The organism is Halorientalis sp. LT38 (assembly GCF_037031225.1).
Taxonomy (GTDB): domain Archaea; phylum Halobacteriota; class Halobacteria; order Halobacteriales; family Haloarculaceae; genus Halorientalis; species Halorientalis halophila.
In genome coordinates this window covers 1,781,908-2,219,581 of the sequence record NZ_JAYEZN010000001.1, presented here as the reverse complement: position 1 = coordinate 2,219,581, position 437,674 = coordinate 1,781,908, and the positions used below count along the sequence as shown (strand labels likewise).

Below are 437,674 nucleotides of genomic sequence, written 5' to 3'. Positions count from 1 at the left end.
GAACAGTGAGGTCCCTTCCGTGACGCGGTGGTCATCCCGGAATTCGCCGTAGAGTTCCTCGAACGCGGGCGGGGTCGGAAGCGTGGATCCGTCAGCGCGTGCCAAGTCGTTCGACGCGTCACCGTCGGGACTCCCTAGCAGCCCGGACATGGAGTCGACTGCGGACCGGTTCGGCTTCACGAACACGTCGAGGCGGTCGTCCTGGACCGAAACCTCCAACCGCGAGTCGCCGTCGCCGGCCGCATCGTCCGCGCCGGGATAGACGACGACGTACCGGTCCTGGATCCGGGATATCTCGCCACCGCCCACCGAGAGCGACTCCCCGGAGGACAGTGACTCGGCATTGCCGTCTACCGTCAGTGTGTCCTCGTCGCGGGCGTCGATGGTCACGTTCCGACCGTCGAGGGCCGTCGCGACCGCGGAGATGACGCTGACCTCCCGGTCGGCCACCGGTCGCAACCGGGCCTGGATGGACGGTTCACCGCCTTCATCGGTCTCCGTGAGGACGAACTCGCCGGCGGCCTGGAAGTCGTACGCGACACCGTCGTAAGTTGTGAGGTGGGGATCGCCGGTTGCAGCGCCTGCAGTGTCTCTCGGTGGTTCAGCCGGCGTCTCGAGACTCGGGTTCGGATCGTCTGCGTCCACCTGCTCGTACCCGTTGCCAATCATCCGCCCGACGTCCCGTGAGGCGTCAGCGGAGAGCCGCGTCGCGGTGATATCGCTCACCGGGTCGACCAATTCTTTGCCCGCTCCGGCCGGCCCCGCTGAGACGACCGACACGACGTCAGCGTGACCGTCCTCGACCTCCCAGACCGGACCGCCGCTGTTACCTGGGTAGATGAGTTCGTCGAGTGTCGATCCAGTGGCAAATCTGTGGCACCGATCGTTCAGCCAGCACCCTGGCTGAAAGAAGTTGAGGTCGGTCCCTTGTCCCTCTGCGACGAAGTCCCACTGTTCTCCCCTCGTGTCTACGAAGGGCGCGTCTATCGAGGGATACCCCGTGACGTGCAGTCCGTCACTGTCGTACACCGGGTCCGTGAGCGCGTGACTCTCGTATCCGAACGTTCCTGTCTCCTGGCCCACCGGCCTATCAAGCGTCAACACTGCCAGGTCGTAGCTCCGATCCTCACCGTCCACCCACTTCTCGTAGGTCTGGACGAAGGTGACGTTCGCCTGGCCGAAGGGAGACGAGTCGTGGTCCCTGCCGGGCAAGAACTGCACCTCCTCAATGGCGTTCCCATTCGGGTCCTCCTCGGTCAGCCACGTTCCGTCCTCGTACACGCAGTGACCGGCCGTGAGGACGTGCGAATCCTCCACGACCGTCGCGGAGCAGCCACCGAGGTAGTCGTAGGCCAGTTGACCGACGGCACTCCAGGGATAATTGTCGGTCGCCGTGTCGGATCGCTTCTCGTAGTCGTCGCTTGGCATCGTCACCGACGATTCGTCCGCCCCGTGTGGGAGCGTGGCCTCGGCCGACTGGAACCAGGCCGCCGCGTCCGACGTGGTCCCGTTCGCGAATTCGCCGGTTTCAGGATCGTATCCGACGATTTCGCTCTCCAGCTTAAAGGTCGTGACCGACCTTTCGACGTCGGTCGCAACCCAGCGCCCGCCATGCCGAGTTTCCGTGACGATGGATACCTGGCGCTCCCCGCCCGACGACGGCGTGTACTCGTATTCGAAGGTCCGTCGGTCGCCGGACGCGATCAAGCTATCCTCGTCGCCGCGGACGACCGTCTCGGTGACCGAGGACGATTCCAACGTGATTCGGGTCCTGACGGGCCGTTCTGGCCCATCATTGCGAACCGCTGGCCGAACGCTGACGGTGGCGTCCTGTTCGTAAACCCCACTGCCGTCCTCATCACCCGAGAGAGCTATGTCAGCCAATCGTGGCCCTTGCCGCCCGACCGTCATACTCGCCCCACCGTCGTCTACGCTCACGTCCTGGCTACCCCAGAACGCACCGTTCGGCCCGTACAGTTCGACATTGTACTCGCCGGCTTTGAGCGTCGACCACGACACTGCGCCAGTGTCGTTCGTCCACCGACTGTCGACCGCGTCGTAACTCTCGTTGTAGAGCGCGACTTCGGCGTCCACGACAAGATCCCCAGATCCGTTCTCGGCCGTGACGACCAGTTCGTGCTCGCCGTCGAGTTCGGCTGGCACGTCCGGCGAAACCGTCTCGTTCACGTCCGCACTGGCGTTTTGATCCTTCGCCGAAGCGACGTAGCTCTCATCGCCGGTGATTGCGTAGTCGATCACCGCGCTCCGGAACGCGTTGGTCCCGGGTTCCAGGCCGGCGTTCGTGGCTACTTCCTCGGCCTCACTACGCACGTCCTGGTCCAAGTCTTCAACCGAGAAGATGTTCCTCGGGACGTTGGGGTCATAGTAGGTGTCGGGTCCCGAATCGTTCTCGTAGGTGAACAGCGACGACTCGGCGCTCACGCGCCAGTCTTCGCGGAAGGCACCGTAGAGGACCGTCGAATCGGGTGACTCCGAGAGGACGCTTCCGTTCGCCAGCGTGAGATCGTCCGAGCTGTTTCCGTCGAGGTCCCCCAGCGGCCCCTCGATAGCTCGCTCGCGGTCGGCATGGAGCGACACCTCGACGTCGAGACGGTCGCCGTAACGGTCGAGTGTGAGGTGCTCGTCGCCTGGCCCTGCCTCGTCGTCTGCACCCGGGTACGTGACGGTGTAGCTACCTCCCGAGCGCTCGATGGTTCCATTCCCCACTTCGAGGGGATCGCTCTCGTCGAGTGCCTTCACCGTACCGTTCACCGTCACCGGCGTCGATCGCGTCGCGTCGACGACCACCTCGCGCCCGTCGACAGTCGTGGCCACCGCCGTGTTGACCGTCACTGAGTCGCTGAACTCGCTCGGTTCCTGTCGCGCCTGCACCTCGAACGAGCCGTTGGTCTCGCGAACGAGGACGAACTCCCCGGCCGCCTGGAAGTCGTATCCCGTACCGTCGAAGGTCACCAAGTGCGGGTCGCCGGTCGAGACCGCCGTCTCGAAGTCGTGCGACACGACCTCAAATTCTCCGACTGCACCGTCGTTCCCAGTGGCAACCTGGTAGGCGTACGTCCCGGGGTCGAGCGAGGCCACGGCGTCTAACCCGACGGTCGTCGTCTCGCCAGCGTCGAGCGAGACGGTCCGAGTGTCAACCACGTCCTCAAGGGCCCCGTTGCCGTCGGTGTCAACGGCCAGCGCGACCGATTCGTTCCTCACAGTGGAGTTCTCACTGACGACGGTCGTCGAGACGGCGACCTCCTCTCCCGTAGCCACGGTCGAGGGAGCTCTGACGTTATCGACTGTCAGTCCGTCCGACGATGGCTCCTCGACGGTGAGGCTCGTCGTTCCGGTTGCGGTTTGCCCATCCTCGGTCGAGACAGTGACCGTAAGTGTGTGCTGCCCCGGCGACCACCCGTCGGTGTCCACCACGATCGTGGACTGGTCGGTCGTCCGGTTGACTGTCGCGTTTCCAGAGAGATCCCACTCGTATGACGTGACACTCCGGTTTGCAGTTGCATCAATGGTCACGTTCTCCCCGCGCTCGACCGTTTCCGGCGTCGACTCGAGCGTCACGTTCGTCGGGTCGCCTCCGTCCGCAGACTCGACGGTCACCTCCCCGGTCGTCGAACGCTCGGTTCCGTCGGTGCCGATCACTGTCAGTTCTACCTCGTATTCGCCGGGCTCGTCGTAAACGTGCTCGACGACGGAGTCATCAGACTCCTCAGTCGTTCCATCGCCGAAGGCCCATTCGTAGGAATCGATCCCGTCGACTGCCGACGACTCAGAAGCGTCCAGTGTCACAGTCTCACCAGTCTCTACGCTTCGAGGCTCGACCGCAAGCGATGGCGTGACGGTGACCTCGCCGTCGACTTCAATCACTTCGTCGTACGCAGTTTCGCCAACGTAATACGATCCGTCGGACCCGTAGGCCTGGACGCTCACGCGGAAATCCGTCCCGTCCTCGGCGTGAGCCGGGATCGGAACCTCGATTCCGTCCGATTCGGTACCTATCCCGTAGCGGACCGTCTCGGTAGTGTAACTCGAGAGACGTGCGAGTCCGCGAGCGTCACCGTCGTCGGTCTCGAAGTCGACCGTCACGGTTTCGCCCGGTGCTGCCGTCTCCGTGGTCGGCGTCACGCTGGCCAGAGGGTGCGCAAGCGATGCGGTATCGAAGTGATTCACCGGCGAGTACCGGTGGATCGAATTGAGCCACACCTCGTCTTCGGCGTCCGCGGGCACGTCGACCGTGACGGTCGCGTCCCCATCCGATCCCGTCTCGACGCCGTCCGTGTCGAACACCTCGAACCGGTCGTCATACTGCGCTGCAACCGCGAAGGGAACGTCTGCAACCGGATCGCCGTCCGCGTCCCGCACGGAAACCTCGAGGTCATTTCGCTCCCCAGGCGTGAGTTCCGTGTCGTACTCCGCCCCCTCGAAGTCCACGTCGTATCGCTGGACTTCCCCGAGATACGCGGTGTTTGTGTGCGTCTCACCGTCGCGTTCGAGAGTCACGTCAGCAGAGACGCCAGCCCCGTCAACCGCTGCGTCCGGGACGTTGAGCGTGAGGGTCGCCTGGCCCGAAGCGTCCGTCTCGACCGTCGTCGTCTCCAGCGAGATCTCCGGATAGTTGTACGAGAGCGTCGCCTCGACGGTCTCGTTGGGTATCGGCTCCCCATCCTCGGTCGCCTCGGCAGTGAGATTGACCTGTTCGCCGGGCTTGGTGAAGTCGAGTCCGTTTCGCTCCACATCGGTCTGCAGGGTAACGTCACTGCCTCCTCCGCCAGCCCCGTCGGACCGCTCCGTCAGCTCGAGCCGATTGGCACCCAGGAACTCGGTGAACGCGACGACATCACCGCCCGCGGTTTCACCGCTGATCCCGTACTCGCCTTCAGTATTCGGCGTCCGCCATTGCGCCGTAAAGAACCCGTCGTCGTCGGTCGTCGCGTTGACGGTGTCGACGATCGACCCGTCCTCGTCAGTAATCTCGATGGAGAAGGTGACGTCCGCGGCCGGCCCGTCCGGACCGCGGAGTTGTCCTCCGAAAGATGCCGTTTCGCCGGCATACTGCCGGTCCACCCCGGTTTCGACGTCGACAACGTAGTCCGTGACCGAGAGTGACGTGAGGAACTCGTCATGGGACTTGATCAAGTAGTCACCCGAAGCGGTTGGAGTGAAATCGACTCGACCGAACCCGTTCGCGTCCGTCGTCATGGTCTGGGTTGCGATATCGTCGTTCGACGGGTTTCGCACGGTGACGTCAAGTCGATCGTTCGCCACCGGTTCGCTCCCGTCGGCAATCCGGACGGCGGCCGCCGTCGGTTCTCCCGCGAATGCCGGGCTCGGCCAGTGGACGGAATCGGTGGTCCGCCCTACCTCAATCATGTCGCTGTCGGTTCCGGACACGCTGCTTACCTCAACCTCATATCTCCCGGACTGAACGGCCGACGCGTTGAACTCGACGACCGCGCTACCGTGTTCGTCCGTCTGCACGGACTCCTCGAACACCGGGTTTGCGTCGCCCCCTCCGGACGGCCTCACGGTGACCGTGATCTGTTCGCCGTCGACCGGGCTGTCGACAGTTCTACCGGTGTCCGTCGCTCCAACCCAGACGTTGACTGTCTCGTTACTCCCGTACTGCCGGTCGCCCACCGCAACGTCGATTTCAACGTCGTCCTGTGACCCCACCACTGGCGTGGAGACCAGTGCCAACATGACGACCAACGCCACGAGGATACCGGCTACGCTCGCCGTCGTCTGTGGCAACCGCATCAGGCGCCCCTCCCACAACGCCGTGTTGCGATTCCACTTCGGCCGTCTCCACGCACGGGGGATATGAGCCTCCGTACCGACCCAATCATACGCGATTGCCGTTCGAACTCGATACTCTCGTCGTCTCCGCGTACACCGTCTCTCATTACCAGATCACCCGGACACCCCGGAAGCAGCACGATCCGCCCCACCCCTGAAACGGGAACGGCTCACCACTCCACCAGTAAGTCCGTGTTTGATCGGCCTTTCGTTCATGATGTAAAAAATGTATCTTTTCGGGACAGATCTCGTTCCGATCTGTACCGAGACAGGTCGAACGATAGGTTGGCGGCGCCGTTGCGCGATCTGAAACCTGTTTCTCGTCCGCAGCATTCCCGTCGATCGCTTGCCGTTCGGTTGCCTGTAGCCGGATCGGGAATCACGAGAGTCGGTGGCCGCCGCCTCGAGGATTTCCAGAAGGTATTCGAGGTACTTGTCCTCGGGTACCTGTTTGAGCGCTTCTTGGCTCGCCCTGACCGAGAGGACGTCTTCCACCCCGATCCGCTATGTGGACAGAACGCGAACGGCCGTTACGCGATATCTAAAATACGTCCAGATCGAAGTCGCCGCTTCGCCGCTCGCCCGAACCGGCGAACGACCGCCCCCTCGTGGGCCTGACAGGCGTTCCGGAGCGTCTGTCGCGCCTCCCGTGAGTAGGTGACCACCAGCAGCACGGTCGAATCGCCGCCCCAACACGTCAAAAAAGTATCTGAACGCGGCGCAGTCACTCGATCTCGAGTCCGCCCGTGCCGTCGCTGCCGCCCTCGCCGTTCTCGTCCCACTCGAGTTCGAACTCGATGCTCAGTTCGCCGTCGCCGTCCGTCGGCCCCTCGCGCTCGGCTTTGACCTCGAACGTCGGGCGGTCAGGCGGCGCCATCGTCACGGAGTCGCCCCCCGATTTCAGCGTGATCGACTCCCCGGCGTCGAGTTTCTCGGCCACGCTGCGGAGGTACGACGCGATCTCGGCTCGGCTCTGGGCGCTCTCGGATTTGAAGAGGACTTCTTCGGGCATACGCCCTCTCGTAGGTCACCGCTCGGCATAAGTCCCGTCCCTCCCGCTCAACCCATGAGCGCTCGCGTCCGCACGGTCGCGCCCTCGTCCTCCAGTCGCACCTCGGCGTCGAACAGCGAGAGGAGCGTGTCGATCGTCTGCTGGTCGTGGGCGTTCGGGTCGATGTGGAAGTGCGTGACCGCGCCCGCGGAGTACAGTTTGCCGGTCAGCGCGTGGAGGAACTCGTAGGCCGTCTCCAGATCCACGTACTGCAGGAGCGCCGTCAGCGAGTCGAAACAGACCGCGATTCCCTCGTCGTGGCCGGCGACGAACTCGTCGACGGCGATGCCGATGCCGGTGAGGTCGCTCGCGTTCGAGATGCGCTGGACGGCCGCGGAGTCGACCTCGCCACCACCCGCGCCGACCGTCTCGCCGACGAGGATCACGCCGAAATCGCCCGGCTCGCTCCCGTGGACCGACCGCCACCGGTCGAGACACGCGCTGGCCGGTTTCGTGAACGAGATCCAGAGGACGCCCGTCTCCTCGGGCGCTCGCTGCGTGAGCAGATCGACGCACGCGCCGTCGGCGCCCCCGCTCATCGACGGCGCACCGAACATGACAGTCGTCGCGTCCCCGATCTGCTCGCTGATTGCAGTCATCTCGGCAGTCACCGACGTTCTGTCATCCTGTTCGAGAGAGGCCGCTAAAATCCTTCGGGTGTCCGCTCGGGCCGTCACTCACCCGATCCCACGTCCGTCACCCGCTCGACCGCGACCTCGGCGCCGGACACATCGAACAGTTCCCGAACACGTTCGCGCGCGTCCTGTGCGCCCGTCGCCATCACGACCGCACCCGCCGCCGCGTCGGGCGCCCGGACGCGGAAGGCCGCCAGTTCGCCCTCGAACTCCGTCGCGTAGGTCCGCAGGACGCCTCTGACATCCCGCTCCAGCCCCGCGAGGTCCGTCTCGCCGGCCTCGAAGGCCGCCAGCACCTCCTCGAGGTTCCGGAGCGCCGAGATCCGATCCATTATGTGGTCCGGAGGTGGTCGTTGCGGGGCTCGTACACCTCGCCTTGCTGTTTGAGCTTGTCGATCTCGTGTTCGGCCTTCGAGCGCTCCATCCCCGCCTCCTCGGCGCGTTCGAGCACCCGCTCGACCGGCGCCCCCTCGTCGTACTCGTCCTCGATGTCGCCGATCAGCGTCTTCAGGTTCTTGATCCGGTCGCGCTGGGTCTTCGAGGTCCCCGTCTCGATCACGTCCGCGTCGAGTTCGCCCGTCTCCGGGTCCATCCCGATGTCCTCCAGCGTCCGCTGGACGATCTCGATGACCCGCCGGGCGTCGTCGACCTCCACGGTATCGGAGAGCCGAATCCGGGCGCTGGCCTCCGCCAGCCTGACCAGCGCCTCCAGTTTCCGGGCCGTCACCGGCACCGGCGCGTCCTCGTCGGTCCCCCGCGAGCGCAGGTCGACGTAGAACTCGCGAATCTCCGTCTTCGCCTCCTCCGTCATCGTCGGGAAGACGTTCCGCTTCGCGTAGGCGACGTACTTCCGGAGGAGTTCCGCCTCGATCTCCGGCGCCACCTCGTCGGTCACCCGCGCGACCTCCTCTTCCGTGTAATCCGAGGCACTCGTCTCCGTCCGATGGGTGTTGAGCTCCCCCGCGTAGTTGGTCGTCAGGATGTGTTCCGCGAGGTTCCGGTCTTCCTCCTCGTCGGGCTTGTCCGTCACCGTGAAGATCAGGTCGAACCGGGAGATCAGCGCTGGTTCCAGGTCGATCTGCTCCGCGATGGACTCGTACTGGTCGAACCGACCGTACTTCGGGTTGGCCGCACCCAGGAGCGAGCAGCGACTTTTCAGCGTGGCGTTAATCCCTGCCTTGCTTACACTAATGCTCTGCTGCTCCAGTGCTTCGTGCATCGCCGACCGGTCTTCCGGTCGCATCTTGTCGAGCTCGTCGACAGCTGCGATGCCCTGATCGGCCAGTACGAGCGCTCCAGCCTCCAGTGTCCACTGCTGCCCGTCGCCGAAGTCGTCGCGGACTGCGGCCGCAGTGAGCCCCGCCGAGGACGAGCCCTTACCTGACGTATAGACAGAACGTGGAGCGATCTCTCGGATATATTGCAACATTTGAGACTTCCCGGTACCCGGGTCCCCGATGAGAAGCATGTGCAGGTCGCCCCGGATCCGCGATTCGTCGGGGAGGTGTTTGGTGACGCCGGAGAACAGCTGGAGGATCATCGCCAGTTTGGCCTGGCGGTAGCCGTAGATCGAGGGGGCGATGGAGTCGACCATCTGCTCGTAGATGTCGTCTTCCTCGGAGAGGGCGACGATCTCCTTTTTGTCCTCGGTCGTGATGTCCATGTCCTCGAACTGCTCGTCCTCGATGGTGACCGAGGAGCCGTCCATGTAGACGTCGAACATGGGCGATTTCTCCTGCTGGCTCCCCTGCTGGTCGAGGTTGAGTTCGCCGCTGACGCGGACGTGGTCGCCCGCGGTCACCTCGCCGGTGATGTCGTCCTCGATGTTGACGTCGATGCTCTGTGGCGTCTCGCCGCCGCGCAGGCCCTCCGGGCTCTCCTGGACCCGGAGCTTCTGGGCGTCGACGAACTCCGACTGGTCGTAGTTGATTCGGAACGGGCCCTGGCGTTCACAGCCCTGGCACTCGTGGGGTTCCTGGAAGTCGCCGGCCGTCTGGGGGATGCGGGTGAGGGTGCCACAGCGCTGGCACTCGAAGGCGGCGGTGGTCACCTTCGGCCGGACGTCGGTGGCCTTCCGGACGATGCCCTGGACGGAGATGAGTTTGCCGCGGTGGTCGGCGCGGATCTCCCGGATGTCGGTGCTCTCGGGGAGGTTCTCGACGCGGACGTGGGCCTGGCCGAGTTTGACGTCGACGGGTAAGTCGTAGAGTCGCAGGGCCTCTTCGGCGTAGTCCTGGAACTGGGCGGGGTGGTTGCGAAAGTCCTGGGCCAGGTCCGGGTCGAACCGGTAGAGTTCCTGCCAGTCGACGTAGAGAGATTTCTGTTCGTTGGGGTACTTCTGGGCGAGCTCGCCGATCTCGTTGCGGTAGTAGTTGCGGTAGAACTCCTCGAAGAGATCGATCACTTCCGTATCCTCCGCGCGCGCCATCTGTCGTGACTGCGTTGTGCCCACTCGCCTAAGAAGGTTCGCAACCCGGGGTGGAAGTGTCTCCAGTGGAAGCCGAGGGGGGGCGGCCCCGCGGCCGACGGCTGACGGAGGGATAGAGTTAACACGACGTCGACACGTCACCCAGAGCATGCGCCGCCGTACCCTCCTCGCGACCGCCGGCATCGCCCTCTCGGCCGGCTGCTCGGAGTCCATCCCGGTACTCGATCCCGAAGAGACGGACACAGAGACCGCCCCCGAGAATCCCGAGGCCTCGCCAGAGGCTGTCCCGACCGAGACGGATGGGGCGACGACCAGCGCCGAACCGACGGAGACCGAAGACCCACAGACGGACACGCCCTCCAGAGCCGAGCGCGAAGGGGCACAGGTGATCGCGACGGCCCGCGAGCAGCTCGGGGAGGCCTACACCAACTTCGTCGCCTTCGCCGGGGCCGAAGACGCCACGCTCCTGGACGTCACCGTCGCGACGCAGGTCTCCTTCACCCAGGTGACCGGACCGGCGAGTCGGGCTCGGGAGACGCTCGACGACCTGCCGCGACGGGCGAGCGGCGAGCAGATCGAAGCCGCACGCGGCCTCCGTGGCGTCGCCCACTTTCTCGAGCAGAGCGTCCGTTGCCACGTCGACCTCGGGGAGGCCTACGAGGAGTTCGAGACCGTCGTCGACCAGCTCTACTCCGAACGGAGCGGGTTCGTCCCCAACGCGCTCGGTCGAATGCGCGAGGCCCAGACCGCGGCCACCGAACACCTGGACGCCATCGCGGCCGAGGCGACCGTCGAGGACGCCACCGCGTTCGACCCGCTGGACGTCGAAACCTTCGACGCGAAGGTCGCGCAACTCGAGCAGGGCGTGACGGCCTTCGAGCGACTCCCCGACCTGCTCGGTGGCACCAAGCGCGGGTTCGACGCGTTCCGCAGCGCCGGCAGCGCCTACCGCAACGACCAGTACCTCGAGGCCCGCCGGGAGTTCTCGACCGCGCGGGACCGCCTCGAACCCGTGACCGACGGCCTCTCACAGGTCGACGCTCCCGACCCGATGGCGACGGCCGTCACGGACCTGACCGACGTCACGGACGCGCTCGTGCTCGCGGCCGTGGACCTCGAGACCGCTGCGGACGCTGGCTCGCGCGGCGACCGCGAGGACCGCGACGCCGCCCTCGCCGACGCGAAAGTCCACCTGCGCGCGTCCGCCGTCGCGGTCGAGCGTCTGGAGACGGTGCAACGGCTCCTCGACGAGTGATCACCCCTCGGCGAAGGCCTCCAGTTCGTCGGCCCCGACGAATCCCTCGGCTTTCCGCGCCACCGGCTCGCCGTCCTCGAAGCGGACCAGAAGCGGGACGCTCTGCACCTGAAACCGCTCGATCAGCGGTGGATCGTCGCGTGGGTTGACAAGCCCGACCGCCACGTCGGTCGCTCGTGCGACGTTGCCCAGCACCGGCTCCATGCTCTGACAGATCGTGCAGCCGTCGGTGTAGAACTCCACGAGGGCGCGGTCGTGCTCGGCCACGAAGGCGTCCAGTTCCGCCGCGTCGGCCAGATCGACCGGTCGAGTCTCGGCTGTTTCGGTCATATGGCACGCAGGGGCCCGAGCGGGTTCAGTGCTCCGCCCTGCACCTGCCGGCAGTCCGTTCAAGCGCGAGCGCGGCCGAGCTACCGTATGGCACAGACCCCCGAGATCTCAGACGTGGAGTCGGGCGAGGACTACTTCCACGTCCGCTACCGCGACCCCGACGAGTTCGACGAGATCCGGACGCCCGACTGGGCCGAAACGCCCGCCGAATCGGTGGCCGAGGACAGCGAGGTCCGCACCGGCGACCGGCAGGGCGACGAGGACTGGCTCGTCCAGAGCGTCCTGATCCCCATCGACGTGGCCGACGGCGAGGACGACGCACGCGACCTGGCCGACGAGATCGTCGAGAAGATCGAGGAGTGAACGGCCCCGAACGAGTGTAGATTGCCCAGTCCGAGAGCGGTCGAAGCCCCGTCCAGAGCCGACCAGTGTGGACTTCAACCCATATTCTGCCAGAGCGTCAGCGCTGTGGTCGTATTCCATTCCCAGAAGTCAGCAGTTTGTTCCCTTGTTCTGGTTCCGTGCGCGTGTTCCAGTCTTCTCGGGTTCACATACCCGCTGACCGTGACCACAAGGGCGTAAAACGCTGTCAGAGCGGGTCACTGGAGCCCGCCCCACTGATAAACGCCTGCTGATTCGCCTGCCAGACAGTTTCGGCCGCCGCGGACAGTCGGTCGAGTCAGGCGAGTATCCACACGTCTCCCGACGGCAAGTGTGTATATCGCGAATCGACAGGATCTCGACTCATGACCTATAGCGGTCACGGCCAATGTTGGTCTACTTGCTACCACAATGTTAAAGTTGTACGAGTTGTAAGGATTATACACCCTGGCAGCACCGGCTGCTAAACACGAAGATCGGCGAACCAAACCGGGCAAACACCAACCCCAAAGGCCAGAGAACAACAAGATCTGGTCCGACAGGGGCTCCCCCTTCAGGCGGCAAAAAACCGCCAGGGGAGAGGGTGGAGCGTGTGACGATGGCACGGCGACGGGGACAACCCCCCGTACTGGCAACCCACAAATATACAACTTGAGCAAGGCAGACAAGCGAATCCCAGTCACAGAGGAACGATGGGAAGAACTCCACGAACTGAAAGACGCAGGGCAAACGTTCGACGAGCTGATAGCGGAGCTGGTCGACGAGAAAAAGAAAAAGCGGCTCGCGGACCACATTCGCGAGAAGCGCGAGAGCGGCGAGTTCGTCAAGATCGAGGACGCCGACGACTGGTAGCGCCGCTCACTTCTTCGAGGCGATCCAATGAGTGAGTACGACCTACTGGTAGAGACGGATGCACGGGCCTTCATCGAGGATCTCGATGACAAGAGTGAGCGGATCTGCAAGGACAACCTGATGAAACTCGTCGAGGACCCGTACCCCCGGCCGGGCGCGGGTGCTGGTGACCGCGAACAGCTCACCGTCGACGGTGAGGAGGTATACCGCCTCCACATCAGCCGAACGTTCACCGCATTCTACGACATCCACGAGGATGAGAAACAGATCAAGGTCCTGGACGTCCTCCCGATCGACGAAGCGCACGACCGCTACGGCCACGATATCTGAATTTCCCCAGTTCCGATGAACCGCGATGTAGTGGCCTCAAACTGAGCTAACAGTGCCCTCAGCGTCTCTCGAACGGAGAGAGAACTAAAAACAGCAGCAGCGGCTAATCCAGGAGATCGAGTCGGTGGTGTCGCGTGTGCAGACGCGGGTCGATCAGAAGCTCGGCGAACGCGATCGGGAGCGGTCAAAGGCCCTCCCCGATACTGCGGCGACGCTCGAAGATCTCGAGCAGCAGTTGGACCAGATTGCTTGGGATTTCGAGGGCAACGGCAGTCGGTTCGTTTGATCAGTCCGTCGCTCAGGCGATGAAGCACCCGCAGAACTCGCAGACCGGCGGCTTCAAGGTGAGCGTCTGGCTCACCTGAACCACCTCCGGTCGGGGACGGCACTACCGATGTTCGTATGTCTATTCGACCGATTTCGGTACTTGAGAGGATGGGACCGCCCGGAATTTATCTGGGTTGGTCCCTCTGGTCCTGGTTCGATGGCGATACGGCAGTCTGGCGATGGTGGGTTGTGCGTCATGATTCGGTGTCCTCAGGGTCGATAGACAGGTCACTCACGAACGAAGCGCGGCGGTTTAGCATCTCCTCCAGCGGGTCCTCGACGTCGTAGTGCTTCTGGATGACCTCGACACTCGCGTTCACCCGCTCGGCGACCACTTCGACCGGCACGCCGCGGTTGCGCATCCACGTGATCGCGCCCGTCCGCACCTTATGCGGACTCCGCGACGACGGGCACTTACTCGCGTGGCTGTACCGAGTGTAATCACACGTCTCGGGCTCTTTCTCGTGCGGACACGGCCCGTAGTTGCACGGCAGGGTCGCGAGATACATCCAGTCGCGGATGGTCCCCGGCGACGGTCGACCACGCTGGGACACCAGCAACGGCTGCCGGCCGTAGTCGTCGGTCTTGTCCGGGCGTCGCTCCTCGAGGTAGTGATCGACGACGGCGTACACCTCCGGCAACAGCGCGACCGGCCGGCTGGCGCTGGGTCCGTTCTTCAACGGTGTGCCCTCCTCCGGGCGATTCCGGAACTCGACGTAGTAGGCCGGGTCCCGTTCGTTCTCGAACTCGTGACACCGAACGTCACGCACGTCGAGCGACCGGAGGCCACCGATACGAGCGCCGGTGTGCCAGGCGAGTTCGAGCAGGACATGGTTGCGGGTCCCGTACTGTGCCGGCGTCTCCCGGTAGTAGGACAACAGCGCGGTGGCCTCGTGGTGGTCAAGCCGCGCGTCGTTACTCTGGTGGTCCTGGGGCACGTCGGGAACGATCACGCTGTCGGCGAGGCTGTCCTCAACCACTCCGATACTGGCGAGGTACTCGAACCAGCGCCGGAGCGTCTGCATCTCGTTTTTCAGTGAGATCGTCTTCGGCTCCGCCGACCGGCGGTGTGCCTCGTAGGACTCGATGTCCCAGCCCGAGAGGTCCCGCATGGACTCGTACCCCTCAGACTCGCACCACTCCACGAACAGCTTGAGGCGGTACTTGTACGTCGAGACCGTCTGCTCACGGAGCTGAACCCGGAGCTTGTCGAGCCACCGGTCGCGGGCCTCACGGGGCGAGAGGTCCGGCGCCTCCGTCACGCCGTCGCCCTCCGTTGCGTCTGGCCGCACCCGTTGCACCGGATCACCTCGACTCCGACGAGCGAGGAGGTCTCCGGGTCCGGCGAGTGGCGGGTTTCACGGTCGCACCGGTTGCAGTCGGCGTGTATCGTCTCGCTCACGCCGACACCTCCGACAGGTCGCTCTGGTCGTCGGGGAGCTGGTGGCCCTCGCCGGGCTGGATGTTGCGGTAGTCGTCGGCCCAGCCCGCCATCTCCTCGCGGACGTTGTTGACCCGCTCGCGAAGCGTCTCGATGTCCGGCGCGGAGACCTTGCACTTCTGGACGTCCTGGCCGTCGCGCCCGCCAGAGCGCTTCAGCTTGACCGTGTAGCTGTAGGCGTCCTCAGGCATCACCACCACCGCCATCCGGAACGACGGCCTCGCCGCGGTCGACGTCGTCCATCGGCAGCCCGTCGACCGTCCGCGGGTGGTCGGCGCGGGCTGCTTCCCGTTCATCCTCATCGACGATCCGCTTCGATTTGTACCCCAAGTCGTCCGGCTCACCGTGGTACTCCGTCCGCACGTCGGACACGGCCTGTACCTGGCGGGGCGGGAGTTTCGAGCGCGACCGTCGCCAGCCGATCACGCTGATCCAACCGGAAGACAGCACGTTGTAGGAGGCGACCAGCACCGGGCCTTGACCGCGGACGTGGACGTAGGCCGGCGTGTACCCCTCGGGCAGGTTCTCCGGGTCGACGCGGTCGTCCTCGTCGATCTCCTGGCCGCCGTCGGTGACGATCTCCGGATTGTCGGGGTTGGTGACGGCCTCGACGTCGGCCGTCTCCGTGCCGTCGTGAACGCGCTCGTCGTGGCGCTTGGCCTGAGCGCGGGCGACCAGCGAGTTCGGATAGTGCTGCTGGTCGTGATAGTTGCAGGCGTCACAGAACACTCGGAAGCGCCGCTCGGCGGACTCGCTCCGACTCATGGGTCCTCGCCCTCCTGCTGGTCGCCAGCCTTTTCGTCCGCGCTGTCCTCGTCTCCTTCGGGGGCCTGCCGGGCACTGGACATGTTAGGCGGCCCCCGTTTCTCGATTCTCGGGACTGTGGTTTTCGTCGGTACAGAGAACGGTGTCGTCGCAGTTGAAGGGCGTTCCTTCGAGTTCGCGGATGGCCTGACGCACGTACTGTGAGTACGTCATGCCGTGTTTATCGGCCTCTTCAGCGATTCTCTCGTCCATCTCGGTTGGTAGCGAGATGGATACCGATAGGCTTCTACGTGCCATTGCATTAGCAATCAATTAACCTCTGAGTCATATAGTTTACGCAGATTCTGCTACGACTCTCAAGTTCTGTATTGACTCGTCCGGCACATGAATATCCCCCGGGATTAATAATCAATTAACGATGCGATACTCGGGCGATTGGATGGTGCTCGCAGACGACCGGATTCTCGAATATATTCGGAAGCACGATACCGGTCGTCCAAAGGAGATGAAAGACAGCGGCTACGTCAGGTACACCCGGTCGTATATCTCCAAGAGATGCAAGATCCTCGTTGAGCATGGACTTCTGGACGACTACGGAAACGGGGTTTACGGTATCACTGAGCGGGGAGAGAGGTACTTAGAGGGCGAAATAGATACCTCCGAGGATATGCCCGACGAGGTCCCCTCCTCAGAGAATAATGGCCCCAGTGCTGGAGACTCGATGGAACACTCTTGAGATGACAGAGGAGATTGAGAGGAAGTCGGCCAAGTGGATGATACAGCTGGATGAGCGAATATTGGAACACATCGAGGAGCAGGGGTGGTCCACCCCCAAGATGATGGCCCGGAAGCGAGGGTTTCCGGAATATCTGGGCGTCATCAGCGACCGGTGCAAGCGGCTCTACTACGTAGGTTTCATGGAGCCGCTCGTCGAGGACAGCGGGATGTACGATATTACTGTTGAAGGACGGCTGTACCTGAAAGGTGAGATCGACGCGCGTCACCAGCCAACTCCAATAGCCAGCGCCGTTCACAAAACTTGGTCATTCCCGCCAGGATGGAGTCCCGGCTTATTCCAGTCTAGATTGTGATGGGGAATCCGATTTCACATTACAGAGGTTATGAATAGATCATGAGTGGGGATGATAGCTGCCAACTGCACGAACTATCTGATTTGGAAGAGGAGATATTAGACAGTATAACAGAGGGCTCGGCAAATTTCGACCTCAGCAAGGATACTGCCGAGTCTCTCCAGGATGAATCAACTAGTATTGATCAGGAGTCCGGGGCCTGGGAAACTTGGAACCCACCAGAACCCTCATCAGAATCAACGTTGTGGAGGTATATTGATTTCACTCAATTAGTGTCACTATTTGAGCGAGAAGGAATCTGGTTTAGTAATATTGAGGAATTTAGCGATCCGTATGAAGGGTCCCGTCCAGAGGGAAAAATAGGCATTTCAATCGGATATTTGCAGGAAAAACTGGACATATCTGCTGATGAAGCACGTGATATTTTAGAGGCCTCCGAGTCGGGGATAATTGCGTATGTCAGTTGTTGGCATGAAAGCGATTTTGAGTCTGCTGCACTCTGGGACCAATATCTGCAAAGTGATCAAGGAGTGGCAATAGAAACTACAGTAAAAGATTTGAAGGAGGCAATAGAACCAGATCAAAACCGGGATATTGTCTATGGCAAGGTCCAATACATAGATTATGATGAATCAGAGCTTCCCAGTGGTGTCTACCCCCCAATATTCCACAAGAGGTTGAGTTTCCAGCATGAGGCAGAATATAGAGTCGCTTTTACAGACTGGTCTCAGCTCCAAGGACACTCGGTAGCGCCTGGGCAATATATATCGGTTGACTTAGACAAATTGATCAACACAATACACTTAGCACCAACATCACCGAAATGGGTCAGTGGATTGGTTGAAAGAGTAATGGATAGATATGAGGTTGACTATGAATTGACTAAATCTACATTATACGATAGTCCTTAACGTCGATTTTAGATCCTGCTGTAGACAATAAGCATTGATGAGTGCGGCAGGAAAACAAACAGAGGCAAATTCGGGGCCATCGCCTAGTAAACTCCACATCGGTGTGGATAATATCAAGTGGTCTACGAGATCAGCGATGATCTTCAGACAGCAGTAGCGGTGGTTCCGAAGGACGACAACGCGTAATATCTCGGCGAATATCAGCGACGGTTAGCTCTATATTGAAATCCTATATCCGCTTCGTCCCTTCCCTACACACTGTCGAAGTGGTCGTATTTTTCTTCGGTCGTCGCCAGCCGCGAGTGGCGTAGCCGGTTCCTGACGTTGTAGAGGGTGTACCCGTCGTAGTGGTGGAGCATCCGGTAGGCGACGCTGTGCCGGAGCGTGTGAGCCGTCACGTCGCCACTGTCGCCGCGCCCGGCGAACGTATGGGGTCGGACCTCTGCACGCTCTGCGAGGCGCTTCACCACGTCGTTGATACCCTTCCCGCTCATGCGATCGCTCTTGCGGCTCGGGAACAGCGCCGGACTGTTGTCGTCACGGGTCGAGAGGTACGACCGAAGTGTCCGCTCGGTCCGAAGCTCGCCCTCCTGGTCGATCTCGATGGTCACCGGATCGGGACTGTTCTCGTTCGGGTAGTCCTTCTGGATGTGACCGGGCAGCCGGAGCTGGCCAGCGTCGAGATCAAGCATGTCCCGGTCGACCTGGGACAGTTCCTTTCGTCGAAGCCCGGTGTCGTAGAGGATTGTCAGCAGCGCATCGTCGCGCTGACCGTGCCGGCCCTGGTGGGCCGCGTCTCTCATCGCCTCAATCTGATCCGGCTTGAGAAACCGAATGTTCGCTTTCGCGTTTTCGGGGGTTCCAGCGGTGGTTCCCATATAAACACCCATGGGTCCCAGGTATTCGAATGTTCGGGTCTACACAACAGAAACGAACATTCAAATTGGCCGGTTTCTCTCCAGGGAGGACAATCCCACCACACCGAATTAATAAATAGAGGGAAAGGTGACCTGATGATACGAAAATGCCTTTCCTATCTCTGTTGGCCATCTGTTTTCTATTCGTATCCAGCGCAGTTTCGGGTTCATGGTTGCATGAGGGCTCTCACTGGATTGTTGGAAAATTAGCGAACTCGAGTCCCAAGATTGTGGTTGAAAAAAGAATAGTGGCGACCAGGGTAACGCACCAAGAACTGAGACAACAACCACACAGGAACATCCAGTATTTAGGTGCAGTTCCTCTTCTGTACTGGGCACCTCTACTACCACTATTCACCGAGATCGTGACGGTTCAAGGAATTGTACTCGAGGGAATGTCACTTACATTCTCAAGTGCATTCAGGCTATGGCTGTTCTTTTCTCTAACATTCGCGGTCGCCGGATTCACATTCTCGGATTATCTTGCTATCTTCTATCCAGAAGAGTTCGTTCAACGAGAAGAACAGGACAATTTTCCCCGTGAATGGGGTTATCCTCACCTACTAAATATCCGCTAATGGGCGCAGAATCGGATGCTTGGTATTCTCGCCGAGATGGAAGCGGATGTTTGCCTTAGTTGCTGTATCTGGAATTTAAGCGGTGGCCTGCAAAAGATATTCAGGAAATGTTAGATAAAACTACTGCTGAGAGTCGGAACCATAGGAATGAGGGTAACATAAAAGCATTTGTGCTTGGCCCGGTTTGTTGTAATTGGAGAGGGTCGCACGGCAAAGGAACCAGACCCAAATAATCATGCATGCAAAAAGGGTACTGCCCCTGTCTCTCCTGTATAACGCTGGGGGGGCAATAAAGGGCAGAACGCGATTTCAAAAGCTTGCCTTCTTAGCCGACCAGCAGCTGCAGGATGAAGGTATGGACCCGTATGATTTCATACCATACGATTACGGTCCTTTTGATAAGGACCTGTATGAGACATTGGAATATTTAGAGGATCAAGGGTTAGTCCGGTCAGAGACCACGCTAACCTACGGTGGTGATGAGAGATACGACTACTATCTCACCAAGATAGGAAAAGAGAGGTACTCAGAGAATCTCCCTATCGAGGCAGATGAATGTACTAGTCTCACTGAGGAGGACCTGCCTGATGTCCAAAGTGAGGGGAAACTTAGATTCATCAAACTCCATAGGATCTCAAAGAGCGTGGTGGAAGACTATGGTGATATCCCCATTACGAACCTGCTAGATATGATTTATGAAGAGTACCCTCAATATGCTGAAAATAGTGTTCTCACCGGTTAGTTCCGCAATCTTTTATACAAACGTGACGCTTGGGTTGATGCCAAAGTAAGTAACGAGGACATCTTGTAATTGTAAATAAACAGCCAGTACCTGATTTTCAACCAACAAAAGAGGTAGTTTAGATATTTTTTGATTCGAAGATAGTTTCTGAAAAACCAATTCCCCGGCTCGGGTACAGGCCCTGGTTCAATATCCTCAAGTCTGACCTGAGATATGTCCTCATAATGGTGGTACGTCACACCCAGCGGATCAGGGTCTTTACTTTCATCATCATAATGTTTTTCTGCTGCTTTTAGTAAAACATCAAAATTCTTCGAAGGGGAACCAATTCTATAGAGTTTCCCTTTTATTTTCGTCTCATTTTTTGTGATGACTGTGACCTCTTCATCAAGTCTGGCCTTCTCGACGGCAGTATCCCAGGGCTGTGATAGATTCTTTTCAATCTTTCTCGTTTTATCTTGTTTTAGGTAAATGACTGTTCCAAGCATGTAGGCACCCACGTAACCAATTAGCGATTGTATGAGTATAAATAAAATAATAGCCAGAGCAGATATTTCTGGAGTTGTACTGAGACTCACCTCATAGTCCTCACTATATCCGATCGATGCAATGGAGGATTTGTCCGCAACTATTCCTTCTACAAAGTCGCCTAAGAATGCTAAAATGCCAAATCGGTGAGCTATGAGCATGAGAGCAAGAGTTATTAATCCGCCTGTAATCCCAATAATCAGCTTGTCAATTCGAGAATTTGTATCAAGTTGAACAGTTGAATTTAAATATCCCCGCAGGGCGCTGTAGCCAGGTACAAGAAGAAATAGAACTGATAATATATTGAATATTGCAGAGGTTCCTAGAGCCACTGTTAATTATACAAGACCATCATATGATGATAGATTTTTGGTTTCTCTTCACTGTGGATACACCAACTATCTGCATATCAACAATATCAGCCCGAATGGGTTCTAACACGAGCAGTGGTGGCCGGTTCTGTACCGAGAGCCGGACACTGGCTGAGTTATCTCGGGTCAACAAACCCGGCATAGGCGACGTATGATACTGCGCCAAGTATTGCAATACCCGTAATGGGGTTACCCAAAATAAGGGGCATTGCTACAGCAGTCAGAACTGCTCCCACACACCCTCCTGCAACGGCTTGGAATATCCAATTGGTGAATCCCCTCCCTCGTTCTATAAATTGCCCAGCATTGTTCCGGTACGGATCACTCCAGAGTAGACCAACTATCGCACCGATAAGGCCGCCGATCGTCATTGACATTGGATCAGACATCGATCTATGCCCCCTCCTGCACGATTACCTCTGCTCTCGAGGAAAGCCCCCATCGATTAGCAGAATTTCGCCAACCCATCACATCGTATTCACGACCTCTTTCAACTTCGTCTGATTCAATGATAGCCGTAACAGCCGTTTCGTATCGGTCCAACCGTTCCACTGGGTCTGGTTCACCTAGTATTGCTTCTTCTACGTTACCCTCATCAACTTCTAAGGCTTCTGCGACGACAGCACGTAGTGTCGTCTTTGATCCGTGTCCGTCTTCATCTCCTCCATCCGGAACAGTGACCATTGATTTTTGCTCCTGGTCTAGATCCTCGAATAACCGATCGACCTCCTCAGCCAACAGAGAAAGAAAGTCCGGGTTCTCCGGAGTGTAGAAAAGTTCTTGCGTTCGTTCGCTCTTGATGAAGCTCCTAGCACCAGTCGGTTCTACCTTCTCAAGCAGCCCGATATCCTCCAGATTTTCTATAACGGTAATAGGATTATACTCCAGTTCTTCATCCACCTGCTCCTCAATCTGAGTAGTACGCAAAATACTGTCTTCAGAAACGTACAACTCTTCCATTTTGGTCCAGTTCGCTAACCAGACCTGATCGTCCACACTGGGCTGATTTTGGTTCTCCGCTCGAATCCACTCTTCTAACGTATTGTGTTCCATTGGTTATTGTTTGACTATTGATGTTTCACCCGAGCAGAAAAACCTTTAAACCGACCCGGTTACGACAAACGGATGCTGAATCTTACCGAATCGGAGGTCCGATCTGCCGGGGAAGCCCGGCACCCGCTCCAACGGGTTCGGGCCCTCGGTTCTTGCACTCTTGACCAAATAGTTACGCCTGTCGTGTTGGATAGTAAGAGGATCTGGTGAGTATATATACTTTACGCCGAGATGTAACAAATCTGGGATAGACCTGCGAGGTAGTAGAGGTGGCCTACCATTCACGGGGAATTCTGGACACAGTGAACCCAGTTCCCACAAATTCCCACTGCTAGAAATCTAGTGAGGTTTATACGATCTGTGTATAACATGTCCGGGATTTGGCCAATGCCTTATATTTAACGTGGCCGGAGTGAAAGTGGAAAAACTTAGCTAGAAATCGCCTTCAACCGGTGTAGAGAGTCTGAAGCTAAAATTTCCAGTAGAAGAAAGGGGGGGTTACGGTTCTATTCCAAGAATCTCACACGCCGATAGTCGGAAATCCGGAAACACCCCCTGAAGGCCCACATATCCCCCGCTCGCAGCCGTGAACATGCACTACAGGTGTGAATTTTGCGGCTGGGACGGCGACACTCTCGACCTCGGCCGACGTTCGGACGGCAGTCATCGCCTCTGTCCGGAGTGCGGATCGATCCCTGAGCCCGACGTCAAGCAGTGGATGAAGAACAGATCGGTCACCGAACGGGCTGCGGGTAGTCCCGCTCGGGAATGAACCGGAGCAGCACGAAGCCGACGACCGCGACCGCCACGATGATGAGGGCCGACCCCTCGATGCCCCACCGCTTGAAGGCGAGATCGAGCGGCGTGGGCCAGCCGAGCGCGTGGCTCACCCAGTCGTCGGCCGCCGCGGCGACCAGGGCCGCCATCACGATCTGGTGCCGGCGCGGCCAGTACTCCCACCACACCGGCCGGCACAGGCCCGCCAGCGCGGCCAGCAGGCCCGCGCCCGTCAGGCCCGCCCCGACGGCCGGGTAGTAGGGCCACACCGCCAGGAAGCCGAACAGCGCGGCGAGAATCCCCGACAGGTACAGCCACGGTTCGCGGCGGGGGTACCAGTCCCACAGGCGGAATGCCGGCACGAGCCCGGCGACGAGCGGGTAAATCAGGTGGTGGGGCATCCCGACGTTACCGTCAGGGATGGTCTCAGCCGGGAACGACGCAGGGAGAAGGTCAAGCATCACTGCCCTCGCCGTCCTCCTCCGGGTCGTTCCCTACGGCCTCCTGCATCGCCGTCTCCGCGTCCTGACCCGGCGGGGCCTTGTACGGGAGTTTGGCCGCCATGATCCGCCCAAAGCCCTCCAGGCGCTCGATGCCGTAGCGGGTCGGGACCGTCATGCCTGCCAGGAAGAACAGCAGGGCGACCGCGACCATCTCCGGCGACGGGAGCGCCCCGCCGACGTCGATTGCTTGCAGCGGGATCATCGTTTTCGCCCCTCCGAGCGCCCGATCTCGCGGGCCAGTTCGCGCTGGTTCTCAGCGGCCGCCCGGATGGCGTCGCGGGCCTTCCGGCGGGCCACGTCGTCGACGCCGATCCGGCGGGCGTTGACCACCGAGATACCGAGCGTGGCGAGTTGCAGCATCACGACGAAGCCCATCATCGTCCGCGTCGTCATGCCGACCCTCCCAGGTCGACGTCGAAGACCTGACCCGCGGCGTACAGCCCGGCGATCAGCAGGACCACCCACAGGATGACCTGGCCGTTGCCCTGGCCCTCCGGCGTGTAGTCGGCGCCGCTGCCGTCGCCGCCGGAGTCCTCCGGCTCGCCGCGTGCCCCGCTCGGTGCGTCCGGCGTGTTGGTCACGCCGATGATGTCCCCCGTCTCGTCGTCTCGCACCGGGATGTTGTCCTCGAAAAACTCATCCTGCGGGTTGCCGAGGGACGGTCCCAGTAGGTCGATCTCGTCATGGCTGTGGCCGCTCCAGGCCAGGTCGACGGCCGTATCACCGACCTCGACGGCCGCGTCACCGATTGCGCCGGAGTCCTCCACGGACCCGACGAACCCGCTGATGAGTCCGCCCATCAGCGATTCACCCCGTAGGCGAGCGCGAGGGCGGCCGCCGCCGACACGCCCAGGACCATCGGGTCGACGTCCAGGGCGTCGGTCGGCAGGCCGGCGCTATCGCCGCCGAGCGAGAGGGCCGCGGTCCCCTCACCCGACGGCGTGCGCCGCTTGAACTCCTCGGTAGTGATCTCGTTGGCGCGCCATTGCCGGAACACCGCCCGCGAGTCCCCGCTGTAGGAATACGCAGACCGCGGCTCGCCGTTGTAGAGGGTCGGGTCAGCCGGATGGCCGCTGCCCGCCAAGGCGTTGCCCCGGACCTCCTCGTCGGCGTCGAAAGCCTCGGTGCCGTACTCCTCCAGCACGTCCATCTGCGTGCCGATGCTGCCGGCGATCCCTCCCATCAGGACCACCTCCGCAGCGCGACCACCGCGGCCACGCCGCCGGCCGCCAGCAGGCCAGGCGAGACGGGGAGATCGTCCCCGCCGGTCGACCCGTCGGAACCGCCGCCCGATCTAGAGCTGGTAGACGAGTCCGAGTCATCGGCGCTGGTCGTCTCCAGGCCACCGTTGGACGACTGAAGCGACCCGGCCGCCGAGTCCTTCAACTCGCCATCGTCGGTGAACTTGTCGCTCAGGCGGTCGCGCTGCTCCTCGTCGGCTTCCTCCGCATACCACTCCTCCGCGTCGAATCCCTTGTTGCCGCTGGCGATGGGGTCGTTGGCGCCGCCCGTCTCCTCGTCGTAGCCGTCGAGGTGCGAGAGCGCCGAGTCCAGCGCCTCCTCGTTGTCCGGGTCGCGGGTGCCGCCGCCGCCCGCTTCGCCCTTCGCTCGGGCCTCCACGCTGTCGCCGTAGCTGCCGGCGCCGTCCAGGCCGTACTTCTCGTCGATCTCGATAAAGTCCTGAACGTCCATCTACCTGTACCTCCGTCCGTCGTGCCCGGCGTCTGCCGGGTTGGTGTTGCGTCTCATCATTCGAGTCTCCAGAAGGACCACGCCGAACCCTCCCCCGCGTCGGTGTTCTGGACCTGTGGGGTCAGAACGCCGGACGTATTCGACGGGTCGATGGTTGCGGTTTTCGCGGCCCGGCCGCTGCCCTGCGTACCGGACCACTCGGTAACGCCGCTCTCCGTGTCCCGTAGCCGGAACTCTGCCCACCCGCCGCCGCTCGGGTTCTCCTGCACGATGTGCATCGTGAAACTCGATCTGTCTATCTGCGACATATCGAAGTCCAGCGGTCGAGCGCCTGTGACGGAACTCCAGCTATTGCTCGGTTGCTGGCCGTCGGCGGCCAACACGTATGGTTGGGCGGCAAACGGCGAGTACCACGGGCCGCCGCTTGTGTCGAAAGCAACCTTCGCTTCCGTCACCGCGGCGTCTTGGATGGCGCCGGTGCCGATGGGGTAGAAGGCCGCTTTCGCGCCGGTGACGGCGCCGTCAGCAATCCCGTCGGTCGGGACCGGATACTGGTGGTGACTGTCCTCCAGCACGCCCTTCAACTCGCCGTGGTCGTCGACAGACGTGGCGTGCCACTCGTCGTCTGTCCCGCGGATGAACCAGGCCGGTTCCCCGTTCGAGTGGTCTGCGTCGGTGTCATACCACGTTTCGAGCGGGTCAGGGTTCGCCGGTTCGTCCGGCTGCACGTAGTCGGGGCCGCTCGATCCGCCGGCAGTGATCCCGACCATCTACTCGGGCACCTCCGCGATGTAGCGCACGCCGTCGCCGGCGTTGGGCGCCCTGATGCTGATGGCCGACAGGTTCGATACCCGGAACGTGAGGCCCTGGGGAACGTCCGTGAGCGGGTAACTCGGGTCGCCGTCACCGATGTAGACCACGCCCTGATTCGCGGGATCGTAGGTAACGGCCACCTCGATCCCGTCGGGGATCGGCTGGTCGGGAAGCGCCTCGGCCGTGTCGGCCGCGTCGACGACGTACTGGCCGTCGACGACCGCGCCGTGGTTCTCGCCCTGCTGGCGAAGCGACTCCAGGCGCTCGTCGCTGGCGACGTGCGCCTCGTTCTCGTCGGCGTCGAGGGACTTGCGGAGTTCCTCGATTCGGGTTTGTGTATCAAGTCCCATCGGTTACTCCTCCCACCCAACTAGCTGGGTGTGGTACGTTCGCGGGTTCTGAGACAGGTTCTTGATCGTCACGGTGATGCTGTTGTTCGCCCGCTTGGCCGGCCGCCACATCCCCGCCATGTCGTCGACGTCGGTGGGCGGGAGCGCCGCCGGGCCGTACTCGTCGTTTCCGTCCAGTTCGATCCGGTAACTTGAGTCGGGAAACTTCGAGATCGCCAGCGTGACGACTCGAACGACCGTCCCCGACTTCTTCGGCTCGAACTCGATGGTCGCCTTCTGGCCGCTCTCCAAGGAGACCGTCTCCGGCTCGCACAGGGCGACCGCGCCGTCCGGGGGCGCGTCACTCATCGGAGCTATCGCCCCCGTAGATGCGCCGCCGCTCCTGCTCGATCTCCTCCTCGTCCATCTCGTCGACCGTGACGGTGGTGTCCTGGCTCATCCGTTCACCTCCAGGTACAGCAGCGCCGCCCACGCGACCAACTGCACGCCGGCCGCGACGACCAGCACGTCCTCGCGGGTCCAGCCGGAGCTGTCGAAGAACGAATCGAGGTGGCTGTTCACCGTCTCGCCGCCGATCTGCCCGACGGCCACGGACGAGTCCACACCGGCCGGGGCCTGTTGGGCCGGACTCTCCGACCCCGGCGGCCCCATGGTGTGATACTGCCCGCGACCGGCCGGGTCATCGTAGAGTCCTCCCATGACCCTACACCCGGTCGAGACGGTTCTTGACGACGGCTTCGAGGCCCTGTACTTCCGCGTCCTTCCGGTGGACGGGGAACGTGAACAGTCCGTTTCGCGGTGTGGCGCCGCCGGCCTGGCCCGACCAGCGCACCTTGTACGGCGCGTCGACGTAGACGGCCAGCTTCCAGTCCGTCGGGATGGCGCCGCCGAACGGGTCGCCGAAGTTGAACGTCAGCGGGTCTCGCGACTGGTCGCGGAGGTTGAGCATCCCCGCGTCCCGCTCGGTGAGGTCGGCGTGGTAGTTGCTGGGGGCGACCTTCCGCACTTCGAGGCGGGCCTGGGCGTCGCTCATGTACCAGATGTCGATTGCGACGTCCGCAGCGGGCGTCGGCAGCGTGACCTCGTTGTTCTCGTAGTCGACGGTGGCGTCCGCCGTCCGGTCGGTCCCCGACTCGTAGATGACGACGTCGTCGGCCACGCCGTCCGCGTCGATCACGTCGTGGTCGAGCGCGAACGTCTCATCGTTCGTGTCGTCACCATCGGTCGTCTCGGCCTGGTAGGCCGGCAGGTGGACGTCCCAGGAAACGCCTTCTCGGACGACCATCGGCCGGATGGCCTTGTGTTCCGCGATCTTCGAGCGGGTCCCCGTCTCGTTGGCGGACGTTTCGAAGTCCGGCGACGTGAACCGCTTGTTGCTGCCGGAGGTCTGCCGCATCGCCTGCTGAACGGCCTTGGCGTCCGCCATCTCAGACCTCCGTCACGGCGTCCTCGGAGATGCTGACCCGGCTGCCCGACTGCGACCAGTCGATCTCTGCCGAGGACTCGATGCTGAGGTACAGCGTGTCGACATCCTCGACGACCAGCCGGCTCCCCTTCAGGACGTGCTTGACCGAGTCGATGTACTCCTCGTTCTGCTGGTCCTTGAGGTCCAGCGTGAGGTAGTCGCGGATGTGCTCGTAGACCTCGGTGACGGTCTGGCGGTCGTCGTCGTTCGGGGTCTCGAACTGCACCGCGAAACGGGTGTCCTGCGGGAGCGGGTCGCCGTTGCTGTCGTAGAACCCGCCGAAGATCGGGATGCCCGCCTGACTGCCGCGGGCGACCATCGCCTCGATGATCCAGGCGAGACCGTCCTCCGGCTGGAGTTCGAGGATGGGCGTCATCTCACCCGGCGTGTTCGTCCGCTCGGTCGCCTCGTCGCTGATGTTGGAGAGGGGCTTGCTCATCGTCAGTTACCCCCCAGGTTGGTGACCGACTGCTTCACGCCGACCCGCTGCGCGGCGGCATCGAGGGTGTAGACGACGCCACCCATCAGGATCTCCTCGCCGTACATCGGGGCGTAGGCGTAGCCGAGACCGCCGACGGCCACGCCGAAAAGTTCGTTCGGGACGTCGAAGGGGGCCGCGCCTTCGAGCGTCGACTGTGCCATGCTCGACCCGAGGTAGCCGCCGGCCACGGCCGCACTCCGGGCCACGGTGTCCTCGTCGGTGAGCGCATCGAAACTATCTGCCAGTTCGGGCATTGCGTCAGGGGCGTTACAGATACGTCCGAATATAGCCCCGACAGCGTGTCTATGTCGAAAACAGCCGTTGACTGTGAAACGACGTCACCGTGAGTCGGTGCCGCTCCACTCCTCCATCATCTCGGAGATGACCCGCGGACGAGTGACCGAGTGGCCCGTCGTTTCCTCGATCTCCTCCTGTATCTCCTCGAAGCGGTCCGCCTGGTCGCCGTGTAGGGTGAAGGTGAGCCTGCTCATGTTCCTGGCACCGTGAGGGTGTTGCCGTCCGGGCTGAAGTGGGTCGACCGCATGGAGAGGTCCCGCGAGTCGATCCGGCGCATCGCCCCCGAGTCGTCGCTGTGAATCCACTCCGAGCCGACGGTCTGGCCGCCCTGCTCGTACTTCTGGAGGGGCTGGCCGTCCCGGTCGATGGCGTCGGGGACCCGGACGGACTGCTGCATCGGGTTGTGGACCTGCTCGTTGTAGTCGACCGCCGAACCGACTTTCGCCAGGTCCGCGTCCGACGTCAGCCCCCCGATGAGCCGGACGTCGGACTGTGCGACCGGCGTTTCGTCCATCTCCGACAGCCGTTGCGTGATCCACATCGACGACACGCCCTCGCCGCGGCCGGTCGTCGCCAGCCCCCGAATCGCGTCCGGGTAACCGGTCCGCTGGGGCGCGACAAAGTGCGACTCGTCGATGACCACGAGGGCCGTGTACTGGCTACCGCGGACGGCTCTGGCGACCTTCGCGGCCACCTCCTGCCACTGTTCGTCTGTGACCGACCGAGCAAGTACGACCCGTTCGTTGCTTTCGAGAAACTCCCGCCAGCCCTCGACGGTCATGCTCATCTCTCGGTCGGTGACGGCCGCCCAGGTCGCCAGGCCGGCTTTGACGAGTCCGCGGTACTCGTCCTTGTAGTCAAGCAGCACCGTCAGGTCGTGGTCGGGGGCGTTGTCCTCCGTCCACTGCTGGGCGAGCCAGGACTTCCCCCAACCGCTCTTTGCGGCCAGCAGCGCCCTACTCATCTACCTGAGCCTCCAGTTCCTCGATGCGTTCGTTCTGCTGCTCGATGTGGTCTGCGAGCCGCCGTATCAGGTGGGTGTGGTGGTCGATGTTGCCGGCCAGTAGTTGGCGCGTCTCCGCGGCCTGGTCCCACGCGACGACCCGAGCGACCAGCACCCGAAGCGGTACGCCAAAGCGGTTCTCGGCCACGTTCGCGGCCGTCTGCGCCAGGTCCCGCGGGCCGGCTTCGGAGGGTGGCGTCTCGACCAGCCCGCGACCGTAGGCCGAGGCGTGCCAGGCTTCGAGTGTCTCGCGCCACTCGTCGCCGTCGAGCCCGGCGAGTGCCTGTGCATCCTCCGGGTTCTCGACGATCCGCGGGGCGACGTTCTCGAACCACCACGCCCGAAACTGCTGGTTACTGACCGCATCGGCCACCTGTAGGAGCATGGCCTGCCGCTGCTGCCAGTCGTGGCGGATCTGCTCCTCGCCCATCCCGGCAGCGTCCAGCGCCCGGTTCAGGGCGTTGGCCTGCTCGTGTTCAAGAACGGCCGCGACCCGTGAGCCGTGCTGAACGTGCGGGATCTGCGACGGTGTGAATTGGGACAGCAGGCGGTCGGTCCCGGCCGATTTCAGGGACGCGAACGGGTTAGAATCCATCAAACCCCTCCATGGCGTTCTGCGCCAGGTCCGGGTCGTCCATGCACACCAGGACCGGGAACATCAGCGACATAAGCAGCGCCGCCTGGCCCGGTCCGAGTTGGTCGATCCCGCCCTGCTGCTTGAGCCACTCGTCGACGTAGGCGTCAAGCTCTAACTGGCGGGCCAAGTCCGCGTAGTCCTCCATCGCCTCGGAACGGTCACCCTCCAGCGAGCCCCACTTTTCGCGGGAGATCGCCGCGCCCATGCCGAGCGCGTTGCAGTAGACGTCACCCAGCGAGGTCTGCATCCCGTCGGGATCGAGCCCGCTGGGGCCGTCGGCACCTTCCTCCTGGGCGTCGTCGGCGTCGTCTTGCTCGTCGTCCTGGTCGTCGCCAGTGTCGTCGTCTAGCTCGTCACCCACGGACCCCCAGTCGGCCATCTCCTCGTCGTCGATCTCCGGCTGGTCGTCAGCGTCGGCGGCGTCGGCAGTGTGCTCGTCGGCGTCGGGAGCGTCGTCGGCAGCGGCAGTCTCGGGATCATCGGGCATCAGTCAACCAACCCCCCGCCGAGGCCGTCGGTGTCCGTGTCTGGCTCGTCGGTGCTGGCCTGCGTGCCGCCGGTCAGGTCGGCGCTGCGAGAGCTGTGGAGCCGGTAGGCGACCACCACGGCCAGGACCACCGCGGCCAGGATAACGGCCGTGGTCGGGCTGATGGGGATGCCGACCGACCCGCCGCCGGACGTATCGGCGGTGTCTCCGTCGTCCTGGCCGTTTTCGTCGGTCTGCTGGCGCTGCTGCTGCCGGTCGAGTTCGTCGGTAGTGGGCACGTCGTCGTCCTCCTCTGTGGTGTCCTCGGGCTGGTCGTCGGCCGGTTCATCGGCTTCTGAGGATTCGTCGCTCGACTGGCCCGAGTCGGGTTCCGTCTCGGGCGTAGAGGGGTTTCCCTCCTCGTCGGTCTCCTCGGGGTCGTCGGGTTCGTCCTCGCCCTGTGCCTCGACGTCGGCCTTCACCTCGTCCCAGTCGTGGCCGTCCTTGCTGCTGCTGTTGACGTGGGATCGCACCGCCGCGAGGCTCTTACCGCCCTGTTCGCCGTAGTCGCACCCCTCGATGGGGCAGGTGTAGTCTGTCATAGCGTCTCCTGGCCGCCTTCCGCCACCCGAAACTCGTCGGGTACCTGCTGCTCGGTGCTGCCGTCGCTGCTGGTCTCGCCCCGCTCGTCGGCCATGATGCCGCCGGGGTTCTCCTCGACCGTCTCGACCGCCTCGCCCTGGCCCTGCTCGCCCTGCTCACCACCAGCCAACCGCGCCTGGTCGTTCGCCCGCTCACCAGCCAGGGTTTGCTGGTCGTCCGTCTCGATCACCGCCTCTCGCTGCTGGTCGGGTTGCTGGTCGTCGCCTGGTACCACCGCCTCGGTCAGGTCCTCGATCTCCCCGTCGGTCGGGTGGTCGTGGCCCTCGTGGTCGGCGTGACACTCGTGGCAGTCAGCGGCCGCCTGTCGGGCGAAATCCAGCAGATCCGCCTGCGCCGACTCCAGTACGTCGAAGTGGATCGGTTGCTGGTCGTGGGCCTCGCGGATGCTGTTGATGGCCTTCGCCGCCTGCTGGGCGTTGGTCCACGACTGCTCGACCGCCTCGACAGCCTGGGCGAGCCGGCGAACGGCCCCCTTGTACCCGCTCCACGAGCGGGAAAGCGCCCCCGCGGCGGCCCCCTCGATCTGCTGGTCTTGCTGCTGGTCGTCGCTGGTCGTCTCCTTCGCCTCTCTCAGCAGTTCGTGGGTCTCGCTTTCCGACAGACCGCACCGGGACTGAAGGAACTCGCAGGCGTCGGGTTCCCCCTCCTTGCAGAAGCCTCGGGCGCGGTCGCACTGCTCGCCCTGGGCCGTCCGGGCGTATCGACCAGCCTTCTCGTCTGCTGTCTCGGTGTCCTCCCGCCGCTTACCACCGCCCTCGGTTGCTGCTTGGGCCATGATCTCCCGGTGTTCGTCGACGGTCGCCTGCGGGTCGTAGTAGGCCAGCCAGTCGTCGACCCCCTCCGACCGGGCAATTCCTTTGGTAGAGCGGGCGTGCATCACGTTCGCCCGCCCGTTCGAGAAGTCGATTTCTCCCTTCTCGTGGTCGGTCAGGGGGATCTGGCCGGCCCCTTCTCCCCCCTCGCCCCGGCTGTCGGCCGCCTGCTGGCGGGCTTGGTCGAGCACGTCGTCAGGGGTGTCAGGAGCAAAAGTTACCGTTTTCAGCCGCCGATCGTCCTGGCTACACAGGTGGTCGGCCCACTGGTCGCGGGCCTCGTTCGCTGCTGGTCTGTTCCCATACTCTACCTCGGGCACTGAGCAATCGCCTCCATACCGCCACGAAAGCGGTCGCTAGTGATAAAACCTGTCAGGTAATCAATCAATCAATCAATTAAGCAACGACGGGAGCGGGAGAAGTGGTTACCAGTGGGCTGGTAGATCGACGACTACCTCACCGTGGTCCGGGTGGTCGGCGTCGGCCAGGTGGCGTTTGTGGTCGCGGATGTCCTCCGCGACGTTTCCACAGCTGGGAGCGAGGCAGCGGAGGCCAACCCGGTAGCGCTCGGTACCAGTTTCGCTCATAATGACTCTCCTCCAGAAGGTTGGCTTAGTGAGACTAAGCCCTGGACTGAAACACCCGCTTGAGACGCTCTATATCGAGTGAATCCGGGTATAGAGGGGTTCGTGTTGGTGTGGTCCCCCTCATTCAAACGCCCAAATATGGCCGTTTCAGGTGTTTGAGTGGGGGCCCCCTCTATTCTTATTAGCAATCCTGAGCACCAATCCTGTATGGGATTCACCACAATCCTACTGGCCGTATCGACGATAGGAACCCTCGTGATTGCTTCAAGTGCTGTTTTGGAACGCTTGGAGGATGATGACGACGATGGCTCAGGTGGCAATCCCGGGGAGCCAGTCTTTCTCCCGATACAAGAGGATACCCTGCGCAGATTTCGTCGGTAGGCAATACCCTTCATCGTCCGAACACCTCCACGGAGCGGCGGAGCGAGTCCGCGAGCCCGTAGGGAATCTTCGCCCGCTCTTCCGGGTTCTCGCCGCTGACGCTCATCTTCCCACCGTCCGAAAGCGCCACGTCGAAGGCGGGGAACTCGCCCCAGAGGTAGTAGGGACCAACCCGTTTCGTTTCCTCACGACCCCAATACCGCTTGAGTCCCTGGACGTTCTCCAGCACCCACCAGTCCGGGTCGAGATCGTCCACGGCGTCGAGACACGCCCGGACTAGCGTCATGTCGGGCTGGGGCTCGTCGAGCCACGGCAAGTGGTGGCGGGTGAACGCTGTACACGGCGGGCTCATCGTCAGCAGCGTCGGCGAACAGTTGACCGGCAGGTTTCGGATGTCGCCGACGACGTCCGCGTTCAGGTCGTCGCGGATGTCGATGCCGACCGACCGCCAGCCGTCGGCGTCCTTGAACGGTGCCGTCCACCCTCCGAGCCCGGTTCCAAGGTCGACGTGCAACAGACCAGCGCCGTCGTCACTCATCCCGATCACCGTCGGTCGGGGCCACGTCGTCGCGCGACGTCAGCGGCAGCACCGCGACCCGGCCGCTCACCACGTTGAGCAGACCGGTCCCGTCGAGTTCCCGCAGTACATCGTCCCGGATCAGTTCCTTGGGCTCGTTGGGGTGAGTCTGCTGGCTGAGGATGCTCTCGGCCTTCGAGACGGGCATCACGCGCTTTTCGTCAGTGCCAGCCAGCGCCAGGTAGGCGTCTTTCAGGTCGGGATCGCGGGGAAGGAGGTACTCGGAGTTCGCCGACGACGGCAGGAACTCGTCGAGGGCCTCCCGCAGAACCTCGCTCTTGCTGGCGTCGTGGGCGTCCATGAACTCCTCGAACCGAGCGCCCAGGTCACCGGACAGCCGCGTCTCGGCGCGCAGGTCGCTCTTGTGCCGGTCATTGGCCTCTGAGTCGCCCGGCAGGCGCGTCCCGCTCATGCTGCCCTCCTGTCCGCAGATGCCGACAACTGTGCGGACACAGTTGAAACGGGGGTCGGCGACCCCCGCATCCGGGGGGTCCGATTCGACGGGTCGGTTTCCACTGCGCGGTATGGTGGCGGACAGCCCCCCTCCCGTCCGCTCAGGAGTGAGTCGGGACCCTCCCCCGTCACCGCCGACCACCTACCTTATCGCGGGCTCGCCGCAGCAGGTTCCCGACGGTGCCGGGTGCGCGGCCGCTCTCCTCGGCGTACTCACGGACTCCAACGTCGGCCAGGTCGCAGGTGAGGAAAGCGTCGGTTTCGGCGGGCGTCAGATCGTCCAGGGCAGTCGGTACCGGGTCGTCGAGGCGCAACCAGCCTGGTGGACTCCGGTACTCGCGCCCGGTGTCGACGTGGGAGACGACGATCTCCCCGCGGACCCACTGCCACCAGCACGAGGCGACGTGGCTACACCAGCCGTCGTTGAACCGGTGGGCCTTGCAGTCACAGTCAGCCAGCAGGGTCCGGCCCTGGAGCGCGAAGGTGACGCGGTGGGGGTAGTCGCTCCCCGAGAGGTAGACCATCCGCTCGGCGTCGTTGATGGGGCCGCCCTCGTCGGTCTCCTCCTGAGCGCGCTGCCAGGGTCCTGAGAGCGTCCAGTCGTCGGGCATCGAGAGCGTGGGGGTACCGCCGAGCAGGTCCGGCAGGTCGTCGCTGGCGGCCCAGCCGGGGGACTGTGCGCGGCTCATGGCCGGCACACCCCCTCAGCCCGAGCGGTGCAGGGTGACGCCTCGTCGGTGATCGGCATCCCGCAGAAGTCACACACGGGGTCCGGCAGGTCGTCGAGAGACGGCGTGTCGGAACTCACGCGGACCACCTCGTTGGCCGCGCGTTTGCAGCAAAAGCTACCGGTTTACTTAAGTGGGAATGGGACCGCCCGGATTTGAACCGGGGTCACGGGCACCCAAGGCCCGAAGTATACCAGGCTAACCCACGGTCCCGCGAGTTGATTTCCCGCCCGCCCGGAAGTAAGCGTTTCGTTGCTCACACGCCGAAGAAGAAGGCGATGCCGAGCGTCGTGGCGACGGCGAAGAGCAACTGGAGGGGCCCGCCAACGCGGATGTAGTCGGTGAAGCGGTAGCCGCCGGGGCCGTAGACGAAGAGGTTGGTCTGGTAGCCGACGGGCGTCATGAAGGCCGTCGAGGCGGCGAAGGTCACGGCCAGCACGAAGGAGAACGCCGAGGCGCCCAGTTCCTGGGCGACGGTCACGGCGACGGGGACCATGAGCACGACGCTGGCGTTGTTGCTGATGACGTTGGTCAGCAGGGCGGTCACGACGTACATCAGGCCCAGCACCGCGATGATCGGCAGCGAGCCCGAGGCGAGCACGACGAGGTCGGCGATCAGGTCGGCGCCGCCGGTCTGCTCCATGGCGATCCCGAGTGGGATGACGCCGGCGAGCAGGAAGATGACGTCCCACTGGACGGACTCGTAGACCTCCGTCGGGCGCAGACAGCCGGTCAGGACCATCCCGAGCGAGCCGGCGAGCGCCGCGGTGACGATGGGGAGCACGTCGACGGCCGCGAGCGTGACGACGCCGACGACGATCCCCAGCGCGATCGGGATCTTCGACTGCCGGAAGTCGGGGCGTTCGACCTCGGCGGCGACGATGAAGTCGCGGTTCCGGTGCAGTCGGTTCAGCGACTCGGGGGACCCCTGGACGAGCAGGGTGTCACCGACCCGGAGCTTGACGTGGTCCATGCGCTTGCGGAACACCTCGCCGCCGCGGCGGAGCGCGAGGACGGTCGCGTCGAACTGCTGGCGAAACTCCGAACTGACGAGCGTCTCGCCGACCAGCCCCGCGCCGGGCGCGACGACGACCTCGACGAGGTTCGTCCGTTCGTTGGCGGCCTCCAGTTCCGCGTCGTCGACCTCCACCTGGGGCAGGAGGTCGAACCCCTCGGCGTCGCTCACCTCGACGAGGGTGTCGCGGTCGGTGCGGATCGCGAACACGTCGCCGGGCCGGATCGTCTTCTGGCCGAGCGGTTCGAGGAAGACCTCGTCGTCGCGGATCAACTGGATCAGGTCGACGTCGAAGTCGAAGGTCGCCATGGCCTCGCGCACGGTCTGGCCGACCGCCGGCGAGTCCTCGCGGACGATCACCTCCGTCAGGTACTCGCCCATCTCGAACTCCTCGGTGAGGTCCTCGTTGGGTTTGATCCGCGCGGGCGTGAGCCACCGCCCGACGGTGAGCAGGTAGGCCGCGCCGACGATCGTCAGCACGAGCCCCAGTTGCGTGAACTCGAACATCGTGAACGAGCGGAGGTCCAGCGTCGGGTACTGCACCGCGAGGCGGCCGGCGATGTCGGAGGCGAGGATGTTCGTCGACGTCCCGATCAGGGTCAGCATGCCGCCGAACATCGAGGCGTAGGAGAGCGGCAGGAGGAGCTTCGAGGGAGAGGTGTTGCCCTCGTGGGCGAGATCGGTGACCATCGGCAACAGGATCGCGACCGCGGCGGTGTTGTTGATGAAGCCCGAGATCGGGCTGACGAAACCGATGGTCGCGCCCAGCTGGCGGGACTCGCTGTCCCGGGTGACCCCCGCGATCTTCCGGCCGACGATCTGGATGATTCCGGTACGCTGGACCCCGGCGCTCAGGATGAACATCGCGAGGACGGTGATCGTCGCCGGGTTCGCGAAGCCGGAGATGCCGCGGTCGACCGCCGTGATGCCCCGTTCGGGGTCGCTGAGGACCACGAGCGGCTCGGCGAGCAGGCCGACGTCCGCGGCCAGCGCCGAGAGGGGTTCGACGAGCAACAGCGCCACCATCACGCCGATGGCCGTGATGTCGATGGGCACCGGCTCCGTCGCGAACAGCACGAGCGCGACGAGGATCAGCGCGAAGACGAACACCATCCCGGGCGTGATGGGCGCGAGTGCCACGGGCATCCCATCTCGGGCGACGCTTGAAAAACCAGAGGGTGTCGACGAGCGACCGATCCGCCGAACGTGTAACGTTTCAGTACAACCGTTTCTCGCACATTATCCGGCGGAAGATATTCACCCCAAATCTGGTTTTAGAGCCTTGTGCCACACACTGATAGCCGTTTCGACGCAGCATACTTGAGCGCAGATCCCCTAGCAATAACCGAGGACACATACGAATTATGACTACTATCACACCGGTCGAGACCGACGCGTCCGACGTCGAACACGGAGAGTACGAGGAGGTCACGGTTCCGGTGCTGGTAATCGGGGCCGGCGCCGCGGGCGCCCGGACGGCCATCGCACTGGCCGAACAGGGGATCGACTCGCTCGTCGTCGGCAAGCGTGACTTCGGTGACGCACACACGGTCTGGGCCGCCGGTGGGATCAACGCCGCGCTCGGGAGCCTCGACCCGGACGACGACTGGGCGATCCACGCGGCCGACACCATCGACGAGGGGCACTACCTCAACGACCCGACGGCCGTCGAGACGGTGACGCGGGCGATGCCGGATCGCATCCGCGAACTCGACGAGTGGGGCACCGAGTTCGCCCGGACGCCCGACGGGAAGATCGACCAGCGCTACTTCGGGGCCCAGTCGTTCCGGCGGACCTGCTTCGTCGGCGATCGAACGGGGGAGGCCATCCTCGACACGCTGGTCGAGCGAGCGCAGTCGCTGGAGATTCCCTATCGGGAGAACGTCATGGTCACGAAACTCCTGTCGGACGGCGAGCGCGCCTACGGCGCAGTCGCCTCCGACATGGACGACGGCCACGAGATTCTGTTCCGGGCGAGTCACGTCGTCCTGGCCGCCGGCGGGTTCTCGGCGCTGTGGTCGCGCCACTCCTCCCGCGACGACGAGAACACCGGCGACGGGCCCGCCCTGGCCCTCGACGCCGGCGCGAGCCTGCTCGACGTGGAGTTCGTCCAGTTCCACCCCACCGGCATGGTCGCCGATCCCGAGTGGGACGACGACTGGAACGGCCGCCTCGTGACGGAAGCGGTCCGCGGCGAGGGCGGCCGCCTCTACAACGCGGAAGGAGAGCGGTTCATGGAGCGGTACTCGCCGGATCAGATGGAACTCGACGCCCGCGACGTGGTGGCCCGCGCCATCCAGACGGAGGTCGACGCCGGTCGCGGGACGGCCGACGGCGGCGTCTACCTCGACATCAGCCACCGCGACCGATCGTTCATCCGGGAACGACTCCCCAACATGTACGAGCGGTTCCAGTCGCTGGGCGTCGACCTGGCCGAGGAGCCGGTCGAGGTCGCCCCGACGGCCCACTACACCATGGGCGGCGTCGACATCGACTTCGCGACCGGCGAGACGGCCGTCGACCGGCTGTACGCAGTGGGCGAGACCACCGCCGGCGTCCACGGCGCCAACCGGCTCGGCGGCAACTCGCTTGCCGAGACCGTCGCGCTAGGGGCGATCGTCGGCGATCACGTCGCCACCACGTACGAACCACGTGAGGTCGACCCGCTCCCCGAGCACGTCCGCGCGATCGCCGAACGCGAGTTCGACCGCCTGGCCGCGCTCGCCGCCGCCGACGGCGACGAAGACCCCGACGCGCTGATAGCGGAACTGCGCGCGTTGCTCTGGGAGCACGCCGGTATCCGCCGGGACGGCCCGTCGCTCGCCGACGGTCGGACGGCAGTGGCCGCCCTGCGCGAGCGTGCCCGCCACATCGGCCTCGCCGGCGACCGCAGCGATCGGCCGTTCGAGTACGCCGTCGACCTGGGCTTCATGCTCACGCTCGCCGACGCGGTTCTGGGAGCCGCCGCCCGCCGGACGGAATCGCGGGGCGCGCACTACCGGACCGACTACCCGGACGTCGATCCGGACTGGCGGAGGAACGTCCTCGTGACGCTCGGGGACGGTGACGAGGTCAGACTGTCGACCCGGACCGTCGGAGCGCCCAGTGAACGAGTGCAGCGGGCGCTCGACGAAGGGTACGAACTCGACTACCACCACCTCGAGTGAGGCGACGACCGCGCCGCCTCACGCGTTCAACCGGTCGCGGATCGCCGCGTAGGTCGCGGCGAAGGAGTCGTCGCCGCGGAAGCACCCGGCCGCGACGCCGAGCGGGTCCAGCCGCGCGACCCCCGTCGCCCCCTCGACGACGAACTGCAGGCCCTCCTCGGTTCGCTCCCACTCCCCGCCGACGGTCGCCTCGATCACCAGCGCGAAGTAGCCGCCGGCCTCGGTGACGCGGTCGATCTGGAACTGCGAGTTCGGCGCGTCGAGCGAGAAGCCCGCGAAGGCCGCGGCGTCGTACTCCTCGGCGACGAGTTCGTCGAGGCGCGAGAGCGAGTCCGGCGAGAAATCCAGGTCGTAGCCCGGATACGTCGCCGCGAAGGCCTCGGCGTCGTCCTGGAGTTCGTCCGGCGACGGGAGCGTCGGCCCTGACTCGGCCGGCGCGCCGTCGCTGATCTCCGCAGCGAGGGCCTCGCGCTCCTCGTCTTCCGGCTCCGACGCGTCGGTCTCGGCTTCTTGCGTCTCTCCCGTCTCGGGGTCGTCGGTTCCGCCGGCGGGGTCGGCTGTTTCGGCGCCGGCCGCCGACTCGCCGTCCTCGTCGGAGCGGTCGACTACCCCTGCTGCGACCGTCTCCGCGATGGCCGTCTCCAGCGGCGACTGGTCCTCGACGTCGGTGGCCGTGTCGGCCTCCTCGCCCGTCGCATCGCTCTCACCCTCGTTTCCTTCGTAGGAGTCTTCTTCCGTCGTCGAGTCGTCGGTGTCGGATCCATCGGGCTCGGTGTCGACGTCGGTCGGCCCACCGCCGGTCGCGGCTTCGGCCAGCGCGTCCGGCTCGTCGGACCCCGCAGACTCGGCGACTTCGGGTGGCGCCACGCCGGCCGACCCGTCGGGATTGCCACCGGACGTCTCGTCGCCGTCCGCGTCTGTCTCTTCGGCCCCGGGCGCCGCCGGGTCGTCGGGCGTCACGGCGGTCAGCTCCTCGTCTTCTCGATCGGTCGCGGCCGGCGTCTCCGTGCTGGGGGTCACGCCCGCCGTCGTTGCCACGTCCGGCACTTCGAGGTTCGCGCGGTCGGTGAGTTCGTTGAACCGGGTCGCGAAGACGGCCGGACCGGTGAGCGAATCCGCGGCGACCGAGAAGACCGAGACCGGAATGGCGGGCGCGTTCGTGTTCCCCTCGACCGCGACGACCGGGTCGCCGTCCTTGCGGGTCCACTCGGCGTCGAGGCTGCGGACCAGGACCTCGCCGTAGTAGCTACCGAGTTGCTTGACCAGTTCCGTGAACATCCCCGAGTCCATGTCCTCGCCGCCGAGTTCGGCATCGGCGAAGCGACTCGCGTCCCACTCCGCGTCCGCGAGCCGGTCGAGCCGCGCGAGCGACCGCGGCGAGAAGTCCAGATCGTAGTCGTCCCAGAGCGCAGCCAGTTCCTCGGCCTCGGCGGCGAACCCGTCGGCGTCGACGGTGGCCGGTTCGTCGTCGGGCTCGTCCGGCTCGGGGTCGCCGTCGCCGTCGGTGAAGCGGTCGGCCACCTCGCCGAAGACGGGGTCCTCGGCGAAGGCGTGGCCGGCCAGTTCGAAGACGTCGACGGTGACGGGCTCGCCGTCGCGCTCGACGGCCACGGCCCACGTGTCGCCGTTCTCGACCCACTCGCCGTCGCGTTCCCGGACCAGGACCTCGCCGAGGTAGCTGCCGGCCTGGATCGTGTAGCGGGTGTGGAGGTCGGCGACCGACTCGTCGCCCTCCTCGTGCATGACGTCGAGTTTCGCGCCCTGCTGTGCGGCGAACCGGTCGAGCCGTGAGAGCGAGTCGAGCGAGAAGTCCAGCTCGTAGGCGTCCCAGTCGGCGACGGCGTCGGCGGCCTTGTTGCGGAACGTCGTCGGCGTCGGATCCGGTCGCTCCCCATCCGCCCCGTCCCCGTCGTCGTCCGCCGGCTCGGCGTCCCCCGAGACCAGCCCGCGGACCGAGTCGAAAAGCCCCATGGCCTCGTCTGGGTGCGCGGTGTGAATATGTGTTACGGGCGACCCGTCAGCCGGCCGACCGGTAGGCCGATCACTCCGTCTCGCGAAGCTCCATGTCCGCGACGATGGCGCCCGGCTCCTTCCCCTTCCGGATCCCGTCGAGCATCAGGAAGGCCTGATCGGGCGCGAGGAAGTGCCGCGTCACGGCCCGGCCCAGCGGCGTGGGTTCCAGGCCGTCGATGAACTCGTATTCGAGGAGTTTGCCCAGCGCGTGTTTGGTCGGCACCTCGCCGACCATCCGGTCGTTGAGCCGTTTGGCCGCTTTGCCAGCGACGGTGACGTTCGCCAGCGTCTCCTCGACGGCCGCGCCCTCGTCGTAGCGAGTGATCACCGGCTCCATGTCGCCTTTGAGGAGCTTGAACGCCACCTCGTCCTCGGTCATCTCCATGCTGTTGTGGTAGACGCCGTCGGGTTCGACCAGCATGTACACCGTCCCCTGGTCGTGGTAGTCCGGGCGGCCCGCCCGGCCGAGCATCTGCTCGAACTCCTGGACGGTCAGCCACTCGATGCCCATCGCCAGCGAGTCGAAGATGACCTGCGAGGCCGGGAAGTCGACGCCCGCCGCCAGCGCCGCCGTCGTCACGACCGCCGCGAGGTCCTGGTCGGCGAACTGTCGTTCGACCGTCTTCCGGCGCTTGTAGTCCAGCCCGGCGTGGTAGGGGGCCGAGTCGTACCGCAACTTCCGGGAGATCTCGTGACACCGCCGCCGGGAGTTGGTGAAGACGATCGTCTGCCCGCGATACCCCTTCGAGGACTCCTGGTCGAACGCCCGCTTGACCAGTTTGTCCTCGATCTCGAGCTTCTCGCGGCCGTCCGCGAAGGTGAGGTGGCGCTCGATCGGCACCGGTCGCTCCTCGAACTCGATCAACTGCGCCCGGAGCTCCTCGGCCAGTTGCCCGGGATTGCCGACCGTCGCCGAGAGGTAGATGTACTGGGTGCCGTCTGGGCTCTGGTTTCGCTCACGGGCGCTGCCCGTTCGCGCGTTCCGGGTCGCCTTCGTCGACCCGCCGGTCTCTGTATAGTGCTTGAGCCGCGAGATCAGCCCGTCGAGTCGGTGGCCTCGCTCCTCCTCACCCAGCGTGTGGACCTCGTCGATGACGACCGTCCCGATGTCGCCCAGGTCCTTGCCGGTCCGCAGCGCGTGGTCGATACCTTCGTAGGTACCGACGATGATGTCGGCGTCGGGAGAGAAGCGGTTGCCGTCGTCGTTGATCCGGCTGGCGCCCACCCGGATCGTCACGTCCGCGATGTCGCCGTAGCGTTCCTCGAAGGACTCGTGTTTCTGGTTGGCCAGCGCGACCAGGGGAACGAGGAAGAGCATCTTCCCTTGCCCGTTGAGTACCCTGTCGAGGCCGGCCATCTCGCCGATCAGCGTTTTGCCTGTGGCCGTGGCGCTGACCACGAGTTGATCGCGGCCCTGCAGGACCTCGTTCTCGACCGCCAGGCTCTGGACGGGCAGCAGTTCGTCGAACCGGCCCTCGAGTTTCGACTGGATGCCCGGGTGCAGGTCCAGCGAGTCCACGCGAACGGGGTCGACCTCGTCGAGCGTCGCACTGATCTCGTCGAACTTCGTCAGGTCGGGGTCGAGGCGTCCCTCCAGCAGGTTGGTGATGCGGTCGAGGTCCTGGACGTCGAGCAGGAGCTCTTCGAGGCGCTCGCGGGCGCTCGAACTCATCGAGCCCTGCATCGTGATCTGGCGGTCCAGTTCCTCCTTGGCGCAGTCGGGACAGATCGACTCGTCGTCGGTCTCGATAGCCGTCTCGCTCGTGATCGGCGAGTAGCGGCCGTCGTTGGCGCAGAAGCGGCAGGTCCGGACGACCTTCGCGTCGAGCTGGTAGCCGTCGAGCATCGCCAGGAGGCGCTGTCGGGCGCCGTGTGAGGTCTGCTGTGAGATGCGGATGCGCGAGGCTCGCCGCGCGATGTCGACGAACTCGTCGGGGCTGCGCGGCTCCTCGCTCGTGCCCTCCTTGATCCGGAACCGACCAGGCCGTGGGCCAGCGTCGGTCTCCTTCAGTTCGAGGACGGCCTGGAACAGCCGGGCGCCGTCCCGCTGGACGGCGACCCGGTAGTCGTCGCCGTCCTCGTGGAGGAAGAGCGTATCCACCTGCGCGACCTGCCGTGACACGAGAAGGTGTAGGCAATCGCGGTATTTCAGTCGCTCGGAACCCGGGCCGAGAGCGGGCCGCTCGAGTTCGTGCGCCCGGACGAGAATTGTCCGATCTCGATCGACCCCAGACCTAATGGTGATTGAAGCCATCTGAATCAAGTATGGTGATGGTATGAGTTCAAACAGTCCTGACGAGAGCGGAGAGACGTACGGGACGGCCGAGTTGAATCACCGGGGCCGCCTGACGATACCCAAGTCGCTCCGGGACGAACTCCAGCTGGACGACGGAACGACGTTCGAGGTGGTCCGCGAAGGCGGGGACATTCGACTGGTCCGACAGTTGCCGGACCTGGAGACCCTGACTCGCGGTGGGGAATGGGGCGACGAGACGTTCCGCGACGCAGGCGAAGGGACGTTCGGTGGTCGCTGACATGGCGACCGAGCGCGTGCTCCCGGACCTGAACGTACTCTCGATCCAGCTCGTCGAGGACCATCCCGGGCACTCGTACGTGGCGAACGAACTCGTCCCCACGCTTCGGGGACAGAACCAGTTGCTCATGTTCGGATACCTCCCGCTCCGGGTTCAGTGGGTCCTCGAGGACATGGGATTCGCGACGGTCGAGGCTCGGAACGCCGTCTCTTCGATACTCCAGTATCCGATGGAGTTCGTCGACGTCGACGGAGAGACGATCCGGACGGCCTACGAGATCAGTGCCGAGAAGAACCACGACGTGTACGACTGTTTCTATTTGGCACTCGCTCGCGAATCGGACGCCGATCAGCTGGTGACGACCGACGCGGACTTCGAGCGTTTGTGCGAGACCGAGCCCTTCGAGTACGTCAACCCGGTTCCAGGGGAGGTTCTCGAACGGTTCCACGAACACGGGACCTGACGGGACGGCGTCAGAGCCCTCACTCCTCGACCAGCCGAATCTCGTCGTCGCCCGTCGGCACGGCACAGAGGAAGGCCCCCTCTGCGTCGCCCTCGTTGCGGTACCAGTGGACGGCGCCGGCGGGGATGTGCAGCGAGTCACCCGCGGCGACCTGGTACTCCTCGTCGGCGTCGACGGCTTCGCCGTCTGCCAGAGGCGTCTCCGACGCCTCCCTGATTCCGACGGTGTACTCGCCCTGGAGGACGTACTGTTCGTGTTCGATCGCGTTCGTGTGTTTCGGGACTTCGCCGCCCGGGGCCAGCGTGAACCGGCGGATCGCGAGGTTCGGCGCGCCCTGGGCCTCGCCGATGAGGACGCCCTTCGCCAGACCGTCGGCCGCGTCGACCGACTCGTACTCGATGTCGTCGCCGCGGCGGATCAGCGGTTCCGTTGCGTCGTCGGTGTCGCTCATACCAGCCACTGAGCGCCACAGCCACAAAGCGACGGTGGTGGACCGGCCGGGCGGTGCCACTTCCAAAGAACGATACTTCCGTGGTCCCAACACGCGCCTATCGTGACGAATACGCAGGTCACTCTCATCCAGATCGACAACTACGGGCCCTGGACGGTCACGCCGACGCCGCGGCGGGAGGTCGACCTCCAGACGCTGCAGTCCCGGCTGTTCGCCGACGTCTCCCAGCTCGTCGGCAACCGCCAGGGGTACGCCTTCTTCGGTCGGTTCGACAACATGATCGCCGTGACCAACGGGCTGGACGTCGACGATCTGGCGCTGGTCCAGGAGTCGCTCGGCAACCGCTACCCCGTCACCGCGAGCATGAGCGTCGCGGTCGATTCCTCACCCGTCGCCGCGCTCGGCCGGGCCTCCGACCGCCTCCAGGAGGCCGGCAGCGCACAGGACGAGGGCCGCCGCGAGATACTCGCCGGCGAGACGCTCGCCGACGCGGATCGGGCGGACGGCGACGTCCAGATCGCCCACTTCGACGTCAACGACGTCACCGGCGAGTACACCGACGAGGTCAACGAGTTCGACACCTTCATCCACATCGAACAGGGCTACGCCGAGTTGATGCGCTACATGCGCCAGGCCCACGAGTCGCTCTCCTTCTTCGTCGGCGGCGACAACGTCATCGCCGTCTGCTCGGCCATGTCCGAGGCCGACTACCGCGACGCCATCGACCACGTCAACGACGCGGTCGACGTGGATCTCAAGGTCGGCGTCGGCCGATCGAGCGTCGCTCAGGCGGCCGGGATGGCCGCCAAACACGCCCTCGAGGTCTGCCGTGAGGACGGGACTGCAGTCGAGTTCGCGGAGCCGCCGGCCGCGACGGTAGAAGAGTAGCGGGAGACACGAGCTTCGTGAGTGTCTCCGAATGAGCGAGCGGCGGAGCCGCGAGCAGGGCGGCCGACCGGAGGGAGACCGCCGGATGAGCGAACGGGCGCATCGCGCCCGTGAGCAGCGGATCGCCGGGAGCGGAGCGACCGGCTCACTCCGTCTCGGCCGGCGGGTCCGGATCCGCATCCACTGCGTCGGCGAGCCACGCGGCCGCGGCGTCGACCTGCTCGGGGTCGTCCCCCGTCACCTTCAGGCGGTTGTGGCCGGCCTCGCGGTCGGGGTAACAGCCCACCGTCACGTCGAACTGCGCGCCCGCGTCGGTCAGCGCCTCGACGAGGTTGGCCTCCGGTTTCTCGGTGTAGAGGTACTCCGAGACCGACGCCCCCTCGAACTCGTCTTCGATCCCCTCGAACATGGTCTTCATCTCCGCGGGGATGCCGGGGAGGACGTAGACGTTCTCGATCACACACCCGGGGGCCAGCCCGCCGCGGTTGAGCAGCGGACGGCTGCCGGCCGGAATCGTCGCTTCGGCCTCGGCGTCGACGTCGAGGTCGGGGTAGTCGCCGGCGATGGCCGCGAGCGTCTCCTCGACGTCGGCCAGCGCCAGGTCGTCGACGGCCAACTCGCGGTCGAAGGCCTGCGCGACGGCCGCCATGGTCACGTCGTCGGGCGTCCCGCCGAGGCCGCCGGTGACGACGACGGCGTCGTAGGCGTCGCTGTACGCGCGCACCTGCTCGGCGATTGCCGCGCGCTCGTCGGGCACCACGAGCACGCGCCGGACCGACACGCCACGCTCGGCGAGGCGCGCGGCCAGCCACGACGCGTTCGTGTTCACCGTATCCCCCGCGAGCAACTCGTCTCCCACCGTGACCAGTGCCACCTGCACGCTCGACGAGACGTGGTCGCCCCCATTAGAGGTATCGGGCCGAGACAGTCCAGACCGTGAACAGTGCTCACGTGACCCTACCGGATCACCCGGCCGGCCACAGTCCGGACGTCCGCAAGGGTTCGACAGTCAGATCCGTCGGACTTACCCCGGGGTTCCGCGCAGTGGCCGGTTCATAACTACGACTGAGGAGGTCGTCTGTAGCGGTATGGCCTCAGAGAGTCCAGAGACAAGCAGTGAGCACCGACTGGGCGTCGACATCGGCACCTATCACGAATTCGTCGAGTGGGTCGGCGAAGAACCCGAGGAAGCGAAGATGGAGTACCGCGCCCGCGGCGTCGGCGAGGACGTCGTCGGACGGACGACAGCGACAATCGGCGAGTGGGAACTCGGCGGCGAGGAGATGGGACAGGACCGCCAGCACGAACTGCACTACGGCGTCCCCGAAGAGATCGAGGAGGCGGTGGGGAGCACCGATCCCACGGACCGCATCGAGGCCGTCGAGACGGCGCTGTCTGCGGTGACGGCCTGTATCAACGGCACGATCCAGTTCAACGCCCTCCGGGAGGGCATGGACGTCCACGAGATCGAGACCAGCGTCTCCATCTCGTTCGATCCGCAGGTCCTGTTCGGCCACGCTGACGCCGACGTGGCGACCGAGATGCTGGGCGAGCCCCAGATCGACGTCGAGATCCACGGCGACGACCTCGACGACGCCGACCGCGAGAAACTGGCCGAGTACTACCGGCGCTCGCCGGTGTACGACATGCTGACCAGCCCGCACCCGACCGAACCCTCGGTCACCGTCCACGGCGACTGAGACCGGGACGGGACCGAGACGATTCTTCCTCCGATGGCACCCGAGACCCAACCCCGACACGAGGCACCGACTGACGACCAGCTCACGGCGTTCAGTGCCCAGGTCCGCGGCGACGTACTCACACCCGAGAGCGACGGCTACGACGAGGCGCGGGCGGTCTGGAACGCGACCATCGACCGCCGACCGGCCGTGATCGTGCGCTGCACCGGAACGGCCGACGTGGTCGCGGCGCTCGCGTTCGCCCGCGAGACCGACCTCCCGGTCGCGGTCCGCGGCGGCGGCCACAACGTCGCCGGCAGGGCCCTCGTGGACGACGGCCTCGTGATCGACTGCTCGCCGATGAACGGCGTCACCGTGGACCGGCACGAGCGCACGGTCTCGGTCGGCGCCGGCGCGACGCTCGGCGACGTGGACCACGAAACCCAGCTGTTCGGCCTCGCGACGCCGCTGGGCGCGGTCTCGGAGACCGGCGTCGCCGGGCTTACCCTCAACGGGGGGTATGGCCACCTGTCCCGCGAGTACGGCCTGGCCGCCGACAACCTCCGGTCGGTCGAGATCGTCACCGTCGACGGCGAGGTCCACACCGCGAGCGCCGACGAGAACCCGGACCTGTTCTGGGCGGTCCGCGGCGGCGGGGGTGCCCTCGGCGTCGTCACGCGCTTCGAGTTCGAGCTTTACGACGTGGGTCCCGAGGTCGACGCGCTGTTCGTCTGGTTCCCCGGCTCCGAGATCACCGCCGTCTTCGAGCGGTTCCGGGAGTGGGCCGCCGACGCGCCGCGGTCCGCGGGCGTCCTCCCCTTCACCGCCCACGTCCCGGACCTCGAGGAGTTCCCCGAAGAGCGCTGGGGCGAGTCGGCCGTCGCGCTCCTCGGCTCGTACCGCGGCGACGACGGGTCCCCGACGGCCGACGAGGTGTTCGAACCCCTCCTGTCGGTCGCCGAACCCATCGCCGACTTCAGCGGGCCGATGGCCTACGAGGGCCTGCAGTCGATGCTCGACGAGGACTACCCCGACGGGCTGCGCTACTACTGGAAGTCGACGTACCTCACCGACCTCACCGACGAAGTGATCGACGTCGTGGCCGAGCACACCGAGTCCGCGCCCTCACCGCTCTCGACGATCGACGTGTGGCACCTCGGCGGCGCGGTCGCCGACGTGCCGCGCGAGGCGACGGCCTTCTGGCACCGGGACAAACCGTTCATGTGCAACTTCGAGGCCAACTGGGAGGACCCCGAGGACGACGACGCGAACGTCGACTGGGCGCGGGACGGGATGGACGCCGTCACGGCGCTCGAGGAAGCGGCCGGCCGCTACGGCAACTTCCCCGGATTCGACGAAGACCCCGCCCGCCTGACCTTCGGCGGGAACTACGACCGACTGCGCGAACTGAAGACCACCTACGATCCGGAGAACCGACTTCGGGGGCCCGTGACGCCAGCGGACTAGATCAGGACCCGACCGATCAGCGGGACCAGCCGGTCGTTGAGCAGCGATCCCTGGCGGTCGATGGCGGCCCCAGCGAGCGAGCCGGCGACGCCGACCGACCGGGTCGCCGCGAACAGCGGGAGCGACGCCAGCGACGCTACCGGGACGTCGCCCTTCGCGTGACTCAGTGGGCGATACTGCGGGTTGACCCGATCGAGCGACACCGTCCAGCGGTCCCGGAACTCGCGGATCTGGAGGTGTTCGCCCGGTCTGTCCTCCCGGTAGACCCGGACCGCGCCGCCGTGGATCGACCACGGGAAGTTCGAGTGCAGCAACTCGACCGATTGCGGCAGCCCCGGTTCGGCCGCCTTCGGGACGACGATCCGGCTCTGGTGATCCAGCCGTCGCGCCCGAACCAGCGCTTCGTCCCACCCCGCGGCCTCGTACTCCTCGACCATGGTCTCAGTTCGGTGCCGGTGAAATTAAAACGTGCTATCGCGAGTCGCCGTCCCGCCGGGGCCGCCCGACCGCCCGAGCCGAATTTCGGATCGCCGGAACCCCATAAATCATGTGGCCGGTGTGCCGGGTCGGAAACCGTCCGTCCGGTGCTTTATCGGGCCTGTTCGTAGCCGGTGACGGAACATGTCAGACGTATTTGCAGGCTGGACCAGACGGCGCGCCCTCCTGGGCGTCGTCGGACTGGTGTTCGTGACGGCCGGGTGCCTCGGGACACCGGGGACCGAGGTCGACGATCCCGACGCCGTCGCGAACCAGGTGGAATCGCGCTACGAGAACCTGGAGGGGTTCCAGGCCACGATGGTCCGGACCCTCGAGACCGGCGACGAGACCGCAACGGCGAGAGCGACGGTCACCTTCGACAAGGGCGACCGCCTCCGGATCGCCTACCACACCGGGCCGAAGGCCGGCGAGGTCACCGTGATCGACGACCCCTCGCCCGCCCGCGTGCTCGGCGGTGACGCCGTCGGAAGCTCCGAATCTGACGCCTCGGCCGTCTACGGCACCCTTGCGGGCGATCTGGTCCGCGAGAACGAGGTCGTCTTCGAGGGCACGGAGACGATCCGCGACCGGCGGACCGCCGTCTTCTCGATCACGCCGCCGACCGACGGCGACGCCAGCGAGACGCGGCCCGAACGGCGGGTCTGGATCGACGCCGAGCACGTCGTCCCGCTCCGTATCGAGTCGAACTGGACCGCCGACGGCGAGCCCGTCTCCGAGACGATCCGCTTCGAGAACGTCTCGCTGGGCGTTCCCGAGAAGAGGGGCGAATCCGCCCCGGCCCCCGGAGGTGCGATCGCATGAGAGACCGTTCGACCGGCCGGCTCGATCGGTTCGGCGGCCCGGTTCTCGTGTTCGGCGTCGTCGGCCTCGTCGTCGCCGCTGCCCTCGTCCCGTACGCCTGGGGCGCGTCGACCGACGCCGACGGCACCGTCGCCGTCGTGGAGGTCCACGGCACGATCGACGGCGACACCGCCTCGGCGGCCATCGACGACCTCCGCGAGGCGCGCCAGAACGACTCGATCCAGGCCGTCACGCTCGACGTCAACAGCGGCGGCGGGCTGGCCTCCGTCAGCGAACAGCTCTACCTCGCGGTCAAACGGACCAGCGAGGAGATGCCGGTCACGGTCGCGGTCACCGGGATGGCGGCCTCCGGCGCCTACTACGCGAGCGTTCCGGCGGACGACATCTACGTGACCCCGGCGAGCACCGTCGGCAGCGTGGGCGTCCGCGCGATCGTCCCCAGCGGCGGATCGCCGGACAACCAGATCACGACCGGCCCCGACAAGGCCACGGGCTCCACCCGGGGCGAAGCCCGTCGGCAGGTCGAGACGCTCCGGCGCGCCTTCGTCGACAGCGTCGTCGAAGAGCGCGGCGACCGCCTGAACCTCTCGGCCTCGGAACTGTCCTACGCGAAGGTCTACTCCGGCACGCACGGCGTCGGCAACGGGCTCGCCGACGAGGTGGGCGGCCTCGACACCGCCGTGAGCGCCGCGGCCGACGATGCTGGCCTCTCGGACTACGACACCGTGCGCATGGAATCGCCGACGCAGAGCTCGCTGGGGCTGCTCGGGCTCGACGGCTCCGACGGCGGTTCCACCCCGCGAACCACCGTCCAGTCGACCCAGTACCTCATGGTCCACGGGCAACTGGACGTCGCCGGCGGCAACGCAACGGAGGTGAGCGCCGATGTCGCGAACTGACCTCCTGAAAGGCGTCGGCGCGTTCGCCCTCGTGGTCGTGGTCGTACTCGCGGCCACGGCTGCCACGGGCGTGCTGCTCTCGGGCTCCCCGCAGTCCAGCGACGTCGACGCCCCGGCCTACGACGCCGACCTCCGACCGACTGCCGTCGACGACGACGGCAGCGTGGCGGCCCCCGACGGCGGCGAGACGAAGACCGTCGTCGTCGACCAGAGCCACGGTAACGGGGTCGGCGAGCGCGACCTGGAGCCGCTCGTCGACGCCCTGATCGAAGCCGGCCACGACGTCCGGTTCTACACCGGCGGCGACTCGAGCGGCGGCTTCGGCGGCGGGATGTCGAGCGGAGGGGGCGGCCTGAACGCCACCCTGCAGTCGGCCGACGCCTTGGTCGTCGCGAACCCGGCCAGCGAGTACACCGACAGCGAGATCGACGGGATCGCGGCCTTCGCCGACGCCGGCGGCCGCCTCCTCCTGCTGGCCGATCCGGTCCCGCCGTCCGCCGGCGGGCAGTCCCTGCCGATCGACGTCCCCGCCGGCGTCCAGTCCGGTAGCGCCGCGACGCCCGGACAGCCGACGAACCTCGCCGCCCGCTTCGGGATCGCCTTCGGCGCCGGCTACCTCTACGACATGGCGGACAACGCCAACAACTTCCAGCGCGTCTACGCCCGGCCCGCCGGTGACGGCGACCTCACCGCCGGCGTCGACCGACTGGTGCTCGACGAGGCCGCACCGATCACGACCGACGACGACGCGACCGCAATCGCGGAGAGCGCCGACGTCCGCCGCTCCGAGACGCGCCGCGCCGGCACCTACGCCGTCGCCGCCCGGACCGGCGGCGTCGCCGCCGTCGGCAACACGGACTTCCTCTCCCCGTCCAGCGCGACCGTCGCCGACAACGAGGCGTTCGTCGGCAACCTCGCCGCGTTCCTCGTGAACGGCGACAAGCGACCCGGCGTGCCCGAGTCGAGCGGCGGAACCGACGGCCCCGGCGGGATCACCGATCCCTCGCAGCCCGGCTCGACGCCCACGTTCCCGGGCAACGGCACCTCGCCGCTCCCCGGCAACGGCACCAGTCCGTAACTACCCTCGCGCCGGCGCTTCGTATCGTCGTTCGGCCGCCCGATACTCGTTTCCGATCCGGCCCGCGTCCCCCGGCAGCGACGTGTGCGGCCCGTTCCGCGTTCCGAAGGGGACGAACGATCGAAGTATCGTCTCGGGAATCAGCCCGAAATCCGCTTTCCGGTGGCACTCGACACACAGCGACACCACGTTCTCCTTGAAGTGCGCGTCGGCTCTCGTGAATCCCCTCGCCTCGGCGAACACCCTGACCGGGACGATGTGGTGGACGTCCGGATTCCGCCCGATCTCTTCCTTCGTCTTCCCGCAGTGCGTACACTCGTAGCCGTCCCGTTCGAGCGCCTTCTTCCGGATCCGGTTCCAGCCCTTGCCGTAGTTCCCGGTGTCCCCACCCTCCCAGTTGGGGTGGCCGTCGCCCGTGAATTCCTCGGAGAGCCACTCGTACTGGCAGTCGTCGCTGCAGAGGGTGGCTTCGCCAGTAATGTTCCACGGGTATCGTTCGACCGTCTCGCCGCACCGGTCACATTCCAACTCTCTCTTGCCGCCGTTCCAGCGAGGGTTCTTTTCGCCCTCTATGTCCCGTTTGTGTCGCCATTGTTCTGATTCGACACAGTCGGCGCAGTACAGCCCCTCCTTATCCGACGGATAGTACTCGAAGGAGGTGCCACAGATCTCGCAGGTGGTTTCGGTCATCCCTCCGTCGTAGTTCGGATTGTTCTCGCCCTCGTACGAAACCGCAGAATCTCGGCAATCCTCGGAACAGTACCGCTTCTCGTGTTTACAGTGGAACGCCGTTCCACACTCGGCACACTCCCTGTTCGGTAGCTTCTCGTCGTGTGCGTGGCTATGATGGACAGCGAGCCCACGGCGACTATCGAACACCCTACCACAGGTCGGACATCCCTCTTCCGGCATGGCCTGTTCTTACACACGACCGGGACTTTATTCCGAGCCGCACGCGGTGAAAGTGGAGCTGAAGACAGTCGTTGCTACGGCGTTGTTTGTAATGAAAGATAATTCAGGTCCAGGCGCGGGAATCGAACCCGCTTCGTAGCCACCACAAGGCTACAGGATACCAGTACCCCAGCCCGGACACGCGCAACAGGAAACAATAGGCCACCTGCACCTGAAATACGTTACGACTCCGGGAACGCCCTGCAACGCCGTGACAGGGCGGCTTACTCGGCGACGAACCGACCGTCGACGAGTCTGGGGACCACGTCGCTCGTGTTGAACGCACAGAGGTCCTCGACCTCGTTCTCGAAGCCTAAGTTTTGAAGCCACTCGGCGGTGCCGCTCTCGCGGACCTGCGCGGCCAGGTCGGCCGGGTCGAAGTCGGTGGACCCGTCCTCGTAACAGCGGCGGATCAACTCGACGCCGGCGGAGTCCTCGGGCGTCGGGTCGCCCTGCCGGCCGGCGGCGACCAGCCAGACGTCCCGGTCGCGCTCACGCAGGTGGGCGGCGACCGCGGCGGCGTTGACGGTGCTGCCGATCAGCACGTCGGCGCCGTGGCCGATCCGGGAGACTGCGCGGGTGCCGTTCGAGGTGAGGATGCCGACCGGGCGGTCTGCGAACTCCCGCTGGGCGATCAGGGAGGGGAGCGGCGAGCAGTCGAAGCCGTCGACGGGCTGGCCGCCCTGCTCGCCGACGAGGACGGCGTCCTCGGTGTCGGCCGCGAACGCGCGTGCCTCGTCGGCGTCGGCGAAGGGGCGGACGTAGCTGGCGCCCGCCTCCAGCAGGCGCACGATGCTGGTCGAGGAGATGATGACGTCGACGACGACGAACGTGGCGTCGGGGCTCGGATCGGGCACGTCCTCCAGCCGGTCGACGGTGTGGACGGTCATCAGAGGGGACGCTCGCCCTCGATGATCTCGACGGCGTGATCGGCCATGGTCGGGACGCCGTCTTCCATCATCTGGTAGAGGGTGTTGTCGCTGTTGCCCATCAGGTAGCGGGCGAAGAACATCTCGCCCAGCGCGGCCATCTTGTAGACCGCGAGCACGCGGTAGAAGCGCTGGTGCTCGACGGTGACGCCCGTCTGCTTCTCGTAGCGTGTGACGAGTTCCCCCCGGGTCAGGTAGTCCTCGTTCGCGGTGAAGGAGGGCGCCATCGTCTGCATCAGCGGTGTGAGGTCGTCCTCGGGGTCGGGCCAGAAGAAGAGCAGCCAGCCGAGATCACAGAGGGGGTCGCCCAGGGTGGACATCTCCCAGTCGAGGACGCCGCCGATCTCCGGGGGCGTGCCCGGCCGGAAGATGACGTTGTCGAGTTTGTAGTCGCCGTGGACCAGCGCGTGGGCGGACTCCTCGGGGACGTTGTCGTCGAGCCAGTCGCCGATGCGGTGGATTGCCGGCACCTCGCGCTCGGCTGTGGTCTCCTCGAAGGCCCACTCGAACTGCTCGGTCCAGCGGTCGACCTGGCGCTGGGCGAACCCTTCGGGGTTGCCGAAGTCGGCGAGTCCCACGGCTTCGACGTCGACGGTGTGGATGGCCGCGAGGGTGTCGACCATCTCCTCGCCCACCCGTCGGCGCGAGTCGGCGTCGCCGAAGCGGTCGAGTTCGACGAACCGCATCACGTCGCCTTCTAACCTCTGCATCACGTAGAACGGACAGCCCATGATATCGGGGTCTTCGCTCTCGGCGACGGTCGCCGGGACGGGCACGTCGGTGTCCTGCAGCGCGTGAACGACCTCGTACTCCCGGAGGACGTCGTGGGCGGTGTCGGCGGTCTCGCCCGGCGGGGGTCGGCGGACGACCAGGTCGCGGTCGCCCCAGGTGACGAACAGCGTCTCGTTGGAGAAGCCCTGGTCGTGTCGTTCGACGTCGAAGGCGTCGGTCTCGCCGAGTCGGTCCGCGAGAAAGGCCCGGAGCCGGTCGCGGTCGACGAGATCGGCTTCGTCTGGCATTGCCAGCGAGTTACATGGACTGTAGTAAAGGAGTTGTCATCCAGCCGGGAGTATCCGGGGGGATTACAATGGTCTGCGTTGAGCGGCAGTACAACTAAACGCCCCGTTTCGGACTGCTATGATATGGATCTCAGTTACCAGGATTCCGAGCGAGCGCGTGAAGTCGCCGAGCGAACCCGCGCGTTCGTCGACGAGGAGGTGCTGCCCAGAGAGCGGGAGCTGCTCGGGCAGCGCGACGCCGCCAGCGATTCGGACCGACAGGAAGCGGGCCGGGAACTGATCGAAGAGTTGCGGGAGATCGCCCGCGAACGGGAGGTGTTCGGGCCCCAGATCCCCGAGAAGTACGGCGGCCTCGGCCTCGACTTCGCGGACCTGCTGCCCGTCTTCGAGCAGGCCGGTCGTTCCATCTTCGCGATGGGTGCGATGCACGTCGCCGCCCCCGACGAGGGCAACATGGAGATTCTCGAAGAAGCGGGCACGGAGGCACAGAAAGAGGAGTACCTCCGACCGCTGGTCGAGGGCGAGGTCTCCTCGGGCTTCTCGATGACCGAGCCGATGGACGGCTGTGGCTCCGACGCGAAACAGATCAACACGAAAGCGGAGAAGGACGGCGACGAGTGGGTCATCGACGGCCACAAGTGGTGGACGAGCTTCGGACAGGGGGGTGCACCGGACTTCCTGATCGTCGTCGCCCGGACCAACGAGGACGTCCACCCATACGTCGGTACCTCGGCGTTCATCGTCGACGCCGACGCGGACGGCGTCGAGTACGTCCGGGACATCCCCCACATGGGCGAGTCCGGCATGGGCCACGCCGAGATCGTCTACGACGGCGTCCGGGTCCCCGAGGAGAACATGCTCGGCCCGGAAGACGGCGGGCTCGCCATCGCCCAGCAGCGCCTCGGCAAAGCGCGCCTGACCCACTGCATGCGCTTTATGGGGATGGCCGACCGCTCGCTCGACATCGCCAAGGCCTACATGGACGAGCGGTCGGCCTACGGCGACAAACTGAGCGAGAAGCAAGCACTTCGATTCGATATCTCGGAGGCCCACGTGCGCCTGCACGCCGCCCGGACGATGGTGCGCCACGCCGCCCGGACCATCCAGGCCGAGGGGACGGCCGACACCGAGGTCTCGATGTCGAAGGTGTTCGCCGCCCGGACTGTGCAGGACATCGTCGACACCTGCGTGCAGGTCTGTGGCGGCAACGGCATCGGCAAGGACCTGCCGCTCGCCGACTTCTACGAGAACGTCCGCTGTTTCCGCATCGTCGACGGGGCCGACGAGGCCCACATGCGCTCGATCGCCAAGCGCGCCTTCGACGACGACGAGATCGTGCCCGAAGAACTGGAGTACGTCACACGGTTCGGGGAGGCGCGGCGATGAGCACGCTCGACCGCTTCCGACTGGACGACGAGGTCGTCCTCGTGACGGGTGCGGCCTCGGGCATCGGCAAGGCCATCGCCGAGGCGTGTGCCGACGCCGGCGCGCGACTCGCGCTCGCTGACAAGGACGAACCGGGCCTCGACGAGGTGGCCGCCGACCTCGACGCCGAGACGCTCGCCCTCCGGGTGGACGTCTCCGAGTACGAGGAAGTCGTCGCGATGGTCGAGGAGACCGTCGACCAATTCGGCCGGCTCGACGTCGCCTTCGCCAACGCCGGCATCGGCCGACTCGGCGCGCCCATCGACAGCTACGACGTCGAGCAGTGGGAGCAGGTCATGGACGTCAACCTCGACGGCGTCTTCTACACGATCCGCGAGGCCGCCGTGGCGATGGAAGAGGGCGGCCGCATCGTCACGACCGCCTCGGTTCTCAGCCAGGTGGCCTCCGACTTCCCCGGCGTCGCCGCCTACGTCGCCTCGAAGGGCGGGGTCGCCCAGCTCACGAAGCAGGCCGCCGCCGACCTCGGGCAACAGGGCATCCGCGTCAACGCAATCGCCCCCGGCTGGACCCACACCGGCATCGGCGGCGGCGCCTTCCGCAAGGACTCGGGCATGGACCACCTCCACGAGCAGATGGAGGAGGAGACCCTTCTCGGGCGACTCGGCGAACCGGACGACCTGAAAGGGATCGCACTGTTCCTCGCCAGCGAGGCCTCCGCCTACTGCACCGGGAGCGTGATGACCGTCGACGGCGGCTGGACGACGACGTAGGGGTGAGTCCGGATCCGGTATTTTCCGGGCCAAACCCTTTTCCGTGATTCCGGGCCTACGAATGGGTATGGCGAGTTCGACCCGGGACGGAGACGCCCACGACGGCGAGATCCGGCTCTGGCGGGAGGAGGACTGGTGGGTCGCGAGAGACGTCGAGACGGGCGTCACGACGCAGGGACCGTCCCGCGAGGAGGCGCTGGCGAACCTCGACGAGGCGGTCGCGCTGCACGAGGGCGACACGGGACGCGAGCCGACCGACGCGGAACTCCGCGAACTCGGTATCGACCCAGCGGACAACACCACCGGGGACCGGGAACCGCCGGACGTCCTCGACTGATGGGGCGGCGGACGTTTTCGGGGATGGAGGTCGCAAAAGTGCTCGTGAACGTCGGCGGATTCGAGTGGCGACGGACGGCTGGCGACCACGCGCAGTTGTACTACGAGCACCCGACGAACGACGACGACCGGCGGCGAGTCACCGTCCCCCTCCACGACGAACTTCGAACGGGCACGCTGCGAGAGATCGCCGAGCGTGCCGGCGCACGGGACTTCGAGTCGTTCTGTGACTGGATCGACGAGCACAGCTGAACGACTCCCAGTCCGTCGAGGGCTGCTGGACGACGACGTGCGTGAGATAGGATCCTTCCGAGAAGCTTTTGCGCCCCAGCCGTCAACGAACAGCCACGCGTGGCCATCACGGACAAGATCTACATCAAAAACCACCGGCAGATCGCCTCTCAGCTGGAGACCTCCATCCCAAAGGGAGCCTTCTCGGGGGCGACGCTGGACATCCTCTTCCAGGGCGACGGGCTGGCGAAACTCGACGACGCCACCCGCGACCGCGTCCTGGAGTTCGCCGAGGACTTCCTCGACTGCGACTGCGAGGGCAACCCCCACTGTGGTCACCCCGAGGAGAAGTTCGTCGAGTACCTGCTGGAACTGCGCGCGCAGGGGCTCGGTCCCGACGCCATCGTCGACGTGATGGGCGACGACTACATGCTCTACGCCTATCCGGGCGACGTGCTCTCCTTCCTCGACGACTCCGTCCGGACGCTCGAGGCCGTGGAGGCGCTGGCCGACGTGGACGGGAACCCCTCGATGGCCGACCGGGCGCGGGGGATGCGCCGCGACCTGGTTCGGTAGGTCAGGCCTGGGCTTGGTCGGACTGAACCTCGGGAGCCGCCAGCGGCAGGTCGAGTTCGATCGCGTCGTACCAGACCGCCGGTCGTTTCGCCTGTCCCTCGTCCACCAGGTCGATCAAATGGAGGGACGCCAGTTCCGAGAGGTTGTCGTGGACCTGGCGAACGTCGCGGTCGACCAACCGAGCAGTCTCCCGAATGCTCGCCGGTTCGTGCTGCACGATCGCGCGGAGCAGTTCGAGGTTCTTCGGACGGGTGACCCGATGCACGTCGGCCGGGTCGTCGTAGACGACCTCGAAGTGCGGGTCGGGCGTTTCGCCGCGATCCAGTGCGGCGAGTGCATCGCGGAGATCCGTCTCCGCGCCCTCGCGATACCGGACGTAGAGCGTTCGGTCCGTCGTCGTGTCGTCAGTCCCAGTCGTCGCCATGTCTTTGTACCTCCGTTTTGAACCGCGCAAACAGGTCCCGCACCCCCTCGAACTCGACGTCTTCGACCGTTCCGGACGCGGTGTGTTTGTGATGCCGGGCTGCGTCCGGATGGTCCGGGAAATTGTCGTAGCGAACGATCGTTTCGCCGGCGGCGTTGCCGTACTGCATCGAGTACTTGATTCCCTTCGGATAACGCTCCGATTCAGGGACGCGCCACGCCCGAACCTCCGCGAAACGGTCGCCGAAGTCCTTCGTGACGTCGATGACCAGCGTCGCCTCGTCGCGCCCCATAGCCGTTGTTATCACCCACAACGACAAAAGTGTTGTCCCAGCCAACAACAGCTCGGCGGGGCCGCTGTCGCAGTCACTCCTCGTCCAGCAGGCCGAGGTCGTCGACGATCAGGTCCGCGAGGTGGTCGGCGATATCGGGATCGACCTGCGCCATTTCCTCGCCGTCGTGGAGTTGCTCGTTGTGGCGGTCGACGGCCTCGCCGACGTCGTCGAGGGGGACTCTGGTCGTGGTGTCGCAGGCCTCGCAGAAGATGGGCACGGACGGTTGCTCGTCGGACATGCCTGATCCTTAGGGACGAGCGTGAAAATCGGGTCGGTTCGCGTCGGAGAGCCGTGAGCCAGGGGCCGCTCAGATCGATTCGTCGAAGCTGCTGCCGATGCGGTAGGAGGGGTCCTCCTCGTCGTCGTCCTCGCCGTCGAGGTCCTCGAGCTGGATGACCTCCTCGCCTGCTTCGTGTTCGTCGAGTTCCTGGCGGAGCTTCGTCACGTAGCGTTTGTGCTCTTCGAGCTGTTCGCGGAGGTGTTCGGCCTCCAGTTCCAGCCGCTCGTGTTCGCGGACGAAGCTCTTGGGAACTTCGACCTTGGGCGGGAAACTCGTCCCGCCGCTCGCCTCTGCGCGCTCCGAGATCTCGTGTTCCGGGACGACCTCGACCTGGCCGTCGTGGGCAACGAGCAGGTCCACGTAGTCGCGGAAGACGGCCGAGAGCGAGAGATCTCGCTCCTCGGCGATCTCGCGGAGCGTCTCGAATTTCTCCTGGCTCACGCGAAAGGAGATCGTCTTGTTCTTGTTGCCCATCGTACGTCTCTGTCGTTACTACTCCCACTTAACGGTTTGTCAGACGTCGCCACGTCCGGCGGTTTGCCGTCTCGGCCCCGTGCCAGCCGCCCGGGGATGTCGCCGTCCTCGCCGGGGAGAAGTCACTGCCGCGATGGCGATTTTCCACACCCGAACTGGCGGGCCCTCCGGCGGTCAGTCCGCCAGACTGTCTTCGAGAATGCGGACGAGTCGCGCCCTCCCGTCCGACGGGAGCCGTCGATACGTGGGCAGGACGCAGGCGGTGTTTCGGAGTCGCTGTGCGCCGGCGGTGGCGGCCCCGCGTGCCGCCGGCGGCCACTGGTACACCTCGATCGGGAGCCCCGCCCGCCGCACGCGGCGGTAGAAATCGTCACGCCACTCGCGGTCGGGCCCGCGAATCCCGACCCCGTAGGGACACGCGCCGTCGTGTGCGGGCGGCGTGAGCGTCGCGATCCCGTCGACGTCCGCCACCGCCCGTCGGAGTGAACGGTAGGCGTCTCGGCGGCGAGTCTGCACGCGGTCGGGGTCACAGCGCGCCAGGCCACGGACCGTCGCACGCCCGGGACCCCGAACCAGCGTCGCGTCGTCGGCCCGGGTGGGAGCGTCCCGGATCTCCGCACCCGACCGGGCCGGCTTCGACGAGCCCTTGACCGCCGTCGGGGGGAGCCCGAGTCTGGACATGAGGCCGACGAGACCGCTCGTGAACACGTCCCGTCGTTCCGGCACCGTCCCGCTCGGCGACGGCGGCGTCACGTCCCGGGCGACCACGAGCCCCCCGTTGGGCACCGGCAAGGTCTTGTGGAGACTGTAGATCGCCAGGTCGCCAGTCGCCCCCAGCGGGTCGCCCTCGCGGTCCCGGCCGAACGCGGCCCGGGCGCAGTCCTCGACGACGATCGCACCCGCCGCCCGGGCGCGCTCGGCGAGCGCCGGGAACGACTCGTCTCTGAACCCGAGGTAGTCGACGAACAGGGCCAGGTCCGGCTCCGTCGCCTCGATCCGCGACGCGACCGCATCGGCGGGCAGCGAGAGGTGGGCCGAGACCGGGTAGTACGCGACGTCGTATCCCCGTTCGAGCACCGCACGGACGACCGCCTGCGGGACGTACGCCGGGAGCAACGCCGTCCCACCGTGGTCGAATCGACCGAGCGTCGCGTACAGCCCCGCGCTCGCCCGGGCGTACAGTTCGCGCTCCCCCGCCGGCAGCCAGCGGTCGTCGGTCAGCCACGCCGGCCGCTCCGGCGACCCGGACGCGAGCCAGGTCGGGCTGAACCGCGGCCGGTCAGGAACGTACATCGGTCTCGGAGTGCCGTGGGTCGAACCCGTCGGTCGCGGCAATCGTGTCGTTTCCGTCTGTTCGCACCTCCCTGTACGGTCGGTCGCGAGTCACTGGTTGGAACTACCGTACGACGACCAGAAGGAGGTTCTTTCTTGCGTCGTGGTCAGCGGTCGGTGCGAGCTAGTTGCACTGACCGGCGAAATTCGCCGCGAGCCGAGCCCGAGCGTCGCGAAGCCGACCAGCCAGCCCCGACGGGCCCGTCAGGGCGAGGCTTCGACCTGCTCGTCGTCGGTCGCGTCCAGGCTCTCCAGCGCCTCGATCGCGGCCCGGCGGTAGTTCTCGACGGGGAGGTCGTACTCCTCGCGAGCCATCCGGACGTACTCGTCGACCGCGGCGCCGTCGTCCTCGTCGGCGGCCTGGTAGTCGCGGATGCGCTCGATCGTTCGCTCGGCGGTCTCGACGATCCAGCGGTTCCGCGTCGCCTCGTCCACGGTCGTGATCGACTCCGGTCGGACGGAGACGTTCACCTCGCCGTCGTCGGTCTCGTAGGTGCGGGGCTTGCCGACGACCGAGACGTAGGCCGGCGGCTCCAGTTCCCGGAGCATCGAGGCGGCGTCGGGCTGGTACTGCCCGGCGTACATGAAGAACGTGTCGCCGTTCGGATCGACGACGCGTCCCTGCCAGTACTCGCTGTCCTCGCCGACGTCTTCGGTCTCGGTGAGCGTGCCGACCAGGAAGATCCGGTTTGCTCGCTCCCCGGTCGGGAGCAGCAGGTAGACCGGCGCGCGCTCGTCGTCCGATTCCTTGAACGTGTACGCGGCGTCGTTGAACTCGCTCGCGAACACGCGCCGTGCGACCTCTCGGGATGGAACTGCTGCCATGTCAGATCGACCTCGCTTTGATCAGCGTCTCTTCCGCGTCTGTCGGCTCGCCCAGTACCTCCACCTCGTCGGCCAGGACGTACCGGCTGAAGGTCGGCCCCGTCACCCGGTAGTACCGCCCCAGCGTCTCCTTGCGCATCTTGTCGGCCACGACCGTCGTGTCCAGCGCGTCCATGGCCATCTCTTTGGCCTCCTCCAGGGTGATCCCGGTGAAGTCCTCGGTGGCCGCCTGATCGAAGATCACCTCGTGGACGTCCTCACCGTCGTCGAGGACCCCCTTGATACGGAGGTCGAACTCGCCTTCGGCCTCGCCGTGCTCCGAACAGCGGCCGTTCTGGAGGACGCGCGTGCAGTCCTCCTCGGGGCAGCGCTTGATGAGTCCGGAGCCGCTCTGGATGTCCACCAGCGCGCCCTCGACGGTCGTATCGTCGTCGCCGACCTCGATGTCCTCCTCTGCCTCCTCGATCACCGTCGTCCGGTTGAGCTTGACCGAGAAGCGGCCCTGGTACTCGTCGGTGACGATGTTCCGCAGGTGGTAGACCGCGTCCTTCTCGAGTTCCGGCAGCTCGGACTTCGACCACTTCGTGAACTTGATCGTGCCCGTCTCGTCACCGAGCAGGCCGACCTGGGCGACCGCGTCGCTGTTTGGCTCCCACAGCTCGACGACCTTCGCGGTCAGGTCGACCCACTGCTCGGCCGCGTCGACGTCGCTGACCTGGACCTGCTCGTTGCCCCCGCCGCTCGAGAGCTGGTCGCGCTCCATCCCCGCCTCGTCGAGGTACGTGCTCGTGACGCTGCGCCGGGCCTCGTCGAGCGGGACCTTGTACTCCTCGACCAGCGTCTCCAGTCGCTCGTGGACGTCGTCCACGTCGATGTCGAGCTGGTCGGAAAACTGCTCCTGTATCTCTTCCGCCTGGGTACGCAAATCTGTCATTGCTCTCACTGTCTCCGCGTCGTTTTCAATGGGAGACAACCCGAGCTTGGTCGGCTTCGGGTATAAATGCTCGCCCCGGCCGAAGCGGAAGTGTAATCGGGAGACGGAAGCGGGTCTGCGAGTGACACCAGCGGTCCCTGCGCCGGCCCCGATTGCGTCCCGGTAAGTCTATATGAATGGCTGTTCAGATACTCAGGTATGAGCGAGAAAACGGCGCGGCTCGAGCGGCTCATCACCGAGGAGTCGGGGGAGTGCTGCCGGGCCGACGTCGAAGACAGGCTCGATACCCTGCGGGAGTACCGGACGGCGGTCGGGGCGGATCACGCCGCCGACCGCGACGCCTTGCGGACGCTCGGAAACGACACCCGGTACGAGATCGTCCGGCTGCTCGCGGCGGCCGACGGCGAACTGTGCGTCTGCGAGATCGACCCCGTCGTCGACGTCAGCGACAGCGCGGTCAGCCACGCGCTCTCGGACCTCCACGACGCCGGGCTGGTCACCCGCCGGAAATCGGGGACCTGGCGGTACTACGAGGCGACCGACCGGGCGGAGGCGCTACTCGCCGCGCTGGACGAGACGCGAGGTGACCGATGAGCGACCCGGTACGAGTGGCGTTCGTCTGCGTCCAGAACGCCGGGCGCTCCCAGATGTCGACCGCGTTCGCGGAACGGGAGCGGACGGAGCGCGGACTCGACGACGCAGTCGAGATCGTCACCGGCGGGACGCACCCGGCCGACCACGTCCACGAGGGAGTCGTCGAGACCATGGCCGAGGTCGGGTTCGACCTCTCGGACCGGGAGCCCCGCGAGATTTCGACGTCGGAACTGAACGCGTGTGACTACGTCGCGACGATGGGCTGTTCGACGCTCGAACTCGACGCCGACGGCCCGGCCGTGCGCGACTGGGCGCTCGACGATCCCGACGGGAAAGACCCAGAGCGGGTGCGCGAGATCCGCGACGAGATTCGGGATCGGGTGCGCGACCTCTTCGACGAGATCGAGGAGGTGCTCGTCGATGCCTGACGCCGACGACTCGGCCGACGCGACGGGACTCGACGCGGAGACCCAGCGCAGCGTGGTCCGGCAGCGATACGCCGACATCGCGACCGGCGACGGCGACGAGGGCGGCTGCTGTGCCGACGACTGCTGTGACGGCGGGTCGGCGTCGGCCCCTGCGGACGAGACTGCCAAACAGTACGGCTACTCGGCCGACGAGGTCGAGGCTGTCGAGGGCGACGCGAACCTCGGGCTCGGCTGTGGCAACCCCCAGGCGCTGGCCGACCTCTCGCCGGGCGAGACGGTCCTCGACCTCGGATCCGGCGCGGGGTTCGACTGTTTCCTCGCCGCGCAGGAAGTCGGGGAGACCGGACGGGTGATCGGCGTCGACATGACCCCCGAGATGGTCGAGAAGGCGCGCGAGAACGCCCGCGAGAACGGGACCGGGAACGTGTCCATCCGGCTTGGCGAGATCGAACACCTCCCGGTCGCCGACGGGCGCGTCGACGTGATCATCTCGAACTGCGTCGTGAACCTCTCGCCGGACAAGGCACGGGTGTTCGACGAGGCCTTCCGCGTCCTGCGACCGGGCGGTCGGGTCGCGATCTCGGACGTGGTCCAGACCGCACCGATGCCAGAGGGCGTCGGGGCCGACCCGGACTCGGTCGCGTCCTGTGTCGCCGGCGCGTCGCGGATCGGGCGGCTCGAACGGCTCCTCACCGACGCCGGTTTCGAGGCCGTCGAGATCACGCCGAAATCGGAGAGCGACCGCTTCATCCGCGAGTGGGACGACGACCGCGACGTGAGCGAGTTCCTCGTCTCGGCGTCGATCACCGCACGGAAGCCGGAGGTGGCCGATGAGTGACGCCGCCCACGAGCACGGCCCGGAGTGTGACTGTTCGAGCTGTGGCGACCCGCGGTCGATGGACTTCCTCGACAAGTACCTCACCGTCTGGATCTTCGGGGCGATGGCCGTCGGCGTCGGCCTGGGCTTCGTCGCGCCCTCCGTAACGGAACCGATCCGTGACTTCCACCTCGTCGAGATCGGCCTGATCGCGATGATGTACCCGCCGCTCGCGAAGGCCGACTACTCGCAGCTTCGGGCCGTCTTCAGCAACTACCGGGTCCTGAGTCTGAGCCTCGTCCAGAACTGGCTGATCGGCCCCACGCTGATGTTCGGCCTCGCGGTCGTCTTCTTCAGCGGCCTCGTCCCCGGCCTGCCGGCCCGCCCCGAGTACTTCCTCGGGCTCGTGTTCATCGGGATGGCCCGCTGCATCGCGATGGTGCTGGTCTGGAACGAGTTGGCTGAAGGCTCGACCGAGTACGTCACCGGCCTCGTCGCCTTCAACAGCCTCTTCCAGATCCTGACCTACGGCGTCTACGTCTGGTTCTTCGGGCTCTTCCTCCCGCCGCTGCTGGGGATGGATACGCTGGTGGCGGGCATCGAGACGTTCGACGTCTCCCCGATGCAGGTCTTCGAGGCCATCGTCGTCTTCCTCGGCATCCCCTTCGTCGGCGGCTTCCTCACCCGCTACGTCGGGACCCGGACGAAGGGCGAGGAGTGGTACGAGAACGAGTTCGTCCCGCGGATCGATCCCCTGACCCTGATCGCGCTGCTGGGGACCGTGATCGTGATGTTCGCGACGCAGGGCGAGAGCATCGTCGCCGCGCCCGCGGACGTGCTCCTGATCGCCGTCCCGCTGACGATCTACTTCGTCGTGATGTTCCTCGTCAGCTTCGGGATGGGCCGGGGGATCGGCGCGGACTACTCGACGACGACCGCCATCGGCTTCACCGCCGCCTCGAACAACTTCGAACTCGCCATCGCCGTCGCGGTCGCCGTGTTCGGCGTGGGCTCGGGCGTCGCCTTCGCCACCGTCGTCGGGCCGCTGATCGAGGTGCCCGTCCTGCTCGCGCTGGTCAACGTCGCGCTGTACTTCCAGCGCCGGTACGACTGGGGCGAAAGCACGATCGAGAGTCCAGAGGGCTCGACGCCCGATCCGGCGACCGACGACTGAGAGAGCCCTCTCACGGCGCCCCGCCGCCGACCGGAACACGCCGGTATTTTTGTTCGGCCGCCTGAAGGTCGTGTATGAACGTACCGGCGCTGACCTGGCGACGGGTCGGCCTGATCGCGGCCGGGCTGGTGCTCACGATCGGCGGGATGATTCTCGGCACCATCGCGGTGATCGGCCTGGCCATCGCGGCCTTCGCGGCCGGCCTGGAACTGTCGGACACGTCGTTCCTGCTCCTGAGCCTGATCGGCGTGCAGGGGATCGGCTTCCCACTGGTTGGCTTCGTCTACCTCCGGTACCGGGGCCGTCGCGTCCGGGAGTTCGTCCCCGTTCGCGTGCCGAGCCTCCGGGAGGTCGGCGTCATCGTCGGCGGCTGGATCGGCGCGCTCGTCCTCGTCGGCATCGTCGGCGTCGCGATCCAGGTGACCGGCACGACCGCCGCCGAGAACCAGGCCGGCCAGATCATCTCCGAGAACCCCGGCTTCGTCCCCTACCTGCTGCCCTTCGTCTTCCTCCTGAACGGCCCCGGCGAGGAGTTCCTCTTCCGCGGGGTCATCCAGGGCCAGTTCAGAGAGGAGTTCCACCCCGCCGCGGCCATCGTCCTGGCCACGATGATGTTCGCCCCGATCCACATCTTCTCCCTCGTGGGCTCGCTACAGGCCGCCGCGGTCACCATCGGCATCCTCACCCTCCCGAGTCTGGTCTTCGGCGCGGTCTACGAGTACACCGACAACTTCGTCGTCCCGGCGCTGGTTCACAGCCTCTACAACGCCACACTCTTCGGCAGCATCTACCTCGCTGACGTGGCGACGGTCGTCTGACTCCCCCGACGCCCGGCGGTAGCGTCGGCCCTTTGTAACAGGACCGCCAATCCACGGTATGGCCGACGAGGGACGACTCGAGCGGTTCGTCGCGAACCTCCGGGCCGCCGGCGATCAGGTCGCCGAGGCCAGGCGAGCCTACGGCGACGCCAAGCGGTCGGCACAGGCCGATCTCCCCCAGGACGAGCGCGGGCGGGCGAAGATCGTCTGTCGCCGCTACGCCGAGCGCCGCGCCGTCGCCGTCGACGACGCGGGGCGGCCGGCCTGTTTCGATCCCGACCACACCGACTGCCAGGGCTGCGTCGAAGACGTCCGCGAGGGCGTCGTGGAGACCTGGTAGGCTTTTGCCAGACGCGGCCGTCCGGCCGGTATGGACCGTCCGCTCGTCGCCGTCGTCCTCGCCGGCGGCACCGGCACCCGGCTCTACCCCGCCAGCCGGAGCCACCGCCCCAAGCAGTTCCAGTCCTTCGGCCGCGAGGCGTCGCTGCTCGAAGCCACCGTCGATCGGGCCGGGTTCGCCGACGAGGTGTACGTCCTCACCCGTCCCGAGTTCGCCGACGCAGTGCGCGAACACGCCCCCGCCGCGGCCGTCCTCACCGAACCCGAACCCAGAGACACGGGCCCGGCCCTGGTCTACGCGGCCCACCGGGTCCGCGAGCAGGTCGGCGACGCCGTCATGGTGGCGATGCCCAGCGATCACCGCGTCGACGGCGACTTCGCGTCGACCGCTCGGACGGCCGCCGAGGTGGCCCTCGACACCGGCGGCCTCGTCACCGTCGGCGTCGAACCGACGCGCGCCGCGACCGGGTACGGCTACGTCGAACCGGGGGAACAACGAGACGGCTACCACACCGTCGCCTCCTTCACCGAAAAGCCGGACGCCGAAACGGCCGAAGCGTACGTCGAGCGAGGCTACTACTGGAACGCCGGCGTCTTCGCCTGGACGCCCAACGCCTTCCTCGGCGAGGCGCGCAACTCGCCGCTCGAGGGGCTGGTCGAGGCCCTCGACGACGGCGACGGGGAGCGGGGCTTCGCCGCCGTCGACCCGGTTAGCGTCGACTACGCCGTCCTCGAACGCACGGACAAGGCCTACGTCGTCCCCGCCGCCTTCGAGTGGGACGACCTCGGCTCGTGGGACGCCGTCGAACGCCTGTTCGAGAGCGACGAGGACGGCAACGTCGTTCTGGGCGACGCGCTGCTGGACGAGGCCGGGGACAACGTCGTGGCCACCGACGGCCACGTCAGCGCCCTGGGCGTCTCCGACCTGGTGATCGCCAGCTACGGCGACCGCACGCTCGTGATTCCGAAGGAACAGGCCCAGCGCGTCCGCGACGTGGTCGGGCAGTTGCGCGAAGACGACCTGTACTAGCGACTTTACTCGCTAGCTCCGCAGGCTCCCGCCGTCGACCGGCACCGCCGCGCCGTTGACGTAACTCGCCGCGTCGCTCGAGAGGTAGGCGACGGCCTCTCCCAGCTCTTCGGGGTCGCCGATGCGCTCGAGCGGGATGCCGTCGGACCAGTCGTCCAGTCCCGCCTCGTAGCTCTCGTACTCGCCGCGCTCGATGTTCTGCTCGATCAGGTCCTCGATGCGACTCGTCTCGTGAGCGCCCGGCAGGACGGCGTTGACCCGCACGTCGGGCGCGAACTCCCGCGCCTGGGTCTTCATCAGCCCGATCACCGCCCGGCGCACGGAGTTCGAGAGCACGAGGCCGTCGATGACCTCCTGGACCGAGCGAGAGGTGATGTTGACGATCGTTCCCGCGTCGCTCTCCCGCAGGTGGGGGTAGGCCTCCCGCGTCGTCCACACCACGCTCATCACCAGCAGGTCGTAGGCGGTGTAGAAGTCCCCGTCGTCCATGTCGAGGAAGGGGCCGCTCGGCGGCCCGCCCGCGCTCGTGACGACGTGATCGAGCCCGCCGAAGGTCTCGACCGTCTCGGCGACGAAGGTTTCGACGTCCTCTCGCTCGGTGATGTCCGCCTCGACGGCGAGTACCTCACCGTCACCCAGTTCTTCGAGGGTCGCCTCGGCCTCGGCCAGTCGGTCGGCCGAGCGGCCGCAGATCGCCACGTCCGCGCCCTCGGCGGCGAAGGTCTCCGCGCTCGCCAGTCCGAGGCCGCTGCTGGCCGCCGTGAACAGTGCCGCGTTCCCGTCGAGTTCGAGTTCCATACCCGGCTCGACGACCGCCCCGGCCTAAAGGCTCACTCCTCGGCCCGTCGGCGCACCCGGACCGCGCCGTCGCTCGTGACGCCGACGAACAGCCGCTGTTCGACGCTGCGCCCGACGACCGCGTCCCCCGCCTCGTCGCTGATCCGCTTCATGAGTTCCGGCGCCGTGTGGTTGACCTTGACCCCCACCTCGTCGCACTCGGCGAACACCCGCGCCGGCACGTCGTAGAGGTCCGTCCCGGGGTCGACCGTCACCCGGACCGGCGCACGGAGCGTCTCCGCGAAGGCGACCGTCTCGTGGGCCTTCGCCACGTTGTCCCGGGCGCTCGACTCGACGCTGGAGACGTTCGCTCGGGAGGTACCCAGCAGGTCCGCGATCTCCGCCTGGGCCAGGCCCCGCTCGCGCAGCGCCAGCACCTCCGCCTGCCGGCGCGTCAGCACGTTCTCCGCGGGGTCGAACCCCGCCCGGTCGAGAACCGCGTCGACGTCCGTGTCGCCCTCGCTCATCGGTTGTCGTTGTCCATCGTAGCATGGCCCGCGCGAAAAACCCACCGTCCGACACCGGGATCGATCTGCCCCGATCGACGCCGGCGCCCGCGTTCGGATCGTCCACTCCGTCCGGTCCCGCCGCTCGCGACGGCGGTCGCCGCCTCACCCGCCCCAGAAGTTGTCGCGACTGCCCAGGTGCGGGTCCTCCTCCGTCCGATCCGCGTCCTCCGCTTCCTCGTCTTCTTCGGCCTCGCCATCCCCGTCTTCCGCGACCGCCTCGTCGTCTTCCTCCCCCGCTTCCTCCATCGGGAGCCGTTCGACCTCCTCGGCCTTGGCGTGGTTCGAGTGGACGCGCGTGATCTGGACCTTCGAGCGGGCCTCCGGGAGTACCCCGTCGACCATCACGATGAAGCCGTCCTCGGTGCGGCCGACGCCCGCGCCGCTCTCGTGGATGTCTTCGACCGTGACCACGACCTCCTCGCCCCGCTGGACCGGCTGTTCTTTCAGGTCGTTGATCGGCTGGTTGTAGTGATTGCACCACTCGGCGCCACCGCGGTCGCCGTAGTGCTGGCACCCCATGCCCTCGATTCGCTCGCTAAAACTGGGGCAGTCGTCCGCCAGTGGACAATCCGGCATAAAAACCCTTAGTCAGAGCGGCGATTAAACGCTTACGACCCACCTTTTTCTTCGTCGGGTTCGCGCCATCGGCGCGAACCACTCCTCGAAAAACGTGGGCGAAAAAAGGCGCGAGCGACTCCGTCGCTCGCGGGAACCGGCGCGCGAGGCGCGCCGGACGTTCGAATCTACTGCACCGCCAGCCTACCCCGCGAAGAACGCCTCGATCGGGTCGATCTGTTCCGGCGTGTTCAGCGCCGGCGCGTGGGCGCAGTCGATCTCGACCGTCTCGGCGTCCGGCTGGACCTCCTGCATCCGCTCGAACGGCTCCTCGGGCAGGATGTCCGAGTCGATCCCGCGGAGGATCAGGATGGAAGCGTCGATAGCCGCCCAGACGTCCCACGGGTCGGGGTCGTCCTCGCTCTCCTCGTCCGCGACCAGAATCCGCGGGTCGTAGTGCGGCGCGATCTGTCCGTCTTCGGTCCGCCGCGCCGAGGTCATCGTCAGTCGGCGATACTCGGCGTCGCTCATCTCGCTGAACCGCCCCTCGTAGAGGTCCCGGAAGTACGCCTCCAGTTCCGACATCGTCTCGACCGTCGGCGGGTTCGGCACGTACTCCATGATCCGGCCCAGCGCCTCCGGCGCGGCGTCGGTCTCCGGATTCGGCGGCATGTCGTTGATCACCAGGTCTCCGATCCGGTCGGCCAGCGGCCCGGCGGCGAGCGCCATCCCCAGCCCGCCACCCATCGACGTCCCGACGTACCGCAGCGACTCGAACCCGAGCTCGTCGCACAGGCCCACCAGGATCTCGATCATCGCCGTGTTTGTGTACCGCTCGGCGGGGTCGTCGGCCCACTCGCTCCACCCCCGGCCCGGCATGTCCGGACAGACCACGTAGTAGTCCTCCTCCAGCGCCCGCGCCAGCGGGTCGAAGTCCCGCCCGTTCCGGGAGAGCCCGTGAACGCACAGCACCGGCGGATCCGACGGGTCGCCCCACGCCGAGTAGTGCATCTCGAAGCCGTCCACCGTCGCGAATTCGTCGCTGCGTGGCATGGGTCGCCTTCGACTGGCCGACCCTAAATACCCGCGGCGTGTGGGAGACTCGCACGCACGGCGGTGGGAGACCGGGGCAGTTTTACAACGGGCCCCGCTGGGATGGGATACAATGGGCTTTGGAAGCTACGACGAATCCGAGCAGAAGGATCAGAACGTGGACACCGACGAGGACGAAGCCGTCAACGTCCACGAGGACCACGACACCGGCGACGTCGAGTTCCAGTCCGACAAGTCCACCGACGAGCTGGTGGACCAGCTGCAGCACATGAAGGACTAGATCGGTTCGACATTTTCGCCGTCGGTCGAGAGAGCGACGCACTCCCGTGCTGTTGCCGGAACGCCCCGATTCCTGGCCGCCCGTAGTCCGACCTGCAGGCCTCGATCGGCCGAGTCGGCGCCCTTTAACCGCCACCGCTCACTACGGCACCCTATGCCAAAGGGTGACACGCGCCAGGGCACGAAGGGCAGCATCGACGACTATCTCCGGCAAACGCTCCTCACCGGGACCGCGATCGTGCTGCCGGTGCTGATAGCCGCGTTCCTGTTCCTGCTCATCGTCAATTTCCTCTCGGGCCTGTTGGATCCGTTAGTGATCCCGATCCAGGAGGGGTTGGGGATGCGCTCCCGCCTGGTCCCCCAGCTCATCTCTCTCGTCGTGTTGGTCCTGACCATCTTTTCCGTCGGGGCGATCACCGAGAGCCGTTTCGGGGGCGACCGCCTGAAGGAGGGACTTGACGCCACTATCGCTCACATTCCCGGGTTCAGATCCATCTACGGACCCCTCGATCAGATCAGCACGATGTTGGTAGAGGGAGACACCCAGAATTTCCAGGAGGTCGTCCTCGTCGAGTTTCCGAAGGCGGGATCGTACTCGCTCGCGTTCCAGACGTCGCACCCCCCTGAGCGAATCGAGGCGGCGACCGACGAAGACGATATGCTCACCGTCTTCATGCCGATGGGCCCGAATCCCTTCATGGGCGGGTTCATCCTTCACATCTCAGAAAGCGAGGTCCACCCGGTCGATCTCAGCGTCGAAGAAGGGATCTCTTCGATCGTCTCGTTCGGTGTCGCAGTCGAGAAGGACCCACAGGACTCCGACGTCCCCTTCGACCTGCGTGCTCCCGAGCAGGACGGCTCGTGAGCCCGTCGGCTCCCGCCATGCGAACGGGCGCCTCCCGCCCGTTCGCATCGAATGAGGGGCGCGGAGCGTCCCTCACTACTCGCAAAACTGTAGTACAAAAACGTCACGAACGGTCGGCTTCGCCTCGCGTCCGGTGTCATCGTGAGTGACCACGGAGCGATGGCTCGTCAGAGCGGCGCGCTGACGGTGAACCGCACTCGCTTCGTCGCCGACGTGGTCCGAGAGAGCGACGCTCTCTCGTCATTGCGGGAACTCTCCGAGTTCCCGCTTACAGCCAGAAGTCGAAGCCTTCCGGCGACGTCACGAAAGGCAGTCGGCGCCTTTCGAACGGCTTCCCGCCGGCTACCAGCGGGACCGGCGGCCCACTACTCGCGCGGCTGATGGTTCCCCACGCAAATTCCGCGCTACAGCTGCCGGCAGGCGTGTGAACTGAACGGGGATCGAGAGTCCGCGTTCGAATGGATCTACCGGCGTACCGTCTCTACTCAAGCCCTCTCCACTGTCTCGAGGTAATTATTGATAACCATCGGGAGAACTGCTGCGGTAAAAACCAGGACACTGGTCGACACGAATACCGGAGCGTCTAGCCCATCGTCAACCAGTGCGGCGAGAACGATCCCCATGACAGCACACGCGAACACGATTTCGTTTTTGCGAGAGACCATACCTGTCGAATTGTCTCCTCGATACTTATTCTTGTGAGATGGATATAATCGCGGTAGAGCTGGATACAAGCTGCACTTTCTACACTGAGCCCTCGCAACCGCGCCAACGAGGCGAGCGTCCGGGAAGTTGTTGCACTGAATTCAGACCGGAGTTCTCTCGACCACTTGCCCGTCGTAGGTCGGGTACTGCTCGACGATCTCGCCTTTCTCCAGATCGCCGTCCTCGACCATCTCCTCCAGCAGCCACCACGCCACTTCGACGTGGTCCGACTTCACCGTGTAGAACTCCTCGGGCACACCGAGGGCCTCGAACCGTTCGGGCTCGGCCCAGGTCTTCCCGTAGACGAGGGTGCCGTCGTCGGTCACCTCGTCGAACTCGCGCCGGATCTGCCGGGCCATGCGCTTCAGGCGGCGGCGGTGCTGGGCGGCGTCCTTGAACACGGACGTACAGAAGTAGACCTTCTCGTGGTCGCCCATGACCTCGAGGATCTCCTCGCGGGTGTCCTCGACGGCGCTCATGTGGCCGTCCTTCAGCTCGAAGCCCTCCTCCTGCATCCGGCGGTAGTTCCCGTCGGACATCTCGAACTCGTTGACGTTGCAGAAGTCGGCGGCGCCCTCGTCCAGGAAGTCGAGGAACTCTTCCTCCGGGCGGATGCCCGGAATCTCGAACGCGGGAGTGAGACCCTCCTCGCGGGCGGCGTAGAGGATGTCCTCCCACTCGGTGCCGTGCAGGTCGCCCCACTGCTCGAACGGTGGGTGAAAACGGATCTCGTCGAGACCGGCCTCGCTCAGGCGGCGCATGTTCTCGCGCCCGCCCGTGATGCCGGTGTAGAGGTGCGTGTGGAAGTCCTCGCCGTACTCGTCCTTGAGGAGGGAGAGATAGCGGCAGGTCCGCTCCATCGCCTCCTGGGGCTCGCCGCCGGTGATCGAGGCGCCGAGGGCGTCCATCCGCTCGGCCTCCTCGATGACGTCATGGTCCGCCTCGACGAGGCGTTCGTTGGCGTACACGTCGGTGACGTTCTTGCGGTTCTCGCCGAGCGGGCAGTAGAAACAGTCGCGCTGGTCGCAGTAGCCGTAGACGAAGAGGACGAGCTTGCCGCCCTCGGCGCACTGTTCACAGCCCTTCGAGATCATCGGTTACCCTTCGTTTCCCGTCGAGCGGCAAAAGCCGTGCGAAACGGGTCGGCGAGTCGACCGGTGGGTCGCGAGGCGAGCCTCGGCACGGGCCCGCCGCCCAAAAGCAGATAAACCACAGCGGCGAAGGGGCAAACGATGCTGCTGGTCCTGTGCGTGGACCTCGACGACGACCTCGGTCGCAAGACCGGCCTCGAGACGCCGGTGATCGGCCGCGACGCCGTCGAGGAGGCCGCCGTCGCCCTGGCGACCGCCGACCCCGAGGACAGCGACGTCAACGTGCTGTTCGAGGGCCTGCACCTCCAGAAGTCCATCGAGGACGAGGACGTCGAGGTCGCCGCGGTGACCGGCGTCGACGGCAGCGACGTGGCGGCGAACCGGAAGGTGGGCGAGGAGGTCGACACCGTCCTCGCGAGCATCTCCGCCAGCGACGACGTCCGCGCCATCGTCGTCACCGACGGGGCCCAGGACGAGTCCGTCGTCCCCGTCATCCGCTCCCGCGTCTACATCGACGGCGTCCAGCGCGTCGTCGTCCGCCAGGCACAGGACCTCGAATCGATGTATTACACGATCAAGCAGGTCCTCGACGACCCCGAGACTCGCGGGACCATCCTCGTCCCCCTCGGCATCCTGCTTCTCATCTATCCCCTCGCCATCATCGCCGACTACCTCGGCCTCCCCGGCGCCGTGTTCGGCCTCACCTCGGGGCTGCTCGGCCTGTACATCCTCGGTCGGGGGCTCGGCGCCGAACGGGCGCTGGACTCGGCCATCGATCGCCTCCGGTCGGTGTTCTACGCCGGTCGCGTGACGCTGATCACCTCCGTGGTCGCGGCGGCGCTGCTGCTGATCGGCGGCGCCGAGGGACTCCAGGCGCTGGACGCCGCCCAGTCCGCACGCCCGGAGTTGAGCGTGCTCGAGGTCGTCTCGGCGGTCGTCAACGGCGCCGTCCGCTGGTTCGCCGCCGCCGGCATCACCTCCAGCCTGGGCCGCGTCACCGACGAGTTCCTCGCCGGCGAGTTCCAGTGGCACTACCTCAACGCCCCGTTCTACGTCGTCGCCATCGCCGCCGTCCTCTACGGCATGAGCGCCTACTTCCTCGATCAGGTGACCCTGTCCTTCCTGGCGGCCACCCTGACGGGCGGGACCATCCTCGGCCTCGTCAGCACGCTCGCCTTCGCCGTCGTCGAGTCCCGGGACCGGGCCGAGCGTCCCTCCGCCTGACCGATCGTGCGCGCGACCGCACCGCTACACCGCCCGACACCGACAGAACGCTTATTCCACCGTCGCTCGTACCCTACTGGCATGACCGATAGTCGGGAGATCCGTCTCATCGAAGAGGACAACGGCTGGTCCGCGGTCGACGTCGGGACCAGTGTGGTCAGCCAGGGCGAGACGCGCCAGCAGGCCCTCGAAGTGCTGGACGAAGCCGTCTCCCTCTACACCGACGACGAGGGCACCGCCATCGGCGACGAGGTGGCCTTCCTCGAAGACCACGGGATCGATCCCGCCAAGGTCACCGATCCACGGGATCTTCCGGATTTCATGCAGTAGCGAGGACGAACGCAGTGAGGCCTCGGAAATTGCGAGCGGTGACCACCGGGAGCCGCGAGCGGAGCGCGGCTCGACCGCAGGGAGAGTCGCGTTAATCACGAACGGGGAGTGCGAGGTCTTCGACCTCGACTCGAACGGACGCAGTCCGTGAGAGCGAAGCGACCCGTGAGTAGCGAGGGCTAGCGGAGCGAGCCCTCGCTATCTCTCTCGTACGACCACGAACTCGGCCAGGTCCTCCAGATACGCCAGCGCCTCCGAGTCCGCCGCGTCGACCGTCGACAGCGACGCCAGCGCCTCGTCCGACATCTCGCGTGCGCGCTCGTTGGCCTCCTCCGGCGTGAGATCGGTCACCTGCACGAACGACGGGCGGTCCATCTCCTCGTCGTGGCCCGTCGGTTTCCCGAGGTCCTCGGCCTCGGCGGTCGCGTCGAGCACGTCGTCGCGCATCTGGAACGCGATGCCCACTCGCTCGGCGTACCGGCCGAGCGCCTCGACCGTGTAGGCGTCGGCGTCGGCCGCGATGGCGCCCAGTTCGGCCGCCGCGCGGAACAGCGCCCCCGTCTTCCGGCGGGCCAGCTCAACGTACTCGGCCTCGTTTTCGGGCCGGGCGACCAGCTCCGTCGCCTCGCCCTCGCCGAGTTCGACCATCGACTCCGCGACGGCCTGCATCGCTCGCTCGTCGGCCGAGAACAGCGCGAACGCCTCCCCCAGCAGCCCGTCGGAGGCGATGATCGCCGGGCCGTAGCCGAACTCGGCCCACGCGCTGGGGACGTCCCGGCGGACCGCCGAGTCGTCGATGATGTCGTCGATCACCAGCGAGGCGTTGTGGACGAGTTCGATCCCCACCGCGTAGTCGACCGCCGCCTCCGGATCGCCGCCCAGCGACTCACAGACCAGCACCGTCACCGTCGGGCGGACCCGCTTGCCCCCCGACAGCGTGACGTGATCCAGCTCGTCGGCCAGCTCCGCTGGCTCGACCCCGTCGAGGACCGCTTCGAGCCGCTCCTCGACGAGCGCCCGTCGGCGCTCCAGATACTCCATTGCCGTGGCGTTAGGACCAGGGGTCAATGAGGGTAACGAACCGCATCGTTCGGCCCACACCGTCGCCCTCGGCGGGCGGAGCCGCTCAGAAGGAGTCGACGACGGGGATCCCGTCGGTCTCGAAGTCGGTCATCGCCGCCAGCCTGTCCGAGACGTCTTCCAGCCCCACGGTCTCCGAGACCACGGCACTGGGATCGATCTTGCCCGTCGCGACCATCCGGAAGATCTCGTCGTAGCTCGACACCGGCATCCCGTAGGAACCCAGGAACTCGATCTCCTGCATCACCATCGCGTCGGTCGGGAGCGACACCGACCCCTTCTCCGCCTCCGTCGTCAGCCCGATCTGGAGGTGCTGCCCGCGGTTGCCCAGGCTCTGCACGGAGTTGCGGCTGGTTTCGGCGATCCCCAGCGCGTCGACGCTGACCGCCGCCCCGCCGTCGGTCAGCCCCTTGATCGCCTTCGGGACGCGCTCGGTCTCGGCGGCGTTGACCGTCTCGACCGCTCCGAGCTCGGCGGCCTGGGCGAGCTTGTCGTCTTTCAGGTCCACCGCGATCACGTTCGCGCCCAGCGCGTCCGCGATGTGGACGGCGGAGAGGCCGACGCCGCCGCAGCCGTGGACGGCCACCCAGTCGCCCGCGTTCACGTCCGCGCGGTGGGCCAGCCCGTGGAACGACGTCATGAACCGACAGCCCAGCCCCGCCATGTCGACGGAGGTGACGCCCTCGGGGAGTTCGACCGCGTTGTGGTCGGCGAAGGGGACGTGCACCTGCTCGGCGAACGCGCCCTGCGCCTGTTCGATGAAGCCCAGCGGCATCCCGTTCTCGCAGGTGTTCGAGTGCCCGGTCCGACACTCCGGGCACTGCCCGTCGCCCAGGTTGAACGGGATGGCGACGTGGTCGCCCTCCCGGACGGTCTCGACTTCGTCGCCCACCGCGACGACGTGGCCTGCCGGTTCGTGACCGAGGATCTGTCCCGCCCCGGCGTCGATCCCCAGCCAGTCCCAGTCACCCTGCCAGACGTGCCAGTCGCTGCGGCAGATCCCGCAGGCCTCTGTCTCGACGACGACCCCGTGGGGCGCCGGCTCCGGCGCGTCGACGTCCTCTATGGCCAGCGGTTCGCCGTGGTCCTCGAGTACTGCTGCTCGCATAGCAGGTCCGAGGAGTGGTACGGGGATAAAGGTGCGCGCTGGCTTCTGAAGGGTACCAAGGCGGACCGGGTGACGGGAGGCAGCGAAACCGCACCCCGGATTCGCGTTGCGCCAAAAATGGAGAGAGTTAGCCGATCAGAGGTCCGGCACTTCGCCGCCGAACTCCTCGGATGCCACCTTTTTCCGCTCGGGTCGCCTGCTGCGACCACTCGCGCAAAAACGTGGGCGAAAAAAGCCGGCCGCTCGCGTCGCTCACGGCCGGCGAAAAAACGGAGAGAGTTAGCCGATCAGAGGTCCGGCACTTCGCCGCCGAACTCCTCGATGAGCGCGGGGACGACGTCGAAGAGGTCGTCTTCGATGCCGTAGTCGGCGAGGTCCCAGATGGGCGCGTTGGGGTCCGTGTTGATCGCGACGATGGTGTCGGCGCCCTTCATGCCGGCGACGTGCTGGACGGCGCCGGAGATACCGATGGCGATGTAGACGTCGGGCGTGACGACCTTTCCGGACTGGCCGACCTGCCGGTTGGCGGGCAGCCAGCCGTTGTCGACGATCGGTCGGGACGACGACAGCGTGGCGTCGGTCGCCTCGACCAGCGCCTCGATCAGCGGGAGGTTCTCCTCCTCGTCGATCCCGCGGCCGATCGAGACCAGGAAGTCCGCCTCGCTGATGTCGACGTCACCGCCGGCGACCTCCTCGTAGCCGGTGACGGTGGACTTGATCTCGCTCTCGTCGATGTCGGCGTCGAACGCCTCGATCGCGGCGTCGCCGGTCCCCTCGGCCTGGGGCCACTCGGCGGGCCGGATCGTGACCGCGGCGTGGTCCTCCTCGACGTCGATGGTCGTCTCGACCTTGCCGCCGTACTCCTCGCGGGTGACGGTGAGGCCGTCGTCGTAGGCCAGGTCGATCGCGTCGGTCACCAGGGGCAGCGCGAGGCCCTCGGCGACGGCGGGCGCGTAGTCCATCCCGTTGACCGAGTTCGGCGCCAGCAGGAACTGCGGGTCGACCTCTGCGTAGAGCTGCTCGATGGCCTGCGTGTAGACGTCGTGGTTGAACTCCTCACCGTACTCGACGGTGTGGATGGCGTCGGCGCCCTCGCGGTTGACGTCGTCGGCCAGCGCGTCGACGTCGCCGCTGACGACGGCCAGGTGCAGGTCGCCGCCGGTCTGGTCGGCCAGGTCGCGGCCGGCCGAGACCATCTCGAGACTCACGTCGCGCAGTTCGCCGCGGCGGTGTTCCGTGATGGCGAGGACGTCACTCATGCCTCGACCACCCCCTTGTCGCGGAGGAACGCAGCCAGTTCCCCGGCCGTCTCCTCGGCGTCGCCGCTCCAGACGGTCGCGTCGCCCTCGGACTCGGGCTCGTACAGGTCGGTCTGGTTCAGCGAGCTCTCGAGCACGCTCGCGTCGAGACCAACGTCTCCGAGGGTCTTGACGTCGAGCGGCTTGCTCTGGGCCTGGCGGATGCCGCGCAGGCTGGCGTAGCGGGGCTCGTTGATCCCCGACTGGATCGTGAGCACGGCGGGGCTCTCGACCTCGGTGAGCTCCTCGACGCCGCCCTCCAGTTCGCGGTGGACGTTGGCGACGCCGCCCTCGACGTCCAGATCGAGCTGGTTGACGACTGCGGCCCACTCGAAGCCGATCTTCTCGGCCAGTGTGACGCCCGTCGCACCGTTGGCCTCGTCGCCGGCCTGCACGCCGGTCAGGACCAGATCGGGGGCTTCCTCCTCGACGACCGCGGCCAGCAGTTCGGCCTTCGAGTCGACGTCGAGATAGCTGTCTGCCTCGAGGTCGTCGTCCCACACGCGGATCGCGCGGTCGGCGCCCTTCGCGAGTGCCATCCGGATCGTCTCCTCGGCCCGCTCCGGACCGATCGTGGCCGTGACGACCTCCACGTCGTCGACGTCCTCGCTGATCTGGACGGCCTCCTCGACCGCGTAGTCGTCCCACTCGTTGAGGTCGTATTCGAGATACTGCTCGGCGATATCACCGCCCGAGATCTCGAACTCGTCCTCGACTTCCGCCACCTCCTTTACCGTTACGAGAATCTTCATGCTCATCGGAACTGGGATTTACTCCCCGTTAAACGTTTCCGAACGTCGAAACCGCGGAAAACCGTTCATTCCCCGACCCGGAAGCGCGCGTGGGCCCTCGTCCGGCCCGAACGCGACGTCTCAGACGCCGTCGTCGCCGCCGTCGGTGACGTCCTCGTCGGGGAAGGAGATGAGGTTCTCGCGACCGATCCGGAGCTTGTCGATCCGGCCCTCGTTGTCCATCGCCGAGAGCAACTGCGAGACCTTGGCGTTCGACCAGTCGGTCTCGTCGACGATGTTGGCCTGCTTCATGCGGCCGCCGTTTTGCTCGAGCAACCGCTCGATGCGCTCCTCGTCGCTCAGCAGTTCCTCGTCGATGTCGGCGTCTCCGGGGTCCGGGTCGGCCGCCGTCGTCCCGCCGTCGGTCGTCGACGCGGCCGCGCCGCCCGCCACGGAGGCCGCATCGCCCGGGCCGTCGTCCGCGTCGCTACCACTGGCGGTCGTCGCGGGGGACGGCAGGTCGACGTCGCGCGTCGCGAGCAGGTACGCCACCAGCACGGCCAGGACGACCGCGGCGGCGGCGAACACCCACACCAGTGGAAGCCCGCCCGACACCGGATCGCCGGTGGTGTTCGACCCCGCGTCCCCGCGGCGCTCGTAGACGACCGCCGGCTGGCCGCGATCGAAGGACTGCTGGCCCGTCCACTGGAGCGAGGCGTTCGAGACCTGGTAGCCCGCCGGTGACGCACTGTAGAGGTCGTACGGTCGCGGCGGCACGATGGTCAGCGACTGGTTCGTCCCCAGCGTGGGGAACCACGTCCCGTCGGCGGCGACGAACACGTCGTCGAGGTAGAGGAACCCGTCGGACTGCCGGGCGAAGGCGGTCCAGGTGAACTCGAGGACGAGTTCGCCGGTGCCGTCGTCGAGGGCGCTCTCCCTCGAGACGCCGGTGATGCCCATCTCCCGGCCGGTCGCGTCGGCGGCCAGGTCGCTGGCCCGCCGGGCCGTCTGGAGCGTCTTCAGTCCCTGGCCGTTCTCGAACCGCTGTGCGATCGACCTGAACGCCGCTCGCTCGGCCTCCGTCGCGACCGTGTAGTTCCGCGTGACCGTCCACTGGGCGTCCCCGTTCGGCGACACCTGGATCCGGAAGTCGGTGTCCGGCGGCCGCAGGTCCCCGTCGGCCGTCTGGGCGGCGACCGCGTCGCGTTCGACCGCCGGTCCGTCCGCGACGGGGCCGGAGGCGAGCGCTGGCCCGACCACGGGACCGGCGGTCAGGAGGAGGGCGAGTGAGGCGAGCAGGGCGGCATGTGCCCGCGTCAACATTAGTCGTCTCTGCTCGCGCCTCGGGGAAAACACTTTCCATCAGGTGAGAAAGCGTCAGGAGCGGCCGTGAAACGTCTAAGCAGCCCTCAGGCGGCGATGTAATGTTAGTTCGAGTAACAGGTGTGGCGGTGCGACCACACTCGGTCGGGTTTTTTGTAGTCCCACGTCCATGTGCCATATATCCGCTATGCGACACGCATCCCCCGTCCTCCTCTGCGTGCTGCTGCTCACCGCGACGGTGGCAGCCGGCACGCCGGCCCTCTCACCCGCGACGCCCGTCCAGCCGACGGCGCAGGACGCGTCCCGTCCCGCCACGGCACCGATCGCCACCTCGGCGAACACCAGTAACTACCTCGCGCTCCCCGGAGGCAACCCACAGCGCAGCGCGTTCGGCAACGCATCGCTCGACCTCGGGGCCGCCGCCGCGATCGACAGCGCCCGCCTGCAGGAGTCGTTCGTCGACCAGACCACCGTCGAGGCCTTCCGATCGGCCCCGAACTCGTCTGCGCGCGTGACCGTCCTCGAACGGGCCGCGGACGACATCGAGAACCGGACGACTGCGATCCGGCGATACCAGCGGCGGTCGATCGGTGAGTTCACCGCCGGCCGCATCACGGCGGAGACGCTGTTCAAACGCTTCGCCGTCGTCGACGTCCGGGCCAGGGAGGTTCGCAACGGGATCCGGACCATCCAGCAGACGACGACGGGCTACTCCGTGCCGGCCGAAGTCGACGACCGATTCGACGAACTCAGACAGGCCACGATGCTCTACTCCACGGACCAGCGCACGAGCATCCGGCGCGCGCTCGTCGGCGACCGCAGTCGGCTCGACCAGTTCGTGTCGACGACCGACGGCGGCCTCGTCCTCGCGAAGATCGCTCGCGGCGAGCAGACCTACGAGCGCGAGGCGTACATCGACGGGCGGTACCGACAGAGCGGCGACGACCGGTTCAACGACGACTTCGAGAACGCCTACGACTTCGCGCTCGGGCTGTACCCCTGGGCCGACGAGAACCGGGTCACGAGCCCCGGCGTCGTCCCGCTGGGCGTCCACAGCGTCTACCGGATCAACATCAACCACGCCCACGGCGAACTCGTGACCTACCTCGACGGGGCCAGCGCCGACGTCTTCCTCGAAGAGCAGGTGAAACGGCTCTCCGTCCTGCCGCCGGGGCAGACCGTCACCGGGACGAACGAGACCGCCGACCTCACCGTCGAGGCGAACCTCAGCCACCCGACCGGTCCGATGCAGGTCACCGTCCGCGACTCCGTGACCGGCGCGGCCGAGGACGCCCGGATCAGGGTCGACGGTCAGTACGTCGGCCAGACCGGCGAGAACGGCCGCCTCTGGACGCTCCAGCCCGACGCGTCCGTCCGCGTCGAGGCCGCCGTCGGCAACGAAACCGTCTCCGTCACCGGGGTCGCGGACTGAGCCGGGACGAGCGGAGATTGAAGTGGGAAGCCGGGACCACCCTCCCGCGTGTCGACTCGCGCGCTCAGTTCCGTCGTCGGCGTCGCCCTCCTGACCCTCGTCGCCGTCCTCGCCGCCTCGGTCGTCGGGGCCACCGCCTTCGGCGCCGCGCCCGCGGGCGACGACCCCACGAGAACCGCGTTCGAGTTGCAGGTCGACGCCGACGCGAACCGAATCACCCTCACGCACAGCGGCGGCGACGCCGTGTCCGTCGCGGACCTCCGAATCCGGGTCCGGATCGACGGCGAGCCGCTCGCCCACCAGCCGCCGGTCCCCTTCTTCGCGACCACCGGGTTCGTCTCGGGGCCGACCGGCCCCGTCAACGTCGCCGGCGACGAGCGCTGGACGGCCGGCGAGCGGGCGAGTTTCGAGCTTGCGGGAACGAACGCACCGCTCCCCGGCGAGGGTTCGGAGGTCACCGTGGCACTCTATCTGGACGGCAGAAAACTGGCTACGCTGGAAACGGTCGCCTGACGGGCTACTCCGGCACCTGCGCCACGGTAGTAATCGCGATCTCCGGATTCCACCTTTTTCTCCTCGGGTGACTCGCTACGCTCGCCACCGCTCACACCAGAAATCTCCGATTTCTGGTTTGCTCACGAGAGTTCCGCTCTCGTGAACGTCGAAAAACGTGGGCGAAAAAGCCGAGCGCTCCCGTTGGTCGCGCTCGGTACAATACTCTCCTACTCCGGCACCTTCGCCACGGTAGTAATCGCGATTTCGGGGTTGTAGTCGGGGCCCATCGTGTAGTGCTCGAAGGCGGTGAAGCCGGCCTCGCGGAACATCCGGTCGGCCTCGTGCTCGTCGTAGAACAGCATGATCGCGTCGGCGAGCTTCTGGAAGATCGTCGAGTTCGGGTAGTTCGGGCCGACGATCAGCACCTGGCCGCCGGGTTTCGCGACGCGGCGACACTCCCTGAGGGCGTCGACCGGGTTGGGCCAGTACTCGATTGAGCCCGAGGACCAGACCACGTCGAAGGCGTCGTCGCGGAAGGGGAGCCGCTCGGCGTCGCCGAGGTGGAACTGGACGGGGCCGTCGCGTTTGCCGAACTTCTCGTAGGCCTTCTCAAGCTGGTGGGGGCTCTGGTCGAGCCCGTAGACCGTATCGACGCGGGAGAGCAGGCCCTCGGTCGCGAAGCCGGTGCCACACCCCACGTCCAGCACCCGGTCGTCCGGTTCGATGTCGAGCAGGTCGATGGCCGCGGTCCGCATCTGCTCGTTCCAGATGAACGGGTTGATCCGGTCGTACACCTTCGAGAGGTACTTGTAGAAGAGGCGAGCCCGGGACTTGTCTTCGAGCACTCCCATTGGTCGTCGTTTCGGCGCTCCGGCTCATAATTCCCCGGATTTCCGTCCATCGGACGGGGCCGGCACGGGTCGGGCCACGGTCCCGGACGCGGAGCGGGCCGTGAACCTGTCACACGACTGCGAACGAGCGGTTCGGGCGGCAAACTTCGCAACTACCAAATAGGCGTTGGTGCTAGTTCCGGATGATTCAAATGCCAAGGCCAGAGGTTCTCGACCGGATCAAAGAGACCGAAGACGAGGCCGACGATATCGTCGCCGAGGCCGAGCAGGAGGCCGAGGCGCTCATCGAGGAGGCCCGAGAGGAGGCCGAGGAGATCCGCCAGCAGGCCCGAGAGGAGGCCGAGGAGATCGCACAGGAGCGCCTCGAGGACGCTCGCGCCGAGATCGAGGAAGAGCGCGAGCGCATCCTCGCAGAGGGCGACGAACAGCGCGAGGCGCTGGAGGCACAGGCCGCCGACCAGCGCGACGAGGTGATCGACCGCGTGACAGACCTGTTCGAGGAGGCGGTGCATGCTCAGACCTGAGCGGATGAGCCGCGTCTCGGTGACCGGCTCCAAACAGGTCATGGAGCCGGTCGTCGAGGCCATGCACGACCTCCGACTGGTTGATCTCACCGACTACGACGGCGCCTGGGAGGGCTTCGAGCCCGGCGACACCGTCGAGGGCGGCAACGAGGCCTCGGAGAAACTCGTCACCGTCCGCTCGCTGAAGTCCATCCTCGGCGTGGCGGAGACCGACGCCGGCCCGACCCGGCTGGTCACCGAGGAGGCCCTCGACGAGGAACTCGGCGAGATCCGCGAAGAGGTCAACGAACTCGACGACCGCCGCGACGGACTGAAAGACGAACTCCGGACGGTCGAGGAGAACATCGACAGCGTCGAGCCCTTCGCCGCGCTCGGCCTCGATCTGGACCTGCTGACCGGCTACGACTCGCTCGCGGTCGGCGTGGGCGAGGGCGACGCCGACGCCATCGAAGCCGAACTCGCAGACTCCGACCGCGTCGCCGACTTCGAGGTGTTCTCGGAGGGCGACGCCGTCGCCGTCTTCGTCTATCCCGAGGACGGGGACCCCACGACGGGGACCGACGTCACCGTCCAGGACCTGCTCGTCGGCGCGCGCTATCAGTCCTACGAGGTGCCCGACGCCGAGGGCAGCCCCGAGGAGTACATCTCGGAGCTACACCACCGCAAACAGCAGCTCGAATCCAAACTCGGTACCGTCGAGGACGAACTCGGCGACCTCCGCCTCGACGTCGCGGGCTTCCTGCTCGCGGCCGAGGAGACCCTGGCCATCGAGGCACAGAAGTCCGAAGCGCCCCTCTCCTTCGCGACGACGGAGAACGCCTTCGTCGCCGAAGGGTGGCTCCCGACGGAGCAGTACGAAGAGCTGGTCGCCGCGCTCGATTCGACCGTCGGCGACCGCGTCGAGGTCGAGGAACTCGAACGCGCCGAGTACGATACCGACGGGCACGTCCACCACACGGAGGACGTGGCCGAGGAAGGCGGCGCGACCGAGGGCGAGACCGGCGGCGTCGGATCCCCGGTCAGCACGGACTCCCCGGACTCGGCGGCCTCGGCCGCCGAGTCCGAGGAGGCCGAGCAGGAACAGGAGAAAGAGCCTGTTGCGGACGGGGGTAACGTCACGATGGGCGACGAGGACCCGCCGGTCGTGCAGGACAACCCGGGCCCGGCCAAGCCCTTCGAGGCACTGGTCGGGGTCATCAACCGGCCGAAGTACTCGGAGTTCGACCCGACCGTCCTGCTCTTCCTGACCTTCCCGGCCTTCTTCGGGTTCATGATCGGCGACCTGGGGTACGGGATCCTCTACATCGTGCTGGGCTACTGGCTCTACAGTAGCTTCGACAGCGACATGCTGCGGAGTCTCGGCGGCGTCGGCATCTGGGCCGGTGCGTTCACCGCGATCTTCGGGATCCTCTACGGCGAGATCTTCGGATTCCACTACATCGCCGAGTACCTGTGGGGCGGTTCCGCGCCGATCCACAAGGGCCTCCAGCCCTACCACAGCACCTGGGCGCAGGCCTGGCTCGTGATCAGCCTGCTGGCCGGAATGGTCCACCTCGCGATCGGGTGGGTTCTCGACTTCGTCCACAATTTCCAGAGTCACGGCTTCGGCGACGCGATGGGCGAGAGCGGGTCGTGGCTGCTGATGCTCTTTGGCATCTGGGCGTGGATCTTCGGCGGCGCCTTCGGTAGCGCACCGGGCCTGCTCTACGGGTCCGACAGCGTCTTCAACGGGCACCCGCTCCCGCTCGGCTTCGCCGGGCTCCCGGAGCCGTTCGGGCTCGTCGGCCTGGGTGCGTTCTTCGTGGGACTCGTCTTGCTCGTCAACGCAGAGCCCGTCGAGGGCGTCGAGTTCCTGAACGTGCTCGTCAACGTGCTCTCTTACACCCGGATCGCGGCGGTGCTGCTGGCCAAGGCCGCGATGGCCTTCGTGGTCAACCTGCTGGTCTTCGGCGTCTACGTCACCGAAGAGCACGGCGGCGAAGCCTGGCACTTCGGGACCGGCGGGATGCCCGAAGCCGGCACGACGTACCACGGGTACGAGGTCGTCGAGATCATGTTCGGCGGGCTCGTCCACTCGGGGGTCGCCGGCATCCTCGTCGGCATCCTCATCCTCGTGATCGGCCACCTGCTCGTGCTCGCGCTGGGCGTCACCAGCGCCGGCCTGCAGGGGGTCCGTCTCGAGTACGTGGAGTTCTTCGGGAAGTTCTACGAGGGCGGCGGTCGGAAGTACACCCCGTTCGGCTACGAGCGGGAGTACACCGCCGAGGACTGAGGCCGACCGGCGGCCGGAACTGACCGGCCGCCCCGGGCGGTCGCTGGCGGGCGCGAATGTTGCGGGAAGCGAAACGCGGGCGCACTCGTCCCGTTAGCCGATCGAACCGTGAGACCGTCTCACACTTGGTTTTCACGCGCTGACGACGGTATTTGGGAAGTTTTATGGGGCCGCTAGGGTGATATCAGCCTGTTCGGAGACACACTTGAGGACGTAATCATGCTCGAAGCACTCGAACTCACGACGGTGCTGGTAACGCTTCTCCAGGAATTCAACCCGCAGCCCGCCATCCCGACGGGCGCGGCGGCGGCGCTGGCGGTCGGTCTGGCGGCCCTCGGTGCGGGCTACGCGGAGCGCGGGATCGGGGCGGCCGCCGTCGGGGCGATCGCCGAGAACGACGAGATGTTCGGCCGTGGGCTGATCCTGACGGTGCTGCCGGAGACGCTCGTCATCCTGGCCCTGGTCGTCGTCTTCGTCTAACACCGCTTCCCATTTCTAACGATGAGCCTTGATACAGTCGTAGAGGACATACGGGAGAAAGCCCGCGCGCGTGCGGAGGACATTCGGTCCGAGGCGGAAGCCGAGGCCGAAGAGATCCGCTCGGCGGCCGAACGCGACGCCGAGGAGATCCGAAACGAGCGCGAGGCCGACGTGGAATCGACCATCGCACAGGAGCGCGAACAGCGCCTCTCCAGCGCGAAACTGGAGGCCAAACAGGCCCGACTCGAGGCCCGACGGAACGTCCTGGGCGAGGTGCGCGAGGCGGTCGAGGACGAGATCGAGAGTCTGGACGGCGAAAAGCGCGAGGAGCTGACCGGCGCGCTGCTCGACGCCGCCGTCTCGGAGTTCGACGACGACGGCGACCTGGCAGTGCGGGGCCGCGCCGACGACGAGGAACTGATCGAGTCGCTGCTCGAAGACCGCGAGGTCGAGGGGAGCTACGCGGGCGAGTACGACTGCCTCGGCGGCGTCGTGGTCTCCAGCGAGCAGTCCCGCGTCCAGGTGACCAACACCTTCGACGCGATCCTCGAGGACGTCTGGGAGGAGAACCTGGGCGAGATCAGCGACGATCTGTTCGAGCAATGATCGACACCGAGAAAACGAGCGGCCCGGGCAATTACGAGTACGTGATCGCGCGGGTCCGTTCGCGCCGGGCCGTGCTGTTCGACGACGACGACTACCGGAAGCTGGTCCGGATGGGGACGGGCGAGATCGCCCGCTTCATGGAGGAAAGCGAGTACGAGACCGAGATGAACGCGCTCGCCGCTCGCCACTCCGGGGTCGACCTCATCGAGTTCGCACTGAACCGCAACGTCGCCAAGCACTTCGACGACCTGCTGCGGTGGTCCGAAGGCGAGCTCTACGGCTACATCGTCCGCTACCTCCGGAAGTTCGACGTCTGGAACGTCAAGACGATCATCCGCGGGCTCTACTCCGGCGAGAGCCGCGAGGGAATCGAGACCGACCTGATCCGCGCCGGCGAGTTCGACGAGGGACTCCTCGACGAACTGCTGGCGGCCGGCTCGATCCAGGGCGTCGTCGAACGGCTCGAAACGACGCGCTACGGCGACGCGCTCGCGGAGGCCTACGAGGTCTTCGAGGAGAGCGACGTGCTGGTGCCCCTGGAGAACGCCCTCGACCGGGCGTTCTACGAGGAACTGCTGACCGGGCTCCCGGCCGAGCCCAGTCGGCCGATGGCGCTGTACGTCGAGTTCCTGAGCGCGGAGGTCGACTTCCGCAACCTTCGCAACGCCTTCCGGATCGCCCGGAGCGGCGCGGACATGGAGCCCGAGGAGTACTACATCGAGGGCGGCGACCTGTTCGACACGAACGACATCCGCCAGCTGGCCGGCGACGTGGACCGGCTGGTCGAGCACGTCCGCCAGAGTCGCTACGGCGACGAGTTGCGCGAGGGCCTGGACGCCCTCGAAGAGGCGGGCAGCCTGCTCGAGTTCGAGCGCGCCGTCGACGCGGCGCTGCTCGAGTACTCCGGGCGGCTGTCGAACCGGTACCCGCTGTCGGTCTGTCCGGTCCTGGCGTACGTCCTCGCCAAGGAGCGGGAGGTCGACAACATCCGCGCGATCGCGCGCGGTCGGGAGGCCGGCCTCTCGCAGGAGGAGATCGAGACCGAACTGGTGATACTATGAGCCAGGAGATCGCCGTCGTCGGCAGTCCGGACTTCACGACCGGCTTCCGGCTGGCGGGCGTCCGCAAGTTCGCGGACGTCCCCAGCGAGGAGAAGGCGACGGAACTGGACGCGGCGGTCGAGGAGATGCTCGGGGACGACGACGTCGGCATCCTCGTGATGTACGACGACGACCTCGAGCACCTGTCGCGGGGCGTCCGCGACGACGTCGAGACGAGCGTCGAACCGGTGCTCGTCACCCTCGGCGGCGAGGGGGCCGGCAGCGGCGGGCTGCGAGAGCAGATCAAACGAGCTATCGGCATCGACCTCATGGAGGAAGACTAACTACGAATGAGTCAAGCAACGGAATCCGACGTCCGCGAAGACGGACAGATCGAGAGCGTGAGCGGTCCCGTCGTGACGGCGGTCGACCTCGACGCGAAGATGAACGACGTCGTCTACGTCGGTCACGAGGGACTGATGGGCGAGGTCATCGAGATCGAAGGGAACATCACGACCATCCAGGTGTACGAGGAGACCTCCGCGGTCGCACCGGGCGAACCCGTCGAGTCGACGGGCGCACCCCTCTCCGTGGACCTCGGGCCGGGGATGCTCGACGCCATCTACGACGGCGTCCAGCGCCCGCTAGACGTCCTCGAGGAGAAGATGGGGTCGGCGTTCCTCGACCGCGGGGTCGACGCCCCCGGGATCGACCTGGAGAAGACCTGGGAGTTCACCCCCGAGGTCGAGGAAGGCGACGAGGTCGGCCCGAACGACATCGTCGGCACCGTCCCGGAGACGCCCAGCATCGACCACAAGGTGATGGTCCCGCCCGACTACGAGGGCGGCGAAGTCACGCACATCGAGTCCGGCGATTTCAACGTCGAGGAGACGGTCGTCGAACTCGACAACGGCGAGGAGATCCAGATGCGCCAGGAGTGGCCCGTCCGCTCCCAGCGCCCGGCCGAGGAAAAGCGGACGCCGAAGACGCCGCTCGTCTCCGGCCAGCGCATCCTCGACGGCCTGTTCCCCATCGCGAAGGGCGGGACGGCCGCGATTCCCGGGCCCTTCGGCTCCGGGAAGACGGTCACCCAGCACCAGCTCGCCAAGTGGGCCGACGCGGACATCGTCGTCTACGTCGGCTGTGGCGAGCGCGGCAACGAGATGACGGAAGTGATCGAGGACTTCCCGGAACTCGAGGACCCGACCACCGGCAACGCGCTGATGGACCGGACGTGCCTCATCGCCAACACCTCGAACATGCCCGTCGCGGCCCGTGAGTCCTGCATCTACACGGGGATCACCATCGCGGAGTACTTCCGCGACATGGGCTACGACGTGGCGCTGATGGCCGACTCCACCTCGCGGTGGGCCGAGGCCATGCGGGAGATCTCCTCGCGACTCGAGGAGATGCCCGGCGAGGAGGGCTACCCGGCCTACCTGGCCGCCCGCCTCGCGGAGTTCTACGAGCGCGCCGGCTACTTCGAGAACATCAACGGCACGGAGGGGTCGGTGTCGGCCATCGGGGCCGTCTCCCCGCCGGGCGGTGACTTCTCGGAGCCGGTCACCCAGAACACCCTGCGTATCGTCAAGACCTTCTGGGCGCTGGACGCCGACCTCGCGGAACGTCGGCACTTCCCGGCGATCAACTGGAACGAGTCGTACTCGCTGTACCGGAATCAGCTGGACCCGTGGTTCGAGGACAACGTCGCCGCCGACTGGCCCGAACAGCGCCAGTGGGCGATCGACGTCCTCGACGAGGAGACGGAACTGCAGGAGATCGTCCAGCTCGTCGGCAAGGACGCACTGCCGGAGGACCAGCAGCTGACCCTGGAGGTTGCACGGTACCTCCGTGAAGCCTGGCTCCAGCAGGACGCGTTCAACGACATCGACACCTTCTGTGAACCCGAGAAGACCTACGGGATCCTCGGGGCGATCAAGACGTTCAACGACGAGGCCTTCGACGCGCTGGAGGCCGGCGTCCCGGTCGAGGAGATCACGGACGTCGAGGCGCTCCCCCGCCTGAACCGCATCGGCGTGCAGGAGGAGTGGGAGAGCTACATCGACGAACTGGAAGACGACATCGCGGACCAGATCAGGGAGCTCTACTAATGCAGAAAGAATACCAGACCATCACGGAAATCAGCGGCCCGCTGGTGTTCGCCGAGGTCGACGAACCCGTCGGCTACGACGAGATCGTCGAGATCGAGACCCCCGACGGCCAGACCCGTCGCGGCCAGGTGCTCGAATCGACGAGCGACTTCGTCGCCATCCAGGTGTTCGAGGGGACCGAGGGGATCGACCGCAACTCCTCCGTCCGCTTCCTCGGCGAGACCATGCAGATGAAGCTCACCGAGGACCTGCTCGGGCGCGTCCTGAGCGGGACCGGTGAGCCCATCGACGGTGGGCCCGAGATCGAACCGGACGAGGAACGACCGATCGTCGGCGAGGCGATCAACCCCTACTCCCGGGAGTACCCCGAGGAGTTCATCCAGACCGGCGTCTCCGCCATCGACGGCATGAACACGCTGGTCCGGGGCCAGAAGCTCCCCATCTTCTCGGCGTCGGGGCTGCCCCACAGCGACCTCGCACTCCAGATCGCCCGGCAGGCGACCGTGCCGGAAGAGGACGACGACAGCGACGACGGCGAGGGCTCCGAGTTCGCAGTGATCTTCGGCGCGATGGGGATCACCCAGGAGGAGGCCAACGAGTTCATGGACGACTTCGAGCGCACCGGCGCGCTCGAACGCTCGGTCGTCTTCATGAACCTCGCGGACGACCCCGCAGTCGAGCGGACGGTCACGCCGCGACTGGCGCTGACGACCGCGGAGTACCTCGCCTTCGAGAAGGACTACCACGTCCTGGTCATCCTGACGGACATGACCAACTACTGCGAGGCGCTACGCGAGATCGGGGCCGCCCGCGAGGAGGTCCCCGGTCGGCGTGGCTACCCGGGGTACATGTACACGGACCTGGCCCAGCTCTACGAGCGGGCCGGCCGTATCGAGGGCAACGACGGCTCGGTGACCCAGATCCCGATCCTCACGATGCCCGGCGACGACGACACCCACCCGATCCCGGACCTGACCGGCTACATTACCGAGGGCCAGATCTACGTCGATCGGGACCTCAACAGCCAGGGCGTCGAGCCGCCGGTCTACGTGCTGCCCTCGCTCAGCCGACTGATGGACGACGGTATCGGCGAGGGGCTGACCCGCGAGGACCACGCCGACGTGTCCGACCAGATGTACGCCGCGTACGCGGAAGGTGAGGACCTCCGTGACCTGGTGAACATCGTCGGCCGCGAGGCCCTGTCCGAGCGTGACAACAAGTACCTCGACTTCGCGGACGCCTTCGAGTCCGAGTTCGTCCAGCAGGGCTTCCGGACGAACCGCAGCCTCGAAGAGACGCTCGACCTGGGCTGGGACCTGCTCTCGGAACTCCCGAAGGAGGAGCTCAACCGGATCGACGAGGAACTCATCGCGGAGTACTACGTCGAGGACGAGCAGGCCGAGGCCGTCGAAGCCGACGACTGACGCCGCGATTTTCGTCGCCGTCTTTCTCGCCCTGCGCTCGCAGGCACCGCGCCTAACCACTCATCCCCCGTACCTGCGGGTATGGCCGTCGAAGCACTCGAAGACCTGTTCCTGAACGAGCTCAAAGACATCTACGACGCCGAACACCGCCTGACCGACGCGCTATCGAAACTGGCCGACCACGCCGAACAGGAGGAGATCGTCACCGCCTTCGAAGAGCACGAGAAACAGACGGAGGACCAGATCGAGCGTCTGGAGACGGTGTTCGAGGCGATGGGCGAATCGGCCACGCGCGAGGAGTGCATGGCCTCGAAGGGGATGGTCGAGGAGACCGAACACTTCCTCTCGGAGATGGACCCGTCCCAGGAGGTCAAAGACCGCTACGCGGTCACGGCGGCCCAGAAGACCGAGCGCTACGAGATCACGGTCTACGAGAACATGCTCCAGTGGGCCAACGAGGGCGGGATGCACAGCGACGTGTCCAAGGCGCTCCGAGAGAATCTCGACGAGGAGATCCAGGCCCTCCAGAAGCTCCAGGGGATCGCCGAGGAGTTCGACTACGCGAAACTCACGGCCTGAACCGGGCCGACGCACGCGCTATTTTCCGGATCCAGACGCGGCCGTCGAACCGCGAGCGCCGAATCTGTAAAGAGTTAACCGCCTGGGTCGGTAACCCCCGATAATGGCTAAGGACGTCAAACCGACCCGGAAGAACCTCATGGCCATCGAGGACCGGATCGAACTCTCCGAACGGGGCCACGACACGCTCGAGAAGAAGCGGGACGGCCTCATCATGGAGTTCATGGACATCCTCGACCAGGCCCAGGACGTCCGGTCGGACCTCAATCAGCACTACGCGGACGCCCAGCGCAAGATCAACATGGCGCGCGCGATGGAGGGCGACATGGCGGTCCGCGGGGCCGCCGCCGCGCTGAAGGAACACCCCGAACTCACCACCGAGTCCAAGAACATCATGGGCGTCGTCGTGCCCCAGATCGAGTCCTCGAAGGTGAAAAAGAGCCTCGACGAGCGGGGCTACGGCGTGCTCGGGACCAGCGCCCGCATCGACGAGGCCGCCGAGGCCTACGAGCAACTGCTGGAGACCATCATCCTCGCCGCCGAGGTCGAGACGGCGATGAAGAAGATGCTCACGGAGATCGAGACGACCAAGCGCCGCGTCAACGCCCTGGAGTTCAAGCTCCTGCCCGAACTGAAGAACAACCAGGAGTACATCGAGCAGAAGCTCGAGGAGCAAGAGCGAGAAGAGATCTTCCGCATGAAGAAGATCAAGGCCAAGAAAGAAGAGGAGGAGAAGGCCGAACGCGAGGCGGAGGCCGAAGAAGCGGAAGCCGAGGAAGAAGCGGTCGCAGCCGACGACTGATCGGGATAGGCTTTTCCGGCGGCCACTCGTTTCTGCGGTATGGACTGTCCACACTGCCAGACCGCCATGGTGCGGTTCGCGGTGGCCGACGAGTGGCGGTCGCATCTCCCGGAGGACTCGCCGGGGGCGGCGATCTGCCCGACCTGTCTCACGATGGAACCCGATCCGGACCCACCGGCGTCGCCGCCGGAGTTCTACCACATCGGTGAGCCGTTCCCGGAGGGCGAGGCCGCGGTCCCGATGGCCATCTCGCTGGGCCTCCTGGATTCGCTGGCGCTCAACAGGTCGGAGATCACCGACCTGTTCGCGGCCGTCGAGGAGGCGGGCACCGATCCGCTGCTGGTGCTCGACAGGCTCGCGACCGCGGGGAGCGTCGACAGTCGGGTCGATCTACAGGGCCGGAGACAGCAGCTCGAACAGTTGCTCGACTAGAATCGACCGCGGCTCGATCAGACGCCGGTGTCGTAGCGGAGGATGCCGGCGACGCCGCCGAAGGCGTTGAGGAGCTGTTCGCCCTTCTCGAAGTCCGTGGAGATGAACTTCGTCTCGGTGCCGCGCTGGTCGGCGATGTTCATCAGGTGGTCGATGAGGTCCTCGCGCTCGGCGTCGTCGGCGTCGACGGTCTCGCCACAGCGCGTGCAGTCGTGGTCGGGCGTCTCCTCGCGGCGGTCGACGATCTCGCGTTCATCGTGCTCGTTGGGACACTCGTAGGAGATCACGTCCCGGCGCATGTCCTCGGAGATGAGCAGGCGGTCGACCGCGCCCATGACGAGGTTCTCGCGGGTGGCCTCGAACCCGTAGGTGGCGAGGCTCCCGTCGTGGAGTTCCTTGAAGAACTCCTCCATCTCCGATTTGTCCTGCATCACCTCGTGTTCGTCGAGGATGTCCTGGGCGGCGTCGACGAGGTCGTGGAGGCCCGACTCGTCGGTGTAGGAGACGTCGAACTTCCCGAGGACCATGTCCCCGAGTTCGTGGTGGAGGTAGTCACCGTCGAGGAACTCGTCCTTCGTGGGCGAGGGACCGCCGACGAGGATGCCGTCCATCTCGTGGCGCTGGTCGACGAACAGTTCGTCGGCCATGCCGGCGACCTCCTGGTAGAAGTTGTCGATGGCCTCGAGGCGCAGGCGGGCGAATCGCTGTGCGGACTGGCCACCTTTGCGCTGCTTGCCCGGGACCAGCGAGGAGGCGGATTTCACGGGTTCGACGCGCTTGCCCTTGAGCCAGCCGACGTTTGATTCCCGTCGATCGAGGACGATCAGGCCGAACAGGCCCTTGTCGCCCAGCATCTCCTCGAGGGGCTCGGTGAGAAAGTCCGAATCGCAGTGATAGCGGAAGGACTCGACGGGCTGGGGCGGCGATTCGAGGACCTTGGTGACCATCTCGGTGCGGCCGCCGCCCGAATCGATGGCGCCGGAGAAGACGACCATGCCGTTGTCGGGCGGGTAGACGTCGTAGTAGCGCAGGCGGTCCTTGATGGAGGTCAGGGCGTCCTGGACGGCGGTCCGGGTCTGCTTGGACTTGATGTTGGAGGCTTCGCTGTGCTCCTGGGTGACGTGTTCGACGACGGAGCTGATCTGCCGGTCATCGGGGATGTAGATGGTGACGAGCTGGGTCCCCGAGCCCTCGTACTCTTTGAGGTCCTCGATGACCTTCTGGAACTCGTATTTTTGTTTGTCCGTCTGGTCCTGCTCGGAGCTACTCATTACTCCAGTATAGCCCGATGATGGGTAAGTAACTGTTGACCGCTCCCGCCGGCACCGATCCCTACACGTGTTCGAAAGGTGAAATCGACCGTGGCGCTTTTCAACCATAGCGAGCGTGTATCCATCTAGAGACGTCCGGGGATCGGTGTGGTTCGGTATCGCGATCCCGGGCGGGGCGCAGTCGAGGCGAGGGATCGGAACCCGGCAGACGCACGGGTTTATATGTTTCCCTCGTCTGTACCAAGGCAACAGGAAGCATGACGGGATACGTCTACACAATCGCAGGCGGGAAGGGCGGCGTCGGGAAGACCACGACGGCGATCAACGTCGCCGTGTCGCTCCAGGACGCCGGCCACGACGTCGTCGTGGTCGACGCCGACCTGGGGATGGCCAACCTGGGCGCGATGCTCGACGTAGATCACGAACCGAGCCTCCACCAGGTCCTCGCCGGGAAGGCGGCCGTCAGCGACGCGATCATCGAAGGCCCCGGCGGGATCACGCTCGTCCCCGGTGAGCGCAACCTGGAGGCCTTCGCCGACGCCGACCCCGCGAAGCTCCGGAAGGTCGTGAAGGCCCTCTCGACGGCCTACGAGATCGTCCTCATCGACACCGGCGCGGGGTTGAGCCACGAGACGACGGTGCCGCTCGGCCTCGCCGACGGGGTCTTGCTCGTCACCACCGCCGACGAGGTCGCCATCGGCGACACCGTCAAGACCGCACAGCTCGCCGAACGCATCGACGGCGAGGTCGTCGGCGCGGTCCTGACGCGGGCCGACGACGACACCAACGTCTCGGCGGTCGCCGACAAACTCGACCTCGAGATGCTGGCGGTCGTCCCCGAGGACCAGGACGCCACCAAGTCCGAGCCGCTGATCATCAACGATCCGGACAGCTACGCCGCCGAGGCCTACCGCCGGCTGGCCTCCACGCTCGAGGAGATCTACGAGGCAAACACCGAGGGCGGCGTCGAGCCCGACCAGGAGTTCGAGCCCAGCGGCGTGGCCACCGACGACGGCGACGACGACGCGGCCGACGCGGACGCGGACGACGGCGACGACGAGGACGACGAGGAAGGCGTCTTCGGCCTGTTCAACTGACCCGTTTCGCTCCCGCCGGTCCGGATTCCCGTTCTCGCGAAGCGATACTTTGAAACCGCCGGTCCTGCCACGTCAGGTATGGCAGACGATACGGTCCGACTGAGCTGGATCCTGATCTTCCTGTTGCTCGCGCTCGGTCTCGGGCTCGCGGCCGTGCAGTTCGCCGGCGGGTCGGTGCTCCCGACGCTTTTCGTCCCCCTGTAGTCACATCGACTCCGGGGCGGCGACGCCGAGCACGGAGAGCGCGTTGGCGACGGTGTGTCGCGCCGCGGCGACCAGCGCCAGCCGCGCCGCCCGCGTCTCCGCGTCGGCGTCGAGCACCGGGCACGCCCGGTAGAAGGCGTTGAACGCCTCGGCGAACTCGCGGGTGTAGGTGGCCACGACGTGCGGATGGTGGTCGTCGGCCGCGTCGTCGATCACTGCCGGGAACCGCGCGATCGTCGCGAGCAGGTGACGGGCTTCCGGCGTCTCCAGCGGGTCGGCGTCCAGGTCCGCGGCGTCGACCACCTGGTGGCCGGCCTCGCGGGCTTCCCCGAGGATGCCGCACGCCCGCGCGTGGACGTACTGGACGTAGGGGGCCGACTGGGCCTCGAAGTCCAGGGCCCGGTCCCACTCGAAGGTGATGGCCTTGGCGGGCTGTTTCGAGACGACGTCGTAGCGGACGGCGCCGATCCCGACCTGGTGGGCGATGCGTTCGACGTCCTCGTCGTCGAGGTCGTCGTTTCTGAGCCGGTCTTCGAGGCGGTCCTCGACCTCCTCGCGGGCGCGGTCGATGGCCTCGTCGAGCAGGTCGTCGAGGTCGATCCCGGTGCCCCGGCGGGTGCTCATCTTCCCCTCGGGGAGGTTGACGTAGGAGTACAGCACCTGGTCGAGCTGGTCGGTGTCGTGGCCCAGCAGTTCGAGGGTGGTCCGGACCTGCTCGGCCTGGAGCTTGTGGTCCTCGCCGAGGACCGTCACCGCGCGGTCGTAGTTGTCGAACTTCCACTCGTGGTGGGCCAGGTCCCGCGTCGCGTAGAGGCTGGTGCCGTCGGAGCGCAGGAAGACGAGGTTCTTGTCGATATCGGGGAGGTCCAGTTGCCAGGCGTCTTCCTCGTAGACGGCCTCGTCCAGGTCCTGCAGGCGCTCGACGACGTCGTCCGTGGCGCCGTCGCGGATGAACCGCGTCTCCTTGACGAACTCGTCGAACTCGGCGGGCAGGCGCGCCAGACACTCGCGCATCCCCGCGAGCACCGTGTCGACGACCTCGCCGACGCGCTCGTAGGCCGCCTCGTCGCCCGATTCCAGCCCCTGCATGATCGACTGGATCTCGTCCTCCGCGGCCTCGACCTCGGACTCGGGGGCGTTTTCGAGGAACTCGTTGCCCTTCCGGTAGTAGCGGACCATGTCGTACTCCGCGCGGTCGCGTTCGGGCTCGGGGAGTTCTGACTCGTCGAAGGTCTCGTAGGCCCAGGTGAACACCGCGAGCTGGCGGCCGGCGTCGTTGACGTAGTAGTGGCGGTCGACATCGTAGCCGGCGAAGTCGAGGACGTTCGCCAGTGCGTCGCCGATGATGGGATTGCGCGCCCGGCCGACGTGGACCGGCCCCGTCGGATTGGCGCTGGTGTGTTCGACGGCGACCGACACGCCCTTCGGGTCGAGCCGGCCGTAGTCGTCGGCCTGTGCGGCCTCGAGCGTCGCGGCGAAGTAGGCGTCGCTGGGCAGGAAGTTGAGATAGGGACCCTGCGTCCGCACTGCGGCGATATACTCGTAGTCGGCGGCGTCGATCTCGCTCGCGACGTCGGCGGCCACCTCGGGGGGTGCGGCGCCGACCTCGCCGGCCAGCCGGAAGGCGACGCTCGAAGCCAGGACGGCGTCGACGTCTTCCGGCGGCTCCTCGATCCCGAGGTCGTCGGTGGGGAGGTCAAGCTCGTCGAGCGCGGACTCGACGGCGTCCTCGACCTCCCGTCGCGCGGCAAGGAACATACCCACCCGTTTTCGAGCGCCGGGTATAGGCGTAACGAGTCGTGGTCGGTCTGGCGTCGACCGACCAGGGCGTCCGGCCTCAGGGATCAGTCACTCGAACGGAGGTCGGCGGCGATGCGGTCCCCGATGCCGACCTCGGGCACCTGGTAGTTGCAGTGGCTGTCGATCTCGTCGGTCACGTCCACGTCGACCCAGTTTGCCGGCGAGTCGTCGCTGAACCAGCCCCGACAGTCGATGCCGACACACCCCATTCCGTCCCGGAACGTCTGGAGTTCGTAGAAGACGCAGATGGTGTTGTCTTCCCTGGAGTGGTAGTTGTACACCCGGTCGGCGGTCGCTTCGATGGCCGACGCCGAGAAGGTCGCGCTGTCGTCGTCACAGACCTCGTTGTCGTCGACGGAGGCCCCGAACAGGGACACCGTCTCGACTGGGACGTCGCCGTCGAGGTCGTCGAGCGTCGCGAGCGGCGGCCGCCCGCCCAGCGAGAGCCCCGCGAGCCTGATCGTCGTGTCGGGGTTGTCGGCGTGGTACTCCCGGAGGAAGTCCGCGAACCGCCGACCGTCGCGGTCGGCGTTGTCTTCGCCGGTCGAGAACAGGATCGTATCGGACTCCCACTGGACGGTGACGACCGGGTGGTCGTAGCCGTTGGCCTCGAGCGTCTGCTCGAGCGTGTAGGCCTGATCGTCGGCGATCTGTCCCTCGCTGGTCCACCCGACGTAGTAGAACACCACTTCCTCGGGCTCCGCCGGCAGGTTCCGCGTCGTCGGCTCGGACTCGCGGACGTCGACCTGCGGGAACTCCGCCGGGGCGCTCTCCCAGACGGTCGCGCAGTTCGTCAGTTCGAGCGCCGTCGGATCGGCGCTCGCCGGCCCGACCGCGCCGGCCCCCACCAGTCCGGCGCCGGCCGCCGCTCCGACCGCCTGGAGCACCGACCGGCGACGCAGGTCGCTCGATTCGTCACTGTCACTGTCTGCAGTACGTTTGCCCCCCATCGTAACCTCACGTTCGTGGGCCGTTCGATTCTATTTATTTGTTCATTCGTGAACCGTTTTATTTACTCGGTCCTGACCGGAACAGGCGGGGAGAGGGCGTTCAGCAGAGGTTCGCCCCGGTCGCCCCGGCGGCGAGCGCGGCCAGTCCGTCCTCGACGCTGTGGTGGGCCCCGTCGCTCCAGTGAGGGTAGAGCCCGGTCAGGTCGCCGTCCTCGCGGACCGTGAGGCAGACCACCGGGAACACGATGGTCCGGTCGGTCGGCGGCCCCGCGGAGAGCAATCCGCCGACGGCCTCCCGGGTCTCGAAGAACGGCTCCAGGCGCCCGTCGACCGACTCGACGGCGGTCCGGAACTCCTCGTACAGGTCGACGGCCCCCGCGTCGTGGTCGGTGTCGCCGACGGGGACGTTGACCTGTGCGCCCCACCGCTCGACCGAGAATTCGGGGGCGTCGTCGCGCGATTCGAGCGCCCGGACCCGTTCAAGCACCGCCTGTTGACGCCGGGCCGCCGGGCCCGAGGGCGCGGTCCGCAGATGCACCGTCACCGTGTGCCGTCCCGCGCGGTCACCGTCACTGTCCGCCGCAGCCTCCCGCTCGGGGTCGCGAGTACCCTGTACGTCGGTGGCCATACATCACTTTCGGAATTACGGCTATTAGTTCTTTGCTCGACCATCCGTCTGCTTCTGCGCGTCTTTTCACCATATCCGTCCATATCATCCGGAGAGGAGGTGACGTTTCCAGCATACTTGTGCGACGGGTCGGGCGGGAGAAAACGGGGCCGGGAGACGGGAGGGAAGGATGTTTTAGCCGCTGGCGACAACCCCGTAGCAATGAGCGACTCGGAGTCCGGGGACGGTGGGCCGAAGCAGGTCTCCGATCCCGACTACCACAGCGAGAATCACACGGCCGCCCAGACCTGCGGGTGGACCAAGAACGCCCTCCGCGGCGAGGGGAAGTGTTACAAGAAGATCTTCTACGGGATCGAGTCCCACAGGTGCATCCAGATGACGCCGGTCGTCAAGTGCAACGAGCGCTGCGTCTTCTGCTGGCGCGACCACGCCGGCCACGCATACGAGATGGACGAGGTGGAGTGGGACGACCCCGAGGCCGTCGTCGACGCCTCGATCGAACTCCAGACCAAACTGCTCTCGGGCTTCGGCGGCAACGACGAGGTCCCCCGTGACGTGTTCGAAGAGGCGATGGAACCGCGCCACGTCGCGATTTCCCTCGACGGCGAACCGACGCTCTACCCCTACCTCCCGGAACTCATCGAGGCCTTCCACGACCGCGATATCACCACCTTCCTCGTCTCGAACGGCACCCGGCCCGAGGTCCTCGCCGAGTGCGACCCCACCCAGCTGTACGTCAGCGTCGACGCCGGCGATCGGGCCACCTTCGATGAAACCGTCAAGGCCGTCGAGGACGACGCCTGGGAGAACCTGATCGACACGCTGGACGTGCTCGCGGCAAAGGACGAGACCCGGACCGTGCTGCGGACGACCTGCATCGAGGGGCTGAACATGCACAATCCGGGCTGGTACGCCTCGATGTTCCAGCGGGCCGATCCGGACTTCGTGGAGCTGAAAGCGTACATGCACGTCGGCCACTCGCGCGGGCGGCTGGACCGGGACTCGATGCCCGACCACGAACGCGTCGTCGAGTTCGCCGAGGACGTGATGGAACACATGCCCGACCACGACGTGCTGAAGCAGGTGCCCGCCTCGCGGGTCGCGCTGCTGGCCGAGGAGCGCAATACGCTCGTTCCGAAACTGCAGAAAGACAGTGACTTTTGGGAGTAGCGAGGTGCGACCGTAGGGAGCACCTCGAAACGTGCGAACGGCGAGCAGAGCGAGCCGTGAGCAGCGTGATCCCGTAATAGGAGACTGAAATCGGTCAGACGGACGCACTTTTGTTCTTGCCTCGCGGAGGAATCGCATGGACATCGCCATCCTGCTGTTCGAGGGGTTCGACGAGCTGGACGCCATCGGGCCGTTCGAGGTCTTCCAGAACGCGGCCGATGCGGGCGCCGACGTGACGACGACGTTGCGGACCGTCGACGGGAGCGAGCGCGTCACCGCGAGTCACGGCCTCGACGTGGGCACCGACGGGCCGCTGGCCGACGTCGATCCGGACCTCCTGCTGGTGCCGGGCGGCGGGTGGAACGACCGCGACTCGCCGGGCACCTGGCGGGAGGCCGAGCGGGGCGCGGTCCCCGAGGCGCTCGCGGCCCACCACGAGTCGGGCGGGACCGTCGCCGGCGTCTGCACCGGTGGGATGTTGCTGGCGCGGGCCGGCATCCTGGAGGGCCGGCCGGCGGTGACACACGCGATCGCCCTCGAGGACCTCGCAGCCGCGGGCGCAGACGTCGTCGAGGCCCGCGTGGTCGACGACGGCGACGTGGTGACCGCCGGCGGCGTCACCTCGGGCCTGGACCTGGCCGTCCACCTCGTCGAACGGGAGTTCGGGCCCGACGTCGCAGCGGCCGTTCGGACGGAGATGGAGTACGAACCCCGCGGTTCCGTCGCGTAGGACACCCAGCGAAGGTGTTCGAACCAACGCCTTTACACTGACGTCGCCTGACGTACGAACGAGAAACGCGACCTCCGTTCCTTTCCGTTCCAAACCCGTTACGCGTTCCACCTTCGTTACGCTTATCCCGGAGACCCGCCAATTAGGAGCATGGCACAGGCTACGGGGGAGGCAGTCGGATACGACGAACTGGCGACGCTGAAGTTGCTGGCTCTGGAGGGCGCGCTCGACGGCCAGCAGAAGGTGTCGTGCTCGGCGCTCGCCGAGGCGCTGGACGCGTCGAACCAGACGGCCTCCCGGCGGCTCCAGCGGCTGGAGGACGCCGAGTACGTCGAACGGGAGATGGTCACCGACGGACAGTGGGTCGCGGTCACGCCCGCCGGCGAATCGGCGCTCCGACGCGAGTACGCCGACTACCGCCGGATCTTCGAGCGCGACGCGGCCATCGAACTCACGGGGTTCGTCACGAGCGGGATGGGCGAGGGTCGCCACTACATCTCGCTGCCGGGCTACATGGAGCAGTTCATCGAGAAGCTCGGGTACGAGCCCTTCGCGGGCACGCTGAACGTCGACCTCACCGACGAGAGCGTCCGCGCCCGCGCCGGGATGGCGTCGCTCGAACCGGTCACCATCGAGGGCTGGGAGGACGACGAGCGCACCTACGGGCCGGCGTTCTGTTACCCGGCGAGCGTCGAGGTGGGCGACTCCATCTACGAACCGGCCCACGTCATCGCGCCCGAGCGCACCCACCACGACGAGGACCAGCTGGAAGTGATCGCCCCGGCGAAGCTCCGGGACGAACTGGGAGTGGCCGACGACGACGAGGTGACGATCAATGTCACGGAGCGATAAGATGCACACCGAGTCCCGGACCGGCGTGGACGCGGCGCTCGCCGCCTTCCGCGCCGACGAGCCCATACTGATCCACGACGCCGCCGACCGCGAGGGCGAGACCGACCTCGTCTACCCGGCGGGCGCCGTCACCCCCGACGCCGTCGCGCGGATGCGCAACGACGCCGGCGGGCTGATCTGTACGGCCCTCTCCGATGGGGTCGCAGCGGCGTTCGACCTGCCGTTCCTCCAGGACGTCATCGAGCACCCCGCCGGGGCCGACCACGACCTCGCCTACGACGAGCGGTCCTCCTTCTCCCTGACCGTGAACCACCGCGACACGTTTACCGGGATCACCGACGAGGACCGCTCCCTGACGATCACCGAACTGGCAGCGGCCGCCAGCGACCCCGAGGCGACCGATTTCGCCGACGAGTTCCGCGCGCCCGGCCACGTCCACCTGCTCCGGGCCGCCCCGAACCTGCTCGAGGACCGGCTGGGCCATACCGAACTCGGCGTTGCGCTCGCTGCCGCGACCGACCAGCCGCCGGCGGTCGTCGTCTGCGAGATGCTCGACGACGAATCGGGCGAGGCCCTCTCGCCCGCCGCCGCCCGCGCGTACGGCGAGCGCAACGACATCCCGTACGTCGAGGGCAGCGAGATCGTCGATCGGCTTCGGTAGCCCGTCTGGCGCCTCTTTTCCGGCGGTTCAGCAATTTCCCTCACCGGTAGCGTCGTCGGCCGTCACGAAGTCATAAACCAATAACCGCGATACAAAATACCAGGTCGCGCCCCTGCGCGGGTTCCAGCCAGGACACAGCGAACCGGTCAGAGACGGCTTCTCGCTCCCGAATTGCGCTCGAACGGTCAGCTGTGCCGTGACAGGAGCGCGAGCGCGGTGCCAAACTGACGCGAGACGAGGACCACAGTCGCTGAATTGTGACCCCCCGAACAGCGCCCGATCGAGGGATTCGATCCGCGAACCCACCAGGGACGCGAGATCTACGCGTGCAACTTCGGCGTCGAAACCCAGCCCGTGGCCGTAGGACCAGGCCGGAAGGCTGGAGGGGCAAGGCGTGACCCGCCCCGCGAGCGCCCGCGCGGGAGGGGAACTACAGTGTTCGCACGAGCCCCCGTTCTCGCGGCGATCGGCCGGGCCACTCGTACCGGGAGCCCCCAGTGGAAGGGTAGCAGGGTCGCAGCGGGCGAGAACGCCGAATGACGGCCCTGCGAGCCAGATTCGAGAGTCCCGAGTGGGCGGCTTCCCTCGGGAATCGCCCCGATCTCGGACCCACCACGCGGCCGGGCGGCCGGAGAAACTGCCCAACCCCGTCAACCACCGCGCAGACCCGGCCTGAGTGACGGTTTCCGCCCACTCGTTCGACTGTATCGCCCGTGTTTCCGTCACAGACGACGAGAGACAGCCGTTTCGGCGCCGACCGTCTGAACTGCCACTGGCCCGGCGCGGCAGTTTCTATATCGCGAAATAGAGTTTATCGTCGAATTTCGACCGAATGGCCCAGTACTGGATAGAAAGCGTCGCTCGTGTGATTTGCAGCGTTTCAGCCGTTTTCACACCCTGTCTGGAGGGCCTCGGCGCCGGTGAGGGGCGGTCGCAGACCGTCGACCGGATCGGGCGGCGATCGCGGGGCACGTCGGCACGGCACGAAAACTGTTAAGAGCGGATTGGGCCAACAGTTGGTCCAATGGGATTCGACGAGATGGACGTCGACACGATCTGGCAGGACGGTGAGTTCGTCGACTGGGACGACGCACAGGTCCACGTCCTCACGCACGGACTGCACTACGGGACCGGGATCTTCGAGGGAGTCCGGTGTTACGACACGGAAGAGGGCCCCGCGATCTTCCGCTGGGAGGAGCACCTGGAGCGGTTCTACCAGTCGGGCAAGCCCTACGACATCGAGATCCCCTTCGAGCCCGAGGAGCTGACCGATGCCACGAAGGAACTGATCCGCCGGCAGGACCTGGAGTCGTGTTACATCCGGCCGGTCGCCTTCTACGGCTACGAGGAACTGGGGCTGAACCCCTCGAACTGCCCGGTCGAGGTCGCCATCGCCGTCTGGCCGTGGGGCGCCTACCTCGGCGAGGAGGCCCTGGAGGAGGGCGTCGACGTCTCCGTCTCCTCCTGGCGCAAGTACGGCTCCGACCAGATCCCGACCAACGCGAAGACCACCGGGCCGTACGTCAACAGCGTCCTCGCCAACCTGGAGGCGACGGGCAACGGCTACACCGAGGCCATCGTCCTCAACGGGGAGGGCAACGTCGCAGAAGGGCCGGGCGAGAACATCTTCCTCGTTCGCGACGGCGAACTGTACACGACGGGGCTGGCGGAGTCGATCCTGGACGGGATCACGCGCCAGTCGATCGTCACGATCGCTGAGGACCTGGGCTACACCGTCCACGACGGCGCGACCATCTCACGGGGCGAACTCTACACCGCCGACGAACTGTTCTTCACGGGGACGGCAGCGGAGGTCACGCCGATCCGGAGCGTCGACGACAACGAGATCGGTGCGGGCCGGAAGGGCCCGGTCACCGACGAGTTGCAGACGCGCTTCTTCGAGGTCATCGAGCGCCGGACCGACGACTACGCCGACTGGTTCGACTACGTCTAGCGGTTCTGGATCATCCGTTCGACCGATTCCACGAACCCGCTCTTGCCCATCGCGCGGTCCATGAGACCGCCCATCCGGAGCTGTTCGAAGTAACTCGCGAAGGCCAGGAACGTCGGCGGCCACAGCCCGACGAACAGCCCCATCTCCTTGTTCCCGCGGAGGAAGAACTCGTACCACGAGAGGATCACCGACGCGCCGGCGGCGATCACCCACGGGTCCGTCCCGGTCCGTTGTGCCGTCTCGGCTACTTCCTGTGGCTCCGTTGTGCTCGTTGCCATGCCCGCGTTCGTTGTTCGGCGACGGGTATAGTTACGCGCCGCGTTGTCGTCTGCGCTGCAGGTAAGGCGAGCCGCGGCGCGAGTAAGCTGACCCTCGGCGGGAGTAAGCCGTCCGAAGCGGTGCGTAAGGCGAGCTTAGTCGTCCGTCCGGTCGGGGCTCGATTCGCCGTCCGAGCTACCCCGCCCGTCGCCGGTCAGTTCCTCGGTGACGCTGATCGCGACGCTGTCGTCGCGGGACTCGCCGAAGCCGGCGCTGAGGATGCGCGTGAGGGCGTCCTCGACGCGTTCGTCCAGTTCCTCGTACTCGTCGGGTTCGACTTCGATGACGAAGCCCGTGGTGATGTTCGGCGCGGTCGGGAGAAAGAGCACGTCGCGGCCGTCCTCGGTCTTCTTGCCGGTCTTGAACGCGGTCATGCGGAGACCCTGCCAGGTCTCGACCCGGACGGGCGTCTGGAGTTCGTCGGTGCCCGAGACGGCGGTCTCGACGGCCATCTTCGAGGCGTTGTAGACGACCCGGAGCCCGGGCAGGCGGTTCATCAGGTTGTCCAGGACGTCCTCGAAGATGTCGCCGAAGGCGGTCCGGCTGAGATAGCCGATCGAGAGGACCAGCAGGAAGAAGACGACGAGCGTCGTCAGCACGCGGACCAGTCCCAGGGCCCCGTCTGGAACGCCCAGCTGCGTCAACACCGTGAGATCGAGGCCGAAGACGGCCGTCGAGCTGGCGATGATGCCGTAGAGGTACGCGATGACGTACAGCGTGACGATGACCGGCAGCAGGACGATGAGCCCGCTCGCGATGTCCCGTTTCCAGGAGGCCATATGCGGTACGGGACCGTACTTGTGCCTCCCTTTACTAGTTGACGATTGCCCGTAGCGCGAAGTACAGATTCGACCGCCGTTCGGCCACGCGCCGGTAGAAATAGGAGGGCCACTTGCTACCGTAGGGGACGTACTGCCAGACCTCGTGGTCCGCCGCGAGCCGTTCCTGGGCGTCCTCGCGGACGCCCATCAGCATCTGGATCTCGTAGGGGGTGTCGTACTCGGCGTGGAGGCGGTCGGCGGCGTCGAGCATCGCCGGGTCGTGACTGCCCACGGCGATCCCCCCGTCACGCTCCGCGAACGACTGTTCCAGCAGGGTGCGGTAGGCGTCGTCGACCCGGTCGGCCGGGACCGCCAGGTCGGCCGGTTCGTCGTAGGCCCCCTTGACCAGCCGTACCTTCCCCGGGCAGTCGGCCAGCCGGGCGATGTCGTCCGGGGTGCGCTGGAGGTTCGCCTGCAGGCAGACGCCGACCCCACCGCCGTACTCCTCGGCCAGCGCCTCGTAGGCGTCGAGTGTCGCGTCGGTCGTCGTGTGGTCCTCCATGTCGAGCCAGACGAAGACGTCCGTCTCGCGCGCCCGCTCGACGATCCGGTCGAGGTTCGCCCGGAACAGCGACGCGTCGACGCCGAGGCCGATCTGGGAGGGCTTGATCGAGAGACACGCACGGAGGTCCGTCCCTTCGAGATCCCCGAGCAGCGTCAGATAGGCGTTCGCGTCCGCGTCGGCCGGTTCGGAGCGGTCGTAGTGTTCGCCCAGGCGGTTCAGGATCGCGCCGATACCGCGCTCGTTCAGCCGGCGGGCCCGTTCGAGCGCGGTGGCTTCGGTCTCGCCGGCGACGAACCGACTCGCGAGTGGCGGGAGCATGGCGGTAGCTGGCGGCCCACGCTACTGAGTCTATCGCCCGACAGGAACCCGGGGCCTTAAGGGACGGGCTGGTCTCTCATCCGGCAGGAATGGATCTCGTCGCCGTACTCGCGGTCGCGTTCTGGACGATGTTGCCCGCGTACGTCCCGAACAACGCTGCGGTCCTGGTGGGCGGGGGACCACCGATCGACGGTGGGCGGACGTGGAACGACAAACGGCTGCTCGGCGACGGGAAGACCTGGCTGGGGACCGCCGCGGGGATCGCGGCCGGCGCGTCCCTGGCGCTACTCCTGAACGTCCTGCAGCCGCTGCTCGACGGCGCGGTGGGGGCGACGCTGCCGACCTTCGAGCCCGCGGTCGTCGTGAGCCTGCCGGTCGGCGCGATGGTCGGGGACATCGCCGCGTCGTTCCTGAAGCGGCGGTCGGGCAGACAGCGCGGGGCGGCGTTTCCCGGCCTCGATCAACTGGACTTCGTCGTCGGGGGCCTCGCGCTCACGGCGCTCGTGGCCCCGGGCTGGTTCCTCGAGACGTTCACCGCCGCGGTGCTGGCGGTGGTCCTCGTGATGACCCCCGTCCTGCACGTCGGGACGAACCTGGTGGCCTACAAGCTCTCGCTGAAGAGCGAACCCTGGTAGCGAGCCCGAACTGATGTCCTTTTCACGGCGGGCCGTCGAGGGAGTGGTATGACAGACAGGACGCTCCGGCTGGCGACGCGAGGGTCCGATCTCGCACTCCGGCAGGCCGCCACCGTCGCGGAGGCCCTCGAGGGGCGACGGCGGTCGGTCGAACTCGTCGAGGTCGAGACCACCGGCGACCAGTTGCAGGACGAACTGATCCACCGCCTCGGCAAGACCGGAGCCTTCGTCCGGAGCCTCGACCAGCGCGTGATCGACGGCGACGTGGACGCCGCCGTCCACTCGATGAAGGACGTTCCGACGGAGGGCGCGCCCGACCTGATCGTCGCCGGCGTCCCCGAACGCGGCCCGGCGGGCGACGTGATGGTGACGCCCGAGGGCACCGCCTTCGCGGACCTCCCCGAGGGCGCGACGGTCGGCACCGCCAGCCTCCGGCGCGGGGCGGAACTGCTCGCCGAGCGGCCGGACCTGGAGATCGCACCCCTCCGGGGGAACGTCGACACGCGCGTCGAGAAGCTGCTCGCGCCCACGCTGCAGGCCGAACACGAGCGGCGGCTGGAACGGGCCGCCGGTGAGAGTGATGACGACGGAGACGGCCCCGACCTCGAGGACCTCTCGGACGCGACGCGGGCCGAGATGGAGAAGTGGTTCGACGGGCTCCACGAGGTCGAGCGCCGCGCGACCGAGCGCGAGGTCGAGACCGAGTACGACGCCATCGTGCTGGCCGAGGCCGGGCTGGAGCGCACGGGGCTGCTCCACGCCGTCGAGTACGAGCGACTCCCCGTCGAGCGGTTCGTCCCCGCGCCGGGACAGGGGGCGCTGGCGGTGACCGCGCACGACGACGCGGTCGGAAACGCGATCCACGAGGCGCTCGATCACCCGCCGACGCGGGTCGCCACCAGCGTCGAGCGGATCGTCCTCGACGAACTCGGCGGGGGCTGTGTCGCGCCCATCGGCGTCCACGCGACGGTGCAGGGGACGGTCGTCCACACGGTCGTGCGCGTGCTCTCGCGGGACGGAACCGAGGAGATCAACGCGGGCCGGGACCTGCCCGTCGAACACCACGCGGGGGCCGCCCGCGACCTGGCGGCCGAGCTGGCCGACCAGGGCGCCGACGACCTGATCGAGCGGGCCAAACGGGCGGAGCCCGACGAGGCGAAACGGGAGGATTCTTGACCGGGGACGCGAAAGGCCGCCCAATATGACGGACGACGCCGACATCGCGCCGGGGAAGGTCTACCTCGTCGGCAGCGGCCCGGGCGATCCGGACCTGCTGACGGTCAAGGCCCGCCGGCTGCTCGACGAGGCCGACGTGGTCCTCCACGACAAGCTCCCCGGCCCGGACATCATCGAACTGATCCCCGAAGAGCGCCGCGAGGACGTGGGCAAGCGCGCCCGCGGCGAGCGCACCTCCCAGCAGTACACCAACGAGCGACTCGCAGAACTCGCCCACGAAGGCAAGACCGTCGTCCGGCTCAAGGGCGGCGACTCCTTCGTCTTCGGCCGGGGCGGCGAGGAGATGGTCTACCTCGCCAAACACGGCGTCCCCTTCGAGGTCGTCCCCGGCGTGACCTCGGCCATCGCCGGACCTGGCGTGGCCGGCATCCCGGTCACCCACCGCGACTACGCCTCTTCGGTCTCCTTCGTCACGGGCCACGAGGACCCCACGAAGGACGATTCGGCCGTCGACTGGGAAGCACTGGCGGCCACCGGCGGCACCATCGTCGTCCTGATGGGCGTCGGGAAACTGCCGGAGTACACCCGCGAACTCCTGGACGTCGGGATGGACCCGGACACGCCCGTCGCACTGGTCGAACGCGGCACCTGGCCGGACCAGCAGGTCGCGACCGGGACGCTCGAGACCATCGTCGAGGCGCGCGACGAGGTGGGGATCGAACCACCCGCGGTCACCGTCATCGGCGACGTGGCCCGCGAGCGCCAGCGCGTCGTCGCCTTCCTCGAGAACGGAGCGGATCCGTCGTGAGCGACCGCCCCCGCGTCGCGTTCTTCCGCCCCGACGACGAGCGCACGACCGAGGCGGTCGCCCTGCTCGACGACCTGGGCGCCGACGCGCTCGCCGACCCGATGCTCGAAGTCGCGCCGACGGGCGCATCGCCCCGGACGGACGCCGACTACGCGGTCTTCACCAGCAAGACCGGGGCAGAACTGGTCGCCGAAACCGGCTGGCGCGCCGGCGAGACGACCGTCTGCGCCATCGGCGACCCCACCGCCGACGCGCTCGAAGCGGAGGGGTTCCGGGTCGACCTCGTTCCCGAGGAGTTCTCCTCGAGCGGGCTCGTGGCTGCCCTCGAAGGCGAGATCTCCGGCGCCCGCGTCGAGGTGGCCAGGAGCGACCACGGGAGCGACGTCCTCCTGGACGGACTGAACGAAGCGGGCGCGTACGTCCACGAGACGGTCCTCTACCGACTCGTCAGGCCCGACGGCGCGGGCGAGTCGGCCGAGGCGGCCGCGGACGGCGGCCTGGACGCGGCGCTGTTTACCTCCTCGCTGACCGTCGAGCACTTCCTCGCGGCGGCCGCCGAGCGCGGCGTCCGGGACGAGGCCGTGAGGGGCCTGGAAGACGCCGTCGTCGGCGTGATCGGCGACCCGACGGCCGAGACCGCCCGCTCCCACGGCATCGACGTGGACGTGATTCCCGAGCGAGCGGACTTCGAGGAACTCGCCACCGACGCCGTCGCGGCCCTCGACGAGCGGTGAGGAGTTCGGCGGCGGCGTTGCGGGGCTGACGGTCCGATAAATTACATTCTCGGTAGCATTTCGCATGATCGGGTACCGGAGGCGCGCCGTAATCGCCCGACAACGACCGGTCCTTGTCGCGTGGGAGCCACCACCGGACCGGAGGTTTAAACCGGAGACCGCGATAAGAAACTGCCAATGGCCGGCCCAGTAGGAGCGCTCGACGACCGCGCCGCGGCGTGTGCCGAGCGCCTGCGGCGCGCCGAGGCGGTGTTGCTCGCGTCGCACATCGACGCCGACGGACTGACGAGCGCGGGAATCGCCGCGACGGCCCTCGAACGGGCCGGAATCGACTTCGAGGTCGTGTTCAAGAAACAGCTCGACCCCGACGAGATCGCGACCATCGCGGCCCGCGAGGAGGAGACGGTCCTGTTCACCGACTTCGGAAGCGGGCAACTCGACGCCATCGGCGAGCACGAGGCCGCGGGCGACTTCACGCCCGTGATCGCCGACCACCACCAGCCCGCCGAAACCGAGACGGAGTTCCACCTCAACCCTCTGCTGGAGGGCATCGACGGGGCTTCGGAGCTCTCGGGGGCGGGCGCCAGCTACGTCCTCGCGCGGGCGCTGGAAGACGACGGGGTCGACAACCGCGACCTCGCCAGACTGGCGGTCGTCGGCGCCGTCGGCGACATGCAGGCAGTGGGCGGCGAACTCGTCGGCGCGAACCGGGAGATCGTCGCCGAGGGAGTCGAGGCAGGAGTCCTCGAAGAGGGCACGGACATCGCCTTCTACGGGAAACAGACCCGGCCGCTGCCGAAACTGCTCGAGTACGCCAGCGAGGTCCGTATTCCGGGGATCAGCAACAACCAGAGCGGCGCGATCCGGTTTCTGGACGGGCTGGGGCTCGATCTCAAGGAGGACGGCGAGTGGCGGCGCTGGGTGGACCTGACCGACGACGAGCGCCAGACCGTCGCCAGTTCGCTCGTCCAGCGCGCGCTGCAGAAAGGCGTCCCCGCCGACAAGGTGGACGCGCTCGTGGGGACGACCTACACCCTCCTCGCGGAGCCGTCCGGGACCGAGTTGCGGGACGCCAGCGAGTTCTCCACGCTGTTGAACGCGACCGCCCGCTACGAGCGGGCCGACGTCGGCCTGGCGGTCTGTCTCGGCGACCGCGACGAGGGACTCGAGCGGGCCCGGAAACTCCTCCGGAACCACCGCCGGAACCTCTCGGAGGGGCTCCAGTGGGTCAAAGAGACGGGCGTGACACGGGAGGAGCACCTCCAGTGGTTCGACGCGGGCGAGGAGATCCGGGAGACCATCGTCGGCATCGTCGCGGGCATGGCCGTCGGGGTCGACGGCGTCGACCGCGACCGCCCGATCGTCGCCTTCGCCCGGAAGAACGAGGACGAGACCAAAGTGTCCTCGCGGGGGACCGGCCGCCTGGTCGCGCAGGGGCTCGACCTCTCGGCGGTGATGGGCGAGGCCAGCGCAGCGGTCGGCGGCGGCGGTGGCGGTCACGACGTCGCCGCCGGGGCGACCATCCCCGCCGGTCGGGAAGCCGAGTTCGTCGAGCACGCCGACGAACTGGTCGGCGAGCAGCTCGGGTAACCGGCCACGGGCGACGTTTGCTATAGCGACCTGTGGTTTATCGGGAGCGATGGACTGCCGAGTGTGCGAACGGGCCCGAGGTCGCAAAAAACGGCGCAGACGGCGGTGAGATCGGTCCTGCGCATTGGGGGAGCGGTCTCGCAGGTCGAGGGAGAGAGGGCGGGTGGCGATCCGCCCGCTTTCGTCGAGACGGGTGACGGCCGGAGCGGACGGGGACGCGGGGTCCCCGTGCGGATCCGCACCCGTGCAGTCGGACCCGTCCCGCGAAGCACCGATCGGTGGGGTCGGTCGTTGCCATCCCCACGCTTCTCACTGCGGTGTCTGCGTCCACACCGCAAACTAACGCTGTAGCGGACGAAGGGTATATATTCGTACGGTCATGATTATATTTTTATATGGAGGGGCCGTAACGAACGACCAGTTCGGGGGTGAGGTTAACAGTATGTGGGAGGTCGCGTTCACGATAACACCGGAGCGAGGATACTTCGATCTGGGGGAGCGAGCGCTGTGGGACGTCGACGTGTACTTCGAGGCGATCCGGTCGTTCGAGTTTCTCGCCGACGGCACGGTGCTGGTCGTCTACGAGGTCGACGGCGACGCGGAGACGCTGCGAACGTGTCTCGACGCGGTCCCGCAGAAGGTCGTCGACGCGAGGGTCACAGAGCAGGGGGAGACGCTCGTCGCGCAGTTGCGCTTTCATCCCGACGAGACGTTCGAGCGGTTGCTCTCGATCCGCCAGTCTTTCGGGGTCTCCATGGAGTTCCCCATCCGGTTCGTCGACCACGAGCCGTCGACGCTCGAAATCGTCGAGACGGGGAGTCAGGAGGCCTTGCGGGACCGACTGGCGGAGACGCGCGAACTCGCCGACGTCCACGTCAAGTACGTCCGGAGACACGATCCGGAGACCAGCCAGCGGTTCCGGGAACTGACCGAGCGCCAGCAGGAGGTGTTGCTCACGGCCGTCGAACTGGGCTACTACGAGAACCCGCGGGCCGCGACGCACGCGGACATCGCGGCCGAACTGGACTGTTCGGCCAGCGTCGTCGGTCAGCACCTCCGCCGGATCGAACAGCGCCTGGTGGCGACGACCGTCCCCGACGCACACGACGGGACCGCGCTCGTCGACGGGGACGACTGACCCAGTTCGAACGGCCACCAGAGCTAACACGTTCGAGTGACGAGTGTTATCCCATGGCACGATCAGAACCGGACGAGACGACCGAGCGCGAGCGGCTCGTCTTCGGGGCGGGCTTCGCCTTCGGCGTGGTCTTCACCATGTCGATCCTGGCGGTGGTCGTCGCGACGGTCGTGCCCCGGCAGATCGGCCCGGAGCGACTGCTCTCGACGGCGGTGTGGCTCCCCATCGCGGCGGCCATCGCGCTGTCGGCCGTCGCCGGGATCGGGCTGTACCAGCTGGCGCTGCCCGACCGGGGGTTCGACCTCCCCGGACGCGAGACCGTCGGCGACGCCGACGACGAGTGACGCAGGTTTTAGGGCTCGCTCACGGAGCACAGAGTATGGCCGAGTTCGATCCCGAGCGATTCGAGGACAAGTACGCCAACTACTTCACGGAGCTCCAGCGGGCGTACAAGAACGCCTTCCAGACGATGAACGACCGCTACGACTCCGAGCTGATCCACGGCATCGACCAGTTCGTCCTCTCGGAGAGCGAGCCCTTCTACGAGGGCGACGGGCGGTTCCGCATCGAACTCCCCGACGACCCGTACGACCGCCTGCAGGGCGTCGTCGTCGGCGAGGAGAAGTTCGACTCGATCATGGACCGCTACCTCGACGAGATCGAGACCGAACTCCAGCGCGTGTTCGGGTTCGACACCAGCGAGTGATCGTCGATCCGGCCTGACCTGTGAGACAGGCGACTTGCAGTTCATCTGTCACGATCCAGAATCGGTCGGGGAGCCGAAGCGTCTCCAACGCCCGTCACTGCCCAGTTCGGCAGCCTTCTCGGCTCCGTCCGGTTCGGTGGGTCGAGATGTTACACCGCGAACACTACCGGCAAAGAAATACATAACAGGCTGGGGAGAAACGTTTGCGACGACGAAGCATGTCCGACGAACCGGCGGCGGGTGACGAGGCGGTGACGGACGGGGGCCAGGACTCCTGGTTCGCGAACTACTTCGGGTTCGCAGAGCACGGCACGGACCTGCGGACGGAGATCCTCGCGGGGATCACGACCTTCCTGACGATGAGCTACATCGTCGTCGTGAACCCGGCGATCCTGACGGCGTTCCCCGACGACAACACCCCCGGCGGGATCGCGCTGGAAGGGTACAGCGCCGGCGAGGTGTTCCAGATGCTGGCGGTGGTGACGATCCTCGCCTCCGCGGTCGCGATCTTCGTGATGGCGTTCTACGCGAACCGGCCGTTCGGGCTGGCTCCCGGACTCGGGCTGAACGCCTTCTTCGCGATCACCGTCGTCGGCGTGATGGGCGTGCCCTGGCAGACGGCCCTCGCCGCGATCGTCACGGAGGGTGTGATCTTCATCGTTCTGACCGCGATCGGTGCGCGCGAGTACATCATCAACCTGTTCCCCGAGCCGGTGAAGTTCGGGGTCGGGACCGGGATCGGGCTCTTTCTGGCGATCATCGGGTTCCAGGCGATGGGGATCGTCGTCGACGATCCCGCGACGCTTCTGGCGCTGGGTGACGTGGCCAGCGATCCGGTGGCGATCCTGTCGGTGTTCGGCCTCTTCCTCACGTTCGCGCTCTACGCGGCGGGGATCAAGGGCTCGATCGTCATCGGCATCGTCGGCACGACGCTGCTCGGGTGGGGCCTGACCGCGGCGGGCATGTTCGGGCGCGGGACGCTCACGCCCGCGAGCATCCCCGACCCCCAGTACGACATCACGCCGCTGATCGGCGCCTTCCTCGACGGGTTCACGAACGTCGAACCGTTCGTGTTCTCGCTGATCGTGTTCACCTTCTTCTTCGTGGACTTCTTCGACACCGCGGGGACGCTCGTCGGCGTCGGTCAGGCCGGCGGCTTCCTCGACGAGGACGGCGACTTCCCCGACATCGACAGACCGCTGATGGCGGACGCGGTCGGGACCACCGTCGGCGGGATGCTCGGGACCTCGACGGTCACGACCTACATCGAGTCCGCGGCGGGCGTCGAGGAGGGCGGTCGAACCGGGATGACCGCGCTCGTGATCGGCCTGCTCTTCCTGGCCTCGCTGGTCGTCGTGCCGCTCGCGGCGGCCATCCCGCAGTACGCCTCCCACATCGCGCTGGTGGTCGTGGCGGTGCTCCTGATGGGCAACGTCACCGACATCCAGTGGGACGACTTCGCCCACGCGGTGCCGGCCGGGCTGACCATCATGGTGATGCCGCTGACCTACTCCATCGCCTACGGGATCGCGGCGGGGATCATCAGTTACCCCATCGTGAAGACCGCGCAGGGCGAGTTCCGCGACGTCCACGTCGGCCAGTGGCTGCTCGCGGTCGCGTTCGTGATCTACTTCGCGGTCCGGACCAGCGGCGTGCTCACGGCGGTGGCCTGAGCGGCCGCCACCGGGCCACCCGAACGGGTGAGTCCAAAAGCCTAAGCACGGTGACGACCAAAGGAGATGTACTATGAGCACCGAAACCGAGGGCGGCGACGACGACCTTCGTGAGCAGATCACGAACTTCCTGCGCCGCAACTTCCCGCAGATCCAGATGCACGGCGGTAGCGCGGCCATCCAGGACATCGACCGGGAGACCGGCGAGGTGTCCATCCAGCTCGGCGGCGCGTGTTCGGGCTGTGGCATCTCCCCGATGACCATCCAGGCCATCAAGACGCGCATGACCAAGGAGATCCCCGAGATCACCGAGGTCCACGCCAACACCGGCATGGGCGGCAACGAGGGCATGGCCGGCGGTTCGACCAGCCCCTCCTTCCCGGGCCACGAGTCGAGCGGCGGCGACGACGACGAAGGCCCCGAAGCGCCCTTCTGACCGGTCTCTCATCTCGTATTTTCCACACCCGAGAAGCGACGGCGAAGCGCAACGCACAGGGCAGTGGCTCGAGAAGCGGCTTCCAGACGTGAGTACTTCGATCGAAGGGGCCCAAGCCCGCCTCGCCGGCGCGTCGCTGCTCGCACTGGGATCGCTCGGCATCGCCGCCGTGGGCGGCTACCGGCTCGTCCGCGGCGTCGACGGCCTCCTGCTGGCGGTCCCCGTCGTGTTCGGCATCCTCGGGGGCGTCCTCGGTCTCGGCGGCACGCGATTGCTGTACGCGGAGGCGATGGGCGAGCGGACCCTCGAGAGCACCGCGAGCGTCGCGGGCGGGACGGTGTTGTTGCTCGGCGGGAGCGGCGTGGCCATCTTCGCCGCACAGATAACCGCGCCGCTGCTGGCCGCCGGCGTCGCCGTCGCCGGCCTCCTGCTCGCGCTGCTCGGACTGACCCAGATCAGCGCGGGTGCGCCGCCCGGGCCGGCCTAGTTCCGGCGGGTATTAGTCGCGCGGGCACCGGGACTGTGACATGACCAGTCAGGACCTCATCGACGCGCTCCGGGACGCCGACGCCGTGAAGTTCGGGGAGTTCGAGCTCTCACACGGCGGGACCTCCGAGTACTACGTCGACAAGTACGTCTTCGAGACCGATCCCCGCTCGCTGGAACTGATCGCGGAGGCCTTCGCCGACAGGGTCGGGGACGCGAAACTCGCCGGCGTCGCGCTCGGTGCCGTGCCGCTCGTCGCCGTCACGAGCGTCGAGACCGGACAGCCCTACGTCATCGCGCGCAAGCAGGCCAAGGAGTACGGCACCGGCAACCGGATCGAGGGCGACCTCGCCGAGGGGGAGGAGGTCGTCGTCCTCGAGGACATCGCCACGACCGGCCAGAGCGCGGTCGACGCGGTCGAGGCGCTCCGCGAGGCCGGTGCCGTGGTCGACCGCGTCATCGTCGTCGTCGACCGACAGGAGGGCGCGGCCGAGAACCTCGCCGAGCACGACGTCGAACTGGAGTCGCTCCTGACGGCCGACGACCTGCTGGCCGACGCGCCCGACGACGTCGGCGACGGGAGCTGAGGAGGGATGCGCGAGCGCCCGCCCGGCCCCGAGGCGGCGGACGGCTTCTTCGACCGGTTCGTCCACCCGTGGCTCGCGCGGGCCGGGGCGCTCGGGTTCGGCCTCTGGCTGGTGGCCTTCGGCCTGGCAACCGGCGGGCTGGCGGCCAGAGGCACCGCCAACCGGATCGCCGTCCAGTTGTTCTTCTACTCCGGTGTGATCGGGACGCTCGGAATACTAGTGCTCGGCGCCTGTACCGTCGTCCTCGCGGGCTTTTTCCTCCGTCGGGAACTGGTGTGATCCCCTACTTCGCGGGATCGAGGAAGATCGTGGCGCCGCCGACGACGAGGCCGGCGAGGCCAACCAAGAGGGACCAGCTACCAAGTGAACCCTCCAGCGCGACCGCGAGCAGGAGGAGGCCGGCGAGTTTGCTCGCCAGGTCGAGCCGGCGGAGCGCCGCGGGGGAGAGCGGGACGCGCATCTACCCGGCGAGCCGGTGCTGTCGGCGTTTGAGCAGGGCGTAGACGAGCAGGGTGTACAGCACCGGGATGCCGACCGTCATCGCCACGAGGTAGGGGTACAGCGCGTTGGTGGAGACGCCCAGCACCGTGGCGACCGTCCCGCGCATCCCGTCGATGGAGAGGACGATGGTGAGCATGATCGCCCCCACACCGAGGGCGGTCTGGGCGGGGCGGTCGAGCGGGTCGACCGTGAAGTGCTGGGGCTCCTCCGTGTTGTCGATCAGCGGCCAGACGATCATGACGCCGATGATCACCATCGGGATCAGGATGCCGCCGATGAACTCCGCCCACCCGCCGAGGACGACGGTCGTCCCGGCGAGGGTCACCTCCGCGGGGATCATCTTCAGCGAGCCGAACACCCACATGAAGAACCAGTCGGGGCTGGGGTTCGAGGGGGCTTCGAGGCCGATGGCCGCGATCCGCTGGACGGGGAAGAAGGCGGCGAGGAAGGAGATGGTCGCCGCCGTCAGCAGGAGTACGACCGTCGAGAGCAGGAACTGCTGGGGGAACAGGGGCGAGCCGACGACGAAGGAGTCGTCGTCGGCCGCGGGACTGCGCTCGCCGCCGCGGGAACTGGGCGCGTGTTCGGTGTGTTTCTGGCGCATCAGGATCATCATGTGGAGGCCGATGATCCCGATCAACAGGGCGGGGAGCAAGAAGACGTGCAGGAAGAACATGTGCGGGATCACCTGCTCGGCCTGGCTGGGGAAGGCCCCGCCGAAGGCCAGCCCCTGGAGGAACTCGCCGACGACGGGCACCGCGCCGGTCATGTTGAACCCGATGATGGTCGCGGCCTTGCTGAACCCGTCCAGCGGGAGCGCGTAGCCGAAAAAGCCCTCGGCGAGCGCCAGAAGGAGGAGCGTGCTCCCGACGAACCAGTTCGGCTCGTGGGGGTTGCGGTAGGCGCCGCTGAAGAACACCCTGAACATGTGCAGCGCGATGGCGGCGATGAAGATGTACGCCGCCCAGTGGTGGGCCATCCGGAGGAACATCCCGAAGGGCGTGTCGTAGGTGATCGACAGGACGCTCGCGAACGCCCCGGGCACCTCCTGTCCGGTCCACTCGGCGGCGTTGCCCTCGTAGGTAACTTCTGAGGCGACCGGCTCGTACATCAGGCCGAGGAAGGAGCCGGTCAGCGCGAGGAACATAAAGGAAAAGAGGGCGATCTCGCCGAGCAGGAAGGAGCCGTACTTGTCCTCGGGGAAGGCCTTCCCGAGCACGTCGTGGTTCAGCTCGAGCCGGTCGTCGAGCCAGGTGAACAGCCGGTTGTTGGGGTACTTCTGGCGGGTCTCGATGTGTCTGCCGTGGACCGGCTCGCCGCCGGTCGACCCGTCGTAGCCGCCGGCGTGGCCGCTCCCATCCGAGCGGGCCGACCCGTCAGCGGTCCCGTCGTCGATATCGCCGTCGTCGGAATTGTCGCCTGTCATCTGAGATCACTCCGGTCCGATCGGGCCCTCGATGGGACCCGTCGCCAGCAGCAGTTGGCCCGCCTCCGCGTCCGTGGGCGTTGCACCGTCCTCGGTCGTCTCGCCGGCGGCGACGCCGAGGGGAAGCTGGGGGAGCGCGCGCGGTGCCGGCCCGCTGGTCACCTCGGCGCCCTTCAGGGGATCGAACACCGAGCCGTGGCACTGGCAGTTGAACTGGTTTCCCTCGGTGCCGTCGACGAGACAGCCCAGGTGCGTACACACCTTCGAGTAGGCGGCGTACCCCTCGGCGACGCCGTCGAGGTTCGTCGGTTCCTCGTAGCTGTCCCGGGGGAACCGAGCGAGCAGGACGGTGCCGCGGTCCTCCTCGACGGGGCCGCCGCCCTCGGCCTCGGCGTAGACGGTCGCGACGTCGAGTTCGTCGGTCGCGGGCAGCGCGTCGGCGGCCGAAAGCGGGTTCCCGTCGGCGTCGACCAGCCGAACGCCCTCGACGAACACCGGTTCGGGCTCCTCGACCTTCCCGGACTCGGCGAGGCCGGCGAGCGAGGAGACGCCGAAGGCGCTTACGGCGCCGACGCCGCTGACTGCGGCGAGGACTTTCGCGACCTGGCGGCGCTCGATCTCGATCTCTGCGTGGGGGTCGTCGGGGCGGGTGTCGGTCGGCATTCAGTGATCCCTCCGTTCTGCGACGGTGATCGAGGGGACGAAGAAGACGGCGTAGACCAGTACGGTGGCGGCGAGCGTGAGGAAGAGCATGCCCGCGTAGACGCCGATGAACTGGTTGCGCGCCTGCCCGAGCCCCTCGAGGCCAAGCAGGGCGGCGAAGACGACGGTGCTCCAGGCCAGTCCAGCCAGCGCGAGCAGGCCCGTCCGGTCGGCCGGGGCCGGCCAGTAATCGACGATCCACCGGGTGTCGGTCTGGAGGTACGGCGGGACCTTCACGACCGGCTTCCGACCGTCAGATCTTCGATCCGACGAAGTCCCACTCGCGCTGCTCGCGGGACCCCCGTCGGGTTCCAGATCCGACTCCGCGATCGACTGGCGGGTGTGCCCGAGGCGGTCGACGAACCGCGTCGCGCCGACCATCGCGGCGACGGTCCCCAGGAGCGCGACCCAGGTGAGCACGCCGGACTGGTTGGGGCCGACCTCGACGGGCGTCGGCAGGAACTTCCCGGTGGGGTCGATGTCGGCCGACTGGTTGACCGGGACGGGGTCCTCGCCGACGCCGAGGCCGATCCCGCTCCCCGGGGTGCCGCTCGTGAGCGCGACGTACCACATCGGGAGCAACACCGAGGCGATCAGCAGGACGATGAGCACCGTCTCGCGCCTCATCCGCGATCGCCTCCGGTGGGTCGACGGACGATATCTCTCGCGCCAGCCTGGATAGTGTGACTCATGGGTTGGGAGAGGAGACCGTGACAGCGGCCCGCACGCGACGTGGGCGAGGATCGGGTGGGATCCAGCACCGCCCGCGGTGTGGGGCAGGACATTGCTAATTCGATGATGTTCGAGTTGCCTAAATGGGTCTTCCGTTCAGGATCGGCCCGTTGTCGCACGTTTCTCCACGTTGTTCGCCGTTTCTTCCGACCGAATCCGACAGACATACTACCGGGTCGGCGGCAGCTTCGAACGAACGGTTCGGCCCGACACATGAACCGACGCACCTACCTCCGACGGATCGGGGTCGCCGGCCTCGCGGGGACCGCGCTCGCCTCGCCGGCCGCCGCCCAGAACGGCGACGACAGCGCCGGCAACGAGAACGACGGAAGCCAGAACGACGGGAACGCTACCGGCGGAAACCGAAGCGCCGGCCAGACGGCGACCGTCTCCGGCGACGGCGAGACCCACACCGTCGAGATGCTGACCGAAGACGGCAGCTACTACTTCGATCCGGTCGGGCTGCACGTCCAGCCCGGCGACACCGTCGAGTTCGTCAACGCGAGCGGCTCTCACAGCGCCACCTCCTACTCGACGGACAACGACCGGGCCGAGACCCGCCGCATCCCCGAGGGCGCACCGGGGTTCGACAGCGGCACCTTCGAGGAACAGGGCGCGAGCTTCAGCTACACGTTCACCGTCGCGGGTACGTACGACTACTACTGCGCCCCGCACAAGGACCTCGGCATGGTCGGGCGCATCGTCTGCGGCGACCCGGGTGGCCCGGCCACCGAGGGCTCCATCCCCGACGCCCCGGGCAGCGGCGTCATGCCGTCGAGCCAGGACATCGTCGACGAGGGGAGCCTCGCCTATCCGTTCGTCCCGGGCGGACTGGAGCCGCTCCCCTGGCAGTTCTGGGCCGGCAGCGGCGTCTTCGGGGCCGTCTTCGCCTACCTCCTCTCGAAGTACGACCGCGAGTCCGGCCGGTACAGCGTCGAGAACGCGGACAATCGGGTGTAGATCCCGCGCGAACTCACCGTTGGGCCTTTGTGGCTCTATCGCGTACTAATGGCGATGGCAAACCTGGAACTGTACGAACTGGAGGGCTGTCCGTACTGTGCGAAAGTGATCAAGAAACTGGACGCGCTCGGCCTCGAGTACGAGTCCCACATGGTCCCCCGGAGCCACAGCGAGCGGACCGAAGTCGAGGAAGTCAGTGGCCAGACGGGCGTGCCGGTGCTCGTCGACCACGACAACGGCGTCGAGGGGATGCCCGAGTCCGACGACATCGTCGAGTACCTCGAAGAGACCTACGCCTGAGTTTTTCCGAGTCGATTCGTCTCGTCCCGAGCGGTTCGGTTGCACCCGATATCCAACGATCGCTGACAGCGGGGCCCACTCGACCACCCATTTATACGATATATCGAATAGCGCGATATGAAATTAGCCCACACACGCCGAGTGCCGCGATCGATTCACAGTCGCTGGGCGTCACGTTCTGGATACTGAGGGTGTCGAGACGCCTACTGCCCTTCGGTCTGCAGATCCGCTGACTGATCGGGACGGCCGCCAGACCGTTGGCGGCGGCGTCGATGCTAACGGCGACCGATAATTCGGTATCAGAAAAGCGTCGCGTCCCGCGGACTCAGGCCGGGTGTTCCTGCTCGTCGGCCCGTTCCTTGATCAGGTCCTTCAGGTCTTCCACGTCCCGGATGTTCTCGATCTCCTCGCGCTCGATGAGCGCGGTGCCGTCGACCGAGGCCTGGTGGGCGCGGTCGACGACGTAGATGGAGGTCGTTCGCGTGACCCGGCCGACGGAGGACATGATCCGGGCGCGTTTCTCCGCGGTCTCGGTGAACTCGCTGTGCCCGGTGAGCATGCGCTGTTCGCGGCGTTCGTCCTCGCTGATCGTCTTGAACGGGGCGCGGTCGGTCGGGTGCACGTCGTAGCCGACGCGGGTGAGCACGGCGACGACCGGTTCGTCGTCGGGGTCGACCGCGGGGTCGTCTGGCGTGGGTTCGCCGTCGCGGACCTCTTCCGCGCCGTCGATGACGTCGACGGGTGCGGTCAGGGGCGCCTCGAACAGCTCCTCGAGCTGGGTGGCCACGTCCACGGAGGCGTCCATGCCGTCCTCGTACTTCGAGACGGTCCGGCGGGAGACGCCCAGTTCCTGGGCCAGACGGCCCAGCGACCAGTCGCGGTCCTCGCGGGCGTCGGCCAGCACCTCGCTGTCGATGTTGACGTACAGGCCGCCGGGCGCGGCGTAGATCAGCGGCGGCACCTCCTCGACGAACAGGTCCATCGCCGTGTCGGGCGAGAGCACCGGGACGCCGTGGCGGAAGTAGACGACGCCGGGCTTGAGGTCCTCGTCGCGGGTGCGCAACCCGATGACGATGGGCGTCGCCTGCAGGTACTCGCCGAGGCGGCGCATCTCCGCGCCGGTCTTGCCGTCGAAGGCGTCGATGTTGCCGAGGATCTTCACCAGCACCGTGTCCGCACCGCGGCGGGCCGCGACGTCGAAGCTCTTGGGCCGGATCGCACACCGGTCGCTCACGAGAAACCCCGCGTCCCGCAACATTGCGGTGACGTTGCCGACCAGTGCGGATCGTGACATCAGGGTCTAACTAGTAAGTCCTCGCATAAAGTCCTTGTGACGGGGGGGCACGCCACGTCCGGCGGTTTTCCGATCGACCAGGGATAGCTTCATATATGATCGTTTCCCGAAACGCGTTACTCCGGCGGGCCGGAAGGGGATGGCGTGACCATCGTCGGTCTCGACGACACGGACTCCCGAACGCGGGGGATGTGTTCGACCTACGCCGCCGCGCGACTGGCCGACCGGGTACGCGACGTGGGCGGGCGCGTCGAGCGACTGCTCCTGGTCCGCCTCAATCCCGCCGTCGAGCACAAGACCCGCGGCAACGCCGCCCTCGCGGTCCACTGCGACCTCCCGGTCGATCAGGCCTTCGAGCTGGCGACCGAACTGGTCGACGAGGTCGCCGAGACCGCCGACGACCGGACCAATCCAGGCGTGGTCGCGACGGGCGACGACCTGGGCGCTCGCCCCGAGTGGCTCGCAGCCCTCCCCAGAAGGGCGATTCGCGAGATCCTCGACCCCGAAATCGACGTCCGCGCGCCCCTCGTCGACGGCGGGTATCGACATCGGGGCTGGGGGAACGGCCGGGGTCTGGTCGGCGCGAGCGCGGCCGCCGGCGCTTGGGCGGGCCTTGGCGAGCTGGAGAGTGGCCCCGTGGCCTCGCCCGTCGACTGGACCTACGAGCGGCTGACCTACCGCGAGCGCGACCGCTGGGGGAGCGACCGCGAGGTGGACCGCGACGCGGTCTTCGAGGTCGCCAACGAGTACTACCCGCGGATCTGGGACACCGTCGACCGCGGTGAGGGCGAGGCGGTCTGCGTCCCGAACACGCCCGGACCCGTCCTGTACGGCATCCGGGGCGACGACCGCGCGGCCGTCGAGGCGGCCGCCGAGGCCATCGAGAGCGAGCCCGTCGCCCGGGCGGTGACGTTCGTCACCAACCAGGGGACCGACCAGCACCTCCAAACTGTCGAACCAGGAGAGATCGAAGCGAACCGGGCCGTCCGCGTCACCGGCGAGGTGATCGAGGATCCCGAGACGAGGGAGGGCGGCCACGTATTCGCGACGCTGGGGTTTCCGGACGGTGAGGAGGGTTCGCTGCCGTGCGTCGCGTTCGAGCCGACGAAGCGGTTCCGCGATCGCGTGCGCGCCCTCCGAGCCGGCGATCGGGTGACCGCCTGCGGCGAGGTGAGCGACGGCACGCTGAAGCTGGAGAAGTTCGCGGTCAGGGACCTGCGACGGACCGAACCGGCCACGCCAGAGTGTCCCGATTGCGGGCGGCGGATGGAGAGCGCCGGCGCGGACGCTGGCTACCGCTGTCGGGACTGCAGGACGAGCGCCGACGGGAAAGTCGAGCGACCGATCGAACGGGACCTCGAGGCGGGGTGGTACGAGGTCCCTCCTTGCGCGCGGCGGCACATCGCCAAACCGTTAGTTCGGGGCGGGTTCGACGCGGCGACGCACCCGGAGCGGTGAGACGGTCGGTCTCGGTCGGGTTGTGATGACTCTGTTGAAACCCTTGGCAGTCGATACACTTAGCCCCGATTTCGGTCAATACAGTTCCCCGATCACTCCGCATCGAGAACCCAACAATACCAGTACATGGGGATCCCGGCAACCAAGCCAACAAGGAATAGAATTGGAATGTAGATGATTGCTAACCAGGGCGCTATCCAGTCGTCTATAGCTCTGTAAAGCTGAACGTTAATCGCGATCACCAAGAAGATTCCAACTAATACCTCCGTCATCTTCCGTTCCTTTTCCCGCTCTGAGATTGCGTATGGTGCGAGAAAGGCGATTCCGAAGGGGATCATCAAATGCGGTGGCCAAAGGAAGGATTCGAGAGACATTTTCGCATGTCCCCTAGCTATCCAGCCAGTTGCTTGGAGACCATACGCAACGAGTATCGAGGCTATAGCCACAAATAGTGAGTAGGTGAACGGAATAGAAGCCGCTTCTCCGTACCGTTCGTAGAGTTTGAAGAGAACTGCTGTTGTCGCATAGACACCCCCGATACCCATCCAAATCGTTTCCCAGCCCACTGCCTCGGGGAAGGCGACAGAAATCACGATGAGGACCGTACCAAGTCCGAAAACAACGGAAGTGAGAGGGTGAGAAGTCCGGCCCATATCGAGTCATCGAACTGAGCATTCAAGTTGATAAATGTCTTCTGGTCACTGAGAAAAACGCAGACGCACTGACCGGCTGTTGCCCGCCGTATTTTGCCTGAAACAGGGGATTTCAACAGAGGCGTTGTGATCGATCACTGGTCGTCTCCGTCTCGCCGGTCCGTATCGGGAACGACGGGGCCAGATCCCTCCCCCTCGTCCACCTGCCGAATCCCGACCTCGCCGGAGAGGTCGGCGGCGGGCCAGTCGTGGCCGGCGGCGCTGAACCGCTCCTTCGCCGTCCTGGTGAACTCGGAGCGGATGCGGACGACGTCGATCTTCTCGGGGCTGCGGACCCAGAACCGGACGTCGAGGAAGGCCGAGGTCTCCGTGATCTCCCGCAGGCGGACGGTGGCCGCCGGGCGGTCGAGCACGTCGGGGTGGTCCCGGGCGGCGGCGATCAGGAGGTCGGTCACGGCGGCGAGGTCGTTCTCGACGTCGACCTCGAAGGTGACGCAGAGCCGGAGGAACTCCTTCGCGCCGGGGTTGACGACGGGGTTGGTCGTCAGCTCGGAGTTGGGGACGGCGACGAGTTCGTTGTCGAAAGTGTGGACGCGGGTGGTGCGGAAGCTGATGTCCTCGATGACGCCCTCCTGGTCGCCCCAGCGGATCCAGTCGCCGATGTCGAAGGTGGGGTCGAGGACGATGAACACGCCGGAGACGACGTTGCCCAGCACGTCGCGGGCGGCGAAGCCCAGCGCGATGGTGAGGCCGGCGGTGATGGCGGCCGTCGCGGCGAGAAAGCGGGCGACGCCGGAGACCGAGGCGCCGACGAGGATGGCGAGGACGCCGATTGTCGCGTGGAGGACCTTCAGCGCGGGGAGTTCGACCGCCTGATCCACGTTCGCGAGGGCCGTCACGCGGCGAGCGACGGCCATCGAGACGTACCGGGCCGGGAAGTAGAAGGCGAAGGCGGCGACGACGAACACGGCTGCGGGGACGACGAACCGGCCGAGGCGGGTGAGCAGGAGTTCGAGGGCGCCGGGCAGGGCCATGGCCCGCCCTTCCACGTTGGGCGTGTTGAAACTCCGTGCCGGGGAAACGATGAGTGTGCTGGGCGTGGAAGGGGACCCATGGCAATCGGCGAGGACGAACGGGACGCGCTCGCGTACGAACTCGCCCGGTCGAAGTTCGAGGCCGCCGAACGCGGCGGCTACCGGGCGGAGTGGACGGCGGGCGACACCGCCATCGAAGTCCGCGAGATGGGGGGCGGTGACGGTGTCGTCTACGACGCCGAGGACCTCCTCCGGGCCGAATCGGATCGGGAGGTCAAGAACGCGCGGACTCCGCAGGGATGAGTGTCCGCGTGGGGTGCCTTCAGTAGCTATCTACTTCGGTGCCAACGGAACAGACGTACTCGCCGGTGGCGACCTGGGGGAGCCGCCGGGTGCGCCAGAACACGCCCTGGGAGTCGGCGGTGATCTCGTCTTTGGGCTGGCCGAAGACGTCGGTGACCTCGAACAGCAGGTCGTCGCGGGCGACCCGATCCCCGAGATCTTTGTGGAAGGTGACGAGGCCGCCCGAGGGGGCGCCGTACTGCTCGAAGCCGGTGGCGCGGGTCTGCGGTTCGGGGACGTGGGTGCCGTCGGTGAAGCCGTAGTAGTCGAGGACGTTCCGGACGCCCTGGACGCCGACCTCGATGGAGTGGTCGTCCCAGCCGACGCAGCCGCCGAGTTCGGGGTCGATGGTGGGGACGCCGTCGTCGGGGCCGGCGCGGGCGAGCTGGCCGTCGGGGCCCTTCTGGTCTAAGATGTAGCCGCAGCCGAAGACCTTCGCGAGTTCCAGACACTCCTCGTGGAGGCGGTGGCGGGGGCCACAGCGGACGCGGCACTCCTCGATCATCCGGGAGGTCGAGCCCTGGTGGAGGTCGAGCGCGAGGTCGGCACGGGTGGCGGCCTCGAAGGTGGCGGCGGCGATGCGCTCGCTGGAGGTGCCCCGTTCGTCGCCGGGGTAGGTCCGGTTCATCTTGGTGTCGTCGACCGGGTTGCGGTGCTCGGCGACCTGGAAGCCGTGGTAGTTGACGATGCCGACGACGAGGAGCGTGCCCGCGATCTCGTCGGGGTCGAGCGAGGGGAGCAGGCGCTGGACGACGCCGACGCCGTTGAGTTCGTCGCCGTCGCTGGCGGCCTGCACGTAGAGCGTCTGCCCGCTTTCGGCACCGTTGACGACCGCGACCGGGAGCCCGACCTCGGTGCCGTCGCGGGTCTCGCCGACGAACAGCCGCCCCGTGTCGATCTCGCCGGGGGCCGCCGTCGCCGTGCCGAGGCTGGTCATTATCACCACAGGACGGTTGCACGGTCTTAGGCGGTTCGATATATCCCATTCGCTGCCGGAAGGGGCGGACTCGAAACAGGGGTCGGTTCAGCGGGCGCGAACGACCCCGCGGAGAGAGCGGCGGACCGACGCGACTTTGGGCCGGGGAGCCCAAGCACGGATGTGACAGAGGACGGGAGAGCGGCCGACGCGAGCGCGAGTGGCGGCGAGTCGAGACCCGACCGCCCCGGCGGCAAGGCGGCGCTGGTCGAGGCGCTCGCGGTCCGGAAGAACGCTCGCCGTGGCTTCGCCTTCGGCTTCCTGTTCACCCTCGCAGTCTTCGCCTTCTTCGTGCTGATCCCCGGCGTGACGCGCTCACCGGCCTACTACGTGGCGCTGGCGTTCGTCCTGGCGACGGGGATCGGGGGGCTGGCGACCGCGGCGCTGACGGTCGTGACGGCCTACCGGCTCACGAAGACGCTCTAGACCGCGTCGGCACTGGGGTCGTCGCCGGCCAGGTTCGCCAGCCGGGCGGCGCCCGACCGCGTTCCCTTCGCGATCAGCACGTCGCCGGGGTGGAGTTCCGTGTCCGGCCCGGGCGAGATGACCCAGCTGCCGCCCTCGCGGCCGGTGCGTTCGCTCTCGGCGCGGGCGCGGCGGACGGCGATGACCCGCATGCCCGTCTCGGTCTTGACTTCACGCTCGCCGAGCGTCGTGCCCGCGAGGACGGCGTCGGGGGCGACGGGCAGCCGAACGATCACCTCGTCGGACTCCCTGACCGCTTCGGCGACGACCGGGTGGGTGCCGAGCCCGCGGAGGACGCCCTCGCTGATCTCCAGGGCGGCGTCGCTGATGACCTCGGTGGCGCTGGCCAGCTGGACGAGCCCGCGCAGGTCGACGGGGTCGTCGACGCGGCTGGCAGCCCGGAGCGTCCAGGCCTCGAAGCGCGACTGGAGCGCGTCGACCTCGGCTTCGAGTTCCAGCACTTCTTCGGCCACCTCGTCGGAGTCGAAGAGGACCGCGCCGTAGGCCAGGTCGACGGCGAGTTCGCTCATGTTCTTCATGTGGACGATGGAGTCCACGGCGCGTTCGAGGTCGTCGATCACCGGTTCCGGGGGTTCTGGCGGGACGTACTCGCGGCCGCTCGCGTCCTCGTAGACGTCGGCGATGCCCTCCTCCGAGCCGCGGAAGAGGACCACGTCGCCGGATCGGAGCGTGGTTTCGGCGTCGGGATTGAACAGCCACTCGCCCTCGCGGCGGATGGCGATCGCGCGCACGCCCGTCTCGGTCTCGAGGTTGATGGCTTCGAGGGACCGGTCGGCGAAGGGCGAGTCCGGGGCGACGACGGCCCGGACGACGGTCTCGACGGCCTCGGGGAGGGCGGCTCGCATCGCGTCGGGCAGCCCCATGTCCTCGAGCACGATCTTGGCGATGTCGCCGGCGGCGTCGCTGACCTTCTCTGCGGCGCCGACGACGCCCAGTACGGGGGCCAGCGCCTCGGCGTCTTCGGGGTTGCGGGCGGCCATCAGGAGGCTCATCCGCGCGCGGAGCTGGAGGACGTCCATCTTCTCCTCCAGTTCCAGGACCTCCTCGGCCACCTCGTCGGAGCCGAGCAGGACCGCCGAGTACGAGAGGTCGATCAGCAGTTCGGCCGTGTCCTTCATCTCGGCCAGCAACTCCACGACGCTGACCGGCTCGTACTCGACGTCGTCGACTGCCATACCTCCCAGTGCTCGACGCTGGGGGAAAAACATTGCCCGGTGGTGACCGGCCCTGGTCCGACTCGGCGCCGATCCGACCTGGGAACTCACAAGTTTTGGGACTATCTCACGTGGGAGGCCGTCGGATGGTGGCGCATCCTTTCGGAATGCTCACGGTTTCTGCCACATTCCGAGGACGCGCGTCCAGAAATCGGGCGACAGTCGCGTGGATTGTCTCGGCGAAAAGATAATGCTTAACCCGGCAGATAGAGAAGCGGAGCGTATGTCCGACGAGCTCAAAAAAGGGCTTGAGGGTGTCCTGGTCGCCGAGTCGGTACTGAGTTACATCGACGGTGACGCCGGCGAACTCATCTACCGGGGCTACTCCATCGACGATCTGGCACGTGACGCGAGCTACGAGGAAGTGCTGTACCTGCTCTGGCACGGCCACCTCCCGAACAGCGAGGATCTGGCCAGCTTCACCGAGGAGATGAGCGCCGAGCGCGAGCTTCACGACGACGTCTACGACGTGGTGCGCTCGCTGGCCGAGGCCGACGAGAACCCGATGGCCGCGCTGCGGACCGCGGTGTCGAGCCTCTCGGCGCACGACCCCGACGCCGGCGCCGACCCGCAGGACCGCGAGGCGAACCTCCGCAAGGGCCGGCGCATCACAGCGAAAATCCCGACGATCATCGCGGCCTTCACGCGCATCCGCGACGGCGAGGAGCCGGTCGCGCCCCGCGAGGACCTCGATCACGCCGAGAACTTCCTCTACATGCTCAACGGCGAGGAGCCCGACGAGGTGCTCGCCGAGACGTTCGACATGGCGCTGGTGCTCCACGCCGACCACGGCCTGAACGCCTCGACCTTCTCTTCGATGGTTATCTCCTCGACGCTCGCGGACCTGCACTCGGCCATCCCCGGCGGTATCGGCGCGCTCTCGGGCTCGCTCCACGGCGGCGCGAACCAGGACGTCATGGAGGCCCTGCTCGAACTCGACGAGTCCGGCAAGGAGCCGGTCGAGTGGGCCAAGGACAAGCTCGAAGCCGGCGAGCGCGTCCCCGGCTTCGGTCACCGCGTCTACAACGTCAAGGACCCGCGCGCGCGGATCCTCTCCGACAAGTCCAAGGCCCTCGGCGAGGCCGCCGGCTCGCTGAAGTGGTTCGAGTACTCGACCTCCATCGAGGACTGGATGATGGACGAGAAGGGCCTGGCTCCGAACGTCGACTTCTACTCCGCCTCGACGTACTACCAGATGGGCATCCCGGTCGACATCTACACCCCCATCTTCGCGATGAGCCGCGTCGGTGGCTGGATCGCGCACATCCTCGAGCAGTACGACGACAACCGGCTGATCCGCCCGCGCGGACGCTACATCGGGTCGACCGGCGAGGAGTTCGTGCCGGTCGACGAGCGATAGGAGCGATCGCAACCGCTCACTCGCTGAGCGCCTTTTTCGGACGCGAGTTCCACGTTATCGAGCAGTGGCGCGACGACTACCCTAGAGCCAGGCGTCGATCTCGTCGGCCAGCGCGCCGCGCCGGAGGATCTCACCGGTGGAGACGTCGACGACGGTGCTCCCGCCGCCGGGGGTCCGGCCGCCGTCGATGAGGACCGCGGCGGCCTCCCGGATCGGGTCGCCCAGTTCGTCGAGTTCGCGGACGCTCCCCGTCCCGCTGACGTTGGCGCTCGTGGCGGTGATCGGCTCGAACCGTTCCAGCAGATCGAGCGCCATCTCGTGATCGGGGACGCGGACGCCGACCCGCTCGCCGCCCGCGGTCAGGACGTCGGGAAGGGCGTCTGTCCGGTCGACCAGGAGGGTCACCGGGCCGGGCAGGAACTCGTGCATGAAGGCCCGCTCCTCGGCGGTGGGGGCGGTGTACTCCAGGGCCGTCTCGACGTCCGGCACCGCCATGGAGACCGGTTTTTCGCGGTCGCGGTCCTTGGCCGCGAAGACGCGCTCGACGGCCGCGGGGTCGGTGGCGTCCGCGCCGAGGCCGTAGACGGTTTCCGTGGGGTAGACGACGAGGTCGCCGGCCCGCAGGGCGTCGGCCGCAGCGTCGAGGTCGGCGTCGGTCATGGATCGAAGTCGGCCGCCGACGGCAAAAAGTCGGTCGCTACAGGTCGTCGATGGCGGCTTCGATCTCGTCGTAATCTGGGAACTGGGGCCACGTCTCGGCCACCCAGGCGTACCGGATCACGCGCTCTTCGTCCAGCAGGAAGGCGGCGGGCCGGGGTTCGCTGACGCCCGCCATCCCGTCGAGTTCGTGGGCGATGCCGTACGCCTCGGCGACGCCGTTCTGCGGATCGGAGAAGAGGCGGTAGCCGGCGTCATCGATCCCGCGCTCGTGGATCGTGTCCTTGTGCTCGTAGGGGGAGGAGACCGAGAGGCCGACGACGGTCAGATCGTCGTCGTGACCACGGTGGCCCCACTGGCGGTCCCGGATCTCGTTCCACATGTAGGTCGTCGGGAAGGCGCCGTCCATCGTGTGAAAGAGCAGGAGGACGGGGCCCTCGGCGGTGAGGTCCGAGAGCGAGACGTCCGCCCAGTACTCGTCGTTGACCAGGGGGCGCTCGAAGTCGGGGGCCTGGTCGCCCTCGGCGGGGTGGTCGGCCGGCGGGAGGTCGACCACCTCGAAGTCCAGTCCCATGACCATCAGGCGGCACCTCCCGTGGCGTCGCCGTCCCCGTAGGTCCGGTCGAGGTAGGCGACGATGTTGGCGCTCTCGGACATCGTGACGCCGGTCTCCTCGTCGACGATGGCGGGCACGGTCCGTTTGCCGGAGATGCGCTTGACCACGTTCCGGTCGGAGTGCATCGGTTCGACGAACCGCGAGCGGTAGTCGAGGCCGTACGCGTCGAGTTTGCGGACGACGCGTTCACAGAACGGGCACGCCTGCAGCCGGTAGAGTGTGATCGCCGGGTCGCTCATGGCCCGTTCTAGGGACGGTTCCCGGGTAAGCCCTTCGGGCGTCGAGAGGCGGTCGCGGGGCCGCAGACTGGAGTGAATCCCGGTCGCGAGGCCGACCCCCGCGACGTGTCCGGGTTACGGGGATGACAAGTCTTAATCCCGCCGACGGCAAAGTGAGCGGGTAATGGGCGCAGTCTCGGCCGTCGCGCCGCTGTTCGCACTCGCGGGACCGCTCGTCACGGAGGTTCTAGGAGTCGAACTGACGGACGGTCTCGTCACCAGCGTCGGGGTCGTCGTGATCTTGCTGCTCCTCATGCTGTCGGCGTTTTTCTCCTCCTCGGAGATCGCCATGTTCTCGCTCGCGGCCCACCGCGTGGACGCGCTCGTCGACGACGGCGTCCCGGGAGCGAAGACGCTGGACCAGCTCAAGTCGGACCCCCACCGACTGCTCGTGACGATCCTGGTCGGGAACAACCTCGTGAACATCGCCATGACCTCGATCACCACGGGACTCCTGGCGCTCTACTTCAGTCAGGGGGCCGCCGTCGCCATCTCCACGTTCGGCATCACGGCGCTCGTGCTCCTGTTCGGGGAGAGCGCGCCGAAGTCCTACGCGGTCGAGAACACGGAGTCGTGGGCGCTGCGGATCGCCCGGCCCCTCAAGGTCGCCGAGCGGGTGCTGTGGCCGCTGATCGTCGTCTTCGACTTCCTCACCCAGCAGGTAAACAGGGTCACGGGCGGCCAGACCGCCATCGAGACCTCCTACGTCACCCGCCAAGAGATCCGCGACATGATCGAGACCGGCGAGCGCGAGGGCGTCCTCGAGGAGGAGGAACGCGAGATGCTCCAGCGCACGCTCCGGTTCAACAACACCATCGCCAAGGAGGTCATGACCCCGCGGCTCGACGTGGACGCCATCTCGAAGGACGCCACCATCGCCGAGGCGATGGAGCAGTGCGTCCAGAGCGGTCACGCCCGCCTCCCGGTCTACGAGACCAGCCTCGACAACATCATCGGCGTCGTCCACATCCGCGACCTCGTCCGAGACCTCAACTACGGGGAGTCGGGCGGCGAGGACCTCGAACTCGACGACCTGATCGAGCCGACGCTGCACGTCCCCGAGTCGAAGAACGTCGACGAGTTGCTGACCGAGATGCGCGAGAACCGCCTGCACATGGTGGTCGTCATCGACGAGTTCGGGACCACGGAAGGGCTGGTGACCATGGAGGACCTGACCGAGGAGATCGTCGGCGAGATCCTCGAGGGCGAGGAGGAGGAACCGATCGAGTTCGTCGGCGACGACAGCGCGATCGTCAAGGGGGAGGTCAACATCGAGGAAGTCAACGAGGCCCTGGACGTCGACATCCCCGAGGGCGAGGAGTTCGAGACCATCGCTGGATTCATCTTCAACCTCGCCGGCCGCCTCGTCGAGGAAGGCGAGGAGGTCGAGTACGACGGCGTCGAGATCCGCGTCGAGCAGGTCGAGAACACCCGAATCATGAAAGCGCGGATCACCCGCACCGAGCGCCACGGCGAGGGGGCGGAGCCCGAAGCCGAATCCGAAGACGCCGCGGCCGAGAACTGATCAGGGCGCGGGCGGGGTAGCTTGTCAGGCCAGGAGCGCGTCGACGGCCGTGAACACGCCGTAGCCGAGGCCGAAGGCGAGTGCGAGCGAGGCGATCCACGCGAGCACGGTGTAGCCCATCTTCTTGCCGCTGACGTCCCCGCCGCCGGCAGCGAAGCCGCTACCGATGATGGCGCTGACGATGATCTCGTTGAAGGAGACGGGGATGCCGAAGAAGACGGCGGTCTGGGCGATGGCGAAGGAGGGGATGAGTGCGGCGATGGAACGGCGCGGGCCCAGCGCGGAGTAGTCCTGGGAGAGCGCCTTGATCATCCGCGGTGCGCCGGTCCAGGACCCGACCAGGAGGCCGAACCCGCCGCCGAACAGCACGGCCACGAGGGGGACCTCGAAGGGGTCGAGCAGCGGCAGGAGGGGGCCGAGCGCGAGGCCGACCTGGCTCCCGCCGGCCGAGAAGGCGACGAGGCCCCCGAGCGCCAGGAGGAAGTGGCGCTGGCCGGCCTCGGGATCCTCGCGGACGTCCAGCCAGAGGGCCAGCGTGACGACGGCCGCCGCGGCGAGGGCCACGGCGACGTAGACGGCGGCGCTCGGGAGACCCGGGAAGTTCGCCGCGCCGACGCTGGCCAGCGAGGCGGCCTCGCCCGGCGGCCCGAGGACGACGAACTCCGTGATGGCGAGGACGGCGCCGACGACCCCGGCCAGGAGCGGGACGGCGACGGACTCGGGGACGCGCTCGTTGCGGAGGGTGCGAGCGACGCCGTAGGCGATGCCGCCGCCGACGAACGGCGTGGCGACCCACATGATGGCGATCTCCTGGTACTTCGGCCAGGCGGGGTCGCCGCCCAGGGCCAGGCCGACGCCGACGACCGCGCCCGTGACCGTGAAGGCGGTGGCGATGGGGTAGCCGGCGAAGACGCCGATGGCGACCAGGATGGCGGCGGTGAGGAGCGCGACGACGGCCGCCATCGGCGAGATCGTCGCGTTCAGGACGAGTTCGCGGCCGACCGCCTCCGTGACGTTGGCACCCTGGAGGACCGCGCCGGCGAGGCCGAGCAGGCCGACGAAGAAGCCGGCGCGCATGACCGAGATGGCGTTGGCCCCGACGGCCGGGGCGAACGGGGTCGACCCCGAGGACCCGGCGCCGATTGCCCACGCCATGAAGAGACTCGCCCCTCCGGCGACCAGAAACGTCGCGATCGTGCCTGCGGCGACCATTCGGTGCGCGGCTACAGGCGGCACGCCTAATAACCTGCCGCCATCCGTCTCTCAGTGGCGGGGTAGGCGGCGTCTAGCGGCGGGTAGCAGCCGAATAATTATGTCACATGGAGCGGACAGTCCGTGGTAGGTGGGGCAGGGGTGCTCGAACGACTCAGACGATTCGCCCGGCCGGGCGGCGAGTACGAGTGTCAACGCTGTGGCCGGCAGTACGAACTCCGGCGCCAGATCTGTGCGGACTGTGGCGGGTTCTCCATCGAACGCGACTGGGGCTGCGCCGCCGGCGGGACCGAAGGTGACCCCCCATACTATTGAGGGAGCCACTTGAGGGGCTCGCGGCGGCTACAGTGCGGTACGATGAGCGAGACGCCACTGCGTGCAGGGGAGGGGCGTACAGACGGGATCGACGCCGCGGCGTCGGCAACGGAACTGATCGGCGACACGCCGCTCGTCGACCTCTCGCAGTTCGCCCCGAACTGCTACGCGAAGGTGGAGGCGGGCAACCCGTTCTCCGTCAAGGACCGGATCGCTCGCGAGATGATCGAACAGGCCGAAGACGAGGGGCTGGTCGACGACGAGACGCACGTCATCGAACCAACGAGCGGCAACACGGGGATCGGGCTGGCCTTCGTCTGCGCGGCGAAGGGGTACGACCTGACGCTGACCATGCCGGCCTCGATGAGCGAGGAGCGCCGGCAGTTGCTCTCGGCGCTGGGCGCCACCCTCGAACTGACGCCGGCAGACGGCGGGATGGGCGGGGCCATCGACCGCGCCGAGGAGCTGCTCGCCGACGTCGAGAAGGGGTTCATGCCCCAGCAGTTCGAGAACGACGCCAACCCGCGCGCCCACCGCGAGACGACCGGTCCGGAGATCTGGGAAGCCACCGACGGGCAGGTCGACGCCGTCGTCGCCGGCGTCGGCACCGGCGGCACGATCACGGGCGTCTCGAAACACGTCACGGAAGATCAGGGCAAGGAGTCGCTGCGCTCCGTGGCGGTCGAACCCGAAGGCTCGCCCATTCTCTCGAAGGGGGAAGGTGGTTCCCACGGCATCCAGGGCATCGGCCCGAGTTTCGTCCCCGACACGCTCGACCCGGACGTGATCGACGAGGTCCGGACGATCCGCGAGGATCGGGCGAAAGAAACCACCCGTCGGCTGGCCCGCGAGGCCGGCCTGCTGGTCGGCATCTCCAGCGGCGCGGCGGCCGCCGCGGCCTTCGACGTTGCACGTGATTACCCCGAGGAGGTGACCGTCGTCGTCCTGCCCGACACCGGCGAGCGATACCTCTCGACGGAGCTGTTCGATCCGTCGGAAGACGAGGCGTAGCCGGCGACCGCTCGCGCCGCTCGACGGCGGTGGATCACCCTGCGGTCAGGTCGCGCGACCGGACGGGTAAGCTGCCCTAGAACGCAGTTTATTCGGCTCGAAGTGGAAGGTCTGGACCGTGTCGGACGGACACGGAAGAAATCGGAACGGTGACCTCGACGGCCCGCTGACCCGGTGGGCCTACGTCACCGGGGATCGACTGGCCGTCGCCGGTGTCCTCTCGGTGCTCTTCGTCGCCCTCGCAGCGCTGCTGGTCGGCTTCGACCTCGTCTACGTCGGTGCCGGGAGCAACTTCTCGACGGTGCTCTCGAGCGGTATGTTGTCCGGTCTGTTGACGCTTTTGACGGTCGCGCTGTCGGTCAACCAGCTCGTCCTCTCGCGGGTGTTCGGGTCCGCGGGGTCGCTCTCGGATGAACTGGCGGGGACGCTCGAGTTCCGACGCTCCGTCGAGGCCGTGGCGGGCGTTGCCGCGAGTCCGAACGAGCCGGGCGAGTTCCTCGCCCTCCTCGGAGACACGCTGGGCAGTCGCGTCGAAGACCTCCGGCGTGGAGCGGGGGGGACCGCCGTCTCGCTTTCGGACGCGGAGGACCTCGACGCCTACGCCGACGCCATCTCGACCTACGCCGGTCGGCTGTCGGCGGCCGACGACCTCGACGACACGTTCGAGGTCCTGTTGCTCACCCTCGGGACCGACTACGCCGATCACATGGACACGAGCCGGGCCCTCGAGCGCGAGTACGGCGAGGAACTCCCCTCGGCGGCGAGCGAGGCGCTAGACGACGTGGTGGAACTTCTGAAGGCCGTCGCGACGATGCGGCAGTTCTTCAAGACGGTCACGCTCCAGCAGGAACTGGCCATGCTGTCGCGGCACCTGATATACACCGGCGTCCCCGCCATACTGGTGACGTACTTCCTCTCGGCCGTCTACAGCGCCGCGCCGAACCGGCCACCGGCGATCGATCCGTCCCTGCTCCCGTTCGTCGTGGTGATCGCGACCGGGGTCATCCTCGCTCCCCTCGCGGTGCTCGTCGCGTCCCTGTTGCGGGTGGCCACGGTGTCTCTGTACACGGTGTCGATCGGATCGTTCGTCCCGCCCGAGAAGACCTTCGGCGGCGACTGATCGCGGCGTCGCCGTGACTACCCCGAGGAGGTGACCGTCGTCGTGCTGCCGGACACCGGCGAGCGATACCGCTCGACGGGACTGTTCGACGGGGAGACGTCAGACCCGGGCCAGCAGGTCGTAGAGCTCTCTTTCGGTCGCGTTCCCGTCGCGGATCGCCTCCCGGGGCGACCGCGGGACGGTCACGTTCGAGACGGTCTCGACGGCCTCGGGCGGGGACAGGTCGCGAGCCCGCACGAGCCACGCCGCTCCGACCACGCCGGTCCGGCCGAGGCCGGCGTTGCAGTGGACGGCGGCCCGACCGCCGTCGTCCGTCGCCGTCGCGAGCGCGTCGAGCACCGACCGCAGCCGGTCGACCTCGGGCAGGTGACGGTCGCGGATCGGCGCGTGGACGGTCTCGAAGGCGTCCTCGTACGCGGCGGGCGCTCCCCAGCGTCTCGCTTCGTCGGCAGAGAGGAGACAGACGACCGTGCCGACCCCGGCGTCGGCGAGCGTCGCCGTCCACGCAGAGCGGTCGCCGCCGAGGTGGCCGGGTCGACACGCGCCGAAGACGTCGGCGTCAGGCGCGACCGGCCCGAAGTTTGCGGTTCGCACTACAGGATCGAGGGAGGCGAGGGACTTGAGTCTGTCCGGCGGGAATTCGAGCGAATCCGAAAATTCGGGAGAATGCGGTCAGCGCGGCTCGGTGCCGCGGGCCGGGATCACGCCAGATCGTAGCGGTCGTTGGTCATGACCTTGTGCCAGGCGTCGACGAAGTCCTGGACGAACTGTTCGTCGCCGTCCTCGGACGCGTAGACTTCCGCGATGGCACGGAGCCGGGAGTGCGACCCGAAGATGAGGTCGAAGCGGGTCGCCTCCCACGCCTGCTCGCCCGTCTCGCGGTCGAAGCCCTCGTAGACCTGTGCCGTCTCGTCGGCCTGCTCCCACTCGTAGTCCATGTCGAGCAGGTTCACGAAGAAGTCGTTGTCGAGCGTCCCCGGCTCGTCGGTGAGGACGCCGCGGTCCGAATCGCCGTAGGTCGCGCCCAGCGTCCGCATGCCGCCGACCAGGACCGTCGTCTCCTCGGGCGTCAGGTCGAGCAGGTCGGCCCTGTCGACAAGGATCTCCTCCAGTTTCCGGTCGTGCTCGCCGCCGACGTAGTTCCGGAAGCCGTCGGCCTTGGGTTCGAGCGCCTCGAAGGACTCCTCGTCGGTCCACTCCGCCTCGGCGTCGACACGGCCGGGCTCGAAGGGCACGTCCACGTCGTAGCCGGCCTCGCTGGCCGCCTGCTCGATGGCCGCGTTGCCGCCGAGGACGATCAGGTCGGCGAGCGAGACGGCGGTCCCGTCCGAGCGCGAGTCGTTGAACTCGGCCTTGATCTCCTCGAGGGTCTCGAGGACCGTCTCGAGTTCCTCGGGCTCGTTGACGTCCCAGCTCCGCTGGGGTTCGAGGCGGATGCGAGCGCCGTTCGCCCCGCCGCGCTTGTCGCTGTCGCGGTAGGTCGCGGCGGACGCCCAGGCGGTCTTGACGAGTTGCTGTGTCGTCAGCCCCGAGTCGAGGAGTTCGTCTTTGAGCTGTTCGGCGGCGTCCTCGCCGACGGGCTCGAAGTCCCGGTCCGGCAGGGGATCCTGCCAGATCATCGTCTCGTCGGGGACTTCCGGGCCGTAATTGCGCTCGGGCGGGCCCATGTCGCGGTGGAGGAGCTTGTACCACGCCTTCGAGAAGGCGTCGAGGAACGTTCGGGGGTCGTTCTGGAACTCCTCGATGATCTCCCGGTAGTCGGGGTCTTTCTTGAGGGCGACGTCGGTCGTCAGCATCATCGGCGTCTGCTCGCCCTCGGGGTCGTGGGCGGCCGGCGCGTCGTCGATCTCGTCCGCGTCCACGGGGCGCCACTGCCAGGCACCGCCGGGCCCCTCGTGGGGTTCCCACTCGTGGTTCAGGAGGTTGTCGAGGTAGGAGGTGTCCCACATCGTCGGCGTGCTGTTCCAGGGGCCCTCGATACCGCTGGTGATGGTGTCGTCACCCTTCCCGGAGCCGAAGTCGCTCTCCCAGCCCAGTCCCATGTTCTCGATGGGCGCGTCGGCGGGCTCGGGACCGACGTATTCGTCGGGGTCGTCCGCGCCGTGGACCTTCCCGAACGTGTGGCCACCGGCGATGAGCGCGGCCGTCTCCTCGTCGTTCATCGCCATGCGGCTGAACGACTCGCGGATGCGTTCGGCCGACCACTCCGGATCGGGTTCGCCCTCCGGCCCTTCGGGGTTCACGTAGATCAGCCCCATCACCGTCGCGCCGAGGTGGTCCGCGAGCGTGTCGTCCTCGTCGAACCGGTCCCAGGTCTCCATCTCCGCTTCGGGACCCCAGTCGGCTGCCTCGTCGGGCTCGAACTCGTCTTCGCGCCCGCCGGCGAAGCCGTACGTCTCGAAGCCCATCGACTCCAGCGCGACGTTCCCGGCCAGGACGATCAGGTCCGCCCACGAGAGCTGCTTCCCGTACTTCTGCTTGACCGGCCAGAGCAGGCGGCGTGCCTTGTCGAGGTTGGCGTTGTCGGGCCAGCTACCGAGCGGCTCGAATCGCTGGGTGCCGCCCGAAGCGCCGCCGCGACCGTCGGTCGTGCGGTAGGTCCCGGCGCTGTGCCAGGCCATCCGGATGAAAAGCGGTCCGTAGTGGCCGTAGTCGGCCGGCCACCACTCCTGGGACGTCGTCATCACGTCCTCGATGTCCGCTTTGACGGCCTCGAAGTCCAGTTGCTGGAACTCCTCGGCGTAGTCGAAGTCCTCGCCCATCGGCCCGGCATCGCGGGCGTTCTGGTCGAGCGGCGACAGATCGAGCATATCCGGCCACCAGCCCTCGGGGGACCTGTTCCCTGCCGGGAACGGCGTTTTCTCTGTCATGGATGTAGTCTACAGCGAACAGTCGTGTTCTGCGAATACAAATCTATTGGTTGAGATCCAGGTTCTTCCTTTCTCGTTTGCGAAAAGAGTTTGTTCGGAAGCAAAGACCCCGCGCCGAGCGGGGGTCGTCACTCCTCGTCGTCGGGCGCGGGTTCGTTGGACTCGGCGACGAGTTCGTCGCCGGGGTCCGGCGGCTCGACGCCCTCGACGGCTTCGACGGTGTCCGTGTCTTTCGGCGTGTCGACGTGCCAGCGGTCGACGTCGGATTCGAAGTCGGCGAGTCTGTTCGAGACGCGGATCTTGAGGTCGTCGTCGTTGACGTTGACCTCGAAGACGTACTCGGGGGCCTCCCCGCGGCCGACGCGCTGGAGGTTGGCGCTGACGAGGCCGTTGTCGAAGTAGTAGGGGGCGATCTGGGTCATGACGTTCTTGTAGACGGCCCCTTCGACCGCCCGGAGGGCCTTCCGGCCGGCGGAGTCGGCCGCGCGGGCGACGTAGTCGATCGACTCGCCCCACTTGTCGACGGCCTCGTCCGGGTCGTCGTCGAGTTTCTCGTAGGACTCGGTGAGTTTCTCGCCGGCCTTCTGGAGGTCCTCGTCGGGGTCCTTGCCGGCTTTCTCCCCCTCTCCCTCGTCGACGCTGGCCTGGTCGGCGGTCTTCTCGTTGACGTCTTCGTCGAGGCGTTCGTCGGTCTTGGGTCGCCACTCGTCGAAGTCAGCGAGGGCGTCCTCGTCGATCGGGGCGTCGACGTCGGGGTCTTCCAGCAGGTCGGTCAGCGCACGCGTGATGCGTTCGCCGTGTTCGACCACGTCGACCCACCTGCCGCGTTGCTTGAACCCCGAAACACTCTCTTCCATCGGTTCCCGGCACGTATGGGGTGACGCAATATACCTCTTCCCCCGTGGCTTTTCGGTCGCCGATCCGCCGCGTCCGGTTTTATGCAGGCGGGCACCGACACGACCGGTATGCCCATCGAGCACCGCGGTGACGCGGCCGTCCTCACCCACGCGCTCGCGAGACACACCCTCACCGACCTCCGCAGCGTCGAGACCGAGCAGGTCGCCTTCCGGAAGGGCCTCGTGAAACTCGGCCGGATCTGCGGCTACGAGATCATCGACGGCGCGATGGACACCGAAGCGGTCGACGTCCGGACCCCGCTGACGGAGACGACCGGCGAACGCGTCACCGGGCTGGACGACGTGGTGATCGTGAACGTCCTCCGGGCGGCGACGCCGTTCGTCGAGGGCCTCCTGAAGGCGTTCCCGTCGGCGAAACAGGGCGTCATCAGCGCCGGGCGCGACGAGAGCGCGGGGATGGACGACGCGGGCCAGTTCCCAATCGACGTCGACTACGAGAAGTTGCCGGAGATCCGCCCCGAGGACACCGTCATCGTCGCCGACCCGATGCTGGCGACCGGGTCGACGATGACGGCCGTGCTGGAGCGGGTCACGGCCGCGGGCGAGCCGGAGACTATCATCGTGCTGTCGGCGGTCAGCGCCCCGGCCGGCATCGAACGCGTCGCCGAGGCGTTCCCGGAGGCGGAGATCCTGACCGTCAGCGTCGACGAGGGTCTGGACGACGACGGCTTCATCGTCCCCGGTCTCGGCGACGCCGGCGACCGCGCGTTCCGGACCACATGAGACGGGCGACGGTACCGCACACCGTGGGCCACGCCAGCACGATCCTTCACCCCTTCGTTTCAGCTGGAGAACGCCAGACAGCGACCGGGCCAGTGTTGCAGCCGAACCCGAAGGAGAGGGGTCAGTCTCGGTCGATGGTCGCCCGACCGCTGGTCGCGCTCATGATCCGGTCCCGCAGTTCCGGGGCGTCGGCGACGGGGACGCGGACGTCGAAGGAGACCTCGGCCTCGTAGTCGGCGTCGAACTCGACCGCGGCGGACTCGAGGAGGCCGCGAACGGTCCCGGAGTCGTCGTAGGCCACGGTGATCGAGAACGACTCGTGGGGTCGCCGCTCGACGATCCCGGCGTCTTCGACGGCGAGTTTGACCCCCCGAGCGTAGGATCGGGCGAGCCCGCCCACGCCGAGGTTCGTCCCGCCGTAGTAGCGGGTGACCACGGCGACGACGTTCTCCAGTTCCTCGCCCTGGAGGACGTTCAGCGCGGGTTTGCCCGCCGATCCCGAGGGCTCGTCGGCGTCGGAGGACCACTCGGCGAGCGGGTCGGCCCGGACGCGGTAGGCCGGGACGTTGTGGGTCGCGTCGGCGTAGGCCTCGCCGATCTCCGCGACGAAGTCCTCGGCGGCCGCGACGTCGGGGACGGGGGCCGCGTGGCCGATGAACTCGGAGCCCTGGATCTCGAAGGCGGCTTCCCCCCGGCCGGCGAGGGTCCGGTAACTGTCGGTCACTGGCGGGGGAACGGGGGCGGCGCTCAAACCCGTTACGCCGTCGTTCGCGGGACTGAACCGTGCCGACCTTGAAGAGGACCCGGCCCACTCTATGAGACATGTCACCGTCGACCGGCGACGCGATGCTCGACGAGATGCTCGGCGGCGGGGTGCCCGCAGGCCGGACGCTGCTGGTCCGGGGCCCCTCGGGGGTCGGCAAGAGCCGGCTGGCCGCCCAGTTCCTCGACGCGGGCGCGAGCGACGACGGAGATTGTCTCTACGTGACGACGGACGAGCCGCTGAACGTGGCGCGCGAGGCGCTCGACCCGGCAGCGGGCGTGACGATGGCGGCCGCGCACCGCGACGCGAGCGCGGGCGGGGTCCGGTTCGTCACCGCCGAGGAGAGCGAGACGGTGCCGTTCGGGTCGCTGATCGAGCGGCTCTCGACCGACGACTGGGACCGCCTGGTCGTCGACGGGGCCGGCGGCCTCGTCGACCTGGCGCCCGACCGCGAGCGCGGGCGCCACGGCCGCTTTCACCTGCTCGAACGGCTCGACGAGCACGGGACGACGGCGGTGCTGACGGCGACGCCCGACGAACCGCCCGCGCTGGCGCGGCTCGCACACGGCGTCGTCGACTGCTGGCGCGAGGAGGTCGAGGGTGACGCGCGCTCGTTCTGCCGCGTCGAGAAACTCCGGGGCAGCGACCACGACACCCGGCGCCACGCCCTCCACCACGACGCCGACGGCGTGTCGGTGACCAGCCGGGAGTGGGCGACCCACGACCAGCCCTTCCGCAGCGGCATCGCGGAACTGGACGCCCTGACCGGCGGCTTCGTCCGCAACGGGACCACCCTCTTCGAACACGACGGGACGGCCGAGCACTGGCCGTTCACCGCCGCACTGACCGCTCGCGCCGTCGAACGGGACGCACCGGTCGTGCTGGTGACCGCGCCGGGGACGCTCGTCAACCGGGTGAACGACCTGCTGGCGGACCCGGTCGGCCCGGTCACCGAGCTGATGGACCGGAACCTGCTGTACCTGATCGACCCCGTCAGCCGGAGCCCGAGCGAACCCGTGGTCGCCGGCCTGGAGAGCGAGAACGTCGTCATGCAGGAGACGGAAGGGAGCATCCAGGAGGCCTTCCGGACGCTGGTGGCGGAACTCGGCGGGCGCGTCGAGGAGGCCGTCGCAGTACTGGAACACTCGACGATGGCCCACCTCGTCACGGAGAACGAGTCCCGTCAGCTCTACTACTGGGCCGACGGCAACGTCATGAACGGCGAGTACGACCTGACGCTCGTGCTGACCATCGACCGCACGCTCGCCGGCGACCGGCTCACCGCCTTCTTCGCCGGGGTCGCCGACCAGGTGATCCGCACCTGGCGGGGCGGCGACGAACTCCAGTACCTCTCGGTCCCCAAATCCCCCGCCGGGACCCCGGGACACACGCGCGTCGTCGAACCGCTCGCGGACGCCCCCTACGTCCGCCTCCGCTAGTCCCCGGTCGACGAACGGTCGGTTTTCCGGCGGATTTCCGTCCGCTTTACGCCCTTATACAGATAGTACCCGTCCGTATATCGCCGGTCCGTCCAGCGGCGCGTCTGAATTCTGTACTTATTCAATGGCCAGAGTTATGTTCGATCAAATGCCCATTGTAATCTGTAATCGGTGGACATTCAGAATGATATCCGAGCAAACGATCTGTGAAAGTGGGATTCGGATAGGTCGCCGCGGCGACCTCGTCGTCCGCGGCGGGTCGAGCGCGCGGTCCGGTGGGGTGGCTGTATGGGACTGATCAGGATGACCAAGTACCGGACGCTGCTGCTCGCCACGATCGGGTTCAACTTCTCCTTCCTGATCTGGTTCTCCTTCGCCCCGTTCACGGGCCCGATGGCCGAGGAGTTCGGGCTCTCGCTTGCGGAGATCGGGATTCTGGCGAGCGCGGCCATCTGGCTGGCGCCCTTCGGCCGGATCCTGACCGGCTGGCTCTCCGACAAGTTCGGCGCGCCGACCGTGTTCGCGATCGTACTGGGCTACGTCGGCGTGTTCTCGATCGCGAGCGCGTTCGCCCAGAGCTACGCCGTCTTCTTCGTCGAGCGGCTGATCGTCGCCACGGCGGGGATCACCTTCGTCATCGGCATCCAGCACGTCTCGGAGTGGTTCGACGAGGAGAACCTGGGCACCGCCGAGGGCATCTACGCCGGCATCGGTAACGCCGGCGCGGCGGGCGGGGCGCTGATCCTCCCGCGCGTGTTCCCGACCGACTGGAGTGGCCCCCTCTTCCAGACGAACTGGCGGGCCGCGTTCTTCTACACCGGGATCGTCTCGATCCTGCTCGGGGTCGCCTACTACGCGCTGGGCGAGGCCGCAAAGAGCGACGAGAAGCGCCAGGCGACCAGGGAGAGCGCGAGCTTCAAGGGCTGGTTCTACACCGCCACCCGGTACGGGACCGTCGTCCTCGCGCTGGCGTACGTGATGACCTTCGGGCTGGAGCTGTCGATGAACGGCTGGCTCGCCACCTACTACCGCGAGGGGTTCGACACGCAGAACCTCACGCTCGCTGCGACGTTCGCGGCGACGTTCTCGATCGCTGCGGGCCTCCTCAGACCGATCGGCGGCTACGTCAGCGACCTGCTGGCGCGCAAGGAGAAGAACATCCTCCCCGTCTTCACCGGCCGCTACCGCGAGCAGTGGACTTTCACGGCCCTGTGTTTCGTCGTCCTGACGATGTTCGGGATGACGCTGGCCGGCCTCAGCGGGCGGGTGCTGCTCGCCGTCGGCGCCGGCTTCCTCGTCGGCATGGGCTGTGCCTTCGCCGAGGGCGCCATCTTCGCGCAGGTGCCGGCGATGTTCCCGAACAGTTCGGGCGCGGTCGCGGGCGTCGTCGGCGGCGTCGGCACCGTGGGCGGCATCGTCTACCCGCTGGTCTACTCCGCGCCGTTCCTGGCGAACCTCCACCTGGGGTACTCCATCGTCGCCGTCTCGATGCTCCCCATCGTGTTGCTGGCCGCGTGGGTGTTCCGCCCGCACGTCGCCAACCGGGCGACCACCGACGGCTTCGTCGCTGCCGGTGAGGAGTCGGGCAGCGTCGCCGCCGACGACTGACCCCCTTTCCGTCTACTGGAGCCCGATCTCGCGGACGTACTCCAGGTCACGGATCTCGTTGAGGAGGTCACCGGGGAGCGCCTGCTCGGTGATGATGTAGAGCTTGGGATCGACGGCGAACTCGGGGTCCTCGGAGACGGTCTGGCGCATCGAGATCCCGCGGTCGGCGATCATGCCCGTGATCTCGGCGACGATCCCCGATTGTTCTGTGTCGTAGACGTCGACGGTCAGGACGTGCAGGTCGAGCACCGGCGCGAGGTCCATCAGACTGGGGATCTGGGAGATGTTCTGGAAGATGCGCCGGAGCTTCTCGTCTTCGAGGATGGCGTCGGTCGTCGAGTCGACCACCCGGCGGTCGACGTCGATCTCCCGGGCGATGCCGGTGTTGGGGATCTCGATGCCGCCCGAGACGACCCGGCCCTCGTCGTTGACCGAGAACCCGCGTTCGAGCAGCAGCCGGATGACCGCCTGCTGGGAAGGGCTGCCCTCGAACTTCTCCATGATCTCCGCGAACATAGCGGGACCTGACACGCCGAGGGGCTTAGGCGTGCTGTCTACAGCTCGCGTCTCTCGCGGAGCCGCCGACGATTCACCGGACGCGCCGGATCAGGGGAGGCCGGTTTCCACGTCGATTCGCCCGGTCACAGGCTCGACGTCGACCTCTCCGAAGACGAAACGGGTCCCGTCGTCGTAGTCCCGGTCCAGCTCGACGGTCCAGCTGTGTGACTCCGCCATGGTCTTGACGATGGAGAGGCCCAGTCCCGTCCCCTCCTCGGTCGTGGTGTACCCGTACTCGAAGATCTCGTCTTCGTGTTCGGTGGGGATCCCCGGGCCGTCGTCTGCGACGTAGAAGCCGGCGTCGGTCGGCCCGATCTCGACGGTCACGTCGGCGGGACCGTGATCGACGGCGTCCTGACGATCCTGTGAGTCAGGGCTCGTGGAGCCGTGTTCGACGGCGTTGCGAAAGAGGTTCTCCAGCATGGAGAGGAACTTCGATCGATCGGCCTGGAGTTGCCGGTCGCCGTCGACAGTCAGGGTCGCCGCCTCGGTGTCGACGGTGTCCCAGGCGTCGCGGGCGGCGCCGGCCAGCGAGATCGGTTCGGTCTCCTCCACGGTTTTGCCCTCGCGGGCGATGGTGAGGACGTCGTCGACGATGTCCTGCATGCGGCCGGTGGCGGTGGTGACTTCGTCGACGTCCGCTCTCAGTCTGGATTCGGTCTCGTCGTCGACGGTGCCGCGGTCAACGTGTACCTCCATGAGTTCGAGTCGGCTTTCGGCCACCGTGATCGGGTTGCGCAAGTCGTGAGAGATGGTCGAGGCGACCTGATCCAGCCGTTCGTTCTGTTTCTCGAGCTGCCAGCGGGACTGTTCGAGCTCGGTCACGTCCCGGAGCAGAACGGATAGCAACGTGTCGTCCTCGCCGCGCCGGCTGACCCGTGAGACGGTAACGGAGTAGTGGCGATCGCGGCCGTCGACTGGCAGCGTGATCTGGGCCGCTTGCTCCCCGTCGCTGGTGAGGGAAACGGCGTCGGATAGCGCGGGACAGGCGCTGTCGAAGGAGTCACCGACGTGATCGGCGATATCGGGCCAGAGACGAGTGCTCGCATCGTTGAAGTCGATGACGCGCCGCCTGTCGTCGAGGACGACGACGGGATCACGGAGGTTCTCGACGACGGCGCTGCGCGCGACCGGCTGGACGTTCAACAGATCGAACCGGAACAGCGCCAGCGAGGTGAACAGGATGAAGGGAATCGTCGCGTAGACGCCGTGATAGAAGTTCGTCGCGGGGAACAACCCCAGGTTACTGACCACGGCGATGGCCATAATACTGAGCGCGCCTGCCATTAGCAGACCGAGTTGTTTCGTGGCGCGCTTCGAGGTCGACAGCAGATACACGCTCAGTTTGTACAGGTTGTAGAAGCCGACGGCGTACGACAGCAACACGATCACCAGGAGGCCCAGTCCGGGCTCGTACGCCAGGTATCGAAACGGTTCGGTCTCGATCCAGACGCTCGATCCCCAGACGTTTTGCAGGTTTTGCAGCGGAGCCTGCACCAGATACCCCACCGGGATCGCGATCAGGATCGCTTTGACGACCGGCTGGCGATGATAATCCGTTTCCGTGTACCGCCCCGCGAAGCCGGCGTAGGCCACGTAGGACGTCAGCCCGAAGAATCCGCCCACCGCATAGAGAAGTACCTTCACCTCGTACCAGGGCGCGAACATCTGGAGGGAGGTGATCGCTGCATACGTCCCGCCGAGTGCGAGCATCCCCACGAACCACTTCGCGCCGCGCGTGTCCCAGTGCGTGCGATAGATCCAGTAGCCCAGAACGACGTGAAGGATCGTTGCGACCACCGGAAGGCCGTGATACGCCCAGACGACGATGGTCGAACCCGTTGCCATGTACTGGCCTTTACTCCACGAATTGTTAATCACCCGGCCGCGGTCTCAATAGTGATAATTAATGGAGAGGTTTTCCGCGGCGTCACTTCCGATCGCGCAGGCGACGACGGGAGGGACTCGAAGTTCTCGGCTATCGCCGTCTACAGTTCGCTTTCTCGGCGTCGGGTCACGTCCACTCGGCGCGGCTGCCGGTGCTCGGAACGGGAAGGGATCACGAGACGACCGACTCGGACTGCCCGGCGGAGTTCGGTCAGAAGGGATTCGAGGGACAGGACGTGACGCGGTTCGCGTCCGAGTCGTAGTTCACCACACCGAAGGTAGCCATCTTCGGGAGGTGGACGTGGTGGAGTGTCGACGAAACCCGCCGTAACCGCTCCTCGGAAGCCGACCCGCCGTCCCGCTCTCGGGCAGCGACGGCCGCCGCCAGGGCATCGAGTTCGATCGGTGCAGTCCGTTCGAGGAGAACCTCGAGCGTCGTGCGGCGCCGATCGGCAGAGAGGAGTCTGTGGTACTCGCTGTCGGTCAATCGCTCGATGTCCTCGCACCTCCGCAGTTCGTCGTGCATCATGTAACTCATTTCAGGAGCCTCGTTGCGGCCAGCCTCGACCGGTGTATCCTCTCCTCGGCACCCGTCGGGCGTAAGCCTGCAGCATAACTGTTTAGGGACGCCCCAGAGCCCGATCGGATATAGTTGCGTGCCACTCCGGTCCGCTTCCGTATGAATAACAACAGAGAGATACCGAAAGGCAGCACTCCGATTCGAGATGGCACCCTCCAACGGCGGAGGGTTGATCTTCGAGGACGCCGTCTAGACGGCCCAATGCCACGTAGCTCCCTGACCGATGCCCTCCGGGAAACGCTCACACTTTTCGACGCGTGGGGAGCACCGCGGACGACGACGGAGGTCGCGGAGCAGCTCGGGCTCGGCCGCCGGAGCACCTACGAACGCCTGGACCGGCTCGTCGACCAGCGTCGACTCGAAACCAAGAAGGTGGGCGGAAACGGCCGCGTCTGGTGGCGACCGGCCGAGTCCGCGACGCCCGACGCGCCGGACTGGGAGGCCGCCGCTGAATCCCTCGTCGACGACGTGCTCGACCAGGCCGACGTCGGGGTGTTCGTCCTCGACGCCGACTTCGAAGTGGCGTGGATCAACGGCGCGACCGAGCGGTACTTCGGCCTCGATCGAGAGCGCGTCCTCGGACGGGACAAGCGACAGCTCGTCGACGAGCGCATCGCGTCGGTCCTCGAAGACTCGACGGCCTTCGCCGAGACGGTCCTCGCGACGTACGACGACAACACGTACACCGAACGGTTCGAGTGTCACGTGACGCCCGGCGACGGACGAGACGAACGCTGGCTCGCACACCGGAGCGAGCCGATCGAATCGGGCGCGTACGCCGGTGGCCGGGTCGAACTGTACTACGATGTGACCGACCTCAAACGGGAGGAGAGAACCCACCAGGCCGCTCGCGAGCAGTTCGAGTCGCTGGTCGACGCGGTCGAGGAGTACGCCATCTTCCTGCTCGACCCGGACGGGTACGTCCAGACGTGGAATCCCGGCGCGGCGCGCATCGAGGGCTACGACGCCGAGGATGTCGTCGGGGAGCACTTCTCGACGTTTTACACCGCCGACGAGCGGGACGACGGCGTCCCGGCGACCAACCTGGCGGAAGCGGTCAGTGAGGGCTCGATAGAAGCCGAAGGCTGGCGCGTCCGTGCCGACGGGTCGCAGTTCTGGGCGAGCGTAACCATGACCGCGATCCGTGACGACGACGGTGCGCTCGAGGGGTTCGCGAAGGTCGTTCGCGACCTGACCGGCCGCCGCGAGCGGGAGCGACAGTTGCGACGCGAGCGAGACCTCATCGACAGGATCGTCGACACGAGCCCCGTGGGGATCATGGTCCTCGACGGTGACGGAAACCGCGTCCGGATAAACGAACGTGGGAAGGAGGTCCTCGGAATACCGGACGATCGAGTCGAGTCCTACTCGCCCAGCGATCGAACGGTATACGACGTCGACGGGAACCTCGTGTCACTCGACGATCATCCCTTCTCCCGGACGTTAGAGACCGGCGAATCCGTTTTCGATTGGCAGGCGAAGGTCGAGCTCCCCGACGGTGGCCATCGGTGGCTGTCCGTCAACTCGGCACCGGTGTTCGACGCCGATGGAGAGATCGAACGCGTCATCACCACCGGCGAGGACATCACGCAGCTCAAAACACAGGCCGAGCGTCTCGAACGCCAGCGCGACGAGATCGGGAGCGAACTCGAGACCATCTTCGAGCGCGTCGACGACGGGTTCTTCGCGCTCGACGACGAGTTGCGATTCACGTTCGTCAACGATCGCGCCGGTGCATTCCTGGAGCGGTCACCCGCCGAACTCGAGGGCATGTACATCTGGGACGCACTCGAACAGGGTCCGAAAGCGGCGGCAGCCTTCGAGGAGGCGCTCGCGGCCCAGGAGTCGGTCACGTTCGAGGAGTTCTACGAGCCCACCGGAACGTGGTTCAACAATCACGTGTATCCCTCCGAGGAGGGGCTCTCGGTCTCCTTCCGTGACATCACCGAGGAAAAGGATCGGGAACAGGAACTCGAAAAGGCGACACAGCGGTACCGGACGCTCGTCGACAATTTCCCGAACGGCATCGTCGCGCTGTTCGACGAGGACCTCCGCTATCTGATCGCGGGCGGGGAACTGTACGAGGCACTCGGTCGATCTCCGGACGACACCGTCGGAGAGACGCTCTACGACCGCAGGCCACCGGCGGAGGTCGACCGCCTGGAACCGCACTATCGAGCGGCCCTGAACGGGGAGTCCCACTCCTTCGAGATCGAATACGACGGTCTGACGCTCCAGTTTCAGGTGGTCCCCGTTCGCAACGGCGACGGGGATGTGTTCGCCGGCATGGCGATGTCGCAGGACGTGACCGAACGCAGAGCGCACGAGCGGTACCTGGCCGACGCCAAGTCGCAACTGGAGGCCGCGACCGAGGCGGGCGCCGTCGGGACCTTCGAGTGGGACGTCCAGGACGACGAGATGGTCATGGGACCATCGTTCGCCGAGATGTTCGGCGTCGACCCGGACGCTGCCCGTGACGGCGTTTCCCTGGATCGCTTCGTCGACGGGATCCACGAGGACGACCGCGATCGGGTCGAAGCGGCGGTCGAAGCCGCCCTCGAATCCTGCGGTGAGTACGAGGAGGAGTACCGCCTCAGGAACGGAGACGACGAGGTCCGGTGGGTCGTCGTCAGGGGGCGCGTCGAGTGCGAGGACGGCACCCCGGTCAGCTTCCCCGGCGCCCTCACCGACATCACCGAACGGAAGGAGGCCGAAATCGAATCCGAGCAGCAGCGCCACCGTCTCGCGGCCCTGAACGAACTGAACGGCGTCTTCCGCGAGATTACCGGGGCGGCCATCGACCAGTCCAGCCGCGAAGAGATCGAAGCGATCGTCTGCGAACGCCTCGCGGACTCGGATTCGTACCTGTTCGCCTGGATCGGCGACCGAGAGGTCGGCACGGAGACAGTGGACCTGCGCTACGAAGCCGGCGTCGGCGGCTACCTCGACGACGTCACCATCTCGGTCGATCAGGAGGACGAACGCGGCAGGGGGCCGACGGGACGGGCCATCCGGACGGGCGAGACGCAAGCGACGCACGACATCCGCACCGACGACCGGCACGACCCGTGGCGCGGGCTGATCGAGCAGTACGGCTTCCGGTCGTCGGTCGCCATCCCGATCGTCCACGAGAACACGAACTACGGGGTGTTGAACGTCTACGCGGAGCGCCCGGACGCATTCAGGGGAGAAGAACGCGACGTCGTCGACCAACTCGGTGAGATCGTGGGCCACGCGATCGCCGCCGTCGAGCGCAAACGCGCGCTGATGAGCGACGAAGTCGTCGAGTTGCAGTTTCAGGTCGACGACGTCTTCGAGTCGATGGGTATCGACGTTTCCGAAACGGCACCCATCCACCTCGAACAGACGGTCCCGGTCGGCGACGACGACTACGTTCTCTTCGGGCGGACGACGCCGGCAGGCGTCGAGAGCGTGGAGGCGATGGTCGAGACGCTCCCGTTCTACGAGGGCGTTACGTTCCACGAGGATGGCGACGAGACCGTGTTCGAACTTCGCGTCTCCGAGCCCCCAGTCCTGTCCGCCATCGCCTCGCTCGGCGGCTCGGTTCCCGGGGCCGTCATCGAAAACGGCGACTATCACCTGACGGTCCATCTCTCGCCGAGCGTGGACGTACGGGAGGTACTCGATCGGATGCACGAGGAGCATCCCGACGGGTACCTCGTGAAACAGCACCAGCGATCGATCCGTGACCACAGCGTCCCCGTGGGCTCAGAGCTGCTATCTGCCCTCACTCCGCGACAGCGGTCCGCGCTGGAAACCGCCTTCCACGCCGGGTTCTTCGAGTGGCCTCGTGAGATGTCGGGCGAGGATGTCGCCTCGTTACTCGACGTCTCCGCACCGACGTTCCACCAGCACCTCCGGAAAGCCGAACTACACGTGTTCGAATCGCTGCTCTCGTCCACGGCTCCGGCGTGAGGCGTTCGTCGGTGGCCGGTCCTACATGAACCGGGCCCAGATCGAATGCTCTTCGACCTCGACCAGGAGCGATCGCATCTCCTCGAGGTCGACCTCGCTGGCCCGGGCCGACTCGCGTCCGGACTCTCGCTGTGTCTCGGGGCCGTGACTCGTCTCGAGGAACGGGTCCAGTTCGAGGGGTCGACCTACGAGGCCACACGGTCGCACCTGAAAGACGTTCACGGACGGGCGGTCACCGACGAAGACGTGGCGCCGTACATCGAAGCGCTCTGCGGCGGGCGCCGTTCGAAGCGCCGCCTCGTGGCGCGATCTACGGGCCCGTTAGAGTTCGCCCTTCGTACTGGGCGTGTCGCTGCGGCGCTCGTCGATCCGCGTCGCATGGTCGAACGACGATCTGAAAACAGGACGTGAAGTCGGAACTACTCTTCGGCGAGTTCCTCGTAGATGTCCTCGTGGGCCTCCATGTCCTGGCGCGTAATTAACCGCATGAGGCGACGACGCGCCTCCTCGGGAGACAGATCCTCGGGGATAGATCGGGACTCGTCGTCTACGGCCATCTCGTTATTCGGTTGCGTTCGTGTCGTCATAACCGTTGCGCCCGGATTGCTCGGTGTCCGTTTCGATGACGGACAGCCAGAGTCGATAGGTGTCGGCGTACTCGGCTTCGAGCGGCGCTGTGTGCTCGTCGAGATAGTCGATCACGTCCGTCGAGTCGACGTCCGATTCGTCAGTCCCGAGTCGTTTCAGGAAAGACTTGATCCGCCGGTCGTAGTCGAACTGAATCCCGTTCAGCGCGTAGAGGACGACGGTCGAAGCCAGAGCCGTCCGTTTGTTTCCGTCTACGAACGGATGGTTCGCCACGAGCAGACGCATGAGTTGATACCCCTTCTCGTGTATCGTCTCGGGCCCCTGTCCGAACTGACCCGCTCGGACGTGTTCGAGCGCGTACTCGACGTCACCACGGGAAGCGACGCCCGCTTCCGTCTCGCCGTTCGATTCGACGATGAACTCGTGAACGGCGAGAACGTCCTCGACGGAGAGGTACTCGAAGTCCTCGTCCATCGCTCCTACAGTTCGCCCTTCGTACTCGGCGTGTCGCTGCGGCGCTCGTCGATCCGCGTCGCGTCGTCCAGCGCGCGAGCCAGCGCCTTGAACAGCGCCTCGACCTGGTGGTGGGCGTTCTCGCCCTCGACCGAGGCGTGCAGCGTCAGGCCGGCGTTCGTCGCGAGCGAGCGCAGGAAGTGTTTGCCCATGTGGCTCGTGAACTCGCCGACGGTGTCCTGGGCGAAGTCGCCCTCGAACTCGAAGAACGGCCGCCCCGAAACGTCGACGACGACCTCGGCGACGGCCTCGTCCAGCGGGACCTTGCGGTCGGCGTAGCGGCGGATGCCGCGCTTGTCGCCAAGGGCCTCCTCGAGGGCCTGGCCGAGGGTGATCGCCACGTCCTCGACGGTGTGGTGGTCGTCGATCTCCAGGTCGCCGTCGCAGTCGACGGTGAGGTCGAACAGGCCGTGCTTGGCCAGCGACTCGAGCATGTGGTCGAAGAAGCCGACGCCCGTGTCGACCGTCGCCTCGCCGTCGCCGTCCAGATCGAGCGTCACCTCGATCTCCGTTTCGGCGGTCTCGCGGGTCACCGCCGCCGTCCGGTCGGTCATACCCTATCCGAGGCGACCCTCCCATAAGAAACTCCCGCGCCGATGCCGCGCGTCTGACTGAGCTATATGTGTGCGTGTGAGAGAGACACGCACATGAGCAAACGAGACGCGCTCGGCGTGTTCGTGGCGGCCACGGGGCTGTTGTTCGTCGACGCCGGACCGACGCTGGCGGTGGCGGTGGTCCTGTTCGCGATCGGGGCCTACCTGCTCGCGGTACCGCGTCTCGGCGGCCAGGTCGGGCGGGTCGACCGGCCGGGCGGGCGGCGGGGCCGGACCTGACGGGCGAACACGAACGCCAGCAGCGTTATGTCGATTCGGCTACCACCCGACGGTATGGAGCGTCGTCGATTTCTGGGGGCGGTGGGGGCCGCCGCCGTCGTCGCGGGATGTCTCGGGGGTTCGAACGAGAAACCAGCGACGAGCGAGGAGGGGTACGAGACGATCTCGAAGGGCGGGACCGAGGTGCCGCTGGTGCCGATCGACACGGCCTACGACTGGTTCGAGGGCGAGTCGGTCACGTTCGCGGACGCGCGGAGTCGAACCGCCTACAACTCGAGCCACGTCGAGGGCGCGGTCCTGAGTCCGGCGCCCGACGGCCAGCCGAACAACGATCCGCTGGCCGAGACGCCGGCCGACCGGCGCATCGTCACCTACTGCGCCTGTCCGCACAGCCTCTCCTCCAGCCGTGCCGCGACGCTGATCCAGAACGACTACGAGGCCGTCTACGCGCTGGACGAGGGCTTTCGCGAGTGGGTGGACCAGGAGTATCCGACCGCCGGCTCGCAGGCCCAGGCCCGACTGGGCGACTACCGCGTCCGCGGGGAGACGGACCCCGCCGACGCCGGCGAGACGGTCTGGGCGCGCCACCGACCGACCGGGCAGCGCGAGCCGACGGAGATCGCCGCCGACGGCAGCTACGAACTCCACCTCCCGTTCGTCGAGGTCACGCCGGACTCGACGGTCGCCGTCGAGACGCCGTCCTACACCGTCGACGCGCCGCTGTCGGAGCTGACGAGCGGCCTCGTCACCCGCGAGGGGGTCGTCGACGATCCGCAGCAGGCCTGACTACTCGACCGCCGCCATCGCGTCTTCGAGCGTGATCGTCCCCGTATAACTACGGCTCGAATGTGCAGAAACTAGTTATACCCAGTACCAGTTGGAACGAAGACATGTGGCAGAAGGGGTTGCTACTGTTGGCAATCGTGGTCGCATTTGCGGGGTGTGCCTCCCTGAACGGTTCCGGTGAAAGCACGCCAGTTGGTGACGAGCATCGAATCGACGACGTCGAAATTCACAATTCAGATGCCGGGGCGAGGACGGTCGATATCCGGATCCAGGACGCGACGAACGATACCGTCGTGAACGAAACGGTTCAGATTCGCTCCGGTGAATCGAAGACCTATCCAGAGGTCATCCCCGAAAACGAGACCTATACGATCCGGGTCCGATCCGGTGGGAACTCCAGTGTTTTCCGGTTCTCTGACACCGCCTATGGAAGTACAGGTCTGTACGTTACGGTCGGCGCGAGCGGTATCGAAGGCCAGTATTACGAACACTAGACCGACGGCTTGCATCCCAGAGTTTCGCAGTTCGGTCTACAAGTAGCCCGCCGAGAGAATACACGCCGACGGCACGCAGGCTTCGTTACTCGACGGCTGCCATCGCTTCTTCCAGCGTGAACTCGCCCTGGTAGAGCGCACTCCCGACGACGACGGCGCTCGCGCCGGCCGCCTGCAGGTCGCGCACGTCGTCGAGCGTCGCCACGCCGCCGCTGGCGATCACGGGGATATCGACGGCTTCCACCACCCGCCGGACGGGGTCGGTCCGGACGCCTTCGAGTTGTCCTTCCACGTCGACGTCGGTGAACAGGATCGCGCCGGCGCCCAGTTCCTCGTAGCGCGTCGCGGCCTCGGCGGGGTCCAGCCCTGTGCCCTCGGTCCAGCCGGAGACGACGACCTCGCCGTCCTTCGCGTCGAGGCTGACCACGACGCTCCCGGGGTACTCGTCGCTGATCGCCTCGACGATCTCGGGGGTCTCGACGGCGGCGGTCCCGAGGATAACGCGGTCGACGCCGCGGGCGAGCAGGTCGGTGGCGTCGGCAGCGGTTCGGATGCCGCCGCCCAGCTGGACGCTCACGTCGGTCGCCTCGAGGATGGACTCGACGGCGGGGGCGTTCGCGCGCTCGCCCTCGAACGCGCCGTCGAGGTCGACGAGGTGGAGGGTTCGCGCGCCGGCGTCGACCCAGCGCTCGGCCGCGGCGACGGGGTCGCCGTACTCCTTTCCGGTGCCGCGCTCGCCGCCGACGAGCTGGACCACCTGGCCGTCCTGCATGTCCACGGCGGGGACGACCTCGAACTCGGGGAACATACCGGCGACTGGGCGGCCGGGTGCGGAAAACGTGTCGGTCGCGGTCCGGGCCGACCGTCGGGGGAGCGGTGGGCGGGTCGCGTGAGAGAACGCCATCGTTTACTTCCGGGCGTTCGGACGGGCGCACATGGCATCGGCCCTCCTCCTCGTCGGGCTGCTGGTGGCCGTCTTCGTCGGATTCAACATCGGGGGCTCGTCGACCGGCGTCGCCTTCGGGCCCGCCGTGGGGGCGAAGACGGTCACGAAGTTCGGGGCCGCGATCCTCATGACGATCTTCGCGACGCTGGGCGGGATCACCGTCGGGACGGAGGTCGTCGAGACGATGGGCGGCGAGATCGTGCCCCAGAGCGCCTTCACCATCGGGGCCTCCATCGCCGTCCTGTTTTTCATCGGGTTCGCCCTCTTCCTCTCGAACGTCGTGGGCGTCCCGGCCTCGACGTCGATGACCGCGGTCGGGGCCATCGCCGGCCTCGGGCTGGCCCAGGGGACGCTCAACTGGGCGAAGATGGGGGAGATCGTCTCCTGGTGGCTCGTCTCGCCGCTGGCAGCGTTCTGGATCAGCGGCGTCATCGGGCGCTATTTCTACCCCAGACTGGTCGAGTCCTTCGCCATCACCCAGTCCGAGGGATCGCTCCTCGCGTTCGACCGGTCCGGGCTCCTCCCCCGACCGTACCTCGGTCCGGGCACCACCCGGCGAGAGTTCGTCGGCACCGTGCTCGTGGTCGTCATCGGCTGTTACATGGCCTTCTCAGCGGGCGCGTCGAACGTCGCCAACGCCGTCGCGCCGCTGGTCGGGAGCGACCAGATCGGCCTCTACGAGGGGGTCCTGCTGGGCGCGGGGGCGATCGGGCTGGGCGCGTTCACCATCGCGCGGCGGACGATGGACACCGTGGGCAACGACCTGACGGACCTGCCGATCCTGGCGGCGCTGGTGGTGGCGGTCGTCAGTTCGACGCTCGTGACCTTCCTCTCCGGCATCGGGATCCCGGCGAGTTTCGTCATCATCGCGACGATGAGCATCGTGGGCCTGGGCTGGGGGCGGGCGACGCGGACGGCGACCATCGGCGACGCGGTGCGGGGCGACCGCCCGGCGGTCTCGCCGGGAGCGCTGGCCGCCGAGTCCGAGGACGCGCCGACGGTCGGCGGCGAGGGCGGGACCCCCGAGGGCGAGGGTCGGAAGGCCATCGGCGAGGAGGAGCGGGCGGACATCCCGAAGACCTCGGACCTGTTCGAGCCGGCGACGACCGCCCGCGTGATCCTGCTGCAGAACGTCGTGCCGGCCATCGCGACGGTGGCCTCCTACCTCATCTTCCGGTTCGTTCCCCTGTTCTGACCACCTGCTCGGAAAAATCCAGCATAATTGTTCACCCAGGGGGGCCGAAAACAGCAACATCTAACAGTCAGGGGGCCGAACCTCCGTGGTGATGCCCACGGTAGAGTACCTAAATTACGAAGTACTGGACGATCACGGCTGGGACATGTACGAGAGCGACACCTTCGACAAGGCGGCCGACGCCGACCTCGACGACGAGGATTACGGTACCCTCGACGTCAACGAAGGCGAGTACATCCTCGAGGCCGCGGAGGCACAGGGCTACGACTGGCCCTTCTCGTGTCGCGCTGGCGCGTGCGCCAACTGCGCGGCCATCGTCGTCGAAGGCGAGATCGACATGGACATGCAGCAGATCCTCTCGGACGAGGAAGTCGAGGACAAGAACGTCCGCCTGACCTGCATCGGCAGCCCGGACGCGGACGAGGTCCGAATCGTCTACAACGCCAAGCACCTCGATTACCTGCAGAACCGCGTCATCTGACGCGGCCCTTCTCCGTTTCGAGTCGTGCGCAAACGCTTTGCCCTAGCCCTCGCTGGGGCCGGGTGTGGTATCGACCGCCCTCGTGACCGCGTCGGTCCCCGACCTGCTACGCCTCGTCGCCGTCCCGGCGCTGGGCTGGGCCGCCTGGCGTGACGTCAAGACCCGGCGCGTCCCCAACCGGACGTGGCTGCCACTGCTCGCGGTCGCCGTCCTGGCGCTCGGCATCGAGGCCTGGCAGGTCTGGACCGGGACCACGCCGGTCTACGTCCCCCAGCGGCCGTACTTCCTGCGCGTGACCATCAGCCTCGGGTTCATGGTCCCGCTCGCCTACGGCTTCTGGTGGATCGGCGGCTTCGGCGGCGCCGACGCCAAGGCGCTAATCACGCTCGCGGTCCTCTTTCCGACGTTTCCCACCTACCTGTTCCCCGAGTTCGCGCTCCCGACCGTGGTCCCCACGCTGGGGGTGTTCGCCATGACGGTCCTCTCGAACACGGTCGTCGTCGGCCTCTTCTACCCCGTCGCGCTCGCGCTCCGCAACGCCGCCGGTGGTCACCTAGCGAAAGCGATGGCGATCGGCCGGCCGGTCGCGGTCGACCGGCTCGACGAGGAGTACGGCCGCCTGCTCCAGACGCCCGACGGGTTCACGCGCCGGGGCCTCGACCTCGACGCGCTCCGGATGTACCTGGCCTGGCGGGGCGCGTCGCTGGCCGACCTGCTCGCCGACCCCGAACGGTTCCGCGACCCCGCGAGCGTCCCGGCGGAGACGAACCCCCCGGGCGACGGGTCGATCCCCGTGCCCGACGGCGGCCAGGTCGACGAGGCCGTGGCCGCGGGCCAGGAGCCCGAGGACGGCGCCGACGCGTTCGCGGACCCCTGGGCGGCCGAGCGGTTCTTCGAGGAGATCGAGGGCACCGCCTACGGGACCACGCCCGAGCAGTTGCGCGGCGGCCTCGCCGTCCTCGCCGACGAGGAGGACGTGTGGATCACCCCGGGCATCCCCTTCCTCGTCCCGATGTTCCTCGGCCTCCTGGTCGGGCTGACCTACGGTGACGTGCTCTACGCGCTGCTGTCGGGCGTCGGCGTCTTCTAGAGGCCAAAGCGCTGGCGCGTGACGGTTAGATCGAGGAAGATCGACCGCCGCTCGGGCATCTCGTCCGGGCGCGCGCCGCCGGCGGCCGGGTAATCGGTGTGATCCAGCACGAAGTAGTACGGGCCGGACCCCTCGATCGGCTGGCGGCCGCCGTCGTTGGCCGACGTGGCCTCGTATCGGTCGCCCCCGGTCGACGTGGCCGTCCGCCCCACGTCCTGATCGCCGGGCGGCGTCGACTCGGGCTCCTCGCCGCTCGTGTAGGCGTCGTACCGGCGCATCGCCTCGGCGCTCGTGAAGAAGTACACGTCGAAGGGGGCCCGCGACCTGGCGGTGTAGGCGATCTCGCCGCCAGAATCGGAGACGTCGGGGATCTCCTTGATCCAGCCAGTGCCGGGTTCGACCGAGACGTCCTTCTGGACGGTCACCACGAGGTCGCCGCCGATCCCGAGACAGCCGGCGCTCCCCAGCGTGGTCCCGCCCGCGACCGCCTGGAGGAACTGCCGGCGTTGCATGCAATCACTCGAGATCCGGAGTGTCAAAAACGCTGACCTCCGATTACAGTTTCTGAGAACTTTCTGAGGAACGAACGGACCGCTCTGGGGGCCGAGAATCAGTCCCGATACCGTCCCGATCGCGACTTCAGAACTGATATCGGGAGACGGGAGGAGTGACACAAAGATTATCGGGGCGACGGTCGGAGGTGGGATATGGAACACTCGGACGTCGAGCCGGCCTTCGATGAGCAGGACCTGTTGCCGGCGGTCGCGCAGGACGCCGACACCGGCGAGGTGCTGATGCTCGCGTTCGTCACGCGCGAGGCCCTCGACCGGACCCGCGAGACGGGGCGGGCCCACTACTACTCGCGCAGCCGCGACGAGCTCTGGGAGAAGGGGGCCACGAGCGGCCACGTCCAGACTGTGGAAGAGGTCCGGATCGACTGCGACGGGGACGCGCTGCTGTACCTGGTCGACCAGGAGGGGGGCGCCTGCCACACCGGCTATCGCTCGTGTTTCCACCGTACGATCGACGGCGAGGTCGTGGGCGAGCGTGTCTTCGACCCCGACGACGTCTACGATGAGTGACGACGCGGGCCCCGGGGACGTCCCCGACCTGCTCGCCGACCTCGAAGCCGCCCACCGCGCGGCCGAGAGCGCACAGGCCCGCGTCGACGAGCGCGGCGCCGAGCGACTCGAGACGACCGCCCAGTGCTACGACCGACTGCGTGAACTGTTCGACACCTACGAGGAGGAGGCCACCGGCGACGGCGACTTCAGGGTCTTCATCGAGTTCCAGGAGGAACTCGGCCAGTTCGTCGAGGGGCTACCCGCGGACCTGCCCCACCGCGAGCGCTTCGAGGAGGTCGACGACGTCCTCCAGCAGCGCCGACTGACCGAATCGGACTTCGGGAAGGCCCGGGAGATCCTCTCGCCCGTGGCCGACGACGCCGCGCTGCTGGAGGAACGGAACGCGACCCGGTCCCGGTACGAGGACCTCCGCACGCGCGCCGAGCGCCGGATCAGGGAACTGGACGAGCGGATCGCCGACCTCGAGGACCTGCAGTCGCTGGGGGAGGCCGATCTGGAAGCCCCCGTCGAGCGGCTCCAGGAGCCGATCGAGGCCTACGACGACGCCGTGGCCGAGGCCTTCCGCGAGTTCAAGCGCGAGGCGAGCGCCCGCGACGTGCTCTCCTTCGTCGAGGCGACGGCGGCGTTCCCGCTCGTCGAGTTCCGGCAGCCGCCGGCGAAACTCACCGGGTACGTCCAGAACCACCCGCCCGGAACCGAGCCGCTCCCCACCCTCCTCGAGTACGCCGGCTACTCGAACTCCAAGCTCGACCACTACGTGGACGATCCGGGCGCGCTGCAGACCGCGGTGGGGAGCTGCCAGACCTACGTCCGGCGGCTGGACGCCGAACCGTTGACTGTCGGCTGGCCCCCGCCGCCCGCCGCCGAATTACGGTTTCGCGTGCGAGAGCTGATCCAGGTGACCGGCCGCTTCGCGCCGGAGGACGTGGTCGCACAGCTCCGCGACGTTCGGTCGCTGACCGGTCGCGAGGACTACGATCGGCTCCGACAGAGCGCACGGGCCCGCGAGCAACTCGACGCCGAGGAGCGCGAGCGGTTGCGGTCGGGCGCCGTCGGGGACGAACTGGCGGCGGCCCGAGAGGCACGCGCGGACCTGACGGACGCGCTCGAAGAACTGCCCGAGCCCTGACCTACTGGTCGCGCGCGTCGATCATCGCCTCGTGCATCCGTTCGACGAGGTCGGCCGCCCGGTTCGGATCGCGGGACTCCGCGTAGACGCGGACGACCGGTTCGGTCCCGCTGGGGCGGGCGAGCACCCAGCTGTCGCCGTAGTCGAGACGGTAGCCGTCGGTCGTGTCGAGCGTCGCGTCGGCGTCGCGCGCCACGGCTTCGACCGCGTCGAGCAGGCGGTGGCGCTCGTCGTCGGTCTCGTAGGGCACGTCGGTCCGGAGCAGCCGGTAGTCGTCGTAGGGGGCGATCACCTCGCTCGCGGCCCGGTCGGAAAGCAGTTCGAGGAAGCGCGCGGCGGTGTAGGCCCCGTCTCGGGTGATCCGGTAATCGGGGAAGAGGATGCCGCCGTTGCCCTCGCCGGCGATGGGGACCGACTCGCCCGCGGCCTGCAGGTCGCGGATACGGGTGATTATGTTCGTGCTGCCGATGGCCGTCAGCGACAGGTCGGCGCCGGCGCGGTCGGCCACGTCCACGAGTCGCTGGGAGACGTTGACCGCCGAGACGGCGGTGTCCCCCTCCGACAGCTCCGCGGCCGCCAGTGCCGCGAATGCGGCGTCGCCCTCGACGAACTCGCCGCGCTCGTCGAAGAAGATGGCGCGGTCGGCGTCCCCGTCGTGGGCGATCCCCACGTCCGCGTCCGCGGCCCTGACGAGTCGGCCGAGGTCGGCCAGGTTCTCGGCGATCGGTTCGGGGTCGCGGCCGGGGAAGTGCCCGTCGGGCTGGGCGTTGACGGTGACGACGTCACACCCCAGTTCGCGGAAGATCCGGGGGCTCGTGAGCGCGCCCGCGCCGTGACCGGGATCGAGCGCGACGGTCAGGTCGGCGTCGGCGATGCGCTCGCGGTCGACGGCGGCGAGCAACTGCTCGACGTAGCGGTCCCGGGCGTCGTCGATCAGTTCCTCTCTACCTGTGCCGTCCCAGGGGACGGCGGCGAAGTCCTCAGAGAGCAGCCGTTCCTCGACGCGTTCGAGGGTGCCCCGCGAGAGTTCGATCCCGTCGGCGCCGACGAGTTTGACGCCGTTGTACTGGGGCGGGTTGTGTGAGGCGGTGATCATCACGCCGGGGGCCCCCACGCGCTCGCAGTAGGCCTGCAGGCCCGGCGTCGGGATGACGCCCAGGCGGTGGACGTCGGCGCCGACGCTCGCCAGGCCGCTCGCGGCGGCGTTTGCCAGCATTTCGCCCGTCGTCCGGGTGTCCCGGGCCAGCGCGACGGCGTCGGCGCCCCAGACCGAGCCGGCCGCGCGGACGATGTCGCAGACGAACTCCGGGTTCAGGTACTCGTTGGCCACCCCGCGAACGCCGCTGGACCCGAAGATCTCCATTACCGGAGGCTCCGGACGGCGACCCACTAAACCTTTGCAACTCTACCGGAGTCCGCGGTCGCGCTCCCAGGCGCGGATCAGCCCCGCGAGGGTCCGGTTGACCGGCGCGTCGACGCGCTCGGCGACCCATCCATTGATGGCGTCGACCTCCGTCCGCCGCCCTGCGAGGACGTCCTGGTGCATCGAGGAGGTGTTCGCGGCGGTCGCCTCGGCGACCGATCCGACCGCGTCGACCGCCGCCCCGTCGGACAGGTCGACCCCGGCCTCTCGCGCTGCCCGCGCCGTCTCCCGGGCGGCCGCGGCGGCGACGTCGCTCGCCGGGCCGTCGAGCACCGCCCCGTTCTCGATCCGGGCCAGCGCCGTCGTGGCGTTGATCCCGGCGTTGACGGCCAGTTTCTCCCAGGATCGCCGGGGCATGTCGGGCGCGACCGTCGTCTCGATCCCCGCGGTCTCGAAGGCCGCCCCGACCCGGTCGGCGGTCGCCGATTCGCCGCCCTCGCGCGGGCCGAGCGCGACCTCGCCGACGCCGGTGCAGGTGACCCGGCCCGGTTCGGCCAGCATCGCGCCGTAGGTGCAGGTCCCGGCGAGGACCGGGCAGTCGAGTTCGGCCGCCAACCGCGCCTCGTTGCCGAGGCCGTTCTGGAGGGAGAGCACCGTGTTTGGGGCGCAGTCGGCCAGCGCGGCCGCTGCGGCGTCGGTGTCGTAGGCCTTGACGGTCACGACGACCAGATCGGGCGCGGCGTCGGTGGGGACGGCCGTCGCGGCGTCGGGGTGGACCCGACGGTCGAGCTCGCCGTCGACGACCAGGCCCTCGGCAGCGACGGTGGCGGCGTGGGGATCACGGCCGACGAGGGTCACGCGGTGCTCGCCGGCCAGCAGGCCGCCGATCAGCGAGCCGAGGCTGCCGGCTCCGAAGACGAGGACGTCCACACAGGGGCGTCAGTCCTCGGTCCAGTAATAGATGTCCTCTTTGGGTGCGCCACAGGACGGGCAGGCCTCTGGGATGTCATCTTCGATGTCCCCCATCTCGCCGCACTCCCAGCAGCGCCACATCAACTCGGCCTCGCCGAACTCCTGGCCGGACTTGACGTGTTCCTCGGAGAAGCCCTCGATGCCCTCGTCGAGCGTGACGTAGAAGCCGCGTTCGTCGAACCCGCGGATGCGGCCCAGTTCGTTGCCCTCGTCGTCGTAGACCGTCTGCCCGAACGACGGGTTGGTCCCTTGGGCGGAGTCGCTCATGCCCGTCGAAATTCGTCGTCCTCGTGGTTAAATGTACGGCCGGATCGGGAACCAGAAGGCTACCAGGTGGTCACGACGTCGAGTGTGCCGGCTGGATACGGGTGGTCCAGGGCTGGCTGGCGCTTCGGTAGCGTGGGCTTGCGGAGCGGTCGCGGGGCGGTCGCGGTCGGCACCAGCACAGCAACGGAGCGCGCGCCGCGGCGCGCGCTCCGCCTTTTTTGGCCGAGCTTTTTTGCGCGAGCGGTCGCGCTCCGCGCGACCCGAGCGGAAAAAAGGTCGTTTCTACATGAAATCGCCGATGCCGCTCTGCTTGTTGTGGTCGTTTTCGAAGATGCGTGCGATGGACTTGTCCAGGATCTCGAGGCGCTGTTTGGTGTACTCGCGGGCGCCGTACTCCTCGGCGACCGCGATGGCGGTGTCGATGTACTTGGTCACGGAGCCGTGGTGGACGGTGAGGGTCATGTCGCCGCCGCAGCGGCGGCAGTCGCCGGTCAGGGGCACGCGCCGGTACTTCTCGCCGCAGTCCAGACAGCGCGTCTCCTGCTGGGAGAACGCGCGGAGATTGCCGATGATGTCGGGCAGGAAGTGGTACTCGATGACCCGCTCGGCCACGTCGGTCTCGTCGACGGCGCGCAGTTTCCGCGACAGCTCCAGCTGGGCGTTCATCTTCTTCATCATGTCGTCCAGCGTCTTGTACGCGGACAGATCGGGACCCAGCGCGATGTTGCTGGTGTCGTGGGTGTGGCGGAAGCCGGTGTACTCCAGGTCGGTCCCGAGGTTCTCCTCGGCGATGGTCATCACGTCCTCGACGGCGCCGGGATCGGCCATCTCGCGGGTGGCCTCGTAGAACGCCCGGGGATAGCGGTCCATGACGTCCATGTTGTGGGCTTCGTCGTCGATCTCCGAGGGGTCGATCCGCGAGGACATGACCAGGGGCGCGTCCATCTTGCCGCCACGCTTGTCAGGGAGGAACGACTTGCTGAAATTCAACATGCCGTCCAGTAACAGCATCACGCAGTCCTCGTCACCGTCGCAGTTTCGCCGTTTCGCGGCGTGAAAGTACGGATGCGCGTACCCGACCGCTGCTGTCGTAAATCCGATAATTCGGCCAACTGTCGCCGCGCTGGTGTGTGGCGCCATCCCGAACACCAGCTCGCCGACGAGGTCCTGGCGTTCGTCCAGATCGTAGAAGGGATCGAGGCCGTAGTAGTTCTCCAGCAGGTCGTCGACGAAGTCGGCCGTCTTGAGCATGTGCTCGGCGGCGCCGTCGGAGAGGACGACGTCCTGGACTTTGAGTTCGACGAGTTGATCGTCGTGGCGCAGGGGGTCGCCCTGCATGTCCTCCTCGTAGCCGAGTTCGCGCAGCTGGTCGACGGTCACGTCGAGTTCGGCGGCGCGGACGGCGGTCACGGGGAGGTCGGTCATGTCGTAGCGGACCGTGCCGTCCTTGAACGCCGAGACGCCGTGTTTGGCTCTGAGGATCCCCTTCTCGATGGGTTCGGGCGTCTTCTCCTTCGAGGAGAGCCCCTTGACGCCTTTGACGATGTCGAAGGCGTTCTCGCGTTCGCCGACGGCTTCGAGGGCGTCGCGGAACTGCTCGCGGACGCTGATCGTCTCGTACTGGACGGGCGAGGCCATGCCCTCGCAGCGGTGGCACTCCGCGCGGCCCGAGGGGTCGGGTTCGACCTCGACGTCGCAGTCCCGGCAGACGTAGACGGGGTCGGTGACGCCGTTGCAGTCGGGACAGCGGGCCTCGAAGGTGCGAGTGCCACACTCGGCGCACTCCCGGCGGCCGATCTGGACCTCGACGTCGCCCTGGGTGCCGTCGACGGCGTCGCCGGCGTCGGCGGCCTTGCTCACGTCGCGCTGGCTGCCGCCGGCCTCGCCGATGGGGAAGAGGGTGTGGACGGCCGGCGAGAGTTCGCGCGATTCGGACTTCTCCGGGCGCCCCATCCGGTTGCCGATGCGGGTGGGGGCGCGCTCGCGGATCTCGAAGGGTGCGACGGCGTTCACGGCTCGAATGGCGTTCTCGCCGTCGGCGTACTCCCGGGCCTCGGCCGGCAGGTCGTCGGCGTCCCACTCCCGTTCGAGTCGCTCGGTGAAGCCGAGCGAGCGGACGAGCGCACGCCAGTCGGGGATCGTGAGGCGATCGTCGTGCTGGTGGTGGTCGATCAGCAGGCGTTCGACGACGCTGGCCACGTCCGCGTCGTCCGGGCGGGGGAGCACGAGGTCGCCCTCGGCGGGATCCCCCTCGTCGCCCGTCACGACGGTGGCTCGTCGAGCCTCCTCGCTCGCCCCGTCCGTTTTGGCGACCTCGGCCTCGGCGACGGTCGCGGCCAACTGCTCGAACTCCTCGACGGTGATGTCGTGCCAGCAGTGGGTGTATTTGGGGTGCAGCGGCGCGTCGTACTCGATCGCCCACTCGATGGCCTCACTGGCCGACGGATCTTCGAGGTCGACGCGGACGGAGTCTTCCATGGCCTGGACGTCTGCGTCGGAGGCGGCGAGGTCCTGGATCCACCACTCGACGGTGTAGCTGGCCGGCGCCAGCGGATGATTGTTCTCGACGAACTCGCCGTAGTTGACGAGGTACTCGCCCAGATCGAGGATCTTCTCGACGCCGTTCCTGACCTCCAGCGCCTCCGCGGGGTCGTCGATCCGGCGCACGTCGCCGTTGGCCAGCTTGACGGTCGGGCCCTCGATGCTGTCGACGGGGACGACCCCTGCCGCTTTGCCGGGGCGTTCGGTCTTGATCTGCGTCCCTGTGGCGAGGAAGTCGTCGACCAGGTGCATCGTCGCGGGGTGGACGCCCGCGGTCGCGAAGCCGTGATTGCGCGACCGGCCGTAGCGCAGGCGGAAGCCGCCGGGTTCGCTCGGGTGCGTGAACACCGGCCGGCCGGCGATCAGGTCCCGGAGGAACTTCTCGGAGGGGTCGACCCGGGGCGGGCCGTCGGGTTCTGTGTCGGCCTCCTCGTTCGCGTCGTCTTCGCTCGCGGCTTCGCCGCTCGCGTCTTCCGAGGCCTCCCCCTGGTCGGCCTCGCTCTTCCCGATCGTGCCGTCGATGAGGTCCTGGAGCCAGGGCCAGTCGACCTCGTCGAGATTCCGGGTGTAGCGCTGGATCTTCGGGGCCTTGAGGGCGATCCCCTCGGCGAACACCAGGCACATCCCCCCGCGGGCGGAGTTGGTGTCGACGCGTTCGAGGTCGCGGTAGCCCGAGACCTCTTCGTCGCCGGTGGCCTCCCCGTCCAGCATGATCGGCATGTGCTCGGCGATGTATTTGCTCTCTTTCTCCTTGGGAGAGTACTGCAGGCCGGTCTCCTGATCGTAGAGGTCGACCTCCTCGGCGTAGCGGCCGATCTCGTCTTTCCGGGGCTTGAACTCGTCCATGCCCAGAAGCGAGCGGGCGTAGTCGGCGACCAGCACGGACAGCGCCTGTGCGGTCCCGCCCGCGGAGCGGATCGGGCCGGCGTAGTAGACGTTGACGAACTCGGAGCCGTCGTCGTTCTGGAGGACCTCGACGCGGTCGATCCCCTCGATGGGGGCGGCGACGACGCCCTCGGTCAGCAGCGCGACCGCGGTGCGGACCGCGCCCTCGATCTTGCCGGCGTCGGTGTCGTAATCGCCGACGGAGCCGTCGACGAAGTCCTCGACGAGTTCGAGGGCGGCCTCCTCCCTGCTCATCTCGCCTTCGAGCTCGCGGACGCGTTCGGCGACGCCGTCGATCCCGAGGATGTTCTCGACGCGGTCGGCCATGTCGCGGGCGGTCGGGATCTCGACGTCGGTCGTGGGATCGCCGCCGCGCTCGCGGGCCGTCGTGGCGACCTCGAAGGCGTCGTCGAGGTCGGCTTCCAGTCGCTCGAAGTACCGTTCGTCTGCCTCTCGCATCAGAGCGGCCAGAGGTCGAGGTCGGTCGTCTCGTCGTGTGCCCGTTCCAGTTTCGCGTCGAACTCGCGGACGTAGAGTTCGCCCGCGAACGTCGTCGCCGAGTCGAGGTGGCCGGCCACCACCGACCCGTCCGCACGCGAGAGGGTCACGTGCGTGTGGGCGAAGCGCTCGCCCTCGAGCCACGAGACGTTGCCCACCGCGGGGACGACTTCGAGGGGTTCGTCGAACTCGATCGGTTCGTACTCCTGGTCGTCCTGGTCGTAGAACATGAGGCGGGCGTCCTGGACCGCGCCGAGGCCGTAGAAGAAGGCCGCGTCGATCCCTTCGTCGTCGGCGAAGGCCTCGATCTGGCCGCGCCAGTCCGCGCCGTGGTCGAGTCGGGCGACGTACTCCCGGGCGCCCTCGACTTCGAGATAATCCATGTCAGGTCTCACGACCGGACGGGTCAAAAGTGTTGACCGTTCGCTGCCGGCGGCGGACGCGTCGCTACGCGTCCGGGAAGGCTGGTCAGAATCGGCTCAGCACCACTCGTCGAGCGCGGCGGCCTCTGTGAGCGGGATGGACGCCCAGGCGTCGTCCTGGCAGGGGTAGGCGACGATGAACTGGTCGACCTCGCCGCGGTCGACCGAACCCATTGCTTCGCAGTCGGCGAGCGATTCCCTGGCAGCGCCATCCTGTGCCATGCATGAGACTCTTACACACGACAATAAAAATGTGCCGGATCGTTACGGCCTCCTTTTTCAGTGGCTGCCGGATTCGACCGCCCGGCGGGTCGGCGTTCGTGGGCGACGATCGACCGACTCGTCGCCCGCCCGCGGGGGCGCAATGTGAAGGCCTTAGTAGGAGCGGACAGGAGATGCACCCAATATGAAGGTCGCAGACGCCATGACGCCCCGTTCGGAGGTCGTCACGGTCGAGTTGCCAGGGACGCGTGACGACGTCCTCGAGTACCTCCAGGAGCGGGCGTTCTCGTCGGTCCCCGTCATCAAGGAGGAAGCGGAGGGCGAGCAGTTCCGCGGGCTGATCTCGCGGGACGCGCTGATCGAACGGCCCGACGAGGACCAGCTCGCGCTGCTGGTCGAGGAAGTGCCGACGACGACCCAGGACGCGGACCTCACCGAGGTCGCCGAACTGATGGTCACGGAGGGTGCCCGCCGAGTCCCCGTGGTGGACGGGAAACTGGAGGGCATCGTCACCATCACGGACGTGATCCGCGCCATCGCCGACGAGGCGGTCGACGGCGACACGGAGGTCGGCGAACTCGCCACCCGCGAGATCAACTGCGTCTACGTCGAGACGCCGCTGCCGGTCGCGGAACGCGAGCTCTTCCACGCCGACGTCCCCTACGCGGTCGTCCTCGACGACGAGGGCGGCATGACGGGGATCATCACCGAAGTCGACATCCTGGACGTGGCACGGGTCGTCGAGGGCGAGGACGACACCGGCGAGTCCATCGCGGACGACGACGACGACTGGAAGTGGGAGTCGGTCAAGGCCGTCGGGAACAGCTACATGCCCACGCGCAACGTCGAGATCCCGGCCAAACCCGTCCGCGAGTTCATGACCGACGGACTCGTCACCGTCTCGAAGTCCCGGACCGCCCGGGACGTCGCCCAGCTGATGATCGACAACGACATCGAACAGATCCCCCTGGTGTCCGGCGACTCCCTCGCCGGCATCGTCGAGGACGTCGACCTCCTGCGGGCCCTCTACTGACATGACCGCTCCCGACTCCGCGACGGCCGACCGTACCGACGAGTTGACCGAACTGGCAAAGCGCCGGGGCTTTTTCTTCCAGTCCAGCGAGGCCTACGGCGGCGTCTCCGGCTTCTACGTCTACGGCCCCGAGGGCGCGACCCTCAAGGAGAACCTCCAGGACGCCTGGCGCGACCGCTTCGTCCGGCGCGAGGGCCACATGGAGATCGAAGCCCCCAACGTGATGCCCGAACCCGTCTTCGAGGCCTCGGGCCACCTCGACGGCTTCGACGACATGATCATCGAGTGCCCCGAGTGCGGCGCCTCCCACCGGGCCGACCACCTCGTCGAGGACAACACGGCGATCGAGGAGGCCGAGTCGATCCCCATCGCCGAGGTCGAGGACCTCATCGCCGACCACGACCTGACCTGTCCCTCCTGCGGGACCGCCCTCGCGGGGGAACCCGTTGAGGACTTCAACCTCATGTTCGAGACGTCGATCGGTCCCGGGTCCTCCTCGCCCGGCTACCTCCGTCCCGAGACCGCCCAGGGCATCTTCGTGGAGTTCCCCCGGCTGAAGGAGTACGCCCGCGGGCAGTTGCCCTTCGGCGTCGCGCAGGTCGGGGCGGCCTACCGCAACGAGATCAGCCCCCGCAAGGGACTGGTTCGCCTCCGCGAGTTCGCACAGGCCGAACTCGAACACTTCGTCGACCCAGAGACCGACGAACCCGACCTGGAAGCGGTCGCGGACGTGGAACTCTCGCTGTACTCCGAGGCCCGGCAGGAAGACGAGGACGGCGAGCCAGTGACGATGACAGTACAGGAAGCCGTCGACGAGGGCGTCGTCGGCAGCGACTGGGTGGCCTACTACCTCGGCGTCGCCCAGGGCTGGTACGAGCGGATCGGCGTCGACATGGACCGCTTCCGCTACCGCCAGCACCGCTCGGGCGAACTCGCTCACTACGCCGCGGACTGCTGGGACGCGGAAGCCGAGATCGGCGGCGACTGGATCGAGATCACCGGCTTCGCCTACCGCGGGGACTACGACCTCACGAAACACGGCGAGCACGCCGACGACGATTTCACCGTCTTCAAACAGTACGACGACCCGATCACCGTCGAGCGCGCGACCGTCGACCCCGACATGAGCTATCTGGGTCCGGAGTTCGGGGGCGACGCCGCCGCCGTGGCCGACGCGCTCGAAGCGCTGGCCGAGCGGGACCGGAGTACCTTCGAGGACGAGACCGTGACGGTCGAGGTCGACGGCGAGGCGAAGACGGTCCCCGTCGAACACACCGGCTTCGCCGTCGAGGAGGTCACCGAAGCCGGCGAGCACGTCACGCCCCACGTCGTCGAACCCTCTTTCGGCGTGGACCGACTGGTCTACACCGTCCTCGCGCACACGCTCGAGAGAGACGAGGCGGGCGAGTCCGGGGACGAAGAGGAAAGCGAGGAGCGCACGGTGCTGAAGCTCCCGCCGGAGCTCGCGCCGACGACGGTCGCCGTCTTCCCGCTGATGGACAAGGACGGCCTCGGCGAGCGCGCGGGGGAGATCGCAGAGCGGCTCCGACGGTCGGGCTTCGAGGTCGCCGAGGACGCCTCGGGGTCGATCGGGCGGCGCTACCGCCGCCAGGACGAGGTGGGGACGCCCTACTGCGTGACCGTCGACTACGACACCCTCGAGGACGACACGGTGACGATCCGGGATCGTGACACGACGGCGCAGGCCCGCGTGTCGGTCGCGGACCTGCCCGGCGTCGTCGCGGACCTGCGCGCCGGCGAGACGACCGTGGACGACCTCTGATGGCGCACGAACTCGCCCGCAGACTCGTCCACGCCAGCGGCGCCGGGGTTCCCGGCCTCTACCTGCTGGACCTGCTCTCCTGGGGGCAGGTGCGCTACGTCCTGATCGGTGGGCTCGCCCTCACGATCGCGCTGGAGATCGCCCGCCTCGGCTTCGGCTTCGAGTGGGTCGTCTACGACGTGCTGACCCGCGAGTACGAACAGGACAACCCGGCGGGCTACGCGCTGTACGTGTTCAGCGGCTCGGTGGTCGGCCTGGTGGCCGGGCCGTCGATCGCCGTCCCCGCGATCTTGATGCTGACGCTCGCGGACCCGATCAGCGGCTTGCTCAGCGCCGACGAACTCAGGGCGGTCAAGCGCCCGCGCGTGCTCGTCGTCATGTTCGTGGTCTGTACGGCGCTGGCGTGGCCCTTCGTCGCGCCCGTTGCCGCAGTCCTGGGCGGCCTGGCCGCCACGGTCGCCGACGGCGTCAAGCCCGTAATCGCCGGCTACGTCGTCGACGACAACCTCACGATCCCCTTCCTCGCCGGCGGGGCGATGGCGCTTGGCGTCGCGCTCGCGCCGCTCGTCTGAACCGGCCGACGCTGGCGCGTCCAGCTAGCGGCCGTCGGCTGCCTCGTCCCGGAGAGTCATGCAGACGCTCTCGAGGCGGGCGACCAGTTCGCCGTCGGGGCCGGTCACGTCGCACTCGACCAGCCCGACCGTACTGCCGTCGTGGACGACCTCGGCGGTGGCGGTCAGGCGCTGGTCCCACACCGGGCGCAGGAACTTCACGTCGAGTTCGAGGGTCGTGAAGGACTCCTCTGTAGCGAGCGTGCTGCCGTAGGCGTAGCCCATCGCCGCGTCGCCAAGGTCACAGAGCACGCCGCCGTGGAGCGTCCCCATCGGATTCGCGTGTTCCGGGCCCGGCTGCAGGGCGATGACCGCTCGCCCCGGTTCGACGTCTTCGAGTTCGAAGCCCAGCAGTTGCCCGATGGGCGGCCCGAACTCCGCGAGCGCTGCGATGGTCGCGGCCTGCCCCTCGCCCTTCGGCGGCTCGCCGCCCTCGTCGGTGAACTGCGCGATGGACCGCTGGAGGTCGGCGTGGTCGGCCGCCAGCGTCTCCAGCGTCGCTGTGACTGTCTCGTCGTCACCGCCCAGTCGCTCGTACACGTCGGCCGGCAGGCCGACCGTCGTCTCGACCGTCTCGGTCTCTGCCATGCGTCCGGGTTCGAACCGGGGGGTGCTAAAACTTCGTTCGCGTATGTACAATCGGGAGTGAATTCCGTCAGTGCAGCCGCCAGAGCTATAGATTCACGGCTCCGATGATTACGTATGCGCGAATACGTTCTGACGGCGACCTTCGAGTCCGGCGCGGACGCCGTCGCCGACGTGTTCATCGACCACCCGGACCTGCTCGGTCGAGCGCTGCACATCACCGCTTCGAGCGCGGGCATCTGGCGCGTCGATCGGTTCGTCGGCCCCGCCGAGGCGCTGGACGCGGTGGAGGCCGTCTACACCAGCGGCGCGGTCTGCAACGAGTGTCTGGGCGATCACGAGGAGTGTACGATCACGGCCGAGTACGAGGTCGTACGGGAGGGGCCGGAGAGTCGCGTGATCTACGGCTACTCGGGCGGCGGTAGCTACTGTCACTCGGTCCCGTTCCACGCCGGCCGGGCCTTCGGCGACGGCCTGGCGTTCGACGCGCGGCGCCGGGGGAACGTCTACGAGTGGCGCGTCCTGGTCCCGGGGGACCCCCCGATCGGGGACCTGTTCGACGACCTCCGAGACGGACTGCCGGACGGAATCTCGCTCTCGCTCGGGCAGGTCGGGACGCCCTCGACGTGGGGCACGACGACGACGCTGGCGGATCTGCCCCACGAGCAGCGCGAAGCGCTCGAGGCCGCGGTCGACCTGGGGTACTACGAGACGCCGCGGGTCGCCGACCTCGGCGAGGTGGCCGACCGCCTCGGTCTGGCGAAGTCGACGCTGCGGTACCGCCTCCGCCGTGCGGAGGCCTGGCTGACCGAGACGGTGGTGGAGTCCCACGAGGTGCTCGGCGCGCCCCGGTCCGTGGCCGAGGACTGACGGGGCTTCACTTTCACCCCGGGACGCGAACGCTTAACCGGTGGTAGCGGATATCCGTCAGCAATGGCAGCGACCGACGAGGTCGGACACGTCGACCACCCGCTGGTGACCGAGGGGCTGCTCGAAGACCGGCAGTACCAGGTCACGCTCGCCGACGCCGCCCTCGACGATCACACGCTGATCTGTCTCCCGACGGGGCTGGGGAAGACGGCCGTCTCCCTGCTGACGACCGCCGAGCGCTTGCACGAGGACGGCGGGAAGGCCCTCTTTCTCGCACCGACCAAGCCCCTCGTGACCCAGCACGCCGAGTTCTACCGCGAGGCCCTGCAGATTCCGGACGACGAGATCGTCGTCTTCACCGGCGAGGTCAGCCCGGACGACCGGGCCGCCCTCTGGGACGACGCCCGGATCGTCGTCGCCACCCCGCAGGTCGTCGAGAACGATCTGGTGGGTAACCGCATCTCCCTCGCCGACGTGACTCACCTGACCTTCGACGAGTGTCACCGCGCCAGCGGCGACTACGCCTACAACTACATCGCCGAGCGCTACCACGAGGACGCGACCGACCCGCTGGTGACGGGGATGAGCGCCTCCCCCGGCGGCGACGAGGAGGCCATCCTCCAGGTCTGTGAGAACCTCGGCCTCCGCGAGGTCGAGGTGATGACCGAGGACGACGCCGACGTGGCCGAGTACACCCACGACACCGACGTGACCTGGGAGCGCGTCGAGTTGCCCGAGGAGATCCTCGAGATCCGGGACGGCCTGAACGATGTCATCTCCGATCGACTGGAGAAGCTCAAGCAACTCGGGGTGACGAACAAGACCAGTCCCGACCTCTCGGAGAAGGAACTCGTCCGCATCCAGGGACAGCTCCGGGAGCTGATGGACAACGACCAGTCGGAGGGCTACGAGGGGATGAGCCTCCACGCCGAGATCCGGAAGCTCAACACCGCCGTCAACTACGTGGAGACCCAGGCCGTCGAATCCCTCCGGCGGTACTTCGAGCGGTTGAAACAGGCCGCCCGCGCCTCGGGCGCCTCGAAGGCCGACCAGCGGCTGATCTCCGATCCCAAAGTAAGAGAAGCGATGCGCCGCGCCGAGGACTACGACGACCTCCACCCGAAGTTCCGGCAGACCCGGATCCTGCTGGCCCAGACGCTCGGCCTCGACGGCGGCGAGCGAGTCATCGTCTTCACGGAGTCCCGCGACACCGCCGAGACCCTCACCGACTTCCTCGGCGAGCACTTCGAGACCCGGAAGTTCGTCGGGCAATCGGACACCGAGGGCAGCGACGGGATGACCCAGACCCAGCAACAGGAGACGCTGGACGCCTTCCGCGCCGGCGAGTTCGAGGTGCTGGTCTCGACCTCCGTCGCCGAGGAGGGCCTTGACGTCCCGGAGGTCGACCTCGTCCTGTTCTACGAGCCCGTTCCCACAGCGATCCGGTCGATCCAGCGGAAGGGCCGGACGGGGCGACAGACGGAGGGGAACGTGGTCGTCCTCCTGGCCGAGGACACCCGCGACGAGGCGTACTTCTGGAAGTCCCGCAACGACGAGAAGCGCATGGAACGGGAGTTGCGCGACCTGAAGTCGGTCGCCGGCGAGATCGAGTCCGAACTGATCGAGGAGGCCACCATCGACGACTACGCCGACGCCGGATCCGACGGATCCGACAGGTCCGACACTGGAGGCGAAACGGAGGGGTCCGCCGGGAGCGCCGGCGGGAACTCCGCGTACGTCGAATCGACCACAGCGGCGCAGTCGTCGGGACAGTCCGGACTCTCGGCGTTCGCGACCGACGGGTCGGACGCGTCGGCGAGCGGAGGCGAAACGGAGGGGTCGGGAGAGTCCGACGACGTACCAGTTACTGGAGAGGAAACAGAGGGGCTCGGGGGCGATGACGTGTCCGACGACGAGGCGTCCGGTGACGATTCGGGTGAGACGGAGGGCGTCGTCGCCACCGCCGCGCCGGACGGGGAGACGATCGAGATCGTCGCCGACCAGCGGGAACTGGACTCGTCGATCGCCCGGGACCTCTCGACCCGTGACGGGATCGAGACGCGCCTGGAGACGCTCGCGGTGGGCGATTACGTCCTCTCGGACCGGGTGGTGATCGAACGCAAGTCCGTCGCGGACTTCCTCGACACCCTGACGGGCGGGGACCGGTCGATGTTCGAGCAGGTGGGCGACGCCGGCCGCCACTACGCCCGGCCGGTCGTGATCGTCGAGGGCGCGGACCTCTACGGCGAGCGCAACGTCCACCCGAACGCGATCCGGGGGGCGCTGTCCTCGCTCGCAGTGGACTTCGGCGCGAGCGTCCTCCGGACCGAGGACGAGGACGACACCGCGGACCTGCTCGAGGTGATCGCGACGCGCGAACAGGAGCAGGCGGACCGCGAGGTGAGCGTCCACGGCGAGAAACAGTCGAAGACGGTCGCCGAACAGCAGGAGTACGTGGTGGCGTCGATCGCGGAGGTCGGCCCCGTCACCGCGCGATCGCTCCTCGAACACTTCGGGAGCGTCGAGGGCGTCATGACCGCCAACGAGGACGACCTCACTGAGGTCGAGGGCGTCGGGGCAGTGACCGCAGAACGGATCCGCGAGGTCGTCGGGAGCGACTACTCGGGCTAGGTCAGCGGTCCGCGCGGTTGACCGCCGCGAGCGCGTCGGCGGCCTCCTCGACGGCCCCGAGGTAGGCCCGCGTTCGTTCGAGGTCGTCGCTGTCGGCGGCCAGGGCCGTCAGCCGGTCGATCGTCGCGGTGAGTCGGGCCCGCGCACTTGCGAGATCGCCCCCCGTTTCCACTGCAGCGCCCGTCGTTCGGGGCGCTCCGCGCTCCGCGGCCGGGGGCGTCGCGTTCCCGACCCCCTCCGTTTCGACTGGAGCGACCGGCTCGGATTCGGGTGTGGCGGTCGGGTCGTCGGCTGGCCCTGCTCCACCGGAAGGAGTGCCAGTGGCGTGGCCCTGGGATCGGACGTTCGCCGTCTCGTCGCCCGCTGCCGACGCCGTACCGTTGGTCGCAGCCTCCGAGTCGGCAGTCGCCGCGTTGGCGGGGTCCGCCGTGGGGGCGTCGGCGCGGTCGGCCGTCTCCTCGCCGTCCGCCGGGACGTCCGCTGCGTCGTCGGCCTCGGTGAGGACCTCCTGGCAGGTCGGGCAGAACTCCTGGCCCTCGTGGCGGAAGATGGGGTCGCCGCATGTGCCGCAGTGGGCGTTCGTCATCGTCGCCCCTTTCAGGAGGAGGTCGCTCATCCGCTCGGTCGACTCGCGGTCCTGCTGGTCGTCCGCGTACTTCTCGCGTAACTTCTCGCGTTCGGCTTCCTTGTCGAAGTCGCTCATGTCCCGGTGTAGACGGGCTGGCGGAAAATGACTTGCGGGGTTCCCACGGCGTCCCGGCGTGACCCAGAGGGCGACTCACCGCGTGGCCGTCCGGGACGAGTGCCGCGTCTCGCTGTCCGCAGGCGGAGAGTTGGTGGCCGGCTCGGCATCGTCGGTGGCGGGAAGGGTGATCGTGACCCGGGAGCCGGAGCCGTCGTCGGTGTGGATGGACACCTCGCCACCGGAGGCGGAGACGCTCCAGTAGACGAGCCACAGCCCGAGCCCCTGGCTGTGTTTCAACTGCGTCTCGGTGCCGGAGACGAACACGTCCTGCTCGAGGTCCGGGATGCCCGAGCCGTTGTCGGCCACGCTGAGGCGTACCGCATCGCCCGCGGCCGCGACGGTCACGGTGACCTCGGGTCGGTCGGCGTCGTTGTGCTCGACGGCGTTCTCGAGCAGGTTCTCGACGGCGGTCGCGAGTGCCTCTTCGCTGGCCGCGAACGCGTGTGCGGACTCCGGCGCGGCGAATCGCCAGGCGACGGTCGGGTGCGCAGTTCTGAAGGTCGCGAGCGCCCGCTCGGCGACCGTGACCACGTCGACGGACTCGCGGTCGACCTCGGCGAACCTGGTGTGCTGGATCATCTCGCGGGCCTTCTCGCTGACAGCCATGATGTCCTCGACGGTGTCCTGGATGACGTGAACGGCCTCCCGCTGGCCGTCGTCGACGGACGATTCCAGTTCGTCCGCCCGGCCGAGGATCACGGTCATGTCGTTACGGAGGTTGTGCCGGAGCACGCGGTTGGCCACCTCCAGGCGCTGCTCGTAGGCCCGGCGGTCCGTGACGTCCCGGAGGACGACCCCGCGACCGGTGAGGCGGTCGTGGTGATCGTAGAAAGGGGTGACGTGGCAGTCGTAGGACCGCTCGGTGCCGCCGATGGTCGCCGTCAGGGTCCGTCCGTCGAGACCGTCGAGGTCGCCGTCCCCGAAGACGACGTCGACCTGGCGTCCCTCGGTCGGCGACGAGTCGAACACCCGTCTGGCGACGTCGTTGACCTCGACGATCACGCCGTCGGCGTCGGCGACTATCAGCCCGTCGCCCATGCGCTGGAAGGCCTGTTCCCGGGCCACGGGCGAGCGGTCCACCAGGTCGTAGTGGAAGATCGTGAGCCCGAAGAAGACGGCCGTGATCGACAGGGCGAATGGGGTCAGATCGAGGTCCGGAATCGGTCCCGCACGGAGGGTGAACAGGACGTGGGTCAACATCGACGGTAACCCGCCGAGGATCAACAGCCCGATCTGGCGTCGGTAGAGCGTCGACGACCGGACGAACTCGCGGAACAGGATCACGATTCCGACGGAGACGATCACGTAGGCGTACCCGACGAGGACGACGTAGCCGGGGCCGAGCGAGATGGAGAGGACCGGCCCCCAGCCGGTCTCGGTCAAGCCAGTCGCCGTCCACATGATGGAGTGGCGGGCGTTCGTGAGCACGAGTGTACAGAAGAGGATCGGTTCCAGGGCGAGCAACGCCACGCGGCGACGCGTCAGCCAGCGATCCGCGCCCACGTAGCGGACCGAAAACAGGAACCAGAGGGTCGGGACGGGGCCGGCGAAACAGATCGCGATCCGGAGCCAGTCCATCTGGGCGGGGGCCGTCGCGTGCCCGAGCTGGATCGCGTACGCGAGCGCCCAGCCCGAGGCCGCGACCAGGAGGCCGACGAACGCCGGCCAGTGGGGCTCGGAACGGGCGTCGCGGACGAACCAGAGAGTCCCGGCGGTCACCGTGGCGGCGACGAACCCGCAGATCGTATAGAGCGAGAGCGTCCAGGACATGGTACGGTTCCCGCCACCTCGGGACGGGGCCGGCCGGTGCGACGCCGCGCTGGCGACGGGTACGGTGGTACTCCTCCGGTCAGCAGGCGGTTAAATGTGACTCCCAGTTATCACACCTGAGTCCAGTGAGCGGCGAGCGGAGAGCCGTCGAGTGTCGAGACGGATCGGATCGGGTCACGTCTGCAAGCCCAGTACACCGGTTTTATCGATCTATCCGCTCCCAGTTCGGGGGAGTGACCGTTCGTCCGAGTTTCTAATTCGAGATCTTGCGGCCGAGTGATCGGTCCGGAACCGTCACCGTCTCGAGACGAAACGAGGGGCGGTAGGTCGCGGGAGTGGACGCCGACGGACACCGGCGGGCAGCCTCGGAAATCGAGGGCCTGGCTCGGGCACTGCAGACCGTCGCTGACGGGAGCAAAAAGAAGAGTTTAATTCTCCGGGGCCGGGAGCATCATGCGATATGACGAAGGTTACCATAGTGGGCGCGGCGGGTACCGTCGGTGCCGCTGCGGGGTACAACATCGCCCTGCGCGACATCGCGGACGAACTCGTCTACGTCGACATCCCGGACCAGGAGGACGTCACGATCGGGCAGGCAGCGGACACCAATCACGGCGTCGCCTACGACTCCAACACGACGATCCGGCAGGGGACCTACGAGGACTCCGCCGGCTCCGACGTGGTCGTCATCACCGCGGGGCTACCGCGCCAGCCGGGCCAGACCCGGATCGATCTGGCTGACGACAACGCCCCGATCATGGGCGACATCATCGGCCAGCTCGAAGAGCACACAGACGACTTCGTCTCGATCACCACCTCGAACCCCGTGGACCTCCTCAACCGCCACCAGTACGAGGTCGGCGACCGCGACCGCCACAAGGTCATCGGCTTCGGCGGCCGCCTCGACTCCGCGCGCTTCCGCTACGTCCTCTCCGAGCGCTTCGACGAACCGGTCCAGAACGTCGAGGCCACCATCCTCGGCGAGCACGGCGACGCACAGGTCCCCGTGTTCTCGAAGGTGCGCGTCAACGGCACCGACCCCGAGTTCTCCGCGGACGAGCGCGAGCAGATCCTCGAAGAGCTCCAGGAGAGCGCCATGGACGTCATCGAGCGCAAGGGCGCGACCGAGTGGGGCCCCGCCACGGGCGTCGCCCACATGGTCGAGGCCATCGTCAACGACACCGGCGAGGTGCTGCCGGCCTCGATGAAACTCGACGGCGAGTACGGCTACGAGGACGTCGGCCTGGGCGTCCCCGTCAAGCTCGGCGCCAACGGCGTCGAGGAAGTCGTCGACTGGGACCTCACCGACGGCGAGACCGACCTGCTCGACGAGGCCGCCGACAAGCTCTCCGAGCAGTACGAGAAGATCTCCTGAGCGGCGCTCCACGCGAAATCGAACCCGTTTTTTCCGACCCGTCGTCGCCGCTCAGCGGTCGCCGCGATTGCGGCGCCGCTCGTCGCCGTACCGTCGCTCCTGCAGGTCGGGCTCCCCGCGCGGAGCGGCGCGCTCCGTCTCCCGGTCCGAGCGCGTGCGGTCGCCGACGTCCTCGCCCACGAGCGCGGCCCACTCGTCGATGTGTGAGCGGTTTCGGTGTCCCATGGTCACAGAGGTATGGATACTCGGCGATTTGTATAACGATTATGTCAGCGATCGAGAGAAGTTCGGCGTCGTGAGGTCGCGGGAGGCCCGGGTCGAGCGGTCGCTGTTCAGTCGTGCCAGTTCTCGGGCACCTGGATCGTGTACCGCCCGTCCTCCTGGAGGGCGATGATGTACTCCTCGCGGTCGTACAGCTCCATCAGGTTCAGTTCGTACTGGCCCGGGCTCAGGACCTTGATGCTCTCGAACTGGTCGTTGAGCTCCTCGCGGAGTTCGCTCAGGTCCGGGCGGTCCTCGCTGGGCTCGGCGGCGACGCGGCCGTCGCCCTCGGTGACGGTCTCGGGCGCCGGAGCGGAGCCCGTGGCGTCGGCGTCGCGGTGCTCGATTTCTCCGGCGTCGGCGCCCGACGGGATCTCGTCGGGACTGACCACCTCGCTGCGGGCGTCGGCCTGGGCCGCGTCCTCGGTGGGCGTCGGCTCCGGGGCCGGTTCGGTCGGGATCGACTCGCTGGGCACCGGGTCCGGAGCGTCCTCGGCGGGCGCGCCCGCGGTTGGGGTGTCGCCCGAGCCCCCGACCAGGTCACGAACCGTCTGGGCCGCGCTCCCGACGGTGCGGGCCACCGTGGAGTCGGGCGCGGGCGGGTCCGGGGGTTCGGCCGACGGCTCGGGCTCGTCGGGCACCGCCTCCGTCGAGGGGTGGAACTGGAACTTGTTCCCGCCGCAGTCGGGACAGCCCGACAGCATCTCCTTGGAGCCGTCGTCGAACACCTGGCCACAATCCGTACACTGGTGGGGCATTATTTCCGTGAGACCAGGGCGCTGATCAGCGTCTCGTCTTTGTGCAGCGTCTCGATCTGGTTCGCCGGCCCGATCACCGTCAGCTTCTTCGTCTCCTCTTTGCCCATCAGCCGGTTGAGCAGCCCCGAGTCCGTGCTGCCGGACTTGGGGTAGGTCTCGATCTCGATCCCGTTGAACTCGTCGGGGCTGATCTCGGTCATCGTGACCTCGATGAGCCGGGACTCCTCGTCGGGGGAGAGTCCCTCCTCGAGGATGACGATGTTGCCCTCGTGGACCCCGTCGAGGATCATCCGGATCTTCTCCATGGAGGTCATGTTCTCCATGCGCTCGCCGCTGATGAGGTCGATCTGCACGCCGTCGCCGCCGTCGTCGGCTTTTTTGACTTCAGGCATCCGTGGTCACCCGAAGTACTCCGCGATCTTGTCGTAGACCTCGTCCATGTTGTCGCCCTCCAGCGCCGAGAGGGGCAGCGTCTCGTGCTGGGGGAAGGCGTTCTCGATGCGGCGGACGTTCGAGTCCTCGAGGTCGGTCTTGTTCGCGAGGATCAGGACGGGGAGGTCCTGACTCTCGATGATGCCGACGAGCATCGTGTTCACCTGCGTGAACGGGTCTTCGGTCGAGTCGAGCACGTAGAGGACGCCGTCGACGTCCTCGCGGAGCCAGTGCATGGCCTCGGCGACGCCTTCGGTGGCCTCGCGGGAGCGACGCACGGCGTCGTCTTTCTCCATGTCGTGTTCGAGGAACTCGGTGTAGTCGACCTTGGTCGTCACGCCGGGCGTGTCCACGACGTCGATGGTGACCGACTTGCCGTTGCGCTCGATCTCGACGTTCTCTTTCCTGCGTGCGCGACGCGTCTCGTGTGGAATGTGACTCTCCGGGCCGATAGCGTCACCTGTCCAGTCGCGTGCGATGCGGTTCGCCAGCGTCGTCTTCCCGGCGTTTGGTGGACCGTAGATACCGATTCGCTTCGGGTCCTGCGCCGAGAACAACGACGAAATACTGTCTCGGATGTCCGTGATCAGTCCCATCCTGGGCCTCCAGCTCTCACCGTGAGAGCGTGTCTGCGGGTACTTCCCGACCGAATTAACTTAAGTATACGTCAGACAAACATATTTCAACCGACACGAGAAGTCGTTCGCGGAGCCGGGACAGAGCGTACGAGGGACGGCAACCGGCGGACGGGACCGAATTCGGGACGGCACCTGTCACGAACTCGAACGGACCGGCGCGACGGGACCGGAGCGATCGGGAATCGCCGAGCCACGTCGACGGAACGCCGAATCCGCTGGCGGGCGAGGAAGGCAGCTGGGAGAATCGGTCACACGGACGGGAGCCCCCCACCCCTTCGTTTCAGGTGGAACGTGCCGACGGGGTGGGCCGGGGTTCGAGCGGTCGAGCCGCTCGGGAAGCGGTGTGATCCAGCGGGAGAGGGTGTCTGGAGATGGTCCGCGACCGTCTCGGTGATTTCACGAGCGATGGGCTGGACAACGACTAGCAACCCACTAGCAACCTACTAGTTCCACTAGAAGAAAGGGTTCTACGACCTAGTGCGGATTTGGTTTATGGTGTGGTGTCTTAACTCTTGCCCTCTCTAGAACGGGGGGTCCCCCCACCCCACTTCTTTCCACTCCACCCGAAACGAAGGGGTGGGGGGGTTCCCTCCCACCAGTCGACAGGTTCCCTCGACCGTCGCGGATCGAGTGTCCTGGCCGGGGGACGCTCGGTCCGATCTTCCTGCTCACCGGCGGACCAGTCCCGAACGTCCGATCGGCGCCACCCATCGCTCGCTGATCGTCACCCGTCGCTTCCAGGAGGGGCTCCGCCATCGACCGCGCCGGGCTCCGAGTCTCCGCGCTCCGATCCGATCGACGCTCGGCCGGCGCAACTGGCCGTTCCACCCGAAATGGTCCGTTTCGGGCTCGAAACCGCTGGGACCCGGATCCTGCGACCGGACGCGTCCGGGCCTATCCGTGCTGATACCGAGCGCAATAGAGTCATACTGTGGGAGACGGACCCCTCAACGATCGAAATATTTAATAGGACGTCAACCACGGGTTCTTGTGGTTCAACTGGACGTCCCGACCAGACCCGATTTCCACGTCTGACCGTGCTTCGGCCGGTCTCGGGCTGTATCTGGGGCGCGAGGTGTGTCTCTCCACCTGAAACAGAGGGGTACGTTCATGACAGATAGCGGGCAAGAATCCGACGGACCGGACACGGGTGCGGGCGAATCAGACGGCTCCGCAGGGGCCGGAGAGGAGATTCAGGTCGACGACGTCGACGCCACCGCGGGCGACCTGACCGTCGACGCGACGACCGATTCCGACTCCTCGCTCGACGACGTCGTGCTGGACGACGTGGAGGACGAGGACGATCTCGACGAGGCCTCGCGCGGGCTGTTCGACGACCTGCTGAGTGGCGAACCCATCTTCGAGAACAAGGAAGTGTTGCGCCCCTCGTACACGCCGCGGGAGCTGCCCCACCGGCAGGAACAGATCAACAACATGGCGACGATCCTCGTCTCCGCGCTGCGCGGGGACACGCCCTCGAACATCCTCATCTACGGGAAGACGGGGACGGGCAAGACCGCCAGTGCGAAGTTCGTCAGCGAGGAACTCGAGACGACCTCCCAGAAGTACGAGGTCCCCTGCGAGGTCCAGTACATCAACTGCGAGGTGACCGACACCCAGTACCGCGTGCTGGCCCAGCTCGCGAACAAGTTCATCGGGAACAACCGCGACGTGATCGACGACCGTCTCGCCGAACTGGAGACCCTCCGCGAACGGGCGACAGAGGATCCCTCCGTGCTCGATTCTGCAAAGGCGGCTGCACCCGAAATGGAGGTGTCCGCAGGCGCGGGCAAGGGTGGAATCGACTCCCTCGAGGACCTCGACGCCCGGATCGACTCGCTGGAGAACGATCGGGACGAATTCGAGGAGGTCCCCATGACCGGGTGGCCGACCGACCGCGTCTACAACAGTTTCTTCGAGGCGGTCGACTACCACGAGCGCGTGGTCGTCATCATGCTCGACGAGATCGACAAACTCGTCGAGAAGTCGGGCGACGACACCCTCTACAACCTCTCGCGGATGAACTCCGAACTCGACAACTCCCGGGTGTCGATCATGGGGATCTCGAACGACCTGAAGTTCACCGACTTCCTCGACCCCCGCGTGAAATCGAGTCTCGGCGAGGAGGAGATCGTCTTCCCGCCGTACGACGCAAACCAGTTGCGGGACATCCTCCAGCACCGCGCGGACGACGCCTTCGAGGCCGGTGCGCTCTCCGACGACGTGATCCCGCTCTGTGCGGCATTCGCCGCCCAGGAACACGGGGACGCCCGGCGCGCCCTCGACCTCCTCCGGACGGCGGGCGAACTAGCCGAGCGCGGCCAGACCGAACGCGTCGAAGAAGACCACGTCCGGCGGGCCCAGGAGAAGATCGAACTCGATCGGGTCGTGGAGGTGGTCCGCACGCTCCCGACGCAGTCGAAACTCGTCCTCTTCGCGATCATCCTCCTGGAAAAGAACGGCGTCCACAACGTCAACACCGGCGAGGTGTACAACATCTACAAGCGCCTCTGCGGCGAGATCGACGCCGACGTGTTGACCCAGCGCCGCGTCACCGACCTCATCTCCGAACTCGACATGCTGGGCATCGTCAACGCCGTCGTCGTCTCGAAGGGCCGCTACGGCCGGACCAAGGAGATCAGCCTCTCGGTCCCCATCGACGAGACCGAGGCGGTCCTGCTGAGCGACTCGCGACTCGGCGACATCGAGGAAGTCCAGCCGTTCGTGCAGGCGCGGTTCGACAACTGAGAACCGTAGTCGACTCGGTACTCCCTCAGGCCGCGATCTCGGCGGCGTCGACGGTCCCGGTCGAGGGCAACGCGGCGAAGTTCAGGCGGAGCCAGCCGAGGCCGGGCATCCGGAACTCGGCGGTGCCGATCACCCAGTCGGCCTTGACGGGCTTGGAGACGCCCTGCACCTGGTCGTAGTGTTTGTTCGTCCCCTCGTTGTCGCCGCGGGTGATGAACCCGGTGTAGTTCGCGGGACAGTACTCCAGGTCGTCACACGAGTTCACGTCGTCCGGGAGGTGGGCCGGGTCGGCCCTGTCGTACCAGTTCTCTCCATCCTCGACCTGGAATATCGCCCGGTGGATCACGGGCGTGGCGCGGTCGTTGCCGTTCGGCTCGTAGATGATCACGTCGCCCGGCTTGTTGAACTTCCGGAAGTCCGAGTCGTTGCTGCTGTAGACCGTCGCGACGTTCGTCTGCCCCACAGCCCTGTCGCTGGGGAAGCGCTCCTCGTCCATGACGAAGACCAGGTCACCCGTCCCGATGTTCGGCTCCATGCTGCCGCTCTCGATGGCGACCATCGGCGGCCAGACGCCGCTGACGGCGAACAGCAGGACGCCGATGCCGACGACCGCCAGAACGCTCGTAGCGAAGTCGTCGAGAAAGGACCCCCCTCGCTCGTCGTCTTCGGGGGGATTCGGCCCCCGCCGACCGTCGTCGCCGCGTGGCTCGGTCATTGCTACCGATTTGTGCCACCGGTCGCTTCAACTTTCTGCCTGCCCGCCGGTGGTTGCGGGCAGCTCACCCCTTCGACACGCTTTAGATACGTCGGTCGCACTGTAAATTCGTGCCTCAGGAGACGTCCGCTCGCATCGTCAGCGCCCTCGCTTCGCGCGGGTACAACGCAGACCGCGAAGCGGTCACCCTCCTGGCGAACGCAGCGGATCCAGTCGGGACGATGGAACGGGCACTCGAAACCGCGCCCGACGACGCGATCAAGCTCTCCGTCGAACACGTCAAATCCGCGCTCGACGCCGATAGCGGACGATCCAAACACGCTAGCGCCGATGCCGCTGCGACCGATGCCGCCGACGGGCCGACCGATCCAGACCCCTCTGTTTCGACTGGAACCGCGGCGGCCACGTCACCGGAATCCGCGACCGACGTTCCACCCGAAACGGGGGGGTCGACGGTCGCCGAACCTCCCGGTGCGGGCGGCGCTCGGAGTGCCGGCTCGACCGGTGAGCGGTCCATCGACACCTCGCTGCAGTCAGTCGAGATCCGGGGTGACATGACCGGCCAGTCGACGGGGACGGGCGAGTACGGCGACTTCGTGGACGTGTTCCGGGACCGCTACGAGCGACTCAGCCGCCAGTTGCGCGGCCGGATCAACCACCGACCGACCGACGCCCTCTCCTCGATGGCCGGCGGGAGCGAGGCCGCCATCGTCGGCATGGTCTCGGACATCCGCTCGACCGCCAGCGGCCACTGGCTGATCGAACTCGAAGACACCAACGGGGTCTATCCCTGTCTGGTGATGAAAGACCGGGACATCGCCGACCTGGTCGGCGAGTTGCTGTTCGACGAGGTGATAGCCGTCGAGGGCACGCTGTCGGACGACAACTCCGATGGCGACGGCATCCTCTTCGTCGATTCGATCCACTTCCCGGAGATCCCACGCACTTACAAGCCCTCGACGGCCGACCGGGAGGTGAGCGCGGCCCTCATCAGCGACGTGCACGTCGGCAGCCAGGAGTTCATGGCCGAGGCCTGGTCGCGGTTCACCGAGTGGCTCCACACCGAGGAGGCCGACCGCGTCGAGTACCTGCTTTTGGCCGGCGACATGGTCGAGGGCGTCGGCGTCTACCCCGACCAGGACGAGGAACTCGACGTCGTCGACATCTACGACCAGTACCGCGAGTTCTCGGAGTACCTGAAGGAGGTGCCGGGCGACATGGAGGTCGTCATGATCCCCGGCAACCACGACGCCGTCCGGCTGGCCGAACCCCAGCCTGCCTTCGACGAGGAACTGCGGGAGATCATGTCGGCCCACGACTGCCGGATCACCTCGAACCCCTCGACGGTCGACGTCGAGGGCGTCTCCGTCCTCATGTACCACGGCGTCTCGCTCGACGAGGTGATCGCCGAGACGCCCGACGAGACGGCCACCTACGACGAGCCGCACAAGGCGATGTACCAGCTCCTGAAGAAACGCCACGTCGCCCCGCAGTACGGCGGTCACACACGGCTGGCCCCGGAGGCCAAAGACCACCTCGTCATCGACGAGGTGCCGGACGTGTTCCACGCCGGCCACGTCCACAAGTTCGGCTACGGCAAGTACCACAACGTCCTGACGATCAACTCCGGCTGCTGGCAGGCCCAGACCGCCTTCCAGGAGAGCGTCAACATCGACCCGGACTGTGCGATGGCGCCCATCGTCGACCTGGACACGCTCGACCTGACGATCCGGAAGTTCGCCTGATCAGTCCTCCAGCCGGAACTTCACGGTCGCCGTCCCCTCGAAGACGGGTCCGGGGCCGACCTCCTCGAAGCCTGCGTCGGCGGCGGCGGTCCGCGCGATCTCGTCGGGTTCCGGGACGATCAACTCGACGGCCATGCCCTCGCGTCGGGCGAAGCGGACGGGTTCTTCGAGCAGGCGGTCACAGACGGCGGGTTCGCCCTCGAGTTGCGTGACGTGGACGGTGTCGGTGCGGGCGTCGTAGCTGACGAACCCGACGACGTCGTCGTCGCGTTCGGCGACCCGGACCGTCCGGTCGTGGACGAGGTTGCGGGTCACGTCGGTGGGCGCGCCGGTCAACTCGGCGAGTCGGCCGGCGTCAGCCTCCACGGCGTCACGGAGGTCCATGGTCGCAGGTGGGGCTCTCGGGGGAAAATAGTTGCTCCGGACGGCGCCGTGAACCCGCCGATAGCGGCCGCCGGCACCAATGAACACAGTTATCCCGGGGGCTGGTCAACGCCAGCACATGAGCGACGCATACACACACCCGACGGTGATCGCATGCGCGTAGTCGCGAAGTTCGGCGGGACGAGTCTGGGGAACGGCGACCGGGTCAACCGGGCCGCCGATTCCATCGCCGCGGCCGTCGAGGAGGGCAACGAGGTGGCCGTGGTCGCCAGCGCGATGGGGTCGACGACGGACTTTCTGCTCGACGAGATCCAGTACGAGGCCGACGAGGCGGACAGGGCAGAAATCGTCAGCATGGGCGAGCGCACCTCCGTCCGGATGCTGAAGGGCGCGCTGTCGGCCCGCGGGGTCAACGCCGTCTTCCTCGAACCCGGGAGCGACGACTGGCCGGTCATCACGGACGAACACGGCGAGGTCGACGTCGCCGAGACGACCCGGCGCGCGAAGGTCCTGGCCGAGCAGATGCACAACGACGACGTCGTCCCCGTCATCACCGGCTTCCTCGCGCAGGATCACGCCGGCAACGTGACCACGCTCGGGCGCGGCGGCTCGGACACCACCGCCGTCATGCTCGGGAAGTACATGGACGCAGACGAGGTCGTCATCGTGACCGACGTCGAGGGCGTCATGACCGGCGACCCCCGCGTCGTCGAGGGCGCGCGCAACGTCGGGGAGATCACCGTCGACGAGCTCCGAAACCTCTCCTTCCGCGGCGCGGAGGTCGTCGCCCCGAGCGCGCTGACCTACAAGAAGGAGGGCATGAGCGTCCGCGTCGTCCACTACCAGCACGGCGACATCATGACCGGCGGCACCTCCATCGAGGGGCAGTTCGAGAACCTCATCGACATGCAAGAGGACCGCCTGGCCTGTCTCACCGTCGCCGGTCGCGCGGTCCGCAACGAACCCGGCATCCTCGCGACGCTGTCGACGGCGCTCGCGGACGCCGGCATCAACGTGGACGCGGTCTCCTCGGGGATGGATTCGATCACCTTCTACATCGACGAGGAACACGCCGAAGAAGCGGAGACCCTGCTGCACGACGAGGTCGTCGACTCCAGCACGCTCTCCTCGGTCACCGTCGACGACCCCTACGCGGTCATCCGTGTCACCGGCGGCGAACTCCAGACCGAACCCGGCATCGTCAATCAGATCGTCGCGCCGCTGGCCGACGAGCGCATCAACGTCCACGACGTGATCACGAGCGCGACCTCCGTTGCCGTCTTCGTCGACTGGGAGAACGGCGAGGAGGCGCTGGGCCACATCCAGACCGTCTTCGACAACTGAGCGTCGGATCGTTTCACTCGTTCTGTCAGTCGGATTGACACCAAAAGACATTCGTACCGCCTGGATAGTTTCTCGACCGACCACCCTGAACGAAACGCCCTCCGGGTGGGTGAGAGACATGAGTACGACACGACAGCACGTAGTCGCCCTGACCCTCTGTGCGCTCGCGCTGGCGAGCGTGACGGTCGTTGCTACAGCACCGGCCGCGGCACATACCGGTGCGGGCAACGACGACGGTGATGCATCGAACGCGACCGAACTGGACGCGATCTTCGAACATGAAGGGGTCGACGGGTGTCCTCCGGAAGCGGGGATCAACCCGCTCACACTGACGGCGAACCGGGCGCCCTTCGACGTGACGGTCACGGCTGCCGATCTAGACGCCGATCACCTGTTCACCGTGTTCGACGACGAACTCAATACTGACGACCCCGCGATCACGAACCTCACTCGCACGGACGACGGCGTCCGGATGCGAGTCCGCGACCGAAACGCGACCATCACGGCGAATTTCTCGGACGCATACATCCCCACGGACGATCACGAGATCAGGTTCGAGACCGGTGGTGGTGCGACCGCGGACGACGTCGTGACTGTTCTCGAATCCGATTGCATCGACGCGCTGATCTTGCGTGGGGGGTCGGACGAGACCGCACGATCCGGCGTCGTCGACGTTCCAATCCAACTGCATGAGATTGACGAGGCACGCGTCCGCCTCACGGGCGAGGACCTGTCGCTCTCCGTCGACGTCGAGGACGTGAACGACGACGGACTCGTCACCCTCGTGGTGAACACCCACCTGGTGGGCCGCAACGCCCCGAATGACGGTCACGGGAGCACCTACTGGACCCGCGAAGGGTTGACCGTCGGTGAGCCTGTCGATTCGCTCACCGAGATCACGCTCGACGACGCACCGGGTGGCGACGACCCGCTCCCGGCCGGCGAGTACGACGTCGCGGTCCGCAAGAACGACCACACGCTCGACACCCACTCGCTGTCTGTCACGGAGACTGCCGTCGCGGACTTCGAGTCCTGGACGGGCCAGTCCGACACGCTCGAGAACGCCACAGCGGGTGACCTCCGACGAGCCATCGGCAACGACACGCTCGCGGACGACGACTCCGTGGCGAACGGATCGGCGCTGGTCTACGAGATCGAGAGTTCCAGCCTGTTCGGGCCGCTCGAAGCCGCGGCGACCCGGTACGACGGGTCGGACCGATACGCGAAGGCGTTCCTCGACGTCGCCGCCGACCGGGAACTGTCCACCGTCCCCGGAAATCCGGTGAGGTTCGGGATCGCCGGAGATTCCGGTGCCCGGATCGAGCTCCGGGACACCTACCGCAACGACGGGCTGGTCGTCGCACGCGACTACCTCAACAGGACGCTGTACGTCGGTCTGCGGACCGACCGGCTGGTGTTGGATAACGGGACCGTCAGGTGGAGCGGGCAGGAGTTCGAAGCGAACCTCACGATCCACGACGAGATCGACCGACAGCCGGTCAGGTTCAGCGACGCGAACGCGTCGACCGCCCCGCCGTCAACCCCCTCGACCGCGACGCCGGACCGGACCGTCGACCAGCCCACGTCTCCGACCGAGCAGGCGGAGTCACCGGAGACCGAAACGAGGGTATCGACCACGGACGAGACGGCCGCGCCCGAGACCACGGGCCCGTCGACGGACGCTGGAACCGAGGATTCACCCGCAGCGGCGAGGACCACGACTGGTGACGGCGCAGGCTTCGGCGTCGCCGCCCCGCTCGCCGCCCTGGCGGTGATCTGTTCTCTCGTCTTGGCCCGATTCCGGTCCTGACGCGGCGACTGGCTACCGCCCGTTCCGGAGCCGTTTGCCGATCTTCGCGGGCAGGTCCGCGTCCCGGACGGCGTCGATCACGCGCTCGATGTCGTACTCGACGCGGTGCTCCTCGACGGTCATCGAATCGAGGTCGAGGATCGAGTAGGCCGCGCGGGGGTCCTGATCGCGGGGCTGGCCGACGCTGCCGGGGTTCAGCAGGATCCCCTCGTCGTAGGTCTCGTGGGCCTGGACGTGCGTGTGGCCCATGATCAGGACGTCCTCCTCGTCGAGCATGTCGGGCGAGAAGAGGCCGGGGTAGGTGTAGCGGTCGGGGTCGTCGGGGTGGCCGTGGACGATCTTGACGCGGCCGTCGTGTTCGATCCGGTCGTTGGGGAGGCCGCGGAGCCACTCGACCTGGCCGGCAGAAAGGTGCTCGCTGGCGTAGCGGACGCCGGCATCGGCCATGCTGTTGAACCCGAAGCCGGTCTCGGTGGCGACCGCGCGGTCGTGGTTGCCCATGATCGTCGGGGCGCCGAGGTCGCGCACGCGCTCGACGCACTCGGCGGGCCAGGGGCCGTAGCCGACCACGTCACCCGCACAGAGGTAGCCGTCGACGGCCGGCATATCGTCGAGCACCGCCTCGAACGCCACGAGATTCGCGTGAATGTCGGAGACGACGGCGAGTCGCATACGGGACCGGAGTCACCGGAGCGGGTTAAGTGCTGGCCGCCGGGCGCGGCCGTCGAGGTATTAAGCCCCCGAACGTTGAAACGGGGGCGTGAACCGCAGCAAAGGCTCGCTCCTCGGACTGGTCGCCGTACTGGGGTTTCTCTCCCTGCTCATCGCGCTGCCGTTCATCCAGTACCTCCTCGGTGCCGTACTCGTCGCGTTCGTCCTCTTCCCGCTCCATCGGCGACTGGAAACGGTCGTCCCGTCGGCGGTGGCCGCCTTCGCGCTGACCGTCCTGGCCGTCGTCGGCTTCCTGGCGCCGTTCGCGCTGATCTTCGCGACGGTCGCGGACGACGCCCGCCGGATCTTCGGGGGGTTCGACGCCGGGGCGGTCCCGTTGACGGAACTGGAGGCTCGCATCGCGTCGGTGACCGGACGAGAGGTCGACCTCGCGGGCGCCATCGGCGCCTCGGGACAGGACGTCGCGCGGGCGCTGTTCTCGCGGTCGACCGAGGCCCTGGGGACGATCACCACGTTCGTCATCGGGGTCGCGCTGGCGCTATTCGTCGTCTACTACCTGCTGAAGGACGGCGCGGCGTTCGTCGACTGGCTCCACCGGACCGTCCCCTTGCCCGAGCCGATCCGGCGGGATCTCGAGTCGGAACTCGTCGCCATGACCTGGGCCGTCCTGTTCGGGCACGTCTTCGTCGCGCTGGTGCAGGGGGTCGTCGCCGGCCTCGGACTCTTCGCCACCGGCGTCCCCAACGCGGCGTTCTGGACCGCGGTGATGGTCGTGCTCGCGATGGTCCCGCTGATCGGCGCCATCCCCGTCTGGGGCGGGGCCGTGGTCTATCTCCTCCTCGTGGAGCGACCCGTCCCGGCGCTGGCGCTGTTCGTCTACAGCGTCGTCGTGGTCGGGCTCACCGACGACTACCTCCGCCCGCTCGCCGTCGACCGGTACGCCCGGCTCAACCCGGCGGTGATCCTGGTCGGCGTCCTCGGCGGTGCGTACGCCTTCGGCATCATGGGCCTCTTTTTCGGTCCCGTCGTGCTCGGCGGGCTAAAGGCCGTCCTCACGGTCGTCTCGGAGCACTGGACGGAACTCGAAGCGGCGGAGCGCTGAAGGGGCGGCTCAGTTCTCGAACGCGGTCTCGAAGCCGTCGTCGGTCCGGACGACGCTCGCGGCGCAGACGGCGTGTTCGAACTCGTGGTCGTACACCTCGCTCGCGATGCCGGCGGCGTCCTCACTGCCGAGGTCGAACGGCGTCGGACTGTCCTCCTCGTAGGTCGCGACGAGGGTGGGTTCGTCCACCTGCTCGACCAGCAGGGCGTCCTTGCGGACGGTCCCGACGTAGCTCTCGCCGTCGGCGCCGAGCACGCCGGCGATCCGGGGCGTGTCGTAGTCGTCTTTCTCGTAGTCCAGCGCGAGCAGCGACTCGGCCAGCGCGTCCCGGGCGGGGTATCCAATACTCAGCTTCTCGGTGATCGGGTCGACGTGGCTGCCGTTGCCGACGACTGCCGCGCCGTCGACCTGGCGGACGCAGTTGTAGGAGATGTAGGGGTTATCCGTCTCGGGCGCGTCGTCGGTCGGCCCGACGGTGAGCGTGGTTCCGCCCTCGCGGGCGACGATCCGGCGGTTCGGGAACGAGCGCGAGGAGACGCGATACGCGGCGCGGTCGGGCGCGATCACGACGAATCTACCGACGTACATGGTGCGTTCTCTACGGGTCGCGATAAAGGAGGTGTCGATCCCCGCCGACTCACTCACGGCCGCTCGCCCCCGCTAGATGTAGGGGTAGAGCAGGCCGACGACGGCGCCGAACACCAGATGCGTGCCGAGGCTCAGCGGGCTCAGGTTCGGGACCGGCGGTGCCATCGGGAACCCGACGGCGCTCAACCAGACGGGCATGACGATCCCCGCGGCGACGATCCAGAGGACGGCACCGTAGGCGAGGCCGAGGCCGAGCAGCGCGAGTGGCTGGTCGGCGAACTCGGACAGCGGCGTCAGCGTCACGAGCGCGGCGAAGACGACGCCGAAGACGGCGCTGATCGACATGTGGACGACCCATCCGGCCACGCCGCCGCTCAGTCCCACGAGCGCGGGGATCGCCATCTCGATCACCGGCGTCATCAGGACCGAGAACAACACGCCCATCACCGCCCCGCCGGCCAGACCAGCGCCCATCCCGGACACCCACGCAGGGCGGTGTCCGTATCCGACTCGCCGTCCTACCACAGTTTCGGCCTTTTGTGCCATACGGGAACATACGACATCTGAGGGGATATACTAGGCCTATCGTTCACAACTTCGGAGTTGTGGTAATGTCCCCCATCCGCGCTCGCGCGGCGTGCGCCCGGGCGGAAAGCGGTGTGGAACGGCGTGCCCTGCCAGTCCCATGCACGTAACGCTGGCTTACCCCCCGGCTGCCGGACAAAGTACATCACGCTCGACCCCCAACTCCCGTTCGTGGCAGCAGGATACGCGCCGTCGGAGGTCCCGTTGTACCCGGACCTGGACACCCGAGACGAGCAGTACGAGCGGGCACAGGAGAGCGCCGAACCGTTCTTCGGCGTCGAACGATACGAGGAGGGCTACGCCGTCACCTACGACCTGCTCCCGGCGGGCTTTCAACTCGCCGCGCCGGCCCGGCGGGAACTGGACGAACGCCTCACCCGCGCCGTCGAGGAGATCGTCGGCGACGCGGACCGCCCGACCACGGAGGTGAGCAAGACCGTCGGCGACTCGCTGGGCAACGTCTCCTTCTTCGACCGCGAGGAGAGCGCCCGGGAGGTCGCCGCCGTCATCTCGCGCATCGCCCTCGACGAGGAAAACTGGGTCACCGGCACACCGCCCGGGTCGAGTGGCCCCGATCCGCGTCGCAACGACTGAGCCGAGGTGCCCGGTAACACCGGTGTCACCCGCTAACACCGCCGTCCGCGATTCTTTATCCCCCTGGCGAGGGTAGTACCGGTCGAGACCACATGTCCCAGAAAGCAGACTACGCGGACGACGCGGAGATCGACGATTCGCTCGATCAGGTACCGGACGAGGAGACCGTCGCCGAGGCGGTCGAGAACCTGGAAGCCAACGGGTTCGAGGTCGTCGTCGTCGACTCGGCCGCGGCGGCACTGGAGACGCTGCAGTCCCACATCCCCGAGGGCGCGTCGGTGATGAACGGCCACTCGACGACGCTCGAGGAGATCGGGTTCGACGAGTACCTGACCGAGGGCGACCACGAGTGGGAGGCCCTGCCCAACGAGATCTGGGGCATCGACGACGACGCCGAACGGCAGACCGCCCGCCGGGAAGCCCAGACCGCCGACTACTTCCTCGGCGGCATCAACGCCGTCGCGAAGACGGGCGAACTCGTCGCGGCGGACCGCTCGGGCAGCCGCATCGGCGCCTACCCCTTCGCCGCCGCGAACGTCGCCATCGTCACCGGGACCAACAAGATCGTCGAGGACCTCGACGCCGCGCTCGACCGGCTGGAATCGGTCGCCTACCCACTGGAGAACGAACGCGCACAGGAGGCCTACGGCGTCGAGAGCGCCATCGCCAAGCAGCTCATCTTCCGACAGGAACTCGAGGAGGGCCGCACGACGGTCGTGCTGATCCGCGAGCAGTTCGGGTACTGATCGCTCGCCCGTCCCGTTTCTCCCCCTTCCCCTCACGCTTCCACTCCTTTCGCTCCCACCCCTGTTTCAGGTCCGCACTGCATCCGCGAGCACCGCCCACGCCAGTCCGGTGAGCGCGATGTCCCGGATCATCACGTCGGCGAACAGGCCGCCGCGGGTCAGCGCGACGACTGCGAGGTAGGCCGTCGTGACCGTCAGCGAGACGGCGGCGATGGCCGCGCCGACTGCGACGAACCGGTCGGTCAGCAGGCCCAGTCCCACAGCGATCTCGGGCGGGCCGTTGAGCAACATGAACAGCCGCGGCGAGACGACGAGCCACGGCGCGAGCCAGTCCACGACGTAGACCGCCCACGCCTCCGGCGCGAGGAGCTTGTGGACGCCGGCGGCGACGAGCATCGCCCCGAGTCCTCCCCGGGCCAGCGTCGCCGCCGGCGGGAGTCCCTCGGCCAGTCGCTCTCGCAGGCGGTCGATGACGGCGGACGACATACCCCGGACTTGGGACCGGAGACGGAAAATCACGGTACTTCGGACGAAGCGGTTTTCCCCGCGGCGGTCCTTCCCTCGACCATGGACGAAGCCGCCGTCGCCGACCTCGTCGAATCGGAACTGCCCGACGCAACCGCCGAGGTCACGACGCCTCGCGATCCCGACGACGACAAGCACTACGCCCTCACCGTCGTCTCACCTGCCTTCGAGGGCAAGACCCTCGTCGACCAGCACCAGCTAGTCCACGACGCGCTGGGTGACCATCTGACGCGAGACATCCACGCCATCGAACTGGAGACCTACACGCCCGCGGAATACGAGGACTGAGTCCCGGATGACTGCGACCGGCTAGCACAATCCATTTACTCGTCGCCGTCATGCTAGCTCTCATGAGCTTCGATCCGGAACCCGACCTGTCGGCCGAGGAGGTCCGCGAGCGCGTCGACGAGACCATCGAGGAGGCGGACGTCGCGCTGTTCATGAAGGGGACAGAACTGATGCCCCAGTGTGGCTACTCCCGGAAGGCGCTGAACCTGATCCAGCAGCACCGCGACGACGTGGCGACGGTCAACGTGCTCGAGGCGACCGAGGCCCACCGCGAGGCCCTGGAACGACACAGCGGCCGCGAAACGGTCCCGCAGGCGTTCGTCGACGGGGAGTTCGTCGGCGGCAGCGACATCCTCGAACAGCTCCACGAACGGGGCGAACTCGAAGCGACGCTGTCGGCCTGAGCCGGCGGGGCGGGGATTCCTCTCTGCGACCGACCGATCAGCTATCGCTGTCGCTGTCGGTGTCACCGTCGTCTGAATCGCTGTCGGAATCGGAGTCGCCGGTGTCGGAATCGGTATCGTCAGCCGATTTCACGCCGCCCTCCGTTTCCCGTGGAGCGCCCTCTCTTCGGTCACGGGCGACCTCGGCGTGCTCGGCGTCCGCCGACTCGCCGTCGGGTTTGCCCACCTCGGCGTCGAGAACGTAGAGGACGATCGGGGGGCAGACGTACGAGGCGATCGCCAGGAGCACGAACAGCGGGTCGACGAAGACGAGCAGTCCGAACGCGGTGAGCGCCGCGGCCGAGGCCGTGTGGATCGCCGTGTGCGTGTACTCGCGGTAGTACGCCCACAGCCCCTGCAGCCACGCCGCGGGCCCCGACCCCGTCGGTCCCTCGGACGCCGATCGCCTCATACCACATAGTCCCGTCCCACGGGGAAGAACCTCGCCCGCCGATTGCTGACAGGTCCCCGGGCCGTCGACGAGGGAGTCCGCACATCAGCCGCCGCCTGCTCAGGACTCGACGGCCGGCGGGTCTTCGAGCGGGTCGCGTTCCTCGCGGCGCTCGAAGGCCGCCTCGACGTACGGCTCCAGTTCGGCCTCCTTCTCGGCGACGTGCTCGGCGTCGCGCTCGTGGAACTCGTCCATCACCTCGTCGGCGAACAGTTCCAGGGAGTCACAGATGTGCTCGTGGCGGTTGTCGCCGCCCTCCTGGACGAAGATGACCTGATCGACGGCGGCGTCCTCGAGGGCCCGGAGGTGGTCGCGGATCTGGGCGGGCGTGCCGATGGCGCCGTCGCCCTCCTGCCCTTCGAGGATGGCCTCGGCCCCGATCTCCTGGAACTGCTCCCAGACGTTCGTCTCGCCGGGGCGGTGATCGCCCGCGCCGTAGTAGTGCGCCAGCGCGTACTGGAAGAAGGCGAACCCCTCCGCGCCGCGCTCGCGGGCGACGGCCTCGTCCTCGTGGCAGGAGAAGCCCGTGACGATGGCGAAGTTCGGGTTGACGCTGTGGCCGATCGGGGTACACTCTTCCTTGAACGTCTCGTAGTAGAGGTCGGCCCACTCGCCGGCCTTCTCGGGTGTCGCGAAGTCGAAACTCAGCACGCCCAGGCCGAGGCGGGCGGCCTGCTCGATGGTCGACCGGCCGGAACAGGCGACCCAGAGCGGCGGGTGGGGGTCCTGGACGGGCTTGGGGACGACGTTCCGCGGCGGCATCTCGAAGTGCTCGCCCTCGTGGCCCGGGTACGGCTCCATGGTCAGCATGTCGGTCACTTCGCCGAGGCTCTCCGCCCACATGGCCTCTTTCTCGCCGCGGTCGATGCCGAACCCCTCCAGTTCCATGTTCGAGGAGGACTCGCCGGTCCCGAACTCGACGCGCCCGTCCGAGACCAGATCCAGGGTGGCGACCTGTTCGGCGACACGCGCCGGGTGGTTGTAGTTCGGCGGCAACAGCTTGATCCCGTGACCGAGCCGAATCTGTTCGGTGCGCTGGGCGGCCGCCGCCAGGAACACCTCCGGGGCCGAGGAGTGAGAGTACTCCTCGAGGAAGTGGTGTTCGACCTCCCAGACGTAGTCGTAGCCCAGTTCGTCGGCGAGTTCGATCTGCGCCAGGGCCTCGTCGTAGAGGCGCTGTTCGTCCCCGTCCGTCCAGGGCCGCGGCAACTGGTGTTCGTAGAAGATCCCGAATTTCATGGTGGTCCTCGTCCGGACGGCACGGCCGACGCGACGACCGGCGGCCTTCCGTCCATTGGTACCACACCTCTTCCACTGGTCCGGGGCAAAGCCTTGCGCGTCGGTACAGAGGTCGCTTTTCCCGCCCCGCTCAAAAGCACCCTCTGATCCCGGGCGGTGGACTGATCCGTCTGAACAGTGCAGTGTGAGGGCATGGACCACGACGACACGCTCGGGGGGAGCGACCGGCCATGAGCGACGATGCACCGCCGCTGGAATCGGTCGTCGAGATGCCGGACGAGGAGTTCCGGGAGCACCTCGGGCCGGCCATCGCCGGGGTGGACTCCGAAGACGCGCTCGGGGAGTTGCTCGTCACCCAGCCGACGGTCTTCGAGCGACTGACCGAGCGGATGGCGACGCTCGACGACGTCGCCGCCTTCGCGACCGAGGACACGGAGACGGTCGAACGCTACCTCTGGATCCTCTGGAACGGGATGGGACTGGTCGCCGAGAACATCTCGGCCGTCGGCGACGCCGTCACGATCGACACGGTCGTCAACTGGGAGGCGACGGACTCGCCGATCGAATTCCACGCAGTCACGGACCCGGACGCCGGGTCGATCTCGGGCGGCCCGTCACTCCACGACGATCCCGAGATCACCTTCGAAGGACAGACCGACGTGTTGTTCGCGATGCTCGGCGACGACGAGTTCAACGGCCAACTGGCGTTCATCCAGAACCGCTTCGACGTCATCGGTCCGCTCGAACGGTCCCGCGAGTTCGACGAGATGATGGAAGCCGTCACCGGTGAGATGGAGGCGCTGGCCTGATGGCGAACCGGGGACCGGCCGACCCGGCGAGCACGCCGCCGGGTCCGAGTATCGCCGAACGGCTGGGACAGGCCCGTCGGCTGCTGACCGACGACCTGACGGGCGTCCTCGTCAGCGCACGGGAGGCGTACGGGCCGATCGTCGACCTGACGATGCCCGACGGGACGCCCGGCGTCCTGCTCGCCGAGCCGACCGCCGTCCAGCACGTCCTCGAGACGAACGCCGAGAACTACCGGCGGGCGTCGGTCTATCGGGAGGAGCTGTCCGAACTCTTCGGCGACGGCCTGCTCACGAGCGAGGGCGAGCTCTGGCACCGCCAGCACCGCCTGATCCGACCGATGTTCGGGTCGGGCAGCGTCCGGTCGTTCACCGACCTGATCCTGACGGAGACCGAGGCGATGCTCGACCGGTGGGCGACTCGCTCGGAACCAATCGACCTCCTGCGCGAGATGGAGCGTGTCACGCTGTCGATCATCGGAAAAGCGATGTTCAGCGCCGACGTCGAGGCCCACGCCGAGACGATCCGTGCGGCCCTCGAGACTCTTCGCCGAGGCTTCCAGCGCGAGGTCGGCGTCGTCCCGACCGCGCCCGAGTGGATTCCCACGCCGCACAACCGCCGGACGCGAGCCGCTATCGACGACATCGACGCGGTCGTGTACGACCTCATCGAGGCCCGGCGGGGCGAGGCCGACGAATACGACGACCTGCTCTCGAAACTGCTCACCGCCCGCACCGACGACGGCGAACGGATGGCCGACGAGCAGATCCGGGACGAACTCGTCACCTTCCTCCTGGCCGGCCACGAGACGACCGCGGCGGCGCTGACCTGGACCTGGTACCTGCTCGCGAATCATCCGGGGGTCCACCGGCGACTCCACGAGCGCGTCGCCGAGGCCGACGCGATCACCGACGCGGTCGGCTTTTCGGCCGGCACCGCCGGCGACGCGTCGTTCGTCAAGCAGTGCGTGCAGGAGGCGATGCGCATCTACCCGCCGGTGCCGGTCATCACCCGAGAGGCGGAAGACTGCGACGAAATCTCCGGCTACGAGATCCCGGCGGGCTCTGAGGTCGTGCTCAGCCAGTTCGTCGTCCACCGGGATCCGGACCTGTGGGCCGATCCGCTGGCCTTCCGCCCCGAGCGGTTCGCGCCCGGCGCGGCCGAGGAGCGACCGGCCTACAGCTACTTCCCCTTCGGCGGCGGCCAGCGGATGTGCATCGGCCGCCTGTTCGCGCTCGCCGAGGCCCAGTTGATCCTCGCCCGCGTCGTGCGCGACGTCCGGCTTCGCCTGCGGTCGCCGACCCACGACACGCCCGCCGTCGACTCCGCGGTGACGATGGTCCCAGACGAACCGATCGAGATGGCCGTCACCGATTGGGTGTGAGCGACCTCGGCCGTGCGCATTCTCCTCAGTGCAGGGTCCCCTCCCGCACGTCGTCGTCGTAGGCGAACAGGGCGTAGCCCACGTCGACGACGGAGAAGCCGGTCTCGGCGGCGATCTCGCGGATGGGCTCGATCATCGTCACGTAGTCGGCGGCGTCGAAGGACTCCTTGCGGCCGTCGAGGTAGTCCAGCCGGTCCAGCGTCGCCCAGACGCGCGTGTCGACGACGGCGTGGCGCTCGGGATCGAGCGCCGCCAGGACGCAGGAGGCCGTCGGCGCCTTGAACCCCGAGAGGCCGGTCAGTAGCTGAATCTGCGAGAAGTCGCCGTCGACGGCGAGCACGTTCGCGGTCACCTCCCGGCAGCGCGCCTCGGGGTTTTTCTCGACGTGGTAGGCGCTCCGGGTCGAGGACTCGTAGGCGATCTCGTAGAGTTGCTCGCGGGTGAGGTGTCCCTGCTCGCGGTAGGTGTCGCCGAACTCGGCCAGTCGCTCGGGCAGGACGCCCTGCGTCTCGCCGTAGTAGTCGAGGTACTCCTCGACGAGTGCCGTCAGGTCCATGCCGGGCGGGTCGGGCCCGGGGCAGTTGGATCTTTTCGGTCGCGAGCACGTCGAACGGCGCGCCGGCGCGCCCGAACGGTCAGCGTTTTCACGCGCACGACGCTACTCCGGGTGTGTCGAAGATTCGTGCGGTCGCGCCCTTCCTGCTGCTGGCGACGCTGTGGGGACTCTCCTTCCCCGCCATCACCGTCGGCCTGGAGACGCTTCCGCCGGTACTGTTCGCCGCCTTCCGCTACGACATCGCCGCCGTCCTCCTGCTCGGTGCTGCGGGAGTCCAGGCCGTCGGCCGGTCCTGGCTGCCGACGACCAGGGCCGACTTCGAGGCGGTCGTCGGCGGCGGCCTGTTCCTGATCGCGGGCAACGGCTTCCTCTTCCTGGGCCAGCAGACGGTCCCCAGCGGCGTCGCCGCGATCATCCAGGGCCTGGTCCCCATCGCGACGGTCCTCTGGGCGCTCCTCTTGCTCCCCGAGGAGACCGTCTCCGCGGTGGGGGCCCTCGGCATCGTCGTCGGCTTCCTCGGCGTGGGGCTGGTGATCCGGCCGGACCCCGCGAACCTCCTGCAGGCCGACCTGATCGGCAAGCTGCTGATCTGCGTGCAGGTGGTGAGCGTCTCGCTCGGCGGCGTCCTCGTCCAGCGGGCCAGCCCCGACATCAGCGGGACGACGCTCGCGGGCTGGTCGATGCTCGTGGGCGGGGTCGTCCTCCACCTCGTCAGCGTCGGGGCCGGCGAACCGCTGACGGTCCCCGCCGGGATCTCGCTGGCTGCGGTGGCCTATCTCGGGGTGTTCGCGACGGCCATCGCCTTCTTCCTGTACTTCCGGTTGCTCGCGATCTACGGCGCGACGGAGACGAGTCTCGTGGGCTATCTTGTGCCGGTCGTCGCGGCGCTGGCCGGCGTCGCGTTGCTGGGCGAGCGGATCAGCCCCCTCGCCTTCGTCGGGTTCGCCGTCATCTTCGTCGGCTTCCTCCTGCTGAAGCGGGCGGCCTTCCGGGAACTGCTCGCCTGATCAGCTATCGTCGTCGTCCGACTCGGCGGCGGCCTCCAGCACGGTCTGGCGGTCGGGGAAGTACGCCGGGGCATCGCGTTCCGTCTCGAACTCGAGGACGCGCTTCAGGGCGGCCCGGCCGTCCGCGGCGTCGGGGAGGTCGGCGGCCAGTTCGGTGTAGCCGACGGCCAGGTCCTGGAAGGCGACCATGCGGGACTGCTCGGCGGCGGCGACCGCCTGGCGCTCCTCGAGGTCTGCCTCCAGGTCCTCGATGGCCGCCACGTCGAGGCCGCCATCGGGTCCCGGCGTGACGGTGCCCTCGACCGCGTCGGCGTGGCCGTCGAGGCGCTCGCGGATCTCGGCCATCTCCGCGTCGAGGTCGGAGAGCAGCTCGTCGATCTCTGCCTCCATCTGGTCGACCTTGCCCAGCAGCAGCCGGGCCTGCGTCTCGCAGTACTCGACGAACGCCTCGGCCGACAGCTCCGCGTCGCCCTCGCTCATAGCGCCCCTACGCACTCCGGTCCGAAGTCAGTTTCCTGTGAGCGAGGCACGGAAGACACATTTCCGTCCAGCACGACCCGCCGGTATGGCCGAACGGCTCCGCGGGGAGGTGCTCCACGTCGTGGCCCCGTCGGAACAGGACGAGTACGACCTCGACGAGGCCCTCCAGACGCTGGCCGAGTCGCGCTACGTGCTGGTCTGCTGGAAGGGCGGCTCGCCCTCCTGGTTCCAGCGGCTGAAGCTCGTGCTCGCCCGGTCGACGCTCGAACCCGTCACCCTGGTCGCCGACGGCCCCGCCGAGGAGGGCCAGATCGTCACCGCCACCGTCGAGGAGACGAGCCTCCCCGGCGTCTACGACGTGACCGAGCTGGAGTCCCCCGCCCCGCAGTAGTTACACCCGACCGACGACGGCCTCGGCGAAGCGAGTGAGGTCACGCTCGGGGTCCTCGCCGGCCGGCGAGACGAGGACGTGATCCACGCCGAGTTCGTCCAGCTCCCGGAAGTACTCCCGGAACCAGTCGACGCCCGCGCGATAGCCCTGGTGGACGTGCTCTGGACCCGCCGTCGGATCGTCGGCCAGGTCCGTCCGGACCGCCATCGCGTAGGGCTTCTCGCCCGCGAGTTCCCGCCAGTCGGCCAGATAGGATTCGAGCGTGTCCTGGGGCAGGTGATAGAAGAACCAGCCGTCGCCGTGCTCGGCGATCCAGTCGAGTTCCTGCCGAGCGTGCCCGGTCGGCAAGAGCGGGAGCGTCCCGGTCGTCGGTTTCGGGACGAGGTCGAGGTCGCCGTCGAGTTCGCCCCACGAGCCCTCGATCTCGGGGAAGTCCTCGCGCCAGACGGTTCGAAGGAGTGTAATGGCTTCGCGGAACCGCTCACCCCGCCGGTCGCGATCGATCCCGAAGGCGTCGAACTCCGGATCGCGGTCGCCGGTCGCGACGCCGAGGACGAGCCGCCCGTCGGAGAGTCGGTCGAGGGTCGCCGCGCTCTTGGCGACGTGGAGGGGGTGCCGGAGCGGGAGGACGACGCTCGCGGTGCCCAGCGCCACCTCGTCGGTGCGGGCGGCGACCTGGCTCAGCCACGGCCAGGTGTCGAAGGTCTGGCCCGCGTCGCCGAACCGCGGCCAGTGGAGGGGGACGTCCCGGGCCCACAGCGCGTCGAACCCGACGCGCTCGGCGTGGGCCGCCAGTTCGAGTTCCCGCTCGGCGGGCGGCCGCGACTCCCGGTTGTCGGTGAGTGGGAAGCCGGTCCCGAAGGTCAACCCGTCGCCGTCGAAGAGCCGCCGGTAGCCCGCGTTCTCGTGGTCGGCCGTCACTCGCTGGACTCGGATCCGGACGGACATGGGGGCTGCGGTTCAGACGTAGCGACCGAGGGACCCGATCGTGGCACGGTCGAGCTCCGCCCCGACCGAATCCAGCAGCGCCCGCCCGTCGAGGACGTGCCAGCCGTCCAGGTAGGCGGCCAGCACCGGTCGTTCACCGTAGGCCCTGGCCCAGTCGCCGGCGCGAACGCGCTGGACGGCCTCGACGTAGACGAACTCGGTGTCCCCTGGCGAGACCGTCAGGGGGTCGCGCACCGGCTCCGTCGGCAGGTCGTCGCGGGCCACGAGCGTCGCGCAGTGATTGCGCGGCATCACCAGCCCGGTGCGGTAGCCGAAGGCCGGCCGGGAGAGCAGGGCCATCAGGAGGACGGCCACGTCGTCGCAGTCGCCCCGTCCGTCGACGAGGGTCTCGGCCGGGTGCCGGACGTACTCCCGGTCACCGGTCGACGCGACGTCGGTCACGTAGGGGAGTCGGGCGGTCAGCGACCGGGCCGCCCGGACGGCGCCGGCGGGTGAGGCGGTCAGTTCCTGCAGCCGTTCCGCGAGCCCGTCGAGGAACGCGGCCGATCGCGCGGCCCGCACGGCCGCCGGAACGGCGGGGGCCGCCTCGCGGGCGCTCTCGTAGGCTGCGGCCGGAATCTCGTATCGAAGTTCCGACGTTCCGGCACCAGTCACGACGGTGAACGAGCGCTCGATGCGGCGATCGTCGGCACCCGTGCGCCGACCGTCGACACCGCCGATGCACCCGCCGAGGCCGGCGGCGACGCCGGCCCCGAGCGCGCCGAGGAGTCGCCTGCGCGTCGGCCCGCTCGCGTCACCGTCGCTCCGCCCCGCGTCCGCTCCGTGTGGCGTTTCTGCGGCCATGGTGTGGGGTAGTCGAGAGGCCGGCGGGGATGCGAGTAAGCGCTGCTATGACCGGTACATCGAGAGACGTTGACGTACGTGGGCGACTGGCGAGCCGGTTTCGTCAACCGAAGTGTTCAACTTGGTAGACCGGAGAGAGTGACGCCATGGCACGCACGCAGATACTCGCGGAGGGTCGACTGTGAGCACCGACACGGGCGACGTGGACCTCGTGGACGCGGCGGTCGTCGAGAACATCGGCCGGGTCGCGCTGTTCGCGGCGCTCATGGGGGCGTTCGCCTACGTCAGCTTCCCGAACCCCTTCTCGCCCGCGCCGGTCACGCTGCAGGTGCTGGGCGTCTTCCTCGCCGGCATCTACCTCGGCCCGGTCTGGGGCGGCACCTCGATCGGCGTCTACCTCGCGGCCGGGGCAGTCGGCGCACCGGTGTTCAGCAACGGCGCCGCGGGCCTCGGCCAGCTCGTCGGCGCGACGGCGGGCTACCTCTGGGCGTATCCGATCGCCGCCGCCCTCGTCGGATTGCTCGTCCACGGCGGGATCGCGGTCGGCGATCCGCAGGACGCCTCACTCGGTCGCCTCGTCGGCGCGATGATAGCCGGGACGGCGGTCGTCTACGTCCTCGGGATCGCGGGGCTGATGCTCGTCCTGGGCCTGGGCCCGGTCGCGGCCTTCACGGCCGGCGCGGCGGCGTTCATCCCCGCCGAGGCGTTCAAGATCGCCGCCGCGGTCGGGATCGTCCGGAGCGACGCCTTCGTCGCCGAATGATCGAGACCCGCGACCTGGTCGCACGGCGGGGCGGGACCACAGTACTGAACGGCGTGGACCTCACCATCGGGGACGGCGAGTTCGTCCTCCTGGTCGGCCCGAACGGCGCCGGCAAGACGACGCTGGTCCGGCAGTTCAACGGCCTCGAGGAACCCGAGGCCGGCGAGGTCCTGGTCGACGGCCGACCGGTCACCGACGACCTCGTGGCGGCCCGGACCGCCGTCGGGATGGTGTTCCAGGACCCCCGCGACCAGTTCGTGGCCGCGACCGTCCGCGCGGACGTCGCCTTCGGGCCCGAGAACCTCGGGTGCTCCCACGACGAGCTCGACCGCCGGGTCGACGACGCACTGGAGACGGTGGGGCTGGACGGTCGGGGGGACGAGCGCCTCGACCGGCTCTCGGGGGGCGAACAGGCCCGGGCGGCCATCGCCGGCGCGCTCGCGATGGAGCCGTCCCATCTCGTCCTCGACGAACCGCTCGCCAGTCTCGATCTGCCCGCGCGCCGGGCGGTGTGTGACCGCCTCACCGCGCTCCACGAGACCGGGACGGGGATCGTCCTCGTCACCCACGACCTCCGGGACGTCGCCGACCTGGCCGACCGGATCGTCGTCCTCGCCGATGGACGGGTCGCGCTCGACGGCGCGCCCGAGGACGTTCGGGATCGGCTGGAATCGTTCGACGTGCGGCCATGCTGAGATACGAGCCGGGGACCACGATCGCGCACGGGCTGGACCCGCGCGCCAAACTCGCCTTCCAGGCGGGGTTCGCCGTGGCCGCGTTCGCCCACACCACGCCGCGCGGACTGGCGGTCCTGTCGCTGGTCGCGCTCGCGGCGCTCGGCTCGGCGGGCCGGTCCCCGATCGGGGCCGCGTACGATCTCCGGTTCGCGCTCCCGATCTTGCTTCTGGCACCTGTCTTCGAGGGGCTGACGCTCGGATCCCCGTGGTTCTCGCTCGCAGATGCCCGGTTCCCGGCGCTGGCGAGCTACCGGGTCTTCCTCCTCTTGCTCGTGAGCGCGGCGTACGTCCACGCGACGCCGGCGCGGGACTCGCGGGCGGCCATCCAGTGGCTCGTCCCCGGCAAGCCGGGTCGCTTCCTCGGCCTCGGCGTGGCCGTCGTCTTCCGGTTCCTCCCGGTGCTGGTCGACGACCTGCGACGCGCCCGCGCGGCGGTGCAGGCACGCCTCGGGACCGAGCGTCCCCTCTCGGAGCGCATTCGTCTAGTGGCGACCGCCGGCCTCCGGCGGATCGACGGCCGCGCAGACGCGCTCGCGCTGGCGATGCAGGCGCGCTGTGTCGCCTGGAACCCGACCCTTCCGAGGCTGACCCTCGGGCTCCGTGACGTGCCGCTCATCCTCCTCACCCTGGCGCTGGTCGCGTCCGCGCTGCTGTGAGTGGCCCGCCCGTCGCGTCGGCGACGCCGAACCACAACGTACTCACTTGCCGACCTGTGAGCCCGTCTGTGTACAGGCCCGTCCAGTACGCCGGCTACCTCGCCCTGTTGGCGACGCCCGCGGTGCTGCTCGCGGACGCCGTCGGCGCGTGGCCTGGGTTCTCGATAGGCCGGGTCACGCTGTGGGCCGGGATCGTCGCGGTCGGCGGACTGGCCGCGGTCACCGAGCGAGAGCGAGCATTCGGCGCGCACGAGGGGAGCGCTTTCGACCGGACGGACGCGCTCGACGCGGCGGCCGTGGCCGTCGCCGCCGTCGTGACGTACTGGCTGGCGGTGTACGGCGGGGTCGGGCCGGTCGTCGCCGCCGCAGCGGTGGGGCTGGCCGCCGGGCTCGCCTTCTCGGAACGGGACGTGGCGGCCTACTGCGGCTCGTTCGTCGGGATGGCGTCGCCGTCGGTCTTTCCCACCGCCGCAGCCGTGCTGGTCGCGGGGGTCGTCTCCGGGGTGGCGTTCGTCGCGGCCAGGGAGTCCTTCGGCGGCGTCGGCGGGAAACTCGGCACGCTCGCGCTCTTCGGCGTCGCGACGACCGTCGCGGTCACCGGGTTCGACTACGCCGCCGGGACCGTGATCCGGTGGCCCGAGGCACCGCCAGTCGTGGCCGTCGCAGTGATGGGGGCCGTCGCGACCGTCGTCCTGAGCCTGCGCCTCGAACTGGGGCCCGTCGTCGGCTCCGCGCTCGTCGGACTGGTCGCCGGGGTCGCGTTCCCACTGATCGCACCTGCGACGGGCGCGACGCTCGCGGCGGTCGCCTTCTGCGCGTCGTTCGTCGGCATGTCGAGCGCCGATCGCCTGGGCGACGAACGCCACGCCGCGCTGGCCGGCGCCCTCTCCGGCGTCGTGTTCGTCCTCGTCTCGCCCGCGCTGGCCGGCGCCGGCGGCAAACTCGGGACCGTCGCCTTCGTCTCCTGCGTGAGCCTCGTCGGTCTCCGAACCCTCCACGACGGTGCGATTCGTCGCCGCCGGTGAGCCACATCCGAAAATGCCGCCTCCGAGCCCCGCTCAGACCACTCCGAGAAGACCCTTCGACGCGAGGGCCAGGACCAGGAGATAGAGGGCCAGGACGACCGCGTTTCGCCGCGGCGCCCCGGGCGCCAGACCGGGCACCCCGAACCCCTGGCGTCGGCCTCCCCGACCCATCATCCCGACCCACCGTCCGCGTCCGAGGTGGTCGCGCCGTCGTCGCTCTGGCCGTCGTCGCCACCGGTTGCGTCGTCGGTCGATCCGTCTCCGTTCGATCCGTTGTCCCCGCCCCCGCTCGAACCGCTGTCCGCCGAGTCCGACCCAGAGGCGTCGTCGCCGGTCGACTCGTCGGCCGTCGACCCGTCGTCGCCGTCGGTCTCGTCGGTGTCGCCGTCGGCGTCACCTGTCTCACCGTCCGTGTCTCCGTCTGCCGAATCGGTTGTGCCGTCCGAGCCGGCCGTCCCCGATTCGGACTCCGCTTCCGTCGACTCGTCGCCGGCTTCGTCGACGTCGTCTCCGTCGCTCTCGTCTGGTCCCTCGTCGCTGCCGTCGGCTCCCTCGCCGCTCTGGTCGGCTTCGTCACCGCCTTCGCTCGGACCGTCGGCCTCGTCCGGACTCCCGTCGTCGGTCGCGTCGGGTGCCGGCTCTGGATCGACGGCGTCGTCGCCGTCGGACCCATCTGGACCGGCGTCGTCGGCCGGCGGCCCGCCGGTCTCGTCCGTCGCCGGTCCGGGGTCGGGCGACTCGGTTCCGTTCTCGTCGAGGTCTCCGCCGTCGCTCGCGGACGGGACGTCGGCCGTCTCGTTTCCGCCGGCAGCGGTCGTTCCGTTCCCGTCGGCGGGGGCCGTTCCGTTCTCGGCGGGTGGGGCCGATCCGTTCGCGTCGAGCGAGCTGAACTGCAGGTCACGGTCCGGGGTCGGCGGTCGCGAGCGGTCGTCGCCGCTGCGAACGTCGAACCGGTCGCCGTCGGCGCTGGCGTCGACGGTCGCGTTGAACCCCTCCCGGTCGACGAGGAGCCCGGCCGAACCGCCGAGTCCGGCCGTCGCAGCCGCGAAGATCACGACGGCCGCGGCGAAGAGGACGACCGTGCGGGTCATCGCTCACCCTCCGTGTCCGTCCGGGCGTCGGCGCCCGGATCCGGCATCGGCCAGTCGGCTCGCCCGAGGTCGGTCGGGTCCTGGGTGCGCTCGTCGGCGGTCCTGGCGTGGTACCAGATCCGTCCGGTCACCCAGCCGGTGACCAGCAGGCCGAGCAGGCCGGCGGTCAGCGCGCCGACCGTGACGGGCGAGGGAGCGCCGACCGTCGCCACTTCGGTGTAGAGGTTCCAGGCGGCGTAGGCGAACAGCGCGAGCGACGCGAGGGCGCTCAGCTTCAGGTCCGCGACGGCCACCGACACCGACGGCGGTCCCTCTGGGGATCCGGCCGCCGCTGTCGATCGCGCGCCGCCTTCCGCTCCTGTTCCTGCCGGAGTGGATTCGGTCGTCTCCCCGGGTGCCGGCTCCGCGTCTTGGTCGCCGGTGTCTCCGTCTCCTTTCCGGGCCCAGGAGACGAGCTCGCTGCCGAGCAGGAGCACCAGTGGGACCAGCACGAGGCCGACGTAGCCCGTCGGCGTGTTCGCCCAGAGGACGACGTGGCCGATGAACGGGATCGTCAGGACGACCCGTCCGAGGACGTTTTCGGGCGCGACCGTCGCCGAGTCGGCGTTCTCGTTCGCGTCGCCCTTCGTGACGTACTCGCCGTCCTGCATCCCGATCACGCGGTGGGTCACCGGGACGTCGCCGTCGCTCGCGCCCGCCTTCTCGTAAGTGATCACGTCCCCCACGGCCACGTCGCGCGAGGCGTCGACGACGACCACGTCGCCGGGCGCGATGTCCGGCTCCATGCTCCCGGAGAGGATGACGAACCCGTGGTCCGCGCCGATCGTCTGCGGGACGGCGAAGACGACGAACGGCAGGACCACCGCCAGCAGTACCAGCGTCCCGAGGACCGTCGCGACCTTCCGCCGTGACGGGGCTCGCTCGCGCAGGGCCCCCATTCGGTCGCTCATCGTCCCCTCCCGCCCGCGGCGGTCTGGACGAGATCGTCGGGACAGCCCCCGTCGTCGGTCTCCGGGGCGCACACGCGAACGAGGACGTGACTGATCCCGTATCGCTCGCCGCTCTTCGAGTTGTGCGGCGCGTAGACCAGCCCGTCGCTGGCCCCTTCGAGAGCGTCCGTCGTGGTCCCGTACGACTCCTCGTCGCGGTCGTACCGCTCGTCGCCCGGGCCGCCCTTGACCAGGACCTCGCAGATCGGGGGGACGCTCCCGCCGTCGGTGGCGACCAGCTCGAACGCGACGCCCGAATCCCCGTCGACGTCGGTCACGCGCAGGCCGTAGCCGACGATCCCCTCGGTGAACTCGTAGGTCCGGCCGGCCCGGAACCGCTCGCTTCCCTCGAGTTCGACCTTGCCGATGGCCCAGCAGCAGTCACAGGCCGCGACCGGCGGACAGGGCGCGTCGTCGACGCCACCGAAGGGGTTGGCCGTCGGATCGGCGTTGCGACACTGCGTCGCCGCGACGTAGAGGGGCAGGCTCGTCGCGCCGGTACCGACGAAGAGTCCGAGGTCGTACTCCACGAGGACGAACAGCTCGTCGGTGAGGCAGCCCTCGTCGTCGGTCGCCGCGGCGGGGTCGAGCCGGACGCCCGCCCGGAACCGCTCGGCGACCGCCTGGAGCGACCCCTCGGCGAGGAGGCTCTCGACCGTTCCGTCCGCGGTGGCGAAGGAGAACCGGACCTGCATGGCCGCCGCGAGCGGGTCCGGCGTGGGGCAGTCCGTCCGCAGCCAGAGACTGGCCGGGTTGTTGACTCCCTCGTCGGGCTGGGGGAGCGCGAAGCGGAGGAGCGTGCTTCCCCGCGGCTGCTCGCCGTCCAGCGTCCCGAGGGGCACGTCGATCCGCGGCCCGTCGACGACGCCGTCGGGGGCCGACGGGTCCACGGTTCCAGTCGCGCCGGGGCCGGAGACGACCCAGTACTCGATCAGCAGGTCGATCAGGCCGGACCGAAGCCGCGCGTCGCCGGACTCGGTGTCGGTGAGGACGGCAGCCGTCCCGGTTCCGGTGACGGCGCCGGCGCCGCAGGCGGCCAGCGACGCGAGGACGCGCCGCCGGTTGAGGCTCATCGCCCCTCCGCGACGAACGGGCTCTCCGCGCCGGTCGGCACCGCGCCGAACCGCACGTCGAAGGTCACGCCGTCGCCCTGCGAGCGATTCGTCGCGTCGGCGTACGGGAAGTCCCACCCGAGCGCGACGCACCGGCTCGCGCCCGGGTCGAGCCCCTCCAGCGCGCGAACCCCGCTCGCCGACCCCGCGTCGCTGCCCGTTCCGAAGGCCTCGGCCAGCGTGGCCCGTTCGACGAGTGGGCTTTCCAGCCGCTCGTCGAACTGCTTTCGACCGTCACAGGTGCCAAGCGGGGAGCCGTCCCGCCAGACCTCGACGCGGAGCTCGTCGTCGAGTTCCCCGTCGGCGTCCGTCGTATCCCCGGCCGCCGCCTCGGGACCGTTGATCCCGTGCTCGTCGTCGGCCGTGATCGCGGTCCGGAGCCAGACGTCGACCGGCGCCGGGACGAAGTCACCGTCGTCGACGGCCTCGATGCCGACGACGAGGACGCCCTCGTCGCCCGGCATGACGCCGCCGATGGCGAGCACCGGCCCGGACGCGTCCGTGACGTACGTCGCCTCGGTGACGTAGCCCGGAGCCGTCTCCGGGTCCAGCGCCGCGTCGAACCCGGTCGGGTCGGTCCCGGCGTGAGTCTCCTGGAAAACGCCGTCGTAGCGTTCGTACCAGGCGACCCGGACCCGCCGGTCGTCGAGGTCCGCGGTCGCCGCGTAGGCGTAGTGCGTGTACTCCGGCCCCCCGCGGCCGCTCATCACGCCACCGGCACCGAGCGTCCCGATGCCGATGGTCCCCAGCAGTTGTCGTCGTGTCAGTTGCATCTTGAAATCTCCGCGTCGTTCGTCTGTCTCTCCTGGTTACCTGTCGGCATAGGTATGGACTCGTGGCCGACCGATACGGTCACCCTGCGGACCGATCCCCCGGTCCTCGACCGCCGGTACGGTGCCCGTACACCCGCGCTCACCGGCCGCGCGTCTCGCTCCGAAACCGCGAGACGGTGGCCCCGTGAACGGTCCGTGAACGGTCGGCCGCGACCCGCTCAGGCGCTCACCGGTCCGCTGCCGTCGTTGTTGCGCTCCTGTTCGGTGTAGAAGCCCAGGTCGAACGACACCGTGTCGCCCTGCACCTCGTTGCCGACCTCGAACGGCAGTTCCCACGAGAGCGCGACGCAGTACATCAGACCGTTGCCTTCGAAGGCATCGCGGTCGTCGTCGGTGTCCGGGTCGTTCAGTTCGTCGTACAGCGTCAGGACGTTCCCGTCGAGCGGGATGCCGTCGTCGGCGGACAGTTCCGCGAGGACGTTCGCCAGCGTGTCCTGCATGACGACCTTCTCGGCGACGAACTGGCTCGCCAGCACCCCGAACACCGTCTGGATGGTGGTCGGGTCGTCCACGTCGAAGAAGTACTGCGAGTCGCCGCCGGCGCTGCCGGCCGCGCCGGCCATCGACTGGAGCACGGCGTCGTTCGCACTCCCGACCGAGACCGTGTACAGGTCGGTCGCCGGCCCCGGCGAGGCGGCGCGCGCGTCTGCGGCCGCGCCCTGGGGCGAACTGAACTGCGTCGAGCCCTGCCCGTTGAACGACTCGCCGTCCGAGAGGACGACGTTGGCCGCCCGGGCGCCCGAGCGCCCGTTGGTCGCCAGTTCGCCCTGGGCGTCGTCGACGCCCTCGCCGATGTAGGTCCCGGTGGCGATCCCGCTGCCCGCCGCGGGGTCCGGGTCGCCGTCCCCGTCGAAGGGCGTCGAGCCCGCGCCGCCGCTCACGACGTTCGCGAGTTTCTGCCGGAGGCCGGTCAGCGCCGCATCGACCGTCGAGAGGTTCGACGTGAGCGGCTGGAGCACGCCCGTGCGCGGCACGGAATCGTCGCTCCCCTCGCCGTCGAAGTAGGCCACGCCCACCTGAACGTCGGCGTTCTGGTCGTCGAGGTATCCGACGAACTCCCGGACCGCGAGTTCCACCAGATCGATCTTCGTCGTCTCGCCGTAGGTGGTTCCGTCGACGGTGATCTCGTCCTCGCCGACGACGCCGCCGAACTGCCGGTACAGCATCGACCCCGAGAAGTCGAGCGTCAGCATGACGTCGGCTGGTTCGGCCGCGTCGTGGACGTTGTCGCAGTCGGCGTCGTACCACAGCGTCGCCTCGATGGCGTCGGCCAGGTCGCCGCCGTCGGACTCGTCTACCGCGAGTTCCGGATCGGTGTCCACGCCCTCGCTCTCGGTGACGTTGTCGGCCTGCATCCAGACGTACCCCGGGTTGTCACAGAGGTGGAGACTGAACGTGATCTCGCCGCTGTCGCCGGGTTTCACGTCGCCCAGCTGGACGAGCGACTCCTGTTCGGTTCCGGTCGTCGGGTCGGTCCCGAACGACGCCTCCGAGAGCGGCGGAATGTTCTCACACCCCAGCATCGGGAGGTTCCGCCCGTTGCCCTCGGGGTCGTCCTCGTCGAGGAAGTCGCTGTATTTCAGCTGGCCCGCGTCGTTGTCGGCCGGGATCGACTGCTCGCCGTCCCCGTCGTGGTCGGGGTGTGCGTTGACGAACGTCGTCTCGCCGTTCATCCGGTAGTGCTGTTGCCAGTCCACCAGCAGGTCGAGTTCGCCGGCCACCAGCTGGTTGTTCTCGAACGCTTCCGTGTCGCTGAAGAACGCCGAGGTGCCCAGTCCTGCGCCGGCGGACGCGAGGCCGATGCCACCGAGGCCGGCCAGCACTTTCCGTCGGCTGAGGTCGTACAGTTGCTTGTCGTCTGTCATGGTATGTGTTTGGTGTCTGCAAAACGCCGGGTTCGGGAGTCTCAGTCGCTCAGCGACGCTCCGAACGGCGCGTCGTTGTTTCGGCTCTGTTCGGCCTCGACGCTAATGTCGAAGGCGACGGAGTCGGACTGGACCTCGTTGCCGACCTCGAAGGGCAGTTCCCACTCGAAGCCGATGCACTGGGTGGTCACGCCGGGGTAGGGCTGGACGCCCTCCTCCTGGCGGTTCCCGTCGAGCAGGACGCCCTCGGACAGCTGGGCGAAGACGTCGCTCATGCTCCCCTCGGCGATGACCTGCTCGCCAGCGAGCACGATCTGTGCGATCTCGGCGTAGACCGTGTCGAGGTCGGACGGGTTGGGGGCGACGAACGCGTCGTCCGGGCTGGACGCGAGCTGCTGGAGCAGGCTGGTGTTCGCGTTGCCCAGCGCGATGGTGAAGATGCGGATGCCCGCGTCCTTGGCGGCGTCGGCCGCCGAGATCGCCGCGGAACTGCTCGAGTTCCCGTCGCTCAGCAGGATCATGACCTTCGACGCGCCGGGAGTGGCGTTCGTGCCGTTGAGTAGTTCGTTCTCACCGGCGGCGACGCCCGCGGCGATCGAGGTCTGCCCGCCCGCGGTGTAGTTGTTGATGGCGTTGATCACGTCCCCGTAGGTCGTCGTCAGCTCCTGGTCGACCGAGGCCGACGAGTTGAACGAGATCGCGGCGGCCTCGTCGGGCGACGAGAGGTTGTTGACGAAGTCGACCGCGGCGGTCTTCAGCGCGTTCAGCGGCGCCCCGCCCATCGACCCGGAGACGTCGCTCACGAGCGCGACTTCCAGTTCCTGCTGCTCGCCGGTGCCGGTCGGTTCGTAGACGTTGTCGCAGTCCTCGTCGTACCAGACGCGGACCTGGATCTCCTCTGCGAGTTCGCCGATGCCGTCGGTGTCTACCCCTTCGGCCGCGATCTCGGGGTCGTTCTGGCCGTTCTCCGCGTTCTCGCCGATCTCGCCGCCCAGCCGAAGGTACGCCGGGTTGTCACAGATGTGGATGCTGATCGTGACCTCGCCGTAGTCGCCGGGCTTGACGTCGTCGAGAGTGAACACCGGGATCCCGTCGCCGTTGACGAGGAACTCGTCGGCCTCGGGCGAACAGAACTGGAAGTCCTCGCCCTGGACCAGGTCCTCCCACGCCTGCATGTCGGCCGGGCTCGGCGCCTGGTCGAGCAGGTAGACGCCGTCGCCCAGATCCTGGGCGTCCGGGTAGTTCTCCTGGATGGCCGCCAGTCGGCCGGCGCCGCCCTCGTAGGTGGCCTTGTAGTCCAGTTTCAGGTCGAGCGTCCCCGCGGTGAGGGAGTTGTTCTGGAACGTTTCCGTGTCGCTGAAGAAGGCGGAAGTGCCGAGACCCGCCCCCGCCGAAGCGAGGCCGATGCCGCCGAGGCCCGCGAGCACTTTCCGCCGGTTGATGTCGTATAGCTGGTTGTCGTCACTCATGATCTAGTTCCCCGAGGTGGTGTTCGTCTGCCCGTTCGCGAACGGTGAGTCGTTGTTGCGGACCTGCTGGGTCTCGAAGACCAGGTCGAAGGACAGTCCGTCGCCCTGGATCTCGTTGCCGACCTCGTAGGGCAGTTCGAGCAGGAGGCAGAACTCGTAGGTGTCCGCCACGTTCTCGTCTTCGCCCGCGGCGTCGCTGCCGACCATCATCGGGTCGCCGTTGTCGTCCTTGACCACGTACCCGCCCGAGAGGACGTCGTTCGCCTCGACCGCGTTCGTGTAGTGCGCGTCGGGACCGGCCACGCCGTCCTCGTCGGGTTCGGCGTAGTCGATCGTCAGCAGATCGCTGGCGTTGTTGAACACCGGGTCGAGCGTCGAGAGCCCGGTCCGGTCGCCGCTGTCGTCGTAGGCCTGCCAGACCGAGGTCAGCAGGGCGGTGCCCAGATCGGCGTCGTTGTCGGCGTCCCCCTCTTCGGCCTGTTCGGGCTCGGGGTTCGCGCCACCGGTCTCCGTGAAGTTCTCCGTCGCGACCTGCACGTAGCCGGGGTTGTCACCGACGCTGATCTCGAAGCAGACGATCGCCCAGTCGCCGGGCTTGACGTCGTCGACCTGGAGGCCGAGAATCGGATCTTCGCTGTCGGCGACGACCGAGACGTCGAGGCCGCCCTGGTCCACCCAGTACTGGTTGGCTGCCACCACGTCGGCCGTGACGCTCATGTCGAGGGTCCCGGCGGTGAGGGTGTTGTTCGAGAAGGATTCGGTGTCGCTGAAGTACGCGGAGGTACCGAGTCCCGCGCCCGCGGAGGCGAGGCCGATGGCGCCGAGCCCGGCCAGCATCTTCCGTCGCGACACGTCGTACAGTTTCGGGTTGTCGTCTGTCATGTTGGTTTCCACCCCGCGCCGGTCGTCCCACCCAGGGTCGGCCCGGTTCGGGTTACCTGCTCCAGGGGGGTCGGGGACTTACTCATGCAGTAATTCCGCAGTTTGAGGGCCTGAAACGCAAGATCGTACGGTCTCCGTACCGGTTTTCAACGACCGCGTAGGGCGACCGTATGGGTCCGTTCAGGTCGGATAACGCGTCCGTACCGGTCCGTCCGGGGGCCGTACCGAATTGTAACGACCCGGTGTCGTCTCGGTACGCTGGCTATACGTAAGATCCGCGGACGCGTCGGTGAACGCAATGTTCTCGCACGCGTCGATCCCGGAATCGGACGTCTACTACCTGCTGGGCAACGCCCGCCGCCGGGCCACGCTGACGGCGCTGTGGCGGCGGCAGGCGGAGTCGGGCGAGAGCTGGTTCGCGTTGGGCGGCGCCAGATCCGGCCGGCCGGTCGAGGCGGTGACGCTGCGCGAGCTGTCGGAGCTGATCGCGGCCGAAGAGGCCGGCGTCGCGCCCGCACCCCGGCCCCTGCGCCAGAGCGTCTACAACGCGCTTCACCAGACGCACCTGCCGAAACTCCACGAGTTCGGCCTCGTCGAGTACGATCCCGACAGGAAGCTCGTCCGACCGCGGCCGGAGAGCCGCCACCTCCACCGGTACATGGACACCGTCAACGCACTCGGCGTGACCTGGGGCGAGTACTACCGCGCGCTCGGGATCTGCGGCCTCTTCGCGGTCGTCGCCTCCCTCGCGGCGATCCCCGGGTTCGGGGCGGTCGATCCGCTGGTCCCGGCGACCGGAACGCTGGCAGTGTTCGCGCTCTCGACCGGCTACCAGCTCCTGGGGCGCACGCGCGGTCGCCTGCGTGGGCTGCTGTCCAGGCTCCGCTGATCCGGATTTTCACGGCGGAGAGGCGCCCACTGTGTGAGATAATCACATGTCTGGCGATAATCACAACCGAACGAACAGGGAAAGCGGTTTTCTATGCACGATCGTCATTAATACACGAGCATATAGAAATATATATCTGAATCAGATGGACAAAGCAGCAAGTATTTAAATTCAAAAGTGCTATCGAACGTCGGGTGGGTCAATGGCAACAATGCGGTCGGCAGAGCCAGCAGCGGCTGACAGAGAGTCTCTGTCGACGGAGACGATCTTCGAGACGTTGAGTAACAGGCGACGGCGGTACGCCCTGCACTATCTGAAACGAGTTGGCGAGCCGGTGACGATCCGCGACCTCTCCGAACAGCTCGCGGCCTGGGAGAACGGCGTCGACCGGTCGCAGGTCCGCCCGAAAGAGCGCAAGCGGCTGTACACGGCCTTACACCAGACCCATCTCCCGAAGATGGATCGGCTGGGCGTCGTGACCTACGACAGCGACCGCGGCGTCGTGGCGCTGACGGAGACGATCGACCAGTTCGACATCTACTTCGATCTGGTGGCCGCCGAGGACATCCCGTGGAGCCAGTTCTACTTCGCGCTCGGGGGCGTGACGACCGCCATCGTCACCATCGCGGCGCTGGGCGTTCGCCCGTTCGCCGGGATCGGCGGATTCGCGTACGCACTCCTGATCGCGCTCGCGTTCACCGCCATCGGGGGATATCACACCCTGCGCGACGGTCGCCGAGTCGTCGGGTCCGCCGCCGCGCCGCCGGAAACCACGATCACACCCCCCGACGAGGGCGAGCGGGCACTCGCCGGGGACGACTGAACGCACCGACGTCGGATTCCGGGACACTGGCAGACAGCACAGCGACGGCTCTCGTGGTTCTTGCTGGCCGAAAAAATCGCTCGGGTTCGATCAGGCCGTCTCGGTCACCGCGTCCTCTGGGTCGGCCGCGTTCGACTCACCCTCGGCGGCCTCCCGGAGTTCCGTCTCGATCTCCTGGCGCCCTTTCTTGAACTCGCCGAGCGCCTGCCCCGACGACCGCGCGAGCGCGGGGAGCTTGTTGGCACCGAACAGCAACACGGCGATGCCGAGGATGACGAGCAGTTCTGGTCCCCCGGGGACCCCGACGAACAGGTGGAACGTGTCCATGGCACTCGTAGGGGCGATCGGGGTATCAGTATGACCGGCGTACGTGACAAAAAGAATATAACTCCGGCCTCTGATCGCTCGGTGCGGCCGTCCGGACGACCCTCACGCGAACTCGAAGGAGTCGATGCAGTGCTGACACCGATCGGCGTCCAGCGGGAGCTGGTCGACCTCGTCTTCGCGCTCGTCCTCGGCCGGAGAGTACTGGCAGTCCGTCCTGTGCCACTTCCCGCTCGATGACTGTACGTATTCCATGTGTATCACCCACCCGTGCCTGTGGTCCCGTCGATCGCCGGCCCGACGCCGCCCCCGCAGTCGCCGGCCCCGTGGCCGTCTGCCGAGCGACCGCGGCGAGCGCCGTCGCCGTCCGGCCCGATCGGGCCCGCGGGGCCCGCGAGCACGGCGCGACGGTCCCGCTGGACGCCCGTGAGATCGTGCATAGTTGAATGCTGACACTCCTCGCCGTAATTAGATTGATGGTCGAATCGGCGCTGGCGGTCGAACCCACAGGTACTACCGAGTGGCGCTCCTAACGCCGTCGTGACCCGAACACAGCAGTACCGGTGTGTCGATTGCCTCGACAGCACCGTGACTCGCGAGTTCGACGTCTCGCACCTCTCACGCACCTGCGAGATCTGCGACGCGTTCGCCCGCTTCGTCAACGCCGCCGTCCTCGAGACGTTCGAGGGCTTCGAGGACGCCCCGCCCGAGGACCTGGACTGGGAGCGCCTCGACCGCCCGGAGAAGTTCCAGGTCGCCGAGCGGATCGCCCGCCACGGCCACGAACTGACCGACTTCGAGGTCGAGGCCCAGGGCGACGGCGCGGAGACCTGACGGCCCGGCTCGAACACGGATTCGCACGGAGTCCGGGGAACGTCCGATCCCGCGATGCTTTTACGTGACATCGGGGGCCAGAGACGGCCAGGGGAGACTGTATGCCACAGACGGACCCGAGCGGACCGACGGAGGGGCCGGACGACGAACAGGGGGGCGCGGACGTGGACCGTCCGTCCCGGAGCGACGCGGTCTCGGTCGCCGAGATCGAAGCGACCTACGACGAGAAGGCCGAGCAGGTCGCGCGGTGGCAGTGGTTGGACCGCCTGTTCGCCGGGCGCTACCGCGGCCGGCAGTTCGCGGGGGCGAGCGGCCGCGTCCTCGACGTTGCCTGTGGCACCGGGCCGAACTTCCGGTATCTGACCGACGCCAGCGAAATCGTCGGCGTCGACCTGAGCGCCGCGATGCTCGCCCAGGCCCGGGCGGAACTCGACCGCCTGGATCGGTCCGGCCGGGTCCAGCGGATGGACGCCCAGCGACTGGCGTTCCCGGACGACGCCTTCGACACCGTCGTCTCTTCCTTTTCGACCTGTACGTTCCCGGACCCCGTGGCCGCCGTCCGGGAGATGGCCCGCGTCTGCGACCCGGACGGACGCCTCCTGCTGCTCGAACACGGACAGAGCGACGCCGCACCGCTGGCGAAACTGCTCGACTGGCGCGCGCCGGCCCACTACGAGAAATCGGGCTGTCGGCTGACCCAGGAGCCGCTGGCCCACGTCCGCGAGGCGGACCTGTCCGTCGAGCGCTCTGAGACGGCGCTGTTCGGCGTGCTCACCGCCATCGAGGCGCGACCGGGAGAGACGTAGAATAATTGCCTACGAAGGAAACTTTGGTGCCAGAATATTACCTACGAAGGAAATAATCGGAAGCGTCGTTCAGCCCAGTTCCGTGATCCGGTCCGCGTCGGACGCGGCCTCGGCCGCGTCGAGCCCCGCGGTGGCGTCGAGGAAGGCGATCCGGTAGCTGGCCGGCCCCTCGAACTCGCCGTAGGCGCCCGCCGCGGCGCGTTCGCCGGCGCGGCCGAAGGCGACCGTCGCGGCCAGACTCGCGTCCAGCGGGTCGGCGACGCTGCCGGCGAAGACGGCCGCGGTCGCGCCGAGCATACAGCCCGACCCGACGAACTCGCCCATGCGGGCGTCGCCGACATCGACCTCGAACGCGCGGTCGGCGGTCGCCACCACGTCCGTCACGCCGGAGGCGATCACGACGGCCCCGGTGCCCTCGGCGACCGCCTGCGCCGTCGGGACGATGTCGTCGTACTCACCGACCGACTCGACGCCGCGGACGTCGGCCGTCTCGCCCGCCAGCGCCGTGATCTCGCCGTAGTTGCCCTTGATGACCGTCGGATCGAGGTCGGTCACCAGCCGTTCTGCCGCCTCGTCCCGGACCGACGTCGCGCCGACGCCCACGGGGTCGACGACGATGGGCACGTCGTGTTCCATCGCCGATTCGCCGGTGGCGAGGAAGGTTTCGAGGCCCGCCTCGGAGACGGTGCCCATGTTGAGGAGGAGGCCCTGCGCGCCGGCGACCATCTCCGGCGCGTCGCCGGGATCGTCGGACATGACCGGGAGGCCGCCCCAGTGGAGGACGACGTTGGCCACGTCGTTGACCGTCACGTCGTTGGTGATGCAGTTGACGAGCGGTCCCGTCTCCGCGACGGCGTCGAAGGCCGCCTGCAGATCCACGCTCATGCTTCCACCCGTCCGGCAGCGACCGCGTCGTTCAGTTCGTGGGTCGCCGCCGCCGGATCGTCGGCCGCCGTGATCGCCGAGATCACCGCGACGCCGTCCGCACCGGCACGGACCACGTCCGCCGCGTTCGCCGCCGCCACGCCGCCGATGCCCACGAAGGGAATATCGACCGCCGCGTCGATCGCTTCGATCCGTTCGAGCCCGATCTCCGATTGCTCCGGGTCGGTGTCCTTCGAGTCGGTCGCGAACACGGCGCCGACGCCGAGGTAGTCAGCGCCCGCCTGCTCGGCCTCGCGGGCCGCCTCGACGGTGGAGACCGACCGGCCCACGATCGCGTCGTCGCCGAGTTGCTCGCGGGCGACGGACACGGGCAGGTCGTCGTCCCCGAGGTGGACGCCGTCGGCGTCGATCGCCGCCGCGATGTCGATGCGGTCGTTGACGATCAGCAGGACGTCGGCCTCGGCTGTCAGGTCGCGGAGCCGCCGTCCGAGGTCGTAGCGCGCCCGCGCGGTCGCCTCCTTCTCGCGCAACTGCACGACGTCGATCCCGCCGTCGATGGCCGCCTCTACGATCTCGACCGTCGAGCGCCCCGCCGAGAGCGACTCGGCCGTCACCAGGTACGTGTCCAGATTCATCTGTAATATTGCCTCGTGGTCAGTCGCCTTGTGGGTTGGGTTTGTGACGTGAACCGGGCACACACCGCGTCCGCGCGCCGGAAACCCGCCGACGGAGTCCGCAACACTCATAAGGACAAACGGGTTATCCAGAATCACAGTCCATTGGGGTAGTGGCCAATCCTGAAGCCTTCTGGGGGCTTCGACCCTGGTTCGAATCCAGGATGGACTACTTCTCCGGGCGTTCTAATCCTATAGCACTGCCTTTGCCGCCTGAGTCCGTATACTAAATCTTGGACGTCTCTTGGTGGTACTGCGGATATCCACGGACAGAAACCCGTACTAATTCAGTATTATAGCATTTTATACTTCTCTTCAACCTTCAGTAAATCTTCTAGAAACTGTTCGGTTTGACTTTCTCCATTATAGACATCATGGATGCACAATGATCGAATCGTAGCTTCGCTTCTATCGTAAGCGTCGGCAGTCTGTGTTAGTGCTCTATCCAAGCGGCTCTCATTTTCGGTTCGGTACACGTCGCCATCGTCATCCCGCTTAACCGGCGATCCTTCAAGTTGAATAAATCTGTTTGCCACAGACAGTCGATATCTTGAGCCATTTTTATCGTCGGTGAGCGGGGGGAATATCTCGCTACAGATCATCCATAGTTTCTCTTCATCCGAGAGCTCTGCTTCTTGCGTCCGTATCTTTTCGAGCAGACTCTGTATTGCCATACCATAACACGCATTTCCAAATCACAAATAGTTGGCCCTGGCCTTGTTGAAACCCTTGCGGGCAAACATGATGGACGAGTAGTCTGAGACAGGATGGATTCCCTGCCGAAGTCACGACTTCTCCGGTTCGTTGAACGAGCTATGGTGCTGGCTCGCCGTGCTGTTACACGGTTTTCGACACGCTATTCTCGGAAGCGGTTCACGCTCCGCCAGCACGTCGTTCTTCTCTGTCTCAAGGTGAAGAAGACGACCACGTACCGCGACCTCGTTGATGAACTTATCGAGATGCCCCGCATTTGTGACGCCCTCGGTCTCGATTCGATTCCCGCACCCTCGACACTCTGCAAGGCGTTCGACCGCTTGGAGATGGCCGTCTGGCGGGTTCTGCTGAACGTTTCGCTTGCGGACTTGCCGCTGAACGGTGTCACCGGTATCGATGCCTCCGGGTTTGAGCGGGCGCATGCCTCAACTCACTACACGAAACGAACAAACCTCACCATCCAGCACTTGAAAACAACGCTGTTGGTCGATACAGCGACCAACGCAATTCTCGATGTGCACGTGACGACAACGCGGAAGCACGACACGCAGATTGCGCCACAAGTAGTGAAACGGAACGTCCAGTCTATCGCGGTCTTGACCGGTGACAAGGGATACGACGACCAGAAGCTACGGCAGCTCGCCCGTGACCACGGTATTCGACCACTTATTAAGCATCGTGAGTTCACCTCACTCCACAAAGCGTGGAATGCACGGCTGGACAGCGACCTCTACCATCGTCGAAACATGAACGAGACAGTCAACGCGGTGATCAAACAGAAGTTCGGAGCTTTTGTGCGGTCACGTCTCTGGTGGAAGCAGTTCCGTGAACTCCTCATCAAGTGTGTCGTTCACAATGTGGAACGAGGGCTGGCTATTTCAGACGATGAGTGCGAATATCCGGAATTCTGAGAGGAATCGACTGCTGAATATAGAGGTGTATGCAGCATATCCGGCAACGAAATTAGCTGTTTTCCACGCGTCGCTTCAAGGCCTCGTTCACTTGATTGAATCCTGCCTCGACATCGTCGCCGATTCGACGGTTGATAAATCCCACCAATACCCCGCGAAAGGTTTCAGCCTGTGTCAGTCGCGTCCGCTCACCGTCGTCAAGCGAAGTGAGTTCGAATCGATGCTCGCCGTCGTAGAGTCCGGAGACAAACAGTCGACCTTGCCACCGAAGCTCGGTCGGTCTGTCCGCCACGAGAACCCTCGGGTTGAACGTCATTTTTCTCATATTCTCGTAATCCATCGTCACCTCCAGTCGGTCGCCCTCGACCGCATCTCCATCTATCTCCATCGCTGGATTCCATTCGGGATACGCCTCAAAATCAGTCAAGACAGCCCACACAGCCTCTGGCGAGCCGTCTATCTCGATGTCTGTTATTATTTCGTCCATGTACGTCTCAATGCAGCGCTAATATGAATCAGTATCGCAGGCTTCGCCGTACATTCCACACGGCTATGCGAGATACGCGCTCTGTATTCAGCACGGCCTCAACAACCTGTCTGTGACTGAGGATTTCAACAGAGCCTTGGCCCTTACAATATCACCCATGCTGAGGCGGTTGGAGTGGCGGCAATAGGGGGTTCCTGACGCTCGTAACAAGTGGCCGTGGATTCCCCCCCAACGACTTTATCGGTCGCCTTCGCCAGATCAGGCGTGCGTGTAGAGGTCGAACCGAACGATTGGGAAGCGCTTGATCTGTGGTGGTCGACACACACGCAGACTCAGCCAATCACCCAAAGCCATGATTCGGCACAACCCCTCCACGTAGCGCGGTTGGCTGACTGCTGGGAAGACCTCGATTCGTGGTGGCAGGCGTATGCAGACTCGTCGCACCCCGCCCGCAGCGTCGCCTCAACGCGGACACTCGTCACAAATGGGCTGACTGGCTGGTGGCATATGCTTGACCCGTGGTGGGAACTCTACAGCGAGACTGGCTATAAGACCGCCGTCGAGGTAGCCGACCTGTTGGACCAATCCAACGAGAGGTGGAAGCGCTCGAAGTCGCCCTTCGAAACGGATCCGCTGGCGTCGGCGCTGACCCAAGACATGGGACCGCTCTTGCCGAACAACGAAGAAGGATGGTCGGACTGGCTGGCGCGACTGTTGCGACAGTCCGCAGCGTTAGTCTCTGAACTCTTTGATAAAGACGTGGGTCTAGTTCCAGATGAAGTCATCCGTGAGGACCGGCTCTTGAAGGAGGAGGGAGGCTCTCGACGACCAGATATACTAATTCTTTATCCTGATCGTGGTTTCTCAATCGAAGTAAAACTTGACGACACCCACTACAGGAAGACTGCGGAGACGACGCGGCTCACCGAACGCGACTACCCCGATCAGGAGTGGACTCATACGCTCCTCCTACCAAAGAAAAATATTGACCGTCTCCGGTCAAAGGTCGATCCATTAGTCAGGCGCCATCCTAAAGAAGGACTGCAAATTGAGTGGGAAACGGCCGGTCCAGTCTCCGTAATGTATTGGCAGGACGTGACCACAGCGATTCGAACGCTCCTACGCCAAGGTGAAGCGGTTGACGACCATTGGGCGGCCAATGCATACCTTTTCTGTGCGGCCGCGGAGCAACAACTCATGAAGTTTCAGCCACATCCGACGATCGATCGAATGGCTAAGCCAGCGAACGTTGTCGAGACGATTCAACCAATCACGCTTTCGAGAATCCTGGGAGAACAACTAACATATCTGCGCGAGAGGATGGATTATGAGTGAGGAATTCCTCACAAAGGGCCTCCAGAGCGATCGCTATCTGAAAGCGCTTCGACTAATCAAGCAATTCGAGAACGAGATCGAAGCAATACTGCACGAGTTCGATCAGCGAATGGTCGACGAACAGCCCGGCCTGTTCGATTCGAGTACTGGGCTTAGTGTGAGGACCAACCAAAGCCCGAGTAGTGGACTTGCTACTCACCGAATCAACCACGCAATGAAAGGGCCTCGAGCCCCGGATAGCAACCAACGGCTGAACGTCCACCTTTACTGGATGCCACCCACAGAGTACAACCGAACCGATGTCGACGGGGCGCTCCGGGCGTTCGGATACAAGGTAAAGGGTGCCCAGTCGGCCAGTGATGACCGGGTCGTTGAACAGACTCGTGCCGGCGATTGGTCGGTGGAAACATCAGAAAACCCATACGATTCCAACATCGCCTTCTATGACCACGTCAGTTCGGCTGAAGAAATCGAGGACACCTTGGAGACCCTTGTGAGGCACTTCTCGGAGTTCGGAGAGGCGTACGCGGCCGACTCAGACGGACACCCGTAACGGGCGACAAGCAAGCCCAAAGATTAGAAATTCTGACATTTACCGCCAGGATGGACTATCCTGCCGTAACTCACCGCCGAACTCCGCTCAGCGGCGACTGCGGGGCGATCCGTCCACCGGAGAGTCGCCTCGTCGTCGAAACAGTGGCCGTCCCCGGAAAACCTCCATGAGAGTCCGGGGACGGGCTGGTGGCAGCAAGGACAGGCGCGGTGGTGTGAAATGACACCTGCCCACGGCTGCCGTCGGACGGGGGGATAACGGACCTGTCGATGACTCAAACTGTCGTTTGTGTGAACTAGTCCCTCAGTCGGCGCCGGGGTCGTCGGCCCCGCGGCGGCGGTCTTCGGGTCGGTCGCGACTCCAGGTGGTGGGGTCGTAGATGCGCTGGACCTCGCCGCCCTGCTGTCTGATGGCGACGGCGGTGGTGAACAGGAAGGCGCCCGTGAGTACCGTCCCGACGAGGGCGACGCCGTCGCCGACGGCTGCGGTGGGCAGCGAGAGCACGGCGGCGTGGTCGGCGACGGCGACGACGGCCAGCGCGAGCAGTGCGGGGGTGAACTGGCGGGTGAAGGCCGCGATGCTCGTCCCTTCCTGTGCCCGGACGGTGCCGACGGCGTGGTACAGCGTGTAGGCGGTGGCGAGCACCAGGCCGCCGACTTCGAGCGCGGCGAGCGCCGGCGCGGCCGCGATCAGGTAGAGGAGCCACCAGGTGGCGACGAATGCGGCGACGACGGCGGGGCCGAGCCACTGGAGCGTCCCGTCGGGCAGGAGCGGGGCGCCGTCGACGGAGCGGTGGACGGCGCGCACGCCGACGGCGGCGAACAGGAAGGCAAAGACCGTCGCGCCGCGGCGGAAGGCGGCGGCCGGCGCGACGCCGGCGGTCTCGGCCAGTCCGGCGAGGCCGTAGATGGCGACGGCGCCGACGCCCACGGCGAGGTAGCGCCACCGCGTCCGGTAGGGGGCGGCGAGGACCTGGTGGGCGTAGCGTCTGAGATACCACAGCAGGCACCCCGCGGCGACCGCGACGGTCAGGTAGCTGAGAGCCCGCGCGACGGCGACCGTCGCGGCGGGGTCGGACACCGACTGCTGGAGCGGGTTCATGTCTCGACGATGGGTCCGGACGGCATTCAAGCGACGGACAGTTCTCAGTTTCCGGAAATCGAGTCGCTGCGGGGCTGCGTGGACCCTCGGCCTATAGTTGCACGGTCGCCAGGTCCGATTCGAGGTCGTCGACGTGGTCGTTGTACGCCTCGACGAAGCCGGCGAACTCGGGGGCGAGTTCCCGCAGGTCGGGGGCGGCTGGCGGTTCGTACTGTGAGAGGAGGTAGACGCCGCCCTCGCCGCCGACCCGGAGGTACGAGGTGCCGTCCTCGTCCCACTTCAGCTCCCAGCGGGTGCCGTCGACGCGCGCGGTGAAGGTGCCGTAGTCACCGCCCTCGTAGCGCCGGAGGGCGCGGGCGATGGCGTCACTGGTGTCCCGGATCGCGTTGACGATGCGGTCGCGCTCGGCGACGACGCCGTCGACCGACGCGGGCGCGGGGAACTCCGTGGGCGCGTCCGCGAGGACGCCGTCCAGGCTGGCGACGTACTCCTCGAAGGCGGCGACGAACGCCGCGTAGTCTTCGAGCGCGGTCGCGAGCGGCCCGGTCTCGGGCGGCTGTTTCGTCGAGACGACGTACACCTCGCTACCGGATCCGGGATCGTAGCGGAGGTACTCGACGTCGCCGGCCTCGTACTTGACCGTCCACTCACCCCGCTCGGTGTCGAACCGCCGCTGGCCGTAGTCGCCGCCCTGGAGCCGGGCCAGCGCGTAGGCGATCTGCCCCGCGTGATCCCGCACCGCCGCCTGCACCTCGTCACGTCGCTCGGCGACCGCCTCGGCGTCCTGCAGGTCCACCTCGGGCCAGTCTGTCATCACCGACGGGAGGACTGCGAGGGGCATAACCACTGCGCTCGGGGCCGACCAGCGGAGGTGAAACGCCGACCGTGGTAGTGACTCACTAACGTAATGAAAGACCATGACGTTTATTATCCTGGCCGTAGACCGATGGTGTACGGACCACGAGTCCGTGAGTACCACTATGCGAGAGCGACAATCGACAGACCCCGACGGTCGACCAGCCCCATTGGTTCCGGAGATGCCGACGCGACGCGTCCACACCGACGGCGGACGCACGACAAAGGCCTCGAACGACCGCCTGGTACTCGCGGAACTCGACGCACCCATCGTCCCGGACCTCTCCTGAGGACGACGGTCACACCGCCGTTCTCGTCGCAGTTTTCAAGACCCGGCCACGCCATGCACAGTCATGGCGACAGCCGCGCTGACGGAACCGCACGTCCTCGCCCACGCCAAAGCGCGGCTGTTCCCCGACGAGGGGGACGAAACCTACGCCGTCGCCGACACCCAGTTCGCCCAGGAGCGCTGGATCGACGACCGCCCCATCGACGCCGACGTGCAGGATCAGCTGGCGCCGTTCAACCACGTCCGCGTCGGCTCGGGGTACCCCGATCTCGTGGGCGTTCCCGACCTCGAGAACGACCTGCTGGCCGTCGACCGGGTCGGTGACCAGCCGCCGCTGGCCGTCGTGGAGGCCAAAGGTGAGACCGAACGCGGAACCGGCACGGCCGCGGTCGAGCGCGGGATCGTCCAGGCCTACGACCGGCTCCACGAGGCCAACGTCGCGTTCGTCGCCGCGCCCGCCGAGTCGATCCCGCCGTCGGCGACGACGCTCGCCCGGGAGCTGAACGTGGGCGTCCTCGCCGTCGCCGAGAGCGGTTCGGTCACGCCCGCGGTTCGACCCCGCGTCGTCGGCACCCGACAGTCCGGCGAGGCCGACGCTATCCGGTTCCAGGCCAGCGCCCAGGGCGTCGCGGACCGCAACTTCGGCCTGAACCACCCGAAGAACTACCTCGCCTACCCGCTGGCGCTCGTCCACGGTAGGGATACCGAGACGCTGCTCGCCGAACGCGTGGTCGGCGCGACCGATGCGGCCCGGACCGGCGCCGCGTTTCTCGACCTGATCGACGACCGGCCCGCGGGTCCGCGGCTGACGCCACTCGGCGAGGAGGTCGTCCGGTTCGCACTCGGGGAGTACGGGTCGGTCAACGCCGCCCTCGACGCCTTCCGGGACTGGAAGCGCTCCCGCAAGCGGTTCTGCGACCTCGCGCCGCGGTGGGGACAGCTGACCCGCCGGGTGGTCTACCGATACCCGGCGACGAAGTTCCTGGTCGACCGGCTCCAGCGGCTGGTCGACGACGGCGAGCCCTCTCCCTCGCTCGTCCAGCTGGTCGAGTACTGCCACGGGACCCAGCCGACCTTCACGATCGAGCTATTCGTTCGGGGGACCGACGACGTACGCCAGCGGGTCCTGACGGGGGAGGGTGAGCTACGGTCCGCGGCGCTCGACGACGGCGACGTCTACCACTCCCCGACGGTCTTTCAGCTCAAGACGATGCTGTATCACGCCGGCATCGTGACCGAGACCGGCACCGAGCCCTCGAACCTCGATCCAGGAACCGACGAGTGGGCGCTCCGGCAACCGCTCGACCGGTTCCGCTCGACCTAGGTTCTCAGCGGGGGAGCCTGATCGCGACGGTCGTCCCGTCCTCGCCGCTCCGTTCCAGCGCGAGATCGCCGCTGTGTTTGTCGACGACCCACCGGACGAGCCACAGGCCCAGCCCCTGGGTGTGCTGGAGCTGCGTGATCTCCTGCTCGCCAGCCACGACTTCCCACTCCGACTCGGGCATCCCGGGGCCGTCGTCACTGACGCGGAGACACACGGCGTTCGAGTCCGGCGCGTCGGCGAGTTCGACGGCGACGCTGGGAGCGTCACCGCCCACGTGTTCGATAGCGTCGTCGGACCCCGTCCGACTGCTCGTCGAGCTGTGCTCGACGGCGTTGTCGACGAGTTCCGCGATGCCGACCAGCAGGTGGTGGCTGAACGACACGGTCCCCGTCGCCTCGTTCGCGAGCGTCGCGTCGGCCTCGGGGTAATCCGCGAGGACGTCGGCGTCGATCTGCTCGGCCGCACGCTCGACCGGGACCGATTCGACGTCCTCGGCGTCCATCTCGAGGACGCGCTGGATCGTCCGTGCGGTGTCGGCGGCCTCGACGAGCGACGAACTCGCCTCGAAGATCTGGCGGGCGAAGTCCCCGATCTCCGCGTTCGTCTCCCGCTGGACGATCGCCTCCGCGTACCCCTGGATGACCGTCGTCTCGTTGCGGAGGTTGTGCCGGAGCAGGCGGTGGAGCACCTGCAGGTGGGTCTCGCGCTGGGCGAGGTCCGTCACGTCCGTGAGGACGACGAAGGCCCGCTGACCGTCCGTGCTCTCGTAGGGCACCGTCTTCAGGACGAACCGCTTGCGCTCGGCGCCCGTCTGCGTGCTCACCGCCGTCTCGACGCTCGCGCCGGGCGACGTGACGGGGTCGAGGGCGGCCGCGATGGACTCCGGCAGCGCCTGGCGCACCGCCGCCAGCGGCCGGTCGACGAGGGAGCGGTCCCGCTCGTCACACAGGGCGGCGAAGGCGGCGTTCGCCCGGCTGACGACCGCGCCGTCGGGGCCGTACTCGACGTCGGCGACGGGGTCGGAGAGCGTCTCGAACAGCTCGGTGAACCGCTGGCGGTTGCGCGAGGCCGCCTGCTGGGCCGACCGCAGCGCCGAGAGGTCCCGGACCGTCCCGACGACGCCGTCCCCGTACGGACTGGAGAAGCGGGCGGTCCGGATCCGGCTGGGGACGGCCTCGCCGTCCCGGGTTCGCAGATCGGTCTCGACGTCCGCGGCGGTCTCGAGGTCCGCGACGGCGGCGGCCGCCTCGGTGTCGGCGAGGAACTCGCCGATCTCCCGGCCGGCAAGCGCCTCGCGGTCCGCGCCGACGCTCTCGGCGAACTGCTCCGTCGCGAGCGTGATGCGGCCGTCGTCGTCGAGCGTGAACAGCTTGTCCTCGGCGGCCTCGATGACGGCCTCGTAGCGCCGGCGCTCCTCCTCGCGAGTGACCCCCTCGAAGGCCGCGGCGGCGGTCTCGGCGAGCAACTCGATCAGCCGTTCGTCGTCGTCGGTGAACCCCGCCTCGTCACGCGTGCCGAAACTGAGCGTGCGGGTATCGCCGATCGGGCAGTAGCCGCCGACCTCGACGCCGCCGCGGTCCCAGTCGTCCAGCCCGGAGCGGGCCTCCTGCACGACGAGGCGGTCCTCGGTGTAGGCGGTTCCGACCGGCCCCTCTTCGAGGGCGTAGGCCGGCCGCTCGGTCGAGGTTTCGTCGCCGCCGTCGGACGTGGCCACGGGAACCAGACGGTCGGTCTCGGCGTCGTGTTCGTGGACGGCGACCAGGTCGAACCCGAAGACGTCGACGACGGTGTCGACCACCTGCCGCGCGACCTCGTCGGTCGTCGTGGCGGCCATCATGTCCTGGGTCGCCGCGAGGATGCCCGAGAGGACGTCATGGCGGCGGCGCTGTCGGCTCACGTCCCGGAGCGTACCGACCGTCCCCGTGAACTCGCCGTCTTCGGAGAGCGGGCGCAGCGTCATCCGGTCCGTGGCGGGGACGGTCCCGTCGTCGGCCGTGACGAGTTCCACGTCCAGTTTGGCGATCGGCATCCCGTCGCTGTCGGCCTGTTCCCGGAGCAGGTCACGCAGCGCGTCCTCGGCTTCCGCGACTGTCCCGTCGTCCTTGATGATGTGGACGGACGACCCGAGGAGGTCGTCGCGGTCGTAGCCCGTCATCGCACAGAGCGCGTCGTTGACGTAGGTGAACCGGCCCTCGGCGTCGAGGAGGTAGACCGCGTCCCCGACGGTCTCGACGAGGTGCTCGTACCGGGCCTGCTGGATCTCGCGCTGTTTGCGCTCGGTGATCTCCCGGCCGTACAGCGACAGCCCCGCCGCCGAGGGGTAGGCCGTCACCTCGAACCACTGCGCCGTCGCCGGCGCCTGGAACTCCGTGGTGACGGTCTCTCCCGCGTCCATCGCGCGTTCGAGGGCCGGTCGCAGGTCCTCCGTCACCGCCGGCGGGAGGCGGTCCCAGAGCCTGTCCCCAAGGACGTCACCGTCGGCGTCCCGGAGTAGTGCCGCCATCGCGTCGTTCAGGTAGGTGATCCGGAATCGGTCGTCCAGTGCCAGCACCCCGTCGCTGATCCGCTGGAGCGCCCGGTCGGGGACGGCGTGGTCGTCGGTGGCGCTCGGGCCCCCGACCCCGTCCAGCCGGTGGCCGAGCTTCGCTGCCAGCACGTCCCAGCCGTCGGCCGGCGACCAGTGGAACACGTCGGTCGCGCCGGCGTCCAGCCCCGCGGTCACGACGGCCGCCTCGGTCGTGACCCAGATGGCCCGCCCGGCAGTCAGCGCGGCCGCGTCAGCCGGCACCCGCTCGGTGAACACGAGCGTCAGGTGCGCCTCGTCGGACCCGGCGGACTCGCCGCGACCCGAAAGCGACTCGAACGCGGCGAGGGACAGCGACGACGCGTCCTCGATCCCCCGCCGCAGCTCGGCCGGCGCGGCCGGAAAGTCGTCGTCGTAGTAGACGACCGTCTCGGGGAGTCGGTCGCGCGCGATCGGGTCCGACACCGTCATTGTCCGAACCTGGCACTCGATGTACATCAGCGTTCGCCGCCGTTACCACGATTGATACCGATATCGGAGCGAGGCGGTCGCGGACGGGGACCGCGGGTATCAGCGGTCCGACGCGACGAGCCCGATGCTGCCGAGGACGATGTTACTGCTGAAGACGAGTCCGCTCGCGACGAGGTCGAGTACCATCGCTGGGCTCAGGACTCGATGAAGCCGATGCCCTCGTAGCTGTGATCCTGTCCCTCCAGAATCGGCAGGAACCCGACCGGATCGCCGTTCTCGTCGAAGTCGATCGGGCCGCTGACGCCCTGGTAGTCCACGTCCGACGGACCGCCGCCGTCGGCGAGGATCTCGTTGGCCGCCTCGAAGGTGGTCACCTGCTGGCCCTCGTGTCGGGTCACGTCGCGGACGACGTCGCCCAGCGCCGCGCCGGTGAACTCCTCGGCCGCCTGGATGGACAGCGCCGCGTTGATCACGCAGTCGAAGGCGTAGGCCGCACACGCGGTCGGCCCGTAGAACTGCGACTCGTAGCCGCTCGAGAACATCTCGTTGACCATCGTGGCGTACTCGGCCTGGTAGGTGACGAACAGCCAGGCGTCGGCCCCCGACCCGTTCATCTCCGAGACGCCGCCCTCGCTGTGTTTCTTCCTTTCTGACACGCGGAGACAGAACTATTTGGTCGGGTCTCGATATAGGTGCGTCTGGCGCCTCCGGGGACGTATGATTCCCCCGATCGCCAGTAATTTCGTGGCGGGCGAGACGGCCGCGGCGGCGATTGATCACGTCGACGACCTGAACGCCCGTGGCGTCCACGGCATCCTGAACCTGCTCGGCGAACACTACGAGGAACGCGAGAACGCGGACGCCGACGCCGACGCGTACGTCGACCTCGCGAACGCACTGGCCGAGCGCGAGACCGACGCCTGTCTCTCGGTCAAACCGAGCCAGATCGGGCTGGGGGTCGGCGACGCGGCCTTCGAGGAGAACCTGGCGCGGATCGTCGCGGCCGCCGACTGTTTCGTCTGGATCGACATGGAAGACCACACGACGACCGACGTGACACTCGACGCCTTCGAGCGCCACGCCCGCGAGACGGACGGGAACGTCGGCGTCTGCGTCCAGGCGAACCTCAAACGAACGGGCGAGGACCTCGAACGACTCGCCGACCTCCCGGGGAAGGTCCGGCTGGTGAAAGGGGCCTACGACGAACCCGCCGAGATCGCCTACAGGGAGAAAGCCCGCGTCGACGAGGCCTACCGCGAGTATCTGACCTACATGTTCGAGCACTTCGAGGACGGCATCGCCGTGGGCAGTCACGACCCGGCGATGATCGAGCTGGCCCAGGACCTCCATGCCGACCACGGGACGCCGTTCGAGATACAGATGCTCACGGGCGTCCGCGAGCGCGCCCAGTTCGACCTCGCCGAGGAGTACGAGGTCTACCAGTACATCCCCTACGGGAGCAAGTGGTTCTCTTATTTCTACCGGCGTATCCGTGAACGCAAGCAGAACGCTCTGTTCGCGCTGCGCGCCATCGTCGGTCGGTGAGCCTGTCAGGGGTTCAGGAGTTTGGCCTCGGCCTTCCGGAGGTGTTCGAGGAGGGTCGTCTTCGAGACGCCCAGGTCGTCGGCTAGCTCACGGGTCGACGCCTCCCGGGGCCACTGGTAGTAGCCGGCATCACGGGCGTGTTCGAAAGCCTGCCGCTGTGCGGGTGTGAGCGTGTCGAGTCGCTGGTCACGCGGGGTCGGTCCGTCCCGGGATCCGGTGGTGATCGAGTCGACGCTGACCTCGGCACCCGACGCTTCACGCACCTTCTCCAGTGACCCGTCGATCTCCGACCGGTCGTCGACGAAACAGACCTGCCACGTCTCGGATCCGTCTTCGATCCGAACCGGTGCGCTGTGGACGAACCCGTACTCGAGCAGCGTCGGGCACATCATGTCGTCGGGGTCGTACTCGACGAAAAACTCCCGGACGACGTTCCCCGGCGCGTTGCGCTCGCGGCCGAACCGCTCCTGTAACTCCGAGAGTTCGCCCGCGTGATCGGAGTCGCGGATCGTCTCGAGGAGGGCTTCGACCTCGCCCTCGTCGTCGCCGTACGCCGTGAACAGTCCCTGTACCGAGGTCGGCGCGTCGCCACCCGTCCGTGGCGAGTTGTAGATCGCGTGTGCCAGGACGCCCCCCGCCGTTCGCTCCGTGGCCTCGATCGCCCAGCAGTTCGGGTGCCACAGGTCGAGTGTCAGCCGTGTGGTTGATCTCTGGTCGATAGCAGCCATGAGTCTGTACTAGCCTATGCGTGTATGTATGTGTCGACGTCACAAACCCCCGCCCGACCATGGTCGGGTGGGGAAATAGCGGGCGAGACCGACAGACTGCGGCGGGTTTCCCGCGAACCGACCATGGTCGGACGGGGAACCTCATGCGGTAGTGTGGAAGTGAGTGCAATGACAGAGACGTACCAGCACTACATCGACGGCGAGTGGGTAACAGGAAAGGGAACTGACACCTTTACCAGCGAGAATCCCGCGACCGGCGAGCGGCTCGGCGAGTTCCGACGCGGCACGCCGGCGGACGTCGACAGCGCAGTCGACGCCGCCGACGCCGCGTACGAGGAGTGGCGGGTACTCTCCCGCATCGACCGCGCGGAGTTCCTGTGGGACGTCTACCACGAACTCCGTGATCGCACGGGCGAACTCGGGGAGATCGTCACCAGGGAGTGCGGGAAAGAGATCAGCGAGGGGCGAGCCGACGTCGTCGAGGCCGCACACATGGTCGAGTGGGCCGCCGGCGACGCTCGCCACCCGAAAGGCGACGTCGTTCCCTCCGAGATCGCCGCCAAGGACGCCTACATGCGCCGGAAACCCCGCGGCGTCACGGGGTGTATCACGCCGTGGAACTTCCCCATCGCGATCCCCTACTGGCACATGGCCGTCGCGCTGGTGGAGGGCAACACCGTCGTGTTCAAGCCCGCCGAGCAGACGCCGTGGTGCGCCCAGATCATCGCGGAGATGTTCGACGACGCCGGCATCCCGCCGGGCGTGTTCAACATGGTGCAGGGCTTCGGCGACGCCGGCAACGCCATCGTCGAGTCCGACGACGTGGCCACGGTGCTTTTCACCGGCTCCGCGGAGGTCGGGCACAGCATCGCCACCGACCTCGCCGGCGAGTCCGGCAAGCGCGTCGCCTGTGAGATGGGCGGGAAAAACGCCATCGTCGTCACCGACGAGGCCGACCTCGACATCGCCGTCCACGCGGCGGTGATGTCCTCGTTCAAGACGACCGGCCAGCGCTGCGTCTCCAGCGAGCGCCTGATCGTCCACACCGACGTGTACGAGGAGTTCAGAGACCGGTTCGTCGCGGCCGCGAGTTCGGTCGCCGTCGGCGACCCGCTCGACGAAACGACGTTCATGGGTCCGCTCATCGAGGCCGGTCACCGGGAGAAAGTCACCGAGTACGCCGATATCGCCCGCGAGGAGGGCGTCAACGTCCTCGTCGACCGGACGGAACTCGACGCCGAGGAGATCCCCGAAGGCCACGCCGAGGGCCACTGGGCGGGCCCGTTCGTCTACGAGGCCGACCCCGACGAGGACCTCCGTTGTACCAGCGAGGAGGTGTTCGGCCCCCACGTCGCCCTGCTGGAGTACGAGGGCGACATCGAGCGGGCGGTCGAGATCCAGAACGACACCGCCTACGGACTGGCGGGCGCCATCGTCTCGGAGGATTACCGTCAGATCAACTACTACCGCGACCACGCCGAACTCGGCCTGGCGTACGGCAACCTCCCCTGTATCGGTGCCGAGGTCCAGTTGCCCTTCGGCGGCGTCAAGAAGTCCGGCAACGGCTACCCCTCTGCCCGCGAGATCATCGAGGCCGTCACCGACCGCACCGCGTGGACGCTGAACAACTCCAAAGACATCCAGATGGCGCAGGGCCTCTCCGCGGACATCACCACCGAGGACGATGCCTGAGCCCACCTCCGCGCTCGTCTGCCCGACGTGCCGGACCGACCTCGAACGCCGCAACGGGATCGAGACCTGCGAGCAGTGTGGCTGGACGCCGCCCCAGGGCGCGGACTGATCGCGGCAGATAGCTTTTTGTATTCCTGAGATAATCCTGGGATATGACTGACAGCGCCGCCAGGGAGCGACGCGCCACCGACGCCCTCACCGACGCGGGCGAGCGGACGCTCCACGTCGGCCGTGACCGCCCGATCCGCATCAGTGCGGGCCATCGAATCCGCCATCACGACGGGAAGTGCGCGCGGCCCCACGGCCACAACTACGAGGTCAGCGTCGCCGTCACGGGCGAACTCACCGACGAGGGCTGGGTAGTTGATAAGGGAGATATTACAGAGGTACTCTCCGAGTGGGATCACAGGTTCCTCCTCGAGCGTGGCGATCCGCTGGTCGAGGCCTTCGAGGCGAGCGGCGACGGCGACGCCGTGGTCGTCCTCGACCACCCGCCGACGGCCGAGGTGATGAGCGTCGTCCTCGAACATCGACTCGACGAACGCCTCCCCGACACGGTGTCGGACGTGGCCGTCGAGGTGGCCGAGACCGGCGAACTCTGTGCGAGTTACTGATGCCGGTCGACGCCGACCCCGCGGACCTGGCCGGCGAGGGCGACGGCGACACCGAGTCGGCACTCCCGATCAACGAACTGTTCCACTCCCTGCAGGGCGAGGGCCGTCTCGCGGGCGTCCCGTCGGTGTTCGTCCGCACCAGCGGCTGTAACCTCCGGTGCTGGTTCTGTGACTCCTATCACACCTCCTGGGAGCCGTCCCACGCCTGGCTCGACCTGGACGAAATCGTCGCCGAAGTCGAGCGGTTCGCGGCCGACCACGTCGTCCTGACGGGCGGCGAGCCACTGCTCCACGAGGAGTCGGTGGCCCTGCTCGACCGGCTCGACGCGGCGGGGTATCACACCACCGTCGAGACCAACGGGACGGTCTACCGGGACGCCGCCATCGACCTCGCCAGCGTCAGCCCGAAACTGGCGAGCAGTACCCCCGTGGCCGACCTGGTCGCGGAGGGGACGCCCCGCCCCGACGGCGAACCGGTCGACGCCGCGGCCGCCGAGCGCCACGAGGCCGACCGGCTCGACCTGGCCGCGCTGGCCCGACTGGTCGAGGACTACGACACCCAGTTGAAGTTCGTCGTCACCGGGCCCGACGACCTGGACGAGATCGACCGCCTGGTCGACCGCGTCCGCGACGCCGCGAGCGCCACCGTCGCCGACACCGACGTGCTGTTGATGCCCGAGGGCACGACCCGGGAGACACTGGACGAGAACCGCGGGACGGTCGCAGAACTGGCGCTGGACCGGGGCTATCGCTACACGCCCCGGCTCCACGTCGACCTCTGGAACGACGCGCCCGGTACCTGACCCGACCGCACAGGACACACCCACCATGACCCGAGACGCCACCACCGACGCCGACGCATCGACGACTGACCGCGAGGGGCCCGCAGCCGACCGCCGCGCCGTGATCCTGGTCTCCGGCGGCATGGACAGCGCGACGGCCGTCTACGAGGCCATCGAGCGCGGCTACGACCCGTACCTGCTGCACACCTCCTACGGCCAGGAGACCGAGGCGAAGGAACGCGAGTGCGCCGAGGCCCTGGCTGCCGAGGTCGACGCCGCCGACTTCCTCCGCGTCGAGACGGAGCACCTGGCGGCGATCGGGGGCTCCAGCCTGACCGACGACGAGATCGACGTGGCCGACGCCGACCCCGACGGCGGGGGGATTCCGACCTCCTACGTCCCCTTCCGCAACGCCAACCTGCTCTCGATGGCCGTCTCCTGCGCCGAGGCCCGCGACTGTTCCGCGGTGTTCGTCGGCGCCCACAGCGAGGACTTCTCGGGCTACCCCGACTGCCGGCCCGCCTTCTTCGAGGCCTTCCAGACCGTGATCGACGTCGGGACGAAACCCGAGACCGAGATCGACCTGGTCGCGCCGTTCGTCGAGTGGTCCAAGACCGACATCGCCGAGCGGGGGCTGGACCTGGGCGTCCCCTACGAGCTGACCTGGAGCTGTTACCGCGAGGAGGCGCCGGCCTGCGGCACCTGCGACGCCTGTGCCTTCCGGCTCGAGGCGTTCCAGAACCTCGGCGTCCGGGACCCCATCGAGTACGCCGAGCGGCCGACGTACGCGGCGCAGTCCGATCAACAGGACTAGACGGACCGTTCGCCGTCACCGCTATCGAGCGGTGAGGTCGGCCCGGTTCCGCCCTCCTCCTTCGGCCGCCCGTCCCGCCGGAGCGCCCGCTCGATCAGGCGGTCGCGCTCGTCGCGTGTCCGCAGCGGCGGGAACGGCGGGTGGGTGTACACCCGGAAGGCCGCCGACCGCTCCATCGACTCCGAGAGGGTCGTCCGGAGCCAGACGTGGTAGTTGGACTCGCCGGTCAGCGTCTCGGCGTCGACGCCCAGCTGACTGTTGTAGGTCTCGGCCTGGCGGCGCGAGCCGGGATTGAACGAGACGACCGTGTCGCAGTTCGAGACCATCCCCTCGACGACCGACTCGGGGAGCTGGCCGGGGTACTGGGTGCAGAAGGTCAGCGAGAGGCGGTAACTCCGGCTCTCGGAGAGCATCGCCGTGATGGTCTCGTCGGCCAGCGCCACGTTGTCGAACTCGTCGCAAAAGAGGTAGAAGGGGTCCCGATCCCGGCGGTCCCGCTCGGAGCGGGCCCGGACGGCGCTCCAGATCCGGCGCAGGACCGCCATCGAGAGCCGCCGTTTGAGTTCCTTGGGCTCGCCGCCCATCCGCACGAGCAGGATCTCGCCCTCGGCGACGGCGCGGGGGACGCTGATCCCCGAGTCCCGCATCGCGACCATCCGCCGCGTGATCGGGTTCTCGAGCCAGGGGACCAGTGCCTCACCGACGCGCTCGCGGGCGCTCTCGGGGACCTCGGCGAACCGGTCGACGTAGCCGGGCTCGAGATCGACGCCCGCCGCCTCCATCCGGGCGACGAACGCCTCGCGGGCCGACGGATCGGAGACGAGGCGGGCGAAATCGACGAGCGTGAGGTCCGGCTCGTCGGGTCGGGTGCGGTTGTAGGAATTGATCGCGGCGACTGTCTCGCGGGCGACGCGGTCGAGCCGCGGGCCCCAGGCGTCGCGGACGGAAAGCAGCGCCACGAGGTCCTCGACGAGCGCGGTCACGGCCGTCTCGAAGGCCGGATCGCCCGGATCGAGGTCGAGTTCGAGGAAGTTGAAGCCGCTGACGGCCCCGCGGGTGCTGCCCGGTTCGAGCCAGCGCACCTCGTCCAGCCGGCGCTCGGGCAGGATCTCGACGAGTCGCTCGCTGTCGTCGCCCTTCGGGTCGACGAAGCAGCCGCCCGCGCCGGCCTCGACGAGCTGTTTGAACTCGTTCGTCAGCAGCGTCGACTTGCCGTAGCCCGTCACGCCGAAGACCGCGCGGTGGCGGAAGAGGTGGTCCTTCTCGATGCTGGCGTCCCGACCGGCGCGGGTGCCCGTCCCGACGAACAGCGGGGCGCCGCCGGACTCGCGAGGCACCGTCTCGATCTGCTGGCGGGCGCGCGGGCCGGCGAACACGCCCTCCGGGGCGCCTGCGAGGTTCCCCTCGTCGACGTCGTCGGTTCGGACCCCCCGCGACCGCACCGGCTTGCCGTGCTCGCGTTCGATCTCCGTCTCGACGATCGCGTATGGGAACGGCTCGGCCGCCTCCAGGGCCGCGTCGAGGTCGTCGAGTCGGTCGCCGAGGCGCTTGACGTCGGTCTGGGACGCATTGGCTCCGAGGTCGCCGTCGGCGAGGGCGTCGCGGAGGTCGGCGAGCGTCGTCGCGAGTTCGCTCGCGCTCGGCCCGGCCGCCGGCGGGACGTGTCGCAACTCCACGCCCTCGGCGGTGCAGCGATCGCCCGCCAGCAGCACGTCCAGTACGGCCTCGGCGACGGGTTCGCGGTCGGCCGCCGCCAGCCGCCGCTCCTCCAGTTCCGCGACGGAGTCGGCGAGGGTCTCGCGGACTCTCGCGAGGGTGGCGTCGTCGTCGGCGTGGGGGGTCTCCGCCATCTCGATCACACCTCGAAGAGGTCGTCGAGTTCGCCGTCGAGCGGGTCGTCCTCGTCCCGGTCGGCTCCCGGGTCTTCGCTGCCCCTGCCCCCGTCCGCGTCGGCGGCCGAGAGGGGCTGGAACCGGTCGGCCTCGGCGGTCCCCTCGGCACTCCCGTCGGCACCGATCACGTCCTCCATCTGGGTGGTCTCCGGGGGGACGCCGGGGCCGGCGTCCATGTTCGCCCAGTCGACGCTCGGCGCGTTGATGGCCGCGTTCGGGAGGTGACAGAGCCCGGCGAGCTCCGCCGCCGTCACGAGGAACTTCCGCTCGTTGAAGCGGGTCAGCCGGTCGAACGCGGAGACCTCGTGGTCGCGCCCGGCGGCGTCCCGGAGCAAGCTCGGCACCGCCCGCGGCGATATCGGCGCGGGCACGACCGCCTGCTCGGTCACCGGGTGCGTGTAGCCCTCGTAGTCGCCGGCGATCTGTCGGACGCGCCGCTCGGCGGTCTCGGGGTCGCTCGCCACGGCGAAGACGCGCATGGTGACGTAGAACCCGGCGGCGCCGGCCTGCTGTTCCATCAGGCGTCCCAGCTTCTGCTCGCGGGGGGTCGGCTCCACGGTGCGGACGCCTCCGCTGAGACTCTGCTCCTGATGAGTCTCGCGGAGTTCGTAGGCGGTCACGCTCACGTCGTGGCCCCAGGGGCCGCCCCGCGACCAGCTGTCCCGCGCCGGCTCGAAGACCGTCTGGACGAAGACCCGGCAGTCGTCGCGCGCGTCGGTGCCGGTCGCGTCCGCGATCACGTCGGCGTAGGGATCGGCCAGGACCTCGCCGTCGACCGCGGCCGTCAGCGGCGACTGCAGCGGGTACCAGAACGGTCGCGCGAGTCGGGCCGTCGCAGCCGCCGCGTACTCCCCGGGCTCCACGGTCGGGAACCCCCGGTCGACCTCGTCGACGGTGACCCCGTCGTAGGCCGCGCGCACCTGGCGGTCGAACCGGTCCGCGTCCGCCTCGCTGGCCGCCGCCCAGTGGAAGGTCACGCGCTCCCCGTCACTGTAGATCTCGTGGGCGTGGTGGGCGCTCTCGTTCGAGATGCCCAGCTCCACCTCGACGTCGTGGACCGCCCGGAGCAGGGAGACGGCGGCGTCGATGCCGTCGCTCTCCCGCGGCGGTCGCGTCCGGAGCACGACCCCGCCGTCCTCGTGGTAGTCGGCCGCAGCACTCTCGATCTCCGATACGTCGTCCGCCGTGAGCTCGCGGCTCTCGTACGGCTGCTGCCCCACGCCGAGCCAGCCGAGTAGCCCCTCGATGCCTTTGCTGATCCCCATCTGACGTCCCCCGTCACCCCCCAGATCGGTGACTTGACCGATCTAACGTGTCGGTTTCTGTTGAATCTTTCGCAGACGAGTGAGGCGATCACTGCTCTACCCCGCAACCACCCAGTAACTACAACGCCCGTTTGTGGTTTGAGGAAGTTTATGTCGGGGACCGACGACTCCTCGGGTGATGGCCCGCTCGGTTAGTCCCGCCCTCCGTGCCCTCCCGCTCGCGGCCCTGGACTTCGCCGCCGCGGCCGCGCTCTATCGCTTCGTCAGCCCCGAACTCGGCGTGGTACTCGCGCTCGTCGGCGTGCTGGTGATCGCGAGCGTCGCCGGTGCGCTCTACCGAGACCTCCGCCGGCGGGGTCCGACCCGGTACTAGCCGGCCGCCGCGCCGGCCCCGGTCGTGGCGTTCCCGGTCTGGGACACGACGTATCGCCGGCCAGCGTTTGGCTCCAGCAGCGCGTCCACCGGCGCCTTGTCGTCGGTGAGGATCGGCACGTCGTCCGTCTCGACGTCGGCGCGGTAGTCGCCGATCTCCGCGGCGAGGTCGATGCCGACGTCGCGGCGCACGTTGCGCCGCTCCAGCTGTTTCTGCGTGATCCGTTCCTCCGATTTGGTCGCGATCACCTCGACGTTCTGGACGACCGTGCCGCCCTGGGTCGGGAAGCTGTACACCTGCGGGTAGACCTCGTTCATGGTCTTGTACTGCGCGCGGTAGAACTGCGAGGCCGGCCCCGTCGGCGCGGAGATGACGTTCGCCATGAGGACGCCGTCCTCGTCGAGTCGGTCGGCGGTCAACTGCATGAACTCCAGGGTCGTCAGCTGGAAGGGGACCTTGTCCTTCTTGTACGCGTCGAGGACGATCAGGTCGTAGGTGTGGTCGGTCTCGCGGAGGAACTGGCGGCCCTCGGCGTTGTGGACGCGCATGTCCGGCCGCTCCTCGGCCCCGAAGTAGTCCTCGGCGACGCGGATCACCTCGCCGTCGATCTCGACCACGTCGACGGTCACGTCGTAGTCGTTCGCGAAGCGCTTGGGCCCCGTGAACCCGCCGCCGCCGATGAACAGGACGCGGTCGACGTCGCCCGACTCGTGGGGGGCGTCCGCAGTCCCGCCATCCGGGCCGTCAGAGCCGTTCGACCCCGCGGTCCCGTTGCGCCAGTCGGTCATCAGGAGCGGGAGGTGGAAGTAGCGGGTGTAGTCGAAGACGTGGCGATTGGGCTGCTCCAGGTCCATCGCGCTGTGGGGCTGGCCGTCGAGATAGAGCGTCCGGGTGTCACCGAGATCGGCGACGACGAGTTCCTGGTAGGCCGTCTGGGTCTGGTAGACCGTCTCGCCGCGGACGGAGTAACCCGCCGAGGGGACGGCGACGGCGCCGACGAGCAGGACGGCGACGAAGACAGTCGCCAGCACCGTCCGCCGGGGGAACGCGGGCGAGAGGATGTAGAGCGACGTGACCACGAGGAGGAGGCCGAAGACCAGGCCGATCATCGACACCGACAGCGCGGGGATCAACACGAAGGTCGCGCCGAAGGCACCGACGATGCTACCGATCGTCCCGACGGCGTAGACGTGCCCGGAGGCCGCCCCGGTGCTCTCCTTTCTCGATAGCTCCGCCCCGTACGGGCTGATGAACCCCAGCAGGTAGGTCGGCGGCCCGAAGAGGACCGTCACCGCCGGGAGCGACGAGAAGCGGGGCGGCAGCGGGAAGCCCGAAAGTCCGACCAGCAGGAGGTCACCGGCCAGGATGAGCACGGCGACGAACGCGCCCGTGGCGAGCAGGATCCGGACGAGTCGCTCGTCCGTCGCGCGTCTGCTGGCGCGCTTCCCGCCCTGGTAGTACCCCAGCGACAGCGCCGCCAGGAACACGCCGATGATCGACCCCCAGGTGTAGATGCTGCTCCCGAACTGGGGCGCCACCATCCGCCCCGCCAGGATCTCGAGTCCCATGCTGACAACGCCGGAGACGAAGACCGCGGCCTCAGGTCTCGTCACCCGGTCGGAGAACCGCTGCGGGAACCCACTCATTCCCCGATGTTACGGGGTCGCCGACCTAAAGGCCGGCGGGTTCGACCGCCGGCGGGCAGTCGACGGCGGGGCGGCAGGGCGTTCAGAGATACGTCTGTAACGTCTCGACCGCACGGTCGATGGGTGAATCTCGGATCCGGCAGACGTAGTCGGTCGCGAGAGCCGGGTCCAGGGACGCGACAGCGTGTGGGACAATCGCGCTGTCACGCGGCGCGCGCCGGTGTCTGAAGTCACCGTCGGTCAGTGGAATTCGCTCGTCGTACCACGTCCGGGTGGTCAGCCCCATGACGACGTACTGCTCGCCGTCGAACGGGTGGCGCTCGTTGTTCACGATGACCCACGGCCGCGTCGCCTCGTCGTCGGGCTTGAACGGGTCCGGTGCGAGGACGACGTGGCCCCGACGCAACGACTCGAAGTCGGGTTGTTCGCTCACTGTTCCTCGGCGGCGTCGAGCCACTCCTCGCGGCTCTCGGGACCCAGTTCCTCGTCGAGGAAGGCCGCGGCCGACTGGAACATCGCCGCGTCTCGCACACGCTCGAGGTCGCCGACCGCCCAGTACGGTTCCTTGTGCCGGACCAGCCCCCGGTCTTCGAGGCGATTCAAGACCGGATGAATCGAGTTCTCCGCGACGCCGGTTCGGTCGGCGATTTCGGCCGCCTTGAACGCCTGCTCGCGGTTGCGAACCAGAAACTCGAGGGCCCGCTCGGCGTTCGTGACGCTCCGGTCGGCCGCGTCGAACTCGTCGAACTCGTCGATGCTGATCGGCATCGCTCACTCTACCCTAAGGCTGCCCGCCTGAAAAATGTATGCCTATATCCTGTATGATGTACGATGTATTATCGACTGTCTCGGCGAATCGGTGTCACGGGCCTCCTGCTACGTATCCCTCGACAACTGGGTCCGCACTCGGCGAAAAAACGACGGGTGCCGATTTAGAGCCGGTCGGCGATGATGTTCTTCTGGATCTCGCTGGTGCCCTCGTAGATCTTGGTGATCCGGGCGTCCCTGTAATATCGCTCGACGGGGTGGTCGGTGACGTAGCCGGCGCCGCCGTGGACCTGGATGGCCTCGTCGGCGACGTCGACGGCGTGTTCCGACGCGAAGAGCTTCGCCATGCTGGCGAACTTCGCGGCCAGCTGGTCGTCGCCCTCTTCTACTGTGGAGGCGGCCCGGTAGGTAAGCGAGCGGGCGGCCTCGACGTTCGTCGCCATCTCGGCGAGCTTGTGCTGGATGGCCTGGAACTCGTTGATCTTCTGGCCGAACTGCTCGCGCTCGTCGGCGTACTCGAGGGCGGCGTCGAGCGCGCCCTGGGCCGCGCCGACGGCCTGGGCCGCGACGCTCGTCCGCCCGGAGGCGAAGAAGTCCATCAGCTGGTAAAAGCCCTTGTCGACCTCGCCGATGACGTTGTCCTCGGGGACTCTGACGTCGTCGAGGATTACCTCGGCCAGGTCGGAGGCGCGGATGCCGAGCTTGTTGTCGATCTTCTCGGTCTCGACGCCCTCGGTGTCCATCGGCACGAGGATGGCGGTGATCCCCTTGTGACCCGCGTCGGGCGTGGTCTTGGTCATCGCGACGCCGACGTCGGCGACGGTGCCGTTGGTGATCCACATCTTGTTGCCGTTGATGACCCACTCGTCGCCGTCCTTCTCGGCGCGGGTCTCGATGCCGGCGACGTTCGACCCGTGGGCCGGCTCGGAGATCATCGAACAGGAGGCCGACTCGCCGTTCGCGATCGGCGGCAGGTACTCCTCTTTCATCCAGTCGTCGCCGTACTTGACGATCATGTTCGTCCCGAAGCCGGCCGAGCCGACGGCGCTCCCGATGCCCGGGTCGGCCCGCCACAGCTCCTCGGTCACGATGCTCGAGGACAGCGAGTCCATCCCCGCGCCGCCGTACTCGACCGGGATGTTCGGCGCGACGAAGTCGGCCTCGGCGGCCTTCCGCCGGATCTCCTCCGGATACTCCTTGTTCTCGTCGTGTTCCTTCGCGACCGGCTCCATCTCTTTCTCCCCGAACTCGCGCACTGCCTTCCGGATCGCGCGGTGTTCGTCGGATAGCTGGAACGCCATACTTCCGTTTTCGGCCTTTTCTGTAAAATATATTCCGGGAGGGGATTACGGTGTTAAGGAAACTCTCGGGATCGAAGACTGGTGTAAATAAACGTGGACTAGATCAGGGGTCGGCGATCTCGGGATAGGACTGGTGCCCGCCGGTCGTGTTCCGGGCGAGCACGCGGGCGGTCGCGCCCCGCCGCCCGTCGCGGCGCTCCGTGCGCTCGTCGTAGTACAGGACTGTGAGATCGAGACAGGCCCGCAGCAGTTCGTTCGCGGCGAAGCGATAGCGGTCGGTGCTCGGCCCCCGGTCCAGTTCGTCGCTCGACCGGAGGTGGTGCTGGACGAAGAGGTAGCCACCGGGTTCCAGCGCGTCCTTGATGTCCGAGAGGCGGTCCAGCGCGCGGTAGAAACTGATGGTCACCACCGCGTATCGGGAGTCGGGGAACCCGTGGCTCGGCACGTCGGTCTGGACGAGTTCGAGGCGGTCGGCGACGCCGCGTTCGCGGGCGTTCCTCCGGGTGATCTCCAGACCGGCGCGGGACTGGTCCAGCGCGTCGACGCGATACCCTTCGCTCGCCAGGAAAACGGCGTTCCGGCCGGTCCCGGTCGCCACGTCCAGCGCGCGGCCCTCGGGAAACGAATCCACGTACCGTTCCAGCAGCGGATCCGGTTCCGGATCGGTCGGGTACTCCCCCTCGCGGAACCGCTCGTCCCAGGTGGGCATGGGCGTGTCGAGGGCCGGCGGGACCGTCAATACCGGGGATCGAGGGCGTCGCGGGGAGCCGCGCGGCACCGGAACCGGCCCGTCTCGCCGCGAGCGCCGGGGCTTTGCCGGGCCGACCCGTCGGGTCCGTGATGAGTGCCGATCTCTTTACGTCGCTGCAGCTCTCGGAAACAACGCTTCCGAACCGCGTGATGGTGTCGCCGATGTGCCAGTACTCCTGCGAGGACCGCGACGGGCTCGCGACGGACTGGCACTTCCAGCACCTCGCCAGCCGCGCCGTGGGTGGCGCTGGCGTCGTGATGACCGAGGCCACCGCCGTCGAGCCCCGCGGTCGCATCTCCCCCGAGGACCTGGGAATCTGGAGCGACGAGCACGCCGACGCCCTCTCGGACATCACCGAATTCGTCCGCGAGCAGGGGAGCGCCCCCGCCATCCAGCTCGCCCACGCCGGCCGGAAGGCCGCCACGTCTCGCCCGTGGGAAGGCCACGGCCCCCTCCAGCCCGACGAGGGTGGCTGGGAGACGCTCGCGCCGACCGACGAGCCCTACCCCTACGAGGCCGACGCGCCGCCGATCCGCCGGGCCACCGAGGCCGACCTCGCGGACGTGCGCGAGGCCTTCGCCGACGCGGCCCGCCGGGCCCGCGACGCGGGCTTCGAGATCGCCGAGGTCCACGCCGCCCACGGCTATCTCCTCCACGAGTTCCTCTCGCCGGTCACCAACACCCGCGACGACGCCTATGGGGGTGACTTCGAGTCCCGGATCCGCTTCCCCCTCGAGGTGATCGAAGCCGTCCGCGAGGTCTGGCCCGACGACAGGCCACTGTTCGTCCGCATCTCCGCGACCGACTGGCTCCCGGATCGCGACTCGTGGACCGTCGACGACTCGATCCGCTTCGCCGACCGGGCGAGCGAGGCCGGCGTCGACCTCATCGACGTCTCCGGCGGCGGGATCCACCCCGACCAGCAGGTGCCCGACGGGGGACCGGGCTACCAGATCAGTTACGGCCGGCGCATTAGAGAAGAGAGCGAGGCGGCACCGGAAGACCTGAAGGTCGGCGCCGTCGGCGGCATCACGACGCCGGAACAGGCCGATGCCCTCGTGCGAAACGACCGGGGCGACCTGGCGATCGTCGGCCGGGAGCACCTGCGGGATCCGTACTTCACGCTCCACGCCGCGCAGAAACTGGGGAGAGAGGAGGCGGTCGACGTGCCGTCGCAGTACTTCCGGGCGTTCTGAGGGAGCCGAAGACTACTGTTGGCCGGTTTCTTCCCGGTTGATCGGCAGGGTGTCTCCCCTCGAAGTCCGCCACAGGGGCTAGTAAAACTGCAGCGTGTCGTTACATGGATCACAGGAGGATCGATTTCAACTCCGCTGAGCGTGAACAACCTGCTCCGTGTGTCCGTCGAGGTATCGCTGTCGGTTCTACCAGACCTCGTTGACGATCAGGTGACTCTGCTGCATACAGGGCGCATATCCAGCAAGAAGGGTTCCTTGACAGTCTCGTCTTTGCCCGAGATCGCATCACGGGATAGCCCGCTGCGGAAGTCCTGCGCCGCACCACTGGTCCAGGGGGCTGCAGTCAACCGGCGGGCTTCGCCCGGACCTCGGGGAAGTACCGGCCGTGGAAGTCGAAGGGGACGAAGTGAGGGAGGACGGCTCGCGCCCGCTCGTCGAACCGCTGACCGTCGAGGACGAGCAGGCGCGAGCGGCCCGCGTCGACGTCCAGAGCCACCGTCAGCACCACGCCGGCATCCTCGGTAGCGCCGTCTCCGGGGACGAATATTGGCTCGCCGAAGTAGTCGCCGCCGCTATCGAATTCGCTCACGTCGCCGGTTTCCGTATCGTACTTGACCACGCCGGTCGCCCACTCGGTCGCCGGTTGGTCCATACTCATCGCGTAGACGTAGCGGTGCGACCGACACCAGCGTGCCGGCGAGACTGTCGGCAGGGCCGTGCCATCGTCGTACAGCATTTCCCGGCTTACAGTTGTGTCTTCGGCGCCGTATCGGGCACGTCCCGTCACGCCCCCGAGGTCGACAGTGAATCGCTCGAGACGCCCCGCGATGGCGTTCAGATCACCGTCGCGGAGGCTTTCCAGGGAGAGTTCCCCGATGGCGGTCGCGTCCGGAATGGTCTCCACGTCGAAGACGAGTTCCGTCCCGCCGTCCCGCTCGAACGCGTTGACGTGGTGAAAACCGAACACGGCATCCGCGACGGGCTCCGCGAGTACCCTGCCGCTGGATCGATCCATAACGATCACCCGAGTTCCGCGGTCTGGCTGCCACTCGAACTGTTCGATGAACGGGGCCTGCCGCCCCGGTGTGAGGAAGGTGAGCGGGTTCACCCGGAGCGGGAACTCCGTGAGGACGACGTAGCGTGGAGTCAACGCGAAGCTGTGCATATACGCTGGCGCATCCGTCTCGACGCTGCCGACGTGTCGCCGTCCGCCGTCGTCTGTCAGGGCGTGTACGTGATAGGTACTGGTGCGGCCGAATTCCGTCTCGAAGTTGAACATCGTCCCCGTGGCGGGATCGCGTTTCAAGTGGGCGCACGCGAGCTGACCGACGGGTGCAGACCCGTCGTACTGGAAGTGTCCCTCGACCCCGAGCGTGTCCGGATCGACCACGACGGCGCGCGGTGATTCGGTCAGCGCGAGGTAGCGGTCGCCGATCCGTTCGACGATGATGTTGGTATTGTCGTACGGCTCGGTAACGAACGCTCTGAGGCGTTCCCGAAGCGTGGTCTCACCGGTGGCGAACCCGCCCGTGAACTGCCCTGTTCGGGCCTCCTCGTAGGCGTCCGTTTCGAGGAATCGGTTCCGGTAGTGGACGGCGTCCTCCGCTCCGGTGGTGGATCCTCTGGCCTGGTTGCCGGGGTCGAAGGTGAACCGGTAGCACATTGCCAGACCGTCGAACCAGTGATCGACGCTCTCGCCGCCGGCGAGCGAGAAGGTTCCTGGGCCGTTGCGGATGAGACTCCCGGTCAACCACTCGGGGAGTGATCCCTCGACGGCGAGGGACGCCGCCCGCTCGTCCTCGAGCGAGTGGAAGCCAGGATACGACTCCATACTCTCCCAACCGGTCCACGACGGGTAAATGATACCGGTGGTGTGTGTCGACTGTTCACTGATGGGGGCGCTTCGCGCCTTTCGTCAGTACCAGAACGCGGAGCGGTCTGGTTAGCAGTCAGAAGTCGAAGACGTCTGGCGACATCACGAGAGCGCTCCGCTCTCTCAGACGACGGGAAACCGGTGGCTGCTCAGAACGTCGACCCGCTCGGCGCGTCGGGCAGTTCCACCTTCTCGTACTCGATGCCGAGTTCGTTCAGCGCCGCCTCCATATCTTCCTCGCGGGCGAAGTCCGCGCCGGCCTCCTCGCGGATGCGCTGGGCGGTCGCCAGTACCTCCCCTTTGCGCTCGTCGGGGACGGAGAACTTGTCCGTCGACAGTTCGAGCAGGAAGCCGTTGTGGTCGCGGGTGTACAGCGAGTGGAAGATACCCCGGTCGAACTCGTTGTAGTGGCGATCGGCGTCCTCGAGCGCCTCCCGGATCTCGACGAACCGCTCGGGGTCGATCGAGAGCGCGAGGTGGTGGACGCCCCCCACGCCGCCCCGCGGGGGCTGCTGGTTCGACGGTCGGTCGCCGACGAAGAAGGTGATGATCCGGCCGTCGCCGGTGTCGAAGAAGAGGTGCGTCGACGAGGGGTCGTCGAGATTGGGCTGGCGGAGCACCAGCGGCATCCCCAGCAGGTCGCGGTAGAACTCGATCGTGTCCGCCTCGTTGCTGCCGATCAGCGTGATGTGGTCGGTCCCTGTCGTGTGAATCGGGCTGTCCGGGAGGTCCGCGGTCACCTCGGGGGTGTCGTCTGCCATGGCCCCGCCTAGGGAAGGGAGCCGTTTGGGCCTGTCGGGAGCCTCGGGGGCCGAGCTGGCGGGTTCGCCGAACCGAACACTGAACTGGCAGAGACCCGTTTCCCGGAGTCATGGCTGGCACCAACCGGCAGTGGATCCTGGAGAGTCGCCCGACCGGCGAACCGACGATGGACAACTTCGAGTTGCGCGAGGGCGACGTGCCCGAACCCGATCACGGGGAGGTCCTGCTCGAGTCCCGCTACCTCTCGGTCGACCCGTACATGCGCGGCCGGATGCGCGACGCCGAGTCCTACGCCGAGCCGTGGGACGTGGGCGACGTGATGAAAGCCGGCGTGGTCGGTGACGTGGTCGAATCGAACCACCCCGACTTCGAGGAAGGCGACGTCGCCACGGGGAACCTCCGGTGGGCCGAGTACAGCGTCGCGGACGGCGACGCGCTCCAGCCCGTCGATCCGGACCTCGCGCCCGTCTCGACCGCGCTGGGCGTGCTGGGGATGCCCGGCCGGACGGCCTACTTCGGGACGCTGGAAGTCGCCGAACCGGACCCCGGCGACACCGTCCTCGTCTCCGGTGCGGCGGGCGCGGTCGGCTCCGTCGTCGGCCAAATCAGCAAGCTCGCGGGCTGTCGCGTCGTCGGCATCGCGGGTGCCGACGAGAAGATCGACTGGCTGACCGAGGACCTGGGCTTCGACGCGGGGATCAACTACAAAGAGACCGACGACCTCTACGCCGCGGTCGGCGAGGCCTGTCCCGACGGCGTCGACGTCTACTTCGACAACGTCGGCGGGGAGATCACGGACGCCGCGTTCGCCCACCTGAACGTCCGCGCCCGCGTGGCGATCTGCGGCCAGATTTCCCTCTATAACGCCACCGAGCAGCCGATGGGGCCCCGCAAATTGGCGGGCCTGATCGAGACCCGCGCTCGCGTCGAGGGGCTGCTCGTCCGGGACTGGGCCGGCCGGTTCGGCGAGGCCACGGAACAGCTGGCCGAGTGGGTCCAGGCCGGCGACGTGCAGTACCGCGAGACCGTCACCGAGGGCTTCGAGAACATGCCCGAGGCGTTCCTCGGGCTCTTCGAGGGCGTCAACGTCGGCAAGCAGCTGGTGAAAGTCGAGGACTGACGGGGCTGTCGTCGCTCTGCGGCCGCGACGTACCGCCGCACTCGCGGCCGAGCGGGTAGACTCAAGTCGGTTCCCATACCCGTTCCAGAGAGATGACCGACGTGTTCGACGCCCTCGAGTTCTTCGGCGGGTCGCGCAACCGGATTCGGCTGTTCGAGACGCTGGCCGCCGGTCCGCGGGACAGGCGGACGCTCCAGCGGGAGGCCGACGTCAACCGGGTGACCGCGGGCCGCGTGCTCGCGGATCTGGTCGAGTTCGGCTGGGTGCGGCAGCGAGACGACGCGTACGCGCTGACGCCGATGGGTGAGGTCGTGGCCGATGCCCTGGCGGACTTCGACGACCGGCTCACGGCCGCGGCGACCCTCGGAGACGTGCTCGAGTGGCTCCCTCTCGCGGATCTGGGACTGGACGTGACCTGGCTGGCGGACGCGACGGTGGTCACGCCCGAGCGATCGGACCCCCAGGCCGCGCTCCGGCGCGCCCACGAAACCGTGCGCGAGGCCACCGATCTGGCGATGCTCTCCCACGCGTTCACCCCGGCGATCGTCGATACCGTCCACCGACGCGTCATGGACGGGGAACTGACCCTGGAGATGATCGTCACCGCCGAGGTCCTCTCCGTCGTCGCGAGCGACCCGGATCTCGCCGCGAAACTCCGGGACCTGACAGCGTCGTCGGCGGCCACCGTCTTCCGTTACGACGGCGAGATCCCGCACATCCTCGCCGTCGCGGACGACCTGATCTCGCTCGGCATCGACGACGACCGGGGGCGATCACAGGCGCTTCTGGAGGCGACCGACCCCCGGCTCCACGACTGGGCGACCGGGACGCTCGACGAGTACCGGGCCGCGGCGACGAAAGTGACGGCAGCTGATATTTCTCCGTAATCGGTTCTTCGTGGAGTAACACTGGATCGAGCGATCGGTCCGGAGAGCCTCACGGGACGCACTCTGCCGAAACGTTCACGCCGTGAACGTCTGAACGTCAAGTGTACGACAACTTATATATGCGCAGCTGGCTTCTTGACGGTAACCAGTCGAGACGATTCGGACGGGCCGGTGGGTCGGTCCCTGCTGATGGGGTCTCGGCGGGGGAAACGATGAGTACACGCTATACACGGAACCTCGCAGTGGCAACGCTCGGACTCGCCGTCGTCGTGGCAGCGGTCACGGCAACCGGCGCGTTCACCGCGATCACCGCCGACAGGGCGGCCGCAGTCGAAGTCGTCAACGACGACCAACAGGTGCTCGGTCTGGCACCCTCGGACGGCCCCAACGGCGCGTACGCGACCGTCGACGCGAACGGCGTCCTGAGTCTCGATATCGCCGGAGACACCGGCGTCGGGACGGAGGCTCGCACGCGCATCGACGACGTGTTCACGGTGACGAACCAGGGGACCCAGACCGTCGGCGTCTGGCTCGAAGACGGCGTCGAGGAGGTCGTCTTCTACGCCCCCGATTCCGACGGCGGTGACGGGACGGCCATCACCGGCTTCGGATCCTTCCAGCCGCTCGACGCCGGCCCCGAGGGCGCGGTCGCCCTCGCACCGGGCGAGTCCGTCACCGTGGGGATCGGTATCGACACGCGCGGCGTCGACGTCGGGACGACGCTCCTCGAAACCGTGCGTATCAACGCGAACGCCATCGTCGGCGATGGCGGCGACGCGCCCGTCGAAGCGGCGCAATTCGACCGCGAGAACTCCTCGCTGCTCGTCAACGGGACGGCCTTCGTGAACTCGGACGGCGCGCTCTACAGCAAGACCGCGGACGCCTACCTCCGCGACAGCTACGTCGCGCTCCCGGCTTCGGCCGTGCCGAAGGCGTACTACACGGATTACGCGGCGTTCCAGCCGGGCGAGACCTGGTTCCCGGACACGCTGTTCGATTCGGACGCCTTCGCCGCTGACGACCTCGTGTACGTCCCCGGTGAGACGGTCGCCGCCGACGGCGTCGTCCTCGGCGACGCCGAGGCGACCGTCATGGCGAACGGGGTCGTGGTGACGCCGGCGACGGCGTTCCCGGACAGCACGTTCTTCCCCGACAGCATATTCTTCCCTGACAGCGCGTTCTTCCCGGACAGCACGTTCTTCCCCGGGGCCGACTGGAACGTCGACGAGACCGCCTTCCCGGACGCGAACTTCTTCCCGGGCGACTCGTTCGTCACCGACCCGGACAACATGGAGCCGACAGACCGCCAGCTCATGGAGAACGGCTTCCTGAACGCCGAAGCGGTCGGTGACGACTGAATGCGGAATGCACGCCGGCCCGGCCCGGCACTGACGACCTCGGTCGTCCGGACCCGACCGTGACTGCACTCGCACGGCTCGGCGTCGCGTGCGTCGTGCTGGCGGTCGCACTCGCCGTCACCGGCTCGGCCGGGACGACGGCCGTGAGCGCCGACCGCGCGGCGTCGATCGCGACCGGCACCGACGCCGAGGCGTCCCTCGGCCTCGAGCCGCTGGACCCGCCGCTGGCCAACGGCCGGGAGCGGGAGGTGGGGCTGCTGCGGCTCCACAACCGGCTGCCCGCCGACCTGGATACGGTTCGGGTCACCATCGCGGATCCGGACGCCCGGCCGCCGCGCTCGGGGACCGACGAGTGGGTGCGCCCGCTGTCGGTCGGCGAGACCGCCACGGTCACCGCCGCGGTCGTCTGCGGCGGTCGCGGGCAGTTCCAGGAGGAGTGGACGCTATCGATCGTCGCGACCGGCCCGGACACGGAAATCCGCGCGACTCGCACGGTGACCGTCGCCTGTACTGGTCCCGCGGAGGCGCCGTCGTGACCGCGCGTCGCCTGCTGGTGCGCGGCGGACAACTCCTCGTCGCCTGCCTGGCGGTCGCCGTCCTGCTCGGCCTGGTGCTCGGGCAGCCCGTGCTGTTGAGTTACGTCGAGACCGGGAGCATGGCGCCGACCCTCCAGCCGGGCGACGGCTTCGTCGCCGTCCCGGCCGCGCTCGCGGGCCCCGTCGAACCCGGCGACGTGGTGACCTATCGAGCCGAACGGCTCCAGGGAGGGGGGCTGACGACGCACCGGGTCGTCGCGGTGACCGACGCGGGCTACGTCACGAAGGGGGACGCGAACGCGGTGACCGACCAGGAGAGCGTCGAGCCGCCGGTCCGCGAGGAACAGGTCGTCGCGACCGCCCTCGCCGTCGGCGGCGACGTCCTGGTGCTCCCCGGTGTCGGCCGAGTCGTGACTGGTATCCGCGGGCTCGCGGCCCCGGTCGCCACCGCGCTGGGACTCGGAGCCCACGCCGGACTCGTTCTCGTCCTCGGCGTCCTCGGTGTCGCCCTCTACCTGGTCGGGACGGTCCGGGCGGACCGGCGCCCGACGCGGGAGGGCGCTGGGCCGTCGCTGGACGGGAACGCGCTCGTCCTCGCGCTGGTCGTCCTCGTCGTCGCCGTGACGACCGCGAGCGTGGTGCTCCCGGCCGGTGCGACGCGACTCGACGTGGTCAGCGCCGACACCGACGCGCCCGGGCCGCGCGTGATCGAAGCCGGGACGACCGAGACGACGAACTACTCGCTGCGGAACCCGGGGCTCGTACCCGTCGTGGCCTTCCTCGAAGCGCCCGACGACGCCGTGGCGGTGACGCCCGACCACGTTTCCGTCGAGGGCACCACTGCGACGAACGCCACGGTCTCGATCACCGCGCCACCGGCGACGGGCTACTACCGCTACGCGCTCGTCGAGGACCGCTATCTCGCCGTGCTGCCGACGTCCGTCCTGGCCGCGCTCCGCGGGATCCATCCGTGGCTCCCGATCCTGGTCGTCGACGCGCTGGTGGCCGGCCCCGTCTTGCTCGTCGGGCGAGTCCTCGTCGCTCGCGGCGGGCTGGCGGCCCGAACTCGCCCCGTGCCGCTTCGCGTCCGACTCCGGCGGTGGGTGCGATGACGCCGCCGCCGTCGACCGCCGACTCTGCGGCCGTCGACCGATGGGACCGATTGCGGGTGGCGCTCGCCGACTGGCGGACGCTCCTTCTCGTTCTCGGTGTCCTCGCCCTCGCCGGGGGCGGTCTGCTCGTCTTCGACACGCACGTCGCCCCGGGCACGGCAGAGGAACGGCGCACCGAGGTCCTCTTCGAGCGCAGCGGGGGCTACGACCACCGGGCGACGGTCGCGCGGTCCACGGACCTGTACCCCGCGGGGACGACGCTGCGGGACCGGTCGGTCTACTTCACGAGCGTCGCCCCGGTCCTGAACGGGACGCTCGTCTACCGCTACGACTCGCCGCACGACGACCCGGTGACGGTGACGACCCGGGCCGAACTCGTGACGCGCTCGGTCGACCGCACGGGCGAGACCGAGTACTGGCGCGAGACGCGCCCGCTCGCCGGGAGCGAATCGACGACCGTCGCCGGCGACGGTGTGGTCAGGGTCCCGTTCGGCGTGAACGTCTCGGCGCTGGCCGACCGCGCCGACCGCATCGACGCGGACCTGGGCGGCGACCCCGGCCGCCCCGAGGCGACCGTCCGGACGACCGTTCGCGTGCGGGGGACCATCGAGGGGCGGCCGGTCGACCTGACCGAGGCCTACGAACTCCACCTCGGTCTCGGGGGTGCCACCTACGCAGTCTCCCAGGGGGACCGGGAGACGACTGCCGTCGAGACGACGGACACCGCGACGGTCCCCGCGACCTACGGGCCGGTGCGTGGCGTGGGTTCCGTCCTGCTCCTGCTGGTCGGAAGCGCCGGACTCGTCGGGCTGGGGACCCTCCAGCTGACGGGCCGCCTCGCGGTGTCGGCGGAAGAGCGCGAACGCCTCGCCTTCGCCGCGGACCGCGCCGCCTACGACGACTGGATCACCACGGGGGCGCTCGCGGGCGACGTCGCGTCGCGTCCCACTTTCGCCGTCGCCTCGCTCGACGCGCTGGTCGACGCCGCGATCGATAGCGAGACGCGGGTCCTGCACGTTCCGGACCGCGGCCGATACCTCGTGGTCACGGACGCGCTCGTGTACGTCTACGAGCCGCCGGGGACTGCCCCGAGCCAGTGACGCTGCCCGACCCGCACCCGCCCGCTGGCGTGCGAACAGGTATTTACCCGTCGCGTCCCTAGCGCCGCCGATGTCGACTCCGCCGTCGTCGACGCCTGCGTCGCTGCCGCCGGAGGTGCCCGACCCCGAGTCGCTCCCCGATTTCTTCCGCGTCTACGACGTGGAGGTCGACGACGGCGACGTCCGGTACTACGGGGAGTTGCGCGGCGCCCAGGAGGCGGCCCTCCAGCGACTGGCCCCGCTCTTTCGCGAACGCGGCTATCGCGTCCGGATCGCCCGCGAGACCGGCGAGCACGTCCTCGTCGCGACCGAGCGATCGACGGGCGTCGAGGGCGTCCCCTGGACGAACGTCCTCCTGTTCTGTATCACCGTGGGGACGACGCTGCTGGCCGGCGCCCGGTGGTACGGGCTCCCCGTCGAGGAGCACCCCGAACTGCTGCTGCAGGCGTGGCCCTTCGCCCTCTCGGTGCTCACGGTCCTGGGGATTCACGAGTTCGGCCACTACGCCCTCTCCCGGTACCACGAGGTCGAGGTCTCGCTGCCCTACTTCATCCCGATGCCGAACTTCCTGGGCACCTGGGGCGCGGTGATCCGGATGCGCGAGCACATCCCGAGCCGCCGGGTCCTCTTCGACATCGGCGTCGCCGGGCCGCTCGCGGGCCTGGGGGCGACGATCGTCGTCACCGCCATCGGCGTCTCCCTGCCCCCCGTCGACGTGGGGGCGGCCGCCGGCACGTCCATCGCCGAGCAGTATCGGCTGGGCTACCCGCCGCTGATCCAGGGCATCGCGCTGGTGCTTGGAGAACCGCTCCGCTACAGCGACCCGTCGCTGATCGCCAACCCCGTCGTCATCGGCGGCTGGGTCGGCGCGTTCGTCACCTTCCTGAACCTGCTCCCGGTCGGGCAACTCGACGGCGCGCACGTCCTCCGGGCGCTGATCGGCGACTGGCTGGACCGCCTCCAGCTACTCGTCCCCCTGGCCCTGTTCGGGCTGGCCGCCTACACCTACGCGATCCTGGACGCCTGGATGGTCGCCGGCCTCTGGGGCTTCTGGGGGCTGCTGGCCCTGCTTTTCACCCGTCTCGGCGGGGCCGACCCCCTCGACCAGACGCCCGTGGACGCCCGGCGGCAGGCCGTCGCGGCCGTGACGCTCGTGTTCGCCGTCCTCACCTTCACGCCCACGCCGATCGTCTTCACCGGTTTCTGATCAGGTCCGCGGCCTTCTCCGCGATAGCGATGGTCGGGGCGTTCGTGTTCCCGCTGGTGAGCGTCGGCATCACCGACGCGTCGACGACCCGGAGGCCGGAGACGCCGTGGACGCGCAGGCGGTCGTCGACGACGGCCGCGTCGTCGTCGCCCATCTTGCAGGTCCCGACGGGGTGGTAGACCGTGTGCGCCGTCTCGCGGACGTGTTCCCTGATCTCGTCCTCGGTCTGGACGTCTTCGCCTGGCCAGACCTCGTCGCCGCGGTACTCGTCGAGCGGGGCCGCCTGTGCGATCTCCCGCGAGCGTTCGATCCCCTCGACGAGCACCTCCAGGTCCCGCTCGTCGGAGAGGTACCGGGGATCGATGACGGGGTCGTCGAACGGATCGGCCGAGTCGAGCGCGATCCGCCCACGGCTCTCCGGGCGGACCTGCGTCGCGCCGATGGAGAAGCCCATGCCCTCCTCGGGGTTGGCGAACCCGTGTTCCATGTAGTAGACCGGCGCGAAGTGGAACTGTAAGTCCGGCGCGTCCAGGTCCGGATCTGTCCGGACGAACCCGCCGCTCTCGGCGATGTTCGTCGTCGGTGCGGGGTCGGGCGGCCCGCTCGTCCGCTCGTAGACGGTGAACGCGAACAGGTGATCCTGGAGGTTCCGGCCGACGCCCGGGCTGTCGACCGCGACGTCGATCCCGTGCTCGCGGAGGTGGTCGGCCGGGCCGATCCCCGAGAGCATGAGCAACTGCGGGGAGTTGACCGCGCCGGCGCTGAGGATCACCTCGGACTCGGCGGCGACCTCGTGGCGCTCCCCGTCCTGCTCGAAGACGACGCCGGTCGCCCGGTCGCCCTCGACGGTCACCTCGGTCACCTGCGCGCCCGTCTCGACGGTCAGGTTGTCCCGATCCAGCGCCGGCTTCAGGTAGGCCGCCGCCGCGGAACACCGCGCGCCGCCCTCCTGGGTGACGTGGTAGTAGCCGACCCCTTCCTGGGTCGCCCCGTTGAAGTCGTCGTTGCGCGGGATGCCGACCGACTCGGCCGCCTCGATCAGCGCCGCCGAGGTGGGGTGGGGATCCATCTGGTCGGTGACGTTGAGCGGTCCGCCCTCGCCGTGGAACTCGTCGGCGCCCGGCTCGAAGTGCTCGCCGCGCTTGAAGTAAGGCAACATGTCGTCGTACCCCCAGCCCTCGTTGCCCTGCGCGGCCCAGGTGTCGTAGTCGAGTTCGTTGCCCCGGATGTAGATCATCGCGTTGATCGAACTGGACCCGCCCAGCGTCTTCCCGCGGGGCCAGTACAGCTCCCGGTCGCCCAGTTCCGACTGGGGCTCCGTGTAGTACTCCCAGTCCACGTCCGTTTTAAATAGCTCCCCGAACAGCGCGGGGACGTGAATCTCGTCTTTCTCGTCCGGCGTCCCGGCCTCCAGGAGCAGGACGTCGGCGTCCCCGTCTTCGGAGAGCCGGTGTGCCATCGCACAGCCGGCCGATCCGGCCCCGACCACGACGTAATCGTGCGTGTGGGTTGAACCCATGGCACGCACCAAGGACGAACGCATTGTAAAGATGGATGCTACCTGTAGTCAATCCGAACGGGATCGGACGGACGCCGGCAGACTCGTTTCATTCGACTGCCGAGCCCGGCCTCACGCAGTTCGGACGGACGCGGACTCCCGGGTTCCGGCCCCGCGCGGACGCCACCCCCTCAATACTGGACCCGCAGAGTAATGTGGCAACCCGACGGAACACCCAGTATGGCTGAGGCGAGACAGCGAGCGGTCGTGGTGGGCGCGTCGTCTGGGATCGGGGAGGCGCTCGCGCGGGAACTCGCGGACGTGGGCTACGAGGTCGGGCTGACCGCCCGACGGCGGGAACTGCTCGAGGACCTGGGGCGGGTCCTCCCGACGAAAGCGTACGTGGCGCGCATGGACGTGACCGAGATCGAGGCGGCCCGCGAGACGTTCGGGGAGGTCGTCGACGCGATGGACGGCGTCGATCTGGTGGTTCTCAACGCCGGCGTCGCCTTCGAGAACCCGGGGCTGGAGTGGGGCCCCGAACTGGACACCATCGACACGAACGTCCGCGGGTTCGCGGCGCTGGCCGCCGCGGCGATGGACCGCTTCGAGACCCAGGGCCACGGGCACCTCGTCGGCATCTCGTCGGTCGCCTCGCGCTTCGGCAACGGCGAGGCGCCGGCCTACGGGGCGTCGAAGGCGTTCGTCTCGAACTACCTCGACGCGCTGCGCTACCGGGCGGGCCGACTCGACGCCGACGTGGACGTGACCACGATCGAACCGGGCTACGTCGACACGGAACTGGCGGGGGGCGACTTCTGGAAGGCCTCCCGCGAGACCGCCGCCACGCAGATCCGCCGCGCGATCGAGAACGAGCGCCGCCACGCCTACGTCACGCGGCGGTGGCGCCTGGTCGCGAAACTGATCGACGCCATGCCGGATCTGCTGAAACGGCGGCTCTTCCGGTAGCGCGAGCCTACGCCAGTTCGTAGCCGATCTCGGCACTCAGTTCGACGTCGCTCTTCCGGAAGGTACCCGTCCCCCGGGCCAGTTCGTTGCCCTCCTCGTCGCGGACGATTGAGCCGGCGATCAACTGGCTGGGGTTGTCGTTCAGGACCTCGCCCTCGGCGCGGATCGTCCCCGAGGAGACCGGCCGTTCCATGTAGAGGTTGAAGTCCGTCGTCAGCACGAACACGTCCTCGACCAGGGAGTTGGCGGCGAAGAAGGCCGCGTCGTCGAGCGCCTTGAAGTAGATCGACCCGTGGACGCCCCCGAGCGCGTGGTGGTACTCCTCGCCGACGGGGATCTCGACTTCGGCCGCGCCCTCCTCGATCGAGAGCGTCGCGGGGACGTGCTCGGTGACGTTCGAGCCGTGGTACATCGCTTCGAGCTTCCGGTAATGGTCCTCGTTCGCGGTCATGCCCCGACGCAGACGCGGGGCGGACAAAAGCGGTCCGGCGGAGGCAGCCGCCGCGGCCGGTCAGGGCAACTCCTCGCGCATGCGGTCGACGTCGTCGGCGTCGTGGCCGCAGTAGACGGCGGCGTCGGTCCGCCGTTCGAGGTCCTTCAGGAACTGCAGACTCTCGAACCAGTCGCGCTTGCTCCACAGCAGCGGGCCGCCCATCGGCTGTTCCCCGTCGTAGTTGGCGCGGCTGAACGCCTCGTCGCCGGCGAACAGGGCGGTCCCGAAGCCGTCGAGGTCGAGTTTCACGCCCAGCTGGCCGGGCGTGTGGCCGGGCAGGTGGAGCAGTTCGAGGTCGGCGAAGGGCATCGTCCGGTCGTCGTGGACGATTTCCCAGTTCAGATCGTGGTCGAAGTCCGCGGTGACGTAAGCGTCGTCGCCCGCGTCGGATTTCGCGCTGTAGTAGGCGAACTTCAGTTCCTCCTCGTGGACGTAGATCGGGACGTCGGTGCCGGCGAAGTGCTGCAGGCCGCCGGCGTGGTCGATGTGGAGGTGGGTCTGGATCACGGCGTCGATTTCGTCGATGGCGTAGCCGACCTCGTCCAGGGCCTCGGGAAGCGGGTGCTCGTCGGCGTCGTAGTGCTCGAAGGCGTCGTACAGCGCCGGCGGCCAGTGGCCGTCGCCCGCCTCCGGGTGAGAGCCGGTGTCCCAGAGGATCGTCGCCTCGGGGTGGTCGATCACCAGGTTGTACACCGCGCCGTCGGCCCGGACCGTGTCCGGGTCGGGCTCCGTGGCGGTGCCGACGGAGAACCCCTCGACGACGTAGTTCACGTCCGACCGGACGGAGCCGCGATCGACGACCGAGACCGTCGCGTCTACCATGGCCGTGAGTGTGTGGGCGGCCCGATAAACTTCCCGGGGGCGGCCGAGGGCCGCCAAATTTGATATACACAGATTCAGAATATACAGAGACACGGATGTCGAGCAAGACGGTCAGTCTCGAAGCGGAGACCTACGAACGGCTCCGCCGGGCGAAAGGCGAAGACGAGAGCTTCAGCGACGTGGTCGACCGCCTGCTCGGGAACGACGAGCACCCGCTATACGACCTGGTCGGCGCGCTGGACGACGAGGAGGCAGAGACGCTCCGGGAGCGCTCTCGATCGTTCCGGTCGGACGTGGTCGCCAGAGTGGGCACGGACGGCGAACGGTGATCCTCGACGCCTGTTTTCTGATCGATCTGCTGGACGGCGACGACGCCGCGGTCGCGAAACTCGACGAGATCCGGGACGAGCACCTCGTCGTTCCGACACTGGTCTACACCGAAGTCGGCGTCGGGATCGATCCGAACAGCGGGACCGGTCGGCGGTTCGAGGACGTCATGGACGACGTGACGCTCGTTCCCTACGACGGAGCGGCCGCGAGACGCGCCGTGGACATCCAGCGCGGACTTCGTGACGAGGGTGCGCGAATCGGTGCCGTCGACGCAATGATCGCCGGCATCGCGGTCGTACGCGACGAGCCGGTCGTGACGCGCAACGCCGAGGGGTTCTCGCGGACGCCTGTTCGAGTGAGTCCCTACTAACCGGGTAGCTCAGGGAAACGCGTATCACGGCCCCCGCCATATCGCCATGGGTTCCCAACCCATGGCACGTGGCGACCGGCTCGACGCCTATCACTTCTACGAGGACGAGTGGGACGACTACGACCAGCTCCGGGCGGCCTTCGACTGGGAGGTCCCCGAGCAGTTCAACATGGCGACGTACCTCTGCGACCGCTGGGCCACCGACAGGCGCCGCGTCGCGCTGTTCGCCGAACGCGAGTCCGACGGCGACCCGTCGTCGCGCCGGGACGCGACCGGCGTGGCAGCGGCCGACCGTGAGACCTACACCTTCTGGCAGTTCCAGCGGATCGCGAACCGCCTGGCGAACTACCTGCGCGCCCAGGGCGTCCAGCGGGGCGACCGCGTCGGCGTGAACGCGCCCCAGCGGCCGGAGACGGTGTTCGCCCACGTCGCGGCCTGGAAACTCGGCGCGGTCTCGGTCCCCCTGTCGACGCTGTTCGGCCCCGACGCCGTCGAGTACCGGCTGGACGACTGCGACGCCGTCGCCGCCGTGGTCGACGCCGCCAACCTCGACGCCGTCCGGGAGGCGCGGGAGTCGCTGCCCGCCCTCGAGACCGTCGTGACGGTCGGCGACGCCGAGTTACGGGACGACGAGATCGCGCTGCAGGACGCGCTGGCCGACCAGCCCCGGACGTTCGACACCGTCGAGACCGACGCGGAGGACGACGCCATCGTCATCTACACCTCGGGGACGACCGGCGATCCGAAGGGAGTTCGCCACGCCCACCGCACGCTGCTGGGCCACCTCCCGCTTTTCGTCACGACGATGCTGAATCTGGAGTCGCCCGAGGACACCGTGTTCTGGACGCCGGCCGAGTGGGCCTGGATCGCCTCCCTGTTCGACGTGGTGGTGCCCGCCCTCTTCTACGGCCGCCCGGTCGTCGCGTACGACGGCGGCCCCTTCGATCCGGAGACGGCCTTCGAGGTCGTCGAGCGCTACGGCGTCACGAACTTCTTCGCGCCGCCGACGGCGCTGCGGATGATGATGCAGGTCGAGGACCCCGACCGCTTCGACGCGGGGAGCCTGCGAACCATCGCCAGCGGCGGCGAGTCCCTCGGGGAGACCATCGTCGACTGGGCCGCCGACACCTTCGGCGGCACCACCGTCCACGAGGGATACGGCCAGACCGAGGCGAACATGCTCGTCGGCGGCTGTACCGCCCTCACCGAGTTCCGCGAGGGGTTCATCGGCCGGGCCGGCCCCGGCCACGAGATCGAGATCGTCGACCCCGACACCGCCGAACCGACGGTCGAGCGCGGCGAGGTCGGCGAGATCGCGGTGCGCTACGAAGGGAACCCGGTCTGTTTCGTCGAGTACTGGGAGAAACCCGAGGCGACCGCCGGCAAGGTGAAGAACGGCTGGCTGCTGACCGAGGACCTCGGCCTGCTGGACGAGGACGGCTACCTCCAGTTCAAATCGCGCAAGGACGACGTGATCATCTCGGCGGGCTACCGCATCGGCCCGGAGGAAGTCGAGGACAGCGTCGCGGGCCACCCGGCCGCCGCCGACGCCGCCGTGATCGGCGTCCCCGACGACGAGCGGGGGACGGTCCCGAAGGCGTTCGTCGTCCTCGCCGACGGGGACGACCCGACCGAGGACACCCGGGAGCGCCTCCGCCAGCACGTCCGCGACCGCCTGGCCGAGTACGAGTACCCCCGCGCGATCGAGTTCGTCGACGACCTCCCCAAGACCGCGACGGGGAAAGTCAGGCGCGCGACCCTGCGCGAGCGCGAGGGGCTGGACTGACGCGTCAGCCGTCGTACCGCGTGAGCGCGTCGAGTTCCTCCTCGGGCACGTCCGCGAAGGCCTCGCGGGCGACGGTGCGCTTGTGGACCTCGTCGGCCCCGTCGACGATGCGGAACTGCCGGACGCTCTCGTAGAAGTCCGCGACGGGCAGGTCCTTGGCGATGCCGTTGCCGCCGAGGAACTGCAGCGCGGTGTCGATGGCCTCCTGGGTCGCGTTCGCCGTGAACACCTTCGCCATCGAGACCTCGACGCGGGCCTCGTGGCCAGCGGAGATCCGGTCTGCGGCCTGGCGAACCAAAGAACGGGCGGCCGCCAGGTTGGTCTCCTGTTCGGCGATGACCATGCGGGGGTGCTGTTTCTCGGCGAGCTTGTCGCCGAATGCGTCGCGTTCGCTCATGTAGGCCTTGGTCACGTCGAGCGCCCGCTCGGCCATCCCGGAGTAGCGCATGCAGTGGGTCAGCCGGGCGGGACCGAGCCGCTCCTGGACGTGCTGGAAGCCCTTGCCCTCCTCGCCCAGCAGGTGTTCCTCGGGGACGCGCACGCCGTTGTACTTGATCTCGGCGTGGCCCATCCCGTGGACGTCGCTGCCGACGTGGGGGATGTTCCGGACGACCTCGACGCCGTCGGCGTCCTTGGGCACCAGGAACACCGAACAGCCCTCGTAGGGGTGGGCCTCCTGGTCCGTGCGGGCGAACACGAGCAACACGTCGGCCTTGATGCCCTTGCTGGTCCACCACTTGTGGCCGTCGATGACCCACTCGTCGCCGTCCTTCTCCGCTGTCGTCTTCAGCATCTTCGGGTCGGAGCCGCCGCCCTGCATCGGCTCGGTCATCGAGAAGCCGGACGCGATCTCCCCGTCGACGAGCGGCTTCAGGTACTCCTCTTTCTGGAGTTCGGAGCCGTGCAGTTCCAGCAGGTGCATGTTCCCCTCGTCGGGGGCGTCGACCCGCATCGCGATCTGGCCCAGCGTCGACCGCCCGGCCTCCTCGAAGGTCGGCAGGGTGTCACGGAAGTCATAGCCCATGCCGCCGTACTCCTCGTCGATCTGTGGCGCGTAGACGCCGTACTCGCGGGCGGCCTCCCGAAGTTCGTTGATCGTGCTGTCCGAGACCGACATCCCGCCGGACAGTTCCCGCTCTTTCGGGAGGACCACGTCCTCCATCAGGTCGTGTGCGCGCGCCGCCAGTTCCTCGGCCGCCTCGGAGTCGTTGAACGTGAGCATGTCGATACCCCAACGGTTCCCCCGCGACCGAAATAAATCTAGCGCCGAATTCTCACAATGTTAGAATTTCAACGGGCAATAGTACACGTTGTTAGAAACATGCCGCCGGTGTGGGCGGAACGGATTAGGGGGACCGCCGAGAGGGGTCGCCCGTGACGACGGCGGAGCCGGCGACGCGCGAGGCGCTGCTCGAGCGGGCGGCCGAGTACGCCGAGACCGTGCCGATCGACCTCGACACCGACGCGCTCTCGTGGGACGTCTCCGAGCGTGCCAGGCGGCGGGCCGGGAGCTGCCGGTACGACCCCGAGACGGAGGCGATCACCGTCGTCCTCACCTGGGACGCCTACCGCGAGTTCGGCTGGACGGAGTTTCGCGGGACGATCCGCCACGAACTCGTCCACGCCTGGGAGTTCGAGCGGTACGGCGAGTCCGGCCACGGCGAGCGCTTCCGCGCGAAGGCCGACGAGATCGACGCGCCGCGGTACTGCCGCTCGTTCACCGACGGCCGCCTCGAACTGGTCTGCACGAGCGACGACTGCGCCTGGCGGCCCGAGCGCCACCGCGCCTCGAAACCCGTCCGGAAGCCGGACGCGGGCTACCGCTGCGGCGAGTGCGGGAGCGAGTACGTCGTCCGCCACCGCGAGACGGGGCGGACCTGGCGCACCGCCGCGGGCTACGAGCGCGCTCGCGAGGCCATCGGCGACGACTGGTGACGGTTCTCACAGGAGCGCTCCGGAGCGCTCGAGGGGTGCGTTTCGGCTGCCCGTTTGCCGGGTGTGATCCTTCTCCCCTCCGGGGGTTCTCGACCCGAAGCGACAGGGTTCGACCCGGAGGGCACGACTTATCCGGCCGATGCTCTTACACTGAGCCATGGCAAGTGTGCGGATCGGTTCGGCGTTCGGGATCCCGATTCGACTGGGTGGCTCGTTCCTGCTCGTCCTCCCGGTCCTCGTGTTCCTGATCGGATCGCAGGTCGACGTGACTGCGGACGTCCTCGCGGAGTCTCTGGGGACGACCATCGACGCGGCGGCGCTGACCAGCGGGTCACTCCCGTGGGTGCTGGGGCTGGCCGCCGCGCTCGGGTTGTTCGGCGGCGTCCTCGTCCACGAGTTCGGGCACGCGCTGGTCGCCCAGCGCTACGGCGTCGGCGTCGACTCGATCACCCTCTGGTTCCTGGGTGGCCTGGCCCAGCTCGAGGAGTTCCCCGAGGACTGGCGCCAGGAGTTCACCATCGCCGTCGCCGGACCCATCGTCAGCGTCGGCGTCGGCGCGCTCTGTTACGCGGCCTTCCTCGCCTTCCCGGTCGGCCAGCCCGCGCCGCGGTTCGTCTTCGGCTACCTGGCCGTCCTCAACGTCTTCCTCGCCGCGTTCAACATGCTCCCCGGCTTCCCGATGGACGGCGGGCGCATCCTGCGAGCGCTCCTGTCGCGCAACCGCACGCGACTGGAAGCGACCCGCATCGCCGCCGGCGTCGGGAAGGGCTTCGCCGTCCTGCTCGGACTGGGCGGGATCATGTTGGGGCAGATCTTCTGGATCGCCATCGCCTTCTTCATCTACATCGGCGCGTCGGGCGAAACCCGGCAGTTGATCCTCGAGGCCGCCTTCGAGGGGCTGAGCGTCGCCGACGTGATGACGCCGGCGGGCGAACTCTCGACGGTCACGCCGGAGACGAGCGTCGCCGACCTCGTGGACCGCATGGTCCGCGAACGCCACACCGGCTACCCGGTCGTCACGGCGTCGGGCGACCTCCGCGGGATCGTGACCCTCTCTGACGTGCAGGGGGTCGACTCGGTCGAGCGGGACGCGATCCGCGTCGAGGACGTGATGACCAGTGACCTGCGGACGGTCACCCCCGAGACGGCGGCCGAGGACGCCATCTCGACCATGACGCGCCAGAACGTCGGCCGACTGCTCGTCCTCGACGACCGGGGCGACCTCGTCGGACTGGTCTCTCGCACCGATCTGATGACCGTCTTCGAGATCCTCAAGGACGGCCGCTCTGCGGCGCTCGGCAAGCCGACCGGAGAGTCCTCGCTGCCGCGGTGAGGGCGGCGGCTCTCCGGCGATTCTGCGGCGGATTCAGGCCGGGTGGTAGCCGGCGTCCGAAATCGCGTTGGTCAGTTCGGTCTCGGCGACGTCGTCGTCGGCCTCGACGGTGACACGGTCGCCCTCGTGATCGGCCTGGACGCTCCGGACGCCGTCGATCTTCCGGAGCGCGTCCTCGACGGTCTCCTCGCAGCCCGTGCAGGACATGTCGGTGACGGTGAGTGTCTTGGTTCGGGTCATCTGTAGGCGTAGACGTTCGACGGTCGACTGGGTTCTGGTGGTTCCTGAACGGACAGTCTCCCGATTCGATCTTGGACCGACAGCGAAAAAAAAAGTCAACGCTGCACCCTGTGCCCTGCAGGTGATGGGCTACTGCTCGGTCCGGGAATCGACGGCGGCGCGGATTTTCCGCGGTTCGACGAGCATCGTTCGGTTCCCGACGACCGCCTCCGCGTAGACGTCCTCGCTGGAATCGTCGTCGACGAAGACGTGCAGGGCGCCCCGGAGCCGGACGTCGTGCGTCCCGGGCAGGTTCGTTTTCGTGTAGTTGAACGAATTCGCACTCCGGGTCCTGAGGTAGAGGTCGAGGAACAGCTCGTCCCAGTCCGTCTCGAGAATGTCGTCCTGGTCGAGCGTCTCGATGGCCTCGGTAATCTCCCTGAGGTCCCACTGCGCCTGGAAGTCGCGGGTATTGAAGGCGACGACGCCGCGCGCCAGTTCCGCGACCCGCTCGGTCGTCCCGGCGAACTCCCCGTCGGCGTCGACCTCGGTCTCGGTCGGTGGGGCGACCAGATCGTCGTCGATGGTCACCATCTGCCAGTCGCCGCCCGCGGACTCCCGGATCTCGATCCACCCGAGGATGCCCGCTGCTGCACGTGACCGGTCGTAGTCGCCGGTCAGCCCGACGTCGGTCACGAGGCTCGATTCGATGCTCGGCTGGAGGACGAGTGAATCCTGCCAGCTGGTGGACTTCTTCACGTCGTCGAGTCGCATCAGCGTCCGGACCTCGGACGTGTTCGCTCCTGGGTCCGAGGAAGCGTACATGAACTGCCACTCCTCGCCCGCGAACCTGAACTGGTTCGCACCGCTGCCACCGGGACTCCCGCTGCCGCCCTGGCTACCGCCGTGGCCGTCCCTGTGGTGCGCCGCAGCGTTCGATGCGAAGCCGGTGAGGGCGGCGAGCCCGACCACACTCCCCTTCAACGCCGTCCGCCGGTTCAGGCCGAACCCGTCCCGGTCGGCCGCTCGCTCGTCGATGTCGCCGTCCAGATCGTCGTGTTTGCTCATTGTTCTCTCACCTCGTGGCCGATCCACGAGCACACTGACTCTCGGAACCATCTGATATCAATATATCTTTTAGAATGAATATCTGTGTGCAAGATGGATACTACCACGCAACTATCTGGATACCGGTCCCTATACGCGGAAAAGCGCCCTCTCCCCTATTTCTGAGAACTGGGAATCGTATCAGATTTCACGGGCTACCGACGTCGTATGCGATATCAGTCAGTAGTGTTTTTTCGAGCCGGTGATGGGACGTTCCGTCCCCGCTTCCCGTCGGCCCTCGCGCTCTTCTGGCTCCGGCTCTCGCGGCGGAGACGTCCCGATTCCCGTGGGGCGGCAACCGAACAGTCATGTGGGTCGCGGTGCCAGATGGGCACAACGGCGAATTCGATGTCCCAGCGCTACAACCCGTCACAGGTCACGGAGTACTGGCAGCACGTCTGGGCCGAGGAGGGCGTCTACGACTGTCCCGACGACGCGGACGATCCGACCTACGTCCTCGGGATGTTCCCCTACACGTCCGGGGCGCTGCACATGGGCCACGTCCGCAACTACGCGATCACCGACGCCTACGCTCGCTACCGCCGGATGTGCGGCGACGAGGTCCTCCACCCGATGGGCTGGGACGCGTTCGGCCTCCCGGCGGAGAACGCGGCCTTCGACCGCGACACCGACCCCGAGTCCTGGACCCGCACCTGCATCGAGCGGATGCGCGACGAACTCGAGCGGATGGGCTTTGGCTACGACTGGTCCCGGGAGATCACGACCTGCGACCCCGAGTACTACCGCTGGAACCAGTGGCTCTTCACGCAGTTCTACGAGGCCGGCCTCGTCGACTACGAGGCCGCCGCCGTCAACTGGTGTCCGGACTGCGAGACCGTGCTCGCTGACGCGCAAGTGACCGAGCACGAACGGGACCACGACGACGGGACGACCGGGACCGTCGAGGTGTGCTGGCGCTGCGAGACGCCGGTCGGCCGCCGCGAACTCGACCAGTGGTTCCTCTCGATCACCGACTACGCCGCGGAACTGCACGCAGGCCTCGACGACCTTGAGGAGTGGCCCGACGGCGTCCGTGACATCCAGCGCAACTGGATCGGCCGCCAGGAGGGCGCACGGGTCACGTTCGAGGTGGACGGCGACGAGATGGACGTGTTCACCACCCGGCCGGACACGGTCTTCGGCGCGACCTACCTCGCGCTCTCGCCGGGCCACGACCTGGCAGCCGAGATCGCCGCAGAGGACGACGACGTGGCCGACTACGTCGAGGCGGTCCGGGCGGCCGACCCTGGCGAGGCCGGCACGACCGGCATCGACACCGGGCTGACCGCGACCCACCCGCTGACCGGCGAGGAACTGCCGGTGTACGTCGCCGCCTACGTCCTCGACGACGTGGGGACGGGCGCGGTGATGGGCGTCCCGGCCCACAACGAACGCGACCACGCCTTCGCACGGGCGCAGGACCTGCCGCTCCGGCAGGTGATCGAACCCATCGGCGACGCCGAGACGCGACTGCCCGAGGAGCCGTTCACCGACGACGGGATGCTCACCGACAGCGGCGAGTACGACGGCCTCGCGAGCGCCGCCGCCCGCGAGCAGTTGCGCGAGCACGACGCGGTCGCCCACGACGTGACCTACCGGCTCCGGGACTGGCTCATCTCCCGCCAGCGCTACTGGGGGACGCCCATCCCGGTCGTCCACTGCCCGGACTGTGGCCCCGTCCCGGTCCCCGAGGACGAGTTGCCGGTGGAACTGCCCGAGTACGTCCAGACGACGGGGAACCCCCTGGCCGAGAACGACGAGTTCGTCGAGGCGACCTGCCCTGACTGCGGCGGGCCGGCCGAGCGCGAGACGGACACGATGGACACCTTCGTCGACTCCTCGTGGTACTTCCTGCGCTACCTCAGTCCGGAACTGGACGAGGCGCCCTTCGACGCCGACATCGCCGACGAGTGGCTCCCGGTGGACGTCTACGTCGGCGGCGAGGAACACGCCATCCTCCACCTGCTCTACATCCGGTTTTTCACCCGGGCGCTGGCCGACCTGGACCTGCTGGACCGCCGCGAGCCAGTCGAGAAACTGGTCAACCAGGGGACGGTCCTCCACGGCGGCGAGAAGATGTCCAAGTCGAAGGGCAACGCCATCGCGCCCCACGAGTACGGCGCGGAGACGACCAGGCTCTTCGTCCTCTCGGCGGCCCACCCCCAGCAGGACTTCGAGTGGACGGCCGAGGACGTCAGGACCGTCTACGAGTTCCAGCAGGAACTGTACGGGATGGTCGCGGAGTTCGCCAACGGGGAACTGGAGACCAGGACCGAGAGCGAGGCCCACGACGCCTACCTCGAACGCGAGATCGACCGGACCGTCGCGGCGGTCACCGCGGAGTACGACCGATTCCGGTTCCACCAGGTGGTCGGCGAACTCCGCCGGTTCGCCCGCCTGCTGCGGCGCTACCGCGACTACGCGCCGCCCTACAAGTACGCCTACGGACGGGCGCTGCGGGCGCTGTCGGCGATGGTCGCGCCGATCGCCCCCTATCTGGGCGAGGAACTGTGGCACCTCCTCGGCGAGGAGGGCCTGGCTGCGACTGCTGACTGGCCGACGCCGCTGCACGACGTCGAGGACTACCGGATCGAGCGCGGGCTGATCCGCCGGACGCTCGACGACGTGCGCGACATCACCGACGTGGTCGACATCGCCGACCCCGAGGCGATCGAACTCGTGGTCGCCGAGGCGTGGAAGTACAGGGCCCACGAGATTGCCCGCGACGCCGCCGACGGCGACCGGCCCGTCGTCGAGCGCGTCATGGACGACGAGGCGGTCCGCGAACACGGGGAGGCGGCCGCCGACTTCGCCGCCGCCCTGCAGGACCGGAGCGCGGAACTCGGTCCCGTCCTCGACCCCGGGCGCGAGCACGAGGTGCTGGAACAGGCGGCCTGGCTCTTCGAGGACGAGTTCGGTGCGGACGTGCGGGTTCGTTCCGCCGACGGAGCCAGCAGCGACGACCTCGCGGCCAAGGCCGAGCCGAACCGCCCGGCCATCCACATCAGCTGAGGGGTCGCTTCTGCCGCGACCAGTACGATTTAGTGACAGGTAGCCGACCTGCCAGTCGAGATGGCTGTCTCGGTACGCGATACGGTACGTGGTATGGGGACGCGGGCGAATCCGGCGTTCGCGGTCGGTGCGATCGCGGTGCCGGTGGCGCTATTGCTCTATGCGCTGACGCTGGGGACGCTCACGCAGCACACCTACGTGCACGTCATGGCCGGCGTGCTCTGGACGGGCATCGACCTGTTCCTGGCCATCGTGCTCGGGCCGGTACTCGGTGGCCTGACGGTCCAGGAGCGAGCGAGCGTCTTCGAGCGGCTCACGCCCAAGACTGCCTTCCTGCTGCCGTCGCTGGCGCTCGTCACCATCGCCGGCGGCATCACGCTCGCGCTCCGCGGGCCCTGGGCGTTCCCGCACGCCCACGCGTGGCTGGCGCTCACGACGGCGGCCACCCTGTTGCCCGCGCTGGCGCTGATCGGATGGCAGTTCGACGCGCTGCGTGACTGGCGGTGGCTGACCGCCTTCGGGATTGCCCTCGTGGGCAGCGGGGCCTACCTGGCCGTCGCACTCCCCGATTTCGGGATGACGCGCCCGATCTTCGTCGCCATCCTCGGGATCGTGACGGTCCTCAGCGTGGTCGGCTTCGGTGTGCTGATGCCCGGCGAGGTGCGGATGTACCTGGAGATGCGCTCTCCGAACCCCGACGCGGAACTGATCGGTGCGATCGGGATGCGCAACGCGAGGCTGAGCGCGATCCAGGGCCTCTTCCAGCTTGCCATCATCGCCGCGATGGTGTACCTGCGCTGGGGCGGGTTCTAAGCGCCGCTCCCGGCGACACTGCTATCACGTATCAGTACGTCTATAAGTGCTCGGCAGACGTACTGGTGGTATGGCATTCGACGACGTCACACTGTTCGAGATGCACTTCGACGGCGCGAACTTCCGATCCCCCTTCGGCGGGCGCGAGGACGAGGTCGCGATCACCGACCCCGACCGCATGGCCCCCGACGCGGCGGAGGAGGTCAGCGTGACCGACCCCGACCGTATGGCGCCCGAGGCGGAGTCCGAATCCCGGACGCCCTCCCGTCGTGGCGGCGTGATCGGACTGGTCGCGCTCGCGGGCGTCGCGGTGGCGGCCCGGACGATGTACCGACGCCGGGCGACGAGTGAGGCGGACGCTCTAACGGACGCCGAGGACGGGTCCGAGGTAGCAGTCGAGAGCGTCGACCGTGACGAACCCGTCGCTGAGCACGCCGCCGAATAACCTCGCGACTTCGCCGCCGGGTTCGTGCCCGATACCGACCGCTCACCGTTCGTTTCAGGGGCTGGTACGATGCGACTACTTTTACGCTCGGATCGGCAAAATCGGGTAGGTCCCCCACAACGATGTCAGACGTCCGCTTTCGCCGGGCCCGGCCGGAGGACGCCGAGGAGATCCTCTCGATCAAGCGGGACGCGATCGAGGACCTCGAACACTGGCAGTACTCGCCCGAGCAGGTCCAGGCCTGGAAACCGAAGGACAGCTACGCCGACACCTTCGCCGAGGCCATCGACGACGACCGCTTCGTCGTCCACGTGGGGGAACGCGAGGGCCGGATCGCCGGCTACGGCGCCCTGAACGTCCCCGACGAGCGCATCGACGCCGTCTACGTCCACCCGGACCACCACGGCCAGGGCGTGGCAACGGCGCTGGTCAAGCAACTGGAACTCTCCGCCCGCTTCCAGGGGATCGAGGAGATCGACATCGTCGCCGCCCGTAACGCCGTCCCCTTCTACGAGTCGGTCGGCTACTGGCGCCTCGACGACGAGGTGACCACCATCGACGACGTCGACGTCGCCTTCGTCCGCATGCGCAAACACGTCGACGCCGACGGGGGCCACGGGTGGGGCGACGCCGCGGCTCCCGACGGTGAAACCGACCCGCGGGAAGACGGGGAGCGCCCCGACCCGGGAGCCGGCGACGCCCCCGGCGGGCCCGCGATTCCCCGGATTCCGGATCCGGACGCGCCGGACTGGTTCCGACTGGAGGAGTGGCTCGACGCCGGCGACGTCGACGCGCTCTTCGAGTCGACCGAGGACGCCGAGGAGTAACCATCGCTTCGACTGGGACTGTCCTCGTGACTGATTCACGTACGGCGACGGTCCGTGCAGTCGAAACGAGGGGGTGTGGGGTTGGGAACTGAGGATGTGCCGTGGCGTCTGCTCAGCCGTCGATGCCGGCCGCGGGCGCGAACACGTCGGCGTGGAGGCGGTCGGCGACGGTCTCGGTGAGCGTCTGCAGGTTGACGGCGTCCTCGCGGTTGTAGGAGACGAGCGTCTCCAGCGCGCCGTCGCGGCCGCGTTCGTGTTCGCGCCAGAGCCGCACCGCGTCCTCGCCGGAGATGTCCGGGCGGTCGCGCTCGACGCCGATCTCCGATTCGATCCGCTTGAGCCCGCCGGTGAGTCCGAGCTGGCGGCAGGGGTACATGAGGTCGAGGTGGGGATGATCCAGCGAGAGGTCGAAGGAGGTCTCGAGGAAGGGGACGTCGAAGCGCTTGCCGTTGAACGTGACGAGCATGGCGGCGTCGTCGAACTGCGCGCGCAGGGCGTCGGCGGTGAGGTCGTCGCCCCGGACCAGGGTCGTGGTCTCGCCGCCGTGGTGGAAACTGACGGTCGTCACGTGGTCCCGGTCCTGGGAGAGTCCGGTCGTCTCGATGTCGAAGAAACAGGCCGAAGAGCGGAAGTTCTCGTAGAGGCGCCACTGCTCGCCGCTGGGGAACTGCTCGCCGAAGTAGCGGGCGTCGCCGTCGGCCAGGCGGTCCCGCGCGGTGTCGATGAACGACTGGATCCGCTCGGCGGTGGTGTCGCCGACCACCGACGGGTCGAAGTCGTCCCAGTGGGTGATCCCGTCCTCCCAGAGCCGGCGCTCGGTCGTCTCGCCCACGCCCCGGACCGGGATGAAGCTGTTCTCGATTCGCACACAGGTGGAGGCGAGTCCGGTGGGGAAAACGCTGTCGCCTTCCGGTCCGGCGGACGCCCGCTCCACGGTTCGGGACAACTGGTTTGTCGCTCGCGGTCGCAGACTCCGGTATGACCACGTTCCTCGTCGCCACCGCCTCGGTCCACACGACCGCGGCCGCCTGCGACTACCTCGCCGACCGCGCGACCGCCGACGACACCGTCCTCGTCGTGAGCGTCACCGAACCCGACTCGAATCCCCGCGACGCCGGCGACGCCACGAACGTCGCCCGGACCCGGCTGGTCGACCCGACCGTCGAGACGATCACCCAGGAGGGGCGCCCGAGCGACGTGATCCAGTCGCTCGTGGCCGAGCGGTCGGTCGACGAGGTGCTGATCGGCCCGCGCCGCGGCGATCCCGACGCCGCCCCGGGGCTGGGCGGCACCGCCGCGGACGTGCTGGTGAGTCTGGACGTGCCGGTCGTCGTCGTTCCGTTGCCGGATCTCTCCTGAGACCCCCGCGCTTATCACCGAGGCCGGCACAGGGGGGCGTATGTCCGGCTCCGAGCTCGCGGCGCAGGTCCGGGAGGCGCTGGCCGTCGACGCCGAATCGTTCCAGGAGCGCGCCGAGGCCGAGGCCGAAGAACTGATCGAGGAGGTGTACGCCGGCACCTTCGACAACTCCCAGTCGATAATCGGACTCGAACAGGAGCTATACGCCGTCGACGACCGGACGGACGCGCTGATGCGCGTCCCCCGGCAGCTACTGGATCGCATCGGCTTCGAGAAGGAACTCGGCCTGCACAACGCCGAGATCCAGACCTCGCCGGTCCCCCTCTCGCGGTACGGGCTGGAACAGCAGGCGGCGGAACTCCAGGCCCACGTCGAGGCAGCCGAGACGGCCGTCGGCCGCGAGAACATCCAGCTGGTCTCCGACGGCATGTGGACCGTCCCGCCCAACGGCGAGACCGCGACCACCTACCTCTGTGACTCCATCGAGGCCGACTCCGTCAAGATCGCGACCAACATGTCCGACTCGGTGCGCTACCACGCGATGGCCAACACCGACTACCCCTCCGGCCTGGAGATCGACGCGCCCCACGTCCACGTCGAGGACGACACCGTGATGCTCGAGAGCCTCATCACCTCCATCCAGCCCCACTACCAGGTCGCCCACGCCCCCGACCTCCCCGAGCACTTCACATACGCGCTGCGGGTGGCCGGCCCCCTCGCCGCGCTCGGCGCGAACTCACCATTCTTCCCGCCAGACCTGTACGACGACGTGCCGGCGGGGCAGATCCTCGCCGACGCCTGGATGGAACACCGCATCACGGTCTTCGAGGACGTGCTGAACCCGCCGACCGGCGAGGGCGACCCCAAGGTCTGCTTCCCGCCCGACTTCGAGACCGTCGAGGACGCCATCCACGACATCGCGCAGGACCGCACCATCGTCCCGATGGACATCCCGGAGGGCCAGCGCTTCGACGACCGCTTCCGGCACTTCCGGCACAAACACGGCTCCTACTGGCGCTGGGTGCGCCCGGTCTTCGACGGTGGCTCCCGGTCCGCGGCCAACGCCCGCATCGAGTTCCGCCCCCTCTCGGGCCAGCCGACGATCCGGGACGCCGTCGCCTTCCAGGCCCTCTTCGCCGGCCTCATGGAGAGCCTCCCGAGACGCGAGCACCCGGTCCAGAACCTGGACTGGCAGACGGCCAAGGCCAATTTCTACGCCGCCGTCTGCGACGGCCTCGACGCCGAGTTCACCTGGCTCACCGCCGACGCGACGGAGACCGGTGCCGTCGACGAGATCTACGGCGAGATCTTCGAGTACGCCCGCGACGGCCTCGAACTCAGGGGGCTCTCGACCGAGGAGGCCCGGCGGTACATCCGCCCCCTCCGCGAGCGGGTCGACCGCCGGACGACGCCCGCCCGCTGGAAACACGGCCTCGTCGAGCGCGCCGTCGACCGCGGCGTCCCGCTCACCGAGGCGATCTGGGGGATGCAGGCGAAGTACGTCGAGAAACAGTCCGAGACGCTGATCGAGGGTTCCTTCGCCGACTGGCTGAACGACTGAACCACACCTCGTCGGGCGGCGAGTCCGGGTCGTCCCCGATCAGTCCCGCCGACGCTCCGCCGTTCGGTCACGGAAGGCCGCCGAGACCGATCGCCTCATCTCGGTCCGGTAGAGCCGGTAGTAGAGATAGCCGAGCGTCGCCGTCCCGACGACGAACAGGTGCGCCCACCCCAGTGCCGTCTTCGGGAGTTCGTACGGCCCGGTATCGACCGGCGCTCTGGCGAACACGCCGGGCGCGACGGACTGCAGCGTCGGCCCGATCCAGACCGCGAAGACGGTGAACGCGCCGACGAACACGACCGCCGTCTCGACGAGCAACCGACGTGCGCGGCGGTTCTCGAGTACCCAGCGCAGTCGGTCCGGACGGGTCACGACTCGACCGCCTTCTCCACGTAGTCGACGGCGTCGCCCGCGGAGTCGACTGCCTCGACGCCATCGATATCGTGCGTGTCGATCCCAGCGACCGGGCGACCGACGTCCAGGGCGTGGGCGATCTCCGAGAGCGTCCCCGTCGCCCCGTCGATCGCGATCACCGCGTCGCCGTTGAGCGCGACGATCACGTTTCGGGCGTTGCCCATGTCGGTCGCGATGGCGGTGTCGACGTGTTCGTTCGCGGCCGTCCGGTCCGGGCCGGGAAGGATGCCGATCGTGTGGCCGCCCGTCTCGTGCGCGCCCTCGCAGGCGGCCGCCATCACCCCGCCCAGTCCCCCGCAGACGATCTCGTGGCCGCGAGCGCCGAGTTCGCGGCCGACCGCACGGGCGGTCGCGGCCGTCGCCTCGTCGATCCGCCCGCCGCCGATGACGCTGACTCGCATGGTCGCGACTCCGCGGGCCGCGACCAAAATATCGGTGGTGTCCGGCAGCGGCGCCCCGCCTACCACTCCATGCCGCCGTTGGCGGCGAGGATCTGGCCGGTCATGTAACTCGAATCCTTGCTGGCGACGAACCGGACGATGCCTGCGATGTCGTCGACCGTCGCGAAGCGATTCAGGGGGATGCGGTCGAGGATCTTCTGCTGGACGCGCTCGGGCACCTCCTCCAGCATATCGGTCTCGACGAACCCGGGGGCCACGCAGTTGGCGGTCGACCCGGACGCGGCCAGTTCGAGTGCGAGCGTCCGCGTGAAGCCGAAGAGGCCGGACTTGGTGGTGGCGTAGTTGGCCTGCCCGTAGTTGCCCTGCTGGCCGACGACCGAGGAGATATTGATGAGGCGGCCGGTGTCCGAGGCCTTCACGTCGTCGAACAGACAGTGGGTGCAGTTGAAGACGCCGCCGAGGTTCACCTGGATGACCCGGTCCCAGTCCTCGCGGGTCATGTTCTGGAACTTCTTGTCGACCGTGATCCCGGCGTTGTTGACGAGCACGTCCACCCGGCCGAACGCGTCGTGGATCTCCTCGCACATCGCCTGCACCTCGTCGTACTCGGCCACGTTCCCCTGGACGGCGATGGCCGTTCCGCCCTCGTCCTCGATGGCGTCGACCGCCTCGTGGGCCGCCCCCTCGGAGGACCGGTAGTTGACGACGACGTCCGCCCCGTGACGACCCAGTTCCTCGGCGATGCCGCGACCGATCCCGCGTGAGCTTCCGGTGACCAGGCAGGTCTGTTCCTCGAGCATACTCCCGGGTTCGGTCGCCGCGTACAAAAAAGGGCGTTCGTCGCGCCGCCAACAGTTCCCTCGTGGGAATCAGGCCGCCTGGTCGATCCAGTCGGCCGCGCGTGACTCCGAGACCTCCGCCGCGTCGGCGACGGTCGCCGCGTCGGCCGCGGCCAGGTCGGCGGTCGTCTCGATGCCGGCGTCCCGGAGGCGCTCGGTGTAGGTCGGGCCGATGCCGCTGACCGCGTCGACGCCCGGGGCGGACTCGTCCAGGGTGGCCTGGTCGTCGTCAGCGGGGTCGGTCTCCGCCTCGGCCTCGGGTTCCTCCGCGGCCTCGGAAGCCTCGGGCTCGGTTTCGGCCAGTTCCGCCTCGCTCTCCGTGGCCGCTTTCTCGGCCTCGACGGCCTCCTCGGCGGCCTCCTCGGCGGCGTCACCGATCTCGATCTCGGTGGCTCCCTGGTCGATCTCGGCAGCTTCCTCGTCGCCCTCGGCAGCTTCCTCGTCGCCCTCGTCGTCCTCGCTTCGCTCGTGGAACCACTCGGCGGCGCGGGGCCAGACGTCCTCGTGGGACGAGCCAGACACCGACAGGCCGATGTGGCCGGTCGGGTACTCGATGGTCTCGACGTCGTCGGAGCCGATCACGTCGTTGAACGGCTTCGAGGCGGCCGCCGGGATGAGGTGGTCGTACTCGCCCATCAGCTGGAGGACGGGCATGTCGATCTTCGAGGGGTCGACCCGTTTCCCGTTCAGGGACAGTTCGCCCTCGTAGAGCTTGTTGTCCTGGTAGATGTCGCCCAGGAACTGCTCGTAGGCCGCGCCCGCCAGGTCGATGCCCTCGCCCAGCCAGCGCTCCATCCGGGCGAAGTTCTCGACGAAGTCCTCGTTCTCGAGGTTGTCGTAGAGGCGGACGTACTTCGAGACGTAGTTGTCGACGGGGTCCATCAGGGCGAAGCCGACGTCGAGCATGCCCGCGGGGACGTTCCCGAACGTCTCGGTCACGTCCTCGGGGTCGTAGTACTCGTCGCTGCCCCACTCTTCGAGGATGCCGCCCGTGTCGTCGAAGTAGAGCCCGGCCGCCATCAGCGCCAGCGCGTTGACCTTCTCGGGGTGGAGCGCGGCGTACATCGCGCTCATCGTCCCGCCCATGCAATAGCCGAGGACGTTGATCGCGTCCTGCCCGGAGCGCTCGCACACCTCGTCGACGCAGTTGTCCATGTACCGGTTGACGTAATCGTCGAGCGTGAGGTACTGGTCCATCCGCGAGGGCTCGTTCCAGTCGATCAGGTAGACGTCGTGGCCCGCCTCGAGCAGGCGGCGCACGACCGAGCGCTCGGGCTGGAGGTCGAGGATGTACGGCTTGTTGATCAGCGCGTAGACGATCAGGATCGGAACGTCACACCGCTCCTCCTCGGGGACGTCGATGCCGGCCTCCTCCGGTTTGTAGTGGAGCAGCTCGAGCTTGTTCTCGGTGTAGACGACCTCGCTCGGGGTCTGGCCCACCTCAACGTGGGCGAGCGGGCCGGCCCGCTCGGGCGCGACGCGCGCCTTCTCGAGCCCGTCGGTCATCGCCTCGAACCCCTGTCGCTGTGCGTCCAGCGCGGCCGTGAACGGGTTCATCATAGTTCCTCGAGGATCTCGTCGAGCTTCTGCTCGACGGCGTGCTGCCGGCGCTCGAGTTCGACGAGCCGTTCGCCGATCTCCATCACGTCGTCACGGGTGGGCAGGCCCATTTGCTGGATCGTGTCCTGGGTGACCTCGTCGGCCTCGTCCTGCAGGTCCATCATCGCCTCGACCAGCTGGCCGTTGGCGGCCGCGAACGCGGAGGTGCCCATGACCTCCTTGAAGGCCTCGTTGGCCGACTGCAGCCAGATGTCGCGCAGCTCGGAGGGCTCGACGTCCTCGCCCTGGGCGGCGTCGGTCGAGCGCTCGAACATCTTCTCGGAGGCGTCCATCCACACCTCGTAGGCGCGGTTGTACCCCTCGAATCCCTCGGCCAACTCGTCTTCCTCGGGCATCGAGCCCTCGACGGCCTCGGCCCAGGACTCCATGAAGGCCGCCTGGGCTTTCATGTTCTGCTCGACGGAGTCGGCCACCGCCTCGTTCATTTCCTCTACCATCTCGTTCCACTCGTCCATCGGATCGTTAGTTGTCTCGCTCATTGGTATTAGTTTGAGACCGCAAAATAAAAAAATCGGGTTGGTCGTTCGCCGCCTCAGGCCTCGAGGGATTCCTGGGCCTGCTCCTGGACTTCCTGGACCTGCTCGCTGACCTGCTCGACCTGCTCCTGCATCTGCTCGAGCTGGTCTTCGACCTGCTCTGCGGCTTCGATCGACTGGCCTTCGAGGTCCTCGTGGGCCTCGAGGACCATCTCGATCTGCTCGTCGACGGCGTCGAGGTAGTCCGCGGTCAGCTCGTCGTAGGCGTCGAGACCCTCGCGGGTCTCCTCCTCGAGGTTGGCGAACAGCTCCGCGTGGTTGTCGAGGACGAACTCGAACTGTTCGTCGGCGGCGTCGCGGATCTCCTGGACGGAGCCGGCGGCGCCGGGCACGGTGCTCTCGACGGTGTCGAGGTAGCCCTCGAAGGCCGAGCGGGTGAGCTCGACGGTGCGGCGCTGTGCCGACTCCTGGCTGTCGAGGCTGTCGGCGAACGCTTCGCCGACGGTCTGCTGGAACTCGACGCCCTGCTGGACGGCCTGCTGGCCCTGCTTGATCGCCTGACGCTGCATCTCGAACGTGGTCGTGATGGGGGTGGTGTATTCTGTCATAGTGGGTTCACTCCTGGGAACGCTTGCGCTTGACCGGCACGACGACTGTCTGGACGATGTCGCCCTCCTCGATGTCGAGCGCCTCTCGCTCGGCGTCGGGAATGCTGATGCGTCCGCCGCTCTGGACGCGGGTCTTGAACGTCGCCATCTGACTCATCGCGCCCAACTGGGGGACGCCAACGCCCGACGTGCTGGCACCGAGCAGCTGTTGGATGAACTCCTGTTGCTGCTCCATGGCCTGCTCGCTGGCCTGCTGAAATCCCTTCATCATCGCGGGGGGCCACATTGACCCGTCCTGACTTTCGCCGTGTTCGGTCATCCCTTCATCCCTCTCTAAGCCACTGCACACCATAAGGGTTATGGTTCTGACCATCGTTTACCCTCCAATGGTAGCAAATGGTAGCGACTGACCTCTCGGGCGACGGATCCCCGTCCCCACCGACCCCGACGCGTGCGCGTGATTCTCCGGTAACGGCCCCGAGACGCCGCTCTGTCGCCGGCGAATCGTCTGAACCACCACGCTTTAATAGAGCCACTGCCAACAACTGGTGCCAATGAGCTCCAACCCGCATCGGAGCGCGTTGCTGGACACGTGGACGGAGACGTCGTCTCACGTTTTCAACAGCGTCCTGGAAGCCAACAGAGCGGCGTTCGCGGCCTTCGGCGTCAACTCCGACGACGAGGAGGCCCCGACGTCGCCGCCGCGAGAGCGGATCGAGCCCGACGAAGACCTCCCCGAGTGGAGCATCGAGCGGACGGCGGACGAACGGACCGAACTCGGCGTCGGTGACCGCATCGAGTTCACCAAGACCATCTCCGCCGAGGACGTGCGCAACTTCGCGGCCGCCAGCGGCGACACGAACCCGCTGCACCTCGACGACGAGTACGCCTCGGAGACGCGCTTTCGCGGCCGGATCGCCCACGGCACGCTCGTGGGCGGCCTCATCAGCGCCGCGCTCGCACGCGTCCCCGGACTGGTCGTCTACCTCTCGCAAGATCTCGAGTTTCACAACCCGGTCCGCATCGGCGACCGGCTCACCGCCGAGATCGAGATCGTCGAGGATCTGGGGAACGACCAGTTCCGACTGACGACACAGGTCAAACAGGGCGACGAGGTCGTCATCGACGGTGAAGCCGTCATCCTCGTCGACGAGCAACCGGCCTAATCCAGCACGCGCTCCGACCGCGCCGGCGGTCGACATCTCTCTTCCGTTTTCTCCGCCGCGACTGAGCCATCCAGCCCAGGCTAGGTCGCCAGGAACTCCCCCAGCACGCGGTTGAACGTCGCCGGCCGCTCCCGCGGCGGCCAGTGGCCGCAGTCCTCGAAGACGTGCAGCCGGCTGTCCGGCAGCCGCTCGTGGGCTCGCTCGGACCACGAGGACGGCAACAGCGTGTCGTCGGCCCCGTGGATCAACAGCGTGGGCGTCCCGAACGCCTCGAGGGCGTCCAGGTAACAGGTCCGGAACCCGTAGACGCCGAACTCGCTGCGCTGCCAACTGCGCAGCGTCCGGCCGCAGTCGTCGTCCTGGAGCACCGTGTGGACCTCCGAGACGAACGCTTCGGAGGCCTGGGTCATGTACCCGCGGAGCGCGTCCCGGACGGTCCCCTCGTTGACCCCCATCGCGTTCCAGACGAACTGGTCGGCGACCGGGATGCGCAGCGCGAGCGAGGCCATCGGCCGCCAGCTGGCGTCTTCGCCCAGCCCGTAGCTGTCGATCAGCGCCAGTCGCGCCACGTCGGCACTGAGCGCGTAGCCGAGCGCGATGGCCCCGCCCATGGAGATGCCGGCGACGCTCGGTCGCGTCAGCCCGAGTTCCTCGACGAACGCCGACAGCACGTCGACGAAGTAGTCCGTCGTGTACCGGATCCGCGGCTTGTCGCTCTCGCCGTGGCCGGGCAGATCGGGCGCGATAACCCGGTGGTCCGCCGCCAGCCGGGGGATCGCGTGTTTCCAGGAGATGTGTCTCGCGTCGAGCCCGACGCCGTGTAACAACAGGAGCGGCCGTCCCTCGCCCGTGTCGCTGTAGCGTACGGTCGTCGTCGTCGACCGCCCCGACCCGTCCTCGGCCGTCACCTCGACCGCACGTTGGGCGTCCCCGACAACCGGGGCCGCGTCACTGCTGCCTGCCATTCACTGGACAGTCGCAACCGCCTACCATGTGTCTTCGGTCTACCGCAACCGGTCCGCGTACCGCGGTGACCGGACCCCGCCGCTCACTTCTCGACGGCGAGCATCGCCACCCGCTCGCGCACCAGTGCGGCCAGCCCCGCGTCGGTGGCCCCGAGTTCGCGGTCGGACACGTCGAAGAACTCGCGGACCCGCTCCTCGTCGAACGCCCCCAGCGTCTCGGCCGGGTCCAGCAGTCGGGCGACCGCCGAGGCGGCAGCGCCCTCGTCACCGCCGTCCCCGCCGTGAACGACCACGACCACGGGGGACTCCCCGGCGTCGACGCCCATCTCGAGGGCGCGCGAGATCTGCCGGCGACCGGCCGCGTACAGCAGGATCTCGACGGCGTGGTCGTCCGCGATGGCCTCGCCGCGCTCGCGGGCCCGGTCGGCACAGGCGACCGCCCGTTCGAGGTGTTCGCGGTCGACGACGTACCGGGCGTCGAACGCCTGCACCGCACACTCGGAGTCGGCCCCGACCTCGACGAGTTCGGCGACGAACGCGTCGACGTCCCCGACCGTCGCCGTTCCTTCGACGACCTCCATCAGAAATCACCGAGGCTCGATTGGTCCTCCGAGTCATCGGCCGCCTCGGCGCCCGTCCCACGGTCGCTGCCGCTTCCACTCGATCCCCCGGGATCGACCTCGACCCCCTCTACCTCGGCCGGTTCGACGCCGTCCATCGACGGGTCTTCCCGGCCGGCGTTCTCGAGGACGTTCTCGGCGGTCTTCTCGCGACCGCGGAGCGCCCCCAGTACGACCGCCTTGTCGGCCTCCCGGAGGTCCGCCCGGGTCCGGATCCCGGCGTCGTAGAGCCGCCGGGCGCGCTTGCGGCCGACGCCGCGTACGCCGGCCAGATCGACGAGTTCGGTCTTCACGCCGTGTTCGACCCGCGTCCGGGCCTCGCGGATGGCCGGCACGCAGTCCATGTCGAGTTCGGCCGCCAGCGACTCGGCGGCCCCGAGCAGCCACTGGGTGGTCTCGACCTTCCCGCGGACGTCGCCCGGCCCCACGTCGTAGCGCTCGGTGATCTGGCTCTCCTCGACCTCGCTGGCCCAGTCCTCGAGCAGGCGGGCGGTCTTCAGCGCCGACAGCCAGTCCTCGAAGCGGTTGTCCTCGAACTCGCTGGGCATCGGCCCGAGGAACTCCGTCTCGCGCTCGTAGGCGATCTGCGAGTACTCCTCCTCGTCGCCGCTCCGGAGGTAGAGTTCGTACATGTCCGGCGTCCGCGCGACGAGGTGGTAGAGTCCCAGCGCGGAGGGGGGTTCGTCGGCCTCCGCGTCGTCGTCCCCGTCGTCGACGAGTTCGCTCGCGGGCGTGAAGCCGGCGGGCTCCTCGGGTTCCTCGCCGTCTTCGCCGCTCCGGCCGCTCCGGCTCGAACTGCGCCCGCCGGAGCGCTCCCAGTCGCGCAGGCCGTCCACGATCTCGGCGGCGCTCATCGGGTCCAGGTAGAGCCGCGAGACGGTGTGGCCCAGCCCCGTGGCCTGCAACTGGTCGCCGTCGCGTTCGAGGAAGCCGTTGACCTCCAGGTAGTCGAGCATCGCGTCGGTCACTCGCTCCAGCTCGCTCCGGTCGGCGTTCTGGCTGGCGTGCAGCGTCCGTTCGAGGAAGGCGAGCAGTCCGTCCCGGGAACTGGCGAACCCGGAGGCGACCGTCGCCAGCAGGTGGGTCCGGAGGGCGGGCTGGGCGGCGAGTTTCGACCGCACCGGCTCGGGATCGGCCCAGACGTACCGCTCGAACAGTTCGTCGAGTTCGTCGTGGCTGTTGGCGAGCAGGACCGCCTCGCCGTAGGGGTCGAGCCCCGGTCTGCCGGCTCGCCCCATCATCTGGTGGACCTCCAGCACGGACAGGGGCGCCATCCCGCCCGCGGAGCCGTCGTAGCGCCGCCAGTCCCGGACCACCACCCGGCGCGAGGGGGTGTTGACGCCGGCCGCCAGGGTCGGCGTCGCGCAGACGACCTTCAGCAGGCGGTCGCGGAAGGCCTCCTCCACCAGCGCCCGGTGGTCGTTCGAACAGCCGGCGTGGTGGAAGGCCGCCCCCTTCGCGACCGCGTCGGCCAGGTCGTCGCTCGTCTCCGTGTCGCTCACGTCCCGGATCTCGGCGGCGATCTCGGCGAGTCGCTCGCGCTCCTCCTGATCGAGGAAGTCGCTCGTCGTCGAGGCGAGCCGGCGGGCAGCCGCCTCGGCGTTCCGGCGGGAGTTGACGAACACGAGCGTCGACCCGTCGTCCGCGAGGGTGTCCCGGACGATGGCCGCGGTCTCGCTCTCGCCGTTCCTGACTTCCAGGCGCTGCTGGCTCCCGTCCTCCAGATGGAGCGCCTGCCCGTAGTGGACCCCCTTCTGGAGCTCGATGGGGCGCCAGTCCGAGTCGACCAGTTCGGCGTCGAGCCAGTCGGCCAGTTCGTCGGCGTTGCCGATCGTCGCGGAGAGCGCGACGGTCTGGAGGTCGGCGTTCAGCTGGCGGAGTTTCGCCAAGGTGACCTCCAGCGTGGGGCCGCGCTGCCCGTCGTCGACGAGGTGGACCTCGTCGGCGACCACGCAGGAGAGGTCCTCGATCCAGGCGGCGTCGTTGCGCACGAGCGAGTCGACCTTCTCGCTCGTGGCGACGATGACGTCCTTGTCGGCGAGCCAGCCGCCGTCTGAGTCGTAGTTGCCAGTCGATACGCCCACGTCGACGCCGTACTGCTCGAACTGCTCGAACTCCTCGCTCTTCTCGGAGGCCAGCGCGCGCAGGGGAACGATGTAGAGTGCCTTCCCGCTGTCCTCCTCGGCGAGGGCCGACAGCATCGCCAGCTCCGCGACGAGGGTCTTCCCGCTGGCGGTCGGCACGCTGGCGACGAGGTTCGCGCCCTCTGTGACGCCGGCCTCGACGGCCTCGGCCTGGGGCGGATAGAGCGCCTCGATGCCGTCGTCCTGTAGGTGTCCGGGCAGCCAGTCGGGAACGCCCGGAATCGCCGCGACGTCCATTACGCCACCCTTTGCGCGTCCCGGGGTTTAAACTGTCGTCCCGCCGCGGTGGTCCCGTCCCGCCGTCCCGCTCGTTGACGCCCCCTCACAGTTCGGGGTCGGACGCGACCGCCGCGTCCCGAAGCTCTCGACAGCGCTCCGACCCCACCTCGATCTCGGGAACCGGTGTCGGATCGGTGGCCGCGTCGACGGCGACGAAGACGAACCGAGCGTCCGTCGTCTGCTCGCGCTCGCCGGTGCGCGGGGCCTCGCGGAACGCACGGAGGCGCACGCGGACGCTCGTCCGCCCGGTCGCGTAGGCGTAGGACTCGATGACGCAGGTGTCGCCCTGCGGGATGGGGCGCTCGAAGTCGAGCCCCTCGATGCGGGCCGTGACGCAGGTCTCGCCGGCCAGCCGCATCGCCGACAGCGCGCCGACCTCGTCCATCCACTTCACGACGTTCCCGCCGTGTGCGGCCGCGTAGTTGTTGGTGTGGTTGGGCTGGACCCGCTGGCGGTTCTCGATGTACGTGTCGGTGACCGTCGGCATACCCTTGGGTCGGTCGAACGCCACTAACCTCCTTCGGCGGAGTCGGCGTCCACGGGACGGCGGTGCTCGCCCGACGCGACGGGACAGTTGCGCGATATCGACGACTTAGTTGCACCGTGGTTTCATGCCGGTCCAGCCGTAGGCTTCGTCATGGACTCCCTGCAGGTCGACGTGCGGAAGCTCCACCTGTTCAACGGGCTGGCCAAGGAGGGGGCCGCGACCGTCGCCGACGACCTCCACCAGATGAGCGGGCTGGAGACCAGCGCCGCCGTCTCGAAGCTGAACTTCCTCGACTTCGACGACGTCGGCACCCACCTCAGCACGGCCTCTAGCTCAGATTCCTACGTGGGAATCTACACCGAACTCGAGGACATCCCGTACGGGTACCTCCTCTTTCTGGTCTCCCAGACCGAGGCCAGGCGACTGGCAAACGCCATGCTCGGCCAGGGGCCCGAGGCCGGCGACGCCGGTGGCTTCACGGACATGCAGCGGTCGGCCATCCAGGAGGTGGGGAACATCCTGACCTCCGCGTTCATCGACGGCTGGGCGAACGTCCTCGGGACGACCATCGCCCACTCCCCGCCCCACTTCGCCTTCGGTGACAGCGACGCGATGCTGGCCGAGATCACGGAGTGGCCGGACACGGACCTCGTGTTCGTCGTCGACTCGAAGATCACCGCCGCCGACGTGGACTTCTCGCTGACCTGCTACACCTTCCCCGAACTGAAGCCGCTGGTCGACCTGATCCACGGCATCGACGTGGACTCGATCGCCGAGGCCGACACCGCCCCCGCGGACTTCTCCGAACTCGTCTAGCCCGCCGTCGCCACACTCAAGCGGTCGTCGCTCGAACCCTCGCACATGCGAATCGAGTTCGACCGCGACACCTGTATCGGGATGTTCCAGTGCGTCGCCGAGTGGGACGCCTTCGAGAAGGACACCGACGCCGGCAAGGCCGTCCTGGCCGACAGCGAGGAGACCGACCCGGACCTGTTCGTCCGCGAGATACCCGCCGACGAGGAACTGGACGCGAAGTTCGCCGCCCGTTCCTGCCCGGTCGAAGCCATCGCCGTCTACGACGACGACGGCGAGCAGTTGATCCCCTGACCGGTCGCCGGCATCGGCCATCGCGACCGCTGGGAGGGGTTCAGGGGGAGTGCCCGATGAATGTTTCCACACCACATACAGTTTTAATTATCCGCGTCTAATTGCGGACCGATGTCATCTAGACATCGGCACGTGGGCGATGTGGGATCGGCGGACAGACTGCGCGAAGCGGTGCAGGGGATGCTGGCGCGGGCGAGCGGGCCGGTCTCGACGGAGGAGATCAGCGCGATGCTCGCCGCGACGTCCGAGACCATCGACGCGGTGCTCTCGGAACTCGAGGCCGACGGAGACGTGACGCGACTGCCCGGGAAGGACGGCGACATCCAGTGGCGCACCGAGACGACGACGGTCCGGCTGACGCACGAGGCCAACTCGTACCATATCCAGGACGACGTGACGGGGGTCGTGACCCGCGCGGCGACCAGGCCCGAATCGCTCCGGCGACTCGCGGAACGGCTCGAACAGTACGAATCGGGGCGGACGGCTGGGGCACAGATCGTCGGGATCAGCGAGACCGAGTTGAGTCCCGACTACGCACCCACCGTCGCGGAACTCGCCACGCGGTACGTCGAACCCGACGACAGGCACCTCTACGTCTACGTCGAGGGTGAGGGGGTCCGCGAACTCACCGACCCGACGCACCTCAACAGGGAGTACACCGTGCTCGGGTTCTCCGTCACTGGGCTGTTCGACCGGGCGTCGTTCGCGGACGCCCTTCCGGTGTCCCTTGACGAACTCCTCGCTCGGACGCCGATTCGGGAGGAACACTTCCCGCTGGGGATGTACAAACTCATCGCAGTCCATCCGGAGCACCAGGGGCAGGGTATCGGCGCGGCGCTCGCGACCCACGCGATGGCGTATCTGGCCGAACATCCGCCGGTGGTATCGATGATGTGGAAACGGGAGAACGACGGGAACCTGAAACTCGCGGACGACTACGGCGCGGAGGTGCTGACGGAGTTCGAGGAGACGTCGCCATCGAAGTGGCAGTGTCCCGAGTGCGGGTTCGACACGGCCTGTACCTGTTCGAGCGTCTTCTTTGGGTGGGGGTTCGAGTAAGTTAACGCGAGCCAGGTTCCGATTCGCACGCGTCGACTGCGCGCGACTCAGAGGGGAAGCGACGCTCCAACGTCACCACGAATCGGGTCCCGGTCTCCGTCTGGGTGACGGTGGTGGCCCCGTTCGAGTTGCGAACCACCCAGTTCACCAGCCAGAGGCCGAGGCCCGTACTGTGGTTGAGTTGATCGACCGCTTCGCCCTCGAACACGCGCTGCTCGTAGCGGTCGATTCCTGAGCCGTTGTCGTCGACAGTCAGCGTGACGGTGTCGTCGGTCCGCTCGATGGCGACTCGCACCATCGGAGCGTCGCTATCGTTGTGTTCGATCCCGTTTTCGACCAGGCTCCGGATCCCGAGCGCGAGCCGTTCGTCCGCACGCACCCACGCCTGATCCGGGGCGTCGAACTCGATATCGACGTCCGGGTACTGCTCCGTGGCCCAGTCGACGGTCCGTCCGGCCACGTGGACGAGATCGGTGTCGTAGAGCGGCCGGTCCGCCTCGACCAGCGACTCGATGGCCTTTGCCTTCTCTGCTGTTTCGATGACGGCGTCAGAGGTCTGGACGACAGTGCGAGCCTGCTTCGCGTGCTGCCCGTCTGTCTGCTGGGCGAGCAGTTCACCGTGGGCGCGGATGACGTTCAGTTTGTTCCGGATGTCGTGCCGGAGGACACGTGCGAGGACGCCCTTCAGTAGTTCGAGGTCCTCTTCGTACCGGAACAGCGCCGTTCGATCGTTGAAGACGAGGACCCAGCCACCGGTCCCGCCGTCGTGGGTGACGGAGCTTTTACTCACGGTGAGGTGGCGCGGTTCCCCGTTGAGCTCGACCGTGATGCGTTCATCGGAGAACGTCCCGGACTGGATCAGCGAGCGAAGTCCCTCGTACGGTTCGAGGACCGACTCGAGCGGCTTGCCCGTGGGATCGGATTCGAGGTCGAACATCTCGTGGAGCGCATCGTTCGCGTCCGTGACGACGTTCCCGTCGTCCACGATCAGGACGCCCTCGCTCATCTCGGCGAGCACCATCCGGCGTGCGACCGGGACCGTTTTGAGCAACTGGTAGCGGAAGAGTGCCCACCCCCAAATAGACGTCCCGAGCAGGAAACCCAACGGTGTCGGGTTCAGGTAGTCCGTCGGGATCATCCCGAAGACGAACGCGATCGGAAACACGGTCGGAATGAAGCCACCGAGCAGCAACAGGAACGCCTGCTTTCGATACAGTCCCTCTCGCTCGACGAAGGCGACGGTCAACAGCACCAGTCCCGCCACGACGAGCAGATACGAGTAGCCGATGTGGAGATAGAACCCGAGGCCGTGGACCGGATGGAGCACCCCCTGGGCGTCGACGAACGTGCCAGGGCGCCAGACCAGTTCGTGGAACGGGTTCGTCCAGATGAGCACCTGCACCACCGCGGGAACGATCAGGAACGGTGCCACGATGCGGTGTTCGACCTGCTTCTGCCAGGTGTACTCGATCGTCACGAACAACCAGCCGATAGTCGTCACGCTCGCGAACAGCACCACGACGTTGAAACTCCACAGCGACAACCGATACCCTTCGAACAGCAACATCAGCGCCCAGGAGACAGACCAGCCGCTCATGCCAACGAGCGTCACGACGAGCCAGCGACCGCTCGGCCGGTCGAGCCTGCTCCACACCGCGCGAATCAGATACGCCGCAGGCAGCACTGTGAGAAACAGAACCGCCGCGTACAGTTCCGGCCCCGGGAACATACCCCATTCCTTGTGACTACCTCTATATCAGGATTGGTACTGTTTGAGCTAATGAATCGAAACGCCTGAAAATAATCGCGGAGTAATAAGTCACTACCTGAACGTATGAGTCGCGGTAGCAACTCTCTAACTAAATCCCCGACACCCGACGAGCGCGGCGAAAGGTCCACGGGACTCCCGGTCGACGTCGCGGTAGATGGGTATTCGTGCCGCCGTGCGCGACGCGTTGCTGGGGTTCCCCGCACTGCTGGCCCGGCTGGGGCTGGTCGACCGGCGGAAGGGGACCGAAGCGTTCGACCTGGCCCTTCCGGTCATGGTCACGGGTGGCCTCCGGGTCCTGTTGCGGGTCGCGGACTTCCTGATGGTCGGCATCGCCGTCGGGGACGCGGCCATCGCCGCCCTCGAACTGGGCTTTCAGTACTACTTCCTGGGCTTTGGGCTCTCGCTGGCGCTGTCTTCGGGGACCATCAGCGTCGTCTCGCGGCTCCAGGGGGCCGACCAGCCCGACCGGGCGGACCTGGCGGTCAAGCAGTCGCTGTGGCTCTCGCTGCTCGTCTCGCTCCCGCTGACCGTGATCACCTGGGTCTACGCCGGACCGATGCTCGACGTGCTGACCGACGACCCGCGGACGATCGAACTGGGGGCGATCTACCTGCAGATCGTCATGCTCTCGCTTTCCTTCCGGTTCTGGAGCATGATCGCCGCGCGGGCGCTGGCGGGGAGCGCCGACACGCGGACGCCCATGTACGTCCGCCTGCTGACGCTGCCGACGAACGTCGTCCTCAACGCCGTTCTCATCTTCGGCTGGGGACCGTTCCCCGAACTGGGGGTGGCCGGGGCCGCCTGGGGGACCGCGATCGCCAATACGCTCGCGGCGACGGTCTTCCTGGGGCTCCTGGTGTCGGGGCGGTACGTCGTCCGCCTGCCGCTCGCGGGACCGCAGGTCGACCTCTCGCTCTGTCGGGAGATCGTCCGCGTCGGCCTCCCGCTTGCGGGGATGCGCCTGCTCCAGACGTTCGGCCGGTTCCCGTTCCTGTTCGTGCTGGGCGTGCTCGGGACGCCCGTCGTGGCCGCCTACGCCATCGGCCGCCGGGTGATGCTGCTGGCGCTGATGCCGGCCTGGGGGTACGCGACGGCCGCGAGCACGCTCGTCGGGCAGGCCGTCGGCGCTGGCGAGCACGACGAAGCCACCGAGTACGGCTGGCAGACGATGCGGATCGCCCTGCTCACCCAGTTGCTGTTCGGCGCGGTCCTCGTGGTGGCGGCCCGCCCCGTGGCGCTGGCCTTCGGGACGCAGTACCCCGATCTCGCGGTGCGGTTCATCCGCGTGTTCGGCGTAATCGTCGCCGGCTTCTCGATCTCGCGGACGATGCGCGGCAGCCTGCGCGGCGCGGGCGACACCCGCTGGCCGCTCTACGGCACGTTCGCCGGCGCGTACCTCTTCAGGCTCCCGGTCGCGGCGCTGGCGCTGCCGGTCGGCTACGGGGTCACTATCGCCGGGGTCTCGGTCGCGCCGGGACTGGGCTGGGGCCTCCCCGCCGTCTTCGCGGCGCTGATCGGCGACTTCTACCTCAAGGCGGCGGTCAACACCGCCCGCTTCTGGACGGGGAAGTGGCAGGGGGTCGCCCGCGGGGCCGACGTGGGCGGGAGCGCCGAGGCGGAATAGCGGGTTTTAAATCCGTGCTGGCGGAAGCCGTGGGTATGAGCAAGGCAACCAAGATCGTCCTGCTGACGATCGGTGTCACCGCACTCCTCGCCGTCGCACAGATCGCGAGCGCCGCGCTCGCCTGATGTTCGAGTCGCGCGACCTCGACGGGGCCCTCGCCGCCGTCCGCGACGAGTCCGCCCCCGACGCGCTCGTCCTGCACACCGAGCGGGACTTCGAGACGCTCGACCCCGCTGTCGCCGAGGAACTCGGCCTGCTGGTCGAGAGTCTGGATCCCGTCAGTTACCCGCCGGAGTGGCTCCCGGCGGACGCACCCGACCAGCTCCGCGAGTACGCCGGGAGCGAGTTCACGATCGGCCTCCCCGGCGACGGCGGCGTCGCCTGGACCCGCCAGACCGACCCACCAGTCGTGTTCGTGAAACCGCGGCTCCGCACCTCGCCGGACCCCTTCGTCCGCTTCCTGATCGCAGAGGCGCTCGTCGAAGTCGGCCTCGACCTCCCCGAGTCCTTCCTCGCGTTCTTCGGAGCGCGGTACGCCGACCTCGACGCGGCCGTCCCCCTCGAACCGGCGGGCGTCTACCAGCTCGCAGCGGCGCTCTACACCGCGTACTGCGGGCTGCACACCCGCGAGGTCTTCGCCGACTGGGAGACCGACCATCCCGACCTGTTCGACGCGTGGGTCGACGCCGGCGAGCGGCTCGAACCCAGGCTCGGCGACCTCTCGACGGAGGTCGCGCGGGGCCAGACCGAGTTCGCGACCGCCGCGGAACTGGCCTGCAGCGCCGTGAAACACGCGGCGGACGACCGGCTGGAGATTCCGTCGCCGTTCGCCGCGCTGGACACGGCGGCGTACGCCCGGACCGGTCCGGAGTACGCCGTCGAGTGGGCCAGGAAGACCTTCGAGAAACTGTCGTGACCGTCAGAAAACGCTTTCGACGGTGCCGTCGGCCGACAGTTCGACGACGCCGTCGAACAGCTCGCGGAAGTCGTCGACGACCGCGTCCTCGTGGACCTCCGGCGAGAGGTGAAAGAGGCCGACGGCGTCGTGTTCGGAAAGCAGTGCGAGCAGGTCGGCGACCGCGCCGCGGGCGCGCTCCTCGTCGGCGTAGTAGGCCATCTCGGTGATCGAGTCGACGGTGACGCGGAGCTTCCCGTCGTGGGTGTCGAGGAACTCGCGGGCCGCCTCGACGATGCCCGAGAGGTCGTCGGGCGAGGAGACGTACCGGACGTTGTCGGTCGGTCGGCGGGTGTAGCCGCGCTCGATGGAGAGGGTGTCGAGGATTGTGGCGTTGGTTTCGTCGACGTCGTAGTACTCCAGTTTCTGCTCGACCTCGCGGGCGGTGGTGCGGGTCGAGATGATCAGCATGTGGTCGGTGTCGGTCGTGAGGAAGTCGGTGTCGATGCGGTCCGTCTCGCCGGTACTCGGGTGCAGAAGTAGTACCCCGGTCCCCCCTGGGATCGCGTCCGGCGTGTTCTCGATGGCGAGTTCGTAGTCCATGCCGGCCAAACGCAGAGGGCCGGCGTTAAATTTGTGGGTCAGAACACGCTGTCGGCGGTGGCCGCACCGACGACGCTGAAGATGGCGCCGACGGCGACGGCCTTGACCGTCGTCCACGCCATGGCGGCCGGCGTCGGGTCGGACAGGATCCCGCTCTCGACGAGGAACGTCTCCGGGGCCGTCAGGGCCAGCGCGAGCACCGCGACCGAACCGTAGGAGACGACCATCAGGGAGACGAATCGAATCGGAATCCCGGCGACCTCGGCCTCGCGCTCGGGGTCGCGACCCTCGTCGGCCTTGTACAGCGCCCCGTAACCGATCCCGAAGACGATGGCGACGACCGCGACCGTGTGGAGGGCGCTCATCTGCGCCGCCAGCACCCAGACCTCCTCGGTGACGACGAACGGGCCCGCCAGCAGGAACCCCCCGACGATCTGCTGGGCGGTGTCGGCGACCCTGTAGCGACGGCGGCGTCCCATACCCGCGAGAGGGGGACCCGCCCCTAAAACCGTCCCGGCTCGGATCGGGGTCGGCCGGTAACCCCGTCCCCCGGCGCGGGCGGACCGAACCGTTATGGCGCCCCCGCCACTGGATCCGTCGATGAGCGTCCGCGAGGAGTTCGACGAGTGGGCCAGCGAGGGCCGCGACAAGGGGATGGAGGAGCGCCACTGGCACACCGCGAAGCACGCGCTGGCGCGGGTGCCAGTCAGGTCCGGCGATACGGTCCTCGACCTGGGCTGTGGCAGCGGCTACGCCGGCCGCGCGCTCCGCGACACCGCCGACGCCGGCCGGGTCTACGGGCTCGACGCCGCCCCCGAGATGGCGCGCAACGCCCGCTCCTACACCGACGACCCGGCCATCACGTACCTCGTCGGCGACTTCGAGCACCTCCCGTTCGACGACGACGCGATCGACCACTGCTTCTCGATGGAGGCCTTTTACTACGCGAGCGACCCCGACGCCGCACTGCGGGAACTCCGCCGCGTCCTCCGGCCGGGCGGCACGTTCTACTGCGCCGTCAACTTCTACGAGGAGAACGTTCACTCGCACCACTGGCCCGAGATGGTCGGCGTGGAGATGACCCGCTGGTCCGAACGCCAGTATCGCGAGGCCTTCCGCGAGGCCGGTTTCCACGTCGCCTCCCAGGACCGCATCCCCGACCGCGAAGTCGAGATCCCGCCGGCCGAAGACTTTCCAACCGAAGACTGGGAGTCCCGCGAGGCGATGATCGAGCGATACCGGACCTGCGGGACCCTCCTGACCGTCGGCGTCGTTGGGTGACGCTCTCGCCAACCCCTCCGTTTCATCTGGAGATCGTTACTATTGCGGTGTGGTATCGCTGCACACACTCACGCTTCTGTCGGCCGACCTGTGCCATGACCAAACGTTTTGTCGGCCGGGGGTAAACGGGGTGACATGGCGGTAGATCGGCGTCGACGTCGGGTGTTGCTGGGGGCGTTCGTCGTCGCCGCCGCGCTGACGACGTTCGTCCTCGCCGAGGTGCTGGCGACGGTGTTCTTCGCGGTGACGGTGGCCTACGTGCTCTACCCCGTCCGACAGCAGGTCCGCAAGCGGGGGCGCGGGCGGCGGGTGTCCGCGGGGGCCGCGACCCTCGTCGGGTTCCTCGCCGTCGTCGTCGCGGCTGTGCCCCTCGTCGGCGCGCTGTACGCCCGGCGTGAGGCGTTCGTGGACTTCGTCCGGGAGTTGCCCCCGGAGATCCCGGTGTCGGTCGGCGGGTTCGATATGGTCGTGGACGTCAGCGTCGTCCGCACGGAGGCGCTGGCGGTGCTGGGCGACGTGGCGGTCGATATCGCGTCGATCGCGCCGGTGCTGGCCCTCAAGGCGACGCTGTTCGCCCTGCTCGTCTACGCCCTGCTGTGGCGCCCCCACGAGATCAGGGCGACGACCTTCGAACTCGTGCCGTCGGTCTACCACGACTTCCTCGAGGCCTTCCACCGCCGGGTGCGCGACACGCTCTACGCGATCTACGTCCTGCAGGCGGCGACGGCCTTCGGAACCTTCCTCATCGCCTACGCCGTCTTCGCGGTGCTTGGCTACCAGTCCTCGCTCGTGCTCGCCGTCCTGGCCGGCCTCCTCCAGTTCATTCCGATCATCGGCCCGAGCGTCCTCGTGGTCGCGCTCGGGGCCTACGACCTCACCCTGGGCAATCCCGGCGACGCCATCCTCGTCGTCTCCTTTGGCCTGGTACTGGTCGCCTTCCTCCCCGACGCGCTGATCCGCCCGCGGCTGGCCTCCTTCACCGCAGGGATGCCCGGCAGCCTCTACTTCGTCGGGTTCACCGGCGGCATCCTCACCGTCGGTGTGATCGGGTTCATCGCCGGCCCGCTGGCCATCGCGCTGGTGCTCGAGGCCGGCACGCTCCTCTCGACGGAGATGGGCGTCGAACCCGCGGAGCCTGAGTGAGCCTTCGGGCGTCCGCGACGCTTAGTCGGCTTCGCCCGTCTCCAGCGGCCGCCCTTCCGCCTCCCACTCGGTGAGACTCCCCTCGTAGAACGCCAGGTTGGGGTAGCCCAGGTGACGCAGCACGGTGTAGGTGTGGCTGATCCGCCGGGCCGTGTTGCAGTAGAGGACGATCCGCTTCTCGGGGACGACGCCGCGGTCGTCGAGGATCACCTCCATCTCCTCGCGGGGCTTCAGCCCGCGGCTCTCGTCGTCGACGAGTTCGCGCCAGTCCAGCCGGATGGCGCCGGGGACGTGGCCCTCCTCGAACTCCCAGTCCTCGCGGGTGTCGACGACGACGGCTTCTGGGTCGTCGGCGGCGGCCGCCACCGCGTCGGCGCCGACAAGCGGCGTCTCGATCTCACCAGGACTCTCCGTCTCGTAGGTCGCCGGCTCGACGGCCGTGGCGTCGCTCGTGGTCTCGCGTTCGCGTTGCCAGGACGAGAAGTCCCCGTCCAGCAGGTGGAGTCTGTCGGGGTCGTGCCCGTACAGTTCGGCGGTCAGGAGCAACCGCGCGGCGAAGACGCCGTGGTGGTCGTCGTAGGCGACGACGCGGTCCTCGCGGGAGATGCCCGCCTCGCCCATGAGGGCGGCGAAGACGTCGCCGCCGGGGAGCATCCCGGTCTCGCCGCTCGCTCCGTTCCCGGCGTCGTCGGCGTCCGCGCTTCCGGCCGCGTCGTCGCCGGCCCGGAAGGAGTCGAACGGGACGTTCACTGCGCCGGGGACGTGGCCGATGCCGTCGAACTCCCAGGCGTCGCGGACGTCGACGAGGACGATCTCGTCGCGTCGGTCGGCCACCCACGCCGCCGGAACCACTACCTCGTGCATACTCCCAGATACGCGAGCGGCCGTTTCAAGCCTTCTCTCTCGCTCTCTCTCAGATAGAGGCAACACTGACCGACACTCTCACGGGTCGGTCGGTCGCCGATGCGGGCGGTGGGCTGTCGGCCGCGCTGCGCGTCCCGCGACGTGTGATCCGGCCGCACCGTCCGTGGCCGCCAAAGGGGTAAATACTGCCGCCAGGGGGGAGGAGTGGCGGAACGTGCCGTGACGTGCAGGACTATATGAGTCGTGGACGTATGGATGGACGCATATGAGCGACTACGCCAAAGACGTTCTCGTCTCTGCGGACTGGGTCGAGGACCATCTGGACGACTTCCAGAGCGACGATCCGGAGTATCGGCTGGCCGAAGTGGACGTGGACACGGAGCTCTACGACGAGGAGGGCCACGCGCCCGGCGCGATCGGCTTCAACTGGGAGACGGACCTCCAGGACCAGACGACCCGCGACATCCTCTCGAAGGAGGACTTCGAGCAGACGATGGGCGAGGCCGGCATCACCGAGGACTCGACGGTCGTCCTCTACGGCGACAACTCCAACTGGTTTGCGGCCTACACCTACTGGCAGTTCAAGTACTACGGCCACGACGACGTGCGCCTGATGGACGGCGGCCGCGACTACTGGGTCGAGAACGACTACCCGCTCTCCGACGAGCCCGCCGACTTCTCCGCGCAGGACTACGAGGCCGCCGGCCCGCGCGAGTCCATCCGCGCCTACCGCGAGGACGTCGAGAACGCCATCGAGCGCGGCCTGCCGCTCGTGGACGTCCGCTCGCCCGAGGAGTTCTCCGGCGAGATCCTCGCGCCCCCGGGCCTCCAGGAGACCGCCCAGCGCGGCGGCCACATCCCCGGCGCGAAGAACATCTCGTGGGCCGCCGTCACGAACGACGACGGCACCTTCAAGTCCGCCGACGAGATCCGCGAGCTCTACGCCGACGAGGACATCGACGGCGGGGGCACCACGGTCGCCTACTGCCGCATCGGCGAGCGCTCCTCCGTGGCGTGGTTCGCGCTCCACGAACTGCTCGGGTACGAGGACACCATCAACTACGACGGGTCCTGGACCGAGTGGGGCAACCTGGTCGGTGCGCCCATCGAGAAGGGCGACTGAGGGTAGCGCAGACCGTCGTCCGAGGCGGTTTCGCCGTCTCGTCCCGCGACGAACGCGGATTTTTCGAGCAGGTTCAGAGGAGCAGCGCGATGCCGAGGCCGACAGCGGCGACGACGCCGAGGACGGCGGTGACGAGTTCACCGAGCTGTCGCGTCCCGATGACCCACGCCAGGCCGGCTTTGACGAGCGTGTTGGCTGTGGCGGCGATGACGATGCCAGTGGTGGCGACCCCGGGTTCGACCGCGCCCTCGGCGGCGAGTTTGCTCAGCGTGATCGTCATCGCGTCCACGTCGGCGAGCCCGGAGACGAACGCCGCCGCGTAGATCCCCGAGGCCCCCAGCCAGGCGTTCGCGTAGTCCGAGAGCAAGAGGACGGCACCGAACAGGGCCCCGAAGAAGAGTGCCGTCCGCAACTGGAACGGGTTCTCGATGTCAGCGTCGACGGTCGTCTCGACGGCCGACCGCCAGTAGACGACGGCGGCGACGACCGCGCCGACGGCCGTCATCGCGCCCAGCGGGACGGCCACGGACGGCAGGAGCGCGGGGTTGACGACCGCGACCTCGACGAGCGCCCGCGGGAACATCACGACGGCGGCGACGACCGTCGAGAAGGCACACAGCTGGTACAGGTCGGGCGACTGCCGGGTCTGTTCGGCCATCGAGACCGTCGTCGCCGTCGAGGAGACGAACCCGCCGAGGATGCCGGTGAGGGCGATGCCCCGTTCGGTCCCGACGACGCGACTCAGGACGTACGCGACGAAACTGAGGCCGGTGACGAACACGACCATCAGCCAGACGAACCGGGGGTTGAGGCCGAACAGCGCGTCCAGTTCCCGATTCGGGAGGACCGGCAGGACGACGAACACGACGAGGACGAACTTCACGATGGCGCGCTGCTCGGCGTCGTCCATGCGGTCCGCGAGCCGGTGGAGGTCCCCTTTCGCCGAGAGCAGGGCGGTGACCACCCCGCCGACGATGATGGTGACGACGGCACCCTGCTGGGAGTGGGTGGCCAGCGCGCCCAGCAGGACCGTCAGCAACGCCGCCGTCAGCGTGGTGAGCCCGATGTCCCGCTCGATCCACACCCTGGCTCCGTAGGCGACGGTCAGGGGCAGGGCGATGGCGGCGACGGCGACCGGGAGGGCGTCCGGATAGAACGCGCCGACGAGCGCCCCGTAGAGGGCGAACAGGGGGAAGGTGCGACTGCCGGCGAACGTGCCGCCCGACTCGCTGTGCTCGCGCTCCAGGCCGATCAGGGCCCCGACACCGAAGGCGATCCCCAGCCGGAGGACGAGCGTCGGCAGCGACTCGACGGGTGGAACGGCCATCTCCCCTGGGACTACTTCCGACGCCGAAGTGAAACTTCTGGACGGCGTACCGGCTCCCCGTGTCGATGCTTACAAGCGCCCGCCGGCCGAATCGCCGGGCATGAATCCCGAGGACTTCCTCGACGGCGTCCGCCAGGAACAGCAGACCGAACTCTCCCGCCTCGGTTCGTCGAAGTCGCTGTACGCCGACACCGGCGGCGAGATGGAGGAAGGGCCCGTCCTGACGGCCATCGCGGACACCTTCCACCACGCGGCGTCGACCTTCGAGTCCTGGACCGACGAGGCCGACGGGGCCGCCGGCGACCTCTTCGCCAGCGTCGCCGACCTGGCCGGCGAGCAGTACGGCACTGTGGCCGGTGAACTCGGCGACCACGAGGCCGGCGCACCGGCGCCCCTGACGGAGTTCCTCCAGGGCCTGGACACCGAACCCGAACGCGTCGGCGGCGTCGTCGGCTGGGCGCTGGTCGTCGAGAACAAGGTCTCCCAGGCGGTCGGCTTCTTCGTCGGGCAGGCCGCACCGCAGACCGCCAGCACGTTCCGTGACGTGCGCGACGCCGTCGAGTCGGTCGTCGACGACGCGGCCGACGCCGTGGCCGCGGTCTGTGACTCCGAGGACGACGCGGACCTGGCCCACGAGGCCGCCGTCGGGGCCGTCCAGGCCGCCTACGACGACTACTTCGACACGCTCGAGGACCTCGGCGTCAACCCGAAGCCGGTCTGCTGAGCCAGCCGTCGCGTCGCCGCGGTGCCTGCCGCACCTGATCTCTGTGTGACAATCGCAAACATTGTTCCAACTACACGGCCCCGGGCCGAACGCTGGTGGCTGCCGGACTACGAACGCTTAACAGCCTGCCGGTTCCACCGGGGAGTGTGCGTATCTGGTCGGATCCGACGAAGCGGCGCTGGATCGCGTGGACCGCGCTCGCGGCGGCCTTTGCCCTCGTCAGCGTCCACCGGCTCTCGACGGCCGTGCTCGCCGAACAGTTGACGGTCGCGTTCGACACGACCGGGGCGGAACTGGGGACGCTGCACGCCTCCTTCTTCTACATCTACGCGGCGATGCAACTGCCGGCGGGCGTCATCGCCGACCGGATCGGGAGCCGCCGCGTCGTGACCCTCGGGACGGCGGGCATGAGCGTCGGGGCGCTGGCCCTGGGGGTCGCGGACTCCTACGCCATCGCCTTCATCGCTCGCGCGCTGATCGGCCTGGGCGCGAGCCTCATCTTCATCGCCACGCTGCGCTTCTGTGCCAACTGGTTCCGACCCACCGAGTTCGCCCGCATGAGCGGGCTGACCATCGCCGCCGCCGGCTTCGGCGGGATCCTCGCGACGACGCCGCTTGCCATCCTGGTCGCGGCCACCGACTGGCGGACGACGCTCTTCGGGCTCGGGATCGGCGGCTTCGCGCTGGCGGGGCTGGCCTTCGTGTTCGTGCGGGATTCGCCGGCCGGGGCCGGCCTGCCGGAGATCGACGGCGTGCCGAAGGCCGAGAATCCGTCGCTGTCGGCCGTCGTGGACAACACCCTCGCCGTCCTCCGGGAGCGCGAGACCTGGCTGGTCGGGCTGGTGATGTTCTGCGGGACCGGCCTCAACCTCACCGTCTTCGGGCTGTGGGGCGTGCCCTACGTCGTCCAGACCTACGGCGTCTCGGTCACGACCGCGTCGACGTACACCCTGCTGGGGAGCGCCGGCATGCTGGTCGGGCCGCCCCTGATCGGCTGGCTCTCCGACCGGACCGAAGGTCGGCTGGGGCTGTTAGTGCTCTCCCAGCTGGCCTACGCCGCCACGTTCGGGCTGCTGGCCGTGACCGGAAAGCCGCCGCTGCCGGTCGTCGGGGCGGCCTTCTTCGCCACCGGCTTCCTCGCGGGCGGGTACGCGCTGGGCTACACGATCGTCAAGGAGAGCCACGTCAGCGGCGCCAGCGGCGTCGCGACCGGCGCGGTCAACACGCTCGCCTTCCTCGGCGCGGCGCTGTTCCCGACGCTGATGGGGCTGATCCTCGACGCCTACCTGACCGGCGAAACCATCGGCGGCGCGCAGGTGTACTCGACGACGGGCTACCGGGTCGCGTTCGTGCTCGCGACGGCCGCCAGCGTCATCGCCCTGCTCGCCACGTTCGCACTCTACCGGACCGCTCAGGGGAACCAGTAGGCGGCGACCCGGTCGAGCCACTCGTCGGCGGCGTCCCTGACCGTCCCGGACTCGTCGCCCGTCGCGGCCTCGAGCGTCGACCGAATTCGCGGATCCGGCCGCTCGTCCGGCCGGCGGGCCGTCACCGCGAGGCGACCGAGCGCCGTCACGACCGCCCGGCGGACGTCGGCTTCGCCCTCGTCCCGGAACCGGGCGACCAGCCGGTCGACCGCCCGCTCGCTGGCGCGGTGGCCGAGGTGCATCGCCGCCTCCCGGCGCGCTGCCGGGTCCGCGCCGTCCAGTTGCGCCAGATACCCCTCCATGGACTGCCCCGCCGGTGACATCCCGGTGACGTGGACGACCGGATCCGCCAGACACAGGCGGTCGCCGACCGCGAGTCGGCGGTCGACGGCAGCCGTGTCGAACCGGATCGTCCCCGCGCCGACGTCGAGCAGTCCTTCGGTCCCGTCCGTCTCGAACCCGACGGCGACGCCCGTGAGCGTCACCGTCTCGCCGTCGGGGCCGGGCTCGATGCCTCTCTCGTCGGCCGGACAGGACTCGACAGAGGGCACAACCGCCGAGAGTTCCACCTCGCGGTCGGTCCCCACCGCGTCGGGAGTCACCACCGTCCGCGGATCGTAGACGACGAGGGGTCCCGAGTCGAGCGGCCGCAGCCTGACGTGGCGGCTGCGTCGGGGCCGGCGGTGGACCGTCCCGGGTTCGATCTCCTCGACCCGGGCGGGGAGGGCGGCGTCCATGCCCCGTGGAACGGACGCCACCTCAAAAACCGCTGGCTCCGTTTCCGCCCCTGATTCACCGGTTCCGGGCGGTCGGCGGCTGCGGGCGCTGTGGCTGCGTCTCCGGCGCGGCGGCAGGCTGTGGCTGTGCCGGCTGGATCGCCGCCGATATCACGCCCTCGGGGAGGACGTACCACAGCCGGTCGTGGGGAACGAAGCCGACCTGTTCGGGGTCGCCGGCGTAGCGCTCCTCGTCCGCGTCGGGCGGCGTGCCGTAGAGGTGCACGCCGTACTCGGCGACCTCGAAGCTCCGGCAGCGAAAGACCGTGCCGTCGGTGCAGTACACCTGCATGATTCGCGCTTCGACGGCCAGTCAGTTAGGTTTCGGGCGGGGAGGCCCGACGGGTCGCTCGCCGGGAGAGTCAGGATCGGAGGACCGCCAGCACCTCGGGGGCACAGCAAGTTAACTGAAACGCGAATCGTCTAACCAAGGTGGCGAATATTCGCTCGGCAGTAAACCGCTACCGACCGGCGAGGCGAGCGTCTGAAGTTCCTCCGGCCCCTGACTCTGGCCAATGAGCGACACCTCCGGCAGCCCCCTCTCGCCCGACCGTCCGGACGTGGATCGACCCTTCCGCGTGGACGCGCCCTTCGATCCCGCGGGCGACCAGCCCGAGGCCATCGAGCAACTCGCCGAGGGCTACCGCCAGGGGATGGATCGCCAGACCCTGCTGGGCGTGACGGGATCGGGCAAGACCAACACGGTCTCCTGGGTGATCGAGGAGATCCAGCAGCCGACGCTGGTCATCGCCCACAACAAGACGCTGGCGGCGCAACTGTACGAGGAGTTCCGCGAGCTGTTCCCCGACAACGCCGTCGAGTACTTCGTCTCCTACTACGACTACTACCAGCCCGAGGCCTACGTCGAGCAGACGGACACCTTCATCGACAAGGACGCCTCGATCAACGACGAGATCGACCGGCTGCGACACTCCGCGACGCGATCCCTCCTGACCCGGGACGACGTCATCGTCGTCGCCTCCGTCTCGGCCATCTACGGCCTCGGTGACCCGCGCAACTACGTCGATATGAGTCTCCGGCTCGAACAGGGCCAGGAAGTCGACCGCGACGACGTCCTGGGCCGGCTGGTCGACCTGAACTACGAGCGCAACGACGTGGACTTCACGCAAGGCACGTTCCGCGTTCGCGGGGACACCCTGGAGATCTACCCGATGTACGGCCGCTACGCCGTCCGCGTCGAGTTCTGGGGCGACGAGATCGACCGGCTCGTGAAGATCGATCCCCTCGAAGGCGAGGTCAAGAGCCGGGAACCAGCCGTCCTGCTCCACCCCGCGGAGCACTACTCGATCCCCGAGGAACGGCTCGATCGGGCAATCGAGGAGATCGAGGAGCTGATGGAACAGCGCGTCCGGTTCTTCGAGCGCAACGGTGATGCCGTCGCCGCCCAGCGCATCGAGGAGCGGACCACCTTCGACCTGGAGATGCTGCGGGAGACGGGCTACTGCTCGGGCATCGAGAACTACTCGGTCCACCTCTCGGACCGGGATTCGGGGGAGGCGCCCTACACCCTGCTAGATTACTTCGGCGAGGACTTCCTCACCGTCATCGACGAGTCCCACCAGACGATCCCGCAGATCCGCGGGCAGTTCGCCGGCGACAAGAGCCGGAAGGAGAGCCTCGTCGAGAACGGGTTCCGACTGCCGACGGCCTTCGACAACCGGCCGCTGACCTTCGAGGAGTTCACCGAGAAGACCGACCGGACGCTGTTCGTGAGCGCGACGCCCGCCGACTACGAGCGCGAGGTCTCAGACCAGATCGTCGAACAGATCGTTCGTCCGACCCACCTCGTCGACCCCGCCGTCGAGGTGGCCGACGCCACCGGGCAGGTCGACGACCTCATGGACCGGATCGACGACCGCGTCGAGCGCGACGAGCGCACGCTGGTCACGACCCTCACCAAGCGGATGGCCGAGGATCTCACCGAGTACCTGGAGGAGGCCGGCGTCGACGTGGCCTACATGCACGACGAGACCGACACCCTCGAACGCCACGAACTGATCCGCTCGCTCAGGCTGGGCGAGATCGACGTGCTCGTCGGCATCAACCTCCTCCGGGAGGGCCTCGACATCCCCGAGGTGTCCCTGGTCGCGATCCTCGACGCAGACCAGGAGGGGTTCCTGCGGAGCGAGACGACGCTCGTCCAGACGATGGGCCGCGCGGCGCGAAACGTCAACGGCGAGGTCGTCCTCTACGCCGACCAGGTGAGTTCGGCCATGGAGTCGGCCATCGAGGAGACCAACCGCCGCCGCGAGATCCAGACCGAGTTCAACGAGGAACACGGGCTGGAGCCGACGACCATCGACAAGCCCGTCGGCGAGACGAACCTGCCCGGCTCGAAGACCGACACCGGCGGCGTCTCGGGCATGGACCCCGACGACGAAAGCGAGGCTGAGCAGTTGATCGACGAGCTACAGGATCGGATGGAAGCGGCCGCCGACAACCTGGAGTTCGAACTGGCCGCCGACATCCGTGACCGCATCCGCGAACTCCGCCAGGAGTACGAGCTCCAGGCCGAGGCAGAGGAGGGCGTCGTCCCCGAACCCGCCGAGGAGTTCTAGGGTTCCGGCCGGACGCCCTCGATCTCGACGGCGTCCCCGACCGCGATCTCCGTATGCCACGAGTCCTCCGGCACGACGGTGTTCAGCATGAGCCTATAGGGGTGATCGAACCGGTCCGAGGGCGTCCACGCCGGCAGGGTCGCCTCGCGCTTCTCGACGAACCGCTCGCGGAAGTCCTCGATCGCCTCGCCCGTGTCGGGGTCCCGCGTCGGGACGACGCAGCGCTGGCACGGGTTGACGCCGTAGAGGGTGCAGTCGCCGATCGAGAACTCGACCACCTCCCCGTGGTCGGCGAACAGCCGATCCTCCCAGAACGGTTCGGTACTGTCGATCTCGATGCAGGCCCGTAGCCGCCGCCGGACGTTCTCGGGCGGCAGGTCGAACCAGTCGGCCACCTCCCGCACGGTCCCGGTGCTGATGACCGTCGGCCCGTGCAGTTCCTGGTCGTCCGGATAGCCGCCCGCGTCGTCGCGCTCGACGGTGACGGGTTCGCCGAAGAAGTCCGTCAGCCACTCGCCGCAGGCCGCCCGGCCGGCTTCCTCGCGCAGGTGGAAGGCGTGGCGCTCCGCCTCGCCGTGGCGCCACAGGGTCAGTTCGTGAGTCGCGGGGTGGAACGCCGACCGGAGGCGGTGGACCCGTGCGGTGGCCTTCCCGTTGACGTACTCGCCGTCGGCATCGAACATGGCGTACTCGCGATCGCGGTCGAGCGCGCCCCGTGCGCCGACGGTCGCGGCGTCGCGGTCGAGTCCGTCGAGGGACTTGACGGGATAGACGGTGAGCCTCGAGAGCGCTGGCATCCTGGCTGGCGAATCGTCGCCCGCCCGCTCAATAGTTGTGATCCCGAACGGACGGTGGGCCAGAAACGAGATCCGTGGACGTTCGGTCAGTCCTCTCCGTTAGCGGCCACTTCGGGGGGTCGCTCGACGTCCGTATCGAGGGTTTCGAGCGTCGACTCGACGTCGTCCAGACCGAGGAGTTCGCGCGTCTCGTCGTCGAAGTCGAGGCTCTGCAGCGACTGGCCGTCCGCCCGGACGTCGCTGCCGGTGAGGTGTTTCCCGTAGCGGCCGACCAGCGAGGAGAGTTCCTGCGGCAGGACGAAGGTCGTGGACTCGCCCCGGCCGATGTTCTCGAGGGTCTCCAGCCCGCGGTCGATGACGGCGCGTTCGCCCATCGACTCCGCGGACCGCGCTCGCAATACTGTGGAGACCGCGTCGCCCTGCGCTTCGAGGATCTGGCTCTGTTTCTCGCCCTGCGCGCGGATGACGTTCGACTGTTTGTCCCCCTGCGCGCGCTCGATGGCCGAGCGGCGTTCCCCCTGGGCTTCGAGGATCATGGCGCGCCGGCGGCGCTCGGCGGCGGTCTGCTGTTCCATCGCGTCCTGCACGTCGATGGAGGGTTTGACCTCCCGGACCTCGACGGACTCGACGCGGACGCCCCACTCGTCGGTCGGGGCGTCCAGTTCCCGGCGGATGGCGGCGTTGATCTGGCCGCGCTTGCTGAGCGTCTCGTCCAGTTCCATGTCGCCCAGGACGGCCCGCAACGTCGTCTGGGCGAGGTTGGAGACGGCGTTGGTGTAGTCCTCGACTTCGAGGTAGGCCTTCTTCGCGTCCATGACCTTCACGTAGATGACGGCGTCGGCGGTGACCGGGGAGTTGTCCCGCGTGATCGCCTCCTGCTGGGGCACGTCCAGCGTCTGCGTGCGCATGTCGAAGGCGTGGGTCCGCGAGACGAACGGCGGCACGACGTTGAGCCCCGGTTCGAGCGTCTTCCGGTAGCTGCCCAGCACCGTCAGCACGCGTTTCTCCGTGGCCTGGACCACGACGACCGCGCTGTCGACCGCGACGATCACGATGGCCAGGAACAGGATGCCGACCAGTTCCAGGCCGGAGACGACGCCGAGGAAAAAGAGCACGAGCGCAAAGCCCGACAGCATCGCAGCGAGCCCCCGCGGCGACCCCGCCGACCCGGAGCGGGCGCTCGCGCGGCCGAGCTCGTAGGCGAGGCTCTTCCGGTCTTGGCCGGCCATGGGTCGATTTCGGCTGGTCACTCCTTAATTGTTAGTGAACCGATGGACGTCGGCCAACAGCTGTCGGGTGCCCGTCTCGCCGACGCACCGCCCCTCCGCTGCCGCCCGGACCGGTCCCCGATCCGCCGACCGCTCCTCCAGTTATCACGCGTGATTTCGGCAGCGGTTCGATCGGCAGCGTCGTTAGCGACTCGCTTCCGCGTACTATCGTGCAAAAACCCACCGAAAACCGACGAGCGACTTAAGAGGGGACTCGCCGTGTCATACTCCATCTAAGCCATGACAGGACTGTTGGCCGAAAGGCAGGCTGGCGGTGGTCGGGGCGGGCCGGACGTTGTCTCGGAGGGACTTTCGGCCGACGACGCCTTCGAGGTCCTCCGCAACGGTCGGCGACGACGCGTCCTCGCGTACCTGTACGACGTCGGTGACGAAGGGGACGACGTCACTCTCGGTGAGTTAGCCGAACACGTGGCCGCCCTGGAGGCGGACACGACCGTCTCGGACATCACGTCGAACGAGCGGAAACGGGTCTACGTCGGCCTCTATCAGTCCCACCTCCCGAAGATGGACTCCGTCGGCGTCCTCGAGTACGACGAACAGGTGAAGACGGTCTCGCTGACCCGTCGCGGGTGGGAACTGGAGCCGTACCTCTCGCTCGCCGCGGGCGATCTCGCGTCGGGCGGCGACGGGTGGGCCAAGTCGCGGCTCTACCACGGCGGTCTCGCGGTGGCGGCCGTCCTGCTGCTGGCATTGGTCACGCTCGGCGCCCTGCCGCCCCGCCCGACGCTCGAACTCGTGCTCACCGGACAGGCCGTGGCACTCGGTGCGCTGTTCCTCGTCGAGGGCGACTGAGCCGGCGCATCGGTCCCTCCGCCATCGCCCGACCGTCGTCCCGCCGAGACGGACGACGGACCCTGGTCTTCGGCGGCGGGTCACGATTCAACCGTCGGCGGGCCGATCGGGGAGCCGAGTCCCGCTCAGTCGTCGGCCGGTTCGCCGGCCGAGTCGCCGGTCGAGTCGCCGGCGTCCTCCAGTTCCGTGCCCGCGCCGCCGTCGAAGACGAAGCCGGCGTCGGCCGCCTCGTCGCCGAGCGAGTCGTCGCTCTCGAGGGTGATCACGTCCTCGTCCGTCGCGGGCTCGTTGTCGAAGACGAAGCCGTCGTCGGCGTCGTGGGCGTCGAAGGTGAACTCCTCGCGGGCGTCGAACGCGCTCTCGCCGAACACGTCGTAGTCCGGTCCCCGGGGGTCGCCACCCGCCGCGGCTGCGCCCGGCACCTGCCCGGTTCCGGATACCGGCGGGGACCCCGACGCCGGTGCGGGAAGGTTCTCCCCGCCGGGGCCGCCCGACCCGCCGCCGTAGCGTCGGTAGACGGTCGCGCCGACCCCGGCGGCGAGCACGAGCAGCAGCGCCGAGCCGGCGGCGACCGGGAGGCCGTCGTCGTCGTCACCGCCCGCCGCGGCGTCCTGCACGTCGCCTTTCTCCTGGACGTCCGGGTCGCGGGGCGCGTAGTCGTACCTGTCCGGCACCCCGTCGCCGTCCGAGTCCTCGTACTGGACGCTCGCGTTGTGCGGCGCGTAGTCCCGCGAGTCGACGACGCCGTCGCCGTCCGAGTCGCGCTCGTCGGCCCCCTGTTCGGCGGCCTGTGCGTCCGAGTCCGCGTCGGCTCCAGATCTGGACTCGCGGTCAGCGCCCGCCGCGCCGGCCGACTCGCTCTCGGACTCGCTCGTCGACCCGTCCTGCGCGAACCCGAGTCGCTCGCGGACGTCCGGCGGGAAGCACTCGATCTGTTCTTCGGTCACCATCGACCGGAACTGCGCGGCGGGCATGCGTTCGAGCGCCCTGTCGACTTCCTCCCGGATCCGGTCGGCCGGCGGGCAGTCGATCCCGCCGGCCGTCTCCGTCTCCGCCGCCGCGTCGCTCGCCGTCGCGGTGTCCGTGGCCGTGGGCGTCGCGGTCGGCGTGTCCGTCGAGGCCCCGTCCATGTTCAGATCCGCGCGCACGTCGTCCGGGAGGCAGTTCTCGTACTCGTCGGGGATCTCCGCCCTGACAGCCGACGCCGGGGCAAAGGCCAGGGCCTCCTCGACCTCCGAGCGGATCTCGTCGGCCGGCGGACAGTCGTCGCCGTCTTCGGTCGTCGTCTCGTCGGTCGCCGTCTCGGTTTCCCCGTCGCCCGAACTCTCGTTCGACTCGAAGTCGAGCACGTCCCGCACGTCGTCGGGGAGACACACGACGGCCTCCTCGGGGATCTCGGCCCGCACGTCCTCGACGGAGCGGTTCTCGAGTTCGTCGTAGACCTCCTGGCGGAGCGCGTCGGCGGACGGACAGCCGGGCGCCACTGGATCGGAATCGTCGTCGACCGCGTCGCCCGACAGCGCGGCCGCCCCGGCGGCACCCGGTCCCGAGAGGAGCACGCCGCCGACTGCCAGGCCCGCGCCCAGCACCGCGACGGCTGCAAGGACGGCGAGGCCGCTGGCGACTCGTCGGTCGGCGCCGTCGCGCTCACCCATCGCCGGCCCCCCCATCCGGTCGACCGATCGCGGTCCCGTGTCGTCTCCGAGCGGCACACGGGCGGCACCGCTCGCGCTGTTCGATCCCCTCCCCCATGTTCGTTCGTATCTAAACGTCCTGCTCCTTGAAATTTTCGGCGCGACAGGTCGGAAAAAACGCGTCCGTCGGATCCGAAGCCGTCCGGCTCCCCTCACGGAGTCGCGGTCGTCCACTGGGCCTCGCTCACAGCCGCGAGGCGATGGTCTCGGCGGTCTTCTCGCCGACTCCCTCGACCTGCCGGAGCTGGTCGGGGTCGGCCTCGCGAACGGTTTCGACGCTCCCGAACCGGCGCAGCAGCCGCCGCCGGGTCTGGGGGCCGACGCCCGGGACGTCGTCCAGCGCCGTCGACACTTCGTCCCGGAGCGACTGGTGGTACTGGACGGCGAAGCGGTGGGCTTCGTCGCGCACTCGCTGACAGAGGTGGAGGTGGGGTGCGTCGTCGTCCCAGTCGTGCGTGTCGGAGGGCGACACGATCAGTTCCCGGTCCTTCGCGAGGGCGACGACTGGCACGTCCCAGCCGGTCTCCGCCAGCGCGTCCTGCGCCGCGCCCAGCTGGCCGTCGCCGCCGTCGATCAGGAGCAGGTCCGGGTCCGGACGGTCGTCGCGCCCCTCCATGGCGCGCTCGGCCCGCCAGCGCACCAGCGCGCGCATGTTCGCGTAGTCGTCGTTGCGCTCGTCGAGCTTCCGCCGGCGGTAGTCGCTCTTCTCGGCGCTCCCGTCGACGAAGGTGACGTTGCTGCCTACGACGGCACGACCCTGGGCGTGGCTCACGTCGAACCCCTCGATCCGGCGGACGGGGTCGTCGAGGCCGAGCGCGGTGGCGAGTGCCCGACCCTCGTCGCCGCGCGCGCCGACGCCCCGGCGGGCGTTCTTCAGCGCCAGGTCCACGAGTTTGGCCTCCCGGCCCGCGCCGGGTACCCGGACGTCGACGCCCTCGGCGGCGAGCCAGTCGGCCAGTTCGTCGTCCTCGGGCCGTTCGGAGCAGAGGATGGCGTCCGGCAGGTCGCGCTCGGCGTAGTACTGCGAGACGAAGGCGGCGAGCACGGCGCCGATGCGGGTGTCAGACCCCTCGCCCTCCGGGGCCTTCAGCGTGTGGCGCTCGCGCTCGACGAGTTGCCCGTCCGCGGCGTGCAGGCGCGCGACGGTGGCGGTCTCGCCCTCGACGCTCGCGCCGAGCACGTCCACCGCCCGCTCGCCGCCAGCATCGCCGGTGCTGACCGCCTCGCCGCCCTCGCCGTGGAACGCCTCGACGGCCCGCAGTCGGTCCCGGAGATTGGCGGCGCGCTCGAACTCCGCGTTCCCGGCGGCCCGGTCCATCTCGGTACTGAGGGGATCGGCCAGCACGCCCGTCTCCCCCTCGAAGAACCGGCGGACGCTCGCGACGTCGGCGGCGTAGTCGTCCACGCTTATCTCGCCGGTGCAGGGGGCGGTGCAGATGCCGACCTCGTAGTCCAGACAGGGGCGATCCCGGCCGCTGTACTTGTGGTCCGAACAGCCCCGGAGGCCGTAGGTCTCCCGCAGGGCCTTCACGACCGTCTCGACGCGGCCCTTGTCGGTGAAGGGGCCGTACACCGTCGCGTCGTCGTCGGGGTCGCGCGTGATCTCGATCCGGGGGACCTCGTGGGCGGTCAACTGCACCAGCGGGTAGGACTTGTCGTCCTTCAGCCGAACGTTGTAGCGGGGCTGGTGGCGCTTGATGAGGTTCGCTTCCAGCAACAGGGCCTGCGTCTCGGTGTCGGTGACGGCCACCTCGACGTCGGCCGACCGCTCGACCATCCGGCGGATGCGCTCGCCGCGCGGGTCAGCGTAGGAGCGCACCCGGGCCCGCAGGTCGACGGCCTTTCCGACGTACAGCACGGCCCCCGACGCCGAGAGGAACTGGTAACAGCCCGGCTCGGCGGGCAGGTCGCTCGCGCGCTCGCGGACCTCGCTCGGGTCCATCTCGCCCGCTGTACGTACCCGCGGCGTATGTCGGTTACGGCTGCTCGTCCGGGGGCTCCGACGCGGCCTCGTCACCACCCGAGTCGTCGTCGACTCGCAGGGAGTCGAGGACCGTCCCGAGGGTCCCGCGGTCGGCCGACTCGTCGGTCACGTCCGTAATTGCGGGCCCCGCCTCCGGCGCCGGTCCTGGGTCGTCCGGGGTCCGGGCCGCGTCGGTCGAGGTCGCCGCGTCGATGGCCGGATCGACGTCCGCGTCACCGACGAGCGCCCGGCGCAACTGCGCCACGGCGTCTTTGCGGTCCGTCGCCGGGACGTGGAGGTCCGCATCGCCGGCGACGGCGACCTGGAGCGTCTTCGTCCGGCTCTCGACGTACATCCCGAGCGCGCCGAGGGCCAGCGCCAGACTCAACAGGCCGCCGACGAGCAGCACCTGGTCGACCATCCCGAGCATCGCGGAGAGCCGCTGTAGCAGGCCGAGCATCCCGCCCATCCCGAGCCGGCCGGCCCCCTGCGCGTCGATCGTCCCGAGGTCGACGAACTCCTCGAAGTCGACCGTCAGCCCGAGCGCGACGCCGACCAGGCCCGCCAGGCCGGCCTTGCCCACGTATCCGAGCCAGTCCGGGGTACTGGTCGTCCCGGCACTGACGTTCTCGACGTTGGGGCGTTCGACCGCCCGGAAGTTCGGGCCCTCGCCCTCGGGCGTGAACGCGAACACGCGCTGGCTCGTCACGACGACGCCGCTGTCGCCGACGGGGACGGTCGTCTCGACGCGTTCGCCGTCCCGGAGTCGTTCGCTCGCCCGCTCGCCCCAGCGCGCCATCGGACCCCGGTTTGCGGTGCGGTCACATGAATCTGGCGCGCGACTCGGCCGCGGAGTCGCCGCGGATGGGTGGATACAAACCGCCAGCCGTCGAAGGCCGCCCATGGCCGAGGCGACCGAACGGGTCTGGCTCGTCGAGCGCGAGTACAGCGACAAGGGACTGCTGACGCTGGTCTATGCCACCCGCGACGGCGAGCGCTACCTGCAGAGCAACCGCTCTTCGAACATGCTCCGGGGGAATAACGTCACCGCCGCCAAGGAGGCCGACCCCGATCGGCTGGAGTCGGTCGAGGACCCCGACCTGCGGGAGCGCTACGCCGCGGAGGCCGACCGGGTCGCGGCGAACAACGACCCGGGGGACGCGATCTGATGGCCGACGCGGTCGAAGTCTGGCTCGTCGAGCGCGAGTACGAACACGAGGACATGGTGACGCTGGTGTACGCCACCCGCGACGGCGAGCGGGCGGTCTTCCAGCAGCGCTCGACGCGGATGCTGTTCGATTCGAAGATCACGGCCGCCGACGAGGTCGATCCCGACCGCCTCGAAACCGTGGACCCAGAGGACCGCGAGCGGTACGCGACCGAGGCCCAGCGGATGGCCGAGCGCCACGACCCCGACGACGAGGTCTGATCGGAGCCGCGACCGCAGCCGATCAGGCGCGCGTCTCGTCGTCTTGGGCCCCCTCGGTCTCCCCACCGGACAGTCCCTGTCGGCGCTTGATGGCGTAGTAGGCGAGCGCGGCGACCCCGACGAAGACGGCCGTGATCCCGTCGACGCCGCCGGTGGCGAGGTACGTCTCGACGGCGTTGCCAAGTCCGATCGCAACGAGCAGGAGCCCGACCGCCAGGATCCACGCGCGACTGTCTTCGGCCGCCTCCGCGTAGGCGCCTTCTTCGATCAGGCGCATCTCCTTGCGGTGGTCCATGTACGCGATGCCGAGCACGAGCGCCAGTCCGAGCCCGAACACGACGAAGACCATCCCGAGCGCGATCAGCCCCTCGAACCCGCCGTTCTGGAGGACCATGCCTCAAATACGGACGCAAACGGCATAAAGCCAGCAGTGATCCGGGGCATCCCAGTACACGGCCCGTTTCGGTCGTCCGGCGCGGGCCGCGAGCGGTCACTCGACGCGCTCCCGGTGGACCTGTGCCAGATCGACGGTACTCGGCAAGGTTCGCAGCGAGGGGGTCACGCTCCAGATTGACGTGGTCACCAGTTCGTCGGCCGACCGGAGTCGCTCCCCTTCGGCCCCGTCGTCGATGTCGTCGAGTGAGCCCCACGACTCGACGGCGACCGGAAACACCAGCGTGTCCCGTCCGCGCCAGTACGGGTCGCCGAGGCCCGCGGGAGTGAGGTAGTACGCCGATTCGGGGGTCGAACGCGTCTGGATGACCGCGTGGAACACGCCGCCTTCCTCGTCGGTCTCGGCGGTTTCGAGCCGCTCTCGGACGTTCGGGTCGAGATCAGGTCCGGCGACGGCTGGCGCCTCGTCGGCGACCACTGTGACGTACGCGTCGTCGTCGCCGTCGGGCTGGAGCCCGTTCTCGATGGCCCTGTCGGCCGCCGGATGGACGTACGCGTGGCCGCCGGTCAGCCGCACCGCCGGTCGACCGAGGGCACCTCTCGCGCCGAAGGCGCTGGTCACGCCGAGGGTCACCAGACCGCCCGCGCCTGCCGCGAGGAGGTCGCGTCTGGAGACGTTCCCCGGAACGTCGAATCGGGAGGACATACCCCCGGAACGCGACCGCCGAAAAAGTCACTTGGGTTACCGGACACCGCGCTCGTCGAGCAGTTTCAGGAACTCCTCCTCGTCGATCCGGGGCACGTCGTTTTCGTCTGCATCCTCGCGCTTGCTCGCGCCCGGGTTCTCGCCCACCACGAGATAGTCGGTGTTGCCGGAGACGCTACTGGTCGCGGACCCGCCGTGGGCTTCCACGAGGTCCTGGGCGTCCGAGCGGGTGAACTCGTCGAGCGAGCCGGTGAAGACGAACGTCTCCCCGTCGAGCGCGTCCCCCTGTTCGATCTCGACGGCCTGGGGTTCGACGCCCCGCTCGCGCAACCGCTCGATGACCGCGCGGTTGCGCTCGGAGTCGAAGAACTCGCGGATCTCGCGAGCGACGGTCGGGCCCACGTCGTCGACGGCCTGTAGCTGCTCGGCGTCGGCGGCCAGCACCGAATCGAGGTCGCCGAACTCCCGGGCCAGCGATTTGGCCGTGCTCGGACCGACCTCGGGGACGCCGATGGCCGCGAGGAAATCGGGTAGCGGCGGTTCACGGGCGTCGTCGAGTTCGGTCACGAGCTTCTCGGCGCTGCGCTCGCCCCAGCCCTCCAGGTCGGCCAGTGCCTCCGGATCCAGCGCGTAGAGGTCGGGCAGTTCCTCGATCAGTCCGGCGTCCATGAGCTGTTCGATGCGTTCGGGGCCCAGCCCCTCGACGTCCAGGCCCGTCCGGCTGGCGTAGTGTTCGATGGCGCGTTCGAGCTGGGCGGGACAGGCCAGCCCGCCGGTACAGAAGGCCATCGGCCCGTCGCGTTCGACCGCCGAGTCGCAGACCGGGCAGTGCTCGGGGAACTCGAAGTGGCTCTCGGTGCGGTCCTCGACGACTTCCTCGACGTCGGGGATCACGTCGCCGGCACGCTTGATCCGGACGGTGTCGCCGACGCCCACGCCGAGCCGCTGGATCTCGTCGGGGTTGTGGAGGCTGGCCCGCGAGACGGTGACGCCCGAGACCTCGACGGGTTCCAGCAGGGCCACGGGCGTCAGCCGACCGGTCCGGCCCACCTGCACGACGATATCGGTGACGCGGGTCACTTCCTTCCGGGCGGGGAACTTGTACGCGAAGGCCCAGCGCGGGTGGCGGCTGGTGGCGCCCAGCGCCTCGCGCGCGTCCCCGTCGTCGACCTTGATCACGACGCCGTCGATCTCGTAGGGCAGGTCGTCGCGCGCCTCGAGCAGGCGGTCACGGTAGTCGATCGCGGCCTCGATGTCGCCGACGCGCTCGCTCTCCTCGGCGACGCGGAGCCCCCAGTCGCGAAAGCGCGAGAGCTGCGTCCAGTGCGAATCGGGCGCGTCGCTCGTCTCCAGCACGTCGAAGAAGTAGACCGCCAGCGGGCGCTCGGCGGTGATCGAGGGGTCGAGCTGCCGGAGGGTGCCCGCGGCGGCGTTGCGCGGGTTGGCGAAGGCGTCCTCGCCGCGCTCGACCCGTTCGCGGTTGTACTCGCGGAAGGCCGCCTTGGGCATGAACACCTCGCCCCTGACCGCGAGGAACTCGGGGTAGTCACCGCGGAGGCGCTGGGGGACGCTCGGGATCGTCCGCACGTTCTCGGTCACGTCGTCGCCTTCCACGCCGTCGCCGCGGGTGGCCGCCCGCTGGAACCGCCCGTCCTCGTAGACCACCTCGACCGACAGCCCGTCGAACTTCGGCTCGCAGACGTACTCGATCTCACCGTCCCAGTCGGCGTCGGCGAGGCCGTCCCGAACTCGGTCGTCGAACCCTTCCACGTCCTCGCGGTCCCCGCTCTGGTCGATCGACAGCATGGGCGCGACGTGTTCGACGGTGTCGAGTTCGTCGACCGGTTCGCCGCCGACCCGCCGGGTCGGGCTGTCCTCGCTGTCGAGATCGAACGCCTCCTCCAGATCGACCAGCCGCGAAAACAGGGCGTCGTAGGTACGGTCGCCGATCACCGGGTCGTTCTCGACGTAGTAGCGGTGGTCGTGGTACCGGATGGCCTCGCGTAGCTGGGCGGCCTGGTCCCGGGCCGCCTCGGCGTCGAGGTCCTCGACCGGCGCGAAGTCGGTGTCTGGATCTGTGACGTAGGGGTTCTCGGCCGGTGCGTCCGCGTCCATATCGGCCCCTGTATCGGGTGCGTATAGAGTCCAGTGGTCCCCGGTCGGGCTACTCTTTCCTCAGAGCCCGGCCACGTCTTCGATGGCGTCGGTGAGCTCTTTGATGCTCTCGACGTCGTGTTCGCCCATGTGGCCGATGCGGAAGGTCGTCTCGCCGAGCTGGGAGCCGTAGCCGTTCGAGAAGACCATGTCGTACTCCTCGGAGACGGTCTCGATGGTCTCGGCGACGTCGATGCCCTGCGTGTTCTCGATGCAGGCGACGGTCTGGGACTCGTAGCCGTCCTCGGGGAACATCTCGAAGTGCTCGCGGGCCCACTCGCGGGTGTACTCGGCCATCTCGCGGTGGCGCTCGTCCCGTTGCCGGTGGGTCTCCTCGAGCATGTGCTTCATCTGCTTGCGGTAGGCCAGCATGATCGGGATCGCGGGCGTGGAGTGGGTCTGGCCCTTCCGGTCGTAGTAGTCGAGACAGCGCTGGAAGCCGCCGTACCACGACGCCGAATCCTTGTCGAGTTCGCGGTCGTAGGCGTCGTCGCTGACGACACAGACGGCGAGGCCGGGCGGCATGGCGAACGCCTTCTGGGTGGACGTGAAGATGACGTCGATGTCGTGCTCGTCGATGTCGACGTAGTCGCCGCCGAGTGCGGAGACGGCGTCGACGACGAAGTACGTGTCCGGGTACTCGGCGACGACGTCGCCGATCTCCTCGATGGGGTTGCGGATGCCAGTGGAGGACTCGTTCATCACCGTCGCGACCACGTCGTAGTGTTTGTCGCTGGATTCGAGTTCCGCGCGGATGTCTTCAGGCTTGATGGCCTGCCCCCAGTCGTACTCGAGTCGGTCGACGTCCTTGCCCAGTCGCTCGGCCACGTTGGCGTGGCGCTCGCTGAAGCTGCCACAGGTCGGGACGAGGATGTTCTCGTCGACGAGATTGAGCGTCGACGCCTCCCAGAACTCGGTCCCCGACCCCGTGAGAATGATGACATCGTTGTCGGTGCCGAGGAACTCCTTGGTGTCCTCGACGATGGTCGTGTAGAGGTCGGTCATGCGGTCCATGCGGTGACCGAACATCGGCTGGGCCATCTCCTCGATGACGTCCTCGCGGACCTCAGTCGGCCCGGGGATGTACAGCGTCTTGTTCGGGTAGTCGTCTCTGTATTCCTGTTTCTTGGGCACCGAATCCACTTCCGTTGAGAGTACCGTTCGGGCGGGAGGGCATGGTAGTTTTGATACCGCCGCCGCGTCGGGCGCGCCCCTTCACTCCGCGAGGCGTTCGGCCAGCGGGTCGAGGTGACCGCGACCCACCACGGCGACGACGTCGCCCTCGGTCCGCAGGTCGTCGAGGCGGCTGGCCATGCACTCGTCCCGCACGTCGTCGCGCAGGCGGATCGGCTCGGGCGGGTCGGCACACCGCAGCAGCGTCAGGCTCCGCGAGAGCTGTGACCGTTCGTCGTCGGCCTGGGTCGCCGGCGGATCCGAGAGCGTCGTCTCGTGGACGACGGGGTCGTCGACCTCGAGACGGAAGCCGGTCGTCGAGGCGACGGTCGCGCCGAGTCGACAGATCGCGGCGCGGCGGAGGACGCTGGCCACGCTCGAGGCAACGGTCGCGAGCGTCGACGGCGCGGGCCGTTCGGCTTCGATTTTGCGAGCGAGCGTCCGGAGGAAGGTCCCGTCGACGCCGTCGATACCGACGACGCGGGCGTCCTCGGCGGCGGCGATGGCGGCGCTGACCTCGCCGCCGAAGGCCGGCGGTGACCGGTCGTCGGTGGCGTACCCCTCGAACAGGGGGAGCGCGAGCGGGGCGACCTCGACGGCGAGTACGTCGGGCTCGACCGCGGCGACGAGTTCGCCGACGCGGTATCGGCTCGCGGGGTGGTCGTGGACGACGCCGGCGAGCGTGACGTCGCCGGCCGCCTCGCCCGGGAGGCGACGGACGTGATCTGTGTGCAACCGTGGATCGTCACTCGAATCGACAGGTAGATCGGCGGACATCGCGACTGCACTGAGACTTTCGCTCCCGTGAAGTCAATCTTCTCCTTTCTTTCCACTGGCCTTTCTGACCGTAAATTCAAAATAGGAGACACGAGAAACGAGAGACGAAACCGCCCGGCACCGTGCGGGCGCGTCCCCGAAACCGATGGTCCGAAAACGCACACTCTTGCTCGCCCTGTTCGTCGTCACGGCCGGCGCCGGCGTCGCGGTCGCCTCCGGCGTGACCGCGAGCGACTGTGAAAACGTGAACAAGACGGAGAACCTGTCGACGGACCGCCTCGAGAACCGCACGAACGCATCCGACTACGAGGACTCCAAGAAGAACCTGAGCGAAGACGACGGGTTCGTCCTCACCGGCGAGAAACTCGCCCAGCTCGCCATCGACGAGATTCTCGAGGAGGAGCCCTGCGGCAACGAGACCGCCCCGAACGGCACCGTGAACGGCTCCGTGACGCCCGGCGGGACCGCGACTCCGACGAACGCCTCCTCCTGACTATCGCACCGGCGGCCGAGACTCCCGTTCCCTGGGTTCCGAGTCGGCCAGCCGGTCGATCGCGATGGCGTGCGTGTCATGCACACGCACAGAAATATTGCCGTAACTCTCGGTTATAGATGTGTGCAGATATATGAGTGTGATACATGACCAACGATTCGCGACGCTTCGGGACGCGCTGCGTCCACGCCGGCCAGGACGAGCCCGATCCGGCGACTGGGGCGCGCGCACCGCCGATCTACCAGACCACGTCGTACGTCTTCGAGGACGCCGACCACGCGGCGGACCTCTTCGCGCTCGAGGGCGACGGGAACATCTACTCGCGATTTCACAACCCGACGGTCCGGATGCTGGAGGAGCGCCTCGCCTCGCTCGAGAACGGCGTCGACGCCGTCGCCACCGGGGCCGGCATGGCTGCACTCGACGCGGCCACGAGCGTCCTCGCGGACGCCGGCGACAACGTCGTCTCGGCCTCGTCCATCTACGGCGGGACCCACACCTATCTCTCACACAACGCCCGCCGTCGCGGGGTCGAGGCCCGCTTCGTCGACACGCTGGACTACGCCGCCTACGACGACGCCATCGACGAATCGACCGCCTACGTCCACTGTGAGACCATCGGCAACCCCTCGCTCGTGACGCCGGATTTCGAGGAACTGGCCGCGGTCTGCGAGGACAACGACGTCCCGCTGTTCGTCGACAACACCTTCGGGACGCCCGCGCTCTGCAATCCGCTCGATCACGGCGCCGACATCGTCTGGGAGTCGACGACGAAGTGGATCCACGGCTCGGGGACCACCGTCGGCGGCGTCCTCGTCGACGGCGGCTCCTTCCCCTGGGGTGAGTTCCCCGAGAAGTACCCCGAGATCGGCGCGCCCAATCCTGCCTTCAACGGGACGAACTTCAGCGAGCGCTTCGGCGACCGCGCGTTCGCCGCCGCCGCCCGCTACCGCGCGCTGCGAGTGCTCGGCGACGGCCAGAAGCCCTTCGACGCCTGGCAGACCCTCCAGGGTTCGGAGACGTTTTCCCTCCGGATGGAGCGCCACTGCGAGAACGCGATGGCCGTCGCGGAGTACCTGTCCGATCACCCCGAGGTCTCCTGGGTCACCTACCCCGGACTGGAGTGCCACGAGACCCACGAGAACGCCGCCGAGTACCTCTCGGGCGGTTACGGTGGCATGATCGCCTTCGGCCTGGAGGGCGGCTACGAGGCCGGCCGGACCGTCTGCGAGGCCGTCGAACTCGGCCAGTTCCTGGCGAACGTCGGCGACGCGAAGACGCTGGTGGTCCACCCCGCGAGCACGACCCACGCGCAGTTGACCGAGGCGGAACAGCGCGCCAGCGGCGTCACGCCCGATCTCCTGCGTCTCTCGATCGGGATCGAGGACGTCGAAGATATCAAGGCGGACCTCGACCAAGCTATCGGGACGGCCACATAACATGGAGGTCGAACGAGACACGGTGTCGGTCGGCGAGTTCGAGTTCGAGTGCGGGGAGTCGATCCCCGACCTCGAGGTCGCCTACGAGGCCTACGGCGAGTTCACGGGCGATAACGCGGTCCTGGTCTGTCACGCCCTGACCGGGAGCGCACACGTCGCCGGTCACAGGACGGGGCAGGACACCAGCGGCCAGGCCCGCGCCTGGTGGGACGACATCGTCGGCCCCGGCAAGGCCGTCGACACCACCGAGTACTACGTCGTCTGCGCCAACGTCCCCGGCTCCTGCTACGGGACGACCGGCCCGGCCAGCGAGAACCCCGAGACCGGCGAGCCCTACGGCACCGACTTCCCCGCCGTCACCGTCGGCGACTGGACCGAGGCCCAGCGCCGCCTGCTCGACGAACTCGGGATCCCCGCCCTCCACGCCGTCGTCGGCGGGAGCGTCGGCGGCATGAACGCCCTGGACTGGGCCAAGCGCCACCCCGACCACGTCGAGCGCGTGGTCCCCATCGCCGCGGCCGCCCGCCTCGACCCGCAGTGTCTCGCGCTCGACGCCGTCGCCCGCCGGGCCATCACCACCGATAACGACTGGCAGGGCGGCGAGTACTACGGGACCGACGCCAAGCCGACGGACGGGTTGGCTTTGGCGCGGCAAATAGGCCACATCATGTACCTCTCGAAGGCCTCGATGGAGCAGAAGTTCGGCCGCCGCGCGGCGGGCCGCGACGCCATGCGGACCTTCCCGGTCGATCCCGCGGGCACGTTCTTCCCCTACCGGGACGTCGAGTCGTATCTGGACTACCAGGCCGAGAAGTTCGTCGAGCGGTTCGACCCGAACTCGTATCTCTACCTGACGCGTTCGATGGACAACTACGACCTCGCCGCCGGGTTCGAGGACGACGCCGACGCGCTCAGTGCCTTCGACGGCGAAGCGCTCGTCATGTCCTTCACCGGCGACTGGCACTTCACGACCGAGCAGGCCGAACGGGTCGCCGAGGCCTTCCGCGAGGTCGGCGGGCCCGTCGCCCACCACGTCGTCGAGTCCGACCACGGCCACGACGCCTTCCTCGTCGAACCCGAGAAGGTCGGCCCGCCGCTCTCGGACTTTCTCGAAGCCGGCGTCGACGGGAAAGCCGTCACCGACACCGTCGAGGGCGACGACGGCGAGAGCCAGTTCGCGCCCGTCCACACGAGCCTGTTCTCCTGACCAGCGGGCTGCCGTCGCTCGGCGGCTGAAGCGACCGAGAAATCGTTCGGATTACCCCTCCAGCGCCGCCAGCGGCGGCAGGTCGGGGTGACCGCGGTAGGTGACGGTGCCGTCGGCGGCGTCGTAGCCGATCAGGTCGGCGGCCGCGAGTGCCGGCAGGTGACGGTGGTGGAGCGCGGCGCGGACGGCGTCCGGCGACGAGTCCTCGTCCCGTGCGGCCGTGACGCGCGCGAGCGCCTCGACCGACGTCGCGTCGTCCCGATCTTCGAGGATCGCGAGGACCGTCTGTCGCTGGCCGTCCGCCAGGCTGGAGAGGACGGCGTCCCAGTTCTCGGAGTCGGCGTCGACGAGCTGCCCGATCCAGGGGTTCGACCGCAGGGCCTCGGCGGCGACCACGCCGCCCTCGGTGCGCTCGACGAGTCCGGCGTCGGTGAGCGCCGGGAGGTGGACGTGCCGGAGCGCCAACCCGACGTCCTCGGCGGCGGCTGCTGGGACGGCATCGACCGACGCGCCTCGCTCCGCTGCGGCGACGCGAACGGCGAGGCGACGCTCGGCGATCGGTGTTGATCGGGCCCGGAGGACCCGGACGATTCGTCGGCGACGGTGTCCCGTAAGCGCGGCCATCTGCCCGGTACGGACCAGTGTCCCGAGCGGGTCTGCGACTGTGCTCATTTCATCTTCTCCTACAGGCCGCGGGGGGAAGTACGGACGGCCCAAAATCGTTAACCCGACGCAACCGGCGGCCAGACCGCTGTGACGACGCAGGGAACCGACCGATAGCCGCAACCATTCGGGAAGCGACGGGATCAGGCCGCGTCCACGTCGCTGGGCTCCTCGCGCTTGCCGTCCCGTTCGCCGTCGCCGTGCTCGCCACCCTGCTCGGCCTCGAACAGTGCCTCGAACAGCGCCCGCTCGGCGGCCCGGAGGTGCTGGGTGAAGGTCGCGGGCGCGACGCCGAGGCGGTCGGCGACCTCCTGGCCCGTGCTCTCCCGGGGCCAGTCGAAAAAGCCCGCGAAGTAGGCCGTCTCGACCGCCGTCCGCTGTTTCTCGGTGAGTTCGTCCCGGAACACCGACCGTGCGGTGAGGTCGGCCCGATCCGTGCGTGTCACTGTCCGCTGGGCCCGCGGGGTCGCCGCGGGGCAGTGGTCCTCGACCAGGTCGATCAGTCGGCGTTTGTCCCGCCCGGGCGGGAACTCGACGAGGAACCGGAGTTCGCCGTCGGCAATCCGCGCGCTCGTCACGGCGCCGCCGTGGGTGCCGACGGCGTCGATCACCTGCGGGACGGCGTCCATGCGCAACTCGAATCTGAAGCCGTCCTCGGCCGCCCCGAGGATCCGGACCTCGTCGATCTCGGCCGCCGCGTCGGCCGCCCCGCGGAACGCCGTCTCCGAGATCCCCGTGACGCGGCCGTAGGCCACGAACGAGTCCGCGACCCGGATCAGTGAGTTCGCGTCGACCGACCGGTCCGCCTCGGCCGCGAGCGCGACGAGCGGTTCGAAGGCGCCGTCGGCCCGGAACTCGAGTTCGAGGACCTCGTCGCTCACGAGCGCGGCCTTCCGCTCGATGGCGGCGATGGCGTGGCCGATGACCTCCCCGAGCCGGCCGAGGATCTCCCGCTCGGGTTCCGAGAAGGCGTTCGGGGCCGCGGCGTAGACGCCGAGCACGCCGTAGAGGACGTCCTCGTGGACGATGGGGACGGCCGCGATCGAGCGGTAGCCCCGTTCTTCGGCCGCCGCGCGCCAGGGCTCGATGTCGGGATCGGTCTGCACGTTCTGGACGACCGCCACCTCGTGGGTCCGGACGCTCGTCGCCCCCGGCGGCGAGAGGTCGCCCGTGTCGGTGACCGGGACGGACACGTCCTCGAGGTAGTCGGCCTCGACGCCGGCGGCCGCCCGCGGGACGAGCCGGTCGCTCCCGCGGTCGATCTCGCCGATCCAGGCGAAGCGGTAGGCGTCCGAGGCCGCGAGTCGCTCGCAGACGGCCCGTTCGAGGTCGTCGCGAGTCGCGGTCGTGATGACGGTGTGGGTGACGTCCTGGCTGATCTCGTTGAGGCGGTTCAGGGCGGCCAGTTGCTCGCGGCGCTTCTCGCGCTCGCGCTCCTGGCGGGCCCGCTCGACGGCGTGTCTGAGCGACCGCACGAGCAAATCGCTGGTCACCTCGCCTTTGATGAGGTAGTCCTGGGCGCCGCGCTGGATCGCCTCGATCCCGACCGACTCGTCGCGGACCCCGGTCAGCACGACGATCGGGGTCCACGTGATCCCCTCGGCGAGGGCCGCGAGCGTGTCCAGCCCCGTACTGTCGGGCAGGTTCAGGTCCAGCAGGATCGCGCCGAACGCGTCTTCCTCGAGGCGTTCGAGGCCGGCGGCGAGGGTGTCGACGTGGTGTAGTTTCGGCTCCCGGTCCGCCGAGCCGCCGACGTCGACCCGCTGGAGCAGGTCGGCGGCCTCCCTGAGCATCTCCTCGATCAGCCGCGCGTCGCCGGGGTTGTCCTCGATCAGGAGGACGTCGAGGGTGTCGGGCCCGGACATCAGTCTCTCCCCCCCGGCGGGAGTCGCACCACCGACAGCCAGAAGGATTTGAAGGTCCGGACCGTCTCGATGAACTGCTCGGGATCGACCGGCTTGGTCAGGTAGGCGTTGGCCTGTAGCTCGTAGGACTCGACGATGTCCTCTTCGGCCTCGGAGCTCGTCAGGACGATCACCGGCAGGTACTGCAGGTCCTCGTCGGCGCGCATCTCCGCGAGCACCTCGTCGCCGTTCTTCCGCGGCAGGTTCAGGTCGAGGAGGACGACGTCCGGCCGCGGCGCGTCGGCGTACTCGCCCCGCTGTTCGAGGAAGGCCATGGCCTCGACCCCGTCGGTGACGACGTGGAGCGTGTTCGAGATGCCGCCCTCGGTGAACGCCTCGCGGGTCAGCCGGACGTCGCCCGGGTTGTCCTCGACGAGCAGGATGTCGGCCGGATCGCCGGGCTCGCCTCCGCTGCCGGCCTCAGGCATCGCCATCACCCGCCGCCGGGAGCGTCAGCGAGACGGTCGTTCCCGCCTCGTCGTCGGTCTCGACCCAGATGTCGCCGCCGTGGCGCTCGACGATCCGTTTACAGAGCGCCAGCCCGATGCCCCCGCCCTCGTGCTCGTCGTTCGTGTGGAGGCGCTGGAACACCTCGAAGACCCGCTCGGCGTCGCCGGGGTCGATCCCGATCCCCTCGTCGCTGACCGAGATCCGCCACCGGTTGCGCCCGTCGCGGCCGCCGGTGGGATCCGCCGCCGGCTCGGCGCTGACGTGGATCCGGGGTGGCCCGTCGTCGGTGTACTCGATGGCGTTTGCCAGCAGGTTCTGGAACACCTGCCGGAGCTGGCCGACGTCGCCGACGACGCGGGGGAGCGACTCGGCGGTGATCTCCGTCCCCGTCTCGTCGATCCGGACCGCGAGACTGTCGCGAACGTCCGCGAGGACGTCGTCCAGCGCGACCGGTTCGAGCGGGTCGCCACGGGTGTCGACCCGGGAGTACTTGAGCAGGCCGTCGATCATCCCCCGCATCCGGTCGGCGCCGTCGACGGCGAACGCGAGGAACTCCTCGGCGTCAGCGTCGAACTGATCGCCGTACCGGGACTCCAGAAGCCGGAGGTAACTCGACACCATCCGCAGCGGCTCCTGCAGGTCGTGGGAGGCGGCGTAGGCGAACTGTTCGAGTCGCTCGTTGGACTCCCGGAGGTCGGCGACCAGTTCCTCCAGTTCCCGCTGGTACCGGTGGCGCTCGATGGCCTCGGCGAGGACGTTGGCGACGCTCTGGACGAAGCTGACGTCCTCCGCGGAGAACTCGCGGCGCTCGGTGTCGTGGGTCCCGAGGATGCCCCACGGCTCGTCGACCGACCCGACGATCGTGCTGATGCCGCTCAGGACGCCGTGGGAGGTGAGCAGCGCCGGGCCGGAAAAGCGCGTCTCGGCCGCGAGGTCGTCGACGACGACCGGCTCCGTGGAGAGCAGCGTGTAGCCGGCCTGGGAGTTCTCGTCGACGTCGACGGTCGCCTCGCCGACGATACCCTCTCGCCAGCCCACGCCCTGGCGAAGGAGCAGGTCCCGCCGGTCCGGGTCGAGTTCGAGCACCTTGCAGTACTCGTTGCCGAGCACCGACGCCACGCGCTCGGTGGCCTCCCGCATGAGCGCGTCGAGGTCGTCGGCTTCGAGCGCGGACTCGCCGAGTTCGGCGACGACCCGTTGTTGGCGGGCGCGCTGCTGGAGCTTGCGCTGGCGCTCCTCGCGCTCGGTCACGTCCTGGACGACGAGCATGCCCGCCAGGACAGCCCCGTCGGCGTCCTCGACGGGCAGCGTGTGCGCGGACAGGTGTCGCCCGTAGTAGTCGACCGCGAAGGTGCTGGCCTCGCCCGCTATTGCGGCCTCGAAGTGGGGCCTGACCGTCTCGACGAGCGCCTCGGGGTAGATCTCGTAGACGCTGCTTCCGACCCGTTCGGCCGGGTCGACGCCGACCTCGTCGAGGAACTGTCCGCCGACCGCCGTGTACTCGAGGTTCTCGTCGAACAGGCCCACCGCGCCGTCGGGGAAGTTCTCGACCAGGGTCCGGTAGCGGCGTTCTGACTCCTCGATCCGGCGCTCGCGCGCTTTGCGCTCGGTGATGTCGCGGACGACGCCGACCCGGTGCCAGTCGTCGTCTTCGTCGCCGTGCAGCGGCGCGATGGTCGCCTCCGTGGGGACGGTCCGGCCGTCCTTCGCCTGGACTTCGGCCTCGATCGAGGGCCTGTCGACGCGCCCGGCCTCGGTGTCGGCCTGCAGTCGCTCGACGCGTTCGATGACGTCCTCGTCGACGACCCGCGAGGCCAGGGTTCCGACGAGTTCCTCGCGGTCGTATCCCAGCATCGTCGCATAGGTCTCGTTGACAGCCGTGAACCGCCCCTCGTCGTCGACGACGTAGACCCCGTCGTTGACCGCCTCGACGATGGCCCGGTAGCGCTCGAGGTCGCGCTCGCGCTCCTTGCGCTCGGTGATGTCCTGGGCGATGGTCATGCCGCCGAGGACGCCGTCGTCGCCGGTGATCGGGACGGCGCGGACCACCCACTCCCGACCGGCGTAGGGGACCTCCGTCGAACTCTCCTCGCCGGCCAGCGCTGTCCGGTACATCGATTCGAGCGCGTCGGCCGTCTCCTCGTCCCACGCCTCCCGGACCGAACTGCCTTCCACGTCCTCGGGGTCGACGGGGAGGTCGGCGAACGCCTGGCCGTCCGCCAGCGTGTACTTCATGTCGCGGTCGAACAGCGTCACGATGCCGTTCGGGAACGACTCCGAGAGCGTTCGATAGCGGCGTTCGGACTCCTCGATCCGTCGCTCGCGCGCCTTGCGCTCGGTGACGTCCCGGAAGTACACCGACAGGCCGGTCTCGGAGGGGTACCCCCGCACCTCGAACCAGGCGTCGAGCGGCGCCGGGTAGTACTCCTCGAAGGAGACCGTCTCCTGTTCGCGCATGGCCCGCTCGTACTCGTCTTTGAACTTCCGCCCGACCGCCTCGGGGAACCGGTCCCAGATGTCGCACCCCACCAGCTCCTCCCCGTCGGGGTTGATCAGCTCGTGGGCGCGCTCGTTGAGGTGCGTGAACTGCCACTCCCTGTCGAGGGCGAAGAAGGCGTCGGAGATGCGACCGTAGATCTGTTCGAACTCGCTACGGAGCTGCCTGCGCTCGGTGACGTCCGACACGGCGAAGACCGCGCCGCCGCCCGTCTCCGTCGACAGCGGCAGGCCGTGGACCGAGAGCCAGACCCGATCACCGTCGGGCCGACGGACGCCCAGTTCCTCCCCGGCGACGGTCTCACCGGCCGCGACTCGCTCGAAGGGAAGCGCGGCCCCCGTGATCGGGTTGCCGTCGCCGTCGACCGCGTCCCAGCAGGAGTCGTCGTAGGTCAGGTCGGTGAGCGCGTCGTTGCTCCGCCCGAGGAGCGCCTCGGCGCGCTCGTTGACGAACTGCGTCTTCCCGTCCGCTCCGAAGACGAGGATCCCGACGGGACAGGCCGCCGCGATCTCGGTCCGGAGTTCGCGCTCGGCCGCCAGTTCGTGTCGCGTCCGATCGGTCTCGAGGGTCGACGCCAGCAGCGCCCCCGCGGTCTCCGCGAAGGCCTCGTCGCCGGCCGAGAACTCCCGCCGGCGCGGTGTCCGGACCAGGAGGACGCCCCACGGTGCCTCTGGCTGCCCGACGGGAACGCAGAGCGCACTCCCACCGTCGCGGTCCGTCGTCTCCTCGGGCTCCGGGACCGGCGACCCGGCGTCGAGGTCGTCGGCGACCGCTTCCCCGGCCGCCAGTGCGCGGCCCGCGAGCGACTCCGGGCCGGTCGGGAGCGACTGCGATTCGATCCCCTCGGTCCACCCGATGCCCTGCCTGTAGGCCGCCTCGTCGTCGCCCGCCCGGAGCGCGAACGCGCCCGCGGCCGCCGCGTCCAGTGCCTCGGCGACGGCCGCGATGCCCTCACCGAGGACCGCCTCCGCGTCGCTATCGCCGAGCGATCGCCGCCCCAGCTCGGCGAGGGTCTCCTGCTGACGGCGACAGCTCCGCAATTGCGGGTCCGGATACGGCGTCGAACTCATTCCGAGATGGGAGGCCACTGACGCCGGTAAGCCTTCCGCCGTCTGTGGGTTATCTGGGGCCCAAGCCGGGGGAATCTCGCAACGAACTCGGAAAGATCGAGGGGGAATCCGGCGGCAGACTCGGTGGTCGAAGCCGGCCCACCCTCCCGCGCTCGTCCCGCCCTTGCACCGGCGGACGAGAAAGTGATCTGCGCCCGGGGTCGTTTCGGCGGCGAACGCATTCGGCAACTGTCATCAGCGAGTAGACAGCTATTTTTCGTGGGCGCGTGAACCCCAACTTAGACATGACGGACGAGGACGACACCAAGGAGACCCAGGCGCTACACGTCGGCCAGGAAGAGCCGGACCCGGCGACCGGGGCGCGGGCACCGCCGATCTATCAGACCACGTCGTACGTCTTCGAGGACGCCGAGGACGCGGCGGACCAGTTCGCGCTGGCGAAGGAGGGGTTCATCTACTCGCGGCTGATGAACCCGACGGTCGACATGCTCCAGCGCCGCATCGCCGCGCTGGAGGGCGGCGTCGGTGCGGTCGCGACGGCGTCGGGCATGGGGGCGCTCAATCTGACCGACTTCGTGCTGGCGGGGCCCGGCGACAACATCGTCACCGCCTCCTCGCTGTACGGCGGGACCTACACCTACTACAGCCACACGCTCCCCAGGAAGGGCGTCGAGGCCCGCTTCGTCGACACGCTCGACTACGAGGCCTACGAGGAGGCCATCGACGAGGACACGAAGTACCTCCACTGCGAGACCATCGGCAACCCGTCGCTCGTGACGCCCGACATCGAGCGACTGGCCGAGATCGCCGACGATCACGGCATCCCGCTGTTCATGGACAACACGTTCGCGACGCCCTATCTCTGTAACCCGATCGAACACGGCGCGAACCTCGTCTGGAACTCGACGACGAAGTGGATCCACGGCCACGGGACGACCGTCGGCGGGGTCGTCGTCGACGGGGGCAACTTCGACTGGAGCGCCCACGCCGACGACTATCCCGAGATCGCCAAGGACAACCCCGCCTATCACGGCGTCAACTTCGCCGAGGCGATGGGCGAGCAGGCGTTCACCTACACCGCCATCGCCCGCGGCCTCCGCGACCTGGGCAACCAGCAGTCGCCCTTCGACGCCTGGCAGACCCTCCAGGGCGTCGAGACGCTGCCCCAGCGCATGAGCGCCCACTGCGAGAACGCGATGGCCGTCGCGGAGTTCCTGCAGGACCACCCGGAGGTCTCCTGGGTCACCTACCCCGGCCTCGAAGACCACGAGACCCACGACAACGCCTCGAAGTATCTCGACGGCGGCTACGGCGGCATGATCACCTTCGGGCTGGAGGCCGGCTACGAGGCCGCCCGCGGCACCGTCGAGTCGACGGAGATCGCCAGCCTGCTGGCCAACGTCGGCGACGCGAAGACGCTGATCATCCACCCCGCCAGTACGACCCACCAGCAGCTCACCGAGGAGGAACAGGCGGCCGCCGGGGTCACCGACGACATGGTCCGCCTCTCGGTCGGGCTGGAAGGCGTCGAGGATCTCAAGGCCGACCTGGATCAGGCGATCGCGCAGTCCACGTAGGTGGAATTCGGCTTTCGCGGCCGCTCGTCCGAACACTTTTCTGGTAAATCGACCAACGTTCTCGTAATGGCGAGTTCGACTCGGCCGGATGACGAGTCCCGGACCGACGAGGTGCATCTCTGGCGAGAGGACGACGCGTGGATCGCGAGAGATATCGAGACGGGCATTGCCAGCCAGGGCGACAGTCGGGGGGAGGCACTCGAGATGCTCGACGAGGCGATCGCACTCCACGAGGGTGACGCGGGCCGGCCAGTCACCGACGAGGATCTCGAAGCACTCGGGATCGATCCGGATTCCGTCCCCGATGAGCCCCAGGAGCCGGACGCGCCGTGGTTCGACTCCGAGACGTGACGCGGCGGACCTTCACTGGTCGAGAGGTGGCGAAAGCCATCACAGAGATGGGCTTCGCGCCTGTCGATCGGACCGGGAGTCATCTCAAACTACGCTACGTCCACCCCGAGACGGGCGACGTTCGAAACGTGACCGTTCCGATACACGGTGAGATCGAGACGGGGACGCTTCGGTCGATCGCGGAACAGTGCGGGGCGGACGATTTCGACTCGTGGTGTGTCTGGATCGAAGACCTTCTCTGAAATCACAGCCCTCGATTCGCCCTCGACCAGGCCATCGCGCAGTCGACCTGATTCAGGCCGAGACGGCGACCCGACCGTCCCGGGTGACCGTGACCTCGTAGCCGCTGTAGACGAAGGAGACGCTGTCACAGGGGCGCCCGCCGGCGCCGGCTGAATCGAACAGCCTGTCCAGCGCGTCGGGGTCGATGGCGTCGAACAGCGGTTCCAGGGGGGCACGGGCCGCGTCGGTGTCGGTGGGCGGTCTGCCGGCGACGGCCGCGACCGCTTCGACGACGGCTTCCGAGGGCGGCCGGTTCCGGTCGCTCTCCGCACCGAACCGCGTCGTGGACAGGTGGTCTGACGAACTCATTGTCTGCCCTATACCGGGCGAGCGGGTAGTCGCTCGCGTTCACCCGTCCGTGTTTTAAATACTCTCGTCGCTCGCGAGCGTGTTGGAGATGAGCCCAGACTGGCCTCGTCGGAGGCGGGCCGAGAGGGCGGACGTCGAAACGTCGAGCCCCTGGGCGACGTCTTCGAGCGTCGTCTCGCGGGGAACCGCGAAGTAGCCGGCCTCGAGCGCGCGCAGAAGCGCCTCGCGCTGGGGCCCGGTGACCCCGTAGCGGCCCACGGGACCGCCGTCGCCGGCGGTCTCTCGCTCCTCGAACAGTCGGGTGACTTCGAACGGCATCGCCGCCTCCCGGCAGGCGGTTCGCATCGCGTCGAAGGCCTCGCGAGAGGGGTAGCGCGCCCAGAATCGGAGCCGTTCGGCCGTCATCGTCGCTTCGACGATGGTGATGTCGTGTGCCATCGTGACCTCGTGGAGGATCGGTCTGTCGAGCGCCGAGCCGAACGTGATCCGATAGAGGCGGCGGTCGCCGAGGTCGCTGAGACACCGGTACGCCGCGATCGTCGGGTCCGCTGCTATGGCCGTCTCGTACCGGTCGAAATCGTCGCCCTCGGCCCAGTAGAGCACTCGCCAGTCGCCGTCGGGCATCGGCCGCATGTCCTCCAGTCGGACTCGCATCTCGGGAACCGCCCGGAGCACCTCCATCCCCGGCTGGTTCCCGATTCTGACGTGTGCGATAAGGGCCACTGAGTGCCGTAGTTCACTCGACCGTGTGTACGTTGCGCTCTCGGGGGGTTGACGGCCAGAAATCGGCGAAAAAGCCGCAACCGTCGGGCAGTGAGTCGGCGTCTCTACCGCCCGTGAGTCGGGCGCGACTGCGTCACTAAAACACGCTGAACAGCCTGCTGGTGAGTGCGGCCTGCCGGTAGGCCAGTTTCTGGAACGCGGCGGGTTGCCGGACGGCCTCGTCCAGCACGAGGTCGGGCATCGACCGCCGCGACTGCTCGAAGAGGAAGGCCGTCTCCACGTCGGCCGCCACGTCGCCGAGCAACTGCAGCATCGTCAGCGTCTGTGGGCCCAGCGGCCCGTCGGTGTCCACGGACAGGTCACCGCCCAGCACCGCGGAGGTGGCCGGTCGCCCGTCGATGATCGCCTGCCAGACGTCCCACGACGCTTCCAGCACCGCGTTCACCTCGCGCTCGTCGGGCCCGTCGAGGATTTCGACGTTCGGACACTTGCCGTTCTCCAGCCCGATGTAACAGTAGATGTTCCCGTCGACGACGCAGTGTTCGAGCTGGTTCAGCAGGTCCTGGGACACCGGCGGGAAGTGCTCACGGACCCCGTCGTCAATCAGGTCGGGTGCCTCGTCGAGCGTCACGTCGTCGATGTCGTTCCGGACTTTCTCCGGGACGCCCTCGAACACCAGTGGCGGCAGGTCACCGATCCGCGTCTCCGAAAGCGGCAGATCCTCGACCACGATCAGCACGTCTCCGTTCGAACCCACACCCCAGCCGACACCGACGTCGTCGAACGCGGCGCTCTCGTTGATCTCGCGCCGGTATGCGTCGAGCCACTGTCGCGTGGGAAACAGACTCACACTCAAGACAGTTCGTGTATACGGCCCCTACATAAAAGACCTCCGCCTGATATGTCGTAAATTCAAGCCCCGGGCGGTGGGGAAGGATGGTCGCAAACGCAGTGCCGCGCTCCCACTCCGTCGACGGCTGCGAGCGCTAGAGAACCCCTTCGGCTTCCAGCAGCCCGTGGAGCTCGGCCATCGAGAGGACGATGGTGTCACAGGCCGGCTCGACGGCCGGTTTCGGGTCGAAGCCGACCGAGAGCCCCGCGACCTCGAGCATCGGCAGGTCGTTCGCGCCGTCCCCGATCGCGACGGTGTCGGCCATCTCGACGCCGACCGTCCCGGCCAGGTCCTCGAGCGCGTCGTCCTTGGTCCCCTCGATGAGCGGCCCTTCGACCTCGCCCGTGAGTTCACCCCCATCCATCGGGAGTCGGTTGGCGACGATGGAGTCGACCGTCACGTCGGCCTTCTCCAGCGCGCGCTCGACGCCGCGCTCGAACCCACCGGTGAGGATCGCCGTGTGGACGCCGGCCTCGTTGAGGGCCTCGATGACCAGCGCGGCGTCCTCCCGGAGGACGACCTGGTCGAAGGCGGCCTCGGCTTTCTCCTGAGAGAGGCCTTCGAGGAGCTCACACCGACCCCGCAGGCTCTCGGCGTAGCCGATCTCGTCGTTCATCGCCTGTGCCGTGATCGCTTCCATCTGGTCGGCCACCCCGCACTGCTCGCCCAGCAGCACGGTCATCTCGGAGTCCGAGAGCGTCCCGTCGAAGTCGAAGGCGACGAGTGTCATACCTCCCTGTTCGAGGGCGGGGGCTTCAAAAGGGGTGATTCCGGGCGGCGCCACCGTGGCTCCGAGTCGCCCCCTGGGCTTATGTCCGCCCGCGACCACGTGGTCCCATGACCGACGCGCCGCCCGACGACCTCGACGCTCCGTCGGACGAAATCGCGGAGATCGACGAGGCGGACCTCGACGACGTGGACGACGACGTTCGGGTCCTCATCGACGACCTGCGGGCGGAGTCCGACGCCTCGCTCCGCTCGGCCATACGGTACACCGCCGACGACTACGAGGTGCTCTTTCTCCGCGAGGACGTGGCAGCGGCCCTCTCGATCCCCGAACGCGAGGAGCGCGCCGAGGCCCTCGTGATGAAGGGCCTCGGCGACCCACCACAGGAGGGCGCCCTGTTCGACTTCGGCACGCTCGACGCCACGATGCGGTTCTACGACAACGTCCTCGTGGCCCACTTCCCCTACCGGGAGTGGTCGGGGCTCGTGTTCACCTTCGACCGGACCGAAGCGCCGCTGGTCGATCTGGTCCACGAACACGTCGACGAGTAACCGATCAGAACTCGGTCCACTGCCGGGGGCCGAACTCGCCGCCGCGAACCTTGAGCTCCGGTCCGTCCCCCTCGTCGCGCACTTCGACCAGCGCGTCGAACACCTGGGTCAACACGTCCAGTGACTCCGAATTTCTGGTCGTGGTATCGAGGGTGAACGCGCCCACGAATCCGGAGGAGTCGATGCGGCCGGTCAGGACGTGGACGAACTGGTAGACACGGCGGAGGTCCGCGTACATCAGCATCGTCGACAGTGAGTGCAGGCCGACGCGGGCCTCGCGGTCGGCGTGGTAGAACTCCCGCATGAACCCCGAGGCGGCGATCCCGACGCCGGTGAGGTCGCCCGCGCTGGAGACGTAGCGCACGGTATCGGTGTCCCGGTGCTGCCCGAACCCCCGGCTCCGGGAGACGCAGTCGACGGTCCGGACCGACCAGCCGTCGGCCCCGCTGCTCGCGGCTCCATCGTCACCGCTCGGTCTGTCCGTGGCCTCACTCGGGTCGGCCGCGTGACTATCCAGGAAGCTCCTCTGGAACTGCGCACCGTCACGTTTCGTCGAGATCAGGATGGCGGCCTTGTCCGGGCTCGAGCCCACGAGATCGAACAGGAGCCGTCGCTTGCCGGTCATGGCCGGCCCGGCGATCAGCACGCTCTCGCCGGTGGACAGCGCCGTCGGATCGAGGGGCGTCCCCGTCCCGTCGCTCACACGACGCAACAGGCAGGCCCCATATATCAAGGCTCTCCCCGCGACTCGATCCCCACACCGGCGCGAGCGGTCGGCCTCGGCGGCTGCGTGAGGCAGGATCACACGCGAGGCGGGCGCTCGCTCCCGATTCCCCGCGAGTCCATGAAGAAAGCGTTATGCCGGCAGCCCGGGATGGGTCGATCATGAAGGTACTCGTCACGGACCCGATCGCGGACGCGGGGCTTCAGCGACTCCGCGCGGCGGGCCACGACGTGGAGACCGCCTACGACGTGGAGGGGGAGGCACTGCTCGACGCCGTCGCCGACGCGAACGCCCTGATCGTTCGCTCGGGGACCGAAGTCACCGAGGCCGTCTTCGAGGCCGCGACCGACCTCGTCATCGTCGGTCGCGCCGGCATCGGCGTCGACAACATCGACATCGACGCCGCCACGGACCACGGCGTCATCGTGGCCAACGCGCCGGAGGGGAACGTCCGGGCGGCGGCCGAACACACCGTCGCGATGACGTTCGCCACCGCTCGCTCGATCCCGCAGGCTCACGCCCGCCTCCGTGGCGGCGAGTGGGCCAAAGGCGAGTTCCTCGGCACCGAACTCAACGGCAAGACCCTCGGTATCGTCGGCCTCGGCCGCGTCGGCCAGGAGGTCGCGAAGCGCCTGGGGAGCCTCGGGATGAACCTCGTCGCTTTCGACCCCTACATCTCCGAGGAGCGGGCCGACCAGCTCGGCGCCGACCTCGCCGCGGACCTCGATTCGTGTCTCGACCGCGCCGACCTCATCACGATCCACACGCCCCTGACGCCGGAGACGGAGAACATGATCGGCGAGGAACAGCTGGCCCAGCTCGAGGGCGGCTACGTCGTCAACTGCGCCCGCGGCGGGATCATCGACGAGCCCGCGCTGGCCGAGGCCGTCGAGGACGGCATCCTCGCCGGCGCGGCCATCGACGTCTTCGCCGAGGAGCCGATCGACCCGGACAACCCGCTGCTCGACGTCGAGGACGTCATCGTCACGCCCCACCTCGGCGCGAGCACGGAGGCCGCCCAGGAGAACGTCGCGACCGCGACGGCCGACCAGGTCATCGCCGCCTTCCGCGGCGAGCCGGTCATGAACGCGCTGAACGCCCCGTCGATGGACGAGTCGGCGTTCCCCCGCGTCCGGCCGTACATCGACCTGGCCGAGACCGCCGGGAAGATCGCCGTCCAGCTGTTCGACGACCGCGTCGAGGACGTCAAGATCTCCTACGAGGGTGACATCGCCGACGAGGAACTGGACCTGGTGACCGCCAGCGCGCTCAAGGGCTGTTTCGAGCCCCTCGAGTGGCAGGTCAACGCCGTCAACGCCCCGCGGATCGCCGAGGAGCGCGGCATCGACGTGACCGAGACCAAGAGCCGTTCCTCTGCGGACTTCCAGAGTCTCGTGACCGTCACCGTCAGCAACGGCGAGAACGAAGTCAGCGTCTGCGGCACCCAGTTCGCCGGCGGCGACCCGCGCATCGTCCGCATCGACGGCTACCGGGTCGACGCCATCCCGCACGGCCACATGCTCGTCGCGCGCAACGAGGACGTCCCCGGCGTCATCGGCTTCATCGGCTCGACGCTGGGCGACCACGACGTCAACATCGCCGCGATGTTCAACGCCCGCGAGACCATCGGCGGCGAGGCCCTCTCGGTCTACAACCTCGACGACCCGCCGAGCGACGAGGTGTTCGACGCGATCCTCGACGACGACCGGATCATCGACGTCAGCTACATCAGCCTCAACGGACAGGCCGAAGACGAAGAGTAGCGGGCCGAAAACGAACGTTTTCAGAACAGTTGCGACAGCCGGTCGCGGACCCGCTGGCCGAGTCCGCGCGACGGCTCCGCGTCGCTCTCGAACTCGATCTCGACGGCACCGTCGTCGAGGTGCGTGTGTGGCTCCTCGGCGGCGAGGAGTTCCTCGTAGCGATCGATCACCGCGTCCAGTTCCCGCTCTTTGCGGGCGATTCGCCGTTCGAGCAGTGCGACGCGGGCTCTGAGTATCTCGCGTTCGGTCGCCCGCAGGCGGGCGGTGTCGGCGCGCGGGAACCGGCCGGCGGCCGGGCGCGACACACCGAGTTGCGTCGGCGCGGCGGGTGAACCGTCCTCGGCCCGCTCGTCCGCCGCCCCCCCGGGGACGGCGCGTGTCGTGTCGGAAGTCATCTGACGGGTTCGAAGCTGTGTCACCGAGTCACAAAAGTATCAGTCAGACGCTCGGCACACGGTCGGCCGACGCCGCGCAGTCGGGTGGTTATTCGGGCGCGGAGCCGTGACGGTTCTCCGGACCGGTTGCCGAGCGTCGTCCCGACGACTGTCGGCCCAGCGGGAACTGGATCCTCTCCGGTGGCTGCCACAGATCGGTTGCCGACTGCAGGGGCGCGTATCGCTCGCTTACTGGACTCCGTCTCGTAACCAACTGTGCTGTGATCCAGAAATACCCTTATCAGTCGCCGAACTGAAGGTATAGCTCGGCTCACTGATGGCTGAGAGAGACGACCATCGAGTACTCGTCCCGGTCGACGTTCTCGAGGGGGAGGGAGTCCCGGAGACGATTATCCACGCGATCGCATCGCTTCCGGTCGTGATCCTCGGCTACCACGAGATCCCGGATCAGACGTCGCCGGAACAGGCGCGCACGAACTACGGGCCGCAGGTCCGCGCGGAACTGGACGAACTCCGGGGCGTGTTCGAGGCCGCTGGCTGTGACGTCACGACCCGAATGGTGTTCACGCACGACCGATTCGAGACGTTCGAGCGCGCCGCCGTCGCGCTCCACTGTGACGGGACCTTGCTACTGAACCCGGCGCCGGTTCTCGAATCGCTTCTCGTCGCGGTACGCGGGGACGTCAACCTCGACAACATCGCGCGACTCGTCGCAGCGTTCCTCGAAGGCACGACGATCGACGTGACACTGTTCCACGTCGTCACGGACGAGGAGAACCGCGAACGGGGGGTCGTCACGCTGGAGACCGCGGCGGCGACGCTCGTCGAACACGGCGTCGAACCCGACCGTATCGAGCGCGTCGTCGTCGAGGACCGGCCAACCGATGCCATCCTCACGGCGGCGGGCGACCACGACCTGCTCGTCATCGGGGAGAGTCGGCCGTCGATCCGTCGGTACATCTTCCGGGACCGGGCCGAGCGAATTGCCAAGCGAACGATCGACCCGGTGCTCGTGATCCGCAGGGCGTATCTGGAGGCACCTGCGACGGAGCGGGAGCGGGATCGGTGAACGGCCCCGAGCACCCCGGTCGCTACTCACTGCCGGCGCACGCGATCCCCACCTCAGGACCAGTTACCGGACCGCGCCCAGCACCTTCCGGAGCAGGCCGCGGCCGTCGGTGCTCACGGGCTTGCCCGCGAGGTGATCGAGCACTTTGTCCGTGTCGTTGGGGACGGGTTCGGGGTCCGCGCCGGCCTCGGCGGCGGCGTCGGGGTCCTTGAGGAGGTGGCCGGTCGTCAGGCAGACGACGTCCTCGCCGGCGTCGATCTCGCCGGCCTCGCGGAGCTTTCGGAGGCCAGCGACCGAGGCGGCCGAGGCGGGTTCGACGCCGACGCCCTCTTCGGCCAGGTCGCGCTGGGCCTCGGTGATCCGCTCGTCGGAGACGGCCACTGCGGTTCCGTTCGTGTTGCGGATCCCGGGCAGCGCCTTCGGGGCGTTGACGGGGTTCCCGATGCGGATCGCGGTCGCGCGGGTCTCGACGTCCTCCCAGCGCTCGGTGTCTTCCCAGCCCTTCTCGATGGCCTCGACCATGGGCGCGGCGCCCTCGGCCTGGACGCCCGTGAGTTTGGGGACGTCGCCCGGCGCGAGTTCGCCGCTCCGGACGAGTTCGCGGAAGGCCTTGTACAGCGCCGCGGTGTTGCCCGCGTTGCCGACCGGGAGGACGATCCGGTCGGGGAAGCGGCCCTCGTCCTCGTAGAACCGCTCGAGGATCTCGAAGCCGATCGTCTTCTGGCCCTCCAGGCGGAAGGGGTTCAGCGAGTTCAGGAGGTAGGCCTCCCCGCGGCTCGCCAGGTCCTGCACGATGTCGAGACAGGAGTCGAAGTTGCCGTCGACCTCGAGGATGCGGGCGCCGTGCAAACTGGCCTGCGCGACCTTCCCGGCGGCGACCTTGCCGGCGGGGAGGAGGACGAGGGTTTCGAGGTTGGCCCGGGCGCCGTAGGCGGCCAGCGCCGCGCTCGTGTTGCCCGTCGAGGCGCAGGCGAGCCGGTCGACGCCGACCTCCTCGGCGACGCGGACGCCCACCGTCATCCCGCGGTCCTTGAACGAGCCGGTGGGGTTCATCCCCTCGTGTTTGATCCGGAGGTTGCGGACACCGATGTCGTCTTCCAGGTCGGGGACGTAGTGCAGCGGCGTGTCGCCCTCGGGGAGCGTCACGCCCTCCTCGAACGGCAGCGCGGAACTGTAGCGCCAGACGCCACGGCCCTCGAAGTCGTCGAAGGTCGGCGCGTCGGCGTAGCGGGCCTCCAGCAACCCGTCGCAGTCGTCGCAGGTGTAGCGGACGTCGTCGAAGGGCGCGAACGTCTCGCCGCATTCGATACAGGTCAGCCAGACGCCGTCGTCGGCCGCCTCGGGGACCGTCTGCGGACCGCCGAGTTCGAGGTCGAGAGTCGCCATTACCGGCCACGACGGCTCGCCGGCGCAAAAGTGGGGCGGTTTCGACTCCCCGGACGGCTCGCGCGGCCCGCCCGCCGATCGTGATCCTGAAGTAACAGGAATCGCCCGATTGGGGGGTTCACGAGGCCCGAAATCCGCGGTGGTTTCAAATAATAGTACTCGAAAACAACCTGTGACGATGTCACAGGGGGCCGACGACGCGGGGGAGTGGCAGTGCTTGCTGGAGGACCTGCCAGTGATGTACGTCCACACGCGGAAGGAGGACGGGCAGGCGGTCCTCGACACCTGTAACGAGCGGTTCGTCGAGACGCTGGGCTACGACCGGGAGGCGTTGCTCGGGCGCCCGCTGGCCGACGTCTACACACCCGAGTCGGCGGCGGCGATGGACGGCTGCGACAGCCTGGCCGCCCCCGACGACGAGACCGTCACCCGCCGGCGCAAACTCGTCTGTGCCGACGGCACGGTCGTCCACACCCTCGTCCGCGCGGTCCCGCGTACGGACGCCGACGACGCCATCGTTGGCGCCCGCATCCTGTTCGTCGACATCACGATGCGCGAGCAGCGCCGCCGGCAGGCGACCGTCCTCAATCGCCTGCTCCGGCACAACCTCCGCAACGACATGACGGTCGTGCTCAGCCACGCCCGCCTGCTCGCCGACGCGATGGACGAGAGCGAGCGCGACTCGGCCCAGAAGGTCCGCGAGATCGCCGAGCGCTGGGATCGCCTCGTCGAGAAGGTCCAGCGCATCCGCCAGGTCCTCTCCCCCGAGCAGGGGTGGCGACCCGCCGACCTGGCCACCGTCCTCGAACGCGTCGAGGCCGACCTCAACCAGCGCTACCCCGCCGCCCGCGTCCACGTCCTGCGCCCCTCCGAAGGGGTCGCCACGATCCGCCCCGAAGTCGAACTCGCGCTGACGGAACTCTGCAGCAACGCCATCCGCCACGCCGAGGCCGAGGACCCCGAGGTGGTCGTCACCGTCGGCGTCCCTCCGGACGAACCCTGGGTCAAACTCACCGTCACCGACGACGGCCCCCCGATCCCCGAGAGCGAACTGCTGGCGCTACGCGACGACGAGACTACCCCACTCGTCCACGGCACCGGCCTCGGCCTCTGGATGGTCCGCCTGGCCGTCGAGCGCGTCGGCGGCCACGTCGCCGTCACCGAGAACGACGAGAACGGCACCGCCGTCACCATCCGCTATCCCTGTCGGGACTGATCCGGAAAACCCGCACTCGCCCGGCTACTCGTCGTCTTCGGTCGTCGTCTTGTCGACGTCCAGTTCGCCGAAGTAGATGTCGGCGCCGTCCTGGGCCACCTTCTCGGCCAGCACGGCACATTTGATGCGCATCGGGGAGATGTCGACGCCGAGCATGTCGACGACGTCGTCGCGGTCCATCTCGTGGAGTTCCTCGATCGTCGTCCCCTGGAGCTTCTCGGAGAGCATCGACGCCGAGGCCTGGGAGATGGCGCAGCCGTCGCCCTGGAAGGCGACGTACTCGATCTCCTCTTCGTCGTCGTCGAGGCGCACCTGCATCTCGATGGTGTCGCCGCACATCGGGTTCTCGCCGACGTGCGTGAACGTGGGATCCTCCATTTCACCGTAGTTGCGCGGGCTCTTGTAGTGATCGAGGATCTGCTGCCGGTACATATCGGAGCCGCCGACCATTGTTGGCCCGAAGTAGGCGCGTCCGGCGGATAAGCGTTCCGCGTCACCTGTTTCGGCCGCGGATGCCCGCGTTTCGGGTGAATCGTTATGTCCGCGCAGTTCCAAGAACGAGTATGGCACTCCGCCTCCTGCTGGCCGCGTTCGGCCTCCTCGAACTGCTCGCACCCCGCAAATTCGTCGACGCGATGATGGACCTCGCGGTCACCCCGGACAGCGACGTCGAACTCCGGTCCTGGGTCTACACCGTCGCGCGGATCGAGGGTCTGTTGATCCTCCTGTGGGCGCTCTCCTCGCGGGGAGACGGGGCCACCGAGTGACGCGCCGGCGACCCGAGCGTCCGTCGAGCGCGCCCATCGAGCAGATAGCCACTCGTAAACCAGAGGCTCCCGATCCGTGGCTATGAACCGCGCAGACTTCCGCCGCGGCGTCCGGGACGCGACGCCCATCCTGCTGGGCATCCTCCCGTTCGCCATCGTCGCGGGCATCGCCGCGGCGAACGCCGGCCTCGACCTCTCGCAGGCGGTCGGGATGTCGGTCATCGTCTTCGCCGGCGCGTCACAGCTCGCCGCGCTGGACCTGCTCGGCCGCGACGCACCGCTCTCGGTGGTCGTGGTCACCGCCGTCGTCATCAACCTCCGAATGTTGATGTACTCGGCCTCGATCGCCCCGTACTTCCGCTCCTTTGCCGGCCGCGTGAAGGCCGGTCTGGCGTACTTCCTGACCGATCAGGCCTACGCCGTGACGATCGCCGGCTACCGCGCGGAAGGTTCGGTCGACCGCGCGACGTACTACTTCGCCGTCGGCGGCACCATCTGGCTCGTCTGGCAGATCGCGACCGTCGCCGGCGTTCTGCTCGGTACCGGCGTCCCGGCGGCCTGGGGCCTCGAGTTCACCGTCCCGCTCGTCTTTCTCGCGCTGCTCGTCCCGACGATGGAGGACGGGCCGACTACCCTCGCCGGGATCACCGGCGGCGCCGTCGCCGTCCTCGGCGCCGGCCTCCCGCTCAACCTCGGGTTGCTCGTGGGCGCGAGCCTCGGCGTCGCGGCCGGAGTGGTCTCCGAGCGATACCTCGACGTGGAGGCGAGCCGTGGCCACTAGCTACGGCGATCCCGCGATCTGGATCGTCATCGTCGTCATCGGCCTCGCGACCTACGGGATCCGGCTCTCCTTCATCGCCCTCTTCGGCTACCTCGACGAGATTCCGCCGTGGGTGGCCCGCCTGCTCCGCTACGTCCCCGCCGCCGTCCTCGCGGGGCTGGTGCTCCCGGCGTTCGTCACGATCCAGCCCGGCGCCGGCGACCTCGCCGTGGACAAACTCCTCGCGGGCGCTCTCGCGGCCGGCGTCGCCTGGCGTACCGAGAACGTACTCGCGACGATGGCCGTCGGGATGGGCGCGCTCTGGATTCTGCGATTCCTGGTGCTGCCCCACCTTTTTCTCCTCGGGTGACTCGCTCCGCTCGTCACCTCTCGTCGAAAAACGTGGGCGAAAAAGGCCGGACGCGAGCCGTCGGCTCGCGTCCGGTGTCCTCGTGAGTGACCGCAGGGAACGAAGGAGGGCTCGTCAGAGCCTTGCTCTGACGGCGAACCGCGCTCACTGCGTTCGCGCGGATGCTTGGCTCAGGCGAACAGGTCCTGGGCCGCCTCGAGCGCCTCGATCATCACGTCGACCTCTTCCTCGGTGTTGTAAATGTAGAACGACCCTCTGGCGGAAGCGGGGACGCCGAGCTTGTCGTGCAGGGGCTGGGTGCAGTGGTCGCCGGCCCGGACCGCGACGCCGTACTCGTTGAGGATCTCGGAGATGTCGTGGGCGTGGACGTTCTCGAGGTTGAACGAGACCAGCGCACCGCGGTCGTCGCCCGGCGGGCCGAGGATCTGGACGCCCTCGAACTCCTGGAGCCGTTCGTGGGCGTACTCGGCCAGCTGTTCGCCGTGGCGCTCGACGTTCTCCATCCCGATGTCGTCGAGGTAGTCGCAGGCTTCCGCGAGCGCGATCCCCTGGGCGATGACGGGCGTGCCGGCCTCGAACTTCCAGGGGAGTTCGTGCCAGGTCGAGTCCTCGAAGGTGACCTTCTCGATCATCATGCCGCCGTAGTGGTACGGCTGCATCGCCTCGAGCAGGCGCTCTTTCCCGTAGAGGACGCCGATCCCCGTGGGACCGCACATCTTGTGGCCCGAGAAGGCGAAGAAGTCGGCGTCGATCTCTTCCACGTCGACGGGCATGTGCGGGACTGACTGCGCGCCGTCGACGAAGATGAGGGCGTCCTCTTCGTGGGCGATATCGGCCAGTTCCGAGACGGGGTTCACGGTACCGAGGGTGTTGGAGACGTGGACGACGCTGACCATCGCGGTGTCGGGGCCGATGAGTTCGCGAGCGTGGTCCATGTCGAGGTAGCCGTCCTCGTCGACGCGGATGTACCGGACCGTCGCGCCGGTCTTCTTCGCGATCTGTTGCCAGGTCACGAGGGCGGCGTGGTGTTCCATCTCCGTGAGGACGACCTCGTCGCCAGGCCCCAGTTCCGCGAGGCCCCAGGCGTAGGCGACGGTGTTCATCGCCTCGGTGGCGTTTTTCGTGAAGACGATCTCCTCGCGGCCGCCGGAGGCGCCGATGAACTCGGCGACGCGGTCGTGGGCGTCCTCGTAGGCGATCGAGGCCTCCTGTGAGAGCGTGTGGAGGCCGCGGTGGACGTTCGCGTTGTACCGGTGGTAGTAGTCGACGATGGCGTCGACGACCGGTTCGGGCGTCTGGCTCGTCGCCGCGTTGTCGAGATAGACGAGCGGCGTCCCGTCGAACTCCCGCTCCAGGATGGGGAAGTCCGACCGGACGCGTTCGACGGCGAGCGGCGCTGACTCAGGGGTTCCCATTGTCGGTACGGAAGGGTTCCGGACCCAACACTCCTTCGGTCCAGTCGCCGAGAACTAGCCGCGATCGGTTACGTCCGCCCGGCGAGGACGGGGTCGCGGCAGTCAGGCGAGTTCGGGTTCGAAGGCCTCGATGGCCGCGCGCCACTCCTCGGGAACGGCCCTGGGTGCCCCGTCGTCGTCCATCGCGACCATCGTCGTCTCGCCCGTCGCCGCGACGGTGTCGCCGTCCCGGACCTCGTAGGCCAGCGTCAGGCTCGACTCGCCGATGGCGCTGGTCCGGACGGCCACCTCGACACCCGCTTCGTCGTAGGTGACGGGGGCGTGGTAGTCGAGTTCGAGGTTGACCAGCACGAAGTTGCGCGTCCCGAGTTCCTCGTCGAAGGCCGTATCGAGGTACTCGCTGCGCGCTTCCTCCAGATACGTCGCGAAGACGGCGTTGTTGACGTGGTCCCAGGGATCGATGTCGCGATAGCGGATCGGGATCCTCGTCGTGAAGGCGAACTCACTCATCGCCTCGGGAGAACCCGCCGAGGCCCCTCTCACTTACGCTTCTCGTCGCCCCTGTGGCACGGTCACGAGTGCCGTGTGCCGGCCGCGCCGCGCTCACTCCAGCAGCGACTCGTCGATCTCGACGCCCAGCCCCGGCCCCTCCGGTGGGGTGACGACGCCGTCCTCGTGGTCGACGGTCTCGGTGAGCAGGAAGTCGCGCACGTCGGGCGTCCACGGGGGCTCCATCGGGAACTCGCACCACGGCGAGTCGTTGGCGGCCATGACGTGCAGGTTGGCGACGAATCCGATTCCGTTGGTCCATGTGTGGGGCACGTACTCCAGGCCGTGCTGGCGGGCCATCGCGGCCACCTCGTTCGCGCGCTTGATCCCCGTCGCCAGCGCGGCGTCGGGTTGCAGCACGTCCAGTGAACCCTGTTTCACGAACTCCCGGAAGTGGTGGATCCCGTCGTTGAACTCCCCGCCGGCGATCGGCACGTCCACCGCCTCCCGGAGGCGGGCGTACTGTTCGTAGTCGTGCCGCGGGAGCGGTTCTTCGAGCCAGCGGACGTTTCCGAGGTCCTCCAGTCCGCGGGCGAACTCCAGGGCCTCGCGGAACGACCACTGGCGCTCGTGTTCCATCACCCGGACGGCCCAGCCCTTGTTCGCGTCGACCATCAGCGGCAGATCCGGGTAGGCCTCCCGTACTTCCCGGACGATCTCGATGTGCCCCGGCTCGGTGACCCGGAGTTTGACGGCGCCGACGCCCGCCTCGAGCACGTCCTCGAGGTAGTCGATGCGCTCGTCGGCCGGCTTGACTTCCCCCGTCGAGGCGTAGATCGGGATCTCACTGCTCGTCCCGCCCAGAAGTTCGTAGATCGGTTTGCCGGCGTCCTTGCCGATGAGGTCCCACATCGCGATCTCGACGCCCCACGGGCGCGGGCCGACGAGGTTGATGCTGTCCAGTTTCCGGAGGATCCCCTCGACGTCGTGGGGATCCTCGCCGAGCAGGAAGTAGGAGAGGGGCTCGGAGAAGTCCATGCCGCCGGCGAAACTCGGCATCGCGCCGTAGCCGGTGTGGCCGGTGTCGGTCTCTATGGCGAACAGTTCGACTTCGTGGGTGCCCTGCGGGTAGCCGGGGATCCACGTCGGTTCGAAACTCCCCTCGGCCTGGTGTTCGAGGTGGTACTGGTCGACGCCGGTGATCTGCATGCCCGTCGGAGGACCCGGCGGGTACAAAAGCGTTCAGCCGGAGCGGAGAGGGGCGGGAAGTGGGCGGAGATCGAGGCGGGCGCTACATCCGCAACAGCTGGGCGTGGCGCGTCTCCCCCAGGTCGAGGACGTTACCCTCCTCGACGAAGCCGTGTTCGATGGCCACCTCGACGGCGTGGGTGCCGACGATGTTCGCGACCGCACAGCGGGCGAGGCTGTCGACGACCGCGTCCTCGTCGACCTCCTCGCCCTCGTAGAAGTCCGTCTCGACGGTGAGCGAGACGTCGCCGTTCTCGAAGGTCTCCCCGAGCACGTCGGGGTCACAGACCGAGACGAGCAGTCCCTCTTCGGTGTCGCGTTCGTTGAGGATCATTCGAGTTGCCGCTCTTGGTGCTGTTCGACGAGGTCGGATTCAGCCTCCTCGCGCATTGCCTCAGCCTCCTCGGCGACCTCCTCTGCCCTGTCGAACTCGCCCATCTCCTCGAGGGCGCGGGCCTTCTCTTCGAGGATGCGGGTGTTGCGGTGGCCCAGTCGGATCGCGTTGTCGAAGGCGTTCAGGGCGTCCTCGGCGAGGCCCCGTTCGAGGAGGAAGAAGCCGCGGTTGTACCAGGCTTCGGCGAAGCGCTCGTCGATCTCGACGGCGCGCTCGGCGTGTTCCAGGGCCTCCTCGGTGCGGCCGAACTCCCAGAGCGAGTAGGCCAGGTTCGTCTCGGCCGTGGCGGCGTGCTCGCTCGAATCGTCGATGTCGATGGCCTCCCTGTAGGCGCCGATGGCCATGTCGTACTCCTCGAGTTCGGCGTGGGCCGCGCCCTTGTTGACCCAGGCCTCCTGTTCGATGCGCTCGTCCTCGGAATAGCGGGCGACCCGCTCGAAGGCGTCGGCGGCCTGCTCGAAGCGGTTGATCTGCATGTACGACAGCGCCACGTCGAGCAGTTTCTCGGCGTCGACCTGGTCGCTCGCGAGGTTGCGCTCGTCGAGCATGTCCGCGAGCGCCCGCGAGTCCACGGGGTCGACCTGGTCGGGGTCGACGTCCAGTTCCGGCGGGTCGAGGTCGAACTCGTCGTACGGGTCCGAGAACCCCTGCCCCTCCGAGAACTCGTAGTCGTCGGGCTCTCTATCTGTCATACCACGGGATTGGACGGGCAGGCGGTTAAGGGCTACGTCCCCGACCGACCCGGCGCGCTCGGCGGTGGATTCAAGCGCCGGCCCGCGATACCACGACCATGGGAAAGCGCCTGTTCGTCAGCGTCGACCTCGACGGCCTCGGCGACGCCGTCGCGGCGGTGCAGGACCTGCTGTCGGACGCGTCCGGCCTCCGCGTCACCGACCCGGACCAGGCCCACGTCACCCTCTTCTTCCTCGGCGACACCGATCCGGACCGCGTCGACGCCGTCAGTGACGCGCTGGACGCCGCCGTGGCCGACGCCGGCGTCGACCCCTTCACCGCCGAGTTCGGCGGGCTCGGCGTGTTCCCCTCGCTGGACTACATCAGCGTGGTCTGGCTGGGCGTCGAGTCGGGAGGCGAGCAGTTGACCAGGCTGCACGAGGCCGTCGAACCCCGGCTGGTCGACCTGGGCTTCGAGCCGGACGACCACGAGTTCACGCCGCATGCCACCATCGCCCGGATGGACCACGCCGGCGGCAAGGAACTGGTCCAGGAGGCGGTCCGCGAGCGCGATCCGACCGCCGGGAGCCTGCGCGTCGAGGAGGTCCGCCTCACCGAGAGCGTCCTCGGTGAGGCGGGACCCGAGTATTCGACGATCGACCGGTTCGCGCTCTGAGGATCGGAGCCCGCCCGGCTGCTCGACTATTCGTCTCGGCAGACGGACACGTAAAAACACCCGTATATATCCTGTGATAGGTCGAAGGGGTGCGAGTGCGAGGCGCTCCCATGGGGGAGGGAGCGGGGAGAGACGAGACGGACAGGCGCGGGTTTCTGAAACGCGTGGGGTCGACGACGGCCGCCGGGGGGCTGGCAACGGCGCTCGCGGAGCGGGAGATCGCCGGCGCGGTGCGCGCGTCGACGGTCACCGACCGGAGCGTGTTCGCCGTGGACGCCGAGGCCGATCCCGCGGCGACGTATCCGCAGTCGATCGCCAGCGGCGGCCCGACACCGAGCGGGGTGATCCTCTGGACCCGAGTCGCACCAGCGGCGCACGTCGCCGACGAACCGCTGGGCGTGCAGGTGGCGACCGACGAGTCCTTCGAGAACGTGGTCTACGAGGGCACGGTCGCCCCCGACCGGCTCGATCCGGTCCACGACTACACGGTCCGGGTGGACCTCGACGGGGAACTGGCCGCGGACACCCGGTACCACTACCGGTTCGTCTACGACGGGACGGCCTCCCGGACGGGGCGGTGCCGGACGCTCCCGGCACCGGACGCCAGCCCGGACGAGGTCTCCGTTGCGGTCCTGACCTGCCAGGACTACCAGAACGGCTACTACGGCGCGTACCACCACGTCGCCGAGGAGGACGTCGACTTCGTCGTCCACCTGGGCGATTTCATCTACGAGTCGGCCGACGGCCAGTGGGTGCAGTCGCTCCGGGGGATCCGGGAGGGGCGGGAGCTGTCCCTGCCCAGCGGGGCCGATCTCGCGGAGACGCTGGCTGATTTCCGCTATCTCTACCGCCAGTATCGGGGCGACTCGCTCCTGCAGGAAGGACTGCGGAACCACACGGTGATCCACGGCTGGGACGACCACGAGATCGGTAACGACCGCTACTGGGACTCGGCGGCCGGCGCGCCCGTGCTGCCCGACAAGGAGCGGGGCGACGACCCCGAGTTCGCCACGACGGTCACCGCCGACGGCATCCAGGCTTGGATCGAGTACGTCCCGGCCAGAGTGGCGTACGACCCGTCGGCGTCGCACATCCACGAACAGTTACAGCTGTGGCGTGACCTCCAGTTCGGCGACCTGGTGGACCTCTCGGTCACCGACGAGCGCCTCTACCGCGACGGCCCGCCGTGTGACGGGGAGCGCCTGACGTTCTGCGACGAGGAGGAGGCGCCCGACCGGACGATGCTCGGGAGCGAGCAGAAGTCGTACTTCGAGGAGTGGATCCGCGGCTCGGAGGCGGTCTGGACGGTCTGGGCCAACGAGGTGATGACGATGCCGCTGACCGTCGGCGAGGACTGGTACTCGCTCGAACTGGTTCTCGACTCGTGGGACGGCTACCAGTACGAGCGCTGGGAGCTGCTGCAACTCCTCTCGGCGGCCGACCCGCGCAACTTCGTGACGCTGACCGGCGACCTGCACGCGTCGATGGCCGGCTACCTCATGGACGGGTACGGCCAGATCGACTGGCAATGGGGGTACGACCGGGTCGGCGTCGAGTTCATGACGCCGTCGGTCACCAGCCGCAAGCTCGTCTACTCGACCGATCTCCCGTCTGCGGTCGACGACGAACTCGTCGCGTCGCTCGTCGAGTCCCAGAACGACCACCTGGAGTTCGTCAACTGGCAACAGCACGGCTACGCCGTCGTCGAGTTCACGCGCGAGGACGCGACCTGTACGATCTACGCGGTCGACAAGGAGGTCGACGCCGCCGACGCCGAGCGGGAGGTCCTCGCCACCTACCGGACGCCCGACGGCGAGACGGAACTGGAGGAACTGTAGTCGGCCCGTCTAGGTCGCCCAAAAACAATCAGGTTAGTGACAATTCTTAAGACACGTAGCGCCCAAGCGGGATCATGGGCACGCTGGCGAATCTGACGCTGGTGTTCGTCGCGGGGCTGGTGACGGCGCTTGCCACGGGTCTGGGCGCGCTGCCCTTCTTCGTCATCGACGAGGTGAGCGACCGGCTGCAGGTCGTGCTCTGGGGGCTGGCGTCGGGGATCATGGTTTCGGCGTCGACGTTCGGGTTGATCCTCGAGGGCCTCTCGGAGGCCGAGGGGGCGGGCGATTACTGGTTGGTGGCCGGCGGGCTCGCGGCGGGGGTCGTCCTCGTCCTCGTCGCGAACCGGCTCATCTCGGACCACCACTTCGACCCGCAGGAGTACGAGGAAGCGGACTTCCAGAAACTGGTCCTGATCCTCGGCATTCTGACGGTCCACAGCTTTCCGGAGGGGGTCGCGGTCGGCGTGTCCTTCGCCGAGTTGAACCTCGCGGGCGGGTTCGCGTTCGGGCCCTTCGTCGTCCCGCTCCTGGCGGTGTTCATGACCGTCGCGATCTCGATCCACAACATCCCGGAGGGGCTGGCCATCTCCATCCCACTCAGGTCGATGGGCGTCTCCGAGCCAAAGATGGTCTGGTGGGCGGTGTTCTCGAGCCTTCCCCAGCCCATCGGCGCAGTGCTGGCCTTCTACTTCGTGCGGATCGCCCGGGAGTTCCTGCCTGCCGGGTTCGGGTTCGCCGCCGGCGCGATGATCTTCCTCGTCGTCACGGAGTTCATCCCGGAGGCCGTCGACCGCGGGCGCGGGCTCCCGGGGAAGGGCTACCGGGAACTGGCCGCCGGCCTTCTCGTCGGGTTCGCGGTGATGGTGCCGCTGGCGTTCCTTGGATGAAGGCAATTTGGTGCGGCGGCGGTTGCGGTCAAGTTATTGTACCGAGCGCGAGCGGAGTTCTCGTGAGCGAAGCGAACGGGAGCTTGGAAGACGAGCGAAGCGAGTCTTCCGGTGCGAGCGCTCGGCCTTTTTTGGTCCAGATTTTTTGGCGGGGGTCGAGCGCTCGCCTGTGGCGAGCGCGAGGCCCCCGTGAAAAAAGGTGGGTCGGAAAGAACACAAATTTAAGCGCCGACGGGGTAGAGGCTGGCACTATGGGTAAGAAGTCGAAGGCCAAGAAAAAGCGCCTCGCCAAGAAGGACCGCCAGAACGCCCGAATTCCGGCGTGGGTCATGCTGAAGACCGACCGCGACGTCCAGCGCAACCCCAAGCGCCGTAGCTGGCGCAACAGCGACACCGACGAATAATGAGCGCGAGTGATTTCGAGGAGCGGGTCGTCACCGTCCCGCTCCGAGACGTGAAGGCGGAACCGATCCACGAGCGCGCCGGCAAGGCGATGACGCTGATCCGCGAGCACCTCGCGAAGAACTTCAGCGTCGAGACGGACCAGGTCCGACTCGACCCCTCGATCAACGAGGACGTCTGGGAGCGCGGGCAGAAACGCCCCCCGAGCAAGCTCCGCGTTCGGGCCGCCCGCTTCGAGGAAGAGGGCGAGGCCGTCGTCGAAGCAGAGACGGCCTAGCTTTGCTCCGCGCGGCCTTCGCTGGTTCGGCGTACGTCGGCGTCTTCGCCAGAGCGACCGACGACTGCGTGCTCGTCAGACCCGACGTCGAGGACGACCTCCGCGACGCGCTGGCCGACGAACTCGAGGTGCCGGCCGTGCCGACCACCGTCGGGGGCTCGGGAACCGTCGGCGCGCTGGCGACCGGGAACGAGAACGGCCTGCTGGTCAGCGGCCGCGCCACCCAGCGCGAACGCGACCAGATCGAGGACGCCGTCGACCTGCCCGTCGCCGAACTGCCGGGGCGGATCACCGCCGCCGGCAACGTCGTCCTGGCCAACGACACCGGCGCGTACGTCCATCCGGACCTCTCGCGTGAGGCCGTCCAGGCGGTCGAGGACGCACTCGACGTGCCCGTCGAACGCGGCGCGCTGGCGGGCGTCCGCACGGTGGGGACCGCGGCGGTCGCGACCAACCGGGGCGTGCTCTGTCACCCGAAGTCGACCGACGAGGAACTGGACTTCCTCGAGGAGTTGCTGGACGTGCCCGCCGACATCGGGACGATCAACTACGGCGGTCCGCTCGTGGGCTCGGGCCTGCTGGCCAACGAGTCGGGCTACGTCGTCGGCGAGGACACGTCCGGCCCGGAACTGGGCCGCATCGAGGACGCGCTCGGCTACATCTGATTCTTCGGCGGCGCTAGACGCCGCCCCGCACGGTCGCACACTGACCCGTACATTGAGGTGTCACCGGCGGGAACCGTTCGGCGATGACACGTTCGACGGGCGCCGACACGTCACCGTCCCGACGGGCGGTGCTGGGGGGTCTCGCCGGTGCGACGGCTGCTGCGGTCGCGCCGACGACGGCGGCGGCCACCACTCAGGAAGCCGCGGCGACCGTGCTGACGCGGAACGTCTACCTCGGCGCCGACCTCTCCGGGCTGTTCGGGGTCCTGTCGCTCGACGGGCTCCGGACCGCCGTCGGCGACCTCCTCGCCGATCTGGATCCCGACCGGGTGGCCACCCGGGCCGACGCCGTCGCGGCGGAGATCGCGGCCACCGGCGCCGACGTCGTCGCGCTGCAGGAGGCCGCGGTCCTCCGCACCCAGCGGCCGGGCGATTTCGGCACCCAGGGGGCCGAACCGGCCGAGAACGTCGTCGTCGACGTCCTCGCCGAGATCGAGGCGGCCCTCGAAGACCGGGGGCTCGACTACGAGGTAGCGGCGGCGACGGTCACGACGGACGTGGAGCTCCCGGCCGAGACCGACGACGGACGCCCCGACGTCCGGCTCACGGACCGGGACGTCCTGCTGGTCCGTGACGGCGTGGCGGTCGAGGCGACGGAGACGGCCCGGTTCGAGGCGGCTCTCTCCTTCCCGCTACCCTGGGTCGAAGGCGGCCTCTCCCTCCAGCGCGGATACTGCCGGGCGGATCTGGCGATCGAGGGATCGTCCTTCACTGCCGTCTCGACGCATCTGGAGTCGATCGACGGGGACGTCCGCACCGAGCAGGCCGAGGAGCTTGTGGCGGCGCTACCCGCGGAGGGTCCCGTCGTCGTCGGCGGCGACTTCAACAGCGGGCCGGGCGGATCGACGGGTGCCTACGACCGCCTGACGGTTTCACTCACGGACGCCTACGCCGAGCGCAACCCCGACGGCGGTGGGTTCACCTGCTGTCAGGCGTCGGATCTCGGGAACGGCGAGTCGCGACTGGACCGGCGCATCGACGGGCTGCTCTACCGGGGTCCCCTCCGTCCGACGGGGGTCGAGCGCGTGGGCCACCGACCGGACGACCGGATCGCGTACGGGAGCGACGGGGAGACGAATCAGCTGTGGCCGTCGGACCACGCGGGCGTCGTCGGGACTTTCGAACTGGACGTCGAGACGGGCACGAGCACGCCAGCCGGAACGCCGACGACGACGGCGGCTTCCGGCGCGGAGACGGCCGGCGAAGCCACCACGGACGCGATGGCGACTGCGTCGACACCGCGAACCGGGGCCGGACTCGGCGTCCTGGCGGCGCTCGCCGGCATCGCAGGCGGGCTCGCCGGACGGCTCCGCCGGGAGTGAGTCACGAGCCGGGGAGCGCCGGTCAGCTCAGCACCGACTGCTCGCGGTCCATGACCGTCACCACGACGACGTGCGGGAGCGTCAGCGCCGCGATCAGGACGAGGTAGAGCCCGAGCCAGCCGAGCAGGTCCGCGGGGGGATTCGGGACGAGCAGCGCGAACCCGGCGAGCAGCGCGAGCGCGCCGATGGTCAAAGGCGTCGCGTCTCTCGCGAACTGGACCACTCCCGGCCGGAGGCGCCCCCGAGCGAGCGCGGACGCGGAACCCGGTTCCACGGTGAGCAGTCTGGCGACGTGGCGAGCGGAGTGCCAGAGGCAGAAGTAGACGCCGACGGCCAGGAGCGGCGGGACGAGCGCGAAGAAGGCCACGAGCAACAGGACCTCGCCGGCGTCGACGGCCCACGCGGGTCGATCGTCGGTCCGGACGACTGCCAGCGCGAGATAGGCGATGAGGACGGCGGCGTAGGCGACGCCGAGGAGGAGTCGCGTTTCGGGGCGGAAGACCGCGGCGAGGCCGGCGACCGAGTCGGGGGCGAACAGCGAGACGAGCGCCGTCGCGACCCGGCGGTACCACTCCGGGAAGGCGAGCAGGGGGACGAGCATCGGCAGTCCGCCGCGGACGACGACCGCGAGCGCCCGCATCGGTCGTCCGTCGAGGTAATCGGCGTCGGTGAACGCGAGCAGCGAGTACAGGTCGCCCTGGCCCCAGTGCGCCCACGTCAGGAGGATGAAGGAGACGAACGCGACCGCGGGTGCCAGGAACCAGACGGCGGCGTAGGCCGCCCCGAGGACGCCGTAGAGGACGAACACGCGATTCATCGAGCGAAGGGTCGGGCGCTCGCCACGGACGCGCGGGAGCGCGAGGTGGTCGACGGCGCCGTGGGGTAGGCCCAGCACGAGGACGCTCGCGGCCAGCGGGACGTACTGGAGAATCGGCGGGACCGAGAGGCCGAGGGCGAAGGGAACGGTCAGTGCGACGACGGCGATCCACGAGGGTCGGAGGACGGCCCGAACGAGGGTCTCCCGGACGGCGGGATCGAGGTCGAGGGTGCCACTGGCGGGGGACACGGTCAGACCGGGACCTCGCGGTCCCAGCGCGCTCGGACGCGGTCCCAGCGGTCGGTCACCCACCAGAACAGGAGCAGGCCCTGGACGAGGAAGAGGTTCGTCAGCGCGAAGAAGAGGATCTCCTCGATCGGGAGGCCGAGCAGTGAGAGGCCGGTCATGTAGGCCGCGTCGAAGGTCCAGATCCCGAGTTCGATCGCGATCCGATCCGCGGCACAGAGGTAGAGGGTGGGGACCCCGACGCCCAGCGCGAGCGTGCGCCGGCGCTCCCAGAGGACGGGCCAGCCGAAGGCCCACTGGATGGCGAGGACCGGACTGGCCCACAGCAGCAGGGTCCCGAGGTAGTAGGTCGACTCGCCGAGGAACGCGAGCCCGAGCGCTGCCACGACTCCCCCGCCGAGGAGTCCGAGGGCCCGCTGTCCGAGGCCGATCCCGAACTCGCGGTCGCTCGCGGTGGGGAGCCGCGCCAGCCAGAGTCCAGTCAGGAGCGGCTGGAGGACGAAGAAGAGGTACTCCTCGATCGGCGCGTGCCAGAGGCGGGTACTGACCGCGCCCGCGCCGTAGCTCCAGACGCCGGTGGCGATCAGGTGGTTGTCCCAGGGCGTGGTGTAGACGACGGCGATGACGGCGAGCAGCGTGACGCCGAGGGGGCCGGCGTAGGGTCGCTCCGCCGGGCCTGCGGCGAGCAACAGCGCCACCAGTGGCGGCAGGACGAACAGGAGGTGAAACTCCAGGTAGGTGAGCGCGGCGAGGACGACGCCGTCACTCATCCGGGATCGCCTCCGCGGGGACCTGGGCGCCGGATCGAATCATGCAGGGGGTATCCGGGGCGGCACGGTTAGGCGTTCGTGTGAGTTCGAAGGGCCGGTGTCGGGGACGAAAACCCGCAGTCGGTCGGGGCTCAGTCCGCCGCGACGGCCTCCGGTTCGCGGACCGTGGCCTGATCGAGGACGCTCCGGCTCCGGAGCAGGATGAAACCGAAGCCGACCTTGGCGGAGACGTCGAGCACCATGAACGCGGCCGTCTCCCAGTACAGCGGGACGAGGCCGAGGCCCTCGGTGCCGACGAGCCACACGATCGGGTAGGCCGTCCAGAGCACGATCACCACGTTCCTGAGGGTCCCGAACAGGTTGCCCACGTCACCGGGCCGGTTTGCCGCCTGCCCGGTCAGGCGGCTGACCAGCACGACCAGGAGGACCAGGAAGAAGCCGGTGCTGATGCCCCACCAGGCGATCCGCAGTCCCGGGCTGGCGGTGGTCAACGCGGCGACGAGGCCGGTGACGATCATCCCGACGTCGAGCCCGACGAGCGTCCAGATGGTGTTCCGATCGGCGCCGGCCAGAAGCGCCAGGTCGAGCAACAACAGCGGGGTCGTGAACAGCCAGTCGGCGTAGCGGGCCCAGTAGATGTCGAGGACCGCCCCGTCGACGACGACCTCCGTCAGTCCGAACCCCGTGGCCATCGAGAAGTACGAGACCGCGGCGATGGCCGGGACGAAGATGGTGATGATGTAGAACTCCTGTTGCTTCGACTCGTCCTCCGTCCACCCCATCGCGAGGAACGCCAAGGTTCCCAGAGCCATCAGTGCGGTACCGATCCACAGCCAGACGCTCTCCGGACCTGGTTGTGCCATAGTACAATTCTTTCTTCGGCGACGACCGCTAAATCATCGGTGCCAAACCAGTTGGTTATTGCCGCCTGGAGGCTCTCTATCCAGAGATATCGGGACTATCCGGCCCGGTACCGAACGGAAGAATCGACCGTCCGGTGACGAACGAATCGCCGACTTCTGGTCGACCGGCATGCAACTAGCAACCAATTGGGACGCACGCCGAACGGAACCTTGATCTGGCGATAGCGCCCGTTCGTGGCCGAATTTTGGAGGATTTGGGCGTTGGGGGTTGTAACACACGATGTGCGAGGGGGCACCTGGGCGGTGCTCGCGGCGCTCGCGTGGCCCCTCGTGTCCGGCGGGGTCCTCGGCGTCGTGGACACGGCGATGAGCCGGGCGCCTGTCGGAGCGACGGGCAGGCGGCCACGACAAAGGGGATTTAACCCCCTGTGCTCTCCCTGGGGGTATGGAGCCGCCGGGCGCGGACACCGTCGTCGTTCGCTACGGGGACATGAGCACGAAGAGCAGCCGCGTCCGCCGCGGGATGGAGGAGCGCCTCGTCGAGAACCTCGAAGCCCTGCTCGCCGACCGGGACGTCGAGGGGACCGTCGAGCGCCACCCGACCAGACCGCTCGTGCGGACCGAAGAGCCGGCGCGAGCGGCCGCCGTCGCCGCCGACGCCTTCGGGACTGTTTCGACCAGTCCGGCCCGCTCGCTCCCGCCCGAACCCGGGCCGGTGATCGACGCGATGGTCGAGACGGCACTCGAACACTACGACGGCGGGAGTTTCGCCGTCGACGCCCGCCGGGCCGGGGACACCTTCCCGATGGACAGCGAGGACCTCGGCCGCGAGGGCGGCCAGGCCATCTGGGACGCCGTCGAAGACGAGTTCGAACCCGAGGTCGACCTCGACGACCCCGACCTGCGGATCGGCGTCGAGGTCCGCGAGGACGAGGCCTTCCTGTACCTGGATTCGATCGCCGGCCCGGGCGGGCTTCCGCTCGGGAGTCAGCGGCCGGTCGTCGCCCTCGTCAGCGGCGGGATCGACTCTCCCGTCGCGGCCTACGAGATGATGCGGAAGGGCTGTCCCGTGCTCCCCGTCTACGTCGACCTCGGGGAGTACGGCGGCCAGGACCACCGCGCCCGCGCCGTCGAGACCGTCCGGACCCTCGGCGAGTACGCGCCCAACTACCGCGAACCCCTCCGGGTGGTACCGGGGGGCGAGACCGTCTCCCTGCTGGCCGAGACGATCGAACAGGGCCGGATGCTGGCCTTCCGCCGGTTCTGTCTCGCGGTGGCCGAGGAGGTCGCCTTCGACGCGGGGGCGGCCGGCATCGTCACCGGCGAGGCGGTGGGCCAGAAGTCCAGCCAGACCGCCCAGAACCTCAGCGTCACGGACCCGATCACCGACCTGCCGGTCTTCCGTCCGCTCGTGACCACGGACAAGAACGAGATCACGGAACGGGCCAAAGAGATCGGGACCTTCGACGACTCGACGATCCCCGCCGGGTGTAACCGGTTCGCGCCGGCCCAGGCCGAGACCAACGCCCGGCTGGACCGGTTGCGCGAACTCGAACCCGACGACCTCCGCGAGCGGGCCCGGGACGCCGTCGACCGGCTCGACCTGGTCGAGCCCTGAGCCTTTTGTCCCGGGACGGGACCAGCCCCGCCCGAGACAGACGTGGGACAGCGCGCACTCCTGGCCGTCGAACGAGCGACGGACAGATACGACCTCCACTACGCCCACTGGGGCGCACACGACTGGCAGCTAGCGTCGATCCTCGCGGACAGGCCCCCGAGCGACCGGCTCGACGTGGCCGCCCTCGCCCGACGGGCCGGGATCGACCCGACGCCCGTGGCGACGGGCAGTTCCTTCGCCGCCGTCGTGACCGACCATCTCGACTACCAGACCTACGACGCCTGCTACGTCGTCGACGCCGACGGGGCGCTCTCGACCTATCTCGTGGCCTGGTTCGGGCTCCCGGGCCACGACGCGGTCCGCCCCCGCGACGGCGCGCTCGTCGGCGTCGACCCCGGCCGCGTGGAACCCGACGGCGAGTTCCTCCGCGGCCGCGTCGCCGGCCTCAAGGCCGCGGTGCTGGCACTAGTCCGCGCCGATCGCCTCGTCGTTCCGGCGGGCCGCTCGCTCCTCGCGAGCGAAGTCCGAGCCTGGCGCGCCGAGGATCGAACCGTGCACCTCGGCCCCGACGCCGATCCAGAGGGATGGGCTCCCTGACTGGCCCCGTTCCCGACGCGCTTATCCGCCGGACGCGACTACGGGTCGGCAGTGAGCGAACAGGGAGCCGACGGGGCCGAAACGGTCGAGCGCGACGACGATGCGGCGCGTGCGGACGGCGTCACCGCTCTGGCGAGTCCGACGCCCGAGGAGGCACGCGAGGCCGTCGCCGCCGCCGTCGAGCGCGCGGACCTCGTCTCGGTGTTCGGCACCTGTACTGTGGAGTACGACGGCCGCGCGTCGAGCCACCTCGGGCCGGGCGACCGACTCGTCGTCTGCAAACCCGACGGGACGACGCTGGTCCACACCGAAGCGGGCCACCAGCCCGTGAACTGGCAACCGCCCGGCTGCGACCAGACCGCCCGCCTCGCGGACGGCCGCCTCGAACTCCACAGCGAGCGGGCGACCCCCGCCGAGGAACTGCTCGTCCGGTTCGAGGAGATCCTGCAGGTCACCGCCTACGACGTGACCGACGAGACGGATCTCTCCCTCGAAGGCACCGAGGAAGACCTCCGGGAGCGCGTCCTCGACGAGCCCGCCCTCGTCGAGTCCGGGTTCACGCCGCTGTCGACGGAACGAGAGACGCCCGCGGGCGCCGTGGACGTCTTCGGCGAGGACGCGATGGGTCGCCGGGTAGTCGTGGAACTCAAGCGACGTCGGGTGGGCCCCGACGCGGTTGGCCAACTGGGCCGGTACGTCGACGCGCTCGAACGCGACCTCCACGCCGACGCGGAGATCAGGGGCATCCTCGTCGCGCCCTCGGTGACCGACCGGGCGCGGCGACTGCTCGCCGAGCAAGGCATGGAGTTCGTCTCGCTGGAACCGAAGCCCGAGGAGTGAGATCGGCGCCCCCACGTTTTACGCTCGTTCCGACCGTTGGTCACACGACCATGCTCGACTCCGCCTTCGACCCCGAGCGCGTCACGACGATCACCGTCGACTCCTACGGGACGCTGGTGGACCCGTCCGCCGTCGAGGAGCGCCTCGCCGAGGCCGTGGAGGACCCCGAACCGGTCTCGAAGCTCTGGCGCTCGCGCTCGCTCATGTACACCATGGTCGGCAACTTCGTGGGCTACTACCAGCCCTTCTACGAGATGAACCGCGACGCCCTCGAGTACGCGCTCGCGGCCCACGGCGTCGATTGCCCGGCCGAGGAACGCGAGGAGATCCTCGCGGAGTACCACACCCTGAACGTCTACGACGACGTCCGCGACGGCATCGAGCGCCTGCTCGACGGCGGCTACGACGTGTACGTCGTCTCGAACGGCAACCCCGAGATGCTCGATTCCATGGTCGACCACGCCGAAATCGGCGACCTGATCGCCGACACGATCAGCGCGGACGAGGTCCGGACGTTCAAGCCCCACCCGGAGATCTACCGCCACGCCGCCGCCCGGACCGGGACGCCGATCGACGAGCTCTGCCACGTCGCCGGCCCCGCCTTCGACGTGCTCGGCGCGATGCACGCCGGCGCGCAGAGCGCCTGGCTGAACCGGGAGGGCGGCCCCTGGGAGTCGTTCGCCGAGGTCGACCCCGACCTCGCCGTCGACTCGTTCCACGACGTCGCCGAGGCCCTCGGGGTCTGAGGACTACTCCTCGATCCGTTCCTGGAGGTCCTGGAGCAGCGCCAGCGCGTCCATCGGCGTCGTCGTCGCCAGATTCTGCTCGCGGATGATCGTCGCGAGTTCGTTCTCGTCGGTGGACGCGTCGCCATCCGACCCCGTTTCCGCGTCGTTCGACGCCGCTGCGGTGGACTGACCGTTGCGCGTATTGTTGCCTTCGTGGGAATTAACTCCTTCGTAGGAACTATTTTCCTGATCGTGGGCGTCGAGCAACTCGCGGGAGCGATCCACCACCGTGTCGGGAACGCCGGACTCGCGTGCGACCTGGACGCCGTAGGAGGCTGCGGCCGGGCCCTGCCGGATCTCGTGGTCGAAGCTGACGGTCTGGCCGTCCTGTTCTGCCGAGAAGTGGCAGTTGAACGCGGCGGGGAGCGCCTCAGCGGTCGCAGTCAGTTCGTGGTGGTGGGTGGCGAAGAGGGTGCGCGCGCCGATCTCGTCGTGGACGTGCTCGGTGACGGCGCGTGCGATGGCCAGCCCGTCGGTGGTGCTGGTTCCCCGGCCCACCTCGTCCAGTAAGATCAGCGAGCGGTCGGTAGCGTTCTCCAGGATCTCGGCGAGCTCGGTCATCTCCACCATGAAGGTGGACTTCCCGCCGGCGATGTCGTCGCTGGCGCCGACGCGGGTGAACACGCGGTCGACCAGCGAGAGACGGGCGTCGGCCGCCGGCACGAAGCTCCCGGCCTGGGCCAGCAACTGGATCAGCGCCACTTGGCGCATGTACGTGGACTTCCCGCTCATGTTGGGGCCGGTGATGACGGCGAAAAAGGACTCGGCGTCCAGGTCGGCGTCGTTCGGGACGAACGAGGACTGGGTGCGCTCGACGACGGGGTGGCGACCGCCCTCGATCGCGGTTCGCTTCGGCTCGTCGACGATGGTCGGCCGGGCGTAGTCGTACTCGGCGGCGACGGTGGCGAAGGAGACGAGGACGTCCAGTCTGGCGAGCGTGTCCGCGAGCGCCTGGACGCGCTCGGACTCGGCGGCGACGGTGTCGCGGACCTCGCGGAACAGGTCGTACTCCAGGTCGTCGGCGCGCTGTTCGGCCTGGATGATCTCGTCCTCGCGGGCCTTCAGCTCCGGCGTGTAGAACCGTTCTGCGTTCTTCAGCGTCTGCCGTCGGGTGTAGTCGTCGGGCACCGCATCGAGGTTCGGGTTGGTCACCTCGATGTAGTAGCCGTGGACGGCGTTGTGCCCGACCTTCAGCGAGTCGATCCCGGTTCGCTCTCGCTCCGTTTCCTCCAGCGAGTCGATCCACGCCTTCCCGTCGCGTTCGGTCTCCCGGAGGTCGTCCAGCCGGTCGTCGTACCCCGCGGCGATCACGCCGCCCTCTGTGACCTCGATGGGCGGTTCGTCCCTGATGGCCCGGCCGATCAGGTCTCGGATCTCTCCCAGATCGTCGAGGTCGTCGCGGATCTCCCGGAGCGCGTCACACTGTGCCCCCTCCAGCGCGGCCTCGACCTCGGGGACCACGTCCAGCGTGTCTTTCAGCGAGCGCAGGTCGCGGGCGTTCGCTCGCGCCCGGGAGACTCTCGATATCAGTCGCTCGACGTCGTAGACGTCCCGCAATTGCTCGTGGAGGCGCTCGCGGGTCCGGACGTCCGCGGCGAGTTCGCCGACGGCGTCGTGGCGGGCCTCGATCCGGCCGCGCTCGATCAGGGGCCGCCGGAGCCAGTCCTTCAACTCGCGGCTCCCCAGCGCGCAGGCGGTCTCGTCGAGCACCTCGACGACCGTCGCCGCGGCGCGGCCGTGGATGGCCCGCCGGTCGAACAGCTCCAGACTATCCAGCGCGACCCGATCCAGCAGCAGGTACTCCCGCGGGTCGTACCGCGTGACGTGGTTGAGGTAGTCCAGCCGACCGCGCTCGCCCGCCGCGTCGTCGCCCTCACTCCCTCGCGTGTACTCGGCGTAGTCCAGCAGCGCGCCGCAGGCCCGGACCTCACAGTCCCCGGCCAGCACCGTCTCGGGATCGCCGAAGTACGAGGCCACCAGCTCGCGCGCATTCTCGCCCTCGAAGGCAGCTGTGTCGTGGGGCGTCACCATGCAGTCCGAATCGAAGGGCGCGGTCGGGGCGTCGGGGCCGACAACGGCCTCGGCGGGGGCGAAGCGGCCGAGTTCGTCCGCCAGCGCCGATTCGTCGGCGGTGCTCGTGACGAAGCAGTCGCCGGTGGAGACGTCGAGCAGGGCCAGGCCGAAGCGGTCGCCGTCGCGGGCCAGGCAGGCGACGAAGTTGTTGTCGTCGGTCCGCAGGAGTTCGTCCTCGGTCAGCGTGCCGGGCGTGACGATGCGGGTGACCGCGCGGTCGACGACGCCGGTGGCTTCGTCGGGGTCCTGCACCTGGTCGGCAACTGCGACGCGATAGCCGGCGTCCAGCAGCGTCTCGATGTAGCTCTCGGCGTTGTCGACGGGGATGCCGGCCATCGGGTACTCGCCGGTGGAGTCCTCGCGTTTGGTGAGCGTGATCTCACAGAGCCGGGAGACTCGTTCTGCGGCCTCGCAGAAGGCCTCGTAGAAGTCGCCGACCTGGAAGAGCACGAGCGAGTCCTCGTACTCGGTACAGAGCTCGAAGTACTGGGACAGCATCGGCGTCAGCTCGTCGGCCCGGGTCGCCAGCTTCTCGGGCGGGCCAAGCGCCGCGTCCATGGACGACCGCAACACCGCGGACGGCATATGCCCTCCGGATGGTCACCACGGGAGGGCCGTCCGTTCGGGGCGGGCTTCTTGTGAACCGGGTCCGTACCGCCGGCCATGCGAACGGGCGTGATCGTCGCCGGGGGCTACTCGACGCGGTTCGGTGAGGGGGACAAGGCCGTCGCCGACCTCGCGGGGACGCCGATGAGCCGCCGAGTCGCCGACCGCCTCGCGCCCGTGATCGACGACCTGGTCCTCAACTGCCGCCCCGAGCAGCGCCCGGCCATCGAGGACGCCCTGACGGGGTACGACCACCCCGTGACCGTCGCGGCGGACGACGAGCCCGATCGGGGGCCGATGACCGGCATCCTGACCGGGCTCCGGGCCGCCGAGTCCGAGTTCGCCGTCGTCGTGGCCTGCGACATGCCGTTCGTCGACCCCGCCCTCGTTCGTCGGCTGTTCGAGCGGGCGCGGGACCGGGACGCCGCCGTCCCGCGGGTCGACGGCCGGGACCAACCGCTCCAGGCGGTCTACCACGTCGACGCGACCGTCGCGGCCTGCGAGGCGGCGCTGGCCCGCGACCAGCGGGCGGTGTTCGCCGCCCTGAACGACCTCGACTGGGCCGTCGTCCAGGAGTCCGAGATCCGGGCGGTCGCCGGGCTCGACTCACTGCGGAACGTCAACACCCGTGAGGACCTGCGGTTGGCCGCCACGGAGCTCTGAGGCCACTCGCGGTGTTCTCGAATCGACGAAGGGTTTGTATACGATGCATACGATGTAAACACTATGGGAACGATCTCGGCACGGGTGCCCGACGAGCTAGAGGCCGAACTCGACGCGTATCTCGACGACGAGAACCTCGACCGGAGTACGGCCGTTCGTAAACTCCTCTCCGAGGGGCTCGACGAGTGGCGTCGCGAGCAGGCACTGGAGCAACTCGCAGCCGGGACCATCACGTTCAGTAAAGCGGCCGAGGTGGCCGGGATGTCCGTCTGGGACTTCGCCCGGCTCGCCGAGGAGCGCGATATCACCTGGGTCGCGGATGAGCACCTCGACGGGGATCTCGAGGCGCTGTGAATGTGGGTCTTCGACGCGACGCCGCTCATCTACCTCGCGAAAGTGGAGAGGCTCACGCTCGTCGAGCACCTCGACGAGTCCTGTGTGATTCCCGAGGGCGTCTACGAGGAAGTCGTCGCGACCGGTATCGAAGCGGGGTATCCCGACGCCCGTCGGATCGAGCGGAGCGTCGACGCCCACCACTTCGAGGTCGTGACCGTCGAGTCCACCTCGCTGGGAACGCGGCTCCAGCGGAACAGCAACCTCAGCGACGCCGACGTCGCCGTCCTCGCCTGTGCTGCCGCGAACGACGGCGTGGCGGTCATGGACGAGACGTACGGGCGCGACGTGGCTGCGGCCGAGGGGATCACCACCCGTGGAACGGCCTTTCTCGTCCTGAAACTCACGAAGCAGGGCGCGATCGACGTCGACGACGCAGGAACCGTGATCGATGGGATGATCGACGAAGGGTGGTACTGCGCACCTGACGTGTACACGAAGATCGTCCGGAAGCTCGAGACGCTCGCGGACTGAGGGACATCCGTCGACGGTTTTCCGCGCGAGATCCAGTCGTGGGTCGGCGGACGGGTCCGTACCGTCGCCGATGAATGCGGCGTGGACGCGGAGCGAAAGCCCTCGTCGAAACGGCTCCGAACTCAGCCCCCTCGCTTATAGTGTGTGAGATAGATGTTGCCACGCATGGAGTATCACGACGGTAACCGGCTCGCACACATGGGCGACCTGCCGGCGATGGCCGCCGACAGGTACGGGGAGAAGACGGCCTTCGTCTTCCAGGGACGGGAGACGAGTTTCGAGAGTCTGGAACGGGAGGCAAACCAGGTGGCGAACCTGCTGCTCGACAGCGGCGTCGACCCCGGCGACCGCGTCGGCCTGTTCGTCCCGAACACGCCGCGGTTCCCGAAGGCCTACTTCGGCGCGATCAAGGCGGGCGCCGTTCCGGTGCCGCTGAACCTCCGGATGGACCCCGAGACGCTCGCCTTCGTCGTCGACGACGCCGGCATCGACGTCCTCTTCGGCTCGCCCTTCCTGGCCGACGAGGTGAAGGAACTCGCCGCGGCGACGGCCGTCGAGACCACCTTCCTCCCAGGCGTCTCCGACGACGGGATCGTCAACTACTCCCACGCCATCGACGACTGCGAGGAGACGTTCGACCGCGAGGCGGCGGGCGTCGACCGGGAGTACGGCGACGTGGCCGTCCAGCCCTACACCAGCGGGACGACGGGCCGGCCGAAAGGGGTGATGCTCACCCACGAGAACCTGCTATCGACGATCGAGGCCTACGACAACGGCGGGCTGCCGCTGGACCCCGACGACACCTTCCTGCTCGTGCTTCCCCTGTTCCACATCTACGGCCTGAACGCCCTCATGGGATCGGGCCTCTACAGTGGCGCGAAGATGGTCCTGCTGGCCCGGCCCGAACCCGAGCCGATGCTCCAGGCCATCGAGGCCAACGACGTGACCAACTTCGCGGGCGTGCCGGCCATGTACACGATGATGTACCGGACCTACCGCGAGGATCCCGACGCCTGGGACCTCTCCTCGCTGGAGTCGGTCACCTGCGCGGCCGCGCCGCTGGCCGACGCGACCCGCCGCGAGATCATGGAGCGCTGGGACGTCCCGATGGTCGAGGGCTGGGGGATGACCGAGACCGGTCCCGCCGGCACGGTCGAGCCATCCCGGGGCGTGCGGAAGGGAGCCGGCTGCGTCGGCCCCGTACTGGACAACATCGACATCAAACTCGTCGACGCCGAGACGCGGGAGACGGTGCTGACGACCGATCAACTCGAACCGTTCCCCGACGAGTCGATCGACTTCGACGACGAGGACAGCGTCACGGGCGAGATAGCGATCCGCGGGCCGAACGTCTTCGAGGGCTACTACAACCGCCCGGAGAAGACCGACCAGGTGTTCGACGACGAGGGCTACTTCTACACCAAAGACATCGCCCGCGTCGACGCGGACGGCTACTTCTGGATCGTCGACCGCGCCGACGACATGATCATCGCCGGCGGGGAGAACGTCTACCCCGCCGAGGTCGAGGACGCCCTCTACGAACACCCCGACGTCGAGGAGGCCGCCGTCGTCGGCGCCGCCCACGAGGTCAAGGGCGAAGCGCCGGTGGCGTACGTGGTCCTCACCGAGGGCAGCGACGCGACCGAGCGCGAACTCCGGGAGTTCACGCTGGATTACGTCCCGACCTACGCCCACCCGCGACGGATCTTCTTCGTGGACGAACTCCCCCGCAGCGCCACCCAGAAGGTCCAGCGGTACAAGCTCGAGGAGGAGACCGACGAGCGCCTCGACGGCCCGCTGACCTCCGAGAACGAGGACCTCTAGGTCCGAAACGGCTCGAATCTCGCGCGGCTCCGGTTCTCACTCTGCTTTCGGGAGGTCGACGACGACGACCGTCCCGTCGGGTTCGTTGTCCTCGAGGCGCACGTCGCCACCGTACTCCGTGACGAGCTGGTCCACCAGATACAGGCCGAGGCCAGTCCCCTCACTCTCGAGGCCCCTGTTCGCCTTGCCGAACACCTCGGCCTTCCGCTCGTCGGGGATGCCGGGTCCGTTGTCGGCGATGGCGACCGCGACGTGATCGGCCTCGTCGCTGACCGAGACCGTCACCGTCGGGACCGGCTTGTCGTTGTGCTGGATCGCGTTTTTCAGCACGTTCCGGAACACCGACGAGAGCATCTCGTTGGCCGAGACGGTGACGTCGGGAATCTGCCCGTCGACGGTGATCGACGCCGCCCTGTTGATCTTCCGAACCTCTTCGAGCTGGGTCTCCAGGGCACTCCGGACGGGCAGGGGTCGACACTCGGCGTCCGCCTGCGACAGTACCTCCGCGAGGTCGCCCGCGGAGTGTGTCAGGTCGATGGCCGTCTCGGTGCTGGCGAGGACGTGATCGACGTACTCCCGTAACTCGTCGTCGACCTGCTCGGCGAGGACTTCGCTGTAGGCGAGAATCACCTGGAGGTCGTTCCGGATGTCGTGTCGGACCACCTGGTTCAACACTTCGAGGCTATCGCGGTGTTCTTCGAGTTCCTGTTCGTACTGCTTTCGCTCCCCGATGTCTTTGAAGATGCCGAGGTAGCCGATGAGCTCGCCGTCGGCCTCGACGCGGGTCGAGGAGAGGCTCACGTCGATCCGCTCGCCGTCTTTCGTGCGACGCACCGTGTCCACGAACAGGTCCGACTCCCCCCGATCCAGGCTGGTGACGAACGTCTCGAACTCCGTGCCCCGCTCGTCGGGGACGAACGGCGTGCGTTCGCCGACGATCTCCGCCTCGGTCCAGCCGAAGACGCGCTCGGCGCCGGGGTTCCACAGCGTGACCCGGCGGTCCTCGTCGAGCATGACGATCGGGTCGGGCGCGCTCTCGATCATCTCCTGGAGCATGTTCCGGGTCTCCAGGAGTTCCTGTTCGTCTGCCATTCTGTCCGTGACGTCCCGGGAGAAAATCGAGAGCCCGTCCGCGTCGGGATAGATGTCGACCTCGACCCAGTAGTCGTAGGGCGCTTCGACGTACTGCTCGAACGAGCGCGACTCCTGGCTCGCCATCGCGTCACGGTACTGGGTCTCGGCCGTGGTTTCGAGCAGTTCCGGGAACGCCTCCCAGAGGACCTCACCACACACCGCCGACGCCGATCGGCCAGTCCGTTCGGCCATCTGTTCGTTCCAGTAGGTGATCTTCCAGTCGGCGTCGACGGCGTAGTAGGCGTCCGAGATGCGCTCGGTCAGCGTCTCGTACTTCTGTTTGCTGGATCTGAGTTCCGCCCGCGTCTCGATCCTGTCGATAGCGGTCGCGAACGTCACTCCCAGTTCCGAGAGGAGGCGGGCTTCGGACTCGTCGAACGCGGCCGCCCTGTCGGAGTAGACGTTCAGCACGCCGTACTGCTGGTCGTCGCTAGCGATGGGGACGGCGGCGCTCGACTCGAACCCGCGGTCGAGTGCCTGCGCGCGCCACGGTTCGTACTCCGGATCGGACCGGATGTGCTGCATCGTCTGGATGGCGCCGGTCCTGACTGCCTTCGCCGTCGGGCCGCGCGGACCGGACGGGTCCTCGACGCTGAGAGAGATCTCGTCGAGATAGCCGTCCTCGATGCCGGCCGAGGCCCGCGAGACCACCGCGTCCGTTTCCGGATCGTGTTCGCCGATCCAGGCGAACACGTAGGGATCCGAATCGGCGAACGCCTCGCAGACGGCCGCCTCCAGTTCCGCTCGCGTCGCCGAATCGCAGATAGCCTGCTGCACCTTCCGAACGACCTCACTGACCTTGAGCTGTTCCGTTGCCGCCTCGCTGCCCATGCGCACCGGTCGTCGCTGCCGCAAATAACAGTGCCCGGTGTTTCGGTCGGCGTTATCCCGTCGCGTGGTCGTTCCACTGCCTCACGGCGGCCCCGTCTCAGACGCCCTCGACCAGCCGTCGTAACTGCTCCGGCGGCACCGCACCGCGGGCCGCATAGCCGTCGTACGCGAAGGTCGGCACGCCCGTGATCCCCTGTTCTCTGGCCTCGTCGAACAACTCTCGAACCCGCTCGCGCAGGTCGTCGTCGGCCACCGCGTCACGGACCAGCTCGGGGTCGATCCCGGTCTCGTCGGCGAGGTCGGCCAGTACGTCCGGGTCGCCGATGTCCCGACCCTCGGTCCAGAGCGCCTCGAAGATCGCCCAGTCGAACTCGAGCCACTGCTCGTAGTCGTACTCCTCGCGGACGCGAACGGAGGCCAGTTGGGCGTTCAGCGAGTCGATATCGCGGGAGAGTTCGAGATCCATCTCCACGTCGTACTCGTCCTGCAGGCGGCGGACGTTCTCGCGGGCCTGTTCGTAGTAGTCCTCGTCCTTCCCGTCGTCGACGTCGTGGTCGATGCTCCCGTCCGGGTTGCGCTTCCCTGCTCGGAGGTCGTAGGGGTGCCAGTCGATGGCCAGTTCCGCGTCGCGTCCGTCCTGGTACTGCGCCAGCGAGTGCCGGCCCAGGTAACAGAACGGGCAGACGTAGTCCGAAAACACCGTGATCCGTTCGGGGTCCGTGGCGTCGCTCATGGGTGCTGGAGGGGCTGGAGACGGGAAAACGACGCGGTCGGCGAGCGCCGCCGATCCTCACTGACGAACCCTCGCGACTTACTGCTCGAGCGACTGGAACGTGTCGGACTGGATCCACGCCGCGTCGCCGTCGCGGTCGTAGACGATCAGGTCGCCCGCTTCGGTCTCGAATTCTCCGTATTTGTCCGTCCGATCGAGCTCGCTCCGTTCTGCTGGTTCTGCCATATGTCTGTGTTCGCGCGGACGGTTCGACCGCCCGTCGCGTGCTACCTGTATGGCAACCGTTGCCAAATATAAGGGTTCCGCTGAAAGTGATATGGAATATCGTTAGCATACTAGGCCAACTAAGGGAACCTGTCGGGCGAGCAGGCGGGGTGGCCGTTGGTCGCCACCGCCAGCGACTTAGTACGTCCCGGTCGGAGTGTGCGGTATGAGACGACGCGCAGCACCCGACGCCCGGCCGGTCGCGCTGACCGTCGCCGGCAGCGACTCCGGCGGCGGCGCGGGCATCCAGGCCGACCTCAAGACGATGACGGCCTGCGGCGTCTTCGGCACCAGCGCGATCACCAGCGTCACCGCCCAGAACACCCGCGGCGTCGAGGGCAGCCATCTGTTGCCTACGACGGAAATCGAGGCACAGATCGACGCCGTCCTCGACGACTTCGACGTGATGGCGGTCAAGACCGGGATGCTGGCGACCGCGGACGTGATCGAGACGGTGTGCGAGTACGCGCCCGACCTGCCGAACCTCGTCGTCGATCCCGTCATGGTCGCGACCTCGGGCGACCGCCTGCTCGAACCCGACGCCGAAGCGGCCTACGAGGACCTGCTCGCCCACGCGACGCTCGTGACCCCGAACGCGGACGAGGCCGCCGTCCTGACGGGAATCGAGCAGGAGAGCGAAGCCGACATGCGCGCCGCCGGCGAGGAACTGGTCGAGACGGGCGCGACGGCGGCGCTGATCAAGGGCGGGCACGTCTCCGAGGCCGGCACCGACGCCGCCGGCGGCGAGGACGAGGTGGTGGACGTGCTGGTCACGGCCGAGCGCGTCGAGACGTTCCGTCACCCCAGGGTCGACACCGACGCGACCCACGGCTCCGGCTGTACCCTCTCGAGCGCCATCGCGGCACATCTCGCCCGCGACGCCGACCTCCAGTCCGCGGTCGCGGCGGGCGTCGACCTGCTCGCCCGGGCCGTCCGCTACCCGCTCGACGTCGGGCAGGGGCCGGGGAGCGTCCACCACGCCGTCGAACTGCGCGACCGGGCCGCGCGGGACCCGACGGCCGAACGCGTCGCCGAGGCGGTCGAGCGACTCGTCGCCCGCGACGTCTCACCGCTGGTCCCCGCGGTCGGGATGAACGTCGCCGGCGCGACGCCGTACGCCGAACGCCCCGACGAGGTCGCTGCCGTCGAGGGCAAGATCACTCGCACGCGCTCGGGGGTCAGTCCGAACCGGGGCGTCAGGTTCGGGGTCTCGAGTCGCGTGGCCGACCGGCTGGTGGCCGTCCGGGAGGCCGACCCCGACCGCCGCTTCGCCGTGAACTGCCGGTACGACGACGCGGTCGCGGCGGCCCTCTCCGAACTAGACGGGTCGGTCGCGGAGACGGACGACTCGCGACAGCGGGCGGTCAGGGAAGCCGTCGAGCGCCCCGACGGACGGCCCATCGCCGTCGTGAATCCCGGCGGCGAGGGCGTCGTCCCGACGGCGACGCTGCTGGCCGACGACGCCGACCGACTCGTCGAACGAACTGTCAGCGTTCTCGAGACGATAGAACGGGACCGCTGACGGCCAACAGTGCCGTCGGTGCCGGAATTTCTTGCATCGTTCGATTCCGGAAAACATTCAATGGGGTCGGCAAGACTGGCAAGCGAGACCGGTGACGCCCGAGGACACTTCCCCCGCGATACTCGTCGTAGACACCGTCGACGCCGCCCTCGCGGTCCGCCGGCACCTCCCGGACGAGGCCGCGGTGGAACAGGTAGCCGCGGCGTCGGCCGTCCGCGACGCGGTGGCCGACGGCCCCACCTTCGACTGCGTCGTGGTGACCGGCACAGACCCCGACGGGGAGTGGCGTCGGGTCCCCGACGCCGTCGCCGTCCTCCAGCCGACGGTCCCCGTCGTCCTGGCCACGCCGTCGGGAGGCGAGCGACTGGCTGCCGCGGCCGTCGAGGCGGACGTGGTGGCGTACGCGCCCCTCGACAGCGAATCGGGGTCGGCCCCCGATCTCGCCGCGGCCGTCGACGACGCGATCCGGGCGGGGCGCTCGCCGGCGGGCGGCCGGCCCACGGTCGACGACTACCGGACGCTCGTCGAGAACGCGGGCGATCCGATGTACGTGCTGGACGCCGCGGGCCGGTTGGTCCTCTGCAACGAGGCGATGGCCGCGCGGGTGGGCGAGGACGTCGCCGAGATCGTCGGGAGCGACGTCGGGCGGTTCACGACGCCCGAGTCGGTGGCCGCCGCCGACGAGGCGCTGGCCGGCCTGCTCTCGAACGGGGCGTCCCACGCCACCGTCGAGATCGAACTGCTGACGGCGGCCGACGACTCGGTCCCCTGCGAGGTGTCGCTGGCGCCCGTCCGCGACGCCGACGGCCGGTTCGCCGGGTCGGTCGGCGTCGTCCGCGACATCGGCGACCGAAAGCGCCGGGAAGAGGCCCTGGAGCGACAGAACGAGCGCCTGGAGCGATTCGCCGGCGTCGTCTCCCACGACCTGCGCAACCCGATGGAGGTCGCCCGCGGGCGGCTCGAACTCGCCCGCGAGACCGGCGCGGACCACCACTTCGACCGGGTAGCGGGCGCCCTCGACCGCATGGAGACCATCGTCGACGACCTGCTCGCGCTGGCCAGCCAGGGCATCGCCGTCCGGGAGACGGAACCCGTCTCGCTCGACCGGATCGCCCGCGAGGCCTGGGCGCTCGTCGACACCGGCGACGCCGTCCTCACCGTCACGACGGACCACCGGGTCAGCGCCGACCCGAGCCGCCTCCAGCAGCTCTTCGAGAACCTCTTCCGTAATTCGGTCGAGCACGGCTCGCCGACCGACGGGTCCGAATTCGTCGCGTCGGAGACGCCCGTCTCGGTCCGCGTCGGCCTCGTCTACCGCGGCGAGGGCGTCCCCGACGGCTTCTACGTCGCCGACGACGGCCCCGGCATCCCGGCCGACCGGCGCGAGTCCGTCTTCGAGTACGGGACCTCCGGCACCGACGAGGGAACCGGCCTCGGGCTCGCCATCGTCAAGGACGTCGTCGACGCCCACGGCTGGCGGATCCGCGTCGCCGACGGCCAGTGGCCCGGGGAACGCACGCGGGTGGACGAACCCACCCGCCGGTCCGACGGCAGCGGCGCCCCGGCCGGGGCCGACGATCCGACCGGCACCGGCGCCCGCTTCGAGATCACCGGCGTCTCGGTGTGCGACTAGCCCCCGACAACTTTAGCGGGTCTCGGCCGATCGCTGGGGGACGTGAACCCGCGACTCGCCCGGTCGGACCGTGACCCCCTCCGATTCGCGCGAGTCGAGGTAGTAGGGGCTGGACACCTCGATCTGGATGCCGAACTCGTCGCCCGCCGAGACGAACCGCTGGAAGGTCGGGAACTCGAAGCTCGGCCGGCTGACGCCCGAGCCCTCGATGCGGTAGGCCTCGCCGATGCCATTGATCGGCTCCCCCTGGTAGAGGAGGTTGACGAAGAGGCGGGCCTCGGGCCCCTCGACGTCGACCGAGAGGTCGATCTGCGGCGTCCCGAACCACTCGGCCGTCTCGTCGACGCGCCAGGTGTAGGTGACCTGCGAGTCGTACCAGAAGCTCCAGCGTTCGATGCGGTCGTCGCCGTCGGCGCTCGCGTCGGCGAGTTCGTAGGCCACCGGCTCGGTGTCGGCCGGCGGGAACTGGTCCTCGGTCCGGAACTCCTCGCGCTGTTTGAGGTAGGTCGTGGACTGGGCGACGTCCGCGTCTTCGCCGCGGACGTGCCGGTCGAGCCAGTCGGCGGCGAGGCCGTTCATGTACTCGCGCTGGTCGAGCGGGACCGTGATCTCCTCGGGGGCGTGGCCGCCCTCGTAGAAGGCGATCCGGGAGTCGACGCCGCTGTCCTGTAGCGCGCGGTAGGTCCGGACGGACTCGAGGGGCTTGAACAGCGAGTCGTCCCAGCCCTGCACGAGGAACGTCGGCGTGTCGTAGCCCTCGAAGAACGGGAAGGACCGATCCTCGTTGAGTTCGAGGATTCCTTCCGGTAGCTCGTTGGTCCGCAACGCCTCCTCGTACCAGTCGTACAGCCGCGGATCGATCTCCGTGTCCGGCCCGACGAGGCTGGTGCTGATGCCTCCGAGGCCCAGCAGGATCGACAGCCAGCCGATCTTGATGACGCCGTTGGGCGCAAGCGAGTACTGCAGGTCGTTCCAGGTGATCCGCGGCACCACGGCGTCGATCCGGTCGTCGGCCGCCGCCGCCGAGAGCTGGATGCCGCCGGCGTAGGAGACGCCGTCCATCCCCACGCGGGGATCGTCCGTCCCGTCCAGGGCCACCTCCGGCCGGTTCGCCAGCCAGTCGATCATCCGCTGGGCGTCCTTGATCTCGTTCGGGCCGTCGAGGCCGACTGTCCCCTCGGAGCTCCCGAACCCGCGTGAGTCGTAGGTCAGGACGTTGTAGCCGTTCTTGGCGTGGTTCTTCGCCTTCGGCACGGTCAGCGGCGACTCCCGGAACGCGCCCCAGCCGTGAGTCATCAGCACCGCCGGCTGTGGCTCGTTCGCGTCCGGGGTGTAGAGCGTCGCCTCCAGTTCGGTTCCGTCCCAGGACTCGATGGTGTAGTCGGTCGTCGAGATGCCCGACCCGAACGAGGCGGTCGCCGTCCCCACGCCGGCCGACAGCGCCGTCAGCGCCGCCCCCGTCGCGCCGATGAATCGCCTGCGAGTCGCGCGTCCCGTTCCTGTCCCTCTCCCGTCGTCGTTGCGATCTGCTCCCATGTTACCCACCAACAATCATCACGAACGAACGTATCAAACTGTTCGTTCCGAATTTACTTGCCGGAAAGTAAGGACGAACGAAAACTCGGGATCGGCTCCGTCGTCGAGGCGCTATCGCGGGCGCTGTGGGACCTTAATCTGCGAGGCGGCGGGGTCGACGGTCACGCCGTCGGCCTCGTCCGCGTCGAGGTAGAGCAGGTCGGAGATGTAGATTCTGAGACCGAGTTCGTCGCCCTTCGAGAGGTACCGCTGGAGCGTCGAGAACTCGAACTCGATCCGGTGTCGGCCCGTCCCCTCGACGCGATAGGCCTCGCCCACGTTGATCTTCTCCCCGTCGTGCTGGAGTTCGAAGAACAGGTGGGCCGTCTCGCCGCCGACGTCGACAGTCAGATCGAACCGGGGCGTACCGGCGATCTCGACGTCGCGGTCGACCGTCCAGGTGTAGGTGGCCTCGGTGTCGGCGAAGAAACTCCACTTCTCGAGGCGCTCGGTCCCCGAAAGGGTGGCTGCGCCGAAGTCGTAGGTCACCGGCTCGGCCTCTGGCAGCGGGAACGCGTCGCTCGTCCCCCACTCGCCGGACTGTTTCTCGTACCACGTGAGCCTGGGGACGTCGGTGTCAGCGCCGCGGACGTGGCGATCGAGCCAGTCGAGGGCCAGCCCGTCCAGGTAGCCGCCGGACGTGCCGGCGACCCCGCCGGCGCTGAGCGAGTGGCCGCCGGCGTAGAAGGCCAGCCGCGACTCGACTCCCTTCTCCTGCATGAGCCGGTCCGCCCAGGTGGCCTCGATGGGCTTGAACAGCGTGTCGTCCCACCCCTGTATCTGCAGGGTCGGCGTCGCGAACTCGTCGGCGTTGTACAGCAGCGACCGCTTCTTCCCGTCCTCGACTGCGTCCGGGGGCTGTTCGTTGGTCTTCAGCGCCTCCTTGAACCAGTCGAAGGCGTCCGGCCGGACGTTCGAGTCCGGATCGAGGTCCCACGTCGCGACCTCGCCGAGGCCCAGCAGGGCGGCGATCCAGCCGCTCTTGACGACGCCGTTCGGTGCCAGCGAGTAGACCAGGTCGCTCCAGCCGATCCGCGGGACGAGCGCGTCGACGCGGTCGTCCGCGGCCGCGAGGTTCAGCTGGATGCCGCCCGCGTAGGATCGCCCGTCCATACCGAGTCGGGGATTGCCCGGTCCGTCGAGGGCGACCTCCCGGCGGTTCGCCAGCCAGTCGATCAGGTGCTGGGCGTCCCTGACCTCTTTCGGTCCATTGAGGCCGACCGTGCCGCTGGAGTCGCCGAAACCTCGCGAGTCGTACGTCAGGACGTTGTAGCCGTTCGCGGCGTAGCGCTCGGCGTCGCCGGCGACGTTGCCCCGACTGCTCCCCCAGCCGTGGGTCATCAACACTGTGGGATTCGGGCCGCTTTCGGCCGGTGTGAAAAAGGTCGTCGCGAGCGGCGTCCCGTCCCACGAGTCGATCGTCCGGTCGGTCGACGTGATCCCCGACCCCGACTGCTGGGCCGTCGCGGTGCCGACGCCGAGCGCGAGCGCCGCCGTCGCCGCCCCGGTCGACCGCAGGAACCCCCGTCGTTCGATACCTCGCTCCCGTGAATCGCCTCTCTCCCCTGTCATGTCTCCGCCGGCACAGAACCGCCCCATTCCGGTACTTCGTCTGCCGTCTATCTCCGGTTATTTATTACGCAGATAATAGAAAGAAACAATCTGCTACTCCGGCGTCGACCCCGTCGCCGACCCACAGCGTTTTATTCGGTGTCGCTCCCAGGGAGTGGTATGACCGAGGCGACGGGCATCGTCGGGGAGTTCCTCGCCCTGAAGGAGGGGACCGACGCGGATCTGTTGGCCATGCAGTGTGGCGACTTCTACGAGTTCTTCGACGAGGACGCCGAGATCGTCGCCGACGAACTCGACCTGACGGTGTCCCAGAAGTCCTCGCACGGCTCGTCGTACCCGATGGCGGGCGTGCCCGTCGACGACCTGACGCCCTACCTCACCGCGCTGGTCGAACGCGGCTACCGCGTGGCCGTCGCCGACCAGCACGAGACCGCCGACGGCCACGAGCGCGAGATCACCCGCATCGTGACACCGGGGACGCTCGTCGAGACGACCGACGCCGACGCCCAGTACCTCGCGACGATCGTGCGCGAGGGCGACGGCTACGGCGTCGCCGCCGCCGACCTGACGACCGGGCAGTTCCTCGTGACCAGCGTCGACGGCGAGGACGCCGCAGCGGCGCTTTTGACGGAGCTGTACAAGTTCGACCCCGCAGAGGTGCTGCCCGGGCCGGACGTGCGCAACGACGAGCAAATCCTCGACCGGATCCGCGACCGGACGACGGCGACGCTGACGCTGCACGCCGCCGACGCCTTCGCACCGGGCCGGGCGCGCCACACCGTCCGCGAGCAGTTTGGGTCCGACACGCTGGAGAGCGTCGGCATCGCCGACGACGGGGCGGCGATCCGCGCCGCGGGGGCGGTCCTGCACTACGTCGAGACCACGGGGCAGGGAGCGCTGGCGTCGGTGACGCGCCTGCAGACCTACGACGGGGGCGACCACGTCGAACTCGACGCGACGACCCAGCGCAACCTCGAACTCACCGAGACGATGCAGGGCGACCGCTCAGGCTCGCTGTTCGACACGATCGATCACACCGTCACGAGCGCCGGCGGCCGCCTGCTGAGCCAGTGGCTCGTCCGCCCCCGCCGGTCGCGAGCCGAACTCCAGCGCCGCCAGTCCGCGGTGGCCGCGCTCGCCGAGGCCGCGATGGCCCGCGAGGAACTCCGGGAGATCCTCGACGGCGCGTACGACCTCGAACGACTCGCCAGCCGGGCGGCCGCCGGCAGCGCCGACGCGGGCGACCTGCTCCGGGTCGCCGAGACGCTCGCCCTGCTGCCCGAGGCCGCCGCCGCAATCGACCGGACCGACCGCCTGGCCGAGTCGCCACTCGCCGAGGTCGTCACCGACGAGGACCGCGAGACCGCCGCCGAACTGGCCGCCGAACTCGACGAGGCGCTGGCGGACGATCCGCCGACCACCGTGACACAGGGCGGCCTCTTCAGGCGAGGGTACGACGACGATCTCGACGAGATCATCGAGCGCCACGAGTCGGCGAAAGAGTGGATCGAGACGCTGGACGACCGCGAGAAGGAGAACCATGGAATCACGCACCTGCAGGTCGACCGGAACAAGACGGACGGGTACTACATCCAGGTCGGCAAGAGCGAGGCCGACGAGGTGCCCGGCGAGTACGACGCGATCAAGACGCTGAAGAACTCGGAGCGGTTCACCATCCCGGAACTCGAGGAGAAAGAGCGGGAGATCCTCCGGCTGGAGGAACGGCGGGGCGACCTTGAGTACGAACTGTTCCAGGAGCTCAGAGACCGGGTGGCCGCGCGGGCGACGCTCCTGCAGGACGCCGGCCGGGCGCTGGCGGAACTCGACGCGCTGGCGAGTCTGGCGACCCACGCGGTCCGCAACGACTGGACGCGCCCGGAACTCCTCGCGGACCAGTCGCTCGACGTCCGGCAGGGTCGCCACCCCGTCGTCGAGCAGACCACTTCCTTCGTCCCGAACGACCTGACGATGGACGACGACCGGCGCTTCCTGATCGTCACCGGCCCCAACATGAGCGGGAAGTCGACGTACATGCGCCAGGCGGCACTGATCACGCTGCTGGCGCAGGTCGGCAGTTTCGTCCCCGCCGAATCGGCCCGCGTGGGGCTGGTCGACGGTATCTACACCCGCGTCGGCGCACTGGACGAACTCGCACAGGGGCGCTCGACGTTCATGGTCGAGATGCAGGAGCTCAGTAACATCCTCCACTCGGCGACCGACGAGTCGCTCGTGATTCTGGACGAGGTGGGGCGGGGGACCGCTACCTACGACGGCATCTCCATCGCCTGGGCGGCGACGGAGTACATCGTCAACCGGATCCAGTCGAAGACCCTGTTCGCGACCCACTACCACGAACTCACGGCGCTAGGGGACGAACTGCCGACCGTGGAGAACGTCCACGTCGCTGCGGACGAAGCGGACGGTGACGTCACCTTCCTGCGGACGGTCCGGGACGGGGCGACGGACCGCTCCTACGGGATTCACGTCGCCGATCTCGCGGGCGTCCCCGAGCCCGTCGTGGACCGCTCGCGAGACGTGCTCGACCGCCTCCGCGCGGACGAAGCGATCGAGATCAAGGGCAGTGGCACGGGCGGCGGAACGAAGCAAGCCGTGTTCGACCTCGATTCCGGTGAGTTCGTGAGTAGTGGACAGAAGGCTGGTCAGCAGGAAGTCAAGGCTGACGGCAGTTCCGCACGGGTCGACGAGCGACCCGCGGGTCCCGACCTCGACCCGGAGATGGAAGCCGTGCTCGACGAACTACAGGATCTCGACGTGAGCGAGGTGCCACCCGTCGAGTTGATGGCGAGAGTCCAGGAGTGGCAGCAGCGCCTGGACGAGGAGTGAGTCTACCTAAATCAACACCACAGAACGGCCCCTCCTGAAGCGAGTCGGGAGGGGTTCAGTCTGCAGTTCGAGCGTCAGGCGGTGGTGTCACTCCTGGCAGGTCAGGGAGAGACAGATCCACGCGCCGGAGCAGTTGCGCGTTGATGGCGACGATGATCGTACTCAGCGACATCAGGAGCGCGCCCACGGCCGGCGACAGCAAAATCCCGATCGGAGCCAACACGCCCGCTGCAAGCGGAAGTGCGAAGACGTTGTAGCCGGCCGCCCAGACGATATTTTCCTGCATCTTCCGGTAGCTCGCTTTGCTCAGTTTGACGAGCCGAACCACGTCCATCGGGTTGTTCTGGACGAGGATGACGTCGGCCGACTGAACCGCCACGTCGGTGCCGCTCCCGATAGCGATCCCGACGTCGGCTCGCGTGAGCGCTGGCGCGTCGTTCACGCCGTCACCGACCATCCCTACGAGCTTTCCCTGGTCCTGGAGTTCCTGGACTTTCTCGTCCTTGTCTCCCGGGAGGACCTCCGCGAACACCGTGTCGATGCCCAGTTCGTCGGCGACGGCGTCGGCGACGTCATGGGAGTCACCGGTCAGCATCGCTACCTCGATGCCCAGATCGTGGAGGGCGTCGACGACACGGAAACTCTCCTCGCGGATCACGTCGGCCATTGCGAACGCGGCGATCAACTCCCCCTCGCGGACCAGGTAGACCACCGTCTGAGCGTTCTGGCCGGCTTCGTCAGCGAAGCGCTGGAGGTGGTCGGGAACCTCCCTCTCGAGCTGGGTCAACAGGTTCGGCCCGCCGACGTACACCTCGCCGCTACCGTCGACCTTCGCGCGGACGCCCCGGCCTTTGATCGCCTCGAAGTCGGTCGCGTCGGGAGCGATGAGATCTCGCTCGTCGGCGGCCTCGCGGATAGCTCGCGCGATCATGTGCTCTGAGTCGCTCTCGACGGCCGCCGCAAGCGCGAGCGCGTCGTCCTCGTCGACGCCGTCGACGGTCGCCATGTCCACGACACCGTGTTCGCCTTCGGTGAGCGTCCCCGTCTTGTCGAAGATGATGGCGTCCAAATTTCTCGCCTCTTCCATCGCGATGCGGTCGCGAACGAGCATCCCGTTGCGAGCCGCGAGTGACGTATTGATCGCCACGACCAGCGGGATCGCCAGTCCGAGCGCGTGCGGGCAGGCAATGACGAGCACCGTAACGACGCGCTCGATAACCGTTGCGTTGAACGAGACTGCGAGTGTCCACGCGATTGCTGTCACGACCGCCGCCCCGAGCGCGACGTAGAACAACCAGCCTGCCGCGCGGTCGGCCAACACTTGCGTTTGAGACTTGCTCTGCTGGGCCTCTTCGACCAGTCGCATGATGCCCGCCAGCGTCGTCTCTTCGCCTGTCGCACCGACACGCACGCGGAGGCTGCCGTCGCCGTTGATCGTCCCGCCGATGACTTCGTCGCCGGGTTCCTTCGAGACCGGTTTCGACTCACCCGTGATCATCGACTCCTCGACGTCCGAATCACCCTCCTCGACGATGCCGTCGGCGGGCACACTCGCGCCCGGCCGGACGAGCAAGAGGTCGCCCTCCGAGAGTTCGCTCACCGGGACGTCCTCGGTGTCACCGTCGTCGGTGATTCGCTCGGCGGTATCGGGCATCAGCTTCGCCAGCTCGTCGACTGCGCTCGAGGCACGGCGCACCGACCGCATCTCGATCCAGTGGCCCAGCAGCATGATGTCGATCAGCGTGACGAGCTCCCAGAAGAACGCCGACTGTGCAGGAAAGATGACGGTAGCCAGGCTGTAGACGAACGCGACCGAGATCGCCATCGAGATCAGCGTCATCATCCCCGGTGCCCGATCCTTCAGCTCCGGCCCCGCCATCCGGAGGAACGGGACTCCGCCGTACGCGAAGACGATTATCGCGAAGACGGGATTGATCCACTCGCTACCGGGGAACGCCGGGACGGAGAACCCGAGCCATCCCTGCAACGTTTCGCTGTACAGGAGGACGGGAATCGACAGGAGTGTCGAGACGAAAAAGCGTCGGCGGAACATCTGCTCGTGGCCTTCGTGCATCCCGCCATGGCCCTCGCCGTGGCCCTCGTGGGAACCGTGGTCGGGCCCTTCCCCCTCGGGTTCGGCGTTTTCATGCATCCCGTGGGGAGCCGCCTCACCCGCTGGGTCACTTTGTGCCTCCTCTTCCAGTAGCTCCTGTTCTACTTGTTCCTCATCGAACTCGTTTTCCGCTCCATCGCGCTCGTCGGACCCGTGGTGGTGATGACTGCCGTCCTCCCGCTGACCGTCTTCGCCTGCACCGTTCTGGTTCGTCTCTTCGTGGTCATCCATGAGTCATTTTCTCACTAGGTGGTTCCGCCGGCTTTCTGAATGTTCGGGCCCTGAAACCGTTCGCAGAGTCCATGTGGGCAAACTCCGAAGAGAACGGTGGCCCGTTCGCCTCGGTGCGTTCTGTGCTATCCTCCGACTGTGTTCTCCTCAGACGTGAGCTGTGTACCCGGCGTCTTCGACGGCTTCCACGAGGGCCGTGGCATCCGCGTCACCATCGACGCTTGCCCGTTCTTCCTCTCGGTCGACGGTTACGGCGGTGACGCCGGACACACCCTGTAGCGCCTCTTCGACCGTCTGCTCACAGTGACCGCAGGTCATCCCTTCAACGGTGATCGTCGTCGTCATACAGGGATACCTACGGCGCCCTCTCTTTTGCGGATTTCCCCTCCGATTCCGTAGTAATAGTGCACTCAAACCTCATATTCGAAGGGAATTTTCGCCGCTGCTGTCGAACGTAATCGTCTCCGTAGAGGAATTCTGTGTTGATTACCATACCAGGAAACTCGATCGGGATGGGAACAGCGCCTCGGAATCTTTCCAGCAGGCGTTCAGACACAGTACGGCGGTTTTGGCTCGCACGGAAACCGCCGCCAGTAGTGTCAGCGCGAACTCGCCACCGAATCTGCGGTGTCCGGTTTTCACTCGCTGCTCGTGGCAGGTGAGTCGGCTACACGCTCCGTCACGGTCACTTCCCCCGAGAGCGATTGCGCGGACGGGGGAGCGAGCGTGATATCCTCGTCGTCGAAGTGCCGTTTCACCATCCGTCGGAAGTCGGAGCAAATCGTCGGAATCTCTCTGTTTCTCGGATCGTCGGTCCAGAACTCGGCCTGTATCGTGATCGCGTTCTCCCCGAGTTCGACGATACGCGTCTCCGGCGCTGGATCACCGAGAACCGACTCGAGAGTCGTGGCAATCTGTCGTAACTCGAGCAGGGCCCGCTCGGTGTCCTCGGAATAGGCGACGTACACCTGTTCCGTCATTCGATATCTGTCCCGGCCGTAGGGGCGAGTGATCGGGTTGTTGGTGAGTTCGGTATTCGGGACGGAGATCGTTTCGTGGTTCGGTGTCCGGATCCGGGTGACGCGAAAATCGACTGCCTCGATGGTCCCGTTCCCGCCCGGCCACTCGACCCAGTCGCCGACGTTGAAATCGGGATCGGCGACGAGGAACATCCCGCTGATGAGCGACCCGAACACCTGCTGCCCGGCGATCCCGAAGGCGAACGTGAGGGCGGCGATGATGACCGCCGATTCGGAGAAGATCCCGCCGTAGCCAGCGGCGATGATGCCCGTGAGGGTAGCGAACCCGATCAGAACGACCCGGAGGTACGTCTCCGTCGCGGTCTCGATCGTCGGATTGTTGCGATTACGCGATCTGACGACCTGCGTCACGAACGGGATGAGAACGATCCGGCTCACGAGATAGACGACCCCGAACCCCACGACGAACCAGAACAGTTCCGAGAGCACCTGATCGTACGCCGACAGGACGTCTCTTGCCCATCTCGGCGCAGAAACTTGACCGACCATACACGATATGGGGGGAGTTCCGATAAAAATCCCAATAACAGCCTCCGCTGGTCTCTCTGGGAGTCGCGGTCGCGTCGATTCGGTACCGACCGGCCAGGTGACGGACCATGTATTCATCCTGCCTCTGGGGTGTACTTCGACTGGCGTGCGGCCACGGGGCTGCGGGTCGGGCGTCAGACGTCCGGCTGACGGGGGATTCGTGACCAGCGTTCAGTCCGGTGGTTTTCAGTTCCGGCACGGCTGGCTGACCTATTTACTCGTTCCTGCTCACGAACCGGTATCCATGATCGACCGAATAAAGCGAGCGGTCACAGGACAGGGACAGAAGCGTCTCTTCTGTGAGTGTCGCCACTGTGGCTCACGCATCGACGACCCGACGACGAACTGTCCGCTGTGTGGCTCTTCTGAAGTCGCTCGCTACGACCTCGAATCCTGAACCAGGCGGGGAACGCATCCGCTATCGGAACGGACGTCGTCACTCGACGGGGTCGCCGTGGAACTCCCGCAGTTCGACCTTGCGGATCTTGTCCGTGGTGGTTTCGGGGAGGTCGTCGACGAACTCGACTCGTCGGCGCGGCTCACGGGTCGCGTTACTGCCTCGCTCGCGGACCTCAGTATCGGCGACCGTGTCGAACTCCGGGTCTGTGACCCCGAGACGGTCGGCATCGATCCGGACTTCGACCCGTCCTACGAGGAGGAGTGGCCGATCCACGTCTTCGATCCGGTGTGATCCGGTAGCGACCGAACCGGCCGAGAGAAGCGGCCGCCGGAAGGACAGGGACCGGACTGGCGCGGTCTCGAACCGACTGCGATCGGCACCTCGCAGTATCTGGCCAGAATAAGATGATATATAATTGAGTGGGGGCTAGCTTTCGTATGGCAACGAACGATCCGTTCGACGCGATTCGCGATATCGAGGTCGACGGGACAGCCTACAAGATGGCCGACCTCACGGTGCTCGAAGAAGAAGGACTGTGTGACCTGGATAGCCTTCCGGTGAGCATCCGGATCCTGCTTGAATCCGTCCTCCGCAACGTGGACGGCGAGAACGTCACCGAACAGGACGTGCGGAACGTGGCCTCCTGGGCACCGGACGTGCCGGACGTCGAATTGCCCTTCCAGCCGTCGCGCGTCGTGCTGCAGGACCTGACCGGCGTGCCGGCCGTCGTGGACCTGGCGGCACTGCGCTCGGCCGTCGACCGCAAGGACCGCGATCCGACGCTCGTCGAACCCGAGATCCCCTGCGACCTCGTCATCGACCACAGCGTCCAGGTCGACTACTTCGGCAGCGAGGACGCCTACGAGAAGAACGTCGAACTCGAGTACGAGCGCAACGAGGAGCGCTACCGCTCCATCAAGTGGGCACAGCAGGCCTTCGACAACTTCGAGGTCGTCCCGCCGGGAACCGGGATCGTCCACCAGGTCAACCTGGAACACCTCGGCCGCGTCGTCCACGAGCGCGACGAGGACGGCGACGAGTGGCTCTTCCCGGATACCCTCGTGGGCACCGACAGTCACACGCCCATGATCGGCGGCATCGGCGTCGTCGGCTGGGGCGTCGGTGGCATCGAGGCCGAGGCCGCGATGCTCGGCCAGCCCATCACCATGGGTCTGCCGGAAGTCGTCGGCGTCCGGCTGGAGGGATCCCTGCCCGAAGGCGCGACCGCGACCGACCTCGTGCTCCACCTGACCGAGAAGCTCCGCCAGGTCGGCGTCGTCGACCGCTTCGTCGAGTTCTACGGCCCTGGCGTCCCCGAACTGACCGTCGCCGACCGCGCGACCATCGCCAACATGGCCCCCGAGCAGGGGTCGACCATCAGCATGTTCCCGGTCGACGACAAGACCCTCGAGTACCTCGAACTCACGGGTCGCGACGAGGACCACATCGACCTCGTCGAGGAGTACCTCGAGGCCCAGGGCCTCTTCGGCGAGCAGGAACCCGAGTACACCGAGACCGTCGAGTTCGACCTCGGCGACGTCGAGCCGAGCCTCGCGGGCCACAAGAAGCCCCACTCGCGCATCCCGCTGGGCGACATGGACGAGCACTTCCCGAACCTGCTCGCGGAGCAGGGCGTCGTCCAGGCCGACGGCGCGGCCCCCGTCAAACACGACCTCGACCTCGGAGACAGAGTACCGGTCACGCTCGAGGACGGCAGCGAGGTCGAGATCGGCCACGGCAGCGTCCTGGTCAGCGCGATCACCTCCTGTACGAACACCTCGAACCCCTCGGTGATGCTCGCGGCCGGCCTGCTGGCGCGCAACGCCGTCGAGAAGGGCCTCGACGTGCCCGACTACGTGAAGACGAGCCTGGCACCCGGCAGCCGCGTCGTCACGGCCTATCTCGAAGAGTCCGGGCTGATGGACTACATGGAGGAACTGGGCTACAGCGTCGTCGGCTACGGCTGTACGACCTGTATCGGCAACTCCGGCCCGCTCCAGGACCCCATCGAGGCCGCCATCGACGAGCACGACCTCTGGGCGACGAGCGTCCTCTCCGGGAACCGCAACTTCGAGGCGCGCATCCACCCGAAGATCGCCGCCAACTACCTCGCCAGCCCGCCGCTGGTCGTCGCCTACGGCCTCGCCGGGAAGATGGACATCGACCTCGAGGAGGAGCCGCTCGGACACGACCAGGACGGCGAACCGGTCTACCTCGCGGACATCTGGCCGTCCACCGAGGAGATCCACGACATGGTCCACAACAGCGTCTCCCCGGAGATGTTCGAGGAGAAGTACGCCTCCGTCTACGAGGGCGACGAGCGCTGGGAAGCGCTCGACGCGCCCTCCGGCGAGGTCTACGAGTGGGACGACGAGTCCACCTACATCCGCGAGCCCCCGTTCTTCCAGGACTTCCCGCTCGAAGAGCCGGGCGTCGAGGACATCGCGAACGCCCGCTGTCTCATGACGCTCGGCGATACGGTCACCACCGACCACATCAGCCCCGCCGGGCCGTTCGGTGAGGACCTGCCCGCCGGGCAGTGGCTCAAGGAGCGCGGCGTCGCGCCCCACGAGTTCAACACGTACGGCTCGCGCCGCGGCAACCACGAGGTCATGATGCGCGGGACCTTCGCGAACGTCCGCATCGAAAACGAGATGCTCGACGGCAAGCAGGGTGGCTACGCCAAACACCTGCCGAGCGGCGAGGAGACCACCGTCTTCGACGCCAGCGAGCGCTACCGCGACGACGAGACGCCGCTGGTCGTCATGTCCGGCGAGGAGTTCGGGACCGGGTCCAGCCGTGACTGGGCGGCCAAGGGGACCGACCTGCTGGGCATCCGCGCGACCATCGCCAAGAGCTACGAGCGCATCTACCGCGACAACCTCCTCGGCATGGGCGTCCTGCCCCTGCAGTTCGCCGAGGGCGAGGGCTGGGAGGAACTCGGCCTCGACGGCACCGAAGTGTTCTCCATCGAGGGCCTCGACGACGGCCTCGAGATGAACGACGAACTCACAGTCGTCGCCGAAGCCGACGACGGCGAGACGACGGAGTTCCAGGTCACCGCGCAGGTGTCCACGCCGGCAGCCGTCAAGTATATCGAGAACGGCGGCGTCCTCCACCTCGTGCTTCGCCGCCTCCTCACGCAGGAGTAGGTGCGGCACACCCCATAACACTCGTCGCGCGCACCGGACTGCCGGGGCACGCGACACCGGGCGTTCTGTCCCACGTTTCGCGACGGCTGCCACCGGGGCGGCCGACTGCGAACTCGACGCGTCTCGATCCGCCAGCGAGAGCCATCGTTCCAGACTGTCCGTTCGACACTGGCCCCTGCGCTGGAGAGAACTGCGAAATCACTCACCATCCAGCACGGCCGCGTCACCGGTCCTGCGTGTCTGAAGTGGAGAGCGGATACTCGAGCCCGGTCGGATACGGACTCTCCGGCGTCGTATCGAGGGTGAGTGCGATCGTAAACCGGTCGAGTCCGACTTCGAGGCTACAGAACAGCAGGAGTTCGACGAGGGCCTCGGTCGAGAACTCCGACTCGAGGTCCTCGAAGAAGGCGTCCGTGATCCGATGGGGGTCCGTCGAGAGGAACTCGCCGAGTCGGACGGCCAGGACTTCTCGGTGTTCGAGCGCTGTGGCGTCGATCTCGTCGTCGAGGACGGCCGCTTCCTTCGGTGCGACCTCGTCCTGGACAGCCGTCGTCCGGACCGTCCCACAGTAGGCACACTCGTGACACGCGGCGATTCTGAGTCGGACCAGTTCCAGCAACGCCGGCGTGATGGCCTCAGACTGGGGGAACGAACCGAGCGCGTCTGCGAGGTGCTTGAAAATCGTCGGCTGATGGGCCATCGCCCCGAAGAACGCCGCGTCCTCGTACCACTCGTCGGCGGCCTCGTGGAGCAACTCGTTGACCGCCTCGTCCGCCGATTCGCCCGGTTCGACGATCGGGATGCGCTCTGTCATGCGTACGAGTACCACAGTTCGACGGGGACGGACAAGAGCATTGGTCGACGTGGGCGGACAGCGACCTGTTCTGTCGGTTACCTACCCGAGCGAGTCAGATAGAGCCGAAAGGTGAGGCTATCCGGATCGGGTCCGAGAACCTCCGTGGTCACCTTCTGCAGCGAGTACGATCCCACTCGGTCGGTGTCGGGGTCACAGAGTCGGTCGGCGATGTGCTGGACGTGTGCTGCCTCGTCGGCCGGCGCGGTCAGGACGACGTGTTCGTGGTCAGGGTCGGTCTCGAAGGTGTCCGTGAGGGCCCTCGCCACCTCCGCGACCGTCGTCTCGGGGGCGACCGGGAGACGGAGATAGGTGGTCCCCTCGAAGTCGACCGCAGCAGTCCGATCGGACTCCGAAACGCGTGCGTCTCGGTCTCTGCGTGCCGACTGAACCGCCTCGTGGAGGGACGAAACACGCGAAACGGTGTCGTCTATCCAGTCCTCGAGCTCGTCTTCCGGTGTGAGTCGAACCTGATATCGGTCCTCACCAACTCGTTCGAGCAGCCCCGCAGCGACGAGTGTCTCCACGGCAGTCTGTACGTCTCCACGACTTCGGCCCGAGGGGGCATCGTCCGCCTGCGTCGTCTGTGTGGCACGTACACGCTCGACCGGAAATTCCTCGGTCCCGAAGGTCTCCCAGCAGTCCAGATACAGTTCGATGCGCGTCGGCGGGAGGTGCGGCTCGACCATGGTCGGTCCCTCCACAGTTCACCAGTGTGGATGTTAAACGTACTGTCAGATATGCGACTTCGCACCCAATCGTAGCGGAGGCGAATCAGATGCAGGGCACATCGCAGGCGTGTCGTAGCTAAAGCATGGCTCGTGTCAAATAGCATTACTACAACGCGTGTGGATTGATAGCTCAGGCCATGCCCGAGACCGTATTCGAGGTAGACCCCGACAGCGAAATAACCGAACAGCCCGATCCGATCGTCAATCGCTGGCATCCGGACGTCCCGCCGGCCGCGAGCGTCGAACCGGGGGAGAAGTTCCGCGTCGAGTGTCTGGACTGGACCGGAAACCAGGTCGTCAACGACGACAGCGCCGACGACATCCGAGACATGGATCTCGCGCCGAACCATCACCTCAGTGGGCCGATCCGCGTCGAGGGTGCCGAACCGGGCGACGTGCTGGTGGTCGATATCCTGGATCTCGGCCCGTTCCCGGACAACGAGTGGGGGTTCAACGGCATCTTCGAACTCGACAACGGGGGTGGGTTCCTGACCGACCACTTCCCGGAGGCACGGAAGTCCATCTGGGATCTCGACGGCGTCTACGCCACCTCACGCCACATCCCGGACGTCCGATTCGCCGGGCTCTCACACCCGGGGATCGTGGGCACGGCACCCTCACACGAGTTGCTCGAGGAGTGGAACGAACGCGAACGGGCGCTCATCGAGCGCGGCCCGGAAGACGCGACGGCCATCAACCACGAGACCCACGAGGACGAACCGCCGCTGGCCCTGCCCCCGGAACCCGACGACGTGTTGCTCGGCGAGCTCGACGAGGACGAGGTCGACGAAGCAGCCCAGGAGGCCGCACGGACCATCCCGCCGAGAGAGAACGCCGGCAACTGCGACATCAAGAACCTGAGCCGCGGGTCACGCGTGTACCTGCCCGTATTCGTCGACGGGGCGAACCTGATCACGGGCGACCTGCACTTCTCCCAGGGCGACGGGGAGATCACCTTCTGTGGCGCCATCGAGATGGCCGGCTTCATCGACCTGAAAGTGGACCTCGTGAAAGACGGGGTGGAGAAGATGGGCACGGACCACGCCCTGTTCACGCCCGGCAACGTCGAACCACAGTTCTCGGAGTACGTCGTCTTCGAGGGGTACTCCGTCGACGAGGAAGGTACCCAGCACTACAAGAACGCCAACGTCGGCATGCGGCGCGCCTGTCTGGACGCCATCGACTACCTCGCACAGTTCGGCTACACGCGCGAGCAGGCCTACCAGCTACTCAGTTGCGTGCCCGTCGAGAGCCGGATCGCCGGGATCGTCGACCTCCCCAACACCTGCGTCACCGTCTCGGTTCCGAAGGAGGTCTTCGAGTTCGATATCGACCCCGACGGACTCGCAGACGAAACCGCGCCGTCGGCCGACCGGGGCGACCTGGCGAAGCCGTCCTGAACTCGCCCCCGTTCCTTTTTTCGACCGGTGCACCGATCCCGTCAGTGACCGACCGCCCAGGGATACCCACCGGTCGCCTCGACGCCACCGTGGCCGTCGCCGTGGTCGTGGCCATGGTCGTGGTCGTGGCCGGGCTCGCCGTCCCCCGTCGCCAGGATCATGTCGTCGATGCCGATGAGTATCGTCGCGGCCTCCGTGGCGCTCGTAATCGCGTGACGCTTGACTGGTGCCGGGTCGAGGACGCCGCTGTCGACCATGTCCACCACCTGGCCGGTGGTCACGTCGAGTCCAGCCGTCTCGTCGCCTCGCTCGTGACGATTGCGGAGGGCGAGTAGCGTGTCGATCGGGTCCAGTCCGGCGCTGGCTGCCAGCGTTCGCGGAATCGACTCCAGCGCGTCGGCAACGGCAGTCACGGCGAGCTGTTCGCGGCCGGCGACGCCGTCGGCGGCGTCTCGGAGCGTGGACGCGAGGGCGACCTCCGTCGCGCCGCCGCCGGGGACGACACCATCGGTCTCGATGGCCAGCGTCACGTCGTCGAGACAGTTCTCGATCAGCCGCTTCGTCTCCGCGATGACGTGGTCCGTCCCACCACGCAGGAGCAAGGACTGCTGTTCACTGTCGGGGCAGTCACCGACGATGGCAAGGTGGGTTCCGGCGACGGCCCGACGCTCGATACTGCCCGCCTGACCGACGTGCTCGGGCGTGAGTTCGTCGACACGCATGACCATCTCTGCACCGGTCGCCCGGGCGAGTTTGTGCATCTCGTCCTGTCGGGTCCGCTCGACGGCGATGACTCCCTGACTGGCGAGTTCGGCCAGCACCTCGTCGTCGATGGACTTCTGACAGAAGACGACGTCGGCCCCGGCAGCCGCGATCCCCCGCGCCTGCTCCCGGTAGACGTCACCCTCGTAGTCGGCGATCCGTGCGAGCTGGTCGGCGGTCTCGACCGAGACGCGCGTCACTGCGTCGGCTTTCTCGACCGTGAGCTGGTCGTCGACCAGTGCCACACCCGCGTCCTCGATTCGGGAGGGCAGGTCGACGTCGAGCGACGCCAGCGTCGTCGACGAGGAATCCGTGTCGATCGCGAGTCCGCTGACGAGTTCGGAATCGGTCGGTGAGCCGCCGGGGATCGTGGTCCGGGTGATACGGCGTCGCTCGACGGTTCCGTCCCGCTCGACCGTCTGGGCAGCCTCGACGACGAGTTCGAGCAACGCCGCCGCCTCCTCGTCGCTCCATTTCCCGGTGACCGCCGTGTGGGCGACGTTCGACAGTAACTCCGTGTCCGACGGGTCGATCTCGAGCGTCCGCTCCTCCAGTTCCGAGCGGGCCCGGTCGAGAGCGAGCCGGTAGCCCCTGTCGATCGTCGTCGGATGCAGTCCCCTGTCCATGAGGTCCGCCGCCGCGACGAGCAGTTCCCCGGCCAGTACGACGGCCGTCGTCGTCCCGTCGCCGATGCGGTCGCGCTGGCTCTCCGCGACCCTGACGAGTTCCTGTGCGGCGGGATGTTCTATCTCGACCCGGTCGAGGATGCTCGCCCCGTCGTTGGTCACCACTACCCGCCCCTGGTCACCGACCAGCATCTTGTCCATCCCCTTCGGGCCGAGCGTGGTTCGGATCGTGTCGGCGAGAACGCGCCCGGCAGTCACGTTCATGTCGCGAACGTCGCGCTCACGGAGCCGTTCTGTCCCCTCGGCGAGCACTGTCGCCGGCCACTCCTGCGGTGATTGTGTCATGGTAGCGCGCCTCGGCGTATGCGTCCACGGACGACCACAAAGGGTTATCCCGACCTCTCAACGCGCACGTATTGCGATCCTGACGCACCGGATTCATCCGCCCGTGCGCTCCACGGAAAAATCGTGGGGCCTCACGCCCACGGCCAGAGGCCTGCGGCCATGACGTATCCGGCACCACCGGTGAGGACGCCGACGGCGAGCGTGTACCAGCCGACCGGTCGGGTGTACTCGGTCTTCTGGACGGCGAGGATGAGCCAGAACGCCGCCCAGAGGACCGCCCAGATCCACCAGAGGCTCGCGAGACCGACGTCTCCGAGCTGGTAGACGAGTAGCCCGGTCGGGATCGCAAGCAGCGTCACCATGATACAGTACCAGCCCAGGGCACGCTGGTCTTCCTCGCCGCGCCACGCGTTCGCGCCGACCCACAGATACGTGAACGAAAACAACAGCGTTCCGGCCGCGTTGAACGGTGTCCCCTCCGATGCTGGCCCCCCGAATGCCCACCAGAGCGCGATGAGGAGTGTGAGCCCGCCGACGAAGTAATTCAGGACCGCCACGTCGCGGTCCGAGCCGATACCCAACAACCACGCCCCGTTGACGACCAGCACCATCCCGACGAATACCAACCCCATTCCGAGCACTGTGTACAGACTCATTGTTCGTGTGGTGGGATACCACCATACACATCTATATCCAAGGAAAAATAGTTAACTTTCGTTTACATTCGTGGCACAGAATTGCACAAACGAAGATACAGTGCAACCAGTTTCCATGAAGCGGGGAAGAGAGTCGTCGCCAGCGGCCGCGATTCCGGCGACCGCTCAGACCGGGACGAGACTGGCGAGCGCCCACGCCAGCGCGATCGCAGCGATCGACCCGAGAAGGTTCCCGACCGCGAAGGCGCCAGCGCGGACCTGCTCGTCTTCCTCCCACAACCTGACGGTGTCGAACGAGAACGCCGAGAACGTCGTATACGAGCCACAGGCACCGGTGCCGACGAACAGCACCACTTGGTTGCCCGAGTCGAGGAAGGTCACGAACCCGAGGACGAAACTCCCGACGACGTTCACGGCGAGCGTCCCGGTGGGGAATCCCTCGGACGCGAGACGGATCGTCGTGAGGTGGCGCAGGAGCGCCCCGACGATGCCACCGAGTCCAACCAGCCAGAGGTCGGGCACCATTCGCTCACTCCCCGTCCATCCGGCTCGCGATCCCGCCGCCCAGCACGACGCCGGTGAAGCCCAACAGGTAGTTCCCGAGCACGTTCAGGAGGCCCAGAAGCGGTGTCGCCTGGACGGTTTCGAGTGCGAAGGTGCTGTACGTCGTAAACGACGAGAGGAAGCCGGTCGCGACGACGAGCCGCGTCTCCTCCGCCAGCAGCCCCGTGTACATCGCTTCGTAGAGGACGAATCCGAGGCAGAAACTCCCGAGCGCGTTCGCGAGAAGGGTCCCCCAGAGCCCGGGCGTCGATAGGGCGACGAGATGGCGCGCGTTCGCGCCGACGAATCCCCCGATGGCGATCAACAGGACCGCCTCCAGCGTCAGGAGCGGATGGTCCTCGCTCATGCACCACCCACTGACGCGAGCGCACCTCTTACGACTGCTTTCGGGTCGGTTGCCGGGAACTACGACTGGTCCCGGTGGATGACGGCGACCGACTGCTTCACCGAGGCGACACGACCGCTGTAGGTACTGTCGCGCCAGGTCAGCACTGCGGACATTCCCTCGACGTTCGCCGGCGAACTGTCGTTCAGGTCGCTCGGCCACAGCCGACCACCACGACTGCGCGCGACCGTCAACTGCCCCTGTTCGACGGTCAGGTGTTTCGGCACGAACCAGTGCGACCACGTCGGTTTCTCCGGCTCGCTATCGTCGATGAGCGTCAACCGCACCTGATCGTCGCTGACGACCTGTTTCGCGACCTGCGTCGTGCTAGCGGCTGTCATGACGCTGCCCCGCGAGTATCATATATCATATACGCTCTCTCAGCAGGGTCGAGATAAAAGCTTGCGTCATTCGCAAACGACTCGAATCAACCAGGTGACACCAGCCCGTGAAACGTTTAGGTATCCGCCGGACGAACCAGGGGTGATGCGAAGCGGCGTCATCCTCGCAGGGGGGTACTCGACGCGGTTCGGAGCCGCGGACAAGGCGGTCGCGGACCTGGCGGGAACGCCGATGATTCGCCGCGTCGCCGACCGACTCGAACCCGTGGTCGACGAGCTAGTCGTGAACTGTCGGCCGGACCAGCGGGAACGACTCGCGGCGGCGCTGACAGACATCGACCTGCCGGTCACCGTCGCCGAGGACCCCGAGCCGGACCAGGGTCCGATGGCCGGTATCGAGACCGGACTACGCGCGGCGAACGGCGAGTACGCGGCAGTCGTCGCCTGTGACATGCCCTTCGTCGACGCCGAGTTCGTCGCCTACCTGTTCGAGCGAGCCCGGGACTACGACGCGGCCGTCCCACAGGTCGAAGACGAGTGGTTCCAGACGACACAGGCGGTCTACCGGACGGCGCCGATGGCGGCGGCCTGTGCCGACGCGCTCGCCGACGGCGAGCACAAGATCGTCGAGCCGCTGTTCACACTCGAGTACGTCGTCGTCGACGCGGCGGAGATTCGCGCCCACGCCGCCGAGGACACCTTCCGGAATATCAACACCCGTGAGGAGTTGGAGGCAGCTGCGGGCGAGTTCTGAGCCGAGCGAGCCAGCCTCAGTCGCCCAGCACGGCCACGAGCGGGTCGTCGGCCGCCATTCGCGTGAGGGCGACGCGGTCGATCCGGTCGGTGGCGAGGATCGCAGTCGCGATCCGGGTGGCGATTGCCTCGTCGGTGTCGTCGTCGACTTTGTTGATGACCGGGACGACCGTCGCCCCGTCGGGGACGTCCTTGCACCCGCCGCTGGGACTCGTCACTACTGTGGCGACGTGTTCGGGGCGGATTTCCGCGCCCGGTGAGAGGTCGGTGAGCGCGGCCACGCGATCGACCCGGTGGACGGAGTCGTCGGTCAGCGGCTCGCCGACGACGTGTGCGCTGACCAGGGGCAGGACGGTGTCCGTCGCCGCGGGAATCCGGGGCTCGGCGTCGTTCGGCGCTTTGAACTCCCGCATCCGTGCGCCGTCGGCTTTGACCAGGACGGCCTCGGGCACCCCGGTCTCGACGATTCGTTCGACGGTCTGCGTCTCGTAGCCCAGATAGCGGTCGTTTTCGCGTTCCGGAACGAGGCCCAGCGGCCACGTGTCGGCCCCCCGAACTGCGTCGACCGGATCCGCTGTCACGCTGACTGCGCCGACGTGCGGGTCGAAGATCGGGATCCGAACGGTCGCCGTCACCACTGCGCGGTCGATCCGGTCGGCCAGTTGCCACAGGGTGGATTTCTTCCCGCCGGCGCCGACGACACAGACGAGCCCCTCGGCCCCGAGTGCGGTGACGAGATCCATACCCCCCATACGACGGCTGGCGGCTAAACGTTCACACTCGAAGATCGCGCCCGAAATTTTACCTTCGCGTTCGTGGACTGTCCGGCCCATGCCGACCAGCGACCCCGACCTCTCGACGGCTGCGGCCGGCTTCCACGAGGAAATTCCCCACCGGTTCCAGGTGTCGTTGACCATGTCGATGCAGACCCGCGATTCGCTGCGTGCCGTCCGCGACGCGGTCAACGAGGCCTGTGACGAGTCGGTATTCACCAACGACGACGTGATTCGGGCCGCATTACAGGCAGCAGCGAGCTATCACGAGACGGTGGCAGCCGACGGATCCGACGGCGGAGAGCGCGATGCAGCACAGTTGCGCCAGATCGCGGCGGTGATCGACGACGTACTCGAAGCCGACGAGACGTGAATCCGGCAGCGCGGCCGACGTGTCGCAAAAATCGCGACGAGTCTCGCCGTGAGCGGCGACTCAGAGTGGGTCGTCCGTGATCGTGATCTGCCCCCGGTCGCGGGACTCGTCGAGGCCGTCGGGACTGACGTCGAACTCGAAGACCGCTTTCGGGAGGGCGAGGGTCGAACAGGCGTTGGGAATGTCGACGACGCCGCTCTGGCGCCCCTCCACCGGGACGGTCCCGAGGATCACGTAGGCCTGCTCGCGCGTGTAGCCGAACTGCTCCAGGTAATCGATGGCCTGCAGACAGGCGCGTCGGTAGGCGACGTGTGAGTCGATGTAGTGCTGTTCGCCCTCCTCGTCGACGGAGTACCCCTCGAAGACGACGTACTCCGAGAAGTCCGGCCCGCGGTGGCCCGGCTCGAAGATGGGGTGGGAGACGCCGTACTTGTCCATCCCGTCCTTGACGAGGTCGAACTGCAGGTCGACGTAGCCGGCCATCTCGATGGCGCCACAGAAGGTGATCTCCCCGTCGCCCTGGGAGGCGTGGAGGTCACCGATGCCGAACTTCGCCCCCTCGACGAACACCGGGAAGTAGATCGTCGAGCCGAGTGAGAGGTCCTTGATGTCACAGTTGCCACCGTGTTCTCTCGGTGGGACCGTCCGCGCGCCTTCCTCGCCGATCCGGTCCGCCGCGTCGCCCGACGCCTCTCCGGGCAGTGCCCCTTCTGCCGTCGGTGGGTTCGCGACGGGCGGCTCCGACTCACCGGTGGGGTGATCCGGGATCGAACTCGGGTCCTCTTCGTGTTTGTCCATGAGTTTCTGTTCGCGCTCGGTCCACTCCGCCAGGAGGTCCTCCGAGGGGGCGGTCCCGATCAGGCCGGGGTGTATCTTCCCCTCGTAGTGGACGTCCGGAACGTGGCGCGAGGAGACGTAGGTCCCGTCGAGGTCCCAGATTGCCTTCGCGGCGTCGGGGAAGTGGTCGGTGAGGAACCCACCGCCGTTCTGCTGGGAGAAGATGCCCGTGAAGCCGTACTCCCAGCGGTCGTTCAGCGCACCGATATCGAGCAACGTCACCTTCAACAGGTCACCGGGTTCCGCGCCGGCCACCTCGACCGGCCCGGAGAGATAGTGGACCTGATTCAGGTCGACGTCTCTGACCTCGTTTGCATTGTCGTTGTCTTCGATCTGTCCACCCGTCCAGTCGAGACACTCCATCCGGATCCGGTCACCCGGCTCGGCGGAAACCACCGATTCGATATCGGGATGCCAGCGGTTGAACGGGTTCGCACCTGGCTGTTCGTCCGGCGGACTGTCGACGTCTACCTCAAAATGTACTTCTGGCATTGTATCTCGGGCGGGTCTGCCCAAGTAGGACGATTCCACGAACGCGCCGATAAAACACTATGAAAAATAATTAAATTCATTCGATGGCCAGTCGCCACCAGGTAGTTGCACGCTGGCAGTCGGCCGGCCGGCATCGGCCGACTCAGTCGTCGTCGGCCTCGGCACCGGCGTCGGCGGGTTCGATCTGGACGTCGATCTCGGCCGCGGCGGCCTTGTATTCGGGGATCTTCGCCCGCTCGTCGAGGACCTCGTTGGTGAGCCTGTTCGCGGAGGCGGCCGCGAAGTGTGGCGTCGTCCAGATCACGCCCTCCTTGATGTCGTCGGTGACCTGCGCAGTGAGCGTGATCTCGCCGCGGCGTGACCTGATCGTCACCTCGTCTTCGTCCTCGATGCCGTACCGTTCGGCGTCGGCTGGATGGACGTCGACGAAGTTCTCCGGGTGCTGGCGGTTCAGCGTCGGCGAGCGCCGACTCATCGTTCCCGTGTTGTAGTGTTCGATGAGCCGCGCGGTCGTCAGGAGCAGCGGGTACTCGTCGTCGGGCACCTCTGCCGGCGGCTGATGGCGCACGCCTTCGACGTATCCGAGACCGTCCGGGGTCGTGAACTCCTCCTCGTAGAGGTAGGTGTCTCCCTCGTCGCCGGGTTCGTAGCACGGCCACTGGATGCCCTCCTCGCCGAGGAGGTCGTAGGTCATCCCGTGGTAGCTGGGACAGACCTGCCGGAGCTCCTCGAAGACGGCTTCGGGGTCCGAGAAGTCGAAGCCAGCGTCGTCGCCGAACAGCCGGGTCCCCACTTCCGAGACGATATCCAGGTCGTGTCTGGTGTCGTCGTGGACCTTCGCGACCGGGCGCATCCGCTGGACGCGCCGATCGGTGTTGGTGACGGTGCCACCGCGCTCGGCCCAGGACGTCGCTGGCAGGATCACGTCGGCGAACTTCGCCGTCTCGGTCATGAAGATGTCCTGGACGACCATGAACTCGAGTCGCCCCAGCCGTTCGGCGACTTCGTTCGCGTCGGGTTCGCTCATCACGGGATTTTCGCCCATGATGTACAGCCCGTGAATGCTGTCCCCGGCGGCCATCGAGATCTCGACGTTGGTCAGCCCTGGCTCGGGGGGAATCTCGAAGCCCCAGACCTCCTCGACGGACTCCCGTGCATCGTCGTCGTCGACGTTCTGATAGCCCGGGAGCACGTTCGGCATCGCACCGACGTCACAGGTTCCCTGGACGTTGTTCTGGCCGCGAAGCGGGTTCACACCGGTTCCCGGCCGGCCGAGGTTTCCGGTGATCAGTGCCAGGTTGATCTCGTTCTGGACGTTGTCGACGCCACAGGTGTGCTGGCTCATCCCCATGCCGGTGAAGATGGCCGCGTTGTCGGCCGTCGCGTACTTCTCGGCTGCCTCCTCGATGTCTTCGAGCGGAACCTTGCAGGTCGCTGCGGCTTCCTCCTTGTCGAAGTCCTCGAGCGTCGCCTGCAGATCCTCGAACCCCTTCGTCCGCTCGTCGATGAAGTCATCGTCGACCCAGTCGTTTTCCAGCACCGTCTTGAGAACGACGTTCAGCAGGGGGATGTCGGTCCCCGGTTCGACCTGGAGGTGCATGTGCCGGTCGGTGTCCTCGATCTCGAAGGACTCGGTCGTCTTGTTGGCGTGGGGGTCGACCTGGATGACGGTCGCGCCGTCGAGGACCGCCTGCCGGAAGTACTGGCTGTTGGCGATCGGGTGCTGTTCGGCCGGGTTCGCGCCGTGGATCCAGAACAGGTCGGCCGCGTCTCCCAGATCCGGCATGCTGTTGGTCATCGCACCGGCACCGAGACTCCGCCGCAGTGCCCACACCGTCGAGGCGTGACACATCCGCGTGCAGTTGTCGATGTTGTTCGTCCCGTAGCGACGAGCGAGTTTCTGGAGGAGGTAGTTCTCCTCGTTCATCACCTTCGACGAGCCATAGAAGCCCATCGCGTCCGGGCCGTACTGCTCGCGAATCCGTTCGAGTTCGTCGACGATTCGCTCGAAGGCGTCCTCCCAGGTGGTCTCCTGGAACTCCCCGTCGTCGTCTCGGACGAGTGGCTCGGTCAACCTGTCTTCGTGATCGACGACTTCCGTCGCCGCACCGCCTTTGATGCAGATCCGGCCCTCGTTGACCGGCGCGTCGGCCCAGGGCATGAACCGCATGTCACCGGGTTCCTCGCCGGGGTTGACCTTGATGCCGCACCCGACACCACAGTACGGGCAAATCGTTTTGATAGGATTTTGCTGATCGTTGGACATGATTGGGCCCCGTCTCTCGCGGCTCGGTGGCCGCGTCGTATAAAATAGAACCGGCGCACGGGCATGAGTGTTTTTAACACACACGATGACGTTCCGGGCGAGATATGGGAGCGTGACGGTATGAAACTCCAGCTAGCACAACACACAGGGGTGAAGCCGACGACTGGCCACCATGGAGCTGACCGGCTCGGTCGTCGAATCCATGGCGGCCCAGTACCGGGCGGAAGAGCCCCTCTACCCGGTCGAACAGGAAGCGATCGATATCTTCCCCGAGATGTTCCGGACGGGGTCGTTCGGGTGGCGTGACGCCGAATGGGTCGTCAGGTGGTACTATCGGCGGTTTCTCGGGGAGTACCCCCACGACGAGCGCCAGCGGATCGAAGCCGAGTTCGCCGAAAACGAGTTCGAGACCGTTCGGGCAGTCATCGACGACGCCGTCGCCACGTCAGAGGACGCGCCGGCCATCGAGCGACTCACCGATCTCGATGGCGTGGACGTGCCGGTCGCCTCGGCGTTTCGCCAGTTCATCGAGCCGGAGACGTGCATCGTGATCGGGGAGCGAGAGTGGACGGTCCTGGAACGGGCCGACGCACTCACAGGCCCTTATCCGGATCCGCCGTCGGTCCGAGAGTACGGGCGGCACCTCGACACCTGCCGCGAGTTGGCCGGGCGCTTCGACTGTGACTGCTGGACGCTGTACATGGCGCTGTGGCGTCTGTGGAAGTCCTGAAATTCCGTCGAAGACTATCGCTCCTTGCCGATGGGCGTCTCCTCGTCGACCGTATCCAGCAGGTCGAGTCGCGCCAGCGTCTCGACCGTCGGACGCCCCTCCGTGTCCCACCCGCGCATCTCGTAGTACGCGTCGAGCATCCGCTCGAACGTCGCGGGGTCGACCGGTTGCGCCGTCGCCGCATCGACCGGTTCCGTGAAGACCGCTGGGAGTGCGTCGTCTTCGCGCGTGAAGCCCTCCCGGAGGTTGAACAGCCGGGTGAGCGTCCAGATCCGCTCGCCAGCGAGCAGCAGGTCGTCGGGGACGGGAGCGCCGACGGCCCTGAGCCACTCCGACCCCAGATCGTCGAGCACGGCACCGACGAAGTCGTCGGCGACGAGACTCCAGAGCACAGATCGCGTGTTCTGTTCGGCGATCACGACCGCTGCAGCCCGGCCGGGCGACCAGTCCGCACCGGCGAACGGTTCGCGCTCGATCGGCCGACTTCGACGGTGGCAGGCACCCCGATCGCTCGTGGCATAGGCGAGCGCCATACTGGCCGCGCCACGCGGGTCGTAGGACGGCACTTCCAGTCCCTTGACGTGCGGGATTCGGTCGGGAGCGCCGAGTTTCTCACCGGCAGTTCTGACGCCGAGTGCGAGGACGTCGCCGAGCGCAGTCCGTCTGGTCGCGATCTCGCCGAGCAGTTCGCGGGCCGCCTCGGCGTCGCCGAACGAGAGGTCGCGGTCGACGACACCGTCCCGAGCGGCGAGCATGGCCCACGCCACCGCGTTCCCGGCACTGATGACGTCCAGTCCGAGGCGGTCACAGGCGTCACCCAGCGTCACCACGGCGTCGAACTCGTCGACCCCGAGCGTGGCGCCGAGCGTCATCTGCGTGGCACCCCTGGGGACGCTGTCTCCGTCGTCGGTCTCGACTCTGAACCCCCCGGGAATCGACTCGTCGTCGCGCTCGCGCTCGGTGGCGGCCCCGCGGGCAGCCTCGATACCGATGTCGGACAGTCCCTCGAAGCGACTCGCTTCCCAGCCACGAGTCGCGAGTCCGCCGATTTCGTCAGCGAAGTCGGCCGATTCCAGCGTCTCGCTCGCGGCCTGCCAGCGGCCGACCGCGTCTTCGGCGAACCGTTCCGTGTAGGCCGCACGGAGATCAGCGAGCCCCGATGGCGGGTCCCCACGAGCGACGATCGCCTTCACCCGTTTACTTCCCATGACCGCGCCAGCCCCGCCGCGGCCCGCCTGGTGGTCACCACCGTCGGACGCGACGGTCGCATATCGGACACGGTGTTCGCCTGCCGGGCCGATACAGGCGACCGACGCGTCGGGAAACGCCGCACACGTCGCACTGGTCTCACTGCCCCACAGTTCCGCCGCCGGTTCTATCTGCACACTGGCGTCCTCGACGACGAGACAGACCGGTTCCGCCGCGATGCCAGTTACCACCAGCCCGAGGTGGTCTCCGAGTGCACCCGCGAGTGTTCCGGGGAAGGTCCCACCGGCGTAGGAATCGAGGAAGGTTCCCGTCAACGGAGACTTCGTGACGACCGCGTACCGCTGCTCGCCCGGGAGATAGCCAGTCACCGGCCCGAGCATGAAACACAGGACGTTGTTCCGGCCCAGCGGCTGGGTTCCGGACCCGAGTTCCGCGTACAGATACCGAGCGCCGAGTCCTTTGCCACCGATATACCGTCGTCGCCAGGTCGCTGGCACGGGCTCACTGACACAGGTCCGGTCAGTGAGGTCGACCCGCAGGACGGAGTCCGGTGTCGGTCGTGGCATCTAGTCACAGGCAGGCCAGTGTCGGACAAAAGGGTGTCTCAGGTCGGCTGGCTGCTTGGTCAGCCAGTCTAGCATATTCTCGGCTACTGTTCAGACCACTCTCATGATCGATCGAGGCTGCCAGCCGACGGGCCGCCGACGACCCGGAGTTCGGTCGGTCACACCGTTTCGACGGTGAACAGGGACTCGTCCACGAGGACGATCTGCACGCGGCGGTGCCAGGCGTCGGCGAACGCCTCCCGCTGCTGATCGCTCGCCGTTCCGTCGAGAATCTCCCGCAGATTCCCGATCGCGGGCCCGCCGTCCGGGACGGCTCCGACGTGGTAGGTCACTTCGACGGTTTCGTCCGTGTCGGTTCGCCGGAGGCGGAAGGTCGGGTCCGGGGTATCCGAGTCGAACGCCTCGAAGTGCAGGAGGTCGCGGCGGCCGCCGTAGCCGCCGGCGAGCCCGCCGAAACCGTCCTCTTCGGTCGCGCCAGTCACGTACGAGACGATGCGGCTCATCACGCCGTACGCGGCGTCGTCTCGTGGCCCGGCCGCCTGCACCTCGATCTCGCTTCGGACCGGATAGTCGTCGGGATACAGGGCGTCGAGTCCGAGCTGGACGATCCGATAGGCGCCCGACGCCGTCGGACAGGAGTGGCCTGCTTCTTTCACCGCGTCCCTGTAGGTGACGACGAACGGGTCGCCCGGTTCGAGGACGCCGAGTGCCTCCGCGACGGGGTCGCGGATCTCGATCGGGTCGACGTCGTAATCGACCTGCCAGTCGGTTTCGGTGTCGGTCGGGTCGGTCGCAGTCGAGTGTGCTGTCATGGATGGTGTGAGATGTATCGGTGGTCAGTAGCGGCGCAGTCGCATCCCGTTGAGGATGACGAGGAGGACGCTGGCCTCGTGAACCAGCATTCCGGCGGCGAGCGTGACGTAGCTCGTGAGCACGCCCGCGAGGAGGACGGTCACGGTCAGCACCGCGAGGCCGACGTTCTCGAGGACGTTCCAGCGAGTCGCTTTGCTCAGTTTGACCGCGTACGGGATGCGTTCGAGGTCGTCGGCCATCAGCGCCACGTCCGCCGTCTCGATGGCGGTGTCCGTCCCCGCCGCCCCCATCGCGATGCCGACGTCGGCGGTCGCCAGCGCGGGCGCGTCGTTGATGCCGTCCCCGACCATCGCGACGACGTGCCCGTCGGCCTGAAAGGCCTCGATGGCGGACTGCTTGTCCTCGGGGAGCAGTTCGGCGCGGTACTCGTCGAATTGCGTGGCGGCGGCGCCGCCACGTTTCCGGAGGCCGGTTTCACCGGCCTCCCTGCCCACTTCGTCGGCGACCGCGGCGGCCGTCCGCTCGTTGTCGCCGGTGAGCATCACCGTCTCGATGCCGGCGTCCCGGAGCGCCGCGACGACGCGGGGCGCGGCCTCCCGGAGTTCGTCCCGCACCGCGATCGCGCCGACGACGTCCCAATCGCCGCTCACGGGTCGCTCCCTGCTCGCGGCGTCGCCGCTCGCACTGTCGGCGACCTCCACATGGTCGGTCGCCCGCTCCCCGTTCGCGCGTTCGGCGGTCTCGCTCCCACTGGTCGCTCCGACCGCCCGCCGCGCGACGTGGACGACCGTCTCGCCGCGCTCCTCGCGCTCCCGGACGTACTCGGCGACACGCTCGGGGACGTCGATGCCGCGGTCGTCGAGCAGTGCGCGGTTACCGACGACGACCTCGTGGCCACCGTCGGATCCGTCCAAGGAGCCTCCGGCGTCGCCGGAGACGTCGACGTGGGCGACGACGCCCTTCCCGGCGATCACGTCGAAGTCGTCCGGGTCGGGGATCGACCGGCGTCCGGCGTCCGAGTCGGCCGCCTGGGCGACCGGGACGCCACCGTCCGTCGCAGCGGGCGGGCGGTCGCGGGCCGCGTCGAGGATGGCGGCCGCGAGGTGGTGTTCACTCTTCTTCTCTGCGGTCGCCGCGAGTGCGAGCACCTCGCTCGCATCGGTATCGAACCCCTCGACGTCGGCGACGGTGGGTTCACCCGCCGTGAGCGTCCCGGTCTTGTCGAAGGCGACGAGGTCGATCTTGCCGGCGCGTTCGAGGTGGTCGCCGCCCTTCAGCAGCACGCCCGACCGGGCGGCGTTGCCGATGGCGGAGACGATGCTGACGGGTGGCCCGATGACCAGCGCGCCGGGACAGCCGATCACCAGCAGCGTCAGCGACAGGATCGCGTTCTGCGTAATCGCGAACGCGCCGACGGCCAGCGCGACGACGGCCGGCGTGTAGTACTTCGCGAACCGGTCGATGAGGCTCTCCGTGGGCGACTGGGCCTCCTGGGCCGCCTCGACGCGGCGGATGATGCGTTCGAGCGTCGTGTCCGACCCCGCCCCGGTCGTCCGGATCTCCAGCGCCCCTTCCTGGTTGACCGTCCCGGCGTAGACCTCGTCGCCGTCGGCCTTGTGGACGGGCGCGCTCTCGCCGGTGACCGGCGCCTGATCGACGGCGCTCTCGCCGTCGACGACGGTCCCATCGACCGGGATCTTCCCGCCCGGCTTGACGACGACGACCTCGCCCTCCTCGACCTCGCGTGCGGGGACCTTCTGGAGCGTCCCATCTCGGCGCACCGTCGCCGTGTCGGGCGTCAACTCCAGCAGTTCCTGGAGGGACTTTCGGGTCTTCCGCATCGTCCGGCCTTCGAGGTAGCTCCCGAGACTGAACAGGAAGACCACCGCCGCGGCCTCCCAGTACTCCCCGATGAGGACGGCGCCGACGGCGGCCAGCGTCACCAGCGTCTTGATCCCGAGCGTCCGGTTGGTGACCTCGTGGTAGGCCGTCTTTGCGATGTCGTAGCCGCCGATAATCGTGGCGAGGACGAGCACGGCGGCGCCCGCCGTGTCGAAACTCGTGAGGGAGCCGAGGCTCCAGCCACCGCCGTAGAGGAGGCCGCTGGCTACCGTGACGATGGCTTTCCGGTGTTTCCGGTAGTACTGTGTGATCGCTTGTCTATCCATGGTATCAGGCGGGCTGGGGCGTGTACCCCTGGCTTTCGATCGTCTGTGCGAAGGCGTCGGGGTCCGCGACGCCGTCGTCGAACTCGATCTCGACGCGGCCGGTCGTGTAGTGGACCTCGACGTGCTGGACGCCATCGACGTTCGAGAGTGCGCGTTCGACCGTGCTGGCACAGGTGGGGCAGTCGAAGTCGAGGACGCGGAACTGGGTCGTCTCGCTCATTACAGTTCGAGATACGGCCCGCACCCGAATAAGTATTTTTTAGATGATATGTTTGAATACCGGAATAGGGCGTTGGAACGGTCAAACGGGTCGTCTAGAGCTTTCGCTATCGGGGCCACGCGGGTTCGGTTCCGCGATTGCGGCCCACGTCGCACGCATCCCACTACCTTTTCCCGCGTGCTCACCCTCAGTTATCGCATGGGTAGCTCCGGTACCGATCACCGCCTCGACGACATCGCGGTCCGAGACACCCGGGTTTCGGATGCCATCGACGAACCGATGCGGGCGATGATCCTCGACATTCTGTCCGAGGCGGCCCTGACCGCGTCGGAGGTCCACGAACGTCTCACAGACCGCGGTATCGACCGCACCGAAAACACCGTTCGCCACCACATCAACGAGTTACGGGACGCCGGCCTCGTCGACGTCGTCCGCTTCGAGGAGGGCCGCGGCGGGACGACGAAGTACTATCACGCGAACACGATCGTCCTCTCGTACTCGCTGCCGGACTCGGCCGACGCCGCCGTCGAGGAGATGGTCGACGCCGTCCAGCCCCAGCTCACGGACGCGCTCGCCACGCTCACGGGCGAGTACGACGACGCGATCGAGGAGATCGTCGCGGACATGCAGCCCTGTGAGCACTGTCGGTCCCAGAAGTACGAGACGTACGTGCTCCTGACCGTCCTGCGACGGGCGTTCGTTCGCGCTCACTGGGACTCCTAGGGCGCAACCGCTCGCCCGCTGTACCGGTATCTCGGGGCGCTGGCTGGGTCGTCCGGTGATCCCTTCGAAGTCCGCTGCCGTGTCTCGGATCGAGCGTCTCGTCAGTCCCTGTCGCGTTGGAGCGCCTCCCGTCGCTGCTCGTATTCGTCGTCGGTTAGCTCGCCGCGAGCGTACGCGAGCCGGAGTTCTTCGAGCGCCCGGTCCGACTCGCTCCCGCTTCCAGTCACTGCCCTGTAGACGAGGTAGCCACCGCCGAGCAGGGCGACGAGGAACAGGAGCTGCATCACGATCCCGACGACGAGCATCCAGCCCGGCATCGTCCCGTCGCCCCACATATGACCGCTCCACGTCCCGCCCATCATCGGGCCGCCCCCCATCATCCCGAAGCCCATGAAGAACATCGGGACGATCACGAACGCACCGACGATGACGAGGAGAATCGTTACCAACCGCGTGTCGTCTGTGTTTTCTTGCATCTGAGTCCTCCGTGAGTCCGTCTCCACTGTCACGTACGTGGCCACGGTTCAATGCTATTGTGGCTTCGAAACTTCTGGAAAACGGGCGCTCGATTTTGGAACCCACAGTCGAGACTCCGCTCCGGAATCGTATCGCAAGGGCAACTGCAATAGCCGATCCACACGATATAACGGCTATGCAGGCGACGATACTCGAGGGGGTGACCGAGGCCCTGCGCATCGGTGTCGGCTTCCTCTGGACGGCAGCGTGGGCGATCATCATGGGCCTCGCGATCACGAGTCTCGTCCAGGTCTACGTCTCGAAGGAGCGAATGGGCAAGATCCTGGGCGATGGGGACCTGCGCGGACTCGCGAAAGCGACCGCGTTCGGGGCGGCCAGCAGCGGGTGTAGTTTCGGGGCCGTCGCCATCGGGAAGGGCCTGTTCAAGAAGGGGGCACACGCGGTGAATTTCCTCGCGTTCATGTTCGCGTCGACGAACCTCATCGTCGAACTCGGGTTGATGATCCTCATTCTCCTGGGCTGGGAGTTCCTCGTCGCGGAACTGCTCGGCGGCCTCGTCCTCATCGCCGTCATGGCCGTCATCGTCCACCTCACGCTCCCCGAGACCCTGTTCGCGGAAGTCCGGGAGACGCTCGCCGAGCGCGACCGTGAGTCGGGCGTTTCCGAAGACCCCACGTGCGGGATGGAGGGCAAAGACGGATATACGCTCACGACCGACGGTGGCGAGACGCTGAAATTCTGCTCGGCGGGCTGTCTGGAGACCTACGAGCAAGTGACCGCGAGTCGCGGCGGCTGGCGCGACGAACTCCTGTCGTGGGGTGGCTGGTACAAGATCGGCAACCAGTACCGCAAGGAGTGGTCGATGATCTGGAAGGACGTCGTCGCGGGGTTTCTCGTCTCGGGCTTCGTCATCGTCTTCGTCCCCCAGTGGGTCTGGAACGCCCTGTTCCTCCAGGGCGACGGCCTGCTCGTGACCGCCGAGAACGCGGTCATGGGCGTCGCCGTCGCCGTCGTCAGCTTCGTCGGCAGTATGGGCAACGTCCCGTTCGCCGTCGCCCTCTGGGGCGGTGGCGTCAGTTTCGCGGGCGTCATCGCCTTCGTCTACGCCGACCTCATCACCGTCCCCGTTCTCAACGTCTACCGGAAGTACTACGGCTGGAAGATCATGCTCTACATCCTCGGCGTCTTCTTCGTGACGATGGCCTTTACGGGCTTTCTCATGGAGTTGCTGTTCGACGCTCTCGGTATCGTGCCGGACCTGGCCGGCGGGGAGACGGCGACCGAACAGACCTACTTCGAGTTCAACTACACGTTCTACCTCAACCTCCTCGCCTTCGCGCTGTCGGGCTTTCTCCTGTACGTGTACCGCCGTGGACTCGGTGCGCCCGGCCAGTACCGCGACCCCGTCTGTGGCATGCGGACAGACGACAGCGAACCAGCGGCGACACACGACGGCGAGACCTACTACTTCTGCTCGCAGACCTGCAAGGAGACCTTCGCGGAGAAGCCGGACGACTACGCGACCGGCCATCCGATGGTGATGGAGGGCCACGACCACTAGACCGTCTCACCGGAGGTCCACGACCGACCGAGACCCGCGACTCTATGAGCGTGGCGTACGGAGCGCCGGCAGTGCCATACGTCTACGCGGAACACGAGATCGAGGACTACGACCGCTGGGAGCGCCACCACGAGGAAAACGCCGCGGAACGCGCGGCCCACGGCTCGCTGGGCACGCGAGCGTTTCGACCAGTGGACGACGAGGACCGGGTGATCGTCCTCCAGGAGGTGGCCGCGGATCGCCTCGAGGACGCCCTGGCGTACTACGAGAGTGACGCCTTTGCCGACACGCTCGAGGCGGCGGGCGTCGTCGACGTCGCGGCGTCGGCGGTCCTGGAGCAGGTCCACGAACAGGACGCCTGAGCCGGACCGTCGCGTCCCCCTGCACCGACGACGGACGAACGCCCTCGCTTCTCACTTGAGGCCCGTACTCGCCATGTGGTACCGCAGCACTTCCTCCATCCCCTCGACGAACGGCGTCAGGTCCATGGTCTCGAGGTCGTCGTTGCGCTGCTCCAGCAGTCGGTAGTGGTGATCCCAGCGGTCGAAGAACTCCGCCTCGACGTCGGCGGCCCGGATCCGCTCGGCGAGCGCGTCGGCGGTGACCTCCCCTGCCTCCAGTGCGTCGAGGTCGGCCGGGTCGATGACGTCGTTTTCGAGCGCGTACACGACGACGCCGGAGCTGTAATCCCCCTCGGCGAGTTCGCGCTCCCAGGTGCTGAGCCAGTTGCCGATCCGCGCCATCAACTGGGCCTCCCAGATGGCCTCCCGGAGCGTCGCGTAGTCGTCGCTGATCCCGCCCGTGGTGTGCATCAGGTCCAGGTCGGCGTACGCGAACATGACCATGTTGTGGGACTCGTAGCGGACGAGGTCGTCGACGGTCGCCAGCTCCGGGTTCCGGATGACGAAGTCGCTGTACTCCACCGCGTTGATCGCCTGCTCGACGTCGTATCTAAAAATGCCTTCGTAGGTATCGTAATGCGGGCCGCGCTGGATTCGGTCGAGCAGGGTGTCCCACACGCGCCGGGTGAACGCCACGTAGTCGGAGTCGCCACCCTCGGCGTCGTCTTCTTCCGCGTCCGACGGGATCTGCGCGAGTCGTCGGAAGGTCGCCCGATCACCGCCTTTCTCGAGGATGTCGTCGATCAGCGTGACGAAGAGGATCGCGATCGTCTTGTCGGTCGGGACGAGGTCGACGTGCTCGTCGTCCACGCAGGGGAGCGTGTTCTTGGGGGCGAGTTTGTGGACCCACTTCCACATGAAGGGCGGGCGCGAGTACTCCAGCTCCTGGTAGTCCTCGACGAGTTGCTCGAGGACTGGCGGCAGTTCGTAGGCGTCGATCTCGGTCAGTAGATCGGTGACGTCCTCGCGCTGGAGATCCGCGACGATGCGTTGTCCCCGAGTAGACATATAGAACCAGAAGAACGATCAGACCCTTAATACTCCCGAGCGGCTCACGCGTCGAACCGGCTGACCGCCGGACGCGACGACCGACGCAGCGAGAACCGGTGAGGTTCGGGGGCCTGTCGCGTCGGCGCCGGCGTTTTCCAGTTCGAATCCGAACGAGGGTATAAATGTCGCAGGACGTACTGTCGGGAACGATGGAGGCCACTTCGGCTGGGGAGATCCGCGTGCTCCACGTCGACGACGACTCTGCCTTCGGGGATCTGACGGCGGAGCAGCTGCGGCGCCTGGGGGAGGACGTTGCGGTGACGGTCGCGCGGGACGCCGAAGAGGGCCTCGAACGGCTCGCCGCCGAGGAGTTCGACTGCGTGGTCAGCGACTACAACATGCCCGGGCGCAACGGCATCGAGTTCCTCCAGGCGGTCCGCGAGGACTGGCCGGACCTCCCTTTCATCCTCTTTACCGGCCGCGGCAGCGAGGAGATCGCCAGCGACGCGATCTCGGCGGGCGTCACCGACTACCTGCAGAAAGGCGGCGGCACGGACCAGTACACCGTCTTGCTCAACCGGGTCGAGAACGCGGTGGCGCAGTTCCGGGCGGAGAAGGCCGTCGAAGAGCAGACCGAGTGGTACAGCACGATCCTCGAACACGCCTCGGACTACGTGATGGTCGTCAACACCCAGGGGGAAGTCGAGTACATCTCCCCGTCGGTCACGCGGGTGCTGGGCTACGAGCCGGAGGAACTCGTCGGCGAGGTCGCCTACGATCTCGTGCATCCGGCGGACCGCGACGAGGCGATGCTGAAGGTCACCGAAGTCGTCCAGAACCCCGACGAGGAACACACGATCGAGTTCCGCTCGAAACACGCGGACGGGACCTGGCGCTGGGTCGAGGTGCGGGGCCACAGCCTCCTCGAAGACCGCCTCATCGACGGCATCCTCGTCAACGTCCGGGACATCACGGAGCGGAAAGAACGGGACGAGCAGCTCTCAGAGCAGAAAGCGCGCCTCGAGAACATCACGAGCTTCATGTCTCACGACGTCAAAAACCAGCTCGACATCATCAACACGCGCCTCGAACTGATGGAAGAGAACTTCGACAGCGAACACCTCGAGGGCGCGACGCGGGCCGTCGACCGCGTCGACGAGATGATAGAGAAGCTGATGGAGTTCGCCAAACACGAGCGGATGTCCGCGGAGACCGAGTCGATATCGCTGGCCGCGGTCGCCAGCGAGTGCTGGGACAGCGTCGAGCAGGGCAACGCCGAACTGACCGTCGACACGGATCTCACCATCGAGGCGAACGCGGAACGGCTCCACTCGCTCCTGGAGAACCTGCTGTTGAACGCGCTCGAATACGGCGGTGACGGGGCCCAGGTCTGGATCGGCGACCTCGACGACGGCACCGGGTTCTACGTCGCGGACGACGGGCCCGGGATCCCGCCCGAGGAGCGCGACCAGGTGTTCGAGATCGGGCACTCGTCGGCGAGCGACAGCACCGGACTCGGCCTGGCCATCGTCGAGCAGGTCGCCGACACGCACGGCTGGGCGATCTCGGTGACGTCGGGCCCCGAGGGCGGGGCACGCTTCGAGATCCACACGGACGGCGAGGAGTGACGGACGGATGACCGACCGGATCCAGCGGACCCCCAGTCTATGACGCTCGCGACGACGCCCCCGTACGACGGCGACGCCCCCGGCGCCGTCGGCCAGCGGGCCGTGGTCGTCGGCGGGAGCATCGCCGGGCTGATCGCGGCCCGCGTCCTCGCCGACGCCTTCGAGCGCGTCGTCGTCGTCGAGCGCGACCCGCTCCCGTCCGAACCGGTCGCCCGCCGGAACGTCCCCCAGGCCGATCACGTCCACGTGTTGCTGGAGGCCGGCCAACGCACGCTCGAGGACCTGTTTCCGGGGCTGACCGCCGACGTCCGGGACGCCGGTGGACTCCAGGTCGACGTCGGGCGCGACCTCGCCTACTACGACGAGGGCGGGTTCGTCACCGCACCCGACGAGCCCCCGTCGCTGCTCTGTGCGAGTCGGCCGCTGCTGGAGGCGGTCCTGCGCCGCAACGTCGCCGAGCGACCGTCGATCACTCTCCGGGATCGCCACCGAGTCACCGACTATCGCACCGACGACGCCGGCCGGCGCGTGACGGGGGTCGCGGCCGAGACCCACGCGGGCGAAAAGGTCGAACTGGACGCCGAGCTGGTCGTCGACGCGACCGGTCGCACGTCTCGAACGCCCGACTGGCTCGACGACCACGGCTACGCGCCCCCGCCGGTCAGCGAGGTCCTGGTCGACGTGGGCTACGCCACCGTCACCGTCGAGCGCCCGCCGGACGACCGCCGCGGATTCCTGGTCCCGCCCTCGCACCCGCGGACCCGGGGAGCGACGGTCGTCCCCGTCGAGAACGACCGCTGGACGGTGACGCTCATCGGCGTCCACGGTGACGACCCGCCGACCAATCCCGACGAGTTCGAGGCGTACGCGGCCGACCTCCCGGTTCCCGATATTGCGGCCGTGCTCTCGGATCGCCCCTGGATCGAGGCGGCGGCACACCGGTACCCGTTCCCCGCCAACCGCCGCCGCCGGTACGAGGCGCTCGACCGGTTCCCGGACGGGCTGGTCGTCCTCGGCGACGGCGTCGCCAGTGTCAACCCGATCTACGGGCAGGGGATGACCGTGGCCGCACTGCAGAGTCTCCACCTCCACCACGCCCTCGCGACGGGCGGGCTCGACGACCTGGCCGCCCGCTTCTTCGACGGCGTGGGGGACCTCGTCGACACCGTCTGGCGGCTGACGGTCGGCGCCGACTTCCAGTTCCCGCAGGCCGAGGGTGACAGACCGTTCGGGACGCGGCTCGTCAACCCGTTGCTCTCCCGGCTGATCCGGACCGCGCACACGGACCCCGTCGTCGCGACCCACCTCTCGAACGTCCTCATGCTGAACGAGCCACCCACGACGCTGGCACGGCCCGGAATCCTCCGCCGCGTGTTCCTCTCGCGGTAGATCACGGGGCGGAAACGGCGTCGTCCCGCGGTGCCGGGACGTCCCGCCACAGCTATCTCTCGGCGCCGTGATGGTTCGCCGATGAGTACCCCGGTACGCTCGCTCGCGGCCGCCGGCGACGCCGCCCGTCTCCTGACTCCCCGCCGACTCCGCGAGATGGCGCTCGCGCTCCGGCGGGACGTGCGCCAGTTCGAGCCACCCTCCGAGCCCGATCCGGCGCTCGTGTCGGTCGTCCGGGAGCCGTACGACTCGGTCGAGGACGCGGCCGAGCGCCTGCGTGAACTGGAGGCGCGTCTCGCCGACCGCGGCGACCGCCGGGCGGTGTTCCTCACGGTCTACACGCGCATGACGGAACGGATCCGCGCCCGGATCGCGGACGGGTACTTCGCGGACCCGGCGTGGATGCGGACCTACACGACGACGTTCGCGAACTACTACCGGCGGGCCTTCCTCGCCTTCGAGCGCGGCGAGGTCGGTGCCGTCCCCGACCCGTGGCGGGTCGCCTTCGGGACCGCGCTCCGGGGCGACGCCCTGGCGAGCCAGGATGCCTTCCTGGGAATTAACGCGCACATCAACTACGACCTGGCGCTGACGCTCGCCGACGTGGGGATCGACCCGGACCGGGCTGCCAGACGCGACGACCACCGCGCCGTCGACGGGGTGCTGGCTCGCCTGGTCGACGTCCAGCAGGAGATCCTGGCGGAGACCTACGCGGCCGGCGTCGCCGACGTCGACGTGGCGCTGGGTCGCCTGGACGAGCGGCTCTCGCTCGCGGCCATCACGGGCGGTCGCGAATACGCGTGGCGGATCGCCGTCGTGCTCGCCGACGCCGGGTGGGGCCCGGTCGCCTCGGTCGCGCGCTGGGTCCTCCGGGCGACCGCCACCGGCGGCGCCTTCGTGCTCCGGGGCCCGCCGCTGGATCCGGCGGTGACCGACCGCCTCCGGGCGTTCGAGCGGGAGGGGGCGACCCTGGAGACGCTGCTCGCGACCCTCCGAGTGGAACTCGACGAACGCGCCGACGCCTGAGGTCGATCAGGGCTGGTCCTGCTCGTCGTCCTCGAGCAGGGCCTCGAAGACGTGGCGCTGGGCGGTCCGGAGGTGCTGGTGGAAGGTGGGCGGTGCGATCCCCAGTGACGCCGCGACCTCCTCGCCGGTGCGCTCGCGGGGCCACTCGAAGAAGCCGGCGTGGTAGGCCGCCTCCACGGCGGCGGCCTGTCGGTCGGTGAGGAGGGCTTCGAGGTCGAAACCGGCTCGGCCGCCCGTCCGTCCGCTGTGGGTCGTCCGGCGCTGGGCCAGCATCTCCGCGTCGGAGTACACCGATTCCACCCCGTCGACGACCGCCCGGACCGGCGCGTCGGGCGGGAGTTCCATGGTCAGAAACACGTCGCCGTCACTGATCCGGACCCGGTCGAGGTGGCCGCCGTGGGAACTCAGCACCCGCAGGATCGGGGGGTCCTCGAGGACGACCTCGAACCGGCGGTCGCCAGCGTCACTCTCGAGGTAGGTGAGGTCGCCCCAGTCCGTCTCTCGCTCGACGAGCGCTTCGAGCGCCGGCTGGGCGGCCTCGGTCGCGGTCCCGTAGGCGAGGTAGGCCCCGTCGCCGGTCGGAATCGTCTCCGAGATGGTGATCGACCCCGTGACGTCCGCCTCGATGTCCAGGTCATCGAAGAGCGACTGGAGGCGGATCTCGACTTCGGTGACCTCGTCGCTCATCAGCAGTCGCTCGCGCTCGATGGCGTTGATGGCGTGGCCCATCACCTCGCCCAGGCCGCGGAGCACTGCCCGCTCCTCGGTGTCGAACGCGTCGACTCGCTCGGTATAGACGTTCAACACGCCGTAGATGGTGTTCTCGTGGCTGATGGGTACGGCCGCTGACGAGCGGTAGCCGTACTCCTTGCCCCGGTCGCGCCACCGCGCGTAGTCGGGGTCTTCCAGGACGTTCCGGGAGGCCTGGAACTCGCCCGTCTTGAAGGCCTTGCCCGTCGGCCCCTGTGCCGCGTCGCTGTCGTCGATCCTGATGGTCGCGTCGTCGAGGTAGTCGGTCACGCCGGCCTCGGTCTCGACGACCACCTCTTCGCTCTGCTCGTCCAGCGCGCCGACCCAGGCGAAGGCGTAGGAGTCGGAGTCGGCCAGGCGGTCACAGACCAGCTGTTCGACCTCCTCGCGGGTCGACTGCTGGAGGAGCGCGCGGATGATGTCCCGGCTGATCTCGTTCAGGCGGTTCAGCGCCGCGAGCTGTTCGCGCTGGCGGCGCAGTTCCCCTTCCTGTTCGATGCGCTCGACGGCCGTCGTGAGGATGTTCGCCATCGCCTGGACGAATTCGACGTCCTGTCGGCTGAACTCCCTGGCCTCGCTGTCGTGGGCGGCCAGCACGCCCCAGGGGTCCTGCGGCGTGCCGATGACGACGCTCACGCCGCTCCTGACGTCGTGTGAGGAGAGCAGTTCCGGCCCCGTGAACCGGTCCTCGGTCGTGAGGTCCTGGACGACGACCGGCTCCTTGGACAGGAGCGTGTACCCCGCCTGCGAGTCGCGATCGGTGCCCACCGTCGCCTGCCCGACCAGCTCGTCGCGCCAGCCGACGCCGGCCCGCAACAGTAACTCGTCGCCCTCGGCCGTCAGGTCGAGCACCTTGCAGGAGTCGGTGTCGAGCGTCGCCGCGATGGCCGACACGGCGGTCGAGAACAGGGCGTCGAGGTCGTCCGCTTCGAGGGCTCGCTGGCCGAGTCCCGTGACGGCCGACTGCTGGCGGACCCGCGTCTGCAGTTCCCGCTCCCGGCGGTGCTGCTCGGTGACGTCCTGTGACATCCCCATTCCCGCGGTGACCCGGCCCTCGTCGTCGCGGATCGGGACAGAGTGGAACTGGAGCGTCCGCTCCCCGAACGTCACCTCGAAGCTCCGCTCCTCGCCGTCGAGTACGGCCTCGTAGTGGGGGTTGACCTGTTCGTAGAGTTCCGACGGCGCGGCGTCCTCGAGCCGCTCGCCCTCGATGTCTTCGGCCTCGAAGGGGTAGCCCGCGAACCCCTCACCGCCCGCGACCAGGATGCGCATCTCCTCGTCGAACAGGGTGACCACGCCGTTGGGGAAGTTCTCGACCAGGCCCCGGTATCGACGCCGGGACTCGGCCAGCGCCCGCTCGCGCTCTTTGCGCTCGGTCACGTCCCTGAAGTAGACCGACAGCCCCGAGTCCGACGGGTAGGCCTCGACCGCGTACCACGCCTCCTGGGGTTCGAAGTACGCCTCGAAGCTCACCTGCTCCTGGGTCTCCATGGCCCGTTCGTACTCCGCCTGGAAGTCCGTCCCGGCGAGTTCGTCGAACCGCGTCCAGATGTGCTCGCCGATCATCTCCTCGGCCGGGCGGCCGAACACCTCCGCGGTCCGGTCGTTGACGTGGGTGAACCGCCACTCGCAGTCTAGCGCGAAGAAGGCGTCCGTGACCCGGTCGTACACGCCCTCGAGCTCGGCCTCGACGGCGTCGCGCTGGCGTTCGAGCCGGCGGGCCTGCGCTTTCAGATGCGTGACGTCCTCGACGGTGACGACGGCCCGGTCGACCTCGCCGTCGTCGTCGGTCAGCGGGACGGCGGAGACCGAAATGTACCGGCGGTCGCCGTCGGGACGGTCGACGCACACCTCCTCGTCGTACACCGGCTCGCCGGTCTCGAAGACCCGCCGAGACGGCCGCTCCGCGACGGGTATCGGCTCGCCATCGACGGTGTATATGTCGTAGTCGGTGACGTCCGCAAACTCCCGGATCTCCCGTTGCGCGTTCGTCCGAATCACCTCGCCGTCCCGGTCGACGACCTTGATGTCGATCGGCGCGGCGTCGAGCACCTGCTCGAAGAGGTCTCGTTCCCGCTCGAGTCGGCGGGCCTGCTCGCTGCGCTCGTCGGTCGAACCGTCCTCGGTCTTGGGGGTCGCCCGGGTCCGGATCACGCCGACGACCTCCGACGACTCGGCGTTCGGATCGACTCGCCCCAGCCTGAGTGAACACGGGATGGCCTCCCCGTCAGCGGTGATCCGCACCGCGATCGACTTCACGACCGCCTCGCCGGCCTCCAGTCGACGCAGGGCGATCTCCAGTCGCGCCTCGTCCGGCGGCTCGAACAGGACCGAGACGTGTTCGCCGAGCAGTTCCTCCCGCGACCGACCGGTCAGCGTGACCAGTTCCTCAGTGACAGCGCGGAGCCGTCGCTCCGCATCGAGTCGAAAACACGCTCCCTCGACGGTCCGTGCCAGCGCGCCCGCGAGGGCTCCATCCGCCCGCCATCCCGCGTCTGGAGCCCCCGCACCCACCGATTCGTCCGACATCTTGCGTACGCTTCCCACCCGATGGAGATAAACCCTCGTTGCGGATCTCGTGATCCGTCGCCCGTCAGACGCTTCGGATTGTCTGCCGGATGGCGTCGACGTACTCCCGGCGCGAGTAGCCGAACCGCGACAGCCAGACGTCCTGGTAGGAGGGGTGCAAGAGCGGCAGTACCGTCGTCTCGAGCGCGGGCCACGGCACGGGTTCCAGTACCGCGTCGAGGAACCCGTCCACCTCGTGACCCGCCATCGCGAACACGGACTGTGTGGCGTGGGTTCCGGTGGTGACGACGACGCTCGGCGCGACCGTCTCGATCTCCTCACGGAGGTAGGGGCGGCAGTTCTCGCGCTCCTCGGCGGTCGGCTCCCGGTTGGTCGTGGGATCCTCCGGGTCCGCCGGGAAGCACTTGACGGCGTTCGTGAAATAGCAGTTCTCGTGTCCGTAGCCGGCGTCGGCCAGCAGGTCGCGGACCCGTCGCCCGGAGTGACGCGAGGTGTAGGCCAGGCCGGTCCAGTTGCCACCCCGCCAGCGGTCGGCGTCGGGGTCCCCGTATCCGGGTGCTTCCCCCACCACGACCAGGTCGGCGTCCAGCGGACCGTTGCCCCACGAGATGCACTCCCGGCCCTCGACGAGGGCGGGACAGCGCCGGCAGTCGTCGGCGAGAGGTTCGCGCTCGTCGGGATCCGGGAACGGCGGCATCGGGCGCTCGTCGGGGCCCGGGCGACTTTCCTCCACCGGTCGCGTGCGGCGGGACCGATTCCCCTTTAGTCCCGGCGGCGAATGGCCCTCACATGAGCAGGTTCGAGCCGGTGGACGACCAGTACGAGCCCCACGCGCTCGAAGACGCGGTCTTCGAGCACTGGGACGCGGTCGACGCCTACGAGCGGACGACGGAGCACCGGGCCGACGGCGAGCGCTACTTCTTCGTCGACGGGCCGCCGTACACCTCCGGGGCCGCCCACATGGGGACCACCTGGAACAAGACGCTGAAGGACTGCTACATCCGCTATCTCCGCATGCAGGGGTACGACGTGACCGACCGCCCGGGCTACGACATGCACGGGCTCCCCATCGAGACGAAGGTCGAGGAGCGCCTGGGCTTCGAGAACAAGAAGGACATCGAGGAGTTCGGCGAGCAGGCGTTCATCGAGGAGTGCAAGGACTTCGCCGAAGAACAGCTCGAGGGCCTGCAGGAGGACTTCAAGTCCTTCGGCGTCTGGATGGACTGGGACGATCCCTACAAGACGGTGCGCCCGGAGTACATGGAGGCGGCCTGGTGGGGCTTCGAGAAGGCCCACGAACGCGGCCTCGTCGAGCAGGGCCAGCGCTCCATCTCGCAGTGTCCGCGGTGTGAGACCGCCATCGCCAACAACGAGGTCGAGTACGAACACGTCGACGACCCCTCTATCTACGTGAAGTTCCCCTTGCGAGAGCGCGAGGGCCATCTCGTCATCTGGACGACGACGCCCTGGACCGTCCCGGCGAACACCTTCGTCGCGGTCGACGGCGACGCCACCTATCAGGCCGTCGAAGCCACGAAGAACGGCGAGACGGAAGTCCTCTACCTCCACGAGGAGACCGTCGAGGACGTCCTGCAGGAGGGCCGGTACGACGATTACGAGATCCGCGATGAGGTCTCGGGCGAGGAGATGGTCGGCTGGACCTACGACCACCCGCTCCGGGAGGAAGTCCCCGATGCGCCAGACGGCGAAGGGACCTTGCAGGTCTACACCGCCGACTACGTCGAGGCCGATCGGACAGGACTGGTCCACTCCGCGCCGGGCCACGGTGAAGTCGACTTCGAGCGCGGGCAGGAACTCGGGCTCGATATCTTCTGTCCGGTGGGTCCCGACGGGGTCTACGAGGACGCCGCCGGCGACTACGCCGGCGAGTTCGTCAAGGACGCCGACGCGGCCATCATGGACGACCTCGACGCGAAGGGGCTGCTCCTCTCGCGGGACACCGTCCACCACGACTACGGCCACTGCTGGCGCTGTGACACCGGCATCATCCAGATGGTGACCGACCAGTGGTTCATCACGGTCACCGACATCAAGGACGAACTTCTCGACAACATCGAGGACAGCGAGTGGTACCCCCAGGAGGCCCGGGACAACCGCTTCCGGGACTTCGTCGAGGACTCGCCGGACTGGAACGTCTCCCGCCAGCGCTACTGGGGCATCCCGATCCCCATCTGGACGCCCGAGGACTGGAGTGGCGGGATGGACGACGCCATCGTCGTCGGCACGCGCGAGGAACTGGCCGAGCGCGTCGATCAGGACATCGATCCCGACGAGGTGGACATCCACAAGGGGACGGTCGACGACCTGACGATCACCGAGGACGGAACCACCTACACCCGCGTCGGCGACGTGTTCGACGTCTGGCTCGACTCCTCGGTCGCGACGTGGGGCACCCTGAACTACCCCGAACAGGAGGGCGAGTTCGAGGAACTGTGGCCCGCCGACCTCATCATCGAGGCCCACGACCAGACGCGTGGCTGGTTCTGGTCGCAACTCGGCATGGGCACCGCCGCGCTGGGCGAGGTGCCCTACGAGCAGGTCATGATGCACGGCTGGGCGCTGGATTCGGACGGGCGGAAGATGTCCAAGTCCATCGGCAACGTCGTCGAACCCGGCGAGGCCATCGAGCGCCACGGTCGGGACCCGATGCGCCTGTTCCTCCTCTCCGTGACCGGCCAGGCCGACGACATGAAGTTCTCCTGGGAGGAGATGGCCGAGATGCAGCGCCGGCTCAACATCCTCTGGAACGTCTTCCGGTTCCCGCTGCCGTACATGCGGATGGACGAGTTCTCGCCGGACGACGTGGACCTCGAGTACGCCGAGACGGAACTCGTCGACGAGTGGGTCCTCTCTCGCCTCCAGAGCGTCGAGGAGACCATGACCGAGCACTTCGAGGCCTTCGAGCAGGATAAGGCCCTCGACGCCCTGCTCGAGTTCGTCGTCGAGGACGTCTCGCGCTTCTACGTGCAGGTCGTCCGCGAGCGCATGTGGGAGGAAGGCGACAGCGACTCGAAGGCGGCCGCCTACGCCACGCTCTACCGCGTGCTCGAGGAGACGGTCGCGCTGATCGCCCCCTTCGCCCCCTTCGTCGCCGAGGAGATCTACGGCAACCTGACCGGAGATGCCGGCTACCCTACCGTTCACATGTGCGACTGGCCCGAACCCGACGAGTTCTGGCAGGACCGGGACCTCGAGGACGAGGTCGAGGTCGCTCGCGCCGTCGAGGAGGCGGGCTCGAACGCTCGCCAGCAGGCCGAACGGAGCCTCCGCTGGCCGATCCAGCGCGTCGTCGTCGCCGTCGACGACGAGGCGGCTGCGAGCGCGGTCGAGAGCCAGCGCGATCTGCTGACCGAGCGGCTCAACGCCCGCGAACTGGAGCTGATCGGACCGGGCGATAGCTGGGGCGAACTGGCCTACTCCGCCGAAGCGGACATGAGTCTGCTCGGGCCCGAGTTCGGCGACGACGCCGGCCGGGTGATGAACGCCCTGAACGAGGCCAGCGTCACGGAACCGACCGTCGAGGCCCTCGAAGCCGCCGTCGAGGACGCGCTGGGCGAGTCGGTCGATCTCACCGAGGAGATGGTCGAGTTCGTCACGCAGACGCCCGACGACGTGACCGGCGTGGCCTTCGACGTCGACGGCGAGGAGCTGGGCGTCGTCTACATCGACGCGAGCCTCACCGAAGACATCGAGAGCGAGGGCTACGCCCGCGAGGTGATCCGGCGGGTCCAGGAGATGCGCAAGGACCTCGATCTGGACCTCGAAGAGCGCATCCGCGTCGAACTCGACGTGGGCGACGACCGCGTCGCAGACCTCGTCCGCGAGCACGAGGCCCTGATCGCCGAGGAGGTCCGCGCAGACGAGTTCGGGGCCGTCGAGGACGGCCTCCGGAAGGAGTGGGAGGTCGAAGGCGTCGAGATGGAGATTGCCGTGGAGTCGCTGGCGGCGGCGGAGGCGTCGGACTAAAATTCAGAGCCGTTCGGCGATCGCGGGCGCGACGCTGACCGCGCTGACGGCCCGCTCCAGCGTGTCGGTTCCATAAATCGCTTCGACGCCGGCGCGGGCGAGTTTCGTCCGGGCGTCGGCGGCGAGCATCGGGTGGACGCAGGTGACGAAGATACGCGCGGCGCCCATGTCGTCCAGCGCGGCGACGGACTCGGACATCGTCGAGCCGGTGGCGACGATGTCGTCGGTCAGCACGACGTCCCGGCCCTCGACGTCGGCGTCGCGGGGTTCGATCTCGACCTCGGTACCCGAGAGGCGGGTCTTCTCGAAGTAGTCCGTCTCGCCGCGACCGTAGGCGTCCTGTACCGTGTCGGCGATGTCGATGGCGCCCTCGTCGGGCGAGAGGAAGACCGGTTCCGTCAGGTCCTCGGGGAGCGGCTCTGCCAGCAGGGCCGCCGCGTCGACGGTCTCGGCCGGTACGTCGAAGTGGTCGACGATCGCTGGCTCGTGTGGGTTGACGGTCAGCACGCGGTCGGTTCCAGTACTCAGCGCTTTGGCCATCGCGCGGGCGGAGACGGGCTGGCCGGACTCGAAAGCCGCGTCCTGGCGGGCGTAGCCCATGTAGGGGAGGACGGTCGTGACCTCCGTCGCGCCGGCCTCGCGGACGGCGTCCTGGAGCTGGAGCAACTCGACGTGCGCGTCGCTGGTGTCGGTCGCGGCGACGACCACCGCCTCGTCGGCGTCGAAGTGCGGCACCTGTGCCATCAGTTCCCCGTCGGGGAACCGGTCGAAGGAGACGGGCGCGAGGTCCAAGTCGGTCGCCGCGGCCAGCGCGGCGGCGAGCGACTGGGAACTGGACCCACTGACGATCATAGTCGGTCCGTCGCCGCCGCGGCTAAACCCCTTTTCGCTTCCGCCCGTGCGACCGGAAACGCAACCGCTTAGTGACAACTCTGCGACCGCTTTGCCGTGAACCCCTACGCCCTCCTCGCCGCCGCCATCGCCTCCGAACTGTTCGCGACCACCTCGCTGAAGCTCTCGGCGGGGTTCTCGAAGCCGCTCCCGAGCGTCGGCGTCGTGGTCGGCTACGGCGCGGCCTTCTACCTGCTCGCCGCGGTCCTCGAAGAGTTGCCTGTCGGCTTGGTCTACGCGACGTGGGCCGCGCTGGGTATCGTCGGCATCGCGGCCGTCGGTGTCGTGGCCTTCGACGAGACGGTCGACCTCGCGGGGCTGGCCGGCATCGCCTGCATCCTCGCCGGCGTCGTCCTCCTCAACGTCGTGAGCGGGATGTCCGCCCACTGACTCACGATTCGGGCGCGACGGCGACGGCGCTCACGCCCGGCAGGCCCAGTGCCCGGTCGCGCCAGCCGTCGCCGACGGACACCAGTACCGTGCCGCGCTCGGTGACGGCGTATGCCCCTGCTTCCGGCCCGTGAGCCACGGCGGCGATGGGTTCGTCGGTCGGGACGTCGACTTCGCTCCACTCGTCGTCGGTGTGCTCGTAGAGCGCGTCGGCGGTGGCGGCGTGGCCCCGATCCGGCGCGCTCGCGGCGGCCGTGAACGCCCCGTCGAGCGCTTTCGCCCAGCCCGGGCCGAGGTAGTAGAGCCCGTCCCCGGTGGCGGCCAGTGGGGTCCCGCCGGTCGCCACGTCGCGTACGTCCGAGAGGCCGACGTGTTCCAGGCCGTCGCCGACGCGGTAGATCCCGTCCGCCGCGCCGAGCAGGCCGCCGTCGATCGCCCGGACGTCAGCGACCGTTCCGAGCTCCGTCCACCCCTGATCCTCGCGGCGAGCGACTCGACCGTCGGGGCCCGCAGCGAGCAGGTCGCCCTTGTCGAACCCGACGGCGACCGCCGGGCCGAAGTCGGTGTCGGCGTAGCTCCCCTCGTGGCTGACCAGCACGTCCTCGTCGGTGGCGACGGCGAGGAACTCGGGGCCGGCGGCCACGTCGCGGGCGGCACAGCGGTGGGCCAGCGAGAACTCGCCGACGATGTCGGCCGAGACGGCGACGACCGCCACGCCCAGCTCCGCGGCGACGTACAGCTCCGTCGTCCCGGTCTTCTCGCCGTAGACGCGCTTCTCGTCGAGGCTGATGCCCTCGTCGCTCATGCACCGCACTCGTGGGGGCACGGGCGAAAGCGTACCGACTCGGCGGCCGCGTCACCGCCGCGCGCCAAGCGCCTGGGCGACGTGGGTGAGTGTGACCAGACCGATCCCGCCCACGACGTTGCCGGCGGTGATGACACCCGTCAGCGCCGCGAACTCGCCGACGCCGATCGGGGCTCCGTAGAGGACGCCGAAGAAGGCGTGCAGCATCGTCACGATGGCGTGCTCGAAGGGACCGAGCGCCAGCAGGAAACCCACGGCGTAGGACATCGAGATCCGACTCCCCACGCTGTTGACCGCGGCGAGGAAGTGCGAGAGCAAGGCGACGAGCGCACCCCCGACGATGGCACTGGTGAACGTCCCGACCGTCGACCGGCTGGCAGTGTGTTCGGCGAACGAGCGCAGGGCCTGCTCGGTCCCGGCCGGGAGCGTCCCCTCGACCCAGAAGATGGCGACCATCAGGCCGCCGCCGACGAGGTTCAGCGCGAAGGTCACGGTCCACAGGCGCAGTAGTTCACCGACGGGGAACTCGTCGCGTTCGATGGCGGCGGCGATCGGGTCGAAGAAGTTCTCGTTGAACAGTTCGGCGCGGCCGACGACGAGGAAGACGACGCCGAGGCCGAACGCGAGCGCCCCGGCGACGGCGTCGAGGCGGCCGAATCCGTCGGGCACGGCGGCGTGGACGATGGCGAGTGCGACGGTTCCGAAGACGATCGTGAAGCCGGCGATGAAACTCGTCGCGAGCAGTTCGAGCAGCGACTGGTCGAGCCGGCGTTCCCCCTCGTCGACGGCCCGGTCGTAGATCTCCTCGGGATCGGGTGCGACCGCCACGCGGTCGTTTTCGACCGACCCGAGCAAAAGCGTCTGTGGCAGACGAGGCGACAGGTTCGGGGGCCGCGGGACCTGACGCTGACGCGACGCTCTCCCTTTCGTGTCGGTTGCGATCCGGTAAGGCACCCCTCCCTACCGGACCCCGGTTCATAACTATCGCCGTCGGCGCCCTCTCTCTATCCGAGGTACTCATGGCTTCCGAAGATCCACAGACTGAGACAGTACAGCACGGCGTCGACGTCGGCGACCACATGGCGTTCGTGGACTGGCTCGAAGCGAACCCCGAGGACGGCCGCATCGAGTTCCGCGCCCGCGGCGTCGCGGAGGACGCGGTCAACCGAACCTCGGCCGCCATCGACGAGTGGTCGCTGGGCGGCGAGGAGATGGGCGGCGACCGCGACCACACGCTCGAGTTCGGCCTGCCCGCGGACCTCGAGGAGAGCCTGGGCTTTGCCGACCCCGAGGAGCGCTACGAGGCGATCGAGGGCGCGCTCGCCGGCCTCACGGCCTGCATCAACGGGACCATCGCGTTCAACGCGGTCCGGGAGGGACTCGCCGTCGAGGAGATCGAGACGCGGGTGCGCGTGCCGACCGACCTCCGCGTCCTCTTCGGCATCCACGACGTGGACCGGGCCGACGAGATGTTCGACGAACCGATGATCGACGTCACGGTCACCGGGACCGACCTCGACGGCGAGGACGTGGAACGGATCCGCGAGTACCCGAAGCGCTCGCCGGTGTACAACCTCGTGACGCTGGCACACGCGAACGAGCCGTCGGTCACGGTCGAACAGGCGTAGGGGTCCGTGACCCCTGGGTCCCCTTACAGCGCTTCCTTGTACGCCTCGAGCGTCTCCTCGACGTCCGACTCGGTGTGTGAATAGCTGACGAACTGGGACTCGTACTGGTTCTGGCTGAGGAAGATCCCCTGCTCTTTCATCCTGGGCCAGAAGACGCGCCGCCAGCGGTCGGTCTCGCCGGCGGCGACGTCCGCGGCGTTTTTCGGACAGTGCTCGAAGCGCGGACAGGACTCGCGCTGTTCGCAGGCACCGTCGCAGTGTCCTTCGAAGGTATCCGGGGCCTCCCGAGTGAAGATCAGTTTGAACATCCCGTCGACGCCGGTGACGGTGTACTCGGGGGCCTGGTCCGCGACGATCTCGGCCAGTCCCGTGCGCAACTGCTCGCCGAGGTCGTGGATGTGGTCGTGGACGTCGTTCTCGGCGGCGTAGCGGAGCGATTCGAGGCCGGCGGCCATCGTGACGGGGTGGCCCGAGAACGTCCCGGCCTGGAACACGTCGCCGGAGGGGGTGAACTGCTCCATGAGTCGGGCGGGGCCGCCGATCGCGCCGACGGGGAAGCCGCCGCCGATGAGCTTGCCGAAGGTGGTCAGGTCCGGTTCGATCCCGAATTTCCCCTGGGCGCACTGGAGGCCGCCGACGCGGAATCCCGTGATCACTTCGTCGAAGATCAACAGCGAGCCGTGCTCGTCGGTGAGGTCGCGCAGCGTCTCGTGGTAGCCGTCGACCGGGCGGACGATGCCGTAGTTGGCGAGGATCGGTTCGACGAGGACGGCCGCGATCTCGTCGCCGTAGTCCTCGAAGACGCGGTGAGCGGCCTCCTCGTCGTTGAAGGGGATCGCGAGCGTCTCGTCGGCGAAGGACTGGGGAATCCCGGGGCTGGAGGGTCGGACGTCGTCGTACTCGCCCTCGACGAGGGTTGTCTCCTGGGCGCCGTGGTAGCCACCCTGCATGACGACGATCTTGTCGCGGCCGGTGTGGGCCCGCGCGAGTCGGCAGGCAGAGACGGTCGCCTCGGTGCCCGAGTTCACGAAGCGACACATCTCGACGCTGGGGACGTGTCGGGCGACGAACTCGGCGTGTTCGACCTCGATCTCGGTGGGCATGCCGTACATCGGGCCCGCGCTGGCGTGGGACTGGACGGCCGCCTCGACGGGGTCGGGCTGCTCGTGGCCGTACAGCAGCGGGCCGAGGCCCATCACCCAGTCGACGTACCGATCGCCGTCGGCGTCTATGACGTGGCCGCCGTCGCCCCGCTCGATGAACGGGGGATAGGGCTCGATCGCCGCCCGCACGGCGGAGTTGACGCCGCCGGGCAGCACCGAGAGCGCCCGGTCGTACAGGTCGCGCGACTGCTCGTGAGTCATACCCGGCCCTTGGAGCACCACCGGAAAGTAAGTAGTGTCTCGCGGGCGGTCGCGGGCGGCCGACCGAGCGGGCGCGTACTGGCCTGACTGGAGCCGTCGACGCCCCCCGCCCCGTCGCCCTGGCCGGGATTTCGACGCCCGTCGAATATTCGTCCGAATTTCCCGATTTGAATGCCCTTATACAGACAATATTCTACCGTAAACCGACCGCCCGTCGATTGGAGTGTGAAAAAATTTGCCGAACGTGTTAGTCAGCGTTTTACCCGTGGAAGATGACCGTGCCACCAACGAGAAACGATGACGAACTGTGGAGAATCCGTGGACGTTCGGAACGTACGTTCACACACGTCCGGAATCCGTCGCCGGTCGGGCCGCAGGGGTGAGCGATGAGCGACTGGGTGTCGACGACGTGCATGCGCTGTGCCGTCGGCTGCGGGCACAAACACCTCGGCGTAGCCGAGGGGTACGGCGTCGACGTCGTTCGGGGCGACGGCCAGCACCCGGTCAACCGTGGGCTGGCCTGCCAGCGCGGCATCGAGGAGAGCGGCGACCCCGAGGGCGAGTGGCTCTCCCAGCCGCTGGTCCGGAAGGGTGGCGAACTCGTCGAGGCTTCCTGGCCGGAGGCGCTGGAGCGCGTCGCCGAGCGGTTCGACGCCGCGCTCGCCCGCGATCGAAACGCCGTCGCGGTGCTCGGGAGCGGCCAGCAGACCAACGAGGCCGCCTACGCCCTCGGCAAACTCGCCCGGGGCGGCATGGGCACCCGGTACTACGACGCGAACACGACGCTCTGCATGGCCAGCGCCGTGACGGCCTACTACGAGGCGTTCGGCAGCGACGCGCCGCCGACGACCTACGACGACATCCCCGAGGCCCAGACCCACGTCGTCTGGGGGGCCAACCCCGCCATCGCCCACCCGGTCATGTTCCGGTGGATCCGCGAGAGCGCGGGCGCAGCGGACAGCCGCATGATAGTCGTCGACCCGGTCGAGACCGACACGGCGACGACGGCCGACGAACACGTCCAGCTCGACCCCGGCCAGGACCTCGCGCTCGCGCGGGCCGTGCTGGCCCGACTCGTCGAAATCGACGGCGTCGACGAGGCGTTCGTCGACGAAGCAACCGAGGGGTTCGAGGACCTGGTCGCCGATCTCCCGGACCCGGATGCGGCCGCCGAGGAGGCGGGCGTCACCCTCGAGGCGGTCGACCATCTCGCAGCGGCCTTCGAGGATCGAACGCTGGTCTACTGGGGGATGGGGATCAACCAGAGCGTCCGCGGCACCGACGCGGCGCGGGCGCTGATCGACCTCTGTCTCGCCTCCGGCAACCTCCGGCCCGGCAGCGGCCCGTTCTCGCTGACCGGCCAAGCCAACTCGATGGGGACGCGCGTCGTCTCCTGCAAAGGGTCCTGGCCCGGCCAGCGGCCCTTCGACGACCCGGGCCACCGAGCAACAATCGCAGACGCGTGGGGCGTCCCCGTCGACCGGCTGCCCGACGACACCGGGCCCGGCCCTGTCGGAACGATCGAGGCCATTTCCGACGGTCCGGTCGAGGCGGTCTACGCCGTTGCGACCAATCCAGTGGCCGGGATGCCCGACGCGAACGCCGTGGCCGAGACCCTCGAGGACGCCTTCCTCGTCGTCCAGGACAGCTTCCGGACGGAGACGACGGAGCTGGCCGACGTGGTGCTCCCGGCGGCCACCTGGGGCGAGTCCGAGGGGACGGTCATGAACATGGAGCGCAACGTCTCGCGCGTCCGGGCTGCCTCCGACGCGCCGCCGTCGGTCCAGCAGGACCTCGACATCGTCGCGGCCATCGCTGCCGAGATCGCGCCCGGCCTCCTCCCGGAGCCGCCGGTCGACCCCGCCGCAACGTTCGACGAGTTCGCCGCGCTGACCGCTGGGACGGACGCGGACTGCTCGGGGATCGCCTACGAGCGCCTCGATCACGAACTCGCCGTCCGCTGGCCGGCCCCCGAACCCGACGCCGAGGGGGGCTACCGCTACCACGAAGCGACCGACGACGGGGAGGACTGGACGTTCGCGACCCCCTCCGGGCGGGCGAACTTCTCGGACCCGCCTGAAGCCGATTCCCTCCCGGAACCGACCGACGAGACGTACCCGCTCACGCTGACGACCGCCCGCGAGCCCGACGGGTACAACACCGGCATCCGGTCGCGCCAGGTGGACGATCTCGACCCGGTCACGGCCCGGATCCACCCCGAGACGGTCGCGGCGGAACTCGGCGACGCGGTCGCGGGTGCGGTGCCCGACGGGGATGAGGACCCGGATGCGCTCCCCGAGATCCGACTGGAAACCAGACGCGGCACCGTCACGGCCCGGATCGACCCAGACCCGGCGGTCCCCGAAGGGCTGGTCTGGCTACCGATCCACCATCCGGCGACCAACGAGCTGACCGTCCCCGCCACCGATCCCCGCTCCGACGAGCCGAACCTCAAGCAGTGCGCCGTGCGCCTCACGGCCGCCGACGCCGAGTCCACCGCCCCCGAGTTAGCGGTCGACCCCGAGCCGGTGGAGGCCTCCGAATGACGCGGCCGACCGAGTGGCTGCGACAGCCGCGTACCGCCGTGGACGCCGGTGTCGACGCGATGGTCCGGCGCTCGCCGAACGGGACACCCGACGCCCCGGGGGATGTCTAGACGAACCGCAGGCGTCGTCCTCACCGAGGGCGCCGCCGCGGGCATCGACGACGGCGCCGACCCCCTTCACGAGATCGATGGGACTCCCCTCGCGTGTCGGGTGGCCGACCGACTCGCACCGCTGATCGACGAACTCGTCGTCCACTGCCGGCGAGAGCGCCGTGACGCGCTCGCGAACGCGCTCGACGGCGCGACCCACGAACCGCGGTTCGCGCTCGACACCGTCGGCGACCGCGGCCCGGTGTTCGCGCTCCGGACGGTCTTCCGGGTCGCGGCCGCCGAGTACGCCGTCGCCGTCGGGCCGCTCTCGCAGGTCGACCCGACGCTGCTCGCCTACCTGCACAACCGCGCTCGCTCGGGGACCGCCGACGCCGTCGTCCCGCGCGTCGACGGACGGCTCGTCCCCCACTGTGCCGTCTACCGCGTCGATTCCGGCCGCCGGGCCTGCGAGACGGCGACCAGACAACCGGACCCGCGCCTGGACTCGGTCCTCGACCGACTCGACGTCGACGCCGTCGACGAAGCCACAGTTGCCCAGTACGCCGACGACCGCGCGTTCGAGGCCGCGCGGACCGAGGGCGACGCCTAGTCCTCCCGGGCGGCGGCCGCGTGCTCGCGCGCCTCCTCGCGGGTCATCCCGCGGACGCCGCAGGAACAGGAGAGCAGTTCGGGGTCCGAGAGGTCGTTCACCTGTCGCTCGGCCACGCGTTCGAGCGCGTCCCTTTCGGCGTCGTACGCGAAGGTGAGCCGGTAGTTGACCTGCGCGACCCCCTCGATCTCGTGGTCTGCGTCCGGATCCGGTTCCGCGATGGCCTCGGCGTGTTCGGCCTGCATCTCCGCTTTCCAGTCCTCGAGGGTCTTCTCGGGGTCCCCGCCGTCGGTCATGATCGACTCCTCGTCGCCCCTGGGGAAAAAGCCGGTCCCATCGGGCCACGGCCGATCGTGAATCGAGCCCCACCGGTCGCCCGGGGGACGCTCGCGCGCGCTCGGCCGGCACGCTCCCTCCCGCCGACTCGCACCGCTCCCGCCGGAAACCGCACGCCCGTCCACACGAACGTCGATTCGTTCGACGATTTACGTCCTTATACAGGCTTACCGTCCTGATAAAGTAGACGAACGTCCTCCTGCATCTGTTGCTTCTCCATATGTTCAACGATTACTGTTATACGGCCTAAACTGGATTATTGTGACGTGAACGAGTGGAAGTTCGTTGCGGTATTGCAGAGAAATCGTGACGTACACGTAATTCGGTGACTGCCTATGCCACACAAGAAAGAAGGGATCAAAGACGAGCTGTACGGCGACGAGGTCCGCGAGAAACTGCTCGAGTTCGCCGAACGGGGGTGGGACTCGATTCCCGAGGACGAACGCGAGGAGTGGTTCACCCGCTTCAAGTTCTGGGGGATCTTCCACCAGCGCTCCGGCCAGGAGAGTTACTTCATGCTGCGGCTGACCAACTGCGGCGGCGTCCTGGAGCCGGGGCAGTTGCGCGCCATCGGCGAGGTGGCCCGGGATTACGCCCGCGGGCCCGTCGACAACCCCGAGTTCGGTAACGGCTGGATCGACCTGACGACGCGGCAGTCGATCCAGCTCCACTGGATCAAGCTCGAGGACGTCCCCGAGATCTGGGAGCAACTGGAGTCCGTGGGGGTCTCCAGCCGCTCTTCGGGCGGGGACACGATGCGCAACATCTCGGGCTGTCCGGTCGCGGGCAAGGCCGAGGAGTACGTCGAGAGCCGCGACCTGCTCGACGAGATCGAGGCCGACATCCGCGGCGACGACGCCCTGGCGAACATGCCCCGGAAGTTCAACATCTCCGTGACGGGGTGTCGCCAGGGCTGCGCCCAGGACTCGATCAACGACGTCGGCCTGGAGCCGGCCCACAAACTGATCGATGGAGCGGAAGTCGAGGGCTTCAACGTTCGCGTCGGCGGCGGCCTCGGCGGTCGCGAGCCCCGCGCCGCGCGGCCGCTCGACCTGTTCGTACGACCCGAGCAGGCCAAGGAAACGGTCCGGGCGTTCGTGGAACTCTATTTCGAGGAGGGCAACCGCGTGAACCGGCAGAAGAACCGCGCCCGGTTCTTCGTCGACGAGTGGGGCTGTGAGGAGATCCGCGCGGCTCTCGACGAGCGCCTGGACTTCGCGCTCGAACGCGCAGGGACGGACTTCCGCGGCGAGTACACCTACAACGCCGGGAAACCGGCCGAGCGCGGCGCCCACGACCACGTCGGCGTCTACGACCAGAGAGACGGGAACAACTACGTCGGGCTGTCGGTCCCGGTCGGTCGGCTGCCCGCCGAGGAGGCCATCGAACTGGCCGACCTCGCCGACGAGTACGGCAGCGGTGAGATCCGGCTCACCCGTCGGCAGAACCCGCTGATCATGGACGTGCCCGACGAGGACCTCGACGCGCTGCTCTCCGAGGACCTGCTGGAGATCCACACGCCCGAGCCCAGCCCCTTCGCGCAGGGCGGGATGGCCTGCACGGGGACGGAGTTCTGCTCGATCGCGCTGACCGAGACCAAGACCCGGATGGCGCGAATGCTCCGCTGGCTGCAGGCGAACGTCGAGTTGCCCGCCGACGTCGACCGGATCAAGATCCACTACTCGGGCTGTACCGCCGACTGCGGGCAGGCGATGACCGCCGACATCGGCCTCCAGGGGATGCGCGCCCGCAAGGACGGCGAGATGGTCGAAGCGATGGACGTCGGCGTCGGCGGCGGCGTGGGCGAGGAGCCCAGTTTCGTCGACTGGGTCCGCCAGCGCGTGCCGGCGGACGAGGTGCCCGGCCTGATCCGGAACCTCGTCGAGGCCTTCGCGGCGCTTCGCGGAGAGGGCCAGACCTTCCGCGAGTGGGTCGACGCCACGGGCCAGGAGAACCTCATCACGCTGGCCGAGCCCGAAGAGACCAGCTACGAGGACCCCTGGATGCACGACGCCAAGCAGTCGTGGTACCCCTTCGACGACGGCGAGAGTCCGGCCCCGACCGCGCCCGACGGGACGCCGCTCTCGGCTGACGACTGACGCGAGGGCGAGCGAAGCGAGCCCTCGAAATGGCGAGCGGCGAAGCCGCGAGCCGGGAGCCGCTCCGATTAACAGCGACTCCGACCTCGTTCTGCTGCTGTCACGAACGAACCTCGTCCCGTACCGACGGGTATCCCGTGGCCGACGACCGACTCGACCGCCCGGCGGTCACGGGTCTTCGCGTGGTGCCGGTTCAGTGCTCCTCGAGTTTTCCCTCGTCGCGCTGGATGACGCGGCCGCTCACGTAGCTGAGCAGGAGGAGCAGCGTGAAGGGGACCAGCGTCAGCACGTGGCTCCAGAAGACGAACCAGAGATCCCAGCCCCAGGGGTTGACGAACCAGAAGAGGACGTCGAGGAAGAGCAGGATGCCGAGGGGGATCGCGTTGACCGTCAGGTCCAGCAGCGTCTCGCGCTCGAGGCCGAGCAGTGCCATCAGGACGACCCTCCGGTGGTCCGCGGACTCGCGACCTGGGCAGGCTGGACCGTCTCGGTTCGGTCGCCGGGCATACCGGACGGACTGCCTGTCGCGGGGTAACGCGTCTGCCTGCACACGCAGGCGAAAAAAGCGGGGCGCGGTCGCCGTCAGTCCTCTGTGAGGTCGACGGCGAACTGCGCGTGCTCCCGGACGACGTCGAGGACGACGCTGGTGTTGGCCGCCTCCACGTCCGGGTCGGTCAGCAGGTCCTTGATCTGGCCGTTCATCTCGTCGGTGTCCTCGAACTTCCCGATCGCGACGACGTCGTGGCTCCCGGTCACCTCGTAGACGCTGACCATCCGCTCGTGGTCACTGAGTCGCTCGACGACGGTTCGCAGGCCGTTGCCGTCCACGCTGAGGTGGAACACGGCGGTCACGTCGTAGCCGAGCGCGTCGTAGTCGAGGACCGGGCGGTAGTGCTCGACGACGCCGCTCTCTTCGAGGGCCGACAGCCGCTTCGAGACCGTCGTCGCCGCGAGGCCGGTCTCGCTGGCGATGTCGCGGGCGCTCGCACGGCCGTCGGACAACAGCGCGTTCACGATGCGTCGATCGGTGTCGTCGACTGCCATCCGTCAGACCGCGTCCGGGCCGCGCTTGTCGGTCCGGATCTGGACCGCGTCCTCGACGTCGATCACGAAGACCTTCCCGTCACCGGGATCGCCGGTGTGAGCGGCCTCCGAGATCGCGTCGACGACGTCGTCGGCGGGCACGTCCGCCACCACCGTCTCCAGTTTGACCTTCTCGTGGAGGTCGACCACGTACTCCTCGCCGCGCCACTGGCCCTTCTTGACCGGCTGGCTGCCGCGGCCGCGGACGTTCGTCACCGTGAGGGAGGGCGCACCGACCTCGGCGAGGCCCTTCTTCACGTCGGACAGTTTGCCCGGCCGGATGAACGCGATTATCATCTTGATGCCGCCGTCGTTGGGTTCGGTTTCGCTCATCAGTTGTCACCGTCGTTGATCTGACCGCCGTCCGTTTTGTACGTCCGTCCACCGTCCGTCATCGTCGCGTCGTCACCGAGCGAGAATTCGGGGTAGGTCTCGACGCCGTGTTCGGAGATGTCGAGGCCCTCGCGCTCGTGGCCCGGGGAGACGCGTGCCTGCCCCAAGGCCTTGAGCACACCGAAGACCAGGCCCGTCGCCAGGACGGTCCAGACGGTGATCGCGGCGACGCCCGCGACCTGCGTGATCAGGGCGTCGACCGAGAAGCCCGAGAAGACGTTCGTCTCGACCGCCACGAAGGGGTACGCGAGCGTCCCGAGGACGCCGGCGCTGCCGTGGACGGGGAAGACCGCACAGACGTCGTCGATCTTGAGGCGCTTCTCGACGAAGCTGAACACGATCGGGAGCTGGGCGCCGGCGATGCCGCCGACGACGATGGCGCCCCACCAGGTCGCGACGTTCGGGATCGCGGTGATCCCGACCAGGCCCGCGAGCAGGCCGTTGGCGACGTAGAGCGTGTCGACCTTGCCGGTCTTGGCCAGCGCGACCGTCCCCGCGCCGATGGCGCCCATCGCCATCGCCAGGGTGGTCGTCAGCGCGACGCGGCCCAGCACCGCGCCGTTGAACAGCAGGCCGCTCTCGCCCGAGGTGAAGATCGCGGCCGTGCCCACGTTGAACCCGTACCAGCCGAAGGCCAGGATCAGCGTCCCGAGCACGGCGAAGGTCAGCGAGTGCCCGGGGATGACGTTGACGCTGCCGTCACTGTTGTACCGGTCGATGCGCGGCCCGAGGACGTACGCGGCCGTGAGGCCGGCGATACCGCCCATGCCGTGGACGATCATGCCGCCGGCGAAGTCCTGGAAGCCGGTGCCCAGGAACTGGGAGAAGTACGCGCCGGACCAGGTGATCCCGGTGACGACGGGGTAGATGACCGCCGCCAGCAGGAACGTGTAGGTCACGTACGCGCGGAGCTTCGCGCGTCCGGCCACTGCCCCGGAGACGATGGTCGCCGCCGTCATGGCGAACACCGCGCCGTAGAGCCAGCCGCTCGCCCACGATCCCGGATCGCTCCCGGCGGTCCAGGCGAACCCGTTCCCGCCGACGAGACTGCTGATCCCCGCGCCGATGAGGAAGAAGGCCATCACCCCGATCGACCAGGTGAGCAGGTTCTTCGTCAGCTGGTTCGCGACGTTCTTCGAGCGCACCTGCCCCGCCTCCAGCATGGCGAAGCCGGCGTGCATGAAGAAGATCAGGAACGATACCACCAGGATCCAGGTGAAGTTCACCGCGCTCGCGACCTCCGCGGCGCTGACCTGCAACAGAAGTGGATCCATCACTGCACCACCCCGGGTCCACCGATCGACGAATTCTGTGGGTGTTCGTCTAACTTTGCACCGGATTGCGCTATGCTCGTGTGGTATTTCACGAGAGAACGTCATGGAATCACACTACATAAGGGTTAGCTTGAAACACGAGCAAATTTCGGAACTGTGGTAGACGAACGTCCGGATTTGGGTAGACTATTATCTGTTTAAGGTTGTATTCCGTCCAGTCGGTGGGCACTCGTCCGGGCTATTTCCGACCTTTCGTCAACCCGGTTCGGCGCGGAACCGGGTCGGTTCCCCGAGCGCGCGAACCGCCGACAGGGGGCTCGAATCGACCGTTCGGAGCAGCTGCGGGCCGATGGACTGTCGGGAAATTGCGCATCGTCCATCCTGCACGCCATCGCCGACCGTCCGTCCAGTTTCGAGCGAGTATCGCGGCTCCCCGGCTCACGAACCGCTGTGCGCGAGCGCGCGGCTCGACGTCTGCACTCGGCTGCAGGTTCGGAACCCGTCCGATCGGGTCCGGCTACAGTCGCGGCGCCAGGTCCTCGGCGAAGTACGTCAGGATCAGGTCCGCGCCGGCGCGCTTGATCGACAGCAGCGACTCGTGGGCGACGGCTTCGAGGTCGAGCCATCCCTTCTCCGCGGCGGCGTGGAGCATGGCGTACTCCCCGGAGACGTTGTAGGCCGCGACGGGGTGGTCGAACTCCCGGCGGACGGCGCTCACGACGTCCAGGTAGGGCAGGGCGGGCTTGACCATCAGCACGTCCGCGCCCTGCTCGACGTCCAGGCTGACCTCGCGCATGGCCTCTCGGGCGTTCGCGGGGTCCATCTGGTAGTGTCGGCGGTCGCCGAAGGCCGGTGCGCCGTCTGCGGCGTCCCGGAAGGGGCCGTAGAAGGCGCTCTCGTATTTCGCCGCGTAGCTCATGATCGGCACGTCGGCGTGACCCGAATCGTCGAGTCCCGTCCTGATCGCGCCGACCATCCCGTCGGTCATCGAGGAGGGCGCGACCATGTCCGCCCCCGCCGCGGCGTGGGAGACGGCCGTCTTCGTCAGCAGGTCGAGCGTCTCGTCGTTTTTGACCGTGAGGGTGGGCTCCTCGTCCGCGTCCTCCTCGATCACACCGGAAGAGCGAAGCTCTTCCCAGCTCTCACTCGCTTCGCTCGTGAGAACCCCGCAGTGGCCGTGGTCGGTGTACTCGCACATGCAGACGTCGGTGATCACGTAGGCGTCGGTCTCGGCGGTGATCGCCCGCACCGCCCGCTGGACGACGCCGTCGTCGGCGAAAGCCCTGGTTCCGCGTGCGTCTTTCTCCTCGGGGATGCCGAACACGATGACCGCCTCGACGCCGGTCTCGCGGACCTCCTCGACGCGAGCGACGGCCTCCTCGACGGGCACGCGTTCGTGGCCCGGCATCGAGGGGATCGGCTGGCGCTCGTCGGTCGTCGCGTCGACGAACACGGGTGCGATCAGGTCACTGGGGGAGAGGGAGACCTCGCTGACGAGAGAGCGGATGCCGTCCCGGCGGAGCCGGCGGGGCCGCTGCGTGATGTTCATACCGGCTTTATCCGGGGTGTGCGCAAAAACCCACTGTTCACAGGTAGCCAAGCAGCGGCATGGCCAGGCCGACCAGCCAGCCGAGGACGCCGACGGCGAGCAGGCTGCCGCCGCGCTCGTCGATCCGGGTCGCGCCCGCCGCGATCAGCCCCAGTGCGACTGCGAGCCCGACGCGGTGGATCGCCAGTTCGATCGGGAGGGAGGTGATACCGAGCCCGCCGAAGTCGAGGACGAACGCCACACAGAGGGCGATGAAGGCGAACACGAACGCCGGCGTCGCCTGGATCCGCGGCCCCAGGAACCGGGAGATCTGCTGTAAGCGCTCGAATCGCGACGTCGCCCCGAAGGGCTGGGCGAACACGAACGCGACCACCGGCAGCCCGATGGCGATGACGGGATACAGCACCGCGACGAACGCACGCGGATCGACCGACGAGAGCGACTCGAGGAACAGGCCCGCGCTGCGGACGCTCAGGTACAACGCTGCGATCATCGCCGCGAGGACAAGCCCCCGGACGTTCCCGCGGATCCACCGGAGGGCGTACGCCGCGTCGCGCCGGATCGTCCGTCGCGCGTTCGCGGACAGCAGTCCGAGCAGCCCGACGAGCGCCACGCTCGCGGGTCTGAGGTCGATCTCCGACAGCCAGCCGTCGTTCCATCCGCCGTGGACGCCGTAGTACGTCCGGGTGACGTCCGAGACGTACGGCTGGCCGATGAAGTCGTTCTCGAGTCTGTTCCGGGCGTTCCGGCTGTCCGTGACGGTGTGTCGCAGGCGGAACCAGTCCCAGTACTCCTGGTGGACCTGGATCGCGGTCCAGTTGTCCCGCGGCGCGGCGTACGCCCGAATGTGGTGTCGGCTCCCGAGGTACGTCCCGGCGTGGATCTGGTACGTCTCGTCCAGCCAGTGCCCGGAGCCGCCCTTCGGCGAACTGTCGATGTAGGTGTACCGCGTCGAGCCGTGTGCGTCTGCCCACTCGAAGAGCGAGTCCCGGATCGCCTCTCCCGGTCCGGGCCCCGGCGTCGCCGTCCCGTTCACCGTCCCGTTCGCGGGCGTCTCGGTGTCGTTTTGCACCGTGGGCGTCTCGTCGTCTGCGAACTCGCTCGGGGACTCGGTCGGGGCGGTCGAATCGGCGTCACCGCCGAACTCGCCGTCTTCGGAGTCGTTGTCGAGCGAGTCCGTCCCGTTCTCCGCCGTCTCGTTTTCCTCGATGGGTGCGCGCCAGTCGAGGCTGGTCTGCTCGGTCAGCGCCCGGTGTACCCGCTGGTCGTCCCCGTGGATCACCAGGTTGATCGCGAGCGTCTGCCCGGCCGTCGTCCGTTTGCGTGACGTGTAGGGCCAGAGATAGCTCCCGTTCTCGGTGGGTAGGATCAGCCTGTTCCTGTCGACCTGGTCGCGCTCGGCTCGCTCTTCGGAGAGGCCGCCAAGCCCACCGACGAGGAGATACGCGCCCGTGAGCGCGACCAGGCCAGCGACGAGCAGCTGACGGCGAGAGACCACGGCTGTTCGGTCGTACCAGCGGCTACGATCACTTAGGTCTTCCCGAGTGAAACCACCCGACGGTCAGGGAGTCGGCGTCGACGCGCGGTCGTCAGTCGTCGGCGGGCGCGGACTCGCCGCCGGCGGTGGCACTGGCGCTGACGCCGCCCTGCTCGACGGCCTCGACGAGCAGTTCGGCCACGTCGACGATCTCGATCTCGTCCTCGAAGTCGCCGGTCTTGCGACCGTCCTCGTACATCGTCATGCACATCGGACAGGCGACGACGAACTTCTCGACGGCCTGTCCGGCCTCGGTGTCCTCGAGGGCCTCGCGCAGGCGTTCCTCGCTCGGTTTCTCCTCCTCTTCGAGTTCCATCCAGAGGCCGCCGCCACCGCCGCCACAGCAGTAGGAGTCGGCGCGGTTGCGCGGCATCTCGTGGAGGTCACAGCCCGTCGCGCGGATCAACTCGCGCGGGGCCGCGTACTCGTCGTTGTACCGGCCGAGGTGACACGGGTCGTGGTAGGTGACGGTGTAGTCCAGTTCCGTCCCCGAGAGTCCGAGGGCGCCGCGGTCGACGAGTTCCTCGACGGCCTGGGTCCAGTGGTAGACCTCCGTGCTGCCGTCCTCGTTCCAGAAGCCCTCGATGTCGAAGTCCATCATCGGGTCGTCGGCGAACTCGTCGAAGTCGACCTCTGGGTACTCGTTTTTGAACGTGTTGTACGAGTGGGGGTCGGTACAGACGATCTTCTCGAACTCGGCGTCCTGGAAGTTCTCGACCATCGTCGCGGCCTGCTCGACGAAGAGGAACTCCTCGCCGACCCGCCGGATGTCGTTGCCGTCGTAGACCTCGTCGTCGTAGAGGATGCCGAACTCGACGTCGGCCGCCTGCAGGAGTTTCGCCAGCGACCGGGCGACCTGCTTGTTCCGGTCGTCGTAGGACGGGTAGTCACCGACGTACCAGAGGTACTCCACGGGCTCTTCGCGGACGTCGGCCACGTCGAACTCGAGGTCCTCCGTCCAGTCGCCGCGGTTGCGCTGGGAGTCGCCGAAGGTGTTGCCCTTCTGCATGACGTTCTGGAAGACGTCCTGCATGCTGGGCTGGATCTCGCCCTCGTCGGTCAGCTGGCGGTTCAGCCGGGTGAAGGTCTTCAGGTGCTCGATCTCGACCGGGCAGGCGTCCATGCAGGCCATGCAGGCCATGCAGGACTCCATCGTCTCGGTCTGGATCACCGCGTCGCCGCCGTCGCCGACGATGGTCCGTTCCTCGCCGCCGTTCTCGACGGATTCACGGTAGTTCTTCAGGTCGAGGATGACGTCGCGCGGGCTGAGCGGCCGCCCGGAGCCGTTGGCCGGACAGACCGAGGTACAGCGACCGCACTTGGTACAGGCGTCCTGGTCGAGGATCTCCTTCCAGGAGAAAGAATCCATGGACTCGGCGCCGGTGTCCGCGTCCAGGTCTGCCGGGATGCCGGGCAGGCGCTTGCCCGCCTTCTCGTCGCGGGTGACGACGTTGGCGAACGAGGAGATCATGTGGAAGGGCTTGGCGTAGGGGATCCACGCGATGAAGAAGAAGGCGAGCAGCGCGTGGGACCACCAGACCACCGGGTAGGCCGCCGTGGCCATCTCGGGGGTCATGCCGGCCGCGGCGAAGACGTCCTTGACGAACCAGCCGACGAAACTCACCGTCTCGAAGGAGACGTCACGCACCGCGCTGGTCCCCAGAATCCGGATCGCCTCGGTGACGTACCCACCGATGCCGAGGAAGAAGAGCGTCCAGATGAACAGGTGGTCTTCGGTGCTGGAGTTGGGGCCCCAGAGCCGCTCGTTGCGAACGACGTAGCGGCGATAGAGGGCCATGCCGATCCCGACGACGAAGAGCAGGCCCATGAAGTCCATCACGAGGGAGTACGAGAGGTAGAAGTCCCCGTTGAAGATGGAGTAGCTCTGGCCGGTGAGGAGCTTCCCGCCCTTCTCCAGGAAGTCCATGTCGATGGCCAGGATGGTCGTCCCGATCAGCAGGGTCAGAAAGCCCCACATGATGAAGGAGTGCATCAGCCCCCCGTAGAGGTCCCGATCGAACTGTTTGCGGTTGGTGAAGACGATCCGCGAGGCCTCGACGATCCGGCTTCCCAGGTCGTCGACGCGCTCGAACCAGTCCTCGCCGCCCTGCGTGTACCGATCGAAGCGCCGGTAGACACCCCAGATCAGCACGGCGATCGTCAGCGCCGCGAGGTAGTAGAAGACGATTTCGCCGACGTGGCTGATCTGCCACATCGTCGGGCGTGTGACGGTGTCACCCGTCTGCAACGGTAGTACCATAATTTGCTTGTGTGGAAGTTACGCGCTTAAGTCTTGCCAAGCCGCAGCATACCCACGGCACACAACCGGAAAAGGATTTCTCGGGCGGCCGCCGTCCGTCACCTGGCGGGGACCCCCCGCAGCGTCGGGCCCGGTGATACCCGGCAACAGCTTTTTGTCTGCGCGTCCTCCGACTCGGTGCACGATGGACGAGAAAACAGAGGAACTCCGGGACATCTTCGTCGAGGTCACCGACGAAGAGACCGTGACGGAGCGCCAGGAGGAGGGACCGGGGTCGCTCGCCGACGCGGACGAGGGGGAGGTCGCCGCGCGGGTCGAAGCCGTCGTCGAGCGCATGCGCGACCGCTACACGTTCGAGACGGCCCTCGGCACCGACGCGCTCGTGACGGTCGTCCGCGGCTTCTACGACGGCGACGACGACGCGACCCTCGCCGACGCCCTCGTCGTCACCCCCGAGACGGTCTTCCGCGCACGGATGGACCTCCACCTCCTCGACGACGCCGACACCGCCTTCCCCTTCGACCTCGCCACACTGCGGGACGCACGCGAGGACCCCGACGACCCCGACCCCACCGCGCTCGCCGCCGACCTCGATTCGGACTCCGACACCGTCGCCCGCGCGCTCGACGTGGTAGAAACGCAGGCCGAGATCCGCCGCGTCAGCGGCCGCTTCCGCAGCGAGTTCGAGGACGCCATCCCCGACGCCGCCCTCTCGGTCCGCCTGACCGAGAGCGCCCGCGAGGACGGCCTCCGCGAGGCCGCCGAGGACATCGAGACCGACACTCAATTCTAAGGCACCCACTTTTTACTTCGTCGGGTCGCGGCTCCGCCGCGACCTCTCCTCGCAAAAACTTGGGGAAAAACGACCTCGGCGCTCGGCTTCGCCTCGCGCCGAGCGAACCGCGCGCCGGAGGCGCGCGGATGCTGGCAGTGTCCGCACCGCGACCGCACCGCCCGGCACAGCATTCTTCGCGCTGGGGCCGAAATGTCCCCGACACGATGCCCTCCATCGCCCCTCGGAACTGGTTCCCCGACGGGACGTCGGGCCGAACCGATATCGCCGTCGCGGGACTGGCGCTGGTCGTCGTCGCCCAGAACGCTGTCATCGGGACCGCCCTCGCCTGGTCTTGGGCCGTGGTCGGGTTCGTCACCTTCGCGGTCGCGATGGGTCCGGTAGCCTCCTCGGGTTTCGGCTCCCGAGTGGGGACCTGGTTCCGCGAAATCGGCGTCGCGGGCCGCGTTTTAGTAATCGTCGCGTTCGCAGTGGCCGCCTGGTTCGCGAGGACGACCGTCGAGGCCGTGGCGACGCCCCTTTCCAGTGTCGGCACCGGTGGTCTGTTCGCAGTCGTCGTCTTCGTCGCGGCTCGCACGCTGTACACGAGGATCGAGGAATAGGCGGACGAAGGTTCAAGTACCAATCCGGGACCAGCCTCGGCCATGCACACGTTCCGGGACGTGGAGACGGCCGCGTACTGCCCCCGAAAACTCTACTACCGCCGTCGGTCGGGCCCGCCGGACGTCCCCGACGAGGTCGCTGCCTGCCGGCAACTCGCCTTCGAGTACGAGCGTCTGCTCGACAGCGACGCCGACCTGCTGGCCGCCCCCATCGAGGTTTCTCCGACGCGGTTTCGCTCCCAACTGGGGCGGGCCAAAGCCCGACTGGACGCCTGGGACGCGCTGGTCGATCCCCCACATCGCGAGCAGATGCTCGACGGTCGCGAGTGTCGGGGCGTCGCGCACAAGGTCCTCGAGGAACCGCTGGCGCCTTCGCTCGTGTTCGCCGGTGCGCCGCCCGACGAGGGCGTCTGGAAGCCCCAGACCGCGCGGCTGGTGGCGGCCGCCAAAGCGCTCTCATGGGAGCGCGAGACACCCGTCGAGCGGGCGTTCGCCGAGTATCCGGCCTACGGGGTCGTCCGTGAGGTCCTGCTGACGACTCGTCGGAAGGCCGCCTACCGCAGCGCCGTCCGGACCGCCGACGCCGTGGACGGTCCGCCGGCGCGCATCGAGAACGACGCCAAGTGCGGCCCCTGCGAGTTCCGAAACCAGTGCGGCGTCCGCACCCGATCGCTCCGGTCACTGCTCTAACCTTTATGAGTGAGTCGCCCGTCAGCTTCTCGTCTGACACAGGTCATATTAGG

455 protein-coding genes, 2 tRNA genes and 3 pseudogenes (1 of these 460 cut by a window edge) are annotated in these 437,674 nt (G+C 67.7%); 214 read left to right on the top strand and 246 right to left on the bottom strand.

Annotated features, from left to right (window positions below):
• From U5918_RS11405 to U5918_RS11385, 6 genes and pseudogenes are all read right to left on the bottom strand, one after another.
• Positions 1–5,154, bottom strand: partial view of a VWD domain-containing protein gene (locus tag U5918_RS11405; RefSeq protein ID WP_336001482.1) — the 5' portion only. The gene continues 1,428 nt to the left of window position 1, outside the view; only the first 5,154 of its 6,582 coding nucleotides appear in the window; the start codon lies at positions 5,152–5,154; its stop codon lies beyond the left edge, outside the window.
• Positions 5,155–6,386: 1,232 nt separating this feature from the next.
• A pseudogene (locus U5918_RS18600) lies at positions 6,387–6,488 on the bottom strand (DUF7855 family protein); the annotation flags it as partial.
• Between the two features lie 50 nt (positions 6,489–6,538).
• Positions 6,539–6,826, bottom strand: a complete 288-nt coding sequence (locus U5918_RS11400) for an amphi-Trp domain-containing protein (protein WP_336001481.1) — start codon at positions 6,824–6,826, stop codon at positions 6,539–6,541.
• Positions 6,827–6,873: 47 nt separating this feature from the next.
• Positions 6,874–7,464 carry a DUF7504 family protein gene (locus tag U5918_RS11395; protein WP_336001480.1) on the bottom strand — a complete coding sequence of 197 codons (591 nt, stop codon included), beginning with the start codon at positions 7,462–7,464 and terminating at the stop codon, positions 6,874–6,876.
• A 74-nt stretch (positions 7,465–7,538) separates the two neighbouring features.
• The gene (locus U5918_RS11390; RefSeq protein WP_336001479.1) at positions 7,539–7,832 is read right to left on the bottom strand and encodes a DUF7854 family protein; all 294 of its coding nucleotides are present in this window, start codon (positions 7,830–7,832) and stop codon (positions 7,539–7,541) included.
• Entirely contained in the window at positions 7,832–9,928 is a 2,097-nt protein-coding gene (locus tag U5918_RS11385; RefSeq protein WP_336001478.1) for a minichromosome maintenance protein MCM, read from the bottom strand. Before U5918_RS11385 ends, U5918_RS11390 begins: the two co-directional genes overlap by 1 nt.
• Positions 9,929–10,076: 148 nt before the next feature.
• Here U5918_RS11385 and U5918_RS11380 point away from each other — a divergent pair, with 148 nt between their 5' ends.
• A complete protein-coding gene (locus U5918_RS11380; protein WP_336001477.1) occupies positions 10,077–11,183 on the top strand; it encodes a hypothetical protein in 1,107 nt (368 codons plus the stop codon).
• On the opposite strand, the gene U5918_RS11375 is transcribed toward U5918_RS11380, so the two are convergent.
• Positions 11,184–11,513, bottom strand: coding sequence for a thioredoxin family protein (locus tag U5918_RS11375; protein ID WP_336001476.1), 330 nt, complete (start codon positions 11,511–11,513; stop codon positions 11,184–11,186).
• 87 nt (positions 11,514–11,600) lie between these two features.
• Between U5918_RS11375 and U5918_RS11370 the strand changes: the two genes are divergently transcribed.
• The 4 genes from U5918_RS11370 to U5918_RS11355 all read left to right on the top strand — a co-directional run bounded on the left by U5918_RS11370 (position 11,601) and on the right by U5918_RS11355 (position 13,362).
• On the top strand, positions 11,601–11,876 hold the full coding sequence (locus U5918_RS11370) for a hypothetical protein (protein ID WP_336001475.1): 276 nt from the start codon (positions 11,601–11,603) through the stop codon (positions 11,874–11,876).
• 669 nt (positions 11,877–12,545) lie between these two features.
• Positions 12,546–12,746, top strand: a complete 201-nt coding sequence (locus U5918_RS11365; RefSeq protein ID WP_336001474.1) for a hypothetical protein — start codon at positions 12,546–12,548, stop codon at positions 12,744–12,746.
• Between the two features lie 27 nt (positions 12,747–12,773).
• A complete protein-coding gene (locus tag U5918_RS11360; protein WP_336001473.1) occupies positions 12,774–13,076 on the top strand; it encodes a type II toxin-antitoxin system RelE/ParE family toxin in 303 nt (100 codons plus the stop codon).
• A gap of 136 nt (positions 13,077–13,212) precedes the next feature.
• Positions 13,213–13,362 (top strand): hypothetical protein, encoded by a 150-nt coding sequence (locus U5918_RS11355; protein WP_336001472.1) that lies wholly within the window; start codon positions 13,213–13,215, stop codon positions 13,360–13,362.
• A gap of 235 nt (positions 13,363–13,597) precedes the next feature.
• Here U5918_RS11355 and U5918_RS11350 read toward each other — a convergent pair whose 3' ends face one another.
• From U5918_RS11350 to U5918_RS11335, 4 genes are all read right to left on the bottom strand, one after another.
• Positions 13,598–14,704 (bottom strand): tyrosine-type recombinase/integrase, encoded by a 1,107-nt coding sequence (locus U5918_RS11350; RefSeq protein WP_336001471.1) that lies wholly within the window; start codon positions 14,702–14,704, stop codon positions 13,598–13,600.
• A 97-nt stretch (positions 14,705–14,801) separates the two neighbouring features.
• Positions 14,802–15,035: a DUF7389 domain-containing protein gene (locus U5918_RS11345; RefSeq protein ID WP_336001470.1), complete on the bottom strand. Its 234-nt coding sequence runs from the start codon at positions 15,033–15,035 to the stop codon at positions 14,802–14,804.
• Complete coding sequence (locus U5918_RS11340; protein WP_336001469.1) at positions 15,028–15,609, bottom strand: PHD finger domain-containing protein; 582 nt, start codon at positions 15,607–15,609, stop codon at positions 15,028–15,030. Before U5918_RS11340 ends, U5918_RS11345 begins: the two co-directional genes overlap by 8 nt.
• 84 nt (positions 15,610–15,693) lie before the next feature.
• Positions 15,694–15,906, bottom strand: coding sequence for a ribbon-helix-helix domain-containing protein (locus U5918_RS11335; protein ID WP_336001468.1), 213 nt, complete (start codon positions 15,904–15,906; stop codon positions 15,694–15,696).
• 142 nt (positions 15,907–16,048) lie between these two features.
• On the opposite strand from U5918_RS11335, the gene U5918_RS11330 reads away from it, so the two are divergent.
• The 3 genes from U5918_RS11330 to U5918_RS11320 are packed head-to-tail and all read left to right on the top strand — an operon-like array spanning position 16,049 to position 17,611.
• Positions 16,049–16,345, top strand: coding sequence for a MarR family transcriptional regulator (locus U5918_RS11330; protein WP_418771230.1), 297 nt, complete (start codon positions 16,049–16,051; stop codon positions 16,343–16,345).
• Between the two features lies 1 nt (position 16,346).
• Positions 16,347–16,700 (top strand): hypothetical protein, encoded by a 354-nt coding sequence (locus tag U5918_RS11325; RefSeq protein WP_336001466.1) that lies wholly within the window; start codon positions 16,347–16,349, stop codon positions 16,698–16,700.
• Positions 16,701–16,741: 41 nt separating this feature from the next.
• Positions 16,742–17,611 (top strand): DUF2971 domain-containing protein, encoded by an 870-nt coding sequence (locus tag U5918_RS11320; protein ID WP_336001465.1) that lies wholly within the window; start codon positions 16,742–16,744, stop codon positions 17,609–17,611.
• A 251-nt stretch (positions 17,612–17,862) separates the two neighbouring features.
• On the opposite strand, the gene U5918_RS11315 is transcribed toward U5918_RS11320, so the two are convergent.
• Positions 17,863–18,489, bottom strand: a complete 627-nt coding sequence (locus U5918_RS11315) for a tyrosine-type recombinase/integrase (RefSeq protein ID WP_336001464.1) — start codon at positions 18,487–18,489, stop codon at positions 17,863–17,865.
• A gap of 810 nt (positions 18,490–19,299) precedes the next feature.
• Here U5918_RS11315 and U5918_RS11310 point away from each other — a divergent pair.
• Positions 19,300–19,848: a hypothetical protein gene (locus U5918_RS11310; protein ID WP_336001463.1), complete on the top strand. Its 549-nt coding sequence runs from the start codon at positions 19,300–19,302 to the stop codon at positions 19,846–19,848.
• On the opposite strand, the gene U5918_RS11305 is transcribed toward U5918_RS11310, so the two are convergent.
• The 27 genes from U5918_RS11305 to U5918_RS11175 all read right to left on the bottom strand — a co-directional run bounded on the left by U5918_RS11305 (position 19,845) and on the right by U5918_RS11175 (position 36,613).
• Positions 19,845–20,708, bottom strand: a complete 864-nt coding sequence (locus tag U5918_RS11305) for a hypothetical protein (protein WP_336001462.1) — start codon at positions 20,706–20,708, stop codon at positions 19,845–19,847. The two genes, U5918_RS11310 and U5918_RS11305, sit on opposite strands and share 4 nt — an antisense overlap.
• Before the next feature lie 432 nt (positions 20,709–21,140).
• Complete coding sequence (locus tag U5918_RS11300) at positions 21,141–21,743, bottom strand: hypothetical protein (protein WP_336001461.1); 603 nt, start codon at positions 21,741–21,743, stop codon at positions 21,141–21,143.
• Positions 21,744–22,534: 791 nt separating this feature from the next.
• Positions 22,535–23,038 (bottom strand): hypothetical protein, encoded by a 504-nt coding sequence (locus tag U5918_RS11295; RefSeq protein ID WP_336001460.1) that lies wholly within the window; start codon positions 23,036–23,038, stop codon positions 22,535–22,537.
• Positions 23,031–23,282, bottom strand: a complete 252-nt coding sequence (locus U5918_RS11290; RefSeq protein WP_336001459.1) for a hypothetical protein — start codon at positions 23,280–23,282, stop codon at positions 23,031–23,033. The genes U5918_RS11295 and U5918_RS11290 overlap by 8 nt, the downstream gene beginning before the upstream one ends.
• Entirely contained in the window at positions 23,279–23,473 is a 195-nt protein-coding gene (locus tag U5918_RS11285; protein ID WP_336001458.1) for a hypothetical protein, read from the bottom strand. The genes U5918_RS11290 and U5918_RS11285 overlap by 4 nt, the downstream gene beginning before the upstream one ends.
• Positions 23,470–23,880, bottom strand: coding sequence for a hypothetical protein (locus tag U5918_RS11280; protein WP_336001457.1), 411 nt, complete (start codon positions 23,878–23,880; stop codon positions 23,470–23,472). The genes U5918_RS11285 and U5918_RS11280 overlap by 4 nt, the downstream gene beginning before the upstream one ends.
• Positions 23,880–24,263, bottom strand: coding sequence for a hypothetical protein (locus U5918_RS11275; protein ID WP_336001456.1), 384 nt, complete (start codon positions 24,261–24,263; stop codon positions 23,880–23,882). The genes U5918_RS11280 and U5918_RS11275 overlap by 1 nt, the downstream gene beginning before the upstream one ends.
• On the bottom strand, positions 24,263–24,772 hold the full coding sequence (locus U5918_RS11270; protein ID WP_336001455.1) for a hypothetical protein: 510 nt from the start codon (positions 24,770–24,772) through the stop codon (positions 24,263–24,265). The genes U5918_RS11275 and U5918_RS11270 overlap by 1 nt, the downstream gene beginning before the upstream one ends.
• Positions 24,773–24,828: 56 nt before the next feature.
• Positions 24,829–25,542, bottom strand: a complete 714-nt coding sequence (locus tag U5918_RS11265; protein WP_336001454.1) for a hypothetical protein — start codon at positions 25,540–25,542, stop codon at positions 24,829–24,831.
• Positions 25,543–25,935 (bottom strand): hypothetical protein, encoded by a 393-nt coding sequence (locus U5918_RS11260; protein ID WP_336001453.1) that lies wholly within the window; start codon positions 25,933–25,935, stop codon positions 25,543–25,545.
• 3 nt (positions 25,936–25,938) lie between these two features.
• Positions 25,939–26,283, bottom strand: a complete 345-nt coding sequence (locus tag U5918_RS11255; protein ID WP_336001452.1) for a hypothetical protein — start codon at positions 26,281–26,283, stop codon at positions 25,939–25,941.
• An 87-nt stretch (positions 26,284–26,370) separates the two neighbouring features.
• Positions 26,371–26,634: a hypothetical protein gene (locus U5918_RS11250; RefSeq protein WP_336001451.1), complete on the bottom strand. Its 264-nt coding sequence runs from the start codon at positions 26,632–26,634 to the stop codon at positions 26,371–26,373.
• A gap of 4 nt (positions 26,635–26,638) precedes the next feature.
• On the bottom strand, positions 26,639–27,361 hold the full coding sequence (locus U5918_RS11245) for a hypothetical protein (protein ID WP_336001450.1): 723 nt from the start codon (positions 27,359–27,361) through the stop codon (positions 26,639–26,641).
• Position 27,362: 1 nt separating this feature from the next.
• Positions 27,363–27,839 carry a hypothetical protein gene (locus tag U5918_RS11240; RefSeq protein WP_336001449.1) on the bottom strand — a complete coding sequence of 159 codons (477 nt, stop codon included), beginning with the start codon at positions 27,837–27,839 and terminating at the stop codon, positions 27,363–27,365.
• Between the two features lie 2 nt (positions 27,840–27,841).
• On the bottom strand, positions 27,842–28,135 hold the full coding sequence (locus U5918_RS11235) for a hypothetical protein (protein ID WP_336001448.1): 294 nt from the start codon (positions 28,133–28,135) through the stop codon (positions 27,842–27,844).
• 84 nt (positions 28,136–28,219) lie between these two features.
• Positions 28,220–28,372, bottom strand: coding sequence for a hypothetical protein (locus U5918_RS11230; protein ID WP_336001447.1), 153 nt, complete (start codon positions 28,370–28,372; stop codon positions 28,220–28,222).
• The gene (locus U5918_RS11225) at positions 28,369–29,142 is read right to left on the bottom strand and encodes an ATP-binding protein (protein WP_336001446.1); all 774 of its coding nucleotides are present in this window, start codon (positions 29,140–29,142) and stop codon (positions 28,369–28,371) included. Before U5918_RS11225 ends, U5918_RS11230 begins: the two co-directional genes overlap by 4 nt.
• Entirely contained in the window at positions 29,135–29,776 is a 642-nt protein-coding gene (locus U5918_RS11220; RefSeq protein ID WP_336001445.1) for a hypothetical protein, read from the bottom strand. Before U5918_RS11220 ends, U5918_RS11225 begins: the two co-directional genes overlap by 8 nt.
• Positions 29,766–30,305 carry a hypothetical protein gene (locus U5918_RS11215; RefSeq protein WP_336001444.1) on the bottom strand — a complete coding sequence of 180 codons (540 nt, stop codon included), beginning with the start codon at positions 30,303–30,305 and terminating at the stop codon, positions 29,766–29,768. The genes U5918_RS11220 and U5918_RS11215 overlap by 11 nt, the downstream gene beginning before the upstream one ends.
• Entirely contained in the window at positions 30,305–30,886 is a 582-nt protein-coding gene (locus U5918_RS11210) for a hypothetical protein (protein WP_336001443.1), read from the bottom strand. Before U5918_RS11210 ends, U5918_RS11215 begins: the two co-directional genes overlap by 1 nt.
• The gene (locus U5918_RS11205; protein ID WP_336001442.1) at positions 30,883–31,950 is read right to left on the bottom strand and encodes a hypothetical protein; all 1,068 of its coding nucleotides are present in this window, start codon (positions 31,948–31,950) and stop codon (positions 30,883–30,885) included. The genes U5918_RS11210 and U5918_RS11205 overlap by 4 nt, the downstream gene beginning before the upstream one ends.
• 234 nt (positions 31,951–32,184) lie before the next feature.
• Positions 32,185–32,346 carry a hypothetical protein gene (locus U5918_RS11200; protein ID WP_336001441.1) on the bottom strand — a complete coding sequence of 54 codons (162 nt, stop codon included), beginning with the start codon at positions 32,344–32,346 and terminating at the stop codon, positions 32,185–32,187.
• Positions 32,347–32,737: 391 nt separating this feature from the next.
• Complete coding sequence (locus U5918_RS11195) at positions 32,738–33,265, bottom strand: DNA cytosine methyltransferase (protein WP_336001440.1); 528 nt, start codon at positions 33,263–33,265, stop codon at positions 32,738–32,740.
• Positions 33,258–33,716 carry a hypothetical protein gene (locus tag U5918_RS11190; RefSeq protein ID WP_336001439.1) on the bottom strand — a complete coding sequence of 153 codons (459 nt, stop codon included), beginning with the start codon at positions 33,714–33,716 and terminating at the stop codon, positions 33,258–33,260. Before U5918_RS11190 ends, U5918_RS11195 begins: the two co-directional genes overlap by 8 nt.
• 169 nt (positions 33,717–33,885) lie before the next feature.
• On the bottom strand, positions 33,886–34,446 hold the full coding sequence (locus U5918_RS11185) for an RNA polymerase sigma factor (protein ID WP_336001438.1): 561 nt from the start codon (positions 34,444–34,446) through the stop codon (positions 33,886–33,888).
• Between the two features lie 179 nt (positions 34,447–34,625).
• Positions 34,626–34,698: transfer RNA gene (locus U5918_RS11180), tRNA-Pro, on the bottom strand.
• 43 nt (positions 34,699–34,741) lie between these two features.
• Positions 34,742–36,613, bottom strand: a complete 1,872-nt coding sequence (locus U5918_RS11175; RefSeq protein ID WP_336003324.1) for an SLC13 family permease — start codon at positions 36,611–36,613, stop codon at positions 34,742–34,744.
• 251 nt (positions 36,614–36,864) lie between these two features.
• Between U5918_RS11175 and U5918_RS11170 the strand changes: the two genes are divergently transcribed.
• On the top strand, positions 36,865–38,667 hold the full coding sequence (locus tag U5918_RS11170) for an L-aspartate oxidase (protein WP_336001437.1): 1,803 nt from the start codon (positions 36,865–36,867) through the stop codon (positions 38,665–38,667).
• 18 nt (positions 38,668–38,685) lie between these two features.
• On the opposite strand, the gene U5918_RS11165 is transcribed toward U5918_RS11170, so the two are convergent.
• Positions 38,686–40,638 (bottom strand): ICP22 family protein, encoded by a 1,953-nt coding sequence (locus U5918_RS11165; protein WP_336001436.1) that lies wholly within the window; start codon positions 40,636–40,638, stop codon positions 38,686–38,688.
• Between the two features lie 70 nt (positions 40,639–40,708).
• Complete coding sequence (locus tag U5918_RS11160) at positions 40,709–42,802, bottom strand: DEAD/DEAH box helicase (RefSeq protein WP_336001435.1); 2,094 nt, start codon at positions 42,800–42,802, stop codon at positions 40,709–40,711.
• 154 nt (positions 42,803–42,956) lie between these two features.
• Between U5918_RS11160 and U5918_RS11155 the strand changes: the two genes are divergently transcribed.
• Entirely contained in the window at positions 42,957–43,214 is a 258-nt protein-coding gene (locus tag U5918_RS11155; RefSeq protein ID WP_336001434.1) for an AbrB/MazE/SpoVT family DNA-binding domain-containing protein, read from the top strand.
• Position 43,215: 1 nt separating this feature from the next.
• Positions 43,216–43,677: a type II toxin-antitoxin system VapC family toxin gene (locus U5918_RS11150; RefSeq protein ID WP_336001433.1), complete on the top strand. Its 462-nt coding sequence runs from the start codon at positions 43,216–43,218 to the stop codon at positions 43,675–43,677.
• Between the two features lie 19 nt (positions 43,678–43,696).
• Here the strand turns inward: U5918_RS11150 and U5918_RS11145 are convergent, their stop codons facing one another.
• Complete coding sequence (locus tag U5918_RS11145) at positions 43,697–44,128, bottom strand: cupin domain-containing protein (protein ID WP_336001432.1); 432 nt, start codon at positions 44,126–44,128, stop codon at positions 43,697–43,699.
• A gap of 102 nt (positions 44,129–44,230) precedes the next feature.
• Here U5918_RS11145 and U5918_RS11140 point away from each other — a divergent pair, with 102 nt between their 5' ends.
• Complete coding sequence (locus U5918_RS11140) at positions 44,231–45,016, top strand: GTP cyclohydrolase III (protein ID WP_336001431.1); 786 nt, start codon at positions 44,231–44,233, stop codon at positions 45,014–45,016.
• Positions 45,017–45,161: 145 nt separating this feature from the next.
• Here U5918_RS11140 and U5918_RS11135 read toward each other — a convergent pair whose 3' ends face one another.
• The gene (locus tag U5918_RS11135) at positions 45,162–45,896 is read right to left on the bottom strand and encodes a competence/damage-inducible protein A (protein WP_336001430.1); all 735 of its coding nucleotides are present in this window, start codon (positions 45,894–45,896) and stop codon (positions 45,162–45,164) included.
• 208 nt (positions 45,897–46,104) lie between these two features.
• Between U5918_RS11135 and U5918_RS11130 the strand changes: the two genes are divergently transcribed.
• Both U5918_RS11130 and U5918_RS11125 read left to right on the top strand, forming a co-directional pair.
• Positions 46,105–46,716: an OsmC family protein gene (locus U5918_RS11130; RefSeq protein ID WP_336001429.1), complete on the top strand. Its 612-nt coding sequence runs from the start codon at positions 46,105–46,107 to the stop codon at positions 46,714–46,716.
• Between the two features lie 33 nt (positions 46,717–46,749).
• Complete coding sequence (locus tag U5918_RS11125) at positions 46,750–48,162, top strand: FAD-binding oxidoreductase (protein WP_336001428.1); 1,413 nt, start codon at positions 46,750–46,752, stop codon at positions 48,160–48,162.
• Here the strand turns inward: U5918_RS11125 and U5918_RS11120 are convergent.
• Positions 48,159–48,599, bottom strand: a complete 441-nt coding sequence (locus tag U5918_RS11120; protein ID WP_336001427.1) for a hypothetical protein — start codon at positions 48,597–48,599, stop codon at positions 48,159–48,161. The genes U5918_RS11125 and U5918_RS11120 overlap by 4 nt on opposite strands.
• Positions 48,600–48,783: 184 nt before the next feature.
• On the opposite strand from U5918_RS11120, the gene U5918_RS11115 reads away from it, so the two are divergent.
• The 3 genes from U5918_RS11115 to U5918_RS11105 are packed head-to-tail and all read left to right on the top strand — an operon-like array spanning position 48,784 to position 51,438.
• Positions 48,784–49,461 (top strand): LolA family protein, encoded by a 678-nt coding sequence (locus tag U5918_RS11115; RefSeq protein WP_336001426.1) that lies wholly within the window; start codon positions 48,784–48,786, stop codon positions 49,459–49,461.
• Entirely contained in the window at positions 49,458–50,360 is a 903-nt protein-coding gene (locus U5918_RS11110) for a S49 family peptidase (protein ID WP_336001425.1), read from the top strand. The genes U5918_RS11115 and U5918_RS11110 overlap by 4 nt, the downstream gene beginning before the upstream one ends.
• Complete coding sequence (locus U5918_RS11105) at positions 50,347–51,438, top strand: hypothetical protein (protein ID WP_336001424.1); 1,092 nt, start codon at positions 50,347–50,349, stop codon at positions 51,436–51,438. The genes U5918_RS11110 and U5918_RS11105 overlap by 14 nt, the downstream gene beginning before the upstream one ends.
• Here the strand turns inward: U5918_RS11105 and U5918_RS11100 are convergent, their stop codons facing one another.
• The 3 genes from U5918_RS11100 to U5918_RS11090 all read right to left on the bottom strand — a co-directional run bounded on the left by U5918_RS11100 (position 51,439) and on the right by U5918_RS11090 (position 54,337).
• Positions 51,439–52,350: an HNH endonuclease gene (locus U5918_RS11100; RefSeq protein ID WP_336001423.1), complete on the bottom strand. Its 912-nt coding sequence runs from the start codon at positions 52,348–52,350 to the stop codon at positions 51,439–51,441.
• 263 nt (positions 52,351–52,613) lie between these two features.
• Positions 52,614–53,279, bottom strand: coding sequence for a 2-phosphosulfolactate phosphatase (locus U5918_RS11095; RefSeq protein ID WP_336001422.1), 666 nt, complete (start codon positions 53,277–53,279; stop codon positions 52,614–52,616).
• Entirely contained in the window at positions 53,279–54,337 is a 1,059-nt protein-coding gene (locus U5918_RS11090) for a phosphotransferase family protein (protein ID WP_336001421.1), read from the bottom strand. Before U5918_RS11090 ends, U5918_RS11095 begins: the two co-directional genes overlap by 1 nt.
• A 123-nt stretch (positions 54,338–54,460) precedes the next feature.
• Between U5918_RS11090 and U5918_RS11085 the strand changes: the two genes are divergently transcribed.
• From U5918_RS11085 to U5918_RS11065, 5 genes are all read left to right on the top strand, one after another.
• Positions 54,461–55,723, top strand: coding sequence for an acyl-CoA dehydrogenase family protein (locus U5918_RS11085; RefSeq protein ID WP_336001420.1), 1,263 nt, complete (start codon positions 54,461–54,463; stop codon positions 55,721–55,723).
• Complete coding sequence (locus tag U5918_RS11080; protein WP_336001419.1) at positions 55,720–56,493, top strand: SDR family NAD(P)-dependent oxidoreductase; 774 nt, start codon at positions 55,720–55,722, stop codon at positions 56,491–56,493. The genes U5918_RS11085 and U5918_RS11080 overlap by 4 nt, the downstream gene beginning before the upstream one ends.
• Positions 56,494–56,560: 67 nt before the next feature.
• On the top strand, positions 56,561–56,830 hold the full coding sequence (locus U5918_RS11075; protein ID WP_336001418.1) for a type II toxin-antitoxin system HicB family antitoxin: 270 nt from the start codon (positions 56,561–56,563) through the stop codon (positions 56,828–56,830).
• Positions 56,830–57,081, top strand: a complete 252-nt coding sequence (locus U5918_RS11070) for a type II toxin-antitoxin system HicA family toxin (RefSeq protein ID WP_336001417.1) — start codon at positions 56,830–56,832, stop codon at positions 57,079–57,081. Before U5918_RS11075 ends, U5918_RS11070 begins: the two co-directional genes overlap by 1 nt.
• 99 nt (positions 57,082–57,180) lie before the next feature.
• Positions 57,181–57,636 carry a DUF5814 domain-containing protein gene (locus tag U5918_RS11065; RefSeq protein ID WP_336001416.1) on the top strand — a complete coding sequence of 152 codons (456 nt, stop codon included), beginning with the start codon at positions 57,181–57,183 and terminating at the stop codon, positions 57,634–57,636.
• Position 57,637: 1 nt separating this feature from the next.
• Here the strand turns inward: U5918_RS11065 and U5918_RS11060 are convergent, their stop codons facing one another.
• From U5918_RS11060 to U5918_RS11030, 7 genes are all read right to left on the bottom strand, one after another.
• The gene (locus U5918_RS11060) at positions 57,638–58,060 is read right to left on the bottom strand and encodes an HVO_A0114 family putative DNA-binding protein (RefSeq protein ID WP_336001415.1); all 423 of its coding nucleotides are present in this window, start codon (positions 58,058–58,060) and stop codon (positions 57,638–57,640) included.
• Entirely contained in the window at positions 58,041–58,352 is a 312-nt protein-coding gene (locus tag U5918_RS11055; protein WP_336001414.1) for a toxin-antitoxin system TumE family protein, read from the bottom strand. The genes U5918_RS11060 and U5918_RS11055 overlap by 20 nt, the downstream gene beginning before the upstream one ends.
• A gap of 73 nt (positions 58,353–58,425) precedes the next feature.
• A complete protein-coding gene (locus U5918_RS11050) occupies positions 58,426–58,632 on the bottom strand; it encodes a DUF8149 family protein (protein WP_336001413.1) in 207 nt (68 codons plus the stop codon).
• A 69-nt stretch (positions 58,633–58,701) separates the two neighbouring features.
• Entirely contained in the window at positions 58,702–59,148 is a 447-nt protein-coding gene (locus tag U5918_RS11045) for a DUF8146 domain-containing protein (RefSeq protein ID WP_336001412.1), read from the bottom strand.
• A gap of 174 nt (positions 59,149–59,322) precedes the next feature.
• Positions 59,323–60,441: a DegT/DnrJ/EryC1/StrS family aminotransferase gene (locus U5918_RS11040; protein WP_336001411.1), complete on the bottom strand. Its 1,119-nt coding sequence runs from the start codon at positions 60,439–60,441 to the stop codon at positions 59,323–59,325.
• Positions 60,442–60,684: 243 nt separating this feature from the next.
• Entirely contained in the window at positions 60,685–61,305 is a 621-nt protein-coding gene (locus U5918_RS11035) for an RPA family protein (RefSeq protein ID WP_336001410.1), read from the bottom strand.
• A gap of 1 nt (position 61,306) precedes the next feature.
• Positions 61,307–62,239, bottom strand: coding sequence for a replication factor A (locus U5918_RS11030; RefSeq protein WP_336001409.1), 933 nt, complete (start codon positions 62,237–62,239; stop codon positions 61,307–61,309).
• A gap of 198 nt (positions 62,240–62,437) precedes the next feature.
• Here U5918_RS11030 and U5918_RS11025 point away from each other — a divergent pair, with 198 nt between their 5' ends.
• From U5918_RS11025 to U5918_RS10995, 7 genes are all read left to right on the top strand, one after another.
• On the top strand, positions 62,438–62,833 hold the full coding sequence (locus U5918_RS11025; RefSeq protein WP_336001408.1) for an ArsR/SmtB family transcription factor: 396 nt from the start codon (positions 62,438–62,440) through the stop codon (positions 62,831–62,833).
• Complete coding sequence (locus U5918_RS11020; protein WP_336001407.1) at positions 62,830–63,261, top strand: arsenate-mycothiol transferase ArsC; 432 nt, start codon at positions 62,830–62,832, stop codon at positions 63,259–63,261. The genes U5918_RS11025 and U5918_RS11020 overlap by 4 nt, the downstream gene beginning before the upstream one ends.
• Positions 63,254–64,099 carry an arsenite methyltransferase gene (gene arsM, locus U5918_RS11015; protein WP_336001406.1) on the top strand — a complete coding sequence of 282 codons (846 nt, stop codon included), beginning with the start codon at positions 63,254–63,256 and terminating at the stop codon, positions 64,097–64,099. Before U5918_RS11020 ends, arsM begins: the two co-directional genes overlap by 8 nt.
• Positions 64,092–65,252, top strand: coding sequence for an ACR3 family arsenite efflux transporter (gene arsB / locus U5918_RS11010; RefSeq protein ID WP_336001405.1), 1,161 nt, complete (start codon positions 64,092–64,094; stop codon positions 65,250–65,252). Before arsM ends, arsB begins: the two co-directional genes overlap by 8 nt.
• A gap of 74 nt (positions 65,253–65,326) precedes the next feature.
• Positions 65,327–66,070, top strand: a complete 744-nt coding sequence (locus tag U5918_RS11005) for a CPBP family intramembrane glutamic endopeptidase (protein WP_336001404.1) — start codon at positions 65,327–65,329, stop codon at positions 66,068–66,070.
• Positions 66,071–66,128: 58 nt separating this feature from the next.
• Entirely contained in the window at positions 66,129–66,410 is a 282-nt protein-coding gene (locus tag U5918_RS11000) for a DUF7091 family protein (RefSeq protein WP_336001403.1), read from the top strand.
• A gap of 30 nt (positions 66,411–66,440) precedes the next feature.
• Entirely contained in the window at positions 66,441–67,439 is a 999-nt protein-coding gene (locus U5918_RS10995; RefSeq protein ID WP_336001402.1) for a mannose-1-phosphate guanylyltransferase, read from the top strand.
• 12 nt (positions 67,440–67,451) lie between these two features.
• Here U5918_RS10995 and U5918_RS10990 read toward each other — a convergent pair whose 3' ends face one another.
• The 4 genes from U5918_RS10990 to U5918_RS10975 all read right to left on the bottom strand — a co-directional run bounded on the left by U5918_RS10990 (position 67,452) and on the right by U5918_RS10975 (position 70,393).
• Positions 67,452–68,237, bottom strand: coding sequence for an SDR family oxidoreductase (locus tag U5918_RS10990; RefSeq protein WP_336001401.1), 786 nt, complete (start codon positions 68,235–68,237; stop codon positions 67,452–67,454).
• A 32-nt stretch (positions 68,238–68,269) separates the two neighbouring features.
• The gene (locus U5918_RS10985; RefSeq protein WP_336001400.1) at positions 68,270–68,743 is read right to left on the bottom strand and encodes a Tfx family DNA-binding protein; all 474 of its coding nucleotides are present in this window, start codon (positions 68,741–68,743) and stop codon (positions 68,270–68,272) included.
• 144 nt (positions 68,744–68,887) lie between these two features.
• Positions 68,888–69,361 carry a TRAM domain-containing protein gene (locus tag U5918_RS10980; RefSeq protein ID WP_336001399.1) on the bottom strand — a complete coding sequence of 158 codons (474 nt, stop codon included), beginning with the start codon at positions 69,359–69,361 and terminating at the stop codon, positions 68,888–68,890.
• Positions 69,362–69,544: 183 nt separating this feature from the next.
• A complete protein-coding gene (locus U5918_RS10975; RefSeq protein ID WP_336001398.1) occupies positions 69,545–70,393 on the bottom strand; it encodes an alpha/beta fold hydrolase in 849 nt (282 codons plus the stop codon).
• A 112-nt stretch (positions 70,394–70,505) separates the two neighbouring features.
• On the opposite strand from U5918_RS10975, the gene U5918_RS10970 reads away from it, so the two are divergent.
• Both U5918_RS10970 and U5918_RS10965 read left to right on the top strand, forming a co-directional pair.
• Complete coding sequence (locus U5918_RS10970) at positions 70,506–70,673, top strand: DUF5786 family protein (protein WP_336001397.1); 168 nt, start codon at positions 70,506–70,508, stop codon at positions 70,671–70,673.
• A 153-nt stretch (positions 70,674–70,826) separates the two neighbouring features.
• Complete coding sequence (locus U5918_RS10965) at positions 70,827–71,537, top strand: DUF502 domain-containing protein (protein WP_336001396.1); 711 nt, start codon at positions 70,827–70,829, stop codon at positions 71,535–71,537.
• 485 nt (positions 71,538–72,022) lie between these two features.
• Here the strand turns inward: U5918_RS10965 and U5918_RS10960 are convergent, their stop codons facing one another.
• Both U5918_RS10960 and U5918_RS10955 read right to left on the bottom strand, forming a co-directional pair.
• The gene (locus tag U5918_RS10960; RefSeq protein WP_336001395.1) at positions 72,023–72,202 is read right to left on the bottom strand and encodes a DUF7987 family protein; all 180 of its coding nucleotides are present in this window, start codon (positions 72,200–72,202) and stop codon (positions 72,023–72,025) included.
• Positions 72,203–72,343: 141 nt separating this feature from the next.
• The gene (locus U5918_RS10955) at positions 72,344–73,336 is read right to left on the bottom strand and encodes a radical SAM protein (protein ID WP_336001394.1); all 993 of its coding nucleotides are present in this window, start codon (positions 73,334–73,336) and stop codon (positions 72,344–72,346) included.
• A 138-nt stretch (positions 73,337–73,474) separates the two neighbouring features.
• Here U5918_RS10955 and U5918_RS10950 point away from each other — a divergent pair, with 138 nt between their 5' ends.
• Together U5918_RS10950 and U5918_RS10945 are read left to right on the top strand one after the other, a co-directional pair.
• A complete protein-coding gene (locus U5918_RS10950; RefSeq protein ID WP_336001393.1) occupies positions 73,475–74,557 on the top strand; it encodes a DUF373 family protein in 1,083 nt (360 codons plus the stop codon).
• A gap of 81 nt (positions 74,558–74,638) precedes the next feature.
• The gene (locus U5918_RS10945) at positions 74,639–74,887 is read left to right on the top strand and encodes a type II toxin-antitoxin system HicB family antitoxin (RefSeq protein WP_336001392.1); all 249 of its coding nucleotides are present in this window, start codon (positions 74,639–74,641) and stop codon (positions 74,885–74,887) included.
• Positions 74,888–75,085: 198 nt separating this feature from the next.
• On the opposite strand, the gene U5918_RS10940 is transcribed toward U5918_RS10945, so the two are convergent.
• From U5918_RS10940 to U5918_RS10920, 5 genes are all read right to left on the bottom strand, one after another.
• Positions 75,086–75,928 (bottom strand): polyprenyl synthetase family protein, encoded by an 843-nt coding sequence (locus U5918_RS10940; RefSeq protein ID WP_336001391.1) that lies wholly within the window; start codon positions 75,926–75,928, stop codon positions 75,086–75,088.
• 85 nt (positions 75,929–76,013) lie between these two features.
• On the bottom strand, positions 76,014–77,075 hold the full coding sequence (locus tag U5918_RS10935; RefSeq protein ID WP_336001390.1) for a zinc-dependent alcohol dehydrogenase family protein: 1,062 nt from the start codon (positions 77,073–77,075) through the stop codon (positions 76,014–76,016).
• A 287-nt stretch (positions 77,076–77,362) separates the two neighbouring features.
• Complete coding sequence (locus U5918_RS10930; protein ID WP_336001389.1) at positions 77,363–78,334, bottom strand: electron transfer flavoprotein subunit alpha/FixB family protein; 972 nt, start codon at positions 78,332–78,334, stop codon at positions 77,363–77,365.
• Positions 78,331–79,125: an electron transfer flavoprotein subunit beta/FixA family protein gene (locus U5918_RS10925; protein WP_336001388.1), complete on the bottom strand. Its 795-nt coding sequence runs from the start codon at positions 79,123–79,125 to the stop codon at positions 78,331–78,333. Before U5918_RS10925 ends, U5918_RS10930 begins: the two co-directional genes overlap by 4 nt.
• 120 nt (positions 79,126–79,245) lie before the next feature.
• On the bottom strand, positions 79,246–80,427 hold the full coding sequence (locus U5918_RS10920) for a helix-turn-helix transcriptional regulator (RefSeq protein WP_336001387.1): 1,182 nt from the start codon (positions 80,425–80,427) through the stop codon (positions 79,246–79,248).
• 187 nt (positions 80,428–80,614) lie between these two features.
• Here U5918_RS10920 and U5918_RS10915 point away from each other — a divergent pair, with 187 nt between their 5' ends.
• Together U5918_RS10915 and U5918_RS10910 are read left to right on the top strand one after the other, a co-directional pair.
• A complete protein-coding gene (locus U5918_RS10915; protein ID WP_336001386.1) occupies positions 80,615–81,859 on the top strand; it encodes a DUF7096 domain-containing protein in 1,245 nt (414 codons plus the stop codon).
• A gap of 48 nt (positions 81,860–81,907) precedes the next feature.
• Entirely contained in the window at positions 81,908–82,372 is a 465-nt protein-coding gene (locus U5918_RS10910; RefSeq protein ID WP_336001385.1) for a type IV pilin N-terminal domain-containing protein, read from the top strand.
• A 209-nt stretch (positions 82,373–82,581) separates the two neighbouring features.
• Here U5918_RS10910 and U5918_RS10905 read toward each other — a convergent pair whose 3' ends face one another.
• Entirely contained in the window at positions 82,582–83,205 is a 624-nt protein-coding gene (locus tag U5918_RS10905) for a methyltransferase domain-containing protein (protein ID WP_336001384.1), read from the bottom strand.
• A gap of 191 nt (positions 83,206–83,396) precedes the next feature.
• On the opposite strand from U5918_RS10905, the gene ahaH reads away from it, so the two are divergent.
• From ahaH to U5918_RS10850, 11 genes are all read left to right on the top strand, one after another.
• Positions 83,397–83,729 (top strand): ATP synthase archaeal subunit H, encoded by a 333-nt coding sequence (gene ahaH, locus U5918_RS10900; protein WP_336001383.1) that lies wholly within the window; start codon positions 83,397–83,399, stop codon positions 83,727–83,729.
• A complete protein-coding gene (locus tag U5918_RS10895; protein ID WP_336001382.1) occupies positions 83,716–86,001 on the top strand; it encodes a V-type ATP synthase subunit I in 2,286 nt (761 codons plus the stop codon). The genes ahaH and U5918_RS10895 overlap by 14 nt, the downstream gene beginning before the upstream one ends.
• 219 nt (positions 86,002–86,220) lie before the next feature.
• The gene (locus U5918_RS10890) at positions 86,221–86,481 is read left to right on the top strand and encodes a F0F1 ATP synthase subunit C (protein ID WP_336001381.1); all 261 of its coding nucleotides are present in this window, start codon (positions 86,221–86,223) and stop codon (positions 86,479–86,481) included.
• Between the two features lie 21 nt (positions 86,482–86,502).
• A complete protein-coding gene (locus U5918_RS10885; RefSeq protein ID WP_336001380.1) occupies positions 86,503–87,087 on the top strand; it encodes a V-type ATP synthase subunit E in 585 nt (194 codons plus the stop codon).
• Positions 87,084–88,148 carry a V-type ATP synthase subunit C gene (locus U5918_RS10880; RefSeq protein ID WP_336001379.1) on the top strand — a complete coding sequence of 355 codons (1,065 nt, stop codon included), beginning with the start codon at positions 87,084–87,086 and terminating at the stop codon, positions 88,146–88,148. Before U5918_RS10885 ends, U5918_RS10880 begins: the two co-directional genes overlap by 4 nt.
• Complete coding sequence (locus U5918_RS10875) at positions 88,145–88,471, top strand: V-type ATP synthase subunit F (RefSeq protein WP_336001378.1); 327 nt, start codon at positions 88,145–88,147, stop codon at positions 88,469–88,471. Before U5918_RS10880 ends, U5918_RS10875 begins: the two co-directional genes overlap by 4 nt.
• Positions 88,472–88,477: 6 nt before the next feature.
• Positions 88,478–90,238 carry an ATP synthase subunit A gene (locus tag U5918_RS10870; RefSeq protein ID WP_336001377.1) on the top strand — a complete coding sequence of 587 codons (1,761 nt, stop codon included), beginning with the start codon at positions 88,478–88,480 and terminating at the stop codon, positions 90,236–90,238.
• Positions 90,238–91,662 carry an ATP synthase subunit B gene (locus U5918_RS10865; RefSeq protein ID WP_336001376.1) on the top strand — a complete coding sequence of 475 codons (1,425 nt, stop codon included), beginning with the start codon at positions 90,238–90,240 and terminating at the stop codon, positions 91,660–91,662. Before U5918_RS10870 ends, U5918_RS10865 begins: the two co-directional genes overlap by 1 nt.
• Positions 91,663–91,743: 81 nt before the next feature.
• The gene (locus tag U5918_RS10860) at positions 91,744–92,241 is read left to right on the top strand and encodes a YciE/YciF ferroxidase family protein (RefSeq protein ID WP_336001375.1); all 498 of its coding nucleotides are present in this window, start codon (positions 91,744–91,746) and stop codon (positions 92,239–92,241) included.
• A 103-nt stretch (positions 92,242–92,344) separates the two neighbouring features.
• Positions 92,345–93,043, top strand: a complete 699-nt coding sequence (locus U5918_RS10855) for a V-type ATP synthase subunit D (RefSeq protein WP_336001374.1) — start codon at positions 92,345–92,347, stop codon at positions 93,041–93,043.
• A gap of 39 nt (positions 93,044–93,082) precedes the next feature.
• A complete protein-coding gene (locus tag U5918_RS10850; protein WP_336001373.1) occupies positions 93,083–93,475 on the top strand; it encodes a DUF6276 family protein in 393 nt (130 codons plus the stop codon).
• Between the two features lie 17 nt (positions 93,476–93,492).
• On the opposite strand, the gene prf1 is transcribed toward U5918_RS10850, so the two are convergent.
• Positions 93,493–94,746: a peptide chain release factor aRF-1 gene (prf1, locus tag U5918_RS10845; protein WP_336001372.1), complete on the bottom strand. Its 1,254-nt coding sequence runs from the start codon at positions 94,744–94,746 to the stop codon at positions 93,493–93,495.
• A gap of 257 nt (positions 94,747–95,003) precedes the next feature.
• On the opposite strand from prf1, the gene U5918_RS10840 reads away from it, so the two are divergent.
• Both U5918_RS10840 and U5918_RS10835 read left to right on the top strand, forming a co-directional pair.
• On the top strand, positions 95,004–95,843 hold the full coding sequence (locus U5918_RS10840) for a MinD/ParA family ATP-binding protein (protein WP_336001371.1): 840 nt from the start codon (positions 95,004–95,006) through the stop codon (positions 95,841–95,843).
• 78 nt (positions 95,844–95,921) lie between these two features.
• Positions 95,922–96,047: a hypothetical protein gene (locus tag U5918_RS10835; RefSeq protein ID WP_336001370.1), complete on the top strand. Its 126-nt coding sequence runs from the start codon at positions 95,922–95,924 to the stop codon at positions 96,045–96,047.
• Here the strand turns inward: U5918_RS10835 and argS are convergent, their stop codons facing one another.
• The 3 genes from argS to U5918_RS10820 all read right to left on the bottom strand — a co-directional run bounded on the left by argS (position 96,048) and on the right by U5918_RS10820 (position 99,425).
• On the bottom strand, positions 96,048–97,805 hold the full coding sequence (gene argS / locus U5918_RS10830; RefSeq protein ID WP_336001369.1) for an arginine--tRNA ligase: 1,758 nt from the start codon (positions 97,803–97,805) through the stop codon (positions 96,048–96,050).
• A gap of 86 nt (positions 97,806–97,891) precedes the next feature.
• The gene (locus U5918_RS10825; protein ID WP_336001368.1) at positions 97,892–98,797 is read right to left on the bottom strand and encodes a hypothetical protein; all 906 of its coding nucleotides are present in this window, start codon (positions 98,795–98,797) and stop codon (positions 97,892–97,894) included.
• Positions 98,798–98,897: 100 nt separating this feature from the next.
• A complete protein-coding gene (locus tag U5918_RS10820; protein ID WP_336001367.1) occupies positions 98,898–99,425 on the bottom strand; it encodes an HTH domain-containing protein in 528 nt (175 codons plus the stop codon).
• Between the two features lie 201 nt (positions 99,426–99,626).
• Between U5918_RS10820 and twy1 the strand changes: the two genes are divergently transcribed.
• The 5 genes from twy1 to U5918_RS10795 all read left to right on the top strand — a co-directional run bounded on the left by twy1 (position 99,627) and on the right by U5918_RS10795 (position 104,792).
• A complete protein-coding gene (gene twy1 / locus U5918_RS10815; RefSeq protein ID WP_336001366.1) occupies positions 99,627–100,595 on the top strand; it encodes a 4-demethylwyosine synthase TYW1 in 969 nt (322 codons plus the stop codon).
• Positions 100,596–100,731: 136 nt separating this feature from the next.
• A complete protein-coding gene (locus U5918_RS10810; protein WP_336001365.1) occupies positions 100,732–101,325 on the top strand; it encodes a DJ-1/PfpI family protein in 594 nt (197 codons plus the stop codon).
• A gap of 150 nt (positions 101,326–101,475) precedes the next feature.
• On the top strand, positions 101,476–102,177 hold the full coding sequence (locus U5918_RS10805; protein ID WP_336001364.1) for a DUF120 domain-containing protein: 702 nt from the start codon (positions 101,476–101,478) through the stop codon (positions 102,175–102,177).
• On the top strand, positions 102,161–102,838 hold the full coding sequence (gene ribB / locus U5918_RS10800; protein WP_336001363.1) for a 3,4-dihydroxy-2-butanone-4-phosphate synthase: 678 nt from the start codon (positions 102,161–102,163) through the stop codon (positions 102,836–102,838). The genes U5918_RS10805 and ribB overlap by 17 nt, the downstream gene beginning before the upstream one ends.
• A gap of 1,024 nt (positions 102,839–103,862) precedes the next feature.
• Entirely contained in the window at positions 103,863–104,792 is a 930-nt protein-coding gene (locus tag U5918_RS10795; protein WP_336001362.1) for a branched-chain amino acid transaminase, read from the top strand.
• Here U5918_RS10795 and U5918_RS10790 read toward each other — a convergent pair.
• The 3 genes from U5918_RS10790 to U5918_RS10780 all read right to left on the bottom strand — a co-directional run bounded on the left by U5918_RS10790 (position 104,789) and on the right by U5918_RS10780 (position 106,754).
• Positions 104,789–105,070, bottom strand: coding sequence for a hypothetical protein (locus U5918_RS10790; RefSeq protein WP_336001361.1), 282 nt, complete (start codon positions 105,068–105,070; stop codon positions 104,789–104,791). The genes U5918_RS10795 and U5918_RS10790 overlap by 4 nt on opposite strands.
• 135 nt (positions 105,071–105,205) lie before the next feature.
• The gene (locus U5918_RS10785) at positions 105,206–105,889 is read right to left on the bottom strand and encodes a DUF502 domain-containing protein (RefSeq protein WP_336001360.1); all 684 of its coding nucleotides are present in this window, start codon (positions 105,887–105,889) and stop codon (positions 105,206–105,208) included.
• Positions 105,890–105,923: 34 nt separating this feature from the next.
• Positions 105,924–106,754 (bottom strand): proline dehydrogenase family protein, encoded by an 831-nt coding sequence (locus U5918_RS10780; protein WP_336001359.1) that lies wholly within the window; start codon positions 106,752–106,754, stop codon positions 105,924–105,926.
• Between the two features lie 89 nt (positions 106,755–106,843).
• Between U5918_RS10780 and U5918_RS10775 the strand changes: the two genes are divergently transcribed.
• The 13 genes from U5918_RS10775 (at position 106,844) to U5918_RS10715 (ending at position 117,002) form a co-directional block, all read left to right on the top strand.
• Complete coding sequence (locus U5918_RS10775; RefSeq protein WP_336001358.1) at positions 106,844–107,389, top strand: CDP-2,3-bis-(O-geranylgeranyl)-sn-glycerol synthase; 546 nt, start codon at positions 106,844–106,846, stop codon at positions 107,387–107,389.
• 48 nt (positions 107,390–107,437) lie between these two features.
• Entirely contained in the window at positions 107,438–108,565 is a 1,128-nt protein-coding gene (gene hemC / locus U5918_RS10770; protein WP_336001357.1) for a hydroxymethylbilane synthase, read from the top strand.
• Between the two features lie 25 nt (positions 108,566–108,590).
• Positions 108,591–109,373 (top strand): uroporphyrinogen-III C-methyltransferase, encoded by a 783-nt coding sequence (cobA, locus tag U5918_RS10765; RefSeq protein ID WP_336001356.1) that lies wholly within the window; start codon positions 108,591–108,593, stop codon positions 109,371–109,373.
• The gene (locus U5918_RS10760) at positions 109,370–110,107 is read left to right on the top strand and encodes a uroporphyrinogen-III synthase (RefSeq protein ID WP_336001355.1); all 738 of its coding nucleotides are present in this window, start codon (positions 109,370–109,372) and stop codon (positions 110,105–110,107) included. The genes cobA and U5918_RS10760 overlap by 4 nt, the downstream gene beginning before the upstream one ends.
• A 177-nt stretch (positions 110,108–110,284) precedes the next feature.
• A complete protein-coding gene (locus U5918_RS10755; RefSeq protein WP_336001354.1) occupies positions 110,285–111,697 on the top strand; it encodes a DHH family phosphoesterase in 1,413 nt (470 codons plus the stop codon).
• Between the two features lie 442 nt (positions 111,698–112,139).
• The gene (locus tag U5918_RS10750) at positions 112,140–112,835 is read left to right on the top strand and encodes a helix-turn-helix domain-containing protein (RefSeq protein ID WP_336001353.1); all 696 of its coding nucleotides are present in this window, start codon (positions 112,140–112,142) and stop codon (positions 112,833–112,835) included.
• Between the two features lie 53 nt (positions 112,836–112,888).
• Positions 112,889–113,179, top strand: coding sequence for a hypothetical protein (locus U5918_RS10745; protein ID WP_336001352.1), 291 nt, complete (start codon positions 112,889–112,891; stop codon positions 113,177–113,179).
• Positions 113,180–113,214: 35 nt separating this feature from the next.
• On the top strand, positions 113,215–113,541 hold the full coding sequence (locus U5918_RS10740; RefSeq protein ID WP_336001351.1) for a DUF5783 family protein: 327 nt from the start codon (positions 113,215–113,217) through the stop codon (positions 113,539–113,541).
• Positions 113,542–113,759: 218 nt separating this feature from the next.
• On the top strand, positions 113,760–115,214 hold the full coding sequence (locus U5918_RS10735; protein ID WP_336001350.1) for an NCS2 family permease: 1,455 nt from the start codon (positions 113,760–113,762) through the stop codon (positions 115,212–115,214).
• 73 nt (positions 115,215–115,287) lie between these two features.
• Complete coding sequence (locus U5918_RS10730; RefSeq protein ID WP_336001349.1) at positions 115,288–115,650, top strand: NifU family protein; 363 nt, start codon at positions 115,288–115,290, stop codon at positions 115,648–115,650.
• Between the two features lie 88 nt (positions 115,651–115,738).
• Entirely contained in the window at positions 115,739–116,137 is a 399-nt protein-coding gene (locus U5918_RS10725; RefSeq protein WP_336001348.1) for a hypothetical protein, read from the top strand.
• Between the two features lie 40 nt (positions 116,138–116,177).
• Positions 116,178–116,723 (top strand): orotate phosphoribosyltransferase, encoded by a 546-nt coding sequence (gene pyrE / locus U5918_RS10720; RefSeq protein WP_336001347.1) that lies wholly within the window; start codon positions 116,178–116,180, stop codon positions 116,721–116,723.
• 6 nt (positions 116,724–116,729) lie between these two features.
• Positions 116,730–117,002 (top strand): hypothetical protein, encoded by a 273-nt coding sequence (locus U5918_RS10715; RefSeq protein ID WP_336001346.1) that lies wholly within the window; start codon positions 116,730–116,732, stop codon positions 117,000–117,002.
• A 4-nt stretch (positions 117,003–117,006) separates the two neighbouring features.
• Here the strand turns inward: U5918_RS10715 and U5918_RS10710 are convergent, their stop codons facing one another.
• The 4 genes from U5918_RS10710 to U5918_RS10695 are packed head-to-tail and all read right to left on the bottom strand — an operon-like array spanning position 117,007 to position 119,979.
• Complete coding sequence (locus U5918_RS10710) at positions 117,007–117,183, bottom strand: DUF8120 family protein (RefSeq protein WP_336001345.1); 177 nt, start codon at positions 117,181–117,183, stop codon at positions 117,007–117,009.
• Complete coding sequence (locus tag U5918_RS10705) at positions 117,184–118,650, bottom strand: cytochrome b (protein ID WP_336001344.1); 1,467 nt, start codon at positions 118,648–118,650, stop codon at positions 117,184–117,186.
• Between the two features lie 6 nt (positions 118,651–118,656).
• Positions 118,657–119,313, bottom strand: a complete 657-nt coding sequence (locus U5918_RS10700; protein WP_336001343.1) for a QcrA and Rieske domain-containing protein — start codon at positions 119,311–119,313, stop codon at positions 118,657–118,659.
• Positions 119,314–119,979 carry a hypothetical protein gene (locus U5918_RS10695; RefSeq protein WP_336001342.1) on the bottom strand — a complete coding sequence of 222 codons (666 nt, stop codon included), beginning with the start codon at positions 119,977–119,979 and terminating at the stop codon, positions 119,314–119,316.
• Between the two features lie 318 nt (positions 119,980–120,297).
• Between U5918_RS10695 and U5918_RS10690 the strand changes: the two genes are divergently transcribed.
• Both U5918_RS10690 and U5918_RS10685 read left to right on the top strand, forming a co-directional pair.
• Positions 120,298–121,044: a plastocyanin/azurin family copper-binding protein gene (locus tag U5918_RS10690; RefSeq protein ID WP_336001341.1), complete on the top strand. Its 747-nt coding sequence runs from the start codon at positions 120,298–120,300 to the stop codon at positions 121,042–121,044.
• Positions 121,045–121,098: 54 nt separating this feature from the next.
• Positions 121,099–121,344 carry a glutathione S-transferase N-terminal domain-containing protein gene (locus tag U5918_RS10685; protein ID WP_336001340.1) on the top strand — a complete coding sequence of 82 codons (246 nt, stop codon included), beginning with the start codon at positions 121,099–121,101 and terminating at the stop codon, positions 121,342–121,344.
• A 325-nt stretch (positions 121,345–121,669) separates the two neighbouring features.
• On the opposite strand, the gene U5918_RS10680 is transcribed toward U5918_RS10685, so the two are convergent.
• Positions 121,670–122,638 (bottom strand): transcriptional regulator, encoded by a 969-nt coding sequence (locus tag U5918_RS10680; RefSeq protein WP_336001339.1) that lies wholly within the window; start codon positions 122,636–122,638, stop codon positions 121,670–121,672.
• Between the two features lie 144 nt (positions 122,639–122,782).
• On the opposite strand from U5918_RS10680, the gene U5918_RS10675 reads away from it, so the two are divergent.
• Positions 122,783–124,096 carry a tRNA(Ile)(2)-agmatinylcytidine synthase gene (locus U5918_RS10675; RefSeq protein WP_336001338.1) on the top strand — a complete coding sequence of 438 codons (1,314 nt, stop codon included), beginning with the start codon at positions 122,783–122,785 and terminating at the stop codon, positions 124,094–124,096.
• A 92-nt stretch (positions 124,097–124,188) separates the two neighbouring features.
• Here the strand turns inward: U5918_RS10675 and U5918_RS10670 are convergent, their stop codons facing one another.
• Both U5918_RS10670 and U5918_RS10665 read right to left on the bottom strand, forming a co-directional pair.
• Positions 124,189–124,749, bottom strand: coding sequence for a hypothetical protein (locus tag U5918_RS10670; RefSeq protein WP_336001337.1), 561 nt, complete (start codon positions 124,747–124,749; stop codon positions 124,189–124,191).
• A gap of 134 nt (positions 124,750–124,883) precedes the next feature.
• Positions 124,884–125,783 carry a mechanosensitive ion channel family protein gene (locus tag U5918_RS10665; protein ID WP_336001336.1) on the bottom strand — a complete coding sequence of 300 codons (900 nt, stop codon included), beginning with the start codon at positions 125,781–125,783 and terminating at the stop codon, positions 124,884–124,886.
• A gap of 78 nt (positions 125,784–125,861) precedes the next feature.
• Between U5918_RS10665 and U5918_RS10660 the strand changes: the two genes are divergently transcribed.
• A complete protein-coding gene (locus U5918_RS10660; RefSeq protein WP_336001335.1) occupies positions 125,862–126,086 on the top strand; it encodes a hypothetical protein in 225 nt (74 codons plus the stop codon).
• A gap of 19 nt (positions 126,087–126,105) precedes the next feature.
• Here U5918_RS10660 and U5918_RS10655 read toward each other — a convergent pair whose 3' ends face one another.
• On the bottom strand, positions 126,106–127,062 hold the full coding sequence (locus tag U5918_RS10655; RefSeq protein WP_336001334.1) for a succinylglutamate desuccinylase/aspartoacylase family protein: 957 nt from the start codon (positions 127,060–127,062) through the stop codon (positions 126,106–126,108).
• A gap of 162 nt (positions 127,063–127,224) precedes the next feature.
• On the opposite strand from U5918_RS10655, the gene U5918_RS10650 reads away from it, so the two are divergent.
• A complete protein-coding gene (locus U5918_RS10650; protein ID WP_336001333.1) occupies positions 127,225–127,527 on the top strand; it encodes a DUF7536 family protein in 303 nt (100 codons plus the stop codon).
• On the opposite strand, the gene U5918_RS10645 is transcribed toward U5918_RS10650, so the two are convergent.
• Positions 127,524–128,762: a potassium channel family protein gene (locus tag U5918_RS10645; protein WP_336001332.1), complete on the bottom strand. Its 1,239-nt coding sequence runs from the start codon at positions 128,760–128,762 to the stop codon at positions 127,524–127,526. The two genes, U5918_RS10650 and U5918_RS10645, sit on opposite strands and share 4 nt — an antisense overlap.
• Before the next feature lie 262 nt (positions 128,763–129,024).
• Between U5918_RS10645 and citZ the strand changes: the two genes are divergently transcribed.
• Positions 129,025–130,161: a citrate synthase gene (gene citZ, locus U5918_RS10640; RefSeq protein WP_336001331.1), complete on the top strand. Its 1,137-nt coding sequence runs from the start codon at positions 129,025–129,027 to the stop codon at positions 130,159–130,161.
• A gap of 81 nt (positions 130,162–130,242) precedes the next feature.
• Here the strand turns inward: citZ and U5918_RS10635 are convergent, their stop codons facing one another.
• The 3 genes from U5918_RS10635 to U5918_RS10625 are packed head-to-tail and all read right to left on the bottom strand — an operon-like array spanning position 130,243 to position 131,673.
• The gene (locus U5918_RS10635; protein ID WP_336001330.1) at positions 130,243–130,821 is read right to left on the bottom strand and encodes an L-threonylcarbamoyladenylate synthase; all 579 of its coding nucleotides are present in this window, start codon (positions 130,819–130,821) and stop codon (positions 130,243–130,245) included.
• 37 nt (positions 130,822–130,858) lie between these two features.
• Complete coding sequence (locus U5918_RS10630; protein ID WP_336003322.1) at positions 130,859–131,392, bottom strand: redoxin domain-containing protein; 534 nt, start codon at positions 131,390–131,392, stop codon at positions 130,859–130,861.
• Positions 131,393–131,397: 5 nt separating this feature from the next.
• The gene (locus U5918_RS10625; RefSeq protein WP_336001329.1) at positions 131,398–131,673 is read right to left on the bottom strand and encodes a glutaredoxin family protein; all 276 of its coding nucleotides are present in this window, start codon (positions 131,671–131,673) and stop codon (positions 131,398–131,400) included.
• Between the two features lie 163 nt (positions 131,674–131,836).
• Between U5918_RS10625 and U5918_RS10620 the strand changes: the two genes are divergently transcribed.
• A complete protein-coding gene (locus U5918_RS10620) occupies positions 131,837–133,237 on the top strand; it encodes a hemolysin family protein (protein ID WP_336001328.1) in 1,401 nt (466 codons plus the stop codon).
• Positions 133,238–133,261: 24 nt separating this feature from the next.
• Here U5918_RS10620 and U5918_RS10615 read toward each other — a convergent pair whose 3' ends face one another.
• Positions 133,262–134,449 carry an inorganic phosphate transporter gene (locus U5918_RS10615; RefSeq protein ID WP_336001327.1) on the bottom strand — a complete coding sequence of 396 codons (1,188 nt, stop codon included), beginning with the start codon at positions 134,447–134,449 and terminating at the stop codon, positions 133,262–133,264.
• 357 nt (positions 134,450–134,806) lie between these two features.
• Here U5918_RS10615 and cysK point away from each other — a divergent pair, with 357 nt between their 5' ends.
• A complete protein-coding gene (gene cysK / locus U5918_RS10610; protein WP_336001326.1) occupies positions 134,807–135,775 on the top strand; it encodes a cysteine synthase A in 969 nt (322 codons plus the stop codon).
• A 118-nt stretch (positions 135,776–135,893) separates the two neighbouring features.
• Positions 135,894–136,895: a DUF7972 family membrane protein gene (locus tag U5918_RS10605; RefSeq protein WP_336001325.1), complete on the top strand. Its 1,002-nt coding sequence runs from the start codon at positions 135,894–135,896 to the stop codon at positions 136,893–136,895.
• 99 nt (positions 136,896–136,994) lie between these two features.
• On the opposite strand, the pseudogene U5918_RS10600 reads toward U5918_RS10605, so the two are convergent.
• The 3 genes and pseudogenes from U5918_RS10600 to U5918_RS10590 form a co-directional block, all read right to left on the bottom strand.
• Positions 136,995–137,498 (bottom strand): annotated as a pseudogene (locus U5918_RS10600) (protein-tyrosine phosphatase family protein); the annotation flags it as partial.
• A 98-nt stretch (positions 137,499–137,596) separates the two neighbouring features.
• Positions 137,597–139,765 carry a catalase/peroxidase HPI gene (gene katG / locus U5918_RS10595; protein ID WP_336001323.1) on the bottom strand — a complete coding sequence of 723 codons (2,169 nt, stop codon included), beginning with the start codon at positions 139,763–139,765 and terminating at the stop codon, positions 137,597–137,599.
• Between the two features lie 128 nt (positions 139,766–139,893).
• Positions 139,894–140,622 (bottom strand): DUF5828 family protein, encoded by a 729-nt coding sequence (locus tag U5918_RS10590; RefSeq protein ID WP_336001322.1) that lies wholly within the window; start codon positions 140,620–140,622, stop codon positions 139,894–139,896.
• A gap of 108 nt (positions 140,623–140,730) precedes the next feature.
• Between U5918_RS10590 and upp the strand changes: the two genes are divergently transcribed.
• Positions 140,731–141,405: a uracil phosphoribosyltransferase gene (upp, locus tag U5918_RS10585; protein WP_336001321.1), complete on the top strand. Its 675-nt coding sequence runs from the start codon at positions 140,731–140,733 to the stop codon at positions 141,403–141,405.
• Positions 141,406–141,526: 121 nt separating this feature from the next.
• Here upp and U5918_RS10580 read toward each other — a convergent pair whose 3' ends face one another.
• Positions 141,527–142,129, bottom strand: coding sequence for an IMPACT family protein (locus U5918_RS10580; RefSeq protein ID WP_336001320.1), 603 nt, complete (start codon positions 142,127–142,129; stop codon positions 141,527–141,529).
• A 98-nt stretch (positions 142,130–142,227) separates the two neighbouring features.
• Here U5918_RS10580 and U5918_RS10575 point away from each other — a divergent pair, with 98 nt between their 5' ends.
• Both U5918_RS10575 and U5918_RS10570 read left to right on the top strand, forming a co-directional pair.
• Positions 142,228–143,607 carry an RAD55 family ATPase gene (locus U5918_RS10575; protein WP_336001319.1) on the top strand — a complete coding sequence of 460 codons (1,380 nt, stop codon included), beginning with the start codon at positions 142,228–142,230 and terminating at the stop codon, positions 143,605–143,607.
• A 303-nt stretch (positions 143,608–143,910) separates the two neighbouring features.
• Positions 143,911–145,215: an MFS transporter gene (locus tag U5918_RS10570; protein ID WP_418771367.1), complete on the top strand. Its 1,305-nt coding sequence runs from the start codon at positions 143,911–143,913 to the stop codon at positions 145,213–145,215.
• A gap of 12 nt (positions 145,216–145,227) precedes the next feature.
• Here the strand turns inward: U5918_RS10570 and U5918_RS10565 are convergent, their stop codons facing one another.
• The 3 genes from U5918_RS10565 to U5918_RS10555 all read right to left on the bottom strand — a co-directional run bounded on the left by U5918_RS10565 (position 145,228) and on the right by U5918_RS10555 (position 148,198).
• Complete coding sequence (locus U5918_RS10565) at positions 145,228–145,731, bottom strand: amino acid-binding protein (RefSeq protein ID WP_336001317.1); 504 nt, start codon at positions 145,729–145,731, stop codon at positions 145,228–145,230.
• A gap of 90 nt (positions 145,732–145,821) precedes the next feature.
• A complete protein-coding gene (locus U5918_RS10560; RefSeq protein WP_336001316.1) occupies positions 145,822–147,621 on the bottom strand; it encodes an ATP-binding protein in 1,800 nt (599 codons plus the stop codon).
• A gap of 250 nt (positions 147,622–147,871) precedes the next feature.
• Complete coding sequence (locus U5918_RS10555; RefSeq protein ID WP_336001315.1) at positions 147,872–148,198, bottom strand: DUF7344 domain-containing protein; 327 nt, start codon at positions 148,196–148,198, stop codon at positions 147,872–147,874.
• Between the two features lie 243 nt (positions 148,199–148,441).
• On the opposite strand from U5918_RS10555, the gene U5918_RS10550 reads away from it, so the two are divergent.
• Complete coding sequence (locus tag U5918_RS10550; RefSeq protein ID WP_336001314.1) at positions 148,442–152,176, top strand: PAS domain-containing protein; 3,735 nt, start codon at positions 148,442–148,444, stop codon at positions 152,174–152,176.
• Positions 152,177–152,197: 21 nt separating this feature from the next.
• Here U5918_RS10550 and U5918_RS10545 read toward each other — a convergent pair whose 3' ends face one another.
• From U5918_RS10545 to hisB, 4 genes are all read right to left on the bottom strand, one after another.
• The gene (locus U5918_RS10545) at positions 152,198–152,398 is read right to left on the bottom strand and encodes a hypothetical protein (RefSeq protein ID WP_336001313.1); all 201 of its coding nucleotides are present in this window, start codon (positions 152,396–152,398) and stop codon (positions 152,198–152,200) included.
• Between the two features lie 197 nt (positions 152,399–152,595).
• Entirely contained in the window at positions 152,596–152,733 is a 138-nt protein-coding gene (locus tag U5918_RS10540; RefSeq protein ID WP_336001312.1) for a hypothetical protein, read from the bottom strand.
• Between the two features lie 4 nt (positions 152,734–152,737).
• Complete coding sequence (locus U5918_RS10535; protein WP_336001311.1) at positions 152,738–153,238, bottom strand: type II toxin-antitoxin system death-on-curing family toxin; 501 nt, start codon at positions 153,236–153,238, stop codon at positions 152,738–152,740.
• A gap of 5 nt (positions 153,239–153,243) precedes the next feature.
• A complete protein-coding gene (gene hisB, locus U5918_RS10530) occupies positions 153,244–153,831 on the bottom strand; it encodes an imidazoleglycerol-phosphate dehydratase HisB (RefSeq protein ID WP_336001310.1) in 588 nt (195 codons plus the stop codon).
• A gap of 93 nt (positions 153,832–153,924) precedes the next feature.
• On the opposite strand from hisB, the gene U5918_RS10525 reads away from it, so the two are divergent.
• The 3 genes from U5918_RS10525 (at position 153,925) to U5918_RS10515 (ending at position 155,390) form a co-directional block, all read left to right on the top strand.
• Positions 153,925–154,110 carry a hypothetical protein gene (locus U5918_RS10525; RefSeq protein ID WP_336001309.1) on the top strand — a complete coding sequence of 62 codons (186 nt, stop codon included), beginning with the start codon at positions 153,925–153,927 and terminating at the stop codon, positions 154,108–154,110.
• Between the two features lie 54 nt (positions 154,111–154,164).
• Entirely contained in the window at positions 154,165–154,896 is a 732-nt protein-coding gene (locus U5918_RS10520) for a rhodanese-like domain-containing protein (protein WP_336001308.1), read from the top strand.
• A 104-nt stretch (positions 154,897–155,000) separates the two neighbouring features.
• The gene (locus U5918_RS10515) at positions 155,001–155,390 is read left to right on the top strand and encodes an Ig-like domain-containing protein (RefSeq protein ID WP_336001307.1); all 390 of its coding nucleotides are present in this window, start codon (positions 155,001–155,003) and stop codon (positions 155,388–155,390) included.
• 85 nt (positions 155,391–155,475) lie between these two features.
• Here the strand turns inward: U5918_RS10515 and hisA are convergent, their stop codons facing one another.
• Positions 155,476–156,198 (bottom strand): 1-(5-phosphoribosyl)-5-[(5-phosphoribosylamino)methylideneamino]imidazole-4-carboxamide isomerase, encoded by a 723-nt coding sequence (hisA, locus tag U5918_RS10510; protein WP_336001306.1) that lies wholly within the window; start codon positions 156,196–156,198, stop codon positions 155,476–155,478.
• 127 nt (positions 156,199–156,325) lie between these two features.
• Here hisA and U5918_RS10505 point away from each other — a divergent pair, with 127 nt between their 5' ends.
• The 3 genes from U5918_RS10505 (at position 156,326) to U5918_RS10495 (ending at position 159,102) form a co-directional block, all read left to right on the top strand.
• Positions 156,326–157,531, top strand: a complete 1,206-nt coding sequence (locus tag U5918_RS10505) for an inorganic phosphate transporter (RefSeq protein ID WP_336001305.1) — start codon at positions 156,326–156,328, stop codon at positions 157,529–157,531.
• A 91-nt stretch (positions 157,532–157,622) separates the two neighbouring features.
• Entirely contained in the window at positions 157,623–158,012 is a 390-nt protein-coding gene (fer, locus tag U5918_RS10500) for a ferredoxin Fer (RefSeq protein WP_336001304.1), read from the top strand.
• Positions 158,013–158,094: 82 nt separating this feature from the next.
• Positions 158,095–159,102, top strand: coding sequence for a prepilin peptidase (locus U5918_RS10495; protein ID WP_336003320.1), 1,008 nt, complete (start codon positions 158,095–158,097; stop codon positions 159,100–159,102).
• Here U5918_RS10495 and U5918_RS10490 read toward each other — a convergent pair.
• Positions 159,099–159,614, bottom strand: coding sequence for a hypothetical protein (locus U5918_RS10490; protein ID WP_336001303.1), 516 nt, complete (start codon positions 159,612–159,614; stop codon positions 159,099–159,101). The genes U5918_RS10495 and U5918_RS10490 overlap by 4 nt on opposite strands.
• A gap of 195 nt (positions 159,615–159,809) precedes the next feature.
• Between U5918_RS10490 and hisI the strand changes: the two genes are divergently transcribed.
• Positions 159,810–160,184: a phosphoribosyl-AMP cyclohydrolase gene (gene hisI, locus U5918_RS10485; protein WP_336001302.1), complete on the top strand. Its 375-nt coding sequence runs from the start codon at positions 159,810–159,812 to the stop codon at positions 160,182–160,184.
• Positions 160,177–161,316 (top strand): DUF7118 family protein, encoded by a 1,140-nt coding sequence (locus U5918_RS10480; RefSeq protein ID WP_336001301.1) that lies wholly within the window; start codon positions 160,177–160,179, stop codon positions 161,314–161,316. The genes hisI and U5918_RS10480 overlap by 8 nt, the downstream gene beginning before the upstream one ends.
• 1 nt (position 161,317) lies before the next feature.
• On the opposite strand, the gene glmM is transcribed toward U5918_RS10480, so the two are convergent.
• The 6 genes from glmM to U5918_RS10450 form a co-directional block, all read right to left on the bottom strand.
• A complete protein-coding gene (gene glmM, locus U5918_RS10475; protein ID WP_336001300.1) occupies positions 161,318–162,679 on the bottom strand; it encodes a phosphoglucosamine mutase in 1,362 nt (453 codons plus the stop codon).
• A gap of 42 nt (positions 162,680–162,721) precedes the next feature.
• A complete protein-coding gene (locus tag U5918_RS10470; protein WP_336001299.1) occupies positions 162,722–163,609 on the bottom strand; it encodes a ketopantoate reductase family protein in 888 nt (295 codons plus the stop codon).
• Positions 163,610–163,618: 9 nt separating this feature from the next.
• Positions 163,619–163,918 (bottom strand): DUF7130 family rubredoxin-like protein, encoded by a 300-nt coding sequence (locus tag U5918_RS10465; protein ID WP_336001298.1) that lies wholly within the window; start codon positions 163,916–163,918, stop codon positions 163,619–163,621.
• Positions 163,919–164,200: 282 nt separating this feature from the next.
• Positions 164,201–167,803: a DNA polymerase II large subunit gene (locus tag U5918_RS10460; RefSeq protein ID WP_336001297.1), complete on the bottom strand. Its 3,603-nt coding sequence runs from the start codon at positions 167,801–167,803 to the stop codon at positions 164,201–164,203.
• Entirely contained in the window at positions 167,803–168,225 is a 423-nt protein-coding gene (locus tag U5918_RS10455; RefSeq protein WP_336001296.1) for a PPC domain-containing DNA-binding protein, read from the bottom strand. Before U5918_RS10455 ends, U5918_RS10460 begins: the two co-directional genes overlap by 1 nt.
• A gap of 96 nt (positions 168,226–168,321) precedes the next feature.
• On the bottom strand, positions 168,322–168,486 hold the full coding sequence (locus U5918_RS10450) for a DUF7556 family protein (protein ID WP_336001295.1): 165 nt from the start codon (positions 168,484–168,486) through the stop codon (positions 168,322–168,324).
• 184 nt (positions 168,487–168,670) lie between these two features.
• Between U5918_RS10450 and U5918_RS10445 the strand changes: the two genes are divergently transcribed.
• From U5918_RS10445 to U5918_RS10435, 3 genes are read left to right on the top strand one after another with little or no spacing between them, the layout of a single operon-like run.
• Positions 168,671–169,519 (top strand): CBS domain-containing protein, encoded by an 849-nt coding sequence (locus U5918_RS10445; protein ID WP_336001294.1) that lies wholly within the window; start codon positions 168,671–168,673, stop codon positions 169,517–169,519.
• Position 169,520: 1 nt separating this feature from the next.
• Positions 169,521–171,302, top strand: a complete 1,782-nt coding sequence (gene glyS / locus U5918_RS10440) for a glycine--tRNA ligase (protein WP_336001293.1) — start codon at positions 169,521–169,523, stop codon at positions 171,300–171,302.
• Positions 171,302–171,874 (top strand): dolichol kinase, encoded by a 573-nt coding sequence (locus U5918_RS10435; protein WP_336001292.1) that lies wholly within the window; start codon positions 171,302–171,304, stop codon positions 171,872–171,874. The genes glyS and U5918_RS10435 overlap by 1 nt, the downstream gene beginning before the upstream one ends.
• Positions 171,875–171,898: 24 nt before the next feature.
• Here U5918_RS10435 and U5918_RS10430 read toward each other — a convergent pair whose 3' ends face one another.
• Positions 171,899–172,501, bottom strand: a complete 603-nt coding sequence (locus U5918_RS10430) for a PaaI family thioesterase (protein WP_336001291.1) — start codon at positions 172,499–172,501, stop codon at positions 171,899–171,901.
• Between the two features lie 114 nt (positions 172,502–172,615).
• Here U5918_RS10430 and U5918_RS10425 point away from each other — a divergent pair, with 114 nt between their 5' ends.
• Both U5918_RS10425 and U5918_RS10420 read left to right on the top strand, forming a co-directional pair.
• Entirely contained in the window at positions 172,616–173,368 is a 753-nt protein-coding gene (locus U5918_RS10425) for a helix-turn-helix domain-containing protein (RefSeq protein WP_336001290.1), read from the top strand.
• A 63-nt stretch (positions 173,369–173,431) separates the two neighbouring features.
• Complete coding sequence (locus U5918_RS10420; protein ID WP_336001289.1) at positions 173,432–175,999, top strand: DEAD/DEAH box helicase; 2,568 nt, start codon at positions 173,432–173,434, stop codon at positions 175,997–175,999.
• Position 176,000: 1 nt separating this feature from the next.
• On the opposite strand, the gene U5918_RS10415 is transcribed toward U5918_RS10420, so the two are convergent.
• Both U5918_RS10415 and U5918_RS10410 read right to left on the bottom strand, forming a co-directional pair.
• Complete coding sequence (locus tag U5918_RS10415) at positions 176,001–176,702, bottom strand: Sjogren's syndrome/scleroderma autoantigen 1 family protein (RefSeq protein ID WP_336001288.1); 702 nt, start codon at positions 176,700–176,702, stop codon at positions 176,001–176,003.
• Between the two features lie 75 nt (positions 176,703–176,777).
• On the bottom strand, positions 176,778–178,514 hold the full coding sequence (locus U5918_RS10410; RefSeq protein WP_336001287.1) for a histidine kinase N-terminal 7TM domain-containing protein: 1,737 nt from the start codon (positions 178,512–178,514) through the stop codon (positions 176,778–176,780).
• Between the two features lie 460 nt (positions 178,515–178,974).
• Here U5918_RS10410 and mdh point away from each other — a divergent pair, with 460 nt between their 5' ends.
• The gene (mdh, locus tag U5918_RS10405; protein ID WP_336001286.1) at positions 178,975–179,889 is read left to right on the top strand and encodes a malate dehydrogenase; all 915 of its coding nucleotides are present in this window, start codon (positions 178,975–178,977) and stop codon (positions 179,887–179,889) included.
• Between the two features lie 51 nt (positions 179,890–179,940).
• On the opposite strand, the gene U5918_RS10400 is transcribed toward mdh, so the two are convergent.
• The 4 genes from U5918_RS10400 to U5918_RS10385 form a co-directional block, all read right to left on the bottom strand.
• Positions 179,941–180,120 carry a hypothetical protein gene (locus U5918_RS10400; protein ID WP_336001285.1) on the bottom strand — a complete coding sequence of 60 codons (180 nt, stop codon included), beginning with the start codon at positions 180,118–180,120 and terminating at the stop codon, positions 179,941–179,943.
• 101 nt (positions 180,121–180,221) lie between these two features.
• Entirely contained in the window at positions 180,222–180,908 is a 687-nt protein-coding gene (locus U5918_RS10395; protein ID WP_336001284.1) for a Zn-ribbon domain-containing protein, read from the bottom strand.
• Positions 180,908–181,300 carry a DUF2073 domain-containing protein gene (locus tag U5918_RS10390; RefSeq protein WP_336001283.1) on the bottom strand — a complete coding sequence of 131 codons (393 nt, stop codon included), beginning with the start codon at positions 181,298–181,300 and terminating at the stop codon, positions 180,908–180,910. The genes U5918_RS10395 and U5918_RS10390 overlap by 1 nt, the downstream gene beginning before the upstream one ends.
• Positions 181,301–181,306: 6 nt before the next feature.
• Positions 181,307–181,936: an Era-like GTP-binding protein gene (locus tag U5918_RS10385; RefSeq protein ID WP_092663780.1), complete on the bottom strand. Its 630-nt coding sequence runs from the start codon at positions 181,934–181,936 to the stop codon at positions 181,307–181,309.
• Between the two features lie 1,152 nt (positions 181,937–183,088).
• On the opposite strand from U5918_RS10385, the gene U5918_RS10380 reads away from it, so the two are divergent.
• Positions 183,089–184,726, top strand: a complete 1,638-nt coding sequence (locus U5918_RS10380; protein ID WP_336001282.1) for a Cdc6/Cdc18 family protein — start codon at positions 183,089–183,091, stop codon at positions 184,724–184,726.
• A 25-nt stretch (positions 184,727–184,751) separates the two neighbouring features.
• Here U5918_RS10380 and U5918_RS10375 read toward each other — a convergent pair whose 3' ends face one another.
• Positions 184,752–185,441, bottom strand: coding sequence for a S26 family signal peptidase (locus U5918_RS10375; RefSeq protein ID WP_336001281.1), 690 nt, complete (start codon positions 185,439–185,441; stop codon positions 184,752–184,754).
• 110 nt (positions 185,442–185,551) lie between these two features.
• On the opposite strand from U5918_RS10375, the gene U5918_RS10370 reads away from it, so the two are divergent.
• The gene (locus U5918_RS10370; protein WP_336001280.1) at positions 185,552–187,186 is read left to right on the top strand and encodes a DNA-directed DNA polymerase II small subunit; all 1,635 of its coding nucleotides are present in this window, start codon (positions 185,552–185,554) and stop codon (positions 187,184–187,186) included.
• Here the strand turns inward: U5918_RS10370 and U5918_RS10365 are convergent, their stop codons facing one another.
• Entirely contained in the window at positions 187,187–187,570 is a 384-nt protein-coding gene (locus U5918_RS10365) for a hypothetical protein (RefSeq protein ID WP_336001279.1), read from the bottom strand.
• A 153-nt stretch (positions 187,571–187,723) separates the two neighbouring features.
• Here U5918_RS10365 and U5918_RS10360 point away from each other — a divergent pair, with 153 nt between their 5' ends.
• Positions 187,724–188,914 carry an aspartate kinase gene (locus U5918_RS10360; protein ID WP_336001278.1) on the top strand — a complete coding sequence of 397 codons (1,191 nt, stop codon included), beginning with the start codon at positions 187,724–187,726 and terminating at the stop codon, positions 188,912–188,914.
• A 118-nt stretch (positions 188,915–189,032) separates the two neighbouring features.
• Positions 189,033–190,724, top strand: coding sequence for a hypothetical protein (locus tag U5918_RS10355; protein ID WP_336001277.1), 1,692 nt, complete (start codon positions 189,033–189,035; stop codon positions 190,722–190,724).
• Positions 190,725–190,736: 12 nt separating this feature from the next.
• Here U5918_RS10355 and U5918_RS10350 read toward each other — a convergent pair whose 3' ends face one another.
• The gene (locus U5918_RS10350; RefSeq protein WP_336001276.1) at positions 190,737–191,396 is read right to left on the bottom strand and encodes a metallophosphoesterase family protein; all 660 of its coding nucleotides are present in this window, start codon (positions 191,394–191,396) and stop codon (positions 190,737–190,739) included.
• A gap of 88 nt (positions 191,397–191,484) precedes the next feature.
• Here U5918_RS10350 and U5918_RS10345 point away from each other — a divergent pair, with 88 nt between their 5' ends.
• Positions 191,485–192,498 carry an AI-2E family transporter gene (locus U5918_RS10345; protein ID WP_336001275.1) on the top strand — a complete coding sequence of 338 codons (1,014 nt, stop codon included), beginning with the start codon at positions 191,485–191,487 and terminating at the stop codon, positions 192,496–192,498.
• A gap of 9 nt (positions 192,499–192,507) precedes the next feature.
• Here U5918_RS10345 and U5918_RS10340 read toward each other — a convergent pair whose 3' ends face one another.
• Together U5918_RS10340 and U5918_RS10335 are read right to left on the bottom strand one after the other, a co-directional pair.
• A complete protein-coding gene (locus tag U5918_RS10340; protein WP_336001274.1) occupies positions 192,508–193,086 on the bottom strand; it encodes an IMP cyclohydrolase in 579 nt (192 codons plus the stop codon).
• Between the two features lie 72 nt (positions 193,087–193,158).
• Entirely contained in the window at positions 193,159–193,560 is a 402-nt protein-coding gene (locus U5918_RS10335) for a histidine kinase (RefSeq protein ID WP_336001273.1), read from the bottom strand.
• A gap of 282 nt (positions 193,561–193,842) precedes the next feature.
• On the opposite strand from U5918_RS10335, the gene U5918_RS10330 reads away from it, so the two are divergent.
• Together U5918_RS10330 and U5918_RS10325 are read left to right on the top strand one after the other, a co-directional pair.
• Positions 193,843–194,265, top strand: a complete 423-nt coding sequence (locus U5918_RS10330; protein ID WP_336001272.1) for a hypothetical protein — start codon at positions 193,843–193,845, stop codon at positions 194,263–194,265.
• Positions 194,266–194,357: 92 nt separating this feature from the next.
• On the top strand, positions 194,358–195,011 hold the full coding sequence (locus U5918_RS10325) for a lactate utilization protein (RefSeq protein WP_336001271.1): 654 nt from the start codon (positions 194,358–194,360) through the stop codon (positions 195,009–195,011).
• Between the two features lie 66 nt (positions 195,012–195,077).
• Here the strand turns inward: U5918_RS10325 and U5918_RS10320 are convergent, their stop codons facing one another.
• Positions 195,078–195,497, bottom strand: a complete 420-nt coding sequence (locus U5918_RS10320) for a DoxX family membrane protein (protein ID WP_336001270.1) — start codon at positions 195,495–195,497, stop codon at positions 195,078–195,080.
• Positions 195,498–195,578: 81 nt separating this feature from the next.
• Between U5918_RS10320 and U5918_RS10315 the strand changes: the two genes are divergently transcribed.
• Positions 195,579–195,824 carry a BolA family protein gene (locus U5918_RS10315; RefSeq protein ID WP_336001269.1) on the top strand — a complete coding sequence of 82 codons (246 nt, stop codon included), beginning with the start codon at positions 195,579–195,581 and terminating at the stop codon, positions 195,822–195,824.
• Positions 195,825–195,886: 62 nt separating this feature from the next.
• A complete protein-coding gene (locus tag U5918_RS10310; RefSeq protein WP_336001268.1) occupies positions 195,887–196,228 on the top strand; it encodes a glutaredoxin family protein in 342 nt (113 codons plus the stop codon).
• A 37-nt stretch (positions 196,229–196,265) separates the two neighbouring features.
• Here the strand turns inward: U5918_RS10310 and U5918_RS10305 are convergent, their stop codons facing one another.
• Both U5918_RS10305 and U5918_RS10300 read right to left on the bottom strand, forming a co-directional pair.
• Entirely contained in the window at positions 196,266–196,679 is a 414-nt protein-coding gene (locus U5918_RS10305) for a hypothetical protein (protein ID WP_336001267.1), read from the bottom strand.
• 99 nt (positions 196,680–196,778) lie between these two features.
• Positions 196,779–197,957: an LLM class flavin-dependent oxidoreductase gene (locus tag U5918_RS10300; RefSeq protein WP_336001266.1), complete on the bottom strand. Its 1,179-nt coding sequence runs from the start codon at positions 197,955–197,957 to the stop codon at positions 196,779–196,781.
• A 230-nt stretch (positions 197,958–198,187) separates the two neighbouring features.
• Here U5918_RS10300 and U5918_RS10295 point away from each other — a divergent pair, with 230 nt between their 5' ends.
• Both U5918_RS10295 and U5918_RS10290 read left to right on the top strand, forming a co-directional pair.
• Entirely contained in the window at positions 198,188–198,766 is a 579-nt protein-coding gene (locus U5918_RS10295) for a hypothetical protein (RefSeq protein ID WP_336001265.1), read from the top strand.
• Positions 198,766–200,148 (top strand): cytochrome P450, encoded by a 1,383-nt coding sequence (locus U5918_RS10290; RefSeq protein WP_336001264.1) that lies wholly within the window; start codon positions 198,766–198,768, stop codon positions 200,146–200,148. The genes U5918_RS10295 and U5918_RS10290 overlap by 1 nt, the downstream gene beginning before the upstream one ends.
• A gap of 25 nt (positions 200,149–200,173) precedes the next feature.
• Here the strand turns inward: U5918_RS10290 and U5918_RS10285 are convergent, their stop codons facing one another.
• Positions 200,174–200,704 (bottom strand): hypothetical protein, encoded by a 531-nt coding sequence (locus tag U5918_RS10285; RefSeq protein ID WP_336001263.1) that lies wholly within the window; start codon positions 200,702–200,704, stop codon positions 200,174–200,176.
• A 113-nt stretch (positions 200,705–200,817) separates the two neighbouring features.
• Between U5918_RS10285 and U5918_RS10280 the strand changes: the two genes are divergently transcribed.
• A complete protein-coding gene (locus U5918_RS10280) occupies positions 200,818–201,711 on the top strand; it encodes a DMT family transporter (protein ID WP_336001262.1) in 894 nt (297 codons plus the stop codon).
• Here the strand turns inward: U5918_RS10280 and U5918_RS10275 are convergent, their stop codons facing one another.
• Positions 201,712–202,191: a hypothetical protein gene (locus U5918_RS10275; protein WP_336001261.1), complete on the bottom strand. Its 480-nt coding sequence runs from the start codon at positions 202,189–202,191 to the stop codon at positions 201,712–201,714.
• 85 nt (positions 202,192–202,276) lie between these two features.
• Between U5918_RS10275 and U5918_RS10270 the strand changes: the two genes are divergently transcribed.
• Complete coding sequence (locus tag U5918_RS10270) at positions 202,277–202,582, top strand: DUF7526 family protein (RefSeq protein WP_336001260.1); 306 nt, start codon at positions 202,277–202,279, stop codon at positions 202,580–202,582.
• Here the strand turns inward: U5918_RS10270 and U5918_RS10265 are convergent, their stop codons facing one another.
• Positions 202,583–203,530 (bottom strand): TIGR03571 family LLM class oxidoreductase, encoded by a 948-nt coding sequence (locus U5918_RS10265; RefSeq protein WP_336001259.1) that lies wholly within the window; start codon positions 203,528–203,530, stop codon positions 202,583–202,585.
• A gap of 12 nt (positions 203,531–203,542) precedes the next feature.
• Positions 203,543–204,373 carry a transglutaminase-like domain-containing protein gene (locus U5918_RS10260; protein ID WP_336001258.1) on the bottom strand — a complete coding sequence of 277 codons (831 nt, stop codon included), beginning with the start codon at positions 204,371–204,373 and terminating at the stop codon, positions 203,543–203,545.
• Between the two features lie 181 nt (positions 204,374–204,554).
• Between U5918_RS10260 and U5918_RS10255 the strand changes: the two genes are divergently transcribed.
• From U5918_RS10255 to U5918_RS10240, 4 genes are all read left to right on the top strand, one after another.
• Positions 204,555–205,136, top strand: coding sequence for a biotin transporter BioY (locus U5918_RS10255; RefSeq protein ID WP_336001257.1), 582 nt, complete (start codon positions 204,555–204,557; stop codon positions 205,134–205,136).
• The gene (locus U5918_RS10250; RefSeq protein WP_336001256.1) at positions 205,133–205,831 is read left to right on the top strand and encodes an energy-coupling factor ABC transporter ATP-binding protein; all 699 of its coding nucleotides are present in this window, start codon (positions 205,133–205,135) and stop codon (positions 205,829–205,831) included. The genes U5918_RS10255 and U5918_RS10250 overlap by 4 nt, the downstream gene beginning before the upstream one ends.
• Positions 205,825–206,529: an energy-coupling factor transporter transmembrane component T family protein gene (locus U5918_RS10245; protein ID WP_336001255.1), complete on the top strand. Its 705-nt coding sequence runs from the start codon at positions 205,825–205,827 to the stop codon at positions 206,527–206,529. Before U5918_RS10250 ends, U5918_RS10245 begins: the two co-directional genes overlap by 7 nt.
• A 68-nt stretch (positions 206,530–206,597) precedes the next feature.
• Complete coding sequence (locus U5918_RS10240; RefSeq protein WP_336001254.1) at positions 206,598–207,554, top strand: hypothetical protein; 957 nt, start codon at positions 206,598–206,600, stop codon at positions 207,552–207,554.
• Between the two features lie 170 nt (positions 207,555–207,724).
• Here U5918_RS10240 and U5918_RS10235 read toward each other — a convergent pair whose 3' ends face one another.
• The 7 genes from U5918_RS10235 to U5918_RS10205 all read right to left on the bottom strand — a co-directional run bounded on the left by U5918_RS10235 (position 207,725) and on the right by U5918_RS10205 (position 215,795).
• The gene (locus U5918_RS10235) at positions 207,725–208,645 is read right to left on the bottom strand and encodes an ICP22 family protein (protein ID WP_336001253.1); all 921 of its coding nucleotides are present in this window, start codon (positions 208,643–208,645) and stop codon (positions 207,725–207,727) included.
• Positions 208,642–209,595, bottom strand: a complete 954-nt coding sequence (locus U5918_RS10230) for a signal peptidase I (RefSeq protein WP_336001252.1) — start codon at positions 209,593–209,595, stop codon at positions 208,642–208,644. Before U5918_RS10230 ends, U5918_RS10235 begins: the two co-directional genes overlap by 4 nt.
• Positions 209,592–210,707: a hypothetical protein gene (locus U5918_RS10225; protein WP_336001251.1), complete on the bottom strand. Its 1,116-nt coding sequence runs from the start codon at positions 210,705–210,707 to the stop codon at positions 209,592–209,594. The genes U5918_RS10230 and U5918_RS10225 overlap by 4 nt, the downstream gene beginning before the upstream one ends.
• Complete coding sequence (locus U5918_RS10220; protein ID WP_336001250.1) at positions 210,704–211,519, bottom strand: hypothetical protein; 816 nt, start codon at positions 211,517–211,519, stop codon at positions 210,704–210,706. Before U5918_RS10220 ends, U5918_RS10225 begins: the two co-directional genes overlap by 4 nt.
• A 218-nt stretch (positions 211,520–211,737) precedes the next feature.
• Positions 211,738–213,444, bottom strand: coding sequence for a vWA domain-containing protein (locus U5918_RS10215; RefSeq protein WP_336001249.1), 1,707 nt, complete (start codon positions 213,442–213,444; stop codon positions 211,738–211,740).
• 41 nt (positions 213,445–213,485) lie between these two features.
• Complete coding sequence (locus tag U5918_RS10210) at positions 213,486–214,913, bottom strand: vWA domain-containing protein (protein ID WP_336001248.1); 1,428 nt, start codon at positions 214,911–214,913, stop codon at positions 213,486–213,488.
• A 3-nt stretch (positions 214,914–214,916) separates the two neighbouring features.
• A complete protein-coding gene (locus U5918_RS10205; protein WP_336001247.1) occupies positions 214,917–215,795 on the bottom strand; it encodes a SipW-dependent-type signal peptide-containing protein in 879 nt (292 codons plus the stop codon).
• A gap of 298 nt (positions 215,796–216,093) precedes the next feature.
• Here U5918_RS10205 and U5918_RS10200 point away from each other — a divergent pair, with 298 nt between their 5' ends.
• Together U5918_RS10200 and U5918_RS10195 are read left to right on the top strand one after the other, a co-directional pair.
• On the top strand, positions 216,094–216,684 hold the full coding sequence (locus tag U5918_RS10200) for a DUF7344 domain-containing protein (protein WP_336001246.1): 591 nt from the start codon (positions 216,094–216,096) through the stop codon (positions 216,682–216,684).
• Positions 216,685–216,886: 202 nt separating this feature from the next.
• Entirely contained in the window at positions 216,887–217,507 is a 621-nt protein-coding gene (locus U5918_RS10195; RefSeq protein WP_336001245.1) for a DUF7344 domain-containing protein, read from the top strand.
• Between the two features lie 90 nt (positions 217,508–217,597).
• On the opposite strand, the gene U5918_RS10190 is transcribed toward U5918_RS10195, so the two are convergent.
• The 3 genes from U5918_RS10190 to U5918_RS10180 form a co-directional block, all read right to left on the bottom strand.
• Positions 217,598–217,834: a Sec-independent protein translocase subunit TatA/TatB gene (locus U5918_RS10190; RefSeq protein ID WP_336001244.1), complete on the bottom strand. Its 237-nt coding sequence runs from the start codon at positions 217,832–217,834 to the stop codon at positions 217,598–217,600.
• Between the two features lie 102 nt (positions 217,835–217,936).
• Positions 217,937–218,086: a hypothetical protein gene (locus tag U5918_RS10185; protein WP_336001243.1), complete on the bottom strand. Its 150-nt coding sequence runs from the start codon at positions 218,084–218,086 to the stop codon at positions 217,937–217,939.
• 5 nt (positions 218,087–218,091) lie between these two features.
• Positions 218,092–218,271 carry a hypothetical protein gene (locus U5918_RS10180; protein WP_336001242.1) on the bottom strand — a complete coding sequence of 60 codons (180 nt, stop codon included), beginning with the start codon at positions 218,269–218,271 and terminating at the stop codon, positions 218,092–218,094.
• A 100-nt stretch (positions 218,272–218,371) separates the two neighbouring features.
• On the opposite strand from U5918_RS10180, the gene U5918_RS10175 reads away from it, so the two are divergent.
• Together U5918_RS10175 and U5918_RS10170 are read left to right on the top strand one after the other, a co-directional pair.
• Positions 218,372–218,665, top strand: a complete 294-nt coding sequence (locus U5918_RS10175; protein WP_336001241.1) for a hypothetical protein — start codon at positions 218,372–218,374, stop codon at positions 218,663–218,665.
• Between the two features lie 101 nt (positions 218,666–218,766).
• Complete coding sequence (locus U5918_RS10170) at positions 218,767–219,471, top strand: class I SAM-dependent methyltransferase (RefSeq protein ID WP_336001240.1); 705 nt, start codon at positions 218,767–218,769, stop codon at positions 219,469–219,471.
• 69 nt (positions 219,472–219,540) lie between these two features.
• On the opposite strand, the gene thiM is transcribed toward U5918_RS10170, so the two are convergent.
• On the bottom strand, positions 219,541–220,356 hold the full coding sequence (thiM, locus tag U5918_RS10165; protein ID WP_336001239.1) for a hydroxyethylthiazole kinase: 816 nt from the start codon (positions 220,354–220,356) through the stop codon (positions 219,541–219,543).
• The gene (gene thiE, locus U5918_RS10160) at positions 220,353–220,985 is read right to left on the bottom strand and encodes a thiamine phosphate synthase (RefSeq protein WP_418771365.1); all 633 of its coding nucleotides are present in this window, start codon (positions 220,983–220,985) and stop codon (positions 220,353–220,355) included. Before thiE ends, thiM begins: the two co-directional genes overlap by 4 nt.
• A gap of 144 nt (positions 220,986–221,129) precedes the next feature.
• Here thiE and U5918_RS10155 point away from each other — a divergent pair.
• A tRNA-Gln gene (locus U5918_RS10155) sits at positions 221,130–221,202 on the top strand.
• A 121-nt stretch (positions 221,203–221,323) separates the two neighbouring features.
• Here the strand turns inward: U5918_RS10155 and U5918_RS10150 are convergent.
• On the bottom strand, positions 221,324–221,704 hold the full coding sequence (locus U5918_RS10150) for a hypothetical protein (protein ID WP_336001237.1): 381 nt from the start codon (positions 221,702–221,704) through the stop codon (positions 221,324–221,326).
• 93 nt (positions 221,705–221,797) lie between these two features.
• On the opposite strand from U5918_RS10150, the gene U5918_RS10145 reads away from it, so the two are divergent.
• Complete coding sequence (locus tag U5918_RS10145) at positions 221,798–222,655, top strand: IS5 family transposase (protein ID WP_336001236.1); 858 nt, start codon at positions 221,798–221,800, stop codon at positions 222,653–222,655.
• Between the two features lie 52 nt (positions 222,656–222,707).
• Here the strand turns inward: U5918_RS10145 and U5918_RS10140 are convergent, their stop codons facing one another.
• Positions 222,708–223,142, bottom strand: coding sequence for an SRPBCC domain-containing protein (locus U5918_RS10140; RefSeq protein ID WP_336001235.1), 435 nt, complete (start codon positions 223,140–223,142; stop codon positions 222,708–222,710).
• 507 nt (positions 223,143–223,649) lie between these two features.
• On the opposite strand from U5918_RS10140, the gene U5918_RS10135 reads away from it, so the two are divergent.
• Together U5918_RS10135 and U5918_RS10130 are read left to right on the top strand one after the other, a co-directional pair.
• Positions 223,650–224,477 carry a hypothetical protein gene (locus tag U5918_RS10135; RefSeq protein WP_336001234.1) on the top strand — a complete coding sequence of 276 codons (828 nt, stop codon included), beginning with the start codon at positions 223,650–223,652 and terminating at the stop codon, positions 224,475–224,477.
• A complete protein-coding gene (locus tag U5918_RS10130) occupies positions 224,470–225,030 on the top strand; it encodes a hypothetical protein (protein WP_336001233.1) in 561 nt (186 codons plus the stop codon). Before U5918_RS10135 ends, U5918_RS10130 begins: the two co-directional genes overlap by 8 nt.
• 303 nt (positions 225,031–225,333) lie before the next feature.
• Here U5918_RS10130 and U5918_RS10125 read toward each other — a convergent pair whose 3' ends face one another.
• Positions 225,334–226,131, bottom strand: a complete 798-nt coding sequence (locus U5918_RS10125; RefSeq protein ID WP_336001232.1) for a hypothetical protein — start codon at positions 226,129–226,131, stop codon at positions 225,334–225,336.
• A 91-nt stretch (positions 226,132–226,222) separates the two neighbouring features.
• Positions 226,223–226,945 (bottom strand): profilin-fold protein, encoded by a 723-nt coding sequence (locus tag U5918_RS10120; RefSeq protein ID WP_336001231.1) that lies wholly within the window; start codon positions 226,943–226,945, stop codon positions 226,223–226,225.
• 394 nt (positions 226,946–227,339) lie between these two features.
• On the opposite strand from U5918_RS10120, the gene U5918_RS10115 reads away from it, so the two are divergent.
• On the top strand, positions 227,340–228,599 hold the full coding sequence (locus U5918_RS10115; protein ID WP_336001230.1) for a hypothetical protein: 1,260 nt from the start codon (positions 227,340–227,342) through the stop codon (positions 228,597–228,599).
• 4 nt (positions 228,600–228,603) lie between these two features.
• Here U5918_RS10115 and U5918_RS10110 read toward each other — a convergent pair whose 3' ends face one another.
• A complete protein-coding gene (locus U5918_RS10110) occupies positions 228,604–231,594 on the bottom strand; it encodes a PAS domain-containing protein (protein WP_336001229.1) in 2,991 nt (996 codons plus the stop codon).
• Between the two features lie 194 nt (positions 231,595–231,788).
• Positions 231,789–232,223 (bottom strand): annotated as a pseudogene (locus tag U5918_RS10105) (type 1 periplasmic-binding domain-containing protein); the annotation flags it as partial.
• A gap of 88 nt (positions 232,224–232,311) precedes the next feature.
• Between U5918_RS10105 and U5918_RS10100 the strand changes: the two are divergent.
• Positions 232,312–233,139, top strand: coding sequence for a proline dehydrogenase family protein (locus U5918_RS10100; protein WP_336001227.1), 828 nt, complete (start codon positions 232,312–232,314; stop codon positions 233,137–233,139).
• 5 nt (positions 233,140–233,144) lie between these two features.
• On the opposite strand, the gene U5918_RS10095 is transcribed toward U5918_RS10100, so the two are convergent.
• Positions 233,145–233,867 carry a helix-turn-helix domain-containing protein gene (locus U5918_RS10095; protein ID WP_336001226.1) on the bottom strand — a complete coding sequence of 241 codons (723 nt, stop codon included), beginning with the start codon at positions 233,865–233,867 and terminating at the stop codon, positions 233,145–233,147.
• 168 nt (positions 233,868–234,035) lie between these two features.
• On the opposite strand from U5918_RS10095, the gene U5918_RS10090 reads away from it, so the two are divergent.
• The 4 genes from U5918_RS10090 (at position 234,036) to queC (ending at position 237,769) form a co-directional block, all read left to right on the top strand.
• The gene (locus U5918_RS10090; protein WP_336001225.1) at positions 234,036–235,559 is read left to right on the top strand and encodes an aldehyde dehydrogenase family protein; all 1,524 of its coding nucleotides are present in this window, start codon (positions 234,036–234,038) and stop codon (positions 235,557–235,559) included.
• Between the two features lie 152 nt (positions 235,560–235,711).
• Positions 235,712–236,173 (top strand): 6-pyruvoyl trahydropterin synthase family protein, encoded by a 462-nt coding sequence (locus tag U5918_RS10085; RefSeq protein WP_336001224.1) that lies wholly within the window; start codon positions 235,712–235,714, stop codon positions 236,171–236,173.
• Positions 236,173–236,976: a 7-carboxy-7-deazaguanine synthase QueE gene (locus tag U5918_RS10080; RefSeq protein ID WP_336001223.1), complete on the top strand. Its 804-nt coding sequence runs from the start codon at positions 236,173–236,175 to the stop codon at positions 236,974–236,976. Before U5918_RS10085 ends, U5918_RS10080 begins: the two co-directional genes overlap by 1 nt.
• A gap of 25 nt (positions 236,977–237,001) precedes the next feature.
• The gene (gene queC, locus U5918_RS10075) at positions 237,002–237,769 is read left to right on the top strand and encodes a 7-cyano-7-deazaguanine synthase QueC (RefSeq protein ID WP_336001222.1); all 768 of its coding nucleotides are present in this window, start codon (positions 237,002–237,004) and stop codon (positions 237,767–237,769) included.
• Here the strand turns inward: queC and U5918_RS10070 are convergent.
• Both U5918_RS10070 and U5918_RS10065 read right to left on the bottom strand, forming a co-directional pair.
• Positions 237,766–239,619 carry a type IV secretory system conjugative DNA transfer family protein gene (locus U5918_RS10070; RefSeq protein WP_336001221.1) on the bottom strand — a complete coding sequence of 618 codons (1,854 nt, stop codon included), beginning with the start codon at positions 239,617–239,619 and terminating at the stop codon, positions 237,766–237,768. The genes queC and U5918_RS10070 overlap by 4 nt on opposite strands.
• A gap of 5 nt (positions 239,620–239,624) precedes the next feature.
• On the bottom strand, positions 239,625–240,926 hold the full coding sequence (locus U5918_RS10065; RefSeq protein WP_336001220.1) for a DUF8128 domain-containing protein: 1,302 nt from the start codon (positions 240,924–240,926) through the stop codon (positions 239,625–239,627).
• Positions 240,927–241,104: 178 nt separating this feature from the next.
• On the opposite strand from U5918_RS10065, the gene U5918_RS10060 reads away from it, so the two are divergent.
• On the top strand, positions 241,105–241,299 hold the full coding sequence (locus U5918_RS10060; RefSeq protein WP_336001219.1) for a hypothetical protein: 195 nt from the start codon (positions 241,105–241,107) through the stop codon (positions 241,297–241,299).
• Here U5918_RS10060 and U5918_RS10055 read toward each other — a convergent pair.
• The 5 genes from U5918_RS10055 to U5918_RS10035 form a co-directional block, all read right to left on the bottom strand.
• Positions 241,296–242,945 (bottom strand): spermidine synthase, encoded by a 1,650-nt coding sequence (locus tag U5918_RS10055; protein WP_336001218.1) that lies wholly within the window; start codon positions 242,943–242,945, stop codon positions 241,296–241,298. The two genes, U5918_RS10060 and U5918_RS10055, sit on opposite strands and share 4 nt — an antisense overlap.
• An 82-nt stretch (positions 242,946–243,027) precedes the next feature.
• Positions 243,028–243,378, bottom strand: coding sequence for a type II toxin-antitoxin system PemK/MazF family toxin (locus tag U5918_RS10050; RefSeq protein WP_336001217.1), 351 nt, complete (start codon positions 243,376–243,378; stop codon positions 243,028–243,030).
• On the bottom strand, positions 243,375–243,713 hold the full coding sequence (locus U5918_RS10045) for a helix-turn-helix domain-containing protein (protein ID WP_336001216.1): 339 nt from the start codon (positions 243,711–243,713) through the stop codon (positions 243,375–243,377). The genes U5918_RS10050 and U5918_RS10045 overlap by 4 nt, the downstream gene beginning before the upstream one ends.
• 164 nt (positions 243,714–243,877) lie before the next feature.
• Positions 243,878–245,014 (bottom strand): acyl-CoA dehydrogenase family protein, encoded by a 1,137-nt coding sequence (locus U5918_RS10040; RefSeq protein ID WP_336001215.1) that lies wholly within the window; start codon positions 245,012–245,014, stop codon positions 243,878–243,880.
• 103 nt (positions 245,015–245,117) lie between these two features.
• Positions 245,118–245,723 (bottom strand): class I SAM-dependent methyltransferase, encoded by a 606-nt coding sequence (locus U5918_RS10035; protein WP_336001214.1) that lies wholly within the window; start codon positions 245,721–245,723, stop codon positions 245,118–245,120.
• Positions 245,724–245,854: 131 nt separating this feature from the next.
• Between U5918_RS10035 and U5918_RS10030 the strand changes: the two genes are divergently transcribed.
• On the top strand, positions 245,855–246,961 hold the full coding sequence (locus U5918_RS10030) for an NADH:flavin oxidoreductase/NADH oxidase (protein WP_336001213.1): 1,107 nt from the start codon (positions 245,855–245,857) through the stop codon (positions 246,959–246,961).
• Between the two features lie 343 nt (positions 246,962–247,304).
• Here the strand turns inward: U5918_RS10030 and U5918_RS10025 are convergent, their stop codons facing one another.
• Both U5918_RS10025 and U5918_RS10020 read right to left on the bottom strand, forming a co-directional pair.
• Positions 247,305–248,792 (bottom strand): carotenoid oxygenase family protein, encoded by a 1,488-nt coding sequence (locus U5918_RS10025; RefSeq protein WP_336001212.1) that lies wholly within the window; start codon positions 248,790–248,792, stop codon positions 247,305–247,307.
• Between the two features lie 191 nt (positions 248,793–248,983).
• Positions 248,984–249,595, bottom strand: coding sequence for a VOC family protein (locus U5918_RS10020; protein WP_336001211.1), 612 nt, complete (start codon positions 249,593–249,595; stop codon positions 248,984–248,986).
• A gap of 110 nt (positions 249,596–249,705) precedes the next feature.
• Between U5918_RS10020 and U5918_RS10015 the strand changes: the two genes are divergently transcribed.
• The 7 genes from U5918_RS10015 (at position 249,706) to U5918_RS09985 (ending at position 256,916) form a co-directional block, all read left to right on the top strand.
• Positions 249,706–250,716 (top strand): NADP-dependent oxidoreductase, encoded by a 1,011-nt coding sequence (locus U5918_RS10015; RefSeq protein ID WP_336001210.1) that lies wholly within the window; start codon positions 249,706–249,708, stop codon positions 250,714–250,716.
• Positions 250,717–250,808: 92 nt separating this feature from the next.
• Positions 250,809–251,603, top strand: a complete 795-nt coding sequence (locus tag U5918_RS10010; RefSeq protein ID WP_336001209.1) for a helix-turn-helix transcriptional regulator — start codon at positions 250,809–250,811, stop codon at positions 251,601–251,603.
• A gap of 242 nt (positions 251,604–251,845) precedes the next feature.
• Complete coding sequence (locus U5918_RS10005) at positions 251,846–252,961, top strand: DUF1102 domain-containing protein (protein ID WP_336001208.1); 1,116 nt, start codon at positions 251,846–251,848, stop codon at positions 252,959–252,961.
• 59 nt (positions 252,962–253,020) lie between these two features.
• The gene (locus U5918_RS10000; protein ID WP_336001207.1) at positions 253,021–253,497 is read left to right on the top strand and encodes a hypothetical protein; all 477 of its coding nucleotides are present in this window, start codon (positions 253,021–253,023) and stop codon (positions 253,495–253,497) included.
• A complete protein-coding gene (locus tag U5918_RS09995) occupies positions 253,494–254,609 on the top strand; it encodes a signal peptidase I (protein WP_336001206.1) in 1,116 nt (371 codons plus the stop codon). Before U5918_RS10000 ends, U5918_RS09995 begins: the two co-directional genes overlap by 4 nt.
• Complete coding sequence (locus U5918_RS09990; RefSeq protein ID WP_336001205.1) at positions 254,606–255,709, top strand: DUF5305 domain-containing protein; 1,104 nt, start codon at positions 254,606–254,608, stop codon at positions 255,707–255,709. Before U5918_RS09995 ends, U5918_RS09990 begins: the two co-directional genes overlap by 4 nt.
• A 70-nt stretch (positions 255,710–255,779) precedes the next feature.
• Complete coding sequence (locus tag U5918_RS09985) at positions 255,780–256,916, top strand: site-2 protease family protein (RefSeq protein ID WP_336001204.1); 1,137 nt, start codon at positions 255,780–255,782, stop codon at positions 256,914–256,916.
• On the opposite strand, the gene U5918_RS09980 is transcribed toward U5918_RS09985, so the two are convergent.
• Positions 256,903–258,435: a GMC family oxidoreductase gene (locus U5918_RS09980; protein ID WP_336001203.1), complete on the bottom strand. Its 1,533-nt coding sequence runs from the start codon at positions 258,433–258,435 to the stop codon at positions 256,903–256,905. The two genes, U5918_RS09985 and U5918_RS09980, sit on opposite strands and share 14 nt — an antisense overlap.
• 219 nt (positions 258,436–258,654) lie before the next feature.
• Here U5918_RS09980 and U5918_RS09975 point away from each other — a divergent pair, with 219 nt between their 5' ends.
• Positions 258,655–259,383, top strand: coding sequence for an SDR family NAD(P)-dependent oxidoreductase (locus U5918_RS09975; RefSeq protein ID WP_336001202.1), 729 nt, complete (start codon positions 258,655–258,657; stop codon positions 259,381–259,383).
• Between the two features lie 7 nt (positions 259,384–259,390).
• Here U5918_RS09975 and U5918_RS09970 read toward each other — a convergent pair whose 3' ends face one another.
• Both U5918_RS09970 and U5918_RS09965 read right to left on the bottom strand, forming a co-directional pair.
• Positions 259,391–259,834 carry a PaaI family thioesterase gene (locus U5918_RS09970; RefSeq protein ID WP_336001201.1) on the bottom strand — a complete coding sequence of 148 codons (444 nt, stop codon included), beginning with the start codon at positions 259,832–259,834 and terminating at the stop codon, positions 259,391–259,393.
• A gap of 60 nt (positions 259,835–259,894) precedes the next feature.
• Positions 259,895–260,698, bottom strand: coding sequence for an N-acyl homoserine lactonase family protein (locus tag U5918_RS09965; protein ID WP_336001200.1), 804 nt, complete (start codon positions 260,696–260,698; stop codon positions 259,895–259,897).
• Between the two features lie 95 nt (positions 260,699–260,793).
• Here U5918_RS09965 and U5918_RS09960 point away from each other — a divergent pair, with 95 nt between their 5' ends.
• The 3 genes from U5918_RS09960 to U5918_RS09950 are packed head-to-tail and all read left to right on the top strand — an operon-like array spanning position 260,794 to position 263,184.
• The gene (locus U5918_RS09960; protein WP_336001199.1) at positions 260,794–261,027 is read left to right on the top strand and encodes an antitoxin VapB family protein; all 234 of its coding nucleotides are present in this window, start codon (positions 260,794–260,796) and stop codon (positions 261,025–261,027) included.
• A complete protein-coding gene (locus tag U5918_RS09955; protein WP_336001198.1) occupies positions 261,024–261,398 on the top strand; it encodes a PIN domain-containing protein in 375 nt (124 codons plus the stop codon). The genes U5918_RS09960 and U5918_RS09955 overlap by 4 nt, the downstream gene beginning before the upstream one ends.
• A gap of 46 nt (positions 261,399–261,444) precedes the next feature.
• Positions 261,445–263,184 (top strand): acyl-CoA synthetase, encoded by a 1,740-nt coding sequence (locus tag U5918_RS09950; protein WP_336001197.1) that lies wholly within the window; start codon positions 261,445–261,447, stop codon positions 263,182–263,184.
• 4 nt (positions 263,185–263,188) lie between these two features.
• Here U5918_RS09950 and U5918_RS09945 read toward each other — a convergent pair whose 3' ends face one another.
• A complete protein-coding gene (locus U5918_RS09945) occupies positions 263,189–264,406 on the bottom strand; it encodes an acyl-CoA dehydrogenase family protein (protein ID WP_336001196.1) in 1,218 nt (405 codons plus the stop codon).
• Between the two features lie 152 nt (positions 264,407–264,558).
• Here U5918_RS09945 and U5918_RS09940 point away from each other — a divergent pair, with 152 nt between their 5' ends.
• Positions 264,559–265,119 carry a SprT-like domain-containing protein gene (locus U5918_RS09940; RefSeq protein ID WP_336001195.1) on the top strand — a complete coding sequence of 187 codons (561 nt, stop codon included), beginning with the start codon at positions 264,559–264,561 and terminating at the stop codon, positions 265,117–265,119.
• Positions 265,120–265,276: 157 nt separating this feature from the next.
• Positions 265,277–266,452 carry a CBS domain-containing protein gene (locus U5918_RS09935; RefSeq protein WP_336001194.1) on the top strand — a complete coding sequence of 392 codons (1,176 nt, stop codon included), beginning with the start codon at positions 265,277–265,279 and terminating at the stop codon, positions 266,450–266,452.
• Between the two features lie 33 nt (positions 266,453–266,485).
• Here U5918_RS09935 and U5918_RS09930 read toward each other — a convergent pair whose 3' ends face one another.
• Entirely contained in the window at positions 266,486–266,692 is a 207-nt protein-coding gene (locus tag U5918_RS09930; protein ID WP_336001193.1) for a heavy-metal-associated domain-containing protein, read from the bottom strand.
• Between the two features lie 129 nt (positions 266,693–266,821).
• Positions 266,822–267,739, bottom strand: coding sequence for a hypothetical protein (locus tag U5918_RS09925; protein ID WP_336001192.1), 918 nt, complete (start codon positions 267,737–267,739; stop codon positions 266,822–266,824).
• Between the two features lie 387 nt (positions 267,740–268,126).
• On the opposite strand from U5918_RS09925, the gene leuS reads away from it, so the two are divergent.
• From leuS to U5918_RS09905, 4 genes are all read left to right on the top strand, one after another.
• Entirely contained in the window at positions 268,127–270,790 is a 2,664-nt protein-coding gene (gene leuS, locus U5918_RS09920) for a leucine--tRNA ligase (protein ID WP_336003318.1), read from the top strand.
• Positions 270,791–270,883: 93 nt separating this feature from the next.
• Positions 270,884–271,603 (top strand): hypothetical protein, encoded by a 720-nt coding sequence (locus U5918_RS09915; protein WP_336001191.1) that lies wholly within the window; start codon positions 270,884–270,886, stop codon positions 271,601–271,603.
• Positions 271,604–271,673: 70 nt separating this feature from the next.
• Positions 271,674–272,048 (top strand): hypothetical protein, encoded by a 375-nt coding sequence (locus tag U5918_RS09910; protein WP_336001190.1) that lies wholly within the window; start codon positions 271,674–271,676, stop codon positions 272,046–272,048.
• A gap of 122 nt (positions 272,049–272,170) precedes the next feature.
• Entirely contained in the window at positions 272,171–272,875 is a 705-nt protein-coding gene (locus tag U5918_RS09905) for a GNAT family N-acetyltransferase (protein ID WP_336001189.1), read from the top strand.
• Between the two features lie 112 nt (positions 272,876–272,987).
• Here the strand turns inward: U5918_RS09905 and U5918_RS09900 are convergent, their stop codons facing one another.
• Positions 272,988–273,743: a ribonuclease H-like domain-containing protein gene (locus tag U5918_RS09900; protein ID WP_336001188.1), complete on the bottom strand. Its 756-nt coding sequence runs from the start codon at positions 273,741–273,743 to the stop codon at positions 272,988–272,990.
• A gap of 110 nt (positions 273,744–273,853) precedes the next feature.
• On the opposite strand from U5918_RS09900, the gene U5918_RS09895 reads away from it, so the two are divergent.
• Positions 273,854–274,234: a universal stress protein gene (locus tag U5918_RS09895; RefSeq protein ID WP_336001187.1), complete on the top strand. Its 381-nt coding sequence runs from the start codon at positions 273,854–273,856 to the stop codon at positions 274,232–274,234.
• A gap of 40 nt (positions 274,235–274,274) precedes the next feature.
• Entirely contained in the window at positions 274,275–275,795 is a 1,521-nt protein-coding gene (locus U5918_RS09890; protein WP_336001186.1) for a glutamate-cysteine ligase family protein, read from the top strand.
• A gap of 39 nt (positions 275,796–275,834) precedes the next feature.
• On the opposite strand, the gene U5918_RS09885 is transcribed toward U5918_RS09890, so the two are convergent.
• The 7 genes from U5918_RS09885 to U5918_RS09855 form a co-directional block, all read right to left on the bottom strand.
• Positions 275,835–276,167 (bottom strand): hypothetical protein, encoded by a 333-nt coding sequence (locus U5918_RS09885; protein WP_336001185.1) that lies wholly within the window; start codon positions 276,165–276,167, stop codon positions 275,835–275,837.
• The gene (locus U5918_RS09880; protein ID WP_336001184.1) at positions 276,164–276,610 is read right to left on the bottom strand and encodes a TIGR00725 family protein; all 447 of its coding nucleotides are present in this window, start codon (positions 276,608–276,610) and stop codon (positions 276,164–276,166) included. Before U5918_RS09880 ends, U5918_RS09885 begins: the two co-directional genes overlap by 4 nt.
• Before the next feature lie 59 nt (positions 276,611–276,669).
• Positions 276,670–277,410, bottom strand: coding sequence for a beta-ketoacyl-ACP reductase (locus tag U5918_RS09875; protein WP_336001183.1), 741 nt, complete (start codon positions 277,408–277,410; stop codon positions 276,670–276,672).
• Between the two features lie 69 nt (positions 277,411–277,479).
• Entirely contained in the window at positions 277,480–279,009 is a 1,530-nt protein-coding gene (locus U5918_RS09870; RefSeq protein WP_336001182.1) for a PHA/PHB synthase family protein, read from the bottom strand.
• A complete protein-coding gene (locus U5918_RS09865; protein WP_336001181.1) occupies positions 279,006–279,548 on the bottom strand; it encodes a poly(R)-hydroxyalkanoic acid synthase subunit PhaE in 543 nt (180 codons plus the stop codon). The genes U5918_RS09870 and U5918_RS09865 overlap by 4 nt, the downstream gene beginning before the upstream one ends.
• 53 nt (positions 279,549–279,601) lie before the next feature.
• Positions 279,602–280,153, bottom strand: coding sequence for a hypothetical protein (locus U5918_RS09860; protein WP_336001180.1), 552 nt, complete (start codon positions 280,151–280,153; stop codon positions 279,602–279,604).
• A 7-nt stretch (positions 280,154–280,160) separates the two neighbouring features.
• Positions 280,161–280,424 (bottom strand): AbrB/MazE/SpoVT family DNA-binding domain-containing protein, encoded by a 264-nt coding sequence (locus U5918_RS09855; protein ID WP_418771217.1) that lies wholly within the window; start codon positions 280,422–280,424, stop codon positions 280,161–280,163.
• 283 nt (positions 280,425–280,707) lie between these two features.
• On the opposite strand from U5918_RS09855, the gene U5918_RS09850 reads away from it, so the two are divergent.
• Positions 280,708–281,319: a MaoC family dehydratase gene (locus tag U5918_RS09850; RefSeq protein ID WP_336001179.1), complete on the top strand. Its 612-nt coding sequence runs from the start codon at positions 280,708–280,710 to the stop codon at positions 281,317–281,319.
• 80 nt (positions 281,320–281,399) lie between these two features.
• Here the strand turns inward: U5918_RS09850 and U5918_RS09845 are convergent, their stop codons facing one another.
• The 4 genes from U5918_RS09845 to U5918_RS09830 form a co-directional block, all read right to left on the bottom strand.
• Positions 281,400–282,284: an alpha/beta fold hydrolase gene (locus U5918_RS09845; RefSeq protein WP_336001178.1), complete on the bottom strand. Its 885-nt coding sequence runs from the start codon at positions 282,282–282,284 to the stop codon at positions 281,400–281,402.
• Between the two features lie 83 nt (positions 282,285–282,367).
• A complete protein-coding gene (gene cgi121, locus U5918_RS09840; RefSeq protein WP_336001177.1) occupies positions 282,368–282,865 on the bottom strand; it encodes a KEOPS complex subunit Cgi121 in 498 nt (165 codons plus the stop codon).
• A complete protein-coding gene (locus tag U5918_RS09835; protein WP_336001176.1) occupies positions 282,865–285,285 on the bottom strand; it encodes an ATP-dependent DNA helicase in 2,421 nt (806 codons plus the stop codon). Before U5918_RS09835 ends, cgi121 begins: the two co-directional genes overlap by 1 nt.
• A gap of 85 nt (positions 285,286–285,370) precedes the next feature.
• Entirely contained in the window at positions 285,371–285,814 is a 444-nt protein-coding gene (locus U5918_RS09830) for an acyl-CoA thioesterase (RefSeq protein WP_336001175.1), read from the bottom strand.
• Positions 285,815–285,964: 150 nt separating this feature from the next.
• Between U5918_RS09830 and U5918_RS09825 the strand changes: the two genes are divergently transcribed.
• The 3 genes from U5918_RS09825 to U5918_RS09815 all read left to right on the top strand — a co-directional run bounded on the left by U5918_RS09825 (position 285,965) and on the right by U5918_RS09815 (position 287,980).
• Positions 285,965–286,630, top strand: a complete 666-nt coding sequence (locus tag U5918_RS09825) for a chemotaxis protein CheC (protein WP_336001174.1) — start codon at positions 285,965–285,967, stop codon at positions 286,628–286,630.
• A gap of 45 nt (positions 286,631–286,675) precedes the next feature.
• On the top strand, positions 286,676–286,921 hold the full coding sequence (locus tag U5918_RS09820) for a ferredoxin (RefSeq protein ID WP_336001173.1): 246 nt from the start codon (positions 286,676–286,678) through the stop codon (positions 286,919–286,921).
• A gap of 111 nt (positions 286,922–287,032) precedes the next feature.
• On the top strand, positions 287,033–287,980 hold the full coding sequence (locus tag U5918_RS09815) for a GNAT family N-acetyltransferase (protein ID WP_336001172.1): 948 nt from the start codon (positions 287,033–287,035) through the stop codon (positions 287,978–287,980).
• A gap of 1 nt (position 287,981) precedes the next feature.
• On the opposite strand, the gene U5918_RS09810 is transcribed toward U5918_RS09815, so the two are convergent.
• Positions 287,982–289,709, bottom strand: a complete 1,728-nt coding sequence (locus tag U5918_RS09810; protein ID WP_336001171.1) for a histidine kinase N-terminal 7TM domain-containing protein — start codon at positions 289,707–289,709, stop codon at positions 287,982–287,984.
• 196 nt (positions 289,710–289,905) lie between these two features.
• On the opposite strand from U5918_RS09810, the gene U5918_RS09805 reads away from it, so the two are divergent.
• Entirely contained in the window at positions 289,906–291,375 is a 1,470-nt protein-coding gene (locus tag U5918_RS09805; protein WP_336001170.1) for an MATE family efflux transporter, read from the top strand.
• A gap of 124 nt (positions 291,376–291,499) precedes the next feature.
• On the top strand, positions 291,500–292,291 hold the full coding sequence (locus U5918_RS09800) for a DUF7089 family protein (RefSeq protein ID WP_336001169.1): 792 nt from the start codon (positions 291,500–291,502) through the stop codon (positions 292,289–292,291).
• A gap of 3 nt (positions 292,292–292,294) precedes the next feature.
• On the opposite strand, the gene U5918_RS09795 is transcribed toward U5918_RS09800, so the two are convergent.
• Positions 292,295–292,873, bottom strand: coding sequence for a DUF7090 family protein (locus U5918_RS09795; RefSeq protein WP_336001168.1), 579 nt, complete (start codon positions 292,871–292,873; stop codon positions 292,295–292,297).
• Between the two features lie 38 nt (positions 292,874–292,911).
• Positions 292,912–293,352: a DUF2391 family protein gene (locus U5918_RS09790; protein ID WP_336001167.1), complete on the bottom strand. Its 441-nt coding sequence runs from the start codon at positions 293,350–293,352 to the stop codon at positions 292,912–292,914.
• Between the two features lie 121 nt (positions 293,353–293,473).
• On the opposite strand from U5918_RS09790, the gene U5918_RS09785 reads away from it, so the two are divergent.
• Both U5918_RS09785 and U5918_RS09780 read left to right on the top strand, forming a co-directional pair.
• Entirely contained in the window at positions 293,474–294,154 is a 681-nt protein-coding gene (locus U5918_RS09785) for a class I SAM-dependent methyltransferase (RefSeq protein WP_336001166.1), read from the top strand.
• A 135-nt stretch (positions 294,155–294,289) separates the two neighbouring features.
• Positions 294,290–295,297, top strand: a complete 1,008-nt coding sequence (locus tag U5918_RS09780) for an AI-2E family transporter (protein ID WP_336001165.1) — start codon at positions 294,290–294,292, stop codon at positions 295,295–295,297.
• A gap of 21 nt (positions 295,298–295,318) precedes the next feature.
• Here the strand turns inward: U5918_RS09780 and U5918_RS09775 are convergent, their stop codons facing one another.
• A complete protein-coding gene (locus U5918_RS09775; RefSeq protein ID WP_336001164.1) occupies positions 295,319–296,161 on the bottom strand; it encodes a sulfurtransferase in 843 nt (280 codons plus the stop codon).
• Positions 296,162–296,426: 265 nt separating this feature from the next.
• On the opposite strand from U5918_RS09775, the gene U5918_RS09770 reads away from it, so the two are divergent.
• Complete coding sequence (locus U5918_RS09770) at positions 296,427–297,284, top strand: sulfurtransferase (protein ID WP_336001163.1); 858 nt, start codon at positions 296,427–296,429, stop codon at positions 297,282–297,284.
• Positions 297,285–297,357: 73 nt separating this feature from the next.
• Here the strand turns inward: U5918_RS09770 and U5918_RS09765 are convergent, their stop codons facing one another.
• Positions 297,358–298,611, bottom strand: coding sequence for an MgtC/SapB family protein (locus U5918_RS09765; RefSeq protein ID WP_336001162.1), 1,254 nt, complete (start codon positions 298,609–298,611; stop codon positions 297,358–297,360).
• Positions 298,612–298,711: 100 nt separating this feature from the next.
• Between U5918_RS09765 and U5918_RS09760 the strand changes: the two genes are divergently transcribed.
• Both U5918_RS09760 and U5918_RS09755 read left to right on the top strand, forming a co-directional pair.
• The gene (locus U5918_RS09760) at positions 298,712–299,335 is read left to right on the top strand and encodes a rubrerythrin family protein (protein ID WP_336001161.1); all 624 of its coding nucleotides are present in this window, start codon (positions 298,712–298,714) and stop codon (positions 299,333–299,335) included.
• Positions 299,336–299,481: 146 nt separating this feature from the next.
• Positions 299,482–300,762: an MFS transporter gene (locus U5918_RS09755; RefSeq protein ID WP_336001160.1), complete on the top strand. Its 1,281-nt coding sequence runs from the start codon at positions 299,482–299,484 to the stop codon at positions 300,760–300,762.
• Here U5918_RS09755 and U5918_RS09750 read toward each other — a convergent pair.
• Positions 300,747–301,499 (bottom strand): HEAT repeat domain-containing protein, encoded by a 753-nt coding sequence (locus U5918_RS09750; protein ID WP_336001159.1) that lies wholly within the window; start codon positions 301,497–301,499, stop codon positions 300,747–300,749. The genes U5918_RS09755 and U5918_RS09750 overlap by 16 nt on opposite strands.
• A 55-nt stretch (positions 301,500–301,554) precedes the next feature.
• Positions 301,555–301,830 (bottom strand): hypothetical protein, encoded by a 276-nt coding sequence (locus U5918_RS09745; RefSeq protein ID WP_336001158.1) that lies wholly within the window; start codon positions 301,828–301,830, stop codon positions 301,555–301,557.
• Between the two features lie 223 nt (positions 301,831–302,053).
• Between U5918_RS09745 and uvrB the strand changes: the two genes are divergently transcribed.
• Positions 302,054–304,117, top strand: coding sequence for an excinuclease ABC subunit UvrB (gene uvrB / locus U5918_RS09740; protein ID WP_336001157.1), 2,064 nt, complete (start codon positions 302,054–302,056; stop codon positions 304,115–304,117).
• On the opposite strand, the gene U5918_RS09735 is transcribed toward uvrB, so the two are convergent.
• On the bottom strand, positions 304,114–304,914 hold the full coding sequence (locus tag U5918_RS09735) for an MOSC domain-containing protein (RefSeq protein WP_336001156.1): 801 nt from the start codon (positions 304,912–304,914) through the stop codon (positions 304,114–304,116). The two genes, uvrB and U5918_RS09735, sit on opposite strands and share 4 nt — an antisense overlap.
• An 86-nt stretch (positions 304,915–305,000) precedes the next feature.
• The gene (locus U5918_RS09730) at positions 305,001–306,050 is read right to left on the bottom strand and encodes an SPFH domain-containing protein (protein ID WP_336003314.1); all 1,050 of its coding nucleotides are present in this window, start codon (positions 306,048–306,050) and stop codon (positions 305,001–305,003) included.
• Positions 306,051–306,422: 372 nt separating this feature from the next.
• Here U5918_RS09730 and U5918_RS09725 point away from each other — a divergent pair, with 372 nt between their 5' ends.
• On the top strand, positions 306,423–306,995 hold the full coding sequence (locus tag U5918_RS09725; protein WP_336001155.1) for a DUF7344 domain-containing protein: 573 nt from the start codon (positions 306,423–306,425) through the stop codon (positions 306,993–306,995).
• 125 nt (positions 306,996–307,120) lie between these two features.
• Here the strand turns inward: U5918_RS09725 and U5918_RS09720 are convergent, their stop codons facing one another.
• From U5918_RS09720 to U5918_RS09710, 3 genes are all read right to left on the bottom strand, one after another.
• Positions 307,121–308,650 (bottom strand): hypothetical protein, encoded by a 1,530-nt coding sequence (locus tag U5918_RS09720; protein WP_336001154.1) that lies wholly within the window; start codon positions 308,648–308,650, stop codon positions 307,121–307,123.
• A gap of 223 nt (positions 308,651–308,873) precedes the next feature.
• The gene (locus tag U5918_RS09715) at positions 308,874–310,631 is read right to left on the bottom strand and encodes an excinuclease ABC subunit C (RefSeq protein ID WP_336001153.1); all 1,758 of its coding nucleotides are present in this window, start codon (positions 310,629–310,631) and stop codon (positions 308,874–308,876) included.
• 34 nt (positions 310,632–310,665) lie between these two features.
• Positions 310,666–311,451 (bottom strand): hypothetical protein, encoded by a 786-nt coding sequence (locus U5918_RS09710; RefSeq protein ID WP_336001152.1) that lies wholly within the window; start codon positions 311,449–311,451, stop codon positions 310,666–310,668.
• Between the two features lie 103 nt (positions 311,452–311,554).
• Between U5918_RS09710 and U5918_RS09705 the strand changes: the two genes are divergently transcribed.
• Positions 311,555–311,821: a DUF7967 family protein gene (locus U5918_RS09705; protein ID WP_336001151.1), complete on the top strand. Its 267-nt coding sequence runs from the start codon at positions 311,555–311,557 to the stop codon at positions 311,819–311,821.
• Positions 311,821–312,081 (top strand): DUF7967 family protein, encoded by a 261-nt coding sequence (locus U5918_RS09700; protein WP_336001150.1) that lies wholly within the window; start codon positions 311,821–311,823, stop codon positions 312,079–312,081. Before U5918_RS09705 ends, U5918_RS09700 begins: the two co-directional genes overlap by 1 nt.
• Before the next feature lie 22 nt (positions 312,082–312,103).
• Here the strand turns inward: U5918_RS09700 and U5918_RS09695 are convergent, their stop codons facing one another.
• From U5918_RS09695 to U5918_RS09675, 5 genes are all read right to left on the bottom strand, one after another.
• Complete coding sequence (locus U5918_RS09695; protein WP_336001149.1) at positions 312,104–312,475, bottom strand: hypothetical protein; 372 nt, start codon at positions 312,473–312,475, stop codon at positions 312,104–312,106.
• A gap of 96 nt (positions 312,476–312,571) precedes the next feature.
• A complete protein-coding gene (locus tag U5918_RS09690) occupies positions 312,572–313,180 on the bottom strand; it encodes a hypothetical protein (RefSeq protein WP_336001148.1) in 609 nt (202 codons plus the stop codon).
• A gap of 36 nt (positions 313,181–313,216) precedes the next feature.
• A complete protein-coding gene (gene ligA, locus U5918_RS09685) occupies positions 313,217–315,295 on the bottom strand; it encodes an NAD-dependent DNA ligase LigA (RefSeq protein ID WP_336001147.1) in 2,079 nt (692 codons plus the stop codon).
• Positions 315,296–315,355: 60 nt separating this feature from the next.
• Positions 315,356–316,468, bottom strand: a complete 1,113-nt coding sequence (locus U5918_RS09680; protein ID WP_336001146.1) for a pyridoxal-phosphate-dependent aminotransferase family protein — start codon at positions 316,466–316,468, stop codon at positions 315,356–315,358.
• Between the two features lie 81 nt (positions 316,469–316,549).
• Complete coding sequence (locus tag U5918_RS09675; protein ID WP_336001145.1) at positions 316,550–317,242, bottom strand: hypothetical protein; 693 nt, start codon at positions 317,240–317,242, stop codon at positions 316,550–316,552.
• Between the two features lie 187 nt (positions 317,243–317,429).
• Between U5918_RS09675 and U5918_RS09670 the strand changes: the two genes are divergently transcribed.
• The 3 genes from U5918_RS09670 to metX all read left to right on the top strand — a co-directional run bounded on the left by U5918_RS09670 (position 317,430) and on the right by metX (position 320,423).
• Positions 317,430–317,777: a hypothetical protein gene (locus U5918_RS09670; protein WP_336001144.1), complete on the top strand. Its 348-nt coding sequence runs from the start codon at positions 317,430–317,432 to the stop codon at positions 317,775–317,777.
• Between the two features lie 146 nt (positions 317,778–317,923).
• Complete coding sequence (locus U5918_RS09665; RefSeq protein ID WP_336001143.1) at positions 317,924–319,216, top strand: O-acetylhomoserine aminocarboxypropyltransferase/cysteine synthase family protein; 1,293 nt, start codon at positions 317,924–317,926, stop codon at positions 319,214–319,216.
• A 1-nt stretch (position 319,217) separates the two neighbouring features.
• Positions 319,218–320,423, top strand: a complete 1,206-nt coding sequence (metX, locus tag U5918_RS09660) for a homoserine O-acetyltransferase MetX (protein ID WP_336001142.1) — start codon at positions 319,218–319,220, stop codon at positions 320,421–320,423.
• Positions 320,424–320,474: 51 nt separating this feature from the next.
• Here the strand turns inward: metX and U5918_RS09655 are convergent, their stop codons facing one another.
• The 4 genes from U5918_RS09655 to U5918_RS09640 form a co-directional block, all read right to left on the bottom strand.
• Complete coding sequence (locus U5918_RS09655) at positions 320,475–321,095, bottom strand: DUF7344 domain-containing protein (protein WP_336001141.1); 621 nt, start codon at positions 321,093–321,095, stop codon at positions 320,475–320,477.
• Between the two features lie 134 nt (positions 321,096–321,229).
• Complete coding sequence (locus tag U5918_RS09650; protein WP_336001140.1) at positions 321,230–322,951, bottom strand: bacterio-opsin activator domain-containing protein; 1,722 nt, start codon at positions 322,949–322,951, stop codon at positions 321,230–321,232.
• Complete coding sequence (locus U5918_RS09645) at positions 322,951–323,418, bottom strand: response regulator (RefSeq protein WP_418771364.1); 468 nt, start codon at positions 323,416–323,418, stop codon at positions 322,951–322,953. The genes U5918_RS09650 and U5918_RS09645 overlap by 1 nt, the downstream gene beginning before the upstream one ends.
• The gene (locus tag U5918_RS09640; RefSeq protein WP_336001138.1) at positions 323,411–327,007 is read right to left on the bottom strand and encodes a PAS domain S-box protein; all 3,597 of its coding nucleotides are present in this window, start codon (positions 327,005–327,007) and stop codon (positions 323,411–323,413) included. The genes U5918_RS09645 and U5918_RS09640 overlap by 8 nt, the downstream gene beginning before the upstream one ends.
• A 284-nt stretch (positions 327,008–327,291) precedes the next feature.
• Here U5918_RS09640 and U5918_RS09635 point away from each other — a divergent pair, with 284 nt between their 5' ends.
• The 3 genes from U5918_RS09635 (at position 327,292) to U5918_RS09625 (ending at position 329,177) form a co-directional block, all read left to right on the top strand.
• Positions 327,292–328,584 (top strand): O-acetylhomoserine aminocarboxypropyltransferase/cysteine synthase family protein, encoded by a 1,293-nt coding sequence (locus U5918_RS09635; RefSeq protein WP_336001137.1) that lies wholly within the window; start codon positions 327,292–327,294, stop codon positions 328,582–328,584.
• Between the two features lie 66 nt (positions 328,585–328,650).
• Entirely contained in the window at positions 328,651–328,935 is a 285-nt protein-coding gene (locus U5918_RS09630; protein ID WP_336001136.1) for a type II toxin-antitoxin system HicB family antitoxin, read from the top strand.
• Positions 328,932–329,177 carry a type II toxin-antitoxin system HicA family toxin gene (locus U5918_RS09625; protein ID WP_418771215.1) on the top strand — a complete coding sequence of 82 codons (246 nt, stop codon included), beginning with the start codon at positions 328,932–328,934 and terminating at the stop codon, positions 329,175–329,177. Before U5918_RS09630 ends, U5918_RS09625 begins: the two co-directional genes overlap by 4 nt.
• A gap of 52 nt (positions 329,178–329,229) precedes the next feature.
• Here the strand turns inward: U5918_RS09625 and U5918_RS09620 are convergent, their stop codons facing one another.
• From U5918_RS09620 to serB, 4 genes are all read right to left on the bottom strand, one after another.
• On the bottom strand, positions 329,230–329,526 hold the full coding sequence (locus tag U5918_RS09620; RefSeq protein WP_336001134.1) for a HalOD1 output domain-containing protein: 297 nt from the start codon (positions 329,524–329,526) through the stop codon (positions 329,230–329,232).
• Between the two features lie 54 nt (positions 329,527–329,580).
• On the bottom strand, positions 329,581–330,249 hold the full coding sequence (locus tag U5918_RS09615; protein ID WP_336001133.1) for a helix-turn-helix domain-containing protein: 669 nt from the start codon (positions 330,247–330,249) through the stop codon (positions 329,581–329,583).
• Between the two features lie 136 nt (positions 330,250–330,385).
• Positions 330,386–331,099, bottom strand: a complete 714-nt coding sequence (locus U5918_RS09610; protein ID WP_336001132.1) for a sterol carrier protein — start codon at positions 331,097–331,099, stop codon at positions 330,386–330,388.
• A 136-nt stretch (positions 331,100–331,235) separates the two neighbouring features.
• Positions 331,236–331,871: a phosphoserine phosphatase SerB gene (gene serB, locus U5918_RS09605; RefSeq protein ID WP_336001131.1), complete on the bottom strand. Its 636-nt coding sequence runs from the start codon at positions 331,869–331,871 to the stop codon at positions 331,236–331,238.
• A gap of 107 nt (positions 331,872–331,978) precedes the next feature.
• On the opposite strand from serB, the gene U5918_RS09600 reads away from it, so the two are divergent.
• Positions 331,979–332,419 carry a DUF7522 family protein gene (locus tag U5918_RS09600; RefSeq protein ID WP_336001130.1) on the top strand — a complete coding sequence of 147 codons (441 nt, stop codon included), beginning with the start codon at positions 331,979–331,981 and terminating at the stop codon, positions 332,417–332,419.
• Positions 332,420–332,423: 4 nt separating this feature from the next.
• Here U5918_RS09600 and U5918_RS09595 read toward each other — a convergent pair whose 3' ends face one another.
• The gene (locus U5918_RS09595) at positions 332,424–333,122 is read right to left on the bottom strand and encodes a DUF7504 family protein (RefSeq protein WP_336001129.1); all 699 of its coding nucleotides are present in this window, start codon (positions 333,120–333,122) and stop codon (positions 332,424–332,426) included.
• A 182-nt stretch (positions 333,123–333,304) separates the two neighbouring features.
• Between U5918_RS09595 and serA the strand changes: the two genes are divergently transcribed.
• A complete protein-coding gene (gene serA, locus U5918_RS09590; RefSeq protein ID WP_336001128.1) occupies positions 333,305–334,906 on the top strand; it encodes a phosphoglycerate dehydrogenase in 1,602 nt (533 codons plus the stop codon).
• 20 nt (positions 334,907–334,926) lie between these two features.
• Here serA and U5918_RS09585 read toward each other — a convergent pair whose 3' ends face one another.
• Positions 334,927–335,301 carry a hypothetical protein gene (locus U5918_RS09585; RefSeq protein WP_336001127.1) on the bottom strand — a complete coding sequence of 125 codons (375 nt, stop codon included), beginning with the start codon at positions 335,299–335,301 and terminating at the stop codon, positions 334,927–334,929.
• A gap of 316 nt (positions 335,302–335,617) precedes the next feature.
• On the opposite strand from U5918_RS09585, the gene U5918_RS09580 reads away from it, so the two are divergent.
• Positions 335,618–336,370: a universal stress protein gene (locus U5918_RS09580; RefSeq protein ID WP_336001126.1), complete on the top strand. Its 753-nt coding sequence runs from the start codon at positions 335,618–335,620 to the stop codon at positions 336,368–336,370.
• Between the two features lie 63 nt (positions 336,371–336,433).
• On the opposite strand, the gene thrC is transcribed toward U5918_RS09580, so the two are convergent.
• Positions 336,434–337,756 (bottom strand): threonine synthase, encoded by a 1,323-nt coding sequence (gene thrC / locus U5918_RS09575; protein ID WP_336001125.1) that lies wholly within the window; start codon positions 337,754–337,756, stop codon positions 336,434–336,436.
• A 178-nt stretch (positions 337,757–337,934) separates the two neighbouring features.
• Here thrC and U5918_RS09570 point away from each other — a divergent pair, with 178 nt between their 5' ends.
• The gene (locus tag U5918_RS09570) at positions 337,935–338,972 is read left to right on the top strand and encodes a PAS domain-containing sensor histidine kinase (protein WP_336001124.1); all 1,038 of its coding nucleotides are present in this window, start codon (positions 337,935–337,937) and stop codon (positions 338,970–338,972) included.
• Between the two features lie 24 nt (positions 338,973–338,996).
• Here the strand turns inward: U5918_RS09570 and sufU are convergent, their stop codons facing one another.
• On the bottom strand, positions 338,997–339,422 hold the full coding sequence (sufU, locus tag U5918_RS09565; protein WP_336001123.1) for a Fe-S cluster assembly sulfur transfer protein SufU: 426 nt from the start codon (positions 339,420–339,422) through the stop codon (positions 338,997–338,999).
• A 113-nt stretch (positions 339,423–339,535) separates the two neighbouring features.
• Between sufU and U5918_RS09560 the strand changes: the two genes are divergently transcribed.
• The 3 genes from U5918_RS09560 to U5918_RS09550 all read left to right on the top strand — a co-directional run bounded on the left by U5918_RS09560 (position 339,536) and on the right by U5918_RS09550 (position 340,869).
• Positions 339,536–339,739 (top strand): hypothetical protein, encoded by a 204-nt coding sequence (locus tag U5918_RS09560; protein WP_336001122.1) that lies wholly within the window; start codon positions 339,536–339,538, stop codon positions 339,737–339,739.
• 82 nt (positions 339,740–339,821) lie between these two features.
• Entirely contained in the window at positions 339,822–340,520 is a 699-nt protein-coding gene (locus tag U5918_RS09555) for an AzlC family ABC transporter permease (RefSeq protein WP_336001121.1), read from the top strand.
• Positions 340,510–340,869 (top strand): AzlD domain-containing protein, encoded by a 360-nt coding sequence (locus tag U5918_RS09550; RefSeq protein WP_336001120.1) that lies wholly within the window; start codon positions 340,510–340,512, stop codon positions 340,867–340,869. Before U5918_RS09555 ends, U5918_RS09550 begins: the two co-directional genes overlap by 11 nt.
• Positions 340,870–341,039: 170 nt before the next feature.
• On the opposite strand, the gene U5918_RS09545 is transcribed toward U5918_RS09550, so the two are convergent.
• The 5 genes from U5918_RS09545 to U5918_RS09525 form a co-directional block, all read right to left on the bottom strand.
• Positions 341,040–342,284 carry an aminotransferase class V-fold PLP-dependent enzyme gene (locus U5918_RS09545; protein ID WP_336001119.1) on the bottom strand — a complete coding sequence of 415 codons (1,245 nt, stop codon included), beginning with the start codon at positions 342,282–342,284 and terminating at the stop codon, positions 341,040–341,042.
• A gap of 102 nt (positions 342,285–342,386) precedes the next feature.
• On the bottom strand, positions 342,387–342,794 hold the full coding sequence (locus U5918_RS09540; RefSeq protein WP_336001118.1) for an acyl-CoA thioesterase: 408 nt from the start codon (positions 342,792–342,794) through the stop codon (positions 342,387–342,389).
• Between the two features lie 93 nt (positions 342,795–342,887).
• Positions 342,888–343,982 carry a mandelate racemase/muconate lactonizing enzyme family protein gene (locus U5918_RS09535; protein ID WP_336001117.1) on the bottom strand — a complete coding sequence of 365 codons (1,095 nt, stop codon included), beginning with the start codon at positions 343,980–343,982 and terminating at the stop codon, positions 342,888–342,890.
• A gap of 82 nt (positions 343,983–344,064) precedes the next feature.
• Positions 344,065–344,355, bottom strand: coding sequence for a DUF424 domain-containing protein (locus U5918_RS09530; protein WP_336001116.1), 291 nt, complete (start codon positions 344,353–344,355; stop codon positions 344,065–344,067).
• Entirely contained in the window at positions 344,352–345,107 is a 756-nt protein-coding gene (locus U5918_RS09525) for a tetratricopeptide repeat protein (RefSeq protein WP_336001115.1), read from the bottom strand. The genes U5918_RS09530 and U5918_RS09525 overlap by 4 nt, the downstream gene beginning before the upstream one ends.
• 98 nt (positions 345,108–345,205) lie before the next feature.
• Between U5918_RS09525 and thpR the strand changes: the two genes are divergently transcribed.
• The 7 genes from thpR to U5918_RS09490 all read left to right on the top strand — a co-directional run bounded on the left by thpR (position 345,206) and on the right by U5918_RS09490 (position 351,214).
• Complete coding sequence (thpR, locus tag U5918_RS09520) at positions 345,206–345,763, top strand: RNA 2',3'-cyclic phosphodiesterase (protein ID WP_336001114.1); 558 nt, start codon at positions 345,206–345,208, stop codon at positions 345,761–345,763.
• Positions 345,764–345,873: 110 nt separating this feature from the next.
• On the top strand, positions 345,874–347,601 hold the full coding sequence (locus tag U5918_RS09515; RefSeq protein WP_336001113.1) for an alkaline phosphatase D family protein: 1,728 nt from the start codon (positions 345,874–345,876) through the stop codon (positions 347,599–347,601).
• Between the two features lie 74 nt (positions 347,602–347,675).
• On the top strand, positions 347,676–348,488 hold the full coding sequence (locus U5918_RS09510) for a ZIP family metal transporter (protein ID WP_336001112.1): 813 nt from the start codon (positions 347,676–347,678) through the stop codon (positions 348,486–348,488).
• 251 nt (positions 348,489–348,739) lie between these two features.
• Positions 348,740–348,892, top strand: a complete 153-nt coding sequence (locus tag U5918_RS09505) for a 50S ribosomal protein L39e (RefSeq protein ID WP_336001111.1) — start codon at positions 348,740–348,742, stop codon at positions 348,890–348,892.
• Entirely contained in the window at positions 348,892–349,167 is a 276-nt protein-coding gene (locus U5918_RS09500) for a 50S ribosomal protein L31e (RefSeq protein WP_336001110.1), read from the top strand. Before U5918_RS09505 ends, U5918_RS09500 begins: the two co-directional genes overlap by 1 nt.
• A 2-nt stretch (positions 349,168–349,169) precedes the next feature.
• A complete protein-coding gene (locus tag U5918_RS09495) occupies positions 349,170–349,832 on the top strand; it encodes a translation initiation factor IF-6 (RefSeq protein WP_336001109.1) in 663 nt (220 codons plus the stop codon).
• A gap of 83 nt (positions 349,833–349,915) precedes the next feature.
• Positions 349,916–351,214, top strand: coding sequence for an endonuclease/exonuclease/phosphatase family protein (locus U5918_RS09490; protein WP_336001108.1), 1,299 nt, complete (start codon positions 349,916–349,918; stop codon positions 351,212–351,214).
• Positions 351,215–351,236: 22 nt separating this feature from the next.
• Here U5918_RS09490 and U5918_RS09485 read toward each other — a convergent pair whose 3' ends face one another.
• The 3 genes from U5918_RS09485 to U5918_RS09475 form a co-directional block, all read right to left on the bottom strand.
• Positions 351,237–352,280: a Brp/Blh family beta-carotene 15,15'-dioxygenase gene (locus U5918_RS09485; RefSeq protein ID WP_336001107.1), complete on the bottom strand. Its 1,044-nt coding sequence runs from the start codon at positions 352,278–352,280 to the stop codon at positions 351,237–351,239.
• Positions 352,281–352,282: 2 nt separating this feature from the next.
• Positions 352,283–353,047 carry a lycopene cyclase domain-containing protein gene (locus U5918_RS09480; protein WP_336001106.1) on the bottom strand — a complete coding sequence of 255 codons (765 nt, stop codon included), beginning with the start codon at positions 353,045–353,047 and terminating at the stop codon, positions 352,283–352,285.
• Positions 353,048–353,178: 131 nt separating this feature from the next.
• Positions 353,179–353,910 (bottom strand): bacteriorhodopsin, encoded by a 732-nt coding sequence (locus U5918_RS09475; protein WP_336001105.1) that lies wholly within the window; start codon positions 353,908–353,910, stop codon positions 353,179–353,181.
• 445 nt (positions 353,911–354,355) lie between these two features.
• On the opposite strand from U5918_RS09475, the gene U5918_RS09470 reads away from it, so the two are divergent.
• The 4 genes from U5918_RS09470 (at position 354,356) to U5918_RS09455 (ending at position 357,711) form a co-directional block, all read left to right on the top strand.
• A complete protein-coding gene (locus U5918_RS09470) occupies positions 354,356–355,528 on the top strand; it encodes a tRNA sulfurtransferase (protein ID WP_336001104.1) in 1,173 nt (390 codons plus the stop codon).
• Positions 355,529–355,570: 42 nt separating this feature from the next.
• Positions 355,571–356,125, top strand: coding sequence for a DUF6735 family protein (locus U5918_RS09465; protein WP_336001103.1), 555 nt, complete (start codon positions 355,571–355,573; stop codon positions 356,123–356,125).
• Between the two features lie 129 nt (positions 356,126–356,254).
• Positions 356,255–356,965, top strand: a complete 711-nt coding sequence (gene nucS, locus U5918_RS09460) for an endonuclease NucS (RefSeq protein ID WP_336003312.1) — start codon at positions 356,255–356,257, stop codon at positions 356,963–356,965.
• Positions 356,966–357,015: 50 nt separating this feature from the next.
• Positions 357,016–357,711, top strand: coding sequence for a haloacid dehalogenase type II (locus U5918_RS09455; protein ID WP_336001102.1), 696 nt, complete (start codon positions 357,016–357,018; stop codon positions 357,709–357,711).
• Positions 357,712–357,714: 3 nt separating this feature from the next.
• Here U5918_RS09455 and mutS (U5918_RS09450) read toward each other — a convergent pair whose 3' ends face one another.
• A complete protein-coding gene (gene mutS / locus U5918_RS09450) occupies positions 357,715–360,384 on the bottom strand; it encodes a DNA mismatch repair protein MutS (RefSeq protein ID WP_336001101.1) in 2,670 nt (889 codons plus the stop codon).
• A gap of 105 nt (positions 360,385–360,489) precedes the next feature.
• Between mutS (U5918_RS09450) and mobA the strand changes: the two genes are divergently transcribed.
• From mobA to U5918_RS09430, 4 genes are all read left to right on the top strand, one after another.
• Complete coding sequence (gene mobA / locus U5918_RS09445; RefSeq protein WP_336001100.1) at positions 360,490–361,095, top strand: molybdenum cofactor guanylyltransferase; 606 nt, start codon at positions 360,490–360,492, stop codon at positions 361,093–361,095.
• Between the two features lie 63 nt (positions 361,096–361,158).
• Complete coding sequence (locus tag U5918_RS09440; RefSeq protein WP_336001099.1) at positions 361,159–361,449, top strand: UPF0175 family protein; 291 nt, start codon at positions 361,159–361,161, stop codon at positions 361,447–361,449.
• A complete protein-coding gene (locus U5918_RS09435) occupies positions 361,450–361,962 on the top strand; it encodes a PIN domain-containing protein (RefSeq protein WP_336001098.1) in 513 nt (170 codons plus the stop codon).
• A gap of 165 nt (positions 361,963–362,127) precedes the next feature.
• Positions 362,128–363,786: a class I adenylate-forming enzyme family protein gene (locus U5918_RS09430; RefSeq protein WP_336001097.1), complete on the top strand. Its 1,659-nt coding sequence runs from the start codon at positions 362,128–362,130 to the stop codon at positions 363,784–363,786.
• A 36-nt stretch (positions 363,787–363,822) separates the two neighbouring features.
• On the opposite strand, the gene U5918_RS09425 is transcribed toward U5918_RS09430, so the two are convergent.
• The 3 genes from U5918_RS09425 to U5918_RS09415 all read right to left on the bottom strand — a co-directional run bounded on the left by U5918_RS09425 (position 363,823) and on the right by U5918_RS09415 (position 366,709).
• A complete protein-coding gene (locus U5918_RS09425) occupies positions 363,823–365,751 on the bottom strand; it encodes a PAS domain S-box protein (RefSeq protein WP_336001096.1) in 1,929 nt (642 codons plus the stop codon).
• A gap of 97 nt (positions 365,752–365,848) precedes the next feature.
• Complete coding sequence (locus U5918_RS09420) at positions 365,849–366,484, bottom strand: DsbA family oxidoreductase (protein ID WP_336001095.1); 636 nt, start codon at positions 366,482–366,484, stop codon at positions 365,849–365,851.
• 78 nt (positions 366,485–366,562) lie between these two features.
• Positions 366,563–366,709 (bottom strand): DUF7331 family protein, encoded by a 147-nt coding sequence (locus tag U5918_RS09415; RefSeq protein ID WP_336001094.1) that lies wholly within the window; start codon positions 366,707–366,709, stop codon positions 366,563–366,565.
• Between the two features lie 205 nt (positions 366,710–366,914).
• Here U5918_RS09415 and thiD point away from each other — a divergent pair, with 205 nt between their 5' ends.
• Positions 366,915–368,270, top strand: coding sequence for a bifunctional hydroxymethylpyrimidine kinase/phosphomethylpyrimidine kinase (thiD, locus tag U5918_RS09410; RefSeq protein WP_336001093.1), 1,356 nt, complete (start codon positions 366,915–366,917; stop codon positions 368,268–368,270).
• 91 nt (positions 368,271–368,361) lie between these two features.
• On the top strand, positions 368,362–369,903 hold the full coding sequence (locus U5918_RS09405) for a two-component system sensor histidine kinase NtrB (protein WP_336001092.1): 1,542 nt from the start codon (positions 368,362–368,364) through the stop codon (positions 369,901–369,903).
• A gap of 12 nt (positions 369,904–369,915) precedes the next feature.
• Here U5918_RS09405 and U5918_RS09400 read toward each other — a convergent pair whose 3' ends face one another.
• Together U5918_RS09400 and U5918_RS09395 are read right to left on the bottom strand one after the other, a co-directional pair.
• A complete protein-coding gene (locus tag U5918_RS09400) occupies positions 369,916–371,439 on the bottom strand; it encodes a CocE/NonD family hydrolase (protein WP_336001091.1) in 1,524 nt (507 codons plus the stop codon).
• 111 nt (positions 371,440–371,550) lie between these two features.
• Entirely contained in the window at positions 371,551–373,050 is a 1,500-nt protein-coding gene (locus U5918_RS09395; protein ID WP_336001090.1) for an alpha/beta fold hydrolase, read from the bottom strand.
• 159 nt (positions 373,051–373,209) lie between these two features.
• Here U5918_RS09395 and mutS (U5918_RS09390) point away from each other — a divergent pair, with 159 nt between their 5' ends.
• Positions 373,210–375,894, top strand: coding sequence for a DNA mismatch repair protein MutS (gene mutS / locus U5918_RS09390; protein ID WP_336001089.1), 2,685 nt, complete (start codon positions 373,210–373,212; stop codon positions 375,892–375,894).
• A gap of 55 nt (positions 375,895–375,949) precedes the next feature.
• Here the strand turns inward: mutS (U5918_RS09390) and U5918_RS09385 are convergent, their stop codons facing one another.
• From U5918_RS09385 to U5918_RS09375, 3 genes are all read right to left on the bottom strand, one after another.
• Positions 375,950–378,238, bottom strand: a complete 2,289-nt coding sequence (locus U5918_RS09385) for a copper-translocating P-type ATPase (protein WP_336001088.1) — start codon at positions 378,236–378,238, stop codon at positions 375,950–375,952.
• 147 nt (positions 378,239–378,385) lie between these two features.
• Positions 378,386–378,583: a CopZ family metallochaperone gene (locus U5918_RS09380; protein WP_336001087.1), complete on the bottom strand. Its 198-nt coding sequence runs from the start codon at positions 378,581–378,583 to the stop codon at positions 378,386–378,388.
• Between the two features lie 293 nt (positions 378,584–378,876).
• Positions 378,877–379,767 (bottom strand): mechanosensitive ion channel family protein, encoded by an 891-nt coding sequence (locus tag U5918_RS09375; protein ID WP_336001086.1) that lies wholly within the window; start codon positions 379,765–379,767, stop codon positions 378,877–378,879.
• Positions 379,768–380,050: 283 nt separating this feature from the next.
• Here U5918_RS09375 and U5918_RS09370 point away from each other — a divergent pair, with 283 nt between their 5' ends.
• The 3 genes from U5918_RS09370 to acnA all read left to right on the top strand — a co-directional run bounded on the left by U5918_RS09370 (position 380,051) and on the right by acnA (position 383,358).
• The gene (locus tag U5918_RS09370) at positions 380,051–380,203 is read left to right on the top strand and encodes a hypothetical protein (RefSeq protein ID WP_336001085.1); all 153 of its coding nucleotides are present in this window, start codon (positions 380,051–380,053) and stop codon (positions 380,201–380,203) included.
• Positions 380,204–380,260: 57 nt separating this feature from the next.
• The gene (locus U5918_RS09365) at positions 380,261–380,497 is read left to right on the top strand and encodes a PhlB family protein (RefSeq protein WP_336001084.1); all 237 of its coding nucleotides are present in this window, start codon (positions 380,261–380,263) and stop codon (positions 380,495–380,497) included.
• 146 nt (positions 380,498–380,643) lie between these two features.
• Complete coding sequence (gene acnA, locus U5918_RS09360) at positions 380,644–383,358, top strand: aconitate hydratase AcnA (RefSeq protein WP_336001083.1); 2,715 nt, start codon at positions 380,644–380,646, stop codon at positions 383,356–383,358.
• Positions 383,359–383,581: 223 nt separating this feature from the next.
• On the opposite strand, the gene U5918_RS09355 is transcribed toward acnA, so the two are convergent.
• Together U5918_RS09355 and U5918_RS09350 are read right to left on the bottom strand one after the other, a co-directional pair.
• A complete protein-coding gene (locus U5918_RS09355) occupies positions 383,582–384,172 on the bottom strand; it encodes a carboxymuconolactone decarboxylase family protein (protein ID WP_336001082.1) in 591 nt (196 codons plus the stop codon).
• 77 nt (positions 384,173–384,249) lie between these two features.
• The gene (locus tag U5918_RS09350; protein ID WP_336001081.1) at positions 384,250–384,900 is read right to left on the bottom strand and encodes a hypothetical protein; all 651 of its coding nucleotides are present in this window, start codon (positions 384,898–384,900) and stop codon (positions 384,250–384,252) included.
• A gap of 179 nt (positions 384,901–385,079) precedes the next feature.
• Here U5918_RS09350 and fmdA (U5918_RS09345) point away from each other — a divergent pair, with 179 nt between their 5' ends.
• Positions 385,080–386,342, top strand: a complete 1,263-nt coding sequence (gene fmdA, locus U5918_RS09345) for a formamidase (RefSeq protein ID WP_336001080.1) — start codon at positions 385,080–385,082, stop codon at positions 386,340–386,342.
• 41 nt (positions 386,343–386,383) lie between these two features.
• Here fmdA (U5918_RS09345) and thsA read toward each other — a convergent pair whose 3' ends face one another.
• The 5 genes from thsA to U5918_RS09320 form a co-directional block, all read right to left on the bottom strand.
• Complete coding sequence (gene thsA, locus U5918_RS09340; RefSeq protein ID WP_336001079.1) at positions 386,384–388,075, bottom strand: thermosome subunit alpha; 1,692 nt, start codon at positions 388,073–388,075, stop codon at positions 386,384–386,386.
• Positions 388,076–388,206: 131 nt separating this feature from the next.
• The gene (locus U5918_RS09335) at positions 388,207–388,731 is read right to left on the bottom strand and encodes an AmiS/UreI family transporter (protein WP_336001078.1); all 525 of its coding nucleotides are present in this window, start codon (positions 388,729–388,731) and stop codon (positions 388,207–388,209) included.
• A 165-nt stretch (positions 388,732–388,896) separates the two neighbouring features.
• Positions 388,897–389,256 (bottom strand): fluoride efflux transporter CrcB, encoded by a 360-nt coding sequence (crcB, locus tag U5918_RS09330; RefSeq protein ID WP_336001077.1) that lies wholly within the window; start codon positions 389,254–389,256, stop codon positions 388,897–388,899.
• 4 nt (positions 389,257–389,260) lie between these two features.
• Complete coding sequence (locus tag U5918_RS09325; protein WP_336001076.1) at positions 389,261–389,641, bottom strand: CrcB family protein; 381 nt, start codon at positions 389,639–389,641, stop codon at positions 389,261–389,263.
• A gap of 59 nt (positions 389,642–389,700) precedes the next feature.
• Complete coding sequence (locus U5918_RS09320) at positions 389,701–390,021, bottom strand: hypothetical protein (RefSeq protein ID WP_336001075.1); 321 nt, start codon at positions 390,019–390,021, stop codon at positions 389,701–389,703.
• Positions 390,022–390,166: 145 nt separating this feature from the next.
• Between U5918_RS09320 and U5918_RS09315 the strand changes: the two genes are divergently transcribed.
• Positions 390,167–390,775 carry a molybdenum cofactor guanylyltransferase gene (locus U5918_RS09315; RefSeq protein ID WP_336001074.1) on the top strand — a complete coding sequence of 203 codons (609 nt, stop codon included), beginning with the start codon at positions 390,167–390,169 and terminating at the stop codon, positions 390,773–390,775.
• Positions 390,776–390,791: 16 nt separating this feature from the next.
• Here U5918_RS09315 and yqeC read toward each other — a convergent pair whose 3' ends face one another.
• Complete coding sequence (gene yqeC / locus U5918_RS09310; protein WP_336001073.1) at positions 390,792–391,517, bottom strand: selenium cofactor biosynthesis protein YqeC; 726 nt, start codon at positions 391,515–391,517, stop codon at positions 390,792–390,794.
• A gap of 88 nt (positions 391,518–391,605) precedes the next feature.
• On the opposite strand from yqeC, the gene U5918_RS09305 reads away from it, so the two are divergent.
• The gene (locus U5918_RS09305; RefSeq protein ID WP_336001072.1) at positions 391,606–391,920 is read left to right on the top strand and encodes a hypothetical protein; all 315 of its coding nucleotides are present in this window, start codon (positions 391,606–391,608) and stop codon (positions 391,918–391,920) included.
• A 60-nt stretch (positions 391,921–391,980) separates the two neighbouring features.
• Here the strand turns inward: U5918_RS09305 and fmdA (U5918_RS09300) are convergent, their stop codons facing one another.
• Positions 391,981–393,249 carry a formamidase gene (fmdA, locus tag U5918_RS09300; RefSeq protein ID WP_336001071.1) on the bottom strand — a complete coding sequence of 423 codons (1,269 nt, stop codon included), beginning with the start codon at positions 393,247–393,249 and terminating at the stop codon, positions 391,981–391,983.
• A gap of 142 nt (positions 393,250–393,391) precedes the next feature.
• A complete protein-coding gene (fdhF, locus tag U5918_RS09295) occupies positions 393,392–395,515 on the bottom strand; it encodes a formate dehydrogenase subunit alpha (RefSeq protein ID WP_336001070.1) in 2,124 nt (707 codons plus the stop codon).
• A 172-nt stretch (positions 395,516–395,687) separates the two neighbouring features.
• Here fdhF and U5918_RS09290 point away from each other — a divergent pair, with 172 nt between their 5' ends.
• Positions 395,688–396,245 (top strand): hypothetical protein, encoded by a 558-nt coding sequence (locus tag U5918_RS09290; protein ID WP_336001069.1) that lies wholly within the window; start codon positions 395,688–395,690, stop codon positions 396,243–396,245.
• A 14-nt stretch (positions 396,246–396,259) separates the two neighbouring features.
• Here U5918_RS09290 and U5918_RS09285 read toward each other — a convergent pair whose 3' ends face one another.
• From U5918_RS09285 to U5918_RS09270, 4 genes are all read right to left on the bottom strand, one after another.
• On the bottom strand, positions 396,260–398,020 hold the full coding sequence (locus U5918_RS09285) for an aldehyde ferredoxin oxidoreductase family protein (protein ID WP_336001068.1): 1,761 nt from the start codon (positions 398,018–398,020) through the stop codon (positions 396,260–396,262).
• 158 nt (positions 398,021–398,178) lie between these two features.
• The gene (locus U5918_RS09280; protein ID WP_336001067.1) at positions 398,179–398,832 is read right to left on the bottom strand and encodes a hypothetical protein; all 654 of its coding nucleotides are present in this window, start codon (positions 398,830–398,832) and stop codon (positions 398,179–398,181) included.
• A 24-nt stretch (positions 398,833–398,856) separates the two neighbouring features.
• On the bottom strand, positions 398,857–401,001 hold the full coding sequence (locus tag U5918_RS09275) for a heavy metal translocating P-type ATPase (protein WP_336001066.1): 2,145 nt from the start codon (positions 400,999–401,001) through the stop codon (positions 398,857–398,859).
• A 4-nt stretch (positions 401,002–401,005) separates the two neighbouring features.
• Positions 401,006–401,221, bottom strand: coding sequence for a heavy-metal-associated domain-containing protein (locus U5918_RS09270; protein ID WP_336001065.1), 216 nt, complete (start codon positions 401,219–401,221; stop codon positions 401,006–401,008).
• 198 nt (positions 401,222–401,419) lie between these two features.
• Here U5918_RS09270 and U5918_RS09265 point away from each other — a divergent pair, with 198 nt between their 5' ends.
• Positions 401,420–401,944 (top strand): ArsR/SmtB family transcription factor, encoded by a 525-nt coding sequence (locus tag U5918_RS09265; protein ID WP_336001064.1) that lies wholly within the window; start codon positions 401,420–401,422, stop codon positions 401,942–401,944.
• Positions 401,945–402,045: 101 nt separating this feature from the next.
• On the opposite strand, the gene U5918_RS09260 is transcribed toward U5918_RS09265, so the two are convergent.
• Positions 402,046–402,420, bottom strand: a complete 375-nt coding sequence (locus U5918_RS09260) for an SHOCT domain-containing protein (RefSeq protein ID WP_336001063.1) — start codon at positions 402,418–402,420, stop codon at positions 402,046–402,048.
• A gap of 176 nt (positions 402,421–402,596) precedes the next feature.
• Here U5918_RS09260 and U5918_RS09255 point away from each other — a divergent pair, with 176 nt between their 5' ends.
• The gene (locus tag U5918_RS09255; RefSeq protein WP_336001062.1) at positions 402,597–403,982 is read left to right on the top strand and encodes a permease; all 1,386 of its coding nucleotides are present in this window, start codon (positions 402,597–402,599) and stop codon (positions 403,980–403,982) included.
• A 71-nt stretch (positions 403,983–404,053) separates the two neighbouring features.
• The gene (locus U5918_RS09250; protein ID WP_336001061.1) at positions 404,054–404,344 is read left to right on the top strand and encodes a hypothetical protein; all 291 of its coding nucleotides are present in this window, start codon (positions 404,054–404,056) and stop codon (positions 404,342–404,344) included.
• Between the two features lie 51 nt (positions 404,345–404,395).
• Here the strand turns inward: U5918_RS09250 and U5918_RS09245 are convergent, their stop codons facing one another.
• Entirely contained in the window at positions 404,396–405,391 is a 996-nt protein-coding gene (locus U5918_RS09245) for a terpene synthase family protein (protein ID WP_336001060.1), read from the bottom strand.
• Positions 405,392–405,555: 164 nt separating this feature from the next.
• Here U5918_RS09245 and U5918_RS09240 point away from each other — a divergent pair, with 164 nt between their 5' ends.
• The 3 genes from U5918_RS09240 to U5918_RS09230 all read left to right on the top strand — a co-directional run bounded on the left by U5918_RS09240 (position 405,556) and on the right by U5918_RS09230 (position 409,416).
• A complete protein-coding gene (locus U5918_RS09240) occupies positions 405,556–407,001 on the top strand; it encodes a PAS domain S-box protein (RefSeq protein ID WP_336001059.1) in 1,446 nt (481 codons plus the stop codon).
• A 39-nt stretch (positions 407,002–407,040) separates the two neighbouring features.
• On the top strand, positions 407,041–408,390 hold the full coding sequence (locus tag U5918_RS09235) for an FAD-dependent oxidoreductase (RefSeq protein ID WP_336001058.1): 1,350 nt from the start codon (positions 407,041–407,043) through the stop codon (positions 408,388–408,390).
• An 81-nt stretch (positions 408,391–408,471) separates the two neighbouring features.
• Positions 408,472–409,416: a DUF5995 family protein gene (locus tag U5918_RS09230; RefSeq protein WP_336001057.1), complete on the top strand. Its 945-nt coding sequence runs from the start codon at positions 408,472–408,474 to the stop codon at positions 409,414–409,416.
• 6 nt (positions 409,417–409,422) lie between these two features.
• Here U5918_RS09230 and U5918_RS09225 read toward each other — a convergent pair whose 3' ends face one another.
• The gene (locus tag U5918_RS09225) at positions 409,423–412,695 is read right to left on the bottom strand and encodes a PAS domain-containing protein (RefSeq protein ID WP_336001056.1); all 3,273 of its coding nucleotides are present in this window, start codon (positions 412,693–412,695) and stop codon (positions 409,423–409,425) included.
• 64 nt (positions 412,696–412,759) lie between these two features.
• Positions 412,760–413,392 (bottom strand): uracil-DNA glycosylase, encoded by a 633-nt coding sequence (locus U5918_RS09220; protein ID WP_336001055.1) that lies wholly within the window; start codon positions 413,390–413,392, stop codon positions 412,760–412,762.
• Between the two features lie 92 nt (positions 413,393–413,484).
• On the opposite strand from U5918_RS09220, the gene ileS reads away from it, so the two are divergent.
• On the top strand, positions 413,485–416,682 hold the full coding sequence (ileS, locus tag U5918_RS09215) for an isoleucine--tRNA ligase (protein ID WP_336001054.1): 3,198 nt from the start codon (positions 413,485–413,487) through the stop codon (positions 416,680–416,682).
• Between the two features lie 3 nt (positions 416,683–416,685).
• Here the strand turns inward: ileS and U5918_RS09210 are convergent, their stop codons facing one another.
• Positions 416,686–417,534 (bottom strand): ribose-phosphate diphosphokinase, encoded by an 849-nt coding sequence (locus tag U5918_RS09210; protein WP_336001053.1) that lies wholly within the window; start codon positions 417,532–417,534, stop codon positions 416,686–416,688.
• A gap of 96 nt (positions 417,535–417,630) precedes the next feature.
• Between U5918_RS09210 and U5918_RS09205 the strand changes: the two genes are divergently transcribed.
• Positions 417,631–417,963, top strand: a complete 333-nt coding sequence (locus tag U5918_RS09205; RefSeq protein ID WP_336001052.1) for a DMT family transporter — start codon at positions 417,631–417,633, stop codon at positions 417,961–417,963.
• A gap of 1 nt (position 417,964) precedes the next feature.
• On the opposite strand, the gene U5918_RS09200 is transcribed toward U5918_RS09205, so the two are convergent.
• On the bottom strand, positions 417,965–418,768 hold the full coding sequence (locus tag U5918_RS09200) for an HVO_0234 family beta-propeller protein (protein ID WP_336001051.1): 804 nt from the start codon (positions 418,766–418,768) through the stop codon (positions 417,965–417,967).
• Positions 418,769–418,819: 51 nt separating this feature from the next.
• Positions 418,820–419,596 carry a formate/nitrite transporter family protein gene (locus tag U5918_RS09195; protein ID WP_336001050.1) on the bottom strand — a complete coding sequence of 259 codons (777 nt, stop codon included), beginning with the start codon at positions 419,594–419,596 and terminating at the stop codon, positions 418,820–418,822.
• Positions 419,597–419,787: 191 nt separating this feature from the next.
• On the opposite strand from U5918_RS09195, the gene U5918_RS09190 reads away from it, so the two are divergent.
• On the top strand, positions 419,788–420,396 hold the full coding sequence (locus tag U5918_RS09190; RefSeq protein WP_336001049.1) for an OsmC family protein: 609 nt from the start codon (positions 419,788–419,790) through the stop codon (positions 420,394–420,396).
• A 23-nt stretch (positions 420,397–420,419) separates the two neighbouring features.
• On the opposite strand, the gene hemL is transcribed toward U5918_RS09190, so the two are convergent.
• The gene (hemL, locus tag U5918_RS09185; protein WP_336001048.1) at positions 420,420–421,760 is read right to left on the bottom strand and encodes a glutamate-1-semialdehyde 2,1-aminomutase; all 1,341 of its coding nucleotides are present in this window, start codon (positions 421,758–421,760) and stop codon (positions 420,420–420,422) included.
• A gap of 386 nt (positions 421,761–422,146) precedes the next feature.
• Here hemL and nasA point away from each other — a divergent pair, with 386 nt between their 5' ends.
• The gene (nasA, locus tag U5918_RS09180; RefSeq protein WP_336001047.1) at positions 422,147–424,306 is read left to right on the top strand and encodes an assimilatory nitrate reductase NasA; all 2,160 of its coding nucleotides are present in this window, start codon (positions 422,147–422,149) and stop codon (positions 424,304–424,306) included.
• A 102-nt stretch (positions 424,307–424,408) separates the two neighbouring features.
• A complete protein-coding gene (locus U5918_RS09175; protein WP_336001046.1) occupies positions 424,409–425,005 on the top strand; it encodes an NTP transferase domain-containing protein in 597 nt (198 codons plus the stop codon).
• On the opposite strand, the gene U5918_RS09170 is transcribed toward U5918_RS09175, so the two are convergent.
• Positions 425,002–425,301 carry a hypothetical protein gene (locus tag U5918_RS09170; protein ID WP_336001045.1) on the bottom strand — a complete coding sequence of 100 codons (300 nt, stop codon included), beginning with the start codon at positions 425,299–425,301 and terminating at the stop codon, positions 425,002–425,004. The two genes, U5918_RS09175 and U5918_RS09170, sit on opposite strands and share 4 nt — an antisense overlap.
• 375 nt (positions 425,302–425,676) lie before the next feature.
• Between U5918_RS09170 and U5918_RS09165 the strand changes: the two genes are divergently transcribed.
• Positions 425,677–427,440, top strand: a complete 1,764-nt coding sequence (locus tag U5918_RS09165) for a nitrite/sulfite reductase (RefSeq protein WP_336001044.1) — start codon at positions 425,677–425,679, stop codon at positions 427,438–427,440.
• 193 nt (positions 427,441–427,633) lie between these two features.
• On the opposite strand, the gene U5918_RS09160 is transcribed toward U5918_RS09165, so the two are convergent.
• The 7 genes from U5918_RS09160 to U5918_RS09130 form a co-directional block, all read right to left on the bottom strand.
• Positions 427,634–427,873, bottom strand: a complete 240-nt coding sequence (locus U5918_RS09160; protein WP_336001043.1) for a DUF6684 family protein — start codon at positions 427,871–427,873, stop codon at positions 427,634–427,636.
• A gap of 149 nt (positions 427,874–428,022) precedes the next feature.
• The gene (gene lrp, locus U5918_RS09155) at positions 428,023–428,484 is read right to left on the bottom strand and encodes an HTH-type transcriptional regulator Lrp (RefSeq protein WP_336001042.1); all 462 of its coding nucleotides are present in this window, start codon (positions 428,482–428,484) and stop codon (positions 428,023–428,025) included.
• A gap of 3 nt (positions 428,485–428,487) precedes the next feature.
• Positions 428,488–428,856, bottom strand: coding sequence for a P-II family nitrogen regulator (locus U5918_RS09150; protein WP_336001041.1), 369 nt, complete (start codon positions 428,854–428,856; stop codon positions 428,488–428,490).
• A complete protein-coding gene (locus U5918_RS09145) occupies positions 428,856–430,190 on the bottom strand; it encodes an ammonium transporter (protein WP_336001040.1) in 1,335 nt (444 codons plus the stop codon). Before U5918_RS09145 ends, U5918_RS09150 begins: the two co-directional genes overlap by 1 nt.
• A gap of 517 nt (positions 430,191–430,707) precedes the next feature.
• A complete protein-coding gene (hemB, locus tag U5918_RS09140) occupies positions 430,708–431,739 on the bottom strand; it encodes a porphobilinogen synthase (protein WP_336001039.1) in 1,032 nt (343 codons plus the stop codon).
• Positions 431,740–431,776: 37 nt separating this feature from the next.
• Positions 431,777–433,237: a hypothetical protein gene (locus tag U5918_RS09135; RefSeq protein ID WP_336001038.1), complete on the bottom strand. Its 1,461-nt coding sequence runs from the start codon at positions 433,235–433,237 to the stop codon at positions 431,777–431,779.
• A 91-nt stretch (positions 433,238–433,328) separates the two neighbouring features.
• A complete protein-coding gene (locus tag U5918_RS09130) occupies positions 433,329–435,536 on the bottom strand; it encodes a (Fe-S)-binding protein (RefSeq protein ID WP_336001037.1) in 2,208 nt (735 codons plus the stop codon).
• Between the two features lie 184 nt (positions 435,537–435,720).
• Here U5918_RS09130 and U5918_RS09125 point away from each other — a divergent pair, with 184 nt between their 5' ends.
• From U5918_RS09125 to U5918_RS09115, 3 genes are all read left to right on the top strand, one after another.
• Entirely contained in the window at positions 435,721–436,329 is a 609-nt protein-coding gene (locus U5918_RS09125) for a conditioned medium-induced protein 4 (protein WP_336001036.1), read from the top strand.
• A 206-nt stretch (positions 436,330–436,535) separates the two neighbouring features.
• Entirely contained in the window at positions 436,536–436,931 is a 396-nt protein-coding gene (locus tag U5918_RS09120; RefSeq protein ID WP_336001035.1) for a hypothetical protein, read from the top strand.
• 42 nt (positions 436,932–436,973) lie between these two features.
• Entirely contained in the window at positions 436,974–437,621 is a 648-nt protein-coding gene (locus tag U5918_RS09115) for a CRISPR-associated protein Cas4 (RefSeq protein WP_336001034.1), read from the top strand.
• The last annotated feature ends 53 nt before the right edge of the window (positions 437,622–437,674 follow it).

What these genes read in the sequence shown, in the direction of transcription:
- U5918_RS11400 (WP_336001481.1), bottom strand. Translation starts at nt 6,826, where the DNA reads ATGCCCGAAGAAGTCCTCTTCAAATCCGAGAGCGCCCAGAGCCGAGCC.
- U5918_RS11395 (WP_336001480.1), bottom strand. Translation starts at nt 7,464, where the DNA reads ATGACTGCAATCAGCGAGCAGATCGGGGACGCGACGACTGTCATGTTC.
- U5918_RS11390 (WP_336001479.1), bottom strand. Translation starts at nt 7,832, where the DNA reads ATGGATCGGATCTCGGCGCTCCGGAACCTCGAGGAGGTGCTGGCGGCC.
- U5918_RS11385 (WP_336001478.1), bottom strand. Translation starts at nt 9,928, where the DNA reads ATGGCGCGCGCGGAGGATACGGAAGTGATCGATCTCTTCGAGGAGTTC.
- U5918_RS11380 (WP_336001477.1), top strand. Translation starts at nt 10,077, where the DNA reads ATGCGCCGCCGTACCCTCCTCGCGACCGCCGGCATCGCCCTCTCGGCC.
- U5918_RS11375 (WP_336001476.1), bottom strand. Translation starts at nt 11,513, where the DNA reads ATGACCGAAACAGCCGAGACTCGACCGGTCGATCTGGCCGACGCGGCG.
- U5918_RS11370 (WP_336001475.1), top strand. Translation starts at nt 11,601, where the DNA reads ATGGCACAGACCCCCGAGATCTCAGACGTGGAGTCGGGCGAGGACTAC.
- U5918_RS11360 (WP_336001473.1), top strand. Translation starts at nt 12,774, where the DNA reads ATGAGTGAGTACGACCTACTGGTAGAGACGGATGCACGGGCCTTCATC.
- U5918_RS11345 (WP_336001470.1), bottom strand. Translation starts at nt 15,035, where the DNA reads ATGCCTGAGGACGCCTACAGCTACACGGTCAAGCTGAAGCGCTCTGGC.
- U5918_RS11340 (WP_336001469.1), bottom strand. Translation starts at nt 15,609, where the DNA reads ATGAGTCGGAGCGAGTCCGCCGAGCGGCGCTTCCGAGTGTTCTGTGAC.
- U5918_RS11335 (WP_336001468.1), bottom strand. Translation starts at nt 15,906, where the DNA reads ATGGCACGTAGAAGCCTATCGGTATCCATCTCGCTACCAACCGAGATG.
- U5918_RS11330 (WP_418771230.1), top strand. Translation starts at nt 16,049, where the DNA reads ATGGTGCTCGCAGACGACCGGATTCTCGAATATATTCGGAAGCACGAT.
- U5918_RS11325 (WP_336001466.1), top strand. Translation starts at nt 16,347, where the DNA reads ATGACAGAGGAGATTGAGAGGAAGTCGGCCAAGTGGATGATACAGCTG.
- U5918_RS11320 (WP_336001465.1), top strand. Translation starts at nt 16,742, where the DNA reads ATGAGTGGGGATGATAGCTGCCAACTGCACGAACTATCTGATTTGGAA.
- U5918_RS11315 (WP_336001464.1), bottom strand. Translation starts at nt 18,489, where the DNA reads ATGGGAACCACCGCTGGAACCCCCGAAAACGCGAAAGCGAACATTCGG.
- U5918_RS11295 (WP_336001460.1), bottom strand. Translation starts at nt 23,038, where the DNA reads ATGCTTGACCTTCTCCCTGCGTCGTTCCCGGCTGAGACCATCCCTGAC.
- U5918_RS11290 (WP_336001459.1), bottom strand. Translation starts at nt 23,282, where the DNA reads ATGATCCCGCTGCAAGCAATCGACGTCGGCGGGGCGCTCCCGTCGCCG.
- U5918_RS11285 (WP_336001458.1), bottom strand. Translation starts at nt 23,473, where the DNA reads ATGACGACGCGGACGATGATGGGCTTCGTCGTGATGCTGCAACTCGCC.
- U5918_RS11280 (WP_336001457.1), bottom strand. Translation starts at nt 23,880, where the DNA reads ATGGGCGGACTCATCAGCGGGTTCGTCGGGTCCGTGGAGGACTCCGGC.
- U5918_RS11275 (WP_336001456.1), bottom strand. Translation starts at nt 24,263, where the DNA reads ATGGGAGGGATCGCCGGCAGCATCGGCACGCAGATGGACGTGCTGGAG.
- U5918_RS11270 (WP_336001455.1), bottom strand. Translation starts at nt 24,772, where the DNA reads ATGGACGTTCAGGACTTTATCGAGATCGACGAGAAGTACGGCCTGGAC.
- U5918_RS11265 (WP_336001454.1), bottom strand. Translation starts at nt 25,542, where the DNA reads ATGGTCGGGATCACTGCCGGCGGATCGAGCGGCCCCGACTACGTGCAG.
- U5918_RS11260 (WP_336001453.1), bottom strand. Translation starts at nt 25,935, where the DNA reads ATGGGACTTGATACACAAACCCGAATCGAGGAACTCCGCAAGTCCCTC.
- U5918_RS11255 (WP_336001452.1), bottom strand. Translation starts at nt 26,283, where the DNA reads ATGAGTGACGCGCCCCCGGACGGCGCGGTCGCCCTGTGCGAGCCGGAG.
- U5918_RS11250 (WP_336001451.1), bottom strand. Translation starts at nt 26,634, where the DNA reads ATGGGAGGACTCTACGATGACCCGGCCGGTCGCGGGCAGTATCACACC.
- U5918_RS11245 (WP_336001450.1), bottom strand. Translation starts at nt 27,361, where the DNA reads ATGGCGGACGCCAAGGCCGTTCAGCAGGCGATGCGGCAGACCTCCGGC.
- U5918_RS11240 (WP_336001449.1), bottom strand. Translation starts at nt 27,839, where the DNA reads ATGAGCAAGCCCCTCTCCAACATCAGCGACGAGGCGACCGAGCGGACG.
- U5918_RS11235 (WP_336001448.1), bottom strand. Translation starts at nt 28,135, where the DNA reads ATGCCCGAACTGGCAGATAGTTTCGATGCGCTCACCGACGAGGACACC.
- U5918_RS11230 (WP_336001447.1), bottom strand. Translation starts at nt 28,372, where the DNA reads ATGAGCAGGCTCACCTTCACCCTACACGGCGACCAGGCGGACCGCTTC.
- U5918_RS11225 (WP_336001446.1), bottom strand. Translation starts at nt 29,142, where the DNA reads ATGAGTAGGGCGCTGCTGGCCGCAAAGAGCGGTTGGGGGAAGTCCTGG.
- U5918_RS11220 (WP_336001445.1), bottom strand. Translation starts at nt 29,776, where the DNA reads ATGGATTCTAACCCGTTCGCGTCCCTGAAATCGGCCGGGACCGACCGC.
- U5918_RS11215 (WP_336001444.1), bottom strand. Translation starts at nt 30,305, where the DNA reads ATGCCCGATGATCCCGAGACTGCCGCTGCCGACGACGCTCCCGACGCC.
- U5918_RS11210 (WP_336001443.1), bottom strand. Translation starts at nt 30,886, where the DNA reads ATGACAGACTACACCTGCCCCATCGAGGGGTGCGACTACGGCGAACAG.
- U5918_RS11200 (WP_336001441.1), bottom strand. Translation starts at nt 32,346, where the DNA reads ATGAGCGAAACTGGTACCGAGCGCTACCGGGTTGGCCTCCGCTGCCTC.
- U5918_RS11195 (WP_336001440.1), bottom strand. Translation starts at nt 33,265, where the DNA reads ATGAGTGACGACGGCGCTGGTCTGTTGCACGTCGACCTTGGAACCGGG.
- U5918_RS11190 (WP_336001439.1), bottom strand. Translation starts at nt 33,716, where the DNA reads ATGAGCGGGACGCGCCTGCCGGGCGACTCAGAGGCCAATGACCGGCAC.
- U5918_RS11185 (WP_336001438.1), bottom strand. Translation starts at nt 34,446, where the DNA reads ATGAGCCGCGCACAGTCCCCCGGCTGGGCCGCCAGCGACGACCTGCCG.
- U5918_RS11175 (WP_336003324.1), bottom strand. Translation starts at nt 36,613, where the DNA reads ATGGTGTTCGTCTTCGCGCTGATCCTCGTCGCGCTCGTGCTGTTCGCG.
- U5918_RS11170 (WP_336001437.1), top strand. Translation starts at nt 36,865, where the DNA reads ATGACTACTATCACACCGGTCGAGACCGACGCGTCCGACGTCGAACAC.
- U5918_RS11165 (WP_336001436.1), bottom strand. Translation starts at nt 40,638, where the DNA reads ATGGGGCTTTTCGACTCGGTCCGCGGGCTGGTCTCGGGGGACGCCGAG.
- U5918_RS11155 (WP_336001434.1), top strand. Translation starts at nt 42,957, where the DNA reads ATGAGTTCAAACAGTCCTGACGAGAGCGGAGAGACGTACGGGACGGCC.
- U5918_RS11150 (WP_336001433.1), top strand. Translation starts at nt 43,216, where the DNA reads ATGGCGACCGAGCGCGTGCTCCCGGACCTGAACGTACTCTCGATCCAG.
- U5918_RS11145 (WP_336001432.1), bottom strand. Translation starts at nt 44,128, where the DNA reads ATGAGCGACACCGACGACGCAACGGAACCGCTGATCCGCCGCGGCGAC.
- U5918_RS11130 (WP_336001429.1), top strand. Translation starts at nt 46,105, where the DNA reads ATGGCCTCAGAGAGTCCAGAGACAAGCAGTGAGCACCGACTGGGCGTC.
- U5918_RS11125 (WP_336001428.1), top strand. Translation starts at nt 46,750, where the DNA reads ATGGCACCCGAGACCCAACCCCGACACGAGGCACCGACTGACGACCAG.
- U5918_RS11120 (WP_336001427.1), bottom strand. Translation starts at nt 48,599, where the DNA reads ATGGTCGAGGAGTACGAGGCCGCGGGGTGGGACGAAGCGCTGGTTCGG.
- U5918_RS11115 (WP_336001426.1), top strand. Translation starts at nt 48,784, where the DNA reads ATGTCAGACGTATTTGCAGGCTGGACCAGACGGCGCGCCCTCCTGGGC.
- U5918_RS11110 (WP_336001425.1), top strand. Translation starts at nt 49,458, where the DNA reads ATGAGAGACCGTTCGACCGGCCGGCTCGATCGGTTCGGCGGCCCGGTT.
- U5918_RS11105 (WP_336001424.1), top strand. Translation starts at nt 50,347, where the DNA reads ATGTCGCGAACTGACCTCCTGAAAGGCGTCGGCGCGTTCGCCCTCGTG.
- U5918_RS11100 (WP_336001423.1), bottom strand. Translation starts at nt 52,350, where the DNA reads ATGCCGGAAGAGGGATGTCCGACCTGTGGTAGGGTGTTCGATAGTCGC.
- U5918_RS11095 (WP_336001422.1), bottom strand. Translation starts at nt 53,279, where the DNA reads ATGACCGTCCACACCGTCGACCGGCTGGAGGACGTGCCCGATCCGAGC.
- U5918_RS11090 (WP_336001421.1), bottom strand. Translation starts at nt 54,337, where the DNA reads ATGCCAGACGAAGCCGATCTCGTCGACCGCGACCGGCTCCGGGCCTTT.
- U5918_RS11085 (WP_336001420.1), top strand. Translation starts at nt 54,461, where the DNA reads ATGGATCTCAGTTACCAGGATTCCGAGCGAGCGCGTGAAGTCGCCGAG.
- U5918_RS11080 (WP_336001419.1), top strand. Translation starts at nt 55,720, where the DNA reads ATGAGCACGCTCGACCGCTTCCGACTGGACGACGAGGTCGTCCTCGTG.
- U5918_RS11075 (WP_336001418.1), top strand. Translation starts at nt 56,561, where the DNA reads ATGGCGAGTTCGACCCGGGACGGAGACGCCCACGACGGCGAGATCCGG.
- U5918_RS11070 (WP_336001417.1), top strand. Translation starts at nt 56,830, where the DNA reads ATGGGGCGGCGGACGTTTTCGGGGATGGAGGTCGCAAAAGTGCTCGTG.
- U5918_RS11060 (WP_336001415.1), bottom strand. Translation starts at nt 58,060, where the DNA reads ATGGCGACGACTGGGACTGACGACACGACGACGGACCGAACGCTCTAC.
- U5918_RS11055 (WP_336001414.1), bottom strand. Translation starts at nt 58,352, where the DNA reads ATGGGGCGCGACGAGGCGACGCTGGTCATCGACGTCACGAAGGACTTC.
- U5918_RS11050 (WP_336001413.1), bottom strand. Translation starts at nt 58,632, where the DNA reads ATGTCCGACGAGCAACCGTCCGTGCCCATCTTCTGCGAGGCCTGCGAC.
- U5918_RS11045 (WP_336001412.1), bottom strand. Translation starts at nt 59,148, where the DNA reads ATGGGCAACAAGAACAAGACGATCTCCTTTCGCGTGAGCCAGGAGAAA.
- U5918_RS11040 (WP_336001411.1), bottom strand. Translation starts at nt 60,441, where the DNA reads ATGTACGTTCCTGACCGGCCGCGGTTCAGCCCGACCTGGCTCGCGTCC.
- U5918_RS11035 (WP_336001410.1), bottom strand. Translation starts at nt 61,305, where the DNA reads ATGGCAGCAGTTCCATCCCGAGAGGTCGCACGGCGCGTGTTCGCGAGC.
- U5918_RS11030 (WP_336001409.1), bottom strand. Translation starts at nt 62,239, where the DNA reads ATGACAGATTTGCGTACCCAGGCGGAAGAGATACAGGAGCAGTTTTCC.
- U5918_RS11025 (WP_336001408.1), top strand. Translation starts at nt 62,438, where the DNA reads ATGAGCGAGAAAACGGCGCGGCTCGAGCGGCTCATCACCGAGGAGTCG.
- U5918_RS11020 (WP_336001407.1), top strand. Translation starts at nt 62,830, where the DNA reads ATGAGCGACCCGGTACGAGTGGCGTTCGTCTGCGTCCAGAACGCCGGG.
- arsM (WP_336001406.1), top strand. Translation starts at nt 63,254, where the DNA reads ATGCCTGACGCCGACGACTCGGCCGACGCGACGGGACTCGACGCGGAG.
- arsB (WP_336001405.1), top strand. Translation starts at nt 64,092, where the DNA reads ATGAGTGACGCCGCCCACGAGCACGGCCCGGAGTGTGACTGTTCGAGC.
- U5918_RS11005 (WP_336001404.1), top strand. Translation starts at nt 65,327, where the DNA reads ATGAACGTACCGGCGCTGACCTGGCGACGGGTCGGCCTGATCGCGGCC.
- U5918_RS11000 (WP_336001403.1), top strand. Translation starts at nt 66,129, where the DNA reads ATGGCCGACGAGGGACGACTCGAGCGGTTCGTCGCGAACCTCCGGGCC.
- U5918_RS10995 (WP_336001402.1), top strand. Translation starts at nt 66,441, where the DNA reads ATGGACCGTCCGCTCGTCGCCGTCGTCCTCGCCGGCGGCACCGGCACC.
- U5918_RS10990 (WP_336001401.1), bottom strand. Translation starts at nt 68,237, where the DNA reads ATGGAACTCGAACTCGACGGGAACGCGGCACTGTTCACGGCGGCCAGC.
- U5918_RS10985 (WP_336001400.1), bottom strand. Translation starts at nt 68,743, where the DNA reads ATGAGCGAGGGCGACACGGACGTCGACGCGGTTCTCGACCGGGCGGGG.
- U5918_RS10980 (WP_336001399.1), bottom strand. Translation starts at nt 69,361, where the DNA reads ATGCCGGATTGTCCACTGGCGGACGACTGCCCCAGTTTTAGCGAGCGA.
- U5918_RS10975 (WP_336001398.1), bottom strand. Translation starts at nt 70,393, where the DNA reads ATGCCACGCAGCGACGAATTCGCGACGGTGGACGGCTTCGAGATGCAC.
- U5918_RS10970 (WP_336001397.1), top strand. Translation starts at nt 70,506, where the DNA reads ATGGGCTTTGGAAGCTACGACGAATCCGAGCAGAAGGATCAGAACGTG.
- U5918_RS10965 (WP_336001396.1), top strand. Translation starts at nt 70,827, where the DNA reads ATGCCAAAGGGTGACACGCGCCAGGGCACGAAGGGCAGCATCGACGAC.
- U5918_RS10960 (WP_336001395.1), bottom strand. Translation starts at nt 72,202, where the DNA reads ATGGTCTCTCGCAAAAACGAAATCGTGTTCGCGTGTGCTGTCATGGGG.
- U5918_RS10955 (WP_336001394.1), bottom strand. Translation starts at nt 73,336, where the DNA reads ATGATCTCGAAGGGCTGTGAACAGTGCGCCGAGGGCGGCAAGCTCGTC.
- U5918_RS10950 (WP_336001393.1), top strand. Translation starts at nt 73,475, where the DNA reads ATGCTGCTGGTCCTGTGCGTGGACCTCGACGACGACCTCGGTCGCAAG.
- U5918_RS10945 (WP_336001392.1), top strand. Translation starts at nt 74,639, where the DNA reads ATGACCGATAGTCGGGAGATCCGTCTCATCGAAGAGGACAACGGCTGG.
- U5918_RS10940 (WP_336001391.1), bottom strand. Translation starts at nt 75,928, where the DNA reads ATGGAGTATCTGGAGCGCCGACGGGCGCTCGTCGAGGAGCGGCTCGAA.
- U5918_RS10935 (WP_336001390.1), bottom strand. Translation starts at nt 77,075, where the DNA reads ATGCGAGCAGCAGTACTCGAGGACCACGGCGAACCGCTGGCCATAGAG.
- U5918_RS10930 (WP_336001389.1), bottom strand. Translation starts at nt 78,334, where the DNA reads ATGAGTGACGTCCTCGCCATCACGGAACACCGCCGCGGCGAACTGCGC.
- U5918_RS10925 (WP_336001388.1), bottom strand. Translation starts at nt 79,125, where the DNA reads ATGAAGATTCTCGTAACGGTAAAGGAGGTGGCGGAAGTCGAGGACGAG.
- U5918_RS10920 (WP_336001387.1), bottom strand. Translation starts at nt 80,427, where the DNA reads ATGTTGACGCGGGCACATGCCGCCCTGCTCGCCTCACTCGCCCTCCTC.
- U5918_RS10915 (WP_336001386.1), top strand. Translation starts at nt 80,615, where the DNA reads ATGCGACACGCATCCCCCGTCCTCCTCTGCGTGCTGCTGCTCACCGCG.
- U5918_RS10905 (WP_336001384.1), bottom strand. Translation starts at nt 83,205, where the DNA reads ATGGGAGTGCTCGAAGACAAGTCCCGGGCTCGCCTCTTCTACAAGTAC.
- ahaH (WP_336001383.1), top strand. Translation starts at nt 83,397, where the DNA reads ATGCCAAGGCCAGAGGTTCTCGACCGGATCAAAGAGACCGAAGACGAG.
- U5918_RS10895 (WP_336001382.1), top strand. Translation starts at nt 83,716, where the DNA reads ATGCTCAGACCTGAGCGGATGAGCCGCGTCTCGGTGACCGGCTCCAAA.
- U5918_RS10890 (WP_336001381.1), top strand. Translation starts at nt 86,221, where the DNA reads ATGCTCGAAGCACTCGAACTCACGACGGTGCTGGTAACGCTTCTCCAG.
- U5918_RS10885 (WP_336001380.1), top strand. Translation starts at nt 86,503, where the DNA reads ATGAGCCTTGATACAGTCGTAGAGGACATACGGGAGAAAGCCCGCGCG.
- U5918_RS10880 (WP_336001379.1), top strand. Translation starts at nt 87,084, where the DNA reads ATGATCGACACCGAGAAAACGAGCGGCCCGGGCAATTACGAGTACGTG.
- U5918_RS10875 (WP_336001378.1), top strand. Translation starts at nt 88,145, where the DNA reads ATGAGCCAGGAGATCGCCGTCGTCGGCAGTCCGGACTTCACGACCGGC.
- U5918_RS10870 (WP_336001377.1), top strand. Translation starts at nt 88,478, where the DNA reads ATGAGTCAAGCAACGGAATCCGACGTCCGCGAAGACGGACAGATCGAG.
- U5918_RS10865 (WP_336001376.1), top strand. Translation starts at nt 90,238, where the DNA reads ATGCAGAAAGAATACCAGACCATCACGGAAATCAGCGGCCCGCTGGTG.
- U5918_RS10860 (WP_336001375.1), top strand. Translation starts at nt 91,744, where the DNA reads ATGGCCGTCGAAGCACTCGAAGACCTGTTCCTGAACGAGCTCAAAGAC.
- U5918_RS10855 (WP_336001374.1), top strand. Translation starts at nt 92,345, where the DNA reads ATGGCTAAGGACGTCAAACCGACCCGGAAGAACCTCATGGCCATCGAG.
- U5918_RS10850 (WP_336001373.1), top strand. Translation starts at nt 93,083, where the DNA reads ATGGACTGTCCACACTGCCAGACCGCCATGGTGCGGTTCGCGGTGGCC.
- prf1 (WP_336001372.1), bottom strand. Translation starts at nt 94,746, where the DNA reads ATGAGTAGCTCCGAGCAGGACCAGACGGACAAACAAAAATACGAGTTC.
- U5918_RS10840 (WP_336001371.1), top strand. Translation starts at nt 95,004, where the DNA reads ATGACGGGATACGTCTACACAATCGCAGGCGGGAAGGGCGGCGTCGGG.
- U5918_RS10835 (WP_336001370.1), top strand. Translation starts at nt 95,922, where the DNA reads ATGGCAGACGATACGGTCCGACTGAGCTGGATCCTGATCTTCCTGTTG.
- argS (WP_336001369.1), bottom strand. Translation starts at nt 97,805, where the DNA reads ATGTTCCTTGCCGCGCGACGGGAGGTCGAGGACGCCGTCGAGTCCGCG.
- U5918_RS10825 (WP_336001368.1), bottom strand. Translation starts at nt 98,797, where the DNA reads ATGGGGGGCAAACGTACTGCAGACAGTGACAGTGACGAATCGAGCGAC.
- U5918_RS10820 (WP_336001367.1), bottom strand. Translation starts at nt 99,425, where the DNA reads ATGGCCACCGACGTACAGGGTACTCGCGACCCCGAGCGGGAGGCTGCG.
- twy1 (WP_336001366.1), top strand. Translation starts at nt 99,627, where the DNA reads ATGAGCGACTCGGAGTCCGGGGACGGTGGGCCGAAGCAGGTCTCCGAT.
- U5918_RS10810 (WP_336001365.1), top strand. Translation starts at nt 100,732, where the DNA reads ATGGACATCGCCATCCTGCTGTTCGAGGGGTTCGACGAGCTGGACGCC.
- U5918_RS10805 (WP_336001364.1), top strand. Translation starts at nt 101,476, where the DNA reads ATGGCACAGGCTACGGGGGAGGCAGTCGGATACGACGAACTGGCGACG.
- ribB (WP_336001363.1), top strand. Translation starts at nt 102,161, where the DNA reads ATGTCACGGAGCGATAAGATGCACACCGAGTCCCGGACCGGCGTGGAC.
- U5918_RS10795 (WP_336001362.1), top strand. Translation starts at nt 103,863, where the DNA reads ATGGGATTCGACGAGATGGACGTCGACACGATCTGGCAGGACGGTGAG.
- U5918_RS10790 (WP_336001361.1), bottom strand. Translation starts at nt 105,070, where the DNA reads ATGGCAACGAGCACAACGGAGCCACAGGAAGTAGCCGAGACGGCACAA.
- U5918_RS10785 (WP_336001360.1), bottom strand. Translation starts at nt 105,889, where the DNA reads ATGGCCTCCTGGAAACGGGACATCGCGAGCGGGCTCATCGTCCTGCTG.
- U5918_RS10780 (WP_336001359.1), bottom strand. Translation starts at nt 106,754, where the DNA reads ATGCTCCCGCCACTCGCGAGTCGGTTCGTCGCCGGCGAGACCGAAGCC.
- U5918_RS10775 (WP_336001358.1), top strand. Translation starts at nt 106,844, where the DNA reads ATGGATCTCGTCGCCGTACTCGCGGTCGCGTTCTGGACGATGTTGCCC.
- hemC (WP_336001357.1), top strand. Translation starts at nt 107,438, where the DNA reads ATGACAGACAGGACGCTCCGGCTGGCGACGCGAGGGTCCGATCTCGCA.
- cobA (WP_336001356.1), top strand. Translation starts at nt 108,591, where the DNA reads ATGACGGACGACGCCGACATCGCGCCGGGGAAGGTCTACCTCGTCGGC.
- U5918_RS10755 (WP_336001354.1), top strand. Translation starts at nt 110,285, where the DNA reads ATGGCCGGCCCAGTAGGAGCGCTCGACGACCGCGCCGCGGCGTGTGCC.
- U5918_RS10750 (WP_336001353.1), top strand. Translation starts at nt 112,140, where the DNA reads ATGTGGGAGGTCGCGTTCACGATAACACCGGAGCGAGGATACTTCGAT.
- U5918_RS10745 (WP_336001352.1), top strand. Translation starts at nt 112,889, where the DNA reads ATGGCACGATCAGAACCGGACGAGACGACCGAGCGCGAGCGGCTCGTC.
- U5918_RS10740 (WP_336001351.1), top strand. Translation starts at nt 113,215, where the DNA reads ATGGCCGAGTTCGATCCCGAGCGATTCGAGGACAAGTACGCCAACTAC.
- U5918_RS10735 (WP_336001350.1), top strand. Translation starts at nt 113,760, where the DNA reads ATGTCCGACGAACCGGCGGCGGGTGACGAGGCGGTGACGGACGGGGGC.
- U5918_RS10730 (WP_336001349.1), top strand. Translation starts at nt 115,288, where the DNA reads ATGAGCACCGAAACCGAGGGCGGCGACGACGACCTTCGTGAGCAGATC.
- pyrE (WP_336001347.1), top strand. Translation starts at nt 116,178, where the DNA reads ATGACCAGTCAGGACCTCATCGACGCGCTCCGGGACGCCGACGCCGTG.
- U5918_RS10715 (WP_336001346.1), top strand. Translation starts at nt 116,730, where the DNA reads ATGCGCGAGCGCCCGCCCGGCCCCGAGGCGGCGGACGGCTTCTTCGAC.
- U5918_RS10710 (WP_336001345.1), bottom strand. Translation starts at nt 117,183, where the DNA reads ATGCGCGTCCCGCTCTCCCCCGCGGCGCTCCGCCGGCTCGACCTGGCG.
- U5918_RS10705 (WP_336001344.1), bottom strand. Translation starts at nt 118,650, where the DNA reads ATGACAGGCGACAATTCCGACGACGGCGATATCGACGACGGGACCGCT.
- U5918_RS10700 (WP_336001343.1), bottom strand. Translation starts at nt 119,313, where the DNA reads ATGCCGACCGACACCCGCCCCGACGACCCCCACGCAGAGATCGAGATC.
- U5918_RS10695 (WP_336001342.1), bottom strand. Translation starts at nt 119,979, where the DNA reads ATGAGGCGCGAGACGGTGCTCATCGTCCTGCTGATCGCCTCGGTGTTG.
- U5918_RS10690 (WP_336001341.1), top strand. Translation starts at nt 120,298, where the DNA reads ATGAACCGACGCACCTACCTCCGACGGATCGGGGTCGCCGGCCTCGCG.
- U5918_RS10685 (WP_336001340.1), top strand. Translation starts at nt 121,099, where the DNA reads ATGGCAAACCTGGAACTGTACGAACTGGAGGGCTGTCCGTACTGTGCG.
- U5918_RS10680 (WP_336001339.1), bottom strand. Translation starts at nt 122,638, where the DNA reads ATGTCACGATCCGCACTGGTCGGCAACGTCACCGCAATGTTGCGGGAC.
- U5918_RS10670 (WP_336001337.1), bottom strand. Translation starts at nt 124,749, where the DNA reads ATGGGCCGGACTTCTCACCCTCTCACTTCCGTTGTTTTCGGACTTGGT.
- U5918_RS10665 (WP_336001336.1), bottom strand. Translation starts at nt 125,783, where the DNA reads ATGGCCCTGCCCGGCGCCCTCGAACTCCTGCTCACCCGCCTCGGCCGG.
- U5918_RS10660 (WP_336001335.1), top strand. Translation starts at nt 125,862, where the DNA reads ATGGCAATCGGCGAGGACGAACGGGACGCGCTCGCGTACGAACTCGCC.
- U5918_RS10655 (WP_336001334.1), bottom strand. Translation starts at nt 127,062, where the DNA reads ATGACCAGCCTCGGCACGGCGACGGCGGCCCCCGGCGAGATCGACACG.
- U5918_RS10645 (WP_336001332.1), bottom strand. Translation starts at nt 128,762, where the DNA reads ATGGCAGTCGACGACGTCGAGTACGAGCCGGTCAGCGTCGTGGAGTTG.
- citZ (WP_336001331.1), top strand. Translation starts at nt 129,025, where the DNA reads ATGTCCGACGAGCTCAAAAAAGGGCTTGAGGGTGTCCTGGTCGCCGAG.
- U5918_RS10635 (WP_336001330.1), bottom strand. Translation starts at nt 130,821, where the DNA reads ATGACCGACGCCGACCTCGACGCTGCGGCCGACGCCCTGCGGGCCGGC.
- U5918_RS10630 (WP_336003322.1), bottom strand. Translation starts at nt 131,392, where the DNA reads ATGGGACTGGACTTCGAGGTGGTCGACCTCCCGCCGGCCGACCACCCC.
- U5918_RS10625 (WP_336001329.1), bottom strand. Translation starts at nt 131,673, where the DNA reads ATGAGCGACCCGGCGATCACACTCTACCGGCTGCAGGCGTGCCCGTTC.
- U5918_RS10620 (WP_336001328.1), top strand. Translation starts at nt 131,837, where the DNA reads ATGGGCGCAGTCTCGGCCGTCGCGCCGCTGTTCGCACTCGCGGGACCG.
- U5918_RS10615 (WP_336001327.1), bottom strand. Translation starts at nt 134,449, where the DNA reads ATGGTCGCCGCAGGCACGATCGCGACGTTTCTGGTCGCCGGAGGGGCG.
- cysK (WP_336001326.1), top strand. Translation starts at nt 134,807, where the DNA reads ATGAGCGAGACGCCACTGCGTGCAGGGGAGGGGCGTACAGACGGGATC.
- katG (WP_336001323.1), bottom strand. Translation starts at nt 139,765, where the DNA reads ATGACAGAGAAAACGCCGTTCCCGGCAGGGAACAGGTCCCCCGAGGGC.
- U5918_RS10590 (WP_336001322.1), bottom strand. Translation starts at nt 140,622, where the DNA reads ATGGAAGAGAGTGTTTCGGGGTTCAAGCAACGCGGCAGGTGGGTCGAC.
- upp (WP_336001321.1), top strand. Translation starts at nt 140,731, where the DNA reads ATGCCCATCGAGCACCGCGGTGACGCGGCCGTCCTCACCCACGCGCTC.
- U5918_RS10575 (WP_336001319.1), top strand. Translation starts at nt 142,228, where the DNA reads ATGTCACCGTCGACCGGCGACGCGATGCTCGACGAGATGCTCGGCGGC.
- U5918_RS10570 (WP_418771367.1), top strand. Translation starts at nt 143,911, where the DNA reads ATGACCAAGTACCGGACGCTGCTGCTCGCCACGATCGGGTTCAACTTC.
- U5918_RS10565 (WP_336001317.1), bottom strand. Translation starts at nt 145,731, where the DNA reads ATGTTCGCGGAGATCATGGAGAAGTTCGAGGGCAGCCCTTCCCAGCAG.
- U5918_RS10560 (WP_336001316.1), bottom strand. Translation starts at nt 147,621, where the DNA reads ATGGCAACGGGTTCGACCATCGTCGTCTGGGCGTATCACGGCCTTCCG.
- U5918_RS10555 (WP_336001315.1), bottom strand. Translation starts at nt 148,198, where the DNA reads ATGAGTTACATGATGCACGACGAACTGCGGAGGTGCGAGGACATCGAG.
- U5918_RS10550 (WP_336001314.1), top strand. Translation starts at nt 148,442, where the DNA reads ATGCCACGTAGCTCCCTGACCGATGCCCTCCGGGAAACGCTCACACTT.
- U5918_RS10540 (WP_336001312.1), bottom strand. Translation starts at nt 152,733, where the DNA reads ATGGCCGTAGACGACGAGTCCCGATCTATCCCCGAGGATCTGTCTCCC.
- U5918_RS10535 (WP_336001311.1), bottom strand. Translation starts at nt 153,238, where the DNA reads ATGGACGAGGACTTCGAGTACCTCTCCGTCGAGGACGTTCTCGCCGTT.
- hisB (WP_336001310.1), bottom strand. Translation starts at nt 153,831, where the DNA reads ATGACCGACCGGACGGCGGCGGTGACCCGCGAGACCGCCGAAACGGAG.
- U5918_RS10525 (WP_336001309.1), top strand. Translation starts at nt 153,925, where the DNA reads ATGAGCAAACGAGACGCGCTCGGCGTGTTCGTGGCGGCCACGGGGCTG.
- U5918_RS10520 (WP_336001308.1), top strand. Translation starts at nt 154,165, where the DNA reads ATGGAGCGTCGTCGATTTCTGGGGGCGGTGGGGGCCGCCGCCGTCGTC.
- U5918_RS10515 (WP_336001307.1), top strand. Translation starts at nt 155,001, where the DNA reads ATGTGGCAGAAGGGGTTGCTACTGTTGGCAATCGTGGTCGCATTTGCG.
- hisA (WP_336001306.1), bottom strand. Translation starts at nt 156,198, where the DNA reads ATGTTCCCCGAGTTCGAGGTCGTCCCCGCCGTGGACATGCAGGACGGC.
- U5918_RS10505 (WP_336001305.1), top strand. Translation starts at nt 156,326, where the DNA reads ATGGCATCGGCCCTCCTCCTCGTCGGGCTGCTGGTGGCCGTCTTCGTC.
- fer (WP_336001304.1), top strand. Translation starts at nt 157,623, where the DNA reads ATGCCCACGGTAGAGTACCTAAATTACGAAGTACTGGACGATCACGGC.
- U5918_RS10490 (WP_336001303.1), bottom strand. Translation starts at nt 159,614, where the DNA reads ATGCAACGCCGGCAGTTCCTCCAGGCGGTCGCGGGCGGGACCACGCTG.
- hisI (WP_336001302.1), top strand. Translation starts at nt 159,810, where the DNA reads ATGGAACACTCGGACGTCGAGCCGGCCTTCGATGAGCAGGACCTGTTG.
- U5918_RS10480 (WP_336001301.1), top strand. Translation starts at nt 160,177, where the DNA reads ATGAGTGACGACGCGGGCCCCGGGGACGTCCCCGACCTGCTCGCCGAC.
- glmM (WP_336001300.1), bottom strand. Translation starts at nt 162,679, where the DNA reads ATGGAGATCTTCGGGTCCAGCGGCGTTCGCGGGGTGGCCAACGAGTAC.
- U5918_RS10465 (WP_336001298.1), bottom strand. Translation starts at nt 163,918, where the DNA reads ATGAGCGACTCCGCCCAAGGGACCAACCCGTCGTTCGGGCAGACGGTC.
- U5918_RS10460 (WP_336001297.1), bottom strand. Translation starts at nt 167,803, where the DNA reads ATGCGAGAGGCAGACGAACGGTACTTCGAGCGACTGGAAGCCGACCTC.
- U5918_RS10455 (WP_336001296.1), bottom strand. Translation starts at nt 168,225, where the DNA reads ATGGATTATCTCGAAGTCGAGGGCGCCCGGGAGTACGTCGCCCGACTC.
- U5918_RS10450 (WP_336001295.1), bottom strand. Translation starts at nt 168,486, where the DNA reads ATGGCACAGGATGGCGCTGCCAGGGAATCGCTCGCCGACTGCGAAGCA.
- U5918_RS10445 (WP_336001294.1), top strand. Translation starts at nt 168,671, where the DNA reads ATGAAGGTCGCAGACGCCATGACGCCCCGTTCGGAGGTCGTCACGGTC.
- glyS (WP_336001293.1), top strand. Translation starts at nt 169,521, where the DNA reads ATGACCGCTCCCGACTCCGCGACGGCCGACCGTACCGACGAGTTGACC.
- U5918_RS10435 (WP_336001292.1), top strand. Translation starts at nt 171,302, where the DNA reads ATGGCGCACGAACTCGCCCGCAGACTCGTCCACGCCAGCGGCGCCGGG.
- U5918_RS10430 (WP_336001291.1), bottom strand. Translation starts at nt 172,501, where the DNA reads ATGGCAGAGACCGAGACGGTCGAGACGACGGTCGGCCTGCCGGCCGAC.
- U5918_RS10425 (WP_336001290.1), top strand. Translation starts at nt 172,616, where the DNA reads ATGCGCGAATACGTTCTGACGGCGACCTTCGAGTCCGGCGCGGACGCC.
- U5918_RS10420 (WP_336001289.1), top strand. Translation starts at nt 173,432, where the DNA reads ATGGCAGCGACCGACGAGGTCGGACACGTCGACCACCCGCTGGTGACC.
- U5918_RS10415 (WP_336001288.1), bottom strand. Translation starts at nt 176,702, where the DNA reads ATGAGCGACTTCGACAAGGAAGCCGAACGCGAGAAGTTACGCGAGAAG.
- U5918_RS10410 (WP_336001287.1), bottom strand. Translation starts at nt 178,514, where the DNA reads ATGTCCTGGACGCTCTCGCTCTATACGATCTGCGGGTTCGTCGCCGCC.
- mdh (WP_336001286.1), top strand. Translation starts at nt 178,975, where the DNA reads ATGACGAAGGTTACCATAGTGGGCGCGGCGGGTACCGTCGGTGCCGCT.
- U5918_RS10395 (WP_336001284.1), bottom strand. Translation starts at nt 180,908, where the DNA reads ATGCCCCACCAGTGTACGGATTGTGGCCAGGTGTTCGACGACGGCTCC.
- U5918_RS10390 (WP_336001283.1), bottom strand. Translation starts at nt 181,300, where the DNA reads ATGCCTGAAGTCAAAAAAGCCGACGACGGCGGCGACGGCGTGCAGATC.
- U5918_RS10385 (WP_092663780.1), bottom strand. Translation starts at nt 181,936, where the DNA reads ATGGGACTGATCACGGACATCCGAGACAGTATTTCGTCGTTGTTCTCG.
- U5918_RS10380 (WP_336001282.1), top strand. Translation starts at nt 183,089, where the DNA reads ATGACAGATAGCGGGCAAGAATCCGACGGACCGGACACGGGTGCGGGC.
- U5918_RS10375 (WP_336001281.1), bottom strand. Translation starts at nt 185,441, where the DNA reads ATGACCGAGCCACGCGGCGACGACGGTCGGCGGGGGCCGAATCCCCCC.
- U5918_RS10365 (WP_336001279.1), bottom strand. Translation starts at nt 187,570, where the DNA reads ATGGACCTCCGTGACGCCGTGGAGGCTGACGCCGGCCGACTCGCCGAG.
- U5918_RS10360 (WP_336001278.1), top strand. Translation starts at nt 187,724, where the DNA reads ATGCGCGTAGTCGCGAAGTTCGGCGGGACGAGTCTGGGGAACGGCGAC.
- U5918_RS10355 (WP_336001277.1), top strand. Translation starts at nt 189,033, where the DNA reads ATGAGTACGACACGACAGCACGTAGTCGCCCTGACCCTCTGTGCGCTC.
- U5918_RS10350 (WP_336001276.1), bottom strand. Translation starts at nt 191,396, where the DNA reads ATGCGACTCGCCGTCGTCTCCGACATTCACGCGAATCTCGTGGCGTTC.
- U5918_RS10340 (WP_336001274.1), bottom strand. Translation starts at nt 193,086, where the DNA reads ATGTACGTCGGTAGATTCGTCGTGATCGCGCCCGACCGCGCCGCGTAT.
- U5918_RS10335 (WP_336001273.1), bottom strand. Translation starts at nt 193,560, where the DNA reads ATGGGCGCTGGTCTGGCCGGCGGGGCGGTGATGGGCGTGTTGTTCTCG.
- U5918_RS10325 (WP_336001271.1), top strand. Translation starts at nt 194,358, where the DNA reads ATGTCCCAGAAAGCAGACTACGCGGACGACGCGGAGATCGACGATTCG.
- U5918_RS10320 (WP_336001270.1), bottom strand. Translation starts at nt 195,497, where the DNA reads ATGTCGTCCGCCGTCATCGACCGCCTGCGAGAGCGACTGGCCGAGGGA.
- U5918_RS10315 (WP_336001269.1), top strand. Translation starts at nt 195,579, where the DNA reads ATGGACGAAGCCGCCGTCGCCGACCTCGTCGAATCGGAACTGCCCGAC.
- U5918_RS10310 (WP_336001268.1), top strand. Translation starts at nt 195,887, where the DNA reads ATGAGCTTCGATCCGGAACCCGACCTGTCGGCCGAGGAGGTCCGCGAG.
- U5918_RS10305 (WP_336001267.1), bottom strand. Translation starts at nt 196,679, where the DNA reads ATGAGGCGATCGGCGTCCGAGGGACCGACGGGGTCGGGGCCCGCGGCG.
- U5918_RS10300 (WP_336001266.1), bottom strand. Translation starts at nt 197,957, where the DNA reads ATGAAATTCGGGATCTTCTACGAACACCAGTTGCCGCGGCCCTGGACG.
- U5918_RS10295 (WP_336001265.1), top strand. Translation starts at nt 198,188, where the DNA reads ATGAGCGACGATGCACCGCCGCTGGAATCGGTCGTCGAGATGCCGGAC.
- U5918_RS10290 (WP_336001264.1), top strand. Translation starts at nt 198,766, where the DNA reads ATGGCGAACCGGGGACCGGCCGACCCGGCGAGCACGCCGCCGGGTCCG.
- U5918_RS10285 (WP_336001263.1), bottom strand. Translation starts at nt 200,704, where the DNA reads ATGGACCTGACGGCACTCGTCGAGGAGTACCTCGACTACTACGGCGAG.
- U5918_RS10275 (WP_336001261.1), bottom strand. Translation starts at nt 202,191, where the DNA reads ATGAGCGAGGGCGACGCGGAGCTGTCGGCCGAGGCGTTCGTCGAGTAC.
- U5918_RS10270 (WP_336001260.1), top strand. Translation starts at nt 202,277, where the DNA reads ATGGCCGAACGGCTCCGCGGGGAGGTGCTCCACGTCGTGGCCCCGTCG.
- U5918_RS10265 (WP_336001259.1), bottom strand. Translation starts at nt 203,530, where the DNA reads ATGTCCGTCCGGATCCGAGTCCAGCGAGTGACGGCCGACCACGAGAAC.
- U5918_RS10260 (WP_336001258.1), bottom strand. Translation starts at nt 204,373, where the DNA reads ATGGCCGCAGAAACGCCACACGGAGCGGACGCGGGGCGGAGCGACGGT.
- U5918_RS10250 (WP_336001256.1), top strand. Translation starts at nt 205,133, where the DNA reads ATGATCGAGACCCGCGACCTGGTCGCACGGCGGGGCGGGACCACAGTA.
- U5918_RS10245 (WP_336001255.1), top strand. Translation starts at nt 205,825, where the DNA reads ATGCTGAGATACGAGCCGGGGACCACGATCGCGCACGGGCTGGACCCG.
- U5918_RS10235 (WP_336001253.1), bottom strand. Translation starts at nt 208,645, where the DNA reads ATGACCCGCACGGTCGTCCTCTTCGCCGCGGCCGTCGTGATCTTCGCG.
- U5918_RS10230 (WP_336001252.1), bottom strand. Translation starts at nt 209,595, where the DNA reads ATGAGCGACCGAATGGGGGCCCTGCGCGAGCGAGCCCCGTCACGGCGG.
- U5918_RS10225 (WP_336001251.1), bottom strand. Translation starts at nt 210,707, where the DNA reads ATGAGCCTCAACCGGCGGCGCGTCCTCGCGTCGCTGGCCGCCTGCGGC.
- U5918_RS10220 (WP_336001250.1), bottom strand. Translation starts at nt 211,519, where the DNA reads ATGCAACTGACACGACGACAACTGCTGGGGACCATCGGCATCGGGACG.
- U5918_RS10215 (WP_336001249.1), bottom strand. Translation starts at nt 213,444, where the DNA reads ATGACAGACGACAAGCAACTGTACGACCTCAGCCGACGGAAAGTGCTG.
- U5918_RS10210 (WP_336001248.1), bottom strand. Translation starts at nt 214,913, where the DNA reads ATGAGTGACGACAACCAGCTATACGACATCAACCGGCGGAAAGTGCTC.
- U5918_RS10205 (WP_336001247.1), bottom strand. Translation starts at nt 215,795, where the DNA reads ATGACAGACGACAACCCGAAACTGTACGACGTGTCGCGACGGAAGATG.
- U5918_RS10200 (WP_336001246.1), top strand. Translation starts at nt 216,094, where the DNA reads ATGTTCTCGCACGCGTCGATCCCGGAATCGGACGTCTACTACCTGCTG.
- U5918_RS10195 (WP_336001245.1), top strand. Translation starts at nt 216,887, where the DNA reads ATGGCAACAATGCGGTCGGCAGAGCCAGCAGCGGCTGACAGAGAGTCT.
- U5918_RS10190 (WP_336001244.1), bottom strand. Translation starts at nt 217,834, where the DNA reads ATGGACACGTTCCACCTGTTCGTCGGGGTCCCCGGGGGACCAGAACTG.
- U5918_RS10185 (WP_336001243.1), bottom strand. Translation starts at nt 218,086, where the DNA reads ATGGAATACGTACAGTCATCGAGCGGGAAGTGGCACAGGACGGACTGC.
- U5918_RS10180 (WP_336001242.1), bottom strand. Translation starts at nt 218,271, where the DNA reads ATGCACGATCTCACGGGCGTCCAGCGGGACCGTCGCGCCGTGCTCGCG.
- U5918_RS10170 (WP_336001240.1), top strand. Translation starts at nt 218,767, where the DNA reads ATGCCACAGACGGACCCGAGCGGACCGACGGAGGGGCCGGACGACGAA.
- thiM (WP_336001239.1), bottom strand. Translation starts at nt 220,356, where the DNA reads ATGAGCGTGGATCTGCAGGCGGCCTTCGACGCCGTCGCGGAGACGGGA.
- U5918_RS10150 (WP_336001237.1), bottom strand. Translation starts at nt 221,704, where the DNA reads ATGGCAATACAGAGTCTGCTCGAAAAGATACGGACGCAAGAAGCAGAG.
- U5918_RS10145 (WP_336001236.1), top strand. Translation starts at nt 221,798, where the DNA reads ATGGATTCCCTGCCGAAGTCACGACTTCTCCGGTTCGTTGAACGAGCT.
- U5918_RS10140 (WP_336001235.1), bottom strand. Translation starts at nt 223,142, where the DNA reads ATGGACGAAATAATAACAGACATCGAGATAGACGGCTCGCCAGAGGCT.
- U5918_RS10135 (WP_336001234.1), top strand. Translation starts at nt 223,650, where the DNA reads ATGCTTGACCCGTGGTGGGAACTCTACAGCGAGACTGGCTATAAGACC.
- U5918_RS10130 (WP_336001233.1), top strand. Translation starts at nt 224,470, where the DNA reads ATGAGTGAGGAATTCCTCACAAAGGGCCTCCAGAGCGATCGCTATCTG.
- U5918_RS10125 (WP_336001232.1), bottom strand. Translation starts at nt 226,131, where the DNA reads ATGAACCCGCTCCAGCAGTCGGTGTCCGACCCCGCCGCGACGGTCGCC.
- U5918_RS10120 (WP_336001231.1), bottom strand. Translation starts at nt 226,945, where the DNA reads ATGACAGACTGGCCCGAGGTGGACCTGCAGGACGCCGAGGCGGTCGCC.
- U5918_RS10115 (WP_336001230.1), top strand. Translation starts at nt 227,340, where the DNA reads ATGGCGACAGCCGCGCTGACGGAACCGCACGTCCTCGCCCACGCCAAA.
- U5918_RS10110 (WP_336001229.1), bottom strand. Translation starts at nt 231,594, where the DNA reads ATGACGGTGTCGGACCCGATCGCGCGCGACCGACTCCCCGAGACGGTC.
- U5918_RS10100 (WP_336001227.1), top strand. Translation starts at nt 232,312, where the DNA reads ATGATTCCCCCGATCGCCAGTAATTTCGTGGCGGGCGAGACGGCCGCG.
- U5918_RS10095 (WP_336001226.1), bottom strand. Translation starts at nt 233,867, where the DNA reads ATGGCTGCTATCGACCAGAGATCAACCACACGGCTGACACTCGACCTG.
- U5918_RS10090 (WP_336001225.1), top strand. Translation starts at nt 234,036, where the DNA reads ATGACAGAGACGTACCAGCACTACATCGACGGCGAGTGGGTAACAGGA.
- U5918_RS10085 (WP_336001224.1), top strand. Translation starts at nt 235,712, where the DNA reads ATGACTGACAGCGCCGCCAGGGAGCGACGCGCCACCGACGCCCTCACC.
- U5918_RS10080 (WP_336001223.1), top strand. Translation starts at nt 236,173, where the DNA reads ATGCCGGTCGACGCCGACCCCGCGGACCTGGCCGGCGAGGGCGACGGC.
- queC (WP_336001222.1), top strand. Translation starts at nt 237,002, where the DNA reads ATGACCCGAGACGCCACCACCGACGCCGACGCATCGACGACTGACCGC.
- U5918_RS10070 (WP_336001221.1), bottom strand. Translation starts at nt 239,619, where the DNA reads ATGGCGGAGACCCCCCACGCCGACGACGACGCCACCCTCGCGAGAGTC.
- U5918_RS10065 (WP_336001220.1), bottom strand. Translation starts at nt 240,926, where the DNA reads ATGGGGATCAGCAAAGGCATCGAGGGGCTACTCGGCTGGCTCGGCGTG.
- U5918_RS10060 (WP_336001219.1), top strand. Translation starts at nt 241,105, where the DNA reads ATGGCCCGCTCGGTTAGTCCCGCCCTCCGTGCCCTCCCGCTCGCGGCC.
- U5918_RS10055 (WP_336001218.1), bottom strand. Translation starts at nt 242,945, where the DNA reads ATGAGTGGGTTCCCGCAGCGGTTCTCCGACCGGGTGACGAGACCTGAG.
- U5918_RS10045 (WP_336001216.1), bottom strand. Translation starts at nt 243,713, where the DNA reads ATGCCGATCAGCATCGACGAGTTCGACGAGTTCGACGCGGCCGACCGG.
- U5918_RS10040 (WP_336001215.1), bottom strand. Translation starts at nt 245,014, where the DNA reads ATGGCGTTCCAGCTATCCGACGAACACCGCGCGATCCGGAAGGCAGTG.
- U5918_RS10035 (WP_336001214.1), bottom strand. Translation starts at nt 245,723, where the DNA reads ATGCCCACCTGGGACGAGCGGTTCCGCGAGGGGGAGTACCCGACCGAT.
- U5918_RS10030 (WP_336001213.1), top strand. Translation starts at nt 245,855, where the DNA reads ATGAGTGCCGATCTCTTTACGTCGCTGCAGCTCTCGGAAACAACGCTT.
- U5918_RS10025 (WP_336001212.1), bottom strand. Translation starts at nt 248,792, where the DNA reads ATGGAGTCGTATCCTGGCTTCCACTCGCTCGAGGACGAGCGGGCGGCG.
- U5918_RS10020 (WP_336001211.1), bottom strand. Translation starts at nt 249,595, where the DNA reads ATGGCAGACGACACCCCCGAGGTGACCGCGGACCTCCCGGACAGCCCG.
- U5918_RS10015 (WP_336001210.1), top strand. Translation starts at nt 249,706, where the DNA reads ATGGCTGGCACCAACCGGCAGTGGATCCTGGAGAGTCGCCCGACCGGC.
- U5918_RS10010 (WP_336001209.1), top strand. Translation starts at nt 250,809, where the DNA reads ATGACCGACGTGTTCGACGCCCTCGAGTTCTTCGGCGGGTCGCGCAAC.
- U5918_RS09990 (WP_336001205.1), top strand. Translation starts at nt 254,606, where the DNA reads ATGACGCCGCCGCCGTCGACCGCCGACTCTGCGGCCGTCGACCGATGG.
- U5918_RS09985 (WP_336001204.1), top strand. Translation starts at nt 255,780, where the DNA reads ATGTCGACTCCGCCGTCGTCGACGCCTGCGTCGCTGCCGCCGGAGGTG.
- U5918_RS09980 (WP_336001203.1), bottom strand. Translation starts at nt 258,435, where the DNA reads ATGGGTTCAACCCACACGCACGATTACGTCGTGGTCGGGGCCGGATCG.
- U5918_RS09975 (WP_336001202.1), top strand. Translation starts at nt 258,655, where the DNA reads ATGGCTGAGGCGAGACAGCGAGCGGTCGTGGTGGGCGCGTCGTCTGGG.
- U5918_RS09970 (WP_336001201.1), bottom strand. Translation starts at nt 259,834, where the DNA reads ATGACCGCGAACGAGGACCATTACCGGAAGCTCGAAGCGATGTACCAC.
- U5918_RS09965 (WP_336001200.1), bottom strand. Translation starts at nt 260,698, where the DNA reads ATGGTAGACGCGACGGTCTCGGTCGTCGATCGCGGCTCCGTCCGGTCG.
- U5918_RS09960 (WP_336001199.1), top strand. Translation starts at nt 260,794, where the DNA reads ATGTCGAGCAAGACGGTCAGTCTCGAAGCGGAGACCTACGAACGGCTC.
- U5918_RS09950 (WP_336001197.1), top strand. Translation starts at nt 261,445, where the DNA reads ATGGGTTCCCAACCCATGGCACGTGGCGACCGGCTCGACGCCTATCAC.
- U5918_RS09945 (WP_336001196.1), bottom strand. Translation starts at nt 264,406, where the DNA reads ATGCTCACGTTCAACGACTCCGAGGCGGCCGAGGAACTGGCGGCGCGC.
- U5918_RS09935 (WP_336001194.1), top strand. Translation starts at nt 265,277, where the DNA reads ATGGCAAGTGTGCGGATCGGTTCGGCGTTCGGGATCCCGATTCGACTG.
- U5918_RS09930 (WP_336001193.1), bottom strand. Translation starts at nt 266,692, where the DNA reads ATGACCCGAACCAAGACACTCACCGTCACCGACATGTCCTGCACGGGC.
- U5918_RS09925 (WP_336001192.1), bottom strand. Translation starts at nt 267,739, where the DNA reads ATGAGCAAACACGACGATCTGGACGGCGACATCGACGAGCGAGCGGCC.
- leuS (WP_336003318.1), top strand. Translation starts at nt 268,127, where the DNA reads ATGTCCCAGCGCTACAACCCGTCACAGGTCACGGAGTACTGGCAGCAC.
- U5918_RS09915 (WP_336001191.1), top strand. Translation starts at nt 270,884, where the DNA reads ATGGGGACGCGGGCGAATCCGGCGTTCGCGGTCGGTGCGATCGCGGTG.
- U5918_RS09910 (WP_336001190.1), top strand. Translation starts at nt 271,674, where the DNA reads ATGGCATTCGACGACGTCACACTGTTCGAGATGCACTTCGACGGCGCG.
- U5918_RS09905 (WP_336001189.1), top strand. Translation starts at nt 272,171, where the DNA reads ATGTCAGACGTCCGCTTTCGCCGGGCCCGGCCGGAGGACGCCGAGGAG.
- U5918_RS09895 (WP_336001187.1), top strand. Translation starts at nt 273,854, where the DNA reads ATGACCACGTTCCTCGTCGCCACCGCCTCGGTCCACACGACCGCGGCC.
- U5918_RS09890 (WP_336001186.1), top strand. Translation starts at nt 274,275, where the DNA reads ATGTCCGGCTCCGAGCTCGCGGCGCAGGTCCGGGAGGCGCTGGCCGTC.
- U5918_RS09880 (WP_336001184.1), bottom strand. Translation starts at nt 276,610, where the DNA reads ATGCGAGTCAGCGTCATCGGCGGCGGGCGGATCGACGAGGCGACGGCC.
- U5918_RS09875 (WP_336001183.1), bottom strand. Translation starts at nt 277,410, where the DNA reads ATGCTCGAGGAACAGACCTGCCTGGTCACCGGAAGCTCACGCGGGATC.
- U5918_RS09870 (WP_336001182.1), bottom strand. Translation starts at nt 279,009, where the DNA reads ATGATGAACCCGTTCACGGCCGCGCTGGACGCACAGCGACAGGGGTTC.
- U5918_RS09865 (WP_336001181.1), bottom strand. Translation starts at nt 279,548, where the DNA reads ATGAGCGAGACAACTAACGATCCGATGGACGAGTGGAACGAGATGGTA.
- U5918_RS09860 (WP_336001180.1), bottom strand. Translation starts at nt 280,153, where the DNA reads ATGACAGAATACACCACCCCCATCACGACCACGTTCGAGATGCAGCGT.
- U5918_RS09855 (WP_418771217.1), bottom strand. Translation starts at nt 280,424, where the DNA reads ATGATGAAGGGATTTCAGCAGGCCAGCGAGCAGGCCATGGAGCAGCAA.
- U5918_RS09850 (WP_336001179.1), top strand. Translation starts at nt 280,708, where the DNA reads ATGAGCTCCAACCCGCATCGGAGCGCGTTGCTGGACACGTGGACGGAG.
- U5918_RS09845 (WP_336001178.1), bottom strand. Translation starts at nt 282,284, where the DNA reads ATGGCAGGCAGCAGTGACGCGGCCCCGGTTGTCGGGGACGCCCAACGT.
- cgi121 (WP_336001177.1), bottom strand. Translation starts at nt 282,865, where the DNA reads ATGGAGGTCGTCGAAGGAACGGCGACGGTCGGGGACGTCGACGCGTTC.
- U5918_RS09835 (WP_336001176.1), bottom strand. Translation starts at nt 285,285, where the DNA reads ATGGACGTCGCGGCGATTCCGGGCGTTCCCGACTGGCTGCCCGGACAC.
- U5918_RS09830 (WP_336001175.1), bottom strand. Translation starts at nt 285,814, where the DNA reads ATGCCGACGGTCACCGACACGTACATCGAGAACCGCCAGCGGGTCCAG.
- U5918_RS09825 (WP_336001174.1), top strand. Translation starts at nt 285,965, where the DNA reads ATGGACTCCCTGCAGGTCGACGTGCGGAAGCTCCACCTGTTCAACGGG.
- U5918_RS09820 (WP_336001173.1), top strand. Translation starts at nt 286,676, where the DNA reads ATGCGAATCGAGTTCGACCGCGACACCTGTATCGGGATGTTCCAGTGC.
- U5918_RS09815 (WP_336001172.1), top strand. Translation starts at nt 287,033, where the DNA reads ATGTCATCTAGACATCGGCACGTGGGCGATGTGGGATCGGCGGACAGA.
- U5918_RS09810 (WP_336001171.1), bottom strand. Translation starts at nt 289,709, where the DNA reads ATGTTCCCGGGGCCGGAACTGTACGCGGCGGTTCTGTTTCTCACAGTG.
- U5918_RS09805 (WP_336001170.1), top strand. Translation starts at nt 289,906, where the DNA reads ATGGGTATTCGTGCCGCCGTGCGCGACGCGTTGCTGGGGTTCCCCGCA.
- U5918_RS09800 (WP_336001169.1), top strand. Translation starts at nt 291,500, where the DNA reads ATGTTCGAGTCGCGCGACCTCGACGGGGCCCTCGCCGCCGTCCGCGAC.
- U5918_RS09795 (WP_336001168.1), bottom strand. Translation starts at nt 292,873, where the DNA reads ATGGACTACGAACTCGCCATCGAGAACACGCCGGACGCGATCCCAGGG.
- U5918_RS09790 (WP_336001167.1), bottom strand. Translation starts at nt 293,352, where the DNA reads ATGGGACGCCGCCGTCGCTACAGGGTCGCCGACACCGCCCAGCAGATC.
- U5918_RS09785 (WP_336001166.1), top strand. Translation starts at nt 293,474, where the DNA reads ATGAGCGTCCGCGAGGAGTTCGACGAGTGGGCCAGCGAGGGCCGCGAC.
- U5918_RS09780 (WP_336001165.1), top strand. Translation starts at nt 294,290, where the DNA reads ATGGCGGTAGATCGGCGTCGACGTCGGGTGTTGCTGGGGGCGTTCGTC.
- U5918_RS09775 (WP_336001164.1), bottom strand. Translation starts at nt 296,161, where the DNA reads ATGCACGAGGTAGTGGTTCCGGCGGCGTGGGTGGCCGACCGACGCGAC.
- U5918_RS09770 (WP_336001163.1), top strand. Translation starts at nt 296,427, where the DNA reads ATGAGCGACTACGCCAAAGACGTTCTCGTCTCTGCGGACTGGGTCGAG.
- U5918_RS09765 (WP_336001162.1), bottom strand. Translation starts at nt 298,611, where the DNA reads ATGGCCGTTCCACCCGTCGAGTCGCTGCCGACGCTCGTCCTCCGGCTG.
- U5918_RS09760 (WP_336001161.1), top strand. Translation starts at nt 298,712, where the DNA reads ATGAATCCCGAGGACTTCCTCGACGGCGTCCGCCAGGAACAGCAGACC.
- U5918_RS09750 (WP_336001159.1), bottom strand. Translation starts at nt 301,499, where the DNA reads ATGGACGCCGCCCTCCCCGCCCGGGTCGAGGAGATCGAACCCGGGACG.
- U5918_RS09745 (WP_336001158.1), bottom strand. Translation starts at nt 301,830, where the DNA reads ATGCAGGTGTACTGCACCGACGGCACGGTCTTTCGCTGCCGGAGCTTC.
- uvrB (WP_336001157.1), top strand. Translation starts at nt 302,054, where the DNA reads ATGAGCGACACCTCCGGCAGCCCCCTCTCGCCCGACCGTCCGGACGTG.
- U5918_RS09735 (WP_336001156.1), bottom strand. Translation starts at nt 304,914, where the DNA reads ATGCCAGCGCTCTCGAGGCTCACCGTCTATCCCGTCAAGTCCCTCGAC.
- U5918_RS09730 (WP_336003314.1), bottom strand. Translation starts at nt 306,050, where the DNA reads ATGCTGTCGGGCTTTGCGCTCGTGCTCTTTTTCCTCGGCGTCGTCTCC.
- U5918_RS09725 (WP_336001155.1), top strand. Translation starts at nt 306,423, where the DNA reads ATGACAGGACTGTTGGCCGAAAGGCAGGCTGGCGGTGGTCGGGGCGGG.
- U5918_RS09720 (WP_336001154.1), bottom strand. Translation starts at nt 308,650, where the DNA reads ATGGGTGAGCGCGACGGCGCCGACCGACGAGTCGCCAGCGGCCTCGCC.
- U5918_RS09715 (WP_336001153.1), bottom strand. Translation starts at nt 310,631, where the DNA reads ATGGACCCGAGCGAGGTCCGCGAGCGCGCGAGCGACCTGCCCGCCGAG.
- U5918_RS09710 (WP_336001152.1), bottom strand. Translation starts at nt 311,451, where the DNA reads ATGGCGCGCTGGGGCGAGCGGGCGAGCGAACGACTCCGGGACGGCGAA.
- U5918_RS09705 (WP_336001151.1), top strand. Translation starts at nt 311,555, where the DNA reads ATGGCCGAGGCGACCGAACGGGTCTGGCTCGTCGAGCGCGAGTACAGC.
- U5918_RS09700 (WP_336001150.1), top strand. Translation starts at nt 311,821, where the DNA reads ATGGCCGACGCGGTCGAAGTCTGGCTCGTCGAGCGCGAGTACGAACAC.
- U5918_RS09695 (WP_336001149.1), bottom strand. Translation starts at nt 312,475, where the DNA reads ATGGTCCTCCAGAACGGCGGGTTCGAGGGGCTGATCGCGCTCGGGATG.
- U5918_RS09690 (WP_336001148.1), bottom strand. Translation starts at nt 313,180, where the DNA reads ATGTCCTCCCGATTCGACGTTCCGGGGAACGTCTCCAGACGCGACCTC.
- ligA (WP_336001147.1), bottom strand. Translation starts at nt 315,295, where the DNA reads ATGGACGCGGACGCACCGGCCGAGAACCCCTACGTCACAGATCCAGAC.
- U5918_RS09670 (WP_336001144.1), top strand. Translation starts at nt 317,430, where the DNA reads ATGGTCCGAAAACGCACACTCTTGCTCGCCCTGTTCGTCGTCACGGCC.
- U5918_RS09665 (WP_336001143.1), top strand. Translation starts at nt 317,924, where the DNA reads ATGACCAACGATTCGCGACGCTTCGGGACGCGCTGCGTCCACGCCGGC.
- metX (WP_336001142.1), top strand. Translation starts at nt 319,218, where the DNA reads ATGGAGGTCGAACGAGACACGGTGTCGGTCGGCGAGTTCGAGTTCGAG.
- U5918_RS09655 (WP_336001141.1), bottom strand. Translation starts at nt 321,095, where the DNA reads ATGAGCACAGTCGCAGACCCGCTCGGGACACTGGTCCGTACCGGGCAG.
- U5918_RS09650 (WP_336001140.1), bottom strand. Translation starts at nt 322,951, where the DNA reads ATGTCCGGGCCCGACACCCTCGACGTCCTCCTGATCGAGGACAACCCC.
- U5918_RS09645 (WP_418771364.1), bottom strand. Translation starts at nt 323,418, where the DNA reads ATGCCTGAGGCCGGCAGCGGAGGCGAGCCCGGCGATCCGGCCGACATC.
- U5918_RS09640 (WP_336001138.1), bottom strand. Translation starts at nt 327,007, where the DNA reads ATGAGTTCGACGCCGTATCCGGACCCGCAATTGCGGAGCTGTCGCCGT.
- U5918_RS09635 (WP_336001137.1), top strand. Translation starts at nt 327,292, where the DNA reads ATGACGGACGAGGACGACACCAAGGAGACCCAGGCGCTACACGTCGGC.
- U5918_RS09630 (WP_336001136.1), top strand. Translation starts at nt 328,651, where the DNA reads ATGGCGAGTTCGACTCGGCCGGATGACGAGTCCCGGACCGACGAGGTG.
- U5918_RS09620 (WP_336001134.1), bottom strand. Translation starts at nt 329,526, where the DNA reads ATGAGTTCGTCAGACCACCTGTCCACGACGCGGTTCGGTGCGGAGAGC.
- serB (WP_336001131.1), bottom strand. Translation starts at nt 331,871, where the DNA reads ATGACACTCGTCGCCTTCGACTTCGACGGGACGCTCTCGGACTCCGAG.
- U5918_RS09600 (WP_336001130.1), top strand. Translation starts at nt 331,979, where the DNA reads ATGACCGACGCGCCGCCCGACGACCTCGACGCTCCGTCGGACGAAATC.
- serA (WP_336001128.1), top strand. Translation starts at nt 333,305, where the DNA reads ATGAAGGTACTCGTCACGGACCCGATCGCGGACGCGGGGCTTCAGCGA.
- U5918_RS09585 (WP_336001127.1), bottom strand. Translation starts at nt 335,301, where the DNA reads ATGACTTCCGACACGACACGCGCCGTCCCCGGGGGGGCGGCGGACGAG.
- U5918_RS09580 (WP_336001126.1), top strand. Translation starts at nt 335,618, where the DNA reads ATGGCTGAGAGAGACGACCATCGAGTACTCGTCCCGGTCGACGTTCTC.
- thrC (WP_336001125.1), bottom strand. Translation starts at nt 337,756, where the DNA reads ATGGCGACTCTCGACCTCGAACTCGGCGGTCCGCAGACGGTCCCCGAG.
- U5918_RS09570 (WP_336001124.1), top strand. Translation starts at nt 337,935, where the DNA reads ATGTCACAGGGGGCCGACGACGCGGGGGAGTGGCAGTGCTTGCTGGAG.
- sufU (WP_336001123.1), bottom strand. Translation starts at nt 339,422, where the DNA reads ATGGTCGGCGGCTCCGATATGTACCGGCAGCAGATCCTCGATCACTAC.
- U5918_RS09560 (WP_336001122.1), top strand. Translation starts at nt 339,536, where the DNA reads ATGGCACTCCGCCTCCTGCTGGCCGCGTTCGGCCTCCTCGAACTGCTC.
- U5918_RS09555 (WP_336001121.1), top strand. Translation starts at nt 339,822, where the DNA reads ATGAACCGCGCAGACTTCCGCCGCGGCGTCCGGGACGCGACGCCCATC.
- U5918_RS09545 (WP_336001119.1), bottom strand. Translation starts at nt 342,284, where the DNA reads ATGGGAACCCCTGAGTCAGCGCCGCTCGCCGTCGAACGCGTCCGGTCG.
- U5918_RS09540 (WP_336001118.1), bottom strand. Translation starts at nt 342,794, where the DNA reads ATGAGTGAGTTCGCCTTCACGACGAGGATCCCGATCCGCTATCGCGAC.
- U5918_RS09535 (WP_336001117.1), bottom strand. Translation starts at nt 343,982, where the DNA reads ATGCAGATCACCGGCGTCGACCAGTACCACCTCGAACACCAGGCCGAG.
- U5918_RS09530 (WP_336001116.1), bottom strand. Translation starts at nt 344,355, where the DNA reads ATGATCCTCAACGAACGCGACACCGAAGAGGGACTGCTCGTCTCGGTC.
- U5918_RS09525 (WP_336001115.1), bottom strand. Translation starts at nt 345,107, where the DNA reads ATGACAGATAGAGAGCCCGACGACTACGAGTTCTCGGAGGGGCAGGGG.
- thpR (WP_336001114.1), top strand. Translation starts at nt 345,206, where the DNA reads ATGGGAAAGCGCCTGTTCGTCAGCGTCGACCTCGACGGCCTCGGCGAC.
- U5918_RS09515 (WP_336001113.1), top strand. Translation starts at nt 345,874, where the DNA reads ATGGGGGAGGGAGCGGGGAGAGACGAGACGGACAGGCGCGGGTTTCTG.
- U5918_RS09510 (WP_336001112.1), top strand. Translation starts at nt 347,676, where the DNA reads ATGGGCACGCTGGCGAATCTGACGCTGGTGTTCGTCGCGGGGCTGGTG.
- U5918_RS09505 (WP_336001111.1), top strand. Translation starts at nt 348,740, where the DNA reads ATGGGTAAGAAGTCGAAGGCCAAGAAAAAGCGCCTCGCCAAGAAGGAC.
- U5918_RS09500 (WP_336001110.1), top strand. Translation starts at nt 348,892, where the DNA reads ATGAGCGCGAGTGATTTCGAGGAGCGGGTCGTCACCGTCCCGCTCCGA.
- U5918_RS09490 (WP_336001108.1), top strand. Translation starts at nt 349,916, where the DNA reads ATGACACGTTCGACGGGCGCCGACACGTCACCGTCCCGACGGGCGGTG.
- U5918_RS09480 (WP_336001106.1), bottom strand. Translation starts at nt 353,047, where the DNA reads ATGAGTGACGGCGTCGTCCTCGCCGCGCTCACCTACCTGGAGTTTCAC.
- U5918_RS09475 (WP_336001105.1), bottom strand. Translation starts at nt 353,910, where the DNA reads ATGGCACAACCAGGTCCGGAGAGCGTCTGGCTGTGGATCGGTACCGCA.
- U5918_RS09470 (WP_336001104.1), top strand. Translation starts at nt 354,356, where the DNA reads ATGGAGCCGCCGGGCGCGGACACCGTCGTCGTTCGCTACGGGGACATG.
- U5918_RS09455 (WP_336001102.1), top strand. Translation starts at nt 357,016, where the DNA reads ATGCTCGACTCCGCCTTCGACCCCGAGCGCGTCACGACGATCACCGTC.
- mutS (WP_336001101.1), bottom strand. Translation starts at nt 360,384, where the DNA reads ATGGACGCGGCGCTTGGCCCGCCCGAGAAGCTGGCGACCCGGGCCGAC.
- mobA (WP_336001100.1), top strand. Translation starts at nt 360,490, where the DNA reads ATGCGAACGGGCGTGATCGTCGCCGGGGGCTACTCGACGCGGTTCGGT.
- U5918_RS09440 (WP_336001099.1), top strand. Translation starts at nt 361,159, where the DNA reads ATGGGAACGATCTCGGCACGGGTGCCCGACGAGCTAGAGGCCGAACTC.
- U5918_RS09435 (WP_336001098.1), top strand. Translation starts at nt 361,450, where the DNA reads ATGTGGGTCTTCGACGCGACGCCGCTCATCTACCTCGCGAAAGTGGAG.
- U5918_RS09430 (WP_336001097.1), top strand. Translation starts at nt 362,128, where the DNA reads ATGGAGTATCACGACGGTAACCGGCTCGCACACATGGGCGACCTGCCG.
- U5918_RS09425 (WP_336001096.1), bottom strand. Translation starts at nt 365,751, where the DNA reads ATGGGCAGCGAGGCGGCAACGGAACAGCTCAAGGTCAGTGAGGTCGTT.
- U5918_RS09420 (WP_336001095.1), bottom strand. Translation starts at nt 366,484, where the DNA reads ATGAGCGACGCCACGGACCCCGAACGGATCACGGTGTTTTCGGACTAC.
- U5918_RS09415 (WP_336001094.1), bottom strand. Translation starts at nt 366,709, where the DNA reads ATGGCAGAACCAGCAGAACGGAGCGAGCTCGATCGGACGGACAAATAC.
- thiD (WP_336001093.1), top strand. Translation starts at nt 366,915, where the DNA reads ATGAGACGACGCGCAGCACCCGACGCCCGGCCGGTCGCGCTGACCGTC.
- U5918_RS09400 (WP_336001091.1), bottom strand. Translation starts at nt 371,439, where the DNA reads ATGGGAGCAGATCGCAACGACGACGGGAGAGGGACAGGAACGGGACGC.
- U5918_RS09395 (WP_336001090.1), bottom strand. Translation starts at nt 373,050, where the DNA reads ATGACAGGGGAGAGAGGCGATTCACGGGAGCGAGGTATCGAACGACGG.
- mutS (WP_336001089.1), top strand. Translation starts at nt 373,210, where the DNA reads ATGACCGAGGCGACGGGCATCGTCGGGGAGTTCCTCGCCCTGAAGGAG.
- U5918_RS09385 (WP_336001088.1), bottom strand. Translation starts at nt 378,238, where the DNA reads ATGGATGACCACGAAGAGACGAACCAGAACGGTGCAGGCGAAGACGGT.
- U5918_RS09380 (WP_336001087.1), bottom strand. Translation starts at nt 378,583, where the DNA reads ATGACGACGACGATCACCGTTGAAGGGATGACCTGCGGTCACTGTGAG.
- U5918_RS09375 (WP_336001086.1), bottom strand. Translation starts at nt 379,767, where the DNA reads ATGGTCGGTCAAGTTTCTGCGCCGAGATGGGCAAGAGACGTCCTGTCG.
- U5918_RS09370 (WP_336001085.1), top strand. Translation starts at nt 380,051, where the DNA reads ATGATCGACCGAATAAAGCGAGCGGTCACAGGACAGGGACAGAAGCGT.
- acnA (WP_336001083.1), top strand. Translation starts at nt 380,644, where the DNA reads ATGGCAACGAACGATCCGTTCGACGCGATTCGCGATATCGAGGTCGAC.
- U5918_RS09355 (WP_336001082.1), bottom strand. Translation starts at nt 384,172, where the DNA reads ATGACAGAGCGCATCCCGATCGTCGAACCGGGCGAATCGGCGGACGAG.
- U5918_RS09350 (WP_336001081.1), bottom strand. Translation starts at nt 384,900, where the DNA reads ATGGTCGAGCCGCACCTCCCGCCGACGCGCATCGAACTGTATCTGGAC.
- fmdA (WP_336001080.1), top strand. Translation starts at nt 385,080, where the DNA reads ATGCCCGAGACCGTATTCGAGGTAGACCCCGACAGCGAAATAACCGAA.
- thsA (WP_336001079.1), bottom strand. Translation starts at nt 388,075, where the DNA reads ATGACACAATCACCGCAGGAGTGGCCGGCGACAGTGCTCGCCGAGGGG.
- U5918_RS09335 (WP_336001078.1), bottom strand. Translation starts at nt 388,731, where the DNA reads ATGAGTCTGTACACAGTGCTCGGAATGGGGTTGGTATTCGTCGGGATG.
- crcB (WP_336001077.1), bottom strand. Translation starts at nt 389,256, where the DNA reads ATGGTGCCCGACCTCTGGCTGGTTGGACTCGGTGGCATCGTCGGGGCG.
- U5918_RS09325 (WP_336001076.1), bottom strand. Translation starts at nt 389,641, where the DNA reads ATGAGCGAGGACCATCCGCTCCTGACGCTGGAGGCGGTCCTGTTGATC.
- U5918_RS09320 (WP_336001075.1), bottom strand. Translation starts at nt 390,021, where the DNA reads ATGACAGCCGCTAGCACGACGCAGGTCGCGAAACAGGTCGTCAGCGAC.
- U5918_RS09315 (WP_336001074.1), top strand. Translation starts at nt 390,167, where the DNA reads ATGCGAAGCGGCGTCATCCTCGCAGGGGGGTACTCGACGCGGTTCGGA.
- yqeC (WP_336001073.1), bottom strand. Translation starts at nt 391,517, where the DNA reads ATGGATCTCGTCACCGCACTCGGGGCCGAGGGGCTCGTCTGTGTCGTC.
- U5918_RS09305 (WP_336001072.1), top strand. Translation starts at nt 391,606, where the DNA reads ATGCCGACCAGCGACCCCGACCTCTCGACGGCTGCGGCCGGCTTCCAC.
- fmdA (WP_336001071.1), bottom strand. Translation starts at nt 393,249, where the DNA reads ATGCCAGAAGTACATTTTGAGGTAGACGTCGACAGTCCGCCGGACGAA.
- fdhF (WP_336001070.1), bottom strand. Translation starts at nt 395,515, where the DNA reads ATGTCCAACGATCAGCAAAATCCTATCAAAACGATTTGCCCGTACTGT.
- U5918_RS09290 (WP_336001069.1), top strand. Translation starts at nt 395,688, where the DNA reads ATGGAGCTGACCGGCTCGGTCGTCGAATCCATGGCGGCCCAGTACCGG.
- U5918_RS09285 (WP_336001068.1), bottom strand. Translation starts at nt 398,020, where the DNA reads ATGCCACGACCGACACCGGACTCCGTCCTGCGGGTCGACCTCACTGAC.
- U5918_RS09280 (WP_336001067.1), bottom strand. Translation starts at nt 398,832, where the DNA reads ATGACAGCACACTCGACTGCGACCGACCCGACCGACACCGAAACCGAC.
- U5918_RS09275 (WP_336001066.1), bottom strand. Translation starts at nt 401,001, where the DNA reads ATGGATAGACAAGCGATCACACAGTACTACCGGAAACACCGGAAAGCC.
- U5918_RS09270 (WP_336001065.1), bottom strand. Translation starts at nt 401,221, where the DNA reads ATGAGCGAGACGACCCAGTTCCGCGTCCTCGACTTCGACTGCCCCACC.
- U5918_RS09265 (WP_336001064.1), top strand. Translation starts at nt 401,420, where the DNA reads ATGGGTAGCTCCGGTACCGATCACCGCCTCGACGACATCGCGGTCCGA.
- U5918_RS09260 (WP_336001063.1), bottom strand. Translation starts at nt 402,420, where the DNA reads ATGCAAGAAAACACAGACGACACGCGGTTGGTAACGATTCTCCTCGTC.
- U5918_RS09255 (WP_336001062.1), top strand. Translation starts at nt 402,597, where the DNA reads ATGCAGGCGACGATACTCGAGGGGGTGACCGAGGCCCTGCGCATCGGT.
- U5918_RS09245 (WP_336001060.1), bottom strand. Translation starts at nt 405,391, where the DNA reads ATGTCTACTCGGGGACAACGCATCGTCGCGGATCTCCAGCGCGAGGAC.
- U5918_RS09240 (WP_336001059.1), top strand. Translation starts at nt 405,556, where the DNA reads ATGTCGCAGGACGTACTGTCGGGAACGATGGAGGCCACTTCGGCTGGG.
- U5918_RS09235 (WP_336001058.1), top strand. Translation starts at nt 407,041, where the DNA reads ATGACGCTCGCGACGACGCCCCCGTACGACGGCGACGCCCCCGGCGCC.
- U5918_RS09230 (WP_336001057.1), top strand. Translation starts at nt 408,472, where the DNA reads ATGAGTACCCCGGTACGCTCGCTCGCGGCCGCCGGCGACGCCGCCCGT.
- U5918_RS09225 (WP_336001056.1), bottom strand. Translation starts at nt 412,695, where the DNA reads ATGTCGGACGAATCGGTGGGTGCGGGGGCTCCAGACGCGGGATGGCGG.
- U5918_RS09220 (WP_336001055.1), bottom strand. Translation starts at nt 413,392, where the DNA reads ATGCCGCCGTTCCCGGATCCCGACGAGCGCGAACCTCTCGCCGACGAC.
- ileS (WP_336001054.1), top strand. Translation starts at nt 413,485, where the DNA reads ATGAGCAGGTTCGAGCCGGTGGACGACCAGTACGAGCCCCACGCGCTC.
- U5918_RS09210 (WP_336001053.1), bottom strand. Translation starts at nt 417,534, where the DNA reads ATGATCGTCAGTGGGTCCAGTTCCCAGTCGCTCGCCGCCGCGCTGGCC.
- U5918_RS09200 (WP_336001051.1), bottom strand. Translation starts at nt 418,768, where the DNA reads ATGAGCGACGAGGGCATCAGCCTCGACGAGAAGCGCGTCTACGGCGAG.
- U5918_RS09190 (WP_336001049.1), top strand. Translation starts at nt 419,788, where the DNA reads ATGGCTTCCGAAGATCCACAGACTGAGACAGTACAGCACGGCGTCGAC.
- hemL (WP_336001048.1), bottom strand. Translation starts at nt 421,760, where the DNA reads ATGACTCACGAGCAGTCGCGCGACCTGTACGACCGGGCGCTCTCGGTG.
- nasA (WP_336001047.1), top strand. Translation starts at nt 422,147, where the DNA reads ATGAGCGACTGGGTGTCGACGACGTGCATGCGCTGTGCCGTCGGCTGC.
- U5918_RS09175 (WP_336001046.1), top strand. Translation starts at nt 424,409, where the DNA reads ATGTCTAGACGAACCGCAGGCGTCGTCCTCACCGAGGGCGCCGCCGCG.
- U5918_RS09170 (WP_336001045.1), bottom strand. Translation starts at nt 425,301, where the DNA reads ATGACCGACGGCGGGGACCCCGAGAAGACCCTCGAGGACTGGAAAGCG.
- U5918_RS09165 (WP_336001044.1), top strand. Translation starts at nt 425,677, where the DNA reads ATGCCACACAAGAAAGAAGGGATCAAAGACGAGCTGTACGGCGACGAG.
- U5918_RS09160 (WP_336001043.1), bottom strand. Translation starts at nt 427,873, where the DNA reads ATGGCACTGCTCGGCCTCGAGCGCGAGACGCTGCTGGACCTGACGGTC.
- lrp (WP_336001042.1), bottom strand. Translation starts at nt 428,484, where the DNA reads ATGGCAGTCGACGACACCGATCGACGCATCGTGAACGCGCTGTTGTCC.
- U5918_RS09150 (WP_336001041.1), bottom strand. Translation starts at nt 428,856, where the DNA reads ATGAGCGAAACCGAACCCAACGACGGCGGCATCAAGATGATAATCGCG.
- U5918_RS09145 (WP_336001040.1), bottom strand. Translation starts at nt 430,190, where the DNA reads ATGGATCCACTTCTGTTGCAGGTCAGCGCCGCGGAGGTCGCGAGCGCG.
- hemB (WP_336001039.1), bottom strand. Translation starts at nt 431,739, where the DNA reads ATGAACATCACGCAGCGGCCCCGCCGGCTCCGCCGGGACGGCATCCGC.
- U5918_RS09130 (WP_336001037.1), bottom strand. Translation starts at nt 435,536, where the DNA reads ATGGTACTACCGTTGCAGACGGGTGACACCGTCACACGCCCGACGATG.
- U5918_RS09125 (WP_336001036.1), top strand. Translation starts at nt 435,721, where the DNA reads ATGGACGAGAAAACAGAGGAACTCCGGGACATCTTCGTCGAGGTCACC.
- U5918_RS09120 (WP_336001035.1), top strand. Translation starts at nt 436,536, where the DNA reads ATGCCCTCCATCGCCCCTCGGAACTGGTTCCCCGACGGGACGTCGGGC.
- U5918_RS09115 (WP_336001034.1), top strand. Translation starts at nt 436,974, where the DNA reads ATGCACACGTTCCGGGACGTGGAGACGGCCGCGTACTGCCCCCGAAAA.